Genomic DNA, 394,489 nt, shown 5'->3' on the forward strand with positions numbered 1-394,489 from the left:
CACAATGGTTCCGGACGGCGCACACGCGGATCTGGGCGCCGTCATCGGAGCGACGTTGGCCGGTCCGGCCCGGCGCGGTGAAGCGCTCACCGACGTTCGGCTGTTGGGTCCGCGCCTTGCCGAATCTGCGGTGGGCCCCGATGCGCGGATCGTGCCGTTACACCTCGACGACCCGGCGCTCCTGGACCTCGTGCGCCCGGGCGACGTCGTCGACGTGCTCACGGCCGGCGCAGAACCGACGATCTCCGCTGATGCCAAACCCAGCGTGGTCGCCCGAGATGCCGTCGTCGTGGTGGTATCCGAGAAGCCAACGGGGGCAGGAAGTGGCGGGGATCGGGTGGTGCTGGTCGCCCTGCCGGCGCATGCGGCAAGCGACGTGGCGGCGGCGACGCTGGTCTCGGCGGTCACGCTGACCTTCCATTGATCGCGTGGCGTGGCTCGCGTCCGATTCGCCGTCAACGCAGCACCATCGGACTACCGTGTCTGTCAGCTAACACACACTGCTGGGAGGGATCGGCCATGTTGAAGGGGTTCAAGGAATTTCTCGCCCGCGGCAACATCGTTGACCTGTCGGTCGCGGTGGTCATCGGCACCGCGTTCACGGCACTGGTCACGAGGTTCACCGACAGCATCATCCAACCGTTGATCAACCGCATCGGCGCGGACGGTGAATCCGATTACGGCATTCTGCGCATCGGCATCGGCGGCGGGGAGTCCATCGATCTCAACATCCTGTTGTCCGGGTTGATCAACTTCATCCTGGTCGCCGCGGTGGTGTATTTCCTCGTCGTGGTGCCCTACAACAGGCTGCGCAGGAAGGGCGAAGTCGAACAGGCCCAGGACACCGAACTCTCGCTACTGACCGAGATCCGCAACCTTCTCGCCGAAACCAACGGTTCCTCCTCCGGCAAGCATGTCAGTGGCCCGGGCACCGGGCCCAGCCCCGATACCGCGAAGACCACAAGCGCCGACAAGTCCTGAGCCGCAACACAAACGGCCCCCTGGATGGTTCGGGGGCCGTTTCGTGTTGAGACTTTCTCAGTTCATGTTCCAGGGTTCACCGTAGGTGGTGACGCTGTCACCGGCCGAGGAGATCAACCGGGCGAACGGACGCAACAGCACCCCACCGGCCGCACCCGTGACCGTGCCGTGCGCATTGGACACCGCCACACCGCCTTCAGCGCCCTTGACGTCCACCGAGAACGTCGCGACCTCCTGGATGCCCGGGCCGTTGCCCAGATCCGCGCTGATCGACGCACCGGGGAACAGGTTCGGCGTCGTGATGAAGTTGTCGAGGAAGAAGCCAGAGTTCGGAATCGGCAGCGGCGCCTGGTCGAACAGGATGTTGGGCGTGGTGTAGCTGAAGTTGATACCCACGCCAAGCGACCACGGGAACCCGATCTGATAGCCGAGTTCGAGCGTGCCTTCGAACTCGTCAGCGTCCGGGCCGTCCACGATGTACTTGGCCCGGCCCGAATGGAACCACTCACGCGTGAGGCGGTTGCGGTCCAACGGGAACACACCGTTGAGGAACGTGTCCCACTGCTGAATCGTCAGCGTGCGATCCTGACCATCAACCAGGCTCAGCTCGTTATCCAGACCCGCGTGAGAAGTGCCTGTACTCACGAACAAAGACGCGACGGCCGCAACCAACGCGATCAGCACCCGACTGATTGCCTTCATGATCTCCCTAGCTGTGTCGACGCGGGGCCCGGCTGGCCCAGCGTGTGTTGTCCGCGCCCCGAGGAGCGCCATGCGAAGCGGATGAGAGACGCCACATGCTGCGCTTACGTTGTGCTCATCGTTGACGAGAGGAACATAACGGGCCGGTGGTCAACCGGCAACGCGAACAGAATCCGACTCGCTGGCGTGCGCGAACCCCAATGTCGATCGGTCGTCGAGTTCCGTTCATCTCGACGACGATGCGTAATTGCCATCTCGCAACCATTCGAGCCAGAACTGCACTTGAGGGGACGTTGGCGCCGCATCGGCCGGTGATCGTGCGCACAACCGGAAACTTCGCACCGCCCGCACGTGTCAGCGCGGCTTGTGATCAAGACCACTTAGGCCCCCTATTCTTGTTCACCGAGAAGCAATTTCCCCGACAACTGCACGTAACCAGAAACGGCCCCCGGAGTGACTCGGGGGCCGCTTGCTATGTCTGGGAGAATCTTCGCTTGCGTCAGTTCATGTTCCAGGGTTCGCCGTAGGTGGTGACGCTGTCACCGGCCGAGGAGATCAACCGGGCGAACGGACGCAACAGCACCCCACCGGCCGCACCGGTCACCGTGCCGTGCGCATTGGACACCGCCACACCGCCTTCAGCGCCCTTGACGTCCACCGAGAACGTCGCGACCTCCTGGATGCCCGGGCCGTTGCCCAGATCCGCGCTGATCGACGCACCGGGGAACAGGTTCGGCGTGGTGATGAAGTTGTCCAACTCGAAGCCAGAGTTCGGAATCGGCAGCGGCGCCTGGTCGAACAGGATGTTGGGCGTGGTGTAGCTGAAGTTGATACCCACGCCAAGTGACCACGGGAACCCGATCTGATAACCCAACTCGAGCGTGCCCTGGAACTTGTTGGCGTTCGGTCCGTCCACGATGTACTTGGCCCGGCCCGAATGGAACCACTCACGCGTGAGGCGGTTGCGGTCCAACGGGAACACACCGTTGAGGAACGTGTCCCACTGCTGAATCGTCAGTGTCCGATCCTGACCATCAACCAGGCTTAACTCGTTGTCCAGGCCGGCATGAGAAGTGCCTGTACTCACGAACAGAGACGCGACGGCCGTAATCAACACGACCAGCACCCGACTGATTGCCCTCATGATCTCCCTAGCTGTGTCGACGCCGGACCCCGCCCGTCGTGCGTTGTCCCGTTCATGCCTGGCCGTACCGCTTAACCACACACGACTCAGAAGCCTCATGCGAAGCAAATGAGAAACCCCACACGCGGCTCTTACGTTGTGCTCATCCTTAACAGGAGGAACATAACGGTCGGTTGATTACCCCGGCAACCAGTGATCGTTTCTACTGTGACGCGTGTTACTGGCCCCCGATTAGCCCTGCCGTATACGCCACCGATCGCTACCGGCGCGCGGTGCCTAGCTTAGGGCCCCCACGGACCGATCCGGCCGTACCCCCTCGAAGGGGCGCCTAGCCGCCGCGACCACCAGGTACCGATCGGTGGCTGGCTCGAGGTTACTAATCACTCGTGGTGAGGGGGCACGTTTTGCCGCAACCAACGCTCACGCGCAGCGTCTTCGGTCCTGGCGGAAATGTCGTCCTCGTCGGTCTCCCTCGACGGCAAAGCGTCGCCGAAGATCTTGTCGATCGCCCCGCGCGGGGGTTTGGGCGCATCTTCCATCGAGGTTCTCCCCTGTGATAAAGATCACATTAGCTGCGCGTCCGGCCTGACGGCTACGTTAAATCTCCAGGCTGGAGAGCTGGCTGATGATCTGGATCGCCAGCGGACTCAGCGTCGCCATTCCGTCGCGAACCGCCGCCCGGGAGCCGGCGATGTTGACCACCAGCGTGCTGCCGGAGACTCCCGCGAGGCCGCGCGACACGCCGGCTTCGACGATGCCTGCCGACAACCCCGAGGCGCGCAGCGCTTCGGAGATGCCGAGAAGTTCGCGGTCCAGGATTTCGCGAGTCGCTTCGGGCGTGACGTCGCGCGGCGTGACCCCGGTGCCGCCGACCGACACCACCAGGTCGACTCCACCGATCACCGCCGTGTTCAACGCGTTGCGAATCTCGACCTCGTCGGCGGACACCACGACAACGCCGTCGACGACGAAGCCGGCCTCACCGAGCAGCTCGGTCACCAGCGGACCGCTGTGGTCCTCTTCGTCGCCGTGTGCGGTGCGGTCGTCGACGACGACGATCAGCGCACGACCCACCAACTCACCTGGCTGTTCCATGAGTGCAACCGTATATGCGGGTCGCGACATCGGCGCGGCCACTCTCAGGGTGCCGCCGCCCTGGCCCGTGTTAATCGTGGTCATCACTGTTGCGCCTTGCCTAGCGTGACCTGCACCGTCTGCGGCTTACCCGAGCCGTCCAGATACGTCAGCGTCACCTGTTCACCTGGCGCCTTGGAACGCACGGCGGCCACCAGCGCGTCGGCGCTGTTGATGACCCGGGCGTCGACCCTGGTGACCACGACCCCGCTCGGCAGCCCGGCCGCTTGCGCCGCCCCGCCCGCGGTGACCTCGACGATGCGGGCTCCGTCGACGGTGGCGTCGCTGGTGACCTGCACACCGAGCGAGGCGTGCGAGGCCGAACCGTTCTTGATCAACTCGTCGGCGATGCGCTTTGCCTGGTCCACGGGGATGGCGAAGCCGAGCCCGATCGACCCGCTGGATGCCTGCGGTCCGGCGTCACCGCCCAGGGTGGCGATCGCCGAGTTCACGCCGACCAGTTCACCGTTCATGTTGACCAGCGCGCCGCCGGAGTTGCCCGGGTTGATGGCCGCATCGGTTTGGATCGCGTCGAGCACGGTGTTCTGGTTGCGTATGTCGCCGCCGGCGGCGACGGGCCGGTTCAGCGCGCTGATGATGCCGGTTGTCACCGTGCCCTCGAGACCGAGCGGTGACCCGATGGCCACCACGTCCTGGCCTACCCGCAGGTCCCCCGAGGACCCGATCGTGATGGGTGTCAGTCCGGACGCACCCTCGGCACGTACGACGGCGATATCGCTGCTCGGGTCGGTTCCGATGACGCTGAACGACGTGGTCTGTCCGTCGGAGAACGTCACCTTGGTCACCGCATCGCCGGGACCGCCGCGAGGCGTTGGTCCGGCAGCGGCCGAGATGACGTGGTTGTTGGTCAGGATCAGCCCGTCTGGCGACAAGACGATCCCGGAGCCCTCCTCGGACTGGCGGCCGAGGTCTACCTCCAACTTGACGACGCTGGGCACCACCTTGGCCGCGACCTGTTCGACGGAGCCGGCGGGCAGGCTGGCGGCCGGCACGGTGGGCGCCGCACCCGTCACCGACGACGTCGCCGCCGGGCGGTCTGGTTGTGCCAGCAATGCGACCCCACCGCCGACACCGGCAGAGACCATTGCCAGCGCAAGAGCGCCCACGGTCAAAGCACCGGCGCGGGAAGGCTTTTGGGGAGGCGGCCCCGACGGACCACCGCCCATCGGCTGCGGTGCGCCCCGGTAGGGGTCGTAGGGCGCGCGAAACGGCGCGTGTTGCTGCTGTTGCTGCTGGGTCGCATAGCGCCAGTCGTATGGCTGCTGATAGTGGCCCGGGCGCTGCGCACCGGGGTACCCCGGCGCCGCGTTCTCATGGCCGCCGGGCCGACGACCCGACTGCGGTGGCGGCGACGAATACCTCGGGTGGTTTGTCATAGCGCTGCGGTGCTCTTCTTTCTGCCAGTCGGCGTACATGCGTCGTTAGGACAACGGTCAAACCACGTCAAACGTGCCCAAGTGGGCTGAGAATCCACTTAGAGAACCTTCGGGACATGCTCTGAGTTGTTTTCCCCTGGACGCGCCCACTAATCATCGGCGACATCGGGCCGGGCACGCCGACGTCAGCGCGGCGTGTCGGTCACCGCCACGGGGCTGCCGGGCAAAACGACGTGCATGGCGGTGCCCGGCGGCTGCCCGCCGGGCACGGCGTCCTCCACCCACAACGTGCCGCCGTGTTTGACGACAATCTGCTTGACGATCGCCAACCCCAGCCCCGAACCCGGCATTGCACGCGCCTGCGCCGACCGGAAGAACCGCTCGTATACCAATTGCCGTTCCTGCGGCGGAATCCCCGGGCCTTCGTCGGACACCACCAACTCGGCGTGCACCGGATCGATCTGAGACATCCGCACCCCGACACGTCCGTCGGGCGGGCTCCATTTCGCGGCGTTGTCGAGAAGGTTGAGCACCGCGCGGGCCAGACCGGCGCCGTCCCCGTATACCTGCCACGGTGCGACATCCACGTCGAACTCAATATCATTGCGGCGGCGGCGAACTCGCTCGAGGGAACGGTCGATGACCTCGGACATGTCGACCGGTTCGTGGATGACCACACCTGCGTCGTCGCGGGTCAGGTCCACCAGATCACCTACTAGCGTGGACAATTCCTGAATCTGGGCGATCACGTCCGCGCGCAGCCCGGCCATCTCTTCGTCAGGTAATCGTGGTGCGCCCGGTTCCATCGACGCCATCAGCAGTTCCACGTTGGTGCGCAGTGACGTCAGCGGTGTGCGCAGTTCGTGTCCGGCGTCTGTGACCAACCGGGCCTGCTGGTCCCGCGACTCTGCAAGGGCGCGCAACATCATGTTGAAAGCTTCGGTGAGCCTGGCCAGTTCGTCGCTGCCGACGACGGGGATCGGCCGTAGGTCGTCGGTGCGGGCCACCCGTTCGGCCGCCTCGGTCAGCCGCGCCACCGGGCGCAGACCCGCGCGGGCGACCGCGCCGCCGGCCATGGCGGCCACCACCACACCGATGCCGCCGACGATCGACAACACCGTGCCCAGCCGTTTGAGCACCTGCGCGGTGGGGGCCATGCTCTTCGAGATCAGCAACGAGCTGTCGTTGGACAGCCGCATCGCCAGCACCCGTTGGTGGTTGGCGGTGCGCAAGGACATGATCAAGTCGCCGCGCAGCACCGCCTTCTCGGGCTCGCCGAGCGGCAGCGTCTCACCGCGTTGGTTGGCGGTGTAGATGGCCCGGCCGGGGATCACCAGCATCGCGTTCACGTCGGAGTAGGCGGTGCCCTCGATCGCTTTGCTCGGATCGACTTGCAGCGAGCCGCTTTCGATCAACAGCCGGGCCCGGCTGCGCAGTTGGTTGTCGACGTCGTCGTAGAGCGCCTGGGAGACCACCGCCCAGACCGCGACGGCCATCAAGACCACCACCATCGCGACCATCGACATGGCGAGCAACATCACCCGCCAGCGCAGGGATACGGATTTGGTGGTCGGCGCCCCCGGCGGCGGTCGAAATCCGTAGTTCGGGACGGACATCAGGGCGGGGTCTCGCGCAGCACATAACCCACCCCGCGCACGGTGTGGATCAGTCGCGGCTCTCCTTCGGCCTCTGTTTTCCGGCGGAGGTATCCGACATACACCTCCAGGGCGTTTCCGGACGTCGGGAAGTCGAAGCCCCACACTTCCTCGAGGATGCGGCTGCGGGTCAGCACCCGGCGCGGGTTCGCGATGAGCATCTCGAGCAACGCGAACTCGGTGCGCGTCAGGCTGATCTCGCGCTGCCCGCGGGTGACCTCGCGGGTGGCTGGGTCCAGAGACAGGTCCGAGAACGTCAACGCGGGTGAGTCTTCGCCGTCGTCGGAGGAGGTGCGCCGCAGCAAGGCACGCATGCGGGCGAGCAACTCCTCGAGGGCGAATGGTTTGGGCAGGTAATCGTCGGCGCCGGCGTCGAGTCCGGCCACCCGCTCCGATACCGAGTCGCGCGCGGTCAACACCAGGATCGGCAGATCGTCGCCGGTGCTGCGCAGCTGACGGCACACCTCCAGGCCGTCGAGGCGCGGCATCATCACATCCAGCACCAGGGCGTCGGGCCGGTTGTTGGTGATCAGTTCGAGGGCTTCGACACCGTCTTGAGCCAGCTCGACCGAGTATCCGTTGAACGAAAGCGAGCGGCGCAGGGATTCGCGCACCGCGCGATCGTCGTCGACGACAAGTATGCGCACAGCCACAGTGTCATCTCCCTATCTGAGAGTGACCTGAGAGGCGCGCCGGAACAACTACCTGCGGTCGAGGTCGATCAATCCGAGCCGAGCGGCCTTGAGCAGCCGGCGGGGCACCTTGTGCTCGCGGCCCGAGACCGTGACGCTGACCAGTTCGGGGCGCTTGGCCTTCCACTGCGAGCGGCGGCTACGGGTGTTTGCGCGCGACACTCTGCGCTTGGGCACAGCCATGATCGAAGTCTCCTCGTGAGGGGGTCACCGGCCGGGCCGGAAGTTCCAAGTTGCGTCGCAGGAAAGGTCCCGCGTCGACAATCGCCCTTCAGGATAGCCCCCGTGCTGCGTAGCCTCCAAAATTGCGGGACCTTGACGCGTCGGCGCTGGTACTCGCTAACCTACCGGTTGGTTGGCACGCCGGTTACGCGATGGGAGGCCTGGTGACTGGTCCGGTCCGTATCGGCAACTGCTCCGGGTTCTACGGCGATCGGCTCTCGGCCATGCGCGAGATGCTCACCGGCGGCGATCTGGACTACCTCACCGGCGACTACCTGGCCGAGCTGACCATGTTGATTCTCGCCCGCGACCGTGCCAAGACGCCCGATCGCGGCTATGCCAAGACGTTTCTCAAGCAACTCGAAGACTGTCTGGGCCTGGCGCTGGACCGGGGCGTGCGCATCGTCGCCAACGCGGGCGGGCTCAACCCCGCGGGCCTGGCCGACGCGGTGCGCGGGCTCGCCGAAAGGCTGGGGTTTACGGTGAACGTCGCCCACGTGGAGGGCGACGACCTGCTGGCACGGGCCGACGAACTCGGCTTCGGAGCCGCGTCGGCGGCGACATCAGACACAGGCTCGGCGCTGGCCGCCAACGCCTACCTCGGAGCGTGGGGCATCGTCGAGTGCTTGAACGCCGGCGCCGACGTCGTCGTCACCGGCCGGGTGACCGACGCGTCCGTGATCGTCGGGCCCGCCGCCGCGCATCACGGGTGGAAGCGCACCGACTACGACCGGCTCGCCGGTGCGATCGCGGCCGGCCATGTGATCGAGTGCGGCGCGCAGGCCACCGGCGGCAACTACGCGTTCTTCGCTCGCGAGTTTCCCGATCCCACGGCTTTAATGCACCCGGGGTTTCCGCTCGCCGAGATCGACCCCGACGGGTCGTCGGTCATCACCAAACACCCGGGCACCGGCGGCGCGGTCACCGTCGACACCGTCGCCGCACAGTTCCTCTACGAGATCTCCGGCGCGCGCTACGCCAACCCGGATGCCACGCTTCGGGTCGACACCGTCGAGCTGTCCACCGAGGGCCCCGACCGGGTGCGCATCAGCGGGGTCCGTGGTGAGCCGCCGCCGCCGACGCTGAAGGTGTCGCTCAACAGCATCGGCGGGTTCCGCAACGAGATGACGTTGGTGCTGACCGGGCTGGACATCGAGGCCAAGGCCGAGCTGGTGCGCAGGCAGCTGGAGAGCAGCATCTCGGTCAAACCCGCGCAGATGCAGTGGACCCTGGCGCGCACCGACCGTGCGGACGCCGACACCGAGGAGACCGCCAGCGCACTGCTGCGGTGCGTGGTGCGCGATCCGGATCCCGCCAACGTCGGACGCAAGTTCTCCTCGGCCGCAGTCGAACTCGCGTTGTCCAGCTATCCGGGCTTTCACGCCACCAGCCCGCCGGGCGACGGTCAGGTCTACGGGGTGTTTCGGCCGGCGTACGTCCCGGCCGACGAGGTGCCGCACGTGGCCGTGCACGCCGACCGCACCCGTGTCGACATCGCGCCGGCCACCGAGGTTGCGGAGTTGACGCCCGTCGCGCCGCCGGCCCTGCCCGAGCCGCTGGCTTCCGGGAAGACCCGGCGGGTGCCGCTCGGCACGATCGCCGGGGCTCGCAGCGGCGACAAGGGCGGCAGCGCCAACGTGGGCGTGTGGGTGCGGACCGACCCGCAGTGGCGTTGGCTGGTGCACACCCTGACCGTGGACAAACTGCGCGAATTGCTTCCGGAGACCGCCGAATTGCCCGTCACCAGGCATGTGCTGCCCAATCTGCGCGCAGTCAACTTCGTCATCGACGACATCCTCGGCGAGGGCGTGGCTTATCAGGCGCGCTTCGACCCGCAGGCCAAAGGCCTCGGGGAATGGCTGCGCAGCCGCAGTGTCGACATACCCGAGGAGCTGTTGGCGTGAGCATCTGGCACACCCCCGAACGCGAAGCTCTGCGAAAGTCGGTGCGCGCGTTCGCCGAACGCGAGATCCTGCCGCATGTCGACGAGTGGGAGCGCGGCGGGGAGCTGCCCCGGGACCTGCACCGCGCAGCCGGTGAGGCCGGGCTGCTCGGCGCAGGGTTTCCCGAGGCCGTCGGCGGGGGCGGCGGTGACGGTGCGGACGCGGTGATCATCTGCGAGGAGATGCACCAGGCGGGTTGTCCCGGCGGGGTGTTCGCGTCGCTGTTCACCTGCGGAATCTCGGTACCGCACATGATCGCCTCCGACGATCAGCGGTTGATCGACACCTACGTGCGGCCCACCCTTGCCGGCGAGCTGATCGGTAGCCTCGCGATCACCGAACCCGGCGGCGGCTCCGACGTCGGGCATCTGACCACGCGCGCCGAGAAAGACGGCGACGACTACATCGTCAACGGCGCCAAGACCTACATCACCTCGGGCGTGCGGGCAGACTACGTCGTCACCGCGGTACGCACGGGCGGGCCTGGTGCGGCGGGTATTTCGCTGATCGTCGTGGATAAAGACGGACCGGGCTGCTCGCCTGGTCTGCAAGTCACCCGCAAACTCGACAAGATGGGCTGGCGGTCCTCGGACACCGCCGAGTTGTCCTACACCGATGTGCGGGTGCCCGCGGCGAACCTCGTCGGCGCCGAGAACTCCGGCTTTCTGCAGATCGCCGGGGCGTTCGTCGCCGAACGGGTCGGGCTGGCCGCGCAGGCCTACGCCAGCGCGCAACGCTGCCTCGACCTGACCGTGCAGTGGTGCCGCGACCGCGAGACGTTCGGCAGACCGCTGATCTCTCGCCAGCAGGTGCAGAACACGTTGGCGGAGATGGCGCGTCGCATCGACGTGGCGCGGGTGTACACCCATCACGTGGTGGAGCGGCAGCTTGCCGGAGCCGCGGAGCCGGCGACATCGAACCCAGGTGAGTCGAATTTGATCGCCGAGGTGTGTTTCGCCAAGAACACCGCCGTGGAGGCCGGCGAATGGGTGGCCAACCAGGCGGTGCAGTTGTTCGGCGGCATGGGCTATATGGCCGAATCCGAGGTCGAACGCCAGTACCGCGATATGCGCATCCTCGGAATCGGCGGGGGCACCACCGAAATCCTCACCGCGCTGGCGGCCAAGACGTTGGGATATCAGTCATGAGCCACCGAACAACGCCATCCGATGTGAATCCTTGGCGGAAAACTGGCGATATTTTCGCCCAATCTTCACATTCGGCGGTTGGGAGCGTGCGGTGACGGCGCTGAAGTCAACCCTGGACACGAACGCGGCGGGCTACCGCGAGGCCGCCGCCGCGATGGCCGACAAACTGGCCGAACTCGACGCCGAGCACACCAAGGCGCTGGCCGGCGGCGGCGAGAAATACGTTGCGCGCCACCACCAGCGCGGCAAGATGACCGCCCGCGAGCGCATCGAGTTGCTCGTCGACCCGGATTCACCGTTTCTGGAGCTGAGCCCGCTGGCCGCATACGGCAGCGACTTCACGGTCGGCGCCAGCGTGGTCGTCGGGATCGGCGCGGTCAGCGGGGTCGAGTGCATGCTGGTGGCCAACGACCCGACGGTCAAGGGCGGCACCAGCAATCCGTGGACGCTGAAGAAAGTGTTGCGGGCCAACCAGATTGCCCTGGAGAACCGGCTGCCGCTCATCTCGCTGGTGGAGTCCGGCGGCGCCGATCTGCCCACCCAGAAGGAGATCTTCATCCCGGGCGGGCAGATGTTTCGCGACCTGACCCGGCTCTCGGCCGCCGGCGTCCCGACGATCGCGCTGGTGTTCGGCAACTCCACCGCGGGCGGCGCCTACATACCCGGGATGTCCGACCACGTGGTGATGATCAAGGAACGCTCGAAGGTGTTTCTGGCCGGGCCGCCGCTGGTCAAGATGGCCACCGGCGAGGAATCCGACGACGAATCCCTCGGCGGCGCCGAAATGCACGCCCGCACATCCGGTCTAGCGGACTACTTCGCCGTCGACGAACCGGACGCGATCCGAATCGGGCGCCGCATCGTGGCCCGGTTGAACTGGCGCAAACACGGCCCGGCGCCCGTACCGGTCACCGAACCGCTTTACGACGCCGACGAACTCGTCGGCGTCGTGCCCTCGGACCTTCGGGTGCCGTTCGACCCGCGCGAGGTGATCGCACGCATCGTCGACGGCTCGGACTTCGACGAGTTCAAGGCGTCCTACGGCTCGTCGCTGGTGACCGGATGGGCGACGCTACACGGATATCCGATCGGCATCCTGGCCAACCACCGCGGGGTGCTGTTCTCCGAGGAGTCCCAGAAGGCCACCCAGTTCATCCAGCTGGCCAACCGCTCCGACACCCCACTGTTGTTCCTGCACAACACCACCGGGTACATGGTCGGCAAGTCCTACGAAGAAGGCGGGATGATCAAACACGGGTCGATGATGATCAACGCCGTCTCGAACTCGACCGTCCCGCACATCTCCCTGCTGATCGGCGCCTCCTACGGCGCGGGCCACTACGGCATGTGCGGCCGCGCCTACGACCCGCGCTTCCTGTTCGCCTGGCCCAGCGCGAAATCCGCGGTGATGGGCGGCACGCAGCTGGCTGGCGTGCTTTCCATCGTCAGCCGCGCCGCCGCCAAAGCCCGCGGCCAGGCATTCGACGAGGACGCCGACGCAGCCCTGCGCGCCGCGGTCGAAGCCCAGATCGAGGCCGAATCGCTGCCGATGTTTTTGAGCGGACGCCTCTATGACGACGGGGTGATCGACCCGCGCGACACCCGCACCGTGTTGGGAATGTGTCTGTCCGCCATCGCCAATGGCCCGATCAAGGGGACGTCGAACTTCGGCGTCTTCCGGATGTGAGCGCGATGATCACCCGCGTACTGGTCGCCAACCGAGGCGAGATCGCCCGCCGGGTGTTCGCCACCTGCCGGCGCCTGGGCATCGGCACCGTAGCCGTCTACACCGACCCCGACGCCGGGTCACCGCATGTGGCCGAGGCCGACGCCCGGGTCCGCCTCGAGGGCACCCGCGGATACCTCGATGCCGCCCAGTTGATCGCGGCCGCCCGGGCCGCGGATGCCGACGCCATCCATCCCGGCTACGGATTCCTCTCGGAGAACGCCGAATTCGCCGCAGCGGTGCAGGACGCGGGGTTGACGTGGATCGGCCCGCCGGTCGCGGCGGTGGCCGCCATGGGCTCCAAGATCGAGGCGAAGAAGTTGATGGCCGCCGCCGGCGTGCCGGTGCTGGCCGAACTCGACCCCGAGACCGTCACGGCCGATGAGCTGCCGGTGCTGATCAAGGCGTCGGCGGGCGGCGGCGGCCGGGGTATGCGGGTGGTCCGCGACCTCGCCGAGCTGCCCGACCAGGTCGAGGCCGCGCGCCGAGAAGCGCAGTCGGCCTTCGGTGATCCGACGGTGTTCTGCGAGCGCTACCTGGCCACCGGTCATCACGTCGAGGTGCAGGTGCTCGCCGACGGCCACGGCACCGAGTGGGCCGTCGGCGAACGCGAATGCTCGATCCAGCGCAGGCACCAGAAGATCGTCGAGGAGGCGCCGTCGCCGCTCGTCGAGCGCATACCCGGGATGCGCGCCAAGATCTTCGAGGCCGCGCGGCTGGCGGCACGGGCCATCGACTACACCGGTGCGGGCACCGTCGAGTTCATGGCCGACGGGTCAGGAGAGTTCTTCTTCCTCGAAATGAACACCCGGCTGCAGGTCGAACATCCGGTCACCGAACTCACCACGGGACTGGATCTCGTCGAGCTGCAACTGCAGATCGCCGACGGTGGCCACCTCGACCCCGAGCCGCCGCCGTCGCGCGGACACTCGATCGAGGCCCGCCTCTACGCCGAGGACCCGGCCAAGGGTTGGCAGCCGCAGGCCGGCACGCTGCACCGCTTCGATGTGAGCGGAGACGTCCGCGTGGACTCGGGCATCGTCGACGGCTCAACGGTTTCCATCTACTACGACCCGATGCTGGCCAAGGTGATCTCCTACGCCCCGACCCGTAACCGGGCTGCCGGTGCGCTCGCCGACGCGTTGGCGCGCGCCCGCATCCACGGCGTGCGCACCAACCGCGACCTGCTGGTCAACGTGTTGCGGCATCCAGCGTTCCTCGACGGCGCCACCGACACCGCGTTCTTCGAGACGCACGGCCTGGCCACGTTGGCGGCGCCGCTGAGCGACGACCGGGTCGTCACGTTGAGCGCTGTCGCTGCCGCGTTCGCCGACGCCGCGCAGAACCGCGCTGACGCACCGGTGTTCGCCGCCGTACCCAGCGGATGGCGCAACTTGGCTTCGGGGTTCCAGACCAAACGCTACGGCGATGTCGCCGGCGGTGAACACGAGGTGCGGTACCGGTTCACCCGCGCCGGGGTGGAGGTGCCCGACGTGGCCGGGGTGACGCTGGTGTCGAGCACACCGCAACGTGTCGTGCTGCGGGTGGACGGGGTGGACCGCCCGTTCGACGTCGCGCGCTACCGCGATGACGTGTTCGTCGACTCACCTCTGGGGCCGGCGCAACTGGTTGCGCTGTCACGCTTCCCGGATCCGGACGCCGCCGTCGCGCACGGTTCGCTGCTGGCCCCCATGCCGGGTTCGGTACTGCGCATCGGCGCAGCGGTCGGCGACCGGGTCAGCTCGGGGCAGCCGCTGGTGTGGCTGGAGGCGATGAAGATGGAGCACACCGTGACCGCGCCCGCCGACGGGGTGCTCGCCGAACTCAACGTCGAACCCGGCCAGCAGGTCGACGTCGGCACCGTGCTTGCCCGGGTGGACACCGAAGAAGGAGATTCCTGATGAGTGGCTTCGTCGAGACCGAGGAGCAGCAGGCGCTACGCCAGGCCGTCGCCGCGATGGCGGCCAACTACGGCCAGTACTATTACCTGGAGAAGGCCCGCGCCGGCGAGCACACCACCGAATTATGGCAGGAGGCAGGCAAACTCGGTTTCCTCGGGGTGAACCTGCCCGAGGAGTACGGTGGCGGCGGCGCCGGCATGTACGAGCTGTCGCTGGTGATGGAGGAGATGGCCGCCGCCGGTTCGGCGCTGCTGATGATGGTGGTGTCGCCGGCGATCAACGGCACGATCATCTCGAAGTTCGGCACCGACGACCAGAAGAAGCGGTGGCTGACCGGCCTGGCGGACGGCTCGATCACGATGGCCTTCGCGATCACCGAACCCGACGCCGGGTCCAACAGCCACCGCATCACCACCACGGCCCGCCGCGACGGCTCCGACTGGATCCTGTCCGGGCAGAAGGTGTTCATCTCCGGCATCGACCAGGCGCAGGCCGTGCTGGTCGTGGGCCGCACGGAAGAGGCCAAAACCGGGAACCTGCGGCCGGCGTTGTTCATCGTGCCCACCGATGCGAAAGGGTTGAGCTGGACCAAGATCGAGATGGAGCTGATCAGCCCCGAGAGTCAGTTCCAGGTGTTCCTCGACGACGTGCGGCTGCCTTCGGACGCGCTGGTGGGGTCCGAGGACGCCGCGATCGCGCAGCTGTTCGCGGGGCTGAACCCGGAGCGGATCATGGGCGCGGCCAGCGCGGTCGGCATGGGCCGCTTCGCGATCAGCAAGGCCGTCGACTACGTTAAGACCCGCCAGGTGTGGAAGACGCCGATCGGCGCGCACCAGGGTTTGTCACATCCGTTGGCGCAGAACCATATCGAGATTGAGCTGGCCAAGCTGATGATGCAGAAGGCCGCCGCACTGTACGACGGCGGCGATGACGCCGGCGCCGCCGAAGCCGCGAACATGGCCAAGTACGCCGCGGGTGAGGCGTCGGTGCGCGCGGTCGACCAGGCCGTCCAATCGTTGGGCGGCAACGGGTTGACCAAGGAGTACGGCATCGCCGCGGCGGTGACCGCGTCGAAGCTGGCGCGCATCGCCCCGGTTAGCCGGGAGATGGTGCTCAACTTCGTGGCGCAGACCTCGCTGGGACTGCCGAGGTCGTACTGATGAGCACCCTGGTCCGCTACCGCGTCGACGGTCCGGTCGCCCGCCTCACGCTGGACTCCCCGGCGAACCGCAACGCGCTGTCCACCGAGCTGGTGGACCAACTGCACCGGGGCCTGACCGACGCCGTCGCCGAACCCGCGGCACGGGTCGTCGTACTCGGCCATACCGGCGGAACCTTTTGTGCGGGAGCCGATTTAGCGGAGGCGGCGGGCCGTGACCCCAGCGATGTCGCCGTCGACCGCGCGCGTGAGGCGACCCGGCTGCTGCGCCGCATCCTCGAGTTGCCGATGCCCGTCATCGCGGCGGTCGACGGGCACGTCCGCGCGGGTGGGCTCGGTCTGGTCGGCGCCTGCGATATCGCGGTGGCCGGACCGACGAGCACGTTCGCGCTGACCGAGGCGCGCATCGGCGTCGCCCCGTCGATCGTCTCGCTGACCCTGTTGCCCAAGATGACCGCCCGCTCCGCCGGCCGTTACTTTTTGACCGGGGAGAAGTTCGGCGCCCGCCAGGCCGCGGAGATCGGGCTGGTCACCGTCGCCGCCGACGACGTCGACGCCACCGTGGCCGAGCTGGCCGCCGCCATCGGTAAGGGGTCACCGCAGGGGCTTGCGGCCTCCAAGGCCTTGACGACGGCGCGCATACTGGATGGGTTCGACCGCCACGCCGACGAGCTGACCAAACAATCCGCCGAGCTGTTCGTCTCCGAGGAGGCCCGCGAAGGCATGATGGCGTTCCTGCAGAAGCGGCCACCCCGCTGGGTGAGCTGATGGCGCACAGCGTTCTCGTCACCGGAGCCACCGGCACGCTGGGGCACTGTGTGGTCCCCGAAGCCGTCGACGCCGGGCACCAGGTGAGAGCGCTCAGCCGCAAGAACCGGGTCGGCTACACCGGGGTGCACTGGGCCAAGGGCGACCTGCACAGCGGCACGGGCCTGGACGCGGCGCTGGACGGGATCGACGTGGTGGTCAACTGCGCGACCCAACCCACCGGCGGCAAGGACGTCACCTCGACGGAAAACCTGGTGGCGGCGGCCCGCCGCGCAGGGGTCGCACACATCGTGCACGTGTCGATCGTGGGCATCGACCGCATCCCGCTGCCCTACTACCGGACCAAACTGCGCGTCGAACACGTTCTGGAGACGTCGGGCGTCGGCCACACCGTGCTGCGCGCCACCCAGTTTCACGACCTCATCCGCACCACCTTCGCGATCCAGCGGTTCTCCCCCGTGCTGTGCGCGCTGCGCGGGGTGCGGTTTCAGCCGATCGACACCCACGACGTCGCCGCGCGCCTCGTCGAGTTGGTCGACGCCGAGCCGGCCGGCCGGGCCCCCGACATCGGCGGCCCCACCGTGCACACCCACGCAGAGTTGGGGTGGATGTACCTCGCAGCGCGCGGCAGCCGTCGCAAAGCGGTGGCGCTGCCGGCGCCGGGCCGCATCGCCGCCGCTGTCCGCACAGGCGCCAACCTCATGCCGGACAACCCGGTGGGCACCGTCGGCTTCGCTGAATACCTGACCCAGAAGGCATAAAGTTTGACTATCTACATGCTTCGCCAATGGCGGTGAGGGCACAGTTTGGACAAGTACCTTGCATGTGCCAGCGTTCGTCGTAGGCTCGTATTCGATGAGTACCCCAGCGTCGCGGAACGGTTCCATGCGTGCTGCTGACACCGATCGGATTCAGGTAGCACAGTTGCTGACGGACGCCGCCGCGCACGGGCGGCTGCAGCTGAGCGAATACGAAGATCGGCTGGCCAAGGCATACGCGGCGCAGACGTACGACGAACTCGACCGGCTGTCGGCCGATCTGCCGGGGGCGTTCAGCCGCGGCCGCACCGGCGGCCCGTGCCGGCCTGCCCCTTCGACGATGCTGCTGGCGATCATGAGCGGCTTCGAACGCCGCGGCCGGTGGAACGTTCCCGAGCGGTTGACGACGGTCGCGCTCTTCGGCGGCGGCATGGTGGATCTGCGCTACGCCGACTTCACCTCACCGGAGGTGGAGATCCACTCCTACTCGGTCTTCGGCGGGCAGACCATTCTGGTGCCGCCCGAGGTCAACGTCGATCTGCGCGGTGTGGGGGTGATGGGCCGCTTCGAGCACGCCGTCAGCGGCGAGGGCTCCCCCGGCGCGCCGTGTGTGCGCATCCGTGGATTCTCGCTGTTCGGCAATGTCGGCGTGAAGCGTAAGAAGCGCAAACCCGCCTGACCTTTTCTCTGCCGGGCGGCTGCTCGCGCAGGGTAGCTAGCGGCGGCGCCGGGACCGCAGATAGTCGCCGACGACCGCGGCGCCCAACCCGTCGAGGTCCGGCTCCACCACGCGTCCCTCCACCCGGCGGGCCACCTGGTCGATGAAGCGGGCCAGGCCGGGGTCGGTGCCCAGCCGGAAGATCGTCACCTGCGCACCCAGGCTGGCCACGTCGTCGAAGCCCTTGACGGTGTGGGCGATGGTGCGCGGATGCGGCGGGTAGTCGAAGAAGACCGAGCTGCCGTCGCCGTCGCCGAAGTCCTCCAGGTGCGCGGTCGGCTCACCGTCGGTGACCACCAGCACCACCGGCTGCGCGTTGGGATGGCGGCGCAGGTGCCGGGTCGCCAGGGCCAGCGCGTGGTGCAAGTTGGTGCCCTGTTCGTAGACGCCCTCAAGGCCGGTGAGTTCGGCCGTGGACACGGTGCGCGCGTAGCGGCCGAACGCGATGATCGACAACGCATCCGAACGGAACCGCGTGCTGACCAGATGGCTGAGCGCCAGGGCCGTGCGTTTCATCGGCAGCCACCGGTTCTCCATCACCATCGAGAACGAGGTGTCCACCAGCAGCGCGACGGCGGCCTGCGTGCGGGTTTCGGTCTCGGAGATCTCGACGTCGTCGACGGTGATGTTCAGCGGCAGCGCCGCAGTCCCCGAGCCGGCCTGGCGCAGCACCGCGTTGGTGAGGGTGCGGGTGACGTTCCACGGCTCGGTGTCGCCGAACGACCAGGGCCGCGTCGCTCCGGTGAGCTCACCGGCCGCACCGGCGCGCCGGGTCTCGCGTTCACCGTGACGGCCCGAAAGCTGCTGTGCCACATCACGTAACGCCGTCTGGCCGAGCTGACGCATGGCCTTGGGCGACAGCCGCCACTGCCCGTCGGCGCCGCGGTCCAGAAAGCCCTGATCCATCAACGCCCGCTCGAGTTCGGCCAGCGTGCGCGCGTCGACGGCCGCATCCTCGCCGAGCTGGCGGGCCAGCATGTCCAGGTCGACGTCTTCCATCGTGGCGCCCGCGTAGCTCTGCGACAGCGCCTCGGCGAGCTGTTCGAGTTCGGCGATGTCGCCGAGCGCCTGAGCGCCTTCACCCATGCCCAGCGGGTTGTCGCCGGAGAACTGCGACGAGCCGGTCCAGTCCTCCCCCGGCCGCGCGGCCTGCAGGTGGCCGTCGAGCCGATTGAGGGCGTTCATCAGCGACGGCGAACCAAACGCCTGCTGCGCCAACGCATCCAGCTCCGCACGCTGTTCATCCGAGAGGCTGTTGCGGAACCGCTGCGCGGCGGCCGCCCGCTGGGCCAACGAGTCCAGCAACTCCTCGACGTTGCGCGGGTTCTCGGGAAAGAACTCGCCGTGCTTGTCCATGAAGTTCTGGAAGTCCTGCTCGGTGTCCTCACCTTTGGCGTGCTTGTCGAGCAGCTCGTTGAGGTCGTCGAGCATCTCGTTGACCCGTTGGCGGTCCTCGTCGGTCGCGTTCTCCAGCGCCTGCTTCATCCCGGCGAAGCGCTGGTCGAGCATCTCGCGGCCCAGCAGATCCTTGATCTGCTCGTAGGATTCGCGTGCCTCCGGGCTGCGCCACTGGTAGTCGCCGAGTTCCTGGACGGCCTTGGCCGGCGACGACGGCAGGTTCTCGATGCGCATCTCCTGAAAGCGCGCGTCGTCGTCGAGCGCGCGGGCCAGCTCCTTGCGCTCGGCCAGCACCGCGTCGTCGAGCAGCTTCTTGATCTGCTGCAGGGTACCGTCGAGATTGTTGCGCTGCAACAGTTCTCGACGACGACGGTTGGCCTCGGCGGCGAGCTTGTCGGCGCCGCGCATGTTCTTGGTGCCGCGGCGCAGCATCTCGGACAGCGCACGGCGGGGCGAGCTGCCCTCCATGACGTCCTGGCCGATCTGTTCGAGCGCCTCGCGCAGGTCGACGGGCGGTGCCAGCGGGTCGGGTCCGCCGGTATACCGCGAGTACCGCGACGTCCGTTTAACCATAAACAGTTTCGCCTTCGCCGGATTCCTTGTCGATGCGCTTGGCCAGATACAGCGCCTCCAGCGCCAACTCGACCGCGGCGGCGCGTTGCCCGTCGGTCGTGGCCTCGAGCCGCTTCTGGACCTCGGCGATCGCCGGCACTTCGGGTACGGCCGCCAGCACCTCGCGCGCCGACACCCGTTCACCCGTGGTGACCGCCGAACCGTTCTCGATGGCCACCACCAGCGGACCGACGTCGATGCCGCCCAGCAGTCGCTGCGCGGTGTCGGCGGTGGCGCGGCGCAGCAGGTGCTCGAGCACCGCCTGCTCGCGGCCCTCTTCACCGGTCTCGAACTCGAGCTTGCCGCGCAGTACGTCGGTCACGGTGCCCAGGTCGACGACGCGCGCCACCGGATCCTGTTCGCCGAGCACGGCCGAGCGGTGCCGCGCGGCGGCGGCGACGGTTTCGGCGGCCGCGATCGCGAACCGCGCCGAAACCCCCGACCGCTGATCGATCGACCGCGACTCCCGCAGGTAGCGGGCGAACCGGGCGAGCACCGCGAGCAGGTACTCGGGCACCTCGGCGGAAAGCTGCGCCTCCTGTTTGATGACGCCGACCTCGGCGTCGAGTTCCAGCGGGTAGTGGGTGCGGATCTCGGCGCCGAACCGGTCCTTCAGCGGGGTGATGATGCGGCCCCGGTTGGTGTAGTCCTCGGGGTTGGCGCTGGCCACCACGAGCACGTCGAGCGGTAGCCGCAGCGTGTATCCGCGCACCTGGATGTCGCGCTCTTCCATCACGTTGAGCATCGCGACCTGGATGCGCTCGGCGAGGTCGGGCAGTTCGTTGATGGCGACGATGCCGCGGTGGGCGCGCGGGATCAGCCCGTAGGCGATGGTCTCGGGATCGCCGAGGCTGCGGCCTTCGGCCACCTTGATCGGGTCGATGTCGCCGACCAGGTCTGCGACGCTGGTGTCGGGGGTGGCCAGCTTCTCGGTGTAGCGCTCGCTGCGGTGCCGCCACACGATCGGCAGGTCGTCGCCCGAGTCGGCGGTGCGCCGGATCGATTCGGGGGTGATCGGGCTGTACGGGTGCTCACCGAGTTCGGAGCCGTCGATGATCGGCGTCCACTCGTCGAGCAGACCGATCAGCGCGCGCAATAGCCGCGTCTTACCCTGGCCGCGTTCACCGAGCAACACGACGTCGTGACCGGCGATCAGGGCCCGCTCCAGCTGCGGGATCACAGTGTCCTCGAAACCGAGGATGCCCGGCCACGGGTCGCGGCCCTCGCCCAGGGCGGCCAGCAGGTTGTCCCGGATTTCCTGTTTCACGCCCCGCTCGCGGTGGCCGGAGGCCTTCAGCTCGCCGACGGTGCGGGGCAGATCACGTGGTTGAGTCACTCCTCCAAGTTACGCAACTCCGCGCGCCGACGGTCGAGTGTGGGGTTATGCCACGGTTCGGGTGCCGACGGCGTGCGGGTAACCCACGTTCGGCGCGGATGAAGCGGATGGAAATGTCAGTGCGCGAAATGCCGGGCGCCGGTGAGGTAGAGCGTGATGCCTGCCTTGGCGGCGGCCTCGGTGACCTGCTCGTCGCGCACCGATCCGCCAGGGTGCACGACGGCCTTCACCCCGCCTTCGATGAGCGTCTCGAGCCCGTCGGGGAACGGGAAGAACGCATCGGAGGCCGCGACCGCGCCGCGCACCCGCTCGCCTGCGCGCTGCACCGCCAGTCGCGCGGCGTCGACCCGGTTGACCTGGCCCATGCCCACCCCGACGGTGGCGCCGTCGGCGGCCACGACGATCGCGTTGGACTTCACCGCCCGGCACGCCCGCCAGGCGAACTTCAGATCGGCCAGCGTCGCGGGGTCCGCGGGTGAGCCGGTCGCGAGTTTCCAGTTGACGGGGTCGTCGCCGGGCGCGGTGAACGCGTCGCGCTGCTGCACCAGCAGGCCTCCGCTGACCTGTCGGAACTCCGCACCGCCCGGTTGCGGTTCGGCCGCCACCAGCACCCGGATGTTCTTCTTGCGGGTGAGCACTTCCACCGCGCCCGGTTCGTAGGCGGGCGCGATGATCACCTCGGTGAAGATGTCGGCGACGGTTTCGGCCATCTCGACGCTGACGGTGGTGTTGGCGGCGATCACACCGCCGAACGCCGACAGCGGATCGCATTCATGAGCCTTGCGGTGCGCGTCGGCCACCGAGACCGACGAGACCGCGATGCCACACGGGTTGGCGTGCTTGATGATCGCGACGCATATCTCGTCGTGGTCGAACGCCGCGCGCCAGGCCGCGTCGGCGTCGGTGTAGTTGTTGTAGGACATCTCCTTGCCGTGCAGCTGTTCGGCCTGCGCCAGCCCGGGCCACCCCGCGTCGTCGCGGTACAGCGCGGCCTGCTGGTGCGGGTTCTCCCCGTAGCGCAGAACGGCCTCACGCCGCCACGTCGCGCCCAGCCACTGCGGCAGCGCCGCGTGCGCCGACCCGCCCTCGGGCGCCAGCACCGCACCCATCCACGACGCCACCGCGACGTCGTACTCTGCGGTGTGCCGAAATGCCAGCGCCGCCAGCTTCTTTCGTTCCTCGAGGGTGAATCCGCCTGCGCGCACCGCGGCGAGCACCCCGTCGTAGCCCAGCGGGTCGACGACGACGGCGACGCTGGGATGGTTCTTGGCGGCGGCGCGGACCATGGAGGGTCCGCCGATGTCGATCTGTTCGACACACTCGTCGATACCCGCGCCGGAGGCAACGGTCTCGCTGAACGGATACAGGTTCACCACGACGAGTTCGAATGCGGCAACACCGAGTTCAGCCAGCGCCGAAACATGTTCGGGCTTGCGCTGATCGGCCAGCAGTCCGGCGTGCACATGCGGATGCAGGGTCTTGACCCGGCCGTCGAGCACCTCGGGAAAGCCAGTCACCTCCTCCACCGGCGTCACCGGAACACCGGCGTCGGCAATGGTTTTGGCGGTCGATCCGGTCGAGACGATGGCGACCCCCGCGTCGTGTAGCCCGCGGGCCAGTTCGGCCAGGCCGGTCTTGTCGTACACGCTGACCAACGCGCGCCGAATCGGCCGTTTATCGCTCATCCCAGGGTCGCCTTTCGTCCGATCCAGGTCACGCCGCGGGTTGCGAACGCGTCCAGAACTTCCACGAGCAGTCGTCGCTCCACGACCTTGATGCGCTCGTGCAGGGTGGCCTCGTCGTCGTCGTCGAAAATCCGGACCGCCTCCTGCGCCAGCACCGGCCCGGTGTCGGTGCCCGCGTCGACCAGATGCACGGTGCAGCCGGTGATTTTGACCCCGTAGGCGAGCGCATCGTGCACCGCGTGCGCGCCGGGAAAGGCGGGCAGCAGCGCCGGGTGGGTGTTGAGCACCCTGCCGGGGAAGCTAGAAAGAAATTGGGGGCCAAGGATTTTCATGAACCCGGCCGACACAACGAGGTCGGGCTCGTATGCGGCGGTGGCTTTGGTGAGCGCGGCGTCCCAGGCTGCGCGGTCGGCGTGATCGCGAAGCGCGACAGTGAAGGTCGGCACCGACGACGACGCGGCGATCTGCAGCGCGGTGCATTCGCGGTCTGCGCCGACCGCGACCACCCGGGCCGGATAGTCGCCGACCGCGGCCGCGAGCAGGGAGGCCAGCAGCGACCCCGTGCCCGACGCCAGCACCACCACCCGCGCCGGTGCGCTGGGCGGCACACGAAGCGGTTCCTGCACGCCTGCGAGCCTAATGGTCACCGTTGCGGGGCCGGTCTGCGGTGGTATCGGGCGAAACGTCGTCGTCGACGACGAAGTGTTCCTCGGGGTCCTCGTGCGGCGCTACCGCAGCGGACGGCACCTCACCGCGCGGTTCGGCCGGTGCGTCGTCGTCGACGACGGGCGCGTCTTCAGGCGTCGGTTCGTCGTCGACGCCGGCCGGCGGCTCGGGCTCGGGTTCCGGCTCGGGTTCGGGCTCGGGTTCCGGCTCGGGTTCGGGCGGCCGGGGCCGACGGGCGATGCCGCCGGACATCGCCACCGTCAGCCCGCCGATGCCCGCGAACCACAGGAACACCGCCGGCCCGAACGTGGTCTGGTCGACGCCGACGTCGCCGAAGTTGCCGAGCCGACCGCCGCCGGCGTGGCCGAGCAGCGCCATCATCACCGCCGCGAGCGCCGCGGCGATGACCAGCTTGAGCAGCGCGGGCACCAACGGCAGCGGTCGTCGCGCACACTGCTGCCCGATGGCCACCCCGGAGACCGCCGCCACGATCAGCAACGCCACCCACACCGGGCCCAGCGGCGGGTTCGGAACGGCGGCCAGCACCGGCAGCGCGGGGATGTCGCCGCCGAACACGGTGAACGAGCTGAACGTGGCCAGTCCGATGTGGGCGCTGGAGCCGACGGCGACCGCGGCCGTGCCCACGAGCACGTTCGGGATGTACAGGATCGACAGCGCGGTGAGGCTGAGCTGCCCGAACACCGAATCGGTGATCCCGAACAGGTCGTGCATCGTCGACCAGTGCACGATCAGCGACCCGGCCGCAACGACGCCGGACAACCCGATCAGGGCGAGTACGCCGGCGCTGGCGGCACGGACCGCGTCGGGCAGCCACGCAGGCAGCGGCGACGCGCTCAACAGCCGTCGCCCCAGCCGGGACCCGACACCCACGGCCGCGCCGATCGCGTGCACCGCCAGCACGCTGCCGAACGCGCGCAGGGCGTTGGGGGTCTGCAGGTCGGTGAGCACCGAGGCGGCGTCATGGATGATGGCCAGCGAGATCGCCGCGACCAGCAGCGGTCCGCCCAACGCGGACCCCACCACCCACCGGGTCACGAACCACGAACTCTGCGGTGAGGTGGCGGCGGCCGTCGTACGGGCCGTTCCCCACGCCATCGCCAGCACCGGCAGCAGCGGCATCACGCCGAGTTCGGCGCCGCCGATGGACACCGGCACCAGGTGCACGCCCAGCCACATGCTGGCGATCGCGCCGAACGCGCCGGTCATCTCGCTGTTCGCGATCACCAGCTGGATCAACACCACCGCGGCGATGATGACGAGCGCGACGATCGACGGCCCGAACGCGACCCGAAGCAGCTCACGCGCCTGGCGCGCGCCGACCGGTCGGTTGTCCACTGGTTGGCCGCTCCTCGCACCCGCTCACGCGTGCGCGAAGTTGACGCACGCGCGGCTCAGACTACGACGGCGGCGGCCCCGACTGCGAGGAGGACGACGGCTGCGTCGAAGCCTGTGTCGTCTGGTCGGAGTTCGTCGGTGGCTGACCGTACGTCGGGAAGCCGGTCGGCGGGGTGGGCGGCCCGCTTTGGCCGCCGGGCTGTGAACTCGGCTGCGAACCATGCTGGGAGCCCTGCTGGGAGCCGTGCTGGCCGCCGGGTTGTGTGCCGGGCTGGGTGCCGGGCTGGGGGCTGGCGAAGCCGCCGGTCGACGGACCGCTGGGATATCCGCCGTACGGCGTGGGATAGCCCGGACGTTGGTGCTGCTGCTGCGGGCCGCCGTACTGCTGGCCGTAGTAGGGACCGCCGTACTGCCCGTAGCTCTGGTCGTACTTCGGGCGCGGGACGGGCGCGCTGACAATGCCGGTCTCGAACAGCAGCACCGCCACCGCGACGATCGCCTGCAGCACCGTGAACGCGATGACCAGGTACAGCCCCCAGTCGATGGCGGCGACGCTGGGTTTGTTGATGACTTCGGCGATGACGAGCAGCAACGCGAGCACCGACAGCACCGTCACCAGCGATGTCGCGACCGTCTGCTTGGGCAGCAGGCCGACACCGGCGAGCAGCCCGGCCAACACCGCCGCCGCCACAGCCAGCACCAGCCCGAACGAGCCACCGCTGACGTCGACCAGCCCCGGGAAGTCGGACGCGGCGATGGTGAAGAGCGGGCCGAAGCTCGCCAGATACACCGCAAGGCCGAGCGCGGCCACGGCGGCGGTCAGATAGACGGGCAGCCTGCTGGCCCCGTCCGATGTCGAGGAAGCGGGTTCACTCGGCTTGCCGAACTGCTGTGTCGGCGCGGAGAACTGGGTGGTCGGCTGGTGTGCGGGCGGGTATCCGGGACTACCGGACGGACCGGGCGGGTAGGTCATGACCTCTCCTGTGCTGTCGGGCTTGAAGTCCACGCTAGCGCACCTGAGTCGAATCGACGTGGCACGGGTTGTCCGGTCGAATTCTCTTCGGAATCTTGGATTTCGCGCGTCGGGGCGACAGCAACGCATCGACGTACTCGATTTCGGTGTGGACGTGCAAAAAGCCGCCGGGGCGCCCGACCGCACCGTGTTTGCGATAGGCCGCACGGATTCATGCACAAACCGTCGAACGACCCCGGGTGTTGCCCTTGCGACTAGAACACGTTCTAATTCAGCCATGAATTTCGGGCTCGTACTTTTCACCAGCGACCGCGGGATCACCCCGGCAGCGGCGGCCAAGCTCGCCGACGACCACGGGTTCACCACCTTCTACGTGCCCGAACACACCCATATCCCGATCAAACGGCAGGCCGCCCATCCGACGACCGGCGACGAGACGCTGCCCGACGACCGCTACATGCGCACGTTGGATCCGTGGGTGAGCCTGGCCACAGCGTGCGCGGTGACGACGCGGGTGCGGTTGTCGACGGCGGTCGCGCTGCCCGTCGAGCACGACCCGATCTCGCTGGCCAAAACGATCGCGTCGCTCGATCACCTCTCCGGCGGCCGGGTCAGCCTCGGGGTCGGCTTCGGCTGGAACACCGACGAGCTGGCCGATCACAACGTGCCGCCCGGCCGCCGCCGCACGATGCTGCGCGAGTACCTGGAGGCGATGCGGGCGCTGTGGACCGAGGAGGAGGCGTCCTACGAGGGCGAGTTCGTCAACTTCGGGCCGAGCTGGGCGTGGCCGAAGCCGGTGCAGTCGCACATCCCGGTGCTCGTCGGGGCGGCCGGCACGGAGAAGAACTTCAAGTGGATCACCCGCTCCGCCGACGGCTGGATCACCACGCCGCGTGACTTCGACATCGACGCGCCGGTGAAGCAGCTGCAGGACATCTGGGCCGACGGCGGCCGACAGGGTGCCCCGCAGATCGTGGCGCTGGACTTCAAACCGGATCCGGACAAGTTGGCGCGTTGGGCCGAGCTGGGGGTCACCGAGGTGCTGTTCGGCCTGCCGGACAAGTCCGCCGACGACGTCGCCGCCTACGTCGAGCGACTGGCGGGCAAGCTGGCCGACCTGAAGTGATCAGGGTGTGCCGAACCCGGCGGCGTCCAGCACCTGCCTACCCGCCTCACCGGTGACGAAATCGACGAATTTCGTTGCCAGCTCGGGATTTTCGGATCGAGCGAGCGTGGCGATCGGATAAGTGTTGACGACGTCGCGCGACGCGGGGAACGCCACGGCGGTGACCGCATCTGCCGCGCCGATCACATCGCTGACGTAGACGGGCCCCGCGTCGGCCTGCCCGCTGCTCACTTTGTTGAGGACGTCGGTGACCGACGACTCCTCGCTGACCGGTTCCAATTCGACGCCTGCGGCCCGTTCGACGCGCTGGGTGGCTGCGCCGCAGGGCACCTGAGGTGCGCAGACGACGACGGTGGTGTCCGGGCGGGTCAGGTCGCGCAGCGACGCGATGCCTTTCGGGTTGCCCGGCGCGACGGCGATGGTCAGCGTGTTCGACGCGAAGTTCACCGGCTCGCCGGCCAGCAGGCCGGCCTCGGCGACCTTGTCCATGTTCGTGGCGTCCGCCGATGCGAACACGTCGGCGCGCGCGCCCTGCCTCAACTGTGTCGCCAGATCCGACGACCCGGCAAACGAGTACTCCACCGCTGCACCGGGATTGGCCGTTTCAAACTGTGCGCCGAGTTCGGTGAACGGGGCTTGCAGCGAAGCGGCGGCGAACACGACGACCGTGTCGCGTTCGGCGCCTGAGCCGCATCCGGTCGACAAAGCGAGCAGCAGCACCCCGGCGAGCGCCACCCGTTTCACCGCCGGCTACCTCAGCGTCGCCCGGTTGCCGTGCTCGGTCGGCTGCACGCTGATCGCCGCGCCGAGCGGATCGCCGTCGCACATCAGCGCCACCAGGTCGGGATCCTCGGTGGTGGCCATGAAGCGCGAGTTGTCGGCGTCGAGGCGCCCGATGATGATCCCCGTCGTGGTGGGCCAGTCATAGCGCACGGAGTACGTCTCGATGCGGCCTGCGCCTGCGGGCTGCTCGGTGACGGGGACCTTCGGCAACGCCTCGACCTGCCGGTTGAGTTGCTCGCTGCGGTCGGCCCGCCATTCGGCTGGTCGGGTGGAGTAGATCCCGACCGAGTACTTGCTCATCGTGCCGCCGTTGGCGCCGACGAAGCCGAAGTGCCCTGGCTTGTCGCGTAACTGAGTCACGGTCTCGGCGATGGCGTGCAGCGAGTAGCTGTTGCCCGGCCCACCGAAATAGGGCAGGCCGCCGGTCACCGTCAGGCCGCGCGGGTCGGCGCCGTCGATGCCCAGCGCTTCGCAGACGACGAAGACGGGGAACGGAAAGCAGCTGTACAGGTCGAAGGTGGCGACGTCCTCGACGCCGATGTCTGCCACCCGCAGCGCTTCCCGCGCGGCGTGCACTGCCGCAGGGCTGGCGCCGAGGTCGACACGGTCCAGCAGCGCCTGCTCGGTGAGGTCCGAATGACCGTGCAGATACACCCATTTCGTCTCCGGAACGCCGAGGCGGCGCGCGGCGGCCACCGACATCATGATGGCGGCGGCGCCCTGGTTGACCTGGTCTCGCGCCACCAGCAGCCGGGGATAAGGGTCGCAGATCATCCGGTTGTCGTCGGTGACCGTGACGATTTCCTCGACCGAACGCTCGACGGGCGATGACGAGAACGGGTTCTTCGCCGCCACTTTCGACAGCGGCGCGAACAACTCGGCCATCTGCCGCCGGTACTCGTCAACGCCCAGCCCGAGCCGGCCGCGACGGGCGTTGTCCAGCAGCCCGTACTGCACCGCCGCGCCGGTCAACCCGTGCTTGGCGGTGTACTCGGTGAAGTACTTGTGGATCTGGTGGCCGCGATCCTCCAACTGGCCGTCGACGTGTTCGGTGAAGTCGGGCTTGTCTCGTCCCTGTTCGGCGGCATGTCGCCAAAACCGCGCCGTCGACCCCGCCTCCGATCCGATGATCATCGCGACGTCCATGGCGCCGGTCGCGATCGCGTTGCCGGCTTCGGTGACGAGCTTCTGCGGGCCCTGGCCACCGACGGGTTCCAGTACGACGCGCGCCGGGTTGCCGCCGACCCGGTTCATCACCGAGCGCGGATAGTTGTTCGACTTGCCCAGCGTGGCGGGCATCGGACCGGAGATCTCGAATTGCCGCAGCCCGTACACCGTCTCGATCGCCTCGGCGGCCACCACCGGGTCGATGCCGGTGTCGGCCAGCGCCGCACGGACCGCCTCCGCGGCAAGGTCGACCGCCGACATCCCCCGGTAGTCGGGGTCGTCGATGCGTTCGGTGAACTGGCCGACGCCGACCAGCACCGGAGTCCGCGGATCGACCGTCATGGGCTGACCTTTCTTCCCCTTGCCGCTTTGCCGCGAGCGTGCGTGTCTGAGGGCGACACGCCCTGCGTTCAGCGGAGTTTGCGCACGCTCACCACGCCAGCGAGCTAGTTTGACAAGCTATTCAACTCGCTTACAGTACGCCAACCCGTAGTGGCACCCGGCGTCGACTGCAGGCGCCCGCAGTAGCGAGCGTGCGTGAAATCGGCATTTGACACGGTGTGTCGCCCTCAGACACGCACGCTCGCGCCATAGGTGGGCACGCGCCAGCCCTAGGTGGAGCTTGCGCCCTAGAGTCACAGGCTCTGCAGGATCTCCCGGGCCAGCTGTGCCGTCGCCGACGGGGTCTTGCCGACCTTCACGCCGGCGGCTTCCAGCGCCTCTTGCTTGGCGGCCGCGGTGCCCGACGAACCGGACACGATGGCGCCGGCGTGGCCCATGGTCTTGCCCTCCGGGGCGGTGAAGCCCGCGACGTAGCCGACGACCGGCTTGGACACGTTGTCCTTGATGTACTCGGCCGCGCGCTCCTCGGCGTCGCCGCCGATCTCGCCGATCATCACGATCACCTTGGTGTCGGGATCCTTCTCGAACGCCTCGATGGCGTCGATGTGGGTGGTGCCGATGACCGGGTCGCCGCCGATGCCGATCGCGGTGGAGAAGCCGAAGTCGCGCAGCTCGAACATCATCTGGTAGGTCAGCGTGCCCGATTTCGACACCAGGCCAACCGGACCCGGCCCGGTGATGTTGGCGGGGGTGATGCCGGCCAGTGCTTCGCCGGGCGTGATGATGCCCGGGCAGTTGGGCCCGATGATGCGGGTTTTCTGCCCCTTCTCCACGTTGTAGGCCCACGCGTATGCGGTGTCCTGCACCGGAATTCCCTCGGTGATGACCACCAACAGCGGGATCTGGGCGTCGATGGCCTCGATGATCGCGTCCTTGGCGAACTTCGGCGGCACGAACACCACCGACACGTCCGCGCCGGTCTCCTTCATCGCTTCGGCGACGGTGCCGAACACCGGCAACTTGATGTCTTTGCCGTCTTTATCCTTATGGGCCACTTCGGTTCCGGCCTTGCGCGCGTTCACGCCGCCGACGATCTGGGTACCGGCCTTGAGCATCAGCGCGGTGTGCTTGGTGCCTTCGCCGCCGGTGATGCCCTGGACGATGACCTTGGAGTTCTTGTTCAGGAAGATCGACATGGGTTGTGTCCCTTACTTGTTCGCCAGTTCGGCGGCTTTGTCGGCGCCGGAGTCCATGGTGTCGGCCTGGATCACCAACGGGTGGTTGGCGTCGGCCAGGATGCGGCGACCCTCTTCGACATTGTTGCCGTCGAGGCGGACCACCAGCGGCTTGTTGGCCTCGTCACCGAGGATCTTCAGCGCGTTGACGATGCCGTTGGCGACCGCGTCGCACGAGGTGATTCCGCCGAACACGTTCACGAACACGCTCTTGACCTGTTCGTCGTTCAGGATGACGTCCAGACCCGCGGCCATCACCTCGGCCGACGCGCCGCCGCCGATGTCGAGGAAGTTGGCCGGCTTGACCCCGCCGTGCTTCTCCCCCGCATAAGCCGTCACGTCCAGCGTCGACATCACCAGGCCCGCGCCGTTGCCGATGATGCCGACCGCGCCGTCGAGCTTGACGTAGTTGAGGTCGTTCTCCTTGGCCTTGAGTTCCAGCGGATCGGTGGCGTCGCGGTCCTCGAACTCCGCGTGCTCGGGATGGCGGAAGTCGGCGTTGCCGTCCAGGGTGACCTTGCCGTCCAGGGCGAGGATCTGATCATCCGGAGTGCGCACCAGCGGGTTGACCTCGACCAGGGTGGCGTCCTCGGCGACGAAAACCTCCCACAGCTTGGCGATCGTCACCGCGGCCGCGTCGAGCACCTCGGCGGGCAGATGCCCCTTCTCGGCGATCTCGCGCGCGAACGCCTCGTCGACACCTTTGATGGCGTCAACGGGCACCCTGGCCAACCGGTCGGGTTTGGTGGCCGCGACCTCTTCGATCTCCACGCCGCCCTCCACCGAGCACATCGCCAGGTAGGTGCGGTTGGCGCGGTCGAGCAGGAACGAGATGTAGTACTCCTCGGCGATGTCGCTGGCCTCGGAGACCAGCAGCTTCTTGACGATGTGGCCCTTGATGTCCAGGCCGAGAATGTTCTGCGCGTGGGTGAAGGCGTCGTCGGCGGTGGCCGCGTACTTGACGCCGCCGGCCTTGCCACGGCCGCCGGTTTTGACCTGCGCCTTGACCATCACCGGCTTGCCGATCTCCTCGGCGATCGCCTTGGCGTCCTCGGCGGTGGTGGTCACCCGGCCGGGCGTGGTGGGCACGTTGTGCTTGGCGAACAGTTCTTTCGCCTGGTATTCGAAGAGGTCCATGGACTCACTGTCTCTAGCGCGTTGACTGCAAAGGTTCGGGCCTGACGGGCTCGGGGGAACTTTATCGACACGCGCCGAGTTCGTATGCACCGCCCACCGCTCATGTGGTCGATCTCACCGGCACGCGATGGTGATACACCTCACAATCCCCAACGGAATTTCCACTTGGCTTGCAGCCATCATTGGGGTTTGGTTAACGTGCCTTCTGGTCAAGGTCACGTTTTGATCACAGCGAAAAGGAAACCTCAGGTTGGCTGCGCACCGTTCGTCCAGATTCCCCGCCGGGGCGTCGACGAAACGGCAAATCCTCGGCCGCGCCACCGAAAACTCCGCTGAAGTCACCCAGATCATCCCGTTCAACGAGTTCGGCGACCTCGCCGACGTGGACTTCCGGGAGAGTTGCGCGTTCGACCGCGAATCCTCCGTGATCTCGGCTCCCGAACTCGATGACCTGCACGACGACGACGATCTGGCCCCTCTGCGTCTGGCGGTGCCCTCGGAGTTCCAGGCGGGTGCCAAGCATGCGCGCCGCACGCACGCGTACCGCGACAGCCACACCGACACCAGCGACGGCATGGACGCCACCGACGTCATCAAAATCGGCCGTCGCGGCGAGCACCGCAAACCCGACGTCCCGGTGAAGGGCCGGCTGGTGGTCGCGGCGATGGCCGTCGGCGCCACCGCCGCAGGCGCGTACTCGATGACGCACCCGTCGCCCAAGGACAGCGAGGCCACCGTGCTGGCCGCCGATCAGACCGCCATCGGCGGCGGCGCGATCACCGGGTCCATGGACGGTATGCAGGTCGTGGCGGTCACGCCGGCCGCCAGCTCGGCCGTGCACACCGAGGAGATCCAGAAGGCGGCCGCGTTCGCTCAGGAACGCGCCGAACGCGAGGCCCGTCTGCAGCGCCCGATGTTCGTCATGCCGACCACCGGGGTGTGGACGTCGGGCTTCGGATACCGCTGGGGCGTGCTGCACGGCGGTATCGACATCGCGAACTCCATCGGCACGCCGATCCTGGCCGCATCCGACGGCGTCGTCATCTCAGCGGGCCCCTACGCCGGTTACGGCACCATGGTCAAGCTGCGCCACTCCGACGGCTCGGTGACGCTCTACGGTCACCTCAGCTCGGTTTTGGTCAACGTCGGGCAGCGGGTGTGGGCCGGGGACCAGATCGCCAAGATGGGCAACACCGGCAACTCGACCGGACCGCACCTGCACTTCGAGGTGCTGATGAACGGCACCGACCGGGTCGATCCGGTCGGTTGGCTGGCCAAGCGCGGCCTGACCCCCTGAGGCCTGACAATTACGCTGGCTGAGTGGCCGACGACGAAGCCGATCTGACGCGCCCCTCGCCGTCGAACGCCGAGACGGGCATCATTCGTCGTCATCCATCCGGAGAGCACCCCGTCGGCGAGGAGCCGCAGACAAAGATCATTCGTCGCCACCCGACCGGCGAGATGCCGACGGCCGCTGAACCGCCGACATGGGGGCACCGCCCGCCCGCAGGGCAGGGGGACTATATCCCGCGGGCTAGGCCCACCACGGTGGCACCTGCCCGACGGGCCACTCCGCACACCGCAACCGCCACGGCCGTCGCGGCGATCCTGTCGGGGTGGGCGACGGCGGTGATCGCCACCGACATCATCACCGGCTGGTGGCAGACCGATCCGCTGTTCTGCGTGGCGGTGGCGTTCCTGACGGCGATCTCGGCGGCCGCGCTGATCGCGGGGCTGATCGGGCTGTTGTTGCGCCGCCGGATGAGCCGGCTGCTGATCGCGGTGGGTTCCGTTGTGGCGCTGTTGATTTTCTCGAGCCTGTTCGTCGCGGGCGCGAAGCTGCCGCCGGTGGTCTATGCGATTCCGGTGCTGCCGGTGGCGACCGTCGTGCTGGCCGTGTTACCCGCGACGCGACGCTGGCAGCGCGGCTAACTCCACTCGCCGAAAGAGACAAACGGGCGGGTGAGTGCGGGTAGTTTCCAGCCAATACGTCGATTTCGGCTGGCTGGCGACGCGACGCCGGCAGCGTTTCTAGGCGTCGACGACGGCAGCGATCGCCTCGATCTCGACGAGTTGATCGTCGTATCCGAGGACGGTCACCCCGAACAGGGTGCTCGGCACGTCGTGGTCGCCGAACGCATCACGGACCACCTCCCACGCGGTGACCAGGTCGCGTTGCTCGGCGCTCGCGACCAGCACCCGCGTGCTGATCACATCCTGCAGAGTCGCCCCTGCCTCGGCCAGCGCGCGCGTCATCGTCTCGATGCACACGGCCGCCTGCCCCGCGTAGTCGCCGACGGCTGCGGTCGTGCCGTCGTCGTTGAGCGGACATGCCCCGGCAAGGAAAATTAACCGCGCATCCTTGGGAGCCGTTGCCGCGTACGCATACTCGGCCACATCGGACAGTACCGACGAGCGGATCAGCCGCACCGAAGAGGCCATATCAAAGCTTCGCGATCGGCGCGTGGTTGTGCATGAGCTTGACGCGGCCCGCACTGCCGAAGTCGATGAGCGACATCGCTGATTCGCCGACGCCGGACACCTCCTCCACGCGGCCCAGCCCGTACTTGTCGTGGGTCACGCGGTCGCCGGGTTCCAGCACCACCAGCGGACGCTTGCCGGCCGACGATCGTGTCGGTGCCGGGCGCGGCGTGCCGAACCGGCCTGCCCCGCTGACCGGCGCCGACATCGACGGCCCCGGATCGGTGCGCCGCCAATCGATCAGGTGCTGCGGAATCTCTTTGAGGAACCGCGATTCGGGGTTGAGCATCGGCTGACCCCACGACGATCGGACCTTGGCCCGGCTGACGTAGAGCCGCTGGCGGGCCCGGGTGATGCCGACGTAGGCCAGCCGCCGTTCCTCCGACAGCTCGGTCGGGTCACCCAGGGCCCGCATGTGCGGGAACATGCCGTCTTCCCACCCGGTCACGAACACCACCGGGAACTCCAGGCCCTTGGCGGTGTGCAGCGTCATCATGGTCACCACGCCGGCGCCGTGCTCGGGCAACTCGTCGGCGTCGGCCACCAGCGAGACCCGTTCGAGGAACTGGGCCAGCACACCGGTGTCGGGGATGTCCTCGTCCACCGGTTCGTCGAGCGCCTGGGCGTTCGCGAGATCGGTACTGAATTCGTGTGCGACGCTGACCAATTCGTTAAGATTGTCCAGGCGCGCGAGGTCCTGCGGGTCGCTCGAGGATTCCAGCGTGGTGCGGTAGCCGGTGCGGTCGAGCACCGCCTCCACCAGGTCGCCCAGTTCACCGTCGAGGCGCCCGCGCAGGTCGTCGAGCATCTCGACGAAGCCGGCGATCGCCTTTTCCGAGCGGGTGTTGAGCATCGGCACCTTGCCCTCGGCGGCCGCCTGAAGCGAATCGTTGAAGCTCAGGCCGGTGTTCTCGGCGTAGACGGCAACGCACGCTTCGGCGCGGTCCCCGATCCCGCGCCGCGGGGTGTTGAGAATGCGCCGCATGCTCACCGAGTCGCCCGGGTTGTCCAGCACCCGCAGGTAGGCCACGACGTCGCGGATCTCCTTGCGTTCGTAAAATCGCACGCCGCCAACGACTTTGTACGGAATGCCGGAGCGGATGAACACCTCCTCCAACGCGCGCGAGGAGTTGTTGGTGCGGTAGAAGACGGCGACGTCGTTATAGGTGATGTCGCCGCGGTCCACCAGCGTGTCGATCTCTGAGGCGACGAAACGCGCCTCGTCGTGCTCGTTGTCGGCGACGTAGCCGACGATCAGCTCACCCTCCCCCGCGTCGGTCCACAGCCGCTTATCGCGACGGCCGGTGTTGCGCGAGATCACCGAGTTGGCGGCGTTGAGGATGTTCTGCGTCGAACGGTAATTCTGTTCCAGCAGAATCGTTGTGGCGTTAGGGAAGTCGCGCTCGAAGTCCTCGATGTTGCGGATCGTGGCGCCGCGGAACGCGTAGATGGACTGGTCGGCGTCCCCCACCACGCACAGCTCGGCAGGCGCCACCCCGTCCTGGGTTTCGCGGCCGACCAGCTCACGCACCAGCACGTACTGCGCGTGGTTGGTGTCCTGGTACTCGTCGACCAGGATGTGCCGGAACCGCCGCCGGTAGTACTGCGCGATCTGCGGAAAAGCTTGCAGCACAGCGACTGTCTCGCCGATGAGATCGTCGAAGTCCAGCGCGTTTGCCGCCCGCAACCGGCGCTGGTACTCCGCGTAGACCTCGGCGATGATGCGGGGCATCTCCTCGCCGACGTCGGCGGCGTCGGACGCGGCCTCCTGCGGACCGATCAGTTCGTTCTTGAGGTTGGAGATCCCGTTGGCCAGCAGCCGCGGCGAATACCTCTTGGTGTCCAGGCCCAGATCCTTGCCGATCATCTGCAGCAGCCGCCGCGAGTCGTCGGCGTCGTAGATCGAGAAGTTGGAGTTCAGCCCGGGCAGCAGTGAGGCCTGGTTGCGCAGGATCCGCACACAGGTTGAGTGGAACGTCGACACCCACATCGACCGTGCCCGGGGCCCGACCAGCGCGACCACGCGCTCGCGCATCTCGGCGGCGGCCTTGTTGGTGAACGTGATGGCCAGCACCTGCCCGACGCCCACGTCGCGGTGGGCCAGCAGATAGGCGATCCGCCGCGTCAACACCGCCGTCTTACCCGATCCGGCGCCGGCGACGATCAGCAGCGGGGAGCCTTCATGCAGCACCGCACGGCGTTGCTGCGGGTTGAGGCCGGCCAGAAGGTCGTCGTCTGGGGAGTCCAAGCCGGTGATGGGATCCGAACCGGTCACGTGCACACTCATGTCGCATCCAAACTTACCGCTGACGAGGGACAACTTTGCGCGGACGCCACCGTTGGTGGCACACTCATCTGGTGCTCAACAGCCAGCAGGCGGCTCGCCGCCGATTTTTCTACGGGTACCGGCCAGCGGTGCCCGTGGTTTAGCAGCTTCTGTGAGCCCCGTGGTCCGCGTCCGGACCCGGGGCTCGTCTCTTGTGTGAGGCCCGAGAACGGATGAGACCAGATTTGCCACACCACGAGAGCGAAGAGGATCCCATGACTACTGACATCGAGCCGGTGTCCGACATCGACGACTTGCGGATGGAGATCGACCGGCTGGACGCCGCGATCCTGGAGGCCGTCAAGCGCCGCACCGAAGTGTCGAAGCTGATCGGCAAGGCCCGGATGGCCTCCGGCGGCACCCGCCTGGTGCACAGCCGGGAGATGAAGGTCATCGAGCGCTACAGCGAACTCGGCCCGGAGGGCAAAGATCTCGCGATGCTGCTGCTGCGCCTGGGCCGCGGCCGCCTCGGCCACTAATCCCTGGCGATTCGGTGCGCAAACTCGCGCTCAGCGATGGTTAGCGCACCGAAATCCCTACTTGAGGGCGTCGGTGAGCCAGGGCGTCAGCCACTCCACCGCGTCCGGTGTGGGATGCAGCCCGTCGCTGCGCATCCGGATGCCGTCGATGCGGTTGGTGTAACCGCCGCTGGGCCCGAGCTTGCGGTTGAGGTCGAGCACCGTGACGTTCGGGCGTTTCAGCACCACCCGGCGCAGCAGGTCGTTCCAGTCGTCGATGCGGTCCGGGCGGTCCTCGGGATAAAGGCTGCCGTCGGCCCGCTCACCGCGCCGGTTGTAGGGCTCGGTGGTGACGACGACGCGCGCGCCGGTCGAGCCCAGAATGTCCAACGCGCGGTTGAGTTCGCTGCGCAGGTACGCGTCGTAGACCGGTTCGCCGATGTGCGCCCACCGGCCCTCGTGCATCCGGTCGACGACCTCCCAGCGGCCGATCACCAACAGCACCACGTCGGGCCGATCGTGGTTGATGCGCTGCGTCCACCGGGCCGGCCACGCGTCGCATTCCGGCTTCTGGTTCAGCGTTTCGCCGACGTGGCGGTACGGTCCGCCGCGCGCGATGCCGCACCCGATCGTCGTGTAGTTGCTGAACGCGAAACCCGGCGTCGGCGGCAGATACCGCATGATCGTCCACGCCACCGAGTCGCCGAACACCGCGACGGTCCTGGTGCCGGGGGCGAGCTGGGGGGCCCGCTCGACTTCGACGGGCACTTCGGCGCCGACGTAGGCGGCCGAGTCAACCTCGCTGGGGATCTGCTCGGTGGGTGTCACCCCGACCGGCAGCACTGTCATCGTCACCACCGCGGCGGTGGCGGCGGTGGCCGCGGCCAGCGGCAGCATCGGCACGATCACCGGGCGCCACCGCCGAATCGGCTGCTCGAGCAGCCACCACGACGCCGCGGCCAACGCGATCGTCACCGCGCAGCGCAGCGCGAACAGCGACCAGCCCGTCCAGCCTGTGCGTTCTCCGTTGAGTACCAAGAAAATCGGCCAGTGCCACAGATAGACGCCGTAGGAGATGGCGCCCAGCGCCACCAGCGGACGCCACGCCAGCACCCGCGCCACCGGCCCGTCCTGGTCCAACGCGACCGCGGTGACGACGAACACCGACGCGACCGCCACGATGATCAGCAGCCCGCCGCGAAAGTCGCCGGTGCTGCCGGTCGCGTAGTGCACGGCCAAGCCCAGCACCACCGCACCGACCACTGACAGGGCCCGTGCGAGCCAGCGCCGCCACGGGGCGCGGATCACCGGTCCGCCCAGCGTCACCGTCGTCCAGTCGCGCACGACGAGCGCGGCGGCCGCCGCACCGATCATCAACGCCTGCGCGCGGGTGTCGGTGCCGAAGTAGATCCGGTTCAGCGACGCGTCGGTGGTGAACACGATCGCCGCCGTCGCCGATGCGGCAGCGCCGACGGTGGCCAGCACCAGCACGGCCGTCCGAAGCCGCGCGCGAAACAGCAGGGCCAGCCCGATCAGCAGCAGCGGCCACAGCGCGTAGTACTGCTCCTCGACGCCCAGCGACCACATGTGTTGCAGCGGTGAGGGCGGTGCGCCCTGCGCGAAGTAGTCGGTGCGTTGTGCGACAAACGCCCAGTTGGCCACCCAGAAGAACGAGGCGACGGCGTCGTCACGCAGCGTCGCGACGGCCTGCGTCGGGAACAGCTCACGGGCGGCGACCACCGCGAGCACCACGACCAGCAGCGCGGGCAGCAACCGGCGTGCGCGCCGGATCCAGAAGTCGCGCAGACCGATTCGTCCGGTGCGGGCGTGCTCGTCGAGCAACAGCGAGGTGATCAGGAAGCCGCTGAGCACGAAGAAGACGTCGACGCCGAGAAAGCCGCCGGGCACCCCGGGGATGCCGCCGTGGTCGGCGAGCACGAGAGCCACCGCCACGGCGCGCAGCCCGTCGAGGGCGGGGATGTCGCGTCGGCGGGCGGGGGTCACTGCCGAGATTCTTCCTGCGCGAGCAGACGCCAAATCGCATTAGCGACGGCGTGTCGATGCGATTACGCGTTCCCCTACCTTCGGTGTGGGCCCATCTCGCGTGAGAACCCCGGCTACTTCGTCAGCGCGATGTACTTGATCTCGAGGTACTCGTCCATGCCTTCGAACCCGCCCTCGCGGCCGAAACCCGATTCCTTGACGCCGCCGAACGGCGCCGCGGGATCCGAGACCACGCCGCGGTTGATGCCGACGATGCCGGACTCGAGGCTCTCGGCCACGCGCAGCGCTCGGTCCAGGGACTGGGTGTAGATGTAGGCGGACAGCCCGTACTCGGTGTCGTTGGCCGCGGCCACACCTTCGTCCTCGGTGTCGAAGCCGGTGATCGGGGCGACGGGTCCGAACACCTCCTCTTTGAGGATGCGGGCGTCGGCGGGCACGTCGGTCAGCACGGTGGCCGGGTAGAAGTTGCCGGGTCCGCCGGGGGCCTCACCGCCGAGGGCGACGGTGGCGCCGCGCTCGACGGCGTCGGACACCAGTTCCTGCACCGTGGCGACCTGTTTGGCGTTGATCAGCGGGCCCAGCATCGAGTTCTCGTCGAGGCCTTTGCCGAGGGTGTACTCGCTCATCCGCTTGACCAGCTTCTCGGTGAACTCCTCGCGCACGGCGTTGGCGACGTGGAACCGGTTGGCGGCGGTGCAGGCCTCGCCGCCGTTGCGCATCTTGGCCAGGATGGCGCCGTCGACCGCGGCGTCGACATCGGCGTCGTCGAACACCACGAACGGGGCGTTGCCGCCGAGTTCCATCGAGGTGCGCAGCAGCTTGTCGGCCGACTGTTTGACCAGCGTCTTGCCGACGCTGGTGGAGCCGGTGAACGTCAGCTTGCGCAGCCGCCCGTCGTCGATCAGCGCCTCCGTGATGGGCCCGGCGCTCTGGGTCGGCAGCACCGACAGCACACCCTTGGGCAACCCGGCCTCGTCCATCAGCTTGGCCAACAGCAGCATGGTCAGCGGGGTTTCCTGCGCAGGCTTGACGATCATCGTGCAGCCCGCGGCGAACGCCGGGCCGATCTTGCGGGTGCCCATGGCCAGCGGGAAGTTCCACGGAGTGATCGCGTAGCACGGCCCGACCGGCTGTTTGGTGACCAGGACGCGGCCGGTGCCTGCCGGGCTCGGGGTGTAGCGCCCGGCGATGCGCACGGCCTCTTCGGCGAACCAGCGGAAGAACTCCGCGCCGTACTTGACCTCGGCCATGCTCTCCGGAAGCACCTTGCCCATCTCCAAGGTCATCAGCGCGGCGATATCGTCGGCGCGTTCGGTGATCTTCTCGAACACCGCGCGCAGGATCTCGCCGCGTTCGCGGGGCGCGGTGGCCGCCCAGTCGGCCTGCACACCGCATGCGACGTCCAGCGCGGCGATCGCGTCGTCGGGGGTGGCGTTGGCGACGGAGGCCAACACCTGGTCATCGGAGGGGTCGAGCACGTCGAACGTCGACGACCCGTCCCGTTGCTCACCGCCGATCCACAGCCCGGTGGGTACTGACGACAGCAGCTTGGCGGTATCCATACTTCCTCTCTTACACCTTCGGCCTTATCCCCGCACTAGGGTCGTCGTCATGAGTGCCGACATACCCGATATCACGGCAACCGATGCGTGGCAGGCCCTGCAACGGCATCGCGACGACATCGGCGAAACGCATCTGCGGCAGTTCTTCGCCGACGATCCGGCGCGCGGCACCGAGTTGACGCTCACCGTCGGCGATCTCTACATCGACTACAGCAAGCACCGGGTCACGCGGGAGACGTTGCAGCTGCTCGTGGACCTGGCCCGCGCCGCCCGGCTGGAGCAGCGCCGCGACGCGATGTTCTCCGGGGTGCACATCAACACCTCGGAGAACCGTGCCGTGTTGCACACCGCGCTGCGGTTGCCGCGCGGCGCCGAACTGGTGGTCGACGGCCAGAACGTCGTGGCCGATGTGCACGCGGTGCTGGACCGGATGGGCGACTTCACCGACCGGTTGCGCAGCGGAGAGTGGACGGGCGCCACCGGTGAACGCATCAGGACCGTCGTCAACATCGGCATCGGGGGTTCGGACCTGGGCCCCGTGATGGTGTATCAGGCGTTGCGCCACTACGCCGACGCGGGCATCTCCGCGCGGTTCGTGTCCAATGTCGATCCGACGGATCTGGTCGCCACGCTCGACGGGCTCGACCCGGCCACAACGCTTTTCATCGTCGCCTCCAAGACGTTCTCGACGTTGGAGACGTTGACCAACGCCACCGCCGCGCGCCGCTGGCTGACCGATGCGCTCGGTGATGCCGCGGTGGCCAAGCATTTCGTCGCGGTGTCCACCAACGAGAAACTGGTCGACGATTTCGGTATCAACACCGACAACATGTTCGGCTTCTGGGACTGGGTCGGCGGGCGCTATTCCGTCGACAGCGCAATCGGTTTGAGCGTGATGGCGGTGATCGGCAGGGAACGTTTCGCTGAGTTTCTGGCCGGGTTTCACATCGTCGACGAGCACTTCCGCACCGCCGAATTAGATACCAACGCGCCGGTGCTGCTGGGCTTGATCGGGTTGTGGTACAACAACTTCTTCGGCGCGCAGTCGCGCGCGGTCCTGCCCTACTCCAACGATCTGGCGCGGTTCGCGGCGTATCTGCAGCAGTTGACGATGGAGTCCAACGGCAAGTCGGTGCGCGCCGACGGTGCCCCTGTCGTCACCGATACCGGTGAGATCTTCTGGGGCGAGCCGGGTACCAACGGCCAGCACGCGTTCTACCAACTGCTGCACCAGGGCACCCGGCTGGTGCCCGCGGATTTCATCGGGTTCTCCCAGCCCACAGACGATCTCGCGACGGCCGACGGCTCAGGCAGCATGCATGACCTGTTGATGAGCAACTTCTTCGCCCAGACCCAGGTGCTCGCGTTCGGCAAGACCGCCGAGGAGATCGCCGCCGAGGGCACACCCCCGGAAGTGGTGCCGCACAAGGTGATGCCGGGCAACCGGCCCTCCACGTCGATCCTGGCGACCAAGCTGACGCCGTCGGTTCTGGGACAGCTCATCGCGCTCTACGAACATCAGGTGTTCACCGAAGGTGTGATCTGGGGTATCGACTCGTTCGACCAGTGGGGAGTCGAACTCGGCAAGACGCAAGCCAAGGCGCTGTTGCCGGTGATCACTGCCGATGCATCGCCAGCAGAGCAGTCGGATTCGTCGACCGACGCGCTGGTGCGGCGGTACCGCACGGAGCGCGGCCGCCCGGCCTGAGCTCAGGCGTCTGGTCCGCGAGTGTGCGGTTTCATACGCGACACGCGGGCAAAGCGTATGAATCTGCACTTTCGCAGCGGTTCTGTTCGCGGCAGCCGGCTAAGCTCCTGAAAGAGCAACGCGGCGCACACCCCTGATGGAGTGTGCGCCGTGTGCTTAGCTCGTCGTCAGCTAACGGTTACGGGGCAGGGATGTTGATGCATCCGACGTTCGGCAGGCAACCGCTCGCACCGCCGGGGCCGGCCGCGCCGCCGGGACCGCCGGGAGCCAACGAACCGCTGGCACCGCCGGGTCCAGCCGAACCCTCAGGGCCACCGGGGATTACCCCCTCGGCACCACCGAGGTCAGCGGAGCCCTGGGGCCCGCCGGGGACGTTCACGTCAGCACCGCCGCCCGGGCCGGCTTCGATGTTGCCGGTAGCGGCACAGGGCGTGCCGTCGGCGTTCACACACGGCGGAGGCGGTGGTTGGGCACCGGCGACAGGCGCAACTGCGATGGCCGCTGCGGCAGCGCTTGCGAACAACAGGGGCGTCATCTTCGTCAGTTTCACGTTCATGCTTTCGGACTACCACCACTGGCATTTGACGAAACATCGAATCCTCACAACCTGCCGACCTCTCGGAGCCCGGAAACGGTGTCCGCCAGCGTTTCCTGCGGGTCACGGTAGGTGATCCCCAGCTCTACCTCACTCGGCGAATCGTCGCAGGACGGCATCTGCGTGTAGTACTGCATCGCCGCCCCGGTCACCGGCGCGTCGAACGGCAGATAGGGCCCGATCACGTCGACCACCCGCCCGATGTTGCGTAGTAAAACGTCCGGAATGGGGTACACCTGAAGTGACGCGTCCGCGGCGCGGCCGATCATCGCCGCCAGGTCGGCGATCTCTACGCGTTTGCCGCCCGCCATGTACCGCCGGGGCCCATTACCCGGTTCCAGCAACGCCGCGTGCAGGGCGGCGAGGTCTCGCACGTCGACCACCGTCCACGCCGCGCCGCGGCCGGGCACCCCACGCATCTGCACCGCCGCGTGAACACCTTGGGCCGCTTCACCGAACTGATTACCCGCCGGCGGTCCGAGCACCATGCCCGGATACGTGATGGCCACCGGCGCACCGTCCTCCTGAAGGCCTCGCGCGTACTTCTCCACCTCCGCCTTGGACTTGCCGTAGCCGTCCGTTCCCCCTGTCACCGGGAGGTCGGCGTGCAGCGTGCGGCAGCCTGGTTGGAACAGGGCCGTGAAACTCGAAACGTGCACGATCGGGTCGAGGCCACGCTCGGCCGCGGAGCCGAGAACGTTTCGGGCGCCGTCCAGGTTGGTCTGCAACATGGCGTCGGCCTGCCGTGGGTCAATGGATACCATTGCCGCGGAATGGATCACGGCGTCACAGCCGTCCATTGCCGCGGCGGTCGACGAGGCGTCGGCGATGTCGCCGATCGCGTAATCATCGGTGTCGACGCCGATGTGCGCGGCGCTGGTCGCCAGCCGCGCCGGATCGCGGACCAAAAACCTCACCTGATGTCCGGCCTCGGCGACGGCCTTGGCCGTCCACGCGCCGACAAATCCCGTCCCACCGGTCAACAACACCTTCATGGCGCTGCCTTTACCCGGTAGCGCAATCCGCTACACGGTTGGCCTACGCGAACGGTTTGGTGAAGCGGGGCGGCAGCACCCGTAACAACTGCACCAGCGGCGCCCACGGCCACCACGGTACCGCGGCTCGCCCGCTTTCACGTTCGATGACCGAGACCATCGCGCGCACGCCGGTTTCGTTGTCGGCCATCAACATCGTCGACGCGGATCTCGCAGTCATCTCCGATTCGATGTACCCGGGTTCAAGCACGGTCACCTTGATCGGGCCCGTGGCGTACTCCGCGCGCAGCGACTCGCCGAGCGACGTGACGCCGGCCTTGCTCGCCGCGTAGGCGGCCTTCACGCCCGGCACCCCTTTGTGTCCGAGCACCGACGAGACGAGCACCAGATGGCCGCCGCCAGCTTCCTTGAACATCTCCAGCGCCGTTTCGATCTGGACAAGTGCCGCAACGAGGTTCGTCTCGATGGTGGCCTTGTTGGCCCACAGCTTGCCCGTCCCCAGCGGCGCCCCCTTGCCGAGGCCGGCGTTGACGATGATCCGGTCGACGCCGCCTATTTCGTCGGAGAGCTCGCGAAACACTTTCGGCACCTGATCGTGGTCGTTGACGTCCAGGGTGGCGACGGCGACGGTGATGCCGGGATGACGGCCGAGCAGTTCGGTCTTCAACTCGTCGAGGCGGTCGGTGCGGCGGGCGCACAGCGCGAGGTCGCGGCCCTTGGCGGCGAATGCGCGGGCCATCCCGGCGCCCAGGCCAGAGCTCGCGCCGGTGATCAGGATCTTCTGCCGAGTCACCCCGACAGACTAAGCCAGCCGAGGCAACGTCAAGATGAGCGCATGGTTCTTCTGCGCATCGCGGCGTTTGTGCTGGTGACATCGTGCGTTGCGGTCTTCCCGGCGACCGCTCACGCCGACCCCGTCGGCCCGCTGTACCGGCTGGTCGACACGGCAGCGCAGCGGCTGGCCACCGCCGACCCGGTTGCTGCGGCCAAGTGGCTGCGCGGTGGACAGATCACCGACCGGCAGCGCGCCGACGCGGTCCTTGACGCGGTCGTCGCCGACGCCACCGCGCGCGGCGTCGACCCGGAGTATGTACGCACCGTCTTCGGTGACCAGATCGACGCCACCGAAGGCATCCAGTACATCAGGTTCGGCCAGTGGAAATTCGAGCCGGTGACCGCACCCACCAGCGCCCCCGATCTGTCGCAGTCCCGTTCGCACATCGACGAATTGAATCGCATCATGGTCGACGAGATTGCGCAACAGTGGAACTGGCTGCACAGCCCGGATTGCGCGGCACTGCTGACGGATGCCACCGCCGCCGTCGCCGACGTCCGCCGCCTCGATCCGCTCTACCGACAGGCGTTGTCGGCGGCCACCGGTTCTTACTGTCGGGACAGCTGACCCGACGTACACTGAGCGCATCGACGAGCCGCGGAAACGACCACGCCAGGAACGGTCACGAGACACCGTGGAGGTGTTGCTCGAGGCCGCGGCGCAGATGTTCAGCCGGGAAGGCCTGAGCGCGACGACCAACCGCATCGCCGAACGGGCAGGGGTGTCGATCGGCAGCCTCTATCAATACTTTCCGAACAAGCACGCGCTGATCCGCGCGCTGGCCGAGCGCCATGTCAACGCGGCCCAAGCGCGGATGGACGAGGCCTTCAAGCGGCTACGCGACGACGAGCCGCCGTTCGATGAAGCCATGCGCATTCTCCTCGAGACGGTCGTCGACCTGCATCGCGACCATCCCGGCCTGCACCGCCTGATGCATCGGCTCGGCCCACGCCTGCCTGCCGAACTCGATGCTCTCCGGGCGTTCGAAGACGACATCTGCGGAGAGGTCGCCTACCACTTGGCGCGGTGTGGCCGCGACGGCGGCGACGCCGAGTTGACCGCCCAGACCGTGATCCACGCGGTCGACGCTCACCTGCACCGGGTCATGACCAGCCGCGATATGGACGTCGAGCAGCTGGTGGCTTTGGTCGACCGGTTGGCGCCGCCGACCTAGGGCGTCGTACCCGTCGAACCGGACAGCACGTCGTCACGAACCGCGCGCAACGTGTCGGCTAGCTGGCGCAGGCCCGGCTCCTCGATCGGGTAATGGCCGCAGTTCTCCAGCAGCACAAGGCTTGTCGGCCCGGCGATCCGGTTGAGGAAGTTGATGCTGAGCTCCGGTGGGGTCCAGCGGTCCGCCGCTGGATGGACCAGGGTGACCGGTGCGGCGCTGAATGTTTCCGGTTCTGCGTGCCGGAAGTTCAGCCAGCTGGCAAGGAAGCCGAGCGGCACGCGCACGCCTCCGCCTTTCTGATCGGTGGCGCATAACCGGGTCAACTCCGGGTTCAGGCTCATGTTGTTCATGTCGACCAGCCAGCGGATCGGCACCCGAACGTCACCGAACAGCGGATCGACCGCCTTCATCAATTTCGGTGCAAGAGGCCCGATCGCCGGGATGCGCGCGGCCGCTCGTCTGGCATCGGGATCGACCGGATCGAGCAGGCAGGTGACCATAACGTGGGCGACTTGCCCTGTGCGCGCGGCGGTTTCGTACGCCATCATCCCGCCCATGCTCGCGCCGAGCAGGACGAGCGGGCGCGGGTCATGGGCGCGCTCGGTGGCCACGAGTTCGGCCAACATGTCGAGCCAGTCGTGGTAGCGCACCGAGCCCGGGTCGGGTTCGACGGTGTCGCCGTAAAGCGGCGTGTCCGGTGCCAGCACCTCTACGCCTTCACGTGCGGCGGTCGCCGCGATCGGCCACAGTGCGCCCGAGTACCCGCCGCCCCCGTGGATGACCATCATGCGGACGGCTGCCTCTGGTGCGGTGGCCCGCGCGATGTGGATCGTACGCCCGCGCCAGGGCCACCAGGTCGACGTCGGATCGATCGGCGGGTTCGGGCGGTGCTCGGTGGGCAAGAACGAGGCGTATCTGGTGTAGTCCATGACTTCGAGCGTCCGTGATGGAACCTGCCGCGACAACTCGCATTGGCGGAACCCACACCGATCGGGCGCAGCAACGTTGACCAGGTCCGATGACGGGAGTCGACTATCCGATTGGGTGGTTGCTCACATTCACTTGAGCAGCCGCGACAACCGCCGGTCGGCGAGCATCTTGCCGCCGGTCTGGCACGTCGGGCAGTACTGGAATGACTTGTCGGCGAACGACACTTCGCGCACGGTGTCTCCGCACACCGGGCACGGCAGCCCGGTGCGGGCGTGGACCCGCAGCCCGGAGCGCTTCTCACCCTTGAGCGTCGCGGCCTGTTGACCGACCGAGCGTTCGACTGCGTCGGTCAGGATGCTGATCATCGCGTCGTGCAACGCGGCCAGTTGCGCCTCGGTCAGCTTGCCTGCCGTCGCGAACGGGGACAGCCGCGCGGCATGCAGGATCTCGTCGCTATAGGCGTTGCCGATGCCGGCGATCACCTTCTGGTCGGTGAGAACGGTTTTGAGCCGCCCGGTGTTGTTCGTCAGCACGTCACCCAGCTCCTCGGGGTCCAGCGACAACGCGTCGGGCCCCAGCGTGGCGATGCCGGGCACCGCGGCCGGGTCGTCGACGAGCCAGACCGCCAGTCGCTTCTGGGTGCCGGCCTCGGTGAGGTCGAAACCCGGAGCCGCCCCGGCGGCGACATTCGGGCCCGGAGCCGCCCCGGCGGCGACATTGGGGTTAGGTGCTTCCCCAGGTGTTCCGAGATGCACCCGCAAGGCGATGGGCCCCTTGCCCGGTTTCAACGGCGCGGCGGCCAGTTTGTCCGACCAGCGCAGCCACCCCGCCCTCGACAAGTGGGTGATCAGGTGCAGGTCTCCCACCTGCAGACCGAGGTACTTTCCCCACCGGCCGGCGCCGGTGACGGGCTGGCCGTGCAGTGCCGACGGCGCCGGGTCGAACGTCTTGAGCACGGAGAACGCCGCCACGTCGATGCGTCCGACGGTAAGGCCCACCGCGTGGCGGCGCAGGTGGTCGGCGAGCGCTTCGATCTCGGGCAGTTCGGGCATGTCTCTAGTTTGCCGTGCGGACCACCAGCGACAACAGCCAACTGACGAGGGACAACACGATCGCCGCCCAGATCGCCGTCCACCAGAAGTCGTCGATGTAGAGACCCCAGTGGGTGGTGTTCTCGGTGATCCACGACGTGATCCACAACATCAGCGCGTTGATGACGATGTGAATCAGGCCGAGCGTGAGGATGTAGAGCGGGATCGAGATGATCTGCACGATGGGCTTGATGACCGCGTTGACCAGACCGAAGACCACCGCGACGACGAAGACGATGCCGATCTCCTGCAGTGTCGAATCCGCGCCGACGAACCGGATCCCGGGAACGATCAGCGTGACCACCCACAACGCGAGCCCGGTCAACGCCGCGCGCAACAGAAACGACATCGCATTAGCCTAAACCAGACGACGTATCGGAGGACTGCCATGGATTTCGCGCAACGCACCGTCGATCTCGCGCGGCGAAACGTCGAGGAGGGCGGCCGCCCGTTCGCCACCGTGATCGGCAAGGACGATGAGGTCCTCGCCGAAAGCGCCAATCAGGTTGCCCAGACCCATGATCCGACCGCGCACGCCGAGATCCTCGCGATCCGTCAGGCGTGCATGACCTTGGGCACCGAACATCTCACCGGTACCACGATCTACGTCCTGGCCCACCCGTGCCCGATGTGTCTTGGTTCGTTGTACTACTGCTCGCCGGACGAAGTCGTTTTCCTGACGACCCGTGACGCGTATGAGCCCTACTACGTCGACGACCGAAAATACTTTGAGCTCAACACGTTTTACGACGAGTTCGGCAAGGACTGGACACGGCGTCGGCTGCCGATGCGCCATCAGCCGCTGGAGGCAGCGGTCGACGTCTATCGCAGGTGGAACGAACGCAACGGCGGACAGCGCCGCGTCACCTAGCCCGAGCGCAACAGGTAGGTGTCCATGATCCAGCCGTGGCGGGCCCGCGCGTCGGCGCGCCGCTGCGCGATCTGATCGCCGACCTCGCCGACGGTGCCTGCGACCAGCATCTCGTCGGGTGTGCCCAGGTATGCGCCCCACCAGATACGGGTGGCCGGCGGGCAGCCGAGAAACGCGCAGTCCGCGTCGAGCATCACCACGGCGCTGCCCGACAGACCCTGCTGGCGCAGCTGGCGGCCGGTTGTGATCAGGACGGGCTCCCCGACGTCGTTGAGCGGGATGCGATGTCGCGCCGTGAGCGCCTGGATTGCGGTGATGCCCGGGATGACGTCGTAGGTGAAATCGACGTCGCGGGCCACGGTCTCCAAGATCCGAAGGGTGCTGTCGTACAACGACGGATCCCCCCACGCCAGGAAGGCGCCGACGCCGTCGGGCCCGAGTTCGGACTCGATGGCCGACGCCCACACGCGGGCGCGCGCGGCGTGCCAGTCGGCGACGGTCTGCAGGTAGGCCGGGTTGTCGGGGACGACGCGGTCCCTCGGCGGGTCGATGAGCGTCACGAACCGGTACCCGGGTTCGCGGATGAAGCGATCACAGATCAGCCGTCGCAACGCGACCAGGTCGTCTTTGGTGTCGCCCTTGTCCATCGCGAAGAACACCTGGGTGTCATTGAGCGCGGTCACCGCCTGCGCCGTCACATACTCGGGGTCGCCGGCCCCGATACCGATGACGTGGATTCGACGAGTCACGCAGGCAGTATGCCCTCAGTGTTTGCGCCCGCGCGAAAACCGCAGCCGGCGGGCCCGCTTGACATCCTTTTTCTCGGCGGCCGCTGACTTGCGCAGATTCCGGGTGTCTTTGGGCGGCAACTGCAATTCCTCCTCGGCCGGCAGCCCGGCCTGCAGCTGACGGCTGCGCTCCAGTTCGGCGTCCACTGCGGCGCCGAACAGCAACGCGAGGTTGGTGATCCACAACCACAGCAGGAACACGATGACGCCGCCCAACGCGCCATAGGTCCGGTTGTAGCTGCCGAAATTCGCCACGTAGAGCCCGAACAGCACCGACGCGACCAGCCACACCAAGATCGCGATCGCCGCGCCTGCGCTGATCCAGCGAAACTTCGGCTGCTCGACGTTGGGTGTGACGTAGTAGAGGATCGCGACCGCCAGCACGACGAAGAGCAGAATCAGCGGCCACTTGGCGATGCTCCACACCGTCACCGCCGCGTCGCCCAGGCCGATCAGGTTGCCGATCCACTCGGCGACCGGACCGCTGATGGCAAGCATCAACAAGACGGCGGCCGCCATCACCAGTCCGGCCAGCGTCAACAACAACTGCGCTGGGCGCAGCTTCCACACCGGTCGCCCTTCGTCGACCTCGTAGATGCGGTTCATGGCGCGGCCGAACGCGCCGACATATCCCGACGCCGACCACAGGGCGCCCACGATGCCCAGCACCAACGCGAGACCTGCCGTCGGCGAGTTGACCAACTGCTCGACTGTTGGCCGCAGTGCGTCGACCGCCGATGCCGGCGCCACATCATCGACGATGTCGATCAGCGCGTCGACCGTCCGCTGTCCCTGCCCGAACACCCCCAACAGCGACACCATCACCACCAGCGCGGGGAAGATCGACAGCGTCGCGTAGTACGTCAGCGCCGCGGCCAGGTCAAGGCACTGGTCCTGGGCGAACTCGCGCACCGCCTTGCGCGTCGCGTAGAGCAGCGACGGCCGGGTGAGGTCGGTTGGGGACTCGGGTTTGCGAGGGTCGTCCGGATCGGGCGCCTCAGCGGCGTTGTCGGACTCGTCACTTCGCATACCTCCTCTTACCCGCGGCGTGCAGAGCCAAACCAGGCCGGTACCGGAAGTATGCAGTACCGCGGGTATTGACTGGCGGGCTCGCCGTGCTTACCGTGAGAGAACCGTCACCGAAGGGACCGTCGACGATGACTGCTCCAACCCGCGCCGAGTTCTCCGAGCGTCTGCTGAAGGGGTCGGTGAAGAAGTCCTACGCGCCCGTCGTCGACATCGACTGGGCCGCGCCACTGGACCCGGACAAGTTCTTCCTGCCGCCAAAGCTCGTGTCGCTCTACGGCACATCGCTGTGGGACGCGATGCCTCGCGAGCAGCAGATCGAATTGTCCCGCCAGGAACTGGTCAACACGCTGTCGGCGGGCATCTGGTTCGAGAACATCCTCAACCAGTCACTGCTGCGCAAGATGATGCACCAGGATCCGACCGCGAGCGCCACCCATTACGAGCTGACCGAACTCGGTGACGAGACCCGCCATATGGTGATGTTCGGCAAGGCCATCGAGCGTGTCGGTGTAAAGCCGGTGTGGCCCAAGTGGTATCAGCGGGTGATCATCAACGCGTTACCGTTCGTGTTCCAGGGCTCCGCGCTGTGGGTGGCCGCGTTGATCGGCGAGGAGATCTTCGACTCACTGCAACGCCAGATGATGGACGACGCCGAGTTGCAACCGCTGGTGCAGCGCCTGATGCGCATCCACGTCACCGAGGAGGCCAGGCACATCCAGTTCGCCCGAGACGGGTTGCGCAAACGGGCGCCGAACATGCGGCGGTTGCCGAAGTTCGTCGTTTCCAACATCAACGGGCTCGGGGGTTACTTCTTTCGCTTTCTGTTCACCAACAAGGTGCAGTACCAACGCGTCGGTCTTGACGCCAGGCAGGCCAGGCGCATCGCGCGCAGCAGCCCCCATCGCCACGACACCCAGGTCGCGGGCTTCGCGCCGCTGGCCGCATTTCTCGACGAGGTGGGGTTGTTGGGTCCGATAGCGCGCCGCATGTGGCGCCGAAGCGGCTTCCTGCCCCGATGAGCGCGGTCTTCGAGGGGCCGGCCACGCTGCGGGTGGGAGACAGCGACCACGGCGTGCGGGTCAGGCTGACCGGTCACATCGACCCCGTCGACGGCCGGTACCACTGGCGCGGAATGGTTTTCGGCTGGACACCCGGCACGGCACTTCGGCTGCCGCAGCAGGTGTCGGTGTGCATCGACGGTCGAACCGCGACGGGTCACCTGACGGAGGTGACCCCGTGGGGCACCCATTGCGTCGCCGGCGTCGGCCCGCCTCCGTTCGCGATGGCCGGCGTGGACTGACGGGCTACTTCGGGCTGCGGTCGGTCATGGCCTGATATCCGTGCGCACCGGCGCGGTCCACCGCCGCGCGCACGAGCCCGAACACCAAACCGTGCAGCGCCGCGGCCGCGATCGCTTGACGCCCGGAGCGCTCGAGATCCTTGGGGTCCGGCGGTTCGGTGTCCGACGGGTTGACCCGCTGCCATATTTCGGTGAACACCTTGCCCGCCAGCAGACCGCCGGCCACGCTGATGGCGAGTTGCAGCGGCATGTACACGGCCTTCGATACCACGGTCATGGCATCGAGGTTCCCGTCAGCCCAAACCCTAAACCCAAAACTAGAACACGTTCTAGGATGGTCGAGTGCGCTTCACCTATGCCGAGGCAATGACGGATCCGACGTACTACCTTCCGCTGGCTCAGGCCGCTGAGGCGGCGGGGTATCACGCGATGACGATCGCGGACAGCATCGCCTACCCGCTCGAGTCGGACGCCAAGTATCCCTACACCCCCGACGGCAACCGTGAGTTCCTCGACGGCAAGGCGTTCATCGAGGCGTTCGTGCTCGCCGGGGCGCTGTGCGCGGTCACCACGACGCTGCGGTTCAACTTCTTCGTCCTCAAGCTGCCGATCCGCCCGCCCGCGCTGGTAGCCAAACAGGCGGGTTCACTGGCAGCGCTCTTCGACAACCGACTGGGGCTCGGCGTCGGCACCAGCCCATGGCCCGAGGACTACGAAGTGATGGGTGTGCCGTTCGCCAAACGCGGTAAGCGCATGGACGAGTGCATCGAGATCATCAAGGGCCTGACCACCGGTGAGTACTTCGAATTCCACGGCGAGTTCTACGACATTCCCAAGACCAAGATGACGCCCGCGCCGACGAAGCCGATTCCGATCCTGATCGGCGGCCACGCCGACGCCGCGTTGCGGCGCGCGGCCCGCTGCGACGGATGGATGCACGGCGGCGGCGACGCCGAGGAGCTTGATCGACTTATCAAGCGGCTCAATCAGCTTCGAGAGGAACAGGGTCGTACCGGGCCCTTCGAGATCCACGTCATCTCGGCCGACGCCTTCACCCTGGACGGGATCAAACGCCTCGAGGACAAGGGCGTCACCGATGTGATCGTCGGCTTCCGGCTGCCCTACATCACCGGTCAGGACACCGAACCGCTGGACACCAAGATCCGCCATCTGGAGTCGTTCGCCGAGAAGGTCATCGCGAAGCTGTAAAGGGGTTACCCGACCCGCTTTACCGTCGCACGGTGAGATGCGGGCTCTCCCCGTACGTCTGCCGGTACAACACGGCGAACCGGCCGGTGTGCGCAAAACCCCAACGGGCCGCGATCTCGGTGACTGTCTCGTGCAGCCTGTCCGCGGCTAACAGCTCCTGGCGGGCATAGTGCAGGCGCAGCCTGCGCAGATACTGCAGCGGTGTGGTCTCCAAGTGTCTACGGAACATGTACTGCACGGCCCTGGGTGTCACGTGCACTGCCTGGGCAACGTCGGCGAGGGCGATGTCCTCGGTGGCGTTGGCTTCCATGAACTCCATGGCGCGACGCAGCAGCACCGGCTTGTGATCGGTGCGGTCATGGGGTGAGGGCTGGCTGACAGCCGAATTCGGAAACGTCGACAGGGTCACCGCGGCCAAGAGTCGGGCCGCCTGACCGACCACGAGCGGTGTCGCGAGAAGGTCGTCGGCCAGGACGTGTTGCCTCACGTAGTCGACGGTGTCCTTCCACTGCTGCGCCGCAGTGAGATCGGCGGGTTCGAAGCTGTGAAACCGGACGGGAAGGGGCGCATGGCCGCTCGGCAGGCCCGTCGCCACACCGGCCATCACCGCCGGGTCCACGAGCACCGTCGTGCACGCGAGATCCTGCGATGTGACGCGATGCGGCAGGTCGGGTTGGGCGGCCACCGCGATGTCGCCGGAGGTGACCTCGCAGGTCAAACCGTCACATTCGACATCCGACCTGCCGCGGTTCGGCCACAGCACGACAACTTTGTTGAGCGGATCGGGCGCCGCTGCCAGGTGACCGGGCGAGATCATCTCGTCAATCGCGAAGGGCCCCACGGCGCTTCGCGAGTGCGTCAACAGCGGACCCTCGCGGAGATCGTCCTGTTTGCGACACAGCCGCAGCCGTGCCGCATATACGTCCTCGAGATATTCCTCCGCGTCCGCCGCGTCGGTTATTTCGACTCGAGTCCGTTCCGGTCGATAAAATTGGCTACGCGTACTACCGATTGGAATCACCTCTTCGTCAAGGTGGCGGCTCCAGGGCGTGTTCGCTCAACCCATGTCATTTTCATCGTAACGACTTGTTCAGTTCGCGGCTCCGAGCCTAGGAGGCCATCGCGTCGAACAGCCGCGCGATCTGGGCGGGTGCCACGTCGACATTGCACTGCTCGCGCAGCGTGCGCAGGGGCTGCGCGATCGCTTGCAGATCAGCCCACTCCTGCGGATGGGCGACGAAGTAGGCACGGATCGCGTTCTCGCCGTCACCGGGGGGCATCGCGCCGGCGTTGGTGACGACGTCGTTTGCGCCGGAGTGGCTGGCCAGGTAGTCGCCCGTCGCGGTGGACACCGAACCGAGCGCGGTGCTCAACCCCGCTGCGGTGCATTGCGGTTGCGCGGCGGCCGTGGGCAGCGCGATCGTCGTTGCGGCCAGCCCGCCGACCACCCCTGACATGAGTAGACCGAGAGCCCCGCGTTTCATGCTGATTTTGTGCATTTCTCATCCCCTGAGGTGGCGTTACGTTCCCCGACGAGGTGGTCAGTACCCATAGTTGGGGCAGTTGACACTTCTTTGGGGTAGTCCTACTCCCAGCTGACGTCGTCGGGTTCCTTGTCGGGCCGCAGCCCGCGCCAACTCGGCTGGCGCAGACGGTCATCGGAGGTGCGTTCGCTGTAGCGCACCTCGCCGACGAGTTCGGGACGCACGAACGTGACGCCCTTGGCGTCCTGGCGGGGCAACCGGTCGTTGAACGGGCTGTCGTCGGTCTCCAACGGTTTGAGCGTCTTCTTCAAGTCGGCGAGGGCCTTGTCGGTGAAGCCCGTGCCGACCCGACCGACGAACTGCAGCCCGCCAGCTGGATTGTCTGGGTCCGGAATTCCGAGCACCAGTGCGCCGATACCGCTCGAGCGTCCGCCCTCGCCTTGGCGCCACCCGCCGATCACGACTTCTTGGGTGTTCCACAGCTTGTCCTTGATCCACGACGCCGAGCGTCGGCCCGGTTGGTAGGTCGAGTCGCGTTTCTTGGCGACGACGCCCTCCCACCGTTTCTTCCTGGCGTGCTCCAACGCCTCCGGGCCGTCGCCGGGTAGCGGTTCGGGTACGATCAGCGCGCCACCCGCGGCCAGCGCTTCGAGTATTTTTCGACGGTCGGAGTACTTGGCGCGCAGCAGCGAGCGGCCGTCCAGATTCAGGATGTCGAATGCCCAGAATTCCACCCGCGTGGAGCGGGCGCGGTTCTGCATTTCGGAGAAACTCGGCACGCCCGACTCGTTGAGCGCCACCGCCTCGCCGTCGAGGATCACGTGGTGGTCGGCGAGATCTGCTGCGAGCGCCTCGAATTGACGATACTCGGAGGTGACGTCGCGGCCGCGGCGCGAACGTATTCTGAGCCTGCCGCGGTCGGCCTCCACCAACACCCGGTAGCCGTCCCATTTACCCTCGAACGCCCACTGACCCGCCGTGAGCTTGGCCACCGAACCCTCGGTGGCCAGCATCGGCGCGAGATCGCCGACGTGTGGGTCCTTTTGATCCTTCATCCGGTGGGCCAGCCAGTTCTTCCCGTCGGTCTGGATCAGCGCGTACCGGCCGCGGATCTTGTCGCCGTGCAGGGTGATGATGACTTCGCCGCCCTTCGCGGCGCCGTCGGGTGGCACGTCGTTGAACTTCTCGGTTTCGTACGTGCCCGAATCCCAGATGATCATTTTTCCGCCGCCGTACTCCCCTTTGGGGATCTCGCCGTGGAAGGTCAGGTACTCCAGCGGGTGGTCCTCGGTGTGCACGGCGAGCCGGTTCTCGGCAGGGGTTTCGGGCAGGTTCTTGGGCACCGCCCAGCTCACCAGCACGCCGTCGCGTTCGAGGCGCAGGTCGTAGTGCAGCCGTCGCGCATGGTGTTCCTGGATGACGAACCGGTTGTTGTCGCCGGTCTTCGGCGGCTTATTAGGGACCGGCTCAGGCGTTTTCGACGGGTCGCGCATGCTGCGGTAGGTGGTCAACCGGTCCGCGATGGGTATGGCCTCGTCGAGCTCGGCGAGCAGATCGCCCATCTCTTCGACACGGGTCAACACCTCGTCGAAGTCCAGATGGCGCAGCTTCGGATCCTCGATCTCCTCCCATGTTCGCGGTGCAGCAACGGTCGGATGCTCGCGTCCGCGAAGCGAATACGGCGCGATCGTCGTCTTGGCCGCGTTGTTCTGGCTCCAGTCGAGGAACACCTTCCCGGTCCGCTGGCTCTTGGTCATGGTCGCGGTGACGAGCTTGGGCATCGCCTTTTCCAGTTGCTGTGCAACGCGTTTGGCGAGCACCGCTGCACCCTGCGAGCTGACCGGGTCGTCCAGCGGTGCATACAGATGCAGCCCCTTGCTGCCGCTAGTGAGTGGAAAGGTCGTCAGCCCGATGTCGCTCATCAATTCCCGCACCGCCGAGGCGACTTGACACAGCTGCTTCATCGTGACGCCCTCGCCGGGGTCCAGGTCGAATACGATGCGGGTCGCCGGCCCCGGCTTGTTGTCTACGAACCGCCACTGCGGGACGTGCACCTCCAACGACGCCTGCTGCGCCAGCCACGCGACACCCTCGACGGTGTCGATCACCGGATACGTAGTGGTGCCGGATTTGTGCACGACGGTGCCGCGGTCCAGCCAGTCCGGCGCCGACGACGCGAGTTGCTTTTCGAAGAACGAGGACTCCGCTACGCCGTTGGGCCAGCGCTTGCGGGTGACGGGACGCCCTGCGATGTGCGGGATCATGACCTCGGCGATGCGCAGGTAATAGTCGAACACTTGCGCCTTGGTGGTGCCCGTCGCGGGGTACAGCACCTTGTCAGGGTTGGTCAGCTTCACCCGGCCGAAACGATCCACAGTACGAACGTATACCCGCTGCTACGGTGAATCAGTGCGGACGATTCTGGCAGCGTGCCTGGTCGCGGCGGTCGCGCTGATCGGCGCACCCAACGCTGCGGCGGACCCGCAGGATCTGGTCCCCTACTGCTCGGGTGATCAGACGCCGATCGACAACAACTGCCGGCCCATGGCCCACCAGACCGTCACCCACGAGGGAACAGGCCTGGACCCCGATCTGCCGAGCGGCCTGAACCCGGCCAACCCGGCCGTCGTCGGCTAGCTCCTCGCTGTTGCGCCGATTTCTGCGCCAGGGTCGCGATTTCGCGTTATCCACAGCCCTGACGTAGAAATCGCGGCGCGACGGCGGTTCTCGTCGGTCCTGGCGGTCAAGATCCGGCCATGTGGCAACCATTTGTGGGCACCGAAGCACTCGAAGACGGCAGGCTTACGCGCGGTCAACTCCGCTGGAACCACACCGCGGTGCTGCCGCGGGTGTACCTGCCGAACGAAGCTGAGCGCACGCTATACCTGAAAACTGTCGCGACCTGGCTCTGGACGGGCCGCAAGGGCGTCATCGCCGGACGCGCGGCCGCGGCGCTACACGGTGCCAAGTACATCGATGCGTCGACGCCGATCGAGGTGATCGCCGAACACACCCGCCGTCGACGCGGGGTCGTCGTACACGAGGAACGCATCGCCGCAGATGAGATCACCTCCGTCGGCGAGATAGCCGTGACCACGCCGGCCCGTACGGCGCTGGACCTCGCGCGCCACCTACCCCGCGACATCGCAGTTGCGCATCTGGATGCCCTCGCCGTGGCGACGGGTGTGACAAGTTCCGACGCCCTTGCGTTGATCGAGCGGTATCGAGGTGCACGCGGCGTCCGGCGTGCCCGGGTCGCGCTGGCGCTGATGGACGGCGGCGCACAGTCACCTGAGGAAACCCGGCTGCGTCTGCTGCTGATCGATGACGGACTACCTGCACCTCGGACACAAATCCGGGTCAGCGACGGATACGCCGAAGCGTTCCTCGACATGGGATACGACGAGCCGATGGTCGCCCTCGACTACGAAGGATCACACCACAGCGAAGACCGCGGACAGTACGTGTACGACATCGGCCGCACAGATCTGATCGACCGCGTGGGGTGGATCGATCTACGCGTGGTGAAGGAGCACAGCCGCAGCTACATCCTTCACCGGCTTCGCGACGCGTTTGCCCGACGCGGTTGGACGCCCCCACCACCGTCGAGATCTGCACGAGGGTCGTGATTTCGTGAAAAGCCCAGCCCTGCTGCAGATCTCGATGCCAACGAGTGAATCAGCCGATCCGCTCACCCGTTTGCGGGTGGAACAGGTGCACACCGCCGTCGGAGCGCTTACGCAACCGCACGGTCTCGGCCAGCCGCGGCGCGGTGCGCGGCATCGAACGCGCCACCAACTCGACACCCGAGCCGGACCTGGCGTGGGTGTAGACGTAGGCCTCGCTGCCGAGGTCCTCGACCAGGTCGACGATCACCTCGACGCCCCCGGAGTCGGTGACCTCCAGCTGCTCGGGCCGGATGCCGATGGTGACCTGGTCCAGGCCGGAGTCGGCCAGCAGCGTCATCTGGTCGCGCTCGAGCTCCAGCGTCGAATCCTCACCGATGCGAACCCCGTCGGAGGTGATCGGCAACGTTATGAGGTTCATCGCCGGTGAGCCGATGAAACCGGCCACGAACGCGTTATGGGGTTTGTCATAGAGCTCGCTGGGCGACGCGAACTGCTGCAGCTTGCCGTCGCGCAGCACCGCCACCCGGTCGCCCATCGTCATCGCCTCGACCTGGTCGTGGGTGACGTACACCGTGGTGGTGCCCAGCCGCCGCTGCAACGCGGCGATCTGGGTACGGGTCTGCACCCGCAGCTTCGCGTCGAGGTTGCTCAACGGCTCGTCCATGCAGAACACCCGCGGTTCACGCACGATCGCGCGGCCCATCGCGACACGTTGACGCTGCCCACCCGAAAGCTTGGCCGGCTTGCGGTCCAGAAACTCCACCAGGTCAAGCACTTTGGCGGCTTCCTCGACCTTGCGGCGTCGCTCGGCGGACGGCACCCCGCGCAGCTTGAGCGCGAAACCCATGTTCTCCGCGACGGTCTTGTTCGGGTACAGCGCGTAGTTCTGGAACACCATCGCGATGTCGCGGTCCTTGGAGGGCACGCCGACCATGTCGCGGCCGCCGATCTCGATGGTGCCCTCGTCGATGTCCTCGAGGCCGGCGAGCATGCGCAGCGCGGTGCTCTTGCCCGACCCCGACGGCCCGACCAGCACGACGAACTCACCGTCGGTGATGTCGAGGTTCAACGAGTCCACCGCGAGCTTGTCGGAGCCCTCGTAGATGCAGGAGGCGTTGCGATAAGTGATTGTCGCCATGGGATGTGCCTTTCTATTTGATGGCGCCGAAGGAGAGCCCACGAACCAGCTTGTTCTGCGCGATCCACCCTGCGAGAACCACCGGCAGCGCGGCCATCGTCGCCGCCGCGCACAGCTTGGCCCAGTACAGGCCTTGACCCGCGATGAAACCGACCATGAAGACCGGCATGGTCTGCGCCTGCACGGCCGTCAGGTTCACCGCGAAGAAGAACTCGTTCCAGGCGAAGATCACGCAGATCAACGCCGTCGCCGCGATACCCGGCGACACCAGCGGCAGGATCACCTCCCGCACCGAACGCCATGTGCTGGCGCCGTCGAGAGCCGCCGCCTCCAGCAGTTCGCCGGGGACCTCGAGGAAGAACGACCGCATCATCCACACCGCGATCGGCAGGTTCATCGCGGTGTACAACACGATCAACGCCCAGATGTTGTCCAGCAGGCCGATATTCGACACGATCACGTACAGCGGGATGATCACCGCAACGACCGGCAGCATCTTGGTGCTGATGAAGAAGAACAACACATCCTGGGTCTTGCGGACCGGCCGCAGCGACAGCGCGAACGCGGCCGGCACCCCCAACAGCAGCACCACGATGGTCGAAACCCCGGTGGCGAACGCCGAATTCAGCAGCGCCGTACCCACACCTTGGTCGAACACCGCCTTGAACTGGTCCAGCGTCGGAACGAAGAACACCTTCGGTGTGGTGGTGTAGGCGTCGACCTCTTGTTTGAACGCGGTCAGGACCATCCAGAACACCGGGAAGAAGAAGCCCAGCCCCAGGATCCAGGCCACCGCGCCCCACGGTTCGAACTTGCGGCGCTTGACTTTTTGTTTGACCGGCGTGCGGGTTTCGGTCGTGGTTGCAGTGGTCATCAGGCTGCCTCTTCCTTACCGGTGAACGTCTTGAAGATCATCCGCAGCGCGAACGTGGCGACGATGATGGTGAACACCACCACGACGACGCCCATCGCGGCCGCCTGGCCGATGTCGAAGCCCAGGAACGCGCGTTGGTAGATGTAGAACGGCAGGTTGGCACTGGCCGTGCCCGGACCGCCCTGGGTCATCATGTAGATCTGGTCAAAGGTGTTGACCAGATAGATCGCGCCGAGCACCGCGCCCAATTCGATGAACCGGCGCAGGTGCGGAAGTGTCAGCTCACGGAAGAGTTGAAACGAGTTCGCGCCGTCGACCCGGCCGGCTTCCAGGATGTCGCGGGGCATCGACTGAAGACCGGCGAGGATCAGCAGCATCATGAACGGTGTCCACTGCCAGACCAGCGCCAGGATCACCGAACTCAGCGGGAACCTGCTGACCCAGTCGATGCCCTCGATGCCGAACGGGGACAACAACCAGTTCACGATGCCGAAGACCGGGTCGAGCATCGCGGTCTTCCACATCAACGCACCGGCGACGGGGGTCACCAAAAACGGTGTGATCAACAGGGTTCGGACCACGCCGCGGCCCAGGAACGCCCGGTCAAGCAGCAGCGCCAGGATCAACCCCAGCACCACCGAGATCAACACCGTAGCCACGATGATCACCACCGTGTTGACCGCCGCCTGCCAGAACACGCTGTCCCGCACGACGTCGACGTAGTTCTGCAGTCCCACGAACTGACGCGAGCCGGGCCGCACCAGGTTCCACGACAGGGTGGAGTAGTACAGCGTGAACAGGAACGGGATCTGCGTGACGATGATCGTGAAGATCAGCGCCGGAAGCAGCGGCCCGCGTCTGCGCCAGCCTTCGGCCCGGCTGACCTTGGGATCCTGCTTCTTCTTGATGCGCGCGACGTGCTCGGAGTCGGTATGGGGTTCCCGCTCAAGCGTTGTCATGGCTTCTCCTGATAGGTGCGGCCGACGACCTCGGCGTATTCCTGGGACTGTTTGAGCGCATCCTCGACCGACTTCTGCCCGGCGATGGCAGCGCTGATCTGTTGGCTGACCCTGGTTCCGAGATCTTGGAACTCCGGAATGGCCAGGAACTGAACTCCGGTGTAGGGCACCGGATCCACGGTGGGTTTCTGCGGGTTGGCCTTCTCGATCGATTCGAGCGTGACCTCACCGAAGGCCTCCGACACCGCCTGGTACTGCGGCAGCTGGTAGGTCGACAGCCGGTTGCCGGGTGGCACCCTGGCCCAACCGAGTTCCTCACCGACGAGCTTGATGTAGTTCTTGTCGGTCATCCACGCGATGAACTTCCACGCGTCTTCCTTCTTGTCGCTGGAGGTGGGGATGCCCAGCGACCAGGCGTACAACCAGCCGGGGTACGGCTTCTCCACCATCGGCGCCACGGCATAGCCGACCTTGCCCACCACGTTGGACTCCTTGGGGTCTTCGAGCACCGACACCGCCGACGTGGCGTCGTACCACATCGCGGCGCGGCCCTGCGCAAACTGCGTTGCGCACTCGCCGAACCCGGCTGTCGCCGCGCCGGGCTCACCGTGGTCACGCACCAGATCGACGTAGAAGTTCACGGCCTCGCTGACTTCGGGGCTGTCCAGCTGGGCGTTCCACTCCATGTCGTACCAACGGCCGCCGAACGTGTTGATCACCGTGTCCAGCGGCGCGAGCACCTCGCCCCAACCGGGCTTGCCGCGCAGGCAGATACCGACCATGTCGGGCCCGTCGAGCTTGGCCGCAGCCTCGGCGACCTGCGGCCAGGTCGGGTTGTGCGGCATGTCGATACCGGCCTGCTCGAACAGGTCCTTGCGGTACATCAGAAACGACGACTCACCGTAGAACGGCACCGAGTACATGTCGCCCTCATAGGACAGCGACTCCCGCAGCGACGGAATGAAGTCATCCTGGTCGTAACCGGGGGTGTCGGCGATGAAGTCGGAAAGGTTGGTCAGCCAACCGTTCTCGGCCCACTGCGGGGTTTCGTAGTTGCTGATCATCACAACGTCGAACTCGCCGCCACCCATTGCCGTCGACGCGGTGATCTTGGCGCGGGCCTGGTTCTCCGACAACGTAATGAACCGCAACTGGATCTCGGGGTTGGCGGCTTCGAAGTGCCGCGACAGCGCCCGGGCGTCAGTCATCTGCGAGTTGGAGATCATCGCGATCGTGACGGTACGGTCTGTGGCACCGAGGGTCCCCGCCCCCGCGCAACCGGCCGTCAGCGTCAAGCCTGCCGCGGCCGCACACGCCGCCCATCTGCGTAACGCCCTTACCATTGCCCCACCTTTCACTGTGCCAATAACCAACGTGCACAATCGATGTCACAGATCAGCAGCCTGGCCAGCTGTCCGCGCAACGCGCCAAGTGTGGCGTGGTACTTCGTGACGCCACTGGAGATCAGGATCGTTTTCTGGCAGCGCCGGACGTCCTCCAACGGGACCGATACCGCGCGATGCTGCAACTCGGCATCAACAGGCACCCCGTCGGCGTCGAAGAACCGGCCGCCGATCTCGCCGACCGCGCCGAGCGAGACGAGTTCGTCGAGCATGCGGGTGTCCAGGAAACTGCCCTCGAACAAGGTGGTGGAGGTCGACACCGCACCCACCCCGAACAACATGGCGTCGGCATGCCTTCCGGCTTCCAACGTCCGGGAGATGAGCGAATCGCTGCGCATGGACGCCACGGTCGACGGGTCGGCGTACAACGGGGCGGGCAGCCGGATGGCCTTGGCGCGCAACGCGTCTGCACATCGCGTAAGGATGAACTCGGCACCGGTCTGGTACGCCGCCGTCGACGTTGCGCCGTTGAGCTGCACCACCGCTCGGCACCGCGCCATACCGGGCGTCAACGCGGTGGCCACCGCGACCTGCTCGGGACCCCACGTGAGGCCGAGCACGTCATCGGGCGCCAGCCGCCGCGCCAGCAGCGCCGCCGCCGCCCGGCCGACGCTGGCGAAGGCGCCCGGCCGACCCGGGGCGCCGACGTCGACGCCGTGGCCGGTGACCACCGCTTCGGTCAGGCCGAAGCGCCGCTCGAGTTCGCGCTCGGCGTCGGCGTGCAGGTCGTCGCGCATACCCGGGGGGACGGCCACCTCGATGCGCACCAGACCGTGGGCTCTTGCCCGGGCGACCAACCGTCCGGCGGTCGGTCGCGACACCCCGAGCCGGGCCGCGATCTCGGCTTGTGTCAGGCCGTCGAGGTAGTAGAGCGTCGCCGCCCGCAGGGCGAGCCGGAGGTCCTCGGCGCTGGGCGCGCGGTGTGACACAGACGTGCCCGAGGTGACCTCGGCCGACATCGATGCGGGCACGAACCCTCCCTTGTATGAGCATCTGCTCAAGGGTGCGAGTAGATGCTCAGCAGGTTAGCATGGGAGTGTGACGTACACAACACTTTCGCCGGATACCCCAATGCGGGCCGCGGTTCTGGTCGAACCCGGCCGCATCGTCGTCGAGGAACGCCCGGTGCCCACGCCCGAACCCGGGGACGTGCTGGTCCGCGTCTCGTCGGTTGGGGTCTGCGGCTCCGACACGCACTACTACCGGCACGGCCGCATCGGCGACTTCGTCGTCGAGGCACCGCTGGTACTCGGCCATGAAGCGGCGGGCACGATCGTCGCGGTCGGCGAGTCGGTGGACCCGTCACGCATCGGGCAGCGGGTGTCGATCGAGCCGCAGCGGCCCGATCCCGACACCGAGGAAACCCGCCGCGGCGACTACAACCTGTGCCCGCATATGCGGTTTTATGCGACGCCTCCGGTCGACGGCGCGCTGTGCGACTACGTGACCATCGGCGCCGAGTTCGCCCACCCGGTGCCCGACTCGGTGTCCGACGACGCGGCCGCGCTGTGCGAACCGCTGTCCGTCGGCATCGCCGCGATCCGCAAGGCCGGCGTCGACGCCCGATCCCGGGTGCTGATCGCGGGCGCCGGGCCGATCGGCATCGTGGCGGCCCAACTCGCCAGGGCCTACGGCGCCACCGAAATCGTCGTCAGCGACCCCGATCCGGCGCGCCGCGACCAGGCCGCCCGCTTCGGGGCGACGACGGTGCTGGATCCGACCGTCGAGCAGGTGGGTTCGGAACCGGTCGACGCGTTCATCGACGCCTCGGGCGCGCAGTCGGCGGTGGTCGACGGCATCCGCGCGGTGCGACCGGCGGGCCGGGTGGTGCTGGTGGGCCTCGGAGCCGAATCGATGGAGCTGCCGGTACAGGTGATCCAGAACCGTGAGCTGGTGTTGACCGGGGTGTTCCGGTACGCCAACACGTGGCCGACGGCGATCGCGCTCGTCGAGTCGGGCAAGGTGGATCTCGACTCGATGGTGACCGCGCATTTCCCGCTGGAGCAGACGGCGCAGGCCCTGGACTCCGACCGCACGCCCGGTAGCGTGAAGTCGGTGGTGACGGTTTCATGAAGCTGAACAACTCGACGTTGGCCACGCTTTCGGTGGACAAGCCGAGCTATGCCCGTGACGAAATCGGCATCGGCATCGTGCATTTCGGCGTTGGTGGCTTTCACCGTGCCCATCAGGCCGCCTATGTCGACCGGCTGATGGAGATGGGTCTGGCCAAGGACTGGGGCATCTGCGGGGTCGGCGTCCTGCCGGCCGACCAAAAGATGGCCGAGGTGATGGCCGACCAGGACGGCCTCTACACGTTGCTGCTGGAGAAACCCGACGGCACCCGCGAGGCCCGGGTGATCGGATCGATCGTCGACTACCGCTATGCGCCCGACGATCCCGAGGCGGTGATCGAACTGCTGGCCGCACCGGGCACCCGGATCATCTCGCTGACCATCACCGAGGGCGGCTACGACATCGACCACGCCGGCGGTGAGGTGAACGTGTTCGGCCTTGTCGCCGACGCGTTGGGCCGCAGGCGCGAACGCGGCATCGACTCCCCCACGATCGTGTCCTGCGACAACATCGAGGGCAACGGTGACGTGGCGCGCGAGGCGTTCACCACCTATGCCGAGCGGATGGAGCCGGGCCTCGGCGACTGGATCGGCGCCCACACCCGGTTTCCGAACTCGATGGTCGACCGCATCACCCCGGCCACCACGCCGGCGGTGATCGACGTGGTGGCACAGGAATTCGGTGTCGAGGACCGTTGGCCGGTGGTGGCCGAACCGTTCACGTCGTGGGTGCTCGAGGACGACTTCAACGCCGGGCGGCCGCCGTTCGAGGAGGTCGACGTGCTGTTGGTCGATGACGTCACGCCGTATGAGCTGATGAAGCTCCGACTGCTCAACGCCAGCCACCAAAGCATCTGCTACTTCGGTTATTTGGCGGGTTACCGATTGGTCGACGACGCGGCGAGCGATCCGCTGTTCGCCCGATTCCTGTTGGAGTACATGGATTCGGAGGCCACGCCGACGCTGCGCCCGGTGCCGGGTATCGACCTGCCGGACTACAAGCACACGCTCATCGAGCGGTTCGCCAACCCGGGGATCAAGGACACGATCGCCCGGTTGTGCTACGGCTCCTCGGACCGCATCCCGAAGTGGCTGCTGCCCGTGGTGCGGGAGAACCTCAGGACCGGCGCGCCGATCCGGCTGTCGGCGGCGACAGTGGCCAGCTGGGCACGCTACGCCGAAGGTGTCGACGAGCAGGGCCAGCCCATCGACGTGCAGGATCAGCTCGCCGACGTGCTGGTGCCGCTGGCGCAATCGCAGCGGCAGCACCCGACCGCGTTCATCGAAAACACTGCCGTCTTCGGCGATCTGGCCAGTGAACCGCGGTTTGTCGAGGCGTATCTGTGGGCACTCGACTCACTGCACCGTAACGGAGCGCGCGCGACGCTGGAGAAGCTGATGGAAATGGACACGCCATGACCGTGCCGGGCAGCCCGCAGCGAGCCCTGGTGATCGGCGAGGCGTTGATCGACATCGTCGAGCGCGACGGGCGCATCACCGGCGAATACGTCGGCGGCAGCCCGCTGAACGTGGCGGTGGGCCTGGCGCGGCTGGGCCGCGGCGTCGACTTCCTCACCCACATCGGCGACGACGAACGGGGCCACCGCATCACCGACCATGTCAAACATTCTGGGGTGCAGTTGGTTTCGGGCAGTACGACCGCGGCGCGCACACCGACGGCGCGCGCCAGCATCGACGCCGACGGGGCAGCGCAGTACGTGTTCGACATCGAGTGGCAGCTCAGCGGAACTCCCGAAGTCGCACCGCCGCTCGTTGCGCACACCGGATCGATCGCCGCGGTGCTCGAGCCGGGGTGCCGGGCCACTGCGGCGCTGCTCGACACCTACCATCCGGCAGCCACCGTGACCTTCGACCCGAACGTGCGCGCCGTACTCATCGACGACGACGATGCCGCACGTGGCCGCATCGACCGCCTCGTCGAACGCGCCGACGTGGTCAAGGCCAGCGATGAGGACATGCGCTGGATCGACCCTTCCCGCACGCCGGAGCAGATCGCGCAGACCTGGCTGGGGCTGGGGCCGTCGATCGTCGCGGTGACGATGGGTGAGCGGGGCGCGTTCGCGCTGTGCGCGGCCGGCGCCGTGCAGGTGCCCGCGATACAGGTCGAGGTGGTGGATACCGTCGGCGCGGGCGATGCGTTCATGTCGGGTCTGATCGACGCGTTGTGGTCGCTGGGGCTGCTGGGCGCGCAGCGCCGACGCGACCTGGCCCGCATCTCCACCGAGACGTTGACCGGGGCGGTGCAGACCGCCGCGCTGTCGTCGGCGCTGACGGTGGCCCGCGCCGGTGCCGACCTACCGGATCGCGATACCCGCGATACCGCCCTCCAATCGGCCATACTGGGCTGATGCGTTCGATTTGGAAGGGCTCCATCGCCTTCGGCCTGGTGAACGTCCCGGTCAAGGTGTACAGCGCGACTGAGGACCACGACGTCAAGTTCCGTCAGGTCCACGCCAAGGACAACGGCCGCATCCGCTACAAGCGGGTCTGCGAGGTGTGCGGGGAGGTCGTCGAGTACCGCGACATCGCCAGGGCCTACGAATCCGACGACGGCGAGACGGTGATCATCACCGACGAGGACATCGCGACGCTGCCCGAGGAGCGCAGCCGCGAGATCGACGTGATGGAGTTCGTGCCCGCGAGCGACATCGACCCGATGATGTACGACAAGAGCTACTTCCTCGAGCCCGAGGGCAAGTCGACGAAGTCCTATGTGTTGCTGACCAAGACGCTCAAGGAGACCGACCGGGTCGCGATCGTGCACTTCGCGTTGCGCAACAAAACGCGGCTGGCGGCGTTGCGGGTGCAGGACTTCTCCAAGCGCGACGTGATGGTCATCCAGACGCTGCTGTGGCCCGATGAGATCCGCGATCCCGACTTCCCGGTTCTCGACAAGGAAGTCGACATCAAGCCGGCCGAGTTGAAGATGGCCGGCCAGGTGGTCGACTCGATGACCGACGACTTCAACCCGGATCGCTACCACGACGACTATCAGGAACAGTTGCGCGAGCTGATTCAGGCGAAACTCGAAGGCGGCGAAGCGTTTACCACCGAGGAGCAGCCGCAGGAACTCGACGAGACCGAGGACGTCTCCGATCTGCTGGCCAAGCTGGAAGCCAGCGTCAAAGCCCGCCGCGGTGGCGACTCCGACGGGTCGGCCAAGAAGGCCCCCGCGAAGAAGGCGGCCAAGAAAGCGCCGGCCAAGAAGTCACCTGCGAAGAAAGCCGCCAAGAAGTCACCAGCGAAGAAGGCCACGAAGAAAGCCGCGTCCAAGAAGTAGCGCACCCTTTACCTTTCGCGAGACGTACACGAGGGTCGTGCTGACGGGCCGAAGCACCGCCCTGGTGTACATCCCGCGAGAATTAGAACGTGTTTCAGAATCGCCGCCCTTCGGCGTGCGCACCTTGTTACGGTCGCTCGGTGACGGAAGGTAGGCGCACGTGATTCTTGACAGGTTTCGGCTCGACGACCAAGTCGCCGTGGTGACCGGAGCGGGCCGCGGACTCGGCGCCGCGATGGCGCTCGCATTCGCGGAAGCCGGTGCAGACGTGGTGATCGCGGCCCGCACCCAAGCCCAACTGGACGAAGTCGCCGAGCAGATCGAGGCGGTCGGGCGCCGGGCGCACGTCGTCGTCGCCGACCTCGCCCACCCCGAGGACACCGCCAAGCTGGCGCAGCAGGCCGTCGAAGCGTTGGGAAAACTAGACATCGTCGTCAACAACGTCGGCGGCACCATGCCCAACGCGCTGCTGAGCACTTCCACCAAGGACATGCGCGACGCGTTCACGTTCAACGTCACCACGGCGCATGCGCTCACCACCGCGGCTGCGCCGCTGATGCTCGAGCACTCCGGCGGCGGCAGCATCATCAACGTCACCTCGACGATGGGCCGCGTGGCGGGCCGCGGGTTCGCTGCCTACGGCACGGCCAAGGCCGCGCTGGCCCACTACACCCGGTTGGCCGCGCTGGACCTGTGCCCGCGGATCCGGGTCAACGCGATCGCGCCGGGCTCCATCCTGACGTCGGCACTCGACATCGTGGCTTCCAACGACGAACTGCGTAAGCCGATGGAAGAGGCCACACCGATGCGCCGACTCGGCCAGCCCGAAGACATCGCCGCCGCGGCGGTCTATCTCGCCTCGCCGGCTGGCAGCTATCTGACGGGCAAGACACTCGAGGTCGACGGCGGCCTCACGTTCCCCAACCTCGACATGCCCATCCCCGATCTGTGAGGAACCCGCGATGACGATCAAAGTGGCCGCCATCGGCACCGGCAACGTCGGACGGCACGCGTTGCGCCAGGTCATCACCGACCCGCGCTTCGAACTCACCGGCGTGTGGGTGTCGAGCGAATCCAAGGCCGGCAAGGACGCCGCCGAGCTTGCCGGGCTTGAGGAATCGACGGGTATCACGGCGACCCCCGACCTCGACGCCGTGCTGGCGACCGGCCCACAGTGCGCGGTCTACACCGCGATGGCCGACAACCGCCTGCCCGAAGCGCTGGAGGACTATCGCCGCATCCTGACAGCAGGCATCGACGTCGTCGGCAGCAGCGCGGTGTTCCTGCAACATCCGTGGCAGGTACTCCCCGACGAGATGATCAGACCGATCGAAGACGCTGCCCAGCAAGGAAATTCGAGCCTATTCGTCAATGGCATCGACCCCGGCTTCGCCAACGATCTGCTGCCGCTCGCCCTCGCGGGCACCTGCCAGAGCATCGAGCAGATCCGCTGCATGGAGATCATCAACTACGACACCTACGACAGCGCAACGGTGATGTTCGACGTGATGGGGTTCGGCAAGCCAATCGACGAGACCCCGATGCTGTTGCAGCCCGGTGTGCTGAGCCTGGCGTGGGGGTCGGTGGTCCGCCAGCTCGCCGCCGGGCTGGGCATCGAACTCGACGAGGTGACCGAGACGTACGTGCGCGAACCGGCGCCCGAGGCCTTCGACATCGCGGCCGGCCACATCGAGCAGGGCACCGCGGCGGCCCTGCGGTTCGAGGTGCGGGGGATGAAGGACGGAAAGATCGCCACCGTGCTCGAACACGTCACGCGGCTGCGCGACGACCTGTGTCCGGACTGGCCACAGCCGGCGCAGGAAGGCGGGTCCTACCGGGTCGAAGTCACCGGTGAACCGACCTACACCCTCGACCTCTGCCAAAGCAGCCCCAACGGGGATCACAACCACGCCGGTCTGGTCGCCACGGCCGCCCGTGTGGTCAATGCGATCCCCGCGGTGGTGGACGCCCCGCCCGGCATCAGAACGACGCTCGACTTACCCCTCATCACCGGACAAGGGTTGTACGCTCGCAGCTAGACCGGGAATTCCAATCGTAAGGACGTGCCTATGCGGACCACATTTCGTTATCTCACGCCGGTTTTCGCTGCGGGTGGGCTCGCGGCGGCGATGCTGTTAGCCCCCGCCGCCGCAGCCCAGGGCGGCGAGGAGGATCTGCTGCCCAAGTGCGTCGACACCGGCGGCGCCGCAGCACTCGGCGGCTCCGACACGGAGTGCGCGACGCCCGGCAACGTCTCGATCGACGCCACACCCGCCGAGGTCGGCCCGTGGGGCGACATGTGGGGCGGCGAAGGCTTCTTCTTCCCCTAAACGTCGCCGGGGAACCGCGGCCGAAGGAGGCCATCATGCGGTTTAAAATTTGTTGTGCTGCACTGCTTTTCGCAGGCATCGCCACGGGTGTCACGGCACCGACCGCTGCGGCCACGCCGCAGTGCACCGACGTCGGCCCCAACACCACCCACTGCCAAACCAACGGCAGCGCACAGATCGTCACGTCGCCGTCGGTGACCACCGAACACTGGGGTTGGCCGTACGGCGGGTTCGTCATCAGCCTCGGCGGCTTCCGATGGTGACCCAGCGATGACTGGACACTAGATTTCGGCTAGCCTAACTTTTCTATTCGCCAGACCGGATAGAGAGGTGGGTTGGTGGCAGGCGACCAACAAGTGCGGCTGCGGCCGAGTTGGGTGCTGCTCGGCCCTGCGTTTGTCGCCGCGATCGCCTATGTCGACCCGGGCAACGTCGCTGCCAACGTCAGCGCCGGTGCGCAGTTCGGCTTCCTGCTGGTGTGGGTCATCGTCGCCGCGAACGCGATGGCCTGCCTGGTGCAGTACCTGTCGGCCAAGTTGGGGCTGGTCACCGGGCTGTCGCTGCCGGAGGCGGTGGGCCGGCAGATGCGGCGCCGCAGCCGACTGGGATATTGGTTGCAGGCCGAATTGGTCGCTATGGCAACCGATCTCGCCGAGGTGGTCGGTGGTGCCATCGCGCTGTACCTGCTGTTCGATCTGCCGCTGCTCACCGGTGGGGTGATCACCGGGTTCGTCTCGCTGCTGTTGCTGCTGGTGAAGGACCGCCGCGGCCAGCGAATGTTCGAACGCGTCATCACCGGGCTGCTATTGGTGATCGCGATCGGATTCCTCACCAGCCTGTTCGTCGCGCCACCGCCGGCCGCTGAGGTCGCAGGCGGGCTCGTCCCGAAGTTCGCGGGCGCGGAGAGCATCCTGCTGGCGGCGGCGATGCTCGGCGCCACCGTGATGCCGCACGCGGTCTACCTGCACTCCGGATTGGCCCGCGACCGCCACGGCCATCCCGAGCCGGGGCCGATGCGGCGCATGCTGCTGCGGGCGACGCGCTGGGACGTCGGTATCGCGATGGTGGTGGCGGGCGCGGTCAACCTGTCGATGCTGCTGGTGGCGGCGACCAACCTGAAGGGTCACGAGAACACCGACTCCATCGAGGGCGCGCACGCCGCGGTCCAGAACACGCTGGGCACGACGGTCGCCCTGTTGTTCGCGATCGGCCTGCTGGCGTCGGGCCTGGCGTCGACGTCGGTGGGCGCCTATGCCGGCGCGATGATCATGCAGGGTCTGCTGCACCGCACCATCCCGCTGCTGCTGCGCCGCCTGATCACGCTGACACCGGCGCTGATCATCCTGGCCATCGGGCTCGACCCGAGTCGCGCGCTGGTGTTGTCGCAGGTGGTGCTGTCGTTCGGCATACCCTTTGCGTTGATCCCGTTGATACGGCTCACCGCCGATCGCCGTCTGATGGGCGACGACGTCAACCACCGCGTCACCACGGCGCTGGGGTGGATCGTCGCCGTACTGATTACCCTGCTGAACGTGGTGTTGATCTATCTGATCGTCGCGGGCTGAATGTTTCGGGACGAGCACACCTACTTCGCGTACGGGTCCAACCTGTGCGTGCAGCAGATGGCGCTGCGCTGCCCCGGCGCAATCGACCCGCGCCCCGCGTTGCTGGCCGATCACGACTGGCTGATCAACGAACGCGGCGTCGCCACCGTGGAACCGTTCGACGGATCTGCGGTGCACGGTGTGCTGTGGCGGCTCACCGACCACGACTTGGCCACGCTGGACAGCGCCGAAGGCGTTCCGGTGCGGTATCGCCGTGACCGGCTCACCGTGCACACCGACAACGGGCCCACCGAGGCGTGGGTCTACATCGACCATCGCGTCGAACCCGGTCCGCCGCGGCCCGGCTACCTGGAGCGCATCATCGACGGCGCGCTGCAGCACGGTCTGCCGCAGCGTTGGGTCGAGTTCCTCAAGCGGTGGGATCCGGCGGGCTGGCCGCGTACCGCCGAGGCCGCCGATACGCCTGCACCGCAATCGCTTTCGGAGCTGCTGGCCGAGCCCGGCATGATCGAGTACAGCACGCTGAGGTCCCGGTTCGGCTTCCTGGCGATCCACGGCGGCGGTCTAGAGCAGATGACCGACGTCATCGCCGAGCGGGCCGCCGACGCCGCCGATGCGTCGCTGTACGTGCTTCGCCACCCCGACCACTACCCGCACCACTTGCCGTCGGCGCGCTATCACGCGCAGGAATCTGAGCGGCTCGCGGAGTTCCTGGCCCACGTCGACGTCGCGATCTCGCTGCACGGGTACGGCCGCGTCGGCCGCAGCACGCAACTACTGGCCGGCGGCCGCAACCGCGCACTCGCCGAGCACCTCGCACGCAACGTCGCCATACCCGGCTACCGGGTCGTCACCGACCTCGAGGCGATACCGCGTGAGCTGCGGGGGCTGCACCCGGACAACCCCGTCAACCGGGTGCGCGGGGGCGGCACCCAACTGGAGCTGTCACCGCGGGTGCGCGGGATCAGTCCCCGCAGCCAACTGCCCGGCGACGACGGCCTGAGCCCGGCGACATCGGCGCTGGTGCAGGGGCTCGTCGCGACCGCGCACTCCTGGCATCTACAGTCGGCCTAGTGCGCATCGCTGTTCTCGCAGCACTTCTGCTGCTCGGCCTGACCACCGCCCCTGCCTCCGCCCAACCCGCCACCGTCGGCGACGTCCTGGCGCGCGTCGTCGCCGACGACCACCTCGCCGGCGGCATCGCCGTCGTCCGCGACGGTGCCGACCTCACCCGTTACACGGCAGGCTATTCCGACGTCGACACCAAGGCCGGGTTCGCCCCCAACACCCATATCCGTGCGGCCAGCATCACGAAAACCTTTGTGGCGGCGACAATCCTGCAACTCGTCGCTGAAGGCAGGATTGACCTCGACGCACCGATCGAGACCTATCTGCCGGGGCGCATCCGTGGCGAGGGCATCGACGCCAACACGATCACCGTGCGCCACCTACTCCGCCACCAGAGCGGGCTGCCCGAGTACTTCGACAAAGACACCCCGCCGCCGACGGAGCCCAAGACCGCCGATGAACTGCTCGACATGGCGCTCGCAGAGCCGGCGCAGTTTCCGCCCGGCACCCAGATGGAGTACACCAACACCAACTACGTCATCGCCGGAATGTTGATCGAAAGGGTCACGGGACGCCTCGCCGCCGACGAGATCACCTGGCGCATCATCGTTCCGCTCGGCCTCTTCGAGACCTACTTTCCCGCGCCCGGCGACACCGGCCTGCGGGTACCGTTCGCGCACGGTTACGAATTGGTGGACGGGAACCGCCGCGACCTCACCGCGTTCCAGGCGTCGGCGGCGGGGATGGCCGGGGGCTTGATCTCCACCAACGAGGACACCTCGGCGTTCATCACCGCGCTGCTGGACGGCCGGGTCGTGCCGCGGGCACAACTGCACGAGATGATGGATGTGGTCGCGATGTCCGACGGTGGCGGCGTTTTCGACTACGGCCTCGGGCTGATGAAGGCCAACCTGCCCTGTGGCGTCACCGTGTGGGGGCACGGAGGCGATATCTTCGGCTACCACAGTTTCATGGCGAAAACCTTTGACGGCCCGGCTGTCTCGATGACCTTGACGCAGGCACCCAATGCGTCCTCGCCGGAAACCGATCCGCGCGCGCAGGTGATGTCCGCAGTGTTCTGCCCCACCAACTAACACCCCGACGTGGTGGCCGCGGCTGCCTGCGCGATGACGTCGGCCACGTCGTGGCGGCGCCGCCACGCTCTCCGTTGGCGCATGGCGCCGTTGCCCTCGTCGCTGACACGCGCGAGTTCCTCGGTGACGGCGTCGTAGTCGCCGACGGCGTCCAGCGCGGGACGGACGTGGTCGACGAGCCGATCCAGCAGCACCCGCGCGGGCACGCTGTGGTGGCCGTCCAGCAGATCGACCGCCTCCCCGTCCAGGCCGTCGCGGGCGGATTTCCAGTACGCGGCCTTCAGCGCGTGCGGGGTCAGCGGCGGCACGGGCTGGCCTTGGCGCTCCTCGTCGAGCGCCGTCATCACCGTCGCCCTGACCAACATGGCCAGCAGCACCGTCTCGGCCACGGTGGCCGGCACGTCGGCGACGCGCACCTCGATGGTCGGGAACCTGGCCGACGGTCGGACGTCCCAATAGACCATGCCGTCGTCGAGCACCGCGCCGGCGTTGCGCAGCATCGCGACCACGCCGTCGTACTCGTCGACGGAGTCGAAGTGCGGCGGCGGGCCGGCGCTGGGCCAGCGCGCCCACAGCACGCTGCGCCAGCTGGCGTAGCCGGTGTCGGCGTTGCGGTACACCGCCGAGTTGGCGGTCAGCGCAAGCAGGACCGGCAGCCACGGGCGCAGCCGGTTGCTGACCCGGATCGCGGCCTCCCGGCTGGGCACCCCGACGTGCACGTGGCATCCGCAGATGCCCTGCTCGTGAGCGATCATGCCGAACCTCTTCCCGATCTCCCGGTAGCGCGGGGTGTCGGTGATCGGAAACTGGTGCGGCACCGCGGGCGGCAGCCCGACGGCGAGCAGCTGCGCACCGCTGGCCTCGGCGGCGTCGGCGGCCGCGCGTCGCAACCGCAGCAGGTGGTCGCGCAACTCGTGGCTGGCGCCGAAGACGTCGCTGGTGGTTTCGATCTGGCAGCTGGTGAGCTCGAGTTGCAGCTTGACGCCCCGCTCGGCGGCGTGGCGTGCGGTCGCGTCGTTGACGGCGACCGGTTCACCGGATGACGGGTCGGCGAGCAGGAATTCCTCTTCGACGCCGATCGTGGGGTGGGTGGCCATGGTTCCTGAAGTATTGATCCGGCCCGTCGGATGATTCGACGACGGGCCGGATCCGGGGGTGAAAGTCCTTCGGCGTGGGGCTCCGGGAGTCGGAGGCGGCGGCAGAAGTATTGCCCCGCACTGACGCCCGCTAAACCTTCGCTGTCCGCCTGGCGAATACGATCTGGTGATGGCCAAGGATTTCCGGTTCGGCGTTGGGTTACAGGCCGCTCGGCGGCGACAGTCGGTGCAGGGCTTCGCTCGGCGCGTCGAGGACATGGGTTACGACGTGTTGCACATGGCCGATCACCTCTACACCACGGCGCCGTTTCCGATGCTGACCGCGATCGCGGTGGCCACCGAGCGGCTTCGGGTCGGCACGTTCGTGCTCAACGCCGGCTTCTACCGGCCGGCGCTGCTAGCGCGTGACGTCACGTCGCTGCGGGACCTGTCCGACGGGCGCTTCGAGCTCGGCCTGGGCGCCGGGTATGTCAAGGACGAGTTCGAGCAGGCCGAGCTGCCGTTCCCGACGCCCGGGCAGCGGGTGGCCTGGCTGCGCCACGTGACCGAGCACTTCACCACCCACGTGCCCGATGTGCCGATCCTGATCGCCGGCAACGGCGACAAACTGCTCACCCTCGCCGCGCAGCGGGCCGACATCATCGGGCTGACCGGCGGCGCCCCCGTCGGCGCAGAGTTCGATCCGCTGGCCGACCGAGTCGCGTTCGTCCGCGACGCAGCCGGGCAACGCTTCGACGAGCTGGAGCTCAACCTCGCCGTCACCGCGATGCCCACCGACGAGTCGGGCCTGCCGGATATGGCGATCACACGGCAGTTTCTGCCCGGGTTGTCCGACGACGAGTTGCTGCGCACGCCTGCGGTGCTGTCGGGGTCGACGAAGGAGATCGCCGACACCCTCCGGGGCTATCGTGAGACCTACGGCGTCACCTACATCACAGTGCAACAGCGTCACGCCGAGGTGTTCGCGAAGGTGATCGCCGAGTTGCGCTGACGGCTTTTCGGTAAGCTCCGTGCGGTCACGCCCCCGTAGCTCAGGGGATAGAGCACGGCTCTCCTAAAGCCGGTGTCGCAGGTTCGAATCCTGCCGGGGGCACGACGCGCTCTGCCCGAGTCCGCTCAGGCGATCATTGTCACTCGCTTGTCCTTGCTGATCGAGACGTAGACCTTCTTGCTGTCCGGGGTGATCGAGAGGGCTACCGGGTACCAGTCCATCGGGATGGTGGTGACGGCCTTGAAGGTGGCGGTATCGATCACCGTCAGCTTTGGTTTGATGCCGCGGAAATTACTGCTGGTGGCGTACACGCGCTTACCGTCCGGGCTCGCCGCGACCGCAGCCGGCGGGCCTCCGGTGTTGACGGCGCCGAGCACCTTGCCGGTAACCGCGTCGAGCGCGACCACATCATGGTGCTGGTTGCCGACGTAAATGCGTGTGCCGTCGGGGCTGAACGCGATGTTCGTGAATCTGGGCGGCATGTCGAAGGTGGAGGTCACCGCGTGGGTGGCGGGGTCCAGGATGGAGACCGTGCTTCTGCCGACGACGTAGAGGCGGGTGTGGTCGGGGTTGAAGTACACCGAGCCGTTGACGGCGATGTTGCCGGTCACCTTGTTGGTGGAGGTGTCGATGACATTCACGTTGTTTCTCGCAGCGTTGGAGACGTAGAGGCGCGTGCCGTCCGCACTGATGGCCATCGACCCGCTCGGGAACACACCCTCCTCGATGGTCGCGATCTCTTTATTGGTCGCGGTGTCGATCACCGACACGTAGCGCTTCAAAGCAAAGGTGTTCGCCACGTAGAGGCGCTTACCGTCTGGGCTGAACACCATCCCGGACGCATCTCGGAGGCCGGTGATGGCAGCGACCTCTCTGTTGGTGGCGGTGTCGATCACCCCGATGGTGTCACTCCCACCCTCGCCTCGAGCGACATACAGCCGGGTGCCGTCCGGGCTGATGGCACTGGCGCCCACCGGCTGGCGCATGTGTATGTTCATTGCCCACTTGCTCGGCGGTTCGATACCGACATCTCCGACGTAGAGGCTGACGGTAGCGGTGTCGGTGCGCGGTCCCTGGCCGGTCAGCATGCGCAGTGGATCCCTGAAGATGTTGAAGCCGCGGTCGGCGACCGAATAGGTGAAGGTGTCGACGCCGTTGAAGCCCTCGTCGGGAACGTAGGTGAAGGTGCCGTCGGCCGACAGCGTCACGGTGCCGTTTTCGGGTTGGGTGAATCCCGTCACCCGAATCGAGTTGCCTTCCTCGTCTTCGTCGTTGGCCAGCACGTCGATGACACTGACGGTGTTGACCTCGGTGACGACGGCGTCGTTCAAGGCGTTGGGTGTGGTGTTGAACAACGTGCGGCGCATCCAGCTCAACGCCGACAACAGCAGCAACGGGGCCTGAGCCGGCGTCACCGGCGCCACCGGCGACGGGAGCACCGTTGAAATAGTGGCCACATCTTCAAGGGGTTCCGGTACCTCTGGCGCCGCGGCGGTGTCCGGCGTCGCGGTAAGGGCTTTCCACGTGTGGGCGACCTGTGCGACCGGCCCCTCGTCGGTCACCTCTTGGGCGGTCGAGTCGCTGGTGTTCCCGGAACCGCCACGGGCGACACCGCCGGTGTATTTCATCACCAACGTCTGAATTCTGGTGTCGGAGAAACCTGTAGCGGCGTCAGAAGACTTGGTCGGCGTGGCGTCGGCGCCGGTGTCCCCGTCGGTATCGGAGTCCTGGGTGTCCTCGGCGTCCTCGTGGGCGGCGTCCTCGTCGGCGGCGTCGCCATCGGAATCGCCGTTGACGGTCGTGTTCAGACCACCGGTGGCCTGAACCGTGCCGTCGCGCGGGTCAGGTGCCACGGTGGATGGGTCGGACGCTTCATCGCCTTGCCCGGATGATGAGTCCGACGGCGCGGTTTGCGTCCCGTTCTGCGGAGCGTCGGAGTCCAGCGTTTCGCCGGCCTCCACGTCGGATCCGGTGGTGGTGGCGTCGGAAGTTTCGGTGGTTGATGCTTCGGTATCCGGGGCTGCCCCGGCGACGCCGGGGATACCGGCTATCGCGGCGCCGATCCCCAGCGCTACCGCTAACGCGCCGACCCGTCCGACGTAGCGGGCATCTCTCGTGGCTGCCGCATCCGTGAGCAAAGCGTGTCCCGCCATCGTCACCCTCCCCGACTATAAGTACGCTCCGGCAGCGTACATACAGCAACGCTTTTTCAACGCTGAAATCGTCGACGAAAGCGGAGGAATTTCTGGCGGTCGATCACGTCGACCTCGTGGTTCGCGGCTCAGCTGTTTCGCGTGTCGATGACGCGTTGGGCAACGTCGACCAGCCGGGTGTTGCTGTCTTGGGAAAGCTGCTTGAGCATGTCGAACGCCCGCATGTCGTCGACGCCGTAACGCTCCATGATGATGCCCTTGGCCTGGCCGATACGGTCCCTGGTCGACAAGGCGGACTCCAGCTGCTCGCCGTGCCTGCTGGCCAGGATGGCCGCGGCGGCGTGCGCGGCGAGAACCGACCCGACCGTTTCGTCTTCGGCACCGAAGGCGTTGGCGGTGAAACTGAACAGGTTGAGCGCGCCGGCCGTGCGATCGGCGGTGTACAGCTTGAACGACAACCCGCTGAGCACGCCCAGTTCGACACACGCCGGCGCGTACTTGGGCCACCGTTCTTCGGTCCGGAAGTCGTCGGTGCGCACGATGACCTCGTCGACCGCGGCCTGCAGACACGGGCCTTCGTTGAACGTCATTTGCAGCTCGTCAAGCTGATGCGGCATGTCGGTGAGGCCGGCCAGCGACTCGTATTTGCCGCCCTTGCCGACCAGGAGTACACCCGCCGTGTCCACGCCCGAGATCAACTCCCTTGCCGTCGCGGTGACGTCGGACAGGATCTCCTCGACGCCGCGCGGTGCCGCTGCGGCGCGCGCCAACTCGGCCATACGCTGGGCCAGATTGTGGGGGCTTGTGAGGTCAGCCATCTCCTACGCTTTCCCGCTGTCGCTATCCAATACACGAACGTTTGCCTTTTCGCAGGTCCGGGCATTGTTGCTACAGGCGAGCGTAGTGGTCGACCACTTCGCTTGCTGAGGTCTCGTCGGTTCAGAATGCAGCCGGCGGGGCCGCCCGCGGATACCTCCCAATTCTTCGCAATCTCGGCCCGTCCCGCGTGATCACACGGCCCCCTCCCCCCGCCCTGGTGCGACGCGCACGGAAAGCGTTGTGCAGGTGCGGATTCACCGTGATACCGACGCCCAATTCGATGCCAAAATGCCCTCCAATGGACTAGCACTCTCCTCTTGAGAGTGCTAATCTCGCAGGTGCACAGTGATTTAGCTGCCCGCCAGGGTGGCGGGCTCTGAAGGTGCAAGGAGGTGAATTGCTGTGCTTCGCTTCGATCCGTTCAGTGACCTTGATGCCTTGACCCGGGGCCTGATGACAAGCCAGTCCGGATCAAGCCGGTCCCCTCGGTTCATGCCGATGGACCTCTGCAAGATCGACGACCACTACCTGCTGACCGCCGACCTACCCGGCGTCGACCCCGGTTCGGTGGACGTTAACGTCGACAACGGCACCCTGACGATCTCCGCGCACCGCACGGCGCGATCAGAGGATTCGGCGCAGTGGCTGGCCAACGAGAGGTTCTTCGGCACCTACCGTAGGCAGCTATCGCTCGGCGAAGGTGTTGACGCGTCGGCGATTTCGGCGACCTACGAGAACGGCGTGCTCAGCGTGACCATTCCGCTGGCCGAACGCGCCAAGCCGCGCAAGATCGAGGTCGTCCACGCCGCCGGCCACAAGTCGATCGAACCGACGACCGTCGATTCCGGCTAGCCACCGCGGGAACCGTTGCGGTCCAACCTGAACCGCAGGTTGGACCGCACTGCCGGCCACTCGATGTCCAGGATCGAGTAGACCACCGTGTCGCGCCTCGACCCGTCGGGCAACAGTTGGTGGCTGCGTAGCACGCCGTCGAGCTTGGCGCCCAGCCGCTCGATGGCCGCACGGCTGGTGGCGTTGAAGTAGTGGGTGCGGAATTCCACTGCGACACAGCCGAGCCGGTCGAAGGCGTGGCTCAGCATCAGCAACTTGGTTTCGGAGTTGACGCCGCTGCGCCGCGCCGACTCGACGTACCAGGTGTTGCCGATCTCCAGCCGCCGGTTGGGCGCGTCGACGCACATGTAGCTCGACGACCCGACCAACCTGCCGTCGAGGCGGCGCACGACGAACGTCAGCCCCTGGTCGGGGTTCTGCACCGCCAACCGGTTGTCCACCCACTGCTGAACGGCCTCCGGTGCCGGCGCCGCGGTGAACCACAGCCGGCCCAGCTCCCCGTCGGCCACCGCTGCGGCGATCTCCGGGATGTGTTCGTGGCTAAGCGGTTCCAGCCTCACCCAACGCTCGCCGGTCAACGCCACCGGCGCGACAAAGCCGGTCATGCCGCCCGGTCAGCCGTCGACCACGCGGACATCATCGCCCACACCGACAAGATCACCGCGACGACGGCGACTGCGCCTGCGAGAAATAAGCCGTAGCCCGCGGATATCGGGGGATACACGTAGAGCCGGTAATACCAGACCGTCATCACCACCACGACGACCGAAATCGCCAACGCCGCCGACGAAGCCAACCGACCCGACAACCCGCGCCCCGCCATCGCGCCCGCCACGATCAGCATCGCCCCCAACAACACGATCAACTGCCCCACCCCGAACCCGGGCGGCGGCACCGGCAACTCGCCGACGGTGACACCGCCGATCGCGTTCGCCCGACCGCCGCCGTCAGCCGACGTGGTCAGCCACGGCAGCCAGGCGCTCACCACCAAGATCGCTGCGCACAGCGCCACCAGCCAACCGGGGCGCACGCGGGACATGGCCTGAGCCTATCGGGTGTGCCGCGCGGCCCCGAATCTTTAAGGTGGAGTGTCCGACACCGAAAGCGCGGGTGCTGAAATGACCGAACTTCCCGACTGGGCGCGTCGTCTAGACCTGTCCCCTCATCCCGAGGGTGGCTGGTTTCGGGAGACCTGGCGCAGTGAGCTGACCATGCCGCAGTCCGCGCTGCCGCCCGACTACACCGGCCCGCGCAGCGCCGGAACGGCGATCCTGTTTCTGCTGATGCCAGGTCAGCAGTCCGCGTGGCACACCGTGCGCAGCGCGGAGCTGTGGCTCTACCATTCCGGCAGCCCGCTGCTTCTTGAAGTCGGCCGCGAACAAGCCGGGGCCACAACACATCTGCTCGGCGCCGGTATCTCGGCCGGTGAACACCCCCAGCACGTGGTACCGCCCGGCTACTGGCAGCGTGCCAGGCCCCGCGACGACGAACCGTCGCTGGTCAGTTGTGTGGTGGTACCCGGATTCGACTTCGCCGACTTCGAGTTGGCCGCGCCCACCGACTGAAGCGCTCTAGCGTCGGCTTCCGCGCAGCTTCTCCAACATCCGGCGGTCCCGCTTGGTCGGGCGCCCGGCGCCGCGTTCGCGGGCTGCAACGGGAACCGACTGCGCGGTAGGGGGTTTGGGGGTTCGGTCCAAAAAGCACGTCGCCGCATCGGCCGCACCGACCCGTTTGTGAATGACGCGCACCACCTCGACGACGCGGGTGACCTCACCGATACGGGCGCGCACCTCGTCGCCCGGCGACACCATGGTGGCCGGCTTGGCGGGCCGGCCGTTGACCCGCACCCGACCGCCCCGACACGCACCCGCGGCGTCCGGTCGCGTCTTGGCGAGGCGGACGGACCACAGCCACCTGTCCACACGCGCCGACTCCACCCGACCATTCTGCCCAACCGGTCAACCTTATTGTGACCTTATCTTGCCCTTATTTTTCTTAGGAATTGGTGTACGGTGTTGGGAAGCTCACCGACAGCGGCCACAGTGAGGAGCCCGCCATGCATGACACACCTGCACGGATTGTCCTGGTCACCGGTGGTTCCAGCGGCACCGGCGCACAGATCGCGCAGCAACTCGCCGGCGCCGACACGCACGTCGTCGTGCATTACCGCACGGCGGCCGAGCGTGCCCAAGCCGTCGCGGACGCCATCACCAGGGCGGGCGGGCGCGCCTCCACGCTGCGCGCCGACATCTGCGACCCGGCCGACTGCGCTGCGATGGTCGACACCGTCGCGGCCCGTTTCGGACGGCTGGATGCCCTGGTCCTCAACGCCTCGGTTCACCTCGAACCCGGTGCGCAACCCCGGTCCGCGATGCGCCTCAACCGCGACGCTCAGCGCCGTCTCGCGGCAAGAGCCATGCCGCTGATACCGGCGGGCGGACGCATCGTCTTCGTCACCGACCATCAGGGTCACTTCTATCCCTACAAGGCGGTCCCGAAAGGCCACACGGCCCTCGCCGCGAGCAAGTGGGCCGGTGAAGCCACGCTCTATGCGATGCGTTCGGAGTTCCACCGCGCCGGTGTGCATTTCACGGTCGTCTCCGGTGACACCGTCGACGGTTCCTACGCCGGGGCGGTCGTCAACGCGGTCAACACCGCGCGCCCGACCGGGATGGTGTATGTCGGCGGGCCCGAGCACCGCATGACGGCCTAGGTCAGCGACGACAGGTTGAAGCCGGCGCCGGTCGGGTCAGCGACCGCGGCCAGCCGGCCGTACGGGGTGTCTTCGGCAGCGCGGATCACGCTGCCGCCGTTGTCGACGATCAGCTGCACGGCCTTGTCGACGTCGTCGGCGCCGAGGAAGAAGCACCAGTTCGACGGCACGTCCTCGGCCAGGAACTGGCTGCCGTCCATCACTCCCAGCAATGCCTCACCGTCGAACGATGCTGTGCTGTAGCGGAATTCGTCAGTATCCGAAACCGACTCGGTCTGCCAGCCGAACACCTCGCGGTAGAAGTCCAGCGCCTTGCCGTACTCGCGGGCGGTGAGCTGGTGGTAGACCGGCGCGCCGTCCTCGTTGACCACCTCGAAGCCGCGGTGCCCGATCGGCTGCCAAAGCCCGAACATCGCGCCGGCGGGATCGCACAACATGGCCATCCAGCCGATGTCCTTGATCTCCATCGGCTCGACCGGTTCCATGCACGTGAAGGCTCCTGCCTCAAGGGCCTTGGCGGCCGTCGCCTTGATATCGGCGGTGTGCAGGTAGATCGTCCACCCGTCGGGGGCGTTCCACTGCGGGTCGTTGTGCATCAGCCCCGCGACGGGCTTGCCGTCCTTGAATGCCGTTACGTAGCCACCGTATTCCGGACCCCCCGACTCGAACGTCCACCCGAACACCGCGCCGTAGAACTGCTTCGAGCGTTCGAGGTCGGAGCTGGCGAGGTCGATCCAGGTCGGTGCGCCCACCGGGGCGGAAGTGCGAACGGGCACGAGGGTCTCCTTCGTAATGGTGTGAGTCGGTCACCATGCAGACCGCGCTCGGCCGCAAAACTCATCGGCACGCTTCCGATCGATCGGCCTCGAGGGTGCGGTCTCATCCGGTCGGCGCGGCGCGGCGCGTATGAAACGGCACGGTCGGAGAATTTCAGCGCAGCCCGAGAACCCGCAGCGCGTTCTCTTTGTAGACCAGCGGCACCACGGCCGGGTCGAGGTCGAGCGCCTCGAAGTCGCGCCGCCACCGGTCCAGCCCGATGTAGGGGAAATCGGTTCCGAACAACGCCTTGGTGCGCAGCTGCCTGCCCAGGGCCTGCACCAACTGAGGCGGAAAGTACTTCGGGCTCCAGCCGGACAGGTCGAGGTAGACGTTCGCCTTGTGGGCGGCGATCGCGATCTGCGCGTCCACCCACGGCACCGCGGGATGGGCCATCACGATCCTCAGCTCCGGGAAATCGGCGGCGACGTCGTCGAGCAGCATCGGATCGGAAAACCGCAGCTTCACCCGGCCGCCGCCCGGCAGCCCCGAACCCATGCCCGTCTGCCCGGTGTGGAACAGGGCGGGCACACCGGCCTCGACGATGGCCTCATAGATCGGGTAGAAGCGCCGGTCGTTGGGTTCGAAGGCCTGCATGCTCGGGTGGAACTTGAAGCCCTTGACGCCGTAGTCGCCGACGAGCTCACGCACCCGGTGCACCGCCGCGCGCCCTTGCCACGGGTCGACGCTGCCGAACGGGATCAGCACATCGCGGTTGCGCACCGCACCCGCGACGAGGTCCTCGATCGAGTTGGGCACATGGCGCATCGCGGTGCGCGCGTCGATCGTGAACACCACCGCGGCGGTGTTGTGCTGCCGGTACAGCTCGGCGACGCCGTCCACGCTCGACAGCTGACCGGGCGACCGCTTGAAGTACTTCTCGGTCGCCTCGATCAGCTCGTCGGTGTAGGCCTTGTGGCCGTGGCCGTCGACCTCGACGTGCGCGTGGATGTCGATCGCGGCGATGCCGTCGAAATCGAGCCCGTATTCGTACTTTTCGCTCACCATGGACGCCGACTACCCGGCTGCGGCCTCCGGCGCGTAACCGACCGCCGACTTGGTCTCCAGGTATTCGTCGAAACCGAAGTGACCCCATTCGCGGCCGTTACCGCTGCGTTTGTACCCGCCGAACGGTGCGGTCATGTCGAAACCGTGGTTGATCGCGACCGAGCCGGCGCGGATCCGGCGCGCCACCGACCGGGCCTGCTCCAGATCGGCACCGGACACGTACCCGGCCAGCCCGTACTCGGTGTCGTTGGCGATTTCGAGCGCCTCGTCGAGATCGTCGTAGCCGATGATGCACAGCACCGGCCCGAAGATCTCCTCGCGGGCGATGGTCATGTCGTTGCGCACGTTGGCGAACACCGTCGGCTTGACGTAGTAGCCGGTGTCCAGACCGTCGGGCCGGCCCGGACCGCCGATTACCAGCGTCGCGCCCTCCTCGATGCCCTTTTGCAGCAGGCCCTGGATCTTGTCGAACTGGGCCTTGGACGCCACCGGCCCCAACGCGCGGGGTTCGTCGGGGTCGCCGACTTTCACCGTGGCGGCGGTTTCCTTGGCCACGGCGATGGCCTCGTCCATCCGCGAGTTCGGCACCAGCATGCGCGACGGGGCGTTGCAGCTCTGGCCGCTGTTGACCATCATCACCGTCGTGCCCGCGGCCACGCTCTTGGCGAAGTCGTCGTCGTCGAGCACGATGTTGGGGCTCTTGCCGCCGAGTTCCTGCGTCACCCGCTTGACCGTCGCGGCCGCGTTGCGTGCGACGTCGACGCCTGCGCGGGTGGACCCGGTGAAGGACACCATGTCGATGTCGGGGTGGCTGGAGAGCGCCGCGCCGACGCCGGGGCCGTCACCGTAGACGAGGTTGTACACGCCGGCGGGAACCCCTGCGGCGTCGATGATCTCGGTGAAGATCTGCGCGGAGTACGGTGCCACCTCTGATGGTTTGAGCACCATGGTGCAACCTGTGGCCAGCGCCGGAAACACCTTGCAGGCGATCTGGTTGATGGGCCAGTTCCACGGCGTGATCAGACCGCAGACACCGATCGGCTCCCGGACCACCAGCGTGGATCCGAGCTGTTCTTCGAACGCGAAGTTCTTCAGCACCTCGATGGCGGTCGCCATATGGCCCATTCCCAGCGCCACCTGCGGGCCCGCCGCAAGGGACGCGGGGGCGCCCATCTCCTCGCTGACCGCGGCGGCCAGGTCATCGGTGCGCTTCTGGTACTCGGCCATGATCGCCTGCAGCAGGTCGAGTCGTTCGTCGCGAGTGGACTGTGACCAGGTGGCGAACGCCTTGCGGGCCGCCTGTACCGCCACGTCGACGTCGACGGCGGATCCGATCGAGATCCGGCCGGAGACTTCTTCTGTCGTCGGGTTGTCCACGTCGAGGGTGTTTGGCCGGACGGGGTCGACCCACTTGCCGTCGATGTAGAACTTCAGATACTCACGCATGGCTCCATCTTTCTCTACTGTGTGCCTTCTGCATACCAGGTCCGGAATCGGTCGTACTTGGGCATCTCCTCAGAGTTGGCCTTCGGGTCGATGCTCACGTGCACCACACCCACCTTGCCGCTGGCATAAGCGCGGGCGATGGCCGGACCGATCTCGTCGTCCTTCTCGACGTATTCGCCGTGGCAGCCGAAGCCCTCGGCGATCTTGTCCATCCGGACGTCCTTGCTCCAGTGCACCCCGGGCTGCGGGGACGGCTGCTCGAACGTGCGCTTGTAGACGCCGACCTCCAGGCCCCACTGGTGGTCCACGCCGACCACACACACCAGCGGTACGCCCTCGCGGGCGGCTGTTTCGAGTTCGGCGATATGGAACAGGAACGAAGAGTCGCTTGTCAGCAACATCACCGGGCGTTTGCGTCCCTCGGCGATCGACGCTCCGACCGCGTAGGGCAGTCCCGTGCCCAAGTGTCCGAAGTTCTGGTTCCAGATCACGTCGCGCGGCTTGCACTGCGAGTAGGTCCACTGGAAGATCACGGTCGCGCCGCCGTCGCGCACCATGATGCCGTCCTCGAGTTCATCGAACGCCTTGGTGGCTTCGACGACGAACCGCGCCGGATGAATCGGCGTGCGGCCCGACGGCGCGGATGTGGCGAGTTCCGCCAATTCTTCGGAGTCGGCCTTGACCAACTTCTCGAGGTTGGCCGACGGTTCGCGCGGGGTGTCGCGCAGCGCCTCGACGAGTTGCGGGACGACGCCGCGCAGATCGCCGACCAGCGGCACATCGAACGGGCGGTTGACGCCGATGGCCGCTGGATCCTGCTCGACGTAAACCCATTTGCGGTTGGCGTCGTTTCCGGCCCAGTGCTGGGTTTTGCCGTAGTGCATGGGCTCGCCGAGTTCGGTTCCCAGCGCGACGCACAAATCGGATTCCTCCACCGCCTCGTTGGCGGCCGGGGAGAACAGGTACGGAAACGTCCGGTCCTGCAGTCCCGGGATGTACGAGGTGCCTCCGGAAGTCTGGATCACCGGGCACGCCATCAGCTCGGCCAACTCTTTGACCTCCTGCTGGGTGCGGGAGGTGTGTACGCCGTGGCCGACGAGCAGGATCGGGCTCTTCGCTTCGCGGATCAGCCTCACAGCCTCGGCGACCTCCGGCGCGCCTGCCCCCTGGTTGACGAGGCGATACCGACTGGGGGGTAAGGCATTTGCGACATCGAGCTCTTCGAGTATCACGTGCGACGGGAACTCCACATAGCTGGGTCCGGGCGTGCCTGACATCGAGCGGCGGATCGCCTCGCGGATGATCTCGTCGGTCTGGTCGGCGTACTCGATCGAGCTGCTGTACTTGACCGACGCCTCGAAAAGCGGTTCCTGCTGCACGAATTGGATACGGCCGCGCCGCACGCGCCGCTCGGTGATGCGGGCGCGCTGACCGCCAAGGAAGATCACCGGCGAGTTCTCGACGAGTGCGCACTGGATGGCGCCCGCGATGTTCGCCATGCCCGGCCCGAGGGTGCCGATGCACAGTCCCGGCTTGCCGGTCATCCGCGACGCGGCCTCGGCCATGAACCCTGCGCTGAGTTCGTGGTGCGGCGCGACCACCGACCATCCGCGCGCGTCGGCCTCGGCGAACATGTGCACGAAGTTCGGGTCGGGGATACCGAACAGCGTGTTGATCCCCTCGGCCTCGAACAGGTCGAGGATGCGCTTGTATACGGGTATGCCCATGGAAACTCCTTGGTGTCGTTAGCGATAGCGTTGTGCGAGTCGTTGACGGTGGGTTGCCGGCGAACCGAACAGTGCGCGGTTGAGCGCGGCGCGTTTGAGGTAGGTGTGCAGGCCGCTTTCCCACGTGTAGCCGATGCCGCCGTGAAGCTGCATGGCCTTGCCTGCGATGTCGACGGCCGCGCCGCATGTGTGTGATTTGGCCATCGCGGCGGCGACGCCGGCGTCCGGGTCGCCTGCGGTGAGGGCGTGTACCGCGGTGCCGACGAGTTGGCGCGAGACGGTGATGCCGACGAGCATGTCGGCGCAGGCGTGTTTGACGGCCTGGAAGGACCCGATGGGCCTGCCGAACTGTTGGCGCACCTTCGCGTAGTCGACGGTGGCGGTGAGCATGGCCTCGCTGAGCCCCAGGCTGTCGCACGCGACGGCGACGGCGGCCCGATCGCGCAGCCCTTGTAACGCGGCCCCGGGGTTATCGGCGAAGCGCAGCACCTCACCTTGGGCTTCTGCGATAGCTACCTTTGCCAGACAGCGGGTTTCGTCGAGCACCGGTTGCGCGGTGACGGTGACGGCGGGTTCGGCGATGCCGCTGTCGGTGACGACGAGCACCCGGTCCGCGCCCTCGGCGTCGGGGACGAACTCGTACGGGTCGAACGCGACGGCCACGCGGGTCGCACCGGATGCGATGTCACGCAATAGCTCGTCGCGGGTGTCGGAGGGCTGCAGCGCGTTGACGGCGCCGACGGCCAACACCGCGCTGCCCAGATAGCTGGTGGCGCTGGCGGCGCGGCCCATTTCCTCGCAGATGACGGCGACTTCGTCGAACGTCGCCCCGGCCCCGCCGAACTGCTCGGGCACCTCCAGTCCGACCCAGCCGGCCTCGACCAGCGTGGCCCAATCCACGGCGCGGTCCTTGCCGAGCAGATCGTGTGCCACCGAGCGCAGTTCGTCGTGGAACTCGGCGAACTCGGTGTTCATGGGGTGCTCGGCTCTCGCGGCAGGCCGAGGCCGCGCTCGCCGATGATGGTGCGCTGGATCTCGCTCGAACCGCCCGGGATGGTCCACTCCCAGGAACCGATGAAGTCCAGCACCCACGCACCGGACTCCCAACCGCTCGACATCGGTTTGGTCAACTCGGTGTGGGCGGGCAGACCGCCGACCTCGGCGCCGAAATCGGTCATCCGCTGCAGTAGTTCGCTGTAGTAGAGCTTGACTATCGACGCGTCAGCGGGTCCGGGTTGGCCGCTCTCGTTGTTTTCCACCAGCTTTCGGCACAGCCCACGCAGCCCGGTGATCTCGGTCTCGAACTGCGCCAACCGGTCGGCGACTATCGGATCGTCGACAGGGCTGGACTGCACCAACCAGCGAAAGCCGGCGTTGCCGAGCCGCTCGGCGAGCTCGAGCATCGTCATACCCCGCTCGGCGCCCAACGTGGCCTGCGCGACCTGCCATCCGGCATTCTCGGGGCCGACGAGGTTGGCCGCCGGGATCGGCACGTCGTTGAGGAAGATCTCGCAGAAGTGGGAGTCGCCGACCGCGTTGCGGATCGGCCGCACCTCGACACCGGGTGTGGCCATATCCAGTAGGAAGTAGGAGATGCCCTTCCGTTTGGGCGCATCCGGATCCGTGCGCGCCAACAGCAGGCACCAGTCGGCGTGCATACCGCCGCTGGCCCACAGCTTCTGCCCGCTGACCACATAGGTGTCTCCGGACTTGCGTGCCGTGGTGCGCAGGCTCGCCAGATCCGATCCCGCCTCGGGTTCGGAGAAACCCTGCACCCAGATCTCGCCGTCGAGGATGGCGGGCAGGTGGCGGCGGCGCTGCTCCTCGGTTCCGGCCACCAACAACGTCGACGCGGCGTGGTGGATACCGACGAACGCCAGCACGAGCCGCGGCGCGTCGTGGCGGGCCAACTCCTGGTAGAGCACGACCTGATCGGCGACCGACATTCCGCCGCCCCATTCGCTCGGCCAGTGCGGCACGGCGAAACCCGCGCTGTGCAGTTCGGCGAACCAGGCCTTCTGGAAGGCGACGAACTGTTCGTCGGTGGCGCCGGTCTGTTGCTCGCGCCAGTCGGCCGGGATGTGCTCGACGCACCACTGCCGCACCCGTTGCCGAAACTGGGCAGTCATGAGGCGTTCGCCCGAAGCTGGTCCATGACACGCGCGCAGGCCACGCCGTCGTCGAACGAGGGGCTGATCGCGGCGCCGGTGCGCAGCGCCTCGGCGACCTCGGCGAAGTACGTGGCTTGCGCGGGCGGCGGGGTGCGCCGCGGGGGTGGGTCGAACTCGGTGGTGGCGGGTTCTTCGCCGGGCCGACGCACCACCAGCGTGGTGTCACCGGTCAACTCGATGGTCCCGCCGCTGCCCATCAGCGTAGCGCGCGGTGTCGACGGCACGGCGGCGGCGAACCCGGTGTCGTGGGTGGCGGTGGCCCCGTTGGCCAGCCGGAACCAGCCCGAGTATCCGTCTTCGGCTGTGGCGCCGGGGATGTCGGTGCGGCTGAGGCCGCCGCAGTCGACGATGTCGCTGCCGAACAGCCAGCGGGTGAAGTCGATCAGATGGGAGCCGTAGGCGCCGATCCAGCCGCCGCCGAGGTCGCGGTCGTTGATCCAGCCGAGCGGGCGGCCGCGCAGCCCGCTGCCGAAGAAGTTCCAACTCAGATGCTTTGGGGTGCCGATGGTTCCCGCGTCAGCGAGCGCTTTGAGCTTCGCCCACGGTTCGTTGAACCGGAACTCGAAGTTCAAGAAGTTGGCGACGCCTGCGGAATGGGCCGCCTCGCGCATCGCGACCGCCTCCTCGGCGTTGCGTCCGAACGGCTTGTCGCACAACACCGCACGGCCCTGCTCGATCGCACCTATCACGTGCTCGAGGTGCAGAAACGGTGGTGAGTGCACCGACACCAGGTCGACGTCGGCCGCCAGCGCACGTTTGACCTCCGCGTCGTCGCGCGGGCTGACCACCTCGACGTCGAAGCCCACGTTCTGATAGGCCGGGGCCGCGGCGTGCTTGCCGAAGCCGGTGCCGATCACGACGACCTTCATGCGTACAGCCCCGTCAGACCGGCGCGACCCGCGCTTCGCGTCAGCTGGTCACGGGTCGCCGAGAGGCCCAGCGGCAGCCGGCGCAGCGGCTGGCTGTAGCGCGACAGCCACGACAACGTGGTCTCGTCGCAGAAGCCGACCGCGCCGTGGAGCTGGTGACAGACCCGGAACACCACCTCGGCGGCCTCGATCGCCGACATCCTCAGGGCCAGCGCGTCGTTGAGGGCCTCGGGCAAGTCTTCCTGGATGCTCCACAGCGCGTACTTGGCGAGGATGTCGAGCCCGCTACGTTCGACTTCGGCGTCGGTGAGTTGGAACTGCACACCCTGAAACGCCGACAGGCTCTGCCCGAACTGCTTGCGCAGGCCGATATGGGCGACGGCCAGCTCGATCGCCCGGTCGAGCATGCCCAACAGGGTCCAGCACGGCAACACCAAACCGAGCGCCAGGTCGGCGGCGCCGTCGTCGTCGACGCGGGACAACTCCAACTCGGTGACGAACCCCGGCCCGGTCGGGCCCTGTGCGCGCACCGAGCTGCGGGTACCGTCGAACGTCACTGCCGCCCAGCGAAGGTCGAGCCCGCCGACCGGACCGGCCGGACGCGGTCCGGCGACCACGATCAGCCCGTCGGCGTCCAGACCGGTCGGTGTGGCCAGCCGTTCGGCGACCGGGTACGGCAGCGCCCAGTAGCCCGCGCTTCGGCACAGCGCCGCCGCGGCCTCAAGCCCGTCGGCGTCGGCGCGGGGGTCCAGATCCCATGCGCCCAGCCCGGCGAGGACCGAGCCGACAAGCGCCTCACGGCGAACCGGGTCGGCTTCGGCTTGCCGCACCAGCAGGTCACCGCCCGCGGCCTCGAAGGCCCGTAGCGCTTGGTGCCCGTATTCGACGGCGTCGTCGGACAGATCCAGGACCATATCGCTCATTTGGCGGCCGCCAACAATGCACGCGACAGCAGGATACGTTGCATCTCAATGCTTCCCGATGAGACCGTGGAGGCCTGCGAATAATGCCAGTGGTCCTCGACCTCGCCGCGAAACCACGTCGCGCGGGGAACGTCGCGGGGTACCTCGGCCGCGATGTCCATCAGCACCTCGGCGCTGTCCTGATCGAGTCGGGTCACCGCGATCCGGTACGCCGCGGCGTCGCCGGGTTGGATACGCCCGCTGCTTTGCAGCGAAACCACGCGATACGCCATCAGCCGGGCGCGCCGACAGTGCGTCAGCATCCTGATCCATCGGCTGCGCAACTCCGCGGAGAGTTCGTCCCAGCGCTCGCCGAGTACGGCCGGCGCGGCGGCCAACAACCGTTCGCACCGTGCGTAGCGGGCGATGCCGACCCGCTCGAACGCCATCACATCCTGCACGACCGACCAGCCCTGGTCGACAGTGCCCAGCACGTCGGCGTCGGTGACGTGCAGATCGTCGAAGAACACCTCGTTGAGGTGGTGCGGGCCCAACATGGTGCCGATCGGGCGCACCGTGATGGCCGGATCGTCCATCGGCACCAGAAAGATCGTCAAACCCTGTTGCTTCTTCTCACCTTTGGCGGTCCGCGCGAGCAGAAAGCACCACTGCGCCATCGTGGCGTAGGACGTCCAGATCTTCTGCCCGTTGACCAGCCAGCCGTCGTCGACGCGGCGGGCGCTGGTGCGCAGCGACGCCAGATCCGAACCCGCCTCCGGCTCCGAGAAACCCTGACACCAGATCACCTCGCCGCGTGCGATCGGTGGCAGATGCGTGCGCTGCTGCTGTTCGGTGCCGTGCCGCATGATGATCGGCCCGACCCAGTTCACGCCCATGTACTGCGCGCCGCGGGGTTCGTGGTGCGCCCACATCTCCTCGCGCACAACGGTCTGCTCCCACACCGAGGCTCCGCCACCGCCGAACTCCTTGGGCCAGGCCAGACACAGCAGTTCCCGCTCGGCCAGCACCTTGCAGAACCGCTGCGCGACCTCCAGATCGGCCGGGTCGTCGGTGAACGCGCCCAAGTAGTGTTCCGGCACATTGTCTTTGACCAACGCCCGAAGTTCGGACCGCAGGGTGGCCGCCTGCTCACCCATGTCAAATCGCACGGTCGGCACCTGCCACACCCAGTTCGCCGAGCACCTCCGCGGTGTCGGCGCCCAGCTCCGGCGCCGGGCCTGCGACACCTCCCGGTGTGCGCGAGAACCACGTCGGCACACCGGGGAACCGCACCGGCCCGTGGGGTGTGTCGACGGTCTCGAACAGACCCACCGCGTTGAGGTGTGGGTCGTCGAACAATGCGGCGGGCGAGTTCAACGGCGCAGCAGGGATCTCCAGCTCACCGAACAACGCCAGCCACTCGGCGGTGGTGCGCTCCTTCATCGTTTCGGCCAACAACCCGTACACGCTGTCGATGTCGCGGGCCCGCATCTCCAGGGTCGCGTGGGATTCGTTGACCCAGGCGGGTTTGACGGCGTTGACGAACGCGTTCCAATGCTTGTCGTTGTAGATCAGCGCGGCGATGTAGCCGTCGCTGGTGCGGTAGGGCCTGCGGTTGGGCGCCACCGTGCGCGGATACACCGCCGGCCCCAGCGGTGGGTCGAACATCGCGCCGTTGGCATGTTCGACCAGCATGAACGCCGCCATCGTCTCGAACATGGCGACCTCGACCTCCTGGCCCTCGCCGGTGCGCTCGCGGTGAAACAGCGCCATGGTCGTCGCGTAGAGCGCGGTCAGCCCGGCCACCTTGTCGGCCATGATGGTGCCGACATAGTCGGCCTCCCCGGTGAGTTGCTGTTGGACGAAGGGTATTCCGCATTCGGCCTGGATGGTGTCGTCGTAGGCGGGGCGGTCTCGCTCCGGCCCGCGCCTGCCGTACCCATAGCAGTTGGTGTAGACGATGGCGGGGTTGATCGCGGCGACGTCCTGATACCCGAACCCCAGCTTGGCAATCGCTTTGGACCGCATGGAGTGGATGAACACGTCGGCGGTTTCGATCAAGCTACGCATCGCGGCTTTTCCAGCGTCGGTCTGCAGATCGATGACGACGCTGCGCTTGCCGCGGTTGACGTTGACGAACACCCCGCTCATTCCCGACACCGGACCCACCGAGATGTAGCGGGTGTTATCGCCCTGTGGCGGTTCGACTTTGATCACGTCGGCGCCCATGTCGGCCATGATCTGGGTGCAGTAGGGACCCATCACCATCGCGGTCAGGTCGACGATGCGAATACCGTTGAGTGGACCGCTAGCCATGTAGCGCTCCCTGGTTGGCCATCGCGAAGCTGTACCGGATGTGGTCGCCGTGACCGTCGGGCACCACGGGGAAAATCACCGGATCCGAGGTGTCGCGGATGGTCGCGATGTGCCTGGCCACCTCTTCCATCGACCACGACGGCCGGTACACGCCGGGCGTTTCGGCGACGAACGCTCTGGCCACCCGACCCGCCAACGCGATGAAGGTTTCGCCGGTGACCGAACAGGTTTCGTGCGCGAGCCAGCCCACGGTCGGAGCCACCAGGTCCGCACCCATCGGCGGATAGGCCGATGTGTCAATGCCTTCGGCCATGCGCGTGACGGCGGCGGGCACGATGACATTGCTGATGACGCCGTCAGCCGCGCCTTCCATCGCCGCGACGTTGGACAGCCCGATCACGCCCGCCTTGGCGACGGCGTAATTGGCGACCTGGTGGTTGCCGTACAGTCCGCCGATCGAAGAGGTCAGCACAATCCGGCCGTAGCCGGCGTCGCACATGGCCGGAAACGCCGGCCGCACCACATGGAACGCGCCGCGCAGGTGCACGTCGACCACGGCGTCGAAGTCGTCGTAGCTCATCTGCTTCAGCGATGCGCGACGGACGTTTCCGGCGTTGTGGATCAGGATGTCGATGCGGCCGTACCGGTCCAGCGCGGACTCGACGATGGCTTGACCGCTGGCCGCGGTGGCCACGGAATCGGTGTTGGCCACCGCTTCGCCTCCAGCCGAGACGATTTCGCGCACCACGTCCTCGGCGGGGCCGGTGTCGGACCCGTCGCCGGTCAGGGCGCCGCCGGGATCGTTGACCACGACTTTCGCGCCGCGCGCCGCCAGCAGCAACGCATACGCTCGGCCCAGACCGCGACCGCCGCCGGTGATGACGGCGACCCGGTCGTCGAATCTCAACTCAACCTCCGATTTGTGTGCGGAAAGGTGCGCTCACCGCGCCTGAACGCACCCAAATCGCTAGGTGCCGAGTACCAGGCCATCGAGGTCACCCTTGTCGCGCCAGTCCTTGAGCAGGTCGCCGAAGGCGTAGAAGCCGGGACCGTACGGGTCGCCGAGGTGAGAGCGCAGCCCCTCACCGCCGCCACCGCCTTCGTTGTTGTAATAGCCCGGTGTGCAGGACGCGTCGAACGCCGAATTGTCCACGGCCGTCTCGCGCACGGTGGCACACCACTGGTCTTGGGCCTCCTGGGTCGGCTCCACCGTGGTGGCGCCGCGGTTCAGCGCCTCGGCGATGACGTAGGCGATGTGCTCACCCTGCAGTTCGTAGTTCGACGCGATATTCGCCGAGATGCCGACCTGGGTGAAGCCGGTGTAGAACTGGTTGGGAAAGCCGCGGCTGGTCATCCCGTGCAGGGTCTTGTAGCCGTCGCGCCAGTAGTCGTAGAGCGAGAGCCCGTCGCGGCCCTCGATGGTGTCCATCGAATAGCGCCTGCTGATGTCGGTGGTGATCTCGAAGCCGCTGGCGTAGATGATGCAGTCGACCTCGTACTCTTGTCCGCCGGCGACGACGCCTTTCTCGGTGATCCGTTCCACGCCTTTGGAATCCGATACATCGACAAGCGTGACGTTGGGCCGGTTGAACGTCGGCAGGTACTCGTCGTTGGACAGCGGTCGCTTGCACAGGAAGCGGTAGTAGGGCTTGAGCGCCTCCGCGGTGTCTTCGTCGTCGACGATCTCGGCGATGCGGCGGCGCAGCCGCTCCATGATCTTGTAGTCCTCTTCCTCACGGATCGCCATGAACTGCTCCGGCGTCAGCGTCGACGGATCCTCCAGCGCCATCACCCGGGCGGCGGTGTTGCGGCCCAGCTCGGTCCAGAAGTCACACACCAGATCCGGCTGGCCCAGCGCCATGCCTTCGAACGTCCAGGAGTGGAAGTTGCGCTGACGTTCCTTCTGCCAGCCCGGTTTCAGCGATTTCACCCACTCCGGGTCGGTGGGGGCGTTGTTGCGTTCGTCGACCGTGGAGGGCGTGCGCTGGAAGACGTACAGGTGTTCGCAGTCCTTGCCCAGGAACGGGACGATCTGGATTGCGGTGGCGCCGGTGCCGATGACCGCGACCCGCTTGTCGGCCAGCTTGTGCAGGTTGCCGGTGGCGTCGCCGCCGGTGTAGTCGTAGTCCCACCGAGACGAGTGGAAGCTGTGCCCCTTGAAGTCCTTGATACCGGGAATGCCAGGCAGTTTCGGCCGGTGGAACGGACCCGACGCCATGACGACGAACCGGGCACGGATGTCGTCGTCGCGGTTGGTGCTGATCCGCCACCGGCGGATATCGTCGTCCCAGCGCAGGTTGCGCACCTGGGTGGAGAAGATCGCCCCGTCGTAGAGGCCGAAGTGCTTACCGATGTTTCGGCAGTGCTCGTAGATCTCGGTGCCGTCGGCGAACTTCTTCGACGGCATGAAATCGAGTTCTTCGAGCATCGGGATGTAGCAATAGGATTCGTTGTCGCACTGGATTCCCGGATACCGGTTCCAGTACCAGACCCCGCCGAAGTCACCGCCGAGTTCGATGATGCGGACGTCGTCCACACCGGCTTTCTTCAGGTATGCCGCCGACAGCAGACCGCCGAAGCCGCCGCCGAGCACCGCGACGTCGATGTCCTCGGTGATCGGGTCACGGGGTGCGGCAGGGGTGTACGGGTCGGTTTCGTAATAGCCGGCGAAGTCGTCGGTCAGCTCGACGTACTGTTTGGAACCTTCGGCTCGCAGCCGCTTGGCCCGCTCCTGGGCGTACTTCTCGCGCAGCGCGTCGATATCGATGTCGTCGGGGGTCTTTGTGGGACCGCACGGCGGTGCGGACGTATCCAGCGTCTCGGTCATCGGTCGGTTAGCTCCTGTGGTTCGCCGGTGCCCATGTACCGGGACAGTTGGTAGTGGAGGTTGACGGTGCTGCGTTCGCGGTACGGGTTGGGTCTGGTGCCGGGGAAGCCGAGCGATTTCATGCCCTGCTGCACCGCGGCCATATTGGAGAAGTCCTGGGGCAGCACCGACAGCCAGTCCGGGCTGTCCTTGGGGGTGTACTCCCACTGCGTCTGTGGCTCTTGGTTTTTCGGGAACAGCTCCAGCGTCGCCACCTCGAAGATGCACTTGTTCGGGTCGTAGCTGGGGTGCGGGCGGGCGCTGTAACACAGCGCGGTCGTCAGCCCCTGGCCGACCTGGAAGTTCGGGAAGACCTGCCAGGCCGTGCCCGCCTGCCCGAGGATATCGGCCGGGATGGTCGGCCAGATCACCCCGCGGGCTTCGTCGTCACGTCTGGCCGACGCCAACCAGTGCTCGAGGACCTTATCGGGCGGGGTGCCTTCGGGCAGTTCGTCGACCAGCCGCCTGGCCGCGTTCACCAGCGTCTCGGTGGTGGTGGCGTTGGTCTGCTCCCAGGTGTACATCTGCATCTCGGCGGTCGAGACGCGCGGGTCATCGCCGGTGCCCAGCCGGATCTTGGACTTGGTGGCCTCCATGTCCTTTGGCGCGTCGTAGCCGATGTTGCTGTGCCTGCCCTGCGCCTTGGCCCAGCCCTTGAACTCGCCGAACTTATTGAACTCCGGGTGGGTGGTGAACACGTGGTAGGTCTCGTTGAAGGCCTCCAGCGCGACCTTCCAGTTGCAGTCGAAGTACAGCCACTTGCGCCACTTGTAGCGCATGTTCTCCAAGCCGAACGGGTCGAGGATCTTGGCCGCCGGGAACAGGTAGTCGGCTAGCGGTTCGCAGTCGGGGTCCATGTTGATGAACAGCCAGCCGCCCCAGGTGTCGACTTGGACGGGTGCCAGGTGGGTGTTCTCGGGCGTGAGCACGCCCTTCCAGTCGTCCTGTTCGCGGATGTGGGTGCACGCGCCGTCGAGACCGTATGTCCAGCCGTGGAATCCGCACACGAACGACTTGCGGGCCCGGCCGCAGGCGTTCTTGGCGCCGTCGGGGGTGTCGACGAGCCGGCGGCCGCGGTGCATGCACACGTTGTGGTGAGCCCGAAAGTCCCCGGATGAGTTCCCTTCTCCGGTGCGCACGATCAGGATCGAGTCGTCGAGGATGTCATAGGTGAGATAGCTGCCCACCTCTTTGAGGTCCTCGACCCGGCCGACCTGCTGCCAGACCTTGCGCCACAGCTTGTCACGTTCTGCGCGGGCGTACTCCTCGGAGATGTAGGCCTCGACGCCGATGGTCATCGGCTCGGAGAGTTCTTCGGCGACTTGGGCTTCCAGATCGGTCATTGGTTCTCCTAAAACCGCTTGATCTCGCTGCGGAAGGTTTCGTCCTTGAGGAACAGCGACGTGTTGTCGGCGTCCAGGTGGGTCCACTTGAGGTTGAGCCCGCCGTCGACCAGCAACGTCTGCCCGGTGATGTAGCTGGACAGATCGGAAAGCAGGAACAGGATCGCGCCGGCCTGTTCCTCCGGCCGGCCGCGGCGGCCCATTGCGATCGCGCGGCGGTCGCGGTCCGGGTTTTCGTCGACGTAGGTGCGCGAAGCGGCGGTCTCGGTGACACCGGGCGCTACGGCGTTGACGCGGATGTTGTCCAGCGCCAGCTCGGCGGCCATCGTGCGGGTCATCGCGGCGACCGCGGCCTTGGCGGTGCCGTAAGCGATATGAAACGGCGCGGTGTTCATGCCACTGATCGACGACAACGACACGATCGACCCCGGGTTGCCCCGCTGTCGGATTTCGGACGCGACGGCCTGGCTCATGAAAAACGCCGTCTCGAGGTTCGCGGTGAACAGTTCGCGCCAGTCGTCGCGGGCCACCCGGGTGGCCGGCATCCAGGTGGCGGGTGCGGCGCCGCCCGCGATGTTCACCAGGCCGTACAGGTCGCCCTCGGTGGAACGCACGTGTTCCATGACCGTGCTGATGCCGTCGTCGGTGGAGGCATCGGCGGCCACCGGCTGCACCGGCAGGCCTTGGGCGGCCAGCGGTGCGACGTGCTCGTCGAGGTTTTCCTTCGACCGGCTGACCGCCACCACGGTGGCGCCGGCCTGCGCGGCCATACGGGTCACGGTGGTGCCGATACCGCCGCCACCGGCCCCCGACACCACGACGACGCGGCCGGCCAGCCCGAGAAGCTCGCTCACACTAATTGTCCGGACAACATACGGTGCTCTGCATATTGCAGAACACTATTCCGCAGCGTTAATCGGTCCGTCAAGGGTCGGTGAGCAGCTAGCTCAGACTATTGTCTGGACCAACTGAGCTTGATACGGTGCGATTTCATGACGCAATCCGCGACGGGATCACCTCCGCAGGCCCGCTACACCGGGCCGACGCCCTCCGTCGCCGAGGGCTGGCGACTGCAACGCCTCACCGCGCCGAGCCGGCTGTTCGGCGCCAACGGTCTGCGCACCGGGCCCGACGGGCGCGTCTACGTCGCTCAGGTCACCGGAAGCCAGATCAGCGCACTGGATCTGGGCACCGGTCAGATATCCACCGTGAGCGCCAAGGGCGGTGACATCGTCGCGCCCGACGACGTCGCGTTCGACGCGAGCGGGAACCTGTACGCCACCGAGGTGATGGACGGACGCGTCAGCGTGCGCGATCCGCGCGGGCAAACCCGGGTGTTGCGCGACGACCTGCCCTGCGCGAACGGCATCACCGTGCACCAGGACCGGCTGTTCATCAACGAATGCCGCGACGGCGGACGGTTGATGGAGGTCGACCGCGACACCGGCGCGGTGCGGCTTCTGCTGGAGGACCTCCCCTCCCCCAACGCGATGGAGGTCGGCCCCGACGGCCTGCTGTACTACCCGCTGATGACGGCCAACGAGATCTGGCGAATCGATCCCAACGGCGGTGAGCCACAACGGGTTACTGCCGATCTCGGGGTACCCGACGCGGTGAAGTTCGACCCGCAGGGCTATATCGTCTCCACGCAGGTGGCCAGCGGGCAGGTGCTGCGCATCGACCCGCGCACGGGCGACAAGACGCTGATGGCACAGCTCACCCCCGGCCTGGACAACCTCACGCTTGTCGGTGACCGGATCCTGGTCTCCAACTTCACCGGTGAGATCACCGAGGTCCTCGGCTCCGGAGAGACCCGTACGGTGCTGCCCGGTGGCCTGAACTGGCCGCTGGATCTGGCGGTCGGCGCCGACGGCACCCTCTATGTCGCCGACGGCACCTATTTCTACGCGGTCGGCGCCGACGGCTCGCTGCGGACCGTCGGAATGCTGTTCAGCCCGGGCTATCCGGGCTTCCTACGCGGGTTGGCGCCCGCGGGCCGGGGTGCGTTCGTGGTCGCCACGTCCGGCGGGCAGATCGGCCGGTACCGGCCGGCCGACGGCGAAACCGATTATCTGGCCGACGGATTCGATCAGCTCTACGGGGTGGCGGTCGGACCCGACGATGCGATCGTCTTCGCCGAACTGGGCACCGGCCGGGTGCACGCGTTGCGGTCGGGCGGCACCGAGGTGGTGGCATCGGGTCTGCAGGACCCGGTGGGTGTGGCGTTCGACGCCGACGGCCATCCGCTGGTCGCCGAATCCGGTGCCGGGCGGGTGGTGCGGCTGACCGGTGCGACCGAGACCGTGCTCGACGGGCTGCAACGGCCGCAGGGCATTCACGTCGCCGACGGCACCCTCTACGTCGTCGACGCCGGCGCGAAAGCGGTGCTCGCGGTGGATCTGGCCACGGGCGCGCACACCACGATCGCGTCGGGGTTGCCGGTCGGTGCGCCCCCGGGTGTCGAGCCCAAGCCGCTGAAGGGGATGCCGCCGTTCTCCGGCCCGCAGGGCCCGTTCGCCGGAATCACGATGGGATCCGACGGCACACTGTACGTCTCGGCCGACGGTGACGGCAGCGTATTGGCGTTGCGCCGGAACCCGACATGACGGTCAACCCCACCGACCACCGGTACCTTCAGGTGGCGCGCACCCTGCGAAAGGAAATCGTCGACGGGGTGTATCCGGTGGGGTCGCAGCTGCCCACCGAACAACAGCTGTGCGAACGGTTCGAGGTCAGCCGCTACACAGTTCGTGAGGCGTTGCGCCGGCTGCGTGACGACAACCTGGTCGCCTCCCGGCCCCGCGCGGGCACGCTCGTCGTACCGCGGCCCGCGACGAATTCCTATGCCCAGGATGTGATGTCGATCAACGACCTGCTGGCGTTCGCCGCGGGCGCACAGCTGGTGATCGAGTCCAACGCGTTGGTCACCGTCGACGACGACTTGGCAGCCACAACGGGTCTGGCCCCCGGTTCACAGTGGCTGGCCGTGCGCGGATACCGGCAGGCCGACGAGAACAGCGCACCGGTCTGTGTGGCCGAGTACTACATCAACCGCGCGTTCGCCGCGATCGGCCGGCTGCTGCGACGCCATTCCGACCCGATCTTCCCGCTGATCGAAGACCTCTTCGGGGTGAGCATCGTCGAGGTGCACCAGGAGATCTCGGCGATCGTGGCCGGCCAGGACATGGCCGACGCGTTGCAGATCGAGCAGGGCAGCGCCGCGCTGCAGATGCGACGCGAATACAAGACGTCGGACGGTGAGGTGGCCCAGGTGACCATCAACACCCATCCGTCGTCGCGCTACCGGCACAGGATGACCATGCGCCGCATCAAGGGCCAGGTCGCGCCGTGAGACTCGAGGAGGCCCGCGTGGCCGACGCCTACCGGCGTGGGCTGTGGGTGCACGAGACGCTGGCCGACTCGCTTCGCGATGCCGCCCGGACCACGCCACACCGAACTGTGTTGGTGGACGGCGTCGTTCGGCTCGACTGCGAGACCCTGCACGCGCAGGCCACCGCGCTGGCGCATGCGCTCACCTCACGCATGCCCGCCGGCAGCGTGGTGTCGTTCATGCTGCCGAACTGGCACGAGGCGGCCGTCGTCTACCTCGGCGCGACGCTGGCCGGCATGGTGGTGAACCCGATCCTGCCCTCGCTGCGCGACCGTGAACTGCAGTTCATCCTGTCCGACGCCGACACCCGTGCCGTGTTCGTACCGTCGGTCTTCGGTAACCACGACTACGGCGCCATGCTGGAACGGGTCACCTCCGCGATGTCCGCGCCGCCCGAGGTGGTCGTGGTACGGGGTGCGGGCGAACCAGTCGAGGGCGACGAACGTTCCTTACCACTCGAAGAATTGCCGGGTCTTCGAGCGGTAAGGAACGTTCGCGGGGGGCACACGCCCTACGAGTCGCTGCTCGCCGAACCGGGTACAGCGGTGTTGCCGGTACTCAACGCCGATACGGTTCGGATGATCCTCTACACCTCGGGTACCAGCGGTCGGCCCAAAGGGGTGCTGCACACCCACAACTCGATCCACGCTCTGATTCGCCAGATCGGCGAGCACTGGGACGTCGACAGCGGCGACAGGTTCCTGGTGCCGTCCCCGATCGCGCACATCGGCGGGTCGATCTACGCGTTCGAGTGTCCGCTGCTGCTCGGCAGCACGGCGGTGCTGATGGACCGGTGGCGACCTGACGAGGCCGTGGCGCTGATGCTTGACGAGCGCATCACCCACATGGCCGGCGCCACGCCCTTCCTCGACGGGCTGCTCACCGCCGCCGAACGGGCGGACACCCGGCTGCCCGACTTGAAGGTGTTCATCTGCGGAGGCGCGTCGGTGCCGCCGTCGTTGATCCGTCGGGCCACCGACTACTTCGAAACCGCTGCCGTATCACGGGTCTACGGCTCCACCGAAGTGCCGGTCACCACCGTCGGCTCGTTGCAGAACACCGAGCACGCAGCAGACACCGACGGCCGCGCCGGCATCGCCGACATCAAGCTGGTGGACGGAGAAATCCGGGCGCGCGGCCCGCAGATGCTCGTCGGCTACCTGCATCCCGACGACGAGGTCATTGCCTTCGACGACGAAGGTTACTTCCGCACAGGCGATCTGGGCCGCTGGGTCGACGACGACTATCTGCTGGTCACCGGGCGGGCCAAGGACATCATCATCCGCAACGGGGAGAACATCTCCCCCAAGGAAGTCGAGGACCTGCTCGCCACCCATCCCGGCATCGCCGAGATCGCCGTGGTCGGCCTGCCCGACGAACGCACAGGCGAGCGGGCGTGCGCGGTGATCGTCGCCTCCGACCAGCAGCCACCCGACCTCGGCGGGATACGCGATCTGCTGCTGCGCGACGGGCTGGCCAAGTTCAAAATCCCCGAACAGGTTGTCGTTTGGGACAGCCTGCCCAAGAACGACGCGGGCAAAATCCTCAAACATCAGATCCAGGCAGCGCTGACGAGCGAAGGTGAACCGAAATGCAGGTAGCGATCGTGACGGGCGCAAGCAGCGGAATCGGCTTCGGCTGTGCGACCAAACTCGCCGAGGCGGGTATGGCGGTGGTCGGGGCCGGCCGCGACGAGTCCAGGCTCGCCGAGTTGGAGGCGGCGATCGGCGATCGCGACCGGGTGGCCACCGTCGCCATCGACCTGACCGCCGACGACGGCCCGCAACGGATCGTGCAAACCGCCTTGGACCGGTGGGGCCGCATCGACTTCCTGGTCAACAACGCCGGGGTGGGCAGCCCCAAGCCGCTGCACGAAACCGACGACGAAACACTGGACTATTTCCTGGGTTTGATGCTGCGTGCCCCGTTCCGGCTGGCCCGTGATGTGGTCGCGCACATGCAGCCGGGTTCGGCGATCGTCAACGTGACGTCGACGTTCGCCGTCGTCGGCGGCTTGCGCGGCGGCGCGTATTCGGCGGCTAAGGGCGGGCTGACGGCGTTAACCACCCACATCGCGTGCCAGTACGGGCCCCAAGGCATCCGGTGCAACGCCGTCGCACCCGGTGTGACGCTGACGCCGATGGTGGCCAGCCGGCTCGAGGACGAGCGGTTCCGCAAGATCAACACCGAGATGACGCCGTTCCCGCGCCTCGGCGAGGTCGACGATGTGGCCAGCACCGTGGCGTTCCTGTGTTCGGACGGTGCGGGTTTCATCAACGGGCAGACGATCGTGGTCGACGGCGGTTGGAGTTCCACCAAGTATCTGTCGGACTTCGCGTTGAACTCCGAATGGGTGGCCCGGTGAACCTGTTCGCGCTGCTCGACCAGGCCGCCGCCCGGCTCGGCGAGCGTGGCGCAGTGTATTGCGGTGAGCGCCAACTATATACGTGGGCCCGGTTGAGGGATCGCGCGCTGCGGATCGCGGGCACCCTCGGCCCCCCGGGCACCCGCATCGCGGTCGCGGCCGAGAACCGCCCGGAAATTATCGAGCTGATGTTCGCCGTCTGGGCGGCGCAGTGTGTGTACGTGCCGCTGAACTACAAGCTGCACCCGCGCGAGATGCAACAGATCCTCGACGACTCGGGCGCAGCGCTGGTCTTCGCGTCCCCGCAGATCGCCGAGGGCCTTGCCGGCACCGAAATCATCGGCAGCCCTGCATATTCGGAGCGGCTCGCCGCGGCGCCCGGCGCCGCCCCGGCTGATACCGACCCTGAGGGGCTGGCGTGGTTGTTCTACACCAGCGGAACCACCGGACGGTCCAAGGGTGCGATGCTCTCGCACCGCAACCTGATGGCGATGACCGTTTCTCATCTGGCCGACTTCGACTCCCCCGACGAGAACTGCAGCCTGGTGCACGGTGCGCCGATGTCGCACGGGTCGGGGCTGTACATCCCGCCGTACGTGCTGCGCGGTGCCCGGCAGGTGCTGCCAGAATCGGCCTCGTTCGAACCGCAAGAGTTCCTCGACCTGTGCGAACACCATCCCGGCTGCAGCGCGTTTTTGGCGCCCACCATGGTGCAGCGGTTGGTGCAGACCGGCCGCGCCTGCCCGCACAACCTGCGCACGGTGGTCTACGGCGGCGGCCCGATGTACGTCGACAGCCTCAAGAAGGCGATGGCCGCGTTCGGGCCGGTCTTCGTCCAGCTCTACGGCCAGGGCGAGGCGCCGATGACGATCACCGGCCTGCGCCGCGCTGACCACATCGGCACCGACGACGCGATCCTGGGCTCCGTCGGCTATGCGCGCTCCGGTGTCGACGTCGCGGTGCTGCGCAGCGACGGCAGCCCGGCCGCCACCGGTGAGATCGGCGAAATCGTCTGCCGCGGTGACGTGGTCATGTCGGGCTACTGGAACAACGCCGACGCCACCGCGGCCGCCCTGCACAACGGCTGGCTGCGCACCGGCGACATGGGCTCGTTCGACGAGCGCGGCTACCTCACGCTGCGGGACCGCTCCAAGGACGTCGTGATCAGCGGCGGCAGCAACATCTATCCGCGCGAGGTGGAGGAGGCGCTGCTCGAGCACCCGGGAGTCACCGAAGCCGGCGTCGTCGGAGCACCCGATGAGGAATGGGGCGAGGTCGTGGTCGCGTTCATCGTCGGCTCCGTGTCGAGCGCTGAACTCGACGCGCATCTGCTCGAGCGCATCGCCCGGTTCAAGCGGCCCAAACGCTACGAGTTCATCGACGAGTTGCCGAAGAACAGCTACGGCAAGGTGCTCAAGCGGGAGCTGCGGGCCCGGCTGGCCACCTAGGATCGACGTATGCGCGTCATCATCGCGGGCGGCCACGGCAAGATCGCCAGGATCTTGGAACGGATGCTGGCCCAGCGCGGCGACTCGGTCGCCGGCATCATCCGCAACCCCGCCCATACTGAAGCCCTCGAACAGCTCGGCGCCCAACCCGTGGTGCTGGACCTGGAACAGGCGTCCGTCGACGACGTCGCAGCGCATCTCGACGGCGCCGACGCGGTGGTCTTCGCCGCGGGCGCGGGTCCCGGCAGCGAAGCGGCCCGCAAGGACACCGTCGACCGGGGCGCTGCGGTCCTGTTGGCGGACGCCGCAGAAGCTGCCAAAGTTCGCCGCTACGTGATGATTTCGGCGATGGGCGCCGACATCGAGGCACCCGACGAGGCCGGTGCCCCGGTGTTCGTGGCCTACCTGCGCGCCAAGGGTGCCGCCGACGACGATGTGCGCGGACGCGCGGGCCTGGACGCCACGATCGTGCGGCCCGGTCTGCTGACCGACGACCCCGGCACGGGCACGGTGACGGTCGCCGAGAAGACCGGGCGTGACAGCGTTCCGCGCGAGGATGTCGCCGCGGTGCTGTTGGCCGTGCTCGACACCCCGGGCACGGCGGGCCAGACCTTCGAACTGATCTCCGGTGATACACCGATCCGCGAAGCGGTGGACCGTATCGCGGCCGACGGCCGTTGAGCGCGGTGGCCGACTACCGGATCGACCCGCAAGTACTCGCCCGGGTCGCCAAGGAAGTCGTCGGGTTGCCGCTGGAAAACGGTGAACTGGTCACCCGCACCGTCGAGTTGCTGGCCGCCGAGTATCCGGATCTGATCGACCCGACGCCGGGCCGGTGGGTGGGAAGCCGGGCGGGCGGGATACTCGGCAAGGTCCGCTTCCTCTACTTCAGCCCGCGCGAGTACATCGTGATCTTCGGCTCTCCCACTGGGACCCAAGGTTTTTCGGGACGCTACAAGCGGGTGCAGATCCACAAGTTCCTGCTGGCAGGCCGGATCGACTCGTTCGACTTGGAGTCCGACGACCTGACGGGCATGACCCTGCGCCCCGGCGAGCACGCAATTGTGGAAAAAGGCCACGCCCGCGGGATGACCATCCACCCCGGTTCGTGGCATCTCGAGTACGGCCGCGGCGCGGTGGTGACCACGCTGCCGTTCGCGATGGTCGACACGCTGCTGGTGTCGTTGGAGGTCGAGTCGGTCCGCCGGTCCACGGCCGAGTTCGCCAAGTTGGTGCGCCGCCGGCTGCGCCGTTGACCCGTTCCCCGCGAGCAGGGCTCAGGCGAACACGGTTTTGAAGCGCTCCAGCGATTCGCGGATGTCGCCGCGCAGCGCGCCGGCCACCACCATGCCGATCGGACCGAACAGCGCGGGCCCGCCGAGATGTACGTCGAACGAGACCGTCGACCCCGCGGTCGGATCGGTCGGCGAGGGTTTGACCTTGCCGATGAGCTTGACCTTGACCCCGCCCTTGCCGTCACCGTTGAGGGTCATCGCCTCCGGCGGCCGGAAGTGGACGATGGTCCACTTGATCCGGTTGGGCATGCCCTTGACCTCGACGATGGACTCCAGCGTGGTGCCCTTCTCCAACGTCTCGGGCAGCTTGCTGCGCCACACCCGGTGGATGCTCAACCACTCCCGGTAACGGGATAGGTCAGACGCGCATTCCCAGGCCTTCTCCGGCGGTAGCGGAACATCGACGGAGACAGACAATTTCGCCATGCGTCAATTCTGCGGGTTCTGCGGATTGCTCTTGTCGACATAGCGCTTGGCGGCGTCCTGCGCCTTGTCGACGTGCTGAGCGTATTTGCCCTGCGTCTTCTGGTCGACGATGTCACCGGCCTTGTCGATGGCGGTGTCCACCTTGTCGGCGTTCTTGGCCACGAGATTCTTCACCTTGTCGAGAAATGCCATGGTGGCCACCCTACTCCGAGCGCCACAGCCTGCGCGGCTCTCCCAGAACCGCACCCTGCACCCACCAGATCACCTCGATCGCGGCCGCCCCGAGCAGTCCGATGCCCAGCGCGGTCGACGTCGTTTTCACGTTTGAGGGGTCCAGCATGAACAGGTCGCGCGCCAGCGGGATCGCGAAGATCACGACATAGGCCGCGCCCGATACCACTACCAGGGCAAGCCGCCACCACTGATACGGTCGGGCGACCACCGCCAGCACCCACACCGCCGCGACCAGCAGCGTGATCAGCGCCGCCGTCGACGCCTGTGTCTGTTCGGTCGGCGTGGCGTCGCGGCCCTGGTAGGCCGCCAGATAGGAGGTGAACGTCGCGATGCCGATCACCAACCCCGACGGCAACGCCGCCGTCATCACCCGGCGCACGAACCCGGGATGTGCGCGCTCGTTGTTGGGCGCCAACGACAAGATGAACGCCGGGATGCCGATGGTGAACCACGCCGCGATCGTGACGTGGATCGGCTGAAACGGGTAGAGCAGCGGGTCAGAACCGAAGAACCGCGACGCCAGGCCCGCAAGACCCACCAGGATCGCCAGCAGCACCGAGTACACCGTCTTGGTCAAGAACAGGTTCGAGACCCGCTCGATGTTGCCGATCACCCGCCTGCCCTCACCGACGACGTACGGCAGCGTGGCGAACTTGTTGTCCAGCAACACGATCTGCGCTACGGCCCGGGCCGCCGAGCTGCCCGAGCCCATCGCCACCCCGATGTCGGCGTCCTTGAGCGCCAGCACGTCGTTGACCCCGTCGCCGGTCATCGCCACCGTGTGACCACGCGACTGCAACGCATGCACCATCGCGCGTTTCTGGTCGGGACGCACCCGCCCGAACGTTGTGCACCCCTCGAGGGTGTGTGCCAGCCGGTCGGGTTCTTCGGGTAACTCGCGGGCGTCCATGGTCTGGCCGTGCAGGCCCAGCGTCCCCGCGACCGCACCGACCGACACCGCGTTGTCGCCGGAGATGACCTTGACCGAAACCTTCTGCGAAGCAAAGTAATCGAGGGTGTCGCGAGCATCGGGCCGGATGCGCTGTTCGAGCACCACCAACGCCGCACCCGTGACGCATCCCGGGGCGTCCGGATGGTCGACGGGCAGGTCGCTGGAGCCCAGCAGCAGCACCCGCAGGCCGTGCGCGCCGATCTCCTCGGCCTGAGCCGCCACCTGTGACCCCGGTTCCAGCAGCACATCGGGTGCGCCGATCACCCAGTTACCTTGTGCGCCATACGATGCGCCGCTCCACTTGGTAGACGATTTGAACGGCGCGGTGGCGGTGGCCGTCCAGCCCGGCGGCACCGGATATGCCTCCGCGATGGCCTGCATGCTGGCGTTGGGCCTGGCGTCGTCCGCGGCGAGTTGGGCCAGGATCTCGGCGACGGCACACTCGTTGAGCTGCTTGAGATCCGCGACGCGCATCCCGTTTTCGGTCAGGGTGCCAGTCTTGTCGGCGCACACCACGTCGACGCGGGCCAACCCCTCGATCGCCGGCAACTCGTTGACCAGGCATTGCCGTCGGCCCAGCCGGATCACGCCCACGGCGAAGGCGATCGAGGTCATCAGCACCAGGCCCTCGGGCACCATCGGCACCAGGGCGCCGACCATCCGCAACACCGACTCGTTCCAGCCCGCATCGGTGGTGAACAGCTGGGTGTAGATGATCAGCAGCCCGGCGGGGATCAGCAGGTAAGTGATGAACTGCAGGATCTTGTTGATCCCGGTGCGCAGTTCGGAGTTCACCAGGGTGAACTTGCTGGCCTCCTCGGCGAGCTTGGCCGCGTAGGCCTCCCGGCCGACCTTGGTGGCCCGGTACGCGCCGCTGCCCGCGACCACGAAGCTGCCCGACATCACCGAATCGCCAGGGTCTTTGGCGATCGGGTCGGCTTCACCGGTGAGCAGGGACTCGTCGACTTCGAGGTTGGACTCCTCGACGATTTCCCCGTCGACGACGATCTGGTCACCCGGACCGAGTTCGATGATGTCGTCGAGCACCACTTCGTTCGGCGGCAACGGCTGCGATGTCGTGACACCATCAAACCGCCTGCGCACCAACGGCTTGGCCTGGCCGACGATGGCCAGCTTGTCCAGCGTCTGCTTGGCCCTCAGCTCCTGGATCATGCCGATCGCGCTGTTGGCGATGATCAACAACCCGAACGCACCGTTGATCAGCGACCCGGTGGACAGCACGATGATCAGCAGCACGCCCAGGATCGCGTTGATTCGAGTGAACACGTTGGCGCGCACGATGTCGGACACCGAGCGCGCGGCCCTGGTCGGGACGTCGTTGGACTTACCCGCCGAAATCCGCTGGGCGACCTCGTCTTCGGTGAGACCCGCTGCGAGCACGGTGGTCACCGAGCGAACACTCCGTTGCCGAACTCGTCGTAGTCCTCGATGGTGAGCTTGTCGCCGCCGAAGGTGACCGTGCTGACCGATCCCGGCGGCGAGTTCTCCGACACCCAGCTGTAGGTGAACCTGTCACCGTCCCAATGCGCCAGCGGCACATTCAGCTTCGTGCCGAGGGTGAGCCGCAGCTGACCGTCGACTTCGGTGATCCTGGCCGGTCCCCAGTAGTCGTTGTGGTAGGTGCCGACGTACGATGCCAGCGGCGCCGCGGGAGCGGGGTTCGGGGGTTGCTGTTCACCGACCAGTGTGCCCTGCGGCTCGATCATTTCGGCGAAGGCCTCGCTGTAGAGCTGGTACCAGTCCTCGCGCACCTCACCGAACTGCACGAGGTCGGCGAACTCGGCGGTCAGCGCCTCGGGCACGCCGGACGGTGAGCCGTTGGTGAGCACGACGATCCCGACGTCGGCCGACGGCAGGATCACGAAGTTGGTGCCCGCGCCGAGGAGGAACGCCCCGGAGTGGCTCAGCTCCATCCGCGCCCCCGATGTCGAGTTGACGTTGAAGCCGTACCCGTAGAAGCCCGACCGCATCGCCGGCTCGGTCGCCCGGCTCGAGACGCTCTGCGGTGTCAGCGCCGGAAGCAGCGCCTTGGCATCGATGATCTGCTTGCCGTCATGGGTTCCGTTGGCCAGCACCATCGCCAGCCAGCGGGTCATGTCGTTGGCCGAAGCACTGGCCCCGCCCGCCGGCGCCTCGGGGTCGGCGTCGCGGACGTAGGTGGGCTGATAGCGGCCGTCGACGTGGATGTGGCCGAGGGCGCGGTTCGGACGGGCCTGGTAGTCGGCGAAGCGGTAGCTGGTCGACGACATGCCCAACGGGGCGAACAGCACCTCGTCGGCGAGCTGCTCCCACGGCTTACCGGCGTTGGCCGCCACCGCTTCGGCCCCGGCGGTGAACCCGAAGTTGGTGTAGGCGTAGGAGATCCGGAACGGGTCCAGCGGCAGCTGGACGAGCCGCTCGAGCACCTGTCTGCGGTCGTAGCCGAGGTCCTCGAGCTTGTCACCGGCGTGGTCGGGCAGCCCGGAGCGGTGCGCGAGCATATCGCCGACGGTGACCATGCGCGTGACGGCGGGATCGGAGAGGGCGAACCACGGCAGCTCGGCGACGATCGGGGTGTTCCAGTCGACGGCGTTCACCCCGACCTGGTGCGCCACCACCGTGGCCGCCAGCGGTTTGGACAGCGAGGCCAGCTGGAACACCGTGTCGGCGTCGACTCGGTTCTCGTCGGTCGCTCCGCCGGCGTCTTTGACACCGAAACCCTTCGCGTACACGGTGTTTCCCTGGTGCACCACGGCCACCGACATTCCGGGGATGCCGGACTTGTCCATCAGGTCCTCGGCGATGCCGTCGAGCTTTGCGACGGCGTCGTCGACGGCGTTCTGCGGTAACGGCATCGCCGGTACCAGCGGCGGTGGTACGTCGGTCTGCGCGGCAGACGGTGCGGCGGATTGGGACGATTCGGATTCGCAGCCGACAACCAGCGTCGACAGCAACACCGCGACCACGGCGCCGAGCGCACGGTTCTTGTTCACAAGACGCGAGTATGCCCGCAAACAGGCGTGCGCTCGCGGTATTGCGGTCAGAGTCGCCACCACGGGTCGAACGTCCCCGTGCCCGGTTCGACGCGTTGGCCCGGTTTGGGCACCGCGATCTGGACGCGCTCGGCGTCGGCGGCGTTGAGCAGCCGTTCGACGGGCTCGGCCCAGGGATGGGGCGCCAGCCGGAACGTCGCCCAGTGGATCGGCACCAACAGGCCCGAGTCGGCCTCGGCGACGTCGAGGTGGGCGCGGACGGCCTCTTCGGGGTTCATGTGGATGTCCGGCCACGCCGGGTGGTAGGCGCCGATCGGCAGCAACGTCAGGTCGAAGGGTCCGTGATCCGCCCCGATTTCGGCGAAGCTCTTGGTGTATCCGGTGTCGCCGCCGAAGAACGCCCGGTGCCGCGGGCCGGTGAGCACCCACGACGCCCACAGCGTGGTGTTGCGGGTGAACAGTCGGCCCGAGAAGTGCCGCGCGGGCGTGCACACCAACCGCAGCTCGCCGATCTGATGGCTCTCATACCAGTCCAGTTCGACGATGCGGTTCTCCGGTATCCCCCACCTGCGCAGATGAGCGCCGACCCCCAGCGGCACGACGAACGGGGACCGCTGGGCGCGGGCGAGCCCCACGATCGTCTCGATGTCGAGGTGGTCGTAGTGGTCGTGGCTGATCAGCACCGCGTCCACGGCGGGCAGCGCCTCCAGTGGGGTGGGCACCTCGTGCAGCCGCTGCGGGCCGACCGTGCGCGACGGTGAACAGCGCCGGCTCCACACCGGGTCGGCGAGCACCCGGTAGCCGTCGATGTCGATCAGGGCCGACGAGTGCCCGAACCAACACACCGCCAGCGACGCCGGCTCCAGGTCCGCGGCGGCTGGCTCGACGACCGGGATGGGACCGTCGGGCCTGCCGGTCTCACGCGACCCGAGGAGTTCGCGCAGCAGCAGCTGCTGCTGTTCACGGTCGAGGCTGATCGACGAGGCGGGGTCGACGTTGACGAAAACGCCGTCGCGGTAGTTCGGGGACCGTCGGGCCACGGCCTCGATCTCGGCGGGCGAGGCGCCCAGCGCGGCCGGCGCACCGTTGAGCGCGCGCAGCACCCAGCCGCCGGCCAGCAGCGAAGCCGTTCCGAAGCCGAAGCGCAGGGCCGCCCGGATCACTCAGGCCCCCTGAAACCTCGGAGGGCGTTTCTCGATGCGCGCGACCTGCGCCTCGATGACGTCCTGGCTGGCCCAGGCCCGGTCGAACAGGTCCTGGTGCTCGGGCCAGGGGTCCTCGTATGCCCCATCGTCGTTGAGTACCCGCTTGGCGTGCTGCAACGCCAGCGGCGCGTAGCCGGCGACCTCGGCGGCCCACGCCTGCGCATCCGCCAGCGTGCCAAGACGATTGGCCATCCCGGTCTGCAGCGCGACGTCGGCGGTGAGCCGCTCGGCGCCCAGCAGCATCCCTCGCGCACGGCCGGCACCGACCAGCGAGGTCAACCGCCGGATGCTCCAGTTGTCCAGCGCCAAACCGTATTTCGCGACCGGGAACTGAAAGTACGCCTCGGGCGCCACGACCCGCAGATCGCAGATCATCGACAAGATGACGCCGGCGCCGATCGCGGGTCCGTTGATCGCGCCGATGACGGGGACCGGGGTCTTGTCGATGGCGAGGTTGAGCGCCTTGGCCTTGTCGGGCAGCTCGTCGGCGACCCCCGACGGGTCCGACAGGTCGGCGCCCGCGCTGAACACCGCACCCTGCCCGGTCAACACGATCGCCCGGACGTCTTCGGCAGCGGCCTTCTCGACCGCTTCGCGCAGGCTATCGACCAACTCGCCGTTCAGCGCGTTGCGGCGCTCGGCGCGCTGCATCTCCAGCGTCATCACCGCACCGTCTCTGGTCACACCAATCATGGGGCTAAGCGTAACGAGCCTTGTTGGACGCACACGCACCCGCGTTACTTAGCTGACCTCAGCAACCCCACGACCGTTTTCGATCTGGCCCGCGGTGGTCGCTCTAAACGGATACAAGGCGCCGTTCCGGTGCGAAGATGGCCCCATGGCCGGGCACATCACCGTCGTCGTCGCCGATGACCACCCGGTGTATCGGACCGGCGTCGTGCGTGTTTTGAAAGAAAGCGGTCGGTTTGAGGTCGTCGCCGAGGTCAGCGATGGTCGTAACGCGCTTGCCGCCATCCGGGAGCACCGGCCGGCGGTCGCGCTGCTCGACTACCGGATGCCGGACCTCGACGGCCTCGACGTGGTGAATGCGGTGGCACGCGACGATCTGCCGACCCACGTCATCCTGCTCAGCGCGTTCGACGACGCCCCGCTGGTGTACCAGGCCCTGTCCGCCGGCGCCAGCGGCTACCTCACCAAGGAGTCCGACAGCAACGAAATCGTGGCGGCGATCGTCAGCTGCGCCAAGGGCGACGGATACGTTCCGACGTCGTTGGCCAGCGGACTCGCCAACGAACTCAAGCAGCGGGCGAAGGGGAACTCCGCCTTGCTGTCGCCGCGGGAACTCGAAACGGTCCGGATGATGGCGGACGGGCTATCGGTACCCCAGATCGCCACCCAGTTGCACCTCGCACCGACGACGGTCCGTACCCACGTGCAGAACCTGTACGAGAAGCTGGGGGTGTCCGACCGCGCCGCGGCCGTCGCGGAGGCGATGCGGCGCCGGCTACTCGAGTAACGGCACCTCGACCCGAACGTGGGTGCCCACGTCCGTCCCGATCATGGTCATCCTGCCGCCCGCGGCTTCCACGCGTGTTCGGTGCGAGGCGATGCCGATGTGCCCTTCGGCCAGTCGGCGGCTCAACGTCTCCCGCGAGATTCCGACGCCGTCGTCCACCACATCGAGGACACACATCCCGTCTTGCGCGCGGAGCGCGATGCGGGCCTGGGTCGCACGGGAGTGTCGCTCCACGTTGGAGACCAGCTCGCGCATCACGGCGAAGACGAGTGCGTCGATCGAGCTGCGGACCGGGTAGTCAACCTCCACCGAGATGTCAATGCCGGAGCGGTCTTCGGTGATCGACGCCAGTTTCTGGGTGGCGACGGCGAGACCTGCCTGATCGAGCACCGACGGATGGAGCAGAAACGTCGCCTCGCGCATGCGGCCGATGACGGTACGCAGGCTGCTCAACGCGCGCTGTAAACGGTCGTCGGTGGATGTCTTCGCCGCTTCGCTGATGTCGAGCCGCGCGGCCATCACCAGTTGCAACGGACCGTCATGCAGGGATTCCGAGAGCTGGCGCCGCTCACTGTCGAAGGCCGTCATCGTGTCCGCCAGCAGTGCCCGACGCGACGCGCTGAGCCGCTCGATCTCATCGAGACGCCGCTGCTGGGCGGTGACAACGGCCAGCACGGTACAGCACAGAAACGCGAACAACCCGCAGACGAAAAGAGCTTCGGCCCAACCGAGCTGCGGCAACATCACCGGATCGAAGACCACGACGGCGGTGAAGGCCACCACGCTGACAGCGAGGACGACCGCGGCCCGGCGTGCCGATACCTCCAGCACCACCAGCAGCGCTAGCAAGACCATCACCGCCAGCGGTGTGTATCCGCCGTCCGACAGCAGCTGGAAGAGGCCGATCGCGGCGACGTCTCCGACGGCGATCACCGTCCGGGTGGTGGGACGGGCCGCCGAGGCTCCCTTCCGGAACGCCAACACCGCCACCCAGATGGCGCCGGCGCCGTACGAGGCCACCAGTACCGATTGCGCAAACCACTCGTGCGTGCGGGTGCCAAGCACCATGGCACCAACCATCAGCCCCACCACTGCCAGCCGAAGCAACGCGGCGGCGCGCACCGACAGCATTTGATGGTTCTTCCGGATTTCGCGCACGTCACTGCCGTCGACGTCAGCGCCGATCGCCGTCATCGCGCCACCTTCGCAGACCTCAGCCCTTTTCACCGTGGGTTCTACGGGATCGCCGACCGTCACGCCGCCCGGTCGACCGCGACGCGACAGGCTCGCTGAGCATGTTTGGCGAAGTCTTCGGCTTCTTGCGCGTTCTCGCCGACACAGAAGACGTAGGCGGCGTGATACATCGACCCGGCGGTCAGGCCCTTGCTGGAATCCCCCGGCCGCATCACGATCTCGGCGTCGATGACGCCCGGCAGGCTGAGCAGCTGCGCCTCATCGGGCATGTCGGTGATCACGCCGGGTTCGACGGGGATGGCGAGCCAAGCAATCGCGCCGGGAACACGGCGGTCCGGTAGTTGTTTACGGGGCGTGCGGCCGGCGAGCTGGTCGGCCAGCAGGGCCAGGTTGTCGATCCCGTAACTCAGCTTCAGCGAGCGGGGGATCATCAATCCACCGGGGCGAGACGCGAACTCACCGACAAACCACCGGCCGGTTCGGTCCCGGAAGACTTCGCAGTGCCCGAAGCCGTGTGTCATGCCCAATGCGGACGCGGCCGCGCGGGTGAGCTTGCGCACCTCGGCGGCCTCGACCGATTGGTGATGCAGCCACACCGATCCGACCGCATGGTCCGCCAGGACCGGGTTGGTGTAGCGGGCGGCCAGGCAATGCACCTCCTCGCCCTCGTGCAGCAACAGCTCGCAGTGATATTCGGCGACCACGTCGACATAGCGCTCGACGAGGTAACTGACCCGGCCAAGGTCTGACATCATCGACGTGGAGCGGAAGTACTCCGGCAGGTCGCGCGGCGGGGCGAACGCGCCCGCCGCGGTGAGGTGGTCGAAATCGTGCCGGTCGACCCGATGAGTGTTGATGGTGCCGAAACCACTTCGAGGTTTGACGACGATGACGTCGCCGATCTCGTCCTGGAACTCCCGGATCTCCGCGACGCTGTGCACGATGCGGTGCTCGGCGACCGGGATGCCGCGGGCGGCCAGGCGCCGCTTCATCACCGACTTGTCGGTGCACGCGACCGCGCTCTCGTGGTCCTGACCGGGTAGCCCCAACAGATCCCTCAGAAATGCGGCTGCGCGAATGCACGGCTCGTCGATAGTGGCGACGGCCGTCACCCCGAGGCTTTCGAATTCGGCTGCGAGGCGGGTGAGTTCGTTGTAGTCATCCCATCGTTCGATGGTCCTTACGGGGTACCCCGGGTCGCTGGCCTCCCGCGCGGTGCGCATGCTCTCCGGAATCAGGGCAAGGATCTTTTCGCCCTGCGCGGCGAGATGGTCTTCCAAGCGCGGGCGGTAGAGGGACAGAACGACGATCATGATGCGTTTCCTTTCAGTTCGTAGAAGTGCTCACCGTCGATGTAGCGCAGCGTCCAGAGGTCTCGTAGCAGGATGTCGTCCACCCCGTGCATCAGCGTCACCGTGACGGGGTACGTGCTGTCGTCGACGGTTCGCTGCAGTTGTTGTCCGGGGTGCACCTGGAATTGGATGTCGCGGAAGCTCTCCAGCTCCTTGATGGCCTGCAGACCGCGGTAGGAGACCAACGTTCCGCTGGCCGGGGCGACCATCTTGGCCCAGGCGAAGCTGCGCTTCAGCCGATATGGGAGCCGGCAGCGTTGTTTGAAGCGCTCTGGTCGCACATAGGCGTCCACCATCCAGTCGACCTGCGACTCACCGATCGCAAGACCCGCGAATCCGGGGATGTCCTGGCCGGCCATCCGCGCCCCCACTTCGACGAGGGAGGGGCCGGTGGGCGTGGTCTTGATTTCGATGTGTCCAGCGCCATGGCGGATTTCGAGCGCGTCGAGCACGTCGAACGCGTACGAAACGAGCTTGTCCTGCACTTCGCCGGTGGCGGGCATGATTTGGCAGGCCACCATGAGGTCTGACACGCCATTAGCACTGATGCGATGCGTTTTCCAGATGTCGGTGACGTGGTGCCGGCCGTCCCGGCTGACCGTGTTGACCAGGTATTCAGCGCCGACGAGGTATTCCTGCGCGACGACGCCGTCCGCAGCTTCGGAGTTGATGTTCTCCCGGCCGTGCAGTCGGCGAAACGCCCGCACGGAGTCGTCCGGGGTGGCGCACCAGGTGACGCCGTCATTGGACGAGCTACGCAACGGCTTGAGAATCGCCATCCCGCCAAGTTGGGTGTGCCATTCGCGTAACTGTTCCTCGCTCTCGACGAGGATCTGGCGAGCCCCCTGCAGCCCTTGGGATTTGATCCGCTCGATCATCTCGAACTTGTTGCGCCGCGCCGAGCTGAGCGCCGTGCCGTTGCTCGGCGTGCCGGTCAGCGGGTTCAGCGCCTCGCTCAGCGCATCGGCCAATTCCACACCCGGTTCGCAGCCTGGGAGGACGGCGACGGGATCGAACGGCAACAGGGCACTGATGGTGGCCGCGAGGTCGCCGCGGTGGACGATGTCGGCAACGAAGGGGAATCGGTCGGGCCGGCCGCGGTAGACCGTGGGGACCTCGGGAGTGCTCTGCACGCGGATGGGGCTGTAGCCCACGGCCTGAAAGGCCGGCGCAAGGCGCGAGGCCGCCCCATAGGTGTCGACCAGGACGATGTAGCGAGACTGGTTGTGGTTCATCGGAATTGTTGCGTTCGGTGTCTTCATTGGGCTGTCCATCCTCCGTCAACGGCCAATGCCTGTCCGGTTACATAGGCTGCTTCGGTTGAAGCGAGCCACACCACTGCATGGGCGACCTCTTCCGGTCGGCCAAGTCGTCCCATCGGTATGTGGGATTGGTAGAAGTCGTCGGCCGCCGGTCCGCGCGCGGCTTTGGCTTCGATCAGCATCGGGGTCGAGATCGGGCCCGGGCAGACGGCGTTCACGCGGATCCCCTCCGTGGCGTGATCGATTGCCGCGGCCCGACTGAGCCCCACCACGCCGTGCTTGCTGGCGGTATAGGGGGCCGAGTGGTAGTAGCCGACGATGCCGGCGATGGAGGCCACGTTGACGATGGCACCCCCGGAATTGGCGCGCATATGGGCGATTTCGTGCTTCATCGACAGCCAGACGCCTTGCAGGTTGGTGTCCACGATGCGCCGCCAGTGGTCCAGGTCGTAGCCGTCGGAGGGCTTGCCCGATCCCGGTACCCCGGCGTTGTTGCAGGCGGCATCCAACCCGCCGTTGCGGATGACGATTGTGTCGATGAGCCGGGCGACGTCGTCTTCGCGGGTGACGTCGACCTGAAAGGCTTGGGCCTTTCCGCCGTCAGACTCGATGAGCGACACCGTTTCCCGCAGAGGCTCGAGCCGTCGGCCGGCGACGACCACCGTCGCACCCTCTCGCGCGAAGCGACATGCGGTGGCCCGTCCTATCCCGGTGCCGGCCCCGGTGACCAGGACGACTTTGTCTACAAAGCGCCCGGTCATGCGCTGTGCCTCAATTCGGCTGGGCGGGTGCGCATCATGCGAGTCGTCACGAGCGACTGGGCGGCGTGCACGATGTCGTCGGCACCGCCGAGGACCGCGGGTTCGAGGGCCGGACTGGCCGGATAGGGCACCGCGGCGGCACCGACTCGGGCGACAGGCGCGCGCAGTTCCTCGAACGCCTCCGCCATGATGACGGCGGCGATCTCCGCGGTGGGCCCGTAGCGCAGCCAGGTCTCGGCGGCCACCACGACATGGCCGGTCTTGCGCGCCGAGGCGACGAGCGTGGCGGTGTCGAGCGGGCGCAGCGAGCGGACATCGATTACCTCAGCGCTCACGCCGCGCGTCGACAGCTCGGCCGCCGCGGTCAGGGCATGCCGCACCATGCCGGAGACGGCGATGATGCTGACATCAGTGCCCTCCTGCACCACGGCCGCCGCTCCCAGGGGCGTGACGTACTCTCCGTCGGGCACCAAACCCTCAGTGCCGTAGAGCTTCTTGTGTTCGAACATGATGACCGGGTCCGTCGACCGCAGTGCCGAAGTGAGCAGGCCTTTGGCATCGGCGGGACTGCTGGGCAGGACGGTGTGAATTCCCGGGAGGTGCGCGGTCCACTGCTCGAGGGACTTCGAGTGCTGAGGTCCGGCGTTCCCACCGGGGCCGCCCTGCGTGCGCACCACGAGCGGCACGGTGACCCGATCCTGGGTGACGAAAGGGAAAACCGACGCTGCGTTGGCGAGGCTGTCCATGGCCAGGCAGAGGAAATCGCTGTACATGATCTCCACGACGGGCCGCAGGCCCGAGATCGCCATGCCGATCGCGGCGCCGACGATGCCGTTCTCGGAGATCGGGGTGTCCACCACACGGGCGGAACCGAACTCGTCGAGCAGACCTTGGGTGGCGCCGAAGATGCCTCCGTACACCGCCACGTCCTGGCCGAGCACGATGACTCGCGGGTCGCGTCGCATCTCTTGGCGCAGCGCATCGTTCAGCGCTTGCGCATATGTCATGTGCTTCATGACCGGGGCTCCCTTCCGTCCCATTTCGTTGCAATGTCGGTGAGTTCAGCGGGGTCCGGCCACGGGCTGGCCTTGGCGAACTCGACGGCGTCGTCGACCTGTCTGCGGGCCACGCGTTCCACGGCGTCGACCTGATCGGGGCTGATGCCCGCGTCGACGAGTCGTCTCCGGGCCACCTCGAGGGGATCGATGAACCCGGCCCCCTCGGCGCAGTCCCGGTATCCGCCACGGTCGGCCCCGGAGAACACCGCGGCGCGGTAGGTGACGGCTTCCACCAGCGTGGGTCCGCCGCCGACGCGAGCGCGTGCCACCGCACCGGCCACGCAGCGGTGCACCGCTTCGACGTCGTTGCCGTCGACCCGAACCCCGGGTATGCCGTATCCCTCGGCCCGGCGGTACAACTCGGTCTGCCGTACGTGCCGGTCGAGGCGCACGCTCAACGCGTATTGGTTGTTCTCGACGAAGATCACGACGGGCAGCCGCCAGAGCGCGGCCATGTTCACCGCCTCGTTGAAAGCGCCGGAGTTCACGGCCCCGTCCCCGGTGACGCAGAGCGTGACGCGGCCGTCGCCGGCGAGCCGCTGAGCGTAGCCATGGCCGACGGCCAACAGCAGCGAGTGGCCGATGATGCCGGAGGGAGCGAGCAGCCCGTAGTCCGGATCGGTGATGAGCATGTGTCCGCCCCGGCCGCCGCACTGGCCGTCGGCGCGGCCCATCATCTCGGCGACCGTCGGACCTAGCGGAAGCCCCAGGCCGACATATTGGGCGTGGGGGCGATGCGTCGCCGTGGTGATATCGCCGTCACGCAGCGCGGCGGTGGCACCGATGCCCGCGGCCTCCTGGCCGAACCCCACATGCATCGGCCCCTTGACCAGGCCCTCGGCACGCAATTCCTCGAGCACGATGTCGAGCTCGCGCAGGACGCACATGCGCCGGTAGAGTTCGAGCAGGTCGCTCTTTTCATCGACGAGTCGTGTTGCGGTGCTGATCATTTCGTGTGACTCCTTAACTCCAGCGCTTGGGCTAGCGGCGCGCACAGAGCCGCTCCGGTCAAACCGACGACCATGACGGTGATCGCCATGAGGGTGGGCCCGCCGTGGCCCAGGCTGTAGGACGCCAGCACGGGGGCGGTGACCGCCGCAACGGCCAGCGCCATTCCCCAGAGGCCGTGGTAGCGCCCGCTCTGCGCCGGCGGCGCGATGCGGTGCACGATGCTGGCGCCGACGACGAACCAGGCGATTTCTCCGGGGGCACAGGCCGCGGCGGCCACGCTGAACTCGGCGGTCGTGTGGGCGAAGCTCGCCATCGCCATGCACAGGGTCGCCCACAGCCCGGCGGCGGCCAGGATGTCCAGTCGCGGACGCGACGCCACGCGCACACTCAGCCACGGTGCGATGAGCGGCGTGAGCAGAAAAACGGCCAGTGCGTTGGCCAGCTGGGCGAGACCGTAGGAACCGACGTCGAGCCCGGCGGCGGTCATCAGCATCGGCATCGCGGCGTACAGGCCCATCAGCGCGGTCAGCGTCGCCACACTGGACACCAGCAGCAGGACCAGTCGCGGATCGGAAAACGCTTGGCGGTACGTGGACTTCTTCAACGCCGCGGGACGGCGCACATCGGGAGCGATACAGGCCAGCGCCACCAGAGCCAACACCGCGCACGCGGCCGCGTTGATCAGATACAGCGTCGGGGTGCCGATCCGGTCGGCGAGCAGCCCGCCCAGCGCGCCGGTGATGGCGGCTCCGGCGTTCATCACGCATCCGTAGCGCAAGGCGTCGACCTTCGCGCGCTTCTCGGGATCGGGAATCAGCTCGGTGATCGCCGCGGAGACAACCGGTCGTGGCGCGTCGTACACCACGCCGGCGAGCGTGGCCCCGACCAACAGCGCCAGCACGCTGTGGGCGCCCGCCAGCAACGTCAGCAGGACCGCGGCGAACAGCATGGAGGCGATGAGGGTGGAGCGTCCGCCGATGCGGTCGACCAGCAAGCCGCACACGAGTTGCCCGACCACCCAGCCCACGCCGAACGCCGCTAGCACCACACCGACCGCGGTGGCCCCGTGCCCGTTATGAGCGACGTGGTAAGCCATGAACGGGTAGGCGAACCCCAGGACCCGCACCAGGAAGTTGCCCCCCAAGAGCACCCAGATCGCCGGCGGGTAGCCGGGCTCCGTTGCGATCTCCGTCGCCGGAAACTTGTCTGTGGTGGACAACGTTGTGGTCACGAACTGACCGTAAAAGCCCCTTACCTGCGCGAACATCCTGCGTTCGAGCCCACCGATTGATGAGACGCCCTCCTACAATCGGAGGACCCCTGGCCGCAAGCGGCCGGGTTAGCCTCATCGGGTGAGCCGTATCGGTGCCCTCGAGCTGCGCGACGCCGTCCTCGACGACGGCTCGTTTCGCAGCTGGGACGTCTCGCCGCTGCCGATCGCGACCACCGACTCGTATCGTCGCGAGCTGGCCGCCGCCACCGCCAAAACCGGCCTCGACGAGTCGGTCGTTACCGGCGAGGGCAGGGTGCACGGGCGGCGGGTCGCGGTGGTGTTGTGCGAGTTCGACTTCCTGGCCGGTTCCATCGGCGTGGCCGCGGCCGAACGGATCACCGTCGCGGTGGCGCGGGCGACGGCCGAGCGGTTGCCGCTGCTGGCCTCGCCGAGTTCGGGCGGCACCCGCATGCAGGAGGGCACCGTCGCGTTCCTGCAGATGGTCAAGATCGCGGCGGCCGTCGAGCTGCACAAAAAGGCGCACCTGCCGTACCTGGTGTATCTGCGCCATCCGACGACCGGCGGCGTGTTCGCGTCGTGGGGGTCGCTGGGGCACGTCACCGCCTCCGAACCCGAGGCGCTCGTCGGCTTCCTCGGCCCCCGCGTCTACGAGCACCTCTACGGTGAGCCGTTTCCGCCGGGCATCCAGACAGCGGAGAACCTGCAGCGCCACGGCGTCATCGACGGCGTGGTCCCGCTGGACGCGGTGCGCTCGACGCTGGACCGCACGCTGCGCGTCGTCGCCGACACCCCTGGGGCGCCGCCGCCGGCGCCCGAACCCGAACCGCTGCCCGACGTGCCCGCGTGGGAGTCGGTCGAAGCCTCACGGCGGCCCGACCGTCCCGGCGTCGGCTTTCTCCTGCGGCACGGAACGACCGACCGGGTGCTGCTGTCGGGCACCGGACAGGGTGAGGCGGCGACGACGCTGCTGGCGCTGGCCAGATTCGGCGGTCAACCCGCCGTCGTGCTCGGTCAGCAGCGCGTGGTGGGCGGCATGGTCGGACCGGCCGCGCTACGGGAAGCGCGCCGCGGCATGGCGTTGGCGGCCGGCCTGAAGCTGCCGCTGGTGCTGGTCATCGACACGGCCGGGCCCGCGCTCACCGTCGAAGCCGAACAAGGCGGGCTGGCGAGCGAAATCGCAAGGTGTCTCACCGAACTCGTCACGCTGGACACCCCGACGGTGTCGGTGCTGCTGGGTCAGGGCAGCGGCGGGCCGGCACTGGCGATGGTGCCCGCCGACCGGGTCCTGGCCGCGCTGCACGGCTGGTTGGCGCCGCTGCCCCCCGAAGGGGCCAGCGCCATCGTGTACCGCGATATCGATCACGCGGCGGAACTTGCTGGGGCACAAGGTATCCGGTCGGTGGACCTGCAGCGCCACGGTGTCGTCGACGCGATCGTGCCGGAGCGCCCTGATGCGGCCGACGAGCCGATGGAGTTCACCCAACGGCTGTCGGCGACCATCGCCAACGAACTGCACGCGCTGCGGTCGATCCCCGACGGTCAGCGGCTGTCGGCGCGGTTGGCGCGGTATCGCCGCATCGGCTTGTAGCGGGTGCGACACCGAAAGGTGGCATGCTGGGGTTGTGGAATCCCTGCTTCATTTCGCGGGAAACTTCTGGTGGCTGATCTTTCCGCTCGGCGGCGCGATCGGCGGCGGCGTGCGGGCGGTCGCGGCGGCCAATGAGCGTCGCGCACAACGGCGACTCGAGCGTTACCGCATCAAGCAACAGACGAAGGTTGCCCTCGCCGAGGCGTCGGGCCGGTCGCGGGAGAACGAAGCGGCCAACCGGCGCGAAATGGCCAAGGTGATGCAGCGCCACGACGGCACCGACGCGCGCTGGCTGGACTACGAGATCGACGTCGCCAAGCTGTTGGACTTTCCGCTGATGACCGATATGCGCGATCCGTTGACCATCGCGTTTCACAAGGCCCGCAGCCACGCCGACCTGCTGCGCCCCGACGCCGTCGACGACATCCTCGGGGACCGCGGCGCCCAGCTCGACTACCGCGACGCCGTCCACGAATACGTCACGGCGTTCGACGTGGCCGAAGCCGAGGCGATACGCAGGCGGCGCAGCGACTTCTCCGCAGAGGACCGCGACCGCCTGGACCGCGCGCAGCACCTGCTACGGCTGGCCTCCGACGGCGGGGCCACCCACGAGGAACGCAAGAGCGCCTATGCCAGGGCGCAAAAAGAACTCGACGGGCTCATCGTGCTGCCCGCGGCGACCAGGGCCAGCATCGAACGCAAGATCGCCGGCGAGATCGAGGCTTAGCCGCCCAGCTCGGACACTGCGGCGTCGAGAATCGTGGCCTGCTCGGTCAACTCACGCTCAGAGGGGTCTGCGCCGATGCGGGCCACCAGATCCTCGCGAGACACCACTTCGAGGGCACCGCGGTACTTCTCGGACGCCAACTGTCCTGCGCCGATGACCTCGGCGCGGCCCTCCACCAGCACCAGGATGACGTGATCGCCGTCGGCCTGCAGCAGCCGGCGCACATCGTCGGTCGAAATCGTCATGCTTCAGCTATACCCGTTCCCGCGTGAAGTTCGGCCAAGGTTCCCATGGTGCGCCGATACTGCGTACAGATCGCGATTCAGACGAATCTCACGCCCTCACCGCAGTGTGGGCGGCAAGATCGCCAACATGCCCGCGATCACCCCGTTTTCCATCGCCGTTGCTGACTCCGACCTCGACGACCTGCGCGAGCGGTTGACCCGCACCCGGTGGCCCGAGGCCGAATGCGTCGACGACTGGAGCCAAGGCATCCCGTTGGCCTACACGCGTGAGTTGGCCGACTACTGGGCCAACACCTACGACTGGCGCGCCCGCGAAGCCGCACTCAACCGATTCGACCACTTCACCACCGAAATCGACGGGCTCGACATCCATTTCATCCACCAGAAATCCGGCCGCAAGGATGCGTTTCCGTTGCTGATCACCCACGGCTGGCCCGGGTCGGTGGTCGAGTTCCACAAGGTGATCGAACCGCTCAACGAGCGCGGCTTCGACGTGGTGTGCCCGTCGCTGCCCGGGTACGGCTTTTCCGGTAAACCGAACCAAACCGGTTGGGGTATCGAGAAGATCGCGACGGCGTGGGACACGCTGATGGGCCGGCTGGGCTATCAGCGCTACGGCGCCCAGGGCGGCGACTGGGGTTCGGCGGTGACCACCCAGATCGGCCGCAACGGCGACAGCAGCCGATGCGTGGCCATCCACACGAACATGCCGCTGGGCTTCCCCCCTGGCAAATTGGACAATCCGACCGAGGAGGAGAAGCAGGCCCTCGAGCGCGCGGACTACTACCAGAAGTGGGATTCGGGCTACTCCAAACAGCAGGCGACGCGGCCCCAGACCCTGGGCTACGGGCTGGTCGACTCGCCGGTGGGGCAGCTGGCGTGGATCGTCGAGAAGTTCTGGTCGTGGATGGACTGCGACGGCCACCCCGAGAACGTGTTGAGCCGCGATGAGCTGCTCGACAACGTGATGCTGTACTGGCTCACCGCCTCGGGCGCGTCCTCGGGGCGGCTGTACTGGGAGAGCTTTCACGCGTTCGGCGGGTTCGACCGCGTCGAATTGCCCACTGGTGTCGCGGCTTTCCCCAAGGAGATCCTCAAGGCGCCGCGCAGCTGGTGCGAAGCCGGATACAACATCACGCACTGGACGACGATGCCGCGCGGCGGGCATTTCGCCGCGTTCGAGCAGCCGGAGTTGTTCGTCGAGGACGTCAGCACGTTCTTCGGCGGTTTCTCTGGTTGAACGCCCCAGGCTTAGGCCAGCGACTGCACCCACGCGCGGTGCAGCGCGGCGTAGTGGCCGTCGTCGCGGGTGATCAGGTCTGCCGGCGCGCCGTCCTCGACGATGCGGCCGTGTTCGAGCACCAGCACCCGGTCGGCGATCTGCACGGTGGAAAGCCGGTGCGCGATCACCAGCGCCGTGCGGTCGGCCAGTACCGTCTCCAGCGCCCGCTGCACCAACCGCTCGCTGGGGATGTCCAGCGACGACGTCGCCTCGTCGAGGATCAGCACCGCGGGGTCGGCCAGAAACGCCCGCGCGAACGCGACCAGTTGGCGCTGACCCGCCGACAGCCTGCCGCCGCGTTTGGCGACGTCGGTGTCGTAGCCGTCGGGCAGGGCATCGATGAACCCGTCCACGCCCACCGCCGCGGCCGCGGCCGCCACCTCGGCGTCGCTGGCGTCGGGCCTGCCGAACCGGATGTTGTCGGCGATGGTGCCGTCGAACATGAAGTTCTCCTGGGTGACCATCACCACGTGGCGGCGCAGCTGCGACTGTGAAACGTCGCGCAGGTCAACACCATCGAGGGTGATCGACCCCGACGTCGGGTCGTAGAAGCGGGCGATCAGCTTGGCGATCGTCGTCTTGCCCGCTCCGGTGGTGCCGACCAGCGCCACGGTCTGGCCGGCAGGCACTTCCAGGGTCAGATCGGGCAGCACCGGCCGGCCCGGCACATACTCGAATCGCACGTCGTTGAAGGCGATTTCGCCGCGGACGCGGTCCACCGCGACAGGGCGTGCTGGGTCTTTGATGCCGGGCCGTTGGGCCAGTACACCGGCCAGTTTCTCCAGCGCGGAGGCAGCGGACTGGAAGGTGTTGAAGAACTGGCTGATCTCCTGCATGGGCTCGAAGAACATCCGCAGATACAGCAGGAACGCGGTCAGTGTGCCGATCGTCATCTGATCGTTGAGCACCCGGTAGCCGCCGTAGAGCAGCACCACGCCGGTGGTGATGTTGCCGACCAGTTTGACCCCGGGCATGAAGACCGCCAGCAGCCGGAACGTCTTCTCGTTGTCGTCCTTGTAGCGATCGGCGAGGTCTTCGAAGATCTGCTGGTTGCGCGGCTCACGACGGTAGGCCTGCACGGCCTTGATCCCCGTCATGGTCTCGACGAACTGCACGATGACCAACGCGGCGCTCTCGCGGACCTTGCGGTAGGTGTGCGCCGACTCCTCGCGGAACCACCACACCAGCCCGACCAGCACGGGGAACGCGCCCAGACACATCAGGCCCAGCCGCCAGTCCAGTGTCACCAGCAGGATCGCGGTGCCGAACAGGGTGAGCACGGCGGTGACCAAGCTGTCGAAGCCGGTTTCCAACATGTCCTGAATGGCTTCGACGTCGTTGGTGGAGCGGCTGACCACCCGCCCCGAGGTGTAGCGGTCGTGGAAGGCGATGTCGAGGCGCTGGAAGTGGCGAAACACCCTGCGCCGGAGTTCCAGCAGCACCTTCTGCCCGATGCGTCCCGAGCGGCGCAGGAAGAACATCCGGCTGATGGCCTGGATCAGCACCACCCCGCCCAGCGTCGCGACGATCATCAACAGCGTGTGGGCGGTACCACCCTCGACGATCGGCGGGATACCGTGATCGATGCCGCGTTGCACCAGAAGCGGAACCGAAAGGCGCGCAGCGTTTTCCACCACGACCACCAGCGCGAGTAGCGCCACCGTCAGGCGGTAGGGCCGCAGCAGGTTCCACAGCAGCAGCCGTGCCTCACGCCGACGCGGCACGCTCTCGTCGATCGGCAGGTCATCGGGCTGCTCTTCGTCGAATTTGCCCCGCCATTCGGGTTCGGTTCGCGTTGTGACGGTAGTCATCGGCCCTCGGACTCCGTGGCGACGAAGCGTTGCGTGACGCGGTCGCGGTCCAGCGCCTCCTGCTCCTCGTAGGCCAGGTTCAGCCGGCTGCGCTGCTTGTCGTCCTCCCACGCGCATGCGCGTTCGGCGCCGTCATCGAGTTCGTCATCGGCCGCCAGCAGATAGCGGTACTGCGGCACGGTGGCCAGCAGTCGAGCGTGGGTGCCGATGTGGGTGATGGTGCCCTTCTCCAGCAACCCGACCTTGTCGGCGAGCATCACCGTCGACGCGCGGTGCGCGACGACGATGGCGGTCACGTTGTGCAGGACCCGGCGCAGCGCCTCTTCGACGACGGCCTCGGTGTGCACGTCCAGGGCCGAGAGGGTGTCGTCGAGCACGAGGATCTTGGGTTTGGCCAGGATCGCGCGGGCCAGCGAAAGCCGTTGGCGCTGTCCACCCGACAGGCTCATGCCCTGCTCGCCGATGCGGGTGTCCAGCCCGAACGGCAGGTCGTAGACGAAGTCCGCGGCGGCGATCTCGACGGCCTCGTTGAGTTCCTCATCGGTCGCCTGCGGCCGGCCGAGGCGCAGGTTCTCGGCCACCGACATCGAGAACAGCGTCGGATCCTCGAACGCGGTGGCCACCGTCTGGCGCAGCGCCGACAGCGAGAACTCGCGGATGTCTCGGCCGTCGATGCGGATCTGGCCCTCGGTGACGTCGTAGAGCCGCGACAGCAGCGCGGTCAGCACCGACTTGCCCGAGCCGGTGGAGCCGACCAGCGCCATCGTCTCCCCCGGCTCGACGACGGCGTTGACGTCGCGAAGCGCCCACTCATCCGAGGCCGGAAAGCGGAAGCCCACGTCGATCAGCTCGAGGCGACCGCCGCGGGGCGGCTCGTCGTGCGGGCCGTCGACGATTTTCTTTGGCGCGTCGAAGATCTCGGCGATCCGGTTGGCTGCGGTGAACGCCTCCTGCGTCATCGACAGCAGAAAGCCCAGCGACGCGATCGGCCACACCAGCGACAGCATCATCGTGATGAACGCGACCAGCGTGCCCATCGTGACGTGGCCGTTGCCTGCGGCGTAGGCGCCGAAGCCGAGCACCACGATCAACGTCAGGTTCGGGATGATCTCGAGCAGAGTCCAGAACTTCGCCGAGACCACCACCCGGTTGACCTGGGTGTCGTAGAGGTTGGTGAGCTGCTCGTCGAACCGGTCGTAGACGTAGTCCTCGCGACCGAACGACTTCACCACCCGCAGCCCGAGCGCGGACTCCTCGACATGCGTTGCGACGTGCCCGGACTGGTCTTGGGCCAGCCGGGACAACCGGGTGTATTCGCGCTGGAAGTGCAACACGGTGCCGGCGATCGGCACGATCGACACCACCACAACCACTCCCAGCGGCCAGTACATCGCCAGCAGGATCGCGGTGATCACGGTGATCTGCAGCATGTTGAGCAGCAAGAACAGCATGCCGAACGACATGAAACGGCGAATTGTGCCGAGGTCGTTCATGATTCGCGACAGCAGCTGTCCGGACTGCCAGTTGCCGTGGAAGCTCATCGGCAGGATCTGCAGCCGGGCGTAGAGATCCTTGCGGATGTCGGCCTCCACACCCATCGTGGCGCGGGCGGCCAGCCAGCGGCGGATGAACCACAGCACCGCCTCGCAGATGCCGATGCCCATCGCCGCGCTGCCCAGCAGCCACAGCCCCTGCTGGTCCTGCTCGCGCACGGGCCCGTCGATGACGGCCTTGGTCATCAGCGGGATCGCGATGGTGGCCCCGAGGCTGACGATGGCGACCGTGACCATCGCGATCCAGCGCACCCGGTAGGGCAGCAGGTACGGCAGCAGCCGCCACAGGTCCGAGCTGGTACGTCGGCGCTTGGGTGGCGGGGCGATGGCCGGCGCGGAGCGCAGGGTTACGGAGTCAACCACTTAGTCAATCTTCCCACGGCGAGCAATCCGATAACCGCCTCCGCGAGATGCACGTTAACGAGACAAAGTGCGAGTAGGCCCCTCGCTAACGTACGTTTCGCGGTCATGCGGCGGGCCTGTCGCGGGCGGCCTGGTCACCGAACTGGGTCTCGTACAACTCGGCGTAGCGCCCGTCGCGGGCCAGCAGTTGCTCGTGGGTGCCCCGCTCCACGATGCGGCCGTCCTCGACGACGAGGATCATGTCGGCCGCGCGCACCGTGGACAGCCGGTGGGCGATCACGATCGATGTCCGCCCCTCCAGCGCCTCGTTGAGCGCTTGCTGCACGGCCGCCTCCGATGACGAATCCAGCGATGCGGTGGCCTCGTCGAGCACCACCACCCGCGACGTGCCCAGCAGCAGACGCGCGATGGTGAGCCGCTGCCGCTGCCCGCCCGAGAGCCGGTAGCCGCGCTCGCCCACCACGGTGTCGAGCCCGTCGGGCATCGCGGCGACGACGTCGGCCAGCCGGGCGCGTTCCAGCGCCTCCCACAACTGCTCGTCGGTGGCGTTGGGTGCGGCGAGCCGCAGGTTGGACCGGATCGACTCGTGGAACAGGTGCCCGTCCTGGGTGACCACCCCGACGGTGTCCTTCAACGACGCGAACGTCACGTCGCGCACATCGACACCGTTCAATCTGATCGAGCCGGTTCCGACGTCATAGAGTCGCGCGATCAGCGATGCGATCGTCGACTTGCCCGCACCCGAGGAGCCCACCAGCGCCACCACCTTGCCCGGTTGCGCGGTGAACGAAATCCCGTGCAGCACTTCCTCGCCGCCGCGCGAGTCCAGCACCGCAACCTCCTCCAGCGAGGCCAGCGACACCTTGTCGGCTGAGGGGTAGGAGAACCGTACGTCACGAAACTCCACGGCGACCGGGCCGTCGGGGACGTCGACGGCGTCGTCGCGCTCGCGGATCAGCGGGACCAGGTCGAGGACCTCGAAGACCCGCTCGAAGGACACCAGCGCGCTGGCGATCTCGACGTGCGCGTTGGCCAGCGCGGTCAGCGGCGCGTACAGCCGGGTCAACAGCAGCGCCAGCGCCACGATCGCGCCGGCCTGCAGATGCCCGCCGATCGCCAGCCAGCCGCCCAGCCCGTACACCAGTGCGAGCGCCAGCGCCGACATCAGCGTCAGCGAGTTCATGAAAACCGACTGCAGCATCGAGGTTTTCACCCCGATGTCGCGCACCCGCCCGGCCCGCACGGCGAACTCGTGCGATTCGGTCGCCGGGCTACCGAACAACTTCACCAACGTGGCCCCGGGTGCGGAAAACCGTTCTGTCATCTGAGTATTCATCGTCGCGTTGTGGATGGTCGTTTCACGCGACAGCTCAGCCATCTTCGCGCCGATACGCCGTGCGGGCACGATGAACAGCGGGGTGAGCAACAGCGACAGCACGGTGACCTGCCACGAGATCGTCAGCATCACGGCCAGCGTCAACGTCAACGTCACGACGTTGGACACCACGCCGGACAGCGTGTCGGAGAACGCCCGCTGCGCACCGATCACGTCGTTGCCCAACCGGCTGACCAGGGCGCCGGTGCGGGTGCGGGTGAAGAACGCGACCGGCATCTTCTGCACGTGGTCGAACACCGCGGTGCGCAGATCGAAGATCAGCCCCTCCCCGATGTTCGACGACAGCCACCGCGTCATCAGCGTCACCGCCGCCTCGGCCACGGCGACCAGGGCGATCACGGCCGCGAGCAGCACCACGAGGCGCGGGGCGCCACCGTCGACGATCGCGTCGATGACCTTGCCGGCCAGCAGGGGCGTCGCCACGGTGAGCAACGCGCTGACGACGCTGACCGCGACGAACGCCCACAGTTTGCGGTGATGCCGCGCCGCGAACCGCCAGATGCGGCTCAGCAGGGCCCGGTTCGCCAGCGAGCGCAGGTCGCCGCCGCGGGCACGCGTCTGCCGGTACAGCGTTTGCCGGGCGACCGTTTCGATACTCATGAATTCACCGTAGAACCTCAACAAAAGATGAGGTCAATTGTTCCGGTGTGCCGCGCGGCGGCCATTGATCACGCCGGGCCATGTCCGCAGGTTCCCGCGGTTCGCTGGTGGTTTCAGGCAAGATTGTGGATATGGACAGTGCTGCTGCATCGCCCCGGGTGCTCGTAGTCGACGACGACCCCGACGTGCTGGCCTCGCTCGAGCGCGGCTTGCGGCTGTCCGGGTTCGACGTGGCCACCGCGGTCGACGGCGCCGAAGCGCTTCGCAGCGCGACCGAAACCCGGCCCGACGCGATCGTCCTGGATATCAACATGCCGGTGCTCGACGGCGTCAGCGTGGTCACCGCGCTGCGCGCGATGGACAACGACGTGCCGGTCTGCGTGCTCTCGGCGCGCAGTTCGGTCGACGACCGCGTCGCCGGTCTGGAGGCCGGCGCCGACGACTACCTGGTCAAACCGTTCGTGCTGCAGGAACTGGTCGCGCGGGTCAAGGCGCTGCTGCGCCGGCGCGGCTCGACCGCGACGTTCTCGTCGGAAACCATCCAGGTCGGCCCGCTGGAGGTCGACATTCCGGGCCGCCGCGCCCGCGTCAACGGCGTCGACGTCGACCTGACCAAACGTGAATTCGACCTGCTGGCCGTGCTGGCCGAGCACAAGACCGCGGTGCTGTCGCGGGCGCAGCTGCTCGAGCTGGTGTGGGGCTACGACTTCGCCGCCGACACCAACGTCGTCGACGTGTTCATCGGTTACCTGCGCCGCAAGCTGGAGGCCGGCGGCGCACCTCGGCTTCTGCATACCGTGCGCGGCGTGGGGTTTGTGCTGCGGACGCAGTGAGATGAGCGTGCTGTCGCGGATTTTCCGCCGTACCCCTTCGTTGCGCCAGCGGGTGGCGTTCACCAGCGCGATCGCGGGTGCCATCGTCGTCGTCATCGCCGGGACGGTGGTGTGGTTCGGCATCACCGACGCCTGGAACGAGCGGCTGGACCGCCGCCTGGATGAGGCCGCCGGGTTCGTGATCCCGCTGCTTCCGCAGGGCCTCGAAGAAATCCCCAAGTCGCCGAACAACCAGGACGTCGTCATCACGGTGCGCCGCGGCAACCAGGTGGCGTCCAATTCCGACGTGGTGCTGCCGGAGCTGGAGTCCGGTTACGCCGACACCCACGTCGACGGGGAGCGCTACCGGGTCCGCACGGTCGACATCCCCTACTTCCCTGGCCCGATGTCGGTGGCCGTCGGCGCCACCTACGACGCGACCATCGCCGATATCAACAACCTGCACCGCCGGGTGATCATCATCTGCACGCTGGCGATCGGGGCGGCGACGCTCGGCGGGTGGGTGTTGGCCGCGTTCGCGGTGCGCCCGTTCAAACGGTTGGCGCAGCAGACCCAGGCCATCGACGCCGGTGACGCCGATCCCGACATCGACGTACGCGGCGCCACCGAGGCCGTCGAGATCGCCGACGCCATGAAGGGCATGCTGCAGCGCATCTGGAACGAGCAAGACCGGACCAAGGCCGCACTGACGTCGGCGCGTGATTTCGCGTCGGTGTCCGCGCATGAACTGCGCACCCCGCTCACGGCGATGCGCACCAACCTCGAGGTGCTCGCCACGCTGGATCTGGCCGAGGAGCAACGCAAAGAGGTCGTCAACGACGTGATCCGCACGCAGTCGCGCATCGAGGCCACCCTCGCCGCACTGGAGCGGTTGGCCCAAGGCGAGCTGTCCACCGCCGACGACCACGTGCCCGTCGACATCACCGAACTGCTCGACCGCGCCGCCCACGATGCGATGCGGGTGTTCCCCGACCTCGACGTGTCGTTGGTGCCCGCGCCGACGGTGATCATCATCGGTCTGCCCGCCGGGTTACGGCTTGCGGTGGACAACGCGATCGCCAACGCCGTCAAACACGGCGGCGCGACACGGGTTCAGCTGTCGGCGGTCAGCTCGCGCGCCGGGGTCGAGATCGCCATCGACGACGACGGCGTCGGCATTCCCGACGAAGAGCGCAAGGTCGTGTTCGACCGGTTCACCCGCGGGTCGACGGCATCGCACTCCGGTTCCGGGCTGGGCCTCGCGTTGGTCGCCCAGCAGGCCGAATTGCACGGTGGCACAGCGACTTTGATGGACAGCCCGCTCGGCGGCGTCCGCCTGCTGATGCAGCTACCTGGCGTGCGCGAGTAGCTTGGCGCGTTCTGGCGCGAACGTTCCTTACCACTCGAAATTTCGACGGATCTTCGAGCGGTAAGGAACGTTCGGCGGAAATTACCGGGTGGCCAGCAAGTCGATGACGAAGATCAACGTCTTGCCGGACAGACGATGCCCACCGCCGGCCGGACCGTAGGCCTGCTCGGGCGGGATCACCAGCTGGCGCCGGCCGCCGACCTTCATGCCGGGGATGCCGTCCTGCCAACCCTGGATCAGCCCGCGCAGCGGAAACTCGATCGACTCGCCGCGGTTCCACGAGCTGTCGAACTCCTCGCCCGTGTCGTACTCGACGCCGACATAGTGCACTTCGACGGTGGCGCCGGGCACCGCTTCGGCGCCGTCGCCGACGACCAGGTCGGTGATGGCCAGCTCGGCGGGCGGAGGTCCGTCGGGAAATTCGATCTCGGGCTTCTGCCCTGAAGTTGCGCTCACCGGTTTCACGGTAGTCGGGCAGACTGGGTCAATGGCTACCGACCAAGACATTCTCGCTCAGGTCAACAAGCTGGTCGCCGAAGAGCAAGAGCTGCGCGCCAAGGTGCAACAGCACGAGATCGACGAGTCCGAAGAGCACCGCAGGCTGCGCGCCGTGGAGGTCGCGCTCGACCAGTGTTGGGATCTGCTGCGGCAGCGGCGGGCGTTGCGCGACGCGGGTGGCGATCCCCGCGAGGCCGAGGTGCGCCCGCCCGATGAGGTCGAGGGCTACCTCAGCTAGCTGTGACCTCACACGTCGGCGCCGCTCCGGCGGCGACATACGACACCGGAGCCGCTCCGGCGGCGACATACGACGCCGTCATCGTCGGAGGCGGGCACAACGGCCTGGTCGCGGCGGCTTATCTGGCGCGAGCCGGCCGACGGGTGCAGGTGCTCGAACGCCTCGACCACGTCGGCGGCGCTGCGGTGTCCGCGCATGCCTTCGACGGCGTCGACGCGCGCCTGTCGCGCTACTCGTATCTGGTGAGCCTGCTGCCCCGCCGCATCGTCGAGGACCTCGACGCCCGGGTGCGGTTGGCGCGTCGGCAATATTCGTCCTACACCCCCGACCCGGCCACCGGCGGGCGCACGGGCCTGCTGATCGGGCCGACATCGACGTTTGACGCCGTCGGCGCGTTGTCCGACGAGGCGGGCTTCGCGCAGTTCTACCGCCGCTGCGGTGCCGTCACGTCACGGTTGTGGCCGACGCTGCTGCAGCCGCTGACCACGCGGCGCTCGGCGCGCCAGATCGTCGGCGACGACGCAGCCTGGCAGATGATGGTCGACGACCCGATCGGGCATGCGATCAGCGACGCGGTGTCGTCTGACCTGGTGCGCGGCGTGATCGCCACCGATGCGTTGATCGGCACGTTCGCGCGCACCGACGACCCGTCGTTGACGCAGAACGTCTGCTTTCTGTACCACCTGTTCGGTGACTGGGATGTGCCGATCGGCGGGATGGGCGCGGTCAGCGGTGCGCTGGCCGCTGCCGCCGCCAGCCACGGTGCCGAAATTATCTGCGGCGCAGAGGTTTACGGTATCGATCCGGAGGGGGAGGTGCGGTACCGGCGCGGCGGCGACGAGCATCGGGTGCACGGTCGCCATGTGCTGGCCAACGTGACGCCTGCGGTGTTGGCGCGGCTGCTGGGCGATCCCGAGCCCGAGGTGACACCCGGCTCGCAGGTGAAGGTCAACCTGATGTTGCGCCGACTGCCCCGCCTGCGCGACGACAGCGTCAGCCCGGAGCAGGCGTTCGGCGGCACGTTTCACATCAACGAGACCTACAGCCAGTTGGACCGCGCCTATGCGCAGGCAGACCACGGCGTGGTGCCGGATCCGTTGCCGTGTGAGATCTACTGTCACTCGCTGACCGACCCGACGATTCTGTCCGACGAGTTGCGGGCCTCCGGTGCACACACTTTGACGGTATTCGGACTGCACACACCACATCAGCTGGTGACCTCGGGTGAGACCGACCGGATGCGCGATGCGTTGACCTCGGCGGCGCTGAAGTCGTTGAATTCCGTTCTGGCCGAGCCTATTCAAGATGTGTTGATGGAGGACTCCGCAGGCCGGTTGTGCATCGAAACCAAGACCACCGTCGACTTGGAGCGTTCGCTGGGCATGACGGCGGGCCACATCTTCCACGGCGCGCTGTCGTGGCCGTTCGCCGAGGACGACGAACCGCTGGACACCCCGGCGCGACGATGGGGCGTGGCGACGGCGTACGAACGAATTCTGTTGTGCGGTTCGGGGTCTCGTCGCGGCGGTGCGGTCTCGGGAATCGGTGGCCACAACGCGGCGATGGCGGTGCTGCAGAGCCTCTCGGCGCCAGCCGGGTGAGGACACGGATCCTGCTGAACGGCAACCCGCACCAGGCGGCCATGGTCTGCCAGACCTCGTCGGCCAACGGCCTACTCATGGGCACCGACCAGCGGAGCGAGGTTCTCGGCTGAGCGCAACGCCCGCCCTGACGTCGAGTAGATGCCGAGCCCTACGATCACCACACCGAGCGCCGCGCAGATCAGCCACAGCGGTCGGGCGGCGACGGCGAAGTCCGCGTCCGTCGGCGCCAGCGCTGCGCCGGCGACCGAACCGCACAGCGCCACACCGATACTCACGCCCACCTGCCGGCTCGTCGTCGCGATCGCCGACGCCGCGCCCGCGCGGTCGATCGGCATGCCGCTGACCGCCGCGTTGGTGATCGGCGCGTTCACCATCGAGAACCCGATACCGAACACCGTGAAGACGATGAGCAGCTGCCAGACCGGCGTCGTCGCGCTGAGCCCGGCCAGCATCAGCGTCGCCACGGTGATCAGCCCGCCCGACACCAGCAGCGACGGCCGGCTTCCGAACCGACCCACCCACCGGCCCGACAGCGGTGAAAACACCAGGGCGCCAACGGCGATCGGTAGATAGGTCAACCCGGTGTCCATGGCGGAGAAGCCGCGTTCGTCTTGCAGGTAGATCGACATCATGAACAGGAACGCGCCCCAGGCGGCGAATGAGCAGACCGCGATCACGGTGGCAGACGCGAGCGGGATACTGCGGAAGAAGCGCAGGTCGATGAAGGGGTCGCGGTGGCGCGACTCGTGGACGACGAACAGCACGAGGGCCGATGCCGCGAGCACCAGGATCGCGATCGTGCGCGGATCGGTCCAGCCCATGATCGGGCCTTCGATGAGGACGTAGACGACGCCGAACAGAAAGGCCATGCCCAGCCCCTGCCCGATCGGATCGAACGCGCGCCGTGTCGCCGCCTTCGATTCGGGCACGAACAGTGCCGTCAGCGCGATGGCGAGCGCACAGATCGGCAGGTTGATCCAGAACACCGAACGCCAGCTGACGTACTCGATCAGCGCGCCACCGACGATCGGGCCCAGCGCCATCGAGATGCCGACGACACCGCCCCAGATGCCGATCGCGCGGGCTCGTTCGACGCGGCCGGTGAAGACCTGCGTGATGATCGACATCGCTACCGGGTTCAACATCGAACCGCCGATGGCCTGCAGTAGGCGCGCGGCGATCAGCGTCTCCATGTTCGGGGCGATGCTGCACAACAGCGACGCCGTCGCGAAGATGGTCAGGCCGAGCTGAAAGGTGCGTCGGCGGCCGAACCGGTCGGCCGCGGCGCCGGCGAGCAGCAGCAGCGACGCCAACACCAGCGTGTAGATGTCGATGACCCACTGCAGCTGCGACGCGGAGGCGTCAAGGTCGGCGCGGATGCTGGGGATGGCGACGTTGACGATCGTCGCATCCATCGACACGATCAGCAGGCTCAGGCAGCAGGTCACCAGGATGATGGCCTTGCGCCGCGCGCTCATCTCATCCGAGCGCACAGCTACGTACGCCTATCACGGCGATCTGCGTACCGCAGTGCGCGCTCGCCGAACGAAGGGGCCGGGTTAGCGGCTGTCGCGGGCGACGTAGTCGCGTTCGGTGTAGCCGGTGTAGATCTGGCGCGGACGGCCGATCTTGCCGCTGCCCTCGTCGTGCATCTCGCGCCAGTGCGCGATCCACCCAGGCAGCCGGCCCAGCGCGAACAGCACCGTGAACATCCGCGTCGGGAAGCCCATCGCGCGGTAGATCACCCCGGTGTAGAAGTCGACGTTCGGGTAGAGCTTGCGCTCGACGAAGAAGTCGTCGGTGAGCGCGACCTCCTCCAGCGACTTGGCGATGTGCAGCAGTTCGTCGTCGCCGCCGATCTTGCCGAGGATCTTGTCGGCCTGCTCCTTGACGATGCGCGCCCGCGGGTCGTAGTTCTTGTACACCCGGTGCCCGAAGCCCATCAGCTTCACGCCGTCTTCGCGGTCCTTGACCTTCTTGACGAAGTCGTGCACGTCCCCGTCCGCCTGGCGGATCTTCTCCAGCATCTCCAGCACGGCCTGGTTCGCGCCGCCGTGCAGCGGGCCCCACAGCGCGTTGATACCGCCGGAGATCGAGGTGAACAGGTTGGCCTGCGAGGAGCCCACCAGCCGCACCGTCGACGTCGAACAGTTCTGCTCATGGTCGGCGTGCAGGATGAACAGCATGTCCAGCGCCCGCACCAGCTCCGGATCGACCTCGTAGGGTTCGGCGGGCAGCCCGAACGTCATCCGCAGGAAGTTCTCGACCAGGCTCATCGAGTTGTCCGGGTACAGGAACGGCTGTCCGACCGACTTCTTGTAGGCATAGGCCGCAATCGTCGGCAGCTTGGCCAGCAGCCGGATCGTCGACAGTTCGACCTGCTCGTCGTCAAACGGGTCCAGAGAATCCTGGTAGTAGGCGCTGAGCGCGTTGACCGCGCTGGACACCACCGGCATCGGGTGCGCGTTGCGCGGGAAGCCGTCGAAGAACCGCTTGAGGTCCTCGTGCAGCAGGGTGTGGCGCTGGATCTGGCCGGTGAACTTGTCGAGCTGCTCGGGGGTGGGCAGTTCCCCGTAGATCAGCAGGTAGCTGACCTCGATGAAGTTCGACTTCTCCGCGAGCTGATCGATCGGGTATCCGCGGTAGCGCAGGATCCCGGCTTCACCGTCGATGTAGGTGATGGCGCTCTTGGTGGACGCGGTGTTGACGAAGCCCTCGTCGAACGTGGTGTAGCCCGTTTTCGCCAGCAGCGAACCCAGCGCGATGCCATCGGCCCCTTCGGTCGCGGAAACGATGTCGAGGTCAATTTCGCCGCCGGGGTAGGAGAGGGCGGCTTGCTTGCCTCCACTACTTGGGTTATCGGCCACGGGGATCCCTTCTTCGCTACGGGGAATGAACGACGATCAGTATGTCCTACCCAAAAGTAGTCCCATCCAGGCCGTCATGCCCGGGCGGGGGCGACAATAGTTCAGACCAGCTGCACAACCTCTGACATCAGCCCGGTGAACTCGGCGTAGGTGTCTTGGAGGCGGGTGACGATGTCGTCGACACCGATCTGCTCCCAGTCCAGCCCATCGTCGGTGAGGTCGGCCAGCGCGGTCATGGTGATCACGCCCCACACCGAGGACACCAGCCGCAACGCCCGGTCGCCGACGCCGACGCCCATGCGGTTGGCCAGTTCCACGGTGAGGGGGTTGGAACGGTACTCGGTCGCGGCCTGACGCAGGGTCGGCGACGTCATGATGATCCGCACGCTGAGGACCAGACGGTGGGCGGACATTCCCCCGGGCCCGGCGCTCTTGACGTTGGCGTACATCCCCAGATACGCCCTGCACACCGCCTCGAGGTGGCTGATGTCTGCGGGCTGGGCGGCCAGTTCGACGGCCACGATGTCGATCGCCTCGTCGATCAACGCGAACGCGATGGCGTCCTTGGTCGCGAAGTACCGGCTGAAGGTCCGCGGCGAGACGTCGGCGAGCGCGGCGATCTGGTCCACGGTCGTCCGCTCGAAGCCCTGCCGTTGAAACAACTCGACGGCCGCGTCCAACAGCATCGAGCGGGTCCGTTGTTTCTTGCGTTCGCGCAGACCGAGCTCCGGTTCCCCCTTGCCAGCTGCCACAAAGGGGATGCTAATCGGCGAACATATGAACACCCTTAGAAATTGTCCACGTCCGGCAGTTGACGCTTGCCATCGTTTGGCAGCCTCGGCCAGGTGGGTGCGCGTCAGGGCTGCAACCGCTCGACGCGTGCGTCGGCGCCCAGGATGACCCGAATCCTGTTATGCAGCCGGTCTTCCCGCCCCTGCCAGAACTCGACGACCTCCGGTGCGATCAGATATCCGCCCCAGTGCGGGGGCACCGGGATCGCGGCGTCGTCGGCGAACCGCTCGATGACCTCCGCCATCTGAGCCAGCAACGCCGCGCGCGACGCGACCGGCTGGGACTGCTGGGATGCCCACGCGCCTAGCTGCGAACCGCGCGGCCGCATCGCCCAGTAGTCGGCCGTCTGTTCGACGGACACCTTGGTCACCCGGCCGCGGATGTGGACCTGGCGGCCAAGCAGGTACCACGGGAAGGTTGCCGACGCGTACGGGGTGCCCGCAAGATGTGCCCCTTTGGCGGAGTCGTAGTTGGTGAAGAACGTGATGCCGGCCTCATCGAGGCTCTTACACAGCACGGACCGAGTCACGGGTGCGCCCCGGTCGTCGACGGTGCCGACCACCATGGCGTTCGGTTCCACCACACCCGCGCGCTCGGCATCGGCTAACCAATTGCGCAGCAGCGCAACCCACCCCGTCGACGGGTCGGGGCCGAGCCAATCGACGTCGAGATCCGGGCTGCCGTCTTTCTCCACCGAGCCGTATTCCACCCGCATCCTCGCCAAGTGCTCGTCGTCCTGCTGTACCACGCGATTACGCTACGCCTCGCACACCGGCCGAGGTGCCGCGAACCGGTAGACGGCGGGGGCGGCGCGGGTGCGAGAATCGGCCCATGGCTAGCCCATCCCCTCTGGTCCCCGAGGACTTCGTACCCGGACTCGAAGGCGTCGTGGCCTTCACCACGGAGATTGCCGAACCCGACAAGGACGGAGGTGCGCTGCGGTATCGAGGCGTCGACATCGAGGACCTGGTCGGCCAGCGGGTGACGTTCGGCGAGGTGTGGGGTCTGTTGGTCGACGGCAAGTTCGGCGCCGGCCTGCCGCCCGCAGAGCCGTTTCCGCTGCCGATCCACAGCGGCGACGTGCGCGTCGACGTGCAGGCCGGGCTGGCCATGCTGGCCCCGATCTGGGGTTACGCCCCGATACTGGACATCGACGACACGACCGCGCGCGATCAACTGGCCCGTGCGTCGGTGATGGCGCTGTCCTACGTCGCGCAGTCGGCCCGCGGCATTTACCAGCCCGCCGTGCCGCAGCGCAGGATCGACGAATGTGCCACCGTCACAGAGCGATTCATGACGCGTTGGCAGGGCGAACCCGATCCCAGACACGTCGAGGCAATCGACGCCTACTGGGTGTCGGCCGCCGAACACGGCATGAACGCGTCGACGTTCACCGCACGGGTGATCGCCTCGACCGGCGCGGATGTGGCGGCGGCGCTGTCCGGGGCGATCGGCGCGATGAGCGGCCCCCTGCACGGTGGCGCGCCGGCCCGGGTGATCCCCATGATCGAGGAAGCCGAAAAGACCGGTGACGCCGCGGCGGTGGTCAAGGGCATCCTGGACCGCGACGAAAAGCTGATGGGCTTCGGCCACCGCGTGTACCGCGCCGAAGACCCCCGCGCGCGGGTGCTGCGGGCCACGGCCAAACGGCTGGGCGCGCCCCGCTACGAGGTCGCCGCCGCGGTGGAGCAGGCCGCGCTGGCTGAACTGCGTGAGCGCCGACCCGACCGGGCCATCGAAACCAACGTCGAGTTCTGGGCGGCGGTGATGCTGGACTTCGCGCAGGTGCCGACCCGGATGATGCCCGCGATGTTCACCTGCGGACGCACCGCCGGCTGGTGTGCCCACATCCTCGAGCAGAAGCGTCTCGGCAAGTTGGTGCGCCCATCGGCGATCTACGTCGGGCCAGAACCGCGCCCGTTGCAGTCGGTCGACGGCTGGGACCACATCGCCAAATCGTGACCAGAGCTGTCTTCGCCTCTGCGGCAAGGTGTTTCGTCGACCTTGTGCGCGACATCCCGACGGGGGCATGGGACAGGCCGGGCCTGGGTGACTGGGACGTCCGCTCGCTGGTCGGTCACACATCGCGTTCGCTGACCACCGTCAGCAGCTACCTGAAGACCGCGGCCGAACACGAAGACATCACCACCCCGCAGGAGTATTACGCGCGCGTCACCCCGTCGGCGCTGGGCATCGATGCGGCGGCGGTCGCCGAACGGGGACGGCAGGCGGGCCGCGCGCTCGGCGACGATCCGGCGGGCGCGGTCGAGGCGTTGATGTCGCAGGCGCTGCGCGACCTGGACGCCGTCGACGATCCGCTGATCGAGGTGATCGGCGGCCTGGGTATCCGGTTGCACACCTATCTGCCGACCAGGATCTTTGAGCTGGCGGTGCATGGGATGGATATCGCACGCGCCGTGGACATCTCTTTGACATTGCCGGCCGATGTGCTGGCCGAGGCCGTGGAGTTGGCGACCAGGGTGGCGGTCACGACCGGAGCGGGTGAGACGGTGCTGCTGGCCTTGACGGGGCGCGCGGGTCTGCCGCCGTCGTTCTCAGTGGTCTGACGCGCCGACACTTGCGGTACGGCGAAATGCGGCAAAAACCCCCGCCGCGGCTTCTATGGTGGTCCAGTGCGCCACATTGACCGACGCAACATGATGTTGATGACCGGGTTCGGCCTTTTGGCGGCCGCGGTCCCCCTGCCCAAAGTCCACGCCCAGCCCGCACCAGCGGGCCAGGCGCAAACGTTCCTGTTCGCCGATGAGTTCGACGGGCCCGCGGGCTCGGCGCCCGATCCGTCGAAGTGGTCGATCGCCAAGGCCCGCGAGACGATCAAGAACCCGGTGTTCTGGGACCGTCCGGAGAACATGGGCCAGTACCGCGACAGCCGCGAGCACGTGTTCCTCGACGGCAACTCCAACCTGGTCATCCGCGCGACGCGCAACCCTGACGGCAAATACGTCAGCGGCAAGATCCAGGGCAAGTGGTGGGGTCCGATCAACACCACCTGGGAAGCCCGGATCAAGCTCAACTGCCTGACCAACGGGTGTTGGCCGGCGTGGTGGGTGATGAACGACCACCCCGAGGTCGGCGGCGAGGTCGACCTGATGGAGTGGTACGGCAACCAGGATTGGCCGTCGGGCTCCACGGTGCACGCGCTGCTGGACGGCACGTCGTTCGCCACCCAGCCGTACCCGGTGGACAGCGCCTGGCATACCTGGCGGATGTCCTGGACCGATGCCGGGATGTACTTCTGGCAGGACTACGTGCCCGGTAAAGAGCCCTATTTCGAGGTGCCCGCGTACTCGATCGAGCACTGGCCGTTCAACCATCCCGGCTACTCGATGTTCCCGGTGCTCAACCTGGCGGTCGCCGGGTCGGGCGGCGGTGACCCCGCAGGCGGTGACTACCCGGCCGAGATGATCGTCGACTGGGTGCGCGTCTTCTCCGGCTGACCGAGGCCCCGTTTCTGTCGGTGCCCGGTGATTGCATGGGCGTCGTACCGATGAATTGCGGGCGCTTACCCGGTCGGTACGGATAACCCCGTGTGGGGCCGCCAGATAAATGAGAGGACGCCCATGGCCATTGAGGTTCAGCCCGCCGTATCCCCGATGCTCACCGTCAGCGACGGCGCGGCTGCGATCGACTTTTACGTCAAGGCATTCGACGCCGAGGAACTGGGCCGGGTGCCCGCCCCCGACGGTAAACGGCTGTTTCACGCCGCGCTGCGGATCAACGGCACGATGGTGATGCTCAACGACGACTTCCCCGACATGAACGACGGCAAGTCGGTGACGCCGGAGGCGCTGGGCGGTTCGCCGGTCACCATCCACCTCACCGTCACCGATGTGGACGCCAAGTTCCAGCAGGCCGTCGACGCCGGCGCCACCGTCGTGATGCCGCTCGAGGACATGTTCTGGGGCGACCGCTACGGCGAGGTGCGCGACCCGTTCGGTCACATGTGGTCGTTGGGTCAGCCGGTGCGCGAGGTCAGCCAGAAGGAGATCGACCAAGCGGTCAAGCAGATGCAGTAGCCGAGGTCAGGCATCTACTCCGGGAACGTAGTTCTGCAGGACCTCGATCGGCAGCGCGTTGGCGCCGGTGATGGCGCTGATGGCCGCGATGCTGTCCGGCTTCGGTGTGCGCTCGAGCTCGGGCGTGGTGGGGTCGGATCCGTACAGGCCGAAGTGCAGGTCGTAGCCGTGCGCCCATTCGAGGTTGTCGACGAACGACCAGTAGATGTAGCCGCGGATATCCACCCCGTGCGCGACGAGGTCCTGCACCACCGCGATGTGGTTGGTCAGATACGGCGGTCGCTTCGAGTCACCCGCATCGGCGATGCCGTTCTCGGTGATCCAGATCGGCTTGCCGTAGGAGGCGGCGACCTCGAGCACCTCCCGGAAGCCACCGGGATCGATGGGCTGGTTGAAATCGCTGCAGGTGGGTGAACTCGGCGAGCACTGGACCGGAATGCCCTGCAGGAACGGGATGCCGGGCACCGGCGCCAGCCCGAAGCCCTGCATCGGAGACGAGCCGTAGTACTGCACGCCCAGGAAGTCGACCTTGTCCATGAAATCGGGGTGGATCTCATCGAGCGTCTTGATGCCGTCGAAGTTGGCGTCCACCCAGCCGTCGATCACGGCGTTAGGGAACCAGTGGTTGTAGTACTTGTTCCAGGCGTCGGCGGCCTGCACGTCCAGCGGGTTGTTCGGGTTGGCCGGGCGCGCGGGAATCATGTTGTTGCTGAAGCCGACGGACGCCGCGGGCTGGCCGTCGGTCGCCGACGTGGTGTCCCAGGTGTGGATCGCGTCGTAGGCGGCGACGTGCCCCTTGGCCTGATTGACCAGGAAGGTCGCGGCCAGGTCCGGGCGCACGATCCCCGGCGGCCAGTGCGGGATCGGGCTGCCGGGGATCGGCGGTGACAGGTATTGGGTCAGGATCGGCGGGAACGGCTCGTTGAGCGTCACCCAGTGGTCGACCTGATCGCCGTACTTCCACGCCAGATACGCCGCGTACTTCTCATATTCGACGGGCGTGGACGACGACAGCCAGCCCGCCGAGTGGGCGGGCAGCCCGAACTGGACCAGCAACCGCGTCTTGGCCGGGTCGTGCACCCACACCGGCAGGGTGAAGTGCGTGACGGTGACCATCGGCTCGAGGCCGTGCTCGCGCAGCGAGGCCAGCACGTCACGGTAGTGCTCGACCTCCTGCTGGTTGGCCAGCGCGTCGAGCGCCTGCAGGTCGGCCAGGCTGACACCGCCACCTTCATCCGAGATATCCACCGACGCTGTGGATTCCGGGAAGATACGGCTCCACTCGATGCCCATCCGGAAGGTGTTCATACCCAAGTCGTCGCGAGCCAGCTCGGCGTCGGCGTCGTAGTTGAGGTAGGCGCCGGGCCCGTCCTCGGGCACCCCTCTTGTCAAGCCCAGCAGTTGGTTGAACGGGTCGTGGGTCCAGCGGTACCAGTCGGAGTTGGTGTCCATGGGCACCCCGGGACCGCCCTCGGCCTGAAAGCCCGAATGTGCGACGCCCCAGCCGAATCCGTCGGGAAACGTCAGGTCGACGCCGTCGACCGGAGTGACGTTGACGGTGATGGTGCGCGTGGCCCGGTGACCGCCACCGGGATAGATCAGGTTGCCCACGATGGGCACGAACTGCAACAGCCCTCGTGGCCCGTGGATGTGCAGTCCGGCGGCAGAGTCGTCGGCCACCACGGTGAACGAGTCCCACCCGCCGACCGCCGCCATGGCGTTCATCGGCCGGTAGGTGAAGTTGCCGTCGGCGTCGACCTCGACCACACCGCCGTTGAGCGGGCGGCCGACGACGGTGTAGGTCAGCGGATCCCCGTCGCGGTCGGTGATGCCGACACTGCCGGTGATGATCACCTCGCCGTCGACGAGGCTCTGCGTGTAGGGCGGCGGCTCCGCCGACACCCTGGGCGTGGAGTTGAACAGCTCGCGTCGCACCCACGCCAGCAGCGTCCACACGGTCGGCGGGCCGCTCGGCGGCGCAGGCAAACCCGCGGCGAACGGTGCCAAAACCGCGTTGACGACGCTGAACACGATGCCCGTCACGTAGGTGATGGCGGTGCTCGGGTCGAACGCGGTGGGCCACGGCCGCAGCGACGGGAACGCCGGCGCGTTCCATGTGGTGACCGTCGCAGCGGTCGGTGAGGCGGCCTGTGCAGCAAGGGAAGTGATGGCCACCTCGGCGGTGTCGGGTGTCGACGCGTCGATCGTTTCGTCGTCGATCTCGGTGTCGACGCGGGTGGCGTTGACCGTCGCGGTCGGTGACGCCGCGACGGGCTCTTCGGTCGCGGGCTCACCGGAGCTTCGCGACGGCTCGGACGGCTCCTCCGCTTCGGCTTCCGGCTCGGTTTCGGTATCGGGCGCCACTTCGGCTTCCGATTCGGGCTCGGGCTCCGGCTCCTCTGCTTCCGGCTGCAGTTCCTCGTCGAGCTCATCCTCCGGCTCGATATCAAGCTCAGCCTCGGTTTCGGATTCGGCCTCGGCCTTGGCGTCGGCTTCGGTGCCGCTCTCATCAGCCTGGCCCGACTCCGCAGCGCTGGAAATCGACGATTCCGACGCCTCCGAAGACGCTGAGGACTCTGCGCTCGACGTCCCCGTCTCTGATGTCTCCGCCCATGCCATGCCGGAGCCATAGCCGGTGGCCACCGCGATGCCGACTCCCAAGGCGAGTGCAAGACTTCCGACTCGACCGACGTATGCCGCAGCGTTCATGCTGTTGCTATACCGCCGAAGGCCCGGTTTCTCAGGCGATTCGGCGGATTCATCGTCGCGAAACTGCGGTTCTGCAGAGAAAGTTCGAGTAACGGCCTGCTAATTGGCAGTCTCGCGGCGACCCGTCAGCGGCGGAAACCGGCGAGCACGCGTTCGTACAACCGGGGCCTGGGCGCCTCCGCCGCGACGGCCAGCATGTCGGTGACCGCGGTGAACTTGCTGCGCGGGCGTTCGCCGCCACCGCGGGCGACCTCCGCGGCGTCGATCGTGCGCCAACCCGCCGCGTCGACCACGTCCGGACACCTGCGTCGCACCAGCTTGTCGAGCGCACTTGGCTTGGCGTGATCCTTGACGGGGTCGACCAGTAGACCGTCGTTGTAGTCGGCGACCAGGTTGTGCACGGTCTGCGCGGCGCAGGACTTGTTGGTGCCGATGAACCCCGTCGGCCCGCGTTTGATCCACCCGGCCACGTAGCTGCCGCGCACCGGCGCACCCGTGTGGTCGAGGACGCGGCCGCCGTCGTTCGGCACCACGGCCTTGGTCTCGTCGAACGGTAGATCGCGAACGGGCTTGCCGCGGTACCCAATTGAGGTCAGCACCAACCCGGCGTCGAGCCGGCGAGCATCGTCCTCGCTGGCGGTCACGGTGAACTCGACACCGTCGGCGCGCCGCGTACCGCACACCCGCGTGGGTGTCAGGTGATAAGCCAACCGGATCCGGGGCCGGGTCGCCGGGGCTGCGGCGTCGCCGAGCTGGCTGAGGATCTGCAACTTGTTGCGCGTCAACGGATCTGTGGCAGCAGTCAGATCCCTGGCCACAAGCTCGTGATCGGCGGCGGCGAGCACCACATCGCAGGTGGCCGACAGCCCGATCAACTCCGGCAACGTAAACGCCGAATCCGCGGGACCGCGCCGGGCGGCGATCACCACCTCGCGGACCTTCGAGGCGCGCAGCGCGTCCAGCGCATGGTCGGCGATGTCGGTACGCGCCAGCACATCGGGGTCGGTGGTGAGAATGCGGGCGACGTCCAGCGCGACGTTGCCGTTGCCGACAAGGACCACGCGCTCGTGTCCGAGATCGACTGACAGCGAGGAGAATTCGGGATGACCGTTGTACCAGGCGACGAATTCAGTTGCGGTGCCGGTGCCCGGCATCCCCATGCCGTCGATGTCGAGGCGACGGTCGTTGGCCGCGCCGACGGCGTAGAGCACGGCGTGGTGGTGGGCCAGCAGATCGGCGTGCGTGAGGTCGGTTCCCACCTCGACGTTGAGATAGAACGCGAACCCAGGCTGGTCGGCGATCGTCTCGAAGAGCCGCGTCACCTGCTTGGTGCTCTGATGGTCGGGCGCGACACCTGCGCGCACCAGCCCGTAGGGGGCGGGCAACCGCTCGAAGACGTTGACCCGCACACCGCGCTGGGTGAGCAGTTCGTCGGCGGCGTACATCGCCGCGGGACCGGACCCGACGATCGCGACGGTCAGCGGGCCGCCGGGGCGAGGATGGATTTTAGGCGCGTCGGGCACCGGCGCCAGCTTCGACGTCGGCGGCAGCTTGCCTTCGCGCTCGGGGTAGTACGCGGCGTTGAGCTCGACGAACGGCTGCTGCTCGGGCGTCAGCTGGGTATCGGGCGCGATCGCCCCCACCGGGCAGGCCGACACACACGCACCGCAGTCAACACACGCCGCGGGGTCGATGTAGAGCATCTCGGCGGTGGCGAAGCCGGGTTCGTCCGGCGTCGGGTGGATGCAGTTCACCGGGCAGGCGAAGACACACGACCCGTCGCCGCAACACGACTGGGTGATCACATGGGGCACGAAAGCCTCACGCCTCCTTGAGGTTACGCGGCGGCAGCGACGACGTGCTGGCGGGCCGGCTCGCTGCGGTAGCGGCTGGGCGGGCCGTCGATCTTGCAGACCCGCCACACCAGCTTCGCGATCGGGTTCATCAAACCGGTGTCATGGCACAGCATCCGGACATCACCGAACATGTCGCGCAGCATCTGGCGCGACTCCGGCGAGCGGAAGAACACTTCCTTGCGCACCGAACGCGGGATGTCGAATTCCTTCCAGAACGCGCGCGGCGGAACGATGATCGCCGAGCACAGGATCCGCATGACCAACGGCACATAGATCGACAACCAGAACCGCTTGCGGCGCGGCAGGTGTGGAAGCCGCTTGCGCAGGTACTCGTGCGCGAACGAGATGTGGCGAGCCTCCTCGGCGACGTGGATGGCCATCACCCGTTCCATGATCGGATGCAGGTCGCGCCCTTCGCGCAGCACGTTTTTCTGCGTGTGGTCGATGGGCTCCTCGCCGGCCAGGATGCCGAACCAGAACGGGATCGGCAGCGGCCCGGCCACCAACGGGATCACCGGCTGGACCCACTTGAGCAGCCGCGGCATACCCGGCACGTCGGCGCCAATGCGGTTCACCATCTCCTGAAACATCATGGTGTGGTTGCACTCTTCGACCGCCTCGTGCAGGCAGTAGCGGTATTCCGGTGAGCCGTTGGGCGTCCAGAACGCGTACTCCATCAGGCCGCGGATCAGGATCGACTCGAAGTGCAGGCCGACCTTGGCGACGTTGGCCTGACGCCACATCCCGATCTCGATCTGCCGCTCGACCGGTTGCGCCTGATACCAGGGGTGCCGGCCGAACGGGTCGGTGCCCGGCAGAATCCAGCGGGGGTCGTTGTCGACGACTTCGAACTCCGGAGAGTCCCAGTCGATGTCGGTGTAGGGGTTGAAATTGCGCCGCACCGAGCCCTCCGAGAGGGTGTTCAGCATTTCGGCGTAAGCCTTGTCTTCGGGGCTGTCGCCGATCTCCATGTTGCGACGCCAACGCCTGACCAAGCGTGTCCGGGCCATTCGAAGCCTCCTATGAGGTTTACATCTACCGGGCAGATGTACACAGTACCGGAGGTATCGCATATTTGGTAGACCCGCTGGCCACGATGTGGCCCAGCCACACCAGCGCACCACTATGTGACGAGCGTCACAGAAACGGGGCCTAACGCTTCCCGAAGTCCCCTGCCGCCGACATCTTCATGCCGTTGCTCACCGTCGAGAACCCGGCTTCGGTGAATCCGCAGTCGGTGATGATCGCGCGGTGACCCGGGCTGTTCATCCACCACTTCACCGCGGCATCGGGGTTGCGGGCGGTACCGGTACCCCAGAAGACGACCTCGCCCACGGTGGCGTTGGGTCCATAGCCGGCGTCGCGCACCCGCTGCGCGACCGACGACCCGTCCGTACCGACATGGCCTTGCGCGCCGTTGACCAGCACGTCGTGAGCGTGCCGCGCGGCGGCGGCCGCAAGCTGCGGGTTAGGCGCGACCGGGCCGCAGCCGTTGGCCGCACGGGTGGCGTTGATCAGGTTCAACACTGCGCCGCCCTCGTCACCGCCGTTAGCCTGGGCCGGCGCGACAGCGAGCATCGACACGAAGAGCATCACAGCCGCCGTACAGGCCGGCGGGTAGGTCGAAACTTTCCCTCTAAACACGTGCCCCCCAGAACGGGCTCGAATTTTCGGTCCCCCGACCTGCGTCCAAGTATGACCGAAAGGGCACCGATGGATAACGTTTCGGCCACATTTTTTGATCTTCCGGCGTTTCTGCCGGCCGCGATCCCGGCCGTAGGCGCCCAACCGCGGTCATTACTCTGGGTCCATGGCCGAACTGACGATTCCCGACGACCTCAAGCCCGGCGACGGACGGTTCGGCTGCGGGCCCTCCAAAGTTCGGCCCGCGCAACTGCGGGCGCTGGCCGACGCGGGCGAGCTGTTCGGCACGTCGCACCGGCAGGCGCCGGTGAAGAACCTCGTCGGCCGCGTCCGCGACGGGTTACGGACACTGTTCTCGCTGCCCGACGGCTACGAGGTGATCCTCGGCAACGGCGGCACCACGGCGTTCTGGGACGCGGCCGCGTTCGGGTTGATCGACAAGCGCTCGCTGCACCTGACGTACGGCGAGTTCAGCAGCAAGTTCGCCGCCGCGGTGGCCAAGAACCCCTTCGTCGGTGATCCCGTCGTCGTCAAGGCCGACCCCGGCAGCGCCCCCGAACCCCAGGCCGATCCGTCCGTCGACCTGATCGGTTGGGCGCACAACGAAACCTCAACGGGCGTCGCTGTTCCCGTGCAGCGCCCGCACGGTTTCGGCGATGCGTTGATCGCGATCGACGCCACGTCGGCGGCCGGCGGACTGCCGGTCGACATCCGCGACGTCGACGCCTACTACTTCGCACCGCAGAAGAACTTCGCCAGCGACGGTGGCCTGTGGGTCGCGATCTTCTCGCCGGCCGCGCTGGCCCGCGTCGAGGCCATCGCCGCCTCAGGCCGCTGGGTGCCCGAGTTCCTGTCGCTGCCGATCGCGATCGACAACAGCCTCAAGAACCAGACCTACAACACCCCGGCGATCGCCACCCTGGTCATGTTCGCCGACCAGCTCGACTGGATGCTGGGCAACGGCGGACTGGACTGGGCGGTCAAACGCACCGCGGACTCGTCGCAGCGGCTGTACGGCTGGGCGGAGGCCTCGCAGTTCGCCACGCCGTTCGTCACCGATCCGCAGCTGCGCTCGCAGGTCGTGGGCACCGTGGATTTCACCGACGACATCGATGCAGCCGCGGTGGCCAAGACGCTTCGGGCCAACGGAATCGTCGACACCGAGCCGTACCGCAAACTCGGGCGCAACCAGTTGCGCGTCGGGATGTTCCCGGCCGTCGAACCCGACGACGTCAGCGCGTTGACCGCATGCGTCGACTGGGTGGTGGAACGGCTCTGAGGCCACCGCGTGTCTGCGCGGTAACGGGGAGATAACGCAGTAGGGTCCGGTTGATCGGGCTTGGCGCTAGCCCTGAGGAGGTCGGCATGCGAGAACTCAAGGTCGTTGGTCTTGACGTCGACGGCAAACACATCGTCTGCGAGGCCGACGGCTCTTCAGAGAAGTTCATTCTGCGCTCAGATGAGCGGTTGCGGGCGGCTGTGCGTGGCGACAGAAGCGGCTCGAGTCAAACACGAAGCGATGTTGAGGTCTCAAACGTGCTGCGTCCCAAAGAAATCCAAGCCCGGATCCGTGCGGGTGCGTCCGTCGAGCAGGTTGCGTCCTCGGCAGGCGTCGACGTGGAACGCGTCGAACGCTTCGCCCACCCAGTGTTGCTGGAACGCTCACGCGCCGCGGAACTGGCCAGCGCGGCGCACCCGGTGCTCGCCGACGGCCCCGCGGTGCTGACCCTGCTGGAGACGGTGACCACGGCCCTGATCGCGCGCGGTCTGAACCCCGACGCGACGACCTGGGACGCCTGGCGCAACGAGGACGGCCGCTGGACCGTGCAGCTGGCGTGGAAGGCCGGCAAGTCTGATTTGCAGGCGCACTTCCGGTTCACCCCCGGTGCCCACGGCGGCACGGTGACCGCGTTCGACGACGCGGCCTGCGAGCTGATCGACCCGAACTTCGCGCGTCCGCTGCGGCCCGTCGCCCCGCTCGCCGATCTCGACGACGACGAGCAGCCGATGCTGCCCGATACGGCGCCGACCACCCAGGCCGCACCCGAGCCCGAACCCCGACCCGAGCCGCCCGCCGAGCCGAAGCCGGCGCGGGCCCGCAAGGGTAAGCCGCCGGTGCCGGCGTGGGAGGACGTGTTGTTGGGCGTGCGCTCCAGCGGCCAGCGCTGACCTTCCCTCCCGCTCGCCCTCCCGCGAGCAGACAGAGAATGTTGTTACCAACGCCCGTTGCGGGCGCTTCTGTGTCTGCTCGGCAGTAAAAGTAAAGCGGTCACCCGCCGACGGCGATCGCTGCCACCGCGATCCAGGCCCCGGCCACCCCGGCGCCGGCCCCCAGCACGAACCACCGCCAGACCGGCAGCTTGCGCCAACCCCACACGGTTGGTGCCAGCCCGCCGACGGCAACGAGGTTCAGACCGAGCGCCAACAGCGGATGAACCCGCATCAGCCCGAGGCTGAGCACCACGATCGCCGCCGCGACGACAGCCGCGACGAACGCAGCGACCGTCAGACCCATGGCCCACGGCGTCGAGTCGTCGGTCACGAACCCAACCTAGCCCGTTCGTAGAACGCCAGCGCGGCAGCCGTCGCGACGTTGAGCGAGTCGGTGCCCCGCGACATCGGGATCCGCACCCGCAGATCGCTGGCCCGCATCACGCGTTCGGTGAGGCCGGGACCTTCGGCGCCGACGAGGATGGCGACCTTGCGGTCGGCGAGGGCTCCCATCACGTCGGCCAGCGTGCCCGCCGCGGGATCAGGGGTCATGGCCAGCAGCGCAAAACCGTTGTCGCGCAACAGATGCAGAGCATGAGGCCAGTCGCTCGCCCACGCATAGGGCACCAGCAACGCATGACCCATCGACACCCGCACGGCGCGCCGGTAGAGCGGATCGGCGCAGCCGGCGCCGAACACCACCGCGTCGACGTCGAGCCCCGCGGCGTTGCGAAAGATCGAGCCGAGGTTCTCGTGGTCGTTGACACCCTCGAGCACCGCGACGGTGCGGGCCTTATCGAGCACCGCCGGGATCGACAACTCGCCTGGACGCGACGCCGACGCCAGCACGCCGCGGTTGAGATGAAAACCGACGACCTCGGCCATCACGTCGGGCGCCACGCGGTAGTACGGCGCGTCGACGCCGTCGAGGTCCGCGGCCAACTCGGCGAGGCGGCGGTCGTTGCCCATCATCGCGCGCGGGGTGAACCGCGAGGCCAGCATCCGCTGGACCACGAGCACACCCTCGGCGATCACCAGACCCTTGCCGCTGGGCAGGTCGGGGCGGCGGTCCACGCTGTTGAGATCTCGAAAGTCGTCTAGCCGCGGGTCGGCGGGGTCAGCGACGTCAACGACGTTCACGTGCAGAAGGGTAGCGATCGGCCGAAATCAGATACGTTGATCAGCGATGTCAGCCAACGACCCGGTACCCCCTTCGCTGCCGCCGGCGCTGCTCAAGCCGTGGCCGGTTATTGTGGTGATCGCCGCAGGTTGGGTGGTCGCCGCGGTGCTGTCGTTCACCGTGTCGGGGTTGGCGGAGTGGAGGCCCTACACGGTGGCCGGACTCGGCGTCGGCGCCCTTGGCACGGTCATCTTCCTGTGGCAACGCTCCGCAGTGCGCCGCGGTGCCCGTGGCGCGCAGAGCGGGCTGGACTGAATTCGGCGACCAGACAAGGGGATCACCATGGCAGCTCCGTTGCTGCAGGCACAGATCGACATCAACGCACCGGTCTCGAAAGTCTGGGAGCTGGTTTCGGATCTGCGCAAGATGCCGCAGTGGAGCCCGCAGTGCCGACGCATGATCCCGCTGGGCGGGCCGCCGCGCCAAGGCAGCCGGACCATCAACATCAACCGTCGCAACATGCTGTTCTGGCCCACCACGAGCCGCATCACGGAGTTCGTTCCGGAAAAGAAGCTGGCGTTCCGGGTCAACGAGAACGGGTCGGTGTGGACTTTCGAGCTCGAACCGACCGACACCGGCACCCGGTTGATGCAGGCCCGGCACGCCGAACACGGCGTCAAACCCATCTCCACCAAGCTGGTGAACGCGTTCATGGGCGGTGTGGAGAGTTTCGAACATGAACTCGTCGACGGGATGAACCAGACGCTGGCCCGAATCAAGGCCGCCGCCGAAAACTAGTCGGCCGGCTCGGCCAGATCCAGCACGCTGTCGTCATACGGGGCGTATTGCGGGGATCCGCTGCCCGGCGGTTGCGGGGTGTCCGAGTGGGCACCGCAGCCGTACTCGGAGTCCACGACGTGCCCGTCGGCGGAGAACTCGTTGGCGCACACCCCGAACATCACACCGAGGGATCCGGACAGCGGAATGTAGAAACCGCAGTCACGACACACCCGTTTGGTCGAGCGGGCCATCGGCGAATTCGGACCGAAGTCACCGTCGTGCCAGCGCTGCGCGGCCGCGTCGCGCCCCCACGGCCCGAGCACCTGCCGTCGGCCCAGGCCGATGTCGGCGGCGACCTCGTCGACCTGCGTGTCACCGCTGGCCATATAGCCAGGCACCAGGCGGGGATCGTCGACCGGCGGGGCCAGCAGATCACCGGGGCTCAGGTCGCCCGGTTTGATGCGCTCCTCCCACGGCACCCACTTGGGCGCCAGCAACGCCGTCGGCCCCGGAACAAGGACGACCTCGCTGATCGTGGCCTGCTCGGCGCCCGGGCAGGCCGCGACGACGACGGCCCACTGCCAGCCGCGGTACCCGGGCATGTCGGCCAGGAACCGGTGGGTCGCCGCGGTGGGGTCCTCGAAGCTGGCGCCGAGGTACTCGCCGACGGTTTCTTCACCGCTGTGCTCGACGATCGCCGCGCGCGCTTCATCGACGGCGCCCATCAGCACCGTCTCCAAGTCCGGCGCCGCGCCTTGCTCGGCAGATTCGGTCATGCTGTCCATCGCCATTAATACTGCCCGACCGGCGCACCACTAGCCACACCGGTCGGCTACCCGCCCGCTGTCGCACCGATGGTGGAGAATCGACTTCGTGACCGGACCGCGGCGTGATCCTCGTTATTACCCGCCGCGTCCGCCCGCGCAGTCCGACGGGGACGCCGACGAACACCCGGGCATGGCCAATTACCCCAGCGACGGTGGCTACCGCCGGCCACGGCGCGACCCTGGGGGCGCCCCCAGCGCCAACCGGTGGCTGCCGCCGCTGGACGAATCGGCGCGCCAGTACCGCTACTCGACCCCGCCGGGCGCGGGTACCGCGGGCGGCGAGAAGGTCACGGTGACGCGGGCCGCCGCGCAGCGCAGCCGCGAGGTCGGCTCCAAGATGTACGGCCTGGTGCACCGCGCCGCCACGGCCGACGGCGCCGACAAATCCGGACTGACCGCGCTGACCTGGCCGGTGGTCGCGAACTTCGCCGTCGACGCCGCGATGGCCGTCGCGTTGGCCAACACCCTGTTCTTCGCCGCGGCCACCGCCGAGAGCAAGAGCAAGGTCGCGCTCTACCTTCTGATCACGATCGCGCCGTTCGCGGTCATCGCACCGCTGATCGGCCCGGCGCTCGACCGGTTGCAACACGGGCGCCGGATCGCGCTGGCGATGTCGTTTCTGCTGCGCACCGTGCTGGCCGTGCTGCTGATCGCGAACTACGACGGCGCAACGGGCAGCTTCCCGTCCTGGGTGCTCTACCCGTGCGCGCTGGGCATGATGGTGCTGTCCAAGTCATTCAGCGTGCTGCGCGGCGCCGTCGCACCCCGGGTGCTGCCCCCGACGATCGACCTGGTCCGGGTGAACTCGCGGCTGACCATCTTCGGCCTGCTCGGTGGAACCATGGCCGGCGGCGCGATCGCCGCGGGCGCCGAATATCTGTTTAACCTGTTCGAGGTGCCCGGCGCGCTGTACGTCGTGGTCGCGGCGACGGTGGCCGGTGCGGTGCTGGCGATGCGGATACCGAAGTGGGTCGAGGTGACCGCGGGCGAGGTGCCCGCGACGCTGAGCTACCACGGCGGCGACGATGACCTGCGCCGCGGACCCGAGCAGCAGCCAGCCCGTGGTGTGGCACGGCAACCGTTGGGCCGCAACACGATCACCGCGCTGTGGGGTAACTGCACGGTCAAGGTGATGGTCGGGTTCCTGTTCCTGTATCCGGCGTTCGTGGCCAAGTCGCACGACGCCAGCGGGTGGGAACAGCTTAAGATTCTCGGCCTGATCGGGGCGGCCGCGGCGGTCGGCAACTTCGCGGGCAACTTCATCGCCGCGCGGCTCCAACTCGGCCACCCAGCGCAGTTGGTGGTGCGCTGCGCGACCGCGGTCACCGTCGGCGCGCTGCTCACCGCGGTCAGCGGCGACCTGTTGGTGGCCGCGCTCGCGACGCTGATCACCTCCGGGGCCAGCGCGATCGCCAAGGCCTCTCTGGACGCCTCACTGCAAGACGACCTGCCCGAGCGGTCGCGCGCGTCGGCGTTCGGGCGCTCGGAGTCCTTGCTGCAGTTGGCCTGGGTCGCCGGCGGAGCCATCGGCGTGCTGATCTACACCGAACTGTGGGCCGGCTTCACCGCGATCACCGCGTTGCTGATTCTCGGCCTGGCCCAGACGGTGGTCAGCTACCGCGGCGACTCGTTGATCCCGGGCTTGGGCGGCAACCGCCCTGTGCTCGCCGAGCAGGAAGGCGGGCGGGTCGATCCCGAGGCGGTGAAGCGTCGGTGAAACGCGTCGTCGCCTCCCTGGCGGCCGTGGCGCTCCTCGCCTCGATCGGCACCGGGGTGCTGATCTGGCGGCTGACCCAGGACCCGCCGCCCCGACATCCCCAGATCAGCGCATACACCGACGGCCAACTCGCCAGGGTGGGCCCGTATCGGTACTGCCGGGTGCTCGACCCGACCGATTGCGAAACCCCGCGCGCCGCAGGTGAACTCCACGTCGACGCCGGGCACGCCGTGCAACTGTCGTTGCCGCCGGCCATCTCCCGCGCGCCGTGGGTACTGGTCCGCACCTATGAAGGTGACGACGTCGTCGAGGAGTTCCGGCCCGGCGCCAGCAACGCGGTCACCATCCCCACCGTCGACGCGCACCGCGGCAGGCTGTTCGGCTTCGCCGTCCAACTCCCCACGCTGGTGCGCGACGAAGACGGCAACGAGTTCCCAGTGCCGCACGCCGAGTGGTCGGTGCGCACGATCTGGCCGTAGCGGCGTCAGGCGCCGTGACCCGGCAGCACCCGCTCACCCTCCACCGGCGGGCCCGGCGGTGTGCCGTCGCCGAACGGCCTGCCGCCCAACGCTTCCCGGCCGTGCGGGGTGAGCCAATTCGACAGGTCCGGGCCTTTCGGCACGATCTGTGTCGGGTTGATGTCCGTGTGCACGATGTAGTAGTGCTGCTTGATCTGCACGAAGTCGATGGTGTCGCCGAAACCGGGCGTCTGAAATAGGTCGCGCGTGTACGCCCACAGCACCGGCAGCTCCGAGAGCTTCTGCCGGTTGCACTTGAAGTGTCCGTGATACACCGGGTCGAAGCGGGCCAGCGTGGTGAACAGCCGCACGTCGGCCTCGGTGATGGTGTCGCCGACCAGATACCGCTGATCGGCCAGCCGGTCCTCGAGCCAGTCGAGCGCGGTGAACAACCGGTCATAGGCCTTGTCGTAAGCCTGCTGCGAACCGGCGAACCCGCAGCGGTACACGCCGTTGTTGATCTCGGTGTAGATGCGCTGGGCGACCTCGTCGATCTCGTCGCGCAACGGCTCGGGATACAGCTGGGGCGCGCCGTCACGGTGGTACTTGGTCCACTCGGTGGAGAAGTCCAGCGTCATCTGCGGGAAATCATTGGTGACCACCTCGCCGCTGGGCACGTCGACGATCGCGGGCACCGTGATGCCCTTCGGGTAGTCGGGAAACCTCTTGAAATACGCCTCCTGCAGGCGCGGGATTTTAAGCACCGGGTCCACCCCGCCGGGGTCGAGGTCGAAGGTCCAGCTGCGTTCGTCGTGGGTGGGCCCGCAGAAACCAATGGACAGCGCGTCTTCCAGGCCCAGCAGCCTGCGGACGATGATGGTGCGGTTGGCCCACGGGCAGGCCCGCGCCACGATCAGCCGGTAGCGACCCGGCTCCACCGGGTACCCGTCGCGGCCGTCGGCCGTGATGCGGGTCGTGATGTAGGCGGTGTCGCGGTTGAACTCGCCAGCGGACTTGGCCTTGTCGGCGACATAGCTCACGCCCTTGGTTCTACCCCAACTGTCGCCACCGTAAGCAGGATCAGTTCAGCATTGGGGAACCGTGGACGGCGCGTGCGTCCTAATGCCCCGCGGCGATGCGCCAGTTTCGGCGGAAAGGCTCAGGCGTCCAGTTCCCGCGCGACGGCGCGCACCACCTCGGACACCCGCCGCGCGGTCTTGCGGTCCGGGTAGCGACCCTTGCGAAGGTCCGGCTGCACGGCGCTTTCCAGCAGCGTGATCATGTCCTCGATCATCCCGTGCAGTTCGTCGGGGCTGTGCTTGCGCTCGGCGGCGGCGGCCTCGCGGCGGGTACGGGTCAGGCTGGGCGGCGGGTCGAGGACCGTCACGCTCAGCGCCTGCGGCCCGCGACGCCCGGAGGCGATGCCGAACTCCACGCGCTGGCCGGCCTTGAGGGTTTCGACGCCCGCGGGCAACGCCGAGGAGCGGACATACACGTCCTCGCCGTCCTCTTGCGACAAGAACCCGAAACCCTTCTCGGCGTCGTACCACTTCACCCGGCCGGTCGGCACTGGTCTCACCTACTGTCTTTGGAAGCTCTCACATGACGAACGCGTCCCGCTTGCGCCGGGACGCGATGGGCTGATCCTACTCGGCCACCACGGACGCCAGCATCCTGATTACCCAGGATCGTCCGACAGCGACCCGCCCCTATCGACGGCGACCGCACGCCGCACTGGGTAGGCTGAAACGACCGCTGGAGGTGAGAATGCGCCTGATCCTGAACGTCATTTGGTTGATCTTCGGTGGTCTGTGGCTGGCTCTGGGTTACCTGCTGGCCGCCCTCATCTGCTTCGTCCTGATCATCACGATCCCGTTCGGGTTCGCCGCGCTGCGCATCGCCTCCTACGCGCTGTGGCCGTTCGGCCGCACGATCGTGGAAAAACCGGGCACCCGTCCCGGCGCGCTGATCGGCAACGTCATCTGGGTGTTGTTGTGCGGAATCTGGTTGGCCATCGGCCACGTCGTCAGCGCGGTCGCGATGGCCGTCACGATCATCGGTATCCCGCTGGCACTGGCCAACCTCAAGATGATCCCGGTGTCGCTGGTGCCGCTCGGTAAAGAAATCGTGCCCGTGGACCAGGTGGGTCCGGCCTTCAACTCAACGCGAGCCGCCGCATGACCCTCGTCGACCTCGGTGTGCCGTCGCTGGGTCCGATTCGGCCCGCCCCCACGTCCGGTCCGTTGATCGACACCTTCGGCCGGGTCGCCACCGACCTGCGGGTGTCGCTGACCGACAGGTGCAACTTGCGCTGTACCTACTGCATGCCCGCCGAGGGGATGGACTGGCTGGCCGATGACGCGCTGCTGCGCCACGACGAGCTGATCCGGCTGCTGCGCATCGCCGTCACCCGGTTGGGCATCACCAGCGTGCGCTTCACCGGCGGTGAGCCGCTGGTGTCGCGACGTCTCGAGGATGTCGTCGCCGCGACGGCTGCGCTGCGGCCGCGCCCGGAGATCACGTTGACCACGAACGGAATTGGGCTCGCCAAGCGGGCGGCGAAGTTGGTGCAGGCCGGGCTGGACCGGATCAACGTGTCGCTGGACACCCTCGACGCCGCGCGCTTTGCCCGGATCACCCGGCGCGACCGGCTGCGCGACGTGCTGGCCGGCCTGGCGGCCGCCAAGGCCGCGGGGCTCGACCCGGTCAAGGTCAACGCGGTGCTCGACCCGGAAACCGGCCTCGACGACGCCGTCGCGCTGCTGCGCTATTGCCTCGAGCACGGCTACCAGCTGCGCATCATCGAGCAGATGCCGCTGGACGCCGGCCACGCATGGCAGCGCAACCGGACCATCAGCGCCGACGAAGTGCTGGACACGCTCGGTCAGCATTTCCAGCTGACCCCCGACACCGCGCCGCGCGGATCAGCGCCCGCCGAACTGTGGCAGGTCAGCGACGAGTCCGGTCTGGCCGGCAAGGTCGGTGTCATCGCCTCGGTGTCGCATGCGTTCTGTTCGGCCTGCGACCGCACCCGGCTCACCGCCGACGGCCAGGTGCGCAACTGCCTGTTCGCGCGCGAAGAAAGCGACCTGCGCCGGCTGATCCGCACCGACGCCGACGACGATGCGCTGGAGGCCGCGTGGCGGGCCGCGATGTGGACCAAGGCCGCCGGCCACGGCATCAACGACCCCGGGTTCGTCCAGCCGGACCGGCCGATGAGCGCGATCGGCGGATAGCCCGATGACGTCGACCACGACGGTGCAGGTGACCGTCCGCTATTTCGCCGCCGCGCGGGCGGCCGCAGGTAACGATGCGGAGACGATTCGGATCGAACCGGGTACGACGGTGGCCGATCTGGTCGATCAGCTCAGCGCTCGGGACGCGAAGCTGGCGAAAGTCCTGATGCGCTGCACTTTTCTGTGCGACAGCATCGCCGTGCGGGACACCGCCACGGTGTTGCGCGACGGCCAAACCATTGATGTCCTGCCGCCCTTTGCCGGCGGTTAACCGTGATTTGCATCACATAACGAAATGGTCACGGGCTGGCTACAGCGCGATGTATCGCCGGACAGTCCTGCGAAAACGCGTTATTTTGCTGGGCCTTTAGAGCTCTTTTAGAGTTTGCCACGCGCGGAAACGCCGTTACCTGCAAAAGATGACGGGTCCCCGGAGAGCCGATACGGTTCTGCCAAGCCGTCGACCTCTAATCGATCGGCCCGCCGTGCCCAGCCGCGCCGAGCTCCATCCGCTGACGCACGGCCCCACCAGAAACAACTTGGATGGAGGCGGGGGACCCAACCGGTCCGCCGAAAAGCTAGCGGACCTGGAGTCTTTGTATTCCTTGGGGTGAAGCCGACATCGTCGCCGACGATGACGGCCGGGCGACCTCTCCAGCCCGAACCCGACAGCTGACCTCGCAGGCGCCGACGAGAGGACCTAGCGCACGCATGAGTGGACGACACCGTAAGAAGCCCACTACATCGGCCGTAAACGTCGCCAAGTTCGCCTTCACTGGCGCTGTCATCGGCGGCGGAAGCATTGTGTTGGCCGGGACCGCACACGCCGCCACCGACCACGAATGGGATCAGGTCGCCAAGTGTGAATCCGGCGGCAACTGGGCGATCAACACCGGCAACGGGTATCAAGGCGGGTTGCAGTTCGCGCCGAGCACGTGGAGCGGACACGGCGGCAGTGAGTTCGCGCCCGCCGCGCATCTGGCCACCAAGGAAGAGCAGATCGCGGTCGCCGAGCGCGTGCTGGCAAGCCAGGGCAAGGGCGCCTGGCCGTCGTGTGGTGGTCCGCTTTCCGGGCACACCCCGCGCAATGTCGTCGATGAGCCACAGCCGCTCGACGCCCCGGCCGTAAACGGCGTGCTGCCGCCTCCGCCGCCGCTCGATCCGTTCGCTCCGCCTCCGCCGCCGCCGGTCGACGCGCTCGCCGCGCCGCTGCCCGAAGCCCCGCCACCTCCGCCGCCGCCGCTGCCACCTCCGGCCCCGCCTGCTCCGGCTCAGGTCGACATGCTTTCCGCGCCGCTGCCCGAGGCTCCATTGCCGCCGCCACCTCCGGCGCCCCCGGCCCCACCCGCGCCGGCCCCCGTCGACGCACTCGCGGCACCACTGCCCGAAGCCCCGCCGCCGCCACCTCCGGCGCCTCCGGCCCCACCCGCGCCGGCCCCCGTCGACGCACTCGCGGCACCACTGCCCGAAGCCCCGCCGCCGCCCGTCGACCCGTTCGCACCACCGCCACCCCTGACGCCGGCCCCGCCGATCGAGGAGACCGTCACGCAGTCCGTCGGGGACTGGGATGTCGCGGTCGAGGGCGTGGTTCCTGGCGAGCAGCCGCAGCTGTGGTCGCTGAACGCCGGCGCACCGCTGCAACCGGCTCCCCCGGCGCCGCCCGCGCCGGCTCCGGTCGACCCGGCGGCTGCGCTGAACGCTGTGGACATCCCCATGCCCGCGATGAACGCGGCCAACCAGGTGGTCAGCGGCGAGATTCCGTTGCCGCCGGAGGGTGTGCCGCATCTGGCGAGCCCGCAGAACCTGCCGCCCGGCACGACGACCGATCGCTCCCAGGCTCCGACGAAGAGCCCGAATGTCGGCTACCTCAAGGAGATCTGGCACGCGATCCAGACCCAGGAGATCAGCGGCACCGATGCGCTGCTGGCGCTGACGCAGCGTCCGCTGACCACTCCGGACAACCCGGGTGGTCCGGCGCCCAACCTTCCGGTTGACCCGGCGGCGCCGCTGCCTCCGGCCTGACCGGACAGCAGGCGTTACGCCGAGCCGACCCACTCCTCGGAGCCGTCGGCGAAGAACTGGTGCTTCCAGACCGGCAGTCGTTCCTTGACGGTGTCGACGAGCCGTGCGCACGTCTCGAACGCCGCCGCGCGGTGGTCGGCTGAAACAGCGGCGACCAACGCCGCATCGCCGATCCGCAGCGCGCCGATGCGATGGCTGACCGCGATCGCCCGCACCCCAGAACAGTCCGCGGCGATCTCGGCGGCCACCTCGGCTATGGTCTGCGCCGCGGTCGGGTGCGCGGAGTACTCCAACCGCGTCACCGTGCGTCCGCCGTCGTGGTCTCGCACCACGCCGGCGAACCCGACGACCGCGCCGGCCGCCTCGTGGGCCACCAGCGCCTCGTGCTCGGCCAGCTCGATCACATGCTCGCTCACATCCGCGCGCAGTACCTCGGTCATCGTGGATGGTCTCCGCCCGCCAGTTGGTCCAGGGCGTGCTCGAGAACGTCGTCGAGCACGCCGAGCCCGTCCTTCACCCCGCCGGGCGAGCCCGGCAGGTTCACGACCAAGGTGCGGCCCCGCACGCCGCACACGCCGCGCGACAGAATCGCCGTCGGCACCTTCGGCAGTCCGGAACGCCGGATCGCGTCGGCCAGCCCGGGGATCTGGTAGTCGACGATGTCGGCGGTGGCGTCCGCGGTGCGGTCGGTGGGTGAGACGCCGGTGCCGCCGGACGTGATCACCACGTCGACGCCGTCGTCGACCGCGCCGAGCAGCGCCTCGGCGACCCCCGGCCCGTCGGCGACCACCACCGGAGCCGGGGTCTCGATGCCGCGTTGAGTGAGCCAGTCGACGACGATGGGCCCGGCGCGGTCTTCGTAGACGCCGGTGGCCGCCCGTGTCGACGCGATGACGACCCGCCCGGATCTCCTCACCGGGTCCACGTCCCCGTCTTGCCGCCTTCCTTGCGCAGCACCCGCACGTTCTCGATGCGGGCAGCGGGGTCGACGGCCTTGATCATGTCGTAGAGCGTCAGCGCGGAAAGGCTGACCGCGGTCAACGCCTCCATTTCGACGCCGGTGCGGTCGGTGCTGCGCACGGTCGCCGTGATGGCCACCTCGGCGTCGCCGACCTCGAAGTCGACGTCGACGCCGGTGAGGGCCAGCTGGTGGCAGAGGGGAATGAGGTCACTGGTGCGTTTGGCGGCCTGGATCCCTGCGATGCGCGCGGTGGCCAGCGCGTCACCTTTGGGCAGGCCACCCGATGCGATCAACGCGATGACGTCGGCCCTGGTGACCAGGGTGCCCGCCGCGACGGCGGTGCGCTTGGTGGCGTCCTTGGCGGTCACGTCCACCATGTGGGCCGCGCCCGATTCGTCGACGTGGGACAGGCGCCCGGCCGAGCCGGACAGATCACCCTCAGCGCCGTTGGACACCGTTATCTGTTGACGACGGTGACCGGGTGTAGGTACGGCAGGTCCTCTGAGGGGAGCGGGAACGCGAGGTCCCCGAAGGGCGACAGCGCGCCGGTGCGGTCCGCGGCGAGCTCGCTCACCGGATGGTCGTCCTCACCGTCAACCGCCGGCCAGCCTGGGTCGACGTACTGCTTCTTCTGCCGCTTGTTGTCTTCCACGCCCACATTGTGGCAAATGCGGTGGCCAGAGGCGACACCGACGTGCTGGCTTACCCTGGTCGACGATGTCCGAGAACCCTCCAGTCGTTCCGCTGGGCGCCTGGCTGGCCGACCTTCCCGACGAGCGGCTCATCCGACTGCTGGAGGTGCGACCCGACCTCACCCAACCGCCGCCGGGCACGATCGCCGCCCTGGCCGCCCGCGCGCAGGCCCGCCAGTCGGTCAAAGCCGCCACCGATGACCTCGACTACCTGCAGTTGGCGGTGCTCGACGGCCTGCTGGTGCTGCACGCCGACACCACGGCCGTACCGCTGACCAAACTGCTGGAGCTGTTCGGCGACCGGGCACCTCAAGACACCGTCGCCGCCGCCGTCGACGCGCTGCGGGAGCGCGCGCTGGTGTGGGGTGACGCCGCGGTTCGGGTGGTCGGCGAGGCCGCCGCCGGCTTGCCCTGGTTTCCCGGACAGGCCACGGTCGAAGACACCGACCCCACCGACCTGCCCGACCGGCTGGCCGCGCTGGACGAGGCGCAGAGCGAGCTGCTGCACAAACTGCTGGAGGGCTCACCGGTGGGCCGTACCCGCGACGCCGCGCCGGGCACCCCGCCGGACCGCCCGGTGCAGCGGCTGCTGGCGGCCGGGCTGCTGCGCCAGCTGGACTCCGAGACGGTGATCCTGCCGCGGCTGGTCGGCCAGGTGCTGCGCGGCGACGTCCCCGGCCCGGTCACGCTGACCCCGCCGGACCCGGTGGTGTCGACCACCACCGCAGCCGACGTCGACGCGGTCGCCGCGGGAGCGGTGATCGACCTGCTGCGCGAGGTCGAGGTGGTGCTCGACACGCTCAGCGCAGCCCCGGTTCCCGAGCTGCGCAGCGGCGGGCTCGGGGTGCGCGACCTCAAGCGGCTGGCGAAGAGCACCGGCATCGAGGAAGGCCGGCTGGGGCTGCTCCTGGAGGTTGCCGCGGCGGCGGGGCTGATCGCCGCCGGGATGCCCGAACCGGAGCCGCCCGGCGACGCGGGCCCGTACTGGACACCCACCGTGGCCGCCGACCGGTTCGTGGAATCGGCGACGGCGGCCAAGTGGCACCTGCTGGCGTCCACCTGGCTCGACCTACCGGGACGACCCGGCCTCGTCGGTAACCGCGGCCCGGACGGCAAACCCTATGCGGCGCTTTCTGATTCGTTGTACTCAACCGCCGCACCGCTGGATCGACGGCTGCTTCTCGAGATGCTGGCCGACCTGCCGGCCGGTGCGGGCGTCGCGGCGCAGGAGGCGTCGCAGGCGATGATCTGGCGCCGGCCACGCTGGGCGGTGCGGCTGCAGCCGGGACCGGTGAACGACCTGTTGGCCGAAGCGCACGCGCTCGGCATGACCGGACGCGGCGCGATCACCACACCGATGCGGGCACTGCTGGCCGGCGACGCTCCCGACGACGTCGTCAAGGCGATGAACAAGGTGCTGCCCAAGCCGATCGACCACTTCCTGCTGCAGGCCGACCTCACGGTCGTCGTCCCCGGCCCGCTGGAACGCAACCTGGCCGAGCAGTTGGCGGCGGTGGCCGACGTCGAGTCGGCGGGGGCGGCGATGGTCTACCGGATCAGCGAAGCCTCGATCCGGCGCGCGCTCGACACCGGCCGCACCGCCAGCGAACTGCACTCGCTGTTCGCCCATCACTCCAAAACCCCTGTGCCGCAGGGGCTGACGTACCTCATCGACGATGTGGCCCGTCGGCACGGTCAGCTGCGGGTCGGTATGGCCGCTTCGTTCGTGCGGTGCGAGGACGCCGCCCTGCTGGCGCAGGCGGTTGCCGCGCCGGCGACCGACGCGGTGGAACTGCGGTCGCTGGCGCCGACGGTCGCGGTATCTCAGGCGCCGATCGCCGAGGTGCTCGCCGCGCTGCGGGCCGCGGGGTTCGCGCCGGCCGCCGAGGACTCCACCGGGGCGATCGTCGACATTCGCGCCAGGGGCGCGCGGGTACCGGCGCCGAGCGGGCGACGACGCGCTTACCGTCCGCCGACACCCACCGCCCAGACGCTGGGCGCGATCGTCGCCGTGTTGCGCAAGGTGGCCGCCACCCCGGCCGGCGCGATGCGGCTGGACCCCGCCGTGGCGATCTCCCAGCTGCAGGAGGCCGCGCATACCCAGACCTCGGTGGTGATCGGCTACGTCGACCCCGCGGGGGTCGCGACCCAGCGGGTGGTGGCGCCAGTGAACGTCCGCGGCGGCCAGCTGACCGCCTACGACCCCGCCACCGGCCGGATGCGCGAGTTCGCCATTCACCGGGTCACCTCGGTGGTTTCGGCCGACGCTCAGTAGCGGGTGAGCGACCGCGAAATGCCCAGCATTTGCGGCGTGGCGAGGTACGGACGCGGTCGGTCGCGGGGTGATGTCCGCGGTATCTGGATAATGGACAAAATGACCGACGGCCCCTTGATCGTGCAGTCCGACAAGACCGTGCTGCTCGAAGTCGACCACGCCCAGGCGGGTGAGGCGCGCGCTGCCATCGCGCCGTTCGCCGAGCTGGAACGCGCGCCCGAACACATCCACACCTACCGCATCACGCCGCTGGCGTTGTGGAACGCGCGCGCGGCCGGCCACGACGCCGAACAGGTGGTCGACGCGCTCGTGACCTTCTCGCGCTACGCGGTGCCCCAGCCCCTGCTGGTCGACATCGTCGACACGATGGCCCGCTATGGGCGGCTGCAGCTGGTCAAGCACCCGGCCCACGGGCTCACGCTGGTCAGCCTGGACCGCGCAGTGCTCGAGGAGGTGCTGCGCAACAAGAAGATCGCCCCGATGCTGGGCGCACGCATCGACGACGACACCGTCGTGGTGCACAACAGCGAGCGCGGCCGTGTCAAGCAGATGCTGCTCAAGATCGGCTGGCCGGCCGAGGACCTGGCCGGCTACGTCGACGGCGAGAAGCACCCCATCAGCCTGGCCCAGAACGGTTGGCACCTGCGGGACTACCAGGAGATGGCGACCGAGTCGTTCTGGGAGGGCGGCTCCGGTGTGGTGGTCCTGCCGTGCGGGGCGGGTAAGACGCTGGTGGGTGCGGCGGCGATGGCCAAGGCCGGCGCCACCACGCTGATTCTGGTGACCAACACCGTCGCAGGCCGGCAGTGGAAGCGGGAGCTGATCAACCGCACGTCGCTCACCGAAGATGAGATCGGCGAGTACTCCGGCGAGCGCAAGGAGATCCGGCCGGTCACCATCGCCACCTACCAGGTCATCACCCGCCGCACCAAGGGCGAGTATCGCCACCTGGAGTTGTTCGACAGCCGCGACTGGGGGCTGATCATCTACGACGAGGTGCATCTGTTGCCCGCGCCGGTGTTCCGGATGACCGCGGACCTGCAGTCCCGGCGCCGGCTGGGCTTGACCGCGACGTTGATCCGCGAGGACGGTCGGGAAGGCGACGTGTTCAGCCTGATCGGGCCGAAGCGCTACGACGCGCCGTGGAAAGACATCGAGGCTCAGGGCTGGATCGCGCCGGCCGAGTGCATCGAGGTCCGCGTGACGATGACCGACAACGAGCGGATGCTCTACGCGGTCGCCGAACCCGACGAGCGGTACAAGCTGTGCTCGACGGTGCACACCAAAATCGCGGTGGTGAAGTCGATCCTGGACAAACACCAGGGTGAACAGACGCTGGTGATCGGCGCCTATCTCGACCAACTCGAAGAGCTCGGCGCGGAGTTGAACGCCCCGGTGATCCAGGGCTCTACGAAGACCGCGGAGCGTGAGGCGCTGTTCGACGCGTTTCGTCGCGGTGAGATCACCACGCTGGTGGTGTCGAAGGTGGCCAACTTTTCCATCGATCTACCCGAAGCCAGTGTGGCGGTTCAGGTTTCGGGCACCTTTGGTTCGCGTCAAGAGGAGGCGCAGCGCCTGGGCCGGCTGTTGCGGCCCAAGGCCGACGGCGGCGGCGCGGTCTTCTATTCGGTGGTGTCGCGTGACAGCCTCGACGCCGAGTACGCCGCGCACCGGCAACGCTTCCTCGCCGAGCAAGGCTACGGGTATGTCATCAAGGACGCCGACGACCTGCTCGGTCCGGCCATCTAAGCCACCCGTATCAGGTGTGCCGCCCAACGTCTTTGGCGACGGTCAGCAGCACCACCGAATCCTCGATGGCATCCAGCCCGTGGCGCGTGCGCGGGATGACGATCTGATCGCCCGTCGAACCCTCCCAGTGGTTCTGCGGATCGGTCACCTTGACGCGGCCCTGAACCACATACAGCGTGGCTTCACCGGGGCTCTCGTGGTCGTCGAGGCTGACACCCGCCGTCAGCGCGATCAGCGTTTGACGCAGCGTGTGCTCATGGCCGCCATAGACGGTGTGCGCGGCGCGCCCACTCTTGGTAGCACGGGCCTTGTCGAGCTGCTCGCGAGCGAGGGCGACGAGTGAGATCTTCTCCATGGTCTGAATCCTGCCACTTGGCCTGCCGGAAGTCCCGCCGGGTCGCTGGTGGAAGTATTCGGCGCAGACGCGTTGCGGAAGGGATTCTATGACAACACCGCTGAGTGGCCTGGGCCTGACCATCCCTGTACTCGCTGCGCCGATGGCGGGCGGGCCGACCACCGCCGCGATGGTCGTCGGCGCCGCCCGTGCGGGCAGCCTCGGGTTCGTGGCGGCCGGTTACAAGGCCCCAGATGCCGTCGCCGCCGAAATATCAACCGTCCGCGCCGCGGCGGTCCCGTTCGGCGTCAACCTCTTTGCCCCCAACCCGATTCCGGTAGCCGCCGACGCCTACACGCGGTACGCGGACGCGTTGGCCCCTGTCGCGGACCGGCTCGGTGTCACGCTGCCTCACGAGCCGGTCGAGGACGACGATCGGTTCCGCCCCAAAATCGACCTCTTGCTCGCCGACCCGGTACCTCTTGTGAGCTTCACGTTCGGCATTCCGGATACCGGCGTTGTCCGCGATCTGCGTCGCGCGGGCACCGTCGTGATACAGACCGTCACGTCGGTGGAGGAGGCGCGGGCCGCGGCGGCTGCGGGGGTCGACATGCTCGTCGTCCAATCACATGCTGCCGGTGGTCATTCCGCGACCCTGGACCCGCAGCGGGCGACCGAAACGCTCGCCGTCGCCGACCTGGTACGTGCAGTTACCGGCGCGGTAGGCCTTCCGGTGGTCGCGGCGGGCGGGTTGTCGACGCGGGCTGACGTGGCGGGTGTCGTTGGTGCCGGGGCGACGGCGGCGATGGTGGGCACGGCTCTGTTGCTGGCCGACGAAAGCGGGGCGTCGCAGACCCATCAGCGGGCCCTGACCGATCCGGCCCGCACCGAAACGGTCGTCACCCGCGCGTTCACCGGGCGGCCAGCCCGCGGCTTGCGCAACAATTTCATCGACACCTACGAGACCCAGGCCCCGCTGGGTTATCCGGCGATCCATCACCTGACCAGCCCGTTGCGCAAGGCAGCCGCGTCCGCCGGCGAGCCTGAGCTGCTTCACCTTTGGGCGGGCACCGGCTACCGCAGTACGCGGCGCGCGTCGACCCAGCAGATCCTCACCGAGCTCACCCCGTAATGAATCAGCTCAGCGCCGGGATGACCTCGCGTTCGAACATCTCGATACCCGTGCGGTCGTAGGCGGCTTCGGGGAAGTAGAGAATCGCGTATTCGCAGCCGAGCTCACGCATGCGCTTGAGTTTCTCGACCACTTCTTCCGGTGTGCCACTGGTGGATTCGGGCGCGGTGACCGAGCTCAGCATGGCGTCGACGGCCGCCTCGTCGGCCTTGGCGACCTGCCGGGCGCGAAGCCGCTCGACCCGCGCCTTGACGTCGGCTTCCGACTCCCCGATCACCGCGTTGAAGTTGGCCGACCGCACGATCGCGTCGTAGTCGGTGCCCACCGCGCGGCAATGCTCGGCCAGCACCTGCGACTTGTGCGCGAACCCTTCGGGTTCGGAGGTGAAGTTGGTGTACTGCGCATACTTGGCGGCGATCCGCAGCGTCACCTTCTCCCCGCCGCCGGCGATCCACAACGGAATACCGCCCTGCTGTAGCGGCTTTGGCGCCACGATCGCACCGTCGACCTGGTAGTGCTTACCGTGGAAGCTGACCTGGCCGTCGCGCCAGGCGTCCCGCATGATCTGCACACCCTCATCGAGGCGGCCGAGACGTTCACCCGCGGAGGGAAATCCGTATCCATAGGCACGCCATTCGTGTTCGTACCAGCCGCCGCCGATGCCCATCTGCACGCGACCGCCAGAGATGATGTCGGTGGTGGCAGCGACCTTCGCCAGGTACGCCGGGTTGCGGTAGCTCATCGCCGTGCACATCTGACCCAGCTTGATGCGTGACGTCGTCGCCGCGTAGGCGGCCATCAGCGTCCACGCCTCGTGGGTGGCTTCGGAGGTCGGCACCGGCACGGTGTGGAAGTGGTCGTAGACCCACAGCGAGTCCCAGCCGGAGCTGTCGTCGGCGTATTGGGCGAGGCCGCGCATCACGGGCCAGTGCTCTTCAGTGGGGATATCCACCAGATCCAGTCGCCAGCCCTGCGGGATGAACAGTCCGAAGCGCATGGCATCCGACTCTAGGCGACCGCGTCCGCCATCGGCGGGGAAGGCCACCCCCCGGCCACCCTCTCCCGTGACCCGCCCCGCCAGCGCGGTGGCGTCCACTAGCGGCCCCGTCGACTCGTCTCCTCGTGCGCCGGAGCCGCGTTCCGAAGCGTCCGCCGTTGCGCCCAATCGGGCCGACCAGTGGTATATGGTGTGGGTCACACGAAAGCAAGCATGTGAACTTCGTCACATAGGAGGATCGTGGGCCGGGAGTTCGAGACGCATCCCGTACGTGCAAGCGGAACCGTCGGTGTGCGCTGGTTTTATGTCCTACTTCTGGTCGTGATCGCCATCGCGGCCGCCGCGGGCATCGTCAGTACCGTGGCGATGGGCCAGACGCAGGTCGCCATCATCATCGGGCTGGTCACCATGGCGTTCTTCTCGCGGGTGGCGGCCTGACGCGGATCCGCCTTACTTGACGGCACCCGCGGTTAGCCTGGCGGGATGGCCCTTTCCAAGGAAGAACGCGAGCAGTTTCTGGCTGAACCGCACATCGCCGCCTTGTCGGTGGGCGCCGGCGACAAGCGCGGTCCGCTGACCGTGCCGATCTGGTATCAGTACAGCCCCGGCGGTGAGCCGTGGGTCATCACCGGTGCCGGCTCGCGCAAACATCGCCTCATCGAGGCGCAGGGCGAATTCACGCTCATGGCGCAGCGCCTGGAGCCCACGGTGCGCTACGTCGCGGTCGACGGCCCGGTCAGCCGCATCGAGCCAGGGACCGACGACCAGCTGGTCGAGATGACCAAGCGCTATCTTGCACCCGACAAGGTGGACGCCTACCTCGAGTTCGCCCGCCGCGAGCACGGTGAGAGCGTGGCGATCTTCCTGACGCCGCAGCATTGGTTGTCGGCCGACCTCGGCACGATCTGACGTCGCCGCTTGACGCGAGCGGGGCCCCCGCGCGCTCGGGACCCAGCTCGCCAAGACCTACAGCAGTGAATCCGGCGGGGTGAACCGGTCGCCGTAGCGGGCGGCCAGCTCCTTGGCCCGCGCGACGAACGCCTCCTTGCCGACGCCGGCCGGACCTTCGTAGCCGACGATGAACTGCGCGCTACCACCGGTCCACGGCGGGAAGCCGATACCCATGATGGAGCCGATGTTCGCATCCGCCGTGGATGTGAGCACACCCTCGTCGAGGCACTTCTGGGTCTCCAGCGCCTCGGCGAACAGCATGCGGTCGATCATGTCCTGCAGCGGAATGTCGGCGCTGCCGGAGTTGAACGTCTCCCGCAGCCCCGGCCACAGGCCGGTGCGCTTGCCGTCGACGTACTCGTAGAAGCCGGCGCCCTTCAGGCGGCTGGGCCGCCCGATCTCGATCATCTTGTTGACGACGGCCTCGGCCGGGTGCGGCTCGTAGGTGCCGCCGGCGGCCTCGGTGCCCTTGCGGGTCTCGGTCGCGATCTTCTGCATCAGCTCGAGGTTGAGCTCGTCGGACAGCTGCAGCGGCGGGGCGGGGTAGCCGGCCTGCGAGCCGGCGGCCTCGATGCTGGCCGCCTCGACACCTTCGCCGAGCATGGCCAGCGCCTCGTTGACGAACGTGCCGATGACGCGGCTGGTGAAGAAGCCGCGGCTGTCGTTGACGACGATCGGTGTCTTGCCGATGGCCAGCGTGTAGTCGAACACGCGGGCCAGCGCTTCGTCAGATGTCTTCTCGCCCTTGATGATTTCCACCAGCGGCATCTTGTCCACCGGTGAGAAGAAGTGGATGCCGATGAAGTCCTCCTGGCGCTTGACCCCGGTGGCCAGACCGGTGATCGGCAGCGTGGAGGTGTTCGAGCCGAGCAGCGCGTTGGGCTCGACGATGTCCTCGATCTCCTGGAACACCTTGTGCTTGAGTTCCTGGTTCTCGAAGACGGCCTCGATGACGAAGTCGACACCCTTCAGGTCGGCGGCCTCCCCGGTCGGGGTGATGCGGTCGAGCAGCGCCTTGGACTTCTCTTCGGTGGTCTTGCCCCGCTCGAGCGCCTTGGCCTCCAGCTTTTCGCTGTAGCCCTTGCCCTTCTGGGCGGCCTCCAGGGACACGTCCTTGAGCACGACGTCGAAGCCGGCCTTGGCCGACACGTAGGCGATGCCGGCGCCCATCATCCCGGCGCCGAGCACACCGATCTTGGTAGGCAGCTTCTTGTCGATGCCGTCGGGGCGCGATCCGCCGCCGTTGATGGTCTGCAGGTCGAGGAAAAACGCCTGGATCATGTTCTTGGCGGTCTGCCCGGTCACCAGCGAGGTGAAGTAGCGGCTCTCGATGCGCGACGCGGTGTCGAAGTCGACCTGCGCGCCCTCGACGGCCGCGTTGAGGATCGCCCGCGGCGCCGGCATCGGCGCGCCCTTGAGCTGCTTTTTGAGCAGTGCGGGGAACGACGGCAGCACGCTGCCCAGACCCGGGCTGCTCGGCGTGCCGCCGGGCATCTTGTAGCCCTTGGCGTCCCACGGCTGGGTGTGCGCGTCCGGATTGGCCTTGATCCAGGCCTTCGCTGCGGGTACCAAATCGTCGACGCTGCCGACCAATTCGTCGATCAAACCGATTTCTTTGGCCTTGCCCGGCTTGAACCGGGTGCCCTGACTCAGCACCTCCATGAAGGCCTTCTGGATGCCGAACATCCGCACGGTGCGGGCGACGCCGCCACCGCCGGGCAGCAGGCCCAGGGTCACCTCGGGCAGTCCGACCACCAAACCCTTGACGTCTGCGGCGATGCGGTGATGACAGGCCAGCGCGATCTCCAGGCCACCGCCGAGCGCGGCGCCGTTGATGGCAGCGACCACGGGCTTGCCCAGCGTCTCCAACTTGCGCAGGTCGGCCTTGATGAACTCGACCTCTTCGAACGCGTCGGCGGCGTTGTCGGGGCCGACGTTCATCATGCCCTTGAGATCACCGCCTGCGAAGAAGGTCTTCTTCGCGCTGGTGATGACGACGCCGGTGATCGAATCTTTTTCGGCGACAAGGCGTTCCACGGCGTTGTGCATGGATTCCTTGTAGTGCTCGTTCATCACGTTGGCCGAACCCGTCGGATCGTCCAACGTCAGGGTGACGATGCCGTCGTCGTCCTTGTCCCACTGAATCGTGTTCTCTGCCATGTATTTTCCTTAAACTCGCTCGATGATGGTGGCCACGCCCATGCCGCCGCCCACGCACAGCGTGACCAGCGCGCGACGCGCACCGCGGCGCTCGAGCTCGTCGACCATGGTTCCGGTGATCATGGCGCCGGTGGCGCCCAGCGGGTGGCCCATCGCGATGGCGCCACCGTTGACGTTGAGCTTCTCGTCGGGGATGCCCAGGTCCTTCTGGAACTTGAGCACCACCGATGCGAACGCCTCGTTGAGCTCGAACAGGTCGATGTCGTCGACGGTCAGACCGGCGCGGTCGAGCACCTTCTGGGTCGCCGGCGTCGGACCCGTCAGCATGATGACCGGGTCGGCGCCGCTGGTGGCGGTGGCCACGACGCGGGCGCGCGGGGTGAGACCCTGTGACTGTCCGGCCTTTTCGCTGCCGATGAGCACCAGCGCGGCACCGTCGACGATGCCCGAGCTGTTACCGCCGGTGTGCACGTGGTTGATCTTCTCGACGAAGTGGTACTTCTGCAGCGCCACGTCGTCGAAGCCGCCCATCGCACCGATACCGTCGAACGCGGTCTTGAGCTTGGCGAGCCCTTCCATCGTGGTGTCGGGGCGCATGTGCTCGTCGTGGTCGAGGATGACCAGACCGTTGCGGTCCTTGACCGGCACCACCGACTTGGCGAAGTAGCCGCCCGACCACGCCGCCGCCGCCTTTTCCTGGCTGCGCAGCGCGAACCGGTCGACGTCCTCGCGGGAGAAACCCTCGATGGTGGCGATCAGGTCGGCGCCGATGCCCTGCGGCACGAACCCGACGGCGTAGTTGGTGTCGGGATCGGTGGCCCAGGCGCCGCCGTCGGAGCCCATCGGGACGCGGCTCATCGACTCCACGCCGCCGGCGAGCACCAGGTCGTCCCAGCCGGAGCGCACCTTCTGCGCCGCCATGTTGACCGCTTCCAGCCCGGAGGCGCAGAAGCGGTTGAGCTGCACGCCGCCGGTGGTCTCCGGCATGCCGGCGGCCAGCACCGCGGTGCGGGCGATGTCGCCGCCCTGGTCGCCGACCGGGGAGACGACGCCGAGGATGACGTCGCTGATCAGCGATTCGTCCAGGTCGGGGTAGCGCCGCCGCATCTCGTCGATCAGACCCGTGACCAGGTCGATCGGCTTGACCTCGTTGAGCGCGCCGTTCTTGTTCTTGCCGCGGGGTGTGCGGATGGCCTCGTAGATGAAGGCTTCTTCAGACATGGAGATAGTTCCTGTTCAGGTTGGCCTACGGATTGCCTGTCTTATGGACGGTAGCCGTGCTACCCGCAGCCTAACAGTTTCGGCCAACCTGTTGGTTGGGCGCCTTGGTTGGGCCTCCTGGGGCGCCCAACCGGACAAACGGGCGGGAAAGTGCGAGTAGACCGCGCCATTACGTCGGTCTCGGCGCCAAGGTTCGCGCGCGTCGAGCCAGGCTTCGCGCGCGTCGAATGGCCGCTCAGACGACCCACCGGCAGCTACCGTGACGCGGTGGACGTCCTTCTCGGTATCGACATCGGCACTGGAAGCACGAAAGGCGTCCTCACCGACACGGCGGGCACCGTCCTGGCCGTCGAATCGCTTTCACATTCGATGGAGTTGCCGCGACCGGGGTGGGCGGAGTTCGACGCGGAAGCGGTGTGGTGGCACGAAGTGTGTGCCATCAGCCGGGCGCTGCTCGATCGCATGCCCGAACACGGTGCACTGGCTGGAGTCTGCGTCAGCGGGCTCGGGCCCTGCCTCGTGCTGTGCGACGACGACCTACGCCCTGTGCGGCCCGCGATTCTCTACGGCATCGACAGTCGGGCGGTCGCTGAGATCGACTCGCTCACCGCACAGTTCGGCGAACAACAAATTCTCGAACGCGGCGGCAGCCTGCTGACCAGCCAGGCCGTCGGACCGAAGCTGCAGTGGGTCCGCAATCACGAACCCGACGTGTTCGCCGACGCGACGATGTGGTTCAGCTCGAACTCCTACATCGTCGCCAAGCTCACCGGCGAATACACCATGGACCACCACACCGCCAGCCAATGCGATCCGCTTTATGCGACGCCGACGTTTGAGTGGAATCACCAATGGGCGCAACAGATTTGCCGACATCTCCCGCTGCCCCGCCTCGCCTGGCCGGCCGAGGTGGTCGGTTCGGTCACCGCAACGGCTGCCGCGATGTCGGGGATCCCCGCCGGAACGCCGGTCGTGGCCGGCACCGTCGACGCCTACGCGGAGGCGTTCTCCGTCGGTGTCCGCAAGCCAGGCGATTTGATGCTGATGTACGGGTCGACGATGTTCATGGTGCAGATCGTCGCGGACTTCCACTGGGACCGGACTCTGTGGACGACGGCCGCCGTGGAACGCGACAGCTACGCGTTGGCTGCCGGCACCGCCACCGCAGGCAGCCTGATCACCTGGTTGCAATCCGTGACCGGCGGCGCGTCGCTCGAGGAACTGACCGCAGAAGCTTTGGCGGTACCGCCCGGCTGCGAGGGTCTGCTGATGCTGCCGTATTTCAGCGGCGAGCGGACCCCGATCTTCGATCCGCACGCCCGCGGCGTGTTGGCCGGCCTGACCCTGCGGCACGGGCGCGGCCACCTGTTACGGGCGGCCTACGAGGGCATCGCCTTCGGTGTGCGCGACGTGCTCACGCGTTTTGAGGACGCCTCGCCGAGTACCCGGCTCGTCGCCGTCGGCGGCGGGCTCGACAGCCCGGTATGGCCGCAGGCGATCAGCGATATCACCGGCCGTACTCAGTTGACGCCCGAGCAGACGATCGGCGCCGCCTTCGGTGATGCACTTCTGGCGGCGATCGGCGTGGGACTCGTTCCGCCCGATACGGATTGGACTCGCATGGCCGGGCGCATCGAGCCGAACCCGAAGCATGCTGCGCGCTACGCGGATCTTTACCGGACCTGGCGCGAGTTGTACCTGGCCACCAAGACCCAAGTGCACCGGCTGGCGGCGATGGACCCGCTGTGACCGCATACCCTCGATGGCTATGACAGTTCATCGGCTGCAGCCCTACGCGGTGACCGTCTTCGCCGAGATGTCGGCGCTGGCCGCACGCATCGGCGCGGTCAACCTCGGCCAGGGCTTCCCCGACGAGGACGGCCCGCCGCGGATGCTCGAGATCGCCCGGAACGCGATCGCCGACGGCGTCAATCAATACCCGCCCGGCCTCGGTATCCCGTCGCTGCGTGAGGCGATCGCCGCGCAACGACGGCGGCACTTCGGCACCGAATACGACCCGGACACGGAGGTACTCGTGACCGTAGGCGCGACGGAGGCGATCGCCGCCGCGGTGCTCGGGCTGGTGGAGCCCGGCTCCGAAGTGTTGTTGATCGAACCTTTCTATGACTCCTACTCCCCGGTCATCGCGATGGCCGGTTGCCAGCGGCGCGCGGTGCCGATGGTGCAAGACGGGGGCGCCTTCCGCGTCGACGTCGACGGCCTGCGTCGCGCCATCACCCCGAAAACCAAGGCGCTGATTGTCAATTCGCCGCACAACCCGACGGGCATGGTCGCCGGCGACGACGAACTGCGGGCGCTGGCACAGCTCGCCGTCGACGCCGACCTGTTGGTGATCACCGACGAGGTCTACGAGCATCTGGTGTTCGACGGCCGAGAGCACCTGCCACTGGCCAACTATCCGGGAATGGCCAGCCGCACCGTGACGATCTCCAGCGCCGCCAAGATGTTCAACGTCACCGGCTGGAAGATCGGATGGGCTTGCGGTCCAGCAGAACTCATCGCTGGTGTGCGAGCGGCCAAGCAGTACCTGTCCTATGTCGGTGGCGCACCGTTTCAACCCGCAGTGGCGCACGCGCTCAACACCGAGGAGGCCTGGGTCGCCGCGCTGCGGGATTCCTTGCAGGCCAAACGAAACCGGTTGGGTGCTGCGTTGACCGACATCGGCTTCGCGGTGCACGACAGCTTCGGCACCTACTTCCTGTGCGCCGATCCGCGTCCGCTCGGCTACCACGACAGCACCGAGTTCTGCACCCAGCTGCCGCATAAAGCCGGCGTCGCGGCCATCCCGATGTCGGCGTTCTGCGACCCGGGCGCGGAGCACGTCGGCGCGTGGAACCACTTGGTGCGCTTCGCGTTCTGCAAACGCGACGATACGCTCGAGGAAGCGATCCGCCGGCTGGAAGTGCTGCGACCGCAATAGGCCGTGGTGCCGAGATCGACGGTTTGGCGCGATCTACTCGTACTTTCCCGCCCGTTTATCCCTTTGGGCACTTTTGGCCGTTTGGGCGCTGACTCGCTGGCGCAGGTGTTCGGTGGCGACATCGAGCACCATCTTCTTCGCCCGGCGCAGGAGAAAATCCGGAACAGGCGCGGCCAAATCGATGATCATGTCGAAACGCACCCGCGTCCGATCCTCCCCGACCGGCGTGAGGTTGTACTCGCCGTGCTGGCCGCGCTGCTGCAACGTGGCCTTGGCATCCCAGACCACCCAGTCGTCGCCCCAGTGATACTCGAGCAACTCCTTATCGGTGATTCCCATGATCTTGAACGTCGCCTTGACGTGGTGCGGCCGCCCGTCGGGGTGCCGGTCGAGCACCTCCGTGCGCTTGTGCACCGACGACCACGATGGCACCGCTTCGATGTCGGCGAGCGCATCAAGAATCGCGTCTTTGGGTGCTTCAAAGACGACTTCTCGCGACGCGCGGACCGCCATGGGGCACAGCGTAGCTAACTTACGAGCCCCGTGTACCTGGTTTGGCAGCTAATTGACGTCACCAGCGAATGTCGTCGATGGAGGTGGTCGCCTGCGGCGGAGTGCCGATCGGCGGCGCCGGTGTGCGGGAGAACCGCGGCGCGGGGGCCGCTTGGTCGACGCCGTTGGCGGCCACCATTGTTGACCGAGCACGCAGATGTTCGTTCTGCGCGGCTTCGGTCCAGGTGAGCACCGGGGTGACGCACGCATCGGTGCCTGCGAAGATCTCGGTCCACTCGTCGCGGGTCTTGCTCGCAAACCGCTCGGCGAAGAGCTTGTGCATGCCGGGAAACGCCGCGCGATCCAGTTGGTTGGGCACCTCGTCGGACGCGAGGCCCAGGCCGTCCAGAAGTTGGGCGAAGAACTGCGGCTCGATCGCCCCGACGGCCATGTACTTGCCGTCGGCGGTTTCGTACGTGCGGTAGAACGGTGCGCCGCCGTCGAGCAGGAAGGACTCGCGCTCGTCGCGCAGCGTGCCGGTCGACTTCATCGTCCACGCCATCTGCGCCAGGATCGAGACACCGTCGACCATGGCGGCGTCGATCACCTGACCCTTACCGGAGCGCTCCCGTTCATACAGCGCGGACACGATGCCCAGCAGCACCAGCATCGATCCGCCGCCGAAGTCGGCCACCAGGTTCAGCGGCGCGACGGGTGGCCGGTCGCGGAACCCGATGGCCGACAGCGCCCCGGTCTGCGACAGGTAGTTGATGTCGTGGCCTGCGGTGTGCGCCAGCGGTCCGTGCTGGCCCCATCCGGTGATGCGGGCGAAGATGAGCCGCGGGTTGACGGCGGCACAGTCGTCGGGCCCGATGCCCAGGCGCTCGCAGGTCCCCGGGCGGAACGCATCGATGAGCACGTCGGCCTTGGCGGCGAGGTCCAGCAGCGTCTGCGGGTCCTTTTTCACGTCCAGGTCGACGACGCGCTTGCCGCGGTGCAGCAGGTCGACGTTCTCCGCCGGCATCTGCAGGCCGCCGGGTCGACGCACCCGCACGACGTCGGCGCCCAAATCCGCCAGCACCATCGCGGCGTGCGGGCCTGGCCCGATGCCGCCGAGTTCGATGACCTTCACCCCGGCCAGGGGTCCGCTGTTCGTCACCGAAGCAACGTAACTCGGACCCGCCAACGTGGTCACTTCCCCGCTTCCGAGGGCACGCGCTTGGCGGGGGCGCCAGTCAGCTCACAGTTCCTGAGCGCCGACAGGACCCACGTCCTGATCACCACACAACAATGGAACCCACTGACCAACACCGGTTCAACCCGGATGGTGGTGATCAATACCGCCACCGGTAAGCAGGTTGGCGGTGCAGTGACCGTCTCCGGCCAACCATCGGGCGCTCCGCTCTTCGCCGTCGACGGCACCCGTGTCCTGGTCAGCACGTTGGCAACCAAAAGCTTCACCGGAGCCAACACCACCCGCATCGCAGTGCTGCGGATTGTCTAAAGCGCTAACTTGTTCCGTACCTGGGCATAATGTGGGCCAGTTCGTCGCGGCTCGTCGTCCCGGTCTTCATCATGGCCCGGTAGATGTGGCTCTCGACGGTGCGGATGGACAGCGTCAACCGTTCGGCGATCACCCGGTTGCTCAGACCTTCACCGAGCAGCATGACGATCTCGGCTTCTCTGTCGGTGAGCGGCAAGACTTCGACGGCCTGACGAAGCGCGGGAGTGCTGATACCGCATCGGGCCGCAATGGCTTCCGCTCGCGCCGAAGATCCCAGCGCCGACCCGCGTTTGTCCTGTCGGCGGTACACCAAGGTGGCGTGAGCAGCCGCGTCGACCGCGGCGACGCGGTCCCCCATGCTTTCGAATTCCTCTGACAGCGCGACTAGTTGAGCCGCTTCGGCGTTCCGTAACGCAGCGGCGAACCGTGCCGCCAGGCCCACTCTCGGGCCATCGACCATCGCCTTGAGCTGTTGGAGCCGCGGCGCGCAGGTGCGGTCGCCGAACTGTACGGCTGTCTGAAGGCAGAGCACCTCGGCTGCGAACTGTCCTTTCTCGGAGGACCTTTCGGCTGCCGTCAACACGTCGGCGACCGCTTGGCTGACCGCACCCTGACCGGCGGCCACCCACGCCCGCGCGAGGCTCCGCTCGAAATCCAACGACCGAAACCGGCGTTGCACTTTCTCGGCCAGGGCCAGCGCATTGGCCGCCTCGGTTGTCGACCCGTTTACCGCGAGCGCAGTGGCGCACGGTAGGCGGTAGCGGTAGCCCCAGCCGAGAGGATGCGACGCCGACAGTCCTTCCGCTGCGTACTCGAGTAACGAACAGGCGGTCTGCAGATCCCCCGCGCCGAGCGCGGCCCGACCGGCGATGGCGGCACCGAGCAGTTGAGCGGCCCCGGGCAGATCCGCGGCCTGCTGACGGGCGCGCTCGGCCACGTCGAGCGCCTCGTTGACGTGACCGGCGAGCAGCAACGCGCTCACCTCGGCGTCGGCGATGTTGAACCTCATGTGCGGGGCGTCGAGAGATCGGGCGGCGACGGTGTAGCCGGCCTCGGCGCGCGCGACGGCCGCGGCGGCGTTGCCGGCATCTGCCGATATCTGCGTCAGGACCCACGCCACTTCCGTGCCGACGACGGGGATATCCTCCAGCGCAAGCTGCTCGGATGCTTCAAGGGCTTTGTCGGGGTGGTCCATCGCGAACCAGTAGACGGTTCGGAAGGCATCGATGTAAGCGTGGGCATCGGGAGTGGTGATCCGCGCGGCCTCGTCGATGATCGCTTTGGCCCTCTTGGGCTCACCAAGCACCCACAGGTGTTGCTGCACCGCAGGAACGCCAGCTTGGCCCGGTCCCGGTCGGTCAACTCATCGCCGCCGATGCCTGCGAGCACGTGCTCCGCTTCTTCACCGCGGCCTAGCCACGACAACGCATGCGCGCGAACGAAATTGGGTTCGGCACCAGCACCGGCTGTAACCGCCGCCCGCGCGATCCGGTCGGCTAGGGCCAGTTCTCCCAGCCACACGGCGCCGTAGGCCGCCTTGACGAGCAGGGCTACGTCCGGGTCGAGGTCGGATTCCATGCTCAGCGTCGCTCGGCGGACGACCCCTCGGACGTCGTCGGGGTGGGCCGAGGCCGCGAGTTCCGTTGCGATCAGGCCACGAAGTCGTCGCAGCCGACTTTGCGGTGCGCGCCTGCGACGCACCTCGCCGTACAACGGATGCGCCACCCGCGCTTCGATGCCGTCCCCCGCTGCCTCGAGGGTGATAAGGCCGCGGGTTTCGGCCTCCTCAACGGCGGCCGCGTCGGTGATCCGGGCCAGGGCAGCGAGGTCGATCGGTTCCCCGACGGCTACGACGTCGACCACATCGCCGACCACCGCCGGCAGGTCTCCGATGCGGGACTCGACCAACTCGACCAACCCCGGCGGCATGACGGGATCACCGACCCAACGCCAACGCGCGTCGTCCTGGACCAGGCGTCCACCCGCGACCTCCTGCTCGACGATGTTCTGCAGATACAACACGTTGCCGCGGGTCAGCCGCCACAACCGCCGCGCGGCCTCGGCATCCACCCGCCCCCTCAGCGTCGCCGATAGCAAGGCCGTCGTTTCGTCCAGGGACAGTGGTTCGAGGTCGATGCGGTCGAACCTGCCCTTGACCCATATCTGCTGTATCGCAGGGGGAATCGGCTCCCCGTCTCGGACGGTGAGCACCACCTTGGCTGCGTCGCGTGCCACGATCTGGTGGAGGACGAAGGTCGACAGGTCGTCGAGCAGGTGCACGTCGTCGACACCGAGGACCACCGTGGCGTCGTCCGATGTGGCGGTCAACGAATCGATGACCCCGCGCAGGAGCGTGAAGGTGTCGCTGACCCCGGCCGGCGCCCACGACGTGAAGGCGCCGAGCGGTATTGCCCGTGCCGCCGCGGCGCCCGCGGTCCAGCGCGTCTCGTAGCCGCGTGACGCAAGCGCCGGGAGCGTCTCACGAGCGATTCGGCTCTTGCCCACCCCTTCCGCACCGCAGATGAGCACACCGGAGACGTCCGAGGCCGCGATCGCGGCCTCGATGACCTTCATCTGCTCGGTGCGGCCGGTCAGCGGCCACGACAACCCCACTTCGCGAGCTTAGAAGCGCCCGAACCGGTTCGCGCCGCATTCCTCGACTTCGGGCATCGGCGGTTCTCAGCCGCCCTTCTTGACTTTGAGCACCTGCTTGCGCAGACCGTCGGTGGCCGCCTCGAGACCGCCCTTCATCGCGCGCTTGAGCACGAAACCAGGGATAGGCACCGCCGGGTCGACGGTGATCTCGAACCGCACCTTGGTCTTGTCGCCGTCGGCGGTGAGCGTGTACGACGCGCTCTGCGTCTTGAGCTGGCTGGATTCGAGCAGCGTCCAACTCGCGCTGTTGTCGGTCCAGGAGTACTGCACGACCTGTTCGTCGGAGATGCCCATGGTCTTCAACTTCAGGCGCACCCGGCCCGGCCGACCGTCGGCGTCGCGGTCGAGCACCTCCGCGCCCTGGTGTTGCGACGACCAATCCGGCGCGGACTCCACGTCGGCGATGACGTCGAGAATTTCGCCAGGGCTCGCCTCGATCACGACCTCGCGGGCATCCTTGGTGGCCATGTCCAGACCTTATCCCGGTTACGGTTGGCGGCATGGAGCTTTGGGAATTGGCAGCCCGCGAACGCATCAGAGACACGCTGGCGCGGTACAACTGGTCGGGCGATGCGATGCGACTCGACGACCTCGCGGGCGCGTTCTGCGAGGACGGCGAACTGGAGGTGCGGGGCACAGATCCGGTGAGCGGCCGTCGCGCGATCGTCGACTTTCTCGGCGGTGCCGTCGCAGTCCCGAACGCAGCAGCGGAGGCGTCGAGCGTGAAACGCATCGTGCGGCACAACGTGGCGAACATCCGCTTCACCGACGTCACACCGCAACAGGCGCGGGTTGCTTGCTATTTCACCGTCTTCACCGAGATCGGTCTGGACCATTTCGGCCGCTACCGGGACGTGTTCGTACCCGTCGACGGTGACTGGTTGATTCGTCACCGCTTTGTCTCCACCGATTGGAGCGCGCCGAACTCGACGATGGCGCGCTGATGCGCAAGGAGTCGTGGACGCTGAGTAGGGGTACTCCACGTGTCATGAAGAAGGACAACCCCGACACCGTCGAAACCAATGCCGGCCCGCCAGACGCCGACGACGACGTGCTGAGCGACCCCGGCCTGGGCTCCGAGGAGCGCGCCGACTGGTCCGACGAAGGTGGTGCGACCCCGAGCGGACCCGCCGAGGACACCGACGACGGCTAAAGCGTGTCCGCCAAGGCCGACAGTGTCTCGGCGGCAGTGTGTTTCGGCGTCCACCCGAGCTGTGACTTCGCCTTGGCGGTGTCCATTACCACCGACGTCCGGCCGATGTGCAGCCACTCCAACGCCGACGGCACGAACGGCAGCCGGGCAACCACCTCCGACGCGGCCGTCACCGTGACATGGGGCACCCGCACCGGCCGGGCGCCCAACGCCGACGCCATCTGCGACACGGACAACAGGCCGTCACCGGCGATGTTGTATGCGCCCGGTGGCGCAGACGTGGTGGCGGCCAGCGCGATTGCGCTCGCGACGTCGTCGTGGTGGACCAGCTGCAGCGGCGTTCCGGGATCCGGAAACGGGGGCTTCAACAGCGGCAGGGCCTTCGGGATCCGCCTGACCGGCCCGGGTAACTGGTTCCACGGCATCGCGTCGGCCAGTGCTGGGGCCTTCGGGCCCGCGACGATGCAGGGCCGCAGCACGTAGACCTCGAGATCCGAACCCCCGGTGGTCTCGGCCAACGTGGCTTCACATGCCGCCTTCTGCTCGGAGTAGTAGTGCTCGGGCGACCCTCGCGGCGGCACGTCCTCGGTGATGGGCACCGGGTTGTCGGAGTGATAGCCGTAGGCGGCGACCGACGAGGTGTACACCAACCGCCGCGGCCGCTGCGCTGCCACGGTCGCCTCGAAAACGTTGCGGGTGCCTTGCAGGTTGACGCGGGCGCTTTCCTCGCGCGAGCCCATGATGATGAACGCCAGGTGCACAACCACGTCGGCGCCGGCGACCAGGGCGTCGACGGCGTCGCGGTCCAGGATGTCGCCCTGCTGATAGCGGGCCTTGGTCCAGCCGTGTGCCGCCGGATCGAACGGGCGCCGCGCCATCCCGATGATCCGCTCGACGTCGGGGTGGGCTTCCAGCGCCTCGACCGCCGAGAGCCCGATCTCCCCGGTCGGTCCGGTGACGGCCACGGTTAGTCCCATGCGGGAAGGCGTTCCCCGTCGCGACGCATCCGAAACGGCCGACGCGGCAGCTAGGCGTCAGAGCGCGTCGGTCAGCGCCGCCTGCGCCGCGTTGTAGCCGGGAATGAACGTGATACCGGGCCCGCCGTGGCATCCGGCGCTGCCGAGGTACAGCCCGTCGATCGGAATAGGTTGGTCCACATAGCCTTTCGGGCCGGGCCGGTTGGGGCCGATCTGGTCCGGGTGGATCAGCCCGTGGCAGTAGTCCCCGCCGGGCGCGCCGAACATGGTGCCCATGTGCCTGGGTGTGAACGTGGTGTGCCGGGCGATGAGGCTTTCGAAGTTCGGCGCCAACCGGGTGATCTTCTCGATGACGCGCCGGCCCATCTCGACCTTCATGTCGCCGTAGCTGCCCTGGGCTTCTTCGATGGGAAACCACAGCGAGAACGCCGAGGCCGCGTGTTTACCGGGCGGCGCCAACCCCGGGTCGTTGACCGACGGGATCTGCAGCGCGATGGCGGGATCGGCCGGCACGATGCCGCGGCGGCAGTCCTCCCACTGCTGCTGCAACTCCTCGGGCGTGCTGAAGAGGCCGATGTTCGACTGCATCGCCGCGTCGTTGAGCAGTTGGTAGGGCGCCGCGAACTGCGGGATGCCGTCGAGCGCGAAGTGCATCTGCAGGTAGCTGCCGCGGTGGTCGATGCGGGAGAACCGTTGGCGCACATCGTCGGGCACCGCAGCGGGGGTGATCAGTTCGGTGAGCGTGAAATCCGGTGCGATCCCGGAGACGACGACGGGTGCGGTGAGGGTCGAGCCATCCTGGAGGCGCACGCCGCTCACCCGCCCGTCGACGACGGTGATCTCCTCGACCTTGCTGCGCAGCCGCAACTCGCCGCCGTTGGCGGTGAAAACCTCGCACAGATGTTGGGTGAGCGCGCCGATGCCGCCGCGCACTTTCTTGACCAGCAGCGCGTTCTCGTCCGGCACGGCGAACCCGTACGCGAGCGCCGCGGCGGTGCCGGGGGTGGCTGGCCCGCGGTAGGTGGTGTTGCATGCCAACAGCGCGAGCATGCCGCGCAACGCGCCGTACTTCTCGCGGTCGGGCAGGTACCGGTCGATGACGTCGGTGACCGAGCCGAACAGCATGTCGGTGATAGCCGACCGCTCGAACTCGTTTGTGGCGCAGGCATACATCTCGTCCAGCGTCTTGGGTGGCTGGCCGGCGTCGAAGCGGCCCAACGCCCGCGTCGGCGCCTGGCACCACGCCATCAAGCCGGCCATCCCGTTGACGGCTTCCGCGCCGTGCACCTCGTTGACGTGGGTCATCAGCTGTATCGGGTCGGTGTAGTAGACGAACGGCTCGTCGCCAACGCCGCGCAGCGACACCGACATCACGTCCAGGTCGACGGTCGACAGTTCGTCCAGGCCCAGTTCCCGGCTCACCGTCGCCGACGTCGGGATCTGCACCGAGCCGGCGATCTCGAACTGGAACCCGTCGAACAACTCGACAGTGGACGCCATCCCCCCGGCGTAGAGCTTGGCGTCCAGGCATAGCGTGCGCCGGCCGGCCTTCTGCAGCAGGGTTGCCGCGGTCAATCCGTTGTGACCGGCGCCGATGACAATCGCGTCGAAGTCCGTCATGGGCTGAGGTTGGCACGCACCCAAAGTTTTGTCAATATTGACAAAACTTATTCGTCAGATGGCGTCGCCGATACCGGACCGCAGCGTTTCCAGCGCCTCCCGGCACAACCGCGCCAGTTCGGGCAGCGAGTTTTCGCGGCCGCTGTAGCCGAGCATCCAGACCTCCATCGCACCGAACACCGCGGCCGCGATGCACCGGGCGGTGACGGTGATGCGCAGGCGCTGGTCGGTGCCGGGCGCTGGCGCGTCGTCCCGGGTGAGGTGGTCCTCGATGGCGTCGGCGAACTCGGTCTCGACCTGACGCATGTGCCGGACGATGCGGTCGGAGTCGAGTTCTTGGGCCCGCAGGGCCGCGGTGCGCACCACCGCCCAGTCGTCGTACGGCGACGCCATGATCGCCGCGAGCACGGATTCGATAAGCGGCTCGTCGGGTGCGCGTGCCGCCAGCGCGGCCCGAAACCACTGCAGCCCTGCGTCATAGTCTGCGAACAGCAGATCGTGCTTGGAGGCGAAGTGGCGGTAGAAGGTGCGCAGCGACACCCCGGCGTCAGCTGCGATCTGTTCTGCGGAGGTGCCTTCGACGCCCTGGGCGAGAAACCGGACGAGGGCGGCCTTGCGCAGCGCTTCACGGGTGCGCTCACTGCGCGCGGTCTGGGCGGGCCGAACCATTTGGGTAAGCTACCGCAGATGAACTTTTGTCAATATTGACAAAACTCCGCGGTTTGGTGGGAGACTCCCCGTCATGGTTTCGCTCCTTGTGCACGCGGTGCTGGGTGTGGCGGTCGTGTGGTTCACCATCGCCTCCAACCCCAAGATCTTCGGTCGCCCGCCTGACGGGCCGCGGTTCTCCGCCGTCGAAATCGTCTTCTGGGCAGTCGGTCTCGCGTCGATTCCGCTGTTGTGGTACCACAACATTCAGTTCGTCAACGAGTACGCCACCGCAGGGTCGAACCCGATCTGGGGCCCTGGCAGCTGGCAGGAGTTCATCGCGCTCGGCTACACGAACCCGGCGGCCAGTTCGGCCAGCGCCGACTACACGATCATCAACGTGATCCTGCTGCCGCTGTTCACGATCATCGACGGGCGGCGCCGTGGTATTCGCCATCCGTGGTTGTTCTTCGTCTCGAGCCTGTTCACCAGTTGCGTCTTCGCTTACGCGTTCTACTTCGCCACGATGGAACGTCAGCGCCGTCACCAGTTGGCCGCTGCGGAGCTCAGTTCGCCCGCCTGAGCGCTGCGACGGCCGTAGGGTGCGACCTATGACCGAGGACCTGCGGCAGCGCCGCCTCGAGGTGATCCGCGAACACATGGACACCGAGGTGACCAAGGAATTCGACCGGACGCTGGCGACGTTCAACGGACATCCGCACTACGAGATCATGGCCACCGGGCAGGTTTTCGACGGTGACGACGAGGTGATGGGCTACTACCGGACAACCCGCACCGCGTTTCCCGACCAGCGCCACGACAACGTGCGCTACCACATCGCCGATGACACCGTGGTCGTCGAGTTTGACTTGCTGGGAACCAATCTCGGCGAGTTCTACGGTTTGCCGCCGACCGGTAAGGCGTTTCGGGTGCCGATCGCAGCAATCTTCTTCTTCGACGGTGACCGCATCGTCAACGAGCGGATCTACTTCGACTCGGCGAGCTTGGTCTCACAGATCGGGCGGGCCGAACTGCTGTCGCTGGTCGGGACGGACCAACTGTGAAGGTTCACCATCTCAACTGCGGAACGATGCATCCGCCCGGCTGCCCCGAATTGGTCTGCCATGTGCTGCTGGTGGAGACCGACAACGGTCTCGTGCTCGTCGACAGCGGATACGGGTTGGCCGACTGCGACGATCCGCGCCGCCGCATCGGCCCGATCCGCCATCTCATCAGACCGGTGTTCGATCCCGGGCAAAGCGCCATCCGCCAGATTCAGCGGCTGGGCTTTGCGCGCGAGGACGTGCGCCACATCGTATTGACGCACCTCGACATCGACCACATCGGCGGGATCGCCGATTTTCCGCAGGCCCTGATCCATTGCACCGCAGCAGAAGCCCTCGGAGCGATACACCGGCCTTCGCTGGGTGAGCGGATGCGCTTCCGGCCGGTGCAACGCAGCCACGGCGCCACGATCGTGGAGCACGAACCCGACGGTGAGGCCTGGCGTGGTTTCGCTGCGGCCAAACCGCTGACCGACATCTCGGCGGGCATCGTGTTGGTCTCGATGCCGGGGCACACTCGCGGTCACGCCTGTGTCGCGGTCGATGCCGGCAACCGCTGGCTGTTGCACTGCGGTGACGCATTCTTTCACCGCGGCACCGTCGACGGCAGTAGTCGCGGCCCGCGCGCGCTGCTCACCTTCGAGAAGGCGGTCGCATACGAACGTAAGCGCTTGCGCGACAACCACGCTCGGCTGGCCGAACTCTACCGGCGCGGCGATCCTGACCTGGTGCTGGTTTGCGCACACGACACGGAGATGTTCGAACACGCGCGGGCCAGCGCGACGTGATGCCTTAAGAGGCTTTGCGTCGACGCTGTATCCACTTCAGCGCGTCGTAGTAACGCGTCGGTGCCAGCCGCCCGAGCAGGTCGAACATCTGCGCGTCGGGTCCGACGAGGATGCGCGCCTTACCCGCCTCGACCCCGCGGTGGATGACTTCGGCGGCGCCGTCGGGCTTGGTCATCGTGATGGCCGCGAAGTCCTCTGCCATCTGCTCCTGGGTACGACCGCGGCCCTCGGGATCCTTGCGGTAGCGGGCGTTGCGCACGATGTTGGTGTCGACGCCGCCGGGATGCACGGTGACCGCGCTGACCCCGGTGTCGCGTAACTCCTGGCGCAGCGCTTCGGTGAACCCGCGCACGGCGAATTTCGCTGAGCAGTATGCGCTTTGGCCGGGCATACCGACGAGACCGAACACGCTGGACGTGTTGACGATCACGCCTTGGTCCTGCTCGACGAGGATCGGCAGGAACGCTCGCGTGCCGTTGACTACACCACCGAAGTTGATGTCCCAGAGCCACTGGTCGTCCTCGGGCACCGCATCGAGCACGGTCGAGTTCACCGACACACCGGCGTTGTTGAACACCGCGCCGATCGGTTGCGGCGCCCATTGCCGAACCTGGTCGGCGAAGTCACGTTGGGCCGCCGCATCACGCACGTCGAGCACCCGCAGCAGCGCGGTCCCGCTCAACGAGGCCTCGGTCTCCTTCAGGCCTTGTTCGTCGACGTCAGCGATCGCCACCGGACAGCCGTGCGCGGACAACCGCTGCGCCAACGCGCGGCCGATGCCCGAGGCCGCGCCGGTAATGACCGCGGTACGACCGTTGATCGTGATGCGACGTTTGCCCATATCTCCCCCTGCGTGCAGTCTCCCAGGTAGCGCAAAGGTACGTGTTAGTACCGACGTTGACAAGGCATTCGGCTCAGTCGGTCTGCGCAGCCGGGGCGAGAAGCGCGATCGACGCCTGGACGGCCTCGTCGGCGATGTCGGTCATCCGACCGCCCTCCTCCACGGTGATGGCGACCAGCTCGCGCAGCCCACCCAGCAGCATGATGATCCGCTGCCGCGACACGGGTCCGATGCCCGCGGCGCGGAACTCACCGGTGTCGCCCAGAGTGTGAACCATCGCGATGAAGTTCTCCATCGCTTCGCGCTGCAGGGCGCGGGCAGCGGTGCCGAGCGAGGGCACGTCGCGTATCCAGCTCAGCGTCAGCGCGGCCCGGGACTCCCCGGAGGCGATCCAGGCCTCTACGGCCTGGCGCACCTGGGTGCGCCACGGGGCGCCGGGGTCTACCGCGGCCGCGATCTGGGCCACCTGGTCGGCGTTGGCCTCCGTCAACAGCGCGACGAAGCAGGCGTCGCGGCTCTCGAAATGCTCATAGAACGTGCGCCGCGATGTCCTAGCGCGGCGCACGATGTCGGCCACGGTGGTCTTGGGATATCCCACGTCGGCGATGCACTCTTCGAGGGCGTCGAGCAATCGCTGCCGGAAATCGGCCGTCGTCACGCTACTCATTCTGGTGGCCAGGGCCGGGATCGAACCGGCGACCTTCCGCTTTTCAGGCGGTTTTAAAGCCGAGAGACCTGTCTCTGTGCTGGTCAGGATGCGCGGAGGTCCTGGCGTTTCGCATAGTCAACCGGGCGGGGCACCCCTTAGTGCAACGATGCTTCACTAACGCATGGCGACGCGAATCTCGTCTCGCTTCTAAAGAAGTGGACGGCTCGCATCTTGCCTCAGGTGCAGTGCGATGTCGTCTGTCTCAACTCACCGGAGGTAGAGCCTTGCTACTCCCGCCGACGCCCTCCCGGTCCCGAATAACGCCAGCGGACCGCGCAACGGCACCTGCCCCTACGGCCGGCTCCGTGGTGAGCACGCAGTTGGTCCGCTTGAAGATGGTCACCATGCACTTGTTGCAATGAGTGCATAGCGAGGCGACGTCGGAATTCTGTCGAATTCGGTTGATTAGCTGGGGGTCTCGCAGCAGAGCACGCGCCATGGCGACGAATTCGAAGCCTTCGCGCATTGCCAAGTCCATGGTCGCTTTGGTGGTGATGCCGCCGAGCAGGATCAACGGTATCGACAGCTCCCGGCGGAATTGGCGGGCGTGGTCGAGCAGATAGGCTTCGTGATATGGGTATCGCCGCAGGAAGGGCCGTCCCGCGGTACGCAACGCCCAGCTCAAGGGCGGTCGGAAGGCACGAGCGAACTCGTCGCGTGGTGCATCGCCGCGGAAGTAGAACATCGGATTGAGTAGTGAGCTGCCCACGGTCAGCTCCAGGGCGTCGAGCGCACCGTCGTCCTGGAGCCACCGGGCGACTTGCAAACTGTCCTCGACGCGCAGTCCACCGGCGACGCCATCGTCCATGCTGAGCTTGGCTATCACCGCAACTCGGTCTCCCACCGCCTCTCGCACCGCGATCGCGATCTGTCGGGCCAGCCGGGCGCGGTTGGTCAGATTTCCGCCGTAGTCGTCCCTGCGTCGGTTGAGCAATGGGCTGAGGAACGCGCTGACCAGGTAGTTATGGGCGAAATGTAACTCAACCGCGTCGAAGCCGGCCTCGACGGCCACCGCCGCTGCTCGGGCATGGTCGGTGATTATCCGTGAAAGCTCTGCGGTATCGGGACGCTGGGTGGCCCGCATTGCCAGCGGGCTGAACATCCGGCTTGGCGATACCGCGGCAGCACCGTTGGAGGCCGCGTTGGCGACGGGTCCCGCGTGGCCCAACTGCGCACACACCTTGGCACCCTCGGCGTGCACGACCTCGGTCAGCCGGGTCAACTCCGGAATGACGTCCGGTCGCATCAGGATCTGGTCGCGCTCGGTTCGGCCCTCGGGGGAGATCGCGCAGTACGCCAAGGTGGTCATGCCCACGCCACCAGCTGCCGGTGCCTGGTGGTAGGCGATCAAGTCATCGGTGACCGCCCCGCGGGGGCTGCGCGCCTCGAACGTCGCCGCCTTGATCACCCGGTTCCGCAGCCTGACCGGCCCGAGTGTCGCGGGCGCCAGCGCATCAACTACCTGGCCGGTCATCGGGTAACCGCCGGCGCCGACAACCCCGCCGAGACCACGGCGCACAGCGTGTCCACCTGTCGGCTCGATAATCTGCGATCACCGGCGAGGGGGTCGCCCAACTGCAGAAAGATGAGGTCGAAGGCGAGCATCCAGCGGTGCTTCGCCTCATCAATGGTCAGGTCGGCCACATTGCGTTGCAACAGTTGTGCCCACGGTGAGATGGAGAACCACCGTTGTGTCCAACTTAGCTCTCGGCGCGCCAACAGCAGCCGCGCCAACAGGTTCAAGTAGAGCCGTCCTGCCGGGTCGGCGGCCAGTTCTGCCAGAGGGTCGACAACGATCCGAACCGCTTCGGTGACGGTCAACTGGTCGGCGTCTGCGCGGTCGGCCAAGCTCACTTGCCACAGCGGTCCTAGCCGAGCCTCCAGTAACGCCGAAACCAGCCCCACCTTCGAGCCGAAATGGTAGTGCACCGCGGCCGGATTGACGTTCGCGGCGGTGCAGACCGCGCGGACCGAAACCTCGTCATATCCCAACTCCAGCAGTAACCGCTCCGCCACTGCCAGCAGCCGATCCCTGGTAGTTGAATCAACGTGTGCCACTGGGCCATCAAAGCACCGATTGGCACCAGAATCAATCAGTGATTGAATCATCGATTGATGCTGCACGCCCCGCGCGGCACTCATCGATGAGCTCTCCATCGCTTGACAACCATTCCCATTACTAAAGAAGCGAGACGCGTCAGATCTTTTCTCTGCCTCAGGAATGTTCGGTTACGACGGTGAGCTGCTCCCGGTTTACCGGACACAGGGAACAGGTCAGGACGGCCGAGGAGCTTGTCGGTGGAGCATGTTGGACTTACTTCGGATACCGACTGCGGACTGGCCCGCGGGGCTGAAGCAAGGAGACATCAGGTGAGTAGTTCCGGGAAGTTCGTCCCCAGCAAGGCCGGCATGGCCAAGCTGCAACGTGACCTTGAGAAGCAATTCTCGGCGGGGATCCAGATCCCCTTGGGCGGCACCGAGTCGGACGCCATCGACGAGGTCAAGAAGCAGATGAAGGGCATCGGTATCACGCCCAACGACGCCGAGGTCCGCAAGCTCGTTCAGAAGCACCGAGGCGATTAGTACGGCGCGGATCGGCTGGACTGGCGGCAAGGTTGAGAATGAAGTCGTCTGAACTGCACAAACTTTGAGTGGCCAGGGCCGGGATCGAACCGGCGACCTTCCGCTTTTCAGGCGGACGCTCGTACCAACTGAGCTACCTGGCCGGATGGCACCGGTCGGCGAAAAACCGATATGCCCGCCGTTCTGGCGACCCTGACGGGACTCGAACCCGCGACCTCCGCCGTGACAGGGCGGCGCGCTAACCAACTGCGCCACAGGGCCAAACTGTGCGACTCCCATCGTACGTACGTCGCGTGTACCCCCTACGGGATTCGAACCCGCGCTACCGCCTTGAAAGGGCGGCGTCCTAGGCCGCTAGACGAAGGGGGCCAGCCGAATCTCTCCGGGGTACTCACAACGCCATGTCGTTGGGAGCCTCGATAGCTTAGGTTACCTGCACCCGAATCCTCAAACGAGCGGGGCATCAGGTACCCAGTATCCTGTTGCTCGCGCCCCTATAGCTCAGTTGGTAGAGCTACGGACTTTTAATCCGCAGGTCCTAGGTTCGAGTCCTAGTGGGGGCACTTAGTCAGGGCACTTGTCGCAGATGACGGGCGGCACTCGGCCCTCGTCGTACCCCGTCGACGGTCAGTCACCAGCTCCAGTCGTCGTCCCCGGTTTCCTCGATGCGGCCGATGACGTACGCGCTGCCGCTGCCCGAGAAGAAGTCATGCGTTTCGAGGCTGCCGGGGTCGAGTTGGGCCATGATCTCGGGCGCGACCTCGCACTCGTCGGCCGGGAACAGCGGATCGTAGCCGAGGTTGCGCAGTGCCTTGTTCGCGTTGTAGCGCATGAACGCCTTTACGGCCTCGGTGACGCCCATCTCGTCGTAGAGATCCTGGGCGTAGTCGACCTCGTTGTCGTAGAGATCCATCAGCAGCGAATAGGCGTACTCGTGCAGTTCCGCGCGACGCTCGGGCGATTCGTGTTCGAGGGCGCGCTTGAACTTGTAGCCGATGTAATAGCCGTGCACCGCCTCGTCGCGGATGATGAGCCGGATGATGTCGGCGGTGTTGGTCAGCTTCGCCCGCGCCGCCCAGTACAGCGGCAGGTAGAACCCGGAATAGAAGAGAAAGCTCTCCAGCATGACCGAGACGATCTTCTTCTTGAGCGGGTCGTCGCCCCGGTAGTACTCGACGAGGAGCTGGGCCTTGCGCTGTAGGTGCGGGTTCTCTTCCGACCAGCGAAACGCCTCGTCGATCTCCTTGGTGGAGCACAGGGTTGAAAAGATCGAGCTGTAGCTCTTGGCGTGCACGGCCTCCATGAAGATGAAGTTGCCCAGCACCGCCTCTTCGTGCGGGGTGACCGCGTCCTCGATCATCTCGACATCGCCGACGGTGCCCTGAATGGTGTCGAGCAGCGTCAGCCCGGTGAACACGCGGATGACCACCTGCTGCTCGTTCGGCGTCAGCGTGTTCCACGCCGGAACATCGTTGGACAGCGGAATCTTCTCGGGCAGCCAGAAGTTGGTGGTGACCCGGTTCCAGACGTGAAGGTCACCCTCATCCTGGATATCGTTCCAGTTGACAGCGCGAACGCGGTCAATCACTTTGGTGCTCAATACATTTCCTCCTACCCCACACGAAGCGATGGCGCCGCCCCGAGCCCGCGCCGCGTCCAACTGTATCCGCTCCCCCGCGGCGTCGTCGGCAGATCGTGGCCGTGTCTGCTGTTCTGTCCTAAGGGGCTAAACGTCCGAAATCCGCTGGTTTTCTTTGGATTTCCTGACCGCCTGACTATTTGCCCTTGACGTTGAGGATCTGGCGAAGTTCGGCGTCGATGGTCACCATCGACTCGGCGTCTCGCATCACCACGTCGATCGGCTTGTAGGCGTCGGGGATCTCGTCGACCCAGTCGGCGCCGGGCCGGTACTCGATGCCCTTCATCCGCTTGTCGAGGTCGGCGGCGGTGAACAGCTTGCGCGCCTTGGTACGCGAGTAGCGCCGGCCAGCGCCGTGGGGTGCGCTGCACAGCGCGTCGGGGTTGCCCTTGCCGGTCACGACGTACGACCGGGTGCCCATCGAGCCCGGGATCAGGCCGCGCACACCCTCGTGGGCGTCGATGGCGCCCTTGCGGGTCAGCCAGACCTCGCGGCCCCCGTGGACCTCGCGCTGGGTGTAGTTGTGGTGGGTGTTGATGCGCTCGACCTCGAAGTCGGCGTACCACCGCGCCATCGGGTCAGCGGCGCCGGCGATGTCGTTGCGGGTCCAGCGGGCGAAGGCCTGAGCGAACCGGTCCATCATCTCGCCGCGGTTCAACAGCGCGAAGTGCTGCGCCCAGCGCAACTCGCGGATGTACTCGTCGAACGCTGCGGTGCCCTCGGTCAGATACGCCAAGTCACGATGCGGCAGCGCGACAGAGTGTTTCGCGCAGATCTCCTGCGCCTTGCGAATGTGCTTCTGGGCGATCCGGTTTCCGACGCCACGCGAGCCGCTGTGCAGGAAGAGCCACACCTGATCAGAATCGTCGAGGCACAGTTCGATGAAGTGGTTGCCGCCGCCGAGGCTGCCGAGCTGCTCACGCCACTTCGGCGAGTGCGACAGGTCGACGTCCTCGCGCCGAGCCTTCTCCTCGAGCTCGCTGATGCGCTGCTGCGTGAACTTGTACCGGCCGAGGCGGCGGTTGTAATTGCCGGCGCTCATCGGAATCGCCGACTCAAGCGAGCTTCGCAACATGGCCAGGCTCAGCCCGGCGATACGCTTGGCGTCAAACGTGGTGCGCGCAGCGATCATCCCGCAGCCGATGTCGACGCCGACGGCGGCGGGGATCACCGCGCCGTCGGTCGGGATGACCGTGCCGACGCTGCTGCCCTTGCCGAAGTGCGCATCGGGCATCAGCGCGACGTGCGGGTAGACGAACGGCATCGAGGCCGTCTGCTTGGCCTGCTCGATGGTCTGGTCATCCACTTCGCTGGCGAAGCTGACGAGCCGGTCGGTAACCATCGCTGTCATGAAATCCTCCTGGTGCTACTGCTTGTTCGGCGTAGCGCCATGCGGTCGATGTCGCGGATGTGATCGTCGCCTCCGGCGACTTCGCGCCAGACCTTGGCGAAGCGCGTCACTGCGGCCGGAATCGAACCCGAAATGTGCTCGACGAGCCAGATTTTGGCTTCACCGCTGATGTTCATACCAGTCTACCGATTTACACCGAAGTGCTCAGTCGCCGCCCCTCGGGCCTTTCGGTCCCTTCGGCCCCTTCGGGCCTTTACCCTTCTCGCCGCCGTTGCTCCACGGTGGCGGCCCCTGCTCGACCTGCGCCGGCGTAGGCGCAGGCGGTGGCGGCACCAGCGACGACGTCGGCGTCGGCGTGGGCACCGTCGTGCTGGTGCTGGCCGGGGTCGGCGCCGGCGGGCGCGACGCCGACTCGGCGATCACCGCCGCCAACGTGACCACCACGGCGACCAGCGCCGCGGCCACCCCGAGAAGTAGGCCGGTGCGGTTTCGCGCAGCGGGCGGGCGCACCGCCATCGTGGTCGGCGGGGGCAACGGCGCGGCCAGGACCTTGGTGGGCGGACGCTGTCCCGCGGGCGGCTCGAACCGGCCGGCCAGGCCCGCCCGCATCGACGGTGCGCTGGTGAATCGCCAGCTCGGGTCAGGCGCCATCGCCCGCTCCACGACCGCCGCCAACACGGGTTGCACGTCCGGGCGCAGCGCCGCCAGCGGTACCGGCTCGCTGTCGGCGATGGCGCGCGCCAACTCCGCGAGGTTTTCCTGCGGGAAGGCCCTGCGGCCGGTCAACGCCTCGTAGCCGACGACGCCGAGCGCGTAGAGGTCGTCGGACGCCGTCGCGGGCGCACCGTTGATCCGCTGCGGGCTCAGGTAGGCCATCGTGCCCACGATTTGACCGGTCACCGTGTCGGGGGTGGCGGCGCTCTTCGCGATGCCGAAGTCGGCGACCTTGGTGTGGCCGGAATCGGTGAACAGGATGTTGGCCGGTTTGATGTCGCGGTGCACGATCCCCGCGGCATGCGCCGCGGTCAGGGCCGACAACACGTCGTCGAGGATCGACTGCACCTGCGGCTGGGGAAGCGGTCCGCGGGCGATCATGTCGGCCAGGGTGTGCCCCGATAGCCGCTCCATCACGATGTAGGGGGTGCCGTCCTGCTCACCGCTGTCGTGCACGGCGACGATGTGCGGATGGCTCAGCGCCGCGGCTGCCCGCGCCTCGTACTCGAAGCGTCCGCGGTTGACCGGGTCGGCCAGGAACACCGGGTGCAGCAGCTTGATGGCCACCGGCCGGTCGAGGCGGGTGTCCCAACCGTCGTGCACTTCGGACATGCCGCCCCGACCCAGGACGCTGCGCAGTTCGTACCGGCCGCCAAGGACTTCTGGCGCCTGCATACCGGTAAAGCTAGCCATCCGGCGCGTGACGCAAACCTTCGGGAGGTCAGACCTTGGGGCTGTAGTAGTGCGGGTTGTCTCGGTACTCGACCGGCGGCAGGTTACGCGCCGGCGTCTCCACCAGCGGCGAATCGGCGGGCAACCGGCCGTGTGCGCGGTCCCACGCCGAGCGTTTACGCGGATGCATCATCACGCGCTTGGGCAGCAGCCTGGTGATCCGGTAGACCATGTTGCCGAACTGCCGGTGCAGCCACGCTTGACGCGGCGACCAGCTGTAGCCCATCAACTCGCGCACCGGCGGGTCATACAGTCCAACGGCGAAGAACGTCAGGACCCGCTGCATGACCTTCAGGTTGAGCCGCCACGCCCAGTCCGGCACCCACTCCAGCGAAGGATGTTTGGGCATCGTGGAGAGGTCCATGACTTCTCTTGCGGCCCAGTTGTTTTCCAGCACGTTGTGGCACATGTGGTCCCAGTACTCCTGGAATTCCTCCCAGGTCTTGGGGACCGGCCGCATGCTCATCCCGTACATCCGGTACCACTCGACGTGCTCGTCGAACAGTTGCCGCCTCTGGTCTTCGGTGAGTCCGCCACCGACCCATTCGGCGGATAACAGCACCGACTTGAAGAACGTGGCGTGCGCCCAGTAGAAGACGTCGGGGTTGAGCGCGTTGTAGCGGCGCCCCTGGTCGTCGACGCCCTTGATGCCGATGTGGTAGTCGCGCACCTGCGCCCCGGTGCGCGGGGCGCGGTCGCCGTCGAAGACGACACCGCCGATCGGGTAGACCGACCGAAACAGCCGCGGCATCCGCTCCCGGAAGAAGATCGAGTGCTGTTCGACGGCCGCGCCCAGCTGCGGATGCATGTTCTGCATCGAACCCGCCCAGGGGCCCTGCAGCATGCCGGTCCACTGACCGAAGTACTTCCACGTCAGCGAATCGGGCCCCAGCGGCTCCGGCAGGGAGTCATATCCCCCGCTGGTCACCGGGCAGCCAGCCGCCAGCTCTGATGACTCGCTGGTCACCGGGCGTGCATCGGACGTATCTTGAGTCACTGAAGAGCTTCCCATCCAGCCAGAGGGTAAATTCTGACTACAGACGTTGTCATCGACGAGCTTAGGAGGGATGTGGCCTCGGGTCAACGACGCGGTCGATGGTCCGGCGTTCCGCTGCGGGACCGTCAAGCGCTGCGCCGCGACGAACTCATCTCCGCCGGGGCGGCTCTGCTGGGCAGCGAGGACGGCCCGGCGCTCACCGTGCGCGCGGTCTGCCGGGCCGCTGGGCTGACCGAACGCTACTTCTACGAGAGCTTCGCCGATCGTGACGAGTTCGTCCGTGCGGTCTACGACGACGTGTGCGCACGGGCGATGTCCACGCTGACGACGGCCGAGACACCTCGCGAGGCCGTCGAGCGCTTCGTCGAGTTGATGGTCGACGATCCGGCGGGCGGGCGCGTGCTGCTGCTGGCACCGGAGGTGGAGCCGGTGCTGGTCCGCTCCGGCGCCGAATGGATGCCGAACTTCATCGAGCTGCTGCAGCAAAAGCTCACCCGTATCACCGAACCCGCGCTGGCGGCCATGGTCGCCACCGGGCTGATCGGTGCGCTCACCGCGCTTTTCACCGCGTACCTCGACGGTCGGCTGACCGCGACCCGCGAACAGTTCATCGACTACTGCGTCGGCATGCTGGTCGGCCGGGTACCGAGCTACTGACCGCTACTCGTCGGGCGTGACGACCGCCGCGAGTTCCTGCTCTTCGGTGTCGGCGGCTTCTTTCTCGGCATCGGACTTGGCTGCCCGGCCCAACGGATGTTGCACCGATGCACCGGGATTCGTCTCCGATGCGTACGCGCCGGCGCAGTTCAACGCCACCATCATCTCGCCATCGGAGTGCTCGAAGTCGTCTCCGACACCACGGAGGAACGACGGTGCCCATGCGGCGGTGACGATGCAGTCGTCCTGCTCCAACTGGTCGCCGACACGCGTGGCGATGATCGGATCCAGACCGGCCTCATCCATCGCATCGGATGCGTCGGCGTAGCTCTGCCCGACGTAATCTGCTGCCGCAGTGGGTGTTCCGAGCAGCGCAAGCGTTCCCACCGCGCAGGCCGCAGCACCCACACCCACCATACGTTTGGTCCTCATACCGCCACATTCGCCCGGCGACATGAACGCGGTAGAACGCTCGGATAAAGCGAGTGTGAATTCCGTTGCGTTTACGTAACGCTCAGCGGTTACTCGTTCTGCGCGGCCGATCTGGCGGCGGCGGCCTTCTGGGCTTTGGCGTCGGCCGCGGCCTTGGCCTCCCGGCCCAGCGGATGCTGTATCGAGGTGCCCGGGTTAGTCGCCGTTGCATAGTCGCCGTTGCAGTTCAACGACACCATGACCTCGCCGCGGTCCGAGCGCCCGTTGCGCACGAAGGACGCATCCCAGGCGTTGGTGACGATGCAGCCGCTCTGCGACAGGCGGTCACCCACCCTGGAGGCGACCACGGCGGTGCCCCCGCTGCTCTTGATCTCCTTGGTCGCATCCGAGTATTTCTTGCCCACCACATCGGGGTCGTCGTCGGCGCTTGCGATGCCCGCGCCCGCCAAGATGGCCGCCGCGAACACGGATCCGGTCCCGAAAACCATGAGCTTGTTCATGTCTTCCGACCTCCAACTTCCAGGCGAAAATCGCCGAAGTCATATATCGGAAATCCTATGGCGAGCAGGCCTCGGCCGCCACCCCAGCGGGCCGTCTATCAGCCAATACGTCGGTTAGACGCTGTTATTGCCCTTGCTGCTGGCGGGCCGCGGCGGCTTGCCTCGCCGCCCTGTCTCGCGCGGCCTTGGCAGCCTTGGCTTCCTGCTCTTTCTTTGCTGCACGCCCGGCGGGGCTGGCCGCCGAGTTTCCTGGCGAGCCCGGCCCCGCCAGCTCGCCGTTGCAGTTCAGCGCCACATGCACTTCCCGGTTCGCCCTCGGGATGCCGCGGCGGTTGGGGCGGCGAACCGCCGCATCCCACGCATTGGTCACCAAGCACCTGGACTCGGACAACCCGGTACCGGTCCGCGTCGCCACCACGGCTTTGCCACCTGAGCGCTGGATTATCCGTTTGGCGTCCTGATAGGTGCGGTTGGTGACATCGGGAGCGGCCTCCGCCGCTGGAGCCCCGGCGAGTAGGGCGCTGGCGGCCACCGACGTTGCGGCGACCACGCTCGCGACAATCCTGACGATCTTCACTACTCCGGGAACCTCCGCGTCGTCGCGTGTGCTGAATCGAGCGCAAACTGTTTGCTCGCCACGCATTAACAAGGCATGGTACCGCCTACAAAAGAGCCTTGTGATGCAGATGTGACAAGCGCGTGGCGTTACTTGAATGTCACCGGGGTACACAGATACTCTGAGTGCTACTAACAGGTACAGATAACTGGAGGCGCCATGCACGAGAACCTGACTGACCTCCACCTGCTGCATGAACTTGAGCCCGTGGTGGAGAAGAATCTCAACCGGCATCTGTCGATGCGGAAGGACTGGAACCCGCACGACTACATCCCGTGGTCCGACGGCAAGAACTACTACGCGCTGGGCGGCAAGGACTGGCACCCCGAGGAGTCGAAGCTCTCCGAGGTCGCCCAGGTGGCGATGGTGCAGAACCTCCTGACCGAGGACAACCTGCCCTCGTATCACCGTGAGATCGCGATGAACTTCGGCATGGATGGCGCCTGGGGCCAGTGGGTGAACCGCTGGACGGCCGAGGAGAACCGCCACGGCATCGCGCTGCGCGACTACCTGGTCGTCACCCGCTCGGTCGATCCGGTGCAGCTCGAACAGCTGCGCCTGGAGCAGGTCACCCGCGGCTTCTCGCCCGGCCAGAACCAACAGGGCGACCTGTTCGCCGAGAGCCTGTTCGACTCGGTCATCTACGTCACGTTCCAGGAGCTGGCGACCCGCGTCTCGCACCGCAATACCGGTAAGGCGTGCAACGAGACCGTCGCTGACCAGCTGTTGGCGCGGGTCTCCGCCGATGAGAACCTGCACATGATCTTCTACCGCGACGTCTCGGAGGCCGGCTTCGACATCGCGCCCGACCAGGCGATGCACTCCCTGCACCGGGTGCTGCGCAACTTCAAAATGCCCGGCTACACGGTGCCGGAATTCCGCCGCAAGGCCGTCATCATCGCCGTCGGCGGTGTCTACGACCCGCGCATCCACCTCGATGATGTGGTGATGCCGGTGCTCAAGAAGTGGCGCATCTTCGAGCGCGAGGACTTCACCGGCGAGGCCGCGCGGATGCGCGACGACCTCGGTGTGCTCGTTGAAGAGCTCGAGGAAGCCTCCCAGAAGTTCGAGGAATCCAAGCAGCGTCGGCTCGAGCGCGAGGCGCGCAAGGCCGAGAAGCTCACCGCCAAGAAGGTGCTCGCCTCCAGCTCTTCATGACGGCTGTAGCGCAAACCCGCCCACAGCTGCGGATCGGCCCGATCGCGCTACGCAGCCCCGTGGTGCTGGCCCCGATGGCCGGGGTGACCAACGTCGCCTTCCGGACGTTGTGCCGCGAGCTGGAACTGGCCCGGGTCGGCACGGTCAGCGGGCTGTACGTATGCGAGATGGTCACCGCGCGCGCGCTCGTCGAGCGTCATCCGGCGACCATGCACATGGTGACGTTCGGCGCCGATGAGTCGCCGCGGTCGCTGCAGCTGTACTCCGTGGACCCGCAGTACACGTTCGCCGCAGCCAAGATGATCGCCGACGAGGGGCTGGCCGACCACATCGACATGAACTTCGGTTGTCCGGTGCCCAAGGTCACGCGCCGCGGCGGCGGTGCGGCGCTGCCGTTCAAACGCCGCCTGTTCGGCCAGATCGTCGCGGCTGCGGTAGCGGCCACGGAGAACACCGACATCCCGGTCACGGTGAAGTTCCGCGTCGGAATCGATGATGAACATCACACCTACCTCGATGCCGGGCGGATCGCCGCGGAGGAAGGTGCAGCCGCCGTCGCGCTGCACGCCCGAACAGCCGCCCAGCGGTACTCCGGAAAAGCGAACTGGGAGCACATCGCAGCACTGAAAGCCCACGTCAACGACGTTCCCGTGCTGGGCAACGGCGACATCTTCGAAGCCGACGATGCCCTGGCGATGATGGCGGCGACGGGGTGCGACGGGGTGGTCATCGGCCGTGGTTGTCTGGGTCGGCCCTGGCTGTTCGCCGAACTGTCGGCCGCGTTCACTGGAAACCCGCTGCCCGTCGCGCCGACGCTCGGTGAGGTCGCCGAGATCGCGGTGCGCCACGGCCAGCTGCTGGCCGCCCACTTCGGCGAGGACAAAGGCATGCGCGACATCCGCAAGCACGTCGCCTGGTATCTGCACGGGTTCCCCGCCGGCGCCGAGCTGCGACGCGCATTAGCGCTGGTCAAGACGGTTGCGGAGCTCGAGGAACTGCTCGGTCAGCTCGACGCGACAGTGCCGTTCCCCGATGCGGCGCAGGGCCCCCGCGGCCGCCAGGGCTCGGCCGCATCGGTGGCGTTGCCCGAGGGCTGGCTGGCCGATCCGGACGACTGCACGGTCCCCGCGGGCGCCGAGGTCATGCACTCGGGCGGCTGACGCTGTCTCGGAGTCGTCTCGATACTGAGACGACTCCGACATCACAACTATCAGGATGTCTCAGTACGATATGGATCTTGTTCGGTAATGGGCTCCCGTAGGAGGAGCCACGCAGGTGCTGTGACACGGCATGCGGCCCTGCGGACGTTCCATGCGCATTGGTGTGCGCGACGACTAAGAGTCGGAGGCCGGTGGGAACATGAGTGACGGCGACAGCCCAGGTGCTGGTGCCACTCCTGGCCCCTCCGGTCCGTCGGGGCCGGACCGCTCCACCGACGACAACCAATGGCTTACCCGAAGTGCCCGCCCATCGCCAGGCGCCGCGCCGTGGGAGCGCAAACGCCGCGCTGATCGCCGCGATCTGACGGATTCGGAGGACGCCGGCAGCCACCCCGACCGCCTCACCGTCGCCGACCTGATCGCCCGGGTGAAGGGTGACACCGCCGTACCGGAGGGATTGCGCCGCCACCGTGCCGAACCCGAGGAAGAACCCGAGGAAGCGGCCCCGCCCACCGAGATCATCGACGCGGTCGAGGCCGGCGAGCCGAGGGACGACGAGCACGACACCGAGATCATTCCGGCGGTGCCGCTGCCGTCCTCGGAGGTGCCGGACCTGACCGCGCTGCGCGCGACCCGGCGGGTGGCGCCGACGCACGTCATCGGGCGACGGGGCAACGACGAACCGCACCGCCGCAGCCGCCGTAGGGGCCTGCGCTCCACGGTGGTGGCGGGCCGCGTGGTTACGGCGCTGATGGCGGTGCTTGCGCTGGTCCTCACCGGCGGCGCGTGGCAGTGGCAGACCTCGAAGAACAACATGCTCAACCGGATTTCGGCGCTGGATCCGGACTCCCGCGACATCCTCGACCCGAACGCACAGTTCGGCGACGAGAACTTCCTGATCGTCGGTGTCGACAGCCGCATCGGCGAAAACAGCGAGATAGGCGCGGGCACCACCGAAGATGCAGCCGGAGCACGTTCGGACACCATCATGCTGGTGAACATTCCGGCCAACCGCGAACGCGTTGTCGGAGTGTCGTTTCCCCGCGACCTCGAGATCGAACCGATGCAATGCGAGCCGTGGGATCCGCGCACCCGCGAATACGGCCCGATCACCGATCCGGACTCGCCGATGTACGGCGCCGAGAAGGTCTACACCGAATACAAGCTGAACTCCGCCTACGCCGTCGGCGGGCCCAAGTGTCTGGTGAAGGTCATCCAGAAGATCTCTGGTCTATCGATAAACCGGTTCATGGCAGTGGATTTCACCGGCTTCTCCAAGATGGTCGACGCGCTCGGCGGCGTCGAGGTGTGCAGCACCACCCCACTGGAGGACTACGAGGTCGGCACGGTGCTGCCGCGCGCCGGCCGCCAGATCATCGACGGCCAGACCGCGCTGCAGTACGTGCGCGCTCGCCAGATCACCACCGAGAACAACGGTGACTACGGGCGCATCAAACGCCAACAACGGTTTTTGTCGTCGCTGCTGCGTTCCCTGATCTCCAAGGAAGTGTTCTTCTCGCTGTCCAAGCTCAACAACGTGGTCAACATGTTCATCAACGACAGCTACGTCGACAACATGGACACCAAGGACCTCGTCACCCTTGGGCAGTCGATCCAGGGCATCGCCGCGGGCCGGATCACGTTCCTGACCGTGCCCACGACCGGCTACATGGACGAGTGGGGCAACGAACACCTGCGCGAGGAGGACACCCGGGCGATCTTCGACGCGATCATCAACGACGAGCCGCTGCCCGAGGAACGCAACGCCGACAACACGCCGGTCCCCGGCACCCCGGAGTCGTCCTCCGACAACGCGCTGATGAGCCAGACGCCGAGTCAGGGCGCCACCGAGTCCAGCGAGTTGATCGACGCGGTGACCACGAACCCGCAGGACATCACCGTGCAGGTGTCGAACTCCACCGGTCAGAACGGCCTGGCGGCCAGCGCGGCCGAAGCACTGCAGACCCACGGCTTCAACGTCACAACGCCCAACGACTATCCGGGCCCGCTGGACGAGACGACCGTGTTCTTCTCACCCGGTAACGAGGAGGCCGCGGCGACGGTGGCTTCGGCGTTCGTCAACCCGACCATCGAGCGGGTGATGGGTAAGGGCGACACCGTGCAGGTGGTGCTGGGCACCGACTTCGGCTCGGTGAACCCGCCGTCGCCAAGCGGTTCGGTGGTGCAGGTCCATGTGGTCCGCGGGACCGACAGCACGCCGACCGCGCTGCCGGAGGACCTGGCCGTCACCAACGCCGCCGACACCACCTGCGAATAGCCCCCGCGGCCAGCGTTTTGCCAGGTGGCGTTCACCTCTGGTTCACCCGCACGTCGTGACGTCGGATACGGAAAGCCCGTAGGCTGACTGCTATGCGAACCGCGTACCACGAGCAACTCGATGCCTTGACGGCGCAGCTCGGCGAGATGTGCGGGCTGGCAGGCGCTGCGATGGAACGCGCGACCCAGGCCCTGCTGCAGGCCGATCTGGTGCTGGCCGAGCAGGTGATCACCGACCACGAGCAGATCGCCGCGATGAGTGGGCGTGCCGAGGAAGCGGCGTTCGTGCTGCTGGCCCTGCAGGCGCCCGTCGCCGGTGATCTGCGCGCCATCGTCGGCGCCATCCAGATCGTCGCCGACGTGGACCGGATGGGCGCGCTGGCCCTGCACGTCGCCAAGATCGCCCGGCGTCGCCATCCCCAGCATGCGCTGCCCGAAGAGGTCAATGGGTATTTCGCCGAAATGGGTAGGGTCGCAGTCGAACTCGGTAACAGCGCCCAGGAGGTGCTGATCACCCGTGATCCGGAGAAGGCCGCCCGGATCGAGGAAGAAGACGACGCGATGGACGACCTGCACCGGCACCTGTTCACCGTGCTGATGGACAAGGAATGGAAGCACGGTGTGGCCGCCGCGGTCGACGTGACGCTGCTGGGCCGGTTCTACGAGCGCTTCGCCGACCACGCGGTCGAGGTGGCCCGCCGGGTCATCTTCCAGGTCACCGGTAAACACCCCGACGAGGAAGGCCTGCCGGCGTCCCGCTGACCCAGCACGGGCCGCGCGTTCTGGCTTCGACGGTGCGGTTTCATACGCGACACACCGGGTGCGGCGGATGAAACCGCACGGTCGCGAAGGCGCTACCCGAAACGGCCGGAGATGTAGTCCTCGGTGGCCTTCTTGCTCGGGTTGGAGAAGATCTTCTCGGTGTCGTCGACCTCGATCAGCCGGCCCGGTTTACCGGTGGCCTCCAGGTTGAAGAACGCGGTCTGATCGCTCACCCGCGCGGCCTGCTGCATGTTGTGCGTGACGATCACGATGGTGAATTCTTGTTTGAGCGTGTTGATCAGCTCCTCGATCGCCAGCGTGGAGATCGGATCCAGTGCCGAGCACGGTTCGTCCATCAGCAGCACGTCGGGTTGCACGGCGATGGCGCGCGCAATGCACAGCCGCTGCTGCTGACCGCCGGAGAGCCCGCCGCCGGGCTTGTCGAGCCGGTCCTTGACCTCGGTCCACAGGTTCGCACCCCGCAGCGAGCGTTCGGCGACCTCGTCGAGGGCCTTCCTGTTGCGCACGCCCTGCAGCTTCAAGCCTGCCACCACGTTGTCACGAATCGACATGGTGGGAAACGGGTTTGGTCGCTGGAACACCATGCCGATGGTTTTACGCACCCCGACCGGGTCGACACCGGCGCCGTAGATGTCCTCGCCGTCGAGCAGCACCGAACCGTCGACGCGGGCGCCGGGGATCACCTCGTGCATCCGGTTGAGGGTGCGCAGCACCGTGGACTTGCCGCAGCCCGACGGGCCGATGAACGCCGTCACGTTACGCGGCGGAACGGCCAGCGACACGTCGGCGACAGCGTGGAAGGCACCGTAGTAGATGTTGACGTCTTTGAGGTCCAACCGTTTTGCCATCAGGGCTCCTAAACTTTCTTGGGCGCGAACAGCTTTGCCAGCAGCCGCGCTCCCACGTTGAGGACGGCGATCAACAGGATCAGCGTCAGGGCGGCGCCCCACAGCCGGTCGGTGGGCACCGGGTTGGCGCCGGCGCCCGCCGATGTCTGGTCGTACATCATGCCGGGCAGCGAACCCATGAACCCGTTGAACATGTCGAAGTTGATGGCCTGGCTGTAGCCGACGAGGATCAGCAGCGGCGCGGTCTCCCCCATCACCCGCGCCAGCGCCAACATGATGCCGGTGACGATGCCCGACAACGCCGTCGGGATGACGATGCGCACAATGGTTTTCCACTTCGGCACACCCAGCGCGTAGCTGGCCTCCCGAAGGTCCATCGGCACGATGCGCAGCATCTCCTCGGTGGCGCGCACGATGACCGGAATCATCAGCAGCACAAGCGAAAGCGACACCGCAAGGCCGGACCGCTCGAACCCCAGCGTGGCGACCCATAGCGCGTAGATGAACAGCGCCGCCACGATCGAGGGGACGCCGGTGAGGATGTCCACCATGAACGTGGTGAGCTTGCCCATCCGCGTGCCGCCGCCGTACTCGACCAGATAGATGGCGACGAAGATGCCGATCGGAATCGAGATCGCGGCGCACACCAGGCCCTGCAGCAGGGTGCCCACGATCGCGTGGTACACGCCGCCGCCGGCTGCAAAGGCCGTCATACCCGCCTGCGAGTACCACCACCAGTCCAGATCGGTGATGACCCCGAAGCCCTTGACCACCACCGAGTAGAGCACCCACAGCAGCGGAACCAACGCAATCAGCACCGACAGCGTCACCAGTACCGTCGCCAGGTTGTTGGTGATTTTGCGGCGCAGGCTCACACCCTGAAACGTGACCGCCTTGACCGGGCGGTCCAGTGTCGTGGTCGTCTGTGCTGTCACTTGGCACCTTTTCCTGCGACCGCGGCCCGGGCCAGCGAGTTGACTACGAACGTCAGCACGAACAAGACCAGACCGGCCGAGATGTAGGCGCCCGCCTTGAATTGGTCGTTGAATTCCGAAGCGGCAGAAGCGATCAGGCTGGCGAACGTGAAGCCGCCGTCGAACAGCGACCAGCCGAACGCTTCCTGGGTGCCGCGCAGGATGATCAGCAGCGCGATCGTCTCACCCAATGCACGACCCAGGCCGAGCATGCCCCCGCTGATGTAGCCCGACATCCCGAACGGCAGCACCGTGGTGCGCACCACCTCCCAGCGGGTGGCGCCCAGCGCCAGCGCGGCCTCGATCTGGCCGCGCGGGGTCTGGACGAACACCTCGCGGGTGACCGCGGTGATGATCGGCAGGATCATCACCGCGAGCACGATGCCCGCGGTGAAGATCGTTCCGCCACCGACCACCGAGGCGGTGCCCGTCTTGAACAAGAACAACCAGCCGAGGTTCTCGTTGAGCCACTGTGCGACCGGCGCGATCACCGGGGCCAGCACATACAGGCCCCACACGCCGTAGATGATCGACGGCACCGCGGCCAGCAGGTCGACCATGTAGGCCAGCGGGCCGGCCACCCGCCGCGGCGAGTACTGGGTGAGAAAGATCGCGATCCCCAGCGCCACGGGCATCGCGAGCACCAGCGCGAACACCGACACGAACACCGTCACCTGCAAGAGGTCCAGCACGCCGAAGTGCATCGCCGACGTGTCGGTGGTGATCCAGTTTCCGCCGTAGAGGAAGAAGTTCTCCTCGTTGCGGGCCAGTGCCGGGATCGCGCGCCACAGCAGGAAGAACCCGATCGCCGCGATGAGAACGACGATGAAGATCCCCGAGCCCTCCGCAAGCGCGCGGAAGACCCGGTCTCCCGGTCGAACCCTCGCGTTACGCGACGGATCGAGGGAGATGGGGGGTGGCTCGCCGTACGGTTGGGCGATCGCCTCGCCGGAACCTGCGTCCGACGGATTCGGCGTTGTCACATCGACCCCATCACTCATCGATTTGGTCCTCATACTCGCCGCTCCAGTATCGGTTGCAGCCGAACTACTGTATTGCGTCCACCGCCGTCAGCAACCGCTCCTTGAACCGGTCGGGCAGCGGAACGTAGCCCGCGGCGGGCAGGTCGGACTGACCCTGCTCGGACGCCGCAGCGGTGATGAAGGACTTGACCGCTGCGGAGGTGGCGTCGTCGTAGCCCGCCGAGCAGACGATCTCGTAGGTGGCCAGCACCAGCGGGTAGGCGCCGGGTGCCGTGGTGCCGTACAGCGAGTTCAGATCCAGCACCAGATCGTTACCCGCCGAGGCGAACTGGGCGGCGTCGATCGCCTTACCCGCGGACTCGTCGGTCAGTTCGACCGCGCCGGCACCGCTGTCGATGGCCGCGAACGGCACGCCGCCCTGTTCGGCGAAGCCCTTTTCGACATAACCGATCGAGCCGGGCGTGGCCTGGACGGCCTGCACGACGCCCGCCGACTTCTGCGCGCCCTCACCTGCGCCGCCCTGAAATTCGCTGCCGGCGCCCCTGGTCCAGCTCTCCGGCGCCGCGGCGGCCAGGTACTTCTGGAAGTTGTCGGTGGTGCCCGAGGAGTCCGACCGGTAGATCGGCGTGACCGGCGCGTCGGGCAGCGTGGTGCCGTCGTTGAGCGCGGCGATCCCCGGGTCGTTCCAGTTGGTGATCTGGCCCTGGAAGATCTTGGCCACCAGATCCGCGTTGAGCACCAAGCTGTCGACGCCCTCGAGGTTGTAGGCCATCGCGACCGGCCCGAACACCAACGGCAGGTGCCAGGCCGGGTTACCGTTGCAACGCTGGGCGGCGGGCTGCACCTGCTCGTCGGACAGTGGGGAGTCCGAACCCGCGAAGTCGACCTGGCCCGCGATGAACTGCTGGCGCCCGGCACCTGAGCCGGTCGGGTTGTACGACATGTTCTTGCCCGCACACATCTGGCCCCAAGCCTGGTTGAACACCGCTACGGCGTTCTGCTGTGCCGTCGAACCCTCGCCCGTGATCTGGTCCTTGCCGTCGCACTGCTCCGACGCGGCGTCGGTGCCCGTGGCACCGGTCTGCGTCGTCCCGGGGTTGTTGTCGCTGCCGCACGCAGACAGCGTCAGCGCGGCGATCGCCGACGCCGACAAGAGCTTGCCGAGCGGCGCGCCAGTGCCCAAGCTGAAAAGCTTCACGTATCCCACTTTCGGTCGACGAGGTTGGTCCTCCGGCAACGTATGCGGCCCCGGTGGACGCCGCGCGGATGCAAGGTAAACGGACGGTGAACAGGTTCGGCTCGTCACTGGTCGGCCACATAGTCGGGCGAAATCACCGAGGTGGTCGTCACCGCAGCCGCCCTTTGAGAGAGAGGTCACAGACAGTTGACGGGCGGCGAGCAGCGTTGCGCGAATTCGCTTCCGAGTTCCCGCTTAGTCGAAGAACTTTCGTTGCCGAATCGCGGCGCGGCGGCGTTTCAGGCGCCAACCGGCCGGCGTACGCGCGATCAGGTCGTGATAGTCGCCGGTGACCGGTGGACCATCGTTTGGAAACCCGATGAACTTGGAGTGTGCGCTGACCGTGCCGTCCTCGTGCTCACGCATCGTGGTGTTCGTGGTGACATGTGCATACATGTTGCGGCCCTTGAAGTTCTCGACGATGTCGGCGATGCCGTGCAAGTCCGGTCGGCCGACGTCACCCATCTCGAAAACGAAGTCCTCGGCAAATACTTCATGGGTTCGGTCCCAGTCATGATCGTCGACGACGTGGCCGTAATCGGCGAGCAGCCTCCGGATCTCCAAGGCATCCTCGGGTTTCACCCTCGTCCCTTCCTCGGCGCGGGATCGGGCCGTACGTCAGTCCGCGGAGTATGCCGCGTCGACCGAGAACACCTCGAACCCCAGCTTCTCGTACGTCCGCACGGCCGCGGAGTTATCCCCTTCGACGTACAGCATCACCGTCGGTTGTGCGCTCTTCGACAAGCGGTCGGCAAGGTGATGCAGGCCGACCAAGGTGAGCACCCCGCCGAGCCGGCGGCCCTGCGCGGCCGGGTCGACACCGACGACGTACACCTCGCCAAGATCGGCGTCGTGCATATCGCCGCCGGGCGCGGCATGGACTTTCGTCCAGTGGAAGCCGAGCAACGCACCGGTCTGTTCGTCGAAGGCCAGAAACAGCCCAGCCGGGTCGAACCACGGTTCGGCGCGCCGCTCGGCGAGGTCGGCTTCGGACCACCCGCCTTGTTCGGGGTGCCAAACGAACGCGGCGTTGTTCACGCGCAGCAACTCGGCGTCGTCATCGGGCTCGGAGTAGGTGGCGATGCGCACCCCGTCGGGAACCGCGACGGGCGGCAGATCGGTGAGCGGGCGGCGCATCTGCAGCAGTTCGCGCACCACCACCAGGTTCAGCGCGGCGGCGGTGGCGCGGGCCGGCTCGAGGTTGCCGTGCGCCCAGATCCGGGTGTCCGGGCCGCCTTCGGCGAGGCCGGCACGCGCCAGCGCCGACCCGATGCCGCGGCGCCGGGCCTGCGGGTGCACGACGAGCTCGGCCATGGGCGGTTCGGGCGCCAGGTTGAGGTAGCCCACGATGGCGTCGTCCTCGACGGCGACGAGATGTCTGGTGCGCTCGCGCGGCAGCTCCCGCAGCACCTGATCGCCCACCGGGGCGACGCCGTCTACAGCGGTGGCGACATCGATCAGCTCGCGAATCGTCCGCTGGTCGTCAGCGGACAAGCTGGTGCGCCACTCGAACGCCGTCACTGGCTGCGCATCGGGTCGGCGAGCGAGTCGGGCACGGCGTCGGGCATGGCTTCGTGCGGCGGCTCGTCGTCGACGTCGTCGGCCAGCTCGGACGCCGGGGCCGACTGGCGGGCGCGGGCGGGACGCACGGCCTTGTAGCCGACGTTGCGCACCGTGCCGATCAGCGACTCGTATTCGGGGCCGAGCTTGGCCCGCAGCCGCCGCACGTGCACGTCGACGGTGCGGGTGCCGCCGAAGAAGTCATAGCCCCACACCTCCTGGAGCAGTTGCGCGCGGGTGAACACCCGGCCCGCATGCTGGGCCAGGTACTTCAACAGCTCGAACTCCTTGTAGGTCAGGTCCAGCGGCTTGCCGCGCAACCGCGCGGTGTAGGTGCCCTCGTCGATCGCCAGTTCACCGAGGGTGATTTTGCCGACGTTCTCCTGGTTGGACACTCCGCCGCGGCGGCCCACGAGCAACCGCAGCCGGGCGTCGATCTCGGCGGGTCCGGTGCTCGGCAGCAGGATCTCGTCGAGCCCCCATTCCACGTTGACGGCCACCAGCCCGCCCTCGTTGACGACGGCCACCACGGGAACCGAGGTGCCGGTGGTGCCCAGGAGGCGACACAGCCCGCGGGCGGCGGCCAGGTCGGTGCGCGCGTCGACGATGGCCACGTCCGCGCTGCCGGCCTCGAGCAGCGATGAGACCTCGGTCGGGGCCGTGCGCACGGTGTGCGGCAGCAGCGCCAATGCCGGCAGCACCGACTCAGGTCGTGGGTCGACGGTCAATAGCAGTAAGTCCAACTGGCCCTCCAGCAGCCATTGGGGACCTCGCCGATGACAACGGTGTCGCTGGTGACTTCCCAGATTCATACCTGACATGTGGCCGTTACCCGGCCGTTAGTCATCTAACGATAGCGTGCCACCTGCTGGTTAGCCGCGCCGAACCGGTCGATCCGACGCTGTGGGCCAGAATGTGCGGGTGCGCAAGCTACTGATCGGAGTGCTGGCAACCGTGACGGTCGTGGTCGTCGGCGCGGTCGGGGTGGATTTCGGCGCGGCCATCTACGCCGAATACCGCCTGGCCAGAAGCGTGCGCACGGCGGCGGACCTGCAACACGACCCGTCGGCGGCGATCCTGGGGTTCCCGTTCCTCACCCAGGCGGCCGACCGTCATTACGACGAGATCGAGATCCGCGCGGCCAGCGTCGACAACGCCGTCGTCGGCAAGGCGTCGCTGGAGGCCACGCTGCACGACATCGACGTCGCCGAGGCGTCGTGGCTGATCGGTCCCGACGCGCGCCTGCCGGTCGACAAGGCCGAGAGCCGCATCATCATCGACTCCACCCACCTCGGCCGGTTCATGGGCATCACCGACCTGCTGGTGGAGGCTCCGACCCGAGAGAGCAACGACTCCACCGGCGGAACCACCGAATCGGGCATCTCGAGCAACCTGGGGGTGGTGTTCACCGGAACCCCCGCCACAGCTGGGTACCACGAGAAGGTGAGCATCGCGGTGGACCTCGAGGTCGCCGGGCCGGACCAGACCACATTGGTGATGACGGCCACCGACGTGCTGACCGGGCCGGGCACCGCGGACCAGGAGGTGCCCGACGACAAGAAGGCCGCGGTGCTGGAGGCGTTCTCCGCCAGCGTGCCGGGGCAGACGCTGCCGTTCGGGCTGACGCCCACGGCCCAGGGGGCGCGGGGTTCAGACATCATCATCGAGGGCATCGCCGAGGGAGTAACGATCGCGCTCGACGAGTTCAGGTTGTCATGAGCACTTCGTTGGTGTTGGTGGTCACCGTGCTGGTGGCCGCGTTCGGCCTAGCCTATGTGATCAGCCGTTTGCTGGCATTGCGCGAGCAACTGCGCAAAGCCGGTGAGGAAGCCGCCAACATCGACACCAGCGGCCTCGGTCTGTCGAGCACCGGGCCGACGGTGCTGCACTTCAGCGCGCCATGGTGCGGACCGTGCGTGGGGGTGCGTCGAGTGGTCGAGCAGGTGTGCGCCGAGTTGCCGCAGGTTGCGCACGTCGAGATCGACATGGACGCCGATCCCGAAGCGGCCAAGCGTCTTTCGGTGCTCTCGCTGCCGACGACGATCATCTTCGATGCCGACGGGCGGCCCCGCTACCGCACAACGGGGGTCCCCACCGCGGCGGACCTGCGCTCGGCGCTGGCACCGCTGTTGGCCTGAGCACCATGTCATTGGGTAAGCTTTTCCGCGTGTCCGCCCGCACCGAGCGTCAGCTCGCCACGCATCGTGAGCCGATGCTCACCAAGCGCCGCGCAGTCGATCTGTGCCGCGTCGCGGGTTCTTCCTGTTGTTGTTGTAGCTGCTGAGCGCAGCTGCGCACTCTAAGCGCGCGCTCGCTCGGGGCCAGCCGTTTCGGCTTGCTCGCAATCAGCCCAGCCCAACCGCTCAGGAGTGTGACTCGATGTCGACCGATCCCCGCCCCACCACCGCCGACGTGGACGTGCGCGGACCCCGGTTCACCGCATGGGTGACCACGGCCGTGCTGGTGATGGCCCTGTTGTTGTCGGCGGTCAGCGAACTCGGCGCCGCGCTCCTACTGGGTGGACAGGCCGCGGTGTTCGCCGTCGGCGCCGCGCTCGGCCCGCGCCGTCACCCGTACGGCCGTGTGTTCGCGCACCTGATCGCCCCCCGGCTGGGCCCGGCCACCGAACGCGAACCGGTACCGCCGCTGAAGTTCGCGCAGCTGGTCGGGCTGGTGTTCGCGACGGCAGGCGCGGTCGGGTTCGCCACCGGGCTCACGGCGCTCGGCCTGCTCGCCACCGGCCTCGCCCTGGTGGCGGCGCTGCTCAACGCAGCCTTCGGCATCTGCCTGGGCTGCCAGCTCTATCCGCTCGTCGCACGGTTCCGTAGGAACCCGCGCGTTACATCACCCGCATAGGGTCCAAAGCCCAAGCAACCGAAAGGATTTCATACATGGCACGCTCCGACGTCCTGGTCACCGCAGACTGGGTGCAGAGCAATCTCAACACCCCCAACATCGTGTTGGTGGAGGTCGACGAAGACACCAGCGCCTACGACGACGGCCACATCGAGGGCGCGGTCCGGCTGGACTGGAAGACCGATCTGCAGGATCCGGTGCGCCGCGACTTCGTCGACGCCGAGCAGTTCTCCAAGCTGCTGAGCGAACGCGGCATCTCCAACGACGACACCGTGGTCCTCTACGGCGGCAACAACAACTGGTTCGCCGCCTACGCGTACTGGTACTTCAAGCTGTACGGCCACGCGGACGTCAAGCTGCTTGACGGCGGCCGCAAGAAGTGGGAGCTCGACGGCCGTGCGCTCGTCAAGGACGTCGCGAACCGGCCGTCGACCAGCTACACCGTAAAGGCCCCCGACAACAGCATCCGCGCCTTCCGCGATGAGGTCATCGATGCCATCGGCACCAAGAACCTCGTCGACGTGCGCTCCCCCGACGAGTTCTCGGGCAAGATCCTGGCCCCGGCGCACCTGCCGCAGGAGCAGAGCCAGCGGCCGGGCCACATCCCCGGTGCCATCAACGTGCCGTGGAGCAAGGCCGCCAACGACGACGGCACGTTCAAGTCCGACGAGGACCTGGCCAAGCTGTACGCCGAAGCGGGCCTCGACGGGGAGAAGGAGACCATCGCCTACTGCCGGATCGGTGAGCGTTCGTCGCACACCTGGTTCGTGCTGCAGGAACTGTTGGGACACAAGAACGTCAAGAACTACGACGGCAGTTGGACGGAATACGGCTCCCTGGTGGGGGCCCCGATCGAGTTGGGAAGTTGATATGTGCTCTGCACCGAAGCAAGGTCTGACGTTGCCCGCCAGCGTTGATCTCGAGAAAGAAACGGTGATCACCGGGCGCGTCGTGGACGGCGCAGGTCAGGTCGTCGGCGGCGCGTTCGTGCGCCTGCTGGACGCCTCCGACGAGTTCACCGCGGAGGTCGTCGCCTCGGCCACCGGTGACTTCCGGTTCTTCGCCGCACCCGGCACCTGGACGGTGCGGGCGCTGTCGCCGGCCGGTAACGGCGACGCCAGCATCGCGCCGTCCGGCGCGGGCATCCACGAGGTCGACGTCAAGGTCGCCTGACCACGGGCACGTTCTTCGCAGCGAAACGCTGCGAAGGGCGTCCCTCCCGGTCCACCATGGGGTCAGTCCTGCGTCACTGCAGGCCGGGGGGATCCGACCTTGGGGAGGGACCGTTCATGAAGTTTGCACGTGCGGCAGGTGTGGGCGCCGCGGTGGCGTTGTTCGCCCTGGCCGCTGCGCCGCTGGCCGGTGCGGACGCCGACGATGAATTCCTCGACGCGTTGGCCGACAACGGCTTGTCGTTCCCGCCCGCGGCGGTCGACAACGTCATCGGCGGCGGGCACAGCGTGTGCCAGGGTTGGTCGGCCGGCGACAGTTACTCCGACCGGGTCGCCGATGTCGCCGCCAACATCGGTGGCAGCCAGAGCCTCGCGCGGGTCTTCGTCGACGCCGCCACCAGCACCCTGTGCCCGGAGTACGAGTCCGAATTGCCCTGATTCGGTAGACCGACGGCCGCCAACTAAACTCGACGCCGTGGTGCTGTTCTTCGAGATTCTGCTGGTCGCAGCGGTGGTGGTGATCACCTGGTTCGCTCTTTACGCGCTGTACCGGCTGGTCACCGACGAGTCGTGACCTCCGGCGACGACGCGGTAGCGGCGGCCGCCGAGCGGGCCAAAGCGACCGCCTCGCGCAACATCCCGGTCTTCGCCGATCTGCCCGGCCCGTGCGACACCGCCAACCTGCGTGAAGGCCCCGACCTCGACGACGCGCTGCTGGCACTGCTGCCGTTGGTCGGGGTGTGGCGCGGGGAGGGGGAAGGCCGCGATGCCGCCGGCGACTACCGGTTCGGCCAGCAGATCGTCGTCTCCCACTGCGGCGCCGACTACTTGATCTGGGAGTCGCGGTCGTGGCGGCTGACCGAGGACGGCGAATACGACCGGCCGTGGCTTCGCGAATCGGGCTTCTGGCGCTTCATCAGCGATCCGGCCGACCCGTCGGAGTCCCAAGCCATCGAACTTCTGCTGGCGCACTCCTCCGGCTACATCGAGTTGTTCTACGGGCGGCCGCTGTCCGCGTCGTCGTGGGAACTGGCCACCGACGCGCTGGCCCGCAGCAAGTCAGGGGTGCTCGTCGGCGGGGCCAAACGGCTCTACGGCATCGTCGAGGGCGGCGACCTCGGCTACGTCGAGGAACGCGTCGACGCCGACGGCGGTCTGGTGCCGCATCTTTCGGCCCGGCTGTCACGCTTCGCCGGATAACGCGTGCGCCGGCTCCTCAGGTGAGCACCGGCGCCTTACCCGCGTCGGTCAACCACTTGGTCTTCAGCTCGGCCAGGGTGCCGTCGGCGCGCAGCTCCTCGACGACCGCCGACACACAGGAGGTCAGCGAGCTGTCCTTGTCGAGAACGATGCCGAACTGTTCGACATCCTCGGTGGTGGCGGGCAACTGGCCGACCATGACGCCGTCGCGGATTTCGTCGGCTACCGCGAACGCGGTCGGAAGGTCGGCGACCAGCGCGTCGATCTCCCCTTCCCGCAGCGCCAGTTTCGCGTCGCCGTTGGTGTTGTAGACCTCGACCGATTTCGCGTTGCCCATCGACAGGGCCGCGGTGTAGCTGGTGGTGCCGACCTGCGCACCCAGCCGCAGCGGTTTCAGCTCGTCGATGGTGCCGGCGTGCGCCGCGGGTGAGGACTTGACCGTGACGACGGCCTGGGTGACGTCGAAATACGGCGACGAGAAGTCGACGACGGCCTTGCGTTGATCGGTGATGGAGAACTGAGAAATGCTGGCGTCAAAGGACTTCGGGCCGGTGGACAGCGCCTCACTGAACGGCACCCGCACCCAGCGGACGTCCTCGCCGGTGTAGCCCATCCTGGCCGCGACCGCATACGCCACCGCCGATTCGAACCCTTCGCCGTTGGTGGGGTCGTCGCCGATGTACCACGGCGGATAGACGGGCTGGTCGGTGCCGAACGTGAAGACGCCCTTGTACAGCGTGGTCAGCTGGTCCGCGCGGCAGTCCTCTGCGCGGGGCGCCGCGTCACGGGCGATCGGGGCGCACGAGGTGAGCACCAGCGCAACCAGCAACGCGCCGAGCTTCCAGGCGATGCGCATGGCCGCATCATCGCTCAGCCCGCGACGCAAACCAAGCTCGATGCGACAACGGTTTCCTACCGATCCGGGCCCGAAGATGGGGCGGCCCCCGAGCCGTGTGTTCTTGGTTGGACAAGACCGAGGGGCTCGGGGGCCGGGTGACTGCGGGGAATTCGCCAGCGCGCACAGGACGCGAAGAGCCGTGCGCTCATTCCCCTGGCGCTGCTAGCTCGCAGCCACCTCACAAGTCCATAAGTCACTCAAAATCTTGGACCACCTCCTTCCCTGTGTACGAGCGAAGTTACCCGTGCGCCACCGCGCCGACAAGCGATTAAGAACGGTTACGCGTTCAGCGATCGCTGACGATGGCGGCGTCGACCAGTTCGGTGAACTCGGCGGCCAGCGGTGAAGCCGCCACCGGCTTACCGTCCAACGTGTGCACACGCGCAGCCAACGTGATGCTCGATACCAACCAAATGCCCTGTGCGGTAAGCAAATCCGCTGGCCTCAGGGCGCGGTAGTCGCAGGCGTAGCCCTTGTTGCGGGCCACCTCGAACAGGGCCTGCTGGGTGGTGCCGCGCAGGATCGGAAACCACGGCGGCGGCGTGAAGAAGGTCGGACCGTCGTCGGTTTCGGTGACGATCACCACGGTCGAGCGCGGCCCCTCCAGTAGGTAGCCGTCGGAGCCGACGAAGATCACGTCGTCGGCACCGTGTCGTTCGGCGTGGCGCAACGCGGCCATGTTCACTGCATACGACAGCGTCTTCGCGCCCGCCAACAGCCACGGCATCTCATCGGTGCCCTTGGCGGACAGCCCACGCGCGAGCGTGATCGCGGCCACGCCGCGGGCCCGCGCGGACGCGACCCTGGCGGGCAGTGCACCGATGGTCGCGTACCCGGTGGGCGCCGAACCGCCTTCCCGGCCCCGGCTGTAGACCAGCCGCAGCACGCCCTCCTCTGCGCCGCCGTCGACCCAGCGTTTCACCGCCACACCGACGGCCTGGCGCCATTGCGGCAGGTCGGGTGCGGGTAGATCGCACTGCTGCGCGGAGTGGGCCAGCCGCGCCAGGTGGGCTTCCAGCAGACAGGGCCGGCCGTCGCGGACCAGCAGCGTCTCGAAGACGCCGTCACCGCGGACCGCGGCGAGATCGTCGGCGTAGAGCAACGGTTGGGCCGGGTCGTGCAGTTGCCCGTCGATGGTCACGACGACGGCGTTCTGGCTCGCCATGGCCAAGAAGCGTAGCGCCGTAAGGTTGGAGGTATGTCAGCCGTTTCCGCACCCGAGACCGGACCCGACGCCGGCGCCGTCTGGCACTACGGCGATCCGCTCGGCGAGCAACGCGCCGCGGCCACCGAGGCCGTCGTCGTGGACCGCTCGCACCGCGCCGTGATCACGCTCACCGGTGCGGACCGCAAAACCTGGCTGCACAGCCTTTCCACGCAGCACGTCAGCGAGTTGCCGGACGGCGCGGTCACCGACAACCTGAGCCTGGACGGGCAGGGACGTGTGGAAGATCACTGGGTCCAGACCGAACTCGGCGACGTCACGTATCTGGACACCGAACCCGGCCGCGGCGAACCGCTGCTGGCCTATCTGCGCAAGATGGTGTTCTGGTCCGATGTCACCGTCGAACCCGCCGACCTGGCGGTGTTGTCGCTGCTCGGCCCGCGGCTGGCCGAGCCGGCGATGCTCGATGCGCTCGGTGTGAGTTCGCTGCCGGCCGAAGGCACGGCAGTGGCCCTTTCCGACGGCGGCTTCGTGCGCAGGGTGCGCGGGCCCGCGCTCGAACTCGACGTCGTGGTGCCGCGTGAGCGCGCCGCCGCGTGGCGCCAGCGCCTGGTGGACGCGGGGGCGCGCCAGGCGGGGGTGTGGACGTACGAGGCGCACCGGGTGGCCGCACGCCGGCCCCGGCTCGGGGTGGACACCGACGAGCGCACGATCCCGCACGAGGTGGGCTGGATCGGCCCGGCGGTGCACCTGGACAAGGGCTGCTACCGCGGGCAGGAAACCGTCGCGCGGGTCCACAACCTGGGTAAACCGCCCCGCATGCTGGTGTTGGTGCAGCTCGACGGCTCCTCGGACCGGCCCGCGACGGGTGATCCGGTGCTGGCCGGCGGGCGGGCGGTCGGCCGGATCGGCACCGTGGTCGACCACGTCGACGAGGGCCCGATCGCGCTGGCGCTGGTGAAGCGCGGCCTGCCCGCCGACACCGAGTTGGTCACCGGCGGGGAGTCGGCCGTCGGCGCCGTCATCGACCCGGATTCGATGCCGCCCGCCGACGCCGTCGGCGCCGGACGGCGCGCGGTCGAACAGTTACGCAGCGGCAAGCGCTGACCGCATGACACCCTGCCAGCACTCCGCGGCCAGGCACGGTAAGGTGGGGGCAGGAAAATAAACGACATTCAGACCGGAGCCGCCTACAAATTGGGCCGCTCCGTTATTGCGCAAGGGGGTTCCCCCATGGGCCGCGGCCGGGCTAAGGCAAAGCAGACCAAGGTTGCTCGTGAGCTCAAGTACAGCTCTCCACAAACCGATTTCGAACGGCTACAGCGAGAGCTGTCGGGTGCTTCCGACGACGACAGGCTCAACGGCGACGAGTGGGCCGACGAAGACGAATGGCGCCCCTAGTCCGCTAAAAGCGCGGGTGACGCCCGACGAGCTTGGCTCTCGGAGCGTCCTTCCCACCCTTCTTGATGGTTCCTAGCGTCCAGCAGGTCAGGTGGCGCGCGGTCAGGATCGCCAACGCGCGGTCGGTGTCCTCCGGCGCGACGATGGCGGCCATGCCGACACCCATGTTGAACGTCTTCTCCATCTCGGCCCGCTCGATGCGGCCGCGCTGGGCGATCATGCCGAACACCGGCGCGGGCGTCCAAGTGCCACGGTCGATTTCGGCCACCAGGCCATGGGGGATGACGCGTTCCAGGTTTCCGGCCAGCCCGCCGCCAGTGACGTGGCAGAAGGTGCGGACCTGGGTTTCGGCGGCGAGCGCCAGGCAGTCCTTGGCGTAGATGCGGGTCGGCTCGAGCAACTCTTCGCCCAGGGTGCGGCCGAACTCCTCGACGTGGCCGGCCAGATTCATCCGGTCGATCTCCAGCAGCACCTTGCGCGCCAGCGAGTAGCCGTTCGAATGCAGCCCGGTCGAGGCCATCGCGATGATCACGTCGCCCGGCTTGACCCGATCCGGGCCCAGCACGTCGTCGGCCTCCACGACGCCGACACCGGTGGCCGACACGTCATAGTGATCCGGTGCCATCAAGCCGGGATGCTCGGCGGTCTCACCGCCGAGCAACGCGCAACCGGCCATCACGCAGCCGTTGGCGATGCCGGAAACCAGTTCGCTGATCCGTTCGGGCACCGTGCGCCCGACCGCGATGTAGTCCTGCAAGAACAGCGGTTCGGCCCCGCAGACCACGAGGTCGTCGACCACCATCGCGACCAGGTCGATGCCCACGGTGTCGTGCTTGTCCATCGCCTGGGCGACGGCGAGCTTGGTGCCGACCCCGTCGGTCGAACAGGCCAGCACGGGTTCGCGGTAGCCGCCGCGCAGCGCGAACAGGCCGGCGAACCCGCCGATCCCGCCGCGCACCTCGGGTCTGGTGGCCTTCTTGGCCAGCGGTTTGAGGAGTTCGACAGCGCGGTCCCCGGCCTCGATGTCGACCCCGGCAGACGCGTAGGAGATGCCGACAGGTTCGGCGCGTTCGGTCATCGACAGCAAGGCTACCGTCGCGGCGCGCGCCGCGGTAACCGCCTTCACCGATACCTATTCGCGCGTCCGCTCCGCGAAATCCCGTCCGACGTGACAGATTGACGCCCATGACAGCTGTTCGTTGGGCCGTGGTGCCCGCACTGGCGCTCACCGTGACCGGGTTCGGCGGCGCCCCCGCGGCCGTGGCCACCCCGTCGGTCGGTGTCGAGGCGGTGACCCTTTCGCAGTCGACCGAGGACGGCGTCGACTACGTCATCCGCGAGATCACCATCGCCCCGGGCGGCAGCACCGGATGGCACTACCACCACGGGCAGGTGTTCGGGGTGATCGAGGAAGGCACCCTCACCCACGATGCGGCGAACTGCACCGTCGACGGGGTCTATCCGCCGGACGCCTCGATCAACGAGGAGAGCGGACCCGACCACGTCCACATCGGGCGCAATCTCGGCCCGACCCCGCTGGTCATAACCGTGGTCTACATCCAGCCGACCGGCCTGCCGCTATCTGAGGACGCGCCGGATCCGGGTTGCGGGTTTGCCTGAGGCATAAAACGGCCATAGAGCCGGGGTGCGACCTGACGAGATCCGCTGCCTGGTGACCGGGGCGACCGGCTACATCGGCGGCCGGTTGGTCCCCTCGTTGCTCGAGCGCGGACATTCCGTGCGGGCGTTGGCGCGTAACCCCGACAAGCTCGCCGACGTGCCGTGGCGCGACCGGGTCGACGTGGCGCGCGGCGACCTCGAGGACACCGCGTCGCTGCGGACCGCCTTCGACGGCGCCGACGTCGTCTACTACCTGGTGCACTCGATGGGTACCACGTCGGACTTCGTCGCCGCCGAAGCCGCCGCAGCCCGCAACGTGGTGGCCGCGGCCGCCGACAGCGGGGTGCGCCGGTTGGTGTACCTGGGCGGGCTGCACCCGTCCGGCGCCGAGCTGTCGCCGCATCTGCGGTCCCGGACCGCGGTCGGAGAGATCCTGATCGATTCGGGTATCGAGACCGTGGTGCTGCAGGCCGGAATCGTGGTCGGGGCGGGGTCGGCGTCGTTCGAGATGCTGCGGCACCTCACCCAGCGGCTTCCGGCGATGACGACGCCGAAGTGGGTGCACAACAAGATCCAGCCGATCGCCATCGACGACGTGCTGCACTATCTGGCCGAGGCGGCAACCGCCGACGTACCGGAATCTCGCACCTGGGACATCGGCGGACCCGATGTGCTCGAGTACGGCGATGCGATCCAGGGCTACGCCGAGGTGGCGGGTCTGCGGCGGCGGTTCATCGTCGCGCTTCCGTTTCTCACCCCGGCGATCGCCAGCCTGTGGGTCGGGCTCGTCACACCGATGCCGTCGGGTCTGGCGCGCCCGCTGGTCGAATCACTGGAATGCGACGCGGTGATGGGCGACCACGACGTCGACCGCGTCATCGGACCGCCGCCGGGCGGGCTGACCGGTTACCGGGATGCGGTGGCAAAAGCGTTGCAGCGCGGGCCATTACCGACCGATCCGCGTTGGGCGCACGTGGGGCGCGGCTAGGGCCGGCAGTTACGGACGACGAAGCGCCGACGCGTTGTCGTTTTCGGTGACCGGGACGCCGGTGCGCGCGGCCGTCGCCAGCATGTGCTCGATGACGTTCTTGCCCAGCGCACTCTCACCCGGTAGCTCGATCGGGTAGTTGCCGTCGAAGCAGGCGCTGCACAACCGCGACGCGGGCTGTTCGGTGGCCGCGATCATGCCCTGCTGGCTGACGTAACCGAGCGTGTCGGCGCCGATGGCGTGGCGCACGGCTTCGAGCATCTCGCCCTGCGACTCGACCGCGTTGGCGATCAACTCGGCCGGCGTGGCGAAGTCGATGCCGTAGAAACACGGCCACTTCACCGGCGGCGACGCGATGCGCACGTGCACTTCGACCGCGCCGGCCTCGCGCAGCATCCGGATCAACGCCCGCTGGGTGTTGCCGCGCACGATCGAGTCGTCGACGACGACGAGCCGCTTACCGCGGATCACTTCCTTCAGCGGGTTCAGTTTGAGCCGGATACCCAGCTGACGGATGGTTTGCGACGGCTGGATGAACGTGCGCCCGACGTAGGCGTTCTTGGTCAGGCCCTGCCCGAACGGGATGCCGGATTCCTGCGCGTAGCCGACCGCCGCCGGGGTGCCCGACTCCGGCACGCCGATGACCAGGTCGGCCTCGACGGGGTGTTCGCGGGCCAACGCGCGGCCGATGTCGACCCTGGTCTTGTGCACCGAGCGGCCGACCAGCGTGCTGTCCGGCCGGGCCAGGTAGACGTATTCGAAAACACACCCCTTGGGTTCGGGGTTGGCGAACCGGGTGGAGCGCACCCCGTCGGCGTCGATGGCCAGCAGCTCACCGGGTTCGATGTCGCGCACGAACGAGGCGCCGACGATGTCGAGGGCCGCCGTCTCGGAGGCGACCACCCAACCGCGGTCGAGCCGGCCCAGCACCAGCGGGCGCACCCCGTACGGGTCGCGCGCGGCGTACAAGGTGTTCTCGTCGAGGAAGGTCAGGCAGAACGCGCCGCGCACGGTGGGCAGCAGTTCGAGAGCGGCCTGCTCCAGCGTCGCGTCGGCGGCGCCGTGCGCCAGCAGCGCACCGAGGATGTCGGAGTCGGTGGTCGCTGCGGGTGCGCCGCGGATGTCCAACAGCCCGGCCTCACGCGCCCGGCCGGCCAGTTCGGTGGCGTTGACCAGGTTGCCGTTGTGCCCGAGCGCGACGCCGGTGCCCGCCGAGGTGTTGCGGAACACCGGCTGGGCATTTTCCCAGGTCGTGGAGCCGGTGGTGGAGTACCGGCAGTGTCCGATCGCGACGTGGCCTTCCATCGCGGCCAGGGTCTGCTCGTCGAAAACCTGGCTGACCAGCCCGAGGTCCTTGAACACCAGCACCTGCGAACCGTCGGCGACGGCGATGCCCGCGGCTTCCTGCCCGCGGTGCTGAAGGGCGTACAAGCCGTAGTAGGTGAGCTTGGCGACTTCCTCACCTGGCGCCCATACACCGAATACGCCGCACTCTTCTCTTGGTTCGGGTTCGGGGGCGGTCACGATAGGGCTGCTCCATCGGGGCGGGGGTGACTCCCCCAGCTTACGGTCTACCCCGACCAAAGTCGGCATCGCGGCCGAGTGTCACCGGACACATTCGCCGTCGGCGGACACCAGCGGCAGCCACTGCGCGATCTCGCCGGCCTGGGCGCCCGAGAGCTGCAGCGCACCGCTGGCCACGGCGTCGGTCACCGCGAGCAGCCCGGTGGCCACCAGCAGCCAGGTGCGGGGGTCGGTCTCCGCCACGTTGGGTGGGGTACCGCGCCGGTGCGCGGGGCCGGCAATGCACTGGACCGCAACGAACGGCGGCACCCGCAGTTCGACGCTTGACCCGGGCGCCGTCGCCGCCAGGGTGCGCGCGGTCAACCGCACCGCCTGCGCCAACTCGGTGCGCGTCGGCGCGGGCCGGGACTCGTCGCGCAGCCATCCCCCGAGCGCCGCGACGGCGGCGCGCGTCTTCGCAGGATCGGCACTACGACGGCTGGCCATACCCTAGATTCTCAAAATGGTCTTCGACCGCCACAATCCGCCGTACAAGGCGGCCGGCGCGGTGTTGAGCATCGTCGCCGTGGTCGTGGCCGGCTTCATCTACCTCCAGTTCCGCGGCGACCTGACCCCGAAGGCGGAGCTGACGGTGGTGTCGGCGCGGGCGGGCCTGGTCGTCGAGCGGGGCGCGAAGGTGACGTACAACGGTGTCGAGATCGGCCGGGTCGGCCACATCGGCCTCGCCGACGGCGACGGCGAACCGACAGCCGCGCTCCGACTCGACGTGGATCCGCGCTACCTGTCGTTGATTCCGGCCAACGTGCACGCCGACATCCGGGCGACGACGGTGTTCGGCAACAAGTACGTGTCGCTGACCGTGCCCGAGAACCCCTCGCCCGAACGGATCGCCAGCCACGACGTGATCCCGGCGTCGGCGGTGACGACCGAGTTCAACACGCTGTTCGAAACCGTGGTGGAGATCGCCCAGCAGGTCGACCCGGTCAAGCTGAACCAGACCCTGTCCGCGACCGCCGAGGCGTTGACCGGGCTCGGGGACCGGTTCGGCGCATCCCTGATCGACGGCAACCGCATCCTGGCCGACCTCAACCAGCAGATGCCGCAGATCCACGACGACACCCGCCTGTTGGCCGACCTCGGCGAGGTGTACGCCGACGCGGCGCCCGACCTGTTCGACGGGCTGGATGACGCGGTGACGTCGGCGGCGACGTTCAACGCCCACCGCGGCGAGCTGGACGCGGCGCTGATGGCGACGCTGGGCTTCGGTGACGTCGGCGCGGACACCTTTGAACGCAGCGGACCGTATCTCGTGCGCGGGGCCGCCGATTTGATCCCGACGTCCAAGCTCCTCGACGACTACCGCGGCATGTTGTTATGCAGCATCCGCACGTTCAACGAGATGGAGAAGGTGGTGTCGGAAACCCTTGGCGGCAACGGGTATTCGTTGGCGACGTCGTCGGGCACCATCGCAGGCGGCGCCAACCCCTACATCTATCCCGACAACCTGCCGCGGGTGAACGCGCGCGGCGGTCCGGAGGGTCGGCCCGGCTGCTGGCAGAAGATCACACGTGAACTGTGGCCGGCGCCGTATCTCGTGATGGACACCGGCGCCAGCATCGCGCCGTATAACCATCTCGAGTTGGGCCAGCCGATGTACATCGAGTATGTGTGGGGCCGCCAAGTCGGCGAGCTCACCATCAACCCCTGAGCACCTCTCTCCGCCGAGCAGACATAGAAGGCCCTTATTTCACGGGTTTTCGGGGCCTTCTATGTCTGCTCGCGCCCCGCGTGGCGCCCGGAATGCGCCCGCTGCACGCCGAGCGCAGCCACCGCACCGGATTCGTTGATCGCCAGGTGCGCGAGCATCGGCGCCAGCAGGCTGCCCGAGCGCTCGTGCAGCCACCCGAACAGCCAACCCGCCACGCCGGTCACCAGCACCGTGGGCACCACCGGCGTCCCCGTACCGCGCGCGTCGGCGACGTGCGACAGGCCGAACGCCGCCGACTGCAGCAGCCTGCCGCGGGTCGGCCCGAACGCGTCGGCCGCGACGGCGCCGAGCACGCCCCGGTAGGCCACCTCCTCCGACCACACGGTGCCCAGCGGTATGCCCAGCAGCAGCCAGCGCGCCACCCCGGCGGGTACCTCGCGGCCGCTGAGTTCGCGTCGCGCCCTCGGGACCGCGGTCGTCGCGGCGACGGCTGCCGTGACCGACGCGGCCGCGGCCCCGCCCAGCCGCAGCCCCGGCCACACTTGCGGAGGCCGCAGCCCCAGCTCGGCCCGGGTGAGCGCCGCCAGCGCGGTGGCGACCGCGGCCTGCGGGCCGGGATGCCAACGCGACGGCAACCGGGGTACCACCAGGCTCCAACCGACGAGCCCGGCGGCCAGGCCCAGCGCTGTTGCACGCTTGCCGCGGCTCACTTCTGGGTGTCTTCGGCTGCGGCCATGGCCTCGTGCAACGCGCCGCGCATACGTTCGGTGTCTTCGGGTGTCCAGCCGTCGGGCGGGGCGACAGCGGCCCAGCCGTCGAGGATGTACTCGCCGTAGTTGTGCCCGTGCCCGTCGGGGACCGCGCTCGCGTTGGTCATATCGGCGGCGACCTGCCAGAACGTCACGATCGGGTACCACCGCATCGTCGCGGACCGGTCGATGCCCGCGGGCTCCTTGAGCCAGTCCGGTCGGGTGAACAGCAGATCCTCCGACCACCATACGATCGGATCGGACGGGTGCTGCAGGAACAGCACCCGGGTGCCGTGCCACGGTTTCTCGGTGACCTGCGCGATCTGCTCAGCGTCGGTGGCCTGGGAGAAGCGCACCGTGCGGCCGTCGTCGTAGCGGGGTTCGACCACCGGTGTGCCGGGGTCGCGCCGCTCGATGAGCGCCCGCCACAACGGGCTGGCGTTGGGCGGGCCCACCCACAGCACCGACGAGAAGCCCATCTGCGAGATGTCGGGCAGCCAGCTGAACGCGGCCTGACCCGCCATCGAGCCGAGGCTTTCGCCGTACAGCATGAGTTCGGGCCGCCGGTCCGGGGGCTGCTGCGCCCACCGCTCCTGGACGGCGTCGATCATCATGCGCCCGGACTCCATCGACTTCTGCCGATCGCCGACAAACGAAATCCAGCTCGGCAGAAAGGAATACTGCGACGCGACCAGCGCGGTGTCGCCGTTGTACATCATCTCTACCGCGCGTGCGGCGATGGGGTTCACCCAGCCGGTGCCGGTGGTCGGGATGATCACCAGCACCTTGCGGTCGAACGCGCCGGTGCGCTCGAGTTCGCTGAGCAGCACGGCCATCCGCTCCTCGTCGGTGTCGGCGGTCTGCAGGCCGACATAGACGCGGATGGGCACCTTGGCCGGGGCGCCGTTGAGCCGAGTCAGCTCCTCGACGTCGGGTCCGGTGCCCACGAAGTTCCTGCCCTGATATCCCAGGGTGTCCCACCCGGCGAAAGATTCTGGGCTGCCGGACCTTTCGGGTTCCAGCGGTTGGGTGACGCCCGCTCTGGTCGTGGTGTTCTGGGGCTGGAATACGCGGTTGGCGCCGGCCAGGAAACCGCGGATGAGCACGCCGTTGACCAACAGGATGACCAGCACCACGACGATGGCCGTGCCGATGAACAGCGCCACTTCGTCGTTGAGGCGCCAGCGCCTGATGAAGAACCGCGCCATGGTCTTGATCACGTCGAGCAGCACGCGCGACACCGCCACGCATACCGCGGCGACGAGGATCGCGATCGTCAGGGTGCGCAGATAGGCCGGGGTCTCCGGACCTTCGATGCCCATTTCCGCGGAGATGTGCCGCTGCCACGCCGCCGCGGGCACCAGCATCAGCAGACAGGCCGCGATCGCGCCGACCACGACCACCGTCTTGAGCAGCCGCAGCACCCGTTTCGGCGGCGGCCACCACCGCGCGCGTCGTAATACGAAGCGATGCAGAAGGGTTCCGGCGAACACCCCGATGCCGTAGCCGATCGCGGCGTTCAGGCCGCCGATCCCACCCTGGAACAGCCAGTCGCGCGGCAGCAACGACGGGGTCAGCGACAGGCAGAAGAACAGCGCACCGAAGGCGATACCGACGAAGTCGAGGCGGACCAGGCGCCAGGCCCAGACGTATACCGGATGTCGTTCGTCGTCGGTGCGCTGGTTCACCCGAACAACCTGGGGAGCACGCCCTCCGACGTGCTGCGCAGATCCTCCAGACTGACCGTGAAGTGGTCTTGTACCTCCACGGCCTGGCTGCCCTGGTCGACGACCCCGATGCGGGTGGCGGGCAACCCGCGTGCCTCGCACATGGCGCGGAAGCGGCTTTCCTCGGTGCGCGGCACCGCGACGAGCACCCGGCCCGCGGACTCCGAGAACAGCGTGACGAACGGGTCGGCGCCCTCGGGAAGTACGATGCGACAACCGGTTTCACCGGCCAGCGCGGATTCGACGACCGCCTGGATGAGCCCGCCTTCGGACAGGTCGTGGGCTGCGGAGACCAGCCCGTCGCGTGAGGCGGCGGTGAGCACGTCGGCGAGCAGTTTCTCCCGTTGCAGGTCGACCTTCGGCGGCAGACCGCCGAGGTGGTCGGCGGTGACCTGCGCCCAGATCGAGCCGTCGAACTCGTCGCGGGTGTCGCCGAGCAGGATCAGCGTTTCGCCGGGTTCGGCGCCGAAACCGGTGGGGATGCGCCGCTTCACGTCGTCGATGACGCCGAGCACGCCCACGACCGGGGTCGGCAGGATCGCCGTGGCGCCGGTCTGGTTGTAGAAGCTGACGTTGCCGCCGGTGACCGGAATACCAAGCGCGACACATCCGTCGGCCAGACCGCGGACCGCCTCGCTGAACTGCCACATGACCGCGGGGTCCTCCGGTGAGCCGAAGTTGAGGCAGTTGGTGACCGCGATCGGCGTGGCGCCGGTGACCGCGACGTTGCGGTACGCCTCGGCCAGCGCCAGTTGCGCGCCGGTGTACGGGTCCAGCGCGGTGTAGCGGCCCGACGCGTCGGTCGAGATCGCGATGCCGCGGCCGGTCGTCTCGTCGACGCGCAGCATGCCGCCGTCGGCGTTCTCGGCGAGCACGGTGTTGCCTCGCACGTAGCGGTCGTACTGCTCGGTGATGAACGCGCGGCTGCACAGGTGCGGACTTCCCAGCAGCGCAAGCAAAGTCGCCTTCAGTTCCTCGCCGGTGGCCGGCCGCGGCAGCTTCGCCGACGTGTCGGCGTTCAACGCGTCCTGGGTGTCGGGCCGCTGCACCGGGCGTTCGTAGACCGGGCCCTGGTGTGCGACTGTGCGCGGCGGCACGTCGACGACGGTCTGACCGTGCCAGGTGATGCGGAGCCGGTCCCCGTCGGTCACCTCACCGATGACGGTGGCCAGCACCTCCCACTTGCGGCAGACCTCGAGGAACTTCTCGACGTTTTCCGGTGCGACGACGGCGCACATCCGCTCCTGCGATTCGCTGGACAGGATCTCGGCGGGCGTCATGTTCGCCGCGCGCAGCGGCACCTTGTCCAGCTCGATCGCCATCCCGCCGTCGCCTGCTGATGCGAGTTCCGAAGTGGCACAGGACAGCCCGGCCCCGCCCAGGTCCTGGATACCGACCACCAGGTCGTTGGCGTACAGCTCGAGGCAGCACTCGATGAGCACCTTCTCCATGAACGGGTCGCCCACCTGAACACTGGGGAGTTTTTTGCGGCCGGGCCCGGTCTCGTCACCGCCGAACGTCTCGGAGGCCAGCACCGACACGCCGCCGATGCCGTCGAGACCGGTGCGCGCGCCGAACAGGATGATCTTGTTGCCGGTTCCGGAGGCGAACGCCAGGTGCAGGTCTTCCTTGCGCAGCACCCCGACGCACAGCGCGTTCACCAACGGGTTGCCTGCGTAGGAGGCGTCGAACACGGTTTCGCCGCCGATGTTGGGCAGGCCCAGGGAGTTTCCGTAGCCGCCGATACCGCGCACCACCCCGTCGAGCACACGGCGGGTGTCGGGTGCGTCGGCGGCGCCGAACCGAAGCTGGTCCATCACCGCGACGGGTCGTGCACCCATCGCCATGATGTCGCGCACGATGCCGCCGACGCCGGTCGCGGCGCCCTGGTACGGCTCGATGTAGGACGGGTGGTTGTGTGATTCCACCTTGAACGTGGCTGCCCAGCCGTCACCGATGTCCACCACGCCGGCGTTCTCGCCGATGCCGGCCAGCATCGACTGACGCATCTCCTCGGTGGTGGTCTCGCCGAAGTAGCGCAGATGCACCTTCGAGGACTTGTAGGAGCAGTGTTCGCTCCACATCACCGAGTACATCGCCAGTTCGGCGTCGGTAGGCCGTCGCCCCAGAATCTCGCGGATCCGCTCGTACTCGTCGTCCTTGAGACCGAGTTCGCGGAACGGCTGCGGGTGTTCTGGGGTGGCGGCGGCGTGGTCGACAGTGTCGACCTCAGCAGAAAGCCCGGACGTCACGCCACCAGTCTAGTTTGGGGCGCCACCGGCGCCGTCTCGACACGGGTTTCGCGGTCAGCCCGCACCGATACAGAACGCGTTGCCCGCGGGATCGGCGAGCACCACCCAGCGAAAGTCCTCACCGAAGCTGTGCCTGCCGGTTTCGCGGGCACCCAAGCCCACCAGCCGCTCGACTTCGGCCTCCACGTCGGCGGCGGTGAAGTCAATGTGCATCTTGTTCTTGCCCGGCGTCGGATCGGGCACCCGCTGAAAACCCAGCGTCGGCGCGCCTGCGCGGGTGACGGTCACGAATTCCCCTGGCGCAAAGGCGGTTACTTCACCGTCCACCGCCTGCGCCCACCACCGGGCCAGCGCTTCGGGATCATCGCAGTCCAGCGTGATCATTTCCACGTTGAGTGCCATGCCGATGACCCTAGACAATTACCTCGCGCGTAATTGAACGGCCGCTGGTGCGCGCGCAGGCTGAACGCATGACAACTATGCACACCCCACCGAAGTTCAGCGCCGACATGTGGGCGGCCTTCTGGGCCGCGCCGACCGCAACGCCGATCGAGGACATCCTCGCCGAGGACATCGTCGGCTACTGGCAGGGCGACCCGACACCGGTCAGGGGCCGCGAGGCCTACGTCGCCAAGATCGCCGAACTCGTGTCCGCCATGCCCGATCTGCGGCTGCGGCTTATCGACTGCGCGACCGCGCCGGGCAGCGCGTCCGGCGAAGAGCTGGTGTTCTTGCACTACACCGGCCACGGCACCGGCCCCGACGGCCCGGTCCTGATCCGCGGTCTGGACCGGGTCCGCACCCGCGACGGCGTCGTGGTCGAGAACGTCATCCGCTACGACCAGGTCGACGCCGTCTGAGGCGGGGTCAGGCCGGCGCCAGGAACGCCTGAAGCGCCGCAGCGTAGGCCGCGACGTCGGCGGCGCCCATCAGCTCGCGCGCCGAATGCATGGCCAGCTGCGGCGCACCCACGTCGACGGTGGGGATGCCGGTGCGCGCCGATGTCATCGGCCCGACCGTCGACCCGCACGGCAGGTCGGCGCGGTGTTCGTAGCGCTGCAACGGCACCCCGGCCTGCGCGCAGGCCAGCGCGAACGCCGCCGCGGTGCGCCCGTCGGTGGCGTAGCGCAAATTGGGATGCACCTTGAGCACCGGGCCGGCATTGACCTCGATAAGGTGCCCGGGTTCGTGGCGTTCGGGGTAGTTGGGGTGCGTGGCGTGGGCCATGTCGCCGGAGGCCACCATCGAACCCGGCAGCCGGCGCAGGAACTCCTCGCGGCCGCCGCCCTGGCTCAACGTGATGCGCTCCAGCACGGTCAGCAGCAACTCCGACTGCGCACCGTGGTCGGACTGCGAGCCGACCTCCTCGTGGTCGAACAGCACCAACACCGGCGCGTACTCGCCCGGTTCGGCGGCCAGAAACGCCTCCAGCCCCGCGTAGCAGGTGGCCTGGTTGTCCAGCCGCGGTGCGCTGACCAGCTCGCTGCCCGCCCCGATCAGCCGCGACGGGCTCAGATCGTGGGTCATCAGATCGGCCCCCAGCACGTCGTCGGCGTCGACGCCGGCCTGTTCGGCGACATAGCCCAGAAACGACCGCGCCCCGCTGCCGACGCCCCACACCGCGTTGACGTGGCGCTGCGGGTTCAGCTCCACCGCCTTGCGGTCCTCGGCCAGGTGGATGGCCAGCTGCGGTACCCGCAGGATCGCCTCATCGATGCGCACCAGCGGATGCACCAGCCGGTTACCGTCGCGCACCGACAGTCGCCCGCTGATGCCGAGATCGCGGTCCAGCCACGAGTTCAGCCACGCCCCGCCGTAGGGCTGCAGCGCCACCACCTGCCACCCGGCGACGAACCGGTCGGGGTGCTCTTTGACGCGCAGGTTGGGGCTGTCGGTGTGGGCGCCGACGATGCGGAACGGCGCATCCGGCGCACCGGTCTGCCATGCGATCAGTGAGCCGGCGCGGACGCTGAAGAAACGGCCCGCGGAGCTGGATTCGCCGCTCGCGGCGGAGCTGGATTCGCCGCTCGCGGCGGAGCTGGATTCGCCGCTCGCGGCGGGCGGCCACCCGTCGCCCTCCCCCAGCTCCCGGAAACCCGCCGACCGCAGCCGCTCGGCCACCGTCGCGCAGACATGGAACGGTGACGGCGATGCATCGATGAACTCACACAGGCCCTGTGGACTTGCAGACATGGTTAACCATCATTGCCGACGATCTTGACCTAGGGTCGAACCGTGCCCGATCCCTTACCGCAGCCTGTGCTGGCGCCGTTGACCCCGGCGACCATATTTCTGGTGGCGACCATCGACGAGGGTGGCGAGCAGGCCGTGCACGAGTCGCTGCCCGATATCTCGGCGCTGGTGCGCGCGATCGGATTTCGCGATCCGACCAAGAACCTGTCGGTGGTGACCTCGATCGGCTCCGACGCCTGGGACCGGTTGTTCTCCGGTCCGCGTCCCGCCGAGCTGCATCCGTTCATCGCGCTCGACGGGCCCCGCCACCACGCCCCGTCGACCCCGGGGGACTTGCTGTTTCACATCCGGGCCGAGTCGATGGACGTGTGTTTCGACCTGGCGACCCGGCTCGTCGACGCGGCCGAGGGCGCGTTGACCGTCGTCGACGAGGTGCACGGTTTCCGGTTTTTCGACAACCGCGACCTGCTGGGCTTCGTCGACGGCACCGAGAACCCCGATGGCCCGCTGGCGCGCAGCGCGACGCAAATCGGGGACGAGGACCCCGATTTCGCGGGCGGCTGCTATGTGCACGTGCAGAAGTACACCCACGATATGGCGGCGTGGACCGCGCTGCCCACCTCCGAACAGGAACGGATCATCGGTCGCACCAAGCAGGATGACATCGAGTTGGACGACGCGGTCAAACCCGCGAACTCCCATGTGGCGCTGAACGTCATCGAGGACGAAGACGGCGAAGAGCTCAAAATCGTGCGGCACAACATGCCTTTCGGTGAGATCGGCAAGGGTGAGTTCGGCACCTACTTCATCGGTTACTCACGCACGCCCGAGGTCACCGAGCAGATGCTGGAGAACATGTTTCTCGGCGATCCGCCCGGCAACACCGACCGGCTGCTGGACTTCTCCACCGCGGTGACCGGCTCGATGTTTTTCACCCCGATCGTCGATTTCCTCAACAACCCACCGCCGCTGCCTGATTCGGCGGCAGCCGAAGAATCTGCGCCCAGCCCCGTGGAATCCTCGGTCACCTACGACGGATCGCTGCGGATCGGCAGCCTGAAAGGAACGCCATGAACAACCTGTATCGCGACCTCGCTCCGATCACGGAGGTGGCCTGGGCCGAGATCGAACAGGAAGCGACGCGGACGTTTCGGCGGCACATCGCCGGGCGTCGCGTCGTCGACGTCAGCGAACCCGGCGGGCCGGTGATGGCCGCGGTGACCACCGGGCATCTGCGCGACGTGGCGCCGCCCGGGGAGGGCGTGGTGGCCCACCTGCGCGAGAGCAAGCCGCTGGTGCGGCTGCGGGTGCCGTTCACGGTGACGCGCACCGCGATCGACGACGTCGAGCGCGGCGCGCAGGACTCCGACTGGGATCCGGTCAAGGAGGCCGCCCAGACGCTGGCGTTCGTCGAAGACCGGGCGATCTTCGAGGGTTACGAGGCCGCCGCCATCGAGGGCATCCGCAGGTGCAGCTCCAACCCGGCGCTCGCACTGCCCGACGATCCACGCGACTTCGCCGACGTCATGGCCCAGGCGTTGTCGGAACTGCGGCTGTCCGGTGTGGGTGGCCCGTATTCGGTGCTGCTGTCGGCGGAGGCCTACACCAAGGTCAGCGAGACCACCGAGCACGGCTATCCGATTCGCGAGCACCTCAACCGGCTGATCGGCGGCGGCGACATCATCTGGGCGCCCGCCATCGACGGCGCGTTCGTGCTGTCCACCCGCGGCGGCGATTTCGATCTGCAGATCGGCACCGACGTGGCGATCGGCTACCTGTCCCACGATGCGAACACCGTGCAGCTCTACCTCGAAGAGACGCTGACGTTTTTGTGCTACACCTCGGAGGCCTCGGTCGCCCTGACCGCCGGCTGACCTCTTCTTCGCCGAGCGTGCGTGTCCACGGGCGACACGCCGTCAAAAGCCGCGAGTTTGCGCACGCTCGCCCGAGTCAAAACCGCGGACTCAGGCCGCGAGCACCGAGTCCAGCGCGGAGTAGAAGATGCCCAACCCGTCGTCGGACGGGCCGGTCAGCGCCTCGGTGGCGTGTTCGGGGTGGGGCATCAGCCCGACGACCCGGCGGTTCTGCGAGCAGATCCCCGCGATATCGCGTTGGGAGCCGTTGGGATTGTCGCGGTAGCGGAACACCACACGGTCCTCGCCCTCGAGTTCGTCGAGCACCTTCTCGCTGGCGACGAAGCGGCCCTCACCCGATTTCAGCGGCACCAGGATGTCGGCGCCGAGGTCGTAACGCGACGTCCACGCCGTGGAGTTGGAGGCCACCTGCAGCCACAGGTCTCGGCACACGAAATGCAGACCGGCATTGCGGGTCAGCGCGCCGGGCAGCAGACCCGCCTCGCAGAGCACCTGAAAACCGTTACAGATGCCCAACACTGGCATGCCTCGTGTCGCGGCGGCCACCACTTCGCCCATCACCGGCGCGAACTTCGCGATGGCGCCCGCGCGCAGATAATCGCCGTAGGAGAAGCCGCCGGGCACGATCACGGCGTCGACGTTCTTGAGGTCGGCGTCGGCGTGCCAGAGGTTCACCGCGGTGCCGCCGGCCAACCGCACGGCCCGCGCGGCGTCGACGTCGTCGAGCGTGCCGGGAAATGTGATGACGCCCACACGTGTACTCATGACTGCTCCCTGCTCACCGACCAGTCCTCGATGACGGTGTTCGCCAGCAGCGATTCGGCAATCTGCGCCAGCGTATCGTCATCGATGCTGTCGTCGACCTCAAGTTCAAATCGCTTGCCCTGCCGCACATCTGAGACGCCGTTGTACCCGAGACGGCCCAACGCACCGACGATCGCCTGGCCCTGCGGATCGAGGATTTCCGCCTTGGGCATCACGTGCACCACCACCTTTGCCACGGCGACAACTGTACCGGCGAGTTCAGCGCGCTGGTCTCACCGGCACGATCCGAGGTAGGCCTGGCACAGCGGGGCCGCCATGGCGTCGAAGACCTGCGCGTCGGGAACCGGCGACCAGGGCACCCGCGCCGGCAGCGTCGACCACATCGCCAGCTCGACGATGGTGCTGCTGTCGGGGTGGGCCAGCAGGTACTGCCTCATGATCTGCTTGCCGGCCACGCTGATCACCGCCGCCAGCCGATCGGACTGGTCGGTGGTGATCGACGGCGAGACGAACGGCGCGGTCAGCTGACAGGTGCGCAGCCGGGTTTTGGCCTGCTCGAACGTCTGCGTCGCCGTCGGCCCGCCCTGGGACACCGGTCCGCGCCAGTGCACCACCTGCGCTTGCAGCTGCCATTCGCCGGGCGGGTTAGGGACCGCCGCCTGCGCGGCGACGGCGTGGTCGCGGGGGTCGGCGATGACGGGCGGGCTGGCGCAGGCCTGTTCGAACGCGAAGCGCGGCGCGGTGGCGGTGACGGCCAGCTCGGCGAGCCCCGGCCAACGATAGACCGGGTACAGCGGGATCGCGGTGGACACCATCCACGCCGAATCGGGGATGGTGTTGCAGGCCGGCGGGCAGATATCTGGGGCTGCGTGCACCGGCGGAGCAGGCACGACGGCCATTCCACAGGTCGCCAGGAGCACCGCGAGCATCATCCGCACGCTTGAACCACCCCCTGACAGCCTTAGGCCGCCACAATATTAGGTATGGAATTGACGCATTTCGGCCATTCATGCTTACTCGCGACGTTCACGAAGGATTCCGGCACCGACACCACCGTTCTTTTCGATCCGGGCGTCTTCTCGCACGGTTTCGAGGGCATCACGGGGCTATCGGCGATCCTGATCACCCATCAGCACCCCGATCACGCCGACACCGAGCGGCTACCCGCCCTGCTCGACGCGAACCCGCAGGCCGCGTTGTACGCCGACCCGCAGACCGCCGCGCAGCTCGGCGCACCGTGGCAGGCCGTGCAGGTCGGCGACGAGCTGCAGATCGGCCACCTGACCGTGCGCGGCGTCGGCGGCCAACATGCGGTGATCCATCCCGAAATCCCGGTGATCGACAACATCTCCTACCTCGTCGGCGACGGCGACCACGCCGCCCGGCTGATGCATCCGGGCGACGCGCTGTACACACCAGGCGAGCCGGTCGACGTGCTCGCGACGCCTGCGGCCGCGCCGTGGATGAAGATCTCCGAAGCGGTGGACTACCTGAGGGCCGTGGCGCCGAGGCATGCGGTGCCGATCCACCAGGGCATCATCGATCCCAGCGCCCGCGGCATCTTCTACGGCCGGCTCTCGGAGATGACCGACACCGATTTCCAGGTGCTCCCCGAGGAAAACGGCGTCGCCTTTTGACCGCGAGCAGACACAGAAGGCCGCTTCCACGCCCGGTTTCGCGCGCTTCTGCGTCTGCTCGCCGCTACGCCGACGCCGCGCGGCCCGCCGCCCGGCCGGAGAACACACAGCCGCCGAGAAACGTGCCTTCCAGCGACCGGTAGCCGTGCACGCCGCCGCCGCCGAACCCGGCGGCCTCCCCCGCGGCGAACAGCCCGTCGAACACGCTTCCGTCGGCTTTGAGCACCCGCGAGTCCAGGTCGGTTTCCAACCCGCCCAACGACTTTCGCGTTAAGATGTGCAGCTTGACGGCGATCAGCGGGCCGGCTTTGGGGTCGGTGAGCCGGTGCGGGGCGACGACGCGGCTGACCCGGTCGCCCAGATAATTGCGCGCCACCCGGATGGCGGCGATCTGGGTGTCCTTGGTGAACTTGTTGACCACCTCGCGGTCGCGGGCGGTGACTTCGGCTTCCACCGTCGCGTAGTCCAGCGGCAGCACGTCGGGCACGTCGTTCATGGCAGACACCAAGTCGCGCAACGTGTTCGCGCTGACGAAGTCCACACCACGGTCGACGAACGCCTGCACCGGCGGCGGCGCACCCGGACGCACCCGGCGCAGCACCTCGGCGATGCTACGGCCGGTCAGATCGGGGTTCTGCTCCTGGCCCGATAGCGCGAACTCCTTGGCGATGATGCGGGCGTTGAGCACAAACCAGGTGTAATCCTGGCCCGTGCGCGCAATGTGTTCCAGCGTGCCGAGGGTGTCGAAACCCGGATACAGCGGGGCGGGCAGGCGGTTGCCGTGCGCGTCCAGCCACAGCGACGACGGGCCCGGCAGGATGCGGATGCCGTGCATCGGCCAGACCGGGTCGTAGTTGGTGATGCCCTCGGTGTAATGCCACATCCGGTCGCTGTTGATGACACGCCCGCCCGCCGTCTCGCTGATGCCGATCATCCGGCCGTCGACGTGCGCGGGCACACCGGAGAGCAACTGGTCGGGCACCCGGCCCATCCGCTTGGGCCAGTTCTGTCGCACCAGGTCGTGGTTACCGCCGATACCGCCACTGGCGACGACGACCGCTTGGGCGCGGAACTCGAAGTCGCCGACGGGATTTCGCGACGACGCGACACCGCGTGCGTCATCGGACGGCTCGAGCACGGTGCCGCGGACCCCGACCACGGCGCCACCTTCGACGATCAGCTCGTCGACACGGTGGCGGTATCTGAACGTGACGGCGGGCGAGTCGAGCAGCCGGCGCGCGAAGACGTCGACGATCGCGGGCCCTGTGCCCCAGGTGATGTGGAACCGGGGCACCGAGTTGCCGTGCCCGCGTGCGTCGTAGCCACCGCGTTCGGCCCAGCCGACGAGCGGGAAGGTCTGCAATCCGCGCTCGCGCAACCAGCTGCGCTTCTCGCCGGCGGCGAAGTCGACGTAGGCGTGCGCCCACTGCTTGGGCCAGTGGTCTTCTGGCCGGTCGAATCCGGCGGTACCCAGCCAGTCCTGCAGCGCGAGCTCATGGCTGTCACGGATACCGAGCCTGCGTTGTTCGGGGCTGTCGACGAAGAACAGCCCCCCGAACGACCAGTACGCCTGACCGCCGAGGTTGTTGGCGTTCTCCTGGTCAACGATCAGCACCCGCTTGCCGCGTTCGGCGACTTCACACGCCGCCACCAGCCCGGCCAGTCCCGCTCCCACGACGATGACGTCAGCATCTGCCATGGCCGCCACGTTAGCGGCCAGGTGCTACGCCGCGGCCGGCATTGCCCGGTACGTCGGCCACTGATACACGCTGCCGGTGCAGTGGTGCAGTAGCGCGAGGTCGACGGCGTCGAGCATCGCCTGCCGTGGGCCCGGTTTGCGTAGGTGCCGCGCGGCGACCGCGATCCGCACGACGCCACCGCGGCGCGCCGTGCGTTGCGCGGACAGCACCAGTGTCCGGCACCACCAGGGTTCGGAAAGGAAACCCTCGCCGATACCGAGCACCCGGCCACGCACCGTCGTCGCACGGACCAGGTCGGTGATCCCACTCAGCCCGGCGACGAGGCGAAACCCATTGCGCGGCAAAGCAGTCGTCGTCCCCGACGACACGATCCACCCGGGTGCGGCGAAAATCCTGGTGCGCAACCCGGCGTGTTCCATCACCCGGTCGGCACCCATCAGCCGCAGGTTCGCCTCGTGCGCGGGCAGCGTCGCGAACTCGCCGCGGCGCTTCTTGGTGGCGGCTTCGTCGAAGCCGTGCAGCACGACGGCGTCACCGCCGGCGCGGCGGGTCCTCAGCCAGTCCACGGTGGACGCGTCGGCCTCGAGCCGGTAGCCACCCTTGAGCCTGGGCGCCACCAGAAACGACGCGGGCACACCGCGCGTGTCCAGCTGTGCGCAGAACGCGTCGACGTCGGCCAGGGTGCGGTCGCTGATTCCGGAGATCGAGACGATCAGTTGTCCAGCCACGCGCCCAGTGTGGCAACGCCAGGTGTCGCGACGGTGTCTGACACGTCGACGCCAGGTGGCCGCTGGTTTACTTCGGCAAGACCTCTTCGATGGCCGCGATCACCTCGGGCGCGTCGGGTTCGGTGCGCGGCCGGAACCGCTTGGCCACCTTGCCGTCAGGGGCCAGCAGGAATTTCTCGAAGTTCCACTGGATGTCGCCGGCCTGACCTTCGGCGTCGGGCGTTTTGGTCAGCTGTTCGTAGAGCGGATGCCGCTCTGCGCCGTTGACGTCGGTCTTGGCCAACAGCGGAAACGTCACACCGTAGGTGGTCGAGCAGAACTCCTGAATCTCCTCGGCCGTGCCGGGCTCCTGTCCCATGAACTGGTTGCACGGCACGCCGATGACCGTGAGCCCACGGTCGCGGTAATCCTTCGCCAACTGTTCCAGCGCCGTGTACTGCGGGGTGAGGCCGCACTTGGAGGCGACGTTGACCACCAGCGCGGCGCCGTCGGCCAACTGGCCGAGCGTGGTGTCCTTGCCGTCGAGTGTGGTCAGCGGGATATCGGTCAGCGGTATGTCGGTCATGACTGGCACGCTACTCGTTCTTGAAGAGCATCCCCGCGACTCGGTGCACCAGCGCGATCGGATCCTCGCTGGTGTCGATCGCCTTGTTCAGCCACAGCAGCGAAAAGCCGTGCACCAGAGACCATGCCGCAAGCGCCGCGGCTTGCGGGTCGCCGACGGCGCGGGAGTCGCCGAGGGTGCCGACGCCCTGCGCGAGCTCGGCGCCGGCCGCGCCCACCGCGGCCATCAACTCGGGGTCCTCGGGGTTGACCAGGGCGCGGTCGAACATCACCGCATAGTGACCGGGGTGGCCCAGCGCGAACCGCACATAGGCCAGCGCGGCGTCGATGAACTCCGGTCGGGCGTCGGCGAGTTCGGCAGCCAGCAGCCGCCAACCCTCGGCCGCCAGCGCGGTGAACAACCCGCGGCGGTCGGTGAAGTGGTGTGCGGGCGCGGCGTGCGAGACGCCGGCGGCCCGGGCCAGTTCGCGCAGCGAGATGCCGTCGGCGCCGCGCTCGGCCACCAGGTCGGCGGCCTGGGCCAGGATGGCGGCCTTGAGGTCGCCGTGGTGATAGGACGCCTTGCTCACGGGGCCAGCATACCGACTTAATCTTGACAATGCCTAGATTTTGGTTCTACCGTGAACTTGTCACTGTCAAGTTTGGAGTTTGTCATGGCTGTTGTTCTCGCCCTGGTGTTCGGCACGCTCGCGGCCCGGGTCGTCGGCTGGTTGGGGGTCGACTACGTCGACAGCTGGCCCGCGGCGATTGCCGTCGGACTGGCCGCGATGTTCTCGCTCACCGGCGTCGCGCATTTCGTCAACCCGCTGCGCCGCGACATGATCGCGATCGTCCCGCCACGGCTGCCCGCACCAGCCCTGCTGGTGAGCGTCACCGGCGTGCTGGAACTTCTCGGCGCGGTCGGGCTGCTGTATCCGCCGACCCGGGTGGCGGCAGCGGTGTGCCTGTTCGCGCTGATGCTGGTGATGTTTCCCGCCAACGTCTACGCGACCCGGATGCCCAACCCCCCGAAGTCGATGACCACGCGGCTGGATCTGCGCACCGCCGAACAGGTGCTGTTTCTAGGCGCCGCCGCCGTCGTGGTCGGCCTTGGCGGCATCTAGCAGCCAGGCGTACTGGAATGCGGCTTCTTTCCAACGTTCATAGCGTCCGCTGATGCCGCCGTGGCCGGCGTTCATCTCGGTCTTCAGCAACACCGGCTCGCTGTCGGCCTTGGTGTAGCGAAGGGCCGCAACCCATTTCGCCGGCTCCACGTAGTAGACCCTGGTGTCGTTGAGCGACGTCATCGCCAGGATCTTCGGATACCGTTTGGCGGTCACGTTCTCGTACGGCGAGTACGACTTCATGTACTCGTAGACGTCCTTGTCCTCCAACGGGTTTCCCCATTCGTCCCATTCGGTGACGGTCAACGGCAGCGACGGGTCCAGGATCGTGGTGAGCGGGTCGACGAACGGCACCACGGCCAGGACTCCGGCGAACAGTTCGGGCGCCATGTTGGCCACCGCACCCACCAGCAGCCCGCCTGCGCTTCCGCCGTGCGCCACCAGGTTCTGCGGGCGCGTGATGTCGGTGGCCACCAGATGCTCTGCCACCGCGACGAAATCGGTGAAGGTGTTCTTCTTCTCCAGCATCTTGCCGTGCTCGTACCATGGCCTGCCGAGTTCGCCGCCGCCGCGCACGTGTGCGACCGCGAAGACCATTCCGCGGTCCAGCAGCGACAGCCGCGCGATCGAGAACCGCGGGTCTTCACACATCTCGTAGGCCCCGTAGCCGTACAACAGCGTCGGCGCCGGGAACTGCAGGCCGATGCGGTGCACGATCGAGATCGGAATGCGGGCGCCGTCGGGCGCGACGGCCCAGTCCCGGCGCTCCACGTAGTCCTCGGGCCGATAGTCGCCGAGTACAGGCTGCTCGCGCAGCAGCGTGCGTTCACCGGTCGCCAGATCGAAGTCGTAGATCCGCACGGGGGTGACGAACGAGGTGGCCCCGATCCGCAGCTTCGGTGAGCTCCAGTTCGGGTTGCCCGCCAGACCCGCCGACGTCAACTCGGTGTCGAACGTGATCTCTTGGGGCTGCCCGTATCGGCCGTCCTCATAGAGCGGCCACAGCTGGATCTTGGGCAGCGCCTCGCTGCGGTAGCCGACCACCAGATGTGATTCGAACGCGTCCACCGAATCCAGGCGCACGTCGTCGCGGTGCTCGATCAGGGTGCGCGTCGCGGTCGGATCGGACACCGGCGCCTCGACGAGCGTGAAGTTCTCCGCACCGTCGTTGTGCAGAATCAAAAAGCGGTCCTGCCCGCCGACAACGGCGTGTTCGACCGCGTACTCGACGAGTTCGCGGCGCGGCCACACCGTGGCGAACTCGGCCTGCGCGTCACTCGCGTCGGCGTAGCGCATCTCCGATGTGACGGCGCTACCCGCCGCGATCAGGATGTACTTGTCGCTTCGGGTGCGGCCCACCGCGAGCCAGAACCGTTCGTCGGGTTCGTGGTACGCGCGTTGCGCGGGTAACCCGGACCCGATGCGGTGGCGCCAGACGGTATCGGGACGCCACGCCTCGTCGACGGTGGTGTAGTAGACGGTGCGGTTGTCGGCCGCCCACGTCACCCCGGGCGCGATCCCGACGATCTCGTCGTCGAACAGCTGATTTGTGCGTAAGTCCTTGAACCGCAACGTGTACCGTTCGTCGCCCTTGACGTCGACGGAATACGCCAGCACGGTGCCGTCCAGGCTCACCGACGCGGCGCCCAGCGCGAAGAACTCGTGCCCGTCGGCCTCTACGTTCTCGTCGAGCAGCACCTGCTCGCCGGGTATCTCGGTGTTCTCGTCGAGCACCGGCGGTGTCCAGTCGTCGGGGTTCTCGACCGGGCAGCGACAGTGCACGCTGTACTGCTTGCCTTCGAAGCTGCGCCCGTAATACCACCAGTCCTGGCGCCGGGTCGGCACGGAGAGGTCGGTCTCTTTGGTCCTCGCCTTGATCTCGTCGAAAATCTTCTCGCGCAACGGCGCCAGGTGCGCGGTGACGTGCTCGGTGTAGGCGTTCTCCGCGTTGAGGTGCTCGATGACCTCGGGGTTGGACTTGTCGCGCAGCCACTCGTAGGGGTCAACGAAGACGTCGCCGTGATGTTCGCGGCGGTGCTCGATGCGCTTGGCTTCAGGAGGGTTCACGCGGCAGATCCGATCCAGTCAGCGAAGTTGCGGCCCGAAATGCGTTCGTAGGCCTCGATGTAGCGCGCCCGCGTCGCATCGACGATGTGCGCGGGTAGCGGTGGGGGCGGGGTGTCCCCGTAGCGGTCCCAACCGGACTCCGGGCTGGTGAGCCAGTTGCGGACGAACTGTTTGTCGAAACTCTGCTGCACAACACCCTCTTGCCAGTCGTCGGCGCGCCAATACCTGCTCGAATCCGGGGTGAACACCTCGTCGGCCAATCGGAGCGTGCCGTTGTCGTCCACGCCGAACTCGAACTTCGTGTCGGCCACGATGATGCCCTTGCTCAGCGCGTAATCGGCGCCCTGACGGTAGGTCTGCAGCGTGACTTCGCGGACCTGCTCGGCGCGCTCGGCGCCGATCAGTTCCACCACCTTGTCGAACGAGATGTTCTCATCATGCTGTCCCAGTTCGGCTTTGGTGGCCGGGGTGAACAGTGGCTCATCGAACTTGCTGGCTTCGACCAGCCCGGACGGCAGCGTGATCCCGCACAGCGTGCCGGTGTTCTGGTAGTCGATCAGGCCCGAGCCGGTGAGGTAACCGCGGGCCACCGCCTCCACCGGAAGCATCTCGAGTTCGGCCACCACCAGCGCGCGGCCGAGCACTTCTTCGGGGATGCGCTCGTCGTCGGGCGGGCCGGCCAGGTGGTTGGGCGCATCAGCGGACCGGGCCAAGAAATCGAAGAAGAACACACTCATCGCGGTCAAGATGCGGCCCTTGTCCGGGATCTGCGAGTCCAGGATGTAGTCGTAGGCCGAGATCCGGTCGCTGGCGACGAACAGCAGCGTCGCGTCGTCGACGCGGTACAGCTCACGGACCTTACCGCTGGCCAGATGTTGGTAGTCGGACAGAGCGGGGCGCATCCGGCCAGCCTATCGGGCAGCATCAACCTCATGAGTTCGCGGTTTCTCCCCTACGCCACGACGCCTTCGCGCTTCGTCGGCCAGTTCATCAGCGACGTCGTCGTGCTCGGCTGGACCATCGTGTGGCTGTCGGTCGGCGCGGCCGTGCAATCCGCGGTGGCCACCATCGCCGCCGTCGGCCGCCAGGTCGAGATCGGCGCCAACGGCGTCGCCGACAACCTCGACACGGCGGGCAGCCGCACCGACGACGTGCCGTTCGTCGGCGATGCGCTGGCCAAACCGCTGCGGGCGGCCGCCGATGCCGCGCTCGACATCGCCGGTGCCGGGCACAGCCTCGACACCACCGCGTCGTGGCTGGCCTGGGTGCTGGCGCTCGCCGTGGCCGCCCCGCCGATCCTGTTCGTCGCGATGCCGTGGCTGATGCTGCGGGTGCGGTTCGCCCGTCGCAAGTGGACGGCGATCACGCTGGCCCGCACGCCCGCGGGCGAACAGTTGTTGGCGCTGCGGGCACTGGCCAACCGGCCGCTGGCGCAGCTGGCGCAGATCCATGCCGATCCCGTCGGCGCCTGGCGCAACCATGACGCGGTGGCGATCCAGGGGTTGGCCGCGCTGGAGTTACGCGCGGCCGGCATCCGCCGTTAGCGATTTGTGCACGATTTCCCGCGGTGACCGCGGGTTTTCGTGCACAAATCGCCGGGGATGGAACCGTTGTCGGTTGCGGCGCGTCTGACTTAAGTGTGCTGGAGGACTATCTTCGGGACCACGACGGGGTCATCACGCTCGCTCAGGCACGCGCCGCAGGCCTGAGCGACGACGCCGTACACAGGCGAGTCCGCTCTGGGCGATGGCTTCGGTGCTCGCCGGGTGTCTTCTTCGTCGACGACCGCGCTTTTACCGACGCGGCACGTATACGTGCAGCGGTTTGGTCCCATGGACCGCTGGCAGTGGCCAGCGGGTTGAGCGCCGCGTGGTGGCACGGACTGACCAAGTTCGCACCGGACGTCGTCGACGTGACAGTGCCGCGGGTCAGCAACCATCGACGGCGGCCGGACATCCGCAGTCGGCGACGCGACTTGACGCCGCAGGACATCGTCGAACGGAAAGGCTTGCGGGTCACCGCGCTTCCGCTGACGGTGGTCGAAGCAGCGATCCGGCGCCGTGGCGGTGCGAAGCTGATGGATGCGGCGCTGCAGCAACATGTCGAACTGGCGCAGCTGTGGCGAGCACACCTGCGCAACAAGGGCCGCCATGGCTCCCCGGCCGCCAGACGCCTACTGCAGGCCGCATCGGATGGCGCACGGTCGGAAGCCGAGCGACTCCTGGTGAAACTGCTGCGGGAGGCGGGAATCACCGGATGGCAGACGAACTATCCGGTCGGCGGATACAAAGTCGACATAGCGTTCCTGGACCCGAAGGTCGCCATCGAAGTCGACGGCTGGGCGTTCCACAGCGATTCGGAGACGTTCGTCAAGGATCGCCAACGCCAGAACACGATCTCCCTGCTCGGGTGGAAAGTGCTGCGCTTCACGTGGCTGGACCTCACGCAGTACCCCAACCGCGTCATCGCCGAGATCAAGTTCGCGACCGGGTGGTGATCACCGGTTAACCGAGCATGCGCCGCCACACCCGCCCGTAGGAGTACCGGGCGGTGACCGAACCGAACCGCACCCGGCCGCGCACGACGAGGTGCAGCTGCGCCGAGCGCGGACCGTAGGGCACCTTCAAGGTGGCGCTTCCGCCGAAAGTGTCGACGCCGTTGAGATCGGCCGTGGCGCCGTCGGGCAGGATCAGCTCGGTCGAGCTGAAATAGTCGTCGATGTCCAGCACGACGGACGGGCTCGGCAACGTGGCGCTGGTGAAATCCAGCGTGGTGTCGCACATCCGGGTGTGCAGGCGCAGATGCGAGGGCACCGTCCACTGTCCGCGGCGGGTGATCGTCGACATCCGGCCCCGCACCACCTCACCGCTGCCGGGCGGCGCCGACGGCGACTGCGGCAGGTCGGCCAGCACCGCACCCAACTCACCGCGGGTGCGGGCGGTCAGCACCGTGTCGAGCCGCTCGCTGAACTCGTCGAGCGTGAGCAGGCCCTGGCCGACAGCATGCTCGAGCAGTTGGCGCGCGTGGGCACGGTCGGCGTCGGACACACGCAGGTTCGCGTCACCGGAGTCCATGCCTCGAGGGTAGGCGCTGGCGCAGATGGTGCCCCAACAGCGACAACCCTGCGACCGCCAGGATCGCCCAGCTGCCCAGCCCGATCCAGAAGACCACGTGTGAAATCGGCGACAGCACAAGCCAACCGGTTTCTTCAGAGGTGGTGTCGGTGGCCACCGAATACATGCCGAGCGGGAACACCATCGCCCACCACACCCCGGCGAAGCGCAGGACGCCCGGGCGCCGGATGTGGCGCAGGCCGAAGTACAGCAACGGCGGGATCCATGTGGTTGCCGCCACCCAGGTCCCGACGGTAACCAGGCGCGCGGCCTCGGCCAGCCACCCGGTGACGTCGTGATGGATGCGGTCGCCCGCCAGGGTCGCGATGGCCAGCCCACCCATCAGGATCCACGCGTCGGGCTCGAACCCACCGGGATCGAGCCGGGCGGCGAACGCGCGGGCCAGGATCAGCGCCGTCATCACGAAATACACCAGCAGCGCGAGCACCCACATCGCCGCGGCGACGTGCAGCAACGCAGGCCAACCGGTGTAGCGCGCCAGCGCGATGATCACCAACACCAGCCCGGATGTGCCGACGCTGGGCAACTCCCATGCCCCACGCGCACTTTCACGGAGCTCATGCCACCGCGGCCTCACGAAGTTGCGCACCAGCAGCACGGCCAGCACCAGCCACGCCGTCGTCGCCAGCACGCCGAGCGTCCACAGCACACCGGGTAGCGACGTGAACCTGGTGTCGAGCACCGCGCACGCCGCCACGAACGTGAACAGCCGGATCGTCACATCGGGGTCGGTGACGTCCGGCGGATCGCTGGGCCACCGCATCGCCGCCACCCCGACCAAGATCACCAGCCCGACGGCGGCCAGCACGCCCAGCCCGCCGCTGATCCTGGGGTAGCCGTGGTCGTCCGCAGCGATCGACACGATGCCGGTCGCCATGACGGCGGCGAACGCATCGGGCTTCACACCTGCAGCTCGACCACCAGATGCCGGATGCCGGTGTGCCGGTTGCTGCGTGTCCACTCCACGGGTTTGACCAGCCGCGCCGACGAGAATCGGGTCAGCAGCTCCTCGAACAGCACCCGAAGCTCCAAACGGGCCAGGTTCGCCCCGAGGCAGTAGTGCACGCCGTGCCCGAACCCCAAGTGCGGGTTGGGTTTGCGGGTGATGTCGAAGGTGTCCGGTTCGGCGAACACCGTCGCGTCGCGGTTGGCCGAACCTTCCCAGACCTGCACCTTCTGCCCGGCGCGGACGTGGCAGCGCGCCAGTTCGACGTCGCGGGTGGCGGTACGCCGCTTCGACGGCGACGGCGACGTCCAGCGCACCATTTCCTCGACGGCGGTGGGCAGCTGATCCAGATCGGTGCGCAGCGCCGCCAGTTGGTCGGGATGCTCGATCAACGCGAGCAACCCACCTGCCACGGCGTTGCGGGTGGTCTCGGCTCCGGCGCTGAACAGCAGGCTGAAGAACAGGTACAGCTCCAGCTCCGACAAGCCGTCCTCGAGGGTGGCGTTGGCCACGACGGACAACATGTCGTCGGTCGGCTCGGCGCGCTTGGCCGCGATCAACTCCTGGCCGTAGGCATACATCCTGGCCCCGGCTTCCTCCACCGACATCGGCCCGACCTGGCCCAGCTGCGCTCTGCGAGCGTCGCCGAAGTCGAACTGCGGCTCGATGGCGTGGAACAACCAATGCCGTTCGGACTCAGGAACTCCCAACAGGATGCAGATCATCTGCATCGGCAGTTCGGCGGCGATGTCGACAAGGAAGTCGAACGGCTCCCCCGGCACCACGGCGTCCAGCAGCCGCCGGGCCCTGGCGCGTAGGTCGTCCTCGACGCGGCGGATCATCCGCGGGGTCAGACCCGAGCTGACCAGCCGCCGGATCTCGGAGTGGCGCGGGTCGTCCATCATGTTGAGCACCTGCCCGGCGACCGACAGGTCCTGCAGCAGCGTGCCGCCGTACGGTCGCTGCCCACCGGTCACCGACGAATAGGTCGCCGGATCACGCAGCACGGCAAGGGTTTCGGCGTGGGTGGCCACCGACCAGAAGCCCTCGCCGTCGGGGGTGTGCTCGGTGGGTTCATGCCAGTACACCGGCGCCTCACGCCGATGCAGCACGAACAGCTCGTGCGGAAAACCGTCGGCGAAGTTGTCCAGATCGGTGAAGTCGATCCGGGCCAGCTCCGCTAACGAGGTCACAGGATGGCACCCGAGGTGTACTTGGCCGCTTCGGGATAGCGGCTGACCAACTCGTCGACGGCCTCGACGACCCGGTCCACCTGGTCACCGGCCGCACCGGTGAAGGCCTGCTTGTCGGCCAGCGCCGCGTCGAGCGCGGGCCGGTCCAGCGGCAGCCGCGTATCGGCGGCGAGCCGGTCGAGCAGGTCGGGCTCAAAACCCTTCTCCCGCATGGCGAGCGCGACGGCCACCGCGTGCTCCTTGATCACCTCGTGAGCGGCTTCGCGGCCCATACCCGCGCGCACCGCGGCGATCAGGATCCGGGTGGTGGCCAAAAACGGTAGGTAGCGGTCGAGTTCACGCTGGATCACGGCCGGATACGCGCCGAACTCATCGAGCACGGTCAGGAACGTCTCGGTCTGTCCGTCGATCGCGAAGAACGCGTCGGGCAGCGCCACCCGCCGCACCACCGAGCAGAACACGTCGCCCTCATTCCATTGCGCGCCTGCGAGTTCCGCGGCCATCGACGCGTAGCCACGCAACACCACCTGCAGCCCGTTGACGCGCTCACACGAGCGGGTGTTCATCTTGTGCGGCATGGCCGACGAGCCGACCTGCCCCGGGGCGAACCCTTCGGTCACCAACTCGTGGCCGGCCATCAACCGGATGGTGTGCGCCAACGAGGACGGGCCGGCACCCACCTGAACCAGCGCCGAGACCACGTCGTGGTCCAGCGACCGCGGATACACCTGCCCGACGCTGCTGAAAATCTCGGTGAAGCCCAGGAATTCGGCAACCCGGCGTTCCAGGTCGGCCAGCCGGGCAGTGTCTCCGCCGAACAGGTCGAGCATGTCTTGTGCGGTGCCCATCGGGCCTTTGATTCCGCGCAGCGGGTAGCGGTCGATCAGCGAACGCAGCCGTTGCAGCGCGATCAGCATCTCTTCGGCGGCCGAGGCGAACCGCTTGCCGAGCGTGGTGGCCTGCGCTGCGACGTTGTGGCTGCGGCCGGCCATCACCAGGTCGCGGTAGCTGATCGCCCGCTCGGCCAGCCGGGCCACCACGGCGACGCCATGGGAGTGCACGAGTTCCATCGACCGGCGGATCTGCAGCTGCTCGACGTTCTCGGTGAGGTCGCGGCTCGTCATGCCCTTGTGCACGTGCTCGTGGCCGGCCAGCGCGTTGAACTCCTCGATGCGCGCCTTGACGTCGTGGCGCAGCACCCGTTCGCGCGCCGCGATCGAGGACAGGTCGACGTCGTCGAGCACCCGCTCGTAGTCGGCGAGCACCGAGGAGGGCACGTTTACGCCCAGCTCTATCTGCGCGCGCAGCACCGCCAGCCACAGCCGACGCTCCGCGACGATCTTGGCCTCGGGTGACCAGATGGCCGCCATCTCCTCGCTGGCGTAGCGGTTCGCCAACACATTGGGGATCGTCACAGCCACACAGCTTACGGGCCACCGCGCGGGCCCAGACCTAGTCCGGCGCGTCGGCCAGAGGCGTCTCGTCGAACAGGGCCGCGTCGCGGACACCGATCCGACGGTTGATCACCATCGTGACGAAGAACAACACGATCCCGACCGCGACCAGCGCCAACGCGACAATGTACTGCTGGACGGGCCGACCCGACAGCGGGGTCACGAGATACAGCGACACGATGAACCCGATCACCGGCAGCACCGTCGGCGTACGGAAATGTCGGCCGCCCGCGCGCACATCGCGCCGCAGCACCAGCACGGCGACGTTGACCATCGCGAACACCGCGAGCAGCAACAGCGACGTGGTGCCGCCGAGCACCGCGATGGCGTTCGAGCTGGCGAACACCGACACGTAGAGGATGAGCCCGAACGCGATCAACGTGGTGAACACGATCGCCACCCATGGCGTGCGGGTGCGCGGATGGACAGTGCCCAGCACCGGTGGCAAAACGTGTTGGCGCGCCATGCCGTAGATCAACCTGCTGGCCATCAGCATATTGATCAACGCGGTGTTGGAGACTGCGAACATCGAGATGAACGGGAAGATCTCTTCGATCGGCAGGCTGGGCGCGCCGGTCTTGACCACCTCCACCAGCGGGGTGTCGCTGGCGGCCAGCGTGCCGATCGGCACCAGCGCCACCGCGACGATCGACACCAGGATGTAGACGACCCCGGCGATCGCCAGACCCGAAAGCAGCACCTTGGGAAAGGTGTTCACCGGATCCTTGGTTTCCTCGGCCATGTTCACCGAGTCCTCGAATCCGACCATCGCAAAGAAGGCCAGTGACGTCGCGGCGGTCACGGCCATGAACGTGTTCTTTTCCGACGCGGTCTCGAACGCCACCACCCGGCCGAAGTCGACGTCGATCCCGCGGGTGAAGGCCCACAACCCGACGAAGAGCACCAGCATCAGGCCGGTCGCCTCGATGATCGTCAGCACGACATTGAGTTTCACGCTCTCGCCGACACCGCGCAGGTTGACCATCGCCAGCAGCGCCATGAACAGCAGTGCGAGGACGGCGATTCCGAACTTGCTCCAACCCAGCCCGAACCCGGTGTCGAAGTTGGCGGCGAAAAAGCGCGATGCGGTGGACGCCGACGTGATGCCGGAGCACATCACCACAAAGGCCACCAGGAACGTGACGAACTGGATACCGAACGCCTTGTGCACGTAGAGCGCAGCACCCGCGGCTTGCGGATACTTCGTCACCAGTTCCAGGTAGCTGAATGCGGTGACGGTCGCGATCAGAAACGCGATCAGGAACGGAAGCCACGCCGCCCCACCGACTTCGGCCGCGACGTCGCCCGTCAGCGCGTAGACGCCGGTGCCGAGGATGTCGCCGACGATGAAGAGCAGCAACAGGCCGGGGCCCAGCACCCGTCGTAGTTCTGGCTCCTGCTTCGCGGTGGCGGGAGTGCCCATCGCCTTTCCTGGGCCCGCCGCTACGCGATTCGCTCGTCGACCGGCGCCAGCACATCGATGACGTCGATGAGCGTGGCGCGTGCCGATGCGCGTGGACCGTCGCCGTCGCCGACAAGCGCGGCCACCACCGCACCGTCGACGGCGTTGACCAACGCCGTCAGGTACTCGGACCGCACCGACCGCCCGGAGCGCTCGATCACCTCGACGACGGCGTCGGTGCGTTGGCGCAGGATCTGCCGCTGGATGTCGCGCAGCATCGGTTGGCGCGCACATGCGATGTAGCGCTCGTACCGCGAGATCAACTGTTCGCTGCCGCCCTGCCCGACGGCGTCGTCGACCAACAGGTCGACCAGGATGGCGGCCGTCGACTCGGCGCCGCGCCGCCGCCGCGGCAGCATCGCCACCCGCGCCCGCAGTTGTTCGGTTTCGCGTTCACCGACGTGTTCGACGGCCTTGGCGATGAGGTCGTCCAGCGAGGAGAAGTAGTACGTCGTCGACGCCAACGGCAGCCCGGCGCGACGGGCCACCGCGCGGTGCCGGACCGCGTCGAAGCCGCCTTCGCACAGCAGATCGGCAGCCGCGCTGACCAGCGCGCACCGCCGCCGTTCTCCCTTAGGAGTGACTGCTGCCGTCACCTCTAGCATGCTGCCAGCCGGGCGGGTCTCCCATTGCGCTTTCGGCCAATCAACAGGCTTTACTCAGAAACTCGCGGCGATGGCATGATGGCCGCCATGTCCGAACTGAGCCGGCGCGCGCTGCTGCGTCTGGGCGTCAGTGTGACGGGTGTGGCCGCCGGGATGGCAGTGTTTCGCACGGCGCCCACCGCCACCGCGGCACCGACCTACGTCGAGGGGTCGTTCGTCTCGGCAGCGCGCGGCGGCGTGACGACCAATTGGGCGATCGCCCGCCCGCCGGGGCAGACCGGCCCGCTGCGTCCGGTCATCGCGCTGCACGGCAAAGGCAGCGACGCCGCCACCGTCATGGCCGGCGGTGTCGAACAAGGTCTGGCCCAGGCGGTGGCGGCGGGCCTGCCGCCGTTCGCGGTCGTCGCTGTCGACGGCGGCGGGAGCTACTGGCACAAGCGCGCATCCGGTGAGGACTCCGGCGCCATGGTGCTCGACGAGCTCATCCCGATGCTGGGCGAGCACGACCTCGACACCTCGCGGGTGGCGTTCCTCGGCTGGTCGATGGGCGGCTACGGTGCGCTTCTGCTCGGGGCGCGGCTGGGATCGGCCCGCACGGCGGCCATCTGCGCGGTGAGCCCGGCGCTGTGGACCTCCTCGGCCGCGACGGCTCCCGGCGCCTTCGACGGCGCCGACGACTACGCGGCCAACAGCGTGTGGGGACTACCTGAGCTCGGCCGCATTCCGATCCGGATCGACTGCGGCACCGGCGATCCCTTCTATGCCGCGACCAAACAGTTCATCGCCCAACTACCCAACCCGCCCGCCGGCGGCTTCTCGCCCGGCGGACACGACGGCGGGTTTTGGAGTTCGCAGTTGCCCGCCGAGCTGACCTGGATCGCACCGCTGCTGACCGCCTGACCGCCTTTCGACGGCGAGCCCAGCTCACCGTCAAAGGACGATGCGACCGTCGACCGCGGCCAACCCGATATCACGACGAAAATGGCTGCCGGGCAACCGAATCGACTCGATCAACGCGTACGCGGCCGCGCGGGCCTCGGCGAGGTCGGAACCGGTGCCCACCACCGACAGCACCCGGCCGCCGCACGACACGATCGCGCCGTCCTCGCGGCGGACGGTGCCTGCGTGCAGCACACCCTCGACCTCGCACCCTGCGATGACGTCACCGAGCCGGGGGCGGCTCGGATAGTTCTCAGCGGCCAGCACGACGGTCACCGCGGCGCCGTCGCTCCAGCGCAGCGGAGGCACCTCGGCCAGCGTGCCGGTCGCCGCGGCGTAGCACAGCTGACCGACCGGGCTGTCGAGCAGCGCCAGTATGGACTGCGTCTCGGGATCGCCGAAGCGGCAGTTGAATTCGATGACGGCCGGCCCGTTCGAGGTGATGGCCAGCCCGGCGTAGAGCAGCCCGGAGAAAGGGCTGTCGCGGCGAACGAGTTCGGCCGCAACGGGTTTGACGACCTCGTCGACGATGCGGTCGACCGCTTCGGCCGGCAGCCACGGCAGCGGCGCGTATGCGCCCATCCCGCCCGTGTTGGGCCCGGTGTCGTTGTTGCCGACGCGCTTAAAGTCCTGGGCCGCCAGCAGCGGCACCACCGTCTCCCCGTCCACGATGCAGAACAGCGACACCTCCGGGCCGTCCAGAAACGACTCGAGCAGCACCGGATGCCCGGCGTCGAGCAGGCTGGCGGCGTGCGCGCGGGCCACGTCGCGGTCGGTGGTCACCACCACGCCCTTGCCCGCGGCAAGCCCGTCGTCCTTGACCACCCACGCCGACTCGCCGCTCGACGGCCCGAAGCGGTCCAGCGCCGCGTCCAACCGCGCCGGGTTGTCGACGATCTCGCTGCGCGAGGTGCGCACCCCGGCGGCGGCCATCACGTCTTTGGCGAACGACTTGGAGCCCTCGATGCGCGCGGCCGCCTTGCTGGGTCCGAAACAGGCGATACCCGCCTCGCGCACGGCGTCGGCGACGCCGAGCACCAACGGCACCTCCGGGCCGATGATCACCAGATCGGCGCCGAACTGCTTGGCCAACGTGGCGACGGCCTCGCCGGAGGTGATGTCGACGTCGTGTTGTTCGGCGAGGGCTGCGGTGCCGGCGTTTCCGGGGGCGATGGCCATGGCCTCGACCTCCGGGTCGCGGCGCAGGGCGAGCAGCAACGCATGTTCACGGGCTCCGGAGCCGATTACCAGGACACGCACAGCGCCAACTCTAAACAATTTCACCTGGCCATACACTTGACACCGGGGTGTATGGTCGAAATATGACGCAGAGCACCTGCCCGTTCTCGCCGGGATGGGACTTCACCGACCCCGACCTGCTGCTCAAGGGCATACCCGTCGCCGAGTTCGCCGAGCTGCGCAAAACCGCCCCGGTGTGGTGGAACGAGCAGGCGGAATCGATCTTCGACGACGGCGGCTACTGGGTGATCAGCCGCCACGAGGACATCAAGGCGATCTCCCGCGACGGCGATCGGTGGTCGACCAACCGCAAGGGTGTCGTGATGCGGCTGCCCGAGGGCACCGACGCCGAGCAGCTCGAGCTGACCAAGGCGCTGCTGATCAACCACGACGCCCCCGAGCACACCCGGCTGCGCAAGATCGTGTCGCGGCTGTTCACCCCGCGGGCGGTGGCCGGGCTGGAAGAGAAGCTCGCCAACGCGGCACGCGAAATCGTGGCCGCGGCAAAGGGTAAGGAAAGCGGCAACTTCGTCGACGACATCGCGATGAGGCTGCCGCTGCAGGCCATCGCTGATCTGATCGGTGTCCCCGAGGTCGACCGGCAGAAGCTGTTCGAGTGGACCAACTCGATCATGAACACCGACGATCCGGACTACGCAAGCGATTACGCGGCGGCCAACGCCGAGCTGATGGGTTACGCCTACGCCATGGCCGAGGAGCGTCGTCGCTGCCCGGCCGACGACATCGTCACCCGGCTGGTGGAGGCGGACATGAATGGGGAAGCCGGTGAGGGCCTCCAGGACGTCGAGTTCGCGTTCTTCGTCATCCTGCTGGCGGTTGCGGGTAACGAGACGACACGCAACGCGATGACCCACGGCATGAACGCGTTCTTCGAGAACCCCGACCAGTGGGAGCTCTACAAGCGTGAGCGCCCCGCGACCGCCGCGGACGAGATCGTGCGTTGGGCCACGCCCGTGCACTGCTTTCAGCGAACGGCGTTGGTGGACACCGAACTCGGTGGCGTCACGATCCGCGAAGGCCAGCGCGCGGGGCTGTTCTACAGCTCGGCCAACTACGACGAGGCGGTGTTCGAGTCGCCCTTCCAGTTCAACATCAGCCGTGACCCCAACCCGCACCTGGGCTTCGGCGGCAACGGCGCGCATTACTGCATCGGGGCGAACCTGGCCCGCATGGAGATCAACCTGATCTTCAACGAAATCGCCGAGCAGATTCCTGACATCGCCAAACTGTCTGAACCACAACGTCTTCGGTCCGGGTGGATCAACGGGGTCAAGGATCTGCAGGTGTCCTACTCAGGTTGATCCGGCTGGCTGAGTAGGATTTTCGCTGTGCGCACCCACGGTTGGTCCGGTTCGACGCCAGCGACCGATGACGAGGCCATCGAGCGCATCCTCGATGCCGCAGGCAAGGCCATCGACGCGCGCGGCGCCGAGTTCTCCATCGCCGACGTGGCCCGCACGCTCGGGGTGACCCGGCAGACGGTGTACCGGTATTTCCCCAGCACCGACGCCCTGCTGCAGGCCTCGGCGCAGCGCGCGGCCACCGATTTTCTCGACCGGCTGGCCGACCACCTGCAGGGGCTGACCGACCCGCGAGAGGCGGTCACCGAGGGTATCGCCACCGCGCTGGAGTGGATCCCCAAGGACAAGCACATCGGCCTGCTGCTGATGCCGGGCAAGGCCAACACCTTCAGCCAGACGGTGACATCCGACGTGGCGTTGCAGTTCGCCGACTCGCTGCTGCACCGTTTCGACGTCGACTGGTCCGGGCTCGGCTTCGCCGAGAACGACCTCGAGGAGTTGGCCGAGCACCTGCTGAGGATCATCCAGTCGTTCGTCATCGACCCGGGCCGCCCGCCGCGACAGGGCCTCGAACTGCGCGACTACCTGCGCCGCTGGGTCGGGGCTGCCCTACCGACGCGCTGAATTGCCGCGCGGTGCACGGGCCGGCCGGCCATAGACTTGTCGCCATGGGTGCCCTGGATGGCTTTCTGACGACGTGGTCGCACGCCCGCGCCACGTTCGGCGAGGGAAGTCCGCAGGCCGGCGCCGGGTTCGACGAAAGCGCGCGGCTGCGGACGCTGCAGGGCGACGTGGAATCGGCCGCGCCCACCTCCGAGTGGACCGGTGCGTCCGCCGACACCTACGCGGACGAAAACCTCCGCCACGCGCACACTCTCGGCGCGATCGCCGAGCTGGATCAGCGGCTGGCCGCCGAGGTCGACCGCTCCGCAGCCGTCGTCGCGGCCGGCCGCCGCGAACTGGACGCGGTCAGACAGTGGGTGCTCGACGCCGCAGCTGTCGCGCCCAGCGAGCAGATGGTCTGGCCGGTGGTCAGCAAAGGCGCCGGCGAGGTCGCGGAAATCGTCGAACGCTCGCACGGTGACCTGTCCGCGATCGCCGAACGGATTCGTGCGCTCGGAGGTGAGTACGGAGAGCTGGGCCGGCCCAAAGAGTACGGCGACGTGAGCCTTCTGGGCGACGGTGACGACAACGGTGGCACGAAGGTTCCCGAGACCGCGCTCGATCTCGCCGACATCGTGCAGCTGGCACCGTTCGACCCGGACGACGAAAGCACCTACGGGCCACCCGGGTACAAGGAACTGGTGCCCGGATCGGGAACCTGGATACCCGATCCGGACAGCCGGCTGTATCGGCCGAGCCCGCCCGAGGCGCCACTTGACCTCAACAAAATCGTGCAGCTGGCACCATACGAGCCGGGTAACGAAGAAACATACGGGCCACCCGGATACATGGAACTGGTGCCCGGGTCCGGAACCTGGGTGCCCGACCCGAGCAGCCCCATCTCCCTCAAGGGCCCGCCCGAGGCCCCGGTGGACCTCAACGACATAGTCGATCGCGGTCCCGGCAGCCTCGGGCAGCCGTGGGAGGTCGAACTCGTCCCGGGCTCGGGCGTGTGGGTGCCCGATCCGAACTACAACCCTTCTTGGTAGCGGGTCACCGGCCCCGTACCGCGGCGACGGCCTTGACCAGAAGATCGGGAAGCACTGGCTCTGTGGGGAACTCAGGGTTGACCCGCGCCCGGACCTGGGCAAAGACGCGGCTGTCCAGGATCGCGACATAGAAGTACTCGGTGTACTGGAACCCGTCGGTAGCGACCTTGATGGCGCTGGTCGCGGCGCCGTCGATACCGGGCGCGGTCAGCGGTGTGGCGGTACCGACCGTGTGGACGCCGCTTTCGACTTCGAACGCCACCCGCTCACAGCCCGTGGAGGGTAGGCCTGCGGGGACCGTGACCGGGTCCGTCACGCTGACGGTGATGACTTGCCGGTCCGGCCCTTCGGCGCCGACGCCGATTTTGTTCGCGCCCACCTGACCTCGGACCGGCTCGAGCAGTGCGCGGCAGTGTGGCGGCTCGACCGTGAACGGTCGGCCGTAGCCCATGGTGTCGCCAACGAGCGCTGCCTGTTGGGCGGTCTGCCGCTCCGGCACCGAGAGCCCTTCGGGTTCGAAGCCCGGCGGAAAGTCGCCGCGGATCTCGTTGAGGCGCGAAAGGTCGATGTCGGCGGCGGGTTCTTGCACCGACGTCTCCGCCGTCCGCGCCGTCTCTGACGGCCCGGACGGCTCGGACGAGGGCGCACAACCGCCCACTACGGCGCACGACCACACCAGGAGTGCCACGGCGCCTCGGTGCCAATGCATGACGTCAGCCTAAGCGCCGCGCCGGCACCTACACCGCACGAAATTCAGAGCACGGTGAGCGGCAGCGACTTGCGCGGCTGGAACGCGAACGTCGCGCCGCCGCTGACCTTGGCCACCGACACCTCGGAGAATTCCTTGGCGGCCGTGTCGGTTTCGACGACGCGTGCTGTCCAGCTCTGCTGATCGCCAACGACTTCCACGTCGAGGTGGGGGTCCACGGCGGCGACGATGGCCTGTACCGGGCGCTTTTCGCCCGGCGTCACCAGCGACACCCAGGCGCCGTCCTCGTGGGCAGGCGAGCGCCGCACCGATACGACGTCGGGCCCGAACTCGGCATCGACATAGGCGGCGGGGTTCAGCAGCGGATGTAACTGCAGCACCCGGATGGCCCCCTCGATGCCGCCGGGCAGTTGCAGTGCCTGGTGGATACGTTCGGCGCCGAGCCCGGCGACGCCGATGAGCTGCTTGGTGCAGATCTCGGTGGCCAGCGCTTGATCGGTGCCGGCGCGCTTGCCGACGGCGATGACGAACGACAGGTTCAGCAGGTGCATCTGCAGACAGACCTCGTCGGCCATCCGCACCAGCGCCGAGTGGGAGAACGTGGAGAAGTCCAGATCCGTCACCAGCGGGCCCGAGTAGTCCGACTGACCGTCGTCGTCGGGATCGATCGGATCGAGTTCGGTTTGGGCCGCGCGGGTTCGGCGCACCACGTCGAGCACGGGGTGGTCGTCGACGGGCGGGTAGGACTCGTCGATGATCACGCTCCACGCGCAATGCGGTTGCCGGTCGGCGGGTTCGCGCGGCGGACGGTGGATCGGACGGATCTGGGCCTTGCGGTTGGTGGCGACCGCGGTGGCGTCGAAGGTGGGGTCCTCGATGTCGTGGCACATGCCGCGCACGTAGTCCTCACCCATCGGTTCGACGTCGAGCAGCGCCCCGCAGTGGTCCAGCTGGAACTCCCCGTGCCAGCGGTCGTGGACCGTGTAGCGGAAATCCATGAACTGCGGCGGGGCCCCGATGTCGAGCTGCAGGCCCTTGAAGATCGTGATGACGTCGTCACCCTCGTAGCGCAGTGCCTTCTGCATCCGCCTGGTGTAGATCGGGCTGGCGCCCATCCACTCCTCGATCGCGATCTGCAGCATCTCCTCACGACCGAAATTGCTGATACACCAGGCCATCCCGGACCGGTCGATCATCTGGCCCATCAGCAACAGCTCCGGGAGCAGGGTGGCCAGCTGCTCCCGGGACAACTCGGCATACCTACTGGTCATCGAGCGTCTTCCCAGAGTGCATCTTGACTGCCGCGTTCACGTTGGCTCGTCTTTCTGCGGCCGTATCCCGCCCTCCGCCCTTCTTGCGGTTCTTGATGACCTTGCTGACCGCCCCGTCCAACTTCGAGCCCAGCGGGAACCCGAGGTAGTGGGTCAAGAAGACGGCCATCTCCTTGAGTTCGTCCTCGGTCATCTCACCGTTGGCCAGCGCGGCGTTGGCCTGGATCTCGGCGAGTTCGGCGCTGCCGACGGCGGTGACCGCTGTCAGCGTCATGATCCGCTTGTCGCGCATCGACAGGCCGGGACGCGTCCAGATGGTGCCGAAGAGATGGTCCACGGTGAGATCGAAATACGGGTCGCCTTCGATGTTGGGCATCTCCCAGCCGTAGACCTCGTTCATCTTCTCGAGGCCTTTGCGGCGCTGTTCGTCCACGGTGCTACTCCTTTGTGTGCGGTACGCCCAACCCTGCCGCGAGGTTCTTCAACGCGATCTGGGCCAGCGGTAGGTCGACACCGGTGTCCTCGCCGAGCGCGACGGCCAGGCTCAGGTCCTTCTCCCCCAGCCCGCGGGTGTGCAGGAACGGTTCGTAGAGGAAATGGTCGGGTTCAAGCGGTTTCGTGTCGTCGCGGAACATGATCGCACCCGGTCCACCGGTCAGCTTATCGGTGTGGCGCACCACGTTGCCCAGATCCTGCAGGTTCACCCCGGCGGCTTCGGCCAGTCGCTGCGCCTCGCACACCGCGGCATAGCCGACGAAGGTCAGCATGTTGCGGGCGATCTTCATCCGGGTGCCCGCACCGGGTGCGCCGGCGTGGATCACCAACGATGCCCACTGCTTGAACGGTTCGCCCACCAACGCGAACGCCTCGTCGCTGGCACCCACCATGGTCGCCAGCTGACCCTTCTCCGCAGCGCCCGCACCACCGCTGACCGGCGCGTCGGCGATGTGAATGCCTTTGGGCTGCAGCTCCTCTGCGAGCTGCTCAGCGGTTTGCGGGCTGATCGTGGAGTGGATGGCGATGACGGTGCCGGGCTTCGCGTGCGCTGCCAACTCGCCGACGACGGTGCGTACCTGCTCGTCGTTGAGCACCGTCACGCTGATGATGTCCGCACCGGCCACGTCCGCGACGCTGTCGGCAAGCGTCGCACCGACTTCAGCCAGCGGCGTCATCGCCTCGGTGCGCACGTCGTACACCGTCACGCCGCCGGGCCATTGGACCATCCGCTTGGCCATCGGTGCGCCCATGTTTCCGAGCCCGATGTAGCCCAGCTTCGCCTGCTCGCTCATGACCGGATGATCTGTCCGCCGTCGACGTTGAAGATCTGGCCGGTGATCCACTTGGCCTGATCGGAGAGCAGGAACAGGCACATGCCGACCAGGTCGTCGGGCTGACCCATACGCGACAACGGGATTCCCTTCACGATGTCGGCGACCATCTCCTGCGGCGTGGTGGTGCGGTTAGCCTCGGTGTCGATGGGGCCCGGGGCGATCGCGTTGATGCGGATGTTCATACCGCCCAGTTCGCGCGACAGCTGTTGGGTGAGCCCGTTGACGCCGACCTTGGCCAGCCCGTAGAAGTTCGCATACATCCATGCCGCGGTCGAGGACTGGTTGACGATCGCTCCCCCACCGCGTTTGGCCATCTTCTTGTACACCGCGCGGGTACACACCAGCGCGCCGTCGAGGTTCACGCTCATGAACTTCTTGTAGTACTCCCAGTCGACGGTGAGCAGCAGGTCCAGCTTCATCCCACCGAAGATCGCCGCGTTGTTGACCAGGTAGTCGATCCCGCCGAACTCCGCGAGCGTGCGGTCGGCCATGGCTTTGGCCGAGTCGATGTCCGACACGTCAACGGGCACGCTGATCGCGGTGCCCCCGTCGGCGCTGATCTGCTTGGCCACCGCTTCGGCCGCCTCGGCGTTGATGTCGGCCACCACCACCGCGGCACCCTCACGGGCCAGCGCCTCGGCGTAGGCCTGGCCGATCCCGCCACCGGACCCGGTGACGATCGCGACCTTGTTGTCGAACTGCCCCATCGTGTTCCTTCCTCGTTGCCGAATGTGGGGTTGTGTCACGCTTGCGACGTTTTTGCGTGCGGGTAACCCACGTTCGGCCTGAACGCTAAACCGCTGTGGCGATCGCCTTGATTTCCAGGTACTCCTCGAAGCCGGCCAGACCCATCTCCCGGCCGATGCCGGACTGCTTGTATCCGCCGAACGGCATATCGGCCGAGTACCAGACGCCGCCGTTGACGTTGACCGTGCCGACGCGCATCCGTGCCGCAACGCGGTTGGCGCGCTCGATATCCGGGGAGAACACGGTGCCGGACAGACCGTAGGGCGAGTCGTTGGCGATGCGGACGGCGTCGTCGTCGCCGTCGTGGGCGATCACGGTGAGCACCGGGCCGAAGATCTCCTCGCGCGCCACCTTCGCGTTGTTGTCCAACCCTGCGATCACGGTGGGCTCGATGAAGAACCCCTTGTCGCGGTCGGCGGGTCGACCACCGCCGGCGGCGAAGCGGCCACCCTCCTCGACGGCCGAATCCAGATAGCCCTGCACGCGATCGCGCTGGCGCGCCGAGATCAGCGGGCCGCAGATGGTTCCGGCGTCGTCGGGATCACCCGGCTTCAGCCCGGCCATGGTCGCCGCGGCGGCGTCGACGGCCTCGTCGTAGCGGGCGCGGGGCACGAGCAGCCTGGTGGTGATCGCGCAGCCCTGGCCGGCGTGCATCGCCGCGGTGAACGCCGACATCGAGCAGGCGCCGGCCAGATCGGCGTCGTCGAGTACCACGAACGCTGACTTACCGCCGAGTTCCAGGAACACCTTCTTCAGGGTGGCCGAGCCGTCGGCCATCACGGCGCGTCCGGTCAGCGTCGACCCGGTGAACGAAACCATGTCCACCCGTGGGTCTTTGGACAGCAGCGCCCCGACACCGTGATCGCTGGCGGTAACGATGTTGACGACGCCGGCCGGGATGTCGGTGTGCTCGGCGATCAGCTCGCCGAGCACCGCGGCGCACCACGGGGTGTCGGGCGCCGGTTTGAGCACGACGGTGTTTCCGGCCGCCAGCGCCGGCCCGATCTTGGCGAGGTTGATCTGATGCGGGAAGTTCCACGGCGTGATGGCGCCGACGACGCCGACCGGCTCACGGGCGATCCTGCGCTCGGTCTTGATGCCCATCGGGGAGGCGATACCGAGATCGGTTGTCCACTCGTAGTTTTCGGCGGTGTCGGCGCAGAAGCTCAGATCGGCGACGGGGCCTTCGAGTTGCGCGGCGGAGGTCAGCATCCGCGGCGCACCGACCTCGGCGATCGTGATCTCGCGCAGTTCTTCGACGTGCTTGGTCATCGCCTCCTGCAACTGGCGCACGCAGCGCACCCGCAACGCGGTGTTCGTCGACCAGTCGGTGTCGTCGAAGGCGCGACGCGCCGCTTCGATCGCGCGCCCCATATCGTCGGCGCTCGCGTCGGCCGCGACGCCGAGCACTTCCTCGGTGGCCGGGTTGACCGTCGAGAACGTGCCCGCAGCACCCGCGACGAGCTTGCCGTCGATGAACAGTCGACTCTCGCGATTGGCTAGCAGTGCCATCGGCCTCCGATCGAACGGTACTGGACAAGTGTCCGGAATATGTCAGTGGAACCATAGTCGCAGATCATCGAGCCTGGCAAGGGCGACTTGTCTTACCTGCGTGCTTGCCCGAGATCGTGTTCATCCGATAGCTTGGACACGTGTCCAGCGATCCTGCGGTTGCGATCACCAGCCCGCCCACCGAGGCGTCCGGTGAAACGCCGCGCAACCGGCGCCAGGAGGAGACCTTCCGCAAGGTGCTCGCCGCCGGGATGGAGATGCTGCGCGAATCCTCGTACGCCGATCTGACCGTGCGCGCGGTCGCGGCGCGCGCCAAGGTCGCGCCCGCGACGGCCTACACCTACTTCTCGTCCAAGAACCACCTGATCGCGGAGGTCTACCTGGACCTGATGCGTCAGGTGCCGTACTTCACCGACGTAAACGAGAGCCGGCCGGCCCGGGTCGAGAAGACGCTGCGCAGCATGGCGCTGATGATCGCCGACGAACCCGAGTTCGCAGCAGCTTGCACGACGGCGCTGCTGAGCGGCAACGACGCCGCGGTGCGCAGCGTGCGTGAGCGCATCGGCGCGGAGATTCACCGCCGCATCCGCGCGGCCATGGGCCCCGACGCCGATCCGCGCATGTTGTCGGCGTTGGAGATGACGTTCTTCGGCGCGCTGGTCAACGCGGGCAGCGGCGCCTTCACCTATCGCCAGATCGCCGACCGCCTCAGCTACGTGGTCGGCCTGATCCTCGGAGAGGAACAGTGACCGTGCCGACCAGCGACCTGGTGCTGGACCCGTACAACTACGACTTCCACGAAGACCCCTACCCCTACTACAAGCGGCTGCGGGACGAGGCGCCGCTGTACCGCAACGACGAGCTGGGGTTCTGGGCGCTGTCGCGGCACAGCGATGTGCTGCAGGGCTTCCGCAACAGCACGACCCTGTCGAACAAGTACGGCGTGTCACTGGATCCGGCGTCGCGCGGGCCGCATGCGTCGAAGACGATGTCGTTTCTGGCCATGGACGACCCCGCGCACCTGCGGCTGCGCACCCTGGTCTCCAAAGGCTTCACCCCGCGTCGAATCCGCGAGCTGGAGCCTCGGGTCACCGAGATCGCGGTCCGCCATCTCGACGTCATGCTGGAGAAGTCCGGTGCCGGAACGGTCGACTACGTCGACGAGTTCGCGGGCAAGCTGCCGATGGACGTCATCTCCGAGTTGATGGGCGTGCCGGAACCCGACCGAGATCGGGTGCGGGCGTGGGCCGACGGCGTCATGCACCGCGACGAAGGCGTCACCGACGTGCCGCCGGCCGCCGTCGAGGCCTCGATCAACCTCATCGTCTACTACCAGGAGATGGTGGCCGAGCGCCGCAAGAAACCCACCGACGACCTGACCACCGCGCTTCTGGAGGCCGAGATCGACGGTGACCGGCTCACCGACGACGAAGTGCTCGGCTTCATGTTCCTGATGGTCATCGCCGGCAACGAGACCACCACGAAACTGCTTGCCAACGCCGCGTATTGGGGCCACAAGAACCCCGACCAGCTCGTTCCCGTTTATGCCGACCTGGACCGCGTGCCGCTGTGGGTGGAGGAGACGTTGCGCTACGACACCTCCAGCCAGATTCTGGCGCGGACGGTGGTCGGCGACCTCACCCTGTACGACACCAAGATTCCCGACGGCGACGTCGTGTTGCTGTTGCCGGGTTCGGGGCATCGCGACGAGCGGGTGTTCGACGAACCCGACAAGTACGTGATCGGCCGCGACATCGGGGCGAAGCTCCTCAGTTTCGGCAGCGGTGCGCACTTCTGCCTCGGTGCGCACCTGGCCCGGATGGAAGCGCGGGTCGCGCTGACCGAACTGTTCAAACGAATCCGTGGCTACGAGGTCGACGAGGCCAACGCGGTCCGCGTCCACTCGAGCAACGTCCGCGGGTTCGCCCACCTACCCATCACTGTGGAGGTCGCGTAAATGCCGCGCTTTGAACCACTTCCGGATCGTCGTCCCGCCATTGTGGCGGGCGCGTCGTCGGGAATCGGGGAGGCCACCGCACTGCAACTGGCGGCGCACGGGTTCCCCGTGGCCGTCGGGGCACGCCGCGTCGAGAAGCTCGACGAGTTGGTCGCCAAGATCCGCGCTGACGGCGGTGAGGCGGTCGGGTTCCATCTCGACGTCACCGACCCCGACTCGGTCAAATCCTTTGTTTCCCAGTCAGTTGAGGCGCTCGGCGAGATCGAGGTCCTGGTCGCCGGCGCGGGTGACACCTACTTCGGCAAGCTGTACGAGATCAGCACCGACGACTTCGAGTCACAGCTGCAGATCCATCTGGTCGGCGCCAACCGGCTGGCCACCGCGGTCCTGCCGGGGATGATCGAACGTCAGCGCGGCGACCTGATCTTCGTCGGCTCCGACGTCGCGCTGCGTCAGCGCCCCCACATGGGCGCCTACGGCGCGGCGAAGGCCGGTCTGGTGGCGATGGTCAACAACCTGCAGATGGAACTGGAGGGCACCGGCGTGCGCGCGTCGCTGGTGCATCCCGGCCCCACCAAGACCAGCATGGGCTGGAGCCTGCCCGCCGAGAAGATCGGTCCCGCGCTTGAGGATTGGGCGAAGTGGGGACAGGCCCGCCACGACTACTTCCTGCGGGCCTCGGATCTGGCCCGTGCCATCACGTTTGTGGCCGAGACGCCGCGGGGCGGGTTCATCGCGAACATGGAGCTTCAGCCCGAAGCGCCGTTGGCCGACAACACCGACCGTCAGAAGCTCGCACTGGGCGAAGAGGGGATGCCATCATGACGACCGCGATCGTGCCCCGGGTATCCGGCGGCGAAGAGGAACACGGACACCTCGAGGAGTTCCGCACCGACCCGATCGGGTTGATGCAGCGGGTGCGTGACGAATGCGGCGATGTCGGCTGGTTCCAGCTCGTCGACAAGCACGTCATCCTGCTGTCGGGGGCGGAGGCCAACGAGTTCTTCTTCCGTTCTGCCGATGAGGATCTCGATCAGGCCGAGGCGTATCCGTTCATGACGCCGATCTTCGGCAAGGGCGTGGTGTTCGACGCCAGCCCCGAGCGGCGCAAGGAGATGCTGCACAACTCGGCCCTGCGGGGTGAGCAGATGAAGGGCCATGCGGTCACCATCGAGGGCGAAGTGCGCAAGATGATCGCCGGCTGGGGCGATGAAGGCGAGATCGAGTTGCTGGACTTCTTCGCCGAGCTGACCATCTACACCTCGACGGCATGCCTGATCGGGTTGAAGTTCCGCAACGAGCTCGACCACCGCTTCGCCGAGTACTACCACGATCTGGAGCGCGGCACCGACCCGCTGTGCTACGTCGATCCCTACCTGCCGATCGAAAGCTTCCAGCGCCGTGATGAGGCGAGGGTGAAACTCGTTGGGCTGGTTCAGGAGATCATGGATCAGCGGCTGGCCAATCCCCCCAAGGACAAGGCCGACCGCGACATGCTCGACGTGCTGGTGTCGATCAAGGACGAGGACGGCAACGCCCGCTTCTCGGCCGACGAGGTGACCGGGATGTTCATCTCGCTGATGTTCGCCGGGCACCACACCAGTTCGGGCACGTCGGCCTGGACGCTGATCGAGATGATCCGCCACCCCGAAGTATACCGGGAAGTCACCCAGGAGCTCGACGAACTCTACGCCGACGGTCAAGAGGTGAGTTTCCATGCGCTGCGCCAGATCCCGCTGCTGGACAACGTCGTCAAGGAGACGCTGCGGCTGCACCCGCCGCTGATCATTTTGATGCGGGTGGCCCAGGGCGAGTTCGAGGTGGCCGGCTTCCCGATCCACAAGGGTGACTTCGTGGCCGCGTCGCCTGCCATCAGCAACCGGATCCCCGAGGACTTCCCCGAACCGGACGCGTTCAAGCCGGAGCGTTACAACAAGCCCGAGCAGGCCGACATCGTCAACCGCTGGACGTGGATTCCGTTCGGTGCGGGCAGGCACCGCTGCGTCGGCGCGGCGTTCGCGCAGATGCAGATCAAGGCGATCTTCTCGGTTCTGTTGCGCGAGTATGAGTTCGAGATGGCCCAGCCTGCCGACACGTACCGCAACGACCACTCCAAGATGGTCGTGCAGCTGCAGCGCCCCGCCAAGGCCCGCTACCGCAAGCGTCGGGCATAGGCGGCGCAATGGGTTATCGAGTGGAGGTCGACCTGGACCTGTGCCAGGGCCACGCCATGTGCGAACTGGAGGCACCCGACGTCTTCAAAGTGCCCAAACGCGGCAAGGTTGAAATCCTCGACCCCGAGCCGCCCGACGAGGCCCGAGCCCGGGTCGAAGAAGCCGTCATGGCGTGTCCCACCCAAGCTCTGTCCATCAAAGAAACAGGAGACTGACAATGCCGTCATTGCCGCGTGAGCAGCTCGAAGAATGGGTCGAGCGGTGGCTGGAAGCCAACCGCGAGGCCGAACGCAAAGGTGACTGGAAGGGGTTGGCCGACTTCTTCACCGAGGACGCCACCTATGGCTGGAACATCGGACCCAAAGAGGACGTGATGTGCGTCGGCCGCGACGAAATCCGTGACGTCGCACTGGGCCTGGAGATGGAAGGCCTGGAGAACTGGGTCTACGAGTACCAGCGGGTCCTGATCGACGACAAGCTCGGTGAGGTCGTCGGCTTCTGGAAGCAGATCGCGCACAAGTCCGACGGCACCCAGAGCGAGATCTATGGCATCGGCGGCAGCTGGTTCCGGCTGAATGCCGACCTGAAGATCGAATGGCAGCGCGACTTCTTCGACTTCGGCCACGTGGCCAAGGGGTACGCGAAGCTGATCGAGTCCGGCGACCTGTCCGCGGGTATGCAGAAGCGCATCGAGCGGGCGCTGGCCGGGGAGAAACTGCCGGGCTACTACCCGGTAGGACAGGCGCCCGTGCCGCTCTGGTGAACCCGGCCAAGCAGTTGATTGGGGGTGCCTGTGACGCATCTAACTATTAGCTCTAGTCTGTGGTCACACGCTGAAATGGAAGGCATGTAGGAATGAAGACAAAAGGCGCGCTCATCTGGGAGTTCAACCAGCCGTGGTCGATCGAGGAGATCGAGATCGGCGACCCCGTCAAGGATGAAGTCAAGATCCAGATGGAAGCGTCCGGGATGTGCCACTCCGACCACCACCTGGTCACCGGGGGCATCCCGATGGGCGGGTTTCCCGTGCTCGGCGGCCACGAGGGTGCCGGCATCGTCACCGAGGTCGGCCCGGGCGTCGACGACCTCGCCCCCGGCGATCACGTGGTGTTGTCGTTCATTCCCTCCTGTGGCAGCTGTCCGTCGTGTCAGGCCGGGATGCGCAACCTGTGCGACCTCGGTGCGGGCCTGCTCAACGGCGCGGCGGTGTCCGACAACACGTTCCGGATCACGGCCAAGGGCCAGAACGTCTTCCCGATGACCCTGCTGGGCACCTTCTCGCCGTACATGGTCGTGCACAAGTCCTCGGTCGTGAAGATCGACCCGTCGATCCCGTTCGAGGTGGCCTGCCTGGTCGGTTGCGGCGTCACCACCGGGTACGGTTCGGCCACCCGCACCGCCGACATCCGGCCCGGCCAGGACGTCGCGGTCGTCGGCGTCGGCGGGGTGGGTATGTCGGCACTGCAGGGCGCGGTCGCCGCGGGCGCCCGCTACATCTTCGTGATCGAGCCGGTCGAGTGGAAGCGCGATCAAGCGCTGAAATTCGGTGCGACGCACGTCTATCCGGATATCGAGGCCGCGATGATGGGCATGGCCGAGGTCACCATGGGCCTGATGGCACACAAGGTGATCGTGACGGTCGGTGAACTGCACGGAGCCGACATCGACAACTACATGAACATCACCGCCAAGGGCGGCACCTGTGTGGCCACCGCGATCGGCAGCCTGCTGGACACCGAGGTCACGCTGAACCTGGCGATGCTCACGCTGATGCAGAAGAACCTGCAGGGCACGATCTTCGGCGGCGGCAACCCGCACTACGACATTCCGCAGCTGCTGTCGATGTACAAGGCAGGCAAGCTCAACCTCGACGATATGATCACGCGCCAGTACAAGCTGGAGCAGATCAACGAGGGTTACCAGGACATGTTGGAGGGCCGCAACATCCGCGGCGTCATCCGCTACACCGACGACGACAGGTGACCGGCATGACCGAAACCGTCGCGCAGACACCGGCTTTGGCCGCATCGCAGGGTTCGTGGCGCTGCGTGCATGCCCATGACAAAGAGGGCTGGCTGGCCCTGATGGCCGACGACGTCGTCATCGAGGACCCGATCGGTCAGGCCATCACCAACCCCGACGGCAACGGCGTGCGCGGTAAGGAGGCAGTCGCGGCGTTCTTCGACGCCAACATCGCCACCAACGATCTTCGCATCACCTGCGAGGAAACGTTCCCGTCGAGCTCACCAACCGAGATCGCCCATATCCTGGTGCTGCGCAGCAAGTTCGAGAACGGTATGACCAGCACGGTGCGCGGCGTGTTCACCTACCAGGTCAACGATGCCGGTCTGCTGACCAACCTGCGCGGTTACTGGAACATGGACGCGATGCAGTTCGGTCAGGCGGGCGAAGGCAATTAGCGCCCCGTTGACCGGCCGCGGTGCTGTGGTCGTCGGCGGCTCGCGCGGCGTCGGGCTCGCGGTGGCTGAACTGCTCGCCCGACAGGGCGCAGGTGTGGTGGTCAACGGTCGCGATGCCGACGCGGTATCCGAAGCGACCCAACGTATCCCGAATGGAGTGGGGCACGCAGGATCTCCCGCCGAACCAGAGCTTGCCGACGCGTTGATCGACAAGTGCGTCGGCGAGTTCGGCCGCATCGACATCCTCGTCAACTGTGCGGGCACCGCGGGCTTGGCCGCCGAGTCGATTCTCAACGTCACCAGCGCACAGTTTCGCGATCTGCTCGACGCGCATCTCGGCACGGTGTTCGAGACGTGCCGCGCCGCAGCGCCGCAGATGGTGGCCCAGGGCGGCGGGTCGATCGTCAACACCAGTTCGTTCGCCTTCCTCGGGGACTACGGCGGCACCGGCTATCCAGCGGGCAAGGGCGGCGTCAACGCGTTGACGATGGCGCTGGCGGCCGAACTGAAGGAGCACGGGGTGCGCGCGAACGTGGTCTGCCCCGGCGCCAAGACCAGGTTGTCGACCGGCCGGGAGTACGAGGCCCACATCGAGGCGCTGAACCGGCGCGGCATGCTGGACGACGTCAGCACGCAGGCCGCGCTCGACGCCCCGCCACCGGAGTACGTCGCCCCCACCTATGCCTATTTAGCCGGCGACCTGGCCAAGGACGTGACCGGCGAGATCTTCATCGCCGCAGGCGGTTTCGTCGGCCGCTTCGACCGGCCGGCGCCGACCCTTCTGGCCTTCCGCGACCATAAGGGCTCACCGCCGTGGACGGTCGACGAGATCCACGAAGCCGTCCACGCGCGCTGAGGCCTGTCTTACGGCGCCGTGCTCACTATGCTCGAAGGCATGGCAACAGTCTTCAGCAAGATCATCAACGGGGAACTGCCCGGCAGGTTCGTGTACGAAGACGACGAGATCGTCGCGTTTCTGACGATCGAACCGATGACGCAGGGCCACACGTTGGTGGTGCCTCGGGCCGAGATCGACCACTGGCAGGAGATCGAACCGGCGGTTTTCGGGCGGGTCATGGAGGTCTCGCAGCTGATCGGCAAGGCGGTGTGCAAGGCGTTCGGTGCCGAGCGGGCCGGGGTGATCATCGCCGGGCTCGAAGTGCCGCATCTGCACGTGCACGTGTTTCCGGCCTACAACCTGACCGATTTCGGCTTCGCGCACGTCGACCGCAACCCGTCACCGGAGTCACTCGACGAGGCACAGGCCAAGATCAAGGCAGCGCTGGCCGAATTATCCTGAAGGCCAACTTTATTCGGATGCGCCGTCCGCGATACGCGGCAGCGCGACCCGGAACCGGGAGCCTTCTCCGGTCGCGGTCGTGACGGTGACCGTGCCGCCATGTGCACGTACCAGCGAGTCCACGATCGACAAGCCAAGCCCCGTGCCGCCGCTGGCCCTTGCCCGTGACGAATCGGCGCGATAGAACCGCTCGAAAACGCGATGCGCGTCCTCGGCGCTCATCCCCGGGCCCTCGTCGCAGACCTCGAGCACCGCGCTGTTCCCCTCGGTTCCCACCCGCACCGTGACGCCCGCGGTGGCAGGCGTGTGTTGCAGCGCATTGGCCACCAGGTTGCTGATCACCTGGCGCAGCCGAGCCTCGTCGCCGAGCACTTCGGGAGTGCCGGGGCCGTCGAACACCTCGATCGCGATATCGCGCTGCGCGGCGATGGACCGAGCGTCGTGCACGGCGTCGGTGGCCAGCGCCAGCAGGTCGACGCGGTGCCGGTCCAACGGGCGTTGCGCGTCGAGCCGGGCGAGCAACAACAGATCCTCGACGAGCAGGCCCATCCGGCTCGACTCGCTTTCGATGCGGCCCATCAGCATCTCGACGTCACGGGCGGCGCCCTGACGGTACAACTCGGCGAAACCGCGGATGGTGGTCAGCGGGGTGCGCAGCTCATGGCTGGCATCGGTGATGAAGCGCCGCATCCGTTCCTCGGAGCTTCGCGCGTGTTCGGCCGACGCTTCCGAAGCCGCCATCGCGCGTTGGATCTGAGTGAGCATCCCGTTGAGCGCCAACGAAAGCCGGCCGACCTCGGTGCGCGGGTCGCGTTCGGGGATGCGGCGGTCGAACTGCCCGGCCGCGATCGCCGCGGCGGTCTGCTCCACCTCGACCAGCGGGCGCAGGCTGCGGTGCACGACGGCGTAGCCCACGACGCCCAATACCAGCAGCACCGCGACACCGATGCCGACCTGTGCGTACACCAGGGCGCGCACAGTCGCCTGTACCTCGGACAGGTCGATCGCGACCGTGATCAGCTCCCCGCCGGGGCCGCGCACCGTCGTCGCCCGCCACCGCACGTCGGCGTTGTCGACCGAGCCGATGGTGACCGGAACGGGCCCGACGTCGTTGTCGTCGGGCAGGGCCGGTTCGGCCTCCCGGTCGTTGACCGCCCGCCAGACATGGCCGTCGGGGTCGACGCCGCGCACATAGAAGTTCGACGGCGGACGGGCCGGGTTGGGATCCTCCGTCGGCTCCGCCGGCGCCTCGCGAGGAACCTGGGCCCAGCTGCCGGAGGCGTCGAGCAGTTCCTGGTCCACCCGGCTGCTCAGGCTGTGCCGCAGGATCGAGGTCACCGCGATGCCGGAGGCGAGCAGCCCGAACGCCACCAATACGAGGGTGGCGGCCACCAACCCGATCCGCAGCGGCACGCCTGTGCGCACTACCGGGGTTCTCGAAGCACGTAGCCGACACCGCGCAGGGTGTGCAGCAGACGCTTGTCGCCGGTGTCGATCTTGCGGCGCAGATAGGAAACATAGGACTCGACGACGTTGACGTCACCGCCGAAGTCGTAGCGCCAGACGTGGTCGAGGATCTTCGGCTTGGACAGCACCGTGCCGGCGTTGATCATGAAGTAGCGCAGCAGCGTGAACTCCGTCGGCGACAGCGAGACCGGCTCACCGGCCTTCCACACCTCGTGGGTGTCCTCGTCGAGTTCGATATCGGCGAACGACAGCCGCGAGTTGCGGGTCTCCTCGACGCCGCGACCGGTTCGGCGCAGGATCACCCGCAGCCGCGCGACCACTTCCTCGAGGCTGAACGGTTTGGTGACGTAGTCGTCGCCGCCGAGGGTGAGGCCGGCGATCTTGTCCTGTAGCGAGTCGCGGGCCGTCAGGAACAGCGCGGGCGCGTCGATGCCGTCGGCGCGCAGCCGTCGCAGCAGCCCGAACCCGTCCATGCCGGGCATCATCACGTCGAGGATGACAGCGTCGGGCCGCACCTCGCGGGCGGTGTCCATCGCGGCGGGGCCGTTGCACGCGGTGTGGACCTCGAAGCCCTGAAACTTCAGGCTCACGGAGAGAAGTTCGACGATATTGGCCTCGTCGTCGACGACGAGAACCTTGGCGTCCGGGGTGCTCTCTGATGCTGCAGACCTACCCATACCGCCACTGTCGGCGCCTAGCTTGGAATCAACCTGCACATACGCTGTGAACTTCCTGTGAGTTTGGTGTTGCCGAGTCCATAGACTGGTGCGATGAACCTCGGCAAAGCCGTGACGGACCTGGCGACCGCCCCGGTACGGGTCGGCCTGGCCATGGCCGACGCAGGCATTTCCATGGCCAGCGGTGCGCTCGGCATGGCGCAGCGATCACTCGGTGAAGCGAACACGGCGGGGCGCAACGCCTCGGTGGCGCACATGCTGGGTCTCGATGATGCGGTGGAGCGGGCGAACCGACTGGCCAGGCTGATGGACGACGATGCGCCGCTGGGTCGTGCGTTGCGGCCCAACGGCCCCATCGACCGGCTGCTGCGGCCGGGCGGGCTGGTCGATCAGCTGACCGAGGAGGACGGCCTGCTGGACCGGCTGACCGCGGAGAACGGTCCGATGTACCGGGCCTTGGCTCCCGGCGGACTGGTGGACCAGATCGCCTCCGAAGACGGCCTGATCGACCGGATGACCGCCGACGACGGCGCATTTTCTCGCGTCATCGCGCCGGGCGGGCTGGCCGATCAGCTGCTGGCCAACGACGGCCTGATCGAGCGGGTGCTGCGCGAGGACGGGGTGGCCGACCGGCTACTCGCCGAGGACGGGCTGCTCGACACGTTGACCGATCCCGACGGGCCGCTGCTGAAGCTCGCCGACGTCGCCGACACGCTGAATCGGCTGGCACCCGGGCTGGAGGCGCTGGCGCCGACGATCGACGCGCTGCACGACGCCGTCGTCACGCTGTCGCAGGTGGTCAACCCGCTGAGCAACATCGCCGACCGGATCCCGATACCCGGGCGCCGGCCGCGGGCCCGTACGACGTCGCGGACCGTGACGTCACAGCGCATCATCGAGGCCGAGGAGTGACCAGATAAACTCGCACCCCGCAGGCCTCCTTAGCTCAGTTGGTAGAGCGTTCGCCTTGTAAGCGGAATGTCATCGGTTCGATTCCGATAGGAGGCTCCAATGCTGGAGCAGACTGCTTGTCGGTGGGTGGTCGTAGCTTCCTAGCATGAGACAGTGTCGCGGCTGCGGTTCAACCCTTTCGAAGCGCAGCCAGAAGGTCTATTGCAGCAACGCGTGCCAGCAATCGGCGCGCCGGGACACCAGTACGAAGCGGTGGCTGGAATCCGGGGAAGCGCGGCTCAGCAGCCTACCGGGCCACTACATCCGGGACTATATCGCCGAAGCGCAGTCGGACTGCTGCGCGATCTGTGGCGGACCCAACCAGTGGCACGATCTGCCGCTCGCATTTGTGCTGGATCACATCGACGGGAACCCGACCAACAATCGGCGCGAAAACCTGCGCCTAGTCTGTCCCAACTGTGACTCGCAGCTCCCGACCTACAAAAACCGCAACCGCGGCAAGGGCCGTCACTACCGCCGACAGCGATACGCCGACGGCCAGTCGTACTGAACCTGTGAGAGTCAGCGAGTATCGAGGAGCCGCTGTCCCAGGTATTCGCCGTCCGCTACCCCCGGCAGGATCGCGAACACCGCGGACCCGATCGTGGTGATCCATTCGTTGAGCGCATCGGCGTCGGCCAGGCGCTGCTGTACCGGCACGAACTGGGTGACCGGATCGCGTTGGTAGGTGGCGAAGATCAGGCCGCTGTCGGTGGTCTGCCCGCTGGGCGGCGGGTCGTCGTAGTTGTAGGGCCGACGCAGGAACTGCTCATCCTCGGTGTGGTGCCTGGCCAACGCGATGTGGGAGTTGGGCGGTATCACCGGGATGCCGTGAACCGCAGCGCTGAAGTCGGGTTCGTCGAACTCGTGCTGTCCGGTCAGCGGCGCGCCGCTGTCGAGCCGCCGCCCAACCGCGAGTTCCTTGGCCTCCCGGTCGATTTGGTCCCAGGTGTCCATCTCCGCGCGGATTCTTCGCACCACCGCGATCGTGCCGCCGGCGAACCACGGTTGCTCAGCGCCGCGGTCCCACACGTGCCGGTCGAATGCCGCGGCGTCGGTGAGGTTCACCGTTCCGTCGATCTGTCCCATCAGGTTGCGCATCGTCGCGCCCGACGCATCCGATCCGCGTGCGTCCCGGAACCCGCGCTGTTGCCAACGCTGTGTCGTCATGGTGCGCACGTTCTTCAGCAGGACGCGGCTGGCATGAGCGACGACGACGGGGTCGTCGGCGCAGATCTGCAGCAGCAGATCGCCACCGCACCAGCGGGTGTCGAGTCGATCGGTGCGAAACCCCGGTAGCTCAGCCGCCGACTCTGGTCGCCGATGGGCCAATCCGATGCGGTCGAACAGCGCAGGGCCGACGCCGACGGTGACGGTGAGCCGTGCTGGCCGGTGGGCGAGTTCGGGTTCGGTGTCGGCGAGTGCCGGCTGGCCCTGGGTCAGCCGGGAGGCGTCCGCAGTCCACAGCCGCAGGATCGCCGCCAGGGTGTCACGCGGTGTGCGCCCAGTCTGGGGTGTCAGATCGAGCGCGATGAACAGCGCATGCGCCTGCGGTGGTGTGGCGATACCTCCTTGATGTACACCGTGGAACGGTTCGACCTCGGCGCCGAAACCGCTTGGGACCGCGGCTGGTTGGCCTCTTGCACACTGGGTGAGCGCGGCGCTGGCGGCTAACGCGGCGGCACTTCCGGTGAGGAGGCGCCGCCTGTTGACCGTGAACCGACCGCGCGGGACCTGCTCAACCATGGTCGTGCGCGGGCGCGTAGTCCTCGTCAGCGCCAGCGAAATCGCGGATTTGCGCGGTTATGGGTAACGTCGAACCGTCCTCGAACACCACGGTCACCTCGACGTCGGCGCCGGGATGCAACGGCTCGCGCAGATCCATCAGCATCAGGTGATCGCCACCGGGCACCAAGTCGCGGGTGCCGCCCGCGGGAACGACGAACCCGCCGTCCTTCTCGCGCATCGTTTTCGCACCGGTGGCGTCGGCCGTCACCTCGTGAAGTTCGACACGGGCGGCGGCGGGCGAATCGCCGGCGACGATGTGCGCGTCGTGGTGGCCGGTATTGGTGAACGTGCCGAAGACCGCCGCCATCCCCGCGTCGGCCGCGCTCGCCCACTGGTCGGCGATGGTCACCACCTCCGCTATCGGCGGCTCGTCATGTGTCTGCGACGTGCAACTCGAGACCAACAATGCGACGGCGCCCAGCGCCGCGATACCTGGACTACGCATCCGAGTACTCCTTCTCTGTTTCTTTGTCTGCGGCGATTCGCCGCTGTTTGACCACGCCGATGACCAGATCGACGACCACGAAAGCCGCCAGGCTCAAGCCGAACAGCGGCAGGAACCATCCGACTACACCTGCCGCGACGATCACCGCGACGATCGCCGTCGGCGGCAAGCTGCGGAGGACTCCGCGCAGCGGCGGACGCCCGACTGCCCACGACGACCCGCGGGTCGGACGGCGTTGCCACCACATCTGGTAGCCGCGGACGATGATCGTGATGAGCCCGATCGCGGTGAGCGCCAACAGGATCTGGTTAGGCAACCCGAACAAGATGCCCATGTGCGTGTCGATGGCCCAGCGGGTGAGCTTGGCCAAGATCGGCCAGTCCGCGAAGTTCACCCGGTCGGTGACGGCACCGCTGCCCGGATCGACGGAGATGACGTCATGCCGGGTCGGCCAGTCACGCTTGTTCTCCTCGACGCGCCACCCCTGCCCGGGTTCGGCCGGTGGATACAACCACATCGGCCCTTCCAGCCCCGCGTGCTCGGCGGCGCGCAACGCGGTGTCGGCCCCGGAGAGCAATGGGTCGCCGCCACCCGAGTGGCCCCCGTGGTGGGGTGCACCCGGGCCGATGCGCTGACCGAGCGTGGTGTCCACGGTGGGCGCCGTGGTGTTCAGCTTCTGCTGGATGAGGTCGACGGATTGTCCGCCGTGACGCGACCAGGTGATGCCGGTGACCGACAGCCCCAGCAGCGCAACGACGATCCACACGCCGACCGCACCGTGCCACGACAGCGTTCGACGCCGACCCTTCGTGTGACGGTCGGGCAGTGCCAGCCGGTGCAGCTTACGGGTGTCCCGGCGGTGCAGATACCAAAGCATCAGCCCGGCAAGCGAAATCACCCACAGCCAGCTCGCGGCGAGCTCGCTGTAGTTTCGTCCGATCGCGTCAAGGTGCAGTGTGCGGTGCAGCTCGTCGAACCACGCCCGCAGCGGCATCCACTGCCCGTAGGTAGTCAGCGCGCCGCGCATGTCCCCGGTGTAGGGGTCGACGAACACGGTGCGCGCATAGTCGGCAGGCACGTCGTCGACCAACAGCCTGACCTGCGTGGTCTCGTCGGCGCCGGTTGGCGGCCGAATGCTTTCGACGGTTCCGGCGGGACGCGATGTGCGCACGGCAGCGATCTGGTCGGCCAACGGGAGGCGCTGCTCGCCGACACGGTCAACGGTCAGCTCGTGGCGATACACCGCGTTGTCGATCTGCGGGATGACCGCGTAGAGCAGGCCCGTGACGGCGGCGATCAGAAGAAACGGACCGACGAACACGCCCGCATAGAAGTGCAGGCGCATGAGCAGGGCTCGCAGCCCGCGGGATGTCTCGGGGGTTGTTGTCATAGACGGGAAGGGCTTTCGGAAGTAGGGTGCGCGCCCCGACACCACGGACGGTGCAGCGCAGAATTTCGCCGCTCATGCGGCGTGCTGAACGGCCATCAGCGCGATGGCGACAGGAACGAAAGGTGCGAAACTAGCCGGCCGGCGCAGGCGGGGCACGCATGCCCAACCCCGCATGCAGCAGGACAGCCTGCGCGACAACGTCGTTGGGGGTCCAATGCCGAAGACGCGACGTCGCACGGACCGCGCCGAGGATGAACAGCCGCAGCCAGCACAGCACCGATTCGCATACGCCGTAGAGGTACTCCACGGCCGCGATGGCCGCACCGAGCACGACCGCCGCGACCGCATGGGCGACCGCCATCGACGGGGACATCCCAAACCCGCCGAGACCATGGCTGTGGCCGCCGAACAACGCCAGGGCCCAGTGGCCCAGGAGCTGGGTGCCGCCCAATGCGGCGATGACACCGAGAAGACGGCCGTAGGCGCCGCCAGTCGCCGGGATGCCGACCGCAGCACCCGCGGTGGCACAGAGCAACAGGACGATCATCAGCGCAGCCCCGTGCGGAAGCCGGTCGTCGACGGCGGTGTGCGCGCCCACGGTGAGCAACGCCGAGCACCCGCCGACCAGACCGCCGCGCAACCAGCGCGCACGTACCTTCGGGGTGCTCATGCGCCGAACCTTACCGCGTCGCTACTACAGCACCTAGTAGACAGGTGGTCGTCCGTTCACACCGGACATCACTTTTGCGATAACCCAGTGCACGCTGTAGTTCGACCAGAGTCAATTTGCGTTTTCAACCAACTGTTAGGGGTTGTTCGTTTGCTGGCAAACGGCGGTGCGGACATTGATCTGCCGTCGCCGGGCGACATGACTACGCAAATCTTCGCTGCGATCGACGCGCGCGTCAATTATTTGCGACAAACCCCTCCTTGGTGGGCGCCATAGGGGTATTTTGCCCATTGACTGCAATCGCACCCGCCATAAGGGAAATTGCAAACGCAGCCAGCGCTTCGATTGACAACGAGGGGTGTAGCGCTGGCGTGTCGGTCCGCTCTTTCCTGTTATGGCTGCGCTGCGGAAACGCTGCAAGGGGGGCACGAAATGTCGGCCGAGGTCGCATTCGTGGACGAATACGATCGCACCAGCGCCGCTGAGGAGATCGTCGTGTTCGAATTGGACGGCGTACGGTACGAGATCTATCTCTCGCGAGAGAATGCAAAGAAGCTCCGCGACACTTTCGCTTCATGGATAGGTTCGGCCCGCCAAACAGCAATCCGTCAGCGCACCCACCTCTTCAGCACAAAGCTGGATTCCGCCGAGGCGGCAGCGATGCGTCGCGCGGCAGTTCGACAGTGGGCCTGGATGTACGGTCATGGCGTTGCAGTCCACGGTCGAATACCGCGCGACGTCCTCAAGGCCTACGAGGCTGCCCACGGTAGAAAAGTGCAGCAGGACTAGCTGGCGTCGTCGGCTTCAGGCCCGAGTCGGCTCACCACGAAAGCTGCACCATCCCCGACCATTCCGTTGACGCCGTAGACGTTGTGTGCGAAAGACGGTCCGCCGACGGGCGCGCCATTACAGATGGTGTCGTCCGGTGCGCACAGCTCAAGGGTTTTGTCCACGTAAGACGGGCCGATCACGACCGGCGGGGCGCCGATGTCCTGCATAAACCGATCCGACGGCATGCCGATCAGCACCACTGCGGCGACGTGCTCGGCGATCTCCTCGGGCATGGGCTCCGGAACGAACTCGCGGTACTCGGCCGGAATCTGCTCGGGTATCTCAGCGGCGGTGACGTAACCGGCAACGACCGCGCCCTGCGAGAAGCCGCCGAGAACCACCTTGGTATCCGGACAGTTGGCGGCAGTCTCCTGAACCTTCAGCGCCGCATCGCGAATGCCGTCGATCACCGTGCGGGCAAATTGAATTCGATCACCGAACGCACCGCTCGCCAGATAGTTGACCGGGTACACGTTCATGGTCCTGGGGCCCAGTTGGGTGCGCAGGCTGTCGACGAACGCCTGCCCGATACCGCCGACACCGGGCGGCTCACCGGTGCCCCGCGCGAAGACCAACTCCACATCCGGGCACGGGGGCGGAGCAGGCGCTGGAACCGGGGGCGGGGCCGGTTGTCCTGCGGCGAACGGGACGGGTCCTGCGAGCAGGGCAGCGGACGTCACCGCCGCAACGGCCAGCAGTCGAGCGATTCGCCGAGCGTTCATATTCAACTCCTACACGTCAATGCGTCAAATCGAAGTGCGACGGCCGTCGCCCGGTGACCCAATACCCCTGCGTTTGCTGGTCTAACCGCGGCGATGGGCGTAATTTACCCGGCTTCATCCGGCGGGGCAGGTTCACTGACCTTCACCAGCATCTTGCCGATGTTCGCGCCGGTGAACAGGCCGTTCAACGCGTCGACACAGGACTCGATGCCCTCGAAGATCGTCTGACGGTGCACCAGGCGACCCTCCTGCGCCCACCTGCGAAGCGGGCCGAACGCCTCCTCGAAGCGGCCCCATTCGTCGAGCGCATTGAATCCCTGCATGGTCGCCGTTTTCGACAGCAGGTTCACGTAGTTGGCCGGCCCAGGGTGCTCACCGGTCAGGTAGCTCGAGATGACGCCGCACAGCACGACGCGGGCCTTGGGCGCCAAGCGGCCAAGCACCGCATCCAGAATCGGGCCGCCGACGTTGTCGAAGTAGACGTCGACCCCCTTCGGGCAGTGCTGCTTGAGCGCTGCTTTGAGATTGTCTTCGCGGTAGTCGATGCACGCGTCGAAGCCGAAATCCGCCACCACCGCACGGCACTTCTCCGGCCCACCCGCGATGCCGACCACGCGCGCACCGGCGATCTTGGCGATCTGCCCCGCGACAGACCCGGTCGCCCCGGCGGCGGCAGACACCACCACCGTCTCCCCCGGCTGCGGCTTGCCGATGTCGTTCATGCCGAAATACGCTGTGGCGCCGGTCGGCCCGTACACGCTCATGACGGCGAGCTGGTCGACCGCCGGCCCAGGCACCGGCGTCGTGAACACGTCGTCGCGGCTGATCACATACTCCTGGAACCCCGTCAGCGTGGTGACGACATCGCCGACGGCGTAGGCGTCGCAGCGCGAGGCCACCACCTCGCCGATCCCGGCCGCCCGGATGACCTCCCCGAGCTGCACCGGCGGCAGATAGCCCGGCTGATCGTTGAGCCACGTGCGCGCCGCGGCGTCGATGCCGATATAGGTGGTGCGCACCAGCGCTTCACCCTCGGCAGGTTGCGGCGCAGGCGTGCTGATCAATTCAGTGTCATCGGGTTGCACCAGGCCGCTGGGCCGGCGTCGCAACACGATCTGGCGATTCATCAACTCGGCCACGCCCGCGAAACTACCGGCTTCCATCGGAATTGGTGGGAACCGGCCCGCGGCCGAGCCGAAAAGGACCCGTTACGCCCGTCGCACACCGAGATCGCTGTCGGTCCGCGAAAGCCTCGCGTTGTCGGGACCGACGACTACCGGCGGCACGGCGAGGTACACATGCAGTCCGGCGAAGACGGCTCCTGCAAGAGGCGGTATGGCCACCGCCGCGAGACCGGCGATGAACAGCATCATCGAGATGGCGAAAAGCACCTGGGAAGCGAAGACCCATGCAAACCGATGGGGCATACCGCGAATGTCGCTGCGCACCGCCTGAGTTCGCCACTCCCGAATGAAGTCGGTGTAGTCGAGCAGCTCACTCTCCTGCAGGGCATCTGAGGCGGCCCCACACCACTCGATGTAGCCGAGCGCCCGTTTGCGATACGCGGCCAAATCCTCGGCGCTGCCGCGGAATCGGCGACGCACGAGCCATTCGGTGGCGATGGCCGCGTCGCGGCGCAGAAGATCCTGCAACTCCGCGCAGGTAACGTTCGTGCCGCGGAGCTTGTGGCGGTTGGTGGGAGGGATCGCGCCGACGTTCACGCCGAGTCGACATCCCAAAGGAGGTCCGGGCACCGGTCGCGCTCGAACTCACTCGACAGATGGTTCAGCCGATCGGCTTCGTTGCACGCATCGGCAAGCGTCCAGATGAGCTTGTGCACATCAGCGAGATCGAGCTCCACCTGCTCGTGGCCGATCCGGATCTGTCGGGCGATGACGGCGCCGCTTCCGTCCTGCAGACCGACGATCTGGACGGGTACCTGTTCGCCCCGGCGTGTGCCGAGGAAATGCCGTGCGATGTGACCGTCGCGGTTCTCCCATGGGCCGACACCGGTCGCGTCGATGGGGGGCGGCACGCTGAATTCATCCGAGTGCATCAGGAATGGCTCCGTTCTAGCCCGAAAACGAAAACAGCAACGCCGTGAGATGTTGCCCGGTCGGCAGCTGCCGATGCTTGTCGTCCGGTGCTATCCGCCAAAGCAACTCCCCTGGTCGTGACTACGGCAGAAGGTACCGAAAAACCGCAGGCCATCGCCCCTTTTAAGGGTGCGGTTGACGGATTCGTCAGCGATGCAGCGACTCGGGCAATTCACCGGTTGTGTGAAACTGCTGGGCAGTCGATTGCACCCGGTGGCCCGCAAAATAACGGCAGCGTCAGACAGTTTCAAGCCGAAACTACTGCCAGGAAGCTCCTGAAATGCGGCGGTTACAGCGCCGCGCCACCTCAATGGCCATGACTTTGCCCTCGGGCAAAGATAACCGCAATACCAACAGGCTAATTGCGGGCGGCCTTAGCGCGCGTGCCGTGGTCGCGCAACGGGGTGCCGATTCGACGGCAACTGTCTCCGAAGCTCGTCATCTGTTGGCGGGTCAGCGGTTTCAGGTACAGGGCGCGAACGCAGTCGGCGTACGTCGCGAGGGCCGGTTGCAGCCTCACGCGTCCCGCGCGGGTGATGCTGGCGAGGACGACGCGCCGATCATGCTGGCTCTTGCACCGACGTACGAGTTCTTGAGCCTCCAGTCGACGTATCTGCTGACTGACCCGGCTGGGTATCACGGCAAGCACGTCGGCGATCTCGCCCATCCGCGCGGAACCGTCGGTCGAGTTGGCGAGGTACCGCAACAACATGACATCCCAAAGGGTGAGCCCGTGCGCCGCGACGAGTTGACGGTTCAGCGCCGCACAGAGGGCGGTAGCGGTTTCGCTGAAGTCCTGCCAGGCCCTGTACTCGATCCCCTCGAGTCCCGGCAGATACCCGGTCGGCGGTTCGGTGCTGGCGCCGTCGGCAGCGGGCAATGGCACGGACGCCGATCGCTCGTCGTCGGAACCTTGGACGGCAATTCCAGCAATTGTCATCGATCCCCCGATCCACGTAATTCCAAGCACTGGGCAAAGCCGGTCAAGCTGTCTGAACCGGCCGTTCCGACAAGGCGGCAGAACCCCCTCCCGGATCACAATGCGCCAACGCGTCAGCTTCCACTCATCGCTGATACTGTAACGCGTTCTACACCGTCCTGTAAGTTGGCTGTAGATTTACTCCCTGGCCTAAGTTCCCAGTGAAGCAGGCCTGAATATCCACTTAGATATTTGCTGTAATCGTATCGAAGCGGTCTGCGAATCCTCACCCGACGCACCATTGGCGGGTATGCTCGGAGTCGGAGCAAATTCCCAGAGCCGAGGCTTAGAAGCGGCGTTCCGGCTTGTTCGAACTGTGAATTTCGATGAATTCCTCGTTCGCTGAACGTACAGAAGCATCCAATTACTGCGGCGAGTGAAAATTGCCATTTGTATGCAAAATGCTGCGGTCATCGGTTGTCTGCGCATCGGTGCAGCGCCCCGGATCGACCACAGCAAATGGTCGTCAGCGCCAGGTGCGCGGGCTGAGTCGCGCCACATGTCTCCAGGGGGCAACCCACTGCGGTCAGGTACTGGTTGCCAGTTCCGGTATATCGACAACGTCGCCCAGAAACCACCTGCTCGCCGCCGCGTAGAAGCCGATCGCGACGATCTGCGCCACCGGAACAATCAAAAGCGCCCGCCCCAAGGCCATCACACCCATGTCCGCGGTCAGCACATCGCTGATGACACCGGTCAGGAACGGGCCTGCGGACCCGATGATGGCGCCGAAGAAGAGGAATACCGCCGAGGCTGTCGCGCGCTGTTCGACGCGAACCAGCCGCTGAATCGCCGCGATCGACGGCGCCATATAGGCGGTGCCGACGACATAGCTCATCGCGATGAACAAGATGCACAGCGCTCGGTCCTGCACCAGGAACGCTAGCGCCGAAAAGGGCAGCAGCGCAGCGGTCATCACCCCCACCAGCCACAGCAACCAGCGGGGATCCTTGGCCGACAAGCGATCTGCTATCCGGCCGACAACCAGGAGGCCGACGATCCCCGTCAGACCGCTTGCAATCCCGTATTGCACACCGACCTCACCGAGCGACATGTCCCTGGTGCGGACCAGGTATGCCGGAGCGAATGCCGTCAGCGAATACCCTGCGAACGAAACGCACGCGCCGCCCGCGACGACCATCAGAAACGCGGGTTTTCTCAGCAGGTCCCACGGGCTGCCCGACGCCGCCTCGTCGTGCGCAGGCCGGTCGGGCATTTCCTGGCGGCGCCCCAACACCAGCAGCACCAACGGGGCGAAAAGCACGCTGATGACACCCATCACCACGAAAGTCGTTCGCCAGCCCAACGACTGGGCCAGCAGGCCGCCGCCGATCAGGCTGGCGGCGCTGGCGAACGGGATGGCCAGCGTGATGACGGCCAACGGCGCGGCGCGGCGTTCGGGCACGAAATTGCGTGCCACGTAGGCGTGCGCGGCCGGGGTGCTGCCGGCCTCGCCGATCGCGACGCCGACGCGGGTGAGCACGAGCTGGAAACCCGACTGCACGGCCCCGCCCAATACCGTCATCCCGCCCCACAGCGTCAGACACACCGAGACCACCAGACCGAAGGCGCCCCGGTCGGCGATCCGTGCGATGGCGATGCCGACAACGGCGTACACGACCAGAAACCCGAAGCCGTTGATGATCCCGATCATCGTGTCCGACAACGCCAGGTCCCGCTTGATCGGCTCGGCCAGCACCGCAGGCAGGAAGCGGTCCGCGTAGTTCAGCGTGCCGACGATCGCGAGCAGGGCGACCGCCGCCCATGCACGGCGCGGCTGGTGACGTTGCAGCATCCAGCGAGCGTCGCATGATTGGCCCACGGCCACACGTGGTGTAGAAGGAAGCAATGGCTGACGCAGCATTCTGGATTGCTTGGGGGATCCCCACGCCCGGACGCGAACCGCAGGCGCTCGCGCTGCTGCGGGACACCACGGGCTACCTCGACCGGCTGAGACAGGACGGCAAGATCGAACGTTTCGACATCGCGATCCTCAAACCGCAGAGCATCGAGTTGGGCGGTTTCATCCTGATCCAGGGCTCGGAGGCGCAAATCGACGCGCTGCGTCGCGACGACGACTTCCAGGTGTGGCTGAACCAGGCCCAACTTGTCGCCGACCGGGTGGGGATCGTGGACGCCTGGGTCAACGACGGGCTCACCGAAGCCACCGACCTCTACGAGCAGGCCCTGCGCGAGGCGGGCATCACCCCCTAGCGTCCAGCAACTTAGCTGCAAAAGCTCGACATCATTGCTCGGTGTTCTCGGCTGTGAGTAAAAGCCCATCAAGATCAGTGCCAGAGAGTCTCATGTGGTTTCTGAGACATTCGCCTCTTTTGCTGTGCTCATCTCCGAGGTTCGCTTTAATGCCCTTAGCGCAAACGCTCGGGGGAGAAGTAACTGGAGGACATGCACCATGGGAGCCGCAGCTCATATCGGCCGGGTCGGGGGACTGGCTGTCGCATTGGGAGTCGGTACGGCAATCGCCACCGGACACGGAGTGGCGTTGGCCGACGACGGCGCCGGCGCGACCGCAGCAACGTCGTCGGCTGAGAGCGCGTCGAGCCCCTCCGAGGCCAGCGAGACGTCGCAGAGCACCGAGGCGCCGTCGCGGACCGACTCGACAGACGATGAGACCTCAGACGAGACGTCCGACACGACGACGGGCGTCGTACAGGCCCAGACCAACACCGGCACGTCACCCGCCGCCGAGGACGAGGAGGCCGACGAGACCGACGAGGCTGACGAGGTCGAGGAGGCCGACGACGCAGGTGAGGTCGACGGGGACGAAGAGCCGCCCGCCACCTCCGAGACGCCAGACCCCGAGCCGACCGCCTCCGAGGATCCCGCGCCGACGTCTTCGTCGAACTCGCCGGACTCATCGGACTCATCGGACTCGTCGAAGTCGTCGAAGTCGAAGTCCGCCAGCGCGGCGCCGAGCACGTCGGCCAAAACACCGCCGGCCACGCCCACCACGGCAACCTCTGCCCGCACCGTTACGTCGCTCGACGACCCGGCGTCAGCGGTCCGGTACACCGAAGCGGTCGCCCAGTTCGTCGACGCGCGGGTGCTGGCCGCGGCCTCGCCGATGATGATGTCGCCGAAGGTGGCCGCGCAGTCGACCGACGTCACCGAGGTGGACGCGCCGGCACCGGCGGAGGATCTGCTCGCAACGGTGACGAACGTGGTCTCCAACGTGCTCAACTGGGCGCTGAACCCGCTCGCGGGCACCGCGCCGACGGCGCCGACCCAGCCGATGTTCATGTGGGGCCTGCTCGCGTTCGCGCGCCGCGAGTTCGAGAGCTTCCTCACCGGGTTGAGCGGTCAGTCTTCGGCCGAATCGGCCATCGCCGCCCTGCCCACCACCAGCCTTGCCCTGGCCGCCGCGGCAGCCAACCCGCGGCCGGGCTTTCCGCGGCCGGGTCAACAGCTCAGCGGGTCCACCAAGTTCATCGACTGGGTCACGGGTAACTACCCGACCAACAACACCGCCGACCGGTTCGGCGTGTGGGGCACCGATGTCGGCGTGATGTGGGACAACGGCATGGTCGACGACCCGTCGACCCCATACAACGAACACCAGGTCCTCATCGCGGTCGGCGACACGTTCAGCGGGCCCAACATGTCCGGGATATGGCGGCTCAACACGCTTTTCCGCAGTTCGGACTACGACCTTTCGGACGGCATGACGATTCCCGACGGGGAATGGTTTAACGGCAACATGTTCGGCGGTGCGCCGCTGTCGAACCCGACGTTCGCCAGGCAGATCATCCATCCCGCACCGGGGTTGCCCACCGGGGTGACGCTCATCCCGACCGCGGGTATCGCACTTCCGTCGGAAGGCACCCAGTTCGGCGTCACCCAGTACGTCAGCTTCATGTCGGTGTCCCAGTGGGGTTCGCCGGGCCAGTGGACCACGAACTACTCGGCGATCGCGTACTCGACCGACAACGGTGAGAACTGGACCGTCGCACCGACTTCGGTGCGCTACAACGACCCCTGGAGCGGTCACAAGAACTTTCAGCAGTCGGCGTTCGTGCGGGGCGACGACGGCTACGTCTACGTGTACGGCACGCCGAACGGTCGCCAGGGTGCCGCGCACCTCGCGCGCGTCCAAGAAAAGGACATCCTCAACCTCAACGAGTACGAGTACTACAACAAGGGCCAGAAGGGTTGGTTCTGGAGCACGCCGGCCGGCTGGTACAAGAACGACCCCGGCAAGGCCACCGCGGTGTTCGGGGTCGACAAGGGCGCCTGCGGAGTCGCCAAGGTCGGCAACCAGGTCAGCGAGATGTCGGTCCAGTACAACGAGCATCTCGGCAGGTACGTTGTGCTGCACGGCGACCAGTTCAACAACATCGTGATGCGCACGGCCGACCGCCCGGAGGGGACGTGGTCGAGTGCGAAAGTCCTGATGGGCCAGCAGAACGGCGGCATCTACGCGCCGATGATGCACCCCTGGTCGCCGTCGACGCAGGGTACCGGTTCGGAGCTGTACTGGAACCTGTCGCTGTGGTCGGAGTACAACGTGATGTTGATGAGCACCGACCTCGACAAGGTGTAATCCGATGCGTGGCAGCGTTATCGCACTGGTCGCGGCGGCGACCTTATTGGCCGCACCCGCCGTTGCATCCGCGGATCCCTCTGAGCCACACCCGAATACGCCGTGTCCTGGCGAGTTGGCCAACGTCGCCACCGTGCCTCAGGATGCCCGTATGCCGTTGACCTGCCATGGCGGGCAATGGCAGACCGTCACCACCCCGCAACCGCCCAACGACAGATGGTTGAGCTACGGGCCGCCGATAACGCTGCGCGGACAGGGTAAGCGCAACCCCCAAGTCGCTTCGGGAAGTTGGACGGGGACGCCGCAGCATCCGGACAGCCGGTGCCGCGCAGTGCTGTCGGATGTGGTCAGCGCGGGTGTGGTCGGACCCGCCCAGGAGGCCGAAGGCCTGCCCGGCCAACCACTTTCGATCACGGTGCCGCCGAGGATGTTCGAGGCCGCGCTCAGCGGTGAATGCCTGTGGGAGAAAACGGACTAGTTCACCGGCACGTCGAGGACCGGATGGTTGGCATGGGCGTCGGGGGCGTCGAAGTGCCACCACTCACCCGAATACACCGAGAGCCCACCGATCTTCATCGCCTCACGTAGCCGCGCCCGGTTCTGTTGCGCGGCGGCGCTGACGCCCTCGGTCGCATACGCGTTGGCGCGCGGTACGAACTCGTCGAAGCCGGTACCCATGTCCAGGAACGCGCCGTCGCGCGCCAACGTGACGTCGACCGACAAACCGGCCTCGTGGCTGCGAGCGTAGGGTCCCGGCCGCGCCACCCAGCCCGGATCCGCGACCACGTCATACATCCGCTTCTGTACCTCGCGCGGGCGGTAGCAGTCCCAGAACACCAGCACGTCGGGCCGCAGCGCCTCGGCCGCCGCGGCAAGGCCCGCGGCGATCGACCGATGCACCAGGCATCGCGCGTCGGACGGATAGAGCTGTTGGCCGACGAAGTTGTTCGGCGTCGCGTAGCGCAGGTCGATCACGGCGTCCGGCACGCCCGTGCGCACATCGACCAGACCGGCCGCCTGGGCCGCGTCGGACACCGGCGGCACCGGCTGCTGGGGTGACGCGGCGGCCACCGCAGGCGCCGCGCACATCGAACCCGCCGCGATCAGAGCCGCCACGAACTGTCGCATCTGTGCCCTCGATCCCGTCTTGTCGCGGCAACCACCTTAGCGCGCTGTGCATTTGCACAGCGGACGCGCGTATCCGGGGCATACTCATAGCGTGCGTGACGTACTCGACCAACTGCTCTCGGTCTGGAAGGCCGGCGGCACCGCCGGGGTCGCCACCGTCGTGCGCACCATCCGGTCGGCACCGCGTCCGCCCGGCGCCACGATGGTCGTCTCCCCCGACGGCACGGTCGCGGGTTCGGTGTCCGGCGGCTGCGTCGAGTCCGCGGTGTACGAACTGGCCAACGAGGTCGTGGCCTCGGGACGTCCGGAACTGCAGCGCTACGGCTTCAGCGACGACGACGCGTTCGCCGTGGGCCTCACCTGCGGCGGCATCATCGACATCTTCGCCGAACCGATGTCGCGCGACAATTTCCCACAGTTACAGGCGATCGCCGACGACATCGCCGCGCACCGCCCGACCGCCATCGCGACGGTCATCGCTCACCCCGACCCGCACGTCCTCGGGCGCAGGCTGGTCATCTCGTCGGACTCGGCCGACGGTTCGCTGGGCTCGGCGCGCGCCGACGCCGCCGTCACCGACGACGCGCGCGGACTGCTCGCCGCAGGACGGACCGCGGTGCTGTCCTACGGCCCCGACGGACAACGCCAGGAGTCCGGGATGGAGGTGTTCGTCGCCAGCCACGCCCCGCGGCCACGGATGCTGATCTTCGGGGCGATCGACTTCGCCAGCGCGCTCGCCGCGCAGGCCGCGCTGCTCGGCTACCGCGTGACCGTGTGCGACGCGCGTCCGGTGTTCGCGACGCCTGCCCGATTCCCCGCCGCCGACGAGGTGATCGTCAAATGGCCCGACAAGTACCTGGCCGAGCAGGCCGAACAGGGCGCGATCGACGCGCGCACGGCGATCTGTGTGCTCACCCACGACCCGAAGTTCGACGTCCCGGTGCTGCAGGTCGCGCTGCGGCTACCCGAGGTCGGCTACATCGGCGTGATGGGTTCACGGCGCACCCACGACGACCGGACGGAAAGGTTGCGCGAAGTCGGGGTGACCGACGCCGAACTGGACCGGTTGGCCAGTCCGATCGGGCTCGACCTGGGCGCACGCACGCCCGAGGAGACCGCGGTGTCGATCGCCGCGGAGATCATCGCCCAGCGGTGGGGCGGCGGCGGGCGCCCGCTGACGGAGACGACGGGTCGCATCCACCACGACGGATGAGACAGATCATCCGATAATGTCGTTCTCGTCTTTCGGCATTTTATTTACCGCAGTAGGATAACGAGACTCTTCAAGCCGTCGGATTGGAGCGATAGCCGTGGCTTCCCCCGCAGGAGGAACCGTCGCAACCCGCTATGCGGGCACCCGCCTCGCCCGTGTCGAGGACAATCGACTTCTCACTGGTCACGGCACATTTGTCGACGATGTGATCCGACCGGGCATGCTGCACGCGTGCTTCGTGCGCAGTCCGTTCGCCCGGGCGCGCATCAAGGGCATCGACGCGTCCGCGGCGCTGGCCATGCCCGGTGTGCATGCGGTGTTCACCGCCGCCGACCTCAACCCCGACGTCAAAGAGGCCTGGCACGCGGTGGCGGGCAAGGACATGCCCGACACCCCGCGCCCGCCGCTCGCCGAGGGGGAAGCGAAGTTCGTCGGTGACCCCGTCGCGCTCGTCGTCGCCGACAGCCGGTACCTCGCCGAGGACGCCGTCGAACTGGTCGACGTCGACTACGAACCGCTGCCCGCGGTCGCGGACTTCCGCAAAGCTGTCGGCTCCGACGTGATCGTGCACGAGGCCTACCCCGACAACGTCGCCGGCGGGATGGGCGGTGCGCCGCCGGACGAGGAGGTCTTCGCCAACGCCGCGTACGTTGCCGAGGCCGACATCTATCAGCAGATCCACGCGCCGGTGCCGATCGAGACGCGCGGCCTGGTCGTGGAATGGGCGCCGTCCACCGGCGAGTTGACGATGTGGGCCTCCACGCAGACGCCGCACGAACTGCGGGCCTTCTGCGCCCGGTTGCTCGGCATTCCCGCGCAGGACGTCCGGGTCATCATGCGCGACACCGGCGGCGCCTTCGGGCAAAAGGTCGTCCCGATGCGCGAAGACATGTGCATCATGTTGGCCGCACGCAAATTCTCCACCGCGCTGAAATGGATCGAGGACCGGCGCGAGAACCTGATGTCGGCCGGGCAGGCCCGCCACGTCGACGGCAAGGCGCGCATGGCGTTCGACGAGGACGGCACGATCCTGGCCGCCGACATCGACTTCACCTACGACGTCGGCGCCTACCCCACCCCGTATCCGGTGCTGACCACTGCCGCCGTCGGGATGTTCTTCCCCGGCCCGTACCGCGTGCCCAAGGCCAGCTTCAACTACAAGACGGTGTTCTCCAACACCGCGGGCCTGCACGCCTACCGCGGCCCGTGGCAGTACGAAACCCTGGCGCGGGAAATCCTTTTCGACATCGCCGCACGCCAGATGGACATGGACCCGGTCGAGCTGCGGCGGCGCAACATCCTTCGCGGCGACGAGATGCCCTACGTCAACCCCAACGGCATGCCCTACGACCACGTCGCGCCGGCCGATACGTTCGAGCAGGCCGTGAAAATCCTTGACCACGAAGGCTTCCGCAAGGAGCAGGCCGACGCGTTGGCCGAAGGCCGCTACATCGGCCTTGGCTTCTCGGCCTACATCGAGCCGACGGGTGCGGCGACCGGTCACCTGGCCACCGAGGGCGCCACCATCCGGATGGAGCCGACCGGAAAGATCAACGTCTACGTCAACGGCGGCTCGACGGGTAACAGCCTGGAGACGACCGTCGTTCAGCTGACGGCCGACGCGCTCGGTGCCGACATCAACGACGTGTCCACGATCCAGGGCGATACCGCGATCACCCCGTACGGCGCCGGCACCCAGGGCAGCCGCAGCGCGCCGATGACGGCAGGCGCCGTCAACGAGGCGGGCGCGATGTTGCGCGGCCAGATCCTCGCCATGGCCGCGCCGCGTCTCGAGGTCGACGAAGCCGACATCGAACTCGTCGGCTCGCGTGCGGTCGTACGCGACGACCCCGACAAGTGCGTCAGTTTCGCCGATCTGGCGTACCGCGCCTACTACGAGCCCCAGCAGTTGCCGCCGGGGGTGTCCGCCTCGCTGGAGGCGACCGCGCGGTTCACCTCGGAGGCGCCCATCCACTGGGCCAACGCCACCCACGTCTGCAACTGCGAGGTCGACGTGCAGACGGGACGGGTCACGTTGACGCGCTACATCGTCAGCGAGGACGTCGGCCCGATGATCAACCCCAACGTCGTCGAGGGCCAGATCGCCGGCGGCACGGTGCAGGGCATCGGCGGTGCGCTGCTGGAGGACATGGTCTACGACGACGACGGAAACCCGTTGTCGTCGACGTTCGTCGACTACCTGCTGCCGACGGCCACCGAGGTGCCGGTCATCGAGTACGGCCACGTCGAGATTCCCGGCCCTGGCGTCGGCGGATACAAGGGCTGCGGTGAGGGCGGCGCGATCGGGTCGACGCCCGCGGTGATCAACGCGATCAACGACGCGCTGGCACCGCTGGGTGTGACGCTGACCAAACTGCCCGCCAGCCCCGCAGCGATCGTCGACCTCATCGAACAAGCCACAAAGTAAGGGAGAGAATGGAACTGAACAACGAGTTCCGCGTCGCGGTGCCCGCCGCTAAGACGTGGGAGTTCCTCACCGACGTCGAGCGGGTCGCACCGTGTCTGCCCGGTGCCACCCTGCTGTCCATCGACGGCGACGAGTTCACCGGCAAGGTCAAGGTGAAGGTCGGCCCGATCACCGTGTCGTATCAGGGCGAAGCGGCGTTCGTGGAGAAGGACGCCGCAGCGCAGCGGATGGTGCTGAAGGCCAACGGTAAGGAGACCAGGGGCAATGGCAACGTCGCGGCCGTCGTCACCGCGCAGCTCAAAAACGAGGGCTCCGGCACCCAACCTGCGACCACCGTGCTCATCAACACCGACCTGACCATCTCCGGTAAGGCCGCGCAGTTCGGGCGGGGCGTACTCGCCGATGTGGCGGGCCACCTGATCGCACAGTTCGCCAACAGCCTGGAGACCGAGCTGCTCGGCGGCGCCGCCCCCGTGGCCGCCGCCGAATCATCGGCTCCCACAACGGATACCGCATCAGGTGCCGAGCAGGGCGACGTCATCGACTCCCTGGCGCTGGTGAAGGCCGTGGCACCGGCGATGGCCAAGCGTTACGCCCCGGCGGCCGGCGCGCTCGCGGCGGGTGTGCTGATCGGGTTCCTCGTCGGCCGCAGGCGCAAACGCGCCAGCGCCACCGATGATCTGCAGGCCCTGTTGGCCCGGCTGGTCTCATGAAGCCCGCCCCGTTCGCCTACCACCGGGCCGAATCGGTGAAGGATGCGGTGGAGATGCTCGCCGAGTACGGCGACGACGCCAAGGTGCTCGCCGGCGGGCAGAGCCTGGTGCCGATGCTGGCGATGCGACTCACCCACTTCGAGAACCTCGTCGACATCTCCCGTATCGAGGAGTTGCGCGGCATTGATCTGGTGGACGGCGCGGTACGTATCGCCGCCGGGACCCCGCACTCCTATGTCGGCATGGATGACGAAGTGGCCGAATCGGTTCCGCTGTTGACGTTGGCCACACCGCATATCGGCCACTTTCAGATCCGCACGAGGGGCACGCTTGGCGGTGCGATCGCGCACGCGGATCCCGCGGCCGAGTACGCGGCGGTGGCGCTGGCGCTCGACGCCCGGATGGACGCGGTGTCCACACACGGATCCCGCGAGATCGCCGCACAGGATTTCTTCACCGGGCTGTGGGAGACCTCGCTGCAACCCGCGGAGATTCTGACCGCCGTGCACTTCCCGGTGTGGGGCGCTCGCTCGGGTTTCGCGATGGAGGAGTTCGTGCGCCGCCACGGCGACTTCGCGATCGCGGGTGCGGCCGTCGCGGTCGAACTCGACGACGACAACCGGGTGATCCGCTGCGGCATAGGCCTTTTAGGCCTCGGCTCCACACCGCTGCGCGGCACCCCGGCCGAAGAGGCGATCACCGGCCGACCGGTCAGCGATATCAGCGCCGACGAGATCGGCGAACTCGCCCTGTCGGGGATCGACGAGATTCCGTCCGACCTGCAGGGGTCGGCGGCCTACCGAGCCAGAATCGGCGCGGCGATGGTGGCGCGCGCCTGGTCCAAAGCCACTACGGAGGCAATCAATGCATGAGCTGCCCGTCGAAATGACGGTCAACGGACGCACGTACCGCGCCGTGGTGGAACCGCGCCTGACGCTCGCGGACTTCCTGCGCGAAAAGTGCGGCCTGACCGGGACGCATCTGGGCTGTGAGCACGGAGCGTGTGGTGCGTGCACGGTGCTGCTTGACGGTGACGCGGTGCGCGCGTGCCTGGTCTTCGCCGTGCAGGCCGAGGGCACCGAGGTGACGACGGTCGAGGGTATCGCGGGTCCCGACGGTGAACTGTCGCCGGTGCAGGCCGCCCTGCGGGATTGCCACGGGCTGCAATGCGGTTTCTGCACACCGGGATTCGTCACGAGCATCACGGCGCTGCTGCGCGAGAATCCCAAGCCCACCGACGAGGAGATCCGCGAAGGCCTGTCGGGTAACTTCTGTCGCTGCACCGGCTACCAGGGCATCGTCAACGCCGTACACCGCGCCGCGGAGATGAGCTAGGAGACGACGCCGCGCAGGCCATCGGCGCCGAAGACCGGCTCGAGCATCGCCGACATGTCCGGCCCGCGGCGCAGGCCGTGGCCGCCGTCGACGTTGATCACCTGCCCGGTGATCCATCCGGCCGCGTCGCTGAGCAAGAACACCGCCGCGTTGGCGATGTCCTCGACCTCACCGACCCGAGGCAGCGGCGTACATGAGGCATAGTCGGCGCTGATCTCCGGTGAACTCATGATCGGCTCCACCAATTCGGTGCGGATCAGCCCGGGCCGGATGCAGTTCACCCGCACCCATGACGGGCCGAGTTCGTCGGCCGCCAGCATCATCAGGTGGTCGACGGCGGACTTGCTCACGCCGTACGCGCCGAACCACCGGTGGGTGTTGCTGGCCGCGATCGACGAGATGCCGATGAACGACCCGCCGCCGCCGCGCACCATCTCACGCGCCGCGTGTTTGAGCATGTACATGCTGCCGTTGACGTTGAGGTCCACGGTGCGCCGCCACGCATCGGAGTCGATCTGGGTGATGGGACCGATGGTTTCGCTGCCGCCTGCGCAGTGCACGACACCGTTGAGCCGGCCCGTCCATGCCGCCGTGGCCGCTACGACGCGGGCCACTTCGTCCTCATTGGTGACGTCGGCGGGCTCGTAGCGCACTTCGGCGGCACCGCCGGCCGACAGTTCCTCGGCCGCCGCGGCCAGCCGATCTGGGCTGCGCCCGACCAGCATGGCGTTGCCCCCGGCGGCCAGCACCCCGGCGGCCACTCCCTTGCCGATTCCGCTACCCCCACCGGTGACCAGTACCGTTTGACCCGCCAATGACACCGCAGACTCCTTCGCAGATCTAACTAGAACGAGTTCTAGTTATACGTCACGGCTCGTCGCGGCGGGCGGGCTTCGGCGCACCCAGCGTGCGCCAGTCCGGAACATTGGGCGGCAGCCCGACCGGATAGCGGTTCTCGTTGTGCGCCGCCCAGTGGGCATGGCCGAGTTCGTGGATGTGAAAGGCATGCCGCAGAGCCTCGGTGAAACCCATCGCGTCGGCCGCGGCGTTGACCGAGTCCTTGACCAACAGCGCGGCCATGGTGGGACGCTCGGCGATGCGCCTGGCGAACGCCAGGGTCTTGTCCTCCAACTCGTCGCGCGGGAACACCTTCGACACCATGCCCAGCCGGTACGCTTCCTCGGCATCGATCGAATCACCGGTCAGCAGAAGCTCTTTGGCCTTACGCGCACCGAACTCCCATGGGTGGGCATAGTATTCGACGCCGGGCATACCCATCCGCACCGCCACCACGTCGCTGAACTTCGCGTCGTCGGCGGCGACGATCAGGTCGCAGGCCCACACCAACATCAGCCCGGCCGAGATCGCGTTGCCCTGCACCTGCGCGATCGTGATCTTGCGCAAATCGCGCCAGCGGCGGGTGTTTTCGAAGAAGAAGTGCCACTCCTGCAGGTACGTCCGCTCAGCGACTGCGGCCCTGGTGGCACCGAGCGCCTGAAACGTCGGATGCTGATCCGGCCCCGGCGTGCGCTCGAGCATCGCCTCTTCGGAACCCAGGTCATGGCCGGCGGAAAAGTTCTTGCCACGCGCGGCCAGGATCACCACCCGCACCTGATCATCGGCCTCTGCCCGGCCGAACGCCTCGTCGAGTTGGACCAACAGCGTGCGTGACTGGGCGTTCTGCGCATCGGGCCGGTTCAGCCAGATGCGGGCGATCTGGCCGTCGTCCACGGTTTCGTATGTGACCTGCTGGGACGCATCGTCGCCAGCGGATTGCGCACTTGTCAGATCAGGGCTCGCCACCACAGACACCTCACTCGATTTCGTTCGACACCGTGCACATTACGGTGCCTGCTCAGGGATTCCGTCGGCGGTCCCACAGCCGGGCTCCCCAGGCCCGCTACCCGCTTCCTCAGCGCTGTCCACTACGAAATCTGCTGTGGCGGAGGTGATCCGGGCGGGACCTGGCGAAGAACCACGCGAGCAAGCGCAGCTCACTAGAATCGCCACATGACTTCATCGTTGGCCGTCCGGCGGCAGCTCGTGATCGGCGCGTTCATCGTGGCGGCGGCCGCCGCGCCGGTGGTTGCAGCCCATTCCGCGCCGCAGCCGGACATTCCGCTGGCCGAGTGCTCGTCGGGGGAAGAATCCGACACCTTCACCACCACGTGCGTTCCGTTCATGGTGCCCACCTCGCCACCGCTGTTCACGACCACCGCGGCCAATCCGGATGTTCCTGAGATCGACGGCATCCCCTGCATCGGGCATAACGGGGGAGGGTGCATCGGATTGGCCGAGGACAAGGCGATGGAGGGCCCGCCCGCACAGCCGCGGGTGACCATCAGCTCGAGCCCCTAGCCGCCGAAGTTCTGCAGAAACCTCGTAGCTTCCATAGAATTTTGCCGACGACACGGTTGATCACCACAGAAAGCGTGACGATGGCAACCTTTCAGCTCTTAGCTCCACGACTGCTCCTTGCCGGTGGCTTTGCCGTCGCTGTTGCCGCCGCGCCGGTGATGGCCGTCGTTGCAGCGCCTTCTCCCACCGCCACCCCGACCGCCCAGGACTGCCCCTCAGGCGAAGAGGCCGACCAGTTCACCGGCGTGTGCGTCCCCCACACGGTGCCCAACGCCGGATCGCCGTTCACCACCACGGCGGCCAACCCCGACGTGCCCGAGGTGATGGGGATCCCGTGCATCGGCCACAACTCCGGGCAGTGCATCGGCCTGGCCGAAGAGCAAGAGGCGATGACGGTGACCGCGCCGCCGGACCCGGTGGTCGGCCACAGCCCGACGGTGACCGGCAATAGTCCCTGAGCAGGGGCGACGGTCCCGCAGCTAGAGTTGTCATATGGCTGCTAAATCTGATCACTCTGAGCTCGGCGACGTCGAGCCGCTCGCCGACAGCACCGCCCGCCAAGCGCGCCGTGTTGTCGCCGCGTACGCAACCGACGCCGACGAGTGCCGGGTCTTTTTGTCCATGCTCGGTATTGGACCCTCGAAGCTCGAGGCGTAAGTGAGTCCGCAGGCCGGCGCGGGGAACTCTGACTTCGTCGTGGTGGCCAACCGGTTGCCGATCGACATGGAACGGCTGCCCGACGGCAGCACCACGTGGAAGCGGAGCCCGGGCGGGCTGGTCACGGCCTTGGAGCCGTTGCTACGAAGCCGTCGGGGCGCGTGGATCGGCTGGCCCGGCGTGCCCGACGCCGACGAAGATCCGATCGAGCAGGACGATATGGTCCTGTACCCGGTCACGCTGTCGGCCTACGAGGTCGCCGAATACTACGAGGGCTTCTCCAACGCCACCCTGTGGCCGCTGTACCACGACGTCATCGTCAAGCCGATCTACCACCGCAAATGGTGGGACTCCTACGTCGAGGTGAACCGGCGCTTCGCCGAGGCCACCGCGAAGGCCGCGGCCCACGGCGCCACCGTGTGGGTTCAGGACTACCAGCTGCAGCTGGTACCGAAGATGCTGCGCACCCTGCGCCCCGATCTGATCATCGGCTTCTTCCTGCACATTCCCTTCCCGCCGATCGAGCTGTTCATGCAGCTGCCGTGGCGAAGCCAGATCGTCGACGGCCTGCTCGGCGCCGACCTGGTCGGCTTCCACCTGGCCGGCGGTGCACAGAACTTCCTGATCCTGGCCCGACGCCTGGCGGGCGCCAGCACGTCGCGCGGCTCGATCGGTGTGCGGGCACGCTTCGGTGAAGCCGAACTCGAGGACCGCGTGGTGCGGGTCGGCGCCTTCCCGATCTCGATCGACTCGGCCTCGCTGGACCAGCAGGCGCGCAGCAAGGCGATCCGCAAACGCGCCCGCGAAATCCGCGCCGAGCTGGGCAACCCGCGCAAAATCCTGCTGGGTGTCGACCGGCTGGACTACACCAAGGGCATCGACGTTCGACTGCGCGCTCTCGCCGAACTGCTCGCCGAGAACCGGGCCAGCCGTGAGGACACCGTGCTGGTGCAGCTGGCGACCCCCAGCCGCGAACGCGTCGAGAGCTACATCGAGATGCGCGAAGACATCGAACGCCAGGTCGGCCACATCAACGGTGAGTACGCCGAGGTCGGTCAACCGATCGTGCACTATGTGCACCGGCCGGTCCCCCGCGATGAGCTGATCGCGTTCTTCGTGGCCGCCGACGTCATGCTGGTGACCCCGCTGCGCGACGGCATGAACCTGGTCGCCAAGGAGTACGTCGCCTGCCGCAGCGATCTGGGCGGAGCGCTGGTGCTCAGCGAGTTCACCGGCGCCGCAGCCGAACTGCGCCAGGCCTACCTCGTCAACCCGCACCACCTCGAGGGCGTCAAGGACGCTATCGAGGAGGCGCTGACGCAGACGCCCGAGGAAGGACGACGGCGGATGCGGGCCCTGCGCCGCCAGGTGCTCGCCCACGACGTGGACCGCTGGGCGCGGTCGTTCCTCGACGCGCTCGCCGCCACGAACACCAAGGCGTAACGAGGGGCAGGCCGCTCAGATCGGGGTGATGTACTCGATCAGCCACTTGCCGTCGATCTTTTGATAGTCGACGCGTAACCGGCTGCCGTCGTAGATCGGCTCCTCGGCTTTGTCGGTGATCGTCCGGTTCATGTACACCATCACCGACGCCGAGTCACGTTGTGCGTTCATCACCCCCACGCCGACCACGTTGGCCTGGCTGACCAGCTGCCGCTCCCGGGCCTGCGGGATGATGTCCTTGGCGGCGCGATCCTGAAACTCCTGGCGGTAGGCCGGGGTCAGCATCGGGTACACCTCGTTGAGGCTGCGCTCGACGGTCTGATAGTCGTAGCCGAAGACCTGCGGAATCTGCTTCTCCGCCAACGGGGCAAGCTCGGCACGGGCCGCTTGTTCACCGCGCAACTCCACCCGGTTCCAGTACATCGCGCCACCCACGCCGGCCAGCGCGACGAACGCGACCGCCAACAACCCACACAGCACACCGACCAGCCTGGGCATCAGTTGCCCCCGTCGGGGTACTTGAGGTCATAGGCCGTCATGTGGCCGTTGCCGTCCTCGTGCACAATCACCCGCAACCGGTACGGCTGCGACGGTTGGTTGTTGCCGTCGATGTCGGTCACGGTCACCCGGGCCGACACCAGCACCGCGGCATTGTCCGCGATCTCGTCGATCTTCTCCAGCGCCGCACCGTTGATCACCGTTTCCGCGCTGGCGTTGGTCTCCCGGAAAATCATCTTCAGGTTCTCGGTGTTGTTGCCCTCGGTCATCATCGCGCGCAGTGGGCCGCTGGTGCTGTTGACGAACCGTTCGACGCTCTGGTCGATGGTCTCCTGGTCGTAGCTGAACATGTTGACAACCAGTTGGGCGGCGGTGTCGACGAACCGCTGCTCTCGCGCGAAGACCGCCTCGGTGTCGCGCTGCTGGACGTACATCAGAACGGTCAACCCGACCAGGACCGTGACCGCTACCAACGCCGTGGCGGCGAAGATCGCGGCCACCGCCCCACGGTTCGGTTGACGCCGGGGCGGCGGACCGGGCGGCCGGGGCAGCCGAACCTTCATCGTGGGTGGCGCTTCGACGCGGACAGCCGTCGCCGTGGCACTACCGCTGGCCGGTCCGGCGGCGCGAGACGCGCGCCGACGCCTGGCGGGCCTCGGCGAATCTTCCGTCGAAGCCGTCTGTTCCGTCATCTACGCCTGCCTTGGAGCCAACATCAGATCAACCCAGTTCTCTGCTGGCGCCAGTGTGTCAGTTGCGTCCGCGAGCACGCCAGTTCCGCCGGCCGGATCGACGAACTTGCCGTCGTCGTCATAGGTGGTGAACTGCGCACCTGAGGCCATCGGCACCTCCGCGGGCAGCGGCGGGGCGTTCGGGGCCGGCGGCAGGGCGTTCGGCGCCGGCGGCGCAGGGGGCGGCGCACCGGGCGGCGGCGGGGCACCCGGCGGGGGCGGGGTTCTGCCGTACGGCGGCACCACGTGATCGGGTGGCGCGAAGAACGGCCACGCCGGCGGCAGGGTGGGCTGGACCTCGTTCGGTGGGGTCGGCAGCGGGAACGGCGCGTGCGGTGCCGGGCCGGGCCCGGGCGGAACACCCGGCGGCAGCTGCACCACCGGCGGCCCCGGATCCGGATCGACCTGCGGTGGGATGTACGGGAACTTGTTGGGCGGCAGGATGTTGCGGCCGATCTCGGTGGTGTCGTCCTCGCGGGTGTCCATCGGCGTGCCGACCGGGACCGGCGGCCCGCGCCACGGGTTGTTACCCAGCGGCACGAAACCCTTCGGGTCGCGGCAGAGTTGGACGGTCGGTGCCCGCTTACCCGGGTACTCCTGGCACGGGTAGTTACGCGCACCGCGCACCACGGTCGGGTCGTTGTGCGGGGTCTTGCAGTACAGATCCTTCGGCAGCTCACGAAGCGTCTCGTCGGCCGGTGAGCGCATCTGCGAGGGCGGGATGAACCCGGTCAGGCACGGCGGCGGATCCTGCAGGTGGATCTTGAAGTCGAGCTTGCCGCCCTCGTCGGCGGGCACCCCGCCGCCGACGGTCAGCAACGCCGCCATCAACGCCGGGAACACCACCAGGGCGTGCTCGATCGAATCGCGGTAGATCACCCCGATGCGGCCGAAGTTGGCCAGGTTGGCGGCCAGGATCGGAAACGACGGCCGGATGCCGCTGAACAGTTCGTTGGCCTCAGCCGTGGCGCCGGGCACCGTCTGCAGCGTGCTGCGCAACTGCGGGTCGGCGTTGGCGACCTCGGTGGTGAACCGGGCCAACCCGTCAGCGAGCGACCTGATGTCATCGCCGCTGCGGATCTGCGCATCCAGGAAGGGTCCCGCCTGGTCGATGAGTTGGTTGATCTGGCCGTAGTTGGCGTTGGCCTCGTCGATGAGAAGGCGCGCGGAGGTGATCAGCCTGGCCAGTTCGGGCCCGGACCCGTTGAACGCCTTGAACGTTTCGTCCAACAGGTCCTGCACCCTGCTGTCGTCGACGCTGGAGACCAGGGCCTGGGCTTCAGCCAGCAGGCCGGCGATGTCCTGGCCGACCGCAGTGCGCGACACGTCGATGTTGGCCCCGTTGCGCAGCTTGTCCTGCGACGCGTTCTCCGGAGGCACCAGGTCGACGTACTGCTCACCGACCGCCGAGACGCTCTTGACTGTCGCGGTGACGTTCTCCGGCACCGGCGTCCCGCTGTCCAGGCGCAGATGGGCGACCACGCTGTCGTCGCTCAGCCCCACCGACTCCACCCGGCCGATGGTCACGCCGCGGTAGGTGACGTTGGCGTTCTCGTAAAGACCGCCTGCCACAGCGAAGTTCGCCGTCACGTTGTAGACGCCGACGCCGAGTGCGGCAGGCACTCGCAGATAGAAGATCGATATCGCGCCGACGGTCAGCACCGTGACGATAGCGAAGATCCCGAGCTGGATTCGGGTGAGCCGGTCGACCATCTAGGACCCCGCCTCGTGCTGGGTCGCCGTCCCCGGCGGGATCTCGAACGGGTTGGCGGCCTGGCCGGACAGGTTCGCCAACGCCCCGGTGAGGAACTCTGGCGGGGTGATGATCTCGTGCATGCGCTTCATGTTCGGGTCGAGCCCCCACGAGGTGGTGAACACCGACTCGCCGGTGCGCCGCAGTGTCAGGTCGAAGGTCGTGTAGACGTTCAGATAGTCACCGCGCACCGCATTACGCAGGTACTTGTAGTGGAACGGGAAGGTCGGCAACAACTCCAGGTCCTTGATGAGAAAGTCGACGTTGTCGTTGAACGACTTGACCACCGGGTAGAGGTCGACGAAGTTGGCGGCGAAGTCGTCCTTGGTCTCCTGCAGGACGTGCGAGGCGACGGTGGCGAAGCTGCGCAGCGCGCCGAACGCGTCGACGATGTTGGCGCGGTTGTTGTTCAGGACGGTCAGCGCTTCGGGAAGGGTGTCGAGCGTGCGGCCGAGGCTGTCCTTACTGCGCGCCAGGATGCCCGCGAAGCGGTTCAGCCCCTCGGCGGCCGCGATGATGTCGCCGGTCTGTTCTTCCAGGGAGCTGGTCAGCTCGGCCAGCCGCGGGACCAGATTTTCGAAGCTGCCCTGCCTGCTGGCTACCGCGTTGTAGGTCTCCTCGGTGATGTCTTGCAGCGCACCGAGATTGCCCTTGTTGACCACGACGCCCAACGCGGACAGTACTTCCTCGGTGGTGGGATAACGCCCGGCGCGGTCGATCGGAATGTTGTCGCCGTTCGCCAGCTTCCCGACGCCGGGCTCGCCGACGGGTTCGGCCAACTCGATGTGCTGTGACCCCAGCAGCGAGGTCTGGGCCACCCGCACGACCGCGTTGGCGGGTAGTTCGACGTTGCTGTCCAGCGAAAGTTGGACCGCGGCGTAGAACGTGCCGTCAGAGCGCTGCACGGCGTCGATGCCCGACACGCTGCCCACGGTGACGTCGTCGACCTTCACCGGTGAGTTCTGCGGCAGCGTCGCCACGTCGGGCAACTCCACGGTGACCTCGTAGGAACCGGCGCCGTGGCCCGCGGTGCCGGGCATGTTCAGCGAGTTCAGACCGCCGTACTGACAGCCGACCAACAGCACGGCCAGCGACGAGATCGCCAACGCTCTGCGCATCATCGGCCCCCTGCCTCGGCGGGTAGCGATGCTTGCGGCCCATGGGCTTCCGGTGCGGCGGGCGCAGCTTCGGGTCCCCCGGCGTGCGACGACGAGGCACCGGTCGCAGCGTCGGGCGCGGGCGGCACGAACAGCGAGCTGAGGTCCATGTCGGCCGACACCGGCGGTGGTGTGACGCCCGGCGCCGGCTGCCACTGCAGATACGGCACCGGGGTCTTGGCCTTGGCCTCGGTTTCCGGTGTGTCGTAGATGATCTGGCCCTTGTAGGCGGTGATGCTGTTGATCGGGTGGAACATCACCGGCGGGTAGTTCATCGAGATGCGCTTGAACACCGGACCCATGCGCTGACGGCAGATCTCGGTGCGTTTGTAGTTGTCCGTCGACGCCCCGGCCTCGAACGTGCCGCCGCAGATGAACTGCACCGGGTTGGCGAAGTTCGGCAGGGTCAGCAGGCCGCCGACCGTGCCCTGGGCGGGGTTGTAGATGTTGTAGAAGTTCGAAAGGCCGTTGGGTGTGATGTGCAGAATCTGCTCGATGTCCTCACTGCGCTCGGTAAGCAGGCTGGTGAAGTCGGTCAGCTTGGTCACCTGATCGATCAGCGCCTGGTTGGAGTCGTCGAGGAACCCGCGCACGTCACCGAGCGCCTGATTGAGCGTGCCCAGCGTGTTGTCCAGGTCGGCGGAGCTGTCGGCGAGCACCTGCGACACAGAGGCGACGTGGTTGGAGAACTGCACGATCTGCTCGTTGCTGTTGGACAACGCGTCGACGAGCACCTGCAGGTTGCGGATGGTGCCGAAGAGGTCGGTGCGCGAGTCACCGAGCCGGCCCGCGGTCTGCGAGAGTTCCCGCAGCGCTTGGCGGAACGTGTCGCCGTTGCCGTCGAACGTGTCGGCGGCCTGGTTGACGAACTCGGTCAGCGGGCCCTGCACCGATCCCGGCTGCGGACCCAGTTGCGCGCTGAGCGCGGTGAGCTGTTCTTTGACGTCGTCCCATTCGACCGGCACCGCGGTGCGCTCCAGGCCGATCTGGGCGCCGTCGCCGAGTTCGGGACCGTCGGTGTATGCGGGGGTGAGCTGGATGAACCTGGCCGCCACCAGGTTCGGCGAGATGATGAGCGCCTTCGCGTCGGCGGGCACCTTGATGCCGTTGCGCAGGGTCATCGAGACCTTCACATCGTTGGCGCGCGGTTCGATCGAGTCGACCGTGCCCACCGGCACCCCGACGATGCGCACGTCGTCGCCGGGATAGAGGCCGATCGCCGAGGTGAAGTAGGCGGTCACCTTGTCGCCGGTGCGCGACGGCCACACCAGGTACACACCGGCGACCAGCGTCGCCGCCAGCAGCACGGCCAACGTCACCCGCAGCCAGCGGCTGCGTTCCAGAATCGGGTTCTCGTACGTCATGGTGACTTCGGCCTGATGATCAGTCGTTCGGAAATGTAGCCGCGCAGCATGTCGGACAGGCTGTCGGGCAGCTTGCCGGGCTGGAAGTAGACGTCCAAGAGCACCTCGGCAATCGGCGCGGGCGGCAGACCGTACAGGTTGATCTGGAAACCGGGCCCGGAACCGACCACCTCGCCCAGCGCCGTGGCATACGGAGGAAGCCGCTGAAGGGCCTGGCTGATGTGTTCGCGACGCTCGAGCAGGTTGTCCATCACCAGGTTCAGCTTCTCCAGCGCGGGCTTGAACTCGCGGCGGTTGTCGGCGACGAACCCCGAAAGTTGTTCGGACACATCGTCGATACCGGCGATCAGGTTGCTCAGCGCCTGGCGCTTCTCATCGAGCGCGGCGAACAGCAGGTTACCGTCGACGATGAGCTGGTTCACCTGCCCGGCCCGCTCCGCGAGCGTGTCGGAGACCCGTTTGGCGTGGCCCAGCAGTTGATCGAGGGCCTCGTCGCGTTTGTTGATGGTGCGCGACAGGTTGGCGACGCCGTCGAGGGCGCCGCGCAACTGCGGGGTGGCTTCCTGCAGCGAGTCGGTCAACGTCTGCAGCGCCTGCTCGAAGCGCGGCTTGTCCAGGTCACCGACGTTCTGTCCGAGATCCTGCAGCGCCGTGTTGAGCGTATAGGGAGTCGTGGTGCGGCCCAACGGGATCACCGTCGAGTCACCGCTGCCCTGGGGCGTCACCGCCAACGACTTCTCGCCGAGCACGGTGTCGGTCTTGATCGAGACCAGCGACTGGTCGCCGACCCGGACATCGCGGTCGACGGTGAAGGTCACCTTGGCCGCATCGCCCGCCAGCTCGACGCCGGTCACCTGACCGACCTTGATGCCCGACACGTTGACGTCGTTGCCGGGCGAAATCCCGCCGGCATCGCTGAAGTACGCCTCATAGGGTTTGCCCTGCGGCCAGAACGGCAGGCTGGTGTAGCCGAACGACACCAGCACCAAACACGTCACCAGGAAGATGCCGAAAATCCCCGTCCGCAAGGGGTTCGACTCGTCGGGTCTACTCATCGATCGGTGCACACCTCCCCTTGGACGGATCCGGCGGTCCACCCACCGGGATCAGGATGTCGCTACCCGCCGGGCCGTTGATCTTCAGCCGGGTCGAGCAGTAGAAGATGTTGAAGAACGAGCCGTAGGCGCCGAGCGCGTTGAGCCTCAGGTAGTTCTCGGCGAGCGGCTCGATGACTTTGTTGACGTCGGCCTTGCGCTCGTCGAACCGCTGGGCGAACGGGCGGACGTTCTCGATCACGCCCTGTACCGGTCGCCGTGACTGCACCAGCATGTCGGTGAGGTCGTTCTCGGCGGTGGCAAGCGGTTGGATCGCGCCGGCGATCGGGTCACGGCCTTCGGCCAGACCGGTGATGAGCTTTTGCAGTTGGTCGACGCTGGCGTTGAACTCGGCCCCCTTCTCGTCGACGGTGGCGAGCACGGTGTTCAGGTTGGTGATCACGTCGCCGATGAGCTGATCCCTGGCGGCGATGTCCTGGGTGAACGCGCTGGTGCTCGACAACAGGTTCGACAATGCGCCGCCCTGACCCTGCAGCAGTTCGATGACCGCGCTGCTCACCTCGTTGACCTTCTGGCCGTCGAGGCCCTTGAGCACCGGGCGCAGACCGCCGAGCAGTGCGTCGAGGTCCAGCGCCGGTTGGGTGTTGGTCTTCGGAATCGTCGCGCCCGCAGGAAGTTTCTTCAGCTCGCCGGGTCCGGAGGTGATCTCGAGATAGCGGTCGCCGACGAGGTTCTCGTAGCGCACCACGGCGCGGGTCGAGGTGTAGAGCTGGTAGCGCTCATCGACGTCGAACGCGACGTCGACGGTGTTGTCGGGGTTGAGCTTCACCTCGTTGACGTTGCCGACGGGCACACCCGCGATGCGCACATCCTGACCGGGCTTCAGCCGTGACGCGTCGGCGAACGTCGCGTGGTAGCCGGTCTCCGGCGCGAACCGGAATTCACCGAACACCACCACGAGCGCCCCCGCGACCAACAGCATCACCACGGTGAAGATGCTGACGTTGAGCAGCGTGCGGTCGCGCCTCATAAGCGTCGACTCCTCGCGCAAACGCTCGTCATTAGAAGTCGTCCCTCTCCGCGAACGCGCCGTTGAACAACCACTGCAGCGTCGAGGGCGCGTCGAACTGCACCTCGGTGTTCGGTTGGTACGGCACATAGGCGTTGTCGGTGACCAGGAACTTGGAGCGGTACCACGAGCCGCCGAACTGCTTGCTCGGAACGTTGGGCAGGCCACGGCAGTTGGGCCCGCCGGAGGCGTTCACGATCGGCAGGCTCTCGGGGTAGGTGTAGGCGGGCGAACCGGGAAGGAAGTTCGATGCGACGAACAGGCCCGGACGGATACCACCGATGACGGGTGCGAACCGGTCCACCGCCAGGGCCGTGCCCTCGAGGATGCAGCCGAACTCCGGCGAGTACTCGCCGGCCACGCTCAGCGGCGCACGCAGCCGCTGCATCGCGGCGATGTAGTCCTCTGCGCCCGGCTCGAGGGTGGCGGTGCCGTTGTTGGCCAGACCCGTCGCGGCGAGCAGTGTCGCGTTGAGGTTGTCCTGTTCGTCGACGATCGTGTTGCTGATCGCCGGGGCGTTGTCGAGGATGCGTGCCACGTCGGGGCCGGCGTCGCCGTAGATATTGGCCACCACCGCCGTCTTCTGCAGATCCTCCTGCAGCGTCGGCAGCTTCGGGTTCAGTTGCTCGAGATAGTAATTCAAGCCGGCCAGGGTAGCCCCGAGGTCATCGCCGTTACCGCGCAGCCCTTCCGCCAACGCGCTCAGCGTCGCGTTGAGGTGGATCGGGTCGATCTTCTGCAGCACGGCGTTCAAGGTCTGGAACAGCGTGTTGACCTCGAGTTGCACGTCCTTCGCGGCCACCGTCGCCCCGGGCTTGAGGTGTCCGACCGGTTCCTCGGGTGGCAGGAACTCGACGGCCTTGGCGCCGAAAACCGTTGTGCTACCGATGCGGACCGGAGCGTTGGACGGGATGTAGCGCATCTCGCTGCTGTCGATCGACAGGGTCAGCTTCGCTTCGTCCCCTGTGTACTCGATCTTTTCGACCTTGCCGATCTGCACACCCCGGTATTTCACCTTGGCGTCGAGTTCCATGACCAGGCCGGCCCGCGGCGATGTGACGCTCACGGTGTCAGTCGGTGTGAACGCGGCCGTGTAGGCCAGATAGGTGAAGACCGTGGCCGCCAACAAGATCGCAGCCAGGATCGCCGCAGCGATCCGTACGTGGCTGCGATTGGCGTCACCGTCTGACATCGAATCCCGCCTAACCCGAGAGGTTGAAGTTGCCGGACGCGCCGTACACGGCGAGTGAGATGAACAACGTGATCGTGACGACGACGATCAGCGACGTGCGCACGGCCTGACCCACCGCGATGCCGACGCCGACCGGGCCACCGGATGCGGTGTAGCCGTAGTAGGTGTGCACCAGCATCACCGCAACCGCCATCACGATGGCTTGTAGGAAGGACCACAACAGGTCCGTCGGTATCAGGAACGTGTTGAAGTAGTGGTCGTAGAGCCCCGCCGACTGGTCATTGATGAACACCGTCGTGAACCGGGCCGCGAAGAACGCCGCCAGCACCGACAGCGAGTACAGCGGGATGATCGCGATCAAGCCCGCCATCAGCCGGGTGGAGACCAGATACGACACCGAGTGCACGGCCATCGCCTCCACGGCGTCGATCTCTTCGGCCACCCGCATGGCGCCCAGCTGCGCGGTGGTGCCCGCGCCGATGGTGGCCGCCAGCGCGATGCCCGCGATCACCGGGGCCACGATGCGCACGTTGAGGAAGGCCGACAGGAACCCGGTCAGTGCTTCGATGCCGATGTTGCCCAGCGACGAGTAGCCCTGCACGGCGATCACGCCGCCGGAGGCCAGGGTCAGAAAGGCCGCGACGCCGACCGTGCCGCCGATCATCACCAGCGCGCCGGTGCCCATCGTCATCTCGGCGATCAGCCGCACAGTCTCCTTGCGGTACCGGGTGATCGCGTTGGGGATGTAGCGCAGCGTCTGACCGTAGAACAGCGCCTGTTCACCGAAGGCATCGACGACCCGTGGCACGCCGCGGAAGATCCGGCGGAAGCGAAGCGTTGCGTCGTAGCTCATGATTGTCTGTTCTTCCCGCGAGCGCCCGTCACCGTTCCAGCACCCGAACCCCGACAGCCGTCATGATCACGTTGATCACGAACAGACAGATGAACGCATAGACGACCGTTTCGTTGACCGCGGTGCCCACCCCCTTGGGGCCGCCCTTGACCGTCAGGCCGCGGTAGCAGCCGACCAGCCCGGCGACCACCCCGAACAACAACGCCTTGATCTCGGCCATGACGAGCTCGCCGAGCCCGGTCAGCACGGTCAGGCCGTTGATGAACGCACCGGGGTTCACGCCCTGCAGGAAGACGGAGAAGACGTAACCGCCGGACAACCCGATCAGGCAGACCAGGCCGTTGAGCATCAGCGCGACGAACGTCGACGCCAACACGCGCGGCACCACCAGACGCTGAATCGGGTCGATGCCCAGCACCCGCATCGCGTCGATCTCCTCGCGGATCGTGCGCGCGCCGAGGTCGGCGCAGATCGCGGTGGCACCCGCACCGGCCACCACCAACACCGTCACGACCGGGCCCAGCTGGGTGATGGTGCCGAACGCCGTACCGGCGCCCGACAGGTCAGCGGCGCCGATTTCGCGAAGCAGGATGTTGAGCGTGAACGCCACCAGCACGGTGAACGGTATGGCGACCAACAGGGTGGGCACCAGCGAGACCCGCGCGATCATCCACGTCTGCTCGAGAAACTCGCGGAACTGAAAAGGTCGCCGGAAGGTCTTGGCGAAAGTGTCGAACGACATTTCGACGAACCCGCCCACGGCCCGAGCCGGTGCCGCGAGCTGTTCGATCAACCTAGGCTCCTTTTCGGATAGGTGACTGCGGACTCTTTTGGCGAAGGATCCCGACGTCCTTGCCGCAGAGGTCCGCCCACCCCTGGTCTAAGCGATGCTCTTAGTGAGCCGGCTCATCCTAACTAGAACAAGTTCGCAGTGTCAAAGAACAGCAAAAACAGACCAAACTGTTATAAACCCGCTGGTCAGAAGCACTGTGACCTGCGTCATTGTAGAACGTGTTCTAGTGCGTGCGGCCCTTTCGTCGGCCCAGCCTCAGTCTGGCTGTTCCATCAGCTCCGTGGCCGAGAAACAGCGTCCGGGGTCGCGGTCAGCAAAGTAGTTTTGCAGCACCGACGACAATTCGGTGGCCTCCCATGCATCGGACTCCGCATTGAACCGAGCTTCGACGGTAGGCGCGGCCACCAGCGTCACCGTGGGACCGTAGACGATGAACAGCTGCCCGTTGACCCTTTCCGACGCCGGCGAAGCGAGAAATCGAACAAGCTTTACCACGTGCTCGGGCGACAACGGATCGACCTGATCTTCGGCGAGCTCGGGCGCCTCACCGAACACGTCGGCCGTCATCGCCGTGCGGGCCCGCGGCGCGATCGCGTTGGCGCGCACCCCGTAGCGCTCCAGCGCCCGCGCCATCGACAACGTGAGCGCGGTGATACCGGCTTTGGCCGCCCCGTAATTGGCCTGCCCGACCGGACCGACCAGCCCCGCCTCCGACGAGGTGTTGATGACCCGGCCATAGACGGACCCGTCGTTCTGCTTGGCTTTAGCGCGCCAATAGGTGGCCGCGTTGCGCGTCAGCAGGAAATGGCCGCGCAGGTGCACGGCGAGCACCGCGTCCCAGTCCTCGTCGGTCATGTTGAACAGCATCCGGTCGCGGGTGATGCCGGCGTTGTTGACGACGATGCTCAACCCGCCGAGCCCGTCGGCGGTTTCGACCAGCTCATCGGCCGTCGACCGCTCGGAGATGTCGCCGGCCACCGCGACGGCCTTGGCGCCCGCGGCGACGATCTCGTCGATGACGTCGGATTTGTCCAGCGCGGCGGCGATGTCGTTGACCACGACGGTCGCCCCGGCTTGGGCCAGGCCGATGGCCTCGGCGCGGCCCAGCCCGGCGGCCGCGCCGGTCACCACCGCGACGCGTCCGGACAGATCGGTTGCGGTTTGCTCGGTCGTCACTTAATGAATACCTCTAGTCTTGGCGTTTCAGGGCTGCGCGAGGGCATTCCTCGATCGCGCGCTCGGCCCTCTCCACATGATCGTCGGGCACCGGGTCCATTCTCACCACGGCGTAATCATCATCATCTAGCTCGAACAGTTCCGGGTCGATTCCCACGCAGATCGCGTTACCCTCGCACCGGTCCCGGTCCACTTCCACTCGCATGACAACCTCCTACCCCTCAGGCGTCTCCACCCTGGACCACCAGACTAGAACGTGTTACAACCGGAATTGGGCTCAGGGTGCACAGGCACCCAGACTACGGCGCGCAGATTAGTGAGGACGACGGAATGCGGATCGGCTACACCCCCGAACAGGAGGAGCTACGCCGCGAGCTGCGTGCGTACTTCACCAAGCTCATGACCCCCGAGCGCGCCGAGGCGCTGGCGTCCAACGACGGCGAGATGGGCCGCGGCAACGTCTACCGCGAGACCGTGGCCCAGATGGGCAAGGACGGGTGGCTGACGCTGAGCTGGCCCAAGGAGTTCGGCGGTCAGGGCCGCCCGCCGATGGACGGGCTGATCTTCAACGACGAGGCCGCCATCGCCAACGTTCCGGTGCCGTTCCTGACCATCAACAGCGTCGCGCCGACGATCATGGCGTTCGGCACCGACGAGCAAAAGAAGTTCTATCTGCCCCAGATCGCCTCGGGCGATCTGCATTTCTCGATCGGCTACTCGGAGCCGGGCGCAGGCACCGACCTCGCCGCGCTGCGCACCACCGCCGTGCGTGACGGCGACGACTACGTGATCAACGGCCAGAAGATGTGGACCAGCCTGATCGCCTACGCCGACTACGTGTGGCTGGCCGTGCGCACCAACCCGGATGCCAAGAAGCACCGCGGCATCTCGATGCTGATCGTGCCGACCACCGCCGAGGGCTTCTCTTGGACCCCGGTGCACACCATGGCCGGCGTGGACACCAGCGCCACCTACTACTCCGATGTGCGGGTGCCCGTCGCCAACCGGGTCGGCGAGGAAAACGCCGGCTGGAAGCTGGTCACCAACCAGCTCAACCACGAGCGGGTCGCGCTGGTGTCGGCCCAGCCGATCTTCCTGGCGCTGGACGGGGTTCGCGAATGGGCGCAGAACACCAAGGACATGCATGGCAACCGGCTGATCGACTCCGAATGGGTCCAGCTCAACCTCGCCCGGGTGCACGCCAAGGCCGAGGTGCTCAAGCTGATCAACTGGGAGCTGGCGTCCACAGAGGACGCCGCGCCGTCCCCCGCCGACGCATCGGCGGCCAAGGTCTACGGCACGGAACTGGCCACCGAGGCCTACCGGCTGCTGATGGAGGTGCTCGGCACCGCGGCCACGCTGCGACCGGGCTCCCCCGGCGCGCTGCTGCGCGGCCGCATCGAACGCATGCACCGCAGCTGTTTGATCCTGACCTTCGGCGGCGGCACCAACGAGATTCAGCGCGACATCATCGGGATGGTCGCGCTGGGCCTGCCCAGAGTGAACCGGTAAGGACGGCACCCAATGGATTTCAAGACAACCGAAGCTTCTGAGGATCTCGGCGGGCTGGTCCGCACCATCACCGACTCGGTGTGCACACCCGAGCACCAGCGCCACCTCGACGGCCTCGACGAACGTTTCGACCGTGATTTGTGGGCCAAGCTGATGGAGGCCGACGTGCTCTCGGCTGCCGCGCCGGATGCGGTGGGCGGCGGCGGTTTCGGCGTGCTGGAGCAGGTCGCGGTGCTCGTCGCGCTGGGTCGGCAGATGGCCGCGGTGCCCTACCTGGAGTCGGTGGTGCTCGGCGCGGGCGCGCTGGCGGCGTTCGGCTCCGAGGCACAGCAACAACAGTGGGCGGTGCCCGCGGTCAAGGGCGAGAAGATCCTGACCGTTGCGCTCGACGGCGAGATGGGCGAGGGTCCGGTCAAGGCGCAGCCCTCCGGGGACGGCGGATATCGGCTCACTGGGTCGCGCACGCAGGTGCTCTACGGGCCCGTCGCTGATTCGTTTCTCGTCCCGGCTGAAACAGACTCCGGAACAACGGTTTTCGTCGTGGCCGCCGATGACGCCGGGGTGACGGTCGAGTCGCTGGACACCACCGGCCATGGCAGCGTCGGGCATCTTGCGCTGCAGGGCGTGGAGTTGGGTGCCGATCGGGCGGTCGGCGGCGACGAGGTGCTGGCCTGGTTGACCACGCGGGCCTCGTTGGGCCGCAGCGCGTTCCAGCTCGGCGTGGTCGAGCGTGCGCTGGAACTCACCGCCGAGTACGCGCGTGAGCGTGAGCAGTTCGACCGGCCGATCGGTAGCTTCCAGGCGGTGTCGTCGCGGTTGGCCGACGGCTACATCGACGTCAAGGCGTTGCGGCTGACCGTGACCCAGGCGGCGTGGCGGCTCTCCGAGGGTCTTCCCGCCGACATCGACGTCGGCACCGCGGCGTTCTGGGCCGCCGAGGCCGGCCATCGCGTCGCGCACACCACGGTGCACGTGCACGGCGGCGTCGGCATCGACATCGACCACCCGGTGCACCGGTACTTCCTGGCCGCCAAGCAGATCGAGTTCGCGGTCGGCAGCGCGACCGGGCAGTTGCTGCGCATCGGCAGGGAGTTGGCGGACTCCCCGGCGTAGCCGTGAACGCACTGCCCACCGTCGCGGCCCTGCTGACGCCGCTGGTCGACGTCGAGGACCGCGGGGTCTACTTCGCCGATGAGCGGCTTGCGCGAAGAGAAGATTCCGCCGTCTCGTTCGTCTGCTGGCGAGATCACCTCAGAGAGGGCGCGGCGGTGGCGGCGGCGCTGCGGGCGCGCATGGATCCCGACCGCCCACCGCATGTCGGCGTGCTGCTGCAGAACACCCCGGCCTTCTCGGCAGTGCTGGTCGCGGCGGGGCTCACGGGCATCGTGCCGGTGGGGCTCAACCCGGTGCGCCGCGGCGCGGCGCTGCGCCGCGACATCACCCATGCGGATTGCCAAGTGGTGCTGGCCGATAGCGCCTATGCCGACATGCTGGCCGACGTCGAGCACGTCAACGTCGACTCGCCGGGTTGGGCGCAGGAGGTGGCCGCGCACGCCGATGCACCGGTGCGCCCCTACGCCGCCGAACCCGCCGATTTGTTCATGCTGATCTACACATCGGGCACCAGCGGCGACCCCAAGGCGGTCAAATGCAGCCACGGGAAGGTCGCGATCGCCGGGGTGACCATGACGGAGCGCTTCGGCCTGGGACCCGACGATGTCTGCTACGTCTCGATGCCGCTGTTCCACTCCAACGCGGTGCTGGTGGGCTGGTCGGTCGCGTTGGCGTCGCAGAGCTCACTTGCGTTGCGGCGCAAGTTCTCCGCCTCACAGTTCCTGCCCGATGTGCGCCGCTACGGGGCGACGTACGCCAACTACGTCGGCAAGCCGCTGTCCTACATCCTCGCCACCCCGGAGCGTCCCGACGACGCGGACAACCCGCTGCGGGCGGTGTACGGCAACGAGGGGGCGCCCGCGGACGTCGAGAGGTTCGCCCAGCGGTTCGCCACCGTGGTGATGGACGGGTTCGGGTCGACCGAGGGCGGCATCGCGATCGCCAAGACCCCCGATACGCCTCCGGGCGCGCTGGGCCCGCTGCCGCCCGGCACCGACATCGTCGACGTCGACACCGGCGAACCGTGCCCACCGGGGGTGACCGGCGAGTTGGTGAACGTCTCGGGCGCGGGCCGCTTCGAGGGCTACTACAACGATCCGCGGGCCGACGCCGAGCGGATGCGCGACGGCACCTACCACAGCGGCGACCTGGCCTACCGTGACGAGGACGGCTACGCGTACTTCGCCGGAAGGCTCGGCGACTGGATGCGGGTGGACGGCGAGAACCTCGGCGCCGCACCGATCGAGCGGGTGCTGCTGCGCCACCCCGATGTGGTGGAGGTGGCGGTGTACGGCATCCCGGCGCCCGACGTCGGCGATCAGGTGATGGCCGCCCTGACACTGGCCGACGGCACCGCTTTCGACCCCGACGCGTTTCGCCGCTTCCTGTCCGAACAACCCGACCTGGGCCCGAAGCAGTGGCCGTCGTTCGTCAGGATCAGCGCCGCGCTCCCGCGCACCGAGACCTTCAAGGTGATCAAGCGACACCTGGCCGCCGAGGGCGTCGACTGCGCCGACCCGGTCTACCCGCTACCGCGTTGACGCCGGTGCACATTTGCCGACGCGTGATAACGGGTGAATATACTCTGCTCAGCTAGATCGGCCGTTGGCTTGCTCTTTGCTAACGCTGACCTGGGCAGACGGGAGCCACTTGATGAGAGCCACGGCGATCTCGGGGGCCGTCGCCGCGGTGGGACTCGTGCTGGCGGGCTGCGGCTCCGACAGCCAGACCGCCACCGAGGCCACCACCCCGGAGACGACGACGACCACCACGACGACCGCGCAGGCGCCGCTGTCGACGGCGAAGATCGCGCCGCGCGCGGAGGACGCGCCCGGTCCCCATCCGACGATCGCTGACTACATCGCCGAGAACAACATTCGCGAGACCCCGGTGCAGCGGGGCGACCCGGGGGCACCCGTCCTCGATATGCCGGTGCCCGAGGGATGGGCGCCCGCAGGTGAGAACACCCCGGAGTGGGCGTACGGCGCAATCGTCTACACCGGGCCCGAAGCCAGCGAGTACACCCCGAGCATCGTCGCCCTGGTGTCGAAGCTGACCGGAAACGTTGACCCCCAAGCGATCATCGACCTCGCGCCCGGTGAGCTGCAGAACCTGCCTGCCTGGAATCCGTTGAACACCGGAGAGGTCAGCTCACTCGGCGATTACCCGGCCTACCAACTCGCCGGCACATGGGAATCGGATGGGCAGACCAAGGTCGTCGCGCAGAAGACGGTCGTGATCCCCGGCACCGACGGGCTTTACGTGTTGCAGCTCAGCGCCGAAGGGCTGGAGGCCCAGGCCGAAATCGTCGGCGCCGCCACCGATGTGATCGACGCGCAGACCACGATCGGCTTCTGAGCCGGCCCCCATTTCTTGGCCGCTGGCTAGTTTCCGCGGATGTCGTCGAGGCGGCGGGTAGCCTCGGTGAAGCCGTCGACCAGCTCGGCGATGATGTCGGCGACCGGGCGGATCTCATTCATCCTGCCCACGATCTGGCCGACCGGCATCGCCACGGTGTCGGGGTTGTCCGAGGCGTTCATCCGGTGATGGGCCTCACTGACCAGGATGTTCTGCAGCGGCATCGGCAGCGGCTCCGGTGCGTCGGGGGCGTCCCAGGCGTCGGTCCACTTGCTCTTCAGCAGCCGCGCGGGCTTGCCGGTGTAGATGCGCCGACGCACGGTGTCGCTGGACTCCGCGCGCAGCAGCGCCTCCTGGATCGTCGATGTGCCACTGGGATTGCGGTGGCCGAGGTCGTATTCGGCCGCGGTCAAGAACGCCGAGCCCATCCACACCCCCGATGCGCCGAGCGCCAGCGCGGCCGCCACCTGCCGGCCGGTGCCGATACCGCCGGCCGCCAGCACAGGTGCTCGGCCGGAAACGGCGTCAACGATCTCCGGCCACAGCACCATCGAGCCGATCTCGCCGGTGTGTCCGCCCGCCTCGTGGCCTTGGGCGACGACGATGTCCACCCCGTTCTCGACATGGCGCTGCGCATGTTTGGCGCTGCCGGCCAGCGCCGCCACCGGCACGCCGGCCGCATGCGCCTGGTCGATGACGTCGCGCGGCGGCGAGCCCAGCGCGTTGGCGATCAGCTTGATCGGGTGCCGCAGCGCGACCTCCACGTGCGAGCGGGCCACCGAATGCAGCCAGCCGAGCACCCCTTCATTGCCCGATTCGTCCTCGTCCAGTGGTGGAACACCGAGGTCGACAAGGGTTTTGGCGACGAAGTCGCGGTGGCTCTGCGGGATGAGCTTGTCGATGTCGACTGCGGAGCCCTCCTGCGGCACCTTGGCGGGCATCACCACATCGACGCCGTAGGGCTTGCCGTCGGTGTTCTCATCCATCCACTGCAGGACGCTCTCGAGGTCGTCGGCGTCGTTGAACCGCACGCAACCGAGCACGCCGAGCCCACCGGCCTTGCTGACCGCGGCCGCCACCTTCTCCGATGGGGTGAAAACGAAGATCGGGTAGTCGATGCCGAAGCGGTCACACAGTTCGGTGCGTATCAAGTGGCGGTCCCTACATGGTTGGCGTTGACCTCGTCGGCGGGCCGCTGCTCGGTCTGGTCCTTGGCCCACCGGTAGTCCGGCTTGCCCGCTGGCGAGCGCTTCACCTCGTCGACGAACCAGATGCTGCGCGGCACTTTGTATCCCGCGATCTCGTTGCGGACGAACGTGTCCAGGTCGGCCAGCTTGGGCCGGGCCCCCTCACGCGGTTGGATTACGGCGGCGACGTGCTGGCCGAACCGCGGATCGGGGACGCCGACCACCAGCGCGTCGAACACATCCGGGTGACCCTTGAGCGCGGCCTCCACCTCTTCGGGGTAGATCTTCTCACCGCCGCTGTTGATCGACACCGAACCGCGCCCGAGCATCGTCACGGTGCCGTCTTCCTCGACCGTCGCGTAGTCGCCGGGGATGGCGTAGCGAATCCCGTTGAAGGTCTTGAAGGTTTCCGCGGTCTTCTTCTCGTCCTTGTAGTAGCCGACCGGAATGTTGCCCTTCTTGGCGATGACGCCGCGGATCCCCGAGCCGGGTTTGACCTCATTGCCGTCCTCGTCGAGAACGACGGTGCGGTGGTCGATGGTCACCCGCGGCCCGCCGGCGTGCGGCTGGCCCTTGGCCACGATGCTGGTGCCGCCGAAACCGGTCTCCGAGGACCCGATCGAGTCGGTGATGATCCGGTTGGGCAGAAGTTCGAGGAACTTGTCCTTGATGCTGGTCGAGAACAGTGCGGCGGTGCTGGCCAGTAGGAACAACGCGGACAGGTCGTAGTCCTTGCCCTCGGACTGGCGGGCCAGCAGCGCGTCGAGCAGCGGGCGCGCCATCGCGTCGCCGGTGAAGAACAACAGGTTCACCTTGTGCTTCTCGACGGTGGCCCAAACCTCGGCAGGATCGAATTCCGGTGCCAGCACGGTGGTTTGGCCGGAGAACAGCGACATCCAGGTGGCCGACTGGGTGGCGCCGTGGATCATCGGCGGGATCGGGTAGCGGATCATCGGCGCGTTCTCGGCCGCCGCCTTGGCCAGGTCGTACTCATCCTTGACGAACTCGCCGGTGGCAAAGTCGGTGCCGCCGAACAACACCCGGTAGATGTCCTCGTGGCGCCACATCACGCCCTTGGGGAAACCGGTGGTGCCGCCGGTGTAGAGCAGGTAGATGTCGTCGGCGCTGCGGGGGCCGAAGTCGCGCTCCGGTGACGCCTGGCTCAGTGCCTCGTTGAACTCCACGCCGCCGTAACGCTCGTAGTCCAGATCGCTGCCGTCTTCGACCACCAGCACGGTTTTGACCGCAGGGGTCTCGGGCAGCACGTTGGCGACGCGGTCGGCGTACTGGCGTTCGTGCACCAGCGCGACCATGTCGGAGTTCTCGAACAGATACTTCAGCTCCGCTTCGACGTAGCGGTAGTTGACGTTGACGAGGATGGCACCTGCCTTCACGATGCCGAGCATCGCGATGACGATCTCGTTGCGGTTGCGGCAGTACAGGCCGACCTTGTCGTCCTTCTTGACGCCCTTGTCGATGAGGTAGTGGGCCAGCCGGTTGGCCTTCTCCTCGAGTTGGGCGTAGGTGAGTTCATCGTCGCCGCAGATCAGGGCGATGCGGTCAGGCACCGCGTCGACGGCGTGCTCGGCGAGATCAGCAATGTTCAGGGCCACAGCACCTAAACTAGAACGTGTTACATTTTCATTCAAGTCTGTGCTATTGATGCTGGAAGGGACGGCTGTTTGTGAGCGAAGCAGGAAATTCCGACAAGGGCCCCGACGCCCTCATTGAGCAGCGCGGACACACCCTGATCCTGACGCTGAACCGCCCTGAGGCGCGTAACGCCCTGTCCACCGAGATGCTCTCGATCATGGTGGAGGCCTGGGACCGCGTCGACAACGATCCGGAGATCCGCACCTGCATCCTCACCGGCGCCGGCGGCTACTTCTGCGCGGGGATGGACCTCAAGGCCGCGACGGCCAAGCCGCCGGGCGACTCGTTCAAGGACGGCAGCTACGACCCGTCGCGCATCGACGGCCTGCTCAAGGGCCGCCGCCTCACGAAGCCGTTGATCGCCGCGGTCGAGGGCCCGGCCATCGCGGGCGGCACCGAGATCCTGCAGGGCACCGACATCCGCATCGCCGGTGAGAGCGCGAAGTTCGGCATCTCCGAGGCCAAGTGGAGCCTGTACCCGATGGGCGGTTCCGCGGTGCGCCTGGTGCGTCAGATCCCGTACACCATCGCCTGCGATCTCCTGTTGACCGGACGACACATCACCGCCGCCGAGGCCAAGGAGTACGGGCTGATCGGCTATGTCGTGCCCGACGGCACCGCGCTGGACAAGGCGTTGGAGATCGCCGAGGTGATCAACAACAACGGCCCGCTGGCCGTGCAGGCCATCCTCAAGACCATCCGCGAGACCGAGGGCATGCACGAGGAAGAGGCGTTCAAACCCGACACCGCCAACGGCATCCCGGTGTTCCTGTCCGAGGACGCCAAGGAGGGCCCGCGCGCGTTCAAGGAGAAACGCGCCCCGAACTTCCAGATGAAGTAGCGATTTCGGCGCGCTCATGCACCCCTGGCGGGGTGTAAGCGCGCCGAAATCACCTAATGCAGCGGCTTGGTCGGCGTGAACTCGACCGGCATCTTCTCCAGCCCGCTGACGAAGTTCGCGGGCCGCAGCGGCAGGTCGTCGGAGCCCAGCCGCATGTCGGGCAGCCGCTGCAGCAGGCGGGTCTGCATGATCGACAGCTCGAGCCGGGCCAGCTGGTTGCCGAGGCAGAAGTGGGTGCCGAAACCGAACGCCAGGTGGTTGTTCGGATAGCGCTCGATGTCGAACGTCTCCGGATCGTCGAACACGTCCTCGTCGAAGTTCGCCGACTCGAACAGCAGCAGCATCTTCTCGCCCTCCTTGAGGGCGGTGCCGTGGAACTCGGCGTCGGCGGTCAGCGTGCGCGCCATGTTCTTCACCGGGGCGGTCCAGCGCAGCATCTCCTCGATGGCGTTGGGCAGCAGGCTCAGATCGTTGGCGAGACGCTGATGCTGGTCGGGGTGCAGCAGCAGCTGGCGGGTGCCGCCCGACAGTGTGTGCCGGGTGGTCTCGTCGCCGCCGATCAGCAGCAGCAGTACCTCGGTGACGATCTGATGATCCTCGAGCTTGCTGCCCTCGACCTCGGCGTGCACCAGGACGCTCACCAGATCGTCGGTGGGCTGGTCCTTGCGGGCGTTGATCATGCCCATCATGTACTCGCTGTAGGCCGCGAACGCGTCCATGGTCAGCTGGAACTTCTCGGGATCCGCGGTGCTGCTCAACGCGCCGACCAGATCATCGGACCAGCGCAGGAACATCTCGCGTTCCTCGGGGCGCACGCCGAGCATGTCGCCGATGACCGCCATCGGCAGCGGCGCGGCCAGATCCCAGACGAAGTCGCACTCACCGCGTTCGCATATCGCGTCGATCAGCGAATCACAGAGGGACACAATCGATCCCTCGAGATCCTTGACCCGTTTGCGGGTGAAGCCGGAGTTGACGAGCTTGCGCCGCAGCAGGTGCTGCGGGTCGTCCATCTCGATCATCATCTCGACGCCGGGCTGGTCGGGACGGATCCCGCCGGCGTTGGAGAACAGCTCGGGGTTGCGCTCGGCCTCGATCACCGCCGCATAGGTGGCCGCGGCGGCCAACCCGTTGCGGTCACGAAACACCGGTTCGTTCTCGCGCATCCACTTGTAGACCGAGCGCGAGTCCCCGGCGTAGAAGTTTCCGTCGGTCAGGTCGACGTCGGGCTTGGTCTGCGGTGTGGTCGTGGTCATGGCTGAACCTCCTGCGCGTCTGCGAACGACATCTCCACGTTTCCTGCGGACCCCGTGAACAGCGCGCGCTTCGGGAAGCCGAGCGATGCAAGCTCTTTGGCGTAGGGATGTTCACCGAGCCGCACCTTGGCGCCGCCGGGGCGGTAACGCACGTCGTGCAGCTTCATCTCGCCGAGCGTGCGGCGCACCACCCCGTCGCGGTAGGAGTAGGTGGGATGCGCCTGCGGCTTGGACGTGAACCGGGCCGGGACGGGCAACCCCTTGCCGAAGTCCATGCCGACGACGAACTGGCCGTCGATGGTGACGTCGAACGAGTATGTGTGGCCGTCGCGGATCGTGAAGTCCGCCATGACTTTCGGATAACCCCAGATCTTGGTGCCTGCCTCGAGGGTGAACGCCTGGTCGACGGGAAGGTGGTGGATGAACGCACCCGCATCCTGCAGTGCGCGCGGCCCAGACGCCGTCGACCCGGGCGGGTTGACCATCACGTTCGTGCCGTACTCGTAGTACTGGCCGAGGTCGCCGTCCTCGTACCGCATCAACATCAGCACGACGATCGCGCGCCCAGGAAGGTAGCGGCAGACCGTCAGGCCGCTGTAGTCGATCAAGCGCTGGGCGGCGTCGGCGTTCACCGAGAACATCGCCATGTGCTGGTGCGCCTTGCGGATCTTCACCGGCATGGTGAGCACGGTGCCCGCGATGGTGTGCTGGGTCATTGCGTCAATCTAGAACGCGGGTAGACAACTATCAAGGAAGTGTCTAGTCGGCGCTACACCAGGGCCGCGAGGTCCCGGATCTGCTCGGGTGAACGGGCGCCGACGACCATCATCGTCACACCCGCGGCTTCCCACGCCTTGATCTGTTCCTGCACGTAACCGAGGTCCCCGACGATCGCGGAGTCGTCGACCAACTCGTCGGGGATGATCTTGGCTGCCTCGTCTTTGCGGTCGGACCGGAACAGCTTGGTCACGTCCTCGACCACCTCGGCATAACCCATCCGTCGGTAGACGTCGGCGTGGAAGTTGGTGTCCTCGGCACCCATGCCGCCCATGTACAGCGCCAGGTGCGGCTTCATCAGCTCCATGATCTCGGCGCGGTCGTCGGTGACCACCACCTGCGCCGTCGCGCAGATCTCGAAGTCCGCACGGCTGCGGCGCGCGCCCGGGCGGGCGAAGCCTTCGTCGAGCCACTCGTTGTACATGCCTGCGATGCGCGGCGAGTAGAAGATCGGCAGCCATCCGTCGCAGATCTCCGCGGCCAGCGCGACGTTCTTGGGCCCCTCGGCGCCCAGCATCACCGGGATGTCGGCGCGCCGCGGATGGGTGATCGGCTTGAGGTTCTTGCCCAGGCCCGTGGTGCCCTCACCGGTCAGCGGCAGCGGATAGTGCGGGCCGTCGCTGCGCACGGGGGCTTCGCGCGCCCACACCTGACGCAGGATGTCGACGTATTCGCGGGTACGCGCCAACGGCTTCGGGAACTTCTGCCCGTACCAACCCTCCACGACCTGCGGCCCGGACACCCCGAGACCGAGGATGTGGCGGCCGCCGGAGAGGTGGTCGAGCGTCAACGCCGCCATCGCGCAGGCCGTCGGTGTGCGCGCCGACAACTGCACCACCGACGTACCCAGCCGCATCCGTGTGGTTTCGCGGCCCCACCACGCCAGCGGCGTGTACGCGTCCGACCCCCAGGCCTCCGCGGTGAACACCGTGTCAAAGCCGGCTTCCTCGGCGGCGGCGACCAGTTCGGCGTGGTTGTCCGGCGGCTGCGCGCCCCAATACCCCAGCTGAAGTCCGAGCTTCATTCCCACCACCCCAACCCTGCGTTCATTAGCTCGCCTCTCGACCTGTCCTTGAAACCATTGTTAGAACCTGTTCTACTCGATGCCGTGACCACCAGCCATGGCAGCCCGGTGCAGATCGATACGCATGAGCCACCGCTTTCAGCACCGCTGAAGCTCTCATTCGACTACACCCGTTCAGTAGGGCCACTCCTGTCCCAGTTCTTCACCGCCCTGCGTGAGCGACGCATCGTCGGCGTGCGCGGTTCCGACGGGCGAGTGCACGTGCCGCCTGCAGAGTTCGATCCCGTCACCTACGAACGATTGACGGAGATCGTACCGGTGAGCGCCGTAGGTACCGTGCAGTCGTGGACCTGGCAGCCGGCCCCGTTGCCGGGCCAGCCGCTGGACCGCCCGTTCGCATGGGCGCTGATCAAACTCGACGGCGCCGACACCGCGCTGCTACACGCGGTCGACGCCGGGTCGTCCGATGCGATCAGTACCGGCGCGCGGGTATACGCGCACTGGGTCGACGAGCCCGTCGGCGCGATCACCGACATCGCGCACTTCAAGCTCGGTGATCAGGCCGAGCCGGAGGGCCAACCCGACGAGCGCGAGCCGGTCACCGTGCAGGTGAGCCCGTCGGCGATCGAGATCCAGCACACCGCGTCGCTGCCCGAGAGCGTGTTCTTGCGCGCGCTCGAGGAGGGCAAGCTGCTGGGCGCGCGGACGAAGAGTGGCCGCGACGGCAAGCCGGGCAAGGTGTACTTCCCGCCCAAAGAGGCCGATCCCGCCACCGGCCTGGCGCTCGACGAGTTCGTCGAACTGCCCGACAAGGGCACCGTGACGACCTTCGCCGTCATCAACATCCCGTTCGCGGGACAGCGCATCAAACCGCCATACGTGGCGGCCTACGTGTTGCTCGACGGCGCGGATATCGCGTTCTTGCATCTGGTCACCGAGATCGAGGCCGACGAGGTCCGGATGGGCATGCGGGTCGAGGCGGTGTGGCGGCCCCGCGAGGAATGGGGGCTGGGCATCGACAACATCAGCCACTTCCGGCCCACCGGCGAACCCGACGCCGACTACGACACCTACAAGCACCATCTGTGAAGGGCTGGACGTGACTGGTTCAAGAGATGTAGCAGTGGTCGGCTTCGCGCATGCGCCGCATGTGCGCCGCACCGACGGCACCACCAACGGCGTGGAAATGCTGATGCCGTGCTTTCACCAGCTCTACGACGAACTTGGTCTGAAGCAGACCGATATCGGGTTCTGGTGCTCGGGTTCCTCGGATTACCTTGCCGGCCGGGCGTTTTCGTTCATCTCGGCGATCGACTCGATCGGCGCGGTGCCGCCGATCAACGAGTCGCACGTCGAGATGGATGCGGCATGGGCGCTGTATGAGGCCTACATCAAGATCCTGACCGGAGAGGTCGACACCGCGCTGGTGTACGGCTTCGGAAAGTCCAGCGCGGGCGTGCTGCGCCGCATCCTGGCCCTGCAGACCGACCCGTACAGCGTGGCTCCGCTGTGGCCGGACTCGGTGTCGATCGCGGGGTTGCAGGCGCGGCTGGGCCTCGACGGGGGCAAGTGGACGGCCGAGCAGATGGCGCAGGTGGCGTTGGAGTCGATGACGGCCGCGGGCCGCACCGACAGCGAGCGGCCGGCCAAGAGCACCGCCGAACTGCTCGAACGGCCCTACTTCGCAGATCCGTTGCGCCGCCACGACATCGCACCCATCACCGACGGCGCGTCGGCGATCGTGCTCGCGGCCGGTGACCGGGCCCGCGAGTTGCGGGAGAACCCGGCGTGGATCACCGGTTTCGAGCACCGGATCGAGACGCCGGTGCTGGGCGCGCGCGATCTCACCACCTCGCCGTCGACGTCCGCGTCGGCCCGGGCGGCCACCGGCGGCGACGCCAGTTCGGTTGAGGTGGCCGAGATCTACGCGCCGTTCACCCACCAGCACCTGATCCTGACGGAGGCGATCGGGTTGCCGTCGTCGGCGAAGGTCAACCCCTCCGGCGGCGCGCTGGCCGCCAACCCGATGTTCTCGGCCGGGCTGGAGCGCATCGGCTTCGCCGCGCAGCACATCTTCACCGGGTCCGCACAGCGGGTCCTCGCGCACGCCACCAGTGGCCCTGCGCTGCAACAGAATCTGGTGGCCATTCTGGAGGGACGCGACTGATGTCTAAGAATCTCGCTGCTGTGCTCGGCACCGGGCAGACCAAGTACGTCGCCAAACGCCACGACGTGTCGATGAACGGCCTGGTCCGCGAGGCCATCGACCGGGCCCTGGCCGATTCGGGCGCGACGATGGACGACATCGACGCCGTGGTGGTCGGTAAGGCGCCGGATTTCTTCGAGGGCGTGATGATGCCCGAGCTGTTCATGGCCGACGCCGTGGGTGCCACCGGTAAACCGTTGATCCGGGTGCACACCGCCGGCTCGGTGGGCGGGTCGACGGCCATCGTGGCGGCCAGCCTGGTGCAGTCGGGCAAGTACCGCCGCGTGCTGGCGATGGCGTGGGAGAAGCAGTCGGAGTCGAACGCCATGTGGGCGTTGAGCATTCCGGTGCCGTTCACCAAGCCCGTCGGCGCCGGCGCCGGCGGGTACTTCGCACCGCACGTGCGCGCCTACATCCGCCGCTCGGGGGCGCCGACGCACATCGGGGCGATGGTGGCGGTCAAGGATCGGCTCAACGGCGCCAAGAATCCGCTCGCGCATCTGCACCAACCCGACATCACGCTGGAGAAGGTGCTGTCATCCCAGATGCTGTGGGATCCCATCCGGTTCGACGAGACGTGTCCGTCCTCCGACGGCGCCTGCGCCTTGGTGATCGGCAACGAGGAGATCGCCGACAAGCGCTCCGCCGAAGGCCATCCCGTCGCGTGGATTCACGCCACCGCGCTGCGCACCGAACCGTTGGCGTACTCCGGACGCGACCAGGTCAACCCGCAGGCAGGCCGCGACGCCGCCAAGGCGTTGTGGGAAGCGGCGGGGATCACCAGCCCGATCGACGAGATCGACACCGCCGAGATCTACGTACCGTTCTCCTGGTTCGAGCCGATGTGGTTGGAGAACCTCGGCTTCGCACCCGAAGGTGAAGGCTGGAAACTCACCGAGGCCGGTGAGACCGCGATCGGCGGGCGGTTGCCGGTCAACGCCTCGGGCGGCGTGCTGTCGTCGAACCCGATCGGCGCCTCAGGCATGATCCGGTTCGCCGAATCGGCGATTCAGGTGATGGGCAAGGCCGGTGACCACCAGGTCCCGAACGCCCGTAAGGCGTTGGGCCACGCCTACGGCGGCGGGTCACAGTACTACTCGATGTGGGTCGTCGGGGCGGACAAACCGGGCCGATGATGAAGTACACCTGCGCGGTGCCGATGTGCCAGATCGACCAGCTCATCGAAATCGCCAAAACCGCTGAGGAAGTCGGCTTTACCTCGATAGCGCTGCCCGACTCGATCTTCTACATGGAGAAGCAGTCGGCGGACTACCCGTACACGCCGGACGGCTCGCGCATGTGGGACGCCGACACCCCTTGGATCGACCCGCTGATCGCCGCGGGCGCGATGGGGGCGGTGACCTCGAGGCTGCGGTTCTACACCAACGTGATGAAGCTGGGCTCCCGTAACCCGCTGCTGCTGGCGCGCCAGGTCGGCTCGGTCGCCAACATCACCGGTAACCGGTTCGGGTTCGGAGTCGGAATCGGCTGGGCCCCAGAGGAGTTCGAGTGGTGCGGCCAGCCCTACGCCAAACGGGGTAAACGCGTCGACGAGATGATCGAGGTGATCAAACTCGTGCTCGGCGGCGGCATGGTGCAGTTCCACGGTGAGTTCTACGATTTCGACAAGCTGCAGATGAGCCCGGCGCCCAGCGCGCCGGTGCCGTTCTACGTCGGCGGGCACACCGACGTCGCGCTCAAGCGCGCCGCCCGTGTCGGCGACGGCTGGACCAGCGCGATGATGACGGCCGCCGAGCTGGCCGAAACGATCGGCAAGCTCAAGGCGTTGCTCGCCGAATCCGGCCGCGGTGACGATCCGTTCGAGTTCCAGGCCGTGTGCATCGACAAGTTCGATGTCGACGGGCACCGCGAGCTGGCCGAGGCGGGGGTCACCGACAACATCGTGATGCCGTGGGTCTTCGAAGGCCTCGGCTTCGACGCGCCGCTGGACAAGAAGCAGGACGCGATGAAACGCTTCGCCGACACCTTCATCCACTCGGGCTGGCAGAACTAGCGCTAGCGTGAAAGCCGTTCGGCTGCAGCGGTTGCCAGGCCGAACGCGAACCGCTTGGCGCGCCGCGCCGCGCTGCCCAGCAGCCGCCGCGGGAGCGCCACCTCACCGAGCGTCACGGGGTCACCGACGTGGACGGCGCCGGCGGTGCCGACCCAGCAGTACACGCCCAGGTTTCGGCCGGCCCGCTGCGCCACCGCCCGGGTGATCCTGCGGTCGACCTCAAGGCCCGGCTGCGCGCGGCTGGGTACCACGCAGCGGATCGTCGGGTTCGTCACGTCCAGGACCGCTCCGCCCAGCGTGAGCCGCCCACCCAGCCACTGCGACTCGGGTAAGTCATCGTCGGGATTGTCCAGCGCCAGAAGAATATTCGGCCGGAACCGGCGAACGTCGAGTTCGGCGTCCAGCTCGGCGCCGATGGTCGCGACGCTGGTGGTGGACAGCACATGGACCGGCGCGGAGTCGACGAAGGCGCCCGGCGGTGTCGAGTAGCGCGCCTGCGTCACCAGATCAGCCATCCGCAGCACCGAAAAGTCAGGCAGCTTTCGGTTTCGGCGATGCCCAGGTCGTTGCGCACCGATGCGATCGACGTGTTGGCGCGTTCGGCGCGGCTCAACCGGTGCAGGCTGGTGTCGTCGGCGGGGGGCAGTGCCGTCAACCGGACCTCGCGGCGGGCGAGCTCGGACAGCTTGGCGTGGACGGCGCCGTCGCTGCTGGACAGTACGGTGCCGTCGGGGAAGCTGATTTCGACTTCGGGCACATTGCCCGGGCCCGCGTCGGCGGGCACCGGGTCGACGTAGCGCGCCGTCGCGGTCAACAGCGCCGGTATCCGTCGCGCCGAGGCGGTGACGTCGCGGGCGACATCACGCACCGCCCACAGGCGGTCGCCGTGCAGGCCGCGGGCACCGATCTCGACCTGCTCGACCGGCCCTCCGCCCAGCGATTTGACCGGATAACGCCACAGTTGACAGATCTGGCCGATTGTCATCTCGACACCGTACCGTCGGCATCAGCGCATACGGATTTTTCAGTACCGTGAAACGGATGATCGCCGACCGCCGCCTGAAGTCGCTGTCCGCCGCCGCTGCAGCGGTGTTGATCTGTGCTGCCGCGGTCGGCTGTGAAACGACGGGCCCCGACCCCAACGGCGGCGGTGCGCAGGACCCCGCCGCCGCCCCGACGACCACGTCGGCGCAGGGCTCTCCAACGACGAGCCCGACCGATACCGCGCAGGACTACAGCCACCTGCTGCTTACCGCATCCGACCTCAGCGACGACGAGGACACGTTCACGGTTGCGTCGACCAACCCCGGGCCGGGCGGGTTGCCCGGCGCAAGTGCCCTGTTCGTCAACCAGGACGACACCCGCGCCATCTCGAACACGATCGTGATCTATCCCGACGCCGAGACGGCAACCAAGACGCTGCGCGAAGCCCTACCCAGCATCGACACTGCGGTCGCGGGCGCGACACCGCAGCCGGTTCCGGTCGGCGCCGACGGCACCATTGCCGTCGGTACGTCGCCGGACGGCACCAAGGCGGCCACGCTGCTGCTGTTCACGCACGGTCCGGCCTTGGCGCGCCTGGAGTTCCAGAGCGCGCTGGGCGATGCCACCACCGACGAGTTCGTCATCAACATCGGCAAGATGCAGCAGATCGCCCTGCGCACCGCCCTGCGGTGACGTAACCGACGAATATTCAGCGAGTTTTTGCGCAGGTAGAGGCGTTTAGATTGCGCCCGGCACGGGAAAAACTGTAACGTGTTCTAGTTAGAGACACAGAACCGGGGAGGCCCACCGTGAACACGGAAACCGCAGGAATCCGCGAGATTGATACCGGCACCCTGCCCGATCGGTATGCGCGCGGCTGGCACTGCCTGGGGCCGGTGCAGAACTTTCTGGACGGCAAGCCCCACGGCGTCGAGATCTTCGGCACGATGCTGGTCGTTTTCGCCGACTCCAAGGGCAACCTGAACGTGCTCGACGGGTACTGCCGGCACATGGGCGGAAACCTGGCGCAGGGCACGATCAAGGGCGATGAGGTCGCCTGCCCGTTCCACGACTGGCGCTGGGGCGGCGACGGCAAATGCAAGCTGGTGCCCTACGCCAAGCGCACCCCCCGGCTGGCGCGCACCCGCGCGTGGCACACCGACGTCCGCGGCGGCCTGCTGTTCGTCTGGCACGACCATGAGGGCAACCCGCCGCAGCCCGAGGTGCGCATCCCCGAGATCCCGGAGGTCGAGAACCCTGAGTGGACCGACTGGAAGTGGAACTCGATTTTGATCGAGAACGCCAACTGCCGCGAGATCATCGACAACGTCACGGACATGGCGCACTTCTTCTACATCCACTACGGGCTGCCGACGTACTTCAAGAACGTCTTCGAGGGTCACATCGCGTCGCAGTACCTGCACAACGTGGGCCGGCCCGACATCAACGATATGGGCACCACTTACGGTGAGGCGCACCTGGATTCGGAGGCGTCGTACTTCGGTCCGTCGTTCATGATCAACTGGCTGCACAACAACTACGGCGGATACAAGGCCGAGTCGATCCTGATCAACTGCCACTATCCCGTCACGCAGAACTCGTTCATGTTGCAGTGGGGCGTCATCGTTGAGAAGCCCAAGGGCCTGGACGAGAAGATGACCGAGAAGCTGGCGAACACGTTTACCGACGGTGTCAGCAAGGGCTTCCTGCAGGACGTCGAGATCTGGAAGCACAAGACCCGCATCGACAACCCGCTGTTGGTCGAAGAGGACGGCGCCGTCTACCAGATGCGCCGGTGGTATCAGCAGTTCTACGTCGACGTCGCCGACGTCACGCCCGAGATGACCGACCGCTTCGAGATCGAGGTCGACACCACGGCGGCCAACGAGAAGTGGAACGTCGAGGTCGAGGAGAACCTCAAGCGGCAGGCCGAGGAGAAGGAAAGGGCCGAGCAGAAGTCGTGACCGACGACCGCCAGGCACCAGACGTCGACCGGCTGGCCCGGGCGATGTTGATGCTGCACGGCGGTCATGACGACGACGACCACCCGGTCGGTGACGGCGGCAGCGGTGTAACCCGGTCCAAGGCACGCGTTTTCGGCGCCGATCGGGCCGCGGCGCTGCAGGAGGCCACCCAACGCGACCGCGAACGGTATCTGACCTCGGGACTGGTGTCGGTCGACTGCCGGTTCTGCCATGTTGCTGTCGATGTGAAGAAGCTCGGGCCGACGCATACGTCGGTGCAGTGGAACACCGAGGCGTCGAAGCGCTGTGCGTACTTCAGCGAGATCCGACAGTCCGGCGGCGATCCGGCCCGCGTGCCGTCCTGTCCGAGGCTCACCGACAGCATCAAACACGCGGTTGCCGAAGGGTGTTTGGAGGAACCGTCCTCGGCACCCTCCCCCGGCGACGGCTGAGCCGCTTTGTTCTTCTTCGCCCAAAGGGACAAACGGGCGGGAAAGTGCGAGTAGCTCTCGCCCAAACGTCGATTTCGGCGCGCCGTGCCGTCGTCCCTACACTGCGGCATATGGGTGCGCGCACGGCGGTGCTGTTGGCGAGTGTGGCGCTGGTCGGCTGCACCCGGGTCATCGACACGCCGCAACCGCAGCCCGCCCCGCCGGTGGCGCCCATCACGGCGGGCCAGGTCGGCGATCTGCTCAGCGACAAGGTCGACAAGACCGACGGCAACCTGTTCACCACCGTCGAACCCGACAAATGCAGCGGGGTTGCCAAGGAAGTGGATCCGCCGTTCCTGTTCGACTCCGGCCCGGCCGCCACCGACGGCGGGCACTGGACGGTCTACGAGGCCAGCGCGGTGTACATCGAGGAGATGGTCGCCGTCTACCGCGCCGATTTCGATGCCCAAGAGGCGGTCTCGCAGGCGAGGCACACCATCGAGACGTGCCGCGGCACACCGTTCACCGTCACCGACATGAAGGGCCGCACATACCAGTTCGCGCTGTTACCCGAGGAGGCCTCTGAGTCGCCCGACATTGTGCTGTGGTCCTTCGAGGCCTCCGACTGGGCGTGCGACAACGCGTTCGTGGCTGCGCACAACGCGGCCGTCGAGATCTCCACGTGCGGGGCGGCCGGCGGTCTCGACGCGCTGGCGTTGGCTGCAGATGCGTTGCAACGCATCCAGACGCTGGCCAATACGACGGCCTGACACCGCGCCGAGCCTCGTGAGCAGACGCAGAAGGTGGCCGAACAGAAGCCGGTAACAACATTCACTGTCTGCTCGCCGAAAAAGGCTACAGACCCTTGAACCGTTCCTTGACCTCGTCGGCGGTCAAACCGTAATCGGCCAGCGAATACGTGTGTTTGGGTGCGCGTGGGCCCTGCTGGCTCTCGGCGTAGCGCTGCTGCACCGCCGCGCGCGCCGCGCCGGTGAACTCGATGCCGAAGTGCCGGTAGATCCGTTCGACACAGGCGATCGGGTCGGCGACGAACTCGGAGTAGTCGACATCGCAGAACTGCGCTGGATCGTGCTCGGCGCGAACGGCGTTGAACCGCCGAAGACCTCGTGACCACGTCTCCATGGCGTCTTCGCCGATCTGGGCGCCGACGAACGAGTTCGACCAGCCCGCGGTGGTGTGCTGCGACAGCGAGCACATCGACGCCATGATGGTTTCGGCCGGCCGATGGCATTGCACGATCAATGCGTCGGGATAGGTTTCGAACAATGCGTCGAGCGCGAACAGGTGGCTGGGGTTCTTGAGCACCCAACGTTTTTCGGCGTCGTTGAGGCCGATCAGCTGCAGGTTGCGCCGGTGCCGTTGATACGGTTTGGTCCAATCCTGCTTGGCAAGCCATTGCGAGTACGTCGGCATGTGCGCCAACGTCTCATAGGACACCGAGTGCAGCGACTGCCGCAGCAGCTGCCAGCATTCCTCGACCTCGTCGGCGGTCATGTAGTGCAGCCCGGTGTAGTCCGGGTTCTCGTCGTGGGCCTTCTTGAACCGCGCGTCCAGTTCGGCGAACGCCGGGTTGTCCGGCCAGGTTTCCCGCGGCGGGCGGGGTTGCGGGAACTCAGCGAGCCAGAGCTCAAGGCCCTGGTGGGCCGGATCGGCGGTGAGCAGCCGGTGGATGGCGGTGGTGCCGGTGCGCGGCAGGCCGGTCACGAAGATGGGCCGTTCGATGACGACGTCGGCGTGCTGCGGGAACTGCTTCCACGCCGCCTCCGAAAGCAACCGGGCCACAAGCGCATTGCGGACGAAGAACCGCTGCATCTTGCTGCCGAACTCGGTCAGGTCCGCGTCGCGCTTAAAGGACTCCAGCAGAACGGCCAGCGCCTCCCGGTAGTTGTCGTCATCGGCGCCGAAGTCGTCTAGCCCGCACGCCTTGGTCGCTGACGCGTGCAGGTCTTCGACGGTACCGACATCGGTGCGTGCCATCAGGCTTTGTACTCCCCGCAGTTGACGTCGAGGGCCTGGCCGGTGATGCCGCTGGACAGATCGCTGGCCATGAACAGGATGGCCGAGGCCACCTCGTCCTCGGTGGGCAGCCGTTTGAGGTCCGACGCGGCGGCGGTGGCGTTATAGATCTCCTCGACGGTGGTGCCGTACTTGCCGGCCTGGTGGTTGAAGTAGCTCTCCAACGTGCCGCCCCAAATGTAGCCGGGCAGAACGGAGTTCACCCGGATACCGTGCTCACCCAGTTCGGTGGCCAGCGACTGAGACATCGCCAGCAGCGCGGATTTGGCCATCTTGTAGGCGCCGTACTTGGCCTGCGAGTGCCGCACCACCATCGAGTTCACGTTCACCACCGAACCGTTGGCTTCGGCCAATGCCGGGGTGAAGCCCTGGATCAGCCGCAGCGCACCGAACACGGTCAGCTCGATGGCGTCGCGCATGTGCTCGAACGTGGTGTTGGCCAGGGGTTTCATCGACGGCACCCGAAACGCGTTGTTGATCAACACGTCGACGCGGCCGTAGGCCTTCATCGTCTCCTCGACGAGGTTGTTCACCTGGGCCTCGTCGGTGATGTCGGTGCCCACGGTCACGGCGCGACGGCCGATGTCGGTGACCTGCTTGGCCACATCGTCGAGGCGCTCGACGGTACGCGCGGCGAGTACCAGATCGGCGCCGGCCTCGGCGCACCGGCGCGCCAACGTGGTGCCCAGCGCCGGCCCGACGCCGCTGATGACCACAATTTTGTTCTCGAGCACTAGCCCACCATCCTGTTCTGGATCTGCTGCTGGCGCAGCGCAATCCGGGCCCGCCAGTCCTGATCGGAGATCTTGTTCGATTCGTAGTACGGCAGCGCGCTCGCCAGCTTGTCGAGGTCGACCACTTCGGCGGTGGGCCCGTCGGCCTCGGTCAGCGCGCGCGACAAGCGTTGCCAGCGGAACTGCAGGTAGCCCTTGCGGTGCCCCAGCGTCTCGCACCAGTTCGTCACGCCCGGATTGCCGTCGGCGACGACGATGCGGATCTTGCCGTCCGGATCGGCTTTTGCCTGAGTGCCGTTCAGCGATGTCTGGTGGTTGATGTAGTCCAGCGAGATGTACCACAGGCTGCCCAACTGGAAGCCGAGATACGGTGCGTCGGAGACGGGCAGCGTGATGATCATGGCCTGCTCCGGCGCCAGATCGAAGTGCCCCACCGACGAGTACTGGGTGGCCAGTCCACCCGGGGTCAGCCGAGGTGCGGTCAGCGTGTTGACCGGCAGGTTGTCGTAGAACCACTGCGGAAACTGCAGCCACGTCTTGACCCGCTGCACCAGCTGCTTACCCGCGACGGCGTAGCGCTTGTGGATCGTCTCGGGTGTCAGCGGCGGCGGTGCGGTGCCCACGGTGTCGGTGCGCGCGATGCTGAGGTGGCCGCGCTGCGCGGACCAGTCGTTGTAGACCTCGCGAATGACCAACTGCGCCGGACTGTTCGGAACCACCCGCCATTCGAAGGTGCCGTCGTCGGCGATGTCGAGTTCGCGGTCGTCGAACGCGGCCTGGCTGGGCGGGACGTTGTCGTCGGTGTACTCCCCGCCGATCATTTGAAACGCCAGATCGGTCGTGGTGCCGCGTTTTCCTTTCACGACGTACTCGTGGTTGGCCTGCACCCGGGTGCCGAAGTACAGCGCGTCGGGGTTGTCGAGGCCCATCTTGGTGAACGGCCCCGTCCCTGACTGCAGGAAGGGGTGGTCGCGTTCGTAGTCGAATGCCAGGTGGGTGCATGCGGAGATGCACCCGGCGAGGTATTGCAGGCCCTCGAGTAGGTCGGCTTCGGATTCGATGAAGGGCGCCTCGGTGACCAGTCGCTCGGCCTCGGCGATGGCGTCGATCAGTGGCTGCGAGTACACGCCTTGAAACTAGAACCCGTTCTAGCAAGAGTCAATATTTCGACCGCTGCGGTACATATATGGAACAAAAGAGTACGCTGCTGACGTGTCCACCCCGACCGGCCGCGCGTCACCTCCGACCGATCGGGTGGTACGCGTCCTGGACTATCTCGCGGACCGTCCCACGGAGCGCTTCGGTGTGTCGGACCTGGCGCGCCGCGTGGGTCTGAGCAAGCCCACCTGCCTGGGCATCGTCACCGCGTTGTGCGACGCGGGCTACCTGGTGCGCGACGGCGCCGACAAGACCTACCGGCTGGGCCCGTCGCTGATCACCCTCGGTCACCGGGCCCAGGAGTCGATGCGCGTCAACCCCGCCGCACGGGAGGAACTGCGTCGGCTCTCGGCGCGGTTCGGCGTCACCGCGGCGCTCTCGGGCGTGGTCGACGACCGGATCACGGTGCTAGACCTGGTGGCGCCGCCCGGCGCCCGGCCCGGGGTCGAGGTCGGCCAGAGCTATCCGTTCGCCCCGCCGGTGGGCCTGATGTTCGTGCTGTGGGACGACGAGGCCGAACGCGAATGGTTGGCCAAGGAGCCTACGCTGCCGTTGCGGACCAACACCGGACGCCTGAACCGGGTGGTCGGAGAGTGCCGCGCGGATGGATACCTCGTCGAGCGGCTGACGCCCGGTGGGCGCCGGCTGTACTCCCTGATGGCCGGTATGTCGACCGACTTGCCCGACGAATTACGCGCTCTGCTGGGCGAATTGGTGTCCGACATCGGCGAGCGGGTGTATCTGCGCGACGAGAACTCCGGTCCCCGCAGGCGCCATGACATCAGCGTGATCTCGGCGCCGGTGTACGACCACTACCGACGACAGGTCATGGTCGCCTCGATGCACATCGGAACGGCGCTGACCGACGCCGAGATCACCGAGCGAGCACGCGCTTTGGTCGCGACGGCCGACGCCGTGACGGCGCAGCTGGGCGGGGTGAAACCGACGCAGCCTTAGCCCCTCAACGTATACGCTCACCTGGTGAAAGCCGGTGGAGCGGCGCGGTGAGCGGGAGGCCGGTTTTCGGCGTCCTCGGCCCGGTCGCGGTGGGCGTCGACGGTGACGAGCCACTCGCCTTGGGTGGCCGCAAACAGCGCGAACTTCTGGGGCTGCTGTTGCTCTCGCCGAACAGGATCCTGCCCGCGGACCAGATCGCCGACGCGCTCTGGTGCGGCGACCCACCGCCGAGCGCGGACGTCACGCTGCGCGCCCACGTATCGCGGCTGCGGTCACGGCTCGCCACGGTCGGCGCAGAAGATGCGCTCGTCACCCGGCAGGCCGGTTACGGCATGTTCGTGCAACCCGATCGGCTCGATACCGCCCGGTTCGAACGGCGGCTCCGCGCCGGCCAAGAGGCGCTACGGGTCGGCGACCCGGTGCGCGCATCCGAACTGCTCGGCGATGCGCTGCGCCTGTGGCGCGGAGCCGTGCTCGAGGACTTGGGGCAACCCCAATTCGCCGCCGCCGAGACGGCGCGCCTCGACGAACTTCGGTTGGTCGCAACGGAGTACCGCATCGACGCCGATCTTGCGCTCGGTCGGCACCATGCGGTGATCAGCGAACTCCAACGGTTGGCCGCGGCGCATCCCTATCGCGAGCAGGTGCACTGCAGGCTCATGTTGGCGCTGTACCGGTCAGGGCGGCAAGCCGACGCGCTCGCCGTCGCAGCGTCGGCGCGCAGACGCCTCTGTGACGAACTCGGCGTCGACCCTGGCCCTGCGCTTCGCGACCTCGAAACCGAGATCTTGCGCCACGATCCGTCGCTGCTGCACACGGTCGACGCCTCGCCGCGCAGCGATGCGGCTCCGCCTGCCGCGGTGACCAAGTACCGGCCGTCGACGCCGACGCGCCGACTCGTTCGTCGCCCGCGCCTGATCGACGCGGTGCGCGCCGACGGCCCCCGCCGGCTGATCGTCATCCACGGGCCGGCCGGGTTCGGCAAGACGACACTGGCTGTGCAGTGGCGCGAAGCGCTGGTCGAAGAGGGTGTCGCGGTGGCGTGGCTGACCGTCGATGACGACGACAACAACGAGGTGCGGTTCCTTGCCCACCTGATCGACGCCGTACGCACCGTGCGTCCATCGCTGGCACTAGAACTGCGCCAAGCGCTGGAGGAGCGCGGCGCCGCCGCTACACGCTACGCGCTGACGGCATTGATCAACGACATCGAGACCAACGACGCCCCAACGTGTGTGGTCATCGACGACTGGCATCGCATCACCGACGACGCGACCACCGAGGTCATGGCATACCTGCTCGACCACAGCGGTCCGCACCTGCAGGTCGTCGTGACCACGCGCAGCCGCTCGGGATTGCCGCTTGGCCGCATGCGGGTACGGGACGAGCTCGTCGAGATCGACTCCGCTGCTCTGCGTTTCGATACCTCCGAGTCGCATACCTTACTCGTCGAGCTCGGCGGGCTGGCGCTGACAGGCTCGGAGGTCGCGAAGCTCGAACGAACCACCGAGGGCTGGGTCGCCGCACTACAGCTCGCATCGCTGTCGCTTCGCAACTGCGACGACCCCACCGCCTTGATCGAGCGCATGTCGGGACGCCACCATGCCATCGGCGAGTACCTGGCCGAGAACGTGCTCGATTCACTCGACCCGGAAATGCTCGACTTCCTCAGGGCCACATCGGTTGTCGAGCGTGTCTCCGGTGATCTGGCTTCCGCGTTGGCCGGTGTCACCAACGGCCAGGCTCTTCTGGAGGATGCAGAGAGGCGCGACCTGTTTCTGCGTCGGCTCGACGACGAGCGAGAGTGGTTCTGCTATCACCAACTGTTCGCGGAGTTCCTGCGCCGTCGTCTGGAATACGATCAGCCGCAACGGATCCCGGGATTGCATGCGACCGCATCCAAGTGGTTCGCTGACCACAACCTGCTTCGCGAGGCCATCAGCCATGCGGTCGCGGCCGGAGACGAGGACCGTGCCATCGACCTCATCGAGCGGCACGAGGTCGATCTGGAGCAACAAGCGCAGCTGTCGACGCTGCGGGCGCTGGTTGCCACGTTGCCGCCGAAAATCCCCACGCCCAGTCCCAGACTGCAACTTTTTCTAGCGCGCGCACACAGCCTGCTGCAACAGCCGGAAGGGGCCCGCGCCGCGCTGGATGGGTTCGAGACCGCGCTCGAAGCGAGGAATCTTTCACCCTCCGAAGTTTGGGAAATGCGGGTCGAGGCAGATGTTTTCCGCGCGCTTGCCGAAGTCTGGACCGACCGAGACACCGGCGTGGATGAGTTGTTATCCGATTGCTTGTCACGGCCGGAAGCCCTGTCACCCTTCGTTGTCGGCACCGCGGCGAACGTCGCGTCGTTCCTCGAGATCTCTCGGTTCGATTATGCCGCCGCCCGCCGATGGCAGGACTGGGCTGCCGAATACCACCATCGGTGCGGCAACTCGTTCGTGCTGATCTACGGGCACTGTCTTGCGGCTATTGCTGCTTCGCAGCAACTCGACATAGTGGAAGCGGAACGTCGGCTCCGCGAGGCGGTACGGATCGCCAGGCAATCGCAGGCGCCTTTCTCGCACGCGGCGCGAGTCGCCTATGCGCTGCTGGCGGAGGTGCTTTACGAGCGTGGGGAACTGAGCGATGCCGACCGCCTGCTCGAAGACAGCGGCCGGTTCGGCACGGGTGGCGGTCCGCCGGTGGAGTTCATGATCGCCCGCTGCTGCGCCGGGGCGCGGATCAAGGTCGCGATCGGCCAGCACGACGCTGCGCACAGGCTGCTGGACGAAGGATCGCAAGTAGCGAGGGCCGTCGGCCTTACGCGGCTCGGCGCGGCTGTGGAGGTGGAGCGGCTGCGGCTGAACGTGCCCGCCGAGTCCCTCAACCCCATCGGATCGACGCCCGACGACGGGCTCGGTGCCGAGATCACCGCTCAGCTGCGCGACGAGGCGGAGATCCTGCGGCTCCTCGACACCGACCCCGGCCTGGCGTGTGAACGCGCTATGTCCTGGGTGAAAAGGCTCGAGCGGCAGGCGCGCCCGCGCGCACTGCTTCAGGGGAACCGTCTGTTGGTGGCCGCACTCGTTGCGGCGGACCGCATCGACCAAGCCACACAACTGCTGGCACAGCTCACCGCCCAGTGCGCCGAAGTCGGCATGGTGCGCTACCTGGCCGACGGCGGTCCGCAGGTCACCGCGCTGACCTGAGTTATTGCAACGACGCTGCAACGCAACTGCAACCACGATTCGCGACGGTGGTTCCGTCATATCTCTCATCACTGCATTTGCGGGGGAATCAGCCGGTGAGCAAGTGATCGACTGAAGGGAAACAAGATGAAGAACTATGGGTTGTGGGTGTTCGGACCCGCTGTAATCGCCGTGGCGATCGGCGGACTCGTCCCGCCGGCGGTCTCTCAGGCGAAAGACGAGTGGGACATCGGGGCGTTCGACGCTTGCTACGACAAAGCGGTCGACGACTACGTGGTTGTCCATCTGGATTCAGAGCGGTTTTCGAGCGATCTGAAAGCCTGCTGCGATATGTCCGGCGGGCAGTGGAACGCCGGGCTGGGCAAGTGCGAGGCGCCGCCCGCAACGGCCCAGACCGCACCACAAAGCCCCGGCGAAGTCGTCCAAGCGCCCAGCGCGGGAACAGCCGATCCCGGCCAGAACCCCGAACGCACCGGCAGCGGCACCTACGAAGCGGTACCGATCGGCCCCGGCGGGCCTGTCCTCTACATGCCCTGACAAATCCATCGACTCTCAAAAGGAACGAAAAATGAGCCTTCGATTCATCACCCTCGGTGTCACCGCGGTCGGTCTCCTCCTGGGTGGGTTGATCCAACCAGCTGTCTCCCACGGGAAGGACTCCTGGGACATCGGGGCGTACGACACGTGCGTCGACGGCGCAAACAAGCGGTACGGCAACGGCACGACCACCGCCCAGACGTATCGCGACGAAATTAGGTTCTGCTGCGAAATGTCGGGCGGCGAATGGAACTCGACTGGCAATTTCGGTCGCGGCAAGTGCGAGGCGCCGCCCGCGACAGCCCAGACCGCACCACAAAGCCCCGGTGAAGTCGTCCAAGCGCCCACCGCGGGGACAGCCGATCCCGGCCAGAACCCCGAACGCACCGGCGACGGCACGTACGAAGTGGTGCCGGTCGGCCCCGGCGGACCGGTTCTGTACATGCCGTAGCCGCCCGAACGCACTTGTGGCGCCGGTCGAAACCGGCGCCACAAGGTCGCACTATTGGGTTAGGCGTCAGTCAGCGCCTCGGAAATCGGCGTCGGGTTCACCTCAACGCCACACTGATTCGAGATTTCCGCTGCCGGCTGGTTGATCGCCTTCAGCTCCGATTCGACCTGCGGGTTCTGCTCGAAGTATGCGCTGAACGCCTCGGTCGGCTCGGCAGGCGACTGCGTCGTGATCTGCGTCAGCGCCTGGTTCGCCTCCGGGTTGGCGGCGAGGTAGGTGCCGGTCGACGCCGCCACCGTGCTCGAGGTGGTGGCAATCGCGCTCACGCTGCAGTCGGTCTCCTGCGCCGGTTGTGCGTTGACGACCGGCGTGACGATCGCTGCGGACCCGAAAGCAAGCAGACCCCCGGCGAACATTCCGTACAGACCGCGTCGAACGGTCGTTGCGGACATTTTCATGAATTTCTCTCCTTCGGTCTGCGACTCGGTGGTCGCTCCCAAGGGGCTAACCCGTGCCCGGGGAAGGCTAAACAAACCCCAGCTCAGCTCACGCTGGCCAGCGCAAACGGCAGCACCTCGGCCGCGCCCGATGCCCTGACCAGCCGCGATGCCATCGTCAGCGTCCACCCCGTATCGGTCACGTCGTCCACCAGCAGCACCGGACCTGCGTTTCCGGCCAGGTCAGGCGGCTGCCACGCACCGTCCAGCGCAGCCACGCGGTAGGCCGAATTCGCCGCGGTCACCGGCCTGCGCCCAGGCGCATAGCGCAGCACCCCAAGGTCGTTCAGCCGACCCAGGCGGGCGAGTTCGCGCGCCAGCGACGTGATCAGCGCGGGATGGGTGTCCGAATCCAGCGCCATCACCGCCGTCGGGCGGGTCTCCCAATCCCACGCCGCCAACACCTGCACCGCGGCCTCGACCACCTCACCCGGCACCTCCGCATCGGGTTCGTCGAGCAGGCGGCGCAACCGCGCGCCCCACCCGAGGTCCGTCAACCGCCCGATGACCCGGCCGGTTGCCGGGCCGTCGGTGATGCGGCCACGAAGGTTCAGCCCGATTTTGTCCAGCCCGGTCGGCCACTGCTTCCGCGGAGACAACTCGACGCCGGGCCGCATGAGCCGGGCTCGGGTGTCCGCCACGGCGGCGGCGTCGACGACGGCGTCGTAGCGCGCACCCGTGCAGTTGTCACAACGACCGCACCGCTCCCCCTCGACCAGTTCGGGATCGTCGAGTTGTGCTCGCAGGAACGCCATTCGGCAGCCATCGGTCGCTTGGTAGTCGAGCATCGCCTGCTGCTCACGCTTGCGCGCCTCGTCGAGCTTGCGGTAGCGCGCTTCGTCGTAGGTCCACTCCTGACCCGTGCCGACCCAACCGCCCTTGACGCGCCGCACCGCACCGTCGACGTCGAGCACCTTGAGCACCATCTCCAGCCGCGTGCGGTTCAGATCGACGATCGGCTCCAAAGCGGCCGTCGACAGCGGGCGCTCCGGGTCGAGCTCCCGGATCACCTTGCGTACCAGTGCTTCCGGTGGGAACGCGACGGACGCGAAATACCGCCAGACGTCCTGGTCCTCGCGGCCGGGCAGTAGCACCACCTCCGCGCTCTCGGTCGACCGGCCGGCGCGGCCGACCTGCTGGTAGTAGGCGATCGGCGAAGACGGGGCGCCCAGATGTACCACGAAGCCAAGGTCGGGTTTGTCGAACCCCATGCCCAGCGCCGACGTCGCGATCAGCGCCTTGACCCGGTTGGCCAACAGATCCGCCTCGAGCTGTTCGCGCTCCGCCGCCTCGGTCGAACCGGTGTAGGCCGCCACCGGGTGCCCGTGTTCGCGCAGCAGTGCGGCGATGTCGTGGGCCTGCGCCACCGTCAGCGTGTACACGATGCCAGAGCCGGGCAACGAATCCAGATGCGCCGCAAGCCAAGCCGCGCGTTGCGCGGGATTACCGGCCTTCACCACCGACAGCCGCAGCGACTCTCGGTCCAGGCCGCCGCGCAGCACCAGGGTGTCACCGCCGCCGACGCCCAACTGCGCCGCGACATCGTCGACGACGCGGTCATTGGCCGTCGCCGTCGTAGCCAGCACCGGGATGTCGGCGCCGAGTTCGGCGATCAGCGTGCGGATCCGCCGGTAATCGGGGCGGAAGTCGTGGCCCCAGTCGGAGACGCAGTGCGCCTCGTCGACCACGACCAACCCGGCGTCATGGGCCAGCGCGGGCAACACCGCGTCGCGAAAGTCCGGGTTGTTCAACCGTTCTGGGCTCACCAGCAGCACATCGAGGTCACCGGCGCGCACCCGGCGGTGGATGTCGTCCCACTCGGCGACGTTGCTCGAGTTGATGGTCGCGGCGTGCACGCCCGCACGTTCGGCGGCGGCCACCTGGTTGCGCATCAGCGCCAGCAGCGGTGACACGATCACCGTCGGGCCGTGCCCGTCTGCGCGCAGCAGTTTGGCGGCGATGAAGTAGACCGCGGACTTGCCCCAACCGGTGCGCTGGACCACCAATGCGCGCCGACGGTGTACGACCAACGCCTCGATCGCGGCCCACTGGTCGTCGCGCAACTTCGCCTGCGGCCCGGCCAACTGCTCGAGGATCGTTTGGGCTTGCTCTCGCGTTGTCATCGCTCCATCGTGCAACTAGGTAACGACAAGCCAGATCGCGACGAAGTGGCAGACCGCTGCAGCCACGGTGAACGCGTGGAAGAACTCATGGTGCCCGAACGTCTGCGGCCATGGGTTGGGCCATTGCACGCCGTAGACGACGGCGCCGAGGCTGTAGAGCACCGCGCCGGCGACCAGGAGGGCGACGACCGCCAGACCTGCTCCGTCAAGCAGGGTTTCGGCGAACCAGACGGCGACGTAGCCGAGCAGAAGATACAGCGGCACACCGACCCATCGGGGCGTCGACGGCCACACCAACTTGAGCGCAACGCCCAGCCCGGCCCCCGTCCAGACGATGGCCAACATCTTCGATCCGATCTGCGGCGGCATCGCCACCACCGCCAGTGGCGTGTATGTGGCGGCGATGAATATGAACACCGTCGAGTGGTCGACGCGCATCATCCATCGGTGCGCGACCGCCGAAACCCAGCGGACCCGGTGATAGACGGCGCTGACGGCGAACATGGCGATGATGGCGGCCACGTAGACCAGCGCCGACCATCCGGCGCGCGGGGTGCCCGAACTCCACGCAACGGGCACCATCGCCGCACCGGCGACGACGGCCACTACCGCGAAGATGAGGTGGATCCAGCCCCGTGCGCGCGGGGGGCCGGTGAGGTCCCCGACGCGGACGGCGTTTGCGCCTGCTGCCAGTAGCTGGTCCGTCAGATCCCCCCGATGTCGTGGGGCAGTCGAAAACCCACGCCGAGGGTACCGGCCGGATGCGCTAGCCGGCGGTCGACGCGGCGTCCTGTTCGCGCTTGATCTCCAGCGCGATGTCGATGAGCTGGTCCTCCTGGCCGCCGATCAGCTTGCGCTGCCCCGCGCGGTGCAGCAGTTGGTGGGCGGGCACGCCGTAGCGCTCCGACTGGCGGATCGCGTGCTTGAGGAAGCTCGAGTACACCCCGGAGTAGCCCATGATCAGCGCGTTGCGGTCCAGCAGGCACTCGGCGGGCATCGCGGGCGCGACGACCTCTTCGGCCGCATCGGCGATGTCGAAGAAGTCGATACCGGTCTTGACGCCGATCTTGTCGAACACCCCGATCAGCGCCTCGACGGGAGCGTTGCCCGCGCCCGCGCCGAACCGGCGGCAGGACCCGTCGATCTGCTTGGCTCCCGCACGCACCGCCTCGATCGAGTTGGCGACGCCGAGCCCGAGGTTCTCGTGACCGTGAAATCCAACTTGAGCATCCGACCCCAACTCGGCCACGAGCGCCTGAACCCGGTCCCGGACGCCCTCGAGCACCAGGGCGCCTGCGGAGTCGACGACGTAGACGCACTGGCAGCCGGCGTCGGCCATGATGCGGGCCTGGGCGGCCAGCTTCTCCGGCGGAATTGTGTGGCTCATCATCAGGAAGCCGACGGTCTCCAGGCCCAGCTCGCGCGCCAGGCCGAAGTGCTGGATCGACACGTCGGCCTCGGTGCAGTGGGTGGCGATGCGGCAGATCGACCCGCCGTTGTTCTGGGCTTCCTTGATGTCCTCCTTGGTGCCGACACCGGGCAGCATCAGAAAGGCGATCTTGGATTCCTTGGCCGTCTGGGCGGCCAGCTTGATCAGCTCCTGCTCCGGGGTCTTGGAGAACCCGTAGTTGAAGCTCGACCCGCCGAGCCCATCACCGTGGGTCACCTCGATGACCGGCACGCCCGCGGCGTCCAGCGCGGCGACGATCGCATGCACCTCGTCCTTGGTGAACTGGTGACGTTTGTGGTGGCTGCCGTCACGCAGGGAGGTGTCCGTCATCCGGACGTCCCAGATCGGGTTGAAGTAGATCTCGTCGGTAACACTCATGCCTGGCCTCCTGCCGTCGTGGCGAGGGATTCTTTCGCGATCTCCTCGCCTACCTTGGCCGCCGCGGCGGTCATGATGTCCAGGTTTCCAGCGTAGGGCGGCAGGTAGTCGCCCGCACCCTCCACCTCGATAAATGTTGTGACGAGGTGGTTGCCGCCGTTGACCACCGACGGTTCGTCGAACTGCGGGTCGTTGAGCAGCCGGTATCCGGGCACGTACGTCTGCACCTCGGCGACGACGTCGCGGATGGATTGCGTGATCGCGTCGTGGTCGGCATCTTCGGGGATCGCGCAGAAGATGGTGTCGCGCATGATCATCGGTGGCTCGGCCGGGTTGAGGATGATGATGGCCTTGCCCCGCTGGGCGCCGCCGATCACCTCCACCCCGGCGGCCGTGGTCTTGGTGAACTCGTCGATGTTGGCCCTGGTGCCCGGCCCGGCCGACGCCGACGACACCGAGGCGACGATCTCGGCGTACGGCACGTCGACGGCGCGGGAAACCGCGTACACGATCGGGATCGTCGCCTGTCCCCCGCAGGTGACCATGTTGACGTTGGGAGCGTCGAGGTGCTCACGCAGGTTGGCCGGCGGGATCACGCCGGGCCCGATCGCCGCGGGTGTCAGGTCGATCGCGCGGATACCGGCGTCGGCGTACTTCGGCGCCGCGTCGCGATGCACATAGGCGCTGGTGGCCTCGAACACCATGTCGGGCTTCTCGCTCTGGGCCAGCAGCCAGTCCACGCCTTCGTGCGACGTCTCCAGCCCGAGCTTGCGGGCGCGGGCCAGACCCTCGCTCTCCGGGTCGATGCCGATCATCCAGCGCGGTTCCAACCACTCCGAACGCAGCAACTTGTAGAGCAGGTCGGTGCTGATGTTGCCCGACCCGACGATCGCTACCGAGGCCTTCTCAGACATAGCTGCTCCCTAACTATTCGAAACTCAGGCGCACCGAGCCGAGCCCGGCGAAATCTGCGACGTACTCAGCGCCGGGGGTCGCGTCGAACGCCTTGGTGCACGATCCCGGTAACACGATGTCACCCGCCTTGAGACGGACACCGAATCCCTCCACCTTGCGGGCCAGCCAGGCCACGGCGGTCACCGGGTTGCCCAGCACGGCGTCGCTGCGGCCCTTGGCGACGACCTCGCCGTTGCGGGTCAGCACCGCCTCGATGTTGCGGATGTCGATGTCTGAGGGCGCGACGCGGGCCTGGCCGAGCACCCAGCCCGCCGAGGACGCGTTGTCGGCGATCGTGTCGCAGAGCTTGATCTTCCAGTCCTTGATGCGGGTGTCGATCAACTCGATGGCCGGCGCGAACGCCGCCGTCGCGGCCAGCACGTCATCCTCGGTGCAGTCGGCGCCGGGAAGGTCCTCGGCGAGGATGAACCCGACCTCCACCTCGACGCGCGGATAGAGGTAGTCGGCGGATTTCACGGGCTTGTCCTCGAACACCTCCATCTCGTCGAGCAGGTGTCCGTAGTCGGGTTCGTCGACGTTCATCATCTGCTGCATCGCCTTCGACGACAGCCCGACCTTGTGGCCGATGACCTTCGCCCCTTCGGCGACCCGCTGCCGGATGTTGATCAGCTGGATCTCATAGGCATCAACGACGTCGATATCCGGATGGCCGTCGGTCAACGGCGAGATCGGAACCCGGGTGCGCTCGGCCTCGGCCAGATCGGCGGCCAGTCGCTCACGAACCTCGGAACTAAGCATTTACGTGAAGTCCCCTCGTTTCGTCGACCGGCGCAGTTGTAGGTCGGCCGGGCAATTCTATAACGTGTTCTACATGACCGGACAGGTGTACGACGTCGTGGTGGTGGGGAGCGGCGCCGCCGGCATGGTCGCCGCCCTCACCGCTGCTCACCAGGGACTCTCGACGATAGTCGTTGAGAAGGCGCCGCACTACGGCGGTTCCACTGCGCGGTCAGGCGGCGGCGTGTGGATCCCGAACAACGAGGTACTCAAGCGCGACGGGGTCAAGGACACACCCGAGGCCGCCCGCACCTACCTGCACAACATCATCGGCGACGTCGTGCCTGCCGAAAAAATCGACACCTACCTCGAACGCGGCCCGGAGATGTTGTCGTTCGTGCTCAAGAACTCGCCGCTGAAGCTGTGCTGGGTGCCCGGCTACTCCGACTACTACCCGGAGACTCCCGGCGGCAAGCCCACCGGGCGGTCCGTGGAGCCCAAGCCGTTCAACGCCAACAAACTGGGCCCCGACCTGCCGAGGCTTGAGCCGCCCTACGGCAAGGTTCCGATGAACATGGTCGTCATGCAGCAGGACTACGTGCGGCTCAACCAGCTCAAGCGCCACCCCCGCGGGTTGCTCCGCAGCCTCAAGGTCGGCGTGCGCGCCACCTGGGGCAAGGTCACCGGCAAAAACCTCGTCGGCATGGGCCGTGCGCTGATCGCGCCGCTACGCATCGGGTTGCGCAAAGCCGGCGTGCCGGTGCGGCTGAACACCGCGCTGACCGACCTCTACATCGAGGATGGCATCGTGCGGGGGATCTATGTTCGCGACGCCAACGCCCCGGAATCCGCAGAGCCCGAACTGATCAAAGCACGTCGCGGGGTGATCCTCGGATCCGGCGGCTTCGAGCACAACGAGCAGATGCGGGTGAAGTACCAACGCGCGCCGATCAGCACCGAGTGGACGGTGGGCGCGGTGGCCAACACCGGCGACGGCATCCTGGCCGCCGAAAAGCTCGGCGCCGCACTGGACGTCATGGAAGACGCCTGGTGGGGTCCGACGGTGCCGCTGGTCGGTGCGCCGTGGTTCGCGTTGTCGGAGCGCAATTCGCCGGGCTCGATCATCGTGAACATGGCCGGTAAGCGGTTCATGAACGAATCGATGCCGTATGTCGAGGCCTGCCACCACATGTACGGCGGGCAGTACGGGCAGGGACCCGGCCCGGGCGAGAACATCCCGGCCTGGCTGGTGTTCGACCAGCAGTACCGCGACCGCTACATCTTCGCCGGTTTGCAGCCGGGACAACGTATCCCGAGCAAGTGGCTTGAGTCGGGCGTCATCGTCAAGGCCGACACCCTAGACGAGCTCGCCGCGAAGGCGGGCCTGCCCGCCGACGCGTTCAAGGCGACCGTCGAGCGGTTCAACGGGTTCGCCCGCTCGGGCGTCGACGAGGACTTCAAGCGCGGGGAAAGCGCCTACGACCGCTATTACGGCGACCCCACCAACAAGCCCAACCCCAACCTCGGTGAGATCAGCCATGGGCCGTACTACGCCGCCAAGATGGTGCCGGGCGATCTGGGCACCAAGGGTGGTATTCGCACCGACGTGCACGGCCGTGCGCTACGCGACGACGGTTCGATCATCGAAGGGCTCTATGCTGCAGGCAATGTCAGCGCCCCGGTGATGGGACACACCTATCCCGGTCCGGGCGGGACCATCGGCCCGGCTATGACGTTCGGTTACCTTGCAGCGCTGCACATTGCCGGAGCCGCGAAGCCTGCGACATTGAACACAGGAAAGAACTAATGCCCATCAATCTCGACGAGGCCCTCGGCGCGGAACTGCCCGCCGCCGAATTCTCTTGGTCCAGCAGCGATATCCAGCTCTACCACCTCGGCCTCGGCGCCGGGATGGACCCGATGGACAAGCGCGAGCTGCGGTATCTGGCCGACGACACCCCGCAGGTGCTGCCGACGTTCGGCAATGTCGCACAAAGCTTTCACATGACCGAGCCCCCGACGGTCAAGTTCCCGGGGATCGACATCGAGCTGTCCAAGGTGCTGCACGCCAGCGAGGCCGTGTCGGCGCCCGGCCCGATTCCCCCGTCGGGCACCGGTCGCGCGGTCACGCGGTTCACCGACATCTGGGACAAGGGCAAAGCGGCCGTGATCTGGTCGGAGACAACGGTCACCGCGCCGGACGGCACGCTGCTGTGGACGCAGAAACGATCGATCTTCGCCCGCGGCGAGGGCGGTTTCGGCGGCGAACGAGGTCCGTCTGGTTCTTCGTCGTCCTCGGACCACACGCAGCGCGCGGCCGACGTCGAACTGGCGATCCCGACGTCGCCGCAGCAGGCCCTGCTCTACCGCATGTGCGGTGACCGTAACCCGCTGCACTCCGATCCGGATTTCGCAGCGGCCGCGGGCTTTCCGCGTCCGATCCTGCACGGGTTGTGCACCTACGGGATGACGTGCAAGGCGATGGTGGACACCCTGCTCGACGGCGACACCTCCCGCGTCGCAAGCTACGGTGCGCGCTTCGCCGGAGTGGTGTTCCCCGGCGAAACGCTGAAGGCGCGCATCTGGAAAGAGGGTGACGGCTTCATTGGGGTGGTCACCGCACCGGAGCGTGACGACGCCGTGGCGCTGGCCGGGGTGGAGCTGATTCCGGCCTGACGAGGCCAGCGAGGCCGCGACGATCGTTCCCCGGGAGCAGGCCAGCTAATTATCTTGAATCGGAATAATAACCCGCCCGTCAACGGCAAGCGCGTTGCGTTGAATGCAAAACACAACTAACGCAAACTCTTCAGCAATCACATACACTCTTCAGCAAACGCACTGCACAGCAAAAGAGCCGTACCTGCAATTGGATAGCAAATCTGCGGCGCTGATATACCGCCCGGTATGTCAACAGGGTACAAACACATAAGGAAACGATCGGCTCGTCGTGCCCGATAAACGGGTAAAGTTCGCTAGGTGTAGCTTATGCTTCGTCAACTGGACTGAGGTAGACCGTCAGGACCGTCCGGTATGCGACCTCCGAACCGATCGGCCGCACCGCTTCGATCTCCCGGCCTAACGGAGGTGGTGTCCAATTGCATACGCCATTGAGGCATCAAGCGCCGATTTCGCTCGTGGTGATCGACGGTCAGGACGTTGTCCATGCAGGCTTGGACGCCTGGCTTTCGGCGGATGGCTCGCCGTTCATCAAGATCGTCGGCAACTATTTCCATCCGACCGACTTCATCGCTGAACATCTGAGCGCTTCTGACGGAGTCGACGTGGTGTTGATGGCCCTAGAGTACGAGGGCCATGGCCCCAACTTCGGTGCGGTTCGACACCTGAGCCAGGCGGGTTACCGGGTGATCGTCTATTCGTATCGGACGTCGAACGAGATCATCCTCAGCTGCCTGGACGCGGGCGCGCTGACCTATGTGGCGAAGTTCGAAAGCGGCAAGCATCTACGCGAAGCCATCTATGCCGCCCACGCGGGTGTTCCGTACATTGCCCCGCGCACCGCCAGGGCGCTGCAGGACGATCGAACGGTCGGGCGGCCCGGATTGACCGAGCGCGAGCGCCAGGTCCTGGTCGCATGGTTTCAGACCGAGAACAAAGATGTAGTCGCACGAAGACTCAACATCGAGCCGACGACGGTGCGCACTCACCTTCAGCGGGTCAGAGCCAAATACGCCGCGATCGGACGGCCAGCGTCGACGAAGGCGGCGCTCATCGCCCGGGCGATCCAAGACGGCATCCTGAGCGTCGAGGAACTCTGATCAGATAAGCGGTTTGTGCAGCACGCTGAGCAGATCACGGTACTTCCTCACGTTGTATTTGCCCGAGTCGCCCCACGAATCGGTTTGCGCCACGGTCAAACCCGCGCTCGCGGCCCAGTCGGCGACCATCTGACCCGTGACGTTCGATCGGTTGCCGTCATCGCGCAGTCGACCCTGGCTCGCGATCTGCTGCACAACTCTGCCCACGGTGCCCAAGCGAGAAGTCAACGGCGTCAACGTCAGGCTTCGGGGGCGCTTGTCCGCGTGGTGCACGATCGCGCTGCCGCCGGGGCGCAGCACGCGGCCGATCTCGAAGACGTAGGAGCGCACGACATCGGGGTCCATGTGGACGAACGAGTCGAACGACCAGACGAAGTCGACGCTGGAGTCCGCGACGGGAAGTGATGTGCCGTCTCCGAGTTGGTAGTCGAAATTGTCGAAGTGCCCGAACCGCTGTCGGCAAGCGTTCAAACAGTTCTCGTTGATGTCCACCAACACGATGCTTCGGGCGGATTCGGCCATGTACTCCGACCAGCGTCCGTAGCCGGGTGCGATCTCGACGACATCCGCATCGACGACGTACGGCGCCATGAATGTTTCGACGAGCGCGTCTTTCCACATGGCGTAAGGACGTCTGCAGTAGCTGGCGAGGTCATCCCATTCGTCGCCGTGCCGGGCCCAGTCGTGTTCCTGGCCCCACGTCTGACGGTTCCAATCCAGTGTCGGCATCGCTACTCCTTGTCTTGTCGATGTCTTCGGGTTATGAGGCTCCGCGGCTGGCGAGAGCTTCTCGGGTTTCGCCGATTTTTCTCAACGAGCCCCGGACCAGGCCGCGGACTTCGGGGTGTGACAGCACATAGGACATGGCCGCCGACGATGGGCGGCGACAAGCCGCATAGGCGAGCGCACGTGGTGAACGACGGCCCACGAAACCGGTCGCGACCAACCGGTCGCCGGTCTTGAGAGTGTTCTTGTAGTGTTCATCGCCCCTTGCCAAGTCGATGCTGTGCACGTCGCGTGCGAACGCAGCCTCGATCGTCCGCAGCGTGCGGATAGCTCCGGGTGAGAAGCGAGCCCATTCGGGGTCGTGCGCGCAGAACCAACCTGTGAAAACGGTGTTGGTGGCAATGCTCAGATCCGCCGCGATTACTCGCCCGGCAACCCTCAAGGACGAGCCGACGCAGTACAGACCTTCGCCGGGTTCGTCGGCCAGTCGACGCAACAACGCGACCATACCGGGCCGGGCGAACAGGTCCGGCCATCCGCTACGTCGATACTGTCGTGATTTCCACGCGATCAGCTGGTCCAGGTCGACGTGCTCAGCCGCCGGGCCGGAGGAGAACACCGCTTCCGGATGGTCGCGGTGCAGCTTGCGTTCTTTGTAGAGAACGGTCTTGATCGCCTTGCGCTTGGCGATGCGGTCCAGGTAGACCGCCCAGCCACCGTCGGTGTCGATGACAGGGGCCAGCGCGGATTTCAGCGAGGGGATGCGATGCCACTGGTTTCCGATCAGGTCGGGAAGTTCGAGGACCTCCAGGCCGGCCGCTTTGAGCAGCGCGAGCCAGGACCACTCGAATCCGGTCGCGTGCACGAGCCCCTGGCGCGTGTTGACCTTGCGCCCGATCGCCGTGGCGACCCCTCGCGAACGCAACTCGACGGGAAGAAATCCGACTATCGCCGAGCCATCTTCAACGACGATGACCCGGGAACGATCGCAGACATTGGCCATGGCAAGAGCGAAATTCGGTGTCAGAAATGGTGTCTGCAACGACAAATCAGCGGACTGATACGCGCGCCAGCTGGCCAGTTCGTCTCGGCCGAGTTCCTGGGGTCGCACCACCGATGCCTTCACGCTCACCTCCAGGGGCTAAGTGATCGGTAACGCGTAGACGCGGACATAATCGACAAGCATCCGGTTCGGGAAAGCGGTCTGATCGTTGGGCGAACCGGGCCATTCACCTCCGACTGCGAGGTTGAGCAGAATGAAGAACGGATGGTCGAACACCCACGATCGACCGGCCTCGTCCTTCGTGATAATCCGTGTGGGCCGACCGTCGACCTGCCACTCGATGAGCTCGGGCGTCCACCGCACGCTGTAGGTGTGCCAGTCTCCCAGTGACTGGCCATGGGGCAGAACGTATTCCTTACCCCAGCGCAGCTTCGGCGCCTGCACGTGCTGCTCGATGTCTCGCAGCCTATCCCCGATGGTCTCGACCACGTCGATCTCGCCGGCCTCCGGGAACCCGACTTCATCGAGATCGATTCCCACCAACCAGAACGCACCCCACATACCCGTACCGACGGCGCCTTTGATGCGGGCTTCGAAAACACCGTATCGTTGCGAGAACTTGTACTTGGTGGTGAGTTTGGCGCTGACGTAGTCGCATGTCCCATACCAACATTGAAGTCTCGACCCGGGTCGGTCCGCTTCCAGCACCAGGTTCCCAGCACCGTCGAGAAATGCGTTGCCCGTGCGTGTGTAGTACTGAAGTTCCTCGTTGCCCCAACCTGTTCCGCCTACGTCGGGTGTCCAGTGCAGCGGGTCAGGCGTCGATCCCGCTGGTCCGTCGAACTCGTCGGCGAAGGTGGGAGTACGCGAGGCTCCCGGTTCTGCCTCACTTCGGGTGAGGTGAAATTGGCACGCGGTGACGATGGATATGGTGACCACCAGGCTCACGAGCTGCCGAAACGCTCGGTCGCACCCGCGTAATGCGTTGACAGAGGTGCTCATAGCCGACCCACCGCAATTCCGCGTGGCGCCTGTCCGACTCGTCCCGACGAGGCGACGATGCGTCTCGTCGTGGTGTCGATCACCGTCACCGCGTCCGCGTACATCCCTGCGACGTAGAGTCGGCTTCCGTCGGGGCTCAGGGCTAGTGCGGTCGGCGCCTCGATGACACCGATGGTGGCGACGGGCCGCATCGCGACGCTGTCGATGACCGACACGGTGTCGGAGTTCTGGTTCGCCACGAACACGTATCGGCTGTCTTTGCTGACCGCGATCCCGTAGGGATAGTGTCCGACCGGGATCCCCGCCGCGATGACACGTTGCGCTTCGGTGTCGACGACAGAGACGCTGTTCGCACTCGTGTTGGCGACGTAAGCCCGCCGCCCGTCAGGGCTGACCGCCACCTGATTGGGCCGGGCGCCGACACTGATGGGGTTGGCGGCCAACGCTAGCGTTGCGGTGTCGAGGACCCGAACGTCGTTGCTGTATTGGCTGGCGACATAGATCAACCCGCCGTCGGGGCTGATGGCGAGTCCGCCCGGCGCGTCACCAACCCGCACGGAAACTCCGATCTGCTTGCGGGTCAGCGTGTCATAGGCGCGGACATCGTCGGTCTCACCGCCGGCGATGTAGAGCGTCGTTCCGTCCGGGCTCACCACCACCCCCGACGGGTAGCTGCCGACACGGATCGGATCCCCGACGACGACGCCTGCGGCAGTGTCGATCACGGTGACGTCGTTCTCAGAAGGGCTCACGACATACCCTCGGTGACCGTCTGGGCTGAGCGCGATATCGGACGGCACCGACCCCACGGTGATCGGCTCGGCCACGGGCGTGAGGTCGGCCGCGTTGAGGATCTGGACATCGCTGGTCCTGGCGTTGACCAAGAAGACGTAAAGTCCCGGCGCCAAAGCCGCGGCGGCGTGCCGAGACGGTGACGTTGCACAACTCGAGGCAAGCCCCACCAGGACGCAAACCAGGGTCAGTACGAACGTGTTACGCATCGCGGAATCCGATCACGGTCTTGACCGCTGTGCGGGTAAGCCGGCCGGCCCGATGGACGGGAAGTCGCTCGATCCAGTACTCGGCGAAGTCGAACTGTTGTGCACCGAATCGGGTTTTGAATTGTGCTAAGCCAGCAGAGAACCCGGAGTCGCCCATGTGGTAGCGCCGGCACCCGTCGCGACACGCGGCGGCGATCGCCTCTTTGTGAAGCAAGCTGTTGACTTTGACCGGCACCGCGACATCCGTGTCCATCGCTCCCCGGGTGTAGTGCGCTACAGCACCGCTGCGCAGCACCAGGACTGCAGCAACCGGCTGCCCCTCGAACCACGCCACCGATATCTGGCACCGCTTTCCCATCCGTTGGGCGATAGTGGAGAACTTCTGTAGCGAATCCCTGCGGCGGCCGCGAGCCTGCGCAAGCAGTTTGGGCTCGTGCTGTCGAGTCGCCCAGCGATCGAACGACTTGAGCAGCAGCCCGTAGAACACCGGCACCAGCGCTCCGCTGGAATCGGTTTCGACGTGTACCGCTGCCTCTTCCGCGCGGCGCACCTCTCGGCGCACGGCAGACTTGAACCGTGTCTGCCACACGGTGTCGAAACCGCCGTCGAGGTCGAGGACGTGCGCGCGTGACGGCACGGCAGTCACACCGCGGCGGTTCGCAATGGATGCCCATATCGGGGCCTGCAGCGGATTGGGACGAAGATGGACCCGCCACAGGTCCGACTTCGAAAGATCCTGCAGGACTGCCGATACCAACGTGGCGGTCAGCGTATTCTGCGGTCCTACCAAACCCCCGTAGCCCCAACCCACGGGCATCGAATGCGCGGTTGATAGAGGCCCGGCAAACCTTGGTCGAACCAAAGGCAGGACGGCCAACGCGTCCCCGTCCGCCTCGTATAGGCGGCTGGCGTCACGGAACCGGCCGGTGGCGGTCAGGCTGTCCACCCACTCGGGAGACTGTGTCGGCATCGCCTCGATGTCAGCGGCGTGGAGGTCGCGCCAGACACTGCGCGGCGCAGGGCAGTGGATTCGCACCGTCGGTGCCCGAGGTGGCATGGTGGTGGCGGCGGTGTGCGGATGCATCGCGGTCACACCGCCTGCACCGGAAGGGTTCGGCTCTCAGAAACGGCCCGCAACCACTTCACGGTTTGCTTGATACCTTCGGCCACCGAAACGGTCGGTACCCATCCGAGCACTTCACGACCTCTGGTGTTATCCAACGCGATGGCGCGGACCTCACCTCTTCGAGCCCGTGCATGCCGGGGTGGCGGCGCACCACCGACCGCTGCGGCGATGAGGCGGTGCACTTCGGTAACGCTGGTCTGCTGTCCGGTACCGACGTTGACGATCCCGGTGACGGCCGGATCGACGGAAGCCGCACGGACGAACGCCTCGACGACATCGGAAACAAACACGTAATCGCGGGTCGACTCACCGTCTCCGTATACCGTCGGGATGCGCCCGTCGATGATCGCCTTGCTGAAGATGGCGATCACACCGGCTTCGCCGTCGGGCGCTTGTCGTGGCCCGTAGACATTGGCCAGACCGAGGCATATCGACGACAATCCGTACATTTCGGCGTAGGCGGTTGCGTAGAGTTCGCCGGCGATCTTGGCGGCGGCATACGGCGAAAGCGGATTGATACTCGATTTTTCGTCGACCGGTACGCATGCCGGCGCCCCGTACCGGGAGCCGCCGGATGCGGCATAGACGACTCTCGGCACGTCGGCGCGTCTGCACGCTTCGAGTAGGTTGATCGTCCCGAGCACGTTGACGCGCGCATCGTAAAGTGGGTCGGTCACCGACTTTTGCAGATCCGCCTGTGCGGCGAGATGGAACACCACATGCGGGCTGGTGGCCGCGACGATGCCGGAAAGCTCTGGCGCCGTCACGTCGCCGCGGATGAACGTGAACTTTCCGACCGAAGAGTGTCCGTATGCTTTCTGCGCGGATTCGAGGTTCTCAACACGGCCGGTGCTGAGGTTGTCCAAACAGATCACCTGGTATCCGTCGGCGAGGAGTCGATCGACGAGGGTGGAACCGATGAAGCCGGCGGCTCCGGTCACTAGTGCACGCATGATTAGCAATCTCCTGTCCGGTTGCGGGATTTCGATTTCGTGGTGTTGTCGAAAACGCCGCGGGTAGCGTGGTCGCCCCGCATTCGTCGAACAGATCGCCACAGCTTGGTGCGCAGCCGCTCCGGGTACGGCGCCACCCGTGCGCAACGGCCGTTCAGCCACTCCCTGAGCTGGAAGGGCGTCGTGTTTGCAGTGACCGTCAGCCGAGCCAACGCAATCGGCTCGTCGGCGTGCGAGCTCAGCGCATTCAGCACCGCGCAGGCCGAACGGTGCCCGACCGATGCGGCGACCCTTCGGGTGCGCATTGACTGAAAGCCGTGGGGATAGGCGAAGCTGGGCACTTCGAAGCCAAGCGCATCCTCCAGCATGTCCTTGCTGCAGCGAATCTCGTCTGCTGCCGCGCGGTCACTCATGATGTCGAGTTGGGGATGAGTGTGTGTGTGAGCACCGATCTCCACTCCGAGCTCGGTCAGCTCGAGCAGCTGAGACCAGTCGAGCATCGCTGCTGGCGGTAACTTGAGGTTTGCCGCTCGCGGCCCGCGGCCGGCAAGTGCCCCGGTGGTCGCGTACAGCGTGCTCGGCAGCCCGTTTGTAGCCAGTATCTCGGCGGCGTAAGCGAAGTCGGCGAAGCCGTCGTCAAAGGTGATCACGACCGGATGGGCCGGCAGATTGCTGTCACCCGCGAGCGCGGCGCATAAGCCTGAGACGGTCATCGCGGTGCGCCCGCTCGTCGCGATCTGCTCGACGTGGCGGGTGAACATGGTGGGTGTGACCGCAAAGGGCGCAATCCAGGACGCGGGCGCCTTCGACACCGAGTGGTAGAGCAGGATCGGGATGATGGTCACGATTTCACCGCCGCACCCTCGAATTCGTCGGCTGTGTTGGTGCGGAAGTCGCGCATTCCCCAGGCAATTGAGGCGACCGTGGTGACCGCAGCCAGTACTGCGATGCGCAACGGTATTGAATCGTTGCGGACCACCGTCGACACGACCGTGACGACGATGGCCAGGGCCGCGCTGAGCGCGATGGCCAGCACCCACCGTTCGGATACGTCGCGTGCCACAAGAGCGGACATGGGATAACCCGGCCCGGTGAGGACGAAGAGGAACACGGCGATGACCCGCACGGGCGAAGCGGGCGGCACCAGCATCACGATGGCCAATACAACCCAGCCGGTGGTTGCCAAGACCCAGAAGCGTAGGCGCATCTGGGACAGGTGACTGAACATGATCACATGGCTCCTTCTTCGCGAACCGGCTGGGACAACGTGAGCACCACCGCGTCGTCGGTGCGATAAATCACGGTGAACCGCGGTGAACCGATTACGGTTTCGGTGAGTGCAGCGATGCTGCCGGTCGGCATCGCTCCGATCATCTCGACGTCGGCGATCTGGCTGCGCGTCAGAACCAGGTAGGCATGGTGGTAGGGCGTCATCAGTTCGTCGAAGCCCCCGACTGGGTCGTCGAGGATCGCCTGACGATCCTCGGGTTCGAGAAGGCCGAACCGTTCGTAGGTGTAGAACTCGTAGTTCATGAAGGCCCACGGGAAGTCCCGGGTGGCGCCGATGATCAAGGAGCCCCGCGGCGCGATGCCGTACACGAAAACCGAGGCGCCGGCTTCGCCGCTACTGAAGTAGTTCGCCTGCTCCTTGCCGTAATAGCTGACGAGAAACCCTGGAATCAGCAACAAGAGGACGGCAGGCAGCCCGATCCAGGTGAAAAACGTTTGGCCGGCACGTTTGGTCGGGAAGAAGGCCGCTGCCGCGTAGAAGCACAGGAACGGCAACGAGAACAGGTAGATACGGAACACCATCTCACCGTCGTAGTCGTTGATGGCGACCACTGGGACCGGTGCGATCACCAGAAGAGCCAACGTGAGCTCGCGGTGGTGGCGTACTCGGCGGACGAACCCGATCAACGCGAGCAGCCCTATTGCGCCGCTGTGCAGGCGGTCGATCTTGGCGACCACGACCTGGCTGGGGCTGGCGTCGCCGAGGTTGATGAAACCCGACCGGGCGTTCTCCCCCGGTGCGCCGAGCTTGTCGATCAGCCCCGCAAGGTTCTCGGCGATCCACGGCCATGCGAACAAGACGTCCCAGCCGACAGCGGCCAGGATGGCCACCAGGAGAATCGTTTTCACCCGATACCGACACAGCGCCAGCACCGCTAACGCCAAGACAGTCATCAGTGGGGTGAGTTGATGGGTCGGAGCGATCGCGACGACCATGAGAATCACCGCTGCACCGATCAACAAATCGCGACGGCGGCCAACGGTTTCGCCCGCCCCCCGCGGCGCTCGATAGCGCAGGCATAACGCGATCGCGGTGAGGTAGAGGAAGAACACGGTCGGTTGCGGTGCGAAGTAATCTTGACCGACCCAGTTGGCCAGAACAAAGACCACCAGTACGGTCCACAACAAGCGCCGGTCATCAGTGAACGTGCGTGCGATCAGATACACCGGGCCCAGCATCAGTACGCCGAACAATGGCGGCGCCCACTCGGCATAGGCGAGTGCACCTCGAAGGCCGGAGGCCTCGATCATGGTTGCGTTCAATGTGAAAAAGCCGGGCCAACGTTGATATACGCCGAGTTCACGGATCGAGCTGTCGACTCCCTCGTTGCGCACGAAGAAGTCGATGACGCCCACGTGCTTCCACGCCCACGAATATCGCAGCGCGTCGTACAACACACAGGGGGTCGCGTGCAGGATGACAACCAGCACGCCGAGATATCCGTTGAGCATCCACGGGTGGATCGCGCCGCGGAGCACCAGGACGGCATATCCGACGAGCAGCACCGCCAGCGCGGCCCAGAACGTTACCGGAAACAACGGAACCAGCCCGAGGTCACCGATGCGGTCCAACCGAATCCTGGGCAGCGACACCAACCACAGGGCCGCGGCGCCGCACACCGGTATCATCGCCGCGGCGCCATGCAGCCGCCGGCGCGACCGCTTCGCGTCGGTGGCCGTCGCCTTTGCGACCGCGCGCTGTGCGTACCCAACGGTGTATCCGAGGCCGGTGATCATCACCCCGGCGATCAACGCGAATGCGGAAGAGAGCGCCGACGGATGACCTCGAAACGCCTGTCCGACATAGCGCAGGAATGCAAAGGGCAAAGTAGAGGTCAGATAGCGGCGTTCAGTCGAAAGAGCCTGTGACGCAGGCGTGGTACTGCCCATCTTGGCCTTGGACAACCCCTCGGCAAAGCAGCGGGCGCGGTAGTACGACCAGGTCCCCCGGGACGCGGGTACCGCATGCAGGACGTGCGCACTCGGTTCGTACACATGTATGCCGTTGGGATTGTCGCGTTGGACACGAATGCAGAGTTCGGTCTCCTCACATCCCACCGGCCGGGTGCCGACGCGGCCCAACCTCGTGTCGAATCCGCCCGATTCCATCAACAGCTCGCGCCGCAATGACATGTTGGCGCCGATGAAGTTGCGGATCACCGACCGCTCGTCCGGCATGCCGTGATAGCTGCAACCGACCACCCAGTCGAACTCGGCCGGGAACCAGTTCGGTCGTCCCTGGTGCCAGTTCGCCCGGACATACCCGCCCACTCCGAGAACGTGGGGGTTTGCGTACGGCTCGATCAGCGAGGCGATCCAGTCGGGTGCGGCCACCGCATCGTCGTCGAGGAACGCGACGACGTCCGACCGGGCGGTACGCGCACCGGTGTTTCGCGCACCGGATAAACCCGCCCGCTGGGCGTTCTCGATGACCGTGATATCACGAAATGCCGCGTCTGCCCGGTGAAACAACGATGCACAATGGTCTATCACCACGATGATCTCGTTGGCGGACACTGTTTGTGCCCGTACCGATTCCACAGCCGACGTCAACTCCGTCCACCGGTCTTCGGTGTATGCGCAGATCACCACCGCCACCGTGGGCGTGGCCGGGCCGACGCAGGCGGGGACGGTGCTGCGCCTTCGCCATCGCGGGCGCGGCGCGACGGTTGTCCGCGATGTCGAAGTGACCACGGCGCGCAAGACGGGGGCGATGTTGGCTGCCCACCAGATGCGATGTTCCTGGTAAGTCACGCATTTGCGCCACATTTCGGCTGCGTGGTGAAGCCACGTCAGCAGGATCAGCGCCTCCTCGTCGAGGCGATCACACCGCGGCGTGGCCGTTTCGCTGCTGTGGTAACTGGCGCGAAGGGACTGCCGTTCGAGAGGATTCAGCCCGCCGCTGCGCAGTCGGCGCCGCACGATGTCACCGAGTTCACGCGCTTCGAGCATTCGGCTGACACCAAGAATCAGCAGGTAACTGTCGAGCAGCGCCAACCGCCCTGGCCGCGCACCACCCCAGTCCACAATGCCGGTGACCGCACCGGTCTGCGCGTCGAGTTGTATGTTGTCGGGGGTGAAGTCGCCGTGCGTCCAACTCACCAGCGCCCTGCGTTGCATGAGTGCGCCGCAGAGTAATTCACCGACATGGTCCACGTTGGACAGCAGGCGCGGATCCATCCGCACGCAGATGTCTGCCAGTGCCGCCAACGGTTCGCCCACCCAGTCATGAAGCGCTGCGTCGTCGATCAGCGTCACGGTGCCCGTCTGCCGGTGCAGCAGTCCGATGGCGGCCAGCGCCCCGGCGGTAAGAGATGGAGCATGGTCGCGACGCCCCATCACCGCGTCGGCAAGGCTCACCCCGGGTCGGTATGTTTCCAGCGACGTGATCCCACGGGGTGTCTCACGGAATGCGAGCACCCGCGGTAACAGCTGATGCAGCTCGGCCAGCCGGTCATCGGTCGACAATCGGTGCAATATCACCCGCTGGGTACTCAGCTCCCGAGTGCCCAGTGCTCCGTTGGCGATTTTGGCGACCGCGTAAGGCTCACCGCATTTCGAGCGGAGGATGGCGACATCGACGTCACTGACGGTGCGTACCGGTTGTGCAGTCGTGCACCCGCTGGTCGTCTCGTCGAGAACTGCCAGCCACGCCGCGTCGAATGACCGCGAGTGGCTTGACCGCCGACGGCGCAGCAGACCCAGCGACCGATCCACGACCGTGTGCAGCCGCAGCGTTGTGAGCAGCTGCAAAACCCATACGATCGCGGTTGCCGGCAGCATCGGATGCCGGCGGCGCTTGCGTGTATCCGGGCGGGCAGTGTCGGCGTTGGTCATCCACTGGTCTCGGCGCACCAGCAGGTAGACCGCCATTACCGTCTGCGAGATCAACCAGGCCAGCCCCGCGCCGGTCAAGCCGGCGATGTGCAACAACACCCAAGTGAGGCTGAGCACGATTCCGCACTGGGTGAGCTGGATCGACAACAGCAGACCGAGACGACGTTGCGCCCTGGCCGAACTCACCGCGGTGGTGACTACGAGGTTGGGAATCGCCGCGAGCGCGAGGAGGCGAAGTGTGTCGGTAGCTTCTTGGTAGCCCGGCCCGAAGATACCTAGCAGTAGCGGAGCCGCTGCCATGGTTGTGATCACCACCGGCACAAGCAGTTTCGAGGTATGGCCGAGAACGTGCCGCACCGAACCTGCCAGGCGGCCAGGATTCGCAGCGGTCTCGGCGACCAGCGAAGTCCCCATGTTGGTGTTGAGCAGATGCAGGCTGTAGGCGATGACCCAAGCGATCGCGAAGTACGCATTCGGGGCGGCGCCCAGAACCGCGATCACCATGATCGGCATGAGGTCGATGGAGCCGATCGACGAAATCGAGCCGGCATAGTCGAATGCGACGAACCTGCCGATCTGACGCACGGGCGGCAGGTCATCTGTTTCACGCAGTCGTTGATGCCGGGGGATCGCCCAGCCGAACAGGTAGATTCCGACGACGATGACTAGCACCCACATCGACAAGACCCATGACGCGAAGATGCCGTGCAACGGCATGGCAGCAACAAAAGCCACCACGAGACCGACTTTGGCGACGGCGAACACGACGTTGATGACCGGCACCAACTCTGCTCGCTGCAACCCGACAAGCACACCGTTCTGGATGACGAAGAGCGCATAGCCGGCAGTGCCGACCACGAACATCACCATGGGCGTCACACCGGTGAGAAATGCCGCGCCCGGCGCGATGACTCGAACGACCAGCACGGCTGCGGTGGCGATGACGACGGCGAGGCAGGTGCTCACGATGAAGGCGACAGCCACGAGGCGTCGCGTGCGTCGTCCCGCGGTCGGGACGAAGCGCACCATTGCACTGGACAGATTGAGGGCTGCGACGGCGGCAGCCAGAACCATCATCGAAATGGCGGCCGAGTTGCTCCCCACGCTGGCGGCGTCATACTTCCACGCCGCCACGGCCCAATAGCCGAAGCCGATCACCGCCGAAAGGCCCGAGCTGATGGTCAACCAGTAACCGTTTCGCAACAATGGATTTCGCCAGCCGGCGCGCACTGCCGCGACGGTCCTACGGGATCGCGACTCGAGCCTGCTTTCTGTCTCGGGGACGGCAGGCGCCCGCTCGGGCGCGCCGAGCTGGCCGCGCGACAGGGTGGTATCGGCGGTCATCGATGAGCCGCACTGCGATGCGCACGCCATCGGCTGACGGCATACGCGACCGGTCCGTACGCCAGGCCGCGCTTTTCGAGCCGTGCCAACTCCGGCGGCCAACCGGTGTACCGACCCTCGTTGCGGGCAGACGACGCTTTGAACGCATACCCGAAACCGGCAGGTAGCCGACGTAGCAGATGGGGCCACATCCCGGGCTCGTGCACCATCACGCTGGTCAGGAACGCTCCGAGGCCGACACCGTAGCCGAACGCCTGGTTGCGCAGTGCGGCCATCTCGCGGTGGTGCTTGTGCCACACGATCGCATCGGGTTGGTAGACCACCTGGTGGTTCAGAACGACGCGGAAGAACGCAGCAAGGTCGTCACCGCCGCGTGCGAAGGTGCCCACGCCGATTGTGGTGTCGAAGCCGCCGAGCCCACGCAGCACCGCCGTGTCGAACGCCATGTTGGCGCCCGAGCCGAATCGACCCGCGGTGAAAGGAAACAGCGGATCATTCGGCCGGTGCTCGGCGGTGTCGAAGACGGTGAGCGCAAATCCCTTGTCGAAGCCACCGTGTCGTTCCAGCAGCAGTTGCGCCGGGGTGTTCAGCTCGGCAGGCAGGATGAGACCGGTCACGCATCCGACGTCGGGCGCGGCGGTGAATCCCTCAGCGATGGCGGTCAGCCAGTGGCGGTCGACAACGACATCGTCATCGACGAACGCCACGATCTGCCCGCGGACTTCCTCCAGCCCACGGTTGTGCGCCGACGCCAAGCCCCGGCGGTTTTCGCGCACGTACTGGACGTGCGGCGCGAAATGGGCCAACAGCTCGGCGGTCGACGACGTGACGGGATCGTTGTCGACGACCACCACGTCGTAGCGGGGATACTCGAGGTCGAGTAGGGCGGATAGACACTCGCGCAGGCTCTCCGGACGCTCACGGGTCGCGACGACGACGGTGATGTGCGGCGGGTCAGCCAACACCGCAGCGCGACGGCGCAGGCACCGATGCACCGAACCGTTTTCGCGGGCCTGTGAACCGGACGCGTCGACGGGCGTCATTTCGTCTGCCAGCAGGTGCTCGTTGACGGGCCCCCGCATCGCCGACCACACCGTTGCCGCGTGCGTTTCCCACCGGCGGTCGGCGCGACCGTCGAGGACGACGACGCCGAGCGGGTGGGTGTGCAGTCGAACCAGGGCGAGGATCTTGCACGGAAGCGTGGATGGAGCGGCGAGGCTCAACCTCGCAGGCGGAGCGCTCAACTCGATCTCGGTGCGGGCGACCGGAAGGTCGCCTTCGAGAATCGACCTGGCCGTCGGCCCATGGTGCGTCGGCGACCGCTGCGCGGTCGAACAGGTCACGGTCATCTCACATGCCTGCCACGTCTGCACTGGCGATCGTCGACCCGCGACGGCCGTAGACCGTCTGCACCAGCCGGCCCGATAGGCCAGTTCGATGGTGCCGCAGCACGGTAGCCAGAACCCTGGACCCATCACGGATGGCATGCAGATTGGATTCGCCTGCCCGCCTGGGGAGTTCCAAGCTCGGCACCTCTGCGACGCGCAGACCGGCCTGGATGGCGCGGACCGTCATCTCGGCCTCGATCTCGAACCCGGTCGCGGAAAGGTCGAGATGTTCCAGGTAGCGGCGATGGAAGGCACAGAACCCGTAGCAGAGATCGGTCAGGTCGGCGTCGTAGAGGTAGTTGAAGACCGAGAGGAGGAACCGGTTACCCATCCGGCGAAAAGCCGTGATATCCAACGATCCGCCGCCGCAGACAAACCGTGAGCCTTTGACGAAGTCGTATCCGTTGGCCAGGAAGTGCAGGTAGTGCCTGATCTCCTGCGGCTCCATGCTTCCGTCGGCGTCCATCATCACGATGACGTCTCCGGTGGCGGCCATGAACCCCGTGCGCAGCGCGCTACCCTTGCCGATTCCCTGTTGGGCCACGATGCGGATGTCTGGCCGATAGCTGCGAGCAGTGGTCAATGTCGCATCGGTGGAATAGCCGTCTACGAGGATGATTTCGTCGACCTCATCGGAGATCTTCTCGAGCACCCACGCGATGTTGCGCGCCTCATTTCGAACCGGGATGACAAGGCTGACTGAGCCCTGCAACGCTGGCTTCCCGACGCGTCGACGGCGGCGCGGTGACGGCTCGGGGTGGGGAGTCCGCGGAGCCGTCACCGCTTCCACCGTGGTCGGACGGACGGAGGTGTCGGTGTCGCCGCTGCCGTTGGCGGCCAGTGAGTACGTCATCGTTAGTTGTCTCCGAGTTGAGATGGAAATGAGCAATGCGCATCGATGACGAGCGCCGCGCCGCCGAAGGCACTGATGAAATGGACGAGCACGTCGTCGTTGACCGTGATCCGGTTACCGGCGATGGTGGCGTGCCAGCCGGCCCGCTGCAGAGCGTCCCTGGCCGCGCCGATGGCGGGAATGTCGGCGACGACGTCGGCAACCTGTTCTGCCGTAGGGCCGACAGACCCCGCTTTGTTTACTGATGATGAATTCATCGAACTCCCCCAGAACATTCGGATGCTCGGTGACCCAAACCGGAGCAAAATTTGCTTTAGGAGCGTGAGATTACCGCGCAGCAACCTCGGCGCAAGACTTTGAGTACAAGATTCATCCGAATAGATGACACTATCGTCGCTGTTCCAGCCGATTTTCAACCGACCGTACGATAGCCCGTTCGTCCGTTCTCGTACAAGTGCTTACGTCGTTCGGCGTACCGGGATATACTTTGCCAGTCTTGCGGATAGCCGCCGTCTTTTTACCCCGCCGGCACTAGGAAAATACCTTCAGCAGCGCAACTTTTGCGGTCTGGACCGATTGCTGAGAGCGCGCGTAACTCAAGTGAAATGCACTCTGAGCGTAGCGCCAGCAAAATCTGTCGCCATCGCGGCGGGAGCAAACGCTAGACGTCGTTTAACATCAATATCCCGCGTCGACGGGCCCCTTTGCCACCAGCGGGCGATTCTCATGTCTACGTAGGTGTTCGTCCGTACTGTCAGTTACGCCGAGTTGCTGAACGCGTGCTGGCAGAACGTATTTCGCGTCCCGTTGCACTGCCGGCCGGGCATGACGACCCACCGACCTGCTACTTTCAGGTTTGGGAAACGTCCCCGCGGGTAAGGGGATGCCGAATTTCGGACGACCAGGAGTGCATCACTTTGAACAAGATGAGCAAGATCACGATATCGGCAACCGCCAGTTTCGCTGCGGCCGGAGTCATCGGTGTTTTCGCCGCGCCGGTCGCAGGCGCTGACCCCGAAGCCGAAGCCACCACGCAGACACAGGTCCAGCCACAGATCCAGGTCCAGACGCTGACACTGGGCACCCAGGGCAAGCTGGTTGACGGCAACGTCATTCAGGGCTGGACGGTCGACAACCTTCAGCCGAGTTCCGACCCCATCCCCTACAACGTGCAAGGAACGTTGTGGGAGATCACCGCCAACGATCAAGCGATCCAGGGCACCGTGATCCCGATCGTGTCGAACCTCAACGCCCGGGCCGCCAACGGCGAGACCTATCGCGCGCTGTTCGGTGTCGCCACCCCGCAGGGCGTCAACCCGGCCGCGATCCCGCAAGGCGAACAGACCACGGGCAAGGTGTATTTCGACGTCACCGGCGCCGAGCCGAACAGCATCGTCTACAACGCGGGCGGCCAGGATCTGATCGTTTGGGTCGAGGCACCTGAATCCACGTCGAGCGGCGCTGCGTCGACGTCGTACCCGTCGACGGGCTCCCAGAGCCCGGCCCAGGCGCCGGCAACGGAGGCCGCGCCCGCGGCAGTCGGAACCGAGGCACCCGAGGGCAGCCAGGGCACGCCGCTGCCGGCGGGAACCGAGTCGGTGCCGGCAGGTTCGGCGGGAACGCCGCTGCCGCCGGCTGAGGGCGCTCCTGCCGCGCCGCCGGCCGAGGGTGCGCCCGCTCCGGCGACCGCGGAGGGCACGCCGCAGCCCGCGGGAAGCCAGGGCACTCCGGCCCCGGCGGGTGACCAGGCGCCGACGCCGTCGACCTACGCGCCGGTCCCGACGCCCTGAACCAAGCAGCTATCGGCTGTCACGAGTGGGATGACCACCACGCGTACAGCTGCGGGAAGGTCGGCCCCTGCGGGCCGCTTTCGACGGCGCTGACCACAAGTCGGTCGTCGTCGGTCCAGATCACCGTGGGCTGACCTTCCCGAAGGCCGCAGAACAACGTGCCGGCCACCCGGTCCGGGGCGGCGTTACGCCGCCACGGGCCAGGCGACTGAATGTTGCCGGGACAGACCACCTGGGTCGCGGTCTGCATCGCGTCGTTGAACACGGCGTCGAGTGCGGCCCTGTCTTCGACCAACGTGTACACCGCCGACAGCGGGCCGTCGGGGTCAACGTTTTGTACGCAGTTGACCTGTGCCAGCACGTTTTCCGGCGCGTCGACCGCTTCACACGCGCCCGGCGGGTAGCCGGGTGGAAGCATCTGCATGAGGCGTGGCGCGTGGTTGGGCCGAGTGGTCGTCGCCGGAGTTGTCGGTGGCGTTGTTGTCGGCCCCGATGGCGGCGGCGTCGCGACAGCGGGCGCATCGTCCTGCGGTGACGGCCGCAGCAGCCAGAACCCCAACCCGACGGCCGCGGCGACGGCGATGACCGCCGCCACCGCTACTGGCACCGCTTTGGGCACCGAACGCGGCTGCACCGGCCGCGGTGTCACGGAGAGCGGGGCGTCAAAGCGCCTCATCTGGGTGTCTGGTGCGCGGGGCACAGCGCGCACCGGCCCGGTGTCGGCTTCGTCGGGGCCGGGTCCGTCGACAGCGTCGTTTTCCGGCGTCGACGAGGGATCCGGTGGCTGAGGCGAACTCACGGCTTTGAGGGTAGTAGCAGCGGGACCCGCCGTGGCGGGGTCAGCCCAGGATCAGACCCGATGTCGGCACGCCGGTGCCCGCGGTGACGAGCACATGTTCGACGTCGGGCACCGGGTTCACCGATGTGCCGCGCAGTTGGCGTACCCCTTCGGCGATGCCGTTCATGCCGTGGATGTAGGCCTCACCCAACTGGCCGCCGTGGGTGTTGATCGGCAACCGTCCACCGATCTCGATGGCGCCGTCGGCGACGAAGTCCTTGGCATCGCCCTGATCGCAGAACCCGAGTTCCTCCAACTGGATCAGGGTGAACGGCGTGAAGTGGTCGTAGAGCACGGCGGTCTGGATGTCGGTCGGCTTGAGCCCCGACTGCTGCCACAGCTGCCTGCCCACCAGCCCCATCTCCGGAAGGCCGAGCTCTGGCCGGTAGTAGCTGACCATCGAATACTGGTCGGCGCTGGAACCTTGCGACGCCGCCTCGATGACCGCGGGTCGGTGCTTTAGGTCTTTGGCCCGCTCCGCGGACGTGATCACCAGGGCCACACCACCATCGGTTTCCTGGCAGCAGTCCAGCAGCCGCAACGGTTCGGCGATCCACCGCGAATTCTGGTGGTCCTCAATGGTGATCGGCTTCTCGTAGAAGTACGCCTTCGGGTTCTTGGCCGCGTGCTTGCGGTCGGCCACCGATACCGCGCCGAAGTCCTTGCTGGTGGCACCGGACAAGTGCATGTAGCGCCTGGCGATCATCGCCACCTGCGCGGCGGGGGTGGACAGCCCGTGGGGATACGAGAACGAGTTGTCCACACCGGTGGAGTCGGCGTTCTCCACCAGCCGCATCTGCACCTGACCGAAGCGGGTTCCCGAGCGTTCGTTGAAAGCCCGGTATGCCACAACGCAATCCGCGACTCCGGTCGCCACCGCGATCGCGGCCTGCTGGACCGTGGCGCAGGCCGCGCCGCCGCCGTGGTGGATCTTGGAGAAGAACTTCAACTCAGGGATGCCGATCGCGCGCGAGATCGCCACCTCGGTATTGGAGTCCATCGTGAACGTGACCATGCCGTCGACATCGGCAGGGGTCAGACCCGCGTCGTCGAGCGCGTCCAGAACGGCTTCAGAGGCGAGCCGCAGCTCGCTGCGACCGGAGTTCTTGGAGAAGTCGGTGGCTCCGATCCCGACGATCGCCGCCTTGCCGGACAACTCGCCGGGCATCAGTTACCTCCGATGGTTAGCGTCGCGTTGGCGATCACGTGGTCACCCAGGCTGTTGCTGCCAGTGATTTTCAGGCTGATGAGCCCGTCTTCTATCCCGGTGACCTCGCCCTTGAACGTCACGGTGTCGTAGGCATACCACGGCGCCCCGAGGCGCAGACCGATCGACTTGATGACCGCGGTAGGCCCGGCCCAGTCGGTGATGTAGCGCTGAACCAGACCGGTGTCGGTGAGGATGTTGACGAAGATGTCCTTCGACCCTTTGGCCTGCGCCTTGTCGCGGTCGTGGTGGACGTCCTGGTAGTCGCGGGTGGCGATCGCCGTCGACACGATGAACGTCGGGTCGCCGTACAGCGCCAGTTCGGGCAGCTTGGTGCCTACTTCGACAGTCGGTGTGCTCACGTGTCCGGCTCCCATGCATACAATGTCCAGGCCGGGCCTGAATCGCCTTCTGGAAAGTCGATAAACGTTGCGCGGACCGACATTCCGATCTCCACGGCGCCGGGGTCAACGTTGCGTAACTCCCCGAGCATCCGGACGCCCTCCTCGAGTTCGACGAGCGCGACGACGAACGGCAGTGTGCGACCGGGCACCTTCGGGGCGTGGTGCACCACGAAGCTGAACACCGTGCCCTTACCGCTGGCCACGACGTAGTCGGTGGGCTGCTCTTTGTCCAGCCACAGCGCGGGCACCGGCGGATGCTGCAGCGTGCCGTCGGGACGCTTCTGGATCCGCAGTTCGTGCGCGTTGACGCCGTCCCAGAAGAACTTGGTGTCCCGCGACGACGCCGGCCGCATCATCGAATCGGCGTCCAGGTCGTCGGGCACCTGGGTGCCCGTACCGCTGTCGGCGGGCCTGAACTTCATTATGCGCCACATCATCTCGGCGATGTCTTCATCGCCGACCTGCCAGGTGATCTTCTGCGTGATGAAGAAGCCCTCACCCAACGCGGTGTTCTTCGGCCCGATGACGTCGGTCAGCTCTGCGGTGACGCTGACCTGTTCGCCGACCCGCAGATACCGGTGATAGGTCTGTTCGCAGTTGGTGGCGACCACACCGATATAGCCTGCGTCGTCGAACAATTCGATGATCTTGCCCAGCGGGTCGTCGTCGGGGCGTACACCGCCCAGACCCATCATCGTCCACACCTGGATCATCGCGGGCGGCGCGACGGCGCCCGGGTGACCGGCCGCCTTCGCCGCGGCCTCGTCGACGTAGATCGGGTTCTTGTCGCCCATCGCATCGACCCAGTGGTCGATCATCGGCTGGTTGACCGGGTGGCGGCCCAGGCGCGGCTTGCTCTTGCCTTCCGCCTTGACCCGCTCGGCGGCGGCCTTGATGTCCTCGACGCTCATCGGGATCCTCTGCTCTTCGCGCAAGCGCTCATCGCGGCACCCTCGGAACCTTCAGTCCCGCAGCCGCAATCATCTCCCGCATCACCTCGTTGACACCTCCGCCGAACGTGATCACCAGGTTCCGTTTGGTCTGGCTGTCGAGCCATTCCAGCAACTCCGCGGTGTCCGAATCGGCCGGATCCCCGTACTTGCCGACGATCTCCTCGGCCAACCGGCCCGCGTACTGGATACGTTCAGTGCCAAACACTTTGGTCGCTGCTGCGTCGGCGACGTCGATGGTCTCACCGGACGCGGCGACCTGCCAGTTCAGCAGCTCGTTGATACGCCACATCGCCTTGAGCTCACCCAGCGAACGCTTGACGTCGTCGTGTTCGAGCGGGGCGACCCCGTTGCTTCCCGGCTTGGACGCCCACGCGTGCACATGGTCGTAGAGCGAGGCGAACCGGCCTGCCGGGCCGAGCATCACCCGCTCGTTGTTGAGCTGGGTGGTGATCAGCTTCCAGCCGCCATTCTCCTCCCCGACGAGCATGTCGGCGGGAACCCGGACGTCGTTGTAGTAGGTGGCGTTGGTGTGGTGTGCGCCGTCGGACAGGATCATCGGCGTCCACGAGTAGCCGGGATCCTTGGTGTCGACGATGAGTATCGAAATACCCTTGTGCTTGACCGCTTCCGGATCCGTTCGGCAGGCCAGCCAGACGTAGTCGGCGTCGTGCCCGCCGGTGGTGAAGACCTTCTGCCCGTTGACGATGTACTCGTCGCCGTGTCGCACCGCGGTGGTGCGTAGTGACGCCAGGTCGGTGCCCGCCTCCGGTTCGGTGTAGCCGATTGCGAAATGCACTTCGCCCGCGAGGATTCCGGGCAGGAACTTCTTCTTCTGCGCATCGGTCCCGTACTGCTGCAGCGTGGGTCCCACGGTCTGCAGTGTGACGGCCGGCAGGGGCACGTCGGCGCGCTGCGCCTCGTTGACGAAGATCGACTGCTCGATGGGCCCGAAGCCCAGACCGCCGAACTCCTTGGGCCAGCCGACACCGAGCTTGCCGTCCGAGCCCATCCGCTTGATGACCGCCCGGTACGCCTTGCCGTGGCGGTCCTTCTCCATCTCCTTGGCCTCTTCGGGGGAGATGAGGTTCGAGAAGTACTCTCGCAATTCCGCCTGCAGCTGCTTCTGTTCAGGCGTCAGTTCGATGAACATTCCTACCTCCCGGCGCCTTGCTCGCCCAGTGCGGCTCCCACCAAGTCGAGCCGGTGGGACGGACCACCGACCAGGCGGGTGAGGTCCTTGATCGTGGAGTAGTAGCGGTCCATCGGGTAGGTGATATCCATACCCATGCCGCCGTGCAGGTGGTGACAGAGTTGCATCACCGGGGGTGCCTGCGACGCCAGCCAGTAGCCCAGGACGTCGAGGTCCTCGTCGGCGTCACGCCCCTCGGAGAGCCGCCACGCCACCGACGTCGCGACCAACGTCAAAGTGCGAGAGGCGATGTAGACCTCGGCCAGCTGCGCTGCCACGGTCTGAAACGTCGATAACGGCTTGCCGAACTGCTCGCGGTTGGCGACGTAGTCGGCGGTGAGCCGCAGCGCACCGGCGACCAGGCCGGAGGCGTATGCGCCGATCGCAGCCAACGCCAACTGGTTGACCCGCCGCGGCAGCGCGCCCTCGAGTACCCCGTCGACCTGCGCATCGGTGAACGTGACTGTGAACTCGTCGCCGCCGTTGGAGGCCGGGGTCTTGGTCACCTGGACACCGTCGGCTTTCGGCGACACCACGGCGACACCGTTGTCGGCGGTCACCAGTATCCATTCCGCTTGTCCCGCATAGGGAACCGCAACCTTGGTGCCGTTGAGTGTGTTTTCGGCCAGGGTGGTGGCCGGGCGGTCGGGCAGCGGCGCACCGGGTTCGTTGAGCGCGGCTGTCAGCACCGCGCCCTTGGCCACCCCGGCGAGGTAACGGTCCTGCTGCTCGTCGGAAGCCAGGTCCCGCAGCGTCAACAGGCCCAGACCCAGCGTGGCCAGTGCGGGACTGATCGTGCCGTGGCGGCCGACCTCGGTCAGTGCCGTGGCCACCTCGGGCAGCCCGACACCGTCACCGCCGAGGCGCTCGGGCACCGCCAGGGCGGCCACTCCCCCGGCGACCAGTGCGTCCCAGCTGTTGTCTCGGTCGAGCACGGATGTCACCACGTCGGCGACAGCCTGCTGCTCCGGGTTGGGCGTGAAATCCACCCGTCCTCCTTATTGCAAACGACGCGCCCCGCGCGGGTTCGGTACCGATCAGTGCTTGACGGGGCACTTACCGGTGTAGTCAACCTGCCAGTGCTTGATGCCGTTGAGCCACCCCGACTTCAGCCGTTCGGGGTCGCCGATCGGCTTGAGGTCGGGCATATGGTCCGCGACCGCGTTGAAGATCAGGTTGATGGTCATGCGCGCCAGGTTGGTGCCGATGCAGTAGTGCGCACCGGTGCCGCCGAAGCCGACGTGCGGGTTCGGGTCGCGCAGGATATTAAAGGTGTGCGGGTCGTCGAAGACCTCTTCGTCGAAGTTGGCCGACCGGTAGGACATCACCACCCGCTCGCCCTTCTTGATCTTCACCCCGCCGAGCTCGACATCCTCGAGCGCGGTGCGTTGGAACGCCGAAACCGGGGTGGCCCAGCGCACGATCTCGTCGGCGGCGGTCTCGGGACGTTCCTTCTTGTAAAGCTCCCACTGGTCGGGGTTTTGCGAGAACGCGATCATGCCGTGGGTGATCGAGTTGCGGGTGGTCTCGTTGCCCGCCACCGCCAGCATCACCACGAAGAAGCCGAACTCGTCGTCGGTGAGCTTCTCGCCGTCGATGTCGGCCTCGATCAGCTTGGTGACGATGTCCTCGGTCGGGTTCTTGGCCCGCTCCTCGGCCATCTGCATGGCGTACTGGATCAGCTCCATCGACGACATCGCGGGGTCGACATGGGCGTACTCGGGGTCCTCACCGGCGGTCATCTCGTTGGACCAGCGGAAGATCTTGTCGCGGTCCTCCTGCGGAACACCGAGCAGCTCGGCGATGGCCTGCAGCGGCAGCTCACACGACACCTGTTCGACGAAGTCGCCGCTTTCCTGCGCGGCAGCGGTCTCGGCGATCTTCTGCGCGCGGGCGCGCAGTTCGTCCTCGAGGCGCCCGATCGCGCGGGGGGTGAAGCCGCGGGAGATGATCTTGCGCAGCCGGGTGTGCTGCGGGGCGTCCATGTTGAGCAGCACACTGCGCTGCAGATCGATGGCATCGCGGGTCATGTCCTGCGGCCAGACGGGAATGGCGCCGTCGGGCGAGCTGCCGAAGACATCATTGCGCCGAGAGACTTCCTTGACGTCGGCGTGCTTGGTGACGAGCCAGTAGCCTTTGTCTCCGAAGCCGCCGGTGCCACCGGGTACGTCGACCCAGTGGATGGGGTCGGACTTGCGCAGTTCGGCGAGCTCAGCGACGGGTAGACCCTTGAGGTTCAAATCGGCGTCGAGGGGATCGAATCCCTTGGGCAGGTTCGGACCAGACATCCGTACGCTCCTTAATGCAACGTGTTCTAGTGCCAGTAAAACATGCCTTCTGCGCAGATGAAAGGCAGGTAACCATCCTCGCTTGTCAGGGTAATGAAACGTGTTCTAGCCTGACGTAATGGGTAATCCTGTCATTGTTGAAGCCACTCGTAGCCCCATCGGAAAGCGCAACGGTTGGTTGTCCGGCCTGCACGCCACGGAGTTGCTAGGCGCAACGCAGAAGGCTCTTGTCGAGAAAGCCGGGATCGACGCCGGGGACGTCGAACAGGTCATCGGTGGGTGCGTCACCCAGTTCGGTGAGCAGTCCAACAACATCACCCGGGTGAGCTGGCTGGTCGCCGGGCTGCCCGATCATGTCGGCGCGATGACGGTGGACTGCCAGTGCGGCAGCGGCCAGCAGGCCAACGGGCTGGTCGCCGGCCTCATCGCCGCGGGCGCCATCGACATCGGCATCGCCTGCGGCATCGAGGCGATGAGCCGGGTGGGGCTGGGCGCAAACGCCGGACCCGACCGCAGCATCCTGCGCCCGTCGTCGTGGGACATCGACCTGCCGGACCAGTTCACCGCCGCCGAGCGGATCGCCAGGCGCCGCGGGATCACCCGCGAAGAGATCGACCAGTTCGGTTTCCAATCGCAGGCCAAGGCCAAGCAGGCCTGGGCCGAGGGCCGGTTCGACCGCGAGATCAGTGGCATCGAGGCCCCGGTGCTCGACGAGCAGAAGCAGCCGACCAGCGAGCGACACGTCGTGACCCGTGACCAGGGGTTGCGCGACACCACGGTGGAGGGTTTGGCGTCGTTGAAGCCCGTGATCGAGGGCGGGATCCACACCGCGGGGACGTCGTCGCAGATCTCCGACGGTGCGGCCGCGGTGCTGTGGATGGACGAAGACAAGGCCCGCGCGCTGGGTCTGAAGCCGCGCGCCCGCATCGTCAGCCAAGCGCTCGTCGGCGCCGAGCCCTACTACCACCTCGACGGACCCGTGCAGTCGACCGCCAAGGTGCTTGAGAAGGCCGGGATGAAGATGGGCGACATCGACATCACCGAGATCAACGAGGCCTTCGCGTCGGTCGTGCTGTCGTGGGCCCGGGTGCACAACCCCGATATGGACAAGGTCAACGTCAACGGCGGGGCGATCGCGCTGGGGCATCCGGTGGGCAGCACCGGTAGCCGGCTGATCACCACCGCACTGCACGAGCTCGAGCGCACCGACAAGAGCACGGCGCTGATCACGATGTGCGCCGGCGGTGCGCTGTCCACCGGCACGATCATCGAGCGGATCTAGCGCTTTCTGCCGGCGAGCGTCAGTCGCGCGCGATGCGCGGACGGATCTTCGCCCTGATGTGGTGGATCTGGCCGTCGGCGGCTGGGATCAAAAAGGTTTCGTCGACGTCGGCGACGACGCGGCGCCCGCCCAGCGCCGCCTTGGTGACCACGGTGAACGTCGCGTGCACGTGGTCGCCGTCGACGCGGAACTCGCGATCGGCGGTCGCGTCGATGACGAGGTACTGCGGGCCGCGGTTCAGGCTGCGCCGCAGATGATCTCCGGAGAAACCGGTCTTGATGCCCACCTCGATCCGGACACAGCCCGGTGCGAACGGCACCTGGTCGGCGCGATGGCTGGCGAGCGCATCGATGTACGCGTCTGCGGCCGCGATCCGGTCGGCGTCCGACACGGTGCGCATTTCCTGGTCCATTTCCCGAGCATAGGATGACCGCCATGGCAAAGTCGCGCCCGCGTTTCATGGACACCAAGCCAGCGGACTTCTTCATCAAGTGGATGGCGAAGGTCAACACCTACATGTACCGCCGCAGCGACGGCGAGGGCTTCGGCAGCGACTTCCAAGGCATCCCCGTGGCGCTGCTGACCACCACCGGCCGCAAGACGGGCCAGCCGCGGATCAGCCCGTTGTACTTCCATCGCGACGGTGACATCGTCGTGGTGGCCGCGTCCAAAGGCGGCAGCGACAAGCACCCGATGTGGTACCTCAACCTCAAGGCCAACCCCAAGGTGCAGGTGCAGATCAAGAAAGATGTGCTCGAACTGACCGCACGAGACGCGACCGACGCCGAACGCGCGAAGTACTGGCCGAAGCTGGTCGAGATGTACCCGACCTACGAGGATTACCAGTCCTGGACCGACCGGGTCATCCCGCTCGTAGTCTGCGAACCCTGATCGGTGTTGCGAGTTAACGTATTCCGGCCTTTTTGTTAGGCCATCGGGCTACTGTCTGAGCCGTCGAGGTGGCTTTACCAAAGGAGCGGTCGGTGCGGGATCGGCGGATACTTCGAACTCTATTCACCGTGCTCACCGCGGCGCTGCTGTTCGTCATCTCGGCGATCCCAGCCTGGTCGATGACGGTGACGTTCGTGCGACATGCTGAATCGCAGGCCAACGCCGACCACATCATCGAAACCGACATCCCGGGCCGCGGACTCACCGAGCAGGGCCACGCAGAGGCAGCGGCCGCCGCCGCGGTGCTCGCCGGCCAGGACTTCGATGCGATCTACTCGTCGCCGCTGCAACGAACCATGGAGACCGCGCAGGCCCTTGCCGCCCTCACCGGACAAGACATCTCACAATTGACGAGCCTGCGGGAGATACCGGGCGGCTGGCTCGAAGGTGCGCGAGACGACCGCGGGATCCAACGGCTCCTCTACGGCCTACCGGCGATGGCCTGGACGCTCGGGCTGCGCTTCGTCCCGGTGCTGGGGTCTGAGGACGGCAATGCGTTCGACGCGCGGGTCGACGGCGCGCTGCGCCAGATGTATGAAGACGGCGTCGAGAATCCGGTGGTGTTCAGCCACGGCGCGACCATCATGTTCTGGACGCTGATGAACGTCGACAATCCCGATCTCGGTTTGATGCTCAGCCATACGTTGGGCAACACCGACACGGTCGTGGTCGAAGGCAGCCCCGAGGAGGGGTGGACGCTGGTGAGCTGGGCCGGGGTAGAAGTCAGCGCCAACCCGCCGCTGCTAACCAAGCTCTTGGTCCACACCCGCGATCTGATCGTCGCGCCGCAGACCGCGCTGTACAACATCGGGCGGGCATTCGCCAGCGGGGACATCGCCGCGTTGGCGAACGCCGTTCGAGACGGGGTGATCGACGTCGTCAAGACCGCGGTCGAGTTCGTGCCCAACGTGATTCGGGACGTCGTCGACGAGTTCCGCGGCCCATCCGCGCAGACGGTCGACGAACCGGTCAACATCAACGCCGCCGATGTCAGCTCGCTGGACGCGGAGGCTGACGCGCCAACGATCGAGCCGGAGACGACGCCCGTCGAGACGACCGCCGACGCCGACGCCGCGCCGCTGCTGACCAAGGTGAAGAAGCGCGCGGGGGCAACGGATCTGACGGACGGGAACAAGGTCAATCCCGGTGACACCGTCGAAGCTGTCGATGTCGATGTCGACGAAGACGCTGAGGCCGACGCCGAGGTCGACGCCGAGCCTCGCGATCTCAAGGGCTTGGTCACAGCGATCACCGACCGCTTCGGCGGCACCATGGCACCGGGTAAGTCCGACGCCGACGTCGACAGCACCGACACCGACACCGACAGCGATTCCGACACCGACGCCGACGCGGGATCGGCGCAGGTCGCCGCTTAACCCCCGGCTCGGGTGATCAGGCCCCGTAGACGGGAACCGGCGGACGCGCCTTGGCCAGCAGGTCCTTGACGACCGGGCCCAGCTCGGCGGGATCCCACCGCGCGCCCTTGTCGACCTGTGGACCGTGCGCCCAGCCCTCGGCGACCCGGATGTTGCCGCCCTCGACCTCGAACATCTTGCCGGTGATGTCCTTGGACTCGGCGCTGCCGAGCCAAACCACCAGCGGCGAAACGTTTTCCGGTGCCATCGCGTCGAAGTCCTTATCCTGCGTCGCCATCATCTCGGCGAACACGGTCTCGGTCATCCGAGTGCGCGCCGACGGCGCGATCGCGTTGACGGTGACGCCGTAGCGGCCCATCTCCGCCGACGCCACCAACGTCAGGGCGGCGATCCCGGCCTTGGCGGCGCTGTAGTTCGCCTGTCCCACGCTGCCCTGCAGCCCCGCACCGGAACTGGTGTTGATGATGCGGGCATCCACGGTCTCGCCCGCCTTGGACTTGGTGCGCCAGTACGACCCGGCGTGGCGCATGGTGGCGAAGTGGCCCTTGAGATGTACGGCGACGACGGAGTCGAACTCTTCTTCGCTGGTGTTGGCGAACATCCGGTCGCGCACGATGCCGGCGTTGTTGACCAACACATCGAGCCCGCCGAAGGTCTCGACCGCCGATTGGATCAGCCCTTCAGCCTGGGCCCAGTCGGCCACGTTGGCCCCGTTCGCCACGGCTTCGCCTCCGGCAGCGGTGATTTCGTCAACGACGCCCTGCGCGGCGCTGCCACCGCCGGCGGGTGAGCCGTCCAGGCCGACACCGATGTCGTTGACCACGACGCGCGCCCCCTCGGCGGCGAACGCCAGCGCGTGCGCGCGGCCGATACCGCCGCCTGCACCCGTCACGATGACCACGCGACCGTCGAGCAGTCCCATATCCGTTGTCTCCTTTATTGTTTGATGTCCGCTGTCGTGGTGGCCAGATAGTGCGGTGGCTCACCGCCGCCGTGCACTTCCAGCGACGCCCCGCTGATGTACGCCGCGGCGTCGGATGCCAGGAACGCTGCAGCCCAGCCGACGTCGGCCGGGGTGGCCAGCCTCCCCAGGGGCACGTTCTTGGAGATCGCCGCGATGGAATCCGCGTCGCCGTAGAACAATTCCGATTGCTCGGTCTCGACCATGCCGACGACCACGGAGTTGACGCGCACCTTCGGCGCCCACTCCACGGCCAGGGTGCTGGTGATGCTCTCCATGCCCGCCTTGGCCGCACCGTAGGCGACCGTGCCCGGCGTCGGCCGCCTGCCGCTGACGCTCGCCACGTTGACGATGGAGCCGCCACGTTCCTGGTTCTGCATGACGGCGTTGGCGTGGGTGGAAACCGAAAGCGGCCCAAGCAGGTTGAGCTCGACGATCTTGGTGCTGAACTTCGCCGACGCCTCTGAGGCCGGAACGTACGGTGACCCGCCAGCGTTGTTCACCACCACGTCGAGGCGGCCGTGACGATCGACGATCGTCTCGATCATGGCCGCAACCGACGCGTCGTCGCGTACGTCGCAGCTGTGGAACTCATACGGCGAACCTTCGACGGGTCTGCGCGCGCAGGCGACGACGGTCGCGCCCTGAGCGGCGAAGACGGCGCTGATGCCGGCGCCGACGCCGCGGACGCCCCCGGTCACCAGCACGACCTTGTCGTGAAGTCCGAGCTTGATCTCTGGCCGGTCGGTCACTGTGCTAGCGTACCAAGCAAGTGCTTGCTTTCCTACCGGACCCAGGAAGTGCTCGGAGGCTTAGATGACCATCACGCATACCGTCACCGAACCGGGCATCGTCTCGGTCACGGTCGACTATCCGCCCGTCAACGCGATTCCCTCGCGCGGATGGTTCGAACTCGCCGATGTCCTCACCAAGGCCGGCCAGGACCCGACCACCCACGTCGTGATCCTGCGCGCCGAGGGCCGCGGGTTCAACGCCGGCGTGGACATCAAGGAGATGCAGCGCACCGAGGGCTTCACCGCGTTGATCGACGCGAACCGCGGCTGCTACGCCGCCTTCAAGGCCGTCTATGAATGCGCGGTTCCCGTGGTGGCCGCGGTCAACGGCTTCTGCGTGGGCGGCGGTATCGGTTTGGTCGGCAACGCCGACGTCATCGTCGCTTCTGACGACGCGACGTTCGGGCTTCCGGAAGTCGAGCGCGGCGCGCTGGGCGCGGCCACCCACCTGTCTCGGCTGGTGCCGCAGCACGTGATGCGACGGATGTTCTTCACCGCCGCCACCGTGGATGCCGCGACGCTGCACCACTACGGCTCCGTGCACGAAGTGGTGCCGCGCGACGGCTTGGACGAGGCGGCGCTGCGGGTGGCCCGCGACATCGCCGCCAAGGACACTCGGGTGATCCGCGCGGCCAAGGAAGCGCTGAACTTCATCGACGTGCAACCGGTGAACGCGAGATACCGCATGGAGCAGGGTTTCACGTTCGAGCTGAACCTCGCCGGGGTTTCCGACGAGCACCGTGACGCCTTCGCCGGAACCGACAAGGGATCGAAATGACCGATAAGAGAACAACTCTGGAAGAGGCCGTCTCCTCGCTCCAGAGCGGTATGACCATTGGTATCGGCGGCTGGGGCTCCCGTCGCAAGCCGATGGCGTTCGTGCGGGCACTGCTGCGCACCGACGTCACCGACCTGACCGTGGTCACCTACGGCGGTCCCGACCTGGGCCTGCTGTGCTCCGCGGGCAAGGTGCGGCGCGCGTATTACGGCTTCGTGTCATTGGACTCGCCACCGTTCTACGACCCGTGGTTCGGCAAAGCTCGTAAGGCGGGCACGATCGAGGCACGCGAGATGGACGAAGGCATGCTGCGGTGCGGTCTGCAGGCGGCCGCGCAGCGGTTGCCTTTCCTGCCGATTCGGGCGGGGCTGGGCAGCGATGTGCGGTCCTTCTGGGGTGACGAGCTCACGACCGTGCGATCGCCCTACCCGACCGGTGAGGATTACGAAGAGCTGATCGCGATGCCCGCGCTCACGTTGGACGCCGCGTTCGTGCACATGAACCTCGGTGACGCACAGGGCAATGCCGCCTACACCGGCATCGATCCGTATTTCGACGACCTGTACCTGATGGCCGCCGAGAAGCGGTTCCTGTCGGTCGAACGGGTGGTGTCCACCGAGGAACTGGTCAAAGCCGTTCCGCCGCAGGCGCTGCTGATCAACCGGATGATGGTCGACAGCGTGGTGGAAGCGCCCAACGGCGCCCACTTCACCACGGCCGAACCCGATTACCGGCGCGACGAGAAGTTCCAACGGCACTACGCCGAGGCCGCCGCATCCGACGAGTCGTGGCAGCAGTTCACTCAAACATATCTGTCCGGCAGCGAATCCGACTACCAGGCCGCGGTGCGCAAGTTCGCGGAGTCGGTCAAGGAGGCAGGAAAGTGATGTCCGCGAGCCGTCCCGAAGTGTGCGTGGTGGCGTGTGCGGAACTGTTCCGCGACGCCGGCGAGATCATGGTGAGCCCGATGACCACGATGGTGGCCATCGGCGCGCGGCTGGCGAGGTTGACGTTCTCCCCCGACATCTTGCTCACCGACGGCGAGGCACGCCTGCTGGCCGATACCCCCGCGGTCGGCGCGGCTGGCGCTATCGAGGGCTGGATGCCGTTCGGCCGCGTGTTCGAGACGCTGGCATGGGGACGGCGCCATGTCGTCATGGGCGCCAACCAGATTGACCGCTACGGCAACCAGAACCTGTCGGCGTTCGGACCGTTGCAACAACCCACCCGGCAGATGTTCGGCGTGCGCGGCGCCCCCGGCAACACCATCAACCACGCCACCAGTTACTGGGTGGGCAACCATTCCAAGCGGGTGTTCGGCGAGGCCGTTGACGTCGTGTCGGGCATCGGTTGGGACAAGGTGGATCCGGACAACCCGGCGTTCCGTTTCGTCAACGTGTTCCGGGTGGTGACCAACCTAGGGGTGTTCGACTTCAACGGGCCCGACCATCAGATGCGGGCGGTTTCGCTACATCCCGGCATCAGGCCCGAAGAGGTGGCCGAGAACACCTCCTTCGAGGTTCACGATCTGGACAAAGCCGAACCGACCCGATTGCCAACCGAACGTGAATTGGACCTGATCCGCACGGCTATCGATCCGAAAGGCCTGCGGGACAAGGAGATAAGGTGAGCACTCCGTCGCACAGGCTGCGCACCCCGCTGACCGAGCTCATCGGCATCGAACATCCGGTGGTCCAGACCGGGATGGGCTGGGTGGCGGGCGCACGGCTGGTGTCGGCGACCTCCAACGCCGGCGGCCTCGGCATCCTGGCGTCGGCGACCATGACGCTCGACGAACTGCAGGCCGCGGTCACCAAGGTCAAGAGCTCGACCGACAAACCGTTCGGCATCAACATCCGCGCCGACGCCGGCGACGCCAACGATCGCATCGACCTGCTGATCCGCGAGGGGGTCAAGGTCGCGTCGTTTGCGTTGGCGCCCAAGCCGGATTTGATCGCCAAGCTCAAAGAGGCCGGCGTAGTGGTGATTCCGTCAGTCGGGCTGGCCAAGCATGCCAAGAAGGTCGCCGGCTGGGGCGCCGACGCGGTGATCGTTCAAGGCGGTGAAGGCGGCGGCCACACCGGTCCGATCGCGACGACGCTGCTGCTGCCGTCGGTGCTGGACGCCGTCGACATCCCGGTGGTCGCTGCGGGCGGCTTCTTCGACGGCCGCGGCCTCGCGGCGGCGCTCTCCTACGGCGCGGCCGGCGTTGCGATGGGCACCCGGTTTCTGCTGACGTCGGAGTCGACGGTGCCCGAGGCGGTCAAACGGCGCTACCTGGAGGCCGGGCTGGACGGCACCGTCGTCTCAACCCGTGTCGACGGCATGCCGCACCGGGTATTGCGCACCGGGCTCGTCGAGAAGCTCGAAAGCGGTTCACGGCTTCGCGGCTTCACCGCGGCAGTGCGCAACGCCCAGAAGTTCAAGAAGATGTCCGGCATGACCTGGCGGTCGATGATCAAAGACGGCCTGGAGATGCGCCACGGCAAGGAGTTGACGTGGTCGCAGGTCGTGATGGCCGCCAACACCCCGATGCTGTTGAAGGCCGGCCTGGTGGAAGGCAACACCGATGCGGGCGTGTTGGCGTCCGGGCAGGTCGCGGGCATCCTGGACGACCTCCCCTCGTGCGCCGAGCTGGTCGAGTCGATCGTCGACGACGCGGTCAAGCACCTGCGGCAGGCCGCCGCATACATTGAGTAAAGAGTATTGCTTAATTTGATCTAAATAAAGCTATACTCTTCATATGTCGCTGATGAAGGTTCAGGCTTCAGCAGACCTCCGCGCGACGCTGATCGGCGACGTGGTCGGCTCACGCCACGTGGCGGACCGCGCCGCTGCACACCGCACCCTCAACAGCGCGCTGGCCGACGCGGCAGGCGGGGCGATCGATCCGGCCGCCTTCACCGTCGGCGATGAGTTTCAGGGCAGCTATCGGACCGTCGGCGCGGCGATCGACGCGGCATTGGCCATCCGGCTGGCGGTCGCACCCGACATCGACGTCCGGTTCGGCGTCGGCTGGGGCGCCGTCACGGTGCTCGACGCCACGGCGGGCATCCAGGACGGACCGGGCTGGTGGGCGGCCCGCGAGGCCATCCAGTGGACCGCCACCGCCCAGCGGCAACCGGGTCTGGCGCTGGTGCGCACGTCGTTTCGTGCCGGCGATGCCCGCGGCGACGCCGACGCGATCAACGCCGCGCTGATTTGTCGGGACCATCTGCTTGGATCGCTCGATGACCGCTCACTACGGATCGTGAAGGGACTGTTGAGCGAGCACACCAAGAAGGACATCGCCGTCACCGAGGGCATCAGCGCCTCGGCCGTTTCGCAGCGCGCCGGACGGGACGGGCTGGATTTGATCGTGGTGGCGTCGGCATATCTGAGGAGCATCCCGTGAGCGCGCTGGCGGTGATGTTCATCGCGATGGGCATCGCCGACATCATCCGGCGGCTGACGCACCGGCTCTGGCTGCCCGTGTTGGCCGCACCGGTCGTCATCGTCGGATGTGCGGCACTGGCCGCGCTGTGGCACCTCGGCGACATCGTCCTGTTGGCGATCGCCACGGTGGCCAGCGTGTGCTGGGTCGTGCTGTGTGCGCGCGCCGAGCGCACCGGCGAGCGCGAGTTGACGTCGCTGGTGGTGTTCGGTGTGGCCGTCGGGCTGCTTCTTGTGTTGTCGGGCTTGGGTTCTGACGTGGCCGGGCTGGTGCAGCGCTGGGTCGCCTGGGTCGGTCTGCCCGGTATCCGCGGCGTGGACGCCGACCGGCTGCTGATGATCGTCGGCGTGGTGTTGTTACAGGTGGTGACCGGAAACCAACTGGTGCGTCTGGTCCTCGGCGCGGTCGGCGCGGTGAAGCCGGCCGGCGAGCCGCAGCCGTCGGACCGGCTCAAGGGTGGCCGACTGCTCGGCCCGATGGAACGGCTGCTGATCCTCGGCCTCGGGCTGGCCGGACAGCTCGCGGCCGCCACCGCCGTCGTCGCCGCCAAGAGCATCATCCGGTTCCCGGAAATCAACGCCCAGAAGGCCCGGGAGAACGGACACATCGGCATCGACGACGTCGTCGAGTACTTCCTCGTGGCAGCTTCGCCAGCTGGATCGTCGCGCTGGGCGGGCTGGCACTCGCGCAGTAGGCCGATTCGCCGATTTCTGCCGCCACCGCTTCCTACACTCGGCGCATGAAGACCAAGGCAGCGGTTTTGTGGGAGTTCGGCGCCGGCTGGAGCATCGAGGAACTCGACTTGGATCCGCCTCAGGCGGGCGAGGTGCTGGTGACGTGGGAAGCCACCGGGCTCTGCCATTCCGACGAACACGTCCAACGAGGCGATCTTCCTGCGCCGCTGCCGCTCGTCGGCGGCCACGAGGGCGCGGGCGTCGTGCAGGAGGTCGGCCCGGACGTGCCTGGTTTGGCGCCCGGCGACCATGTGGTCGCGTCGTTCCTGCCGGCGTGCGGTCGCTGCCGGTGGTGTTCCACGGGCCAGCAGAACCTCTGCGATCTCGGCGCGATGATCATGACCGGCACCCAGTTGGACGGCACCTACCGTCGTCATCTCAACGGCACGGATGTCGGGGCGATGGCGCTCGTCGGCACCTTCTCCCAATACGGCACCGTGCCCGAGGCCTCGGTTGTCAAGATCGACGACGATATTCCGCTGTCACGGGCCTGCCTGCTGGGCTGCGGGGTGACGACGGGCTGGGGATCGGCGGTCAACACCGCCAAGGTGCGTCCTGGCGACACCGTGGTGGTCATCGGCTGCGGGGGTATCGGCAGCGGGGCTATCCAGGGTGCGCGGCTGGCCGGTGCGGAGCGAATCGTCGTCGTCGATCTCGTGGAGAGCAAGCGGGACAAGGCTTTTCTGTTCGGCGCCACCCACTTCGCGACATCGACGGCCGAAGCGATGCAGCTTGTCGGTGACCTCACCCGCGGCGTGATGGCCGACTCGGTGCTGCTGACCATGGGGTTGCTGGAAGGCCCGATGATCGAGGACGCGCTCAACCTGGTGCGCAAGGGCGGTGCGGTGGTGATGACCGCGATCGCCGCGATGACCGACATGACACCGACCCTGCCGATGATGATGTTCACGCTCTTCCAGAAGCGTCTGCTGGGCAGCCTGTACGGCGAGGCCAACCCGCGCGCCGACATTCCACGGCTGCTCGACCTCTACCGCGACGGCAAGTTGCTGCTCGACGAGACGGTGACCCACGAGTACAAGCTCGACGAGATCACCGACGCCTATGACGATATGCTCGCCGGCCGCAACATCCGCGGCGTTGTCATCCACGATCATTCTTGATCGGCTCGCGGAAGGGACTGTCGCGCTGGCCGTCACACCTGCGGTCGGTGCTGCGCGCTGAGATCGACACCGTCCGTCACCGCAAGCTGGACCTCAACCCCGCCGACCTGACCCGGTTCACCTTTCCGCTGGTGCTGCGGCTGGCAGGGGTGCTGGCCTTCGGGGCGGTGCCGCTGCTGGTCATCCGCTCCGGCGTGGACACCGACGACGTGGTGGTGCCGCTGCTGGGTTCGGTTGCCCTGACGGCGGTGGGCACCGCGGTGGCCACCTGGGTGATCGCCACCGCGGTCTCGGGGCTGGTGCTCGTGGTGTTCTACCGAACCGGCCCGGCGGAATCGTCGCGGCTGGTGGTCCGCACCGTCGTCGACTCGTTCGACCGCGTCGCCGACACCACCGCCAGGTTGGCGACGCTGGCCCTGCTGGCGGGCGTGGTCGCGCTGGCGATCGGGCTGCCGACGCGTCGTGACGCGGAGTTGGCGCACTCGGTGCTCGACGACCTGCTCGCCGCGCAGATCGGGGTGCTGTTGGCCGCCCTGGGCTTCGCCTTCCTCGCGGAGACCGTACGGTGCGCAGCGGAACTCGTCGACAAGCAATCGCTGTTGCTGGCGTGGCCGTGGGCACTCGGAATCGGGTGGGCCAGTTGGGTTATCGCAACCACCCTCGGACCGTTCGAGACCACCCGGCTGCTGGAGACGTTACTCGTCGACTGGCTGCCCGCCACGGTGAACGGGACGCCGCGGGCGCAGGTGATCGCCGACTTGCTACCCGCGGGCGCGAACTGGTGGGCGGCGTTGGCGCCGCTGCCGGTGATCGCGCTGATCTGGGCACTGGAGGCCCAGCGGCACAACGGGTTCGCGCAGTTGCGCCAGCTGAGCGCTACCGAAGGCCAACCTCCCGCGAGCTGATCAGAGGCGCTCGATGATCGTGACGTTGGCGGTGCCGCCGCCCTCGCACATGGTCTGCAGGCCGTAGCGACCGCCGGTGCGCTCCAACGTGTTCAGCATGGTGGCGAACAGCTTGGCGCCGGTGGCGCCCAGCGGGTGACCGAGGGCGATCGCGCCGCCGCTGGGGTTGACCTTGGCCGGGTCGGCACCGGTTTCCTTCAGCCAGGCCATCACCACCGGCGCGAAGGCCTCGTTGATCTCGACGGTGTCGATGTCATCAATGGAGAGACCCGTCTTCCTCAGGGCGTACTCGGTGGCGGGGATCGGCCCGGTCAGCATGAACACCGGGTCGGCGCCGCGGGCGCTGATGTGGTGGATGCGGGCGCGGGGTTTGAGATTATGTGCCTGTACGGCGCTTTCCGAGGCCAGCAGCACCGCGCTGGCACCGTCGGAGATCTGGCTGGCCATCGCGGCGGTCAACCGCCCGCCTTCGGACAGTGTCTTGAGCCCGGCCATCTTCTCCAGCGACGTGTCGCGCGGGCCTTCGTCGGTGACGAAGGTGCCGCCGTCGACCTCGACGGGGATGATCTCGTTCTCGAAGTAGCCGGCGCGGATCGCCTCCTGGGCGCGCTGGTGGCTGGTCAGCGAGAACTGCTCCATCTCTTCGCGGGAGATGTTCCACTTCTCCGCGATCAGCTCGGCACCGCGGAACTGCGAGATCTCCTGGTCGCCGTAGCGGTGCAGCCAGCTCTTGGATTCGTTGGTGGGCGAGGTGAACCCGAACTGTTCGGCGACGGTCATCGCCGACGAGATCGGGATCTGGCTCATGTTCTGCATGCCGCCGGCCACGATCAGATCGGCGGTGCCGGACATGATCGCTTGGGCGCCAAAAGAAATCGCCTGCTGGCTGGAGCCGCACTGCCGGTCGACGGTGACGCCGGGAACCTCTTCGGGGAAGCCCGCCGCAAGCCACGAGAGCCGGGCGATGTTGCCGGCTTGGGGTCCGATGGTGTCGAGGCAGCCGGCGATGACGTCGTCGACCGCGCCGGGGTCGACGTCGTTGCGGTCGAACAGCCCGCGCCACCCGGTCGCGCCGAGGTCGACCGGGTGCACTCCGGCGAGCGATCCGTTGCGTTTGCCGACGGCGGTGCGGACGGCGTCGATGACATAGGCGTCAGGCATGGGGGTCCTTCTCTCTAGTGATGCCACCAAGAACGATAGCGAGGTATTGACGGCCGACCTCCTCGGCCGTGAGCGGTCCGCCCGGCTGATACCAGCGGACCGAAACCCAGGTGGTGTCGCGGATGAAGCGGTACACCAGGTCGACGTCGATGTCGGGCCGGAAGTAACCCTCCTCGACGCCTTGGTTGAGCAGGTCCAGCCACATCTTGCGCTGCTGGCGGTTGCGCTCTTCGACATAGGAGAACCGGTCTTGACCGGACAGCCGTTTGGCCTCGTCCTGGTAGATGACGACCTGGGCGTGCCTATGCTCGATCGCCTCGAACGACGCCATGAACAGGCCCTTGAGCCGCTCGAGCGGGTTGGGCTCGGTGTCGACGATCTCCTGATAGCGGGTGAACAGCCAGTCCAGGAAGTTACGCAACACCTCGTCGACCATCTCTTCCTTCGAAGAGAAGTGGTGGTACAGGCTGCCGGACAAGATTCCGGCGGAGTCGGCGATGTCGCGAACGGTGGTCGCGCGCAACCCGCGCTCGGCGAACATGGACGCGGCGAGCTCCAGTAGCTCGTCGCGTCTGCTCACCGGCTGGCTACTCATGGGTGCTGGCTCGACACCGAGATCACTTCTCCAGTCAGGTAACTGGAGTAGTCACTGGCCAGAAACGCGATGGTGGCCGCCACTTCCCACGGCTCAGCGGCCCGGCCGAACGCCTCACCCTCCGAGAGCCGGTCCAGCAGATCTGAGCTGCTGGTCTTCTCCAGGAACTTGTGCCGCGCGATGCTCGGCGACACCGCGTTGATCCGCACGCCGTGCTCGACGGCCTCGATCGCGCTGCACCGCGTCAGCGCCATCACCCCGGCCTTGGCCGCCGCATAGTGCGACTGTGAATGCTGTGCGCGCCAACCCAATACGCTGGCGTTGTTCACGATCGCACCGCCGTGGTCGGCGTCGCGGAAGTAGCGCAGCGCCGCGCGCGTCGCACGCATCACCGACGTCAGCGTGACGTTGAGGACGCGGTCCCACTCCTCGTCGGTCATGTCGATCACCGGCGTCTGCCCGCCGAGGCCCGCGTTGTTCACCAGCACGTCCAGCCGCCCCATCCGGGCCGTCGTCGACGCGATCAGCGCGTCGACCTGCGCGGTGGAGGTGACGTCGCACACCACGCTCTCGACCCGGCCCAGGCCGAGTTCGCTGAGCTGGTCGCGGGTTTCGCCGAGCCGGCGCTCATGGTGGTCGGAGACGACGACGTCGGCGCCCTCGGCAAGTGCGCGACGCGCGACGGCCGATCCGATACCGGTGCCGGCCGCGGCCGTGACGACGACGACCTTGCCGGTCAGAAGTCCATGTCCGGGAATCTCTTTGGGGGCTTCGGACAGGTTCACGAAGGCCTGGCCTCCCTCGGTAGGCCGAGCACCCGCTCGGCGATGATGTTGCGTTGGATTTCGTTGGAGCCGCCGTAGATCGTGTCGGCCCGCGAGAACAGGTACAGCCGCTGCCACTCGTCGAAGACGCCGCCGGTCAGCGTCAGCCCGTCACGGCCGAGCACATCCATCGCGATCTCGCCGAGCTCGCGATGCCAGTTGGCCCACAACAGCTTCGACACGTTATCTTGGCCCGGTTGTTCGACGTCCATGGTCGCCAGCGCATACGAGCGCATCGCGCGCAGCCCCACCCAGGACCGGGTCAGCCGCTCCCGGATCAGCGGATCATCGGCCGCGCCAGTCCGTTTCGCCAACTCGGCCACACCGGACAGCTCACGCGCGTACTCGATCTGCTGACCGAGCGTCGACACCCCGCGCTCGAACGTCAGCGTGCCCATCGCCACCCGCCAGCCGTCCCCGGGCTCACCCACCACCAGCGTCGCCTCGGTGCGGGCGTCGTCGAAGAACACCTCGTTGAACTCCGAGTCGCCGGTGAGCTGCACGATCGGGCGGATCTCCACACCCGGTTGTTCCAGCGGCACCAGAAGATACGACAGACCCGCATGCCGTTTGGAGCCCTTCTCGGTGCGCGCGACGACAAAGCACCACTGCGCCCAATGCGCCAGCGACGTCCACACCTTCTGCCCGTTGATGACCCAATGGTCGCCGTCGAGTTCAGCGGTCGTCGACACGTTGGCGAGGTCGCTACCCGCGCCGGGCTCTGAATAGCCCTGGCACCACAGCTCGGTCACATCGAGGATCTTGGGCAGAAAGCGCTTCTGCTGCTCGGGGGTGCCGTAGGCGATCAGCGTCGGCCCGAGCAACTCCTCACCGAAGTGGTTGACCTTGGCGGGGGCGTTGGCGATCGCGTACTCCTCGTAGAACGCCACCCGGTGCGCCACCGACAGGCCGCGCCCGCCGTGCTCCTCCGGCCACCCCAGACAGGTGAGCCCGGCGGCGGCCAGATGCTGGTTCCACGCCCGTCGTTCTTCGAACGCCTCGTGCTCGCGGCCGGGCCCACCCAAGCCCTTGAGCGCGGCATACTCACCGACCAGGTTGGCGGCCAACCAGTCGCGGACCTCGGCCCGGAACGCCTCGACCTCAATCACCCTTGTAGGCTAACCTACCAAGCACTTGCTTTGTTAAGGGAGCGTCGATGAGTTCGGATCCAAGGACCATTCCCCAGGTCTTGGACCATGTCGCCGACCGATTCCGCGACCACCCGGCCCTGGTCACCCACGACCGGACGTTCACCTTCGCCCAGTTGCGCGACGAGGTCCGCACCGCCGCCGCGGCGATGATCGACCTCGGCATCGCCGCCGGCGACCGCGTCGCGATCTGGTCACCCAACACCTGGCACTGGGTGGTGGCCTGCCTGGCCACCCACTACGCAGGCGGCGTCCTGGTCCCGCTGAACACCCGCTACACCGCCAGTGAAGCCGCCGACGTGATCGGCCGCACCGGCGCACCGTTGTTGTTCGCCTCGGGTGAGTTCCTCGGCGCCGACAAAGCCGCTTCGCTCGACCGAAACGCGCTGCCGCAGCTACGCCACATCGTGCGGGTCCCGATCGAGAAGGACGACGGCACCTGGGACGAGTTCGTCGCGCGGGGAACGGATCTGGCGGCCGTCGACGCCCGCGCGGCGGACGTCACGCCCGACGACGTGTCCGACATCCTGTTCACCTCCGGAACCACGGGCCGCAGCAAGGGCGCGCTATGCGCACACCGGCAGTCGCTGGCCGCCCCCGCAGCGTGGGCCGAGTGCGGCCAGCTCACCAGCGCCGACCGCTACCTGTGCATCAACCCGTTTTTTCACAACTTCGGCTACAAGGCCGGCATCCTGGCCTGCCTGCAGACCGGTGCGACGCTCATCCCCCAGCTCACCTTCGATCCCGAGCAGGCGATGCAAGCCGTTGCCCAACACAAGATCACCGTGTTGCCCGGTCCCCCGACCATCTACCAGAGCCTGCTGGACCACCCGCGCCGCGGCGACTACGACCTGACGTCGCTGCGGTTCGCGGTCACCGGCGCCGCGACGATCCCGGTGGTGCTGATCGAACGCATGCAGGACGAGTTGGACATCGACATCGTGCTGACCGCCTACGGGCTCACCGAGGCCAGCGGGTTCGGCACCATGTGCCGCGCCGACGACGACGCGGTCACCGTCGCCACCACCTGCGGGCGTCCGATCGCCGGCTTCGAACTGCGCATCGACGCACCCGATGACGACGGCGCCGGTGAGGTGCTGTTGCGCGGCCCCAACGTCATGCTCGGCTATCTCGACGACCCCGAGGCCACTGCCGCGGCCATCGACGCCGACGGTTGGCTGCACACCGGCGACGTGGGACGCGTGGACGACCGCGGCAACCTGCAGATCACCGACCGTCTCAAGGACATGTACATCTGCGGCGGGTTCAACGTCTATCCCGCCGAGGTCGAGCAAGTGCTGGCCCGACTCGACGGCGTCGCCGAGTCGGCGGTCATCGGTGTGCCCGACGAACGCCTCGGTGAGGTCGGCAAGGCGTTCCTGGTCACCAAACCAGGTGTCGAGCTGGACGAAGAGACGGTAATCACCTACACGCGGCAGCATTTGGCCAACTTCAAGGCACCGAGGTCGGTGGAGTTCCTCGACGCGCTGCCACGCAACCCGGGCGGCAAGGTGGTCAAGCCGATCTTGAGGGAAAGAGTTTGATGGATCTGAGTTTCGACGACGCGACGCTCGAGTTCCAGGCCGAGGTGCGCGAGTTCCTTGGGGCCAACCGGGATTCGTTCCCGACGAAGTCCTACGACACCGCCGAGGGGTTCGAACAGCACCGGCGCTGGGACAAGGTGCTGTTCGACGCGGGCCTGTCGGTGATCACCTGGCCCGAAAAGTACGGCGGCCGCGACGCTTCCCTGCTGCAATGGGTGGTGTACGAGGAGGAGTACTTCCGCGCCGGCGCCCCCGGTCGCGCGAGCGCCAACGGTACGTCCATGCTGGCCCCGACCTTGTTCGCACACGGCACCGAGGAACAGCTCGACCGGGTGCTGCCGAAAATGGCCAGCGGTGAGGAGATCTGGGCCCAGGCCTGGTCCGAACCCGAGTCCGGAAGCGATCTCGCGTCGTTGCGTTCGACGGCGACACGCACCGACGGCGGCTGGCTGCTCAACGGCCAGAAGATCTGGAGTTCGCGGGCCCCGTTCGGGGAGCGGGCGTTCGGGTTGTTTCGGTCCGACCCGGAGGCCGAACGGCACCGCGGCCTGACCTATTTCATGTTCGACCTCAAAGCCGACGGCGTGACGGTGCGGCCCATCGCCCAGCTCGGCGGTGACACCGGGTTCGGCGAGGTCTTCCTCGACGACGTGTTCGTGCCCGACAACGACGTCATCGGCGACGTCAACGACGGCTGGCGTGCCGCGATGAGCACCTCGAGCAACGAACGCGGTATGTCGCTGCGCAGCCCGGCGCGCTTTCTCGCGCCGGCCGAACGCCTTGTCGCGCAGTGGAAAGAGAACCCCAAACCCGCCTACGCCGACCGGGTGGCCGACGCCTGGATCAAGGCGCAGGCCTACCGGCTGCACACCTTCGGCACCGTCACCCGGGTGGCCGCGGGCGGTGAGCTGGGCGCCGAGTCAAGCGTGACCAAGGTGTTCTGGTCTGACCTCGACGTCGCGCTGCACCAGAGCGCGCTGGACATGCGCGGCGCCGACGGCGAGCTGGCCGATTCGTGGACTGACGGATTGCTGTTCGCACTCGGGGGCCCGATCTACGCCGGTACCAACGAGATTCAGCGCAACATCATCGCCGAGCGCCTGCTGGGTCTGCCCAGAAAGTAGACACATGAACTTCGAACTGGACGAACAGCAGCGCGACTTCGCCGCAAGTATCGACGCCGCGCTCGGTGCGGCCGATCTGCCCGGCGCGATACGGGCGTGGGCCGACGGTGACACCGCGCCCGGCCGCAAGGTGTGGTCGCAGCTGGCCGAACTCGGCGTCACCGCGCTGAACGTGGCGGAGAAGTACGACGGCATCGAGGCGCACCCGGTCGATCTGGTGGTCGCCGCCGAACGGCTCGGCCGCTGGTGTGTGCCCGGGCCGGTCGTCGAATCGGTTGCGGTGGCACCGGTTCTGCTGGCCGACGATGAGCGTAGTGCGGCGTTGGCCGCCGGTGAGCTGATCGCCACCGTAGCCCTGCCTCCGCAGGTTCCGCGCGCCGTGGATGCGCAGGCCGCGGGGCTGGTCTTGTGGGCAGCCGACGGTGAGGTTCGCGACGCCACCGCGGGCGCTGCGCACGAGTCCGTCGACCCGGCCCGAAAGCTCTTCGACGTCACGGCATCCGGTGAAGCGCGGGCTGCCGACGTCAACCGAGCCTATGAGTTCGGCGTGCTGGCCACGGCCGCCCAACTGGTCGGCGCGGGGCAGGCGATGCTGGACATGTCGGTCGAATACGCCAAGCAGCGCAGCCAGTTCGGCAAGGTGATCGGCACCTATCAGGCCATCAAGCACAAGCTCGCCGACGTGCACATCGCCGTCGAACTGGCGCGCCCGCTGGTGTACGGCGCGGCGCTGTCGCTGGCCGACGGGTCGCCGGACACCGCCCGCGACGTCAGCGCCGCCAAGGTCGCCGCCGCCGACGCCGCGCTGATGGCAGCGCGTTCGGCGCTGCAGACCCACGGCGCGATCGGCTTCACCCAGGAACACGACCTGTCCCTGTGGTTGCTGCGGGTGCAGGCGCTGCGCTCGGCCTGGGGTGATCCGACCGTGCACCGGCGACGGGTATTGGAGGCGCTGTGAGCGCCAGCGAGGAGCGAAGGCGGATCGCGCATGAGTGAAGAACGTCAACTGCTCCGGCAGACCGTCGCGGCGCTGATCGACAAACACGCGGCACCGGCCGCGGTGCGCGAGGCGATGGCATCCGAACGCGGCTACAACGAGACGCTATGGCAGCTGCTGTGCGAGCAAGTCGGCGCCGCGGCGCTGGTGGTGCCCGAGGAACTGGGCGGTGCAGACGGTGAGCTCGCCGACGCCGCCGTCGTCCTCGAGGAGCTGGGTAAGGCGCTGGTGCCCACCCCCCTGCTGGGCACGACGCTCGCGGAGCTGGCCCTGCTGGCCACTGAGGAGCCCGACACCGCCGCGCTCGAGGGGCTGGCCGAGGGCACCCGGCTGGGCGCCGTCGTGTTCGACGCGGACTACGTGGTCAACGGCGACGTCGCCGACGTCGTGATCGCCGCCGACGGTGACCGGCTCACCCGGTGGACCGATTTCAGCGCCGAGCGCGTCGACACCATGGACCCCACGCGCCGGCTGGCGCGAATCCAGCCGCGCGACACCGCCGACGTCGGCGCCGATCCCGGCCTTGCCGACACCGCGGCGATCCTGTTGGCGGCCGAGCAGATCGGCGCGGCGTCGCGCTGTCTCGACCTGACCGTGCAGTACACCAAGGAGCGGGTGCAGTTCGGCCGCCCGATCGGCAGCTTCCAGGCGCTCAAGCACCGGATGGCCGATCTGTATGTCGCGGTGCAGTCGGCGCGTGCAGTGGTCGACGACGCGATCAATGCGCCGTCGGCCACGTCGGCGGCGCTGGCGCGGGTGACGGCCAGCGAGGCGTTCTCCAACGTGGCGGCCGAGGCGGTGCAAATGCACGGTGGTATCGCGATCACCTGGGAGCACGACATCCAGCTGTACTTCAAGCGTGCGCACGGCAGCGCGCAGCTACTCGGGCCGCCCCGCGAACATCTGCGCCGACTCGAACCCGAGGTGCTGTAAAGCTCAGGCGCGCAGCCACTTCCACGCCTGCGCACGTTCATCGAGCGGGAACGTCGCCAGCTGGCCTTTCATCAGCAATGCGGCCGCCACTTTGACGCACCACTCCTCCCATTTCGGCGCCCCCACCATCGCCACCTTCTCGAAGTCGCGGCGGTGTCTGATATCCAACAGCGTGTTCTCCCATGCGGCGCCGAGATTCCAACCCTCGAAGGGTTCGTCCATCACGAACATCACCCGCAGGCTGTCGGTCTCGTCTAGCAGCGACTGCATCCGCGGCGCGAGGATGTCGCGGTAATCCGCCCGGGTCAACTTGCCGCGCGCGTGAACGACGAGCACGTCGCGGGCGTCGGTGGCCTCGAATTCGATCATGACGGGGTGTAGGGCGCGAACAGGTCGTCAGCGGCGTGGCGCAGATCGTCGGGCACCTCGATGCGCACCACGACCGCGTCACGGTTTTCGTGCACGGTGAAGCCGAGGAACGGGCAGCATTCGCGCTCGCCGCGGACGAATTCGAGCACGCGCTCGACGGCGCTCGGGTCGTATTCGAGCCGGATCTCTCGGCTTTCGCGGCGGTAGTCACGCAGGGCTGTGGAGTTGAGCGCACGGATCCACGCGAGGCGTTTCCGGTAGTCGGCCGCCGGCAGGTTACATGCGGGGGACGGTTCCATATCCTCGATGGTGATCCTTCACGTCGCTTGAGGTTCAAGAGAGCGGGATGTTTTCGATGGCTCGGACGGAACTGAAGATCGGGGAACTGGCGCGGGCGGCCGGCACGACGCCGTCCACCATCCGCTACTACGAGGACATCGGCCTGTTGCCGCTGCCGGGCCGGGTGGGCGGTCAACGCCGCTACCGTCACGACGCCGTCGGGCGGGTGACTTTCATCCGGCATTGCCGGGAGTTCGGCTTTCCGATCGACCAGGTGCGCACGCTGGCGTCGCTGATGCAAGACAACGACCGGTCCTGCAGCGAGGCCCGTGAGGTGGCCGAGACGCATCTGGCGTCGATCCGGGAGAAGATCGCGGAGTTGCATGCGCTCGAGCGCGACATCGCGGGGTTTCTCGATGCGGCCGACGGCGTCTGCGACGGCGGACCGGGTGCGGACTGTGCCGTGCTGCGCGGCCTGGCCGTGCCGGCGTGCGAGGATCACCGGTGATGAGCGGGAAGATTGCGTTGCGGGCGGGCATTCCGCCGTTCTATGTGATGGACGTGTGGCTGGCTGCCGCCGAGCGCCAACGCAGCCACGGTGATTTGGTGAACCTGTCGGCGGGCCAGCCCAGCGCCGGGGCACCCGCGGCGGTGCGGACCGCGGCCAAGGAGGCGCTCGACAACACCGTGCTCGGATACACCGTCGCGCTGGGGATCCCGGAACTGCGTGAGGCGATCACGCAGTCGTATTCCGCGCGACGCGGGTTGACCGTCGACCCGGATGACGTGGTCATCACCACCGGTTCGTCGGGTGGGTTCTTATTGGCGTTCCTGGCGTGTTTCGACGTCGGCGACCGGGTCGCGATCGCCAGCCCGGGCTACCCGTGTTACCGCAACATCCTTTCGGCGTTGGGCTGTGAAGTCGTCGAGATCCCGTGCGGGCCCGAGACGCGGTTCCAGCCGACCGCGCAGATGCTCGCCGAACTGGATCCACCGGTGCAGGGCGTCATCGTCGCGAGCCCGGCCAACCCGACCGGCACGGTGATCCCGCCCGAGGAGTTGGCCGCGATCGCATCCTGGTGCGAGTCGTCGGGTGTGCGGCTGATCAGCGATGAGGTCTACCACGGCCTGGTTTACGAGGGTGCCCCAGCGACGAGCTGCGCGTGGTCGACGTCTCGGGAAGCCGTTGTGGTGAACAGCTTTTCGAAGTACTTCGCGATGACGGGTTGGCGGCTGGGCTGGCTGCTGGTGCCCAAGGAACTGCAGCGCGCGGTCGACTGCCTGACCGGGAACTTCACCATCTGTCCGCCGGCGCTGGCGCAGGTTGCGGCCGTCGCGGCCTTCACGCCGGAGTCGGTCGCCGAGGCCGATGCGCTGCTGGAGCACTACGCCGCCAACCGTCGCCTGCTACTCGACGGGTTGCGCGGTATCGGCATCGACCGGGTGGCGCCCACCGACGGCGCGTTCTACGTGTACGCCGATGTGTCGCACCTGACCACCGACTCGTTGTCGTTCTGCTCGAAGCTGCTCAACGACACCGGTGTTGCCATTGCACCGGGCATCGACTTCGACCCCGCACGCGGTGGCTCTTACGTGCGGTTGTCGTTCGCCGGGCCAACCGGCGATATCGATGAGGCGTTGCGCCGCATCGGTTCCTGGCTGGGCTAGGCCCCCTGCCC

General features: G+C 67.1%; 398 protein-coding genes, 6 tRNA genes, 2 pseudogenes and 1 riboswitch (1 of these 407 only partly in view). Of the genes and pseudogenes, 175 read left to right on the plus strand and 231 right to left on the minus strand.

Features of this window, described 5'->3' with window-relative positions:
• Both ABQE93_RS11420 and mscL read left to right on the plus strand, forming a co-directional pair.
• A protein-coding gene (locus ABQE93_RS11420) for an SAF domain-containing protein (RefSeq protein ID WP_448407874.1) crosses the window boundary here: on the plus strand, positions 1–424 show its 3' portion. Its footprint begins 239 nt before the window's first position; only the last 424 of its 663 coding nucleotides appear in the window; the start codon falls outside the window, past its left edge; the stop codon is at positions 422–424.
• Between the two features lie 95 nt (positions 425–519).
• Positions 520–981, plus strand: coding sequence for a large-conductance mechanosensitive channel protein MscL (gene mscL / locus ABQE93_RS11425; protein WP_448407872.1), 462 nt, complete (start codon positions 520–522; stop codon positions 979–981).
• 57 nt (positions 982–1,038) lie between these two features.
• On the opposite strand, the gene ABQE93_RS11430 is transcribed toward mscL, so the two are convergent.
• From ABQE93_RS11430 to rpmF, 8 genes are all read right to left on the minus strand, one after another.
• Positions 1,039–1,683, minus strand: coding sequence for a porin MspA (locus tag ABQE93_RS11430; RefSeq protein ID WP_448407870.1), 645 nt, complete (start codon positions 1,681–1,683; stop codon positions 1,039–1,041).
• A 499-nt stretch (positions 1,684–2,182) separates the two neighbouring features.
• The gene (locus ABQE93_RS11435) at positions 2,183–2,827 is read right to left on the minus strand and encodes a porin MspA (protein WP_448407868.1); all 645 of its coding nucleotides are present in this window, start codon (positions 2,825–2,827) and stop codon (positions 2,183–2,185) included.
• Positions 2,828–3,207: 380 nt separating this feature from the next.
• Entirely contained in the window at positions 3,208–3,366 is a 159-nt protein-coding gene (locus tag ABQE93_RS11440; protein WP_448407866.1) for a hypothetical protein, read from the minus strand.
• Positions 3,367–3,424: 58 nt separating this feature from the next.
• On the minus strand, positions 3,425–3,970 hold the full coding sequence (locus tag ABQE93_RS11445; protein ID WP_448408056.1) for a MogA/MoaB family molybdenum cofactor biosynthesis protein: 546 nt from the start codon (positions 3,968–3,970) through the stop codon (positions 3,425–3,427).
• 35 nt (positions 3,971–4,005) lie between these two features.
• Entirely contained in the window at positions 4,006–5,358 is a 1,353-nt protein-coding gene (locus ABQE93_RS11450) for a S1C family serine protease (RefSeq protein ID WP_448407864.1), read from the minus strand.
• 185 nt (positions 5,359–5,543) lie between these two features.
• Positions 5,544–6,974: a HAMP domain-containing sensor histidine kinase gene (locus tag ABQE93_RS11455; protein ID WP_448407863.1), complete on the minus strand. Its 1,431-nt coding sequence runs from the start codon at positions 6,972–6,974 to the stop codon at positions 5,544–5,546.
• A complete protein-coding gene (locus tag ABQE93_RS11460) occupies positions 6,974–7,660 on the minus strand; it encodes a response regulator transcription factor (RefSeq protein ID WP_448393838.1) in 687 nt (228 codons plus the stop codon). Before ABQE93_RS11460 ends, ABQE93_RS11455 begins: the two co-directional genes overlap by 1 nt.
• A gap of 54 nt (positions 7,661–7,714) precedes the next feature.
• Positions 7,715–7,888: a 50S ribosomal protein L32 gene (rpmF, locus tag ABQE93_RS11465; RefSeq protein ID WP_448393823.1), complete on the minus strand. Its 174-nt coding sequence runs from the start codon at positions 7,886–7,888 to the stop codon at positions 7,715–7,717.
• Between the two features lie 191 nt (positions 7,889–8,079).
• Here rpmF and ABQE93_RS11470 point away from each other — a divergent pair, with 191 nt between their 5' ends.
• From ABQE93_RS11470 to ABQE93_RS11505, 8 genes are all read left to right on the plus strand, one after another.
• Complete coding sequence (locus ABQE93_RS11470) at positions 8,080–9,831, plus strand: acyclic terpene utilization AtuA family protein (RefSeq protein ID WP_448438065.1); 1,752 nt, start codon at positions 8,080–8,082, stop codon at positions 9,829–9,831.
• Positions 9,828–11,018, plus strand: a complete 1,191-nt coding sequence (locus ABQE93_RS11475; protein WP_448407862.1) for an acyl-CoA dehydrogenase family protein — start codon at positions 9,828–9,830, stop codon at positions 11,016–11,018. Before ABQE93_RS11470 ends, ABQE93_RS11475 begins: the two co-directional genes overlap by 4 nt.
• 91 nt (positions 11,019–11,109) lie before the next feature.
• Positions 11,110–12,705 carry an acyl-CoA carboxylase subunit beta gene (locus tag ABQE93_RS11480; protein ID WP_448407860.1) on the plus strand — a complete coding sequence of 532 codons (1,596 nt, stop codon included), beginning with the start codon at positions 11,110–11,112 and terminating at the stop codon, positions 12,703–12,705.
• Positions 12,706–12,710: 5 nt separating this feature from the next.
• The gene (locus ABQE93_RS11485; protein ID WP_448407858.1) at positions 12,711–14,645 is read left to right on the plus strand and encodes an acetyl/propionyl/methylcrotonyl-CoA carboxylase subunit alpha; all 1,935 of its coding nucleotides are present in this window, start codon (positions 12,711–12,713) and stop codon (positions 14,643–14,645) included.
• Complete coding sequence (locus ABQE93_RS11490) at positions 14,645–15,805, plus strand: acyl-CoA dehydrogenase family protein (protein ID WP_448407857.1); 1,161 nt, start codon at positions 14,645–14,647, stop codon at positions 15,803–15,805. The genes ABQE93_RS11485 and ABQE93_RS11490 overlap by 1 nt, the downstream gene beginning before the upstream one ends.
• Positions 15,805–16,572, plus strand: coding sequence for an enoyl-CoA hydratase family protein (locus ABQE93_RS11495; RefSeq protein ID WP_448407855.1), 768 nt, complete (start codon positions 15,805–15,807; stop codon positions 16,570–16,572). The genes ABQE93_RS11490 and ABQE93_RS11495 overlap by 1 nt, the downstream gene beginning before the upstream one ends.
• Positions 16,572–17,333 carry an SDR family oxidoreductase gene (locus ABQE93_RS11500; protein ID WP_448407854.1) on the plus strand — a complete coding sequence of 254 codons (762 nt, stop codon included), beginning with the start codon at positions 16,572–16,574 and terminating at the stop codon, positions 17,331–17,333. Before ABQE93_RS11495 ends, ABQE93_RS11500 begins: the two co-directional genes overlap by 1 nt.
• A gap of 94 nt (positions 17,334–17,427) precedes the next feature.
• Entirely contained in the window at positions 17,428–18,009 is a 582-nt protein-coding gene (locus tag ABQE93_RS11505; RefSeq protein WP_448407852.1) for a DUF1707 SHOCT-like domain-containing protein, read from the plus strand.
• Between the two features lie 36 nt (positions 18,010–18,045).
• Here ABQE93_RS11505 and ABQE93_RS11510 read toward each other — a convergent pair whose 3' ends face one another.
• The 6 genes from ABQE93_RS11510 to ABQE93_RS11535 form a co-directional block, all read right to left on the minus strand.
• Positions 18,046–20,019 (minus strand): vWA domain-containing protein, encoded by a 1,974-nt coding sequence (locus tag ABQE93_RS11510; RefSeq protein WP_448407850.1) that lies wholly within the window; start codon positions 20,017–20,019, stop codon positions 18,046–18,048.
• Positions 20,012–21,394, minus strand: a complete 1,383-nt coding sequence (locus tag ABQE93_RS11515; RefSeq protein WP_448407849.1) for a sigma 54-interacting transcriptional regulator — start codon at positions 21,392–21,394, stop codon at positions 20,012–20,014. The genes ABQE93_RS11510 and ABQE93_RS11515 overlap by 8 nt, the downstream gene beginning before the upstream one ends.
• A gap of 116 nt (positions 21,395–21,510) precedes the next feature.
• Complete coding sequence (purH, locus tag ABQE93_RS11520; RefSeq protein WP_448407847.1) at positions 21,511–23,079, minus strand: bifunctional phosphoribosylaminoimidazolecarboxamide formyltransferase/IMP cyclohydrolase; 1,569 nt, start codon at positions 23,077–23,079, stop codon at positions 21,511–21,513.
• Entirely contained in the window at positions 23,076–23,705 is a 630-nt protein-coding gene (gene purN / locus ABQE93_RS11525) for a phosphoribosylglycinamide formyltransferase (protein WP_448407845.1), read from the minus strand. Before purN ends, purH begins: the two co-directional genes overlap by 4 nt.
• 10 nt (positions 23,706–23,715) lie before the next feature.
• The gene (locus ABQE93_RS11530) at positions 23,716–25,101 is read right to left on the minus strand and encodes a cell division protein PerM (protein WP_448407843.1); all 1,386 of its coding nucleotides are present in this window, start codon (positions 25,099–25,101) and stop codon (positions 23,716–23,718) included.
• A 61-nt stretch (positions 25,102–25,162) separates the two neighbouring features.
• Positions 25,163–26,074 (minus strand): DUF5336 domain-containing protein, encoded by a 912-nt coding sequence (locus tag ABQE93_RS11535; RefSeq protein WP_448407841.1) that lies wholly within the window; start codon positions 26,072–26,074, stop codon positions 25,163–25,165.
• 277 nt (positions 26,075–26,351) lie between these two features.
• Here ABQE93_RS11535 and ABQE93_RS11540 point away from each other — a divergent pair, with 277 nt between their 5' ends.
• Complete coding sequence (locus ABQE93_RS11540; RefSeq protein ID WP_448407839.1) at positions 26,352–27,200, plus strand: LLM class F420-dependent oxidoreductase; 849 nt, start codon at positions 26,352–26,354, stop codon at positions 27,198–27,200.
• Here the strand turns inward: ABQE93_RS11540 and modA are convergent, their stop codons facing one another.
• The 4 genes from modA to sucC all read right to left on the minus strand — a co-directional run bounded on the left by modA (position 27,201) and on the right by sucC (position 31,954).
• Positions 27,201–27,944, minus strand: coding sequence for a molybdate ABC transporter substrate-binding protein (gene modA / locus ABQE93_RS11545; protein ID WP_448407837.1), 744 nt, complete (start codon positions 27,942–27,944; stop codon positions 27,201–27,203).
• A 6-nt stretch (positions 27,945–27,950) separates the two neighbouring features.
• Positions 27,951–29,492 carry an acetyl-CoA acetyltransferase gene (locus ABQE93_RS11550; protein WP_448407835.1) on the minus strand — a complete coding sequence of 514 codons (1,542 nt, stop codon included), beginning with the start codon at positions 29,490–29,492 and terminating at the stop codon, positions 27,951–27,953.
• A 293-nt stretch (positions 29,493–29,785) separates the two neighbouring features.
• A complete protein-coding gene (gene sucD, locus ABQE93_RS11555; RefSeq protein ID WP_448407833.1) occupies positions 29,786–30,688 on the minus strand; it encodes a succinate--CoA ligase subunit alpha in 903 nt (300 codons plus the stop codon).
• Positions 30,689–30,700: 12 nt separating this feature from the next.
• Positions 30,701–31,954 (minus strand): ADP-forming succinate--CoA ligase subunit beta, encoded by a 1,254-nt coding sequence (gene sucC, locus ABQE93_RS11560; protein ID WP_448407831.1) that lies wholly within the window; start codon positions 31,952–31,954, stop codon positions 30,701–30,703.
• Positions 31,955–32,114: 160 nt separating this feature from the next.
• On the opposite strand from sucC, the gene ABQE93_RS11565 reads away from it, so the two are divergent.
• Both ABQE93_RS11565 and ABQE93_RS11570 read left to right on the plus strand, forming a co-directional pair.
• Positions 32,115–33,161: a M23 family metallopeptidase gene (locus ABQE93_RS11565; RefSeq protein ID WP_448407829.1), complete on the plus strand. Its 1,047-nt coding sequence runs from the start codon at positions 32,115–32,117 to the stop codon at positions 33,159–33,161.
• 23 nt (positions 33,162–33,184) lie between these two features.
• Positions 33,185–33,796 (plus strand): hypothetical protein, encoded by a 612-nt coding sequence (locus ABQE93_RS11570; RefSeq protein WP_448407827.1) that lies wholly within the window; start codon positions 33,185–33,187, stop codon positions 33,794–33,796.
• A 99-nt stretch (positions 33,797–33,895) separates the two neighbouring features.
• Here ABQE93_RS11570 and ABQE93_RS11575 read toward each other — a convergent pair whose 3' ends face one another.
• Positions 33,896–34,306 carry a RidA family protein gene (locus ABQE93_RS11575; RefSeq protein ID WP_448407825.1) on the minus strand — a complete coding sequence of 137 codons (411 nt, stop codon included), beginning with the start codon at positions 34,304–34,306 and terminating at the stop codon, positions 33,896–33,898.
• Position 34,307: 1 nt separating this feature from the next.
• A complete protein-coding gene (pcrA, locus tag ABQE93_RS11580) occupies positions 34,308–36,632 on the minus strand; it encodes a DNA helicase PcrA (RefSeq protein WP_448407823.1) in 2,325 nt (774 codons plus the stop codon).
• Between the two features lie 212 nt (positions 36,633–36,844).
• Between pcrA and ABQE93_RS11585 the strand changes: the two genes are divergently transcribed.
• The gene (locus tag ABQE93_RS11585; protein WP_448407821.1) at positions 36,845–37,150 is read left to right on the plus strand and encodes a chorismate mutase; all 306 of its coding nucleotides are present in this window, start codon (positions 36,845–36,847) and stop codon (positions 37,148–37,150) included.
• Positions 37,151–37,207: 57 nt separating this feature from the next.
• Here the strand turns inward: ABQE93_RS11585 and ABQE93_RS11590 are convergent, their stop codons facing one another.
• Together ABQE93_RS11590 and ABQE93_RS11595 are read right to left on the minus strand one after the other, a co-directional pair.
• Complete coding sequence (locus ABQE93_RS11590; protein ID WP_448407819.1) at positions 37,208–39,133, minus strand: acyltransferase family protein; 1,926 nt, start codon at positions 39,131–39,133, stop codon at positions 37,208–37,210.
• A gap of 113 nt (positions 39,134–39,246) precedes the next feature.
• Complete coding sequence (locus ABQE93_RS11595; protein WP_448407817.1) at positions 39,247–40,695, minus strand: NAD-dependent succinate-semialdehyde dehydrogenase; 1,449 nt, start codon at positions 40,693–40,695, stop codon at positions 39,247–39,249.
• A 49-nt stretch (positions 40,696–40,744) separates the two neighbouring features.
• Between ABQE93_RS11595 and pgi the strand changes: the two genes are divergently transcribed.
• Positions 40,745–42,403: a glucose-6-phosphate isomerase gene (gene pgi, locus ABQE93_RS11600; RefSeq protein WP_448407816.1), complete on the plus strand. Its 1,659-nt coding sequence runs from the start codon at positions 40,745–40,747 to the stop codon at positions 42,401–42,403.
• 178 nt (positions 42,404–42,581) lie between these two features.
• On the opposite strand, the gene ABQE93_RS11605 is transcribed toward pgi, so the two are convergent.
• Genes ABQE93_RS11605 through ABQE93_RS11615 form a run of 3 tightly spaced genes read right to left on the minus strand, consistent with a single transcriptional unit; the run spans position 42,582 to position 44,786 of the window.
• Positions 42,582–42,959: a hypothetical protein gene (locus ABQE93_RS11605; protein ID WP_448407814.1), complete on the minus strand. Its 378-nt coding sequence runs from the start codon at positions 42,957–42,959 to the stop codon at positions 42,582–42,584.
• Positions 42,960–43,003: 44 nt separating this feature from the next.
• Complete coding sequence (locus ABQE93_RS11610) at positions 43,004–43,993, minus strand: NAD-dependent epimerase/dehydratase family protein (protein ID WP_448407812.1); 990 nt, start codon at positions 43,991–43,993, stop codon at positions 43,004–43,006.
• 43 nt (positions 43,994–44,036) lie between these two features.
• Positions 44,037–44,786 (minus strand): SDR family oxidoreductase, encoded by a 750-nt coding sequence (locus tag ABQE93_RS11615; protein WP_448407811.1) that lies wholly within the window; start codon positions 44,784–44,786, stop codon positions 44,037–44,039.
• A 42-nt stretch (positions 44,787–44,828) separates the two neighbouring features.
• On the opposite strand from ABQE93_RS11615, the gene ABQE93_RS11620 reads away from it, so the two are divergent.
• Together ABQE93_RS11620 and ABQE93_RS11625 are read left to right on the plus strand one after the other, a co-directional pair.
• Positions 44,829–45,395, plus strand: a complete 567-nt coding sequence (locus ABQE93_RS11620; RefSeq protein WP_448407809.1) for a chorismate mutase — start codon at positions 44,829–44,831, stop codon at positions 45,393–45,395.
• Positions 45,396–45,462: 67 nt separating this feature from the next.
• Positions 45,463–46,002 (plus strand): TetR/AcrR family transcriptional regulator, encoded by a 540-nt coding sequence (locus ABQE93_RS11625; protein WP_448407807.1) that lies wholly within the window; start codon positions 45,463–45,465, stop codon positions 46,000–46,002.
• On the opposite strand, the gene ABQE93_RS11630 is transcribed toward ABQE93_RS11625, so the two are convergent.
• From ABQE93_RS11630 to ABQE93_RS11640, 3 genes are all read right to left on the minus strand, one after another.
• Positions 45,999–46,931, minus strand: a complete 933-nt coding sequence (locus ABQE93_RS11630; RefSeq protein WP_448407805.1) for an alpha/beta hydrolase — start codon at positions 46,929–46,931, stop codon at positions 45,999–46,001. The two genes, ABQE93_RS11625 and ABQE93_RS11630, sit on opposite strands and share 4 nt — an antisense overlap.
• Positions 46,932–47,060: 129 nt before the next feature.
• On the minus strand, positions 47,061–47,984 hold the full coding sequence (locus ABQE93_RS11635; protein ID WP_448407803.1) for an Fpg/Nei family DNA glycosylase: 924 nt from the start codon (positions 47,982–47,984) through the stop codon (positions 47,061–47,063).
• 4 nt (positions 47,985–47,988) lie between these two features.
• Positions 47,989–48,372 carry a phage holin family protein gene (locus ABQE93_RS11640; RefSeq protein WP_448407801.1) on the minus strand — a complete coding sequence of 128 codons (384 nt, stop codon included), beginning with the start codon at positions 48,370–48,372 and terminating at the stop codon, positions 47,989–47,991.
• Between the two features lie 39 nt (positions 48,373–48,411).
• Between ABQE93_RS11640 and ABQE93_RS11645 the strand changes: the two genes are divergently transcribed.
• Positions 48,412–48,894 carry a nucleoside deaminase gene (locus ABQE93_RS11645; protein ID WP_448407799.1) on the plus strand — a complete coding sequence of 161 codons (483 nt, stop codon included), beginning with the start codon at positions 48,412–48,414 and terminating at the stop codon, positions 48,892–48,894.
• Here ABQE93_RS11645 and cobF read toward each other — a convergent pair.
• Complete coding sequence (gene cobF, locus ABQE93_RS11650; RefSeq protein WP_448407797.1) at positions 48,891–49,643, minus strand: precorrin-6A synthase (deacetylating); 753 nt, start codon at positions 49,641–49,643, stop codon at positions 48,891–48,893. The two genes, ABQE93_RS11645 and cobF, sit on opposite strands and share 4 nt — an antisense overlap.
• 15 nt (positions 49,644–49,658) lie before the next feature.
• Positions 49,659–50,711, minus strand: a complete 1,053-nt coding sequence (locus tag ABQE93_RS11655; RefSeq protein ID WP_448407795.1) for a YihY/virulence factor BrkB family protein — start codon at positions 50,709–50,711, stop codon at positions 49,659–49,661.
• 128 nt (positions 50,712–50,839) lie between these two features.
• On the opposite strand from ABQE93_RS11655, the gene ABQE93_RS11660 reads away from it, so the two are divergent.
• The gene (locus ABQE93_RS11660) at positions 50,840–51,730 is read left to right on the plus strand and encodes an AurF N-oxygenase family protein (protein WP_448407793.1); all 891 of its coding nucleotides are present in this window, start codon (positions 50,840–50,842) and stop codon (positions 51,728–51,730) included.
• Complete coding sequence (locus tag ABQE93_RS11665; RefSeq protein ID WP_448407792.1) at positions 51,727–52,011, plus strand: DUF4873 domain-containing protein; 285 nt, start codon at positions 51,727–51,729, stop codon at positions 52,009–52,011. The genes ABQE93_RS11660 and ABQE93_RS11665 overlap by 4 nt, the downstream gene beginning before the upstream one ends.
• 4 nt (positions 52,012–52,015) lie before the next feature.
• Here ABQE93_RS11665 and ABQE93_RS11670 read toward each other — a convergent pair whose 3' ends face one another.
• Positions 52,016–52,288 carry a DUF4235 domain-containing protein gene (locus ABQE93_RS11670; protein ID WP_448407791.1) on the minus strand — a complete coding sequence of 91 codons (273 nt, stop codon included), beginning with the start codon at positions 52,286–52,288 and terminating at the stop codon, positions 52,016–52,018.
• A 65-nt stretch (positions 52,289–52,353) separates the two neighbouring features.
• Here ABQE93_RS11670 and ABQE93_RS11675 point away from each other — a divergent pair, with 65 nt between their 5' ends.
• Positions 52,354–53,220, plus strand: a complete 867-nt coding sequence (locus ABQE93_RS11675; protein WP_448407789.1) for a TIGR03619 family F420-dependent LLM class oxidoreductase — start codon at positions 52,354–52,356, stop codon at positions 53,218–53,220.
• Positions 53,221–53,239: 19 nt separating this feature from the next.
• Here ABQE93_RS11675 and ABQE93_RS11680 read toward each other — a convergent pair whose 3' ends face one another.
• From ABQE93_RS11680 to ABQE93_RS11690, 3 genes are all read right to left on the minus strand, one after another.
• Positions 53,240–54,082, minus strand: coding sequence for an AraC family transcriptional regulator (locus ABQE93_RS11680; RefSeq protein WP_448407787.1), 843 nt, complete (start codon positions 54,080–54,082; stop codon positions 53,240–53,242).
• Between the two features lie 247 nt (positions 54,083–54,329).
• On the minus strand, positions 54,330–54,704 hold the full coding sequence (locus tag ABQE93_RS11685) for a hemophore-related protein (RefSeq protein ID WP_448407785.1): 375 nt from the start codon (positions 54,702–54,704) through the stop codon (positions 54,330–54,332).
• Between the two features lie 101 nt (positions 54,705–54,805).
• On the minus strand, positions 54,806–57,079 hold the full coding sequence (locus tag ABQE93_RS11690; protein WP_448407783.1) for an ATP-dependent DNA ligase: 2,274 nt from the start codon (positions 57,077–57,079) through the stop codon (positions 54,806–54,808).
• 34 nt (positions 57,080–57,113) lie between these two features.
• Between ABQE93_RS11690 and ABQE93_RS11695 the strand changes: the two genes are divergently transcribed.
• Positions 57,114–57,341, plus strand: coding sequence for a hypothetical protein (locus ABQE93_RS11695; protein WP_448407782.1), 228 nt, complete (start codon positions 57,114–57,116; stop codon positions 57,339–57,341).
• Between the two features lie 119 nt (positions 57,342–57,460).
• The gene (locus ABQE93_RS11700) at positions 57,461–58,333 is read left to right on the plus strand and encodes a type IV toxin-antitoxin system AbiEi family antitoxin (protein ID WP_448407780.1); all 873 of its coding nucleotides are present in this window, start codon (positions 57,461–57,463) and stop codon (positions 58,331–58,333) included.
• A gap of 49 nt (positions 58,334–58,382) precedes the next feature.
• On the opposite strand, the gene ABQE93_RS11705 is transcribed toward ABQE93_RS11700, so the two are convergent.
• The 5 genes from ABQE93_RS11705 to ABQE93_RS11725 are packed head-to-tail and all read right to left on the minus strand — an operon-like array spanning position 58,383 to position 63,666.
• Entirely contained in the window at positions 58,383–59,471 is a 1,089-nt protein-coding gene (locus tag ABQE93_RS11705; RefSeq protein WP_448407778.1) for an ABC transporter ATP-binding protein, read from the minus strand.
• 13 nt (positions 59,472–59,484) lie between these two features.
• Positions 59,485–60,345, minus strand: a complete 861-nt coding sequence (locus ABQE93_RS11710) for a carbohydrate ABC transporter permease (protein WP_448407776.1) — start codon at positions 60,343–60,345, stop codon at positions 59,485–59,487.
• Complete coding sequence (locus ABQE93_RS11715) at positions 60,345–61,304, minus strand: carbohydrate ABC transporter permease (RefSeq protein WP_448407774.1); 960 nt, start codon at positions 61,302–61,304, stop codon at positions 60,345–60,347. The genes ABQE93_RS11710 and ABQE93_RS11715 overlap by 1 nt, the downstream gene beginning before the upstream one ends.
• The gene (locus tag ABQE93_RS11720) at positions 61,301–62,647 is read right to left on the minus strand and encodes an ABC transporter substrate-binding protein (RefSeq protein ID WP_448407773.1); all 1,347 of its coding nucleotides are present in this window, start codon (positions 62,645–62,647) and stop codon (positions 61,301–61,303) included. Before ABQE93_RS11720 ends, ABQE93_RS11715 begins: the two co-directional genes overlap by 4 nt.
• 11 nt (positions 62,648–62,658) lie before the next feature.
• Positions 62,659–63,666, minus strand: coding sequence for a sugar-binding transcriptional regulator (locus ABQE93_RS11725; RefSeq protein ID WP_448408053.1), 1,008 nt, complete (start codon positions 63,664–63,666; stop codon positions 62,659–62,661).
• 112 nt (positions 63,667–63,778) lie between these two features.
• Here ABQE93_RS11725 and ABQE93_RS11730 point away from each other — a divergent pair, with 112 nt between their 5' ends.
• The 11 genes from ABQE93_RS11730 (at position 63,779) to ABQE93_RS11780 (ending at position 74,137) form a co-directional block, all read left to right on the plus strand.
• Positions 63,779–64,780 carry an NAD(P)-dependent alcohol dehydrogenase gene (locus ABQE93_RS11730; protein WP_448408051.1) on the plus strand — a complete coding sequence of 334 codons (1,002 nt, stop codon included), beginning with the start codon at positions 63,779–63,781 and terminating at the stop codon, positions 64,778–64,780.
• Complete coding sequence (locus tag ABQE93_RS11735; RefSeq protein WP_448407771.1) at positions 64,777–66,198, plus strand: mannitol dehydrogenase family protein; 1,422 nt, start codon at positions 64,777–64,779, stop codon at positions 66,196–66,198. Before ABQE93_RS11730 ends, ABQE93_RS11735 begins: the two co-directional genes overlap by 4 nt.
• Positions 66,195–67,148, plus strand: a complete 954-nt coding sequence (locus ABQE93_RS11740) for a carbohydrate kinase family protein (RefSeq protein WP_448407769.1) — start codon at positions 66,195–66,197, stop codon at positions 67,146–67,148. The genes ABQE93_RS11735 and ABQE93_RS11740 overlap by 4 nt, the downstream gene beginning before the upstream one ends.
• Positions 67,148–68,080, plus strand: a complete 933-nt coding sequence (gene ku / locus ABQE93_RS11745) for a non-homologous end joining protein Ku (RefSeq protein WP_448407768.1) — start codon at positions 67,148–67,150, stop codon at positions 68,078–68,080. Before ABQE93_RS11740 ends, ku begins: the two co-directional genes overlap by 1 nt.
• Before the next feature lie 160 nt (positions 68,081–68,240).
• Complete coding sequence (locus ABQE93_RS11750; protein ID WP_448407766.1) at positions 68,241–69,032, plus strand: SDR family oxidoreductase; 792 nt, start codon at positions 68,241–68,243, stop codon at positions 69,030–69,032.
• Positions 69,033–69,042: 10 nt separating this feature from the next.
• Entirely contained in the window at positions 69,043–70,119 is a 1,077-nt protein-coding gene (locus tag ABQE93_RS11755) for an NAD(P)H-dependent amine dehydrogenase family protein (protein WP_448407764.1), read from the plus strand.
• 30 nt (positions 70,120–70,149) lie between these two features.
• Positions 70,150–70,410 (plus strand): hypothetical protein, encoded by a 261-nt coding sequence (locus tag ABQE93_RS11760; RefSeq protein WP_448407762.1) that lies wholly within the window; start codon positions 70,150–70,152, stop codon positions 70,408–70,410.
• Between the two features lie 35 nt (positions 70,411–70,445).
• Entirely contained in the window at positions 70,446–70,673 is a 228-nt protein-coding gene (locus ABQE93_RS11765; protein ID WP_448407760.1) for a hypothetical protein, read from the plus strand.
• Positions 70,674–70,748: 75 nt separating this feature from the next.
• Positions 70,749–71,975, plus strand: a complete 1,227-nt coding sequence (locus ABQE93_RS11770) for an Nramp family divalent metal transporter (RefSeq protein WP_448407758.1) — start codon at positions 70,749–70,751, stop codon at positions 71,973–71,975.
• Positions 71,976–73,049: a poly-gamma-glutamate hydrolase family protein gene (locus ABQE93_RS11775; RefSeq protein WP_448407756.1), complete on the plus strand. Its 1,074-nt coding sequence runs from the start codon at positions 71,976–71,978 to the stop codon at positions 73,047–73,049.
• Positions 73,049–74,137 carry a serine hydrolase domain-containing protein gene (locus tag ABQE93_RS11780; protein WP_448407754.1) on the plus strand — a complete coding sequence of 363 codons (1,089 nt, stop codon included), beginning with the start codon at positions 73,049–73,051 and terminating at the stop codon, positions 74,135–74,137. The genes ABQE93_RS11775 and ABQE93_RS11780 overlap by 1 nt, the downstream gene beginning before the upstream one ends.
• Here the strand turns inward: ABQE93_RS11780 and ABQE93_RS11785 are convergent.
• The gene (locus tag ABQE93_RS11785; protein WP_448407752.1) at positions 74,134–75,234 is read right to left on the minus strand and encodes a glutamate--cysteine ligase 2; all 1,101 of its coding nucleotides are present in this window, start codon (positions 75,232–75,234) and stop codon (positions 74,134–74,136) included. The two genes, ABQE93_RS11780 and ABQE93_RS11785, sit on opposite strands and share 4 nt — an antisense overlap.
• A 169-nt stretch (positions 75,235–75,403) precedes the next feature.
• Between ABQE93_RS11785 and ABQE93_RS11790 the strand changes: the two genes are divergently transcribed.
• Both ABQE93_RS11790 and ABQE93_RS11795 read left to right on the plus strand, forming a co-directional pair.
• Positions 75,404–76,225, plus strand: coding sequence for a TIGR03621 family F420-dependent LLM class oxidoreductase (locus ABQE93_RS11790; RefSeq protein WP_448407750.1), 822 nt, complete (start codon positions 75,404–75,406; stop codon positions 76,223–76,225).
• 29 nt (positions 76,226–76,254) lie between these two features.
• A tRNA-Arg gene (locus tag ABQE93_RS11795) sits at positions 76,255–76,327 on the plus strand.
• Between the two features lie 23 nt (positions 76,328–76,350).
• On the opposite strand, the gene ABQE93_RS11800 is transcribed toward ABQE93_RS11795, so the two are convergent.
• Positions 76,351–78,378, minus strand: coding sequence for an Ig-like domain-containing protein (locus ABQE93_RS11800; protein ID WP_448408050.1), 2,028 nt, complete (start codon positions 78,376–78,378; stop codon positions 76,351–76,353).
• Between the two features lie 128 nt (positions 78,379–78,506).
• On the minus strand, positions 78,507–79,196 hold the full coding sequence (locus ABQE93_RS11805) for a GAF and ANTAR domain-containing protein (RefSeq protein WP_448407749.1): 690 nt from the start codon (positions 79,194–79,196) through the stop codon (positions 78,507–78,509).
• Between the two features lie 403 nt (positions 79,197–79,599).
• On the opposite strand from ABQE93_RS11805, the gene ABQE93_RS11810 reads away from it, so the two are divergent.
• Positions 79,600–80,049, plus strand: a complete 450-nt coding sequence (locus ABQE93_RS11810; protein WP_448407748.1) for an Hsp20/alpha crystallin family protein — start codon at positions 79,600–79,602, stop codon at positions 80,047–80,049.
• Here ABQE93_RS11810 and ABQE93_RS11815 read toward each other — a convergent pair.
• Entirely contained in the window at positions 80,046–80,654 is a 609-nt protein-coding gene (locus ABQE93_RS11815) for a GNAT family N-acetyltransferase (protein WP_448407747.1), read from the minus strand. The two genes, ABQE93_RS11810 and ABQE93_RS11815, sit on opposite strands and share 4 nt — an antisense overlap.
• On the minus strand, positions 80,651–81,088 hold the full coding sequence (locus ABQE93_RS11820; RefSeq protein ID WP_448407745.1) for a hypothetical protein: 438 nt from the start codon (positions 81,086–81,088) through the stop codon (positions 80,651–80,653). The genes ABQE93_RS11815 and ABQE93_RS11820 overlap by 4 nt, the downstream gene beginning before the upstream one ends.
• Before the next feature lie 79 nt (positions 81,089–81,167).
• Between ABQE93_RS11820 and ABQE93_RS11825 the strand changes: the two genes are divergently transcribed.
• A complete protein-coding gene (locus ABQE93_RS11825) occupies positions 81,168–81,614 on the plus strand; it encodes a cupin domain-containing protein (RefSeq protein WP_448407743.1) in 447 nt (148 codons plus the stop codon).
• Positions 81,615–81,620: 6 nt separating this feature from the next.
• On the opposite strand, the gene ABQE93_RS11830 is transcribed toward ABQE93_RS11825, so the two are convergent.
• Positions 81,621–81,986: an Hsp15 family ribosome-associated heat shock protein gene (locus ABQE93_RS11830; protein WP_448407741.1), complete on the minus strand. Its 366-nt coding sequence runs from the start codon at positions 81,984–81,986 to the stop codon at positions 81,621–81,623.
• A 119-nt stretch (positions 81,987–82,105) separates the two neighbouring features.
• Here ABQE93_RS11830 and ABQE93_RS11835 point away from each other — a divergent pair, with 119 nt between their 5' ends.
• A complete protein-coding gene (locus ABQE93_RS11835; protein ID WP_448407740.1) occupies positions 82,106–82,762 on the plus strand; it encodes an SDR family oxidoreductase in 657 nt (218 codons plus the stop codon).
• On the opposite strand, the gene ABQE93_RS11840 is transcribed toward ABQE93_RS11835, so the two are convergent.
• The 14 genes from ABQE93_RS11840 to ABQE93_RS11905 form a co-directional block, all read right to left on the minus strand.
• Positions 82,759–83,538: a VOC family protein gene (locus ABQE93_RS11840; RefSeq protein ID WP_448407739.1), complete on the minus strand. Its 780-nt coding sequence runs from the start codon at positions 83,536–83,538 to the stop codon at positions 82,759–82,761. The genes ABQE93_RS11835 and ABQE93_RS11840 overlap by 4 nt on opposite strands.
• Before the next feature lie 154 nt (positions 83,539–83,692).
• Positions 83,693–84,586, minus strand: a complete 894-nt coding sequence (locus ABQE93_RS11845) for an amidohydrolase family protein (protein WP_448407738.1) — start codon at positions 84,584–84,586, stop codon at positions 83,693–83,695.
• A gap of 9 nt (positions 84,587–84,595) precedes the next feature.
• Positions 84,596–86,032 (minus strand): aldehyde dehydrogenase family protein, encoded by a 1,437-nt coding sequence (locus ABQE93_RS11850; protein ID WP_448407737.1) that lies wholly within the window; start codon positions 86,030–86,032, stop codon positions 84,596–84,598.
• A 14-nt stretch (positions 86,033–86,046) separates the two neighbouring features.
• A complete protein-coding gene (locus ABQE93_RS11855; protein ID WP_448407735.1) occupies positions 86,047–87,759 on the minus strand; it encodes a thiamine pyrophosphate-binding protein in 1,713 nt (570 codons plus the stop codon).
• Positions 87,760–87,777: 18 nt separating this feature from the next.
• A complete protein-coding gene (locus tag ABQE93_RS11860; protein ID WP_448407734.1) occupies positions 87,778–88,734 on the minus strand; it encodes an acyl-CoA dehydrogenase family protein in 957 nt (318 codons plus the stop codon).
• Positions 88,731–89,888: an acyl-CoA dehydrogenase family protein gene (locus tag ABQE93_RS11865; RefSeq protein WP_448407733.1), complete on the minus strand. Its 1,158-nt coding sequence runs from the start codon at positions 89,886–89,888 to the stop codon at positions 88,731–88,733. Before ABQE93_RS11865 ends, ABQE93_RS11860 begins: the two co-directional genes overlap by 4 nt.
• Entirely contained in the window at positions 89,885–90,799 is a 915-nt protein-coding gene (locus ABQE93_RS11870) for a Gfo/Idh/MocA family protein (RefSeq protein ID WP_448407732.1), read from the minus strand. Before ABQE93_RS11870 ends, ABQE93_RS11865 begins: the two co-directional genes overlap by 4 nt.
• A complete protein-coding gene (locus ABQE93_RS11875; RefSeq protein WP_448408048.1) occupies positions 90,796–91,713 on the minus strand; it encodes an acyl-CoA dehydrogenase family protein in 918 nt (305 codons plus the stop codon). Before ABQE93_RS11875 ends, ABQE93_RS11870 begins: the two co-directional genes overlap by 4 nt.
• Positions 91,714–91,718: 5 nt before the next feature.
• The gene (locus ABQE93_RS11880) at positions 91,719–92,870 is read right to left on the minus strand and encodes an acyl-CoA dehydrogenase family protein (RefSeq protein ID WP_448407731.1); all 1,152 of its coding nucleotides are present in this window, start codon (positions 92,868–92,870) and stop codon (positions 91,719–91,721) included.
• Entirely contained in the window at positions 92,860–94,017 is a 1,158-nt protein-coding gene (locus tag ABQE93_RS11885) for a CaiB/BaiF CoA transferase family protein (RefSeq protein ID WP_448407730.1), read from the minus strand. Before ABQE93_RS11885 ends, ABQE93_RS11880 begins: the two co-directional genes overlap by 11 nt.
• Entirely contained in the window at positions 94,010–94,924 is a 915-nt protein-coding gene (locus tag ABQE93_RS11890) for an SDR family NAD(P)-dependent oxidoreductase (protein ID WP_448407728.1), read from the minus strand. The genes ABQE93_RS11885 and ABQE93_RS11890 overlap by 8 nt, the downstream gene beginning before the upstream one ends.
• Positions 94,925–94,984: 60 nt before the next feature.
• Positions 94,985–96,844: a flavin-containing monooxygenase gene (locus tag ABQE93_RS11895; RefSeq protein ID WP_448407726.1), complete on the minus strand. Its 1,860-nt coding sequence runs from the start codon at positions 96,842–96,844 to the stop codon at positions 94,985–94,987.
• A complete protein-coding gene (locus tag ABQE93_RS11900) occupies positions 96,841–98,226 on the minus strand; it encodes an aromatic ring-hydroxylating oxygenase subunit alpha (protein ID WP_448407724.1) in 1,386 nt (461 codons plus the stop codon). The genes ABQE93_RS11895 and ABQE93_RS11900 overlap by 4 nt, the downstream gene beginning before the upstream one ends.
• 8 nt (positions 98,227–98,234) lie before the next feature.
• Positions 98,235–99,080: an SDR family NAD(P)-dependent oxidoreductase gene (locus tag ABQE93_RS11905; protein ID WP_448407723.1), complete on the minus strand. Its 846-nt coding sequence runs from the start codon at positions 99,078–99,080 to the stop codon at positions 98,235–98,237.
• Between the two features lie 138 nt (positions 99,081–99,218).
• On the opposite strand from ABQE93_RS11905, the gene ABQE93_RS11910 reads away from it, so the two are divergent.
• From ABQE93_RS11910 to ABQE93_RS11940, 7 genes are read left to right on the plus strand one after another with little or no spacing between them, the layout of a single operon-like run.
• Entirely contained in the window at positions 99,219–100,832 is a 1,614-nt protein-coding gene (locus ABQE93_RS11910) for a Vgb family protein (protein WP_448407721.1), read from the plus strand.
• The gene (locus tag ABQE93_RS11915) at positions 100,829–101,578 is read left to right on the plus strand and encodes a GntR family transcriptional regulator (RefSeq protein ID WP_448407719.1); all 750 of its coding nucleotides are present in this window, start codon (positions 100,829–100,831) and stop codon (positions 101,576–101,578) included. Before ABQE93_RS11910 ends, ABQE93_RS11915 begins: the two co-directional genes overlap by 4 nt.
• Positions 101,575–103,218: an AMP-binding protein gene (locus tag ABQE93_RS11920; protein WP_448407717.1), complete on the plus strand. Its 1,644-nt coding sequence runs from the start codon at positions 101,575–101,577 to the stop codon at positions 103,216–103,218. The genes ABQE93_RS11915 and ABQE93_RS11920 overlap by 4 nt, the downstream gene beginning before the upstream one ends.
• Positions 103,209–103,982: an SDR family NAD(P)-dependent oxidoreductase gene (locus ABQE93_RS11925; RefSeq protein WP_448407715.1), complete on the plus strand. Its 774-nt coding sequence runs from the start codon at positions 103,209–103,211 to the stop codon at positions 103,980–103,982. The genes ABQE93_RS11920 and ABQE93_RS11925 overlap by 10 nt, the downstream gene beginning before the upstream one ends.
• Positions 103,979–105,430 carry an acyl-CoA synthetase gene (locus ABQE93_RS11930; RefSeq protein ID WP_448407714.1) on the plus strand — a complete coding sequence of 484 codons (1,452 nt, stop codon included), beginning with the start codon at positions 103,979–103,981 and terminating at the stop codon, positions 105,428–105,430. Before ABQE93_RS11925 ends, ABQE93_RS11930 begins: the two co-directional genes overlap by 4 nt.
• Before the next feature lie 9 nt (positions 105,431–105,439).
• A complete protein-coding gene (locus ABQE93_RS11935; RefSeq protein WP_448407713.1) occupies positions 105,440–106,111 on the plus strand; it encodes an SDR family oxidoreductase in 672 nt (223 codons plus the stop codon).
• 5 nt (positions 106,112–106,116) lie between these two features.
• Complete coding sequence (locus tag ABQE93_RS11940) at positions 106,117–106,686, plus strand: isomerase (RefSeq protein WP_448407711.1); 570 nt, start codon at positions 106,117–106,119, stop codon at positions 106,684–106,686.
• A 21-nt stretch (positions 106,687–106,707) separates the two neighbouring features.
• On the opposite strand, the gene ABQE93_RS11945 is transcribed toward ABQE93_RS11940, so the two are convergent.
• The 6 genes from ABQE93_RS11945 to ABQE93_RS11970 are packed head-to-tail and all read right to left on the minus strand — an operon-like array spanning position 106,708 to position 113,228.
• Positions 106,708–107,151: a type II toxin-antitoxin system Rv0910 family toxin gene (locus ABQE93_RS11945; RefSeq protein ID WP_448407710.1), complete on the minus strand. Its 444-nt coding sequence runs from the start codon at positions 107,149–107,151 to the stop codon at positions 106,708–106,710.
• A 3-nt stretch (positions 107,152–107,154) separates the two neighbouring features.
• Positions 107,155–107,343, minus strand: coding sequence for an antitoxin (locus tag ABQE93_RS11950; RefSeq protein WP_448407709.1), 189 nt, complete (start codon positions 107,341–107,343; stop codon positions 107,155–107,157).
• A 10-nt stretch (positions 107,344–107,353) separates the two neighbouring features.
• A complete protein-coding gene (locus ABQE93_RS11955; protein ID WP_448407708.1) occupies positions 107,354–109,747 on the minus strand; it encodes a cation-translocating P-type ATPase in 2,394 nt (797 codons plus the stop codon).
• Positions 109,744–111,330 carry a serine hydrolase gene (locus tag ABQE93_RS11960; RefSeq protein ID WP_448407706.1) on the minus strand — a complete coding sequence of 529 codons (1,587 nt, stop codon included), beginning with the start codon at positions 111,328–111,330 and terminating at the stop codon, positions 109,744–109,746. Before ABQE93_RS11960 ends, ABQE93_RS11955 begins: the two co-directional genes overlap by 4 nt.
• A gap of 47 nt (positions 111,331–111,377) precedes the next feature.
• Entirely contained in the window at positions 111,378–112,493 is a 1,116-nt protein-coding gene (locus ABQE93_RS11965) for an MBL fold metallo-hydrolase (protein WP_448407704.1), read from the minus strand.
• Positions 112,494–113,228 (minus strand): enoyl-CoA hydratase, encoded by a 735-nt coding sequence (locus ABQE93_RS11970; RefSeq protein WP_448407703.1) that lies wholly within the window; start codon positions 113,226–113,228, stop codon positions 112,494–112,496. It abuts the gene before it with no gap.
• Between the two features lie 145 nt (positions 113,229–113,373).
• Here ABQE93_RS11970 and ABQE93_RS11975 point away from each other — a divergent pair, with 145 nt between their 5' ends.
• A complete protein-coding gene (locus ABQE93_RS11975) occupies positions 113,374–114,012 on the plus strand; it encodes a response regulator transcription factor (RefSeq protein WP_448407701.1) in 639 nt (212 codons plus the stop codon).
• On the opposite strand, the gene ABQE93_RS11980 is transcribed toward ABQE93_RS11975, so the two are convergent.
• Genes ABQE93_RS11980 through ABQE93_RS12010 form a run of 7 tightly spaced genes read right to left on the minus strand, consistent with a single transcriptional unit; the run spans position 114,001 to position 121,809 of the window.
• Positions 114,001–115,206 carry a sensor histidine kinase gene (locus ABQE93_RS11980; RefSeq protein WP_448407699.1) on the minus strand — a complete coding sequence of 402 codons (1,206 nt, stop codon included), beginning with the start codon at positions 115,204–115,206 and terminating at the stop codon, positions 114,001–114,003. The genes ABQE93_RS11975 and ABQE93_RS11980 overlap by 12 nt on opposite strands.
• 59 nt (positions 115,207–115,265) lie before the next feature.
• Positions 115,266–116,519 carry an ATP-grasp domain-containing protein gene (locus ABQE93_RS11985; RefSeq protein WP_448407697.1) on the minus strand — a complete coding sequence of 418 codons (1,254 nt, stop codon included), beginning with the start codon at positions 116,517–116,519 and terminating at the stop codon, positions 115,266–115,268.
• Positions 116,516–117,820, minus strand: coding sequence for an ATP-grasp domain-containing protein (locus tag ABQE93_RS11990; protein WP_448407695.1), 1,305 nt, complete (start codon positions 117,818–117,820; stop codon positions 116,516–116,518). Before ABQE93_RS11990 ends, ABQE93_RS11985 begins: the two co-directional genes overlap by 4 nt.
• Positions 117,817–118,581: an SDR family NAD(P)-dependent oxidoreductase gene (locus ABQE93_RS11995; RefSeq protein WP_448407692.1), complete on the minus strand. Its 765-nt coding sequence runs from the start codon at positions 118,579–118,581 to the stop codon at positions 117,817–117,819. Before ABQE93_RS11995 ends, ABQE93_RS11990 begins: the two co-directional genes overlap by 4 nt.
• Positions 118,578–119,597 carry an alpha-ketoacid dehydrogenase subunit beta gene (locus ABQE93_RS12000; RefSeq protein ID WP_448407690.1) on the minus strand — a complete coding sequence of 340 codons (1,020 nt, stop codon included), beginning with the start codon at positions 119,595–119,597 and terminating at the stop codon, positions 118,578–118,580. The genes ABQE93_RS11995 and ABQE93_RS12000 overlap by 4 nt, the downstream gene beginning before the upstream one ends.
• Positions 119,594–120,589, minus strand: a complete 996-nt coding sequence (locus ABQE93_RS12005) for a thiamine pyrophosphate-dependent dehydrogenase E1 component subunit alpha (RefSeq protein ID WP_448407688.1) — start codon at positions 120,587–120,589, stop codon at positions 119,594–119,596. The genes ABQE93_RS12000 and ABQE93_RS12005 overlap by 4 nt, the downstream gene beginning before the upstream one ends.
• A complete protein-coding gene (locus ABQE93_RS12010) occupies positions 120,586–121,809 on the minus strand; it encodes an MFS transporter (RefSeq protein WP_448408046.1) in 1,224 nt (407 codons plus the stop codon). Before ABQE93_RS12010 ends, ABQE93_RS12005 begins: the two co-directional genes overlap by 4 nt.
• A 133-nt stretch (positions 121,810–121,942) precedes the next feature.
• Here ABQE93_RS12010 and ABQE93_RS12015 point away from each other — a divergent pair, with 133 nt between their 5' ends.
• Both ABQE93_RS12015 and ABQE93_RS12020 read left to right on the plus strand, forming a co-directional pair.
• Positions 121,943–123,412, plus strand: coding sequence for a carboxyl transferase domain-containing protein (locus ABQE93_RS12015; protein ID WP_448407687.1), 1,470 nt, complete (start codon positions 121,943–121,945; stop codon positions 123,410–123,412).
• 34 nt (positions 123,413–123,446) lie between these two features.
• Positions 123,447–124,139: a hypothetical protein gene (locus ABQE93_RS12020; protein WP_448407686.1), complete on the plus strand. Its 693-nt coding sequence runs from the start codon at positions 123,447–123,449 to the stop codon at positions 124,137–124,139.
• Here the strand turns inward: ABQE93_RS12020 and ABQE93_RS12025 are convergent.
• Positions 124,136–124,384, minus strand: coding sequence for a hypothetical protein (locus ABQE93_RS12025; protein WP_448407685.1), 249 nt, complete (start codon positions 124,382–124,384; stop codon positions 124,136–124,138). The two genes, ABQE93_RS12020 and ABQE93_RS12025, sit on opposite strands and share 4 nt — an antisense overlap.
• 127 nt (positions 124,385–124,511) lie before the next feature.
• Here ABQE93_RS12025 and ABQE93_RS12030 point away from each other — a divergent pair, with 127 nt between their 5' ends.
• Positions 124,512–125,624: an epoxide hydrolase family protein gene (locus ABQE93_RS12030; protein WP_448407684.1), complete on the plus strand. Its 1,113-nt coding sequence runs from the start codon at positions 124,512–124,514 to the stop codon at positions 125,622–125,624.
• An 11-nt stretch (positions 125,625–125,635) separates the two neighbouring features.
• Here ABQE93_RS12030 and ABQE93_RS12035 read toward each other — a convergent pair whose 3' ends face one another.
• The 3 genes from ABQE93_RS12035 to ABQE93_RS12045 form a co-directional block, all read right to left on the minus strand.
• Positions 125,636–127,477, minus strand: coding sequence for an ABC transporter ATP-binding protein (locus ABQE93_RS12035; RefSeq protein WP_448407683.1), 1,842 nt, complete (start codon positions 127,475–127,477; stop codon positions 125,636–125,638).
• Complete coding sequence (locus ABQE93_RS12040; protein ID WP_448407681.1) at positions 127,474–129,393, minus strand: ABC transporter ATP-binding protein; 1,920 nt, start codon at positions 129,391–129,393, stop codon at positions 127,474–127,476. The genes ABQE93_RS12035 and ABQE93_RS12040 overlap by 4 nt, the downstream gene beginning before the upstream one ends.
• A gap of 103 nt (positions 129,394–129,496) precedes the next feature.
• Positions 129,497–131,389 (minus strand): ABC transporter ATP-binding protein, encoded by a 1,893-nt coding sequence (locus ABQE93_RS12045; protein WP_448407679.1) that lies wholly within the window; start codon positions 131,387–131,389, stop codon positions 129,497–129,499.
• Between the two features lie 131 nt (positions 131,390–131,520).
• Between ABQE93_RS12045 and prrA the strand changes: the two genes are divergently transcribed.
• Both prrA and ABQE93_RS12055 read left to right on the plus strand, forming a co-directional pair.
• The gene (gene prrA / locus ABQE93_RS12050; RefSeq protein WP_448393710.1) at positions 131,521–132,222 is read left to right on the plus strand and encodes a two-component system response regulator PrrA; all 702 of its coding nucleotides are present in this window, start codon (positions 131,521–131,523) and stop codon (positions 132,220–132,222) included.
• A 1-nt stretch (position 132,223) separates the two neighbouring features.
• Positions 132,224–133,570: a HAMP domain-containing sensor histidine kinase gene (locus ABQE93_RS12055; RefSeq protein ID WP_448407677.1), complete on the plus strand. Its 1,347-nt coding sequence runs from the start codon at positions 132,224–132,226 to the stop codon at positions 133,568–133,570.
• A gap of 81 nt (positions 133,571–133,651) precedes the next feature.
• Here ABQE93_RS12055 and ABQE93_RS12060 read toward each other — a convergent pair whose 3' ends face one another.
• On the minus strand, positions 133,652–134,026 hold the full coding sequence (locus ABQE93_RS12060) for an FKBP-type peptidyl-prolyl cis-trans isomerase (protein ID WP_448438062.1): 375 nt from the start codon (positions 134,024–134,026) through the stop codon (positions 133,652–133,654).
• A gap of 31 nt (positions 134,027–134,057) precedes the next feature.
• On the opposite strand from ABQE93_RS12060, the gene ABQE93_RS12065 reads away from it, so the two are divergent.
• Entirely contained in the window at positions 134,058–134,306 is a 249-nt protein-coding gene (locus tag ABQE93_RS12065; RefSeq protein ID WP_448407673.1) for a DUF2630 family protein, read from the plus strand.
• Between the two features lie 80 nt (positions 134,307–134,386).
• Positions 134,387–135,907 (plus strand): phytoene desaturase family protein, encoded by a 1,521-nt coding sequence (locus ABQE93_RS12070; RefSeq protein ID WP_448408045.1) that lies wholly within the window; start codon positions 134,387–134,389, stop codon positions 135,905–135,907.
• Between the two features lie 71 nt (positions 135,908–135,978).
• Here the strand turns inward: ABQE93_RS12070 and ABQE93_RS12075 are convergent, their stop codons facing one another.
• The 4 genes from ABQE93_RS12075 to pdxH all read right to left on the minus strand — a co-directional run bounded on the left by ABQE93_RS12075 (position 135,979) and on the right by pdxH (position 140,284).
• Positions 135,979–137,388 (minus strand): DHA2 family efflux MFS transporter permease subunit, encoded by a 1,410-nt coding sequence (locus tag ABQE93_RS12075; protein ID WP_448408043.1) that lies wholly within the window; start codon positions 137,386–137,388, stop codon positions 135,979–135,981.
• Positions 137,389–137,469: 81 nt separating this feature from the next.
• Positions 137,470–138,777 (minus strand): citrate synthase, encoded by a 1,308-nt coding sequence (locus ABQE93_RS12080; RefSeq protein WP_448407672.1) that lies wholly within the window; start codon positions 138,775–138,777, stop codon positions 137,470–137,472.
• A gap of 101 nt (positions 138,778–138,878) precedes the next feature.
• Positions 138,879–139,529, minus strand: a complete 651-nt coding sequence (locus ABQE93_RS12085; RefSeq protein ID WP_448407670.1) for a TetR family transcriptional regulator — start codon at positions 139,527–139,529, stop codon at positions 138,879–138,881.
• A gap of 104 nt (positions 139,530–139,633) precedes the next feature.
• Positions 139,634–140,284: a pyridoxamine 5'-phosphate oxidase gene (pdxH, locus tag ABQE93_RS12090; protein WP_448408042.1), complete on the minus strand. Its 651-nt coding sequence runs from the start codon at positions 140,282–140,284 to the stop codon at positions 139,634–139,636.
• A 116-nt stretch (positions 140,285–140,400) separates the two neighbouring features.
• On the opposite strand from pdxH, the gene ABQE93_RS12095 reads away from it, so the two are divergent.
• From ABQE93_RS12095 to ABQE93_RS12110, 4 genes are all read left to right on the plus strand, one after another.
• Entirely contained in the window at positions 140,401–141,531 is a 1,131-nt protein-coding gene (locus ABQE93_RS12095) for a citrate synthase 2 (RefSeq protein WP_448407669.1), read from the plus strand.
• Positions 141,528–142,136: a maleylpyruvate isomerase N-terminal domain-containing protein gene (locus ABQE93_RS12100; protein WP_448407667.1), complete on the plus strand. Its 609-nt coding sequence runs from the start codon at positions 141,528–141,530 to the stop codon at positions 142,134–142,136. The genes ABQE93_RS12095 and ABQE93_RS12100 overlap by 4 nt, the downstream gene beginning before the upstream one ends.
• A gap of 75 nt (positions 142,137–142,211) precedes the next feature.
• A complete protein-coding gene (locus ABQE93_RS12105; protein WP_448408041.1) occupies positions 142,212–143,027 on the plus strand; it encodes a glycoside hydrolase family 16 protein in 816 nt (271 codons plus the stop codon).
• A gap of 123 nt (positions 143,028–143,150) precedes the next feature.
• Positions 143,151–143,606 carry a VOC family protein gene (locus ABQE93_RS12110; protein WP_448407665.1) on the plus strand — a complete coding sequence of 152 codons (456 nt, stop codon included), beginning with the start codon at positions 143,151–143,153 and terminating at the stop codon, positions 143,604–143,606.
• Positions 143,607–143,612: 6 nt separating this feature from the next.
• Here the strand turns inward: ABQE93_RS12110 and ABQE93_RS12115 are convergent, their stop codons facing one another.
• The 4 genes from ABQE93_RS12115 to ABQE93_RS12130 form a co-directional block, all read right to left on the minus strand.
• Positions 143,613–146,315: a family 1 glycosylhydrolase gene (locus ABQE93_RS12115; RefSeq protein WP_448407663.1), complete on the minus strand. Its 2,703-nt coding sequence runs from the start codon at positions 146,313–146,315 to the stop codon at positions 143,613–143,615.
• A 125-nt stretch (positions 146,316–146,440) separates the two neighbouring features.
• Positions 146,441–148,129: an FAD-dependent oxidoreductase gene (locus ABQE93_RS12120; protein WP_448407661.1), complete on the minus strand. Its 1,689-nt coding sequence runs from the start codon at positions 148,127–148,129 to the stop codon at positions 146,441–146,443.
• Between the two features lie 23 nt (positions 148,130–148,152).
• Positions 148,153–149,181: an AurF N-oxygenase family protein gene (locus ABQE93_RS12125; RefSeq protein WP_448407659.1), complete on the minus strand. Its 1,029-nt coding sequence runs from the start codon at positions 149,179–149,181 to the stop codon at positions 148,153–148,155.
• 142 nt (positions 149,182–149,323) lie between these two features.
• Positions 149,324–149,749, minus strand: coding sequence for a CAP domain-containing protein (locus ABQE93_RS12130; RefSeq protein WP_448408039.1), 426 nt, complete (start codon positions 149,747–149,749; stop codon positions 149,324–149,326).
• Between the two features lie 232 nt (positions 149,750–149,981).
• Here ABQE93_RS12130 and serC point away from each other — a divergent pair, with 232 nt between their 5' ends.
• Both serC and sepH read left to right on the plus strand, forming a co-directional pair.
• Positions 149,982–151,094, plus strand: coding sequence for a phosphoserine transaminase (serC, locus tag ABQE93_RS12135; RefSeq protein ID WP_448407657.1), 1,113 nt, complete (start codon positions 149,982–149,984; stop codon positions 151,092–151,094).
• An 86-nt stretch (positions 151,095–151,180) separates the two neighbouring features.
• A complete protein-coding gene (gene sepH / locus ABQE93_RS12140) occupies positions 151,181–151,984 on the plus strand; it encodes a septation protein SepH (protein WP_448407655.1) in 804 nt (267 codons plus the stop codon).
• A 100-nt stretch (positions 151,985–152,084) separates the two neighbouring features.
• Here the strand turns inward: sepH and ABQE93_RS12145 are convergent, their stop codons facing one another.
• Together ABQE93_RS12145 and ABQE93_RS12150 are read right to left on the minus strand one after the other, a co-directional pair.
• Positions 152,085–152,357 (minus strand): DUF2537 domain-containing protein, encoded by a 273-nt coding sequence (locus tag ABQE93_RS12145; RefSeq protein ID WP_448407654.1) that lies wholly within the window; start codon positions 152,355–152,357, stop codon positions 152,085–152,087.
• Positions 152,354–153,172 (minus strand): TrmH family RNA methyltransferase, encoded by an 819-nt coding sequence (locus ABQE93_RS12150; RefSeq protein ID WP_448408037.1) that lies wholly within the window; start codon positions 153,170–153,172, stop codon positions 152,354–152,356. Before ABQE93_RS12150 ends, ABQE93_RS12145 begins: the two co-directional genes overlap by 4 nt.
• A 40-nt stretch (positions 153,173–153,212) precedes the next feature.
• On the opposite strand from ABQE93_RS12150, the gene ABQE93_RS12155 reads away from it, so the two are divergent.
• Complete coding sequence (locus ABQE93_RS12155; RefSeq protein WP_448407652.1) at positions 153,213–153,461, plus strand: DUF2530 domain-containing protein; 249 nt, start codon at positions 153,213–153,215, stop codon at positions 153,459–153,461.
• A gap of 27 nt (positions 153,462–153,488) precedes the next feature.
• Entirely contained in the window at positions 153,489–153,944 is a 456-nt protein-coding gene (locus ABQE93_RS12160; RefSeq protein WP_448407650.1) for an SRPBCC family protein, read from the plus strand.
• Here the strand turns inward: ABQE93_RS12160 and ABQE93_RS12165 are convergent.
• Positions 153,941–154,711, minus strand: coding sequence for a DUF3027 domain-containing protein (locus ABQE93_RS12165; protein ID WP_448407648.1), 771 nt, complete (start codon positions 154,709–154,711; stop codon positions 153,941–153,943). The genes ABQE93_RS12160 and ABQE93_RS12165 overlap by 4 nt on opposite strands.
• An 88-nt stretch (positions 154,712–154,799) precedes the next feature.
• Between ABQE93_RS12165 and ABQE93_RS12170 the strand changes: the two genes are divergently transcribed.
• Positions 154,800–156,470, plus strand: coding sequence for an MFS transporter (locus ABQE93_RS12170; RefSeq protein ID WP_448407646.1), 1,671 nt, complete (start codon positions 154,800–154,802; stop codon positions 156,468–156,470).
• Positions 156,467–156,949 (plus strand): DUF2771 domain-containing protein, encoded by a 483-nt coding sequence (locus ABQE93_RS12175; RefSeq protein WP_448407645.1) that lies wholly within the window; start codon positions 156,467–156,469, stop codon positions 156,947–156,949. Before ABQE93_RS12170 ends, ABQE93_RS12175 begins: the two co-directional genes overlap by 4 nt.
• Before the next feature lie 5 nt (positions 156,950–156,954).
• Here the strand turns inward: ABQE93_RS12175 and ABQE93_RS12180 are convergent, their stop codons facing one another.
• Both ABQE93_RS12180 and ABQE93_RS12185 read right to left on the minus strand, forming a co-directional pair.
• Positions 156,955–157,968 carry a glutathione S-transferase family protein gene (locus ABQE93_RS12180; RefSeq protein ID WP_448407643.1) on the minus strand — a complete coding sequence of 338 codons (1,014 nt, stop codon included), beginning with the start codon at positions 157,966–157,968 and terminating at the stop codon, positions 156,955–156,957.
• 119 nt (positions 157,969–158,087) lie between these two features.
• Positions 158,088–158,498, minus strand: coding sequence for a cold-shock protein (locus tag ABQE93_RS12185; RefSeq protein ID WP_448393831.1), 411 nt, complete (start codon positions 158,496–158,498; stop codon positions 158,088–158,090).
• A 197-nt stretch (positions 158,499–158,695) separates the two neighbouring features.
• On the opposite strand from ABQE93_RS12185, the gene ABQE93_RS12190 reads away from it, so the two are divergent.
• The 4 genes from ABQE93_RS12190 to ABQE93_RS12205 all read left to right on the plus strand — a co-directional run bounded on the left by ABQE93_RS12190 (position 158,696) and on the right by ABQE93_RS12205 (position 162,186).
• Positions 158,696–159,109, plus strand: coding sequence for a YccF domain-containing protein (locus tag ABQE93_RS12190; RefSeq protein WP_448407641.1), 414 nt, complete (start codon positions 158,696–158,698; stop codon positions 159,107–159,109).
• Positions 159,106–160,164 carry a GTP 3',8-cyclase MoaA gene (moaA, locus tag ABQE93_RS12195; protein ID WP_448407640.1) on the plus strand — a complete coding sequence of 353 codons (1,059 nt, stop codon included), beginning with the start codon at positions 159,106–159,108 and terminating at the stop codon, positions 160,162–160,164. Before ABQE93_RS12190 ends, moaA begins: the two co-directional genes overlap by 4 nt.
• 4 nt (positions 160,165–160,168) lie before the next feature.
• Positions 160,169–160,435 (plus strand): MoaD/ThiS family protein, encoded by a 267-nt coding sequence (locus ABQE93_RS12200; RefSeq protein ID WP_448407639.1) that lies wholly within the window; start codon positions 160,169–160,171, stop codon positions 160,433–160,435.
• Between the two features lie 240 nt (positions 160,436–160,675).
• Positions 160,676–160,866, plus strand: a riboswitch (cyclic di-AMP (ydaO/yuaA leader).
• 9 nt (positions 160,867–160,875) lie between these two features.
• Entirely contained in the window at positions 160,876–162,186 is a 1,311-nt protein-coding gene (locus ABQE93_RS12205; RefSeq protein WP_448412393.1) for a transglycosylase family protein, read from the plus strand.
• Positions 162,187–162,200: 14 nt separating this feature from the next.
• On the opposite strand, the gene ABQE93_RS12210 is transcribed toward ABQE93_RS12205, so the two are convergent.
• The 4 genes from ABQE93_RS12210 to ABQE93_RS12225 form a co-directional block, all read right to left on the minus strand.
• Positions 162,201–162,626 (minus strand): molybdenum cofactor biosynthesis protein MoaE, encoded by a 426-nt coding sequence (locus ABQE93_RS12210; protein WP_448407636.1) that lies wholly within the window; start codon positions 162,624–162,626, stop codon positions 162,201–162,203.
• Entirely contained in the window at positions 162,623–163,102 is a 480-nt protein-coding gene (locus ABQE93_RS12215; RefSeq protein WP_448407634.1) for a MogA/MoaB family molybdenum cofactor biosynthesis protein, read from the minus strand. Before ABQE93_RS12215 ends, ABQE93_RS12210 begins: the two co-directional genes overlap by 4 nt.
• Positions 163,099–163,524 carry a cyclic pyranopterin monophosphate synthase MoaC gene (gene moaC, locus ABQE93_RS12220; protein ID WP_448408035.1) on the minus strand — a complete coding sequence of 142 codons (426 nt, stop codon included), beginning with the start codon at positions 163,522–163,524 and terminating at the stop codon, positions 163,099–163,101. The genes ABQE93_RS12215 and moaC overlap by 4 nt, the downstream gene beginning before the upstream one ends.
• 80 nt (positions 163,525–163,604) lie before the next feature.
• Positions 163,605–163,799 (minus strand): hypothetical protein, encoded by a 195-nt coding sequence (locus ABQE93_RS12225; RefSeq protein ID WP_448407632.1) that lies wholly within the window; start codon positions 163,797–163,799, stop codon positions 163,605–163,607.
• 65 nt (positions 163,800–163,864) lie between these two features.
• Between ABQE93_RS12225 and ABQE93_RS12230 the strand changes: the two genes are divergently transcribed.
• The gene (locus tag ABQE93_RS12230) at positions 163,865–166,114 is read left to right on the plus strand and encodes a helicase-associated domain-containing protein (RefSeq protein WP_448407631.1); all 2,250 of its coding nucleotides are present in this window, start codon (positions 163,865–163,867) and stop codon (positions 166,112–166,114) included.
• A 99-nt stretch (positions 166,115–166,213) separates the two neighbouring features.
• Entirely contained in the window at positions 166,214–167,863 is a 1,650-nt protein-coding gene (locus ABQE93_RS12235) for a DNA repair helicase XPB (RefSeq protein ID WP_448407629.1), read from the plus strand.
• Positions 167,864–167,873: 10 nt separating this feature from the next.
• Here the strand turns inward: ABQE93_RS12235 and ABQE93_RS12240 are convergent, their stop codons facing one another.
• Complete coding sequence (locus ABQE93_RS12240) at positions 167,874–168,218, minus strand: cupin domain-containing protein (RefSeq protein ID WP_448407627.1); 345 nt, start codon at positions 168,216–168,218, stop codon at positions 167,874–167,876.
• 88 nt (positions 168,219–168,306) lie between these two features.
• Here ABQE93_RS12240 and ABQE93_RS12245 point away from each other — a divergent pair, with 88 nt between their 5' ends.
• A complete protein-coding gene (locus ABQE93_RS12245) occupies positions 168,307–169,329 on the plus strand; it encodes a nitronate monooxygenase (protein ID WP_448407626.1) in 1,023 nt (340 codons plus the stop codon).
• 4 nt (positions 169,330–169,333) lie between these two features.
• Here ABQE93_RS12245 and ABQE93_RS12250 read toward each other — a convergent pair whose 3' ends face one another.
• The gene (locus ABQE93_RS12250; protein ID WP_448407625.1) at positions 169,334–170,326 is read right to left on the minus strand and encodes an LLM class F420-dependent oxidoreductase; all 993 of its coding nucleotides are present in this window, start codon (positions 170,324–170,326) and stop codon (positions 169,334–169,336) included.
• A 240-nt stretch (positions 170,327–170,566) separates the two neighbouring features.
• Between ABQE93_RS12250 and ABQE93_RS12255 the strand changes: the two genes are divergently transcribed.
• Both ABQE93_RS12255 and ABQE93_RS12260 read left to right on the plus strand, forming a co-directional pair.
• Complete coding sequence (locus ABQE93_RS12255) at positions 170,567–170,764, plus strand: hypothetical protein (RefSeq protein WP_448407624.1); 198 nt, start codon at positions 170,567–170,569, stop codon at positions 170,762–170,764.
• A gap of 45 nt (positions 170,765–170,809) precedes the next feature.
• A complete protein-coding gene (locus ABQE93_RS12260) occupies positions 170,810–171,235 on the plus strand; it encodes a pyridoxamine 5'-phosphate oxidase family protein (protein WP_448407623.1) in 426 nt (141 codons plus the stop codon).
• A 57-nt stretch (positions 171,236–171,292) separates the two neighbouring features.
• Here the strand turns inward: ABQE93_RS12260 and ABQE93_RS12265 are convergent, their stop codons facing one another.
• Together ABQE93_RS12265 and ABQE93_RS12270 are read right to left on the minus strand one after the other, a co-directional pair.
• Complete coding sequence (locus ABQE93_RS12265; RefSeq protein ID WP_448407622.1) at positions 171,293–173,437, minus strand: 3-hydroxyacyl-CoA dehydrogenase NAD-binding domain-containing protein; 2,145 nt, start codon at positions 173,435–173,437, stop codon at positions 171,293–171,295.
• 9 nt (positions 173,438–173,446) lie between these two features.
• Complete coding sequence (locus tag ABQE93_RS12270; protein ID WP_448407621.1) at positions 173,447–174,658, minus strand: acetyl-CoA C-acetyltransferase; 1,212 nt, start codon at positions 174,656–174,658, stop codon at positions 173,447–173,449.
• A 267-nt stretch (positions 174,659–174,925) separates the two neighbouring features.
• Here ABQE93_RS12270 and ABQE93_RS12275 point away from each other — a divergent pair, with 267 nt between their 5' ends.
• Both ABQE93_RS12275 and ABQE93_RS12280 read left to right on the plus strand, forming a co-directional pair.
• Positions 174,926–176,407 carry an FGGY-family carbohydrate kinase gene (locus ABQE93_RS12275; RefSeq protein WP_448407620.1) on the plus strand — a complete coding sequence of 494 codons (1,482 nt, stop codon included), beginning with the start codon at positions 174,926–174,928 and terminating at the stop codon, positions 176,405–176,407.
• A 19-nt stretch (positions 176,408–176,426) separates the two neighbouring features.
• Complete coding sequence (locus ABQE93_RS12280) at positions 176,427–177,599, plus strand: pyridoxal phosphate-dependent aminotransferase (RefSeq protein ID WP_448407619.1); 1,173 nt, start codon at positions 176,427–176,429, stop codon at positions 177,597–177,599.
• Between the two features lie 33 nt (positions 177,600–177,632).
• On the opposite strand, the gene ABQE93_RS12285 is transcribed toward ABQE93_RS12280, so the two are convergent.
• Positions 177,633–178,112 carry an SRPBCC family protein gene (locus tag ABQE93_RS12285; protein WP_448407618.1) on the minus strand — a complete coding sequence of 160 codons (480 nt, stop codon included), beginning with the start codon at positions 178,110–178,112 and terminating at the stop codon, positions 177,633–177,635.
• A gap of 58 nt (positions 178,113–178,170) precedes the next feature.
• The gene (locus ABQE93_RS12290) at positions 178,171–179,250 is read right to left on the minus strand and encodes a CaiB/BaiF CoA transferase family protein (protein ID WP_448407617.1); all 1,080 of its coding nucleotides are present in this window, start codon (positions 179,248–179,250) and stop codon (positions 178,171–178,173) included.
• 60 nt (positions 179,251–179,310) lie between these two features.
• Between ABQE93_RS12290 and ABQE93_RS12295 the strand changes: the two genes are divergently transcribed.
• Positions 179,311–179,595: a hypothetical protein gene (locus ABQE93_RS12295; protein WP_448407616.1), complete on the plus strand. Its 285-nt coding sequence runs from the start codon at positions 179,311–179,313 to the stop codon at positions 179,593–179,595.
• A gap of 4 nt (positions 179,596–179,599) precedes the next feature.
• Here the strand turns inward: ABQE93_RS12295 and ABQE93_RS12300 are convergent.
• A pseudogene (locus tag ABQE93_RS12300) lies at positions 179,600–182,169 on the minus strand (LuxR C-terminal-related transcriptional regulator).
• A gap of 105 nt (positions 182,170–182,274) precedes the next feature.
• Positions 182,275–182,718, minus strand: coding sequence for an SRPBCC family protein (locus ABQE93_RS12305; RefSeq protein WP_448407615.1), 444 nt, complete (start codon positions 182,716–182,718; stop codon positions 182,275–182,277).
• 32 nt (positions 182,719–182,750) lie between these two features.
• Between ABQE93_RS12305 and ABQE93_RS12310 the strand changes: the two genes are divergently transcribed.
• A complete protein-coding gene (locus ABQE93_RS12310) occupies positions 182,751–183,194 on the plus strand; it encodes a nuclear transport factor 2 family protein (RefSeq protein ID WP_448407613.1) in 444 nt (147 codons plus the stop codon).
• A 44-nt stretch (positions 183,195–183,238) separates the two neighbouring features.
• Positions 183,239–183,403 (plus strand): hypothetical protein, encoded by a 165-nt coding sequence (locus tag ABQE93_RS12315; RefSeq protein ID WP_448438063.1) that lies wholly within the window; start codon positions 183,239–183,241, stop codon positions 183,401–183,403.
• On the opposite strand, the gene ABQE93_RS12320 is transcribed toward ABQE93_RS12315, so the two are convergent.
• The 3 genes from ABQE93_RS12320 to ABQE93_RS12330 are packed head-to-tail and all read right to left on the minus strand — an operon-like array spanning position 183,400 to position 186,669.
• Positions 183,400–184,380 carry an NAD-dependent epimerase/dehydratase family protein gene (locus ABQE93_RS12320; protein WP_448407612.1) on the minus strand — a complete coding sequence of 327 codons (981 nt, stop codon included), beginning with the start codon at positions 184,378–184,380 and terminating at the stop codon, positions 183,400–183,402. The genes ABQE93_RS12315 and ABQE93_RS12320 overlap by 4 nt on opposite strands.
• 57 nt (positions 184,381–184,437) lie before the next feature.
• Positions 184,438–186,000: a phytoene desaturase family protein gene (locus ABQE93_RS12325; protein WP_448407610.1), complete on the minus strand. Its 1,563-nt coding sequence runs from the start codon at positions 185,998–186,000 to the stop codon at positions 184,438–184,440.
• Between the two features lie 54 nt (positions 186,001–186,054).
• A complete protein-coding gene (locus ABQE93_RS12330) occupies positions 186,055–186,669 on the minus strand; it encodes a TetR/AcrR family transcriptional regulator (protein WP_448407608.1) in 615 nt (204 codons plus the stop codon).
• Positions 186,670–186,742: 73 nt separating this feature from the next.
• Between ABQE93_RS12330 and ABQE93_RS12335 the strand changes: the two genes are divergently transcribed.
• Genes ABQE93_RS12335 through ABQE93_RS12345 form a run of 3 tightly spaced genes read left to right on the plus strand, consistent with a single transcriptional unit; the run spans position 186,743 to position 188,500 of the window.
• Positions 186,743–187,231, plus strand: a complete 489-nt coding sequence (locus ABQE93_RS12335) for a DUF2834 domain-containing protein (RefSeq protein ID WP_448407607.1) — start codon at positions 186,743–186,745, stop codon at positions 187,229–187,231.
• A gap of 28 nt (positions 187,232–187,259) precedes the next feature.
• Positions 187,260–187,712: an ester cyclase gene (locus ABQE93_RS12340; RefSeq protein ID WP_448407605.1), complete on the plus strand. Its 453-nt coding sequence runs from the start codon at positions 187,260–187,262 to the stop codon at positions 187,710–187,712.
• Positions 187,709–188,500, plus strand: coding sequence for an MBL fold metallo-hydrolase (locus ABQE93_RS12345; RefSeq protein WP_448407604.1), 792 nt, complete (start codon positions 187,709–187,711; stop codon positions 188,498–188,500). The genes ABQE93_RS12340 and ABQE93_RS12345 overlap by 4 nt, the downstream gene beginning before the upstream one ends.
• Before the next feature lie 4 nt (positions 188,501–188,504).
• Here the strand turns inward: ABQE93_RS12345 and ABQE93_RS12350 are convergent, their stop codons facing one another.
• The 4 genes from ABQE93_RS12350 to ABQE93_RS12365 all read right to left on the minus strand — a co-directional run bounded on the left by ABQE93_RS12350 (position 188,505) and on the right by ABQE93_RS12365 (position 192,192).
• The gene (locus ABQE93_RS12350) at positions 188,505–189,341 is read right to left on the minus strand and encodes an SDR family NAD(P)-dependent oxidoreductase (RefSeq protein WP_448407603.1); all 837 of its coding nucleotides are present in this window, start codon (positions 189,339–189,341) and stop codon (positions 188,505–188,507) included.
• Between the two features lie 73 nt (positions 189,342–189,414).
• A complete protein-coding gene (locus ABQE93_RS12355; protein ID WP_448407602.1) occupies positions 189,415–190,008 on the minus strand; it encodes a TetR/AcrR family transcriptional regulator in 594 nt (197 codons plus the stop codon).
• Between the two features lie 244 nt (positions 190,009–190,252).
• Complete coding sequence (locus ABQE93_RS12360; RefSeq protein WP_448407601.1) at positions 190,253–191,524, minus strand: NADH:flavin oxidoreductase; 1,272 nt, start codon at positions 191,522–191,524, stop codon at positions 190,253–190,255.
• Positions 191,521–192,192, minus strand: a complete 672-nt coding sequence (locus tag ABQE93_RS12365; protein ID WP_448407600.1) for a TetR/AcrR family transcriptional regulator — start codon at positions 192,190–192,192, stop codon at positions 191,521–191,523. Before ABQE93_RS12365 ends, ABQE93_RS12360 begins: the two co-directional genes overlap by 4 nt.
• 228 nt (positions 192,193–192,420) lie before the next feature.
• Between ABQE93_RS12365 and ABQE93_RS12370 the strand changes: the two genes are divergently transcribed.
• Positions 192,421–192,633, plus strand: coding sequence for a hypothetical protein (locus tag ABQE93_RS12370; RefSeq protein ID WP_448407599.1), 213 nt, complete (start codon positions 192,421–192,423; stop codon positions 192,631–192,633).
• Positions 192,634–192,702: 69 nt separating this feature from the next.
• On the opposite strand, the gene ABQE93_RS12375 is transcribed toward ABQE93_RS12370, so the two are convergent.
• The 3 genes from ABQE93_RS12375 to ABQE93_RS12385 form a co-directional block, all read right to left on the minus strand.
• Positions 192,703–192,776: transfer RNA gene (locus ABQE93_RS12375), tRNA-Phe, on the minus strand.
• A 41-nt stretch (positions 192,777–192,817) separates the two neighbouring features.
• A tRNA-Asp gene (locus ABQE93_RS12380) sits at positions 192,818–192,894 on the minus strand.
• A 35-nt stretch (positions 192,895–192,929) separates the two neighbouring features.
• Positions 192,930–193,002 (minus strand) — tRNA-Glu (locus ABQE93_RS12385).
• A 121-nt stretch (positions 193,003–193,123) separates the two neighbouring features.
• Here ABQE93_RS12385 and ABQE93_RS12390 point away from each other — a divergent pair.
• Positions 193,124–193,196, plus strand: a tRNA-Lys gene (locus ABQE93_RS12390).
• A 68-nt stretch (positions 193,197–193,264) separates the two neighbouring features.
• Here ABQE93_RS12390 and nrdF read toward each other — a convergent pair.
• The 5 genes from nrdF to ABQE93_RS12415 form a co-directional block, all read right to left on the minus strand.
• Positions 193,265–194,233, minus strand: coding sequence for a class 1b ribonucleoside-diphosphate reductase subunit beta (gene nrdF, locus ABQE93_RS12395; RefSeq protein WP_448407597.1), 969 nt, complete (start codon positions 194,231–194,233; stop codon positions 193,265–193,267).
• A 175-nt stretch (positions 194,234–194,408) separates the two neighbouring features.
• A complete protein-coding gene (locus tag ABQE93_RS12400; protein WP_448407595.1) occupies positions 194,409–195,623 on the minus strand; it encodes an RtcB family protein in 1,215 nt (404 codons plus the stop codon).
• The gene (locus tag ABQE93_RS12405) at positions 195,620–195,799 is read right to left on the minus strand and encodes a hypothetical protein (protein ID WP_448407593.1); all 180 of its coding nucleotides are present in this window, start codon (positions 195,797–195,799) and stop codon (positions 195,620–195,622) included. The genes ABQE93_RS12400 and ABQE93_RS12405 overlap by 4 nt, the downstream gene beginning before the upstream one ends.
• A gap of 28 nt (positions 195,800–195,827) precedes the next feature.
• Positions 195,828–197,012: a serine/threonine-protein kinase gene (locus tag ABQE93_RS12410; RefSeq protein WP_448407592.1), complete on the minus strand. Its 1,185-nt coding sequence runs from the start codon at positions 197,010–197,012 to the stop codon at positions 195,828–195,830.
• A gap of 46 nt (positions 197,013–197,058) precedes the next feature.
• Positions 197,059–198,081: an oxygenase MpaB family protein gene (locus tag ABQE93_RS12415; RefSeq protein ID WP_448407590.1), complete on the minus strand. Its 1,023-nt coding sequence runs from the start codon at positions 198,079–198,081 to the stop codon at positions 197,059–197,061.
• A gap of 57 nt (positions 198,082–198,138) precedes the next feature.
• Here ABQE93_RS12415 and ABQE93_RS12420 point away from each other — a divergent pair, with 57 nt between their 5' ends.
• Positions 198,139–198,723: a TetR/AcrR family transcriptional regulator gene (locus tag ABQE93_RS12420; protein WP_448407589.1), complete on the plus strand. Its 585-nt coding sequence runs from the start codon at positions 198,139–198,141 to the stop codon at positions 198,721–198,723.
• Between the two features lie 3 nt (positions 198,724–198,726).
• On the opposite strand, the gene ABQE93_RS12425 is transcribed toward ABQE93_RS12420, so the two are convergent.
• From ABQE93_RS12425 to ABQE93_RS12435, 3 genes are all read right to left on the minus strand, one after another.
• The gene (locus tag ABQE93_RS12425) at positions 198,727–199,155 is read right to left on the minus strand and encodes a hypothetical protein (protein ID WP_448407588.1); all 429 of its coding nucleotides are present in this window, start codon (positions 199,153–199,155) and stop codon (positions 198,727–198,729) included.
• A gap of 89 nt (positions 199,156–199,244) precedes the next feature.
• The gene (locus ABQE93_RS12430; protein WP_448407587.1) at positions 199,245–199,655 is read right to left on the minus strand and encodes a hypothetical protein; all 411 of its coding nucleotides are present in this window, start codon (positions 199,653–199,655) and stop codon (positions 199,245–199,247) included.
• A gap of 124 nt (positions 199,656–199,779) precedes the next feature.
• Positions 199,780–200,232, minus strand: a complete 453-nt coding sequence (locus ABQE93_RS12435) for a hypothetical protein (RefSeq protein WP_448407586.1) — start codon at positions 200,230–200,232, stop codon at positions 199,780–199,782.
• A gap of 198 nt (positions 200,233–200,430) precedes the next feature.
• Between ABQE93_RS12435 and ABQE93_RS12440 the strand changes: the two genes are divergently transcribed.
• The 4 genes from ABQE93_RS12440 to phoU all read left to right on the plus strand — a co-directional run bounded on the left by ABQE93_RS12440 (position 200,431) and on the right by phoU (position 205,628).
• Positions 200,431–201,429, plus strand: coding sequence for an acyl-ACP desaturase (locus ABQE93_RS12440; protein ID WP_448407584.1), 999 nt, complete (start codon positions 200,431–200,433; stop codon positions 201,427–201,429).
• 26 nt (positions 201,430–201,455) lie between these two features.
• The gene (gene dusB / locus ABQE93_RS12445; RefSeq protein WP_448408034.1) at positions 201,456–202,589 is read left to right on the plus strand and encodes a tRNA dihydrouridine synthase DusB; all 1,134 of its coding nucleotides are present in this window, start codon (positions 201,456–201,458) and stop codon (positions 202,587–202,589) included.
• A 199-nt stretch (positions 202,590–202,788) separates the two neighbouring features.
• Complete coding sequence (locus ABQE93_RS12450; protein WP_448407583.1) at positions 202,789–204,867, plus strand: LCP family protein; 2,079 nt, start codon at positions 202,789–202,791, stop codon at positions 204,865–204,867.
• Positions 204,868–204,959: 92 nt separating this feature from the next.
• The gene (gene phoU, locus ABQE93_RS12455; RefSeq protein WP_448407582.1) at positions 204,960–205,628 is read left to right on the plus strand and encodes a phosphate signaling complex protein PhoU; all 669 of its coding nucleotides are present in this window, start codon (positions 204,960–204,962) and stop codon (positions 205,626–205,628) included.
• 92 nt (positions 205,629–205,720) lie between these two features.
• Here phoU and pstB read toward each other — a convergent pair whose 3' ends face one another.
• From pstB to ABQE93_RS12490, 7 genes are all read right to left on the minus strand, one after another.
• Positions 205,721–206,497, minus strand: a complete 777-nt coding sequence (pstB, locus tag ABQE93_RS12460) for a phosphate ABC transporter ATP-binding protein PstB (protein WP_448407580.1) — start codon at positions 206,495–206,497, stop codon at positions 205,721–205,723.
• A gap of 8 nt (positions 206,498–206,505) precedes the next feature.
• Positions 206,506–207,432, minus strand: a complete 927-nt coding sequence (pstA, locus tag ABQE93_RS12465) for a phosphate ABC transporter permease PstA (protein ID WP_448407579.1) — start codon at positions 207,430–207,432, stop codon at positions 206,506–206,508.
• Positions 207,429–208,472, minus strand: a complete 1,044-nt coding sequence (pstC, locus tag ABQE93_RS12470; protein WP_448407578.1) for a phosphate ABC transporter permease subunit PstC — start codon at positions 208,470–208,472, stop codon at positions 207,429–207,431. Before pstC ends, pstA begins: the two co-directional genes overlap by 4 nt.
• Before the next feature lie 46 nt (positions 208,473–208,518).
• Positions 208,519–209,652 (minus strand): phosphate ABC transporter substrate-binding protein PstS, encoded by a 1,134-nt coding sequence (gene pstS, locus ABQE93_RS12475; RefSeq protein WP_448407577.1) that lies wholly within the window; start codon positions 209,650–209,652, stop codon positions 208,519–208,521.
• Positions 209,653–209,886: 234 nt separating this feature from the next.
• Entirely contained in the window at positions 209,887–210,273 is a 387-nt protein-coding gene (locus tag ABQE93_RS12480; RefSeq protein ID WP_448407575.1) for a nuclear transport factor 2 family protein, read from the minus strand.
• 36 nt (positions 210,274–210,309) lie between these two features.
• Positions 210,310–211,212 (minus strand): mycothiol synthase, encoded by a 903-nt coding sequence (gene mshD, locus ABQE93_RS12485; protein ID WP_448407573.1) that lies wholly within the window; start codon positions 211,210–211,212, stop codon positions 210,310–210,312.
• Positions 211,209–211,994 (minus strand): winged helix-turn-helix transcriptional regulator, encoded by a 786-nt coding sequence (locus tag ABQE93_RS12490; protein ID WP_448407571.1) that lies wholly within the window; start codon positions 211,992–211,994, stop codon positions 211,209–211,211. The genes mshD and ABQE93_RS12490 overlap by 4 nt, the downstream gene beginning before the upstream one ends.
• 178 nt (positions 211,995–212,172) lie before the next feature.
• On the opposite strand from ABQE93_RS12490, the gene lmeA reads away from it, so the two are divergent.
• The 7 genes from lmeA to ABQE93_RS12525 all read left to right on the plus strand — a co-directional run bounded on the left by lmeA (position 212,173) and on the right by ABQE93_RS12525 (position 216,479).
• Positions 212,173–212,970 carry a mannan chain length control protein LmeA gene (lmeA, locus tag ABQE93_RS12495; protein ID WP_448407570.1) on the plus strand — a complete coding sequence of 266 codons (798 nt, stop codon included), beginning with the start codon at positions 212,173–212,175 and terminating at the stop codon, positions 212,968–212,970.
• Positions 212,967–213,389, plus strand: coding sequence for a thioredoxin family protein (locus ABQE93_RS12500; RefSeq protein ID WP_448407569.1), 423 nt, complete (start codon positions 212,967–212,969; stop codon positions 213,387–213,389). Before lmeA ends, ABQE93_RS12500 begins: the two co-directional genes overlap by 4 nt.
• A gap of 241 nt (positions 213,390–213,630) precedes the next feature.
• Positions 213,631–214,107 carry a DUF4395 domain-containing protein gene (locus ABQE93_RS12505; protein ID WP_448407567.1) on the plus strand — a complete coding sequence of 159 codons (477 nt, stop codon included), beginning with the start codon at positions 213,631–213,633 and terminating at the stop codon, positions 214,105–214,107.
• 35 nt (positions 214,108–214,142) lie between these two features.
• The gene (locus tag ABQE93_RS12510; protein WP_448407566.1) at positions 214,143–214,976 is read left to right on the plus strand and encodes a sulfurtransferase; all 834 of its coding nucleotides are present in this window, start codon (positions 214,143–214,145) and stop codon (positions 214,974–214,976) included.
• Position 214,977: 1 nt separating this feature from the next.
• Positions 214,978–215,280, plus strand: a complete 303-nt coding sequence (locus tag ABQE93_RS12515; RefSeq protein WP_448407564.1) for a DUF1416 domain-containing protein — start codon at positions 214,978–214,980, stop codon at positions 215,278–215,280.
• A gap of 116 nt (positions 215,281–215,396) precedes the next feature.
• Entirely contained in the window at positions 215,397–215,717 is a 321-nt protein-coding gene (locus ABQE93_RS12520) for a DUF732 domain-containing protein (RefSeq protein WP_448407563.1), read from the plus strand.
• A 132-nt stretch (positions 215,718–215,849) separates the two neighbouring features.
• The gene (locus ABQE93_RS12525; protein ID WP_448407562.1) at positions 215,850–216,479 is read left to right on the plus strand and encodes a nitrobindin family protein; all 630 of its coding nucleotides are present in this window, start codon (positions 215,850–215,852) and stop codon (positions 216,477–216,479) included.
• Positions 216,480–216,495: 16 nt separating this feature from the next.
• On the opposite strand, the gene ABQE93_RS12530 is transcribed toward ABQE93_RS12525, so the two are convergent.
• Positions 216,496–217,335, minus strand: coding sequence for an ABC transporter substrate-binding protein (locus tag ABQE93_RS12530; RefSeq protein WP_448407561.1), 840 nt, complete (start codon positions 217,333–217,335; stop codon positions 216,496–216,498).
• Between the two features lie 328 nt (positions 217,336–217,663).
• Positions 217,664–218,542 (minus strand): aminodeoxychorismate lyase, encoded by an 879-nt coding sequence (locus ABQE93_RS12535; protein WP_448407559.1) that lies wholly within the window; start codon positions 218,540–218,542, stop codon positions 217,664–217,666.
• 33 nt (positions 218,543–218,575) lie between these two features.
• Here ABQE93_RS12535 and ygfZ point away from each other — a divergent pair, with 33 nt between their 5' ends.
• On the plus strand, positions 218,576–219,649 hold the full coding sequence (gene ygfZ / locus ABQE93_RS12540) for a CAF17-like 4Fe-4S cluster assembly/insertion protein YgfZ (protein WP_448407557.1): 1,074 nt from the start codon (positions 218,576–218,578) through the stop codon (positions 219,647–219,649).
• Between the two features lie 126 nt (positions 219,650–219,775).
• Positions 219,776–219,943, plus strand: a complete 168-nt coding sequence (locus tag ABQE93_RS12545; RefSeq protein ID WP_448407555.1) for a DUF3073 domain-containing protein — start codon at positions 219,776–219,778, stop codon at positions 219,941–219,943.
• A gap of 4 nt (positions 219,944–219,947) precedes the next feature.
• Here the strand turns inward: ABQE93_RS12545 and purM are convergent, their stop codons facing one another.
• Entirely contained in the window at positions 219,948–221,021 is a 1,074-nt protein-coding gene (gene purM, locus ABQE93_RS12550; RefSeq protein ID WP_448407554.1) for a phosphoribosylformylglycinamidine cyclo-ligase, read from the minus strand.
• 107 nt (positions 221,022–221,128) lie between these two features.
• Between purM and ABQE93_RS12555 the strand changes: the two genes are divergently transcribed.
• The gene (locus tag ABQE93_RS12555) at positions 221,129–221,563 is read left to right on the plus strand and encodes a cupin domain-containing protein (RefSeq protein WP_448407553.1); all 435 of its coding nucleotides are present in this window, start codon (positions 221,129–221,131) and stop codon (positions 221,561–221,563) included.
• A gap of 25 nt (positions 221,564–221,588) precedes the next feature.
• Entirely contained in the window at positions 221,589–222,551 is a 963-nt protein-coding gene (locus ABQE93_RS12560) for an NAD(P)H-binding protein (protein ID WP_448407551.1), read from the plus strand.
• Between the two features lie 9 nt (positions 222,552–222,560).
• Here the strand turns inward: ABQE93_RS12560 and purF are convergent, their stop codons facing one another.
• Positions 222,561–224,144, minus strand: coding sequence for an amidophosphoribosyltransferase (gene purF, locus ABQE93_RS12565; protein ID WP_448407550.1), 1,584 nt, complete (start codon positions 224,142–224,144; stop codon positions 222,561–222,563).
• A 12-nt stretch (positions 224,145–224,156) separates the two neighbouring features.
• Complete coding sequence (locus ABQE93_RS12570; protein ID WP_448407548.1) at positions 224,157–224,561, minus strand: sterol carrier family protein; 405 nt, start codon at positions 224,559–224,561, stop codon at positions 224,157–224,159.
• A 16-nt stretch (positions 224,562–224,577) separates the two neighbouring features.
• On the opposite strand from ABQE93_RS12570, the gene ABQE93_RS12575 reads away from it, so the two are divergent.
• On the plus strand, positions 224,578–225,783 hold the full coding sequence (locus ABQE93_RS12575; protein ID WP_448407546.1) for an MCE family protein: 1,206 nt from the start codon (positions 224,578–224,580) through the stop codon (positions 225,781–225,783).
• A gap of 59 nt (positions 225,784–225,842) precedes the next feature.
• Here ABQE93_RS12575 and ABQE93_RS12580 read toward each other — a convergent pair whose 3' ends face one another.
• Genes ABQE93_RS12580 through ABQE93_RS12595 form a run of 4 tightly spaced genes read right to left on the minus strand, consistent with a single transcriptional unit; the run spans position 225,843 to position 230,913 of the window.
• A complete protein-coding gene (locus tag ABQE93_RS12580) occupies positions 225,843–226,493 on the minus strand; it encodes an Rv0804 family intramembrane glutamic endopeptidase (RefSeq protein WP_448407545.1) in 651 nt (216 codons plus the stop codon).
• Entirely contained in the window at positions 226,490–228,220 is a 1,731-nt protein-coding gene (locus tag ABQE93_RS12585) for an alpha/beta hydrolase (RefSeq protein WP_448407544.1), read from the minus strand. The genes ABQE93_RS12580 and ABQE93_RS12585 overlap by 4 nt, the downstream gene beginning before the upstream one ends.
• Entirely contained in the window at positions 228,217–230,511 is a 2,295-nt protein-coding gene (gene purL / locus ABQE93_RS12590) for a phosphoribosylformylglycinamidine synthase subunit PurL (RefSeq protein WP_448407542.1), read from the minus strand. Before purL ends, ABQE93_RS12585 begins: the two co-directional genes overlap by 4 nt.
• Before the next feature lie 54 nt (positions 230,512–230,565).
• The gene (locus tag ABQE93_RS12595) at positions 230,566–230,913 is read right to left on the minus strand and encodes a VOC family protein (protein ID WP_448407541.1); all 348 of its coding nucleotides are present in this window, start codon (positions 230,911–230,913) and stop codon (positions 230,566–230,568) included.
• Between the two features lie 68 nt (positions 230,914–230,981).
• On the opposite strand from ABQE93_RS12595, the gene ABQE93_RS12600 reads away from it, so the two are divergent.
• The gene (locus tag ABQE93_RS12600) at positions 230,982–231,371 is read left to right on the plus strand and encodes a nuclear transport factor 2 family protein (RefSeq protein ID WP_448407540.1); all 390 of its coding nucleotides are present in this window, start codon (positions 230,982–230,984) and stop codon (positions 231,369–231,371) included.
• 7 nt (positions 231,372–231,378) lie between these two features.
• Here the strand turns inward: ABQE93_RS12600 and ABQE93_RS12605 are convergent, their stop codons facing one another.
• Positions 231,379–232,704 carry a M18 family aminopeptidase gene (locus tag ABQE93_RS12605; protein ID WP_448407539.1) on the minus strand — a complete coding sequence of 442 codons (1,326 nt, stop codon included), beginning with the start codon at positions 232,702–232,704 and terminating at the stop codon, positions 231,379–231,381.
• A gap of 42 nt (positions 232,705–232,746) precedes the next feature.
• Between ABQE93_RS12605 and ABQE93_RS12610 the strand changes: the two genes are divergently transcribed.
• Both ABQE93_RS12610 and ABQE93_RS12615 read left to right on the plus strand, forming a co-directional pair.
• Positions 232,747–233,778, plus strand: coding sequence for a Dyp-type peroxidase (locus ABQE93_RS12610; RefSeq protein WP_448407537.1), 1,032 nt, complete (start codon positions 232,747–232,749; stop codon positions 233,776–233,778).
• Positions 233,775–234,578: a family 1 encapsulin nanocompartment shell protein gene (locus tag ABQE93_RS12615; protein ID WP_448407536.1), complete on the plus strand. Its 804-nt coding sequence runs from the start codon at positions 233,775–233,777 to the stop codon at positions 234,576–234,578. Before ABQE93_RS12610 ends, ABQE93_RS12615 begins: the two co-directional genes overlap by 4 nt.
• 90 nt (positions 234,579–234,668) lie before the next feature.
• Here the strand turns inward: ABQE93_RS12615 and purQ are convergent, their stop codons facing one another.
• Genes purQ through ABQE93_RS12630 form a run of 3 tightly spaced genes read right to left on the minus strand, consistent with a single transcriptional unit; the run spans position 234,669 to position 236,281 of the window.
• Positions 234,669–235,343, minus strand: a complete 675-nt coding sequence (gene purQ, locus ABQE93_RS12620) for a phosphoribosylformylglycinamidine synthase subunit PurQ (protein ID WP_448407534.1) — start codon at positions 235,341–235,343, stop codon at positions 234,669–234,671.
• A complete protein-coding gene (purS, locus tag ABQE93_RS12625) occupies positions 235,340–235,579 on the minus strand; it encodes a phosphoribosylformylglycinamidine synthase subunit PurS (RefSeq protein ID WP_448407532.1) in 240 nt (79 codons plus the stop codon). Before purS ends, purQ begins: the two co-directional genes overlap by 4 nt.
• A gap of 36 nt (positions 235,580–235,615) precedes the next feature.
• Positions 235,616–236,281, minus strand: a complete 666-nt coding sequence (locus tag ABQE93_RS12630; RefSeq protein ID WP_448407531.1) for an ATPase — start codon at positions 236,279–236,281, stop codon at positions 235,616–235,618.
• 45 nt (positions 236,282–236,326) lie between these two features.
• Between ABQE93_RS12630 and ABQE93_RS12635 the strand changes: the two genes are divergently transcribed.
• Entirely contained in the window at positions 236,327–236,980 is a 654-nt protein-coding gene (locus ABQE93_RS12635; RefSeq protein WP_448407529.1) for an MBL fold metallo-hydrolase, read from the plus strand.
• A gap of 64 nt (positions 236,981–237,044) precedes the next feature.
• Here the strand turns inward: ABQE93_RS12635 and ABQE93_RS12640 are convergent, their stop codons facing one another.
• The 4 genes from ABQE93_RS12640 to ABQE93_RS12655 form a co-directional block, all read right to left on the minus strand.
• Entirely contained in the window at positions 237,045–238,679 is a 1,635-nt protein-coding gene (locus tag ABQE93_RS12640; protein ID WP_448407528.1) for an FAD-binding dehydrogenase, read from the minus strand.
• 24 nt (positions 238,680–238,703) lie between these two features.
• On the minus strand, positions 238,704–239,408 hold the full coding sequence (locus ABQE93_RS12645; RefSeq protein ID WP_448407526.1) for a DUF2334 domain-containing protein: 705 nt from the start codon (positions 239,406–239,408) through the stop codon (positions 238,704–238,706).
• A gap of 67 nt (positions 239,409–239,475) precedes the next feature.
• Positions 239,476–239,973, minus strand: a complete 498-nt coding sequence (locus tag ABQE93_RS12650; protein WP_448407524.1) for a glutathione peroxidase — start codon at positions 239,971–239,973, stop codon at positions 239,476–239,478.
• 10 nt (positions 239,974–239,983) lie between these two features.
• On the minus strand, positions 239,984–240,541 hold the full coding sequence (locus ABQE93_RS12655; protein ID WP_448407522.1) for a TetR/AcrR family transcriptional regulator: 558 nt from the start codon (positions 240,539–240,541) through the stop codon (positions 239,984–239,986).
• An 84-nt stretch (positions 240,542–240,625) separates the two neighbouring features.
• On the opposite strand from ABQE93_RS12655, the gene ABQE93_RS12660 reads away from it, so the two are divergent.
• Positions 240,626–241,075, plus strand: a complete 450-nt coding sequence (locus ABQE93_RS12660; protein WP_448407521.1) for a DoxX family protein — start codon at positions 240,626–240,628, stop codon at positions 241,073–241,075.
• Here ABQE93_RS12660 and ABQE93_RS12665 read toward each other — a convergent pair.
• On the minus strand, positions 241,034–243,142 hold the full coding sequence (locus ABQE93_RS12665; protein WP_448407519.1) for a S9 family peptidase: 2,109 nt from the start codon (positions 243,140–243,142) through the stop codon (positions 241,034–241,036). The two genes, ABQE93_RS12660 and ABQE93_RS12665, sit on opposite strands and share 42 nt — an antisense overlap.
• A complete protein-coding gene (locus ABQE93_RS12670) occupies positions 243,139–244,044 on the minus strand; it encodes a phosphoribosylaminoimidazolesuccinocarboxamide synthase (RefSeq protein ID WP_448407517.1) in 906 nt (301 codons plus the stop codon). The genes ABQE93_RS12665 and ABQE93_RS12670 overlap by 4 nt, the downstream gene beginning before the upstream one ends.
• 30 nt (positions 244,045–244,074) lie before the next feature.
• On the opposite strand from ABQE93_RS12670, the gene ABQE93_RS12675 reads away from it, so the two are divergent.
• Both ABQE93_RS12675 and ABQE93_RS12680 read left to right on the plus strand, forming a co-directional pair.
• A complete protein-coding gene (locus tag ABQE93_RS12675; protein WP_448407515.1) occupies positions 244,075–244,686 on the plus strand; it encodes a hypothetical protein in 612 nt (203 codons plus the stop codon).
• 95 nt (positions 244,687–244,781) lie between these two features.
• Positions 244,782–245,639 carry a PDDEXK-like endonuclease domain-containing protein gene (locus ABQE93_RS12680; RefSeq protein WP_448407514.1) on the plus strand — a complete coding sequence of 286 codons (858 nt, stop codon included), beginning with the start codon at positions 244,782–244,784 and terminating at the stop codon, positions 245,637–245,639.
• A gap of 7 nt (positions 245,640–245,646) precedes the next feature.
• Here the strand turns inward: ABQE93_RS12680 and ABQE93_RS12685 are convergent, their stop codons facing one another.
• From ABQE93_RS12685 to ABQE93_RS12710, 6 genes are read right to left on the minus strand one after another with little or no spacing between them, the layout of a single operon-like run.
• Positions 245,647–246,216 (minus strand): DUF1707 SHOCT-like domain-containing protein, encoded by a 570-nt coding sequence (locus ABQE93_RS12685; RefSeq protein WP_448407513.1) that lies wholly within the window; start codon positions 246,214–246,216, stop codon positions 245,647–245,649.
• The gene (locus ABQE93_RS12690; protein ID WP_448407512.1) at positions 246,203–247,180 is read right to left on the minus strand and encodes a tellurite resistance/C4-dicarboxylate transporter family protein; all 978 of its coding nucleotides are present in this window, start codon (positions 247,178–247,180) and stop codon (positions 246,203–246,205) included. Before ABQE93_RS12690 ends, ABQE93_RS12685 begins: the two co-directional genes overlap by 14 nt.
• Positions 247,177–248,415, minus strand: coding sequence for a cytochrome P450 (locus ABQE93_RS12695; protein ID WP_448407511.1), 1,239 nt, complete (start codon positions 248,413–248,415; stop codon positions 247,177–247,179). The genes ABQE93_RS12690 and ABQE93_RS12695 overlap by 4 nt, the downstream gene beginning before the upstream one ends.
• On the minus strand, positions 248,412–249,830 hold the full coding sequence (gene purB / locus ABQE93_RS12700; RefSeq protein ID WP_448407509.1) for an adenylosuccinate lyase: 1,419 nt from the start codon (positions 249,828–249,830) through the stop codon (positions 248,412–248,414). Before purB ends, ABQE93_RS12695 begins: the two co-directional genes overlap by 4 nt.
• A gap of 37 nt (positions 249,831–249,867) precedes the next feature.
• Entirely contained in the window at positions 249,868–251,292 is a 1,425-nt protein-coding gene (locus tag ABQE93_RS12705) for an APC family permease (protein WP_448407508.1), read from the minus strand.
• Between the two features lie 20 nt (positions 251,293–251,312).
• Positions 251,313–251,936 (minus strand): TetR/AcrR family transcriptional regulator, encoded by a 624-nt coding sequence (locus tag ABQE93_RS12710; RefSeq protein ID WP_448393595.1) that lies wholly within the window; start codon positions 251,934–251,936, stop codon positions 251,313–251,315.
• 78 nt (positions 251,937–252,014) lie between these two features.
• Here ABQE93_RS12710 and ABQE93_RS12715 point away from each other — a divergent pair, with 78 nt between their 5' ends.
• Positions 252,015–252,836 carry an alpha/beta hydrolase gene (locus ABQE93_RS12715; protein ID WP_448407507.1) on the plus strand — a complete coding sequence of 274 codons (822 nt, stop codon included), beginning with the start codon at positions 252,015–252,017 and terminating at the stop codon, positions 252,834–252,836.
• 30 nt (positions 252,837–252,866) lie between these two features.
• Here the strand turns inward: ABQE93_RS12715 and purD are convergent, their stop codons facing one another.
• Entirely contained in the window at positions 252,867–254,135 is a 1,269-nt protein-coding gene (purD, locus tag ABQE93_RS12720; protein ID WP_448407506.1) for a phosphoribosylamine--glycine ligase, read from the minus strand.
• A 62-nt stretch (positions 254,136–254,197) separates the two neighbouring features.
• Between purD and ABQE93_RS12725 the strand changes: the two genes are divergently transcribed.
• From ABQE93_RS12725 to ABQE93_RS12735, 3 genes are read left to right on the plus strand one after another with little or no spacing between them, the layout of a single operon-like run.
• On the plus strand, positions 254,198–255,436 hold the full coding sequence (locus ABQE93_RS12725) for a cytochrome P450 (protein WP_448407504.1): 1,239 nt from the start codon (positions 254,198–254,200) through the stop codon (positions 255,434–255,436).
• 27 nt (positions 255,437–255,463) lie between these two features.
• The gene (locus ABQE93_RS12730) at positions 255,464–256,060 is read left to right on the plus strand and encodes a TetR/AcrR family transcriptional regulator (RefSeq protein ID WP_448407502.1); all 597 of its coding nucleotides are present in this window, start codon (positions 255,464–255,466) and stop codon (positions 256,058–256,060) included.
• A 44-nt stretch (positions 256,061–256,104) separates the two neighbouring features.
• Entirely contained in the window at positions 256,105–257,088 is a 984-nt protein-coding gene (locus tag ABQE93_RS12735; RefSeq protein ID WP_448407501.1) for an EspA/EspE family type VII secretion system effector, read from the plus strand.
• Between the two features lie 4 nt (positions 257,089–257,092).
• On the opposite strand, the gene ABQE93_RS12740 is transcribed toward ABQE93_RS12735, so the two are convergent.
• The 6 genes from ABQE93_RS12740 to ABQE93_RS12765 form a co-directional block, all read right to left on the minus strand.
• Complete coding sequence (locus ABQE93_RS12740) at positions 257,093–257,677, minus strand: DUF5642 family protein (RefSeq protein WP_448412391.1); 585 nt, start codon at positions 257,675–257,677, stop codon at positions 257,093–257,095.
• Positions 257,678–257,841: 164 nt separating this feature from the next.
• Complete coding sequence (locus ABQE93_RS12745) at positions 257,842–259,068, minus strand: hypothetical protein (protein WP_448407498.1); 1,227 nt, start codon at positions 259,066–259,068, stop codon at positions 257,842–257,844.
• On the minus strand, positions 259,058–259,501 hold the full coding sequence (locus ABQE93_RS12750) for a carboxymuconolactone decarboxylase family protein (RefSeq protein WP_448407496.1): 444 nt from the start codon (positions 259,499–259,501) through the stop codon (positions 259,058–259,060). The genes ABQE93_RS12745 and ABQE93_RS12750 overlap by 11 nt, the downstream gene beginning before the upstream one ends.
• 4 nt (positions 259,502–259,505) lie before the next feature.
• Entirely contained in the window at positions 259,506–260,357 is an 852-nt protein-coding gene (locus tag ABQE93_RS12755) for an NAD(P)-dependent oxidoreductase (protein ID WP_448407494.1), read from the minus strand.
• Complete coding sequence (locus tag ABQE93_RS12760) at positions 260,354–261,106, minus strand: SDR family oxidoreductase (protein WP_448407492.1); 753 nt, start codon at positions 261,104–261,106, stop codon at positions 260,354–260,356. The genes ABQE93_RS12755 and ABQE93_RS12760 overlap by 4 nt, the downstream gene beginning before the upstream one ends.
• A gap of 85 nt (positions 261,107–261,191) precedes the next feature.
• Positions 261,192–262,658, minus strand: coding sequence for an aldehyde dehydrogenase (locus ABQE93_RS12765; RefSeq protein ID WP_448407491.1), 1,467 nt, complete (start codon positions 262,656–262,658; stop codon positions 261,192–261,194).
• A 140-nt stretch (positions 262,659–262,798) separates the two neighbouring features.
• Here ABQE93_RS12765 and ABQE93_RS12770 point away from each other — a divergent pair, with 140 nt between their 5' ends.
• The 10 genes from ABQE93_RS12770 (at position 262,799) to ABQE93_RS12815 (ending at position 270,509) form a co-directional block, all read left to right on the plus strand.
• Positions 262,799–263,407 carry a TetR/AcrR family transcriptional regulator gene (locus ABQE93_RS12770; protein ID WP_448407489.1) on the plus strand — a complete coding sequence of 203 codons (609 nt, stop codon included), beginning with the start codon at positions 262,799–262,801 and terminating at the stop codon, positions 263,405–263,407.
• Positions 263,404–264,615, plus strand: coding sequence for a cytochrome P450 (locus ABQE93_RS12775; protein ID WP_448407487.1), 1,212 nt, complete (start codon positions 263,404–263,406; stop codon positions 264,613–264,615). The genes ABQE93_RS12770 and ABQE93_RS12775 overlap by 4 nt, the downstream gene beginning before the upstream one ends.
• Positions 264,616–265,440: an SDR family oxidoreductase gene (locus tag ABQE93_RS12780; protein ID WP_448407486.1), complete on the plus strand. Its 825-nt coding sequence runs from the start codon at positions 264,616–264,618 to the stop codon at positions 265,438–265,440.
• Complete coding sequence (locus ABQE93_RS12785; protein WP_448407484.1) at positions 265,437–266,789, plus strand: lanosterol 14-alpha demethylase; 1,353 nt, start codon at positions 265,437–265,439, stop codon at positions 266,787–266,789. Before ABQE93_RS12780 ends, ABQE93_RS12785 begins: the two co-directional genes overlap by 4 nt.
• Positions 266,790–266,797: 8 nt before the next feature.
• Positions 266,798–267,004, plus strand: coding sequence for a ferredoxin Fdx (locus ABQE93_RS12790; RefSeq protein WP_448407482.1), 207 nt, complete (start codon positions 266,798–266,800; stop codon positions 267,002–267,004).
• Positions 267,005–267,006: 2 nt separating this feature from the next.
• Positions 267,007–267,552, plus strand: coding sequence for a nuclear transport factor 2 family protein (locus tag ABQE93_RS12795; protein WP_448407481.1), 546 nt, complete (start codon positions 267,007–267,009; stop codon positions 267,550–267,552).
• Positions 267,553–267,644: 92 nt separating this feature from the next.
• Positions 267,645–268,772, plus strand: coding sequence for an NDMA-dependent alcohol dehydrogenase (locus tag ABQE93_RS12800; RefSeq protein ID WP_448407480.1), 1,128 nt, complete (start codon positions 267,645–267,647; stop codon positions 268,770–268,772).
• 5 nt (positions 268,773–268,777) lie between these two features.
• Positions 268,778–269,209 (plus strand): nuclear transport factor 2 family protein, encoded by a 432-nt coding sequence (locus ABQE93_RS12805; protein WP_448407478.1) that lies wholly within the window; start codon positions 268,778–268,780, stop codon positions 269,207–269,209.
• 25 nt (positions 269,210–269,234) lie between these two features.
• The gene (locus ABQE93_RS12810) at positions 269,235–270,065 is read left to right on the plus strand and encodes an SDR family NAD(P)-dependent oxidoreductase (protein WP_448408032.1); all 831 of its coding nucleotides are present in this window, start codon (positions 269,235–269,237) and stop codon (positions 270,063–270,065) included.
• 39 nt (positions 270,066–270,104) lie between these two features.
• Entirely contained in the window at positions 270,105–270,509 is a 405-nt protein-coding gene (locus ABQE93_RS12815) for an HIT family protein (protein ID WP_448407477.1), read from the plus strand.
• A 9-nt stretch (positions 270,510–270,518) separates the two neighbouring features.
• On the opposite strand, the gene ABQE93_RS12820 is transcribed toward ABQE93_RS12815, so the two are convergent.
• Together ABQE93_RS12820 and ABQE93_RS12825 are read right to left on the minus strand one after the other, a co-directional pair.
• Positions 270,519–271,934: a sensor histidine kinase gene (locus ABQE93_RS12820; protein WP_448407476.1), complete on the minus strand. Its 1,416-nt coding sequence runs from the start codon at positions 271,932–271,934 to the stop codon at positions 270,519–270,521.
• Positions 271,934–272,653: a response regulator transcription factor gene (locus tag ABQE93_RS12825; protein ID WP_448407474.1), complete on the minus strand. Its 720-nt coding sequence runs from the start codon at positions 272,651–272,653 to the stop codon at positions 271,934–271,936. The genes ABQE93_RS12820 and ABQE93_RS12825 overlap by 1 nt, the downstream gene beginning before the upstream one ends.
• A gap of 93 nt (positions 272,654–272,746) precedes the next feature.
• Between ABQE93_RS12825 and ABQE93_RS12830 the strand changes: the two genes are divergently transcribed.
• From ABQE93_RS12830 to ABQE93_RS12840, 3 genes are all read left to right on the plus strand, one after another.
• On the plus strand, positions 272,747–273,565 hold the full coding sequence (locus ABQE93_RS12830; protein ID WP_448407472.1) for a hypothetical protein: 819 nt from the start codon (positions 272,747–272,749) through the stop codon (positions 273,563–273,565).
• Positions 273,566–273,588: 23 nt separating this feature from the next.
• Positions 273,589–273,664 (plus strand) — tRNA-Thr (locus tag ABQE93_RS12835).
• 46 nt (positions 273,665–273,710) lie between these two features.
• Positions 273,711–274,115, plus strand: a complete 405-nt coding sequence (locus tag ABQE93_RS12840; RefSeq protein ID WP_448407470.1) for an HNH endonuclease — start codon at positions 273,711–273,713, stop codon at positions 274,113–274,115.
• A gap of 11 nt (positions 274,116–274,126) precedes the next feature.
• On the opposite strand, the gene ABQE93_RS12845 is transcribed toward ABQE93_RS12840, so the two are convergent.
• The 4 genes from ABQE93_RS12845 to ABQE93_RS12860 all read right to left on the minus strand — a co-directional run bounded on the left by ABQE93_RS12845 (position 274,127) and on the right by ABQE93_RS12860 (position 277,897).
• Positions 274,127–275,350: a Dyp-type peroxidase gene (locus ABQE93_RS12845; RefSeq protein ID WP_448407468.1), complete on the minus strand. Its 1,224-nt coding sequence runs from the start codon at positions 275,348–275,350 to the stop codon at positions 274,127–274,129.
• Positions 275,343–275,837, minus strand: coding sequence for a copper chaperone PCu(A)C (locus ABQE93_RS12850; RefSeq protein WP_448407466.1), 495 nt, complete (start codon positions 275,835–275,837; stop codon positions 275,343–275,345). The genes ABQE93_RS12845 and ABQE93_RS12850 overlap by 8 nt, the downstream gene beginning before the upstream one ends.
• Positions 275,830–277,227 carry a PepSY-associated TM helix domain-containing protein gene (locus tag ABQE93_RS12855; RefSeq protein WP_448407465.1) on the minus strand — a complete coding sequence of 466 codons (1,398 nt, stop codon included), beginning with the start codon at positions 277,225–277,227 and terminating at the stop codon, positions 275,830–275,832. Before ABQE93_RS12855 ends, ABQE93_RS12850 begins: the two co-directional genes overlap by 8 nt.
• Positions 277,228–277,357: 130 nt before the next feature.
• Positions 277,358–277,897, minus strand: coding sequence for a hypothetical protein (locus tag ABQE93_RS12860; protein WP_448407463.1), 540 nt, complete (start codon positions 277,895–277,897; stop codon positions 277,358–277,360).
• 453 nt (positions 277,898–278,350) lie between these two features.
• Between ABQE93_RS12860 and ABQE93_RS12865 the strand changes: the two genes are divergently transcribed.
• Positions 278,351–278,686 (plus strand): Lsr2 dimerization domain-containing protein, encoded by a 336-nt coding sequence (locus tag ABQE93_RS12865; RefSeq protein WP_448412389.1) that lies wholly within the window; start codon positions 278,351–278,353, stop codon positions 278,684–278,686.
• Here the strand turns inward: ABQE93_RS12865 and ABQE93_RS12870 are convergent.
• The 6 genes from ABQE93_RS12870 to ABQE93_RS12895 form a co-directional block, all read right to left on the minus strand.
• Positions 278,683–279,450 (minus strand): cutinase family protein, encoded by a 768-nt coding sequence (locus tag ABQE93_RS12870; protein WP_448407460.1) that lies wholly within the window; start codon positions 279,448–279,450, stop codon positions 278,683–278,685. The genes ABQE93_RS12865 and ABQE93_RS12870 overlap by 4 nt on opposite strands.
• A 104-nt stretch (positions 279,451–279,554) precedes the next feature.
• Positions 279,555–280,589, minus strand: coding sequence for an NADP-dependent oxidoreductase (locus tag ABQE93_RS12875; protein ID WP_448407459.1), 1,035 nt, complete (start codon positions 280,587–280,589; stop codon positions 279,555–279,557).
• Between the two features lie 69 nt (positions 280,590–280,658).
• Positions 280,659–281,171: a hypothetical protein gene (locus tag ABQE93_RS12880; protein WP_448407458.1), complete on the minus strand. Its 513-nt coding sequence runs from the start codon at positions 281,169–281,171 to the stop codon at positions 280,659–280,661.
• Positions 281,168–281,506: a hypothetical protein gene (locus tag ABQE93_RS12885; protein ID WP_448412387.1), complete on the minus strand. Its 339-nt coding sequence runs from the start codon at positions 281,504–281,506 to the stop codon at positions 281,168–281,170. Before ABQE93_RS12885 ends, ABQE93_RS12880 begins: the two co-directional genes overlap by 4 nt.
• A 398-nt stretch (positions 281,507–281,904) precedes the next feature.
• On the minus strand, positions 281,905–282,486 hold the full coding sequence (locus tag ABQE93_RS12890) for a MarR family winged helix-turn-helix transcriptional regulator (RefSeq protein ID WP_448412385.1): 582 nt from the start codon (positions 282,484–282,486) through the stop codon (positions 281,905–281,907).
• 565 nt (positions 282,487–283,051) lie between these two features.
• Positions 283,052–284,320, minus strand: a complete 1,269-nt coding sequence (locus ABQE93_RS12895; protein ID WP_448407454.1) for a spinster family MFS transporter — start codon at positions 284,318–284,320, stop codon at positions 283,052–283,054.
• Between the two features lie 53 nt (positions 284,321–284,373).
• On the opposite strand from ABQE93_RS12895, the gene ABQE93_RS12900 reads away from it, so the two are divergent.
• The 3 genes from ABQE93_RS12900 to ABQE93_RS12910 all read left to right on the plus strand — a co-directional run bounded on the left by ABQE93_RS12900 (position 284,374) and on the right by ABQE93_RS12910 (position 287,564).
• Positions 284,374–284,739 (plus strand): hypothetical protein, encoded by a 366-nt coding sequence (locus tag ABQE93_RS12900; protein WP_448407452.1) that lies wholly within the window; start codon positions 284,374–284,376, stop codon positions 284,737–284,739.
• A gap of 199 nt (positions 284,740–284,938) precedes the next feature.
• A complete protein-coding gene (locus tag ABQE93_RS12905; protein WP_448407450.1) occupies positions 284,939–287,086 on the plus strand; it encodes a glycoside hydrolase family 183 protein in 2,148 nt (715 codons plus the stop codon).
• 4 nt (positions 287,087–287,090) lie between these two features.
• Positions 287,091–287,564, plus strand: coding sequence for a hypothetical protein (locus ABQE93_RS12910; RefSeq protein WP_448407449.1), 474 nt, complete (start codon positions 287,091–287,093; stop codon positions 287,562–287,564).
• On the opposite strand, the gene ABQE93_RS12915 is transcribed toward ABQE93_RS12910, so the two are convergent.
• Entirely contained in the window at positions 287,561–288,214 is a 654-nt protein-coding gene (locus ABQE93_RS12915; RefSeq protein ID WP_448407447.1) for a M15 family metallopeptidase, read from the minus strand. The genes ABQE93_RS12910 and ABQE93_RS12915 overlap by 4 nt on opposite strands.
• A gap of 91 nt (positions 288,215–288,305) precedes the next feature.
• On the opposite strand from ABQE93_RS12915, the gene ABQE93_RS12920 reads away from it, so the two are divergent.
• The 5 genes from ABQE93_RS12920 to ABQE93_RS12940 all read left to right on the plus strand — a co-directional run bounded on the left by ABQE93_RS12920 (position 288,306) and on the right by ABQE93_RS12940 (position 293,903).
• Entirely contained in the window at positions 288,306–289,427 is a 1,122-nt protein-coding gene (locus ABQE93_RS12920) for an XdhC family protein (RefSeq protein ID WP_448407445.1), read from the plus strand.
• A 97-nt stretch (positions 289,428–289,524) separates the two neighbouring features.
• Complete coding sequence (locus ABQE93_RS12925; RefSeq protein WP_448407444.1) at positions 289,525–291,855, plus strand: xanthine dehydrogenase family protein molybdopterin-binding subunit; 2,331 nt, start codon at positions 289,525–289,527, stop codon at positions 291,853–291,855.
• 8 nt (positions 291,856–291,863) lie between these two features.
• On the plus strand, positions 291,864–292,568 hold the full coding sequence (locus tag ABQE93_RS12930) for an SRPBCC family protein (RefSeq protein ID WP_448407443.1): 705 nt from the start codon (positions 291,864–291,866) through the stop codon (positions 292,566–292,568).
• Positions 292,565–293,440, plus strand: coding sequence for an FAD binding domain-containing protein (locus ABQE93_RS12935; RefSeq protein ID WP_448407442.1), 876 nt, complete (start codon positions 292,565–292,567; stop codon positions 293,438–293,440). Before ABQE93_RS12930 ends, ABQE93_RS12935 begins: the two co-directional genes overlap by 4 nt.
• Positions 293,433–293,903: a (2Fe-2S)-binding protein gene (locus ABQE93_RS12940; protein ID WP_448407441.1), complete on the plus strand. Its 471-nt coding sequence runs from the start codon at positions 293,433–293,435 to the stop codon at positions 293,901–293,903. Before ABQE93_RS12935 ends, ABQE93_RS12940 begins: the two co-directional genes overlap by 8 nt.
• On the opposite strand, the gene ABQE93_RS12945 is transcribed toward ABQE93_RS12940, so the two are convergent.
• Together ABQE93_RS12945 and ABQE93_RS12950 are read right to left on the minus strand one after the other, a co-directional pair.
• On the minus strand, positions 293,900–294,724 hold the full coding sequence (locus ABQE93_RS12945) for an SDR family oxidoreductase (protein ID WP_448407440.1): 825 nt from the start codon (positions 294,722–294,724) through the stop codon (positions 293,900–293,902). The genes ABQE93_RS12940 and ABQE93_RS12945 overlap by 4 nt on opposite strands.
• A 46-nt stretch (positions 294,725–294,770) precedes the next feature.
• Positions 294,771–295,706 (minus strand): enoyl-CoA hydratase, encoded by a 936-nt coding sequence (locus ABQE93_RS12950; protein WP_448407438.1) that lies wholly within the window; start codon positions 295,704–295,706, stop codon positions 294,771–294,773.
• Between the two features lie 207 nt (positions 295,707–295,913).
• Here ABQE93_RS12950 and ABQE93_RS12955 point away from each other — a divergent pair, with 207 nt between their 5' ends.
• The 4 genes from ABQE93_RS12955 to ABQE93_RS12970 all read left to right on the plus strand — a co-directional run bounded on the left by ABQE93_RS12955 (position 295,914) and on the right by ABQE93_RS12970 (position 298,361).
• A complete protein-coding gene (locus ABQE93_RS12955) occupies positions 295,914–296,261 on the plus strand; it encodes an intersectin-EH binding protein Ibp1 (RefSeq protein ID WP_448407436.1) in 348 nt (115 codons plus the stop codon).
• 80 nt (positions 296,262–296,341) lie between these two features.
• A complete protein-coding gene (locus ABQE93_RS12960) occupies positions 296,342–296,719 on the plus strand; it encodes a hypothetical protein (RefSeq protein ID WP_448407435.1) in 378 nt (125 codons plus the stop codon).
• Between the two features lie 34 nt (positions 296,720–296,753).
• Complete coding sequence (locus ABQE93_RS12965; protein WP_109747019.1) at positions 296,754–296,918, plus strand: hypothetical protein; 165 nt, start codon at positions 296,754–296,756, stop codon at positions 296,916–296,918.
• The gene (locus tag ABQE93_RS12970) at positions 296,919–298,361 is read left to right on the plus strand and encodes an alpha,alpha-trehalose-phosphate synthase (UDP-forming) (protein WP_448407433.1); all 1,443 of its coding nucleotides are present in this window, start codon (positions 296,919–296,921) and stop codon (positions 298,359–298,361) included.
• Positions 298,362–298,376: 15 nt separating this feature from the next.
• Here the strand turns inward: ABQE93_RS12970 and ABQE93_RS12975 are convergent, their stop codons facing one another.
• The 12 genes from ABQE93_RS12975 to ABQE93_RS13030 all read right to left on the minus strand — a co-directional run bounded on the left by ABQE93_RS12975 (position 298,377) and on the right by ABQE93_RS13030 (position 310,207).
• On the minus strand, positions 298,377–298,859 hold the full coding sequence (locus ABQE93_RS12975; RefSeq protein ID WP_448407432.1) for an Rv1363c family protein: 483 nt from the start codon (positions 298,857–298,859) through the stop codon (positions 298,377–298,379).
• Entirely contained in the window at positions 298,859–299,551 is a 693-nt protein-coding gene (locus tag ABQE93_RS12980; RefSeq protein WP_448407430.1) for an Rv1363c family protein, read from the minus strand. The genes ABQE93_RS12975 and ABQE93_RS12980 overlap by 1 nt, the downstream gene beginning before the upstream one ends.
• Positions 299,552–301,303 (minus strand): virulence factor Mce family protein, encoded by a 1,752-nt coding sequence (locus ABQE93_RS12985; protein WP_448407429.1) that lies wholly within the window; start codon positions 301,301–301,303, stop codon positions 299,552–299,554.
• Complete coding sequence (locus ABQE93_RS12990; RefSeq protein WP_448407428.1) at positions 301,304–302,464, minus strand: MCE family protein; 1,161 nt, start codon at positions 302,462–302,464, stop codon at positions 301,304–301,306.
• Positions 302,461–303,864, minus strand: coding sequence for a virulence factor Mce family protein (locus tag ABQE93_RS12995; RefSeq protein WP_448407426.1), 1,404 nt, complete (start codon positions 303,862–303,864; stop codon positions 302,461–302,463). Before ABQE93_RS12995 ends, ABQE93_RS12990 begins: the two co-directional genes overlap by 4 nt.
• Positions 303,861–304,919 carry a virulence factor Mce family protein gene (locus tag ABQE93_RS13000; protein WP_448407424.1) on the minus strand — a complete coding sequence of 353 codons (1,059 nt, stop codon included), beginning with the start codon at positions 304,917–304,919 and terminating at the stop codon, positions 303,861–303,863. Before ABQE93_RS13000 ends, ABQE93_RS12995 begins: the two co-directional genes overlap by 4 nt.
• On the minus strand, positions 304,912–305,949 hold the full coding sequence (locus tag ABQE93_RS13005; RefSeq protein WP_448407423.1) for an MCE family protein: 1,038 nt from the start codon (positions 305,947–305,949) through the stop codon (positions 304,912–304,914). Before ABQE93_RS13005 ends, ABQE93_RS13000 begins: the two co-directional genes overlap by 8 nt.
• A 31-nt stretch (positions 305,950–305,980) precedes the next feature.
• Positions 305,981–307,180, minus strand: coding sequence for an MCE family protein (locus ABQE93_RS13010; RefSeq protein ID WP_448407421.1), 1,200 nt, complete (start codon positions 307,178–307,180; stop codon positions 305,981–305,983).
• Between the two features lie 10 nt (positions 307,181–307,190).
• Positions 307,191–308,033, minus strand: coding sequence for an MlaE family ABC transporter permease (locus ABQE93_RS13015; RefSeq protein WP_448407420.1), 843 nt, complete (start codon positions 308,031–308,033; stop codon positions 307,191–307,193).
• A 28-nt stretch (positions 308,034–308,061) separates the two neighbouring features.
• Positions 308,062–308,826, minus strand: a complete 765-nt coding sequence (locus tag ABQE93_RS13020) for an MlaE family ABC transporter permease (RefSeq protein WP_448407419.1) — start codon at positions 308,824–308,826, stop codon at positions 308,062–308,064.
• A gap of 255 nt (positions 308,827–309,081) precedes the next feature.
• On the minus strand, positions 309,082–310,002 hold the full coding sequence (locus tag ABQE93_RS13025) for a 3-oxoacyl-ACP reductase (protein ID WP_448407417.1): 921 nt from the start codon (positions 310,000–310,002) through the stop codon (positions 309,082–309,084).
• Positions 310,003–310,015: 13 nt separating this feature from the next.
• Entirely contained in the window at positions 310,016–310,207 is a 192-nt protein-coding gene (locus ABQE93_RS13030) for a ferredoxin (RefSeq protein ID WP_448407415.1), read from the minus strand.
• Between the two features lie 125 nt (positions 310,208–310,332).
• On the opposite strand from ABQE93_RS13030, the gene ABQE93_RS13035 reads away from it, so the two are divergent.
• The 4 genes from ABQE93_RS13035 (at position 310,333) to ABQE93_RS13050 (ending at position 314,985) form a co-directional block, all read left to right on the plus strand.
• Positions 310,333–311,514, plus strand: a complete 1,182-nt coding sequence (locus ABQE93_RS13035) for an acyl-CoA dehydrogenase (protein WP_448408030.1) — start codon at positions 310,333–310,335, stop codon at positions 311,512–311,514.
• Positions 311,515–311,526: 12 nt separating this feature from the next.
• Entirely contained in the window at positions 311,527–312,627 is a 1,101-nt protein-coding gene (locus tag ABQE93_RS13040) for an acyl-CoA dehydrogenase family protein (RefSeq protein WP_448407413.1), read from the plus strand.
• 2 nt (positions 312,628–312,629) lie between these two features.
• Positions 312,630–314,168: a long-chain-fatty-acid--CoA ligase FadD17 gene (gene fadD17 / locus ABQE93_RS13045; RefSeq protein WP_448407412.1), complete on the plus strand. Its 1,539-nt coding sequence runs from the start codon at positions 312,630–312,632 to the stop codon at positions 314,166–314,168.
• A gap of 112 nt (positions 314,169–314,280) precedes the next feature.
• Positions 314,281–314,985 carry an envelope biogenesis lipoprotein LpqN gene (locus ABQE93_RS13050; protein ID WP_448407411.1) on the plus strand — a complete coding sequence of 235 codons (705 nt, stop codon included), beginning with the start codon at positions 314,281–314,283 and terminating at the stop codon, positions 314,983–314,985.
• Positions 314,986–315,011: 26 nt separating this feature from the next.
• Here ABQE93_RS13050 and ABQE93_RS13055 read toward each other — a convergent pair whose 3' ends face one another.
• The gene (locus ABQE93_RS13055) at positions 315,012–316,133 is read right to left on the minus strand and encodes an NAD(P)H-dependent flavin oxidoreductase (protein WP_448408028.1); all 1,122 of its coding nucleotides are present in this window, start codon (positions 316,131–316,133) and stop codon (positions 315,012–315,014) included.
• Complete coding sequence (locus ABQE93_RS13060; protein WP_448407410.1) at positions 316,133–317,821, minus strand: medium/long-chain-fatty-acid--CoA/3-oxocholest-4-en-26-oate--CoA ligase; 1,689 nt, start codon at positions 317,819–317,821, stop codon at positions 316,133–316,135. Before ABQE93_RS13060 ends, ABQE93_RS13055 begins: the two co-directional genes overlap by 1 nt.
• A gap of 35 nt (positions 317,822–317,856) precedes the next feature.
• Between ABQE93_RS13060 and ABQE93_RS13065 the strand changes: the two genes are divergently transcribed.
• Complete coding sequence (locus tag ABQE93_RS13065; RefSeq protein WP_448407409.1) at positions 317,857–318,666, plus strand: crotonase/enoyl-CoA hydratase family protein; 810 nt, start codon at positions 317,857–317,859, stop codon at positions 318,664–318,666.
• 53 nt (positions 318,667–318,719) lie between these two features.
• On the opposite strand, the gene ABQE93_RS13070 is transcribed toward ABQE93_RS13065, so the two are convergent.
• From ABQE93_RS13070 to ABQE93_RS13080, 3 genes are read right to left on the minus strand one after another with little or no spacing between them, the layout of a single operon-like run.
• Positions 318,720–319,922, minus strand: a complete 1,203-nt coding sequence (locus tag ABQE93_RS13070; RefSeq protein WP_448407407.1) for a cytochrome P450 — start codon at positions 319,920–319,922, stop codon at positions 318,720–318,722.
• Positions 319,919–320,638 (minus strand): acetoacetate decarboxylase family protein, encoded by a 720-nt coding sequence (locus ABQE93_RS13075; protein ID WP_448407405.1) that lies wholly within the window; start codon positions 320,636–320,638, stop codon positions 319,919–319,921. The genes ABQE93_RS13070 and ABQE93_RS13075 overlap by 4 nt, the downstream gene beginning before the upstream one ends.
• A gap of 53 nt (positions 320,639–320,691) precedes the next feature.
• Positions 320,692–321,723: an LLM class F420-dependent oxidoreductase gene (locus tag ABQE93_RS13080; RefSeq protein ID WP_448408026.1), complete on the minus strand. Its 1,032-nt coding sequence runs from the start codon at positions 321,721–321,723 to the stop codon at positions 320,692–320,694.
• 84 nt (positions 321,724–321,807) lie between these two features.
• Here ABQE93_RS13080 and ABQE93_RS13085 point away from each other — a divergent pair, with 84 nt between their 5' ends.
• From ABQE93_RS13085 to ABQE93_RS13100, 4 genes are read left to right on the plus strand one after another with little or no spacing between them, the layout of a single operon-like run.
• A complete protein-coding gene (locus ABQE93_RS13085; RefSeq protein ID WP_448407403.1) occupies positions 321,808–322,812 on the plus strand; it encodes a Zn-ribbon domain-containing OB-fold protein in 1,005 nt (334 codons plus the stop codon).
• Between the two features lie 10 nt (positions 322,813–322,822).
• Positions 322,823–323,890 carry a thiolase family protein gene (locus tag ABQE93_RS13090; protein WP_448407401.1) on the plus strand — a complete coding sequence of 356 codons (1,068 nt, stop codon included), beginning with the start codon at positions 322,823–322,825 and terminating at the stop codon, positions 323,888–323,890.
• Complete coding sequence (locus ABQE93_RS13095) at positions 323,890–325,065, plus strand: thiolase family protein (protein WP_448407399.1); 1,176 nt, start codon at positions 323,890–323,892, stop codon at positions 325,063–325,065. Before ABQE93_RS13090 ends, ABQE93_RS13095 begins: the two co-directional genes overlap by 1 nt.
• Entirely contained in the window at positions 325,065–325,943 is an 879-nt protein-coding gene (locus tag ABQE93_RS13100) for a TIGR03619 family F420-dependent LLM class oxidoreductase (RefSeq protein ID WP_448408024.1), read from the plus strand. The genes ABQE93_RS13095 and ABQE93_RS13100 overlap by 1 nt, the downstream gene beginning before the upstream one ends.
• Before the next feature lie 2 nt (positions 325,944–325,945).
• Here ABQE93_RS13100 and ABQE93_RS13105 read toward each other — a convergent pair whose 3' ends face one another.
• Together ABQE93_RS13105 and ABQE93_RS13110 are read right to left on the minus strand one after the other, a co-directional pair.
• Positions 325,946–326,458: an MOSC domain-containing protein gene (locus ABQE93_RS13105; RefSeq protein ID WP_448407397.1), complete on the minus strand. Its 513-nt coding sequence runs from the start codon at positions 326,456–326,458 to the stop codon at positions 325,946–325,948.
• Positions 326,443–326,928: an MOSC N-terminal beta barrel domain-containing protein gene (locus ABQE93_RS13110; protein WP_448407395.1), complete on the minus strand. Its 486-nt coding sequence runs from the start codon at positions 326,926–326,928 to the stop codon at positions 326,443–326,445. Before ABQE93_RS13110 ends, ABQE93_RS13105 begins: the two co-directional genes overlap by 16 nt.
• A gap of 56 nt (positions 326,929–326,984) precedes the next feature.
• On the opposite strand from ABQE93_RS13110, the gene ABQE93_RS13115 reads away from it, so the two are divergent.
• From ABQE93_RS13115 to ABQE93_RS13130, 4 genes are all read left to right on the plus strand, one after another.
• Entirely contained in the window at positions 326,985–327,620 is a 636-nt protein-coding gene (locus ABQE93_RS13115; RefSeq protein WP_448407393.1) for a hypothetical protein, read from the plus strand.
• Between the two features lie 116 nt (positions 327,621–327,736).
• Entirely contained in the window at positions 327,737–328,891 is a 1,155-nt protein-coding gene (locus tag ABQE93_RS13120; protein ID WP_448407391.1) for a 3-ketosteroid-9-alpha-monooxygenase, oxygenase component, read from the plus strand.
• A 44-nt stretch (positions 328,892–328,935) separates the two neighbouring features.
• Complete coding sequence (locus ABQE93_RS13125; protein WP_448408022.1) at positions 328,936–329,343, plus strand: hypothetical protein; 408 nt, start codon at positions 328,936–328,938, stop codon at positions 329,341–329,343.
• 110 nt (positions 329,344–329,453) lie between these two features.
• Entirely contained in the window at positions 329,454–330,092 is a 639-nt protein-coding gene (locus ABQE93_RS13130; protein ID WP_448407389.1) for a sensor domain-containing protein, read from the plus strand.
• Positions 330,093–330,177: 85 nt separating this feature from the next.
• Here ABQE93_RS13130 and ABQE93_RS13135 read toward each other — a convergent pair whose 3' ends face one another.
• The 3 genes from ABQE93_RS13135 to ABQE93_RS13145 are packed head-to-tail and all read right to left on the minus strand — an operon-like array spanning position 330,178 to position 333,220.
• Entirely contained in the window at positions 330,178–331,320 is a 1,143-nt protein-coding gene (locus ABQE93_RS13135) for a sulfotransferase family protein (RefSeq protein ID WP_448407387.1), read from the minus strand.
• Positions 331,320–332,093 (minus strand): SDR family oxidoreductase, encoded by a 774-nt coding sequence (locus ABQE93_RS13140; protein WP_448407385.1) that lies wholly within the window; start codon positions 332,091–332,093, stop codon positions 331,320–331,322. The genes ABQE93_RS13135 and ABQE93_RS13140 overlap by 1 nt, the downstream gene beginning before the upstream one ends.
• The gene (locus ABQE93_RS13145) at positions 332,093–333,220 is read right to left on the minus strand and encodes a hypothetical protein (protein ID WP_448407383.1); all 1,128 of its coding nucleotides are present in this window, start codon (positions 333,218–333,220) and stop codon (positions 332,093–332,095) included. The genes ABQE93_RS13140 and ABQE93_RS13145 overlap by 1 nt, the downstream gene beginning before the upstream one ends.
• 85 nt (positions 333,221–333,305) lie before the next feature.
• On the opposite strand from ABQE93_RS13145, the gene ABQE93_RS13150 reads away from it, so the two are divergent.
• Positions 333,306–334,208, plus strand: coding sequence for an IclR family transcriptional regulator (locus tag ABQE93_RS13150; RefSeq protein ID WP_448407381.1), 903 nt, complete (start codon positions 333,306–333,308; stop codon positions 334,206–334,208).
• Positions 334,209–334,225: 17 nt separating this feature from the next.
• Here the strand turns inward: ABQE93_RS13150 and ABQE93_RS13155 are convergent, their stop codons facing one another.
• Positions 334,226–334,465, minus strand: coding sequence for a hypothetical protein (locus ABQE93_RS13155; RefSeq protein ID WP_448408071.1), 240 nt, complete (start codon positions 334,463–334,465; stop codon positions 334,226–334,228).
• Here ABQE93_RS13155 and ABQE93_RS13160 point away from each other — a divergent pair.
• The 3 genes from ABQE93_RS13160 to ABQE93_RS13170 all read left to right on the plus strand — a co-directional run bounded on the left by ABQE93_RS13160 (position 334,367) and on the right by ABQE93_RS13170 (position 338,393).
• Positions 334,367–337,405: a BTAD domain-containing putative transcriptional regulator gene (locus tag ABQE93_RS13160; protein WP_448408019.1), complete on the plus strand. Its 3,039-nt coding sequence runs from the start codon at positions 334,367–334,369 to the stop codon at positions 337,403–337,405. The two genes, ABQE93_RS13155 and ABQE93_RS13160, sit on opposite strands and share 99 nt — an antisense overlap.
• A gap of 126 nt (positions 337,406–337,531) precedes the next feature.
• Entirely contained in the window at positions 337,532–337,942 is a 411-nt protein-coding gene (locus tag ABQE93_RS13165; RefSeq protein WP_448407379.1) for a hypothetical protein, read from the plus strand.
• A gap of 31 nt (positions 337,943–337,973) precedes the next feature.
• Complete coding sequence (locus tag ABQE93_RS13170) at positions 337,974–338,393, plus strand: hypothetical protein (RefSeq protein WP_448407377.1); 420 nt, start codon at positions 337,974–337,976, stop codon at positions 338,391–338,393.
• Positions 338,394–338,452: 59 nt separating this feature from the next.
• Here the strand turns inward: ABQE93_RS13170 and ABQE93_RS13175 are convergent, their stop codons facing one another.
• From ABQE93_RS13175 to ABQE93_RS13200, 6 genes are read right to left on the minus strand one after another with little or no spacing between them, the layout of a single operon-like run.
• A complete protein-coding gene (locus tag ABQE93_RS13175) occupies positions 338,453–338,893 on the minus strand; it encodes a hemophore-related protein (RefSeq protein ID WP_448407375.1) in 441 nt (146 codons plus the stop codon).
• Between the two features lie 41 nt (positions 338,894–338,934).
• Complete coding sequence (locus tag ABQE93_RS13180) at positions 338,935–341,013, minus strand: RecQ family ATP-dependent DNA helicase (RefSeq protein WP_448407373.1); 2,079 nt, start codon at positions 341,011–341,013, stop codon at positions 338,935–338,937.
• 15 nt (positions 341,014–341,028) lie between these two features.
• The gene (gene trhA, locus ABQE93_RS13185) at positions 341,029–341,721 is read right to left on the minus strand and encodes a PAQR family membrane homeostasis protein TrhA (RefSeq protein ID WP_448408016.1); all 693 of its coding nucleotides are present in this window, start codon (positions 341,719–341,721) and stop codon (positions 341,029–341,031) included.
• A 58-nt stretch (positions 341,722–341,779) separates the two neighbouring features.
• Entirely contained in the window at positions 341,780–342,841 is a 1,062-nt protein-coding gene (gene dmpG, locus ABQE93_RS13190) for a 4-hydroxy-2-oxovalerate aldolase (protein ID WP_448407371.1), read from the minus strand.
• Positions 342,838–343,755, minus strand: a complete 918-nt coding sequence (locus ABQE93_RS13195; RefSeq protein ID WP_448407369.1) for an acetaldehyde dehydrogenase (acetylating) — start codon at positions 343,753–343,755, stop codon at positions 342,838–342,840. Before ABQE93_RS13195 ends, dmpG begins: the two co-directional genes overlap by 4 nt.
• A 13-nt stretch (positions 343,756–343,768) precedes the next feature.
• Complete coding sequence (locus tag ABQE93_RS13200) at positions 343,769–344,554, minus strand: 2-keto-4-pentenoate hydratase (RefSeq protein WP_448407367.1); 786 nt, start codon at positions 344,552–344,554, stop codon at positions 343,769–343,771.
• Positions 344,555–344,627: 73 nt separating this feature from the next.
• On the opposite strand from ABQE93_RS13200, the gene kstD reads away from it, so the two are divergent.
• The 3 genes from kstD (at position 344,628) to ABQE93_RS13215 (ending at position 348,309) form a co-directional block, all read left to right on the plus strand.
• Entirely contained in the window at positions 344,628–346,340 is a 1,713-nt protein-coding gene (kstD, locus tag ABQE93_RS13205) for a 3-oxosteroid 1-dehydrogenase (protein WP_448407366.1), read from the plus strand.
• Positions 346,340–347,209 (plus strand): enoyl-CoA hydratase ChsH3, encoded by an 870-nt coding sequence (locus ABQE93_RS13210; RefSeq protein ID WP_448407365.1) that lies wholly within the window; start codon positions 346,340–346,342, stop codon positions 347,207–347,209. Before kstD ends, ABQE93_RS13210 begins: the two co-directional genes overlap by 1 nt.
• Before the next feature lie 461 nt (positions 347,210–347,670).
• Positions 347,671–348,309 (plus strand): LuxR C-terminal-related transcriptional regulator, encoded by a 639-nt coding sequence (locus ABQE93_RS13215; protein WP_448408014.1) that lies wholly within the window; start codon positions 347,671–347,673, stop codon positions 348,307–348,309.
• Here ABQE93_RS13215 and ABQE93_RS13220 read toward each other — a convergent pair whose 3' ends face one another.
• The 12 genes from ABQE93_RS13220 to ABQE93_RS13275 form a co-directional block, all read right to left on the minus strand.
• Positions 348,310–349,038 (minus strand): class I SAM-dependent methyltransferase, encoded by a 729-nt coding sequence (locus ABQE93_RS13220; protein WP_448407363.1) that lies wholly within the window; start codon positions 349,036–349,038, stop codon positions 348,310–348,312. It lies immediately after the preceding gene.
• Between the two features lie 31 nt (positions 349,039–349,069).
• A complete protein-coding gene (locus ABQE93_RS13225) occupies positions 349,070–350,167 on the minus strand; it encodes a GNAT family N-acetyltransferase (RefSeq protein ID WP_448407361.1) in 1,098 nt (365 codons plus the stop codon).
• Between the two features lie 9 nt (positions 350,168–350,176).
• The gene (locus ABQE93_RS13230) at positions 350,177–350,986 is read right to left on the minus strand and encodes a glycoside hydrolase family 16 protein (RefSeq protein WP_448407359.1); all 810 of its coding nucleotides are present in this window, start codon (positions 350,984–350,986) and stop codon (positions 350,177–350,179) included.
• Between the two features lie 50 nt (positions 350,987–351,036).
• The gene (locus tag ABQE93_RS13235) at positions 351,037–352,041 is read right to left on the minus strand and encodes a beta-propeller fold lactonase family protein (protein ID WP_448407358.1); all 1,005 of its coding nucleotides are present in this window, start codon (positions 352,039–352,041) and stop codon (positions 351,037–351,039) included.
• A complete protein-coding gene (locus tag ABQE93_RS13240) occupies positions 352,034–352,687 on the minus strand; it encodes a GNAT family N-acetyltransferase (protein WP_448407357.1) in 654 nt (217 codons plus the stop codon). The genes ABQE93_RS13235 and ABQE93_RS13240 overlap by 8 nt, the downstream gene beginning before the upstream one ends.
• 443 nt (positions 352,688–353,130) lie before the next feature.
• Entirely contained in the window at positions 353,131–354,222 is a 1,092-nt protein-coding gene (locus ABQE93_RS13245; protein WP_448407356.1) for a GDP-mannose 4,6-dehydratase, read from the minus strand.
• Positions 354,123–354,965 (minus strand): polysaccharide deacetylase family protein, encoded by an 843-nt coding sequence (locus ABQE93_RS13250; RefSeq protein WP_448407355.1) that lies wholly within the window; start codon positions 354,963–354,965, stop codon positions 354,123–354,125. The genes ABQE93_RS13245 and ABQE93_RS13250 overlap by 100 nt, the downstream gene beginning before the upstream one ends.
• On the minus strand, positions 354,962–355,306 hold the full coding sequence (locus ABQE93_RS13255; protein WP_448407353.1) for a hypothetical protein: 345 nt from the start codon (positions 355,304–355,306) through the stop codon (positions 354,962–354,964). The genes ABQE93_RS13250 and ABQE93_RS13255 overlap by 4 nt, the downstream gene beginning before the upstream one ends.
• 44 nt (positions 355,307–355,350) lie before the next feature.
• On the minus strand, positions 355,351–360,432 hold the full coding sequence (locus tag ABQE93_RS13260) for a glycosyltransferase (protein ID WP_448407352.1): 5,082 nt from the start codon (positions 360,430–360,432) through the stop codon (positions 355,351–355,353).
• Positions 360,433–360,587: 155 nt separating this feature from the next.
• Positions 360,588–361,940 carry a glycosyltransferase family 2 protein gene (locus tag ABQE93_RS13265; protein ID WP_448407351.1) on the minus strand — a complete coding sequence of 451 codons (1,353 nt, stop codon included), beginning with the start codon at positions 361,938–361,940 and terminating at the stop codon, positions 360,588–360,590.
• A gap of 1 nt (position 361,941) precedes the next feature.
• The gene (locus ABQE93_RS13270) at positions 361,942–362,832 is read right to left on the minus strand and encodes a glycosyltransferase family 2 protein (RefSeq protein WP_448407350.1); all 891 of its coding nucleotides are present in this window, start codon (positions 362,830–362,832) and stop codon (positions 361,942–361,944) included.
• Between the two features lie 2 nt (positions 362,833–362,834).
• Positions 362,835–363,248 carry a hypothetical protein gene (locus ABQE93_RS13275; protein ID WP_448407349.1) on the minus strand — a complete coding sequence of 138 codons (414 nt, stop codon included), beginning with the start codon at positions 363,246–363,248 and terminating at the stop codon, positions 362,835–362,837.
• Between the two features lie 510 nt (positions 363,249–363,758).
• On the opposite strand from ABQE93_RS13275, the gene ABQE93_RS13280 reads away from it, so the two are divergent.
• Positions 363,759–364,622, plus strand: coding sequence for an MPT63 family protein (locus ABQE93_RS13280; RefSeq protein WP_448407348.1), 864 nt, complete (start codon positions 363,759–363,761; stop codon positions 364,620–364,622).
• Between the two features lie 19 nt (positions 364,623–364,641).
• Here the strand turns inward: ABQE93_RS13280 and ABQE93_RS13285 are convergent, their stop codons facing one another.
• The 7 genes from ABQE93_RS13285 to ABQE93_RS13315 are packed head-to-tail and all read right to left on the minus strand — an operon-like array spanning position 364,642 to position 371,501.
• A complete protein-coding gene (locus ABQE93_RS13285; RefSeq protein WP_448407347.1) occupies positions 364,642–365,421 on the minus strand; it encodes a hypothetical protein in 780 nt (259 codons plus the stop codon).
• 40 nt (positions 365,422–365,461) lie between these two features.
• Positions 365,462–366,628, minus strand: coding sequence for a 17-hydroxy-3-oxo-4-pregnene-20-carboxyl-CoA lyase (locus ABQE93_RS13290; RefSeq protein WP_448407346.1), 1,167 nt, complete (start codon positions 366,626–366,628; stop codon positions 365,462–365,464).
• Positions 366,628–367,029 (minus strand): MaoC family dehydratase, encoded by a 402-nt coding sequence (locus ABQE93_RS13295; RefSeq protein ID WP_448407345.1) that lies wholly within the window; start codon positions 367,027–367,029, stop codon positions 366,628–366,630. Before ABQE93_RS13295 ends, ABQE93_RS13290 begins: the two co-directional genes overlap by 1 nt.
• On the minus strand, positions 367,026–367,982 hold the full coding sequence (locus tag ABQE93_RS13300; RefSeq protein ID WP_448407344.1) for a bifunctional MaoC family dehydratase N-terminal/OB-fold nucleic acid binding domain-containing protein: 957 nt from the start codon (positions 367,980–367,982) through the stop codon (positions 367,026–367,028). Before ABQE93_RS13300 ends, ABQE93_RS13295 begins: the two co-directional genes overlap by 4 nt.
• A gap of 28 nt (positions 367,983–368,010) precedes the next feature.
• Entirely contained in the window at positions 368,011–369,174 is a 1,164-nt protein-coding gene (gene fadE29, locus ABQE93_RS13305; RefSeq protein ID WP_448407343.1) for an acyl-CoA dehydrogenase FadE29, read from the minus strand.
• 2 nt (positions 369,175–369,176) lie between these two features.
• Complete coding sequence (locus ABQE93_RS13310) at positions 369,177–370,202, minus strand: acyl-CoA dehydrogenase family protein (RefSeq protein ID WP_448407342.1); 1,026 nt, start codon at positions 370,200–370,202, stop codon at positions 369,177–369,179.
• A gap of 48 nt (positions 370,203–370,250) precedes the next feature.
• Complete coding sequence (locus tag ABQE93_RS13315) at positions 370,251–371,501, minus strand: cytochrome P450 (protein ID WP_448407340.1); 1,251 nt, start codon at positions 371,499–371,501, stop codon at positions 370,251–370,253.
• Between the two features lie 118 nt (positions 371,502–371,619).
• Between ABQE93_RS13315 and ABQE93_RS13320 the strand changes: the two genes are divergently transcribed.
• Positions 371,620–372,783 carry a steroid 3-ketoacyl-CoA thiolase gene (locus ABQE93_RS13320; RefSeq protein WP_448407338.1) on the plus strand — a complete coding sequence of 388 codons (1,164 nt, stop codon included), beginning with the start codon at positions 371,620–371,622 and terminating at the stop codon, positions 372,781–372,783.
• A gap of 19 nt (positions 372,784–372,802) precedes the next feature.
• Here the strand turns inward: ABQE93_RS13320 and ABQE93_RS13325 are convergent, their stop codons facing one another.
• Positions 372,803–373,183: a DUF8021 domain-containing protein gene (locus tag ABQE93_RS13325; RefSeq protein ID WP_448408012.1), complete on the minus strand. Its 381-nt coding sequence runs from the start codon at positions 373,181–373,183 to the stop codon at positions 372,803–372,805.
• Positions 373,184–373,218: 35 nt separating this feature from the next.
• On the opposite strand from ABQE93_RS13325, the gene ABQE93_RS13330 reads away from it, so the two are divergent.
• Complete coding sequence (locus ABQE93_RS13330; protein ID WP_448407336.1) at positions 373,219–373,674, plus strand: nitroreductase family deazaflavin-dependent oxidoreductase; 456 nt, start codon at positions 373,219–373,221, stop codon at positions 373,672–373,674.
• Between the two features lie 92 nt (positions 373,675–373,766).
• Complete coding sequence (locus ABQE93_RS13335; RefSeq protein ID WP_448438064.1) at positions 373,767–375,110, plus strand: histidine phosphatase family protein; 1,344 nt, start codon at positions 373,767–373,769, stop codon at positions 375,108–375,110.
• A gap of 16 nt (positions 375,111–375,126) precedes the next feature.
• Here the strand turns inward: ABQE93_RS13335 and ABQE93_RS13340 are convergent, their stop codons facing one another.
• Positions 375,127–376,032: an SDR family oxidoreductase gene (locus ABQE93_RS13340; protein ID WP_448407333.1), complete on the minus strand. Its 906-nt coding sequence runs from the start codon at positions 376,030–376,032 to the stop codon at positions 375,127–375,129.
• 14 nt (positions 376,033–376,046) lie between these two features.
• Positions 376,047–376,823: an SDR family oxidoreductase gene (locus tag ABQE93_RS13345; RefSeq protein ID WP_448407331.1), complete on the minus strand. Its 777-nt coding sequence runs from the start codon at positions 376,821–376,823 to the stop codon at positions 376,047–376,049.
• Between the two features lie 64 nt (positions 376,824–376,887).
• Between ABQE93_RS13345 and echA20 the strand changes: the two genes are divergently transcribed.
• From echA20 to ABQE93_RS13385, 8 genes and pseudogenes are all read left to right on the plus strand, one after another.
• Entirely contained in the window at positions 376,888–377,643 is a 756-nt protein-coding gene (gene echA20 / locus ABQE93_RS13350; RefSeq protein ID WP_448394701.1) for a (7aS)-7a-methyl-1,5-dioxo-2,3,5,6,7,7a-hexahydro-1H-indene-carboxyl-CoA hydrolase, read from the plus strand.
• The gene (gene ipdA, locus ABQE93_RS13355) at positions 377,640–378,530 is read left to right on the plus strand and encodes a cholesterol ring-cleaving hydrolase subunit IpdA (protein ID WP_448407330.1); all 891 of its coding nucleotides are present in this window, start codon (positions 377,640–377,642) and stop codon (positions 378,528–378,530) included. The genes echA20 and ipdA overlap by 4 nt, the downstream gene beginning before the upstream one ends.
• Entirely contained in the window at positions 378,530–379,273 is a 744-nt protein-coding gene (gene ipdB / locus ABQE93_RS13360; protein WP_448407328.1) for a cholesterol ring-cleaving hydrolase subunit IpdB, read from the plus strand. The genes ipdA and ipdB overlap by 1 nt, the downstream gene beginning before the upstream one ends.
• A complete protein-coding gene (gene ipdC / locus ABQE93_RS13365; RefSeq protein WP_448407326.1) occupies positions 379,270–380,343 on the plus strand; it encodes a (3aS,4S,5R,7aS)-5-hydroxy-7a-methyl-1-oxo-octahydro-1H-indene-4-carboxyl-CoA dehydrogenase in 1,074 nt (357 codons plus the stop codon). The genes ipdB and ipdC overlap by 4 nt, the downstream gene beginning before the upstream one ends.
• Positions 380,344–380,386: 43 nt before the next feature.
• Entirely contained in the window at positions 380,387–381,037 is a 651-nt protein-coding gene (locus ABQE93_RS13370) for a SatD family protein (protein WP_448407324.1), read from the plus strand.
• A pseudogene (locus ABQE93_RS13375) lies at positions 381,034–381,770 on the plus strand (hypothetical protein). Before ABQE93_RS13370 ends, ABQE93_RS13375 begins: the two are co-directional and overlap by 4 nt.
• A 45-nt stretch (positions 381,771–381,815) precedes the next feature.
• On the plus strand, positions 381,816–382,931 hold the full coding sequence (locus tag ABQE93_RS13380) for an NDMA-dependent alcohol dehydrogenase (protein ID WP_448407322.1): 1,116 nt from the start codon (positions 381,816–381,818) through the stop codon (positions 382,929–382,931).
• Positions 382,928–383,836: a hypothetical protein gene (locus ABQE93_RS13385; RefSeq protein ID WP_448407320.1), complete on the plus strand. Its 909-nt coding sequence runs from the start codon at positions 382,928–382,930 to the stop codon at positions 383,834–383,836. Before ABQE93_RS13380 ends, ABQE93_RS13385 begins: the two co-directional genes overlap by 4 nt.
• Here ABQE93_RS13385 and fadA6 read toward each other — a convergent pair whose 3' ends face one another.
• From fadA6 to ipdE1, 4 genes are read right to left on the minus strand one after another with little or no spacing between them, the layout of a single operon-like run.
• A complete protein-coding gene (gene fadA6 / locus ABQE93_RS13390; RefSeq protein ID WP_448407319.1) occupies positions 383,837–384,997 on the minus strand; it encodes a steroid 3-ketoacyl-CoA thiolase FadA6 in 1,161 nt (386 codons plus the stop codon).
• Positions 384,990–385,592 carry a TetR family transcriptional regulator KstR2 gene (gene kstR2 / locus ABQE93_RS13395; protein ID WP_448407317.1) on the minus strand — a complete coding sequence of 201 codons (603 nt, stop codon included), beginning with the start codon at positions 385,590–385,592 and terminating at the stop codon, positions 384,990–384,992. The genes fadA6 and kstR2 overlap by 8 nt, the downstream gene beginning before the upstream one ends.
• A complete protein-coding gene (gene ipdF / locus ABQE93_RS13400) occupies positions 385,589–386,377 on the minus strand; it encodes a (5R,7aS)-5-hydroxy-7a-methyl-1-oxo-2,3,5,6,7,7a-hexahydro-1H-indene-carboxyl-CoA reductase (protein WP_448407315.1) in 789 nt (262 codons plus the stop codon). The genes kstR2 and ipdF overlap by 4 nt, the downstream gene beginning before the upstream one ends.
• A complete protein-coding gene (gene ipdE1, locus ABQE93_RS13405) occupies positions 386,374–387,525 on the minus strand; it encodes an acyl-CoA dehydrogenase IpdE1 (RefSeq protein ID WP_448407313.1) in 1,152 nt (383 codons plus the stop codon). Before ipdE1 ends, ipdF begins: the two co-directional genes overlap by 4 nt.
• A 47-nt stretch (positions 387,526–387,572) precedes the next feature.
• Here ipdE1 and fadD3 point away from each other — a divergent pair, with 47 nt between their 5' ends.
• Genes fadD3 through ipdE2 form a run of 4 tightly spaced genes read left to right on the plus strand, consistent with a single transcriptional unit; the run spans position 387,573 to position 392,162 of the window.
• Entirely contained in the window at positions 387,573–389,108 is a 1,536-nt protein-coding gene (fadD3, locus tag ABQE93_RS13410) for a 3-((3aS,4S,7aS)-7a-methyl-1,5-dioxo-octahydro-1H-inden-4-yl)propanoate--CoA ligase FadD3 (RefSeq protein WP_448407312.1), read from the plus strand.
• Positions 389,108–390,232: an acyl-CoA dehydrogenase family protein gene (locus ABQE93_RS13415; protein WP_448407311.1), complete on the plus strand. Its 1,125-nt coding sequence runs from the start codon at positions 389,108–389,110 to the stop codon at positions 390,230–390,232. Before fadD3 ends, ABQE93_RS13415 begins: the two co-directional genes overlap by 1 nt.
• 4 nt (positions 390,233–390,236) lie before the next feature.
• The gene (locus ABQE93_RS13420; RefSeq protein ID WP_448407309.1) at positions 390,237–391,190 is read left to right on the plus strand and encodes an acyl-CoA dehydrogenase family protein; all 954 of its coding nucleotides are present in this window, start codon (positions 390,237–390,239) and stop codon (positions 391,188–391,190) included.
• Between the two features lie 30 nt (positions 391,191–391,220).
• A complete protein-coding gene (gene ipdE2 / locus ABQE93_RS13425; RefSeq protein ID WP_448407308.1) occupies positions 391,221–392,162 on the plus strand; it encodes an acyl-CoA dehydrogenase IpdE2 in 942 nt (313 codons plus the stop codon).
• 3 nt (positions 392,163–392,165) lie between these two features.
• Here ipdE2 and ABQE93_RS13430 read toward each other — a convergent pair whose 3' ends face one another.
• Both ABQE93_RS13430 and ABQE93_RS13435 read right to left on the minus strand, forming a co-directional pair.
• Entirely contained in the window at positions 392,166–392,531 is a 366-nt protein-coding gene (locus ABQE93_RS13430; RefSeq protein ID WP_448407306.1) for a SpoIIAA family protein, read from the minus strand.
• Positions 392,528–392,830 carry a hypothetical protein gene (locus tag ABQE93_RS13435; protein WP_448407304.1) on the minus strand — a complete coding sequence of 101 codons (303 nt, stop codon included), beginning with the start codon at positions 392,828–392,830 and terminating at the stop codon, positions 392,528–392,530. The genes ABQE93_RS13430 and ABQE93_RS13435 overlap by 4 nt, the downstream gene beginning before the upstream one ends.
• Positions 392,831–392,886: 56 nt before the next feature.
• On the opposite strand from ABQE93_RS13435, the gene ABQE93_RS13440 reads away from it, so the two are divergent.
• Positions 392,887–393,318, plus strand: coding sequence for a MerR family transcriptional regulator (locus ABQE93_RS13440; protein WP_448407302.1), 432 nt, complete (start codon positions 392,887–392,889; stop codon positions 393,316–393,318).
• Positions 393,318–394,478, plus strand: a complete 1,161-nt coding sequence (locus ABQE93_RS13445; protein ID WP_448407300.1) for a pyridoxal phosphate-dependent aminotransferase — start codon at positions 393,318–393,320, stop codon at positions 394,476–394,478. The genes ABQE93_RS13440 and ABQE93_RS13445 overlap by 1 nt, the downstream gene beginning before the upstream one ends.
• Positions 394,479–394,489: the final 11 nt, after the last annotated feature.

It is taken from the genome of Mycolicibacterium sp. XJ662, assembly GCF_053484035.1.

What these genes read in the sequence shown, in the direction of transcription:
- ABQE93_RS13430 (WP_448407306.1), bottom strand. Translation starts at nt 392,531, where the DNA reads ATGATCGAATTCGAGGCCACCGACGCCCGCGACGTGCTCGTCGTTCAC.
- ABQE93_RS13130 (WP_448407389.1), top strand. Translation starts at nt 329,454, where the DNA reads ATGGGTGCGCGCACGGCGGTGCTGTTGGCGAGTGTGGCGCTGGTCGGC.
- ABQE93_RS12510 (WP_448407566.1), top strand. Translation starts at nt 214,143, where the DNA reads ATGGCACGCTCCGACGTCCTGGTCACCGCAGACTGGGTGCAGAGCAAT.
- ABQE93_RS13095 (WP_448407399.1), top strand. Translation starts at nt 323,890, where the DNA reads ATGTCTAAGAATCTCGCTGCTGTGCTCGGCACCGGGCAGACCAAGTAC.
- ABQE93_RS12975 (WP_448407432.1), bottom strand. Translation starts at nt 298,859, where the DNA reads ATGCCCAGGCTGGTCGGTGTGCTGTGTGGGTTGTTGGCGGTCGCGTTC.
- ABQE93_RS11835 (WP_448407740.1), top strand. Translation starts at nt 82,106, where the DNA reads ATGCATGACACACCTGCACGGATTGTCCTGGTCACCGGTGGTTCCAGC.
- ABQE93_RS12905 (WP_448407450.1), top strand. Translation starts at nt 284,939, where the DNA reads ATGGGAGCCGCAGCTCATATCGGCCGGGTCGGGGGACTGGCTGTCGCA.
- ABQE93_RS12855 (WP_448407465.1), bottom strand. Translation starts at nt 277,227, where the DNA reads ATGACAACAACCCCCGAGACATCCCGCGGGCTGCGAGCCCTGCTCATG.
- ipdA (WP_448407330.1), top strand. Translation starts at nt 377,640, where the DNA reads ATGACCGATAAGAGAACAACTCTGGAAGAGGCCGTCTCCTCGCTCCAG.
- ABQE93_RS12545 (WP_448407555.1), top strand. Translation starts at nt 219,776, where the DNA reads ATGGGCCGCGGCCGGGCTAAGGCAAAGCAGACCAAGGTTGCTCGTGAG.
- ABQE93_RS13320 (WP_448407338.1), top strand. Translation starts at nt 371,620, where the DNA reads ATGGGTAATCCTGTCATTGTTGAAGCCACTCGTAGCCCCATCGGAAAG.
- ABQE93_RS12330 (WP_448407608.1), bottom strand. Translation starts at nt 186,669, where the DNA reads ATGGTTCGGCCCGCCCAGACCGCGCGCAGTGAGCGCACCCGTGAAGCG.
- ABQE93_RS11945 (WP_448407710.1), bottom strand. Translation starts at nt 107,151, where the DNA reads ATGGCGAAATTGTCTGTCTCCGTCGATGTTCCGCTACCGCCGGAGAAG.
- ABQE93_RS12505 (WP_448407567.1), top strand. Translation starts at nt 213,631, where the DNA reads ATGTCGACCGATCCCCGCCCCACCACCGCCGACGTGGACGTGCGCGGA.
- ABQE93_RS11645 (WP_448407799.1), top strand. Translation starts at nt 48,412, where the DNA reads ATGGATTTCGCGCAACGCACCGTCGATCTCGCGCGGCGAAACGTCGAG.
- ABQE93_RS12910 (WP_448407449.1), top strand. Translation starts at nt 287,091, where the DNA reads ATGCGTGGCAGCGTTATCGCACTGGTCGCGGCGGCGACCTTATTGGCC.
- ABQE93_RS12335 (WP_448407607.1), top strand. Translation starts at nt 186,743, where the DNA reads ATGGTTTCGCTCCTTGTGCACGCGGTGCTGGGTGTGGCGGTCGTGTGG.
- ABQE93_RS11550 (WP_448407835.1), bottom strand. Translation starts at nt 29,492, where the DNA reads ATGACGGTCGATCCGCGGACTCCGGTGCTGGTCGGCGTCGGCCAGTTC.
- ABQE93_RS12860 (WP_448407463.1), bottom strand. Translation starts at nt 277,897, where the DNA reads ATGAGCACCCCGAAGGTACGTGCGCGCTGGTTGCGCGGCGGTCTGGTC.
- ABQE93_RS12915 (WP_448407447.1), bottom strand. Translation starts at nt 288,214, where the DNA reads ATGCGACAGTTCGTGGCGGCTCTGATCGCGGCGGGTTCGATGTGCGCG.
- ABQE93_RS12240 (WP_448407627.1), bottom strand. Translation starts at nt 168,218, where the DNA reads ATGGAGAAGATCTCACTCGTCGCCCTCGCTCGCGAGCAGCTCGACAAG.
- ABQE93_RS13070 (WP_448407407.1), bottom strand. Translation starts at nt 319,922, where the DNA reads ATGACCACGACCACACCGCAGACCAAGCCCGACGTCGACCTGACCGAC.
- ABQE93_RS12450 (WP_448407583.1), top strand. Translation starts at nt 202,789, where the DNA reads ATGAGTGACGGCGACAGCCCAGGTGCTGGTGCCACTCCTGGCCCCTCC.
- ku (WP_448407768.1), top strand. Translation starts at nt 67,148, where the DNA reads ATGCGTTCGATTTGGAAGGGCTCCATCGCCTTCGGCCTGGTGAACGTC.
- ABQE93_RS11595 (WP_448407817.1), bottom strand. Translation starts at nt 40,695, where the DNA reads ATGGATACCGCCAAGCTGCTGTCGTCAGTACCCACCGGGCTGTGGATC.
- ABQE93_RS13210 (WP_448407365.1), top strand. Translation starts at nt 346,340, where the DNA reads ATGCCCATCAATCTCGACGAGGCCCTCGGCGCGGAACTGCCCGCCGCC.
- ABQE93_RS11925 (WP_448407715.1), top strand. Translation starts at nt 103,209, where the DNA reads ATGCAGGTAGCGATCGTGACGGGCGCAAGCAGCGGAATCGGCTTCGGC.
- ABQE93_RS12320 (WP_448407612.1), bottom strand. Translation starts at nt 184,380, where the DNA reads ATGGGACTAACCGTGGCCGTCACCGGACCGACCGGGGAGATCGGGCTC.
- ABQE93_RS11815 (WP_448407747.1), bottom strand. Translation starts at nt 80,654, where the DNA reads ATGACCGGCTTTGTCGCGCCGGTGGCGTTGACCGGCGAGCGTTGGGTG.
- ABQE93_RS11860 (WP_448407734.1), bottom strand. Translation starts at nt 88,734, where the DNA reads ATGAACACCGAGTTCGCCGAGTTCCACGACGAACTGCGCTCGGTGGCA.
- ABQE93_RS12095 (WP_448407669.1), top strand. Translation starts at nt 140,401, where the DNA reads ATGGCTAGCCCATCCCCTCTGGTCCCCGAGGACTTCGTACCCGGACTC.
- ABQE93_RS12520 (WP_448407563.1), top strand. Translation starts at nt 215,397, where the DNA reads ATGAAGTTTGCACGTGCGGCAGGTGTGGGCGCCGCGGTGGCGTTGTTC.
- sucD (WP_448407833.1), bottom strand. Translation starts at nt 30,688, where the DNA reads ATGTCGATCTTCCTGAACAAGAACTCCAAGGTCATCGTCCAGGGCATC.
- ABQE93_RS13135 (WP_448407387.1), bottom strand. Translation starts at nt 331,320, where the DNA reads ATGGCACGCACCGATGTCGGTACCGTCGAAGACCTGCACGCGTCAGCG.
- mscL (WP_448407872.1), top strand. Translation starts at nt 520, where the DNA reads ATGTTGAAGGGGTTCAAGGAATTTCTCGCCCGCGGCAACATCGTTGAC.
- ABQE93_RS12955 (WP_448407436.1), top strand. Translation starts at nt 295,914, where the DNA reads ATGACTTCATCGTTGGCCGTCCGGCGGCAGCTCGTGATCGGCGCGTTC.
- ABQE93_RS11850 (WP_448407737.1), bottom strand. Translation starts at nt 86,032, where the DNA reads ATGCGTGAGTATCTGAAGTTCTACATCGACGGCAAGTGGGTCGACCCC.
- ABQE93_RS13035 (WP_448408030.1), top strand. Translation starts at nt 310,333, where the DNA reads ATGCGGATCGGCTACACCCCCGAACAGGAGGAGCTACGCCGCGAGCTG.
- ABQE93_RS11725 (WP_448408053.1), bottom strand. Translation starts at nt 63,666, where the DNA reads ATGTCGGCCGAGGTCACCTCGGGCACGTCTGTGTCACACCGCGCGCCC.
- ABQE93_RS11640 (WP_448407801.1), bottom strand. Translation starts at nt 48,372, where the DNA reads ATGTCGTTTCTGTTGCGCGCGGCGTTGACCGGGCTCGCGTTGTGGGTG.
- ABQE93_RS12785 (WP_448407484.1), top strand. Translation starts at nt 265,437, where the DNA reads ATGACGACCGCGATCGTGCCCCGGGTATCCGGCGGCGAAGAGGAACAC.
- ABQE93_RS13415 (WP_448407311.1), top strand. Translation starts at nt 389,108, where the DNA reads ATGGATCTGAGTTTCGACGACGCGACGCTCGAGTTCCAGGCCGAGGTG.
- ABQE93_RS12355 (WP_448407602.1), bottom strand. Translation starts at nt 190,008, where the DNA reads ATGAGTAGCGTGACGACGGCCGATTTCCGGCAGCGATTGCTCGACGCC.
- ABQE93_RS11800 (WP_448408050.1), bottom strand. Translation starts at nt 78,378, where the DNA reads ATGGCGGGACACGCTTTGCTCACGGATGCGGCAGCCACGAGAGATGCC.
- ABQE93_RS12305 (WP_448407615.1), bottom strand. Translation starts at nt 182,718, where the DNA reads ATGGCCACCAAGGATGCCCGCGAGGTCGTGATCGAGGCGAGCCCTGGC.
- ABQE93_RS13170 (WP_448407377.1), top strand. Translation starts at nt 337,974, where the DNA reads ATGAGCCTTCGATTCATCACCCTCGGTGTCACCGCGGTCGGTCTCCTC.
- fadA6 (WP_448407319.1), bottom strand. Translation starts at nt 384,997, where the DNA reads ATGCCTGACGCCTATGTCATCGACGCCGTCCGCACCGCCGTCGGCAAA.
- ABQE93_RS12885 (WP_448412387.1), bottom strand. Translation starts at nt 281,506, where the DNA reads ATGCACTCGGATGAATTCAGCGTGCCGCCCCCCATCGACGCGACCGGT.
- ABQE93_RS12045 (WP_448407679.1), bottom strand. Translation starts at nt 131,389, where the DNA reads ATGAGTATCGAAACGGTCGCCCGGCAAACGCTGTACCGGCAGACGCGT.
- ABQE93_RS12110 (WP_448407665.1), top strand. Translation starts at nt 143,151, where the DNA reads ATGGCCATTGAGGTTCAGCCCGCCGTATCCCCGATGCTCACCGTCAGC.
- ABQE93_RS12030 (WP_448407684.1), top strand. Translation starts at nt 124,512, where the DNA reads ATGCCCGCGATCACCCCGTTTTCCATCGCCGTTGCTGACTCCGACCTC.
- ABQE93_RS12615 (WP_448407536.1), top strand. Translation starts at nt 233,775, where the DNA reads ATGAACAACCTGTATCGCGACCTCGCTCCGATCACGGAGGTGGCCTGG.
- ABQE93_RS12715 (WP_448407507.1), top strand. Translation starts at nt 252,015, where the DNA reads ATGGCCGCCATGTCCGAACTGAGCCGGCGCGCGCTGCTGCGTCTGGGC.
- dmpG (WP_448407371.1), bottom strand. Translation starts at nt 342,841, where the DNA reads ATGAGTGTTACCGACGAGATCTACTTCAACCCGATCTGGGACGTCCGG.
- ABQE93_RS12515 (WP_448407564.1), top strand. Translation starts at nt 214,978, where the DNA reads ATGTGCTCTGCACCGAAGCAAGGTCTGACGTTGCCCGCCAGCGTTGAT.
- ABQE93_RS12555 (WP_448407553.1), top strand. Translation starts at nt 221,129, where the DNA reads ATGACAGCTGTTCGTTGGGCCGTGGTGCCCGCACTGGCGCTCACCGTG.
- ABQE93_RS12595 (WP_448407541.1), bottom strand. Translation starts at nt 230,913, where the DNA reads ATGGCACTCAACGTGGAAATGATCACGCTGGACTGCGATGATCCCGAA.
- ABQE93_RS13340 (WP_448407333.1), bottom strand. Translation starts at nt 376,032, where the DNA reads ATGGGACTGCTCGACGGTCGCGTGGTCATCGTGACGGGTGCAGGCGGC.
- ABQE93_RS11665 (WP_448407792.1), top strand. Translation starts at nt 51,727, where the DNA reads ATGAGCGCGGTCTTCGAGGGGCCGGCCACGCTGCGGGTGGGAGACAGC.
- ABQE93_RS11760 (WP_448407762.1), top strand. Translation starts at nt 70,150, where the DNA reads ATGCGGACCACATTTCGTTATCTCACGCCGGTTTTCGCTGCGGGTGGG.
- ABQE93_RS12825 (WP_448407474.1), bottom strand. Translation starts at nt 272,653, where the DNA reads ATGGGTAGGTCTGCAGCATCAGAGAGCACCCCGGACGCCAAGGTTCTC.
- ABQE93_RS13005 (WP_448407423.1), bottom strand. Translation starts at nt 305,949, where the DNA reads ATGAGGCGCGACCGCACGCTGCTCAACGTCAGCATCTTCACCGTGGTG.
- ABQE93_RS12940 (WP_448407441.1), top strand. Translation starts at nt 293,433, where the DNA reads ATGCATGAGCTGCCCGTCGAAATGACGGTCAACGGACGCACGTACCGC.
- ABQE93_RS12265 (WP_448407622.1), bottom strand. Translation starts at nt 173,437, where the DNA reads ATGGCAGAGAACACGATTCAGTGGGACAAGGACGACGACGGCATCGTC.
- kstR2 (WP_448407317.1), bottom strand. Translation starts at nt 385,592, where the DNA reads ATGAGTAGCCAGCCGGTGAGCAGACGCGACGAGCTACTGGAGCTCGCC.
- ABQE93_RS12315 (WP_448438063.1), top strand. Translation starts at nt 183,239, where the DNA reads ATGAAGAAGGACAACCCCGACACCGTCGAAACCAATGCCGGCCCGCCA.
- ABQE93_RS12570 (WP_448407548.1), bottom strand. Translation starts at nt 224,561, where the DNA reads ATGGCCAGCCGTCGTAGTGCCGATCCTGCGAAGACGCGCGCCGCCGTC.
- ABQE93_RS12270 (WP_448407621.1), bottom strand. Translation starts at nt 174,658, where the DNA reads ATGTCTGAAGAAGCCTTCATCTACGAGGCCATCCGCACACCCCGCGGC.
- pstB (WP_448407580.1), bottom strand. Translation starts at nt 206,497, where the DNA reads ATGGCAAAACGGTTGGACCTCAAAGACGTCAACATCTACTACGGTGCC.
- ABQE93_RS12830 (WP_448407472.1), top strand. Translation starts at nt 272,747, where the DNA reads ATGAACCTCGGCAAAGCCGTGACGGACCTGGCGACCGCCCCGGTACGG.
- ABQE93_RS12035 (WP_448407683.1), bottom strand. Translation starts at nt 127,477, where the DNA reads ATGACTACCGTCACAACGCGAACCGAACCCGAATGGCGGGGCAAATTC.
- ABQE93_RS11705 (WP_448407778.1), bottom strand. Translation starts at nt 59,471, where the DNA reads ATGGCGACAATCACTTATCGCAACGCCTCCTGCATCTACGAGGGCTCC.
- ABQE93_RS12635 (WP_448407529.1), top strand. Translation starts at nt 236,327, where the DNA reads ATGGAATTGACGCATTTCGGCCATTCATGCTTACTCGCGACGTTCACG.
- ABQE93_RS12410 (WP_448407592.1), bottom strand. Translation starts at nt 197,012, where the DNA reads ATGCAGGCGCCAGAAGTCCTTGGCGGCCGGTACGAACTGCGCAGCGTC.
- ABQE93_RS12895 (WP_448407454.1), bottom strand. Translation starts at nt 284,320, where the DNA reads ATGCTGCAACGTCACCAGCCGCGCCGTGCATGGGCGGCGGTCGCCCTG.
- ABQE93_RS12125 (WP_448407659.1), bottom strand. Translation starts at nt 149,181, where the DNA reads ATGGCCCGGACACGCTTGGTCAGGCGTTGGCGTCGCAACATGGAGATC.
- ABQE93_RS11885 (WP_448407730.1), bottom strand. Translation starts at nt 94,017, where the DNA reads ATGGCTAGCGGTCCACTCAACGGTATTCGCATCGTCGACCTGACCGCG.
- ABQE93_RS12710 (WP_448393595.1), bottom strand. Translation starts at nt 251,936, where the DNA reads ATGCTAGAGGTGACGGCAGCAGTCACTCCTAAGGGAGAACGGCGGCGG.
- ABQE93_RS13050 (WP_448407411.1), top strand. Translation starts at nt 314,281, where the DNA reads ATGAGAGCCACGGCGATCTCGGGGGCCGTCGCCGCGGTGGGACTCGTG.
- ABQE93_RS12535 (WP_448407559.1), bottom strand. Translation starts at nt 218,542, where the DNA reads ATGGCGAGCCAGAACGCCGTCGTCGTGACCATCGACGGGCAACTGCAC.
- ABQE93_RS11655 (WP_448407795.1), bottom strand. Translation starts at nt 50,711, where the DNA reads ATGCGAAGTGACGAGTCCGACAACGCCGCTGAGGCGCCCGATCCGGAC.
- ABQE93_RS12055 (WP_448407677.1), top strand. Translation starts at nt 132,224, where the DNA reads ATGAGCGTGCTGTCGCGGATTTTCCGCCGTACCCCTTCGTTGCGCCAG.
- ABQE93_RS12065 (WP_448407673.1), top strand. Translation starts at nt 134,058, where the DNA reads ATGGCTACCGACCAAGACATTCTCGCTCAGGTCAACAAGCTGGTCGCC.
- ABQE93_RS13200 (WP_448407367.1), bottom strand. Translation starts at nt 344,554, where the DNA reads ATGCTTAGTTCCGAGGTTCGTGAGCGACTGGCCGCCGATCTGGCCGAG.
- ABQE93_RS13075 (WP_448407405.1), bottom strand. Translation starts at nt 320,638, where the DNA reads ATGACCCAGCACACCATCGCGGGCACCGTGCTCACCATGCCGGTGAAG.
- ABQE93_RS13445 (WP_448407300.1), top strand. Translation starts at nt 393,318, where the DNA reads ATGAGCGGGAAGATTGCGTTGCGGGCGGGCATTCCGCCGTTCTATGTG.
- ABQE93_RS12285 (WP_448407618.1), bottom strand. Translation starts at nt 178,112, where the DNA reads ATGGCGGTCCGCGCGTCGCGAGAAGTCGTCTTTGAAGCACCCAAAGAC.
- ABQE93_RS11440 (WP_448407866.1), bottom strand. Translation starts at nt 3,366, where the DNA reads ATGGAAGATGCGCCCAAACCCCCGCGCGGGGCGATCGACAAGATCTTC.
- ABQE93_RS11620 (WP_448407809.1), top strand. Translation starts at nt 44,829, where the DNA reads ATGGTTCTTCTGCGCATCGCGGCGTTTGTGCTGGTGACATCGTGCGTT.
- ABQE93_RS11765 (WP_448407760.1), top strand. Translation starts at nt 70,446, where the DNA reads ATGCGGTTTAAAATTTGTTGTGCTGCACTGCTTTTCGCAGGCATCGCC.
- ABQE93_RS12745 (WP_448407498.1), bottom strand. Translation starts at nt 259,068, where the DNA reads ATGACCAGTAGGTATGCCGAGTTGTCCCGGGAGCAGCTGGCCACCCTG.
- ABQE93_RS12235 (WP_448407629.1), top strand. Translation starts at nt 166,214, where the DNA reads ATGACCGACGGCCCCTTGATCGTGCAGTCCGACAAGACCGTGCTGCTC.
- ABQE93_RS11490 (WP_448407857.1), top strand. Translation starts at nt 14,645, where the DNA reads ATGAGTGGCTTCGTCGAGACCGAGGAGCAGCAGGCGCTACGCCAGGCC.
- ABQE93_RS12840 (WP_448407470.1), top strand. Translation starts at nt 273,711, where the DNA reads ATGAGACAGTGTCGCGGCTGCGGTTCAACCCTTTCGAAGCGCAGCCAG.
- ABQE93_RS12675 (WP_448407515.1), top strand. Translation starts at nt 244,075, where the DNA reads ATGAGTTCGCGGTTTCTCCCCTACGCCACGACGCCTTCGCGCTTCGTC.
- ABQE93_RS11995 (WP_448407692.1), bottom strand. Translation starts at nt 118,581, where the DNA reads ATGACCGGGCGCTTTGTAGACAAAGTCGTCCTGGTCACCGGGGCCGGC.
- ABQE93_RS12230 (WP_448407631.1), top strand. Translation starts at nt 163,865, where the DNA reads ATGTCCGAGAACCCTCCAGTCGTTCCGCTGGGCGCCTGGCTGGCCGAC.
- ABQE93_RS11685 (WP_448407785.1), bottom strand. Translation starts at nt 54,704, where the DNA reads ATGAAACGCGGGGCTCTCGGTCTACTCATGTCAGGGGTGGTCGGCGGG.
- ABQE93_RS11430 (WP_448407870.1), bottom strand. Translation starts at nt 1,683, where the DNA reads ATGAAGGCAATCAGTCGGGTGCTGATCGCGTTGGTTGCGGCCGTCGCG.
- ABQE93_RS12685 (WP_448407513.1), bottom strand. Translation starts at nt 246,216, where the DNA reads ATGGACTCCGGTGACGCGAACCTGCGTGTGTCCGACGCCGACCGTGCC.
- ABQE93_RS11805 (WP_448407749.1), bottom strand. Translation starts at nt 79,196, where the DNA reads ATGGCTGACCTCACAAGCCCCCACAATCTGGCCCAGCGTATGGCCGAG.
- ABQE93_RS11820 (WP_448407745.1), bottom strand. Translation starts at nt 81,088, where the DNA reads ATGTCCCGCGTGCGCCCCGGTTGGCTGGTGGCGCTGTGCGCAGCGATC.
- ABQE93_RS13280 (WP_448407348.1), top strand. Translation starts at nt 363,759, where the DNA reads ATGAGCAAGATCACGATATCGGCAACCGCCAGTTTCGCTGCGGCCGGA.
- ABQE93_RS11505 (WP_448407852.1), top strand. Translation starts at nt 17,428, where the DNA reads ATGAGTACCCCAGCGTCGCGGAACGGTTCCATGCGTGCTGCTGACACC.
- ABQE93_RS11970 (WP_448407703.1), bottom strand. Translation starts at nt 113,228, where the DNA reads ATGATTGGTGTGACCAGAGACGGTGCGGTGATGACGCTGGAGATGCAG.
- ABQE93_RS13000 (WP_448407424.1), bottom strand. Translation starts at nt 304,919, where the DNA reads ATGAGTAGACCCGACGAGTCGAACCCCTTGCGGACGGGGATTTTCGGC.
- ABQE93_RS11700 (WP_448407780.1), top strand. Translation starts at nt 57,461, where the DNA reads ATGTGGCAACCATTTGTGGGCACCGAAGCACTCGAAGACGGCAGGCTT.
- ABQE93_RS12990 (WP_448407428.1), bottom strand. Translation starts at nt 302,464, where the DNA reads ATGATGCGCAGAGCGTTGGCGATCTCGTCGCTGGCCGTGCTGTTGGTC.
- ABQE93_RS12805 (WP_448407478.1), top strand. Translation starts at nt 268,778, where the DNA reads ATGACCGAAACCGTCGCGCAGACACCGGCTTTGGCCGCATCGCAGGGT.
- ABQE93_RS11585 (WP_448407821.1), top strand. Translation starts at nt 36,845, where the DNA reads ATGAGACCAGATTTGCCACACCACGAGAGCGAAGAGGATCCCATGACT.
- ABQE93_RS13220 (WP_448407363.1), bottom strand. Translation starts at nt 349,038, where the DNA reads ATGCCGACACTGGATTGGAACCGTCAGACGTGGGGCCAGGAACACGAC.
- ABQE93_RS11740 (WP_448407769.1), top strand. Translation starts at nt 66,195, where the DNA reads ATGACCGTGCCGGGCAGCCCGCAGCGAGCCCTGGTGATCGGCGAGGCG.
- ABQE93_RS11540 (WP_448407839.1), top strand. Translation starts at nt 26,352, where the DNA reads ATGAATTTCGGGCTCGTACTTTTCACCAGCGACCGCGGGATCACCCCG.
- ABQE93_RS11470 (WP_448438065.1), top strand. Translation starts at nt 8,080, where the DNA reads ATGGGAGGCCTGGTGACTGGTCCGGTCCGTATCGGCAACTGCTCCGGG.
- ygfZ (WP_448407557.1), top strand. Translation starts at nt 218,576, where the DNA reads ATGTCAGCCGTTTCCGCACCCGAGACCGGACCCGACGCCGGCGCCGTC.
- fadE29 (WP_448407343.1), bottom strand. Translation starts at nt 369,174, where the DNA reads ATGTTCATCGAACTGACGCCTGAACAGAAGCAGCTGCAGGCGGAATTG.
- ABQE93_RS11730 (WP_448408051.1), top strand. Translation starts at nt 63,779, where the DNA reads ATGCGGGCCGCGGTTCTGGTCGAACCCGGCCGCATCGTCGTCGAGGAA.
- ABQE93_RS13030 (WP_448407415.1), bottom strand. Translation starts at nt 310,207, where the DNA reads ATGCGAGTGGAAGTGGACCGGGACCGGTGCGAGGGTAACGCGATCTGC.
- echA20 (WP_448394701.1), top strand. Translation starts at nt 376,888, where the DNA reads ATGACCATCACGCATACCGTCACCGAACCGGGCATCGTCTCGGTCACG.
- ABQE93_RS12935 (WP_448407442.1), top strand. Translation starts at nt 292,565, where the DNA reads ATGAAGCCCGCCCCGTTCGCCTACCACCGGGCCGAATCGGTGAAGGAT.
- ABQE93_RS12930 (WP_448407443.1), top strand. Translation starts at nt 291,864, where the DNA reads ATGGAACTGAACAACGAGTTCCGCGTCGCGGTGCCCGCCGCTAAGACG.
- ABQE93_RS12245 (WP_448407626.1), top strand. Translation starts at nt 168,307, where the DNA reads ATGACAACACCGCTGAGTGGCCTGGGCCTGACCATCCCTGTACTCGCT.
- pcrA (WP_448407823.1), bottom strand. Translation starts at nt 36,632, where the DNA reads ATGAGTGTGCACGTGACCGGTTCGGATCCCATCACCGGCTTGGACTCC.
- ABQE93_RS12845 (WP_448407468.1), bottom strand. Translation starts at nt 275,350, where the DNA reads ATGGTTGAGCAGGTCCCGCGCGGTCGGTTCACGGTCAACAGGCGGCGC.
- ABQE93_RS11710 (WP_448407776.1), bottom strand. Translation starts at nt 60,345, where the DNA reads ATGACCACTGCAACCACGACCGAAACCCGCACGCCGGTCAAACAAAAA.
- ipdE2 (WP_448407308.1), top strand. Translation starts at nt 391,221, where the DNA reads ATGAGTGAAGAACGTCAACTGCTCCGGCAGACCGTCGCGGCGCTGATC.
- ABQE93_RS11980 (WP_448407699.1), bottom strand. Translation starts at nt 115,206, where the DNA reads ATGACGGCGATCGGCGCTGACGTCGACGGCAGTGACGTGCGCGAAATC.
- ABQE93_RS13300 (WP_448407344.1), bottom strand. Translation starts at nt 367,982, where the DNA reads ATGAGCGTCGAGGACATCAAGGCCGCCGCCGAGCGGGTCAAGGCGGAA.
- ABQE93_RS12870 (WP_448407460.1), bottom strand. Translation starts at nt 279,450, where the DNA reads ATGAACGCTCGGCGAATCGCTCGACTGCTGGCCGTTGCGGCGGTGACG.
- ABQE93_RS11900 (WP_448407724.1), bottom strand. Translation starts at nt 98,226, where the DNA reads ATGACCGATCTGGAAGCCCAAGTCGCCGAAGAACTCTCCGAGCCGATG.
- phoU (WP_448407582.1), top strand. Translation starts at nt 204,960, where the DNA reads ATGCGAACCGCGTACCACGAGCAACTCGATGCCTTGACGGCGCAGCTC.
- ABQE93_RS12995 (WP_448407426.1), bottom strand. Translation starts at nt 303,864, where the DNA reads ATGACGTACGAGAACCCGATTCTGGAACGCAGCCGCTGGCTGCGGGTG.
- ABQE93_RS11865 (WP_448407733.1), bottom strand. Translation starts at nt 89,888, where the DNA reads ATGACTGCCCAGTTTCGGCAACGGGTGCGGCAGTGGTGCGTCGAGCAC.
- ABQE93_RS11785 (WP_448407752.1), bottom strand. Translation starts at nt 75,234, where the DNA reads ATGGCCACCCACCCCACGATCGGCGTCGAAGAGGAATTCCTGCTCGCC.
- ABQE93_RS13110 (WP_448407395.1), bottom strand. Translation starts at nt 326,928, where the DNA reads ATGACAATCGGCCAGATCTGTCAACTGTGGCGTTATCCGGTCAAATCG.
- ABQE93_RS11895 (WP_448407726.1), bottom strand. Translation starts at nt 96,844, where the DNA reads ATGACCGAGACGCTGGATACGTCCGCACCGCCGTGCGGTCCCACAAAG.
- ABQE93_RS13325 (WP_448408012.1), bottom strand. Translation starts at nt 373,183, where the DNA reads ATGCGCACCGTGTCGGACGCCGACCGGATCGCGGCCGCAGACGCGTAC.
- ABQE93_RS12670 (WP_448407517.1), bottom strand. Translation starts at nt 244,044, where the DNA reads ATGCGCCCCGCTCTGTCCGACTACCAACATCTGGCCAGCGGTAAGGTC.
- ABQE93_RS12790 (WP_448407482.1), top strand. Translation starts at nt 266,798, where the DNA reads ATGGGTTATCGAGTGGAGGTCGACCTGGACCTGTGCCAGGGCCACGCC.
- ABQE93_RS11575 (WP_448407825.1), bottom strand. Translation starts at nt 34,306, where the DNA reads ATGGCCTCTTCGGTGCGGCTGATCCGCTCGTCGGTACTGTCCGATGTG.
- ABQE93_RS13015 (WP_448407420.1), bottom strand. Translation starts at nt 308,033, where the DNA reads ATGAGCTACGACGCAACGCTTCGCTTCCGCCGGATCTTCCGCGGCGTG.
- ABQE93_RS12365 (WP_448407600.1), bottom strand. Translation starts at nt 192,192, where the DNA reads ATGAGTGCCGCGCGGGGCGTGCAGCATCAATCGATGATTCAATCACTG.
- ABQE93_RS12640 (WP_448407528.1), bottom strand. Translation starts at nt 238,679, where the DNA reads ATGGCAGATGCTGACGTCATCGTCGTGGGAGCGGGACTGGCCGGGCTG.
- ABQE93_RS12280 (WP_448407619.1), top strand. Translation starts at nt 176,427, where the DNA reads ATGACAGTTCATCGGCTGCAGCCCTACGCGGTGACCGTCTTCGCCGAG.
- ABQE93_RS12200 (WP_448407639.1), top strand. Translation starts at nt 160,169, where the DNA reads ATGACGTCGACCACGACGGTGCAGGTGACCGTCCGCTATTTCGCCGCC.
- ABQE93_RS13330 (WP_448407336.1), top strand. Translation starts at nt 373,219, where the DNA reads ATGGCAAAGTCGCGCCCGCGTTTCATGGACACCAAGCCAGCGGACTTC.
- purF (WP_448407550.1), bottom strand. Translation starts at nt 224,144, where the DNA reads ATGCCGACTTTGGTCGGGGTAGACCGTAAGCTGGGGGAGTCACCCCCG.
- ABQE93_RS12755 (WP_448407494.1), bottom strand. Translation starts at nt 260,357, where the DNA reads ATGAGCGAGCAGGCGAAGCTGGGCTACATCGGGCTCGGAAACATGGGC.
- ABQE93_RS12765 (WP_448407491.1), bottom strand. Translation starts at nt 262,658, where the DNA reads ATGGCACTGCTAGCCAATCGCGAGAGTCGACTGTTCATCGACGGCAAG.
- purM (WP_448407554.1), bottom strand. Translation starts at nt 221,021, where the DNA reads ATGACCGAACGCGCCGAACCTGTCGGCATCTCCTACGCGTCTGCCGGG.
- ABQE93_RS12075 (WP_448408043.1), bottom strand. Translation starts at nt 137,388, where the DNA reads ATGAGCGCGCGGCGCAAGGCCATCATCCTGGTGACCTGCTGCCTGAGC.
- ABQE93_RS12260 (WP_448407623.1), top strand. Translation starts at nt 170,810, where the DNA reads ATGGCCCTTTCCAAGGAAGAACGCGAGCAGTTTCTGGCTGAACCGCAC.
- moaC (WP_448408035.1), bottom strand. Translation starts at nt 163,524, where the DNA reads ATGGTGGACGTGACCGCCAAGGACGCCACCAAGCGCACCGCCGTCGCG.
- ABQE93_RS12965 (WP_109747019.1), top strand. Translation starts at nt 296,754, where the DNA reads ATGGCTGCTAAATCTGATCACTCTGAGCTCGGCGACGTCGAGCCGCTC.
- ABQE93_RS12815 (WP_448407477.1), top strand. Translation starts at nt 270,105, where the DNA reads ATGGCAACAGTCTTCAGCAAGATCATCAACGGGGAACTGCCCGGCAGG.
- ABQE93_RS13235 (WP_448407358.1), bottom strand. Translation starts at nt 352,041, where the DNA reads ATGCGTAACACGTTCGTACTGACCCTGGTTTGCGTCCTGGTGGGGCTT.
- ABQE93_RS13435 (WP_448407304.1), bottom strand. Translation starts at nt 392,830, where the DNA reads ATGGAACCGTCCCCCGCATGTAACCTGCCGGCGGCCGACTACCGGAAA.
- ABQE93_RS11870 (WP_448407732.1), bottom strand. Translation starts at nt 90,799, where the DNA reads ATGAAGGTCGTCGTGATCGGCACCGGCTTCGGCAAGCACGCCGCGGCC.
- ABQE93_RS12025 (WP_448407685.1), bottom strand. Translation starts at nt 124,384, where the DNA reads ATGACGATTTCGACCGACGATGTGCGCCGGCTGCTGCAGGCCGACGGC.
- ABQE93_RS13125 (WP_448408022.1), top strand. Translation starts at nt 328,936, where the DNA reads ATGTTGATGCTGCACGGCGGTCATGACGACGACGACCACCCGGTCGGT.
- ABQE93_RS11485 (WP_448407858.1), top strand. Translation starts at nt 12,711, where the DNA reads ATGATCACCCGCGTACTGGTCGCCAACCGAGGCGAGATCGCCCGCCGG.
- ABQE93_RS12415 (WP_448407590.1), bottom strand. Translation starts at nt 198,081, where the DNA reads ATGGGAAGCTCTTCAGTGACTCAAGATACGTCCGATGCACGCCCGGTG.
- ABQE93_RS11715 (WP_448407774.1), bottom strand. Translation starts at nt 61,304, where the DNA reads ATGACAACGCTTGAGCGGGAACCCCATACCGACTCCGAGCACGTCGCG.
- ABQE93_RS12660 (WP_448407521.1), top strand. Translation starts at nt 240,626, where the DNA reads ATGGCTGTTGTTCTCGCCCTGGTGTTCGGCACGCTCGCGGCCCGGGTC.
- ABQE93_RS12780 (WP_448407486.1), top strand. Translation starts at nt 264,616, where the DNA reads ATGCCGCGCTTTGAACCACTTCCGGATCGTCGTCCCGCCATTGTGGCG.
- ABQE93_RS11985 (WP_448407697.1), bottom strand. Translation starts at nt 116,519, where the DNA reads ATGATCGTCGTTCTGTCCCTCTACCGCCCGCGCTTGGAAGACCATCTC.
- ABQE93_RS12605 (WP_448407539.1), bottom strand. Translation starts at nt 232,704, where the DNA reads ATGTCTGCAAGTCCACAGGGCCTGTGTGAGTTCATCGATGCATCGCCG.
- ABQE93_RS11825 (WP_448407743.1), top strand. Translation starts at nt 81,168, where the DNA reads ATGACCGAACTTCCCGACTGGGCGCGTCGTCTAGACCTGTCCCCTCAT.
- ABQE93_RS13165 (WP_448407379.1), top strand. Translation starts at nt 337,532, where the DNA reads ATGAAGAACTATGGGTTGTGGGTGTTCGGACCCGCTGTAATCGCCGTG.
- ABQE93_RS11500 (WP_448407854.1), top strand. Translation starts at nt 16,572, where the DNA reads ATGGCGCACAGCGTTCTCGTCACCGGAGCCACCGGCACGCTGGGGCAC.
- ABQE93_RS12760 (WP_448407492.1), bottom strand. Translation starts at nt 261,106, where the DNA reads ATGGGGCAGTTCGACAACAAGGTCGCGATCGTCACCGGGTCCGGTGGC.
- ABQE93_RS11735 (WP_448407771.1), top strand. Translation starts at nt 64,777, where the DNA reads ATGAAGCTGAACAACTCGACGTTGGCCACGCTTTCGGTGGACAAGCCG.
- ABQE93_RS11535 (WP_448407841.1), bottom strand. Translation starts at nt 26,074, where the DNA reads ATGACCTACCCGCCCGGTCCGTCCGGTAGTCCCGGATACCCGCCCGCA.
- ABQE93_RS12500 (WP_448407569.1), top strand. Translation starts at nt 212,967, where the DNA reads ATGAGCACTTCGTTGGTGTTGGTGGTCACCGTGCTGGTGGCCGCGTTC.
- ABQE93_RS12705 (WP_448407508.1), bottom strand. Translation starts at nt 251,292, where the DNA reads ATGGGCACTCCCGCCACCGCGAAGCAGGAGCCAGAACTACGACGGGTG.
- ABQE93_RS12160 (WP_448407650.1), top strand. Translation starts at nt 153,489, where the DNA reads ATGGCAGCTCCGTTGCTGCAGGCACAGATCGACATCAACGCACCGGTC.
- pstC (WP_448407578.1), bottom strand. Translation starts at nt 208,472, where the DNA reads ATGAGTGATGGGGTCGATGTGACAACGCCGAATCCGTCGGACGCAGGT.
- ABQE93_RS13270 (WP_448407350.1), bottom strand. Translation starts at nt 362,832, where the DNA reads ATGACGTACTCACTGGCCGCCAACGGCAGCGGCGACACCGACACCTCC.
- ABQE93_RS11510 (WP_448407850.1), bottom strand. Translation starts at nt 20,019, where the DNA reads ATGGTTAAACGGACGTCGCGGTACTCGCGGTATACCGGCGGACCCGAC.
- ABQE93_RS12130 (WP_448408039.1), bottom strand. Translation starts at nt 149,749, where the DNA reads ATGCTCGCTGTCGCGCCGGCCCAGGCTAACGGCGGTGACGAGGGCGGC.
- ABQE93_RS12155 (WP_448407652.1), top strand. Translation starts at nt 153,213, where the DNA reads ATGTCAGCCAACGACCCGGTACCCCCTTCGCTGCCGCCGGCGCTGCTC.
- ABQE93_RS12000 (WP_448407690.1), bottom strand. Translation starts at nt 119,597, where the DNA reads ATGAAGCACATGACATATGCGCAAGCGCTGAACGATGCGCTGCGCCAA.
- ABQE93_RS12190 (WP_448407641.1), top strand. Translation starts at nt 158,696, where the DNA reads ATGCGCCTGATCCTGAACGTCATTTGGTTGATCTTCGGTGGTCTGTGG.
- ABQE93_RS11875 (WP_448408048.1), bottom strand. Translation starts at nt 91,713, where the DNA reads ATGGTCCTGGATCTGTCCGACGACGCCGTCGAATACGGGCACCAAGCG.
- ABQE93_RS11495 (WP_448407855.1), top strand. Translation starts at nt 15,805, where the DNA reads ATGAGCACCCTGGTCCGCTACCGCGTCGACGGTCCGGTCGCCCGCCTC.
- ABQE93_RS13180 (WP_448407373.1), bottom strand. Translation starts at nt 341,013, where the DNA reads ATGACAACGCGAGAGCAAGCCCAAACGATCCTCGAGCAGTTGGCCGGG.
- ABQE93_RS12210 (WP_448407636.1), bottom strand. Translation starts at nt 162,626, where the DNA reads ATGACCGAGGTACTGCGCGCGGATGTGAGCGAGCATGTGATCGAGCTG.
- ABQE93_RS11990 (WP_448407695.1), bottom strand. Translation starts at nt 117,820, where the DNA reads ATGAAGACACCGAACGCAACAATTCCGATGAACCACAACCAGTCTCGC.
- ABQE93_RS11975 (WP_448407701.1), top strand. Translation starts at nt 113,374, where the DNA reads ATGGCCGGGCACATCACCGTCGTCGTCGCCGATGACCACCCGGTGTAT.
- serC (WP_448407657.1), top strand. Translation starts at nt 149,982, where the DNA reads ATGGCCGAACTGACGATTCCCGACGACCTCAAGCCCGGCGACGGACGG.
- ABQE93_RS12115 (WP_448407663.1), bottom strand. Translation starts at nt 146,315, where the DNA reads ATGAACGCTGCGGCATACGTCGGTCGAGTCGGAAGTCTTGCACTCGCC.
- moaA (WP_448407640.1), top strand. Translation starts at nt 159,106, where the DNA reads ATGACCCTCGTCGACCTCGGTGTGCCGTCGCTGGGTCCGATTCGGCCC.
- ABQE93_RS11450 (WP_448407864.1), bottom strand. Translation starts at nt 5,358, where the DNA reads ATGACAAACCACCCGAGGTATTCGTCGCCGCCACCGCAGTCGGGTCGT.
- ABQE93_RS13100 (WP_448408024.1), top strand. Translation starts at nt 325,065, where the DNA reads ATGAAGTACACCTGCGCGGTGCCGATGTGCCAGATCGACCAGCTCATC.
- ABQE93_RS12250 (WP_448407625.1), bottom strand. Translation starts at nt 170,326, where the DNA reads ATGCGCTTCGGACTGTTCATCCCGCAGGGCTGGCGACTGGATCTGGTG.
- ABQE93_RS12340 (WP_448407605.1), top strand. Translation starts at nt 187,260, where the DNA reads ATGACCGAGGACCTGCGGCAGCGCCGCCTCGAGGTGATCCGCGAACAC.
- ABQE93_RS11605 (WP_448407814.1), bottom strand. Translation starts at nt 42,959, where the DNA reads ATGAACGTGAAACTGACGAAGATGACGCCCCTGTTGTTCGCAAGCGCT.
- ABQE93_RS12575 (WP_448407546.1), top strand. Translation starts at nt 224,578, where the DNA reads ATGGTCTTCGACCGCCACAATCCGCCGTACAAGGCGGCCGGCGCGGTG.
- ABQE93_RS11755 (WP_448407764.1), top strand. Translation starts at nt 69,043, where the DNA reads ATGACGATCAAAGTGGCCGCCATCGGCACCGGCAACGTCGGACGGCAC.
- ABQE93_RS12650 (WP_448407524.1), bottom strand. Translation starts at nt 239,973, where the DNA reads ATGACCGACATACCGCTGACCGATATCCCGCTGACCACACTCGACGGC.
- purQ (WP_448407534.1), bottom strand. Translation starts at nt 235,343, where the DNA reads ATGAGTACACGTGTGGGCGTCATCACATTTCCCGGCACGCTCGACGAC.
- ABQE93_RS12850 (WP_448407466.1), bottom strand. Translation starts at nt 275,837, where the DNA reads ATGCGTAGTCCAGGTATCGCGGCGCTGGGCGCCGTCGCATTGTTGGTC.
- ABQE93_RS12325 (WP_448407610.1), bottom strand. Translation starts at nt 186,000, where the DNA reads ATGACGGACTTCGACGCGATTGTCATCGGCGCCGGTCACAACGGATTG.
- ABQE93_RS12890 (WP_448412385.1), bottom strand. Translation starts at nt 282,486, where the DNA reads ATGACAATTGCTGGAATTGCCGTCCAAGGTTCCGACGACGAGCGATCG.
- ABQE93_RS12980 (WP_448407430.1), bottom strand. Translation starts at nt 299,551, where the DNA reads ATGACGGAACAGACGGCTTCGACGGAAGATTCGCCGAGGCCCGCCAGG.
- ABQE93_RS13315 (WP_448407340.1), bottom strand. Translation starts at nt 371,501, where the DNA reads ATGTCTGGTCCGAACCTGCCCAAGGGATTCGATCCCCTCGACGCCGAT.
- ABQE93_RS13115 (WP_448407393.1), top strand. Translation starts at nt 326,985, where the DNA reads ATGATCGCCGACCGCCGCCTGAAGTCGCTGTCCGCCGCCGCTGCAGCG.
- purH (WP_448407847.1), bottom strand. Translation starts at nt 23,079, where the DNA reads ATGAGCGATAAACGGCCGATTCGGCGCGCGTTGGTCAGCGTGTACGAC.
- ABQE93_RS11610 (WP_448407812.1), bottom strand. Translation starts at nt 43,993, where the DNA reads ATGAAGGTGTTGTTGACCGGTGGGACGGGATTTGTCGGCGCGTGGACG.
- ABQE93_RS11855 (WP_448407735.1), bottom strand. Translation starts at nt 87,759, where the DNA reads ATGGGCATACCCGTATACAAGCGCATCCTCGACCTGTTCGAGGCCGAG.
- ABQE93_RS11775 (WP_448407756.1), top strand. Translation starts at nt 71,976, where the DNA reads ATGTTTCGGGACGAGCACACCTACTTCGCGTACGGGTCCAACCTGTGC.
- ABQE93_RS13380 (WP_448407322.1), top strand. Translation starts at nt 381,816, where the DNA reads ATGAAGACCAAGGCAGCGGTTTTGTGGGAGTTCGGCGCCGGCTGGAGC.
- ABQE93_RS13420 (WP_448407309.1), top strand. Translation starts at nt 390,237, where the DNA reads ATGAACTTCGAACTGGACGAACAGCAGCGCGACTTCGCCGCAAGTATC.
- ABQE93_RS11935 (WP_448407713.1), top strand. Translation starts at nt 105,440, where the DNA reads ATGCGCGTCATCATCGCGGGCGGCCACGGCAAGATCGCCAGGATCTTG.
- ABQE93_RS12800 (WP_448407480.1), top strand. Translation starts at nt 267,645, where the DNA reads ATGAAGACAAAAGGCGCGCTCATCTGGGAGTTCAACCAGCCGTGGTCG.
- ABQE93_RS12960 (WP_448407435.1), top strand. Translation starts at nt 296,342, where the DNA reads ATGGCAACCTTTCAGCTCTTAGCTCCACGACTGCTCCTTGCCGGTGGC.
- ABQE93_RS12735 (WP_448407501.1), top strand. Translation starts at nt 256,105, where the DNA reads ATGGGTGCCCTGGATGGCTTTCTGACGACGTGGTCGCACGCCCGCGCC.
- ABQE93_RS12350 (WP_448407603.1), bottom strand. Translation starts at nt 189,341, where the DNA reads ATGGGCAAACGTCGCATCACGATCAACGGTCGTACCGCGGTCATTACC.
- ABQE93_RS12600 (WP_448407540.1), top strand. Translation starts at nt 230,982, where the DNA reads ATGACAACTATGCACACCCCACCGAAGTTCAGCGCCGACATGTGGGCG.
- ABQE93_RS12440 (WP_448407584.1), top strand. Translation starts at nt 200,431, where the DNA reads ATGCACGAGAACCTGACTGACCTCCACCTGCTGCATGAACTTGAGCCC.
- ABQE93_RS11630 (WP_448407805.1), bottom strand. Translation starts at nt 46,931, where the DNA reads ATGGACTACACCAGATACGCCTCGTTCTTGCCCACCGAGCACCGCCCG.
- ABQE93_RS11790 (WP_448407750.1), top strand. Translation starts at nt 75,404, where the DNA reads ATGGCCAAGGATTTCCGGTTCGGCGTTGGGTTACAGGCCGCTCGGCGG.
- ABQE93_RS11950 (WP_448407709.1), bottom strand. Translation starts at nt 107,343, where the DNA reads ATGGCATTTCTCGACAAGGTGAAGAATCTCGTGGCCAAGAACGCCGAC.
- ABQE93_RS13290 (WP_448407346.1), bottom strand. Translation starts at nt 366,628, where the DNA reads ATGCCCGGCGAGTTGTCCGGCAAGGCGGCGATCGTCGGGATCGGAGCC.
- ABQE93_RS11670 (WP_448407791.1), bottom strand. Translation starts at nt 52,288, where the DNA reads ATGACCGTGGTATCGAAGGCCGTGTACATGCCGCTGCAACTCGCCATC.
- ABQE93_RS11660 (WP_448407793.1), top strand. Translation starts at nt 50,840, where the DNA reads ATGACTGCTCCAACCCGCGCCGAGTTCTCCGAGCGTCTGCTGAAGGGG.
- ABQE93_RS12360 (WP_448407601.1), bottom strand. Translation starts at nt 191,524, where the DNA reads ATGACCGGCCAGGTAGTTGATGCGCTGGCGCCCGCGACACTCGGGCCG.
- fadD3 (WP_448407312.1), top strand. Translation starts at nt 387,573, where the DNA reads ATGAGTTCGGATCCAAGGACCATTCCCCAGGTCTTGGACCATGTCGCC.
- rpmF (WP_448393823.1), bottom strand. Translation starts at nt 7,888, where the DNA reads ATGGCTGTGCCCAAGCGCAGAGTGTCGCGCGCAAACACCCGTAGCCGC.
- ABQE93_RS12310 (WP_448407613.1), top strand. Translation starts at nt 182,751, where the DNA reads ATGGAGCTTTGGGAATTGGCAGCCCGCGAACGCATCAGAGACACGCTG.
- ABQE93_RS12400 (WP_448407595.1), bottom strand. Translation starts at nt 195,623, where the DNA reads ATGACAGCGATGGTTACCGACCGGCTCGTCAGCTTCGCCAGCGAAGTG.
- ABQE93_RS12165 (WP_448407648.1), bottom strand. Translation starts at nt 154,711, where the DNA reads ATGGACAGCATGACCGAATCTGCCGAGCAAGGCGCGGCGCCGGACTTG.
- ABQE93_RS12985 (WP_448407429.1), bottom strand. Translation starts at nt 301,303, where the DNA reads ATGGTCGACCGGCTCACCCGAATCCAGCTCGGGATCTTCGCTATCGTC.
- ABQE93_RS11435 (WP_448407868.1), bottom strand. Translation starts at nt 2,827, where the DNA reads ATGAGGGCAATCAGTCGGGTGCTGGTCGTGTTGATTACGGCCGTCGCG.
- ABQE93_RS13080 (WP_448408026.1), bottom strand. Translation starts at nt 321,723, where the DNA reads ATGAAGCTCGGACTTCAGCTGGGGTATTGGGGCGCGCAGCCGCCGGAC.
- ABQE93_RS11455 (WP_448407863.1), bottom strand. Translation starts at nt 6,974, where the DNA reads ATGTCCGTCCCGAACTACGGATTTCGACCGCCGCCGGGGGCGCCGACC.
- ABQE93_RS11915 (WP_448407719.1), top strand. Translation starts at nt 100,829, where the DNA reads ATGACGGTCAACCCCACCGACCACCGGTACCTTCAGGTGGCGCGCACC.
- ABQE93_RS12005 (WP_448407688.1), bottom strand. Translation starts at nt 120,589, where the DNA reads ATGATCAGCACCGCAACACGACTCGTCGATGAAAAGAGCGACCTGCTC.
- ABQE93_RS12530 (WP_448407561.1), bottom strand. Translation starts at nt 217,335, where the DNA reads ATGCGCATCGCCTGGAAGCTCGGCGCGTTGCTGGTTGCGCTGGTGCTC.
- ABQE93_RS12205 (WP_448412393.1), top strand. Translation starts at nt 160,876, where the DNA reads ATGAGTGGACGACACCGTAAGAAGCCCACTACATCGGCCGTAAACGTC.
- ABQE93_RS13105 (WP_448407397.1), bottom strand. Translation starts at nt 326,458, where the DNA reads ATGGCTGATCTGGTGACGCAGGCGCGCTACTCGACACCGCCGGGCGCC.
- ABQE93_RS13370 (WP_448407324.1), top strand. Translation starts at nt 380,387, where the DNA reads ATGTCGCTGATGAAGGTTCAGGCTTCAGCAGACCTCCGCGCGACGCTG.
- kstD (WP_448407366.1), top strand. Translation starts at nt 344,628, where the DNA reads ATGACCGGACAGGTGTACGACGTCGTGGTGGTGGGGAGCGGCGCCGCC.
- ipdB (WP_448407328.1), top strand. Translation starts at nt 378,530, where the DNA reads ATGTCCGCGAGCCGTCCCGAAGTGTGCGTGGTGGCGTGTGCGGAACTG.
- ABQE93_RS12405 (WP_448407593.1), bottom strand. Translation starts at nt 195,799, where the DNA reads ATGAACATCAGCGGTGAAGCCAAAATCTGGCTCGTCGAGCACATTTCG.
- ABQE93_RS11720 (WP_448407773.1), bottom strand. Translation starts at nt 62,647, where the DNA reads ATGGTAAGGGCGTTACGCAGATGGGCGGCGTGTGCGGCCGCGGCAGGC.
- ABQE93_RS12900 (WP_448407452.1), top strand. Translation starts at nt 284,374, where the DNA reads ATGGCTGACGCAGCATTCTGGATTGCTTGGGGGATCCCCACGCCCGGA.
- ABQE93_RS12795 (WP_448407481.1), top strand. Translation starts at nt 267,007, where the DNA reads ATGCCGTCATTGCCGCGTGAGCAGCTCGAAGAATGGGTCGAGCGGTGG.
- ABQE93_RS13040 (WP_448407413.1), top strand. Translation starts at nt 311,527, where the DNA reads ATGGATTTCAAGACAACCGAAGCTTCTGAGGATCTCGGCGGGCTGGTC.
- ABQE93_RS11910 (WP_448407721.1), top strand. Translation starts at nt 99,219, where the DNA reads ATGACGCAATCCGCGACGGGATCACCTCCGCAGGCCCGCTACACCGGG.
- ABQE93_RS13010 (WP_448407421.1), bottom strand. Translation starts at nt 307,180, where the DNA reads ATGTCAGACGGTGACGCCAATCGCAGCCACGTACGGATCGCTGCGGCG.
- pdxH (WP_448408042.1), bottom strand. Translation starts at nt 140,284, where the DNA reads ATGCGGGTGGAATACGGCTCGGTGGAGAAAGACGGCAGCCCGGATCTC.
- ABQE93_RS12425 (WP_448407588.1), bottom strand. Translation starts at nt 199,155, where the DNA reads ATGAGGACCAAACGTATGGTGGGTGTGGGTGCTGCGGCCTGCGCGGTG.
- sepH (WP_448407655.1), top strand. Translation starts at nt 151,181, where the DNA reads ATGCGAGAACTCAAGGTCGTTGGTCTTGACGTCGACGGCAAACACATC.
- ABQE93_RS13265 (WP_448407351.1), bottom strand. Translation starts at nt 361,940, where the DNA reads ATGACCGTGACCTGTTCGACCGCGCAGCGGTCGCCGACGCACCATGGG.
- ABQE93_RS12430 (WP_448407587.1), bottom strand. Translation starts at nt 199,655, where the DNA reads ATGAACAAGCTCATGGTTTTCGGGACCGGATCCGTGTTCGCGGCGGCC.
- ABQE93_RS13440 (WP_448407302.1), top strand. Translation starts at nt 392,887, where the DNA reads ATGGCTCGGACGGAACTGAAGATCGGGGAACTGGCGCGGGCGGCCGGC.
- ABQE93_RS13195 (WP_448407369.1), bottom strand. Translation starts at nt 343,755, where the DNA reads ATGTCTGAGAAGGCCTCGGTAGCGATCGTCGGGTCGGGCAACATCAGC.
- prrA (WP_448393710.1), top strand. Translation starts at nt 131,521, where the DNA reads ATGGACAGTGCTGCTGCATCGCCCCGGGTGCTCGTAGTCGACGACGAC.
- ABQE93_RS11635 (WP_448407803.1), bottom strand. Translation starts at nt 47,984, where the DNA reads ATGCCCGAACTGCCCGAGATCGAAGCGCTCGCCGACCACCTGCGCCGC.
- pgi (WP_448407816.1), top strand. Translation starts at nt 40,745, where the DNA reads ATGAGTGCCGACATACCCGATATCACGGCAACCGATGCGTGGCAGGCC.
- ABQE93_RS12725 (WP_448407504.1), top strand. Translation starts at nt 254,198, where the DNA reads ATGACGCAGAGCACCTGCCCGTTCTCGCCGGGATGGGACTTCACCGAC.
- ABQE93_RS11845 (WP_448407738.1), bottom strand. Translation starts at nt 84,586, where the DNA reads ATGGTGAGCGAAAAGTACGAATACGGGCTCGATTTCGACGGCATCGCC.